The sequence below is a fragment of the Chryseobacterium sp. VAUSW3 genome (assembly GCF_002205795.1).
GTDB lineage: Bacteria > Bacteroidota > Bacteroidia > Flavobacteriales > Weeksellaceae > Kaistella > Kaistella yananensis.
The window spans coordinates 172,895-634,267 of sequence record NZ_NIUY01000001.1 but is presented as its reverse complement, the minus strand read 5'-3'; the positions used below and the strand labels follow the sequence as shown (position 1 = coordinate 634,267).

Sequence of the window (461,373 nt, the reverse complement as noted above, 5' to 3'; positions counted from 1 at the left end):
GCAAATTTTAAATTCAAATAGGTTTATAACGCAAGATTTCGCTGTGCATTATAAACCTAATGGGTAAACAGTTGAAGAGCGTAAATTAGCGCTGCATATTTTTTGCCTCAATACTTAAAGTTGCATGCGGAACGGCTCTCAAACGGTCTTTACCGATTAATTTACCCGTAACTCTGCAGATTCCGTAAGTTTTGTTTTCGATGCGGATTAATGCATTTTTCAAATCGCGCACAAATTTCTCCTGTCTTCCTGCCAAAATCGCATTTTGCTCTTTACTCAGGGTTTCTGCACCTTCTTCAAATGCTTTAAAGGTAGGCGAAGTATCATCAGTTCCATTATTTTGGTCGTTGATGAAGCTTTCTCTAATCAGCATCAAATCCTTTTCTGCTTTTTCTATTTTTTGCTGAATAAGTTCTTTAAACTCTTTCAGATCACTATCGCTGTAACGTTGTCTTTCTTCTGCCATGTTTTCTTTTTTGAAATCGTTTGTGCTTTTTGGGAGGATGAAGAATTTCGGATTCTTCATTAATTTTCCGTTAACATCAAACTTTGTTTACCAATAATTTAAATTTCACGTCGTCAATTTCAATTTCATCAAAATTTGAAAGTGAATTTACAATTTCTATTTTATCTGACAATACTTCTTCCGAAATATATGCACGATTGTTAATAAGTTCTTTTTCGAAAGGCGAGTTCGCTTCTAATTCAATTGAAATTCTGTCTGTTAGCTCAAAATCTTTATCTTTTCTGATGTTCTGAACTCTATTGATAAATTCTCTCGCGATTCCTTCCGCTTTTAGGTCATCCGTTATTGTCAAATCTAATGCCACAGTCATTTTTCCTTCGTTGGCCACGGTCCATCCCGGAATATCTTTGGTGAAGATTTCTACATCATCTATGGTAATTTCGTACCCTTGAATGGTCATTTTTCCGTCTTTTTCCAAATCAGCAATTTCTGCGGAGGTTAAGTTAGAAATTTCCGCTCCCACGGTTTTCATATCTTTTCCGAGTCGCGAACCTAAGGTTTTGAAATTCGGTTTAATCTGTTTCACAATCAAGTGCGAAGCCTCATCAGAATTGATGAGAACCAATTCTTTTACATTTACTTCTTGTTTTATGAGTTCCGAAACTGCGACAATCTGAGCTTCCGTTTTCGAATCCAAAACAGGAATCATCACTTTTTGCAAAGGTTGACGGACTTTGATATTTTCTTTCTTTCTTAAAGAGAAAACCATGGAAGTAATTTGTTGCGCCAGATGCGTTTTTTCCACCAAATCCTGATCGATCAAATTTTCATCAGCGACCGGAAAATTAGTTAAGTGCACAGATTCAGCTTCATCCTTTCCGGTAATTTTGTTCAAATCCTGGAAGAGTTGATCCATGAAAAACGGAGCAATCGGTGCCGAAATTTTAGCAATCGTTTCCAGACAAGTGTACAAGGTTTGGTATGCCGAAATTTTGTCTTCGGTATAATCTCCTTTCCAGAAACGTCTTCTACAAAGTCTTACATACCAATTACTTAAGTTGTCATTTACGAAATTGTTGATCGCTCTTGCAACTTTCGTTGGTTCGTAATCATTGTAAAATTCGGTAACTTCTTTTACCAAAAGATTGAGTTCAGAAAGAATCCATCGGTCGATTTCCGGACGGTTTTCAATATCTTTTTCGGAATAATTAAATCCGTCCACATTCGCATACAGCGCGAAGAACGAATACGTATTGTACAAGGTTCCGAAGAATTTTCTGCGGACTTCATCAATTCCTTCTACATCAAATTTCAAATTTTCCCAAGGATTTGCATTCGAAATCATATACCAACGCGTTGCATCGGGACCGTATTTTTTTAGCGTTTCGAAAGGATCTACCGCGTTTCCAAGGCGTTTAGACATTTTCTGTCCGTTTTTGTCCAACACCAAACCATTCGACATCACATTTTTGTAAGCAACTGAATCGAAAACAGAAGTTCCAATCGCGTGAAGGGTGTAGAACCAACCTCTTGTTTGGTCAACTCCTTCCGCAATAAAATCGGCAGGAAATGCTTTTTTGTTGTCGATAAGTTCTTTATTTTCAAAAGGATAATGCAGTTGTGCGTAAGGCATCGAACCGGAGTCGAACCAAACATCGATCAAGTCGGATTCGCGTTTCATCGGTTTTCCGGAATCTGAAACCAAGATAATTTCATCCACAATGTTTTTATGCAAATCGATCTTCGCATAATTTTCCTCCGACATGTTACCGGTCTCAAAACCTTCGAATGGATTCTTTTCCATGAAACCTGCGGCGATAGATTTTTGCATTTCGTTCATCAGTTCTTCCACCGATCCGATGATGATTTCTTCTTTCAAATCCTCGCTACGCCAAATTGGCAATGGGATTCCCCAATATCTTGACCGCGAAAGATTCCAGTCGTTTACATTTTCAAGCCAGTTAGCGAAACGCCCTTCACCGGTAGATTTAGGTTTCCAGTTGATGGTTTCGTTGAGTTCTACCAAACGGTTTTTCACGGCCGTCATTTTCACAAACCAGGAATCCAAAGGATAATACAAAACTGGTTTATCGGTTCTCCAGCAGTGCGGGTAGCTGTGAACATATTTTTCAACCTTAAAGGCCTTGTTCTCCGTTTTTAAAAGGATCGCAAGTTCCACATCCCAAGATTTTTCCGGGGCGGTTCCTGCGTCGTAATATTCGTTTTTAATATATTTTCCGGCAAATAATTCCGGTGTGTTTCCACCTTTAATAAATTTTCCTTGCAAATCCACCAAAGGAACTAGATTCTCGTTTTCGTCTTTGGTAAGCATGGGCGAAATTCCGTTTTCTTTTGCAACACGGGCATCGTCTGCACCAAAAGTTGGCGCGATATGTACAATTCCGGTTCCGTCTTCGGTGGTTACAAAATCTCCGATGATCACTCTAAAAGCATTTTCAGGATTTTCTGCAGGCAAAAACCATGGAATCAACTGCTCATATTCGGTTCCGGCAACATCTTCACCGGTGAATTCCGCTACGATTTGATAAGGTATAACTTTGGATTCTGCTGTGTAATTTTGGAAATCTTCATCGGTTCCTACTGCGTATTTTTTTCCAAAATTCTTCTGCAAAAGAACTTTTGCAAGAATGATGTTAATGGGCTCGAAAGTATATTGATTATAGGTTTTCACCAAAACATATTCAATATCCCGTCCAACTGCTAAAGCGGTGTTGGAAGGTAAAGTCCATGGCGTCGTAGTCCATGCTAAAATATGGATTGGCAACTGATTTTCTTTGTCAAATTCAGCCCAATGATTAACACCACCGCAGGTTTCATTATCTAAATTAATGGTTTTGCTTGCGCCGTTCAGCCTTTCGTTTAAAGCATCTGATAGTTTTTTAACTTTAAACTGCGCTACAACGGTCGTGTCGCTTACATCACGATAGGTTCCCGGTTGGTTGAGTTCGTGGGAGCTCAAACCTGTTCCTGCAGCAGGTGAGTATGGCTGTATGGTGTAACCTTTGTACAGTAATTTTTTGTCGTAAAGTTGCTTCAAAAGCCACCAAACGGTTTCCATGTATTTCGGTTCGTAGGTAATATAAGGATCTTCGAGATCTACCCAATAACCGATTTTTTCAGTCAAATCGTTCCAAACATCGGTGTAGCGCATCACCGCGTTTCTACAAGCCTGGTTATAATCTTCCACCGAAATTTTCTTACCGATGTCTTCTTTGGTGATGCCCAATTCTTTCTCAACGCCCAATTCTATTGGTAAACCGTGAGTATCCCAACCAGCTTTTCGAAAAACTTGTTTTCCGTTTTGGGTTTGGTATCGGCAGAAAATATCTTTCAGTGCTCTTGCCATCACGTGGTGAATTCCCGGCATTCCGTTTGCGGAAGGTGGTCCTTCGTAGAACACATATTCCGGTTTTCCGGCGCGGGTTTCTACTGATTTCTTAAAGGTTTCGTGCGTAGTCCAAAATTTTGAAACCTCATTAGCAATCGCCGTGAGGTCTAGATTTTTATATTCGGTAAACTTATTCATTTTCAGTCAGTTCTATAAGAATGATCTTGGTTTCATTAAGTTTGCGAATATAGCAAATTTTAGTTAATTTTAAGCGTATTTATTTCGTAAATATCGGGGCTTGGGTATGGAAATTATTATTTTGGTTCCAGTTGGGATATCGTTTTCGTACAAATCAATATATTGAAGCTTATATCCTTCGTTGTTAAAATAATTTTTAAGCATTTCTGCTGCTATTTCTGTGCCGAGCGATTTGGTTTTGTTTTTAATGACCGATTTTCTTTTTCCGGCCTCCTTTCTTCCAATTCCGTTATCGGTAATAGAGATTTCAACAGCTTGATCTTTTACCGACACATTAATCGTAATCTTTTTGTCATCCACGGTCGCCACGCCGTGTATAATAGCATTTTCGATGAAAGGTTGCAGAACCATTGGTGGCAATTTTACAATGTCCACATCGATTTCGGGCGCGATGTTGATGGAAAACTGAATGTGATTGTGAAATCGCAAGTTTTCGATATCCACATAGAGCTGTAATGTTTGAAGCTCCTGAGAAAGGGTAAACTCCTTTTCTTTAGATGCTAAAAGAATGGTTCTGATGATTTTTGAAAATTTGGTCAGGTAATCCACCGCGTTTTGCGTGTCGCTTTCTAGGATATAGTATTTTATTGAATTTAAAGCATTGAAAATAAAATGAGGATTCATCTGGCTTTGAAGTACAGACAGTTTCAAGTTTGAAATTTCCTGCAGATACTTTATTTTTTCATTTTCGATGATGAGTCTTTTTTCGTTATCTCGGTTTATTTCATCTTTTAGCATTTCATTTTTTTGTAATTGCGCAATGAAATTCTGCTGAAAAGCTACTTTGTCCTGGTAATTCATCCTTTGTTTGTGTCCCAATGCGAAAGAGAAGGCCATATTTTCGATTAAAAGTCCAAGGAAAAATATAAAATCGCCCATTTTTCTGCTAATGTCAATCCCCGGAATCTGCCTCACCGCTTTGTCTCCTATTACGGAACAAGCAAATAAAATGAGACCCCCAAAAACGATATAATATTTCAAATCGTTATCGACCTTCGAAAGGATGTAAAAAGAAATCACCGTTTGGATGGTCACTAAATAAATGAAAACCATTTTAAAATAATTGAAAAACGCATCATAACCTAGGAAATAATGTAGGAAAAGACTAAGAAACGCTATGAAAATTATCACAAAAACCGGCAGAACAATGATGCGGTACCATTTTATACTGATCTTCTTGATGTTAAGAAATTCTGTAAAAAAGAAAAAATAAAAACAATTGAAAATAATGGTAAAGAAATCTTTAGTAAATTGGTCTAGGTTCAGTACTTCCGAAATCGATTTTGCGAAACCGCTTTCTGCCATAGGCAAATACGCAACAAAGGAAAAAAAAGTATAAGCGCTGTATAAAAGGTAGGCGCGATCCCTGTTCTGAAAAAACATGACGAGATGAAATATAGAAAGCAGCAATATCCCACCTAATACCACATACAATATACTGTTGTAGGCGTCGCGCTCTACAATGGAAGTTAGGGAATCATACATGGAGCGGATGATTTTTTTCAAAAATAGGTATTTAAATAATAATGAGGACAATAAGTACAGTTTTTTATACATACAAGTACTTATTTATAGTTGCAAATTATTGTATAGTGATTATTATTAAAGAAAAGCATTTTGAATTTGCGGGCTAAAAAATGAGCGTTAAAATTTTCATTAAAAAAAAACTTCTACTTTTGCAAAAATTTTCTTGATGTCTAAAAATTTAGTTATTGTAGAGTCTCCGGCAAAAGCGAAAACCATTCAGAAGTATCTGGGCAAAGATTTCGAAGTGAAATCGAGTTTCGGTCACATCCGTGATTTACCCAAAAAGGGAATGGGGATCGATCTGGCAACTTTCACTCCCGATTACGAAGTTTCTCCCGATAAGAAGAAGCTTGTCGCTGAACTGAAAGCAGCAGTTAAGAAAGCCGATACAGTTTGGCTGGCCTCCGATGAAGACCGCGAGGGTGAGGCTATTGCCTGGCATTTGGCAGAAGAACTTAAATTAAAAGAAGACCATACAAAAAGAATCGTTTTTCACGAAATTACCAAAAACGCAATTCTGAAAGCTATTGAAAACCCGCGCAAAATAGATCAGAATCTCGTTAATGCGCAGCAAGCGCGAAGAGTTTTAGACAGAATAGTTGGTTTTGAAATGTCACCAGTGCTCTGGAAGAAAGTAAAAACCGGTCTTTCCGCAGGGCGTGTACAGTCGGTAGCTGTGCGTTTGGTTGTTGAAAGAGAGCTGGAAATTAGAAATTTCAAACCTAAATCAGCATTTAAAGTTGACGGACTTTTCCTGAACAAAAACAAGCAGGAAATTGCGGCCAAACTTAAAAAGGATTTTGCCAAGGAAACCGAAGCTGAAGAGTTTCTGAAGCAGTCACAAAATACCGAATTCAAAGTCATTAATGTAGAAACCAAGCCCGGAACCCGTTCGGCATCGGCACCATTCACAACTTCAACACTGCAGCAGGAAGCGAGCAACCGCCTTGGTTACGGCGTTACGACAACGATGCGTGTTGCGCAGAGGCTGTATGAAGAAGGTTATATTACTTATATGAGAACCGATTCCGTAAATCTTTCTCAGGAAGCCATTAACGGCGCAAAATCCCAGATTGTTTCAGAATTCGGTGAGCAATATTCAAATCCAAGAAATTTTACCACCAAATCGGCCTCCGCACAGGAAGCGCACGAAGCGATACGCCCAACCGATTTTTCTCTAAAACGAATTGGTGATGAGCAGCTTAACAAATTATACCAATTAATTTATAAAAGAACTTTGGCAAGCCAAATGGCAAATGCCAAAATAGAGAAAACAGTAATCGAAATAGGTAATCCTTCATTGCCTCAGCATTTTGAAGCACAAGGCGAAGTAGTTGTTTTCGATGGTTTCTTGAAGGTTTATGGCATTACAAAAACCGATGAAGATGACGAGGAAAACAACGAAAAGTTATTGCCAAAGGTTTCGGTAGGCGAAATTCTGGATTATAAAAAAATTGAAGCCACCGAGAAATTCACAAAACCGGCAGCAAGATTCACCGAGGCTGGTTTGGTGAAAAAGCTGGAAGAACTCGGTATCGGAAGACCATCTACTTATGCGCCAACTATTCAGACGATCCAGAATCGCGAATACGTTGATAAAAGAGAGATCCTTCCGCAGGAAAGAGAAATCATGAAGATGTCTCTTACAAAAACCGAACTCAAAAAAGAGATTCTTACCGAAAAATTCGGCGGCGATAAAAATAAATTTGTTCCTACCGATATCGGCGAGGTTGTAAACGACTTTTTAACCCAGAATTTTGCAGAAATCTTAGATTATGGTTTTACTGCAAAAGTAGAGCAGGATTTTGATGAGATCGCAAACGGATCAGAAAAGTGGAAGGAGGTTCTTCAGGGATTCTATAAAGAATTTCATCCGAAAATTGCAGATGTAGAAGAAAACGCAGAACGTGCGAATGGAGAAAGAATTTTAGGAGTAGATCCGAAAACCGGCAAAAACGTAATCACCAGAATCGGAAGGTTCGGTCCGATGGTGCAAATTGGCGAACAGGACGATGAAGAAAAACCAATTTTCGCAAGTTTAATGGCAAACCAGAATATTGCAACCATTACGCTTGAAGAAGCATTGGAACTTTTTAAAATTCCTTTTGATTTAAAGGATTTTGAAGATAAGACAGTAACTGTTGGTGTCGGAAGATTCGGTCCGTATGTGAAATGGGGCGAAACTTTCATCAGTATCCCACGCGGTGAGGATCCGCTTTCGGTTACACAGGAACGCGCAGAAGAAATTATTAAAGAAAAAAAGGTTGCAGATGCGCCCATCGCAACTTATAAAGGTGAACCGGTGACAAAAGGAACCGGCAGATTCGGGCCTTTTATTAAATACCAGTCGCTTTTCATTAATGTACCAAAACGATACGACTTCGAAAATCTTTCTCAGAGCGACATTAATGAACTTATTGATACCAAGCTTGAAAAAGAGGCCAACCGATATATCCAGCAGTGGGAAAAAGAAAAAATTTCCATCGAAAACGGAAGATGGGGCCCTTTCATCAAATTCGGAAAAAATATGTTTAAAATTCCGAAAACCAAGAAAGATGAAAAATATACCGCTGAGGAATTAGCAGCAGTATCTTTGGATGAGGTAAAAAAATGGATTACCGCCCAGGATAAAAACGCTTTCAAGGAAAAACCTAAAAAAGTTCCAGCGAAGAAAACGGCTGTAAAAAAGCCAGCAGTAAAAAAAGCCGTAGCGAAAAAGAAATAGTATTTAGATAGTACGATAAAAAAGGCCTGATAATTAAATTTATCAGGTTTTTTTAATCCATTACAGGAAAAGAGTTTTCCTGATATTGATCGTAATTTATTAAGAGATTGAATGAATGATGCGGTGTTCTTTACAGATGTTAAAAATTTTCATCGGCTTATAATCGTAACCAAACAGTCTGCAGCAGGTTTTTTACCTAAGACATAATGGTTTGTAGCTAAAAAAAATATTTAATCACATGTGGTTAAAAATGAAAAATTTTAGTTTAAATATCAGATATATTTATATATTTGCCTCCGCACAGATGAATTTAGGAAAAAAATACAAAATGATTTAAGGAAAAACACACAAACGATGTTAAAAAAATTTACAAGTAAATCTTTGTAATATTTTTTTATCAATGAAAAAACTTCATCTGTTAGTTTCTTGCTTTATAGCAACAGCAGCATATTCGCAAACAGCGAATTATGCAAAAGCTCCCAACAGTTATATTTACGATTTAGAATTAGCCCATTCTAAAAATTACGGTGGCATTGAAATTCCTGTAAAAAAAGCGTATGAAATGTGGGCGAAATACGAATATTTAAAAACCAATGGTACGGCTACACCTATTCCCGCGGGCATTCAGTCTGCATCTGTTTATTGGGAAGATGTTCCGGGGCTCGTTACTGAAGTGAATATTCTACCAGGCTCAACTCCCGCAGACTCTAAAATCAAAGTCGGAATCAATAAAGGCAAAGGCAAGGGAAATGCAGTAATAGCCTTTAAAGTTGACGGAACCATTTACTGGAGCTGGCACATTTGGGTCACCGATAATCCTGAGAACGGAGTAACCTACTCCCAGGGAACCGAGACCGATATCGATGGCAACCTGATTAATGTTGAATATATGGACAGGAATCTGGGTGCGGTTTCAAAAAGTTTTCTTGATCATGAATGGCAGAAATCTTCGGGTTTAATGTACGAGTGGGGGCGAAAGGATCCGTTTCCACCGTTGGTGTACAAAGATGCCCACTTCTACGAAATCTCCGGCGAAGTTGGGGTTTTAAGACATCGCCAGATCGATCCTGTAAATACCATTCCCGTTCAGGTACGGCCTTTTAATGAAATTGAAAAAAATATTAAATATTCTGTAAACAATCCCATTACCTATATTATAAATACAGATGGTACCGGAAACTGGTTTTCGAGTAGCAGATACAAAGTTCCAGGTGTAAGTCCTAATTATGTAACCTGGGATTTATGGTCGGATAACGCCAAAGGCGGAAACAGCAACGGAAACAGCTCCAACGCAGCGTTGAAGAAAGAAAGCCGTTCCTACGAACTGAAATCTGAGTTGGATCCTTGTCCTAACGGATGGCGGGTTCCCTCGTATTACGGCAGGGAAACCCAGAACAATAATTTGGCTTTTTTTGGAAAACGGGACTGGAATAACGATGATGCAGTAGTAGCAAACCGCCAGCTTTTTCCTGATTCTGCAAATCCGAATCTGCAGGGCATTAAAGTATACCCAGGGTTGGGAATGGATTTTACCAACGCACAGGGCGGAGCAAGAAATTTAGGCATACTGCCGGTCTCTGGGGGTTATGTCTATTACCCCAATGCTGCCGCACCGAATGCTCCTGTAGGAATTACTTTTCAGGATGAAAGCGCAAACGGCGCACTCTGGAGTGCAACTTATGCGTACGATGGTGCCAGGGTTTTTTCAATGGTTTCAGATCCTTTCAGGACTAACACGAGTGTGGGGCTTCATGCAATTTTTAATAATGAAACCAATCCTACAAAATCAGGAAATCCGGTAAAATGCATGAGAGATCCGAACATTTCAAAAATTGGTGACTTTGCAACACAATATTTTACACATACCAAAGAAATTTTTACTGAAGGTTTAAATAATCCCAACTCTTACGTTGTGGTAAATCAGGAAGAATTAAAAATTCCTGTAAGCAAAGCGTTCGCTGTGTACAATCAAGTGCTATCTGATCAGGAAATGCCGGATTATGACAATTTAACTGCTAATATCCTGTGGACAACCAATACCGCGTTAATTCAGGATATTGAACTTGAGTTGCATCCTAAGGATGCGCGCTTATCGATGATCGTCCTTAAACTTAATCCATCTGAAACCGGAAATGCGGTAGTCTCCCTTCACAATAATAATAAAGATAATCCAGCGCTTTGGAGTTGGCATATCTGGGCAACCAAAGAAGATCCCACGGTAAATGCGGTGACGTACATTACAGAATCTACCATCCCTGTAAATTATAATTTTGTGAATCCTACCGTAAGCAAACTGCCGCCATTAAAAACAGTTTTTATGGACAGAAACCTGGGTGCAGAAAGTAGCGACATCAATTCCGGTATGGCAAACGGGCTGCATTATCAGTGGGGAAGAAAAGATCCTATCCCATCTTTTTCTACGGTGAGAAATGAGACTTTATATCTTCAGGTAAAAGGTTTACAAGTCTTCTGGCCATACTTAACTCTAAAAGGCGAACCTATTGATTATACTGAACTCAATGGTAAAGAATACCAGTACGATTACACAGATTCTTACGAAGTGTACGGTTCTTCAAGCGCTAATATTGGAGATAAAGTAAGAGACAATATTAAATATTCTGTACAGAATCCTCTCAAATTTCTTTATCACAGAGGAAGTGGCGAGATATACAACGGTGGAAACCATTATGCAAATGATTTGAACAAAGTAAAAGACTGGGTTTCGAATGATCGTGGCAAAGCCGAGGACCGCTGGGGACATGCCGACAAGAAATCGCCTTTCGATCCATGTCCGGACGGATGGCGTGTTCCCGATGTTTCTTTTACTCATCTTTACACAGGTTCCAAAGGCAATTCGCCCTGGTATAACAGCTATAATGTAGATGCTTATGGCAAACCGGGCGTAATTCAGGACCAGTGGCATGATATAGCTAGTTTCTATAAAGGTACTGCAACTGGTAATAACGGCTGGAAATTCGAAAACCCCTCGTTCAATATCGGGAATTTCCCAAAAGACGGCATAAGAGGGGAATTGGGAGGAAATTCGGTGACCCTAGAAAGAACCGGTGTGTGGACAGCAGCATTGGCAGATATGAATACAGGTTTTGCTTTGGCAATGCAGTTTGAAGGTAATAAAATGCAGTCTGGAACCGGAGTTTACCCTCAGGCAGGCATGAGTGTGAGATGTGCTAAAGATGATAAAAGACTTCTGGGAGTTGCGGTGGAGCGAAACAGCCAGACCCTCAATACTCAAAATAATCAAACCATTATTTCGCAGCCTCAGAACAAAGAGCTGAAGGTTTATCCCAATCCTTTCAAAGACGAATTTTATGTTGAGAATGATGACGCTGTGAGTTTTGAGATCTATGATTTCAGCGGTAAGCTTATGCTGAAAGGAAAAATTAATGACCAGAAAGTATCTGCTCAAAAGATGCAGAATGGCATCTATGTAATTAAAATTATCATGAAAGACGGTTCTGCAATCAGTAAGAAAATGATAAAACAGTAACTGGATCATGAATAACCAAAAGCACAATCCAGAGGTTGTGCTTTTTTTGTTACTTTTGTTGAGCCTAAAACCTATATTTTCCAAATGAACATTGAAGACATCATTATTCCGCCAAGAAAAATCAATACCGAAAAATGGCAACTTGGCCATGCTGTTTCTCAGGAAATTCAGGAAAACGGAATAGTCCTCATTTTCTGTTCAGATTACCGCGGGATTAAGAATGGGGAAGCCGAAATTCTCGATTTCAAAACGGTGAGACGGGAGCTTTACCGACTTTCGAAACTCGATTTCGAAATTCCGGTTTGTGATTTAGGCGATTTAATTTCCGGGCGCACTTACCAGGACACTCATTATGTTCTACAGGAATTGCTTTCGATGTGTCATTACAAAAATGCTGTTCCGGTGATTATTGGCGGCAGCAACGATTTGGCATTTTCCCTTTTTTCTGCCCTTAATTTTCATCAGAAAAACCTTAATTATACTCAGATTTCGAATATTATCTCGCTCTCAAATGAAGGCGAAGAAATCACGGAGAAGAATTTTCTTTCCAGAATTTTGAGTTCAAAAAATTTCACCATTAAAAATTATCATCATCTCGGTTATCAGAAGCATCTTAACGAAACCGATTCGGTAAAGCTGATGAAAGAAGTTGAGTTTGATGTGGTTCGCCTCGCTGAAATGATGAATTCAACCGAAAAAACCGAACCTTTTTTCCGCCGCGCCGATTTGGTAACCGTAAACTGCGATGCGGTGGAAAGTATGAGCGATGGGTTCTCGGTAAATCCTCAGGTGAACGGATTGAACAGACGCGAGATTTGTGCTTATATGAAAGAAATCGGGTTAAGCGAAAATCTGAAATCGGTAGGAATTTTCAACTTCAACGCCCAATCCGAAACTTTTATAAATCATCAGCTTTTAGCACAGATGATCTGGCATTTGATTGAAGGGATCAATATTCAGCATTCGCACCCGAAAGAAAGGCAATACGAAACGTTTTGGGTAATGATTGATGATGATCAGTATGCTTTTCAGCGCGACAGTTTTTCCGGCTTATGGTATTTTGGTGATGATGAGAAGCCCGAAAATCTTATTCCCTGTTCGCGACTGGAATACGAGGAGGCAAAACGCGGACAATTAAACAGCCGTTTCCTGAAAAACTGATGTTTTTTGAAATTCTAAAAATGCGATTCAGGTAACAAAAATTATATGACTAGAAGAGAACACTTAAAAAAAACGGTAAAAAGCATCAAAAACCAGTTTGTGGGCGACCGCAGAAGCCGCAGACTTTTTCTGGCGGCTTTTTATAATCATTATATTTCCAAGAATCTGAATCTTCCTGTTTTCATCAAATTTCCGAAAGCTCAGTTCAAGTACCAGAATGTAACTTTAGAAACGCGCCCCGACACGATTGATTTTTGGGCCACACTCGAAAGCTATGAACCCGATCTTACCCAATTTCTTACGGAATTCCTGAATGGTGAAAAAGGAACTTTCATTGATGTAGGCGCACATATTGGCCGGTTCAGTACACTAATGGCAAAACAGGGATGGCAGGTGATTTCTTTCGAGCCTTTGAAAACCAATTTTCAGGCCCTGGAAAATAATTTGAAAGTGAATACTACAAACGGTAATGTGCACATTTTCAATGCGGGATTGGGTAATAAAGCCGAGAACCGCACAATTTATTTTAACCGTCTTGAACTTGGCGAAGCTTCAGTAAGCGAAAAAAACGGCGACCGAAAAGATGCCGTGCAGATTCTTCGGTTTGATGATCTTTATAAAGATTTTGATATCAGCGACTTCTGTATTGTAAAAGTGGATGTTGAGGGTTACGAAGAACAGGTTATAGAAGGTATGCAAGAGTTTGTAAAAACCCATAAACCACTTTTTGTCATCGAACTTTGGGCTGAAAAATCTCCTAAACTTGTGGAGTTTCTGAAATCCCAGGGATATAAGCGGCTACATATTTTTTGGTTTATCGAGGAAAAACACAACCCGTACATTACCCAAATGTATGCGCGCTACAACCGTTATCACCTTAATTACGATTATGAGTAAATCTTTACCCCGTATTTTCTCCAATCCTTTTTTGCTGGTGCTGCTCACGGTGCTCATCAAAATACCTGTATTTTTTACAAAGCACATTCAGGAGGATTCGTTTATTACCTGGCGGGTCGCAAAAAACCTGCTAAATTACGGAGTTGTAGGATTTAACGGAGAAGAAAGGCTTTCGGCGTCCACCACGCATCTTTATGTTTTGGTGTCTGCTTTTTTTCAGTTGAATTTCGGCGATTATTTTATCTATCCGCTACTCATTTTCAACTGTATTCTTTTTGGGATCGGTTCTTTTTGGCTTGGGAAAGTGCTGTTCCGTAAGGATGTTATAAACCGTGGGCTATTCGTAATTCTTCTAAATATTGTTCCGCCGGCACTCACGGCTTCGTGTCTGGGTATGGAATACGGAATCCTGTTTTTTCTCTACAGCGGACTTATTTATTTTGGAATTCGGAAAGGAAAAAACTGGGCATATCTTATTTTTCCGGTGTTGCTGCTCTGGACAAGAATTGATACGGTGATCTTTCTCGGGGTTTTCTTCGTAGCAGATGTAATCATTAGAAAAAAGCTTAACCTGGTTTTTATTTTAGGTGGTATTATTGGTGTTGTGAGTGTGGTTTCTTTCAACGTTATTTATTTCGGAGAGTTTGTTAATCACACCATTAGTGCTAAAAAAATTGCCTATAAAAATTTAACCCAACATAACAGTTTAGAATTTTTGCTTTACCAATGGGCGTATTACGGCGGACTGATTAAAAAATATTCTCTGTTTACGTTTTTAATCTTTATGGGTTTTCTGGCTGCACTTGCTTACGCTGTAAAACAGATTATTAAGGATAAAACCCAAACCCAGTTTTCCATTAAAGTTATTTTGCTTGCGATGCTTGCGTTTGCATTACTGAAAATAACGGTTTTTGCTTTTATGCGCGCGTACTTCGACTGGTATTATTGGTTGCCAAGGGTTTTTCTGTTTATCATCGTGTTATATTATGTGCTTTTATATGTTCCGGTGAGGCGAAAGTTTTTAGTACCTGCGGTTTTTATATGCTGTCTTGGTCTTTATGGCTTCCAGATCCTGCAGTCCTGGGCCATTGGCTATATGGAAGACACCCAGAGAATGCAGATTGCAAGGGATATTCAAACCGAAAACCCAAGTATCGACCAATCAATTCTTCTGGAACCTGCCGGAAAAATTCCGTTTTATACCGATCTCTATACGTACGATGAGGTAGGTTTGGTCAATAAAAAAATTACCGCTCAGATACAGAAGGACGAAAATCACTGGTGGATGAATTCAGTTAAAGAGTTTCGTCCCGATTTTATTGTGACCATCATTTATAAACCTGGCGAAGAAAAAAGTTATTATAAAATGACGGCTTCAGACCATATTTATTTTGACTCTCATTATCAGTTTGTAAAAAGTTATCCAATTGCAGAAATTCACCGGAACGCCCCGGCAATTTTGCGCTGGATTTACAGCATCAGGCCTATTGGTCAGGATTATCACCTGTATCATCTGAGAAAATAGAAGAGTTGTATGATTAAAGTTTCAGTCATTGTTCCTGTTTATAACGTTGAAAGATACCTTAGAAAATGTTTGAATTCTTTGGTTAATCAGACTTTACAGGAAATTGAAATTTTAGTAATTAATGATGGAAGTAAGGATGGTTCACAACAGATTATTGATGAGTTTAAAGAAAAATTTCCTTCAAAAATTAAATCTTTCATTAAAGAAAACGGCGGATTAAGCGATGCCCGAAATTTTGGTCTAGATCGTGCGCAAGGGGAGTTTATCGGTTTTGTTGACAGTGATGATGAGGTTTCGGCAAAGATGTTCGATGAAATGTATCATCTTGCAAAAAAACACAGCGCCGAAATGGTGATCTGTAATCTGCAGAAAGTAGATGAAGCCGGAACTGTAAAACAGAAACTTACCCAAATTCCAAATATGCCCGAAATGATGGTGCTGGAAAATCATTTTTCAGTGTTTGCAGACCTATCTTATTTTGCCTGCAATAAAATCTTTCGGAAAGAATTATTTGCTGATAAAAGATTTAAGAAGAATATACATTTCGAAGATATTCAGCTCATTCCGCAACTTTTACTCCATTGTAAGGTGATCGCGCAAACACAGAATTATCATTATCAATATCTTGAGCGCGAAGATTCTATTACCAAAACCCATACTGAAAAAGGGCTTGACATTCTTCGGGCGGTTGACGATGTGGCTGCAGCTTTTGCAAATTCGCGGTATTCTCAGCATGAAAAGGAGCTAAAGAACTTTAAAATTCTTGAAGGGATTTATACTTATCTCGCTTATCTTGCTTTTGTTAAAGATGGAGAAACTTATCGGAAAATGTCTCAGGAATTGAAGATTTTCATTCGAAAAAATAACATTTCAACCTTCGAAATCTTTTCGTATCAGCGGTTTGGAAGAAATTATCTGCTATATTTGCCTCTGAAGAAAAAAATTTATTATTTGCTGTATTTCATGGGGCAGGAGAAACTGCTGCAGAAATTGGTATAAAACACAAGTCCTTTATGCCCATACTCCATCCTGTTTTTATCCTGATTTTCCTTTTTCTTGCTTTTGCGAGTTACTGGGAAATATTCAGGTTAGAGAAAAAACAGAGCATTTTTGTGTTGGTTACTGCAATTCTTATCATTATTGCGATAGGTTTCCGGATCAATGTAGGCGCCGATTACCCGGTGTACAAAATGCTTTTTTCTGGCTTTGCAATCTACACAACCTATGGAGATGTGTTGGATAAAGCGCTTTTCCGGCCAAATTCCGAAGAAATCGAATGGATTTTTGTACTTATCAACAAACTTGTTTTCGATTTTGGTCTTCCGTTTTACATCGTCACTTTAATTATGGCGGTAATTGCAGTTTCGCTGAAATTTACGGCTATTTACAAAAATGTGGCATTTCCTACGATCGCAATGCTTTTTTATTTCATGCCGATTATGTTCTTTGAGGATTCTGGGCAGATGCGCCAGGGCTTGGGAATTGCGGTGTGCGTTGCTTCTTTTAAGTTCATTAAGGAGCGTAATTTATTTATGTTTCTGCTTTGTATTTACATTGCTCTGGGTTTTCATAAAACGGCCATTGTGTTTTTGCCCGCGTACTGGATTGTAAAAATCCCGATGAACAGTACCCGTATTTTCTGGGTTTTGGTTATTGCGCTGCTGTCTTCACCCTTTGAACTGTATCGTTTGGGAAGCGATTTCTTCGGCTCTATTGCGCCACAGGATATTTCAGGAGCTTACACCGGTTATATGGACGACCGCTATTACGGCACTGAGGTAGAAACAGGATTGAATGACCTGGTAAAGATTATTTTTATTGCAATTTTAATTAGGTACGATAAGAAAGGTTGCGAGGAGGTTTGGTGGTACGAATACATGCGGAATCTTGCAGTGTTTGGGATGGCGCTGTTTTATTTCTTCAGGTCTAATGAAATCTTTGCCGTACGGCTTCCGGGTGCGTATATGTTTTTTGTTACGATGTTTTGCCTGAGTAACTTAGTGTACGCGGTGAAAGGGAGAGAGAGGCAGATGCTTTATTTGGGATTTATGATGTATTTTGTAGCGATGTTTTTTTATTTTGGCAGCGGCAATGCGCATCGCGGCGGATTTACAACCGAAAGATATCAAAACGCACTTTGGTAATAACGCATGGATATAATTAAAGATTTACTCGCTCAGTTCGGAATACCGCAATTCTATGTAAAATTAGGATTGGGAATGCTTTGTTCATTTCTCCTTACTTTTTATACCATTCCCACGGTGGTAAAGATTTCGAGACGGAAAAATTTAATGGATGAGCCGGGTGCACGAAGTTCGCATCTGAGAAAAATCCCAAATCTTGGCGGGATCTCAATGTTTTACTCGCTTGCGGTGTGTGCATCGATTTTCGCTTTTGAGTTGTTCGAATTGTACAAATTCCTGTTTGCTTCGTTGGTTATCTTGCTCTATATCGGAGTGATGGACGATATTGTGGTGATGCGGGCTTACAAAAAACTCTTCGCGCAGATTGTTGTGACCTCGCTAATGGTGATAGGTTCTGATGTTCGGATCAGAAGCTTTTTCGGACTTTTCGGAATCTATGAACTGAATTATTTTTTCAGCGTCGCAATGAGTATTTTCACTTTTATTGTCCTGATAAATGCCTTCAATTTAATAGATGGAATAGATGGGCTGGCTGGTGGTTATTCAATTCTTTGCAGCGCAATGTTCGGTATCAGTTATTACCGGCTTGGCGAATACAATTATCCTTTGGTTGTGCTTTCGGGGGTTATTATCGGTTCTGTAATCGGGTTTTTATACTTCAATCTTTCAAATTACAGAAACAATAAGATTTTCATGGGAGATACCGGCTCAATGATTTTGGGTTTTCTCCTGGCATTTACCGCCATTTGTTTTATTGATATTTTTATTGACAAAAAGCTTCCGGAAATTCCAAGATATTATCTTCAGTCGGCCCCGGCCATCGCTATGGCGATCCTTATTCTCCCAATTATTGATACCTTAAATGTTTTTATGATAAGAATATGCAATGGGAAATCGCCATTGGTAGCAGATAAAAACCATATACACCATTCGTTGCTGAAATTGGGATTAACTCACAGAAGATCTACCGCTTATATCCTGATGTATTATCTTTTTATTGTGAGCGTGGCCTATTTCTACCGCCATATTAATGTGAATGTATTGCTGCTTATTATTGTAATCTTAGGCTTTATAGGCGCATATCTTCCGAAACTTATCTTATTATTAAGAAAACCTGTATAAATATTGTTATTTTTGTAAAAACTACATTTGAAAATGATGAAACCCCATAAAGCCGGTCTTTTTCTACTTTTTACCTTTTTGCTCTCATCCTGCATCTCGACCAAAGATGTGCGCTATATGCAGCCAAACGAAAGCCTGGTCATCAACGAAGAAGGTTTGGTTCCCTATAATATTCCGGTCTACCGCGTCACCAAAAATGATATGCTGAACCTTAACATTGTTACCACCCCAAAAGGTGATGCTGCACAGTTTTATTCAACATTAAATGCCCCTCCACCAGCGGCTACAAATGCAGTTTCAGGATCTTCACCCATTGGCATGGGAGCAGGTATAGGCCAGGGCGGAAACTCAAATTTTTACTTTAACGGTTTAAAAGTAGATTCTAAAGGAGACATCAATATTATGGGAATTGGTTTTGTAAAAGCGGAAGGCCGAACGATAGAAGACATCACCCAGGAAATACAGAACCGCGTAAACGAAAATTTTGTTGACGGCAAATCAGAAGTCCGACTAAATACCGATGGGATCACCTACTATATTTTAGGCGATGTAGAAACTATCGAAATCAGCGGTGAAAAAAAAGTACATAAAAATACCTTAACCATAACCGAAGCACTTTCAATCAATGGTGGGCTCAACAGAACTGTAGACCGCACCAATATTAAGATCCACAGAAAGCTACCCGAAGGAATCAAAATCGCAAGAATAGATCTTACCCGAGAAGATGTAATGAATTCTCCATATTACTGGGTACAAAACGGCGACGAAATCTTCCTCACCACCCGATCCAAAAATCTTAACGGTTTAGGTAAAGATCCTATTCAGACGCTAACTACCGGAGTTTCGGTGCTAACTACAGCATTGTCGATTTACTTAATCTTAACACGACTCTAATGATTCCCGGCAAAGAAAACACAGGTAAATCTACATCTTCACAAACCGAAAAAGTTGGCTCTTTCGCCTTTTTCGATGTAGAGCATTTTATCCGAAGATTAATAAGAAACTGGTATTGGTTTGCACTGATGGCAGCCTTGGGTTACGCCATTTCTTGGGTGTACAGCAAATATTACGCACAGCGCATTTATGCTTCAAATCTGTCACTCAGTATTTCAAATAATACCGCCAGTTATTTTACTCCTAATCAGTCGATTAACTTTATTTGGGGACAAAACGGAAACCAGGATGGGATTTATCTTAAAAAGATGCTTCTTTCCCGTTCCCACAACGAATATCTGGTAAAGCAACTCGATCTTTTCATTAATTATTCCACCAAAGGATTAATAAAGCAGACTTATCTTGATAAATATGATTCGCCGGTTTTTCTGGAAGTTGATAAAAACCATAACCAGCAGGTGAATTATACCATAACGCTGATACCGAAAGGTGGCGACCGATATGAGGTAATTTTACCCGAAGAAGGCGAATCCACTTCGCTTTATTCGTATGTTACGGAAAGTTTCAACACCGTATCACCATACCCAAGGCCGGCAAACAAAATAATTGCTGTAAATGAATGGTATGTTTCACCCAATCTGAAATTCAAACTTGTTAAAAATCCGCAGCCAACACCTATTAAGCTTGAAAATATTCTGCTTACACTTTCAACAGTCAACCAGACCGTTAATGATTTGGTTTCGACCATTGGAGTTGATTTCGATAAGGAGATCAATACCATTATGATTATTTCCAAAAGCGGATACAATCTGAACGGAACCGTAAATTTCCTGAATACGTCGGTGGATGAACTTCAGAGAAAAAGACTGATTGACAGAAATACGGTAGATAAAAATACCGAAAGTTACCTTTTTGATAATCTCTCGAAAATACGTAAAAAGTTAGATTCCAGTGCGCAGGTGCTGAATCATATGAAGGTAAGCGAAGGTTTATATGATATCAAAGACCGCGATGAGAAAGCACTTGAACGGATTAAAGATCTAGAAAGTAAAAAAGCCGAATTGCTCACACGAATTAATTCCTTAAATAATATTCGGAATACGCTTGCATCGCAGAATCTGGACCGTATGATCAACATGAATGCCGCCGGAATTGAAGATGGAGTTTTTAGCGCAACGGTTTCAGAATTAAAGGCTTTATATTTGAAAAGACGCGAACTTGCGCTCATTTATACACCGAATTCTGAGCCTATGCGGGAAATCAACAGATTGATTAATGAGGCAAGAGGAAATTCAACCGGTTCGATTAGAAATTATTACAATACTTATCTTAACGAGATTGCTAAAATCGACCGCCAAATAGCGGACGAAAGTGTGGACTTAGTAGCTTATCCCGAAAAAGAAAGAAAATATCTTGATGCAGAGCGCGGTTATAACATGATCGAAGCCACCTATAACACTTTGCTTGCTAAACAGAACGAAACACAGATTAGGGTTGCTACCAATAAATCGGACATCACCGTAATCGATCCTGCAAAAAATCTTGGGCAGGGTCCCATTGCTCCCGACGTGCAAAGAACAAAATATTCCATCATTGGAGGCCTGCTTCTGTTGCCTTTACTGATTATTGGCATTTCTGAAGCGCTGGATAACAGAGTAAGAAACATTAAGGAATTGCTCCAGGCAACCCGAATTCCGCTTCTGGGAGTTATCGGTAAAAATACCCACGATAATAATCTTACGGTGCTGGAGCAGCCGCGTTCATCAATATCTGAAGCTTTCCGGGGAATAAGGGCGAACCTTAGGTTTTTGCACAAGGAAGACAATAAATCAAAGGTTATTTTGCTTACTTCTTCGGTAGGTGGCGAGGGCAAAACCTATATTTCAATCAACATTGCCTCTGTTTTAGGTTTAAGCGGGAAGAAAACCATTCTATTGGGGATGGATTTAAGAAAGCCAAAGATTTTCGGTGATTTTAAAATCGATAACAAATACGGCATCTCAAACTATCTTACCGGTGAGGTAGAAATGGATAAAATCATCAACCAAACAAAAATACCCAACCTTCATGTGGCAACTTCAGGACCTATTCCGCCGAATCCGTCGGAGTTACTGATGAGTGAACGGAATGTAGAATTCATTCAGGATCTGAAAGAAATTTATGATTATATCGTCATCGATTCGCCGCCAGTTGGCTTGGTTGCAGACCCTTTTGAACTGATGAAATACGCTGACGCCAGCATTTATGTTGTGCGGCACGAGTATACCGAAAAGTATATGCTTAAGATGATCACCGAGAAATACCAGAATCAGGAAGTGCAGAATTTAGGATTGGTTTATAATGATTACCAGCACCAGCAGGGTTATGGATATGGTTACGGATATGGCTACGGTTATGGTTATGGTTACTTCGATGAAGACAAAAACTATCAGGAACCTACGCTCATTAAAGTAAGAAATCAAATGAGAAAACTGTTCGGTAGAAGTTAGCCCCTCAATCTCTGCAGTAGTGAGAATTAAGGTAAAGAAATCATAAAACCTTTTAATTGTCGTTTTACTCCTATAAATTATGCTTTTTTGAGGTTATTTAACTAAAAATTAAGAATTTCCTTAATGTAAAATTGTTTTATATTTGCAAAATTATTTATGAAAATTGATGACCGGCTATTCATGCACAACAAACTGATTTATTCCTTTTTTGCGATTATATTAATGTCGGGGTTCTATAAAGGGCAACGACACGAAATAGGGGTGCAGTTAGGTATGAGTAACTTGGTTGGAGATATTGGTAAAACCAATTATATACTGCAGAAACCTGTACTTAGCGATATTGGTGATTATGGGATTCCTTTCTATGGCGGAATATTGTACCGCATGAATTTTAACCCTTACCAAACGGTAAGATTAAACATTGGGTACAGCCATATTCAATTTATAGATGCCGTGGCAAAAGAGCAGTATCGAAGAAACAGAAATCTGTGGGGCACCAACTCCATTATGGAAGCTGATTTAATCTTTGAATATAATTTTTTCCCGGTAAACGACGAGCAGAAAAGCCTTGCGAGTCCTTACATCTTCGGCGGAATCGGGGGGATGTTAGCGAATTCTACCAGGGTTTCTCTTGTAAATGATTTCAGACGTGATGCAGGCGGAAATGCAATAGCACCTACCAGCAGTACAGATTTCGAAACTAATCCTACCTATCAATCCGGTAATAGCCTCACCATGGCAATCCCGTTCGGCGTAGGACTGAAATATAAGTTTAATTATAACTGGGCGCTTTTCGGAGAGTTCATGTTCAGGCCAACGTTCTCAGATTCAATCGATTATAGTGTGGTTGATGATAAAGACCTCAGGGTTACCTATAATAAAGATATTCTGGCGCCAGGATCTACAAAATCCCTGTTGCAAGAAAGTCCTTATCTTCAGATAGCCGAAGAAAGAGCGGCAGAATTTCTGAAGAACCGTGAAATTGGAAATATCAATTCAAAAGACTGGGTAAATACCATATCTGTAGGACTTACCTATTCGTTTGGCAGACCCCCTTGTTATTGTGGAGAGTAAAATAATGCAGTCGTTTAAAGATAAAATAAATCAGGATCAGCTTCCCCAGCATGTCGCCATTATTATGGATGGCAATGGGAGATGGGCAAAATCCCGTGGAGAAAAGAGAACTTTTGGTCATAAACATGCCATTAAAGCCGTGCGGGAAGCAGTAAACGCCTGCAACGAAATTCATATTCCTTACCTTACCCTTTATACTTTTTCATCAGAAAACTGGAACCGTCCGGAGGATGAGGTCGATACCCTGATGAGTTTGATTTCTGAAACAATTATTTTAGAAGCCGAAGAAATTTTCAGTAAAGGACTACGGATGCATATTATTGGCGATACTGAAAAACTGCCCGCAGAGGTACGCGAACACATGCAGCATTTGGTTGATATTACAAAAAACAATACAAAAGGAAATTTAATTCTGGCTTTAAGTTACGGTTCGCAGCATGAGATTTTAAGTGCTGTTAAAAAAATCAGCAGCAAGGTAAAAAGTGGTGAACTTACAGAAGAAGAAATCAACGAAAAAGTATTTGAAGATCATTTATATACCAAAGATTTCCCCCCTGTTGATTTATTAATCAGAACTAGTGGCGAGGTACGGATAAGTAATTTTTTGCTTTGGCAGATTGCCTATGCCGAACTGCAGTTTCTGGATATTCTGTGGCCGGATTTCGGGAAAGAAGATTTCTTTAAATGCATTTACAATTACCAGAACAAAGAGAGAAGATTCGGAAAAACAAGCGAACAGCTCAACGAAAATATATAAAAGAAAAGTTAGCAAGATAAAAAATGAAGTTTAAATTCTTACCCATCATCATGTTTGTGGCTTCGGCACATTTCTATGGTCAGATAACTCCCGAGCAGACGCCGCAGGACAATAACCCGGTGTATGCACAGAACGAAACAGGAACCTACATCCTAAAAGACATTGTGGTAGATGGCGTAAAAAAATATACCCCCGCACAGATTTTAAGATTTACCGGTCTTAATAAGAATGAAAGCGTGGAAATTCCTGGGCAGAAAATCAGTAATGCCATCAAAAAACTTTGGGAAACCCAATCTTTCTCAGAAGTTGAGGTCTATATTCAAAGTATTGACGGTGATCAGATTGTCCTCCGTTTCAACCTTCAGGATCTTAAGGATTTGGGAGAAGTGAAATTTACAGGAAAAGGAATCGGTAAATCGAAAAGTGAAAAACTCGCAAAAGACAATAACCTGAAACCCGGAACCAAAATCACCCAGAATTTAGTTTCGACCCTTAAAACAAATATTCCTCAGGAATATATTAAAAAAGGCTATGCAGACGCCCGAGTAACCATCGAAGACAAGGTAAACGCACAGGATCCCGAATTGGTGGACTGGACGATTAATGTTGAACGCGGTAAAAAAGTGAAAATAAGCCACATCGAATTTGAAGGAAACGAAAATGTATCCGACAATAAGCTGCGTAAAAAAGGTTTCAAAGACACCAAGCAGAAAAGATTCGGTATTCAGGGGATTTTAAAACCTTCAAAATTCATCGAAGAAAAATACGAAGCTGATAAAGAAAACCTTATTAATTATTACCGTTCCCTTGGTTTCCGCGATGCAAAAATTGTCTCAGATTCAGTATGGAGAAATCCTAAAAACGATTTCGAAATCAACGTAAAACTGAACGAAGGGAAAAAATATTACATCGGCGATATCAATTTCCTTGGGAATACCGCATTTTCAACCGATTATCTACAGAAGGTTCTGGGATATAAAACCGGCGACATCTACGACGCTGTGGGTTTCAACAAAAAAGTGGGCGAAGATGGCGGAAAAGAAGATGATTCCGACATCAAGTCGATTTATATGAACAACGGTTACCTTTTCTCTAACGTTACGCCCATCGAGAAATCGGTGGCAGGCGACTCCATTAATCTGGAAATCCGGATCAACGAAGGTGAAAAAGCAACCTGGAACCGCGTAACCTGGAGTGGCAATACCACGACTCATGACCACGTAATTCTGCGTTCACTAAGAACAAAACCGGGAAGTTTATTTGCAAAAAGCGATATTAAAAGAACTTATTTCGATTTAGCGGGGATGCAGTTTTTCGATCCTCAGCAGGTTGGGCAAAACATTGTTCCGAATCAACAGGATAATACCGTAGATATTCACTGGACGCTTGTTGAAAAAGGTTCGTCTCAGGTTCAGCTGCAGGCCGGTTACGGTGGTGGCTCGTTCATCGGGACTTTAGGACTTACGTTCAATAACTTCTCTTTGAGAAATTTCCTGAAATTTAAAGATTTCAAACCGGTTCCACAGGGTGACGGGCAAACGCTTTCGATCCAGGCACAGGCCGGGCAGTACTTCCAGAATTACGGAATTTCTTTCACAGAGCCATGGCTGTTCGGAACCAGACCTACGGCACTTTCTGTAAGTGTAAACCAGTCTTTGGTAAGATATTCTGATCAGTTTGGAGAAACCCAGAAACTCAATATTTTCTCTGCAAGTGCTGGATTAAACAGACTCCTGAGATGGCCGGATGATTATTTCTCACTTTATACCGGAATCCAATACCAGAGCTACGATTTCAGCAATTATCCGTTCCAGTTTGGTAACGAAACTGAGTATAATGGTTCTGCCAAAAACTTCAGTTTTAATGTTGGCTTAAGCAGAATGTCTGCAGGATTAGATCCGATTTTCCCAACTCAGGGCTCCAACCTGGAGGCATCGGTTAAGTTTACGCCGCCTTACTCGCTCTTCAGCGATAAGAATTATGCGACCATGAGTAATGTAGAAAAATACAAATGGCTCGAATTCTATAAAGTAAAAATGAAAGCCGATGTTTATAATACCGTAGTCGGAAAACTCGTTCTTAGAAGCACTGCAGAAATGGGCTTCCTGAATGGTTATAACAAAGAACTGGGTGCGCCGCCATTCGAAAGATTCTATGTTGGGGGAACTGGTTTGTTCGGAGGAAGGTATGATGGCCGCGAACTTGTGCCCTTACGTGGTTATGAAAATGCCTCTTCTACAGGCGGAACATTAGAAGATGTAACCCCTTACGGAGGAGCAACAGTTTACAACAGATTTGCGCTCGAACTCAGATATCCGATTTCAATGAATCAAACCGCAAAAATTTATGCGCTGAGTTTCCTTGAAGGTGGTAATGCCTGGAACTCGTTCGGAACTTATAACCCTTTCCAGCTGAAACGTTCTGCCGGAGTTGGAGTAAGAGTATATATGGGAGCATTTGGACTTATCGGATTTGATTTTGCTTATGGCTTCGATAAGACCCTAATAGGTACAGAACCAGCAGGATGGAAAACACACTTCCTGATGAACCAATCATTATAAAGACAATTAAAATGAAACACATCAAATTAATTTCGTTTCTGCTCTTCATTTTTTCAGGTGCTTTAAATGCCCAGAAAATTGGAGTTGTTGATACCGACTATATCCTCAGCAAAATGCCTCAGTACAAAGAAGCACAGGACAGGCTGAATGAGCAGATCGCAAGCTGGCAGACTGAAATACAGAACCTTCAGTCTGATTTTGATAAAAAGAAATTACTGCTGGAGAACGAACGGGTACTTTTGGTAGGTGAGCAGCTGAAACAGCGCCAAAAAGAAGTTGATGATCTTGATAAGAAGATTAAAAGCATGATCAATAACCGTTTCGGTACGCTGGGCGAAATTAACAATGCAAGATCAAATCTCACAAAACCTTTTCAGGATCAGATATGGAACGCAATCCGTACTGTATCAGAGAAAAACAGTTTGGGCATAGTTCTTGATAAAAGCAATAACATCAGTGTAATTTTCCTCGAAAAGCGGTACGATTATACAGATAAAGTATTAGATTTGTTACTGAAAAATTCAGGAAATAAAAATACTTCAACCCCAAATAGGAGAGGAATCTCTGAAGAAGATGCCAAACAGGAAAAATTAAGACTGATGCAGGATAAAACCGATTCCAATTCAAACACGCAGTCGCGAAGAAAAAAATAAATTTAAACAACAATAAATTATTCAACCCCAATTATGAAAAAATTAAGTGTATTATTTGCAGCAGTAATGATGTTGGTAACAGCAGGAGCAGTTAACGCTCAGAAAGTTGCATCTATGGATTACGAAGCTGTATTAGCAGCAATGCCAGAAACTAAGAAAATGACCACAGATTTAGATACTTTCAGCAAAACTAAAGGTGATGAACTGCAGAAACAGGCAGAAGCTTTTCAAAAAGAAGTACAACAATACCAAGCTGATGGTGCAAAATTGACCGAAGCTCAGAGAACTGCTAAAGAAGGAGAATTACAGAAAAAACAACAAAACCTTCAGCAGCTTCAACAAACTGCACAAAACGATTTAGCTCAGAGAAGAGATGCTGCGGTAAAACCAATCATCGACAAACTGAACAATGCAGTAGCTAAGGTAGCAAAAGCGAACGGTTTCGATTTCATCATCGATTCTACAGCTTTAATCTACAAAGGTGGTCCGGATGCAACTCCGTTAGTGAAAAAAGAATTAGGTCTTTAATAAAACCTTTCTAAAACCTAAACCATCCCGAGAATTCAGGATGGTTTTTTTAATTTTGTAAAATGGAAAAAGAAATTTCATCGGTAGAGAAAGTCCGCTTCAGTGACTGCGATCCGATTGGTCACCTCAATAATGTAAAATACCTCGAATACATGCTCAACGCCAGAGAAGATCATGTTGAAAGCGGTTACGGATTTACCTACGAAGGCTATACCCGGCAAACAGGCTGCACATGGATTACGGTGCAGAACGAGATTGCCTACCTTAAAGAAGTTCGTTACAACGCCAAAGTGCAGATTTCCAGTAAAACAATCGAACTGGGAGACCGCCTTTCGAAAGTTGAAATCCTGATGAAAAGCGAAGACGGGAACACCATTCACAGCGTGTTGTGGCTTACGGTAATTTATTTCAATATGAAAACCCGCCGCTCCGAATCGCAGCCGGAAGAAACAAAGGACCTCTTCCGTAAATTTTTGGTAAATTTAGAAGAGAAAGATTTCCAGAGCAGAGTGTCCTATTTTAGAAAACTCAATAAATCCGCAGCAAAATGACAAAAAGAATACTGATCGTTGGAGGAAACGGACAATTGGGAAACTGTATCCGGAAAATTGCTCCCGATTTCGAAAACCAATACGAATTTAACTTTACAGATTCTCAAACCCTCAATATTACCGACCGGGACAGTGTTTCTGATGTTTTTTACGATTTTAAACCTCATTTCTGCATTAATGCATCGGCATATACCGCAGTAGATTTGGCAGAGAATGAACCGGAAAAAGCCTTTGCTGTAAATGCTGAAGGCGTAGCAAATCTTGCAGAGGCCTGTGAAGAATGTAATTGTGTCTTGATTCATGTTTCTACGGATTATGTTTTCGATGGCGAAACCAATATCTCTTATTCTGAAGACAGTTTTACCAATCCACAGGGAGTTTACGGTGCATCAAAACTGAAAGGAGAAGAACTGGCGACGGACCTTAACCCTAAAACAATTGTAATCCGCACCTCGTGGCTGTATTCAGAATTCAACAAAAATTTTGTGAAAACGATGTTGAATCTTTTTTCTCAGAAAGACGAATTAGGAATCGTTGCCGACCAGTTTGGCCAGCCAACCAATGCTAATGATTTGGCAGAAGCCATCATGAAAATCATCGAAGCCGAACCGAAAACCTACGGGATTTTCCATTTTTCGAATTATCCTGAAACAACGTGGTTTGAATTCGCCCAGAAGATTGCAGAATTTTCAGGTTCCAACATTAAACTTAATGCCATTACAACAGAAGATTTTCCCACACCGGCGAAACGCCCGAAACGAAGCACAATGTCTTTGGATAAAATTGAAAACATCTATAACATTCAGTTGAACCATTGGGAGAATTCCCTGCAAGATTGTATTGAAACTTTACAGAAATGAGAAAAACATTCGTTTTATATATGATTTTGGTGGGTCATTTTTTCATGGCTCAAAATGTAATCCTCAACAAAGTGGAGAAGACGCATTCCAACGCGGATAAATTTCTCTATAAAGTAAACCCCGAAACGTTGAACGCCGAATATCTTGGGGAAATCGAAGTACAGGGCTTTTCTGATGATGATGTGAAAGTATTCGGGATGGTTTATAAAAAAGCCAAGGAAATTGGTGCCAACGCATTTTCTTATCTACCTTTCGAGTCTGTCGAAGGGGGAATACAGAAATTTGACTCGGCCCATTACAGGCTTAATCTTTATTATGTGTCGCCCGAACAGTTTCCAAGAGAAGACAATATCATTTATCTCATCGCGTCGCCGTATAAAAAGCAGACCATCGCCATAAATAACGATAAGCTCAGTTTTGAGCCGAGAACTTACACAAAGATTCAGCTCACTCCTGGTGAAATTTACACCGTTTCTACCAGAAAGCTTTTAGGCTCTTCGGTTAAGCTTGGCGCACAGGAAAATCAGCCGGTGCAGTTTTTTCAGTTTTCTGTTTTTTCAGTAAATTCAAATCCTTATGGAACTGCGGGCATTAATTTGAAGTCGGGTGATATTACGAGACTCGAGCAGTCTTACGCGCAGTTTCTTACAACGATTTATCAATATCAGGAGGCAGTTCTGAAATATTAAAAAAAATAATCAAAATGAAAGTAGATATTCTTGCAATAGGCGCCCATCCAGACGATGTAGAACTGGGTTGTGGCGGAACTTTGGCAAAACTGATTTCGGAAGGAAAAAAGGTAGCTATTGTTGATTTAACCCAAGGCGAACTGGGGACCCGCGGCACGAATGTAACAAGAGCACAGGAAGCCGCTTCGGCCTCGGAAATTTTGGGTATTTCTGCCCGTGAAAATCTAAAAATGAAGGATGGTTTTATCCTCAATTCAGAAGAATATCAAGTACAGATCGTGAAAATGATCCGTAAATACCAACCCGAAATCGTGCTTGCCAATGCGGTAGACGATCGGCATCCGGACCATGCAAAAGCTGCGAAACTGGTTTCTGATGCGTGTTTTCTTTCTGGTTTAGTGAAGATCGAAACTGAACTTGATGGAGAGACTCAAAAGCAATGGCGCCCGAAACAGGTATTCCATTATATTCAGTGGAAACATATTACGCCGGATTTTGTAATTGATATTTCAAATTTTATGGAAAAGAAAATCGAAGCGTGTCTGGCTTATAAAACCCAGTTTTATGATCCAAATTCTAGTGAACCGATGACGCCGATAGCTACAAAAGACTTTCTGGAAAGCCTCACCTACAGAGCACAGGACCTGGGAAGACTCTCTGGCGTTGAGTTCGCGGAAGGTTTTACGACAGAAAAGTTACTTGCTTTCAAAAATTTTGACGGAATAATTTTGTAATTTCTCGAAAAGCTTTATATTTGCAACCTCAAACGGTGATTGTAGCTCAGTTGGTTAGAGCGCCGGATTGTGGTTCCGGAGGTCGTGGGTTCGAGACCCATCATTCACCCACTTTAAAACGCATTGATTTTCAGTGCGTTTTTTTTATTTCCTATCCAAAAGGATTTGGTGATTACCAGAATTTCAGCGGTAAAACTAATGCCAAACAAAATAAATAAAAAAAGGCATCCATAATTGAATACCTGTATTTATTAAACCTCGTCGTCCGATTCTATTGTAAATGACCTACTTTTAAAATCCTTGTCATGTCTTTCCGAAATTACGTCTTCACCTTTTTGGCTGATGATAAAATCTGTAGATTCCTTAAACATGTCTTCAAAACTCTTGAAATCTTCTTTGTAAAGATAGATTTTATGTTTTTCGAAGGTAGCTTCTCCGTTTTCACCAAAATTTTTCTTGCTTTCGGTAATCGTAAGATAATAATCTCCCGCTTTAGTCTCGCGCACATCAAAGAAATATGTTCTTCTGCCAGCTTTCAACACCTTTGTGAAAATTTCATTTTCGTGGCGTTCCTTGTAATCACTCATTTGTAGCTATTTTTTGAAATCTTGTGTAACAAATATAAAAGATTTCTTTTAATTGCAAAATAATTATTTGTTTTTTGTTAACGAAAATGACTTATTGGTGACAAATCCGCATTTTATGCCGAAGCGGAGTTTTCTACTTTGGTGAGATTCAGGATTTTATCTGCGCGTTTTGCACTGCTTTCGCGGTGGGTAATAATGATCGAACTGCTTTTTTGGATTTCGTTTTCAATATTCTGAAGGATATTTTCTTCGGTTTCGGTATCCAACGCCGATAGTGAATCATCGAAAATCAGGATTTTAGGTTCTTTAATTAAAGCCCTTGCAATACAGATCCGCTGTTTTTGACCGCCAGAAAGCATCACGCCGCGCTCGCCTACCATGGTTTTGTACTGGTCTTTAAATTCTACAATATTTTTGTGAACATCAGCCTTTTTCGCATATTCTTCAACCTTTTTTAAAGTAGGATTATCGATTGCGAAACCAATATTGTGTTCGATAGTATCCGAAAACAGGAAGCTTTCCTGAGGAATATAGCCGATATATCTGCGGTAATTTTCGAGATTGTGCTCTTTCAGGTTTTTTCCGTCAATTAATATTTCACCTTCTGTAGGATCTATCAATCGGCAAAGCAAAAGGGCGACGGTAGATTTACCGCTGCCGGTTTTTCCCATAATGGCAAGTGATTTTCCGGCTTCGATGGTAAAACTTAGATTGTCTAAAGCTTTAATTCCCGTATTCGGATAAACGTAAGAAACATTTCTGAATTCAATATCGCCTTTAATGGGATAATTATCATGGTTGGTATTGATGATGTCGCTTTTCATGTCGAGAAACTCATTAATCCTCGCCATCGATGCATCTGCCCGCTGATTTACAGAAGTTACCCAGCCTACCATAGAAAAAGGCCAGATAAGAATATTGATATACATAAAAAAATCTGCGATTTTACCTACAGAAAGCTCGTTGTTCATGTACTTTTGTCCGCCAATCAAAAGAATGACTACATTCAGCAAACCGATCACGAAAAGAATAATCGTAAAGAAATAAGCTTCCGTTTTTGCCAGATCCAGAGCTTTGTCCTGATAATCTTTAACTTTTATGCCGTAATTTTTTTCAATATACTTTTCCCGCGCAAAGAATTTCACTACGCGTATTCCGGAAAAACTATCCTGAACAAAAGTTGAAATTGCAGACTGGCTTTTCTGCATTATTTTCGATTTTTTGTTGATGATGGAACTTACTTTATAAATTACGTAGGATAGAATCGGTAGCGGAATCAGCGACCAAACCGTCATGGAAACATCTGTTTTCAGCATGTAGATGCTGGTAATGATGAGGAGGATCAGGAGGTTCACGATGTACATCACTCCGGGTCCGAGATACATTCTTACCGCCACAACGTCTTCACTCAGCCTGTTCATTAGGTCGCCCGTTGTGGTTTTTTTGAAATCCGTTAAAGAAAGTTCCTGGTAATGGTTGTAAATTTTATTTTTAAGTTCATATTCAATTTTTCTTGAAGCTACAATAATGGTTTGCCTCATCATAAAAGTGAAGAATCCTGTAAGTATAGATGATACCACGATAATTCCAACATAAATCAAAACCTGGCGGTTAAATCCAAGGTTGGTAGTCTGCGCAATCTGGTCTACAGATTTCCCGACAAACTGTACTTTATAAATGCTGAAGAAATTACTGGCGATAATAAACAGGAATCCCCAAAACAGCAGGATGCGGTGTTTCCAGAAATATGGATTCAGGGTTTTCAGTGCGTTCATAGATTGGGTTTTGGCAATGAGGGTTCTGCCGGAAAATTTTCCTGATGCAAAAGTAAGAAATTGAAAACGGATTGAAGGTTTTTTATTGAAACCGAAAACACAAACAGAAACAGGAGTTTGCAAAAAAATGTTATCTTTGCACGCATAAAAAGCTCTTTGAAATGTTAGGAAGAAGACAAATTCGTGAAAAAGTCGTAGAAGCGGTATATTCTTATTACCAAAACCCTGTGAAGGCAGATGTTTTAGAGAAAAACATGTTTTCGCAGATCGAAAAAATCTATCATCTTTATATTTATCAGCTCAATTTTTTGGTAGCCTTGAAAGCACTCGCCGAAAAGCAGATTGAGATTGGTAAAAACAAGTATATAAAGACTGAAGACAACCTTAATCCCAATCAGAAATTCATCAACAATAGGGTGCTAAATATGTTGGAAGAAAACACCGAAAGGCTTTCTTTCACTTCGAAACATCAGGAACTGAAATGGGAACTGCACGATGAACTTTTGGTAAAAACCTTCCAGCGAATGACTTCCGGAAAACGTTACCAGGATTTTATGAAAGAAGAAGGATATTCTTTTGAAGAAGACCAGAAATTCATCGGCAAGTTATTTTTAAGATATATTGCAGAGAATGAAGATTTTCATGACCATGTAGAGGGATTGGAACTGAGTTGGGCTGATGATTTTCACATTTCAAATTCAATGATTCAGAAAACCATCGGGTTTTTTAAGGAAAATGAGCCGAGCCACACCTTAATCAAAATGATTAAAGATGAAGATGACCGCGAATTTGCCCGCAAACTTTTAAAGCAAACCCTTAATCATTGGGAAGAAACAGAGAATAAACTGGAAGGCCGACTCGAAAACTGGGATATCGAAAGAATCTCGCTTATCGATAAAATTATTCTGGTAACTGCAATCTGCGAACTCGATTATTTCCCGTTAACGCCGGGCAGGGTGATTATTAATGAATATATCGAGATTTCAAAAGTTTTTTCCACGGACCGTTCCAACATTTTCATTAATGGAATTTTAGATAAATACACCAAAGATTTTAATAGAAATTAATAAAATATTTATGAAGAATTTAGTAAAATTATTACCCCTGGTAGCGGCAATGACATTAGTAAGCTGCAAAAAAGACCAAACCGCCGATCAACTTATAGTTGAAGAAAATGTAGAAGCAACGGCTGCACCTGAGGCATCAGCATCAGCGCCTGAAGCAGTAGCTGTAGCAGCAGCGGCAGGACCAGCCACTACTGTAGCCTTATCAGAATCTAATTTTTCTTTCGGTAAAATTAAAAAAGGTGATAAAGTAGAGCATGTATATGAAGTAACCAACACCGGAACAAATCCACTGGTAATTTCTGAAGTTAAACCCGCTTGCGGCTGTACCGTTCCTGATTATACAAAAGAACCGATTCTTCCGGGACAAAAAGGTAAAATTACTTTGAAATTTGATTCTGCAAGTTTCGACGGACTGGTAAGCAAACAGGCAGAAGTATATGCCAATGTAGAAAAAGCGCCTATCGTACTGAGTTTTACGGCAGATATTCAGCCCTAATTATTTAATTTAAATTTATATGATAGCAATATTTTTACAGGCGGCTTCACCTGAAGGTTCGATGATGCCTACAATGATTATGATGGGCTTAATGTTCGTTGGATTTTATTTTCTGATGATTCGTCCACAAATGAAAAAGGCCAAACAGGAAAAGAATTTCCAAGAAACCCTGAAAGTTGGAAGCAGAGTAGTAACCACTTCAGGAATGCACGGCAGAATTGCACAGATTCAGGATGATGGCGTGGTAATTGAAACCCTTTCAGGAAAATTAAAATTCGAGAAAGCAGCAATTTCAAGAGAATTTACGCAGCAGCGTTTCCCGGATTCCACACCCGATGACAAGAAATAATTTTCTTAATCAATAAAAAAGAGCAACTGTTAAGTTGCTCTTTTTTATTAACTGAATATCAAAATTAAAAGACTCGCCACGAAAATCCTGAAAATCGTCACCAGCGGATAAACCTGCGCATAACTTTGAATAGGAACATCAGAATCCAAATAATTCGTGCTGAATGACAATGCGGCAGGATCGGTATAGCTTCCGCTCATAATTCCGGCAAGCTGTAGGAAATTAATTTTCATAAAAAATCTTCCCACAATTACCATTGTGATTAAAGGAATAAAGGTAATTGCTGAACCGAACAACAGCCAACTCCAGCCATTATATTTCACAAAATTATCGTAGAAACCGTCGCCGGCATGGATTCCCACCGCTGCAAAAAACAGACAGATTCCCAGATCCTTCATAAAATAAATTGCACCGTTATTGATGTAGGAATGGATGAAAGAAATCCCTCCGTATCTTGAAATTAAAAGCGCTACAATAAGCGGCCCGGCAGCAAAACCCAGTTTTATGGGAACCGGAAGACTTGGGATTACAATAGGAATTGATCCAAGGATTACTCCCAAAAGCAAACCTCCGAAGAGGGAAAGGAAATCGGGTTCCAGAAGTTTTTTTTCTGAATTTCCTATGATCTTTTCTACTTCTTCAATGGCTTCTTTAGACCCAATGACTCTCAACTTATCACCATAAAAGAGTTCCAGAGAAGGTCGTGGAAGAATTTCCCGCCCCGCGCGGAAAACACGGGTAACCTTCAGATCATACGTGTTGTAAAGATCGAGTTCTGAAAGTTTTTTATGAATGACTGAAGGTTTGGTAACGAAAATATTTTTATTATGAATTTCAGAATCAGATTCAATAAATAAATCACTGGAGGGTCTTCCCAACATTGCAACAAAATCGTCCACATCTTTTTCTAAACCTACCACCATCAGCACATCCCGTTCTCTTAAATGCACGTCTAATGTTGGCGACTGTACCACTTCACTACCGCTGTGTTTAAGCCGCGAAATTACAATATTGCGTCCAAAACTTTTAATCGTGTCATGCAGGGTTTTCCCAAAATATAGAGAATTGGTAACCCGCATTTTTTTGTGGATTAAAGGCAGCTCGCTGTTGATTTTCGACATCCGGAATTTCCGCATTTCGATTTCAGGATCAATCTTGAGCAAAAATTTGGATACAATGATGGTCCCGATAATTCCGAAAACTCCCAGCGGATAAGTAATCGCATATCCGATGGTAGGATCGTTGAAAACCCGGTCGGGGAAAGAGTTTTTTATTTCTTCAATGGTGTTTTTCGCGGCTCCAAGACCAGGCGTATTGGTTACCGAACCACTCATAATTCCTACCAAATCTTCCATCTTAAGGCCTGTAGTTTTAAAGAGAACAACCGTAATCAGCCCACCGAAAAGGACCGTGGAGACTGCGAGTATATTGAACTTCAAACCTTCATTCCTGAACGAAGAAAAAAATGAAGGCCCTACCTGCAAACCGATTCCGTAAACAAAAAGAATCAAACCGAAATCGCGGATGAAATTCAGGATTCCTTCGTCAATTCGGTAACCGAAATGGCCCAAAAGTAATCCTGTAAACATTACGGCCGAAACACCAAAAGTAATTTTGCCCATTTTTAACCTTCCGAAGAAAATTCCGGATCCCACCGCCAACATAATTACAACGATGGATTGTGTAACCGTAGGATTTTCGGCAGGAAGAAGAAGTGCTTTTAACCAATCGAACATTTTGCTGATTTTTATTCAAATTTAGCACTATTTACGGCAAAAGCATATGAATTTACAATGAATTATATCAGAGATTCACGGGTTTTTGACGCCGAGAAGCTGATATCCTATGCTGCAGTTTAAGCAATTCTTTTTTTCACAGAAATTTTTGTAATGATAAATAAAGGCCTGGCTTTCCAGCGCATTGTTCATTTTTACATTCAGTGATTTCCAATTTTCGGTGGTGGTGTTTTTTTCGGGATTCATTGTGCGGTAAAAATCCAGAATTTCATCACTGATATGCTCATCGGCATTTTTGTGATAAGTATATTTAAAAGGTAAAACAGTATTGATCAGAATAAGATTCATAAATTCTTCCGTCAGAAATTTTTCGCCTACAATAGGAGAAATTTTACCGAAATTAAAACGGTTGTCCCAATATTCACTTGCTTTTACACTGTTGAAAATGCTTTTAATATCATTAATGTTTTTTACCAGAACAAGCTTCGAAAACAGATTTTGGTTCAAATAATAAAGCGATGCAAGTTGTGAGAGCCTCACGGTGGGGAAGTTGGGCGGCCGAAGTTTGGAGAATTTCGGAGTAATTTTCAGTGTTGGGAGTTGATATTTAACGGTAAGAAAATCAAATTCTCTTTTCCAAATTTTCATCTGTTCATCTTCCGGTTTTGCGAGCCAGCCGCAGACTCCGAAAAACAAAGCTTCGAGCTGGGTTTGATTTTGGCGGATTTTATTCACCACAGAAAAGTCGAGGCTTTCGGCAAGCTGTTTAAAGTTTTCAGCATTTATTTTTAAACCGAACGCATAAGCAAGTTGGTGAAAAAGTACAGCTTCATAGTTATTTTTGTTCAGCCGTAGTGCTTCTTCAATGACGATCGATTTTTCATCGAGTTTTTTAATGAGGATTTCTTCGGTAAAATTAAAAGGTATAAAAGTGGGTGAAAATAAATTTTCGCAGGCGATAAACTGATTTTGTTTGAGTAAGGATTCGTATTTCCAGAGTACTGTTTCGTCGATATAATTTTTTAATTCCAGCGTGGGAATGTTCCTGTTCTGAAGTTCCTCAACCTCCACATCGTGATAAAAAACGGCATGTAAAATTAAATTTTCGAACTCGGGATTTCCGGAATGCTGATGAAAAATGTAATCGGAAGATTTTACATGAAGTTCAATATTTCCGGCTAAGAGTAAATCTCTGAATCTTATTTTTCCCAAAAGGAAATCGGGTCCGGAGTCAAAATTCCATTTTCCGAAATCGAGGATTTCCAAAGGATGTCCTTCCACATCTTTAAAATCAAAACTTTTGAAAATCTTGAAATTCCAAAGATATTGAAGGAGCTTTTCGTTCATCCCGGTTGGTTTTTACATGATTTAGCTATTTAATTGGCATATCACTTTTAAAATTCTTTAGTGTTTCATCGTACATCTGTTCATAAAGCGGAAGGATGTTCTTTAGATCAAATCTAATGGCCTGTTTTTTTGCATTACTTTTCATTTCCAGAAGCAGCTCATCGTTGCTCAACAGTTTGATGGCGTAGTTGCTCATGGCTTTCACATTGCCTATTTCTGCCAAATAACCTGTTTCGCCCTGAATATTTACTTCCGGAATTCCGCCTGCATTCGAGCTGATAACGGGCGTTTGCGCTGCCATTGCTTCCAGGGCAGCAAGTCCGAAACTTTCCTGTTCGGATGGCAGTAAAAATACATCGGACAGCTGCAGGATCCTGTAAAGATCGTTTACCTTTCCTAAAAGCCTTATTTTATTGATAAGATTCGGGTTTTTCTCCAGAAATTCGTTTACTTTTTCCATATCAGGGCCTTCGCCAATAATGATAAGTTTTGATTTAACGTGTTTTTCAACATCTTTAAAGATTTCTAAAACATCAATAATCCTTTTTACAGGCCGAAGGTTAGAAACGTGAATCAGGATTTTTTCATCATCTGTGGCAAACTGCTTTCTGCTGCACGCATTAAATTCATCAAATTCTGTGTTATCGATAAAATTGGTGATGACTTTAATTTCTTTCTTGATGTTAAAAATCTGCAGTGTGTCTTTTTTTAAACTTTCAGAAACCGATGTGATGGTATCTGATTGATTTATAGAGAATTCTACTGCGTGTTTGTAGCTTGGATGCTGACCCACCAACGTGATGTCTGTACCGTGAAGTGTGGTAACCAAAGGAATATCTTTGCCTTCTTCTTTAAGCATTTGTTTTGCGGTAAAGGCCGCATAAGCATACGGAATGGCGTAATGTGCATGCAAAAGATCGAGTTTATAAAGATTTACTACGCGGTAAATCATCGATGATAGCGCAATGTCGTACGGCTGGTACTGAAAGAGCGGATAAGTTTGAACGTTTACTTTATGGAAAAAAATATTGGGGTTGGTAATATCCAGCCGAGCCGGAAGGTTTGAACTTATGAAGTGTACTTCATAGCCTTTGTTTGCGAGCGACATGCCCAGTTCTGTAGCAACAATGCCGCTTCCGCCGTAGGTTGGGTAACAGAGAATTCCGATTTTCATAGGTGTTTTGTTTTTAAATTGAATTACTCAATTACTTTTATTTTGTTGCTTTTTTTGATGTTTTGTTTTCTGCAGTCATATGAAGGTCTGTTCCCATTCCGGCTTTTAAAATTTCGTTTACTGATACGGGTAAACGTCCTGTAATTTTACTTTTTCCTGAGAGCGCTTTTGCCGTGGCAGTCATAGAGTCATCATTATTTTCGTAGGATACCAAAACAGTGGATACATTTGAAATATCAATATCTTTTAAAGCATAAGCCGATCCGAAAACATTGAGAATTACCTGATGGTTTTTGCTTAATTCCCCAAGGATTTTTTTGCTTTCGTCCGAAATTTTATACGGTTTATAAGCGGTAGAATTGTCTTTGTGGAAGCCGATAATCACTTTTGAATGTTTCGGAATTGAAGCTATCTCTGAACTTTTCTTTACGATTACAGTAGTTTTTAAATTTAGCTGATCCGCAAAAGTTTGATAGGGAGCTTCTTCAAGGGGAACATAATAGTAAACTTCACTGCAATTTAAGGGAAGAAGTTTTTTATTGTCTTTTAGCAGCGTTAAAGCGTTGGTGTAAAGATTTTGAACCAGTTTTGTATGAGATTCATTGTTCAAATGGTAGTTAATGTTTTCCGGGTTTCTGGGTTCGTACTTATCGAGTCCCAGAAAATATTTTGTCAGCAGGATTTTCTTCACGCTTTCTTCAATACGGTTCTGGGTGATTTCCTTTTTGTCAATCGCAAGCTGAATGAGTCTTTTGCCTTCCTTTACCCCTTCTGAAAACAGCATAATGTCGTTTCCGGCTTTAAATGCAAGTGCATCCAATTCGCCGGGTTTATAGCGTTTTGCAACGGCACCCATATTGAGCGCATCAGTAATGATCAGTCCTTTATACCCAAATTTTTCTTTCAGAAGGCCGGTTATGATATTTTTGGAAATTGAAGCTGGAATTCCCTTTTCCTTTTCCAAAGCAGGAACATAGAGATGGGCGACCATTACCCCGCCAATTCCTTTATCCATAAGCGTTTTGAAGGGCGCCAGTTCCACCGCGTTCAGGCGGTCGATATGATGAGCTACCACGGGCAGATCCAGGTGAGAATCTGTGCTGGTATCACCGTGGCCCGGAAAATGTTTTATGGCGGCTAAAATTCTGTTATCCTGCAAACCGTTGGAGTATGCTAATGCAGAATTCACGACATTCTGAACTTCGGATCCGAAGCTTCGGTTTCCGATAATAGGATTGTCCGGATTTGTATTTACATCAACCACCGGCGCGAAATCCCAGTTAACACCCATTCTTTTGGAATCTTCTGCAATTTTGGCTGCCATTTGGGTGATCAGATTTTTATCCTGAATGGCTCCTAAAGTCATTGCCCAAGGAAATTTATGGGCTGCAGCAATCCGCTGGAAGAGTCCCCATTCTGCATCCATCCCGATCATAAGCGGAACTTTGGATTTCGACTGGAACTCATTTACTAAATTTATTTCTCTGGCTGCATCGTCCTGCATCAGGATTAATCCGCCAATCTGTTCCTGCTCCACAATGTTTCTTACGTTGCTGATATAGTTTTCGCCTTTATTGGTATACAGTGCAACAATGAATAACTGCCCGAGTTTTTGATCCTGAGAAAGTGAATTATAGGTTGTATTTACCCATTCTTCTGCCTTTTTTAAATCCGCCGTGGTGAGATTTTTTGGTTGGTACTGGGCAAATAAATGGATGGAAGTGAATAAAAAAAGAATACTAAGGAATGTATGTTTTGCAGTTTTCATTAATCAGATTTAAGATGATAAACAAAAATACAATTTTTAAAGTTTAAATTTCTAATTTATTGGCATGCATATTGAGATGTAGCTTACAAACCTTTAATTATATAAAAATGAAAAATTACTTTACAATACTGCTTATGGCGATTTTTGGCTTTCTGGCAGTGAGCTGTACGGATAGAAATGATGAAGTGCTGGTTGATGATAATGATACTTATCCAATGATGAGAGATATTACAGGAACCTTCAACAGTGGAAACAGTTATACGATTTCTCAGGGAATCAACATTGCAAGTACAGATGTAGTGTTGGTTTACAGAAACATTAATTCAGGATCTTCTGGAACTGCAGTTTGGCAGCTTTTACCTAAAACCGAATATTTATCTAACGGCAGAGAATTAGATTATAATTTCCTGTTCGATACGGCAAATATTGAAATTTATACCGAAGCAAACTTCGACCAGGCTACCTTTACAGCTGCAGAAGCTACACAGTATCTTAATAACCAGCGATTCAGAATTGTTTTGGTTCCCGCTTCACAGGGTAAAAATGCGGGCGTGAATTACAGTGATTACAACAGTGTAATTAAATTTTACAACATTCCGGACCGCGACTAATATTTAGATATCATTCAAATTTTTACCTATAAATGAAACCCGCTGCAAAAATCAGCGGGTTTTAATTGTATGATTTTTGTCTGTTTTATGGAGTTTCAGGGAAATTTTTGATGAACATAATTTTTAAATCAAACATTATTTCTTACTTTTAAACTTCATTTTAAAATTAAAATTATGAGTGTTCATATCGCTGCAAAAAAAGGAGAAATCGCAAAAACAGTTTTGCAACCCGGAGACCCACTTCGTGCAAAATATATTGCCGACAATTTTCTGAATGAGGTAAGACTGGTAAGCAAAACCCGCAATATTTATTATTTTACCGGTTTGTATAAAGGTAAAGAAATCTCGGTAGGTGCAAGCGGAATGGGCGCGCCCAGTATCGGGATTTATTCTTACGAACTTTATACGGAATATGACGTGGATACCATCATAAGAATCGGAACCTGCGGAGGATACACCTCCGAGCTGAATTTATTTGATGTGTTGAATGTTGAAAATGCAGCCAGCGAATCGACTTACGCAAAATTTGCATGGGGAATTGAAGATGAAATTATTGAAAATCAGGGGAATGTATTTGGCGTAATTAATGAGACCGCAGCAAAATTATCTCAAGCGCTAAAGTCCACAAACATCCATACCAGCGATATTTTCTACAGGGCAACGCCCGGAACTCCTGCAATTGCAGAGAAGTACAATTGTACAGCAGTAGAAATGGAAGCTTTCGCGCTTTTTGCAAATGCCAAACATTTAGGAAAAAATGCGGCTACGCTTCTCACGGTATCGGATATTATTCCGACACAGGAACAAATTTCGGCAGATCAGAGAGAACAGGCCTTAACTCCAATGATTGAGTTGGCTCTGGAGACAGCTTTACATTTATAAAAACTTAAACAGGTTAAAAAAATAAACGCTTTGATTTTTCAAAGCGTTTTATTTTTATGATTCATTTTCGTCTTCCAACAGATGTCCGAAGTAATCTTTTTTTACTTTCAGGTAACCTTCACTGTCTGATGTGGAGGTAATCTGTAAAGGAATCCTTTTGTTCAGATGTATATTGCTGTCTTCAACAATTTTAATTTTAGCGGGATTGTTGGTAAGAAGATTTATTTCTTTTACTCCTAAAATATTTAGAATTTCGATGGCCTCGTTGAAATCTCTGTCGTCTGCCGGAAGGCCCAGTTTAAGATTTGCTTCCACGGTGTCGAAACCCCGTTCCTGCAGCGAGTAAGCTTTTAGTTTATTAATGATGCCTATGTTTCTGCCTTCCTGGCGTAAATAAATTATAATTCCGCCATTCTCGTGGATGAATTTCATCGCTCCGTCGAGTTGCTGGCCGCATTCACATTTTTTGGAATGAAATACCTCCCCGGTAATACATTCGGAATGAAAACGGACATTTACTGGCTGCGAGAAATCTGTATTTTCGGCAATGATAGCCATGTGGGGCATCCAGTTGCTTTCATCCTCAGAAAAGGCAATCATCCTGAAATTCCCATAATCTGTGGGAACCTGGGCTTCTGCTTGAATTTTTAACATGCAAATTAGTTTTTAAAGGTAGATACTGAATCCTGAGGAATGGTACTGTTCAGGAAGCTCATGTTTGTTTTGATTCTTACCAGATATCTGTTCAGCACTTCGTCTTCATCACGGTTAAGAAATTTTCTGAGTTTTTGCAGCTTTTTATAAGATCTTTCGAATTTTATTTTTGAATCTTCCATACCTACCAGATTGTACGAAGTCATTGCGCCGATATAATCCTTTAAATGAGATTTCAGGATAAGAACTTCACTGTTTACAGCATCATTCCTGAATTTTGGAAACGAGCTTATCAAACTGGTAATTTCTGAGGAGTAAACAATAAGATTTTTTGTCTCACCTAATGAATACGAACCAGTTGATCCATTTAAAGAAACAGAATTTTCGCCTATGGGCGAGAGATTTATTTTCTCAGTAGAACAGGAAAAAATAAAAAAGAAAAGTAAAATGTAACTAACTTTTAGTCTGGTCATTTTTCACGTTTTGATACAGGACCGGATTAAGATTTTCATCATTATACATTTTCATCTGTTTGTAAACTTTCATCTTAATCTTACCGTTCTCTATATCAAAAAGCAATTGGTCTATTGCTTCAGACAGATCCTTTTTCTGCTCCAATAATACATTGAGTTTATTGGTACAGTTGAATCTGTGTTCTTCACTTGCAGAATCTCTGTTGGCTTCAAGTGACATATGGTAGATTTTCAGTGCAAGTATCGAGAGGCGATCCACTGCCCATGCGGGGGTCTCGGTGTTGATTTTCGCGTTGTAATCCGGCGTGATATTTTCATATTTCTGTAGAAACCAACTATCGATAAACTCTACCAAATCAGTTCTTTGCTGATTCGAAGAGTCTATTCTTCTTTTAATTTTTAAGGCTTCAGCTGGTGTTATATTTTCGTCACGAATTATATCTTCCAAATGCCATTGAACGGTATCGATCCAGTTCTTTGCATACAAAAGCCATTCCAAAGTGTTTTTTTGGAAGGAATTATTAATCGGCGTATCTACATCATCTTTTAAGTGATAATCATTAATCGACTGATTAAAGATTTCCCAGGCACTTTCGGAAAAGCTCATAGCTGAAATTAGTTCGCAGGATTAGAATTATTTTTTGAGTCTTCCGGAGTTTTCTTGTCTTCTTCTTTCACAGCATCTTTAAATTCTTTGATACCAGAACCTAAACCTCTCATCATTTCCGGGATTTTTTTGCCTCCGAAAAGAATGAGTACTATTACAGCAACGATGAGTAAGTGTTGCCACGAAAGTGCTAATATGGTAAGTGCAGTCATGTTTTAATTTTGTACAAAGTTAAAATATATTTTTCAATTTACCCAACCCATCGGATCCACTGGATTTGTGCCGTTCCAGATCTGGAAATCCAGCGTATAGGTTCCATCGAAGTCTGCACCCACAGTCCCAATCGAGGTGCCTGCTGAGACCTGTTGGTTAGCGGAAACCATGGTATTCGAGAGGTTTGCATAAATAGTAAAATATTCACCGTGTTTCACGAAAACCATTTTAGAGCCGTCGCCGGAAGCTACCACTCGGGAAACGGTTCCTGGTGCTACACATTTGGCAACAGTTCCTTTTGTAACGGCAATCTTAATTCCGTTATTTTCTTCAATAATATTTTTGAAAACCGGGTGCGGTTGGCGTCCAAATCGGTGGGTAATCGTTCCGTAAGCCGGCATTCCCATTTTGCCGCGGTTGGCTGCAAAGTTATTTCCTACAGCACTTGATACACCGTAATTGGTAAGAGCTTTATTTTCCGCAGCTTTTTTCTGATCTTCATTTTTTTTGCTGAGGGAGGCTTCGGCTTTTCTGGCGTCGGCTGCTTTTTCTGCAGCAGCTTTTGCATTTGCAGCAGCGATAGCAGCATCTTTGGCCGCGGCGGCTCTTCGGGCTTCTGCTTTTTCTGCATCCGCTGCTCTTCGGGCATCTTCAGTTTTTTTCGCATCGGCTGCAGCCGCAATTTTTGACCTTTCGGCTTCCTCGGCTGCTTTTTTATCTGCAATATCTTTAAGTCGTTTTGCCTCTTCATCAGCCTTCTTTTTTTCTAAGGCTAAAGCTTCCAAACGGGCTTTGTTTTCAGCTTCAATTCTGGCTTTTTCACGTTCTGCGGCGATTTTTGCGAGACGTATTTTCTCTGCCTCTTCCTTTTTTCTTTGTTCTTCTTTTGCTTTTGCTATTCTGATCTCTTCAGCAATGATAGAGCGGATTTGCCCTTCGAGTTTTTTAGATTCGGTTTGTTTCTGCTTCAATTCTGCCGTCAGTTGAGCTTCATTTTTCTTGAATTCCTGAAGCAGATTTTCTTTCTGTTTCTTTTCTGCAGCAATGGTGAGCAGATCTTTTTGCTGATTCGATAATAAGGTTTCTTTGTCTTTAACCGACTTCTGCTTTAATGCGATATTCTGGAGCAGTACCTGTGCGGCTTTGGAGATTTCAGCGGCTTTTTTATCCTGATAATCAGAATAATCTTTCAGATACTGAACTCTGCGCAGGGCTTCACCGAGGTTTTTAGAGGAGAGAATAAAGGTTACTTTGTTCTGTACGCCTTTGTTTTTATAAGCTTTTACGAGGACTTCAGCATAATTTTTCCTTAAGACAGCCAGTTCCCTGTTTTGTCGGTTAATCTCCAACTGGCGGAGATAGATATCATCTTCGATGAGTCTTTTTTCCTTTTGGGTGTTGGTGTAAACTTTTTCGCGGAGCTGAATTTTTTTCTGAACATCATTAAGATAAGCGACAGAAAGTTTCGATTGCTGTTGGGTTTTTGCTAAGTTCGCATTGATGGAGGCAATCTGTTTTTTAAGTTCTGCATTTTGCTTTTGAAGTTGTTCTTTCTTTTGCGAGAATAAAATTCCGAACAAAAAAAGTCCTATTAAAAAGCTTAATTTCTTAATCATCTGATCTCAGTTTTCGTATAATTATTGGGAACGGAATACGGAGTATCCATCTTCGAACTGTCAAATTTCGTATTTTCCAATAAAATTTGGCTTGTTTTTGTACCTTTTATTATTATTTTAACATTTGTTGGCAATTGTATACTTTCAAAGTTCGCCCAGTTTGCATAAGAAACTTCAAGGTTATCTGGCGAATTTACATTTTTCAGAAATACTTTTGAAAGGTTCATGTCGTTGCCATAATCTATTGCTACTGCGTATTCTGATATTTTTCCATCGTTTTCAAATGTCAAATTATTTATTGAAGTTAATTGATAACCCTGAGCGTTTTTCGTCAAAACAAAATCCTTTTCATTCACGGGAATAAAAGTTCTGCCAGTAAGAAGATTCTGTAGCGAACTGAAATCGATAAAGTTGACATTCAGTAAATTATTAAGGTAAGAAAAATCGGATTCAATATAGGTTTTGTTCCATTTTTCGTAACCTTTAATTCCGTCTGGTGTAGCAATTCCGCGGCCTACATTTAAAAAAACCGCAATCATGTTCATCCATACTTTCTGTCCGTTTTCGATATAAATGGTTGCATCTAATGTAGGAATAAAATTTCCGGTCTCAACATTTACTTTGGAGTTAATCTTAACCTGTTGAAAGTTGGGTTTTTTATTTATTTCTTTAAAAAAAGCTGCTGTTTCAGTAATTGGAGCATTGGTGCTTACCGGCACATTTGCAGCAGTTTGTGTTTTACAGGATAACACTGAAATCGAGGCAATGAGTATGATAATATATTTTTTCATAAGAATTTTTACTTTTTTGTTTGCGAAAAAAGTTTGCAATATTAACGCCAAACCACACAAATTGTTTTTGTGTGGTTTGGTAAAAGTTTATTTATAAAGTTATCAGCTTTTCGAAAGAAAATCCAGAACCGAATAATCTCCCAAAGAAATTTCGCGGGCAACCCCGAAATACTGCGCAGAATTACCGATCATAGAATTACTTAAATTTCCATGATCAATTAATGTATTTTCCTGAATAAGGGAATTATCAATGTTTGAATTGATGATTTTGGTATTGTTTCCCAGAGATACACAAGGGCCAATCTTGGAGTTGGAAATTTCTACATTTTCACCAATAAAACATGGTGGAATGATAAGGCAATTGGAAATCTTTGCAGATGCAGGATAGTTTGCTACGTTCTCCTTTTCGTAGTTCAAAACCTTGCCGTTTGTTTCTACTGTTGCGTTTTTGTTTCCGCAATCCATCCAATCATCCACTTTGCCGAGGGAGAATCTGGCTCCTTTCTGGCGAAGATTTTCCAGTGCGGTAGTCAGTTGGTATTCTCCGCCCTGTTTAATGTCGTTGCTCATGATATAATTAATCTCATCCATGAGTTTTTCTGCAGAATTGAAATAATAAATTCCGATAATGGCAAGATCAGAAACAAAGGTTTTAGGTTTTTCTACAAAATCGGTAATAAAACCGTAATCGTCGAGTTTTACGACACCAAATGCGGAAGGATCCTCCACTTTTTTTACCCAGATCACCCCATCAGAGTTTTTGTCGAGTACAAAATCTGCCTTAAAAAGGGTATCGGCAAAAGCCACTACTACATCGCCCTGCATTGATGCTTCTGCGCATTTAATCGCGTGTGCGGTTCCGAGAGGTTCGTCCTGAGTATAAACACTTCCCTTAGCTCCAAGTCTTTCTGCAATCTGAATTAAAGACTCTTCAACTTCAGGTCCGAAATCACCGATAATAAAGGCAATCTCATCAATTTTTTCTCCTGCAACTTTCGCAATATCTTCTACGAGTCTCTGTACGATTGGTTTTCCGGCAATCGGAATTAAAGGTTTGGGAACCGTTAATGTGTGTGGTCTTAACCGGGAACCTCTTCCCGCCATAGGAACGATTATTTTCATAATTTGTTTATTTTTTTAAGCTGTTTAATGTTTGCAACAGCATTTTTTATTTTTAGAATAGAAATTTATTTAGAAGTACTTCCGAAACCGCCTTCGCCACGATCTGTCTCGCTGAGTTCGTCAACTTCATCCCAAATTGCGGTTTCGTGTTTTGCAATTACCATTTGTGCAATCCTGTCGCCGTCGTTCACTGTAAATGATTCTGCGGATAAATTTACTAAAATTACCCCTATTTCTCCGCGATAATCCGCATCGATTGTACCCGGAGTATTCAGAACAGTTATTCCGTTTTTTATAGCCAGTCCGCTTCTTGGGCGTACCTGCGCTTCATAACCCTGTGGAAGTTCCATCAGCAGACCCGTTGCTATCAATTTTCGTTCCAGCGGCTTCATTGTTACAGGCTCATCCAGGTTTGCGTAGAGATCCATTCCTGCAGAAAGTGCAGTTTGGTATTTCGGTAAAGCGTGTTTTGAGCGGTTAATGATTTTAATTTTCATGAAATCTTTATCTTTTAATTTTATTCAGCAGGTTTTGCGGAATTAATTTTTGGGTTTTAATTAAAATGATGGCTAAAACTAAAAAGATTAGATTGCCCAGCCAAATATTATGTTTGAAATTTTGATAATATACCAGAGAAACAATGATGGTTACAGTAATAACAATAATATTGCTGTAAAGGTTATACGGAATTGGGTGTTTTTTCTGCCCCCATACATAAGAGACGATCATCATGACGAAATACGATGCAATTGTTGCCCAGGCAGATGCCCAGTAACCGTATTTCGGAATGAAATAAAAATTAATCGCAATGGTAACCGCAGCACCGATAAACGAGATGTAGCTGCCAATAATTGTTCTGTCGGAAAGTTTATACCAAACTGAAAGGTTGAGGTAAATTCCTAAAAACAGACTTGCAAAAAACAAAATCGGGAGAATCTGTATTCCCTCGTAATATTCTGGATTCCTGAGATAGAATTTAGAAATCCAATCCAGGTTTACGCACAAGAAAAGAATGATCATACAGTTTACTGCTATAAAAACATCCATTAGTTTTGCATACGTTTTTCCGGCATTTTCACTTTTAGAATGGCTGAAAAAAAACGGTTCGATTCCTAATACATAGGCCTGCCTGAAAAGCACCACAAAGGTTACGATCTTGGCAACCGCGCCATAAACACCCAACTGGTGACGCCCGATTTCTTCAGGGAGCAGAAATTTCAGGAACTGCCGGTCCATGGTTTCGTTAATGATTCCGGCTAAACCCGCAATCATGATGGGCCACGAATATTTAATCATCCTACGCCAGAGTTCCCACGAAAAATATTTAAGTTTTGCGATGAAAATATCTTTAAACAGAAGAAGGAAAGTAGCACCACTGGCAACAAGATTGGCAACAAAAACATAGCCTATTCCGAATTCCGGATTGTATTTCAAGCCCAGGACTCCTTGCGGAACACGTGGTAAAACCTGAAGAAAGAAGATAACGAGCAAAAAGTTGATAATACCGTTTGCGATTTTTATTGTGGCATATTTTACCGGTCTTTCATTTTTTCTGAGCATCACGAAAGGCATTGCAGAGAAAGCATCAAGCGAGAGTATAACGACTAAAATCGTCAGTAAATCGACCTGAGTCGGTGTTTTGAAAGCGACAGCAAGTTCTCTATTGAAACTCAGAGAAAATATTAAAAACAACAACGTGGCGGCTGCTACACTGAAAAATGCAGTAGAAATCAGCTTCTTATCATCCTTTTCATCAATCGCAAAACGGAAGAAAGTTGTTTCCATGCCGTGCGTCAACAGAACAGCGATAACACCGGCAACAGAATAGAAATCTGCGAACGGCGCGTAAGCTTCAGGCCCAAAAGCATTGGTAATATAAGGATTTATGATAAACGGGAACAGGCGGATGATTACCGTAGTAAGTCCATAAAGCGCAGTTTGTCCCAGCAGTTTTTTGTACAAAATTCAGATATTTCTGCAAATGTATCGTTTTAATTAAAATCAAAAAAATCTCACCGTAAAACTTATCTGTTTTGAAATCCGGATACTTTTTCGGAATGAAATCGCTAAATTTACAGTGAAATAAAACTGAAAAAAATAAATGAGAACGCTCATAAAAAACGCTGAAATAGTCAACGAGAATCAAGTATTTAAGGGCGATTTGCTCATAGAAAACGATTTCATTTCAAAAATTGGAAATAATATTTCTGCAGAAAATGTAGATCGGGTTATTGATGCCGAAGGAAAATATCTTTTACCTGGTGTTATCGATGATCAGGTACATTTCCGCGAACCGGGTTTAACTTGGAAGGGTGATATCGGAAGTGAATCCCGCGCCGCGGTTGCAGGTGGAGTTACCAGTTTCATGGAGCAACCCAATACGGTGCCCAATGCCGTAACCCAGGAACTTCTGGAAGAAAAATACAGGATTGCCGCCGAAAAATCATTTGCGAATTATTCCTTCATGATGGGCGGAACCAATGATAATCTGGAAGAAATTCTGAAAACAAATCCGCGGAATGTGGCTGGGATCAAACTGTTTCTCGGCTCTTCTACCGGAAATATGCTTGTTGATAATCCTGAAACTCTGAAAGAAATCTTCAGTAAAACGAAAATGCTCATCGCTGTTCATTGTGAAGACGAAGCAACCATCAGAACCAACACTGAGAAATATAAAACAGAATATGGAGACCATATTCCAATGAAGTTCCATCACTTGATTCGCAGTGAGGAAGCCTGTTATATCTCCTCTTCAAAAGCGGTGGAACTGGCTGAGAAAACCGGAGCGCGACTTCACATTTTTCATGTTTCTACGGCAAAAGAGACCGCTCTATTTCGAAATGACATTCCTCTGAAGGATAAAAAGATTACCAGCGAAGTATGTGTGCATCACCTCACTTTTACCGATGCTGATTACGAAACAAAAGGAACACTGATAAAATGGAATCCGGCCGTAAAGACTCAAAAAGATAAGGATGGCTTGTGGGAAGCCTTGTTGGACGACAGAATTGATGTTATTGCTACAGATCACGCGCCACATACCTGGGAAGAAAAACAGCATGTTTACACCAAAGCACCTTCAGGCGGACCGCTCGTTCAGCATTCTTTGGTTATTATGCTTGAAAATTTCAGAAACGGTAAGATTTCTCTCGAGAAAATTGTAGAAAAGATGTGTCATAATCCTGCAATACTGTTTCAGATTGAAAAGCGCGGGTTTATCCGTGAAGGTTATAAAGCGGATTTGGTTCTGGTTGATTTAAAAGAAAATTTCACAGTTTCCAAGGAAAACATTCTTTACAAATGTGGTTGGAGTCCACTGGAAGGGACAGAATTTCATTCCAAAGTCACCCATACGTTCGTAAACGGGCATCTTGTTTTCGAAAACGGAAAAGTTTCTGAAGAGAAATTTGGTGAAAGGTTACTTTTTGATCGGGATTAATAATTTTCATGCTACTAAACCGGATGATTGGTTCTCTGAAAATATATTTTATATTAAAAAAATACCGGTGATATTTTTATGCTGGTTTCGCGCAACAATCCATTATTTTCTGCATAACGAAACTTTATATCCACAGATAATTTTCCATAAATTTACAAAAAACCAAGAATATGAATCTTTATACACAACCCATGCTCAAGGAAGGAGCGCTGAAAGATAAAGTTGCCATTGTAACCGGCGGAGGAAGCGGATTGGGAAAAGCCATGACCAAGTATTTTCTCGAACTGGGCGCCAAAGTGGTCATCACTTCCAGAAATCTGGAAAAACTGCAGACAACCGCCACCGAACTTGAAGAACAAACCGGAGGAAAAGTGCTTTGTGTTGCATGTGATGTGAGAAACTGGGACGATGTGGAAGCCATGAAAGACGCTGCGATAAAAGAATTTGGGCAGATTGATATTCTTCTCAACAACGCTGCAGGAAATTTTATTTCTCCCACGGAAAGACTCACGCATTCTGCATTCGACTCCATTCTTGATATTGTTTTAAAAGGGACAAAAAACTGTACGCTTTCCATCGGAAAATACTGGATCGAAAATAAGTTTCCCGGAACTGTACTGAATATTGTAACGACCTATTCCTGGACTGGCTCTGCGTATGTTGTGCCATCTGCATGTGCAAAGGCTGGGGTTTTAGCCATGACGAGAAGCCTTGCGGTAGAATGGGCAAAATATGGCATCCGTTTCAATGCCATTGCACCGGGACCATTCCCGACAAAAGGCGCGTGGGACAGGTTGCTGCCAGGAGATTTGCAGGAAAAATTCGATATGCGTAAAAAAGTCCCACTGAGAAGAGTTGGCGAACATCAGGAACTGGCCAATCTTGCGGCGTATCTCGTTTCAGATTATTCTGCCTACATGAATGGGGAAGTGGTAACAATCGATGGTGGCGAGTGGCTTCAGGGAGCCGGCGAATTCAATATGCTCGAAGAAATTCCACAGGAAATGTGGGATATGCTTGAAGCGATGATTAAAGCGAAAAAATCAAATTAACTCAAATAAAAAACTCGGGATTTTGATTCTGAGTTTTTTTAGCTTACTGCATGAAAAAACGCCCTGAAAATCAGAGCGTTATACCGAAATTTGTAGACCCACAGGGATTCGAACCCCGACAGGCGGTACCAAAAACCGAAGTGCTACCGTTACACCATGGGTCTGTCTTTATTTTGGTGGTGCAAATCTAAAAAATATTTTCTTATCGAACAAAACTTTTTTAAAAATAATTTAAAAAAAAATTAACATTTCATTTTTTCAGTGTCTTTTATAAAATTTTATTTCCGTACTTTTGAACAAATAATTTTTACAAATGAGCAGTACTGACGATAAGAAAAAAGCACTGGCGCTGGTGCTTGACAAACTAGATAAAACCTACGGAAAAGGCACCGTAATGACTTTGGGAGATGATTCTGTAGATACTTCCATTGAAGTGATTCCTTCCGGATCTCTCGGGCTTGACCTCGCTTTAGGAGTTGGCGGATACCCTAAAGGAAGAGTGATTGAAATCTACGGTCCGGAATCTTCGGGAAAAACAACTTTAACCCTGCACGCTATTGCAGAAGCTCAAAAGATGGGCGGAATTGCAGCATTTATTGATGCTGAGCACGCATTCGACAGGCATTATGCTTCCAAATTAGGAATTAATCTTGATGACTTAATTATTTCACAGCCGGATAATGGTGAGCAGGCTTTGGAAATTGCCGATAACCTGATCCGTTCTGGTGCGATTGATATCGTGGTGATCGACTCTGTTGCGGCTTTAACTCCAAAAGCGGAGATTGAAGGCGAAATGGGAGATTCCAAAATGGGGCTTCATGCAAGACTGATGTCTCAGGCTTTAAGAAAATTAACTGCAACCATTTCTAAAACAAAATGTACCGTGATTTTCATTAACCAGTTAAGAGAAAAGATCGGCGTAATGTTCGGAAATCCTGAGACTACAACCGGTGGGAATGCACTGAAATTTTACGCTTCCGTAAGAATTGATATAAGAAAGGCAAGTGCACCAATAAAAACCGGTGACGAAGCTGTAGGAAGCCGTGTAAAAGTGAAAATCGTAAAAAATAAAGTAGCTCCTCCGTTTAAAATGGCTGAATTCGACATTATGTACGGTGAAGGCGTATCGAAAGTAGGCGAAATTCTGGATATGGCGGTAGAAACCGGAGTTGTGAAGAAAAGCGGATCATGGTTCAGCTACGAAGAAACCAAACTCGGACAAGGCCGCGATGCGGTGCGCGATATGTTGAAAGACAATCCGGAACTTGCAGAAGAACTGGAAGCAAAAATTAAAGATAATTTACGCGAAAAATAATCCGAAAGGAAAATTATTATTACAAAAGACAGCGATATGCTGTCTTTTTTTGTTGCAATCTGAAAGAAAATGACATTTTGACACTTTCCCCGCGATGGTACTTTTTTTGAAAAAATCTGTTCAAATTAAATCTCAAAATTATGACTAAAGGAAATATCAATGTCTCAGTGGAAAATATTTTCCCGCTCATTAAAAAATTTCTCTACAGCGACCACGAAATCTTCCTTCGCGAACTGATTTCTAATGCAACAGACGCCACTTTGAAATTAAAACATCTTACCAATGTGGGCGAAGCAAATGTGGCTTACGGAAATCCACAGATTGAGGTTAAAGTCGAAAAAGAAAACAAAAAACTTCACATCATCGATCAGGGACTTGGGATGACAGGCGAGGAGGTTGAGAAATACATCAACCAGGTAGCCTTTTCCGGAGCTGAAGAATTCCTCGAAAAATATAAAGACAGTGCTAAAGATGCAGGTATTATCGGCCATTTTGGGCTCGGATTTTACTCCGCATTCATGGTTGCAGAGAAAGTGGAGATTTTAACAAAATCTTACAAGGAAGGCGAATCTGCAGTACGCTGGATCTGCGACGGCAGCCCGGAGTTTACTTTGGAAGAAACTACAGATAAAACCGACAGAGGAACTGAGATTATCCTTCATATCGCTGAAGATTCTACAGAGTTTCTGGAAGAATCGAGAATCCGTGAACTGTTGTTAAAGTACAATAAATTCATGCCTGTGCCGATTAAGTTCGGAACAAGAACAGAAACTTTGCCTTTACCGGAAGACGCAGCGGAAGATGCCAAACCGGAAACGAAAGAAGTTGATAACATCATCAACAATCCAACTCCCGCGTGGACGAAAGCTCCGGCTGATTTAAAAGATGAGGATTACCTGAATTTCTACAGAGAACTTTACCCAATGCAGTTTGAAGATCCTTTGTTCCACATTCATTTGAATGTTGATTATCCGTTCAATTTAACGGGTGTGCTCTTCTTTCCGAAACTGGGTAACAACCTGAACATCGAAAAAGATAAAATTCAGTTGTACCAGAATCAGGTTTTTGTTACCGATGAGGTGAAGGGAATTGTTCCGGACTTCCTAATGTTGCTGAGAGGCGTGATCGATTCTCCGGATATTCCGCTGAACGTGTCGCGTTCATATCTTCAGGCCGACGGTGCGGTGAAGAAAATTTCTTCTTACATCACCAAAAAAGTGGCCGATAAAATGGCGGCGCTGATGAATGAAAACCGGGAAGATTACGAGAAAAAGTGGAATGACATTAAAATCGTAATTGAATACGGAATGATCTCTGAAGAGAAATTCTATGATAAATCCGACAAATTTGCGCTTTATCCGAACGTTGATGGAAAATACTTCCTTTGGAATGAACTTGAAGAGAAAATTAAAGCGAACCAGACTGACAAAGACGGTAATCTGGTGATTCTTTATGCAAGCAATGAACATGATCAGCACAGTTATATTCAGGCAGCGCAGGATAAAGGCTACGAAGTTTTATTGCTCGATTCGCCCATCGTGCCGCATTTGATTCAGAAACTTGAAGCTTCGAAAGAGAAAATTCAGTTTGCAAGGGTAGATGCAGATCACATCAACAATCTTATTAAAAAAGATGAGCCTGCGATCTCCAAATTGAATGATACCGAAAAGGAAACCTTGAAGAAAAGCGTGGAAGAAGGTATTGCTGATACCAAATTCACCGTGCAGCTCGAGGATCTGGAGAGTACCGACGCGCCGTTCATCATCACGCAGCCTGAGTTTATCCGAAGAATGAAAGACATGCAGGCAACAGGCGGTGGCGGAATGTTCGGGATGGGCAACTTCCCCGAAATGTATAATCTGGTAGTGAATACCAACAGCGACCTTGCTGGCAAAATTCTTTCCACAGAAAGTGCCGAAGAGAAGACTTCACAAATTAAGCAAGCCTTAGATTTGGCGAAACTGTCGCAGAATCTTCTGAAAGGTAAGGAGCTTACCGAATTCATTCAACGAAGCTATCAGCAACTTGGGAAATAATTCGTGAAGAGTTTAAATAATTAATAATAGCAATCCCGTTTCATTTATTTGAAGCGGGATTTTTATGAGTCATCGGTACAGAAAATGGTTGCGCAAGCGTTAGAAATGGTTCCGCAAATATCAGAAACGATTCCGCAAACGCCTGTAGGGACCAAATTTGTGCAATACCAGCTTTTTGTTAAAGTTCGTGCAATGGACTCCAGAAGACTTTTTTAAAGTCTGTAATTTTATTTCCCTGAACTTTCACGCCTTCACGTGCCAGTCTTTCGGTGAATAAATGCAGGCAGCTCGCAGTGATGTGTCCGGAAGAATTGCAGACCCTGTGAGCCGGGAAATCTTCCTCGTATTTCCGCAGTGCATTCCCCACGTGTCTAGCGTGGTTCGGGTAACCAACCGCTTTTGCAATGGCACCATAGCTGGTAACTCTGCCTTTTGGTATCAATTTAATGATTTCAAAAACCTGTTTTTTAAACTGCTGGTCCATGATCAAACTTTATTAAGAGTATTTATTTCTTGGCAAAAGCAAACTTCCGTCACCGTAGCTTAGAAAGCGGTAGTTGTTTTCTAAAGCATGGGTGTAAATTTTTTTCCAGTTATTTCCAATTAAGGCAGAAACCAACAAAAGCAGCGTAGATTGCGGCTGATGAAAATTCGTTATCAGCCCGTTTACGATTTTGAAGGAATAACCCGGCGCGATGATAATTTCGGTTTCGATTGATAAATGATTTTGCCCGGTGCTTTTAATCCAGTTTAAAAGTGCATTGATGGCCTCTTCAGCGGTTGCCAAAACTTCGGTTTCGTAGGGAAGCCATTGGGTGATTTTCAGGTCTTCGTAGGTGATTTCTGGGTTTTGAAGAATTTTGTTGCCCATCCAGTAGATACTTTCCAACGTACGGGTAGAAGTGGTGCCGACGGTGATGATGGGGCGCCCGATTTTGCTTTTTAAATCTTCAAGAAAATCTGTGGTAATGTTGAGGTATTCCGCATGCATGATGTGATCTTCCATCTTTTCAGATTTCACAGGCTTAAAAGTACCTGCACCAACATGCAAAGTAGTGAACAGCGATGAAATACCTTTCTCCGCAAAATCATTCAGCACGCGTTCCGTAAAGTGCAGACCGGCTGTGGGCGCGGCTACGGAGCCTTCGTTTTCGGAGTAAACCGTTTGGTAAGCATCTTCGTCTGTTTTTTCTGCAACTCTTTTGATATAGGGAGGCAAAGGCGTAACTCCGGCTGCATCCATAATTTTCCTGAAAGGAATTTCGCCCGGTGACCACGAAAATTTCACTAGGTAAGCATCATCTAATTTGCCGGCAATTTCAGCGGACAGCTTTACCTTATGTCCTTCCAGATCAACAGATTTCGACAGCTCTTTTTCTTTCCATTTGGAAACTTTGCCGATAAAACAAATCCATGTCACGGAATTCTGTTCCAGAAAATGCTGTTCATAGTCGATGGCTTCGCCGTAGGGTTCCAGACAGAAAATTTCTATGTTTGCTCCGTTTTCGTTCTTAAAAAAGAGTCTGGATTTTACAACCTTGGTATCGTTAAAGACCAAAACAGCGTTTTCGGGAAGATATTCACTGATATTCTGGTAGATATCTTCGGATATTCTTTCGTCCTTATAAATTAGTAATTTTGATTGATCGCGGGGATTTACTGGGTTGTAAGCAATTTTTTCTGCCGGTAAATCGTAAGTGAAATCTTCGATTTTTAAGTACTTTGGATGCATGCTGCAAATCTCTGAAAATCTATAGTTTTTCACCAGAAAAATTTATTGTTTTTAATGATAATTACTGCGAAAAAAAACTCCTGCAATTTTTTGCAGGAGTTTTATTAATCTGTTTTTGGATTTTAAGAATTCTCTAAAATATAAGTGAACATGAGTGGTGCACAAATGGTAGCATCACTTTCAACGATATATTTCGGTGTATCGATATCGAGTTTACCCCAGGTAATTTTTTCGTTCGGCACTGCTCCTGAATAAGAACCGTAAGACGTTGTAGAATCGGAAATCTGGCAGAAGTATGCCCAGAAAGGCACATCTTCCCACTCCAGATCCTGGTACATCATTGGAACAACACAGATTGGGAAATCTCCTGCGATTCCTCCACCGATCTGGAAAAAGCCAACGCCTTTTCCACCTGAATTTGCACGGTACCATTCGGTCAGATAAATCATGTATTCAATACCCGATTTTACGGTATGAACATTCAGTTTTCCTTTAATTACGTTTGAAGTAAAGATATTTCCGGTGGTGGAGTCTTCCCAGCCCGGACAAACAATCGGCAGGTTTTTTTCTGCTGCAGCTACAATCCATGAATCTTTAGGATCAATTTCATAATATTGCTCCAGAACTCCGGAATTTACTACCTGATAAAGGAATTCGTGAGGGAAATAACGTTCGCCTTTTTCTTCAGCGGCATGCCAAACGTCTTCCAAATGCTTCTGCAAACGGCGGAACGCTTCTTCTTCAGGAATACAGGTATCGGTTACCCGGTTAAAATGCTGATCAAGCAGTTCTCTTTCCTGTTCTGGCGTTAAATCTCTGTAGTTAGGAACTCTTTTGTAGTGAGAGTGCGCAACAAGATTCATTACATCCTCTTCCAGGTTAGCACCGGTACACGAAATAATATCAACTTTATCCTGACGGATCATCTCGGCCAAAATTTTCCCCAGCTCTGCGGTTGACATTGCACCAGCCAAAGTAATCATCATTTTTCCGCCGTCTTTTAAATGGGCTACATAGCCTTTGGAAGCATCAACCAGAGCGGCTGCATTAAAATGCAGATAATATTTTTCTAAAAATTCTGTAATCGGTTTATTCATTTCTTTAATTGTTTTTGCAAAGATAATATTTTAGCACTGAACTTAATTTGAAATAGCTTTTTTAAACTTATTCAACCGCCTTTGTTTGAAAAGAAAAAAGTACAGCGGGCAAAGGCTGTACTTTTATGTAAATCATGGTAAAGGTTTGGGATTGTAAATTAGCCTTCCCAGTTTTCAACTTTCAGAATTTCAATTCTTCTTTCGCCGTCTTTAAAAGGATACTCTACAATATCACCCACTTTATATCCCATTGTCGCCAGAGCCATGTCGGAAAGGATAGAGTGTTTGTTTTTTTTCGGTCTTGCCTGTGCAACTCCTACAAAGATATATTCTTCTTCTTTGTTTAAAGTATGGTCTTTTACCGTTACTTTTCGGTCTACCGTTACTACATCTTCCGGAAGTTCTCTTCTTCTTACCTGCACGGCATTTCTAAGTTCCGAGGTAAGTCTTACTTCTTCATTTGGGGTTACTTTTTTTCTTCTGAGGTGATCTTTAATCGCATCGTAAATTCCTGTTGTTAAGATAATGTTCTGTGTCATTTTTTTATTTTTTTTGAATTGGATGATGTGTTTAATACAATCCAATGCAGGCCGAAAATATCAGGAGATATTCTGCCTGTGAAAACACATCAAAAATTAATAGTAAAAATGCTGAGATGCCCTGTCTTGGATCTGACAGGGATTAATTGATGAAATCTTTGGAACTTTTCAAGAACGAATCAGTATGCAAATAAAGCAAGGACAGCAAAAGTCTGGATATTCCGGTTTCGGATAAAAAGAATGATGTGACCATGTATTTATAAATTGATTTTTACAAATTTAAGAAATAAGTATTTACTAAACAACTGTTTAGCATAAATTAACGTTTTGCCTAAAACCGGAATTTGCAGTTTTCCTTTTTTTCTGAAAGTTGTTTCTTTGTCTGAATTCTCTTTTCGACCTGTCGTTTTTAAGGCTTGGTAGGTTTACGGATTTCGGTTTTATAAGTGCTTTATTTACAAGCTCTATAACCTTTTCAGTGGCAATTTTTTTGTTTTGAAGCTGCGTTCTGCTGTCGGATACCGTGAGTTGTAAGATGCCTTCCAGATTTATTCTGTTCTTCAGCTTTTGCGAAATAAGTTCAATTTCTTCAGCAGAAAAATGCGCGGTTTCTGAGGGCTTCCACATCACCGTAACCGCGGTCTCCACTTTATTCACGTTCTGTCCGCCTGCGCCGCTGCTGCGGGAGGTTTTATAGGTGAGTTCCTTTGTGAAGTTTTTCATGAGGGAGAAATTACTGCAGCAAATGTAGCAATTCTTTGCGGTTCAGCTTACCGTTTGGAATTCTCGGAAATACCGGAATAAAATGAATGGTTTTCGGAAGATGGTTTTTAGAAAATGTTTTTTTGGCTTCTTTCAGCGCTTCAACGAGTTGCGATGTAAGATCTTTAGTTTGCTCACCTTCGATGACCAAAACCAATTTCTGTCCCAGTTTTTCATCATTTACTCCTAAAAAAGCCGCTTCTCTGGGGATATATCTGTGCAGCAGGCTTTCAAGTTCTTCCGGATGAATCTTCAGCCCGCCGGAATTGATGACATTATCAATCCGTCCCAGAAATTTAAAGTGCCTTTCGTCTTTTAGTTCGACCAGATCATTGGTCTGCAGAATTTCCGGATGAATTTCCGGTGCTGAAATCTTTAAACATCTGCGTTCGTCCAAAGCAATTTCGATTCCTTTGAAAACCGAAAAATATTCTTCAGAAACTGGGTAAATCTGTTTTAAAGCAATGTGGGAAAGCGTTTCGCTCATGCCGTAAGTTTCGTAAACCGTAGTTTCGGTATTTTTGTCTTTCAGACTTTGGGAGATTTTATTTTTTAAACTCTGAGAAACCTGTGCGCCGCCAACGATAAGGTTTTTAATGAAATGTATTTTGTGTAAAGAGTTTTCAACCTGCAAAGGTGACATTGCGCAGAAGTCGGTATTTACCTCAAGATTTTGTACAGGTTTTGCTGTTGGAGTGGCAACAATTAATCTCAGTTTTCTTTCGAGTGCGCGTACGACCATCATTTTTCCTGAAATATATTCTACCGGCAGGCAGAGTAGGGCGGTGTCTCCTTCTTTAAGGTTCAGGAAGTTACAGGTCATTCTTGCGGAATTCAGCATTTTGCTTTTTTCAATCTCAAAAACCTTGGGAATTCCTGTAGAACCGGAAGTCTGAACCGGAACTTTGGTTGAATCCGACTGCCATTCCTTTAAAAAGGAAATCACTTTTTCCTCAAATTCGGTTTGGGGAGAAAGTGATTCGGGATTTATATTTTCAGTAAAATCGATGATCATTACATTCTGTCGACTGTTCCTATTCCCAGAAGTCCCAGGCCTTTTTTAATGGTTTTTCCGGTTAAGGCTGAGAGTTCCAGGCGGAACTGTTTTGCAACGGCATCATCCTGCTTAAGAATCGGGTTGTTCTGATAAAAAGAGTTGTATGATTTTACCAGTTCATAAATATAATTGGCAACCAAAGCCGGCGAGAGTGTTTCCGCAGCTTTAGAAACTACCTCTTTGAAGTTAAAGATGTTCATCATCAAATCCTTCTCAGAATCGTTGATTTCATAATCTGAAATATTTTGCTCCTGATATTCTGCTTTAGCGAGCAACGACTGGATTCTCGCGTAGGTATACTGAATGAAAGGCCCGGTATTACCGTTGAAATCAATGCTTTCCTTTGGATTGAACAGCATTTTTTTCTTCGGATCCACTTTCAGCATGAAGTATTTCAGTGCGCCTAAACCAACGGTTTCGTAAGATTTTTCTTTCTCGTCTTCTGTAAGATTTTCGAGTTTCCCCAGTTCTTCTGCTTTTTCTTTGGCTGTATCCACCATTTCCTGCATCAGGTCATCGGCATCAACTACGGTTCCTTCGCGGGACTTCATTTTGCCTTCCGGAAGTTCTACCATTCCGTAAGAAAGGTGGTAAAGGTTTTCTGCCCAGCTATAGCCCAATTTCTTCAGGATTTTGAACAGCACATCGAAATGATAATCCTGCTCGTTTCCTACGGTATAGATAAGTTTCTGGATATTATTTTCTTTGAAACGCTGAACTGCCGTACCCAAATCCTGGGTCATATAAACCGAAGTTCCGTCGGATCGTAGCAATAGTTTATGATCTAAACCTTCGTCGGTTAAATCACACCAAATGGAGCCATCATCTTTTCGGTACAGAACACCTTTCAGCAAACCTTCCTGTATGAGGTCTTTACCTAACAGATACGTGTTGCTCTCGTATTGAACCTGGTCAAAATCGACGCCCAGTCTTTTATAGGTCTGCCCAAAACCTTCGTAAACCCAGGTATTCATTTCGCTCCAGAGATTTCTTACTTCTTCGTTGCCTTTTTCCCAGTCTAAAAGCATTTTCTGAGCTTCCAGAATAATCGGTGCCTGTTTCTTTGCTGCATCTTCATCATAACCCTGTGCTACAAGTGCTGCGATTTCTTTTTTGTAATTTTTGTCGAATTCTACATAGTAATTCCCGACAAATTTATCACCTTTTGTAGTTGTAGATTCGGGAGTTTCTCCATTGCCGAATTTTTCCCAGGCCAGCATTGACTTGCAGATATGGATTCCCCGATCATTAATGATTTGGGTTTTGATCACATCGTAACCGTCTTCTTTAAGGATTTGTGCGACAGAATATCCTAATAAATTGTTTCGGATGTGGCCTAAGTGAAGTGGTTTGTTGGTATTGGGAGAAGAATATTCCACCATGACGGTTTCGTTCTTTGGAGCTACTTGATCGAAGTTTTCTTTGGTAGATTTAAAATTCTCTAAAAAGAAACTTTTCTTAATGGTAAGATTTAGGAAACCTTTGACCACATTGTAGCTTTCCACAAGATCGGATTGCGTGGAAAGAGCATCACCCAGTTCCATTGCGATGAGATCCGGACTTTTCTTTAAAACCTTCACGAGAGGGAAGGTCACGATTGTAAAGTCGCCTTCAAACTCCGATTTGTTTTGCTGCACTTCAAGCTTGATGGAATTCGGATGATTCACATCATCAATCTGAAAAACGGACTTGATCACTTCGGCAATTTTATCTTCAATAATTTCTTTCGTATTCATCGTCAAATTTTGAGTTACAAATATACGTAAATAAAAAAACCACTCCGAAGAGTGGTTTAAGAATTATAACTAAGTTGAATTAGTTTTTATCCCAGATAAGTTTTGTATTCATTTTGTCTCCTCCAATAGCAGCTGCAGCAGCGGCATAATTTTCAGGATTCAAAGTTTGAATTACCGTTGGATAGAATAATCTTGTTGGTAAATCTGTAAGACCAGCGATTAGCGGTTCGAATACATAAGTTGTAGCTCCACTTACCGGATCTGGTACATTCAGGGCATAAGTTTCGCCCGGAAGTAAAAGAACGCTTGTGTCAGGATATCCTGTTCTTCTGTAATCAGCCCAAGCTTCATAAGGCTGCATGAATAATGCTACATATTTCTGAGTTAAAACATTTTTCATGTTTGCTGGAGGTAAAGTTGCTACAAAAGCATCTGCAGCAGCAGCGCTTACACCCCATTTAGTCATAGAAGCCTTAACTCCTTTTTCATAGTTAGACTGGCTCCAACCGTTAGCCTCACTTAATAAGAACTCTACTTCAGAATATTCCATTAAAATCTCAGTATAGTTTCTTTTGTAAACATGTTTGCTGAAGAAGTTAGACTGACCTGCTTGTGCTGTGGACATAGACTGATCTAAACCATATGGTTGACCTACATAATCTGCAGGATCGGTAGATTCAGTATAAGAACCATCAAGGATTGTAGCCTTAAGCGTACCCATAGGTGCTGCATATTTAAACAATCTTGGATCCAGACCAAAGTTACCATTAGTACCTTTTAGTAAATCAATGAAAGTCTTAGATACTGAGAAGTCAGAACGAGTTCTGAAATCGTTGTACATTGGTGATGGGTTTACGAGGTTATTCTCATAAGTTACCCCAACATTATCAGCATTAGAAGTCATTACACCCGCAGCAATAGCTTCGGCTAAATGAGCTTCAGCTCCAGGAACCACACCTTTTACACGTGTAGCAACTCTTAATCTTAGGGAGTTGGCAAACTTTTTCAGTTTACTAGCATCTCCACCGAAAAGAATATCACCTTGGATGAAAACTGGCTGGTCAACTTCAACCATTGCAGCAGCTTCTTTCAATTCTTTCATGATGTCAGCATAAACCTTCGCCTGAGATGCAAACTTAGGTTTTAAATACTGATTTGCATTTAGAGCTTGAAAGTCTGCGTCATTGTTTCCATAAGAGTAGTAAGGAATATCACCGAATGTATCTGCAAGATTTAAGAATACATAAGATAACATTACTCTTGAAGCAGCAATTTGGTTTGCATTAGAACCGTAAGCACTTGTAGGTCCTGCAGTAGCAGGGTCGGTGTTCATTCTAATAATTTCTCTGTAGTTAGATGCTGCGGTGTAAAGTTGAGTCCATATTGCATCCCCGCTCGTAAGTCTGTATGCATATCTGTCTTCATCTGTATAAGCAACCTGTGCAGAATACTGCATCCATGGTAAGGTAACTCTGGCTGATTCGAATGAGTTTCTTGTAGCATCGGTTACAATCTTGTTCGCTGCGTTCCAAACCCCATAACTTAGAGCTGCCTCAGGCGAGTTCGGGTTCTGATTAATCTCATCGAAATCCTGAGTACAACTCACAATTGCGGTGGATGTAAGTAAAACTGCGGCAAAAGCGTAAGCAATTTTTTTTATATTTTTCATTGTCTAATTAAAATTTGAAGTTAACGTTAAATCCGTATTGTCTAGTAGAAGGAAGTGATCCACCTTCTAGTCCCTGGATGTTTCCTGAACCGTAAGACGTGTTCTCAGGATCCATTCCTTTCCAATCTAAATTCCAGGCAAGTAGGTTTCTACCAAATGCTGAAATTCTAACTCCTTCTAGGAATCCTCCGATAATTGACTTCGGTAAGTCGTACCCAAGAGTTACATCTCTAAGTTTGATGTAGTCTGCATCGAAAACGTTCAAAGCATCTACAGTATTATAGTGCATTGCACCGTATTGCTGTGCTGTTAGGTTTCTGGTGTTTGGGGTTCCGTTAGCAAGTACTCCTTCCAAAGTAATACCTGCCGCTCTGTTTCCGCCGAATGCTGATTCTTCGATCATACCGGAATACATTCCCCACATGTGTGAAGTAGAGAAATATTTACCGCCTTTCTGCATATCAAATAGGAATGATAAGCTTAGGTTTTTATATTTCATGGTATTTCTAAGACCCATGTTATAATCAGGCAAGGTAGAACCTAAGTTTTTGATTCCTGTGGCAGCGTAACGGCCGTTTGCAGCAATCACTTTATTTCCGTTTGCATCGTAGACAAAATCTGTACCGTAGATTGCTCCGTAAGATTCACCTTCTACTGCCAGTAAACGTGCTCTAAAAGGTGCGTTTGTTAATTGGTAAGTAGTTACACCCTCGTAAAGTTTTACGATTTCATTTTCATTCTTGGCAAAGTTCCAGTTAAGAGTCCATGAGAAATCCTCTGTTTTAACCGGTGTTACAAATACCATTGCTTCGATACCTTTGTTGCTGATTTCACCGGCGTTGATCAGGTTTGTTCTAAATCCTGTTGCAGGGTCAATCGTTAAAGGAAGAATTGCATCGGTAATTTTAACATCGTAATACGTTACATCTAAACCAAATCGGTTTTTGAAGAAGTTAGCTTCAATACCAATCTCTTTGGTTTCTTTCATCTCTGGCTTCAACTCAGGGTTGTTATTCTGTGTGCTCAGGGTGTATCGTGGTACTCCGTTGAAGTTGATAGCCTGGTTCATAACGTTGGTAAGTTGGTATGGAGCAGTATCACTTGCTACTGTTGCCCAACCAGCTCTAATCTTACCGAATGATAACCAGTCTGTTTTCAAAACGTTAGAGAACACGAAACTACCGGTTACAGAAGGATAGAAACCATCTTCATACGTCGTACTGAACCAGTCATTTCTTCCTGTAGCTTCAATGAACAATGTTTCTTTGTATCCTAATGAAACTGATCCGAATACAGAGTTCACTCGTCTGTTGAAATCATCATTCTGAGCTAGCGGAGTCTCGATACTGTTTCTTAAGTTATAGAAATTAGGAATAATCAAACCACCTACAGTCTGTCCGAAAAGTCTGCTTAATTTAGAATTTCTTCTGTTCGCTCCAACGAAAGTATTCAATGTGAAGTCATCGGAGATTCTTGGATTCCAGTGAACACGTGCTTCGTAGTTGAATTCTGAAAAGTTTCTAGAATTAGTTTCATACCCTGAAGTTGACTGAGATCCAATTGCTACTCGGGAATCATTATCCTGGGAATAAATATCAGCGTACACTTTACCTACAACATATAAGTTGTCTAGGATGTTATAAGTTAAACCGGCATTACCAAAGAATCTGTTTCTTCTGTCATTAGAAACGTTTTCGTAGATTGTCCAGTAAGGGTTGTCAGAGTATAATGGAGTTGGATCGTCCCAAGCTGTTCTGTTCCAGCTTCTTTGCATCCCATTTGCTAATTTATAGTCTTTCAGTTTAGAGAAATCCAATTGTCTTTGTCCCCACTGGTAGAATTTCTGAGCTACGGAGTTGTCACCATATCCCTGTTCAGGTCTGTTGAAACCGTGAGTCTGAACAAAGTTCATCCCTGTTTCCAACTTAAGTTTTTCGCTCAATTCACTGTTCAGGTTAATTGCGAAATTGTGTTTCTTAATACTACTTGTTGGTACGATACCAGAAATGTCTGTATTCGTGTAAGAAACTCTTAAGTTTGATTTTTCAAATGATTTTGAAACTGCAATGTTATTCGTAAGTGTAATTCCAGTATCGAAGAATGAATCTACATCATGAGTAGGAGCAACCCAAGGGATTGTCTTTAAGTAATCACCTGCAAACTCAGGATCAAATGCATTCCAAGGAAGATACATTAAGTTAGGATCGTATTTTGGCCCCCACGATTCATCCATGCCATAGTCTGCAATATTGTACGTTTGGCCGTTAATTACAGCAGTTGGTAGTTCATCAGCTAAACCACCACCGTAGTAATTCTGTAGTTGTGGACGGATATAAATCGACTCAAAAGACACACCGGTATTCAATTCAATAGAAGTTTTACCTCTTTTTGCCTGCTTAGTGGTGTAAATAATTACGCCATTGGAAGCTCTTGAACCGTAAAGTGCAGCAGCCGGACCACCTTTCAATACTGTTACAGATTCGATATCATCCGGGTTAATATCAAAAGTCGTATCACCATAATCTCTACCTCCTGCACCTCTTTGGGTGTTGGTGTCGTTGATGTTACTGTTGTCTAATGGCACGCCATCAACAATAATAAGCGGTCTGTTTTCACCGATGATTGAACTTACCCCTCTCATTGTGATTCTGGTAGAACCACCCATAGATGAAGGAGAGGTAACTGTAACCCCCGCTACGTTACCTGATAAAGCACTCAAGGCATTGTTTTGCCCTGCGTCAGAGATGGTTTCACCTTTAACCTCCTGAGCTGCATACCCAATAGATTTTTTCTCTCTTTTAATACCTAAAGCCGTTACTACAACGCCTTCGATATCCTGCGTTCTGGCGGTATCAACCTGTGCATTTACCAAAGCAAATGAGGAGGTTAAAACTACAGCTAAAACGCTTGTTGTTAGTTTCTTCATATCAAATTAAATTTTTTCATTGAGACAAAAGTGCAAAACTTTCACAATATGACCAAACATTTTGTTAATTAATTCTTAATAATCTAATAAATATCTTGCGTTGCTGTATTTAATGTAACAATTATTACAAATGTGTGAATTTATCAAAATTGGAAGCATTTTTATGATAAATATCATGCAGATTTAAATAAAATAGTAAAATATAATTGTTTATGGCAATCTTTTTATATTAACTATGCAATGAAAATTAAGTTAAATTACGTTAATCTTATAGAATTTTTAAGTTTTTTACAGTTCAACTGGTTTGAGTTAAATGTGTTTAAAAAGCAAATTTTCGAACTGTAGAATCCCTTAATTGTCCCTCCACGGCGAAAAATTTAGTTAGTTTTTACGTAATAATTGTAATTTTACAAACGATTATTGAGTATAAATTTTGTTCGTTTTATATGGATTTGCTTAAAAAATGGTCAGAACATTATATAGAAGCAGGCTGTGATGAAGTCGGCAGAGGCTGCCTGTGCGGTCCTGTGGTGGCTGCGAGTGTTATTATTGACGAGAATTTCACACATACTTTGGTTGATGATTCGAAAAAACTAACCTTCAGGACACGGATGGAGTTGGATTCCTACATCAAAGATCAGGTGGTGGAATATTCCATCGCCGAAGTTTCCCCGGAAGTAATTGATGTTCACAATATCTTAAATGCAAGTATCATGGCAATGCATCATGCGCTTGATCAACTCAAAACCCGCCCGGAACTTATCCTGGTTGATGGAAACAGATTTCATCCCTATCAGTCTATTCCACACGAATGTATTGTAAAAGGAGATGCCAAACTGCTCTCGATTGCATGCGCATCAATTCTGGCAAAAAATTACAGAGACAAGCTGATGATCGCGCTTCACAAAGAGTTTCCGGAATATGGCTGGGCTACCAATATGGGTTATGCTACAAAGCAGCATCAGGAAGCTTTGAACAAATACGGTCCCACCATCCATCACCGAAGATCATTCCGACTGGATTACAGGGTTTGCGGTGAGCATTCTTACGCGGGCTAAGTCGAAAACATTTTGCTGATTCTGCCGGTATATTCATTTAGTCAGCCTACACTAAGCTACCACCTAAATCAATTATAAGTTCATTATAACTCCACTATGACTCCAATGTTTTATTAGAGTTATATTGGACTTATATTGGACTTACGTAAAAGAAAACCTTAAGCTTTTGAGGATGAATGATGAATGACCTTAAAATATGGCTATAAAAAAAAGCGGAAAATCAATTCCGCTTTTTTGTCTTGTATAATAAGATAATCTTATTTCTTTTTCTTGGCCTGTTGCTGTTGGGCTTTTTGCTGTTCCTGCGCCTGTTCCATCATTTCGCGCATTCTTTTCTGGAACTTACCTTCTTTTTTAGGTTCCTTCTGCTTGTTGGCCTGTATCTGTGCATGGATTTTCTTTTCATCCAGAATCCAGTATTTAATGACAAGAATAATTAAGATGTTAATGGCATTCGATACAAAATAATACCATGAAAGTCCGGATGCTGAAGTGTTCAGGAAGAAAAGGAAGGTAATCGGGAAGATGTACATCAGCACTTTCATATTCGGCATTCCTTCCTGCTGTGGCTGCTGAATGTTTCCGGAAGTCATTACCGTATAAATCAAGATTACCACCGTACACGCAATTGCGAAAATACTTAAATGCTCGCCTAAGAACGGAATATGGAAGGGCAGTTTAATTACATCATCATAAGCCGTTAAATCCTTGGCAAACCAGAAGCTTTTGCCTCTGAGGTCGATCATGTTCGGGAAGAAACGGAAGAGCGCATAGAAAATCGGGATCTGCAGCAAGGCCGGCAAACATCCCGCCATCTGATTTACCCCGGCTTTCCGGTAAACTGCCATTGTTTCCTGTTGTTTTTTTAAAGGATCTGCATCCTTAAATTTTGCATTTACTTCATCAATCTCCGGACGGATAACACGCATCATTGCGCTGAGTTTGTGCTGTTTGAACATTACCGGCGAAAGAATAATCTTCACAATAATCGTCATCAGGAAAATTACCCAACCTGCAGCCAATCCCCAGCTGGAGATAAGATTGTACATTGGGATGAAGAACCAGCGGTTCATGCTTCCGATAAATGACCAGCCCAAAGGCAGCAATTCATCGAAGTTTTTGTCGTAGGATTTTAATAAAGGCAAATCCAAAGGCATAAAGTACCATTTGAAATTTTGATTTAATTCGTTTCCGGCCAAATCAACCTGCCCGTTGAAGTTAAATTTCTTCAGAAACTCACCTTCTTCCACCATTTCCTGAGAACCTTTAGAGTTTTTGAAACCGTGTTGCGGTTCGATCACAGCAGAGAAAAACTGCTGTTTTATGGCAAGCCAGTTCAGGGTTTCATCCGGCTCGTCCATTTCGGTTCTGCCGTCATAATCAAAACTCTTGTAATTGTTAAATGAATAATTGAATTCGGTATGGGTTTGCTCCTGGGCACGGCCTTTTTCTAAACCGCGGGCATTGAAATCCCAAACGAAATCTGCCTTCTGATCCGCAACCAGTTGATGTAATCCCTGTGTTTTCACATTGAAATCCACCGTATATTTGTCGAGCAGGGTATAAATAAACTGAATCACCGCACCGTTTGCATTGGCCTGCATCGTCACCGTGTTGCCACTTTGTGTCGGTGTAAAAATAAGGTCTTTTGTGTTGAAGGTTTTGCCTGTTTTGTCTTTGAACTGAAAACCGTAAGACGAGTTGTTCCTGTCGAATATTAAAAGATCCCTGTCGTTGATGTCGCTTTGTGGGTTATAAGCTTTGTATTCATTAAGTTGTACGGTAGAAATCTGTCCGCCCAAAGTAGAAATTCCCAAGCTCAGTTCCTTGTTTTTCAACTGCACCTGCTGAATGGAGGTGGCTTTCACACTGTCGTTTAAGTTGGTAACAACAGCGGGTTTGGTACTGTTGGCAATCATGGTTTGAGTGGTTTTTGCCTTGTTTTCGGCATCTAAAAGCTGTTGCTCGGTAGCCTGTTTGTTTTGGAAGTAAAACATCGCTCCAATAAGGATCATGGAAAACAGGGCGAAACTAATCAGTTGATTTTTATCTAAACCGTTATTTTGTTGCATCTTTTTAATTGATTGTTTGGATTATCGGGTTGGAATTTAAACCGTTCTTACCCCTTTAATTTTGGCTGACAAAAATACTGATTTTTTTGGCAATGAAGAATTTTTTGTCAACTCATTTAAAAACAAAGAGATAAAAAACATTTTGTCTTTTATCTCTTCGGTTTTATTTTTTGGTTGCTGCCTTTATCAACGCTTTAAAAAGCGGATGAGGCGATGCTACAGTGCTTTTGTATTCCGGGTGATATTGTACACCGATGTAGAACGGATGGTTTTTAAGTTCCAGGGTTTCTACCAAACCGGTTTCAGGGTTCAGTCCGGTCGGGAGAAGGCCGTTCTTTTCGAATTCTTCTTTGTATTCTGAATTGAATTCGTAGCGGTGGCGATGTCTTTCAGAAATATTTTTTGAGCCATAGATTTCCAAAAGTTTGGAATTTGGTTTTAAAGTGCATTTCCACGCGCCCAATCTCATAGTTCCGCCTTTATCTACCACATTTTTCTGCTCTTCCATCAAAGAGATCACCGGATCTGCTGTGGAAGTGTCGAATTCCATAGAGTTGGCTTTTTTGTATCCCAGAACATTTCTGGCGAATTCGATGGTCATGATCTGCATTCCGAGACAGATTCCCAAGAGCGGAATATTATTTTCGCGGGCATATCTTGCGGCTGAAATTTTTCCTTCGATTCCTCTGTCGCCAAAACCTGGAGCGATCAGCATACCGTCGATTCCGGATAAAGTTTCTTTTATATTGTCTTCCGTAAGATCGCCACTGTAAACCCAACGGATTTTTACTTCGGTCTCCAAATCTGCACCGGCGTGAATAAACGCTTCAGCAATGGATTTATAGGAATCCTGAAGTGAGACATATTTGCCGACAAGCGCGATTTCCACAGATTTTTTAGGATTCTGGTATCTTTTCAGGAAGTTTTTCCAGTCTTTTAAATCAGCTTCTGAGTCTGATTTTAAGCCAAGTTCCTTAAGGACGACATCGTCAAAATCCTGTTTTTGGAGATGAAGCGGAACTTCGTAAATCGTCTCCATATCCCGGCATTCAATAACATTTGCCAAAGGCACATTACAGAACTGGGCAAGTTTGGCGCGCTGTTCCTTAGGAATTTTGTGCTCAGTCCGGCAAACTAAAACATCTGCCTGAATTCCGCTTTCCATTAACTGTCTTACAGAATGCTGAGATGGTTTTGTTTTCAGTTCCCCACTTGCTGCAAGGTAAGGCAGCAAAGTAAGGTGAATCACCATAGAATTGTTTTCGCCGAGTTCCCATTTCAGCTGGCGAACCGACTCTATGTAAGGAAGCGATTCTATATCTCCCACCGTTCCACCAATTTCGGTGATAATGATATCATAGTTCTGCTTTGCAAGAATTTTAATTCTGCGCTTAATTTCATTGGTAATATGCGGGATGACCTGCACGGTTTTTCCAAGGAAATCTCCTTTTCTTTCCTTCTCAATTACGGTTTGGTAAATTTTACCGGTGGTAACGTTATTGTTTTGGGAGGTGGCGGAATTCAGGAATCTTTCATAATGTCCGAGGTCCAGGTCGGTTTCAGCGCCGTCTTCCGTTACGTAGCATTCGCCGTGTTCGTAGGGGTTTAAGGTGCCGGGATCGATGTTGATATAAGGGTCAAGTTTCTGGATGGTGACATTGTAACCGCGGGATTTTAGCAGAAGTCCCAAAGAAGCGGAAACAATTCCTTTTCCCAAAGATGAAGTAACACCTCCTGTAACGAAGATGTATTTCGTGTTCTTTTTACTCATTAGATTAGGTTTGTGCAAAGTTAAGCGAATTTGCAACATGGGACAAATTAATCCTGTCGAAAGTCATGTAAATTAAGGTGGATAATTGAAAAATTTTCAATATGTTGGTCTTCAAATAGTTAAAGCTTAATCGGGGTGAGAAATGTCATTTTTAATTACGGAAAAATGCGCTTAACTTTACACTAGAAAATAGGTCCAAGAAACAGAAAACAATTAAATATTAACTTAAATATTAAAGAAATGAAAAACACTCTTAAATCCGTAATGCTCCTGTTCGCTGTTACTTTTTTTGGTTTTGTAAATGCACAAAACATCACAGGTAAATCTACAAAAATCGCTGTTGATGGAACTTCTCCGATGCATGACTGGACGATGACAGCCTCTTCAGCTAACTTCAGCGGTACGGTTAGCGGAAACGCTATTACCAACGTAAAATTCAGTATGCCCGCAAAAAACCTGAAAAGTACCAAAGGTAAAATGATGGATAATAAAGCTTACGATGCCCTGAAAGCCGATAAATCGCCGAACATCAGTTTTACTGCGACTTCTTTAAGCGTAGGTAAAGGGAATTTAGCCGGTAAACTTACGATAGCAGGAGTTACAAAAGATGTGAGCTTCCCAGTAAATGTTGTAAAAAACGGCGCATCTTATAATATTACAGGAACTGAAAATCTTAAATTATCGGATTTCGGAATGGAAAGACCTGGTTTCATGGGTGTAAAAACAGGTGATGCGATTAAAGTTACTGTGAATATCGTAGCCAACTAAGAAGAAAGTTAAATCCCTATATTAAGTAGCCGCTCCTTTCAGCGGTTATTTTTTTGCTAAAATCTGCGTAATTGAAAAAAAAGCATGAAATTCGCAACATGGCAAAAGTGAAAACGGCATATTTCTGTCAGAACTGCGGGACGCAATACCCGCAATGGCTTGGGCAGTGTAAAAACTGTGGCGAATGGAATACTTTGGTGGAAGAAATTGTAGAGAAAACTCCGGCTAAAAGTTTTTCGGACCGCTCCAAGCAGCATATCATCAATATCATCGAAGTTGAAACCAACGAAGAGCCGCGGATTAAAACACCCTCCGAAGAACTGAACCGTGTTCTGGGCGGCGGAATTGTTCTGGGTTCGGTTACTTTAATCGGCGGGGAACCGGGGATCGGGAAATCGACTTTGTTATTGCAGCTTGCGCTGAAGATGAAGAAGAAAATTCTTTACGTTTCCGGCGAAGAAAGCGCATCTCAAATTAAAATGCGTGCAGACCGGCTCACAGAACTTCAGAATCCGCATTGTTATCTTTTTACTGAAACTTCAGTGGAAAAGATTCTTCACGAAGCTAAAAAACTGACGCCGGATTTTGTGATCATCGATTCCATACAGACGCTGCAAAGCCAGCTCATCGAAAGTTCGCCCGGTACCGTTTCCCAAATCCGGGAATGTTCGAATGAAATCATTAAATACGCTAAAGAAAGCAACACGCCGGTGTTTTTAGTGGGACATATCACCAAAGACGGTCAAATAGCCGGCCCGAAAGTCCTGGAACACATGGTTGATGTTGTTCTGAATTTTGATGGCGACCGAAATCATTTGTTCAGACTCTTACGTGCGAACAAAAACCGTTTCGGTTCTACCTCAGAAATTGGGATTTATGAAATGGTTTCCCAGGGTTTAAAAGAGATTAAAAATCCTTCAGAAATCCTCATCACCAAAAAATTTGAAGAACTTTCCGGAAATTCTGTCGCGGTAACTTTAGAAGGAAACCGCCCGATGCTCATCGAGATTCAGGCTCTGGTAAGTACCGCGGTGTATGGAACGCCGCAGCGAAGCTGTACGGGTTTCGATTCGAAAAGGCTTAATATGCTTCTGGCGGTTTTAGAGAAGCGTGCAGGCTTCCAGCTGGGCGCGAAAGACGTTTTCCTGAATATTACCGGCGGCATCAAAACCGATGATCCGGCGCTGGATTTGGCTGTGGTAGCTTCGGTACTTTCCTCCAACGAAGATATTGCGATTTCCGAACATTTCTGTTTTGCGGGAGAAATTGGACTGAGCGGAGAAATCCGTCCGGTGTCGCAGATCGAACAGCGCATTTCGGAAGCTGAAAAACTGGGCTATGAAAAGATTTTTGTTTCGAATTTGAATAAAATTCCAAAAAAGAAGTTCGGAATTACGATTGTTGAAGTAAGTAAAATTGAGGATTTTCATGAATATTTGTTTTAAATTTACTTATGAATTTCCTCGCCCATTCTTACCTCACTTTTACCGATGAACAGATTGTCGGGCAGTTTCTGCAGGATTTCATCCGGAACAAAGACCGGTTTTCGTTTCCGGAAAAAATAGGAGAGGGCATCACTTTACACCGCGCCATCGATACGTTTACTGATGCGCATCCGGAAATTCATGAAGCGAAGAAAATATTCAGTCCGTTGGTGAGATTGTATGCCGGTGCTTTTGTGGATGTAAGTTTCGATTATTTTCTCGCCAACTCTATACCTGATAAGGCTTTAAAAGCGCATTCAGAAAAAGTGTACCGCGTATTGAGAAATCATGAAGAATTATTGCCGCCAAATTTGCTGAGAATGCTCGACAGCATGGAAAAAGACAATTGGCTTTATAATTACCGCGAAGAGTGGGGGATTGAGTTTTCGATCCGGAATGTCCTTAACAAAGCGAAGTATCTGAATAAAAATCTGGCAGTTTTTGAAGTTTTTCTGAACCACAAACCACAACTTCAGTATCATTTTGATCATTTTTTTCCTGATCTCGTGGCGGAAGTACAGAAAATTAATGCAGAATTCCGTTCTTAGAAGTTCTGGTAAAGATAACGGTCGGGATAATTTAATCTTTGGCTTTTTCGGTTTCCGTTGACAATAATATGAACGATATTCAGCTGATCATCGAAAAGATTATAGAGAAAACTTACCGCGGTCTCTACTTTTTTTGGCTGAGCCACTTTCTCTGATTCCAGATAAATATTCACCGATTCGCTGTCTTCTTCGTAGCCTAAATAATTAATTTTTAGGAATTTGTTATTTACTTTGAGTTTTAGGTATTCTTCGCAGTACTTTATCAGATAGTTGTTGATTTGAGCTTTATACTGTTCGGAATTAAAGTGTACCGCTTTGCCGTATTTTTCCTTCAAAGCATTTTCCAGGTCATCCAAAAAAAACTTTCCGCTGATCTCGAACGTTTCTGATTTGGAATTGTAATTAAATTCCATAGATCCAACGTGATAAGGATGAATTTCGCTTGCTGAGCTGAGGCCGAAAACCGAAAAAAGGAGGATGAAAAATAACTTTTGCATGGTTCAAAAATAGAAATAAATTTTGTATTATCGTGCCGCTAAAAATATGCGGTATATGAATGATTTTTTATTTTATCTGAATCTGGGTTGGGAACATATTATTTCACTGGATGCGCTGGATCATCAGCTTTTTGTATTGGTTTTGGTCGCAGTTTTTGCGGTAAAGGACTGGAAAAACATTTTCTGGATTATCACTGCATTTACCATAGGTCATTCAATTACTTTGGCTTTAAGTGTCTTCGATATCGTACGTGCGCCGGCGAAATGGGTGGAATTTTTAATCCCACTAACCATTGTCATCACCGCTCTGGATAACATTCTGATGCGCAACAAGCAGAATAATCTCATGAAAATGAATTTCTATATTGCCCTGTTTTTTGGATTGATTCACGGGATGGGATTTGCCAACACCGCAAGAATGATGATTGCCAATGAACAGCACATCTTTGTACCGCTTTTAGGTTTCAACATTGGATTGGAGCTAGGTCAGATCGCTGTGGTAGCAGGTATTTTAATCGTACAGTTTGTTTTGCTCAACCTTTTTAAAGTTAACCGAAAAGACTGGATTATGTTTATCTCTTCAGGGGTTTTTGCGCTGTCTTTAAAAATGACTTTAGAAAGAATTCCGTTTTAATCTGTAAAAGTTTACAATTATAGTCTGTTTTCTGTAACGATTTCTTAATTTTGATGACTATTGTATCATATCACAAACTAACTATGAAGTTCAAATCCGTCTTTATATCACTTTTTATTCCATTTGGAATTTTCGCCCAGAATATTCAAAACAATCCAAACAGCAATCACGGCAATAAGTTTGAGCAACTCGGCACAATTCTGCCGACACCAAATGTGTACCGCACTGCTTCCGGCGCGCCAGGTCAGGGATATTGGCAGAACAGGGCCGATTATGAAATTACAGCTTATCTTGATGAGGATAAAAGAAATTTAAAGGGCTCAGAAACCATTACTTACTATAATAATTCTCCCGACGATCTGGATTATTTGTGGCTTCAACTCGATGAAAATGAGCAGTCTTCTATAAATAATGCGGGCTATCATGATTCTTCATTTATCCCCAAGCAAACCACGACCGAGCGTTTGAAAGTCACTGATCTGCCTGAAAAAAATAACGGATACGGCGTGAATCTGGCGAAAGTAACCGATGCTTCCGGAAAACCTTTAAAATATGTGGTGAATAAAACCATGATGCGTATCGACCTGCCTAAAGTTTTGAAGAAAGGTGAAAAATTCGTCTTCAAAATCGACTGGAACTATAATATTCCGAATCGCATGACGATGGGCGGAAGAGGCGGTTACGAATATTTTCCGGAAGATGGTAATGATCTGTACACCATCACCCAGTGGTTTCCAAGAATGTGCGTATACAGCGACTTCAAAGGCTGGCAGAATAACCAGTTTACCGGAAGAGGCGAATTTGCCTTGGTGTTCGGTAATTATAAAGTGACGATGAACGTTCCTGCGGATCATATTGTAGCTTCAACAGGCGTTGGTAAAAATTTCGAGCAAGTATTAACACCGGCACAGCTGCAGCGTTGGAAGCAGGCACAGACTGCAAATGAACCGCTGGAAATTGTCACTTTAGAAGAAGCTAAAAAAGCCGAAAAGAACAAGTCAAAACAGAGAAAAACCTGGGTTTTCGAAGCGGAAAATGTACGTGATTTCGCCTGGACTTCTTCAAGAAAATTCGTTTGGGACGCCATGAAAGTGGTAATTCCCGAAAACAACAACCAGGTAATGGCGATGAGTCTCTATCCGAAAGAAGCCTATAATCTTTACCGTAAATTCTCTACAAAGGCAGTAGCGCACACGATAAAAACATATTCAGAATTCACGGTGCCTTATCCGTATCCGGTGGCGCAGTCTGTTGAGGCGGCAAACGGTATGGAATATCCGATGATCTGTTTCAATTACGGAAGAACCGAGAAAGACGGAACCTATTCCGAAGGAATCAAAAACGGAATGATCGGCGTAATTATTCATGAAGTGGGTCATAACTTTTTCCCGATGATCATTAATTCCGATGAAAGACAGTGGAGTTGGATGGACGAAGGTTTGAATACTTTCGTAGAATACTTAACAGAAGAAAAATGGGACAATAAATTCCCTTCAAGAAGGGGTCCGGCGCACACGATTGTTGATTATATGAGATTGCCGAAAGATCAGCTGGAGCCGATCATGGTAAATTCAGAGAATATTATTCATTTCGGTCCGAACGCTTATGCAAAACCGGCCACAGGTCTTAATATCTTGCGCGAAACCATCATGGGAAGAGAACTTTTTGATGAGGCTTTTAAAACCTATTCCAAAAGATGGGCTTTCAAACATCCGGAACCTGCAGATTTTTTCAGAACGATGAATGATGCCAGCGGCGAAAACCTCGACTGGTTCTGGCGTGGCTGGTTCTACGGAACCGATGCGGTAGACATTTCAATTGATAAAGTAACTGTGGCTACACCTGATTTTGATGCCGCTCCGAAATCACGGGAAATCAGTTACACTGTCGAAAAGCCTTTGCAGAATGATTTCGAGGATATTTCTAAAATCAGAAACCGAAACGATAAGAACATTGAATTTTATACCGACAAAGACAAGAGCACCCAGGATTTTTACTGGAGATATAACCGCGGAATGGAGAAAGTTGATGACACGAAGAAATATTCCATGAAAGTCGACAATATGGAGAAAGTAAGTTCAAAAGACAAAGCGCAACTTCAGAATGTTATTGCTTACCAGATCGATTTCAGCAACAAAGGCGGGTTGGTAATGCCGATAATTCTTGAATTTACTTTCGAGGACGGGACCAAACTCACCGATAAATCATCAGCCCAAATCTGGCGAAAGAACGAGCAGAAAGTTTCTAAAACCTATTATTTCGATAAAAAACTGAAATCCATTCAGCTTGATCCGATGAGAGAGACTGCGGATATCGACACCTCAAACAATTTCTGGGGCGAGATTCCAGCTCCCGCTTCCAGATTTGAAGTCTTCAAACAGAAAAATGAAGCTGCCGCAAGAGGCGCCGCACAGGGACAGGTAAATCCAATGCAGGCCGCAGGAAAGAAATAATTTTGAAAAAAAACTGGAATTGTTTTCCAGTTTTTTTTTCTAATACTTAACATATGTAAATTCTCTTGAGAATGGTATTGCTTAATTTTGCGTATTTCCTTATGAGAAAAAAATTATTCAGGTTTCATATAGTACTCTTTACCTTTATATCACTGTGGTCACAGGCACAAGTTATTCGTGTTGCCCCAACGCCAAGTGGTTCTGGTAACGGTTCTTCTTGGGCAAATGCCTCATCGTTACAGAATGCAATTGCAAATGCGAATGCCAATAATCAAATCTGGGTTAGGAGAGGAACATATTTAATTTCAGGAACCTTAAATCCTGACCAGAATAATTTACATATTTATGGAGGTTTTGCAGGGAATGAAACTGCGCTTAACCAAAGAGATTGGCAAAATAACATCACAATTTTCGATGGGCAGAACACCGTGAAAATTATGCGATTTTCATCCAATAACGGAATCATTGATGGGATCCATTTCAGAAACGGATTTGTCACCGGAACAGTAGATACAACCAATGATGGCGGTGGAGCTTTACGGTTGGCCGGTCATGATCAAATCATTAGAAATTGTACCTTTTTAAACAATAGATCTACAGCAGAAAGAGGTGCCGGAGCAATTTTCATTTGGTTTGGAGGAGGGCAATTGATCGAAAATTGCTCTTTTGAAAACAATACCCATATCATCACAACCACCAATTCAAACGGTGGAGGTGCTATCCATAATTGGGATGAAGATGTAACCATTCGTAATTGCCGATTTATCAACAACAGTTCCTCCAGAAGCGGTGGTGCAATTTATTCTTGGGGTGAAAATTTCAATATAGAAGGAAGTAGATTTGTAAATAATCATAGTGATGATAATGGCGGGGCAATTCATATAAACAGTAATGATCTTCTCCTTACCAATTCTTTTTTTAGTGGCAATACAGCCGATGATAGTGGAGGTGCAATTCACAATGATAAACTTTTGAAAGTCAGCAATTCACTTTTCATAAACAACAATGCAAGTAACTTGGGTGGAGCGATTTACAACAGGGAAGAATTAGCCGTAACCAATTCTACTTTTGTGAACAATAACAACACCGCCATCATTCACTCTCGATTTTCTCCAAGCCAATTCTTCAATTATTCAACCCATATTTACAATTCCATATTTTATGGAAATACACCCAAAGCTGTAGACTTTTTTTCGGACATCTCTCCGTCTACTGGTATAAATTCAAATGATGATAGTGAAAAAGACATCAGACGAAACATCGTTCAAGAATATAATTTAGGAACGAACAATATGATTGGAGTAAATCCTCAATTTGTCAATAACACCAATAACTTCCGACTACAAACTTTTAGCCCCGCCGTTAATGCCGGAAACAATGCATTGTACAACCTAGTTTCACCAACAAATGCCGGAAGTTCAACGGATTTAGACGGAAACCCACGGCTTTATGGTACAACAGCAATAGATTATGGTGCTTATGAATTGCAGCAAATAATTACACCTTCCGTTCCAGCTTGTACAGCAGCAACAATTCCAGCAAACGGTGCAACGAATATTGGCATCGCAACAAACTTTTCGTGGACTGCCGTTACTGGTGCAACTTCATACACTCTGCAAATTGGAACGGCTTCAGGAACGTGGAATATTTTAAATCAGAATGTTGGAAATGTAACCACCTTTGATTTACCCAATGATTTGAATTATTCTACTCAATATTTTGTCAGAATTATTCCTTCTAATTCGGCAGGATCAGCTTCTGGATGTTCTGTGACAAATTTTATAACCGAGGCGCAACCAATTACTGTTCCGGCTTGTACAGCAGCAACAATTCCAGCAAACGGTGCAACGAATATTGGCATCGCAACAAACTTTTCGTGGACTGCCGTTACTGGTGCAACTTCCTACACTCTGCAAATTGGAACGGTTTCAGGAACGTGGGATATTATCAATCAAAATGTGGGGAATGTAACCACCTTTGATTTACCCAATGATTTGAATTATTCTACTCAATATTTTGTCAGAATTATTCCTTCTAATTCGGCAGGATCAGCTTCTGGATGTTCTGTGACAAATTTTATAACCGAGGCGCAACCAATTACTGTTCCAGCTTGTACAGCAGCAACAATTCCAGCGAACGGTGCAACGAATATTGGCATCGCAACAAACTTTTCGTGGACTGCCGTTACTGGTGCAACTTCCTACACTCTGCAAATCGGAACGGCTTCAGGAACGTGGAATATTTTAAATCAGAATGTTGGAAATGTAACCACCTTTGATTTACCCAATGATTTGAATTATTCTACTCAATATTTTGTCAGAATTATACCTTCTAATTCGGCAGGATCAGCTTCTGGATGTTCTGTGACAAATTTTATAACAGTTTATGGTGATGAAGATGGCGATGGCGTGACTGACGACAAAGACCAATGCCCAAACACTCCTTTGGGAATTCCTGTTGATTCAAATGGTTGCCCAGTTTGTTCAGCGCCACTGATGACAACTATTAATATTCAGGAAAATAATGCAGAAATTAGTTTTTCCGGAGGAATAAGTCCATTCAACTATCGTGTTGATAATGGTTTGTGGCAATCAACCAGTTCTAATTCAATTGTACTAAATAATTTAGAAGGTGGGCTACATACCATTGAAATCAATTCAGCAGATACTTGCGAAACAATATTAGAGTTCAGCATTATTGAAATGCATAACGTGATTACACCTAATGGTGATGGCATAAATGATGTTTTAGATCTTTCAACTTTGCTTTTGAAGGAGGAACCAAAGCTTATTATTGTTGATCGTTACAGTAATAGAATATTTGAAGGAAATGCGAATAACCAATTCATTTGGGACGGAAAGTTAAACGGAAGACCAATAAAAACCAACTCTTATTGGTTTTACATTGAATGGAAAGAACCAAATTCTCAAACGCTTTCCAAAAAACAAGGCTGGATTTTGGTAAAAAATAGATAATTGAAAATCACTCTCGACAAGAGTGATTTTTTTCTGCCAAAATTGCACATTAGTTTAACAGTGAATGACAGATTTTCAGATTACTTTTGTTGGCACTGTTTTAGAGAAAAACAGTTCAGTATTTAATAATTTAAACCTAAAAAATATGTCAGTAAATTTCAAACCATTAGCAGACCGCGTTCTGGTAGAGCCCACTGCTGCGGAAACTACAACCGCATCAGGAATCATTATCCCCGACACCGCAAAAGAAAAACCACAGGAAGGCGTTGTGGTAGCAGTAGGTCCGGGCAAAAAAGATGAGCCAACAACTGTACAGGTAGGCGACAAAGTACTTTACGGAAAATATTCAGGTTCTGAATTAAAACTGGATGGTAAAGATTATTTAATTGTAAAAGAAGGTGATCTATTGGGAATTATCGGCTAATACATGCTTCTTGCATTTGGCTGATAGCTTCTGGCAAAATAAGTGAATAGCCCACAGTGAGGGATTTTAAAAAATTTGAAGTTTGGCAATTGAGTCATCAATTAACATTAAAAATATACACTTCAACCAAAAGTTTTCCAAAGGAAGAAATTTTTGGATTAACTTCTCAAATCAGAAGATCATTCGCCTCCATCGGATATAACATCTCAGAAGGGAGTGGAAGAAATTCCGATAAAGAGTTTGCAAATTTTATCAATATTGCATTGGGATCATCCAATGAAGCAGAAAACCAATTAATTCTTGCTAAAGATTTAGATTACCTTAATGAAAGTGATTATCAAAAATTTTTAACTGAATTAACAATTTTAAAAAAGAAGCTTGTTACCCTTTGGAACAGGTTAAATGGAAATTAAAACAAAATTAATAACAAAACAGCGGCTTGCTAAAGCCAATGGCAAATAGCCAGCCGCCAAAAGCAATAAATATTATGGCAAAAGAAATAAAATTTGATATCGAATCAAGAGACGGCCTGAAAAGAGGGGTTGATGCATTGGCTAATGCAGTAAAAGTAACTTTAGGTCCTAAAGGCCGTAACGTTGTCATCGAAAAATCTTTCGGTGCACCACATGTTACTAAAGACGGAGTTTCCGTTGCAAAAGAAATCGAACTTGAAGACCGTGTAGAAAACATGGGCGCACAAATGGTGAAAGAAGTTGCTTCTAAAACCAACGATATTGCAGGTGACGGAACTACCACTGCAACAGTTCTGGCTCAGGCAATCGTTCGCGAAGGTCTGAAAAACGTAGCTGCAGGCGCTAACCCAATGGATCTGAAAAGAGGAATCGATAAAGCGGTAACTGCTGTTGTTGAAAACCTTAAATCTCAGTCTCAGGCGGTAGGTGATTCATCAGAAAAAATCAAGCAGGTAGCTTCTATTTCTGCGAATAACGACGATACTATTGGTACTTTAATCGCTGAAGCGTTCGGAAAAGTAGGTAAAGAAGGGGTAATTACTGTGGAAGAAGCAAAAGGAACTGATACTACAGTAGATGTAGTTGAAGGAATGCAGTTCGACAGAGGTTACCAGTCTCCGTATTTCGTAACCAACCCTGAGAAAATGGTTGCTGAATTAGAAAATCCTTATATCCTATTGGTAGAGAAAAAAATCTCTTCAATGAAGGAATTGCTTCCGGTTCTTGAGCCGGTTGCACAGGCAGGAAAGTCGCTTTTAATCATCTCTGAAGAAGTTGAGGGCGAAGCTTTGGCGACTTTAGTAGTGAACAAATTAAGAGGTTCTTTAAAAATCGCTGCGGTAAAAGCACCGGGATTCGGCGACAGAAGAAAAGCAATGTTAGAAGACATCGCGATCCTAACAGGCGGACAGGTAATTTCGGAAGAAAGAGGCTTCACTATGGAGAATGCTACTTTGGATATGCTGGGAACTGCTGAGAAAGTAACCATCGATAAAGACAATACAACCATCGTAAACGGAGCTGGTGAAGAAAGCCTTATCAAAGGCCGCGTAAGCCAGATCAAAGCACAGATGGAATCTACAACTTCAGACTACGACCGCGAAAAACTGCAGGAAAGACTGGCTAAATTAGCTGGTGGCGTAGCCGTACTTTACGTAGGTGCCGCTTCCGAAGTTGAGATGAAAGAGAAAAAAGACCGTGTTGATGATGCCTTGCACGCAACCAGAGCTGCCGTTGAAGAAGGAATTGTTCCCGGAGGTGGTGTGGCATTGGTAAGAGCCATTTCTGCAATTAACGTAGAAGGCAGCAACCTGGACGAAACTACCGGTATTAAAATTGTGAAGAGAGCAATCGAAGAGCCGTTGAGACAAATCGTAGCCAACGCAGGTGGCGAAGGTTCTGTAATCGTTGCAAAAGTAGCGGAAGGAAGTGGAGATTTCGGTTTCAACGCGAAGAACGACGAGTATGTAAACATGTACGAAGCAGGAATCATCGACCCAACCAAAGTGGTGCGTGTAGCTTTAGAAAACGCAGCTTCAGTTGCAGGGATGCTTCTAACTACCGAGTGTGTCATCACCGAGGTGAAAAAAGATGAACCAGCCATGCCAATGGGCGGCGGAATGCCGGGCATGATGTAAGTAGTGCCGTAAGCCATAAGCTTTAAGCGATATGCTTTTATGCGTACAGCATACAGCATACAGCAAAAAAACATCCGTTCAGAATTTTCTGAGCGGATTTTTTTTGTAGCCGGGAACCTGCTCTTCGCTATTACTCCTCGCTCAGCCGCTCCGCTTCGCTCCGCGGCCTCACTGTGGGGTAGCCGCTATGATCAGGGCTAGGGTTTGTATTTTGTTTAACTTTTCGCTGTATAATTAATCAATGAATAAATAACCGTTTATGAAAATCTCAAAAATCAATTTTACCATCTTTGCTGCCATTAGTCTTTTACTGCTTTTAGGTTTTACAAATAATACCGAACCCATTAGAGTTCATGTGAAATTTGTAGCGCAATCTGATAATGAATTTAAAAAAGGAACACTTCGCATCGTTGAAATCGGGGAAATATTTGAAATCACTGAGGTTAAAGATTTTTCATTTCTACTTCAGAAAGGGAATTATACTTTAAGGTTCACATCAGAAACGCCTCATAGGATAGTCTACCCTGGTAAGATAACAAAGAAACAAAATGAGGTGATTATATATCTAGGCAATTCAAAATCATATATTGAAGAATATGCCAGCGAAAAAAACTGGCAACAACTTCTGAAAGAAGACCGGCTGAAATTCATACATTTCGGATTTGCTCCCGTACATGTCAAAGAATTCTACGAAAAATACAAAATTGATGTTAAGAACGAAGGTTGTGTTATCACTCCGGTAATTTCTTCAGCAGCTGAGCATAACAACAGAATTGTTGCCAATTACCTGACCTCAAAATTCGGCACTGAGTGGAAAAAAGACTTAGGATTCTTGCCTTTTGGAGTATATAAATAATTCTAATTCCAACCTCCGGTGTGGTTAATTCTTTCTATTTGCACAATAGCCGCCTGTCAATTTACCCACTTCCATAATATAAAAATTTACTCCGAGAATATAGAAGCTTACGATAGAACGCAAAGATTTACGTCCACAGCCTAAAACTGTACCTTCAGAACCTAAACGTTTACGTTCGGTACCCCATCGTTCGTGTCCGGAACCTCAAAATTGACGCACGAAAGCCCATTTTTGCCCTATAGAACCCCAAATTTGATGTAGAATCGTCATCCACCAAGTTCTACGGTGCAAGCATGAAAAAGCCCGCCAAATCGGCAGGCTTTCTATGTTAATGATCACTGATTAAATCGTCGTTAATCTCAGTGTATTAGTTTTACCACCTTCGTAAGCCGGTGTAGCGTTCAGGTTAATCACGAAATCGCCCTGTTCTACAAAACCGTTGGTGTGCGCCAGCATATTCACCTGAATAATGGTTTCGTCGGTAGATTTCTGCATGTCGTAGTAAAACGCACGCACGCCCCAAAGAAGGTTCAGCATCGTAAGTACGCGTCTGTTCGAACTGTACACAATAATATTGGCATTCGGCCTGTGCGCCGAAATCTGGAACGCCGTGTAACCCGAATAGGTTAAGGTAACAATGGCTTCTACATTGGCGGTTTTTGCAATTCTCACGGCTGCCAGGCAGATTCTGTTCGTAATAAAACGCTCATCCACACAATTGAATTCGTGTTCGATCGGCGAGTTTTTGTTTTGGTAGAAATGGGTCTTTTCGATATTCTTTACAATCTTCGACATGTTTTTCACCACATCTACCGGATATTTACCCACCGAAGTTTCTCCGGAAAGCATCACTGCGTCAGCCCCATCGAGTACCGAGTTTGCCACGTCGTTCACCTCGGCTCTGGTTGGCGTTAAGCTGGTGATCATGGTTTCCATCATTTGGGTAGCGATGATTACCGGTTTGGCGTATTTTCTGGCGATTTCTACCAGGTTTTTCTGGATGGCGGGTACTTCTTCCATAGGAACTTCCACACCCAAATCTCCACGTGCTACCATCAGTCCGTCGCATTCCTGCAGGATCTGCTCGATATTTTTTACGCCTTCAGGTTTTTCGATCTTCGCGATGATTGGCGTTTTCTGTTTGTTGGTAGGGTGGTTCTTCATAAGCTCCTTCAGGTCGATAATGTCCTGAGCGTGGCGCACGAAGGAAAGCGCAATCCAGTCCAGCTCCAGATCGAGCATGAAGTTGGCATCCTTAATATCTTTTTCGGTAAGTGCCGGAAGCGACACGTTGGTATTCGGTAGGTTTACGCCTTTCTTGGAGCTCAGTGGACCCCCTTGGATGGTTTTCGCTTTTACAGTATCCAGGTTGTTGGTTTCAATAACTTCTAAAACCAGTTTACCGTCGTCGATTAGGATTCTTTCGCCCACTTTCACATCCTGCGGAAACTTCTGATACGTCATGTAAACTTTTGTAGAATCTCCTTCGATTTTTTCGTTGGTGAAGGTAAGGATGTCTCCGGGGTTAAGGTACGAGCCTTCTTTTACAACACCTACTCGGAGTTTCGGGCCCTGCAGGTCGCCAAGGATTCCTACAGAAAAACCGTGTTCCTGGTTGAGCTCACGAATGGTTTGTACGTTTTTTTTAACTAAATCGTAATCGGCGTGAGAAAAATTTATTCTGAAAATATCGGTGCCAGCCTGGATGAGCTGAAGCATGGTTTGTTTATCGGATGAAGCCGGCCCCAGGGTGGCGATAATTTTTGTTTTTTTTAGATATTTATTCATAGTATTGAATTAATTGATAAAGCTCCTCGGCAGGGCTTAGGTTGAAATTCTGTATTTGGAATAACAGATTTTCAGGGAGCAAAATTAAGGAAAAATCATCAAATGGCTCGGATGTTTTCATGATATAATCTACATCCTGAGAATGATCAAGCAGAAACATGGTTTCGGTTTCGCCAGAAAATAATTCCTGTGGGATTTTCTTCTGAAGATAATGCGATGACCGGTTGGCGATAAAGTGAATGCACAGCTCGGAATCGCGGTGGAACGCCTGAAATCTCGGGAAAAAATAATCGTTGTAATTGCCGTGGTAGGTAAGGTCTGCAGTGCGCGAAAAGTTAAAAGTATTCTGCGAATTGAGTTGATAAAAAAGTTCGTGCGCAGGTACATCTTTTACGAGGCGTACGAGCCCTACGGTAATTTCTTCTTCTTCGTCGTCAATATCCAGCAGGATCTTTTGCGTTTTCAAGGATACTTTGTTTTTTGTTTAAAATATAAAATGCTCTTTGGGCAGCTTTTTCTTCGGCTTTCTTTTTAGAGGTTTCTGTGGCGTTCGATATTTTTTCATCTTCCAGCCACACGTAACTCCGGAACATCAGGTTTTTGTTGACCTGCATTTCTTCGTAGGTTTCGTAGCGGATCGAGACTTTCTTTTTCTGGCTCCACTCCAGCAGCAAACCTTTATAACTTACGATCTTATTTTCGAGTTTATTGATTTCGGTTGGGGTTAAAAGCCTCTCGAGGACGACTTTTTTGCAAGTTTCGTAATCAACATCAAGATAAAGCGCGCCGATTAAAGCTTCAAAAAGATTCCCGGAAATGTTTTCGCTCAAAGTGCTGGGAGAATCATTCTGGAGGAACTTTGTTAATGAAAGTTCATCACCCAGTTTGTTAAGGTTTTTGCGATTGACAATCTTCGACTTCATCTGGGTAAGGTACCCTTCGTTCGCATCGGGGTACGTTGAAAAAAGATGACAGGAAATGATTGCACCTAATACGGAATCGCCCAAAAACTCGAGTCTCTCGTAATTATTTTTTTTTGAGGATGATGTTTTTAAAGAAAAAGCTTCCCGGTAAAGACTGATGTTCTGAACGCTGCAACCTGTAATTTTACTGATCTCAGTGCTTAGATAGTAATCTTTTTCGGAGAGGTTTTTTTTTCTGTTAACTAGGAATTTAGGAAAATATTTCTTTAACTCCATAGAATTCTTTGTTTAGATTTTGGAGAAAAGTACACACGCATTGTGGCCGCCAAAGCCGAAAGTATTGCTCATCGCCACATTCACTTCTTTTTCCACGGCATGGTGGAAGGTGAAATTCAGGCGGCTGTCGATTTTTTCATCATCAGTAAAATGATTGATGGTTGGCGGAACGATGTTGTGTATAATGGTGTTTAGAACGGCGATTGCCTCAATAACTCCTGCTGCACCCAACAGGTGGCCTGTCATTGATTTTGTGGAATTAATCTGGATATCGTACGCATGATCCCCGAGTAATTTAGAGATTGCATTAGATTCCGCGATGTCGCCTAAGGGAGTAGAAGTACCGTGCATATTGATGTGATCTACTTCGTCAGCAGTTACCCCAGCGTCTTCCAGACAGTTTTTCATGACCAGGTAAGCGCCAAGGCCATCGGGGTGAGGTGCGGTCATGTGATACGCGTCTGCACTCATTCCACCGCCTTTCAGTTCGGCGTAGATGGTAGCACCACGCTTTTTCGCGTGTTCGTATTCTTCAAGAATAATGGAACCTGCTCCTTCACCGAGTACAAATCCGTCTCTGTCCTTATCAAAAGGTCGGGAAGCTGTTTTCGGATCTTCGTTTCGGGTAGAAAGTGCCATCATGGCGTTAAAACCACCAACTCCGCTTGCTGTAACTGCAGCTTCAGAACCCCCGCACACGATTACATCAGCCTTACCGAGTTGGATCAGCATTTTAGCATCGATGAGTGCATTGGCAGAAGAAGCGCAGGCAGAAACTGTGGTGTAATTGGGACCGTGGAAGCCGTATTCGATAGAAATCTGGCCACCGGTAATGTCCGCAATCATTTTAGGAATAAAGAACGGGTTGAAACGTGGGATATCGCTATTTGCCCAGCCCAGAACTTCGTTTTCGAAAGTCTCGAGACCGCCAATTCCTGAACCCCAGATTACCCCGACTCTGTTTTTATCGAGTTCGCCGTTCATAATACCGGAATGTTCCACCGCTTCTCTGGCAGCAACAATTCCCAATTGGGTATTTCTATCCATTTTCTTCGCTTCTTTTTTATCGAAGTGATCGAGTGGATTGAAATTCTTTACCTCGCAGGCGAATTTGGTTTTGAATTGAGAGGCATCAAAAAGAGTAATAGGAGCGGCACCGCTCTCGCCTTTGATAAGACTTTCCCAGTATTCTTTGGCATTATTTCCAATAGGCGTTATTGCCCCAAAACCGGTAACAACTACTCTTTTTAATTCCATAAATTTTAGATTCTTGTTGATAGAATATTATTTGTTCACCACTTCTTCAATATAAGTAATAGCGTGACCTACAGTTGTAATTTTTTCTGCTTGATCATCAGGGATTTGAATATTGAATTCTTTTTCAAATTCCATGATAAGTTCTACAGTATCCAAAGAATCTGCTCCTAAATCGTTTGTGAAACTAGCTTCTGGAGTTACTTCTGTTTCCTCAACGTCGAGTTTGTCCGCGATAATCGCTTTTACTCTTGATGCAATGTCTGACATAGTAATTTAATTTTAATTAGTTGTTAATTGGTGCAAATATATAAAATTCTTTATCAATAGCAGTTTTTTTATAAATATTTACGTTTTTATTTGGTGTTTGAGGCGTTGTTTTGCTTCCATAATTTAGCAGTGTTGTTCTATAGCAAAAGAATGCGTTAGTGCTTCCAGCTATGCCGTTAGATGGTAGTTTTCATGTTGGGAATGTTTTCCGGTTGTCTTGTTTGGTATCGTGTGTTTTTAAGGCATGAAAATGGCCCGATAAAAATTATCGGGCCACTTCATAGTTTAAAATGTTAATGTGTTATTTCTTGATCACCTTAAATGATTCATTTTTACCTCCTTCAAGGATGGTGCTGATGATATAGGTTCCTGGAGCCATCTTGCTCATATCAAGTTTACCGTTAACCAATTTCGAAGGAACTGGCATCTTTTGTCCTGCAATATTGTAAACATGTACCGTTTCGATGGTTTTCTTCGAGTTGATGGTAAGGATGTCTTTCACTGGGTTTGGATAGAAGGAAACTTCTTTGGCTCCAGCTTCGCTTACAGCAGCGGTAGCACATTCTGCGTCGATCATCATCATACCGTCGAAATGTAGTCCTGGAGTTGTGGTTGATACCGGCTGTGTCCAAGTGGCGCCACTGTCTGCTGACTGATAATTAGAAGAGGTTACCCAACCTTCTGTATATTTATAACCAATCCAGTAGGAACTGATTTGAGAGGCAGATGTACCTGTTATTGCGATCCAGTACTTAGTGTCATTTGCTGCATTCACAGGAAGTTCGAAGTTGCCTAGATCAAGGGTTATTCTATAGGTTGGGAGACTGGCAAAAGTATCTGGTAGTGTGAGTACATTAGTAGGAGTTACTCCAGTCATCGTTGTAATCACAGTAGTTCCTGGAGTATTAGATCCACTGTCTGCCAATATTTTCACATCGAAAGAAGTAATGTCAGATGCACCTGCTGCTGCCTGAGATACGATGTCAAATTTCACTGACTGCAATTTATAGGTTTCGCTTTCTTTAGGAACAAAAAAGTCATTGGCTACCATATATGTTGCAGAGGCTAAATTCTTTGTCATATTATGCGCGGTATCTGGTACGCCTGAATAAGTTTGGTCACAACCATAATCAGGTTCCACAGGAGGTGTTCCGCATTTAACTGATCTTGTGTGGCTAGAGCTGGTTCCATCACAATTGCTTGAAAGGTGAGAGTAAAAACGTACAACACCGTTTGCTGTTGGGGTATATGTCACCGATCCTGTTCCTGATGCAAGAACTGCAGTGCCTGCTTCGTTGCCAATAGTAATGAAATACGTATTTACTGAAGTAGAGAAGGTGTAAGTTGTGCCGGCAATTACATTTACCTTAGAGTACTCGTTCAACCATGCTACAGTAGTTATGTTACCCACTGCTCCGTTACAGTTAGGGGTAAAGGTCGCTGCAGGGTATTGCCCGTTGGTTGCTGTTAGACATCCTGTTGGTGCAACGGGTGCAACAACTAGGGTGTAGTCCTCAACTTCCCCGTATTGTCCATCTAGACATGGGTCAGTAACTGCTGGATTGTTAGATCCGGTCGCATTAACCATTACTCTTAATCTGTAAGATCCAGCAGCGAGGGTTGAAGGAATTGAAATGTTGCCTGTAAGGGTAGAAACCTGCATGTTAGATCCGCTTCCGATTTCTCCTAAGAATTCTTCAGTTTCAAAAGTTTCGTTATTGTTGAAGTCAATCCATGCAGAAACTCTTTCAAACCATCCATCGCCTACAGTCACAGAAATAGGATAGGATTGTCCGGCCTGTATTTGACCTTGGGTAGCAGTGTAATCTCCGTAACCATTAGGGCTACAAGTGGTAGTGTTGTTAATTCCAGCAACAGTTACATTTGTTATCAAGTCTCCATCGTTACATTCAAGATCCACTGGCATGCAATATGCGGCAGGGGCATATGAAAGTGAAGGTTTAGCATTGATTTTTACGGATTGTTTTTTCGGATGAACCGAGCTTTTAGAGTTTGCACTCTGTGCGAAGTTTGCCAAAGGCATAATTGCCAATAACAGCAAGGGTAGTTTTTTTCTCATAAGTAATAAATTTAATTAATGTTTTTAAATTCTGACCAAATTATAAATAAATATCAAATAAACAAAGTTTAATTTGATTATTCGCTAATAAAATGGATGTTTTTGTGAAATATGTGTTATTTTGTAGTGCTTTTCGTGGTAGCAAAGATTGGTTGTAACGCCCTGATAGCCTTGGTTATCACGAATTGTTGATGTATAAGAAAAAAAATTATTCTTATTTCAGCAGAAACCATTCATTGGCTAAACTTGCCGCAAGTCTTGCGGTACGTTCATTTTGATCTAAGGCGGGATTTACCTCTGCGATATCGAAGGCTAAAAGTTTCTCACTCTTAAGAATATGTTTGAAATAATGCATAAAAGCTGCATCGGCAAAGATGCCGTTATAAGCTGCGGCGGATACACCCGGCGCAATGGCAACATTAAAAACATCCATACAAACCGTGAGATACAACACATCGCACGCGCTGATGAGTTCATCAATTCTGGTGTACACTGCCGGAAGGTTTTCGAAAAATAGTTCGTCCGCCAGGATATATTTCATACCGTACTGATGAGCGGTATCGAAAAGTTTAAGAGTGTTGGAGTTTTTCTGAATTCCAATATGAAGCGAATTGATTTCGCCTTCCTGAGCGATCTGCCAGAAACCGGTACCTGAACTGGCGCCGATTCCCGCTTCGGGTTCACGGTTATCAAAATGAGCGTCGATATTGATGATTCCAATCTTCTTTCCCGGAAAGGCTTTCCTGATTCCTGAATAATGCGCATAAGTAACTTCGTGGCCACCACCGAGAACGACAGATATTCCGTTCCTTTTCAAAACTTCTGCAACTTTTTCTGCCAGTTCATTTTGGGCGCCTTCAAGATTTCCGTTTTCACAGGTGATATTTCCGAAATCTTTCAGTGAAAATTCAGGACTGACAACGGGAAAATTCGACATATTTTTCCGGATGAGATTCGGAGCGTCTTTAGCGCCACCTCTTCCTTTGTTTCTTCTCACGCCTTCGTCTACAGCAAATCCGTGTAAAACGAAATCGTTCGGTGAAATCGAATCGTAATCGTTTTCCAGAGAAACTCTTTGGAAAATCCGGTGATAAAGCGGGTCTTCGCCGTCAAAACGTCCTTGCCAGATCATTGTTGTTTTTTAAACTGCAGACTTTATACGTTCTGACTCCGCATACGCCATCGCAGCTTCCTTCACCCAAGAATGTTCACGCTGCGCTTTTCTTTTTGTTTCCAAACGTTTTTTGTTGCATGGTCCGTTTCCTTTTAATACTTCCATGAATTCATCCCACGGCAATTCTCCGAAATCGTAATGTTGGGTTTCTTCATTCCATTTAAGCTTTTCATCCGGAATTTTCAGACCTAAAAATTCTGCCTGCGGCACGGTAACGTCAATAAAACGCTGTCTCAGGGAGTCGTTGCTTTCTCTTTTTACCCGATAATTCATGGATTTCTGGGAATTGGGCGAGGCATCATCATTTGGGCCGAACATCATTAAAGCCGGCCACCAGAAACGGTTCAGTGCTTCCTGAGCTAAATCTTTCTGCTCTTTAGTTCCCCGGCAAAGCGTCATTAAAATTTCATATCCCTGTCTTTGGTGGAAAGATTCTTCTTTGCAAATTCTGACCATTGCTCTGGAGTAAGGTCCGTACGAATTTCCCATCAGCATGACTTGATTCATAATCGCTGCTCCATCAACCAGCCAGCCAATTGCTCCGATATCTGCCCAGGAAAGCGCAGGGTAATTGAAGATGCTGGAGTATTTTGCTTTTCCGGAAAGCATATCGTTGTATGTGGAGTCGCGGTCTGCAACAACTTCACCGTTGCCCAGGGTTTCTGTTGCGGCGTACAGATATAGTCCGTGCCCTGCTTCATCCTGAATTTTTGCCATCAACGCCATTTTTCTGCGCAGCGATGGTGCACGGGTAATCCAGTTGGCTTCCGGCAGCATTCCTACGATTTCTGAATGGGCATGCTGAGAAATCTGCCGCACCAATAATTTTCTGTAATCATCGGGCATTACATCTTTTGGTTCTACTTTATTCTCTGCCTGAACGTATGCTAAAAATTTTTCCTTATCCATTTTTAATTTTTTTAAAATAACGCAACTTGTGCGTGTAACGCTATAATTTCCCTTCGCTTAAATCATCTTTAAGATAAATCCCTACTTTGGAATCGATAAATTCCCCTGCTACAAAACTGATGGTTTTGTCGTTGCCTTCAATCTGGTATTCCTTGAAGAAGTAAACGTTGCCGTTATCAGGACCTTTTACTTCTACTTTTTTGTTAACGCAATGCCAGTAATGATTCCAGATGTTGAGTCCTTCGATTTTAAATTCTTCGTTCTCGTCAACGGATTTTGCAAATTTCCAGTTTGTCATTGTTGTAGATTTTTAGAGGTAAAAAAGTTTGCGAAATCTTTTTTCCCTGAATTATACATCATAATTGAGCATCACCACATTGGTAGTCGGGTGACACTGGCAGGTCAGTACAAATCCGCGCTCCACTTCGTCTTCGGTAAGCGCGAAATTCTTTTCCATAAATACTTCGCCTTCCATGACCTGGGCTTTGCAGGTGCAGCATACGCCACCTTTGCACGCGAAGGGAACGGGAAGTTTGTCGTGCAGCGCCTGATCCAGTATGCTTTTTTTCTTTGAATTGAGATGAAAAGAATATTCATCATCATCAATAATTAAAGTTACCATACTTTCGATATTTGGGATGGCTTTAAACTCATCGCTCATTTCTGCGTTTTCATCGTCATCCGGTGCTGTATAATATTCATACATAATCTGCAGTGAAGGTACTTTTTCATCATTTTTAAGATATCCGGAAATATCTTTGATCATTTCAGACGGGCCGCAGATGAAGTACGTCGATTCCTGAACGGGAATTTCGGGGAATCTTCCGAACAGCTGCGACAGTTTTTGTGCTGAGATTCTTCCTTCAAAAAGTTCATCTTCAAAATGCTTTTCCCGGGAAAGAAGATAGATAATTTTCAGTCTTCCAGCGAATTTTGCAGCTAATTCATCAATTTCTTTCTTAAAAATAATGTCGTTGATGCTTTTATTGCTGAAAAATAAATACGCATTGCTTTTCGGTTCCTGATAAAGCGCTTCTTTAAGGTTTGAAAGTACCGGCGATATTCCGCTGCCGGCTGCCAACCCGATATAGGTTTTCTCGTTTGAAGGATGGTAATGCGTGTAGAAATGTCCCATTGGTGCTGATACTTCTACCTGGTCGCCTTCTTTCAGTTCGTTATTCAGGAAAGTGGAAACTTTGCCGCCATCCAAATGTTTTACAAGGACTTCGAGTTCGGTGTTCCCTTCGCTCGGTGCATTCACGATTGAATAGGATCTCCGAAGGTCTTCGTCCCCGAAAACGAAACGTACATTAAGATATTGGCCTTGCTTAAAGGCAAATTCGTGCCTCAGGTTTTGAGGGATTTCAAAACCGATATTTACGGAATCATTCGTTTCCTTCTTTACCCGGGCTGCTTTTAACAGATGAAAATGATGCATATTTTGTAAAAAATAACTCTATAAAGGTGAGTTCAACAAATATACTTTTTTTTTGAATGGTACAAAAAATACCTCTGTGGAGGTTTACTGGTTTAAATTCAGAAACTTCAGACGTATTATTTGCTTTAATCGGTAATTTTGTCTTAAACAGCACGCTATCAATTTGTTAAAATCGGAAATTGTGTCCTGAAAACGTGCTAAATATTTAACAGAACAATTTTTGTTGAATAACGTTTAATCATAAAAAAAACTTTAAAACATACCCGAGAATTCGTAAATTTATATGGGTTTTTTATTGTTTTGAATTTAAAAAAAAATAAAATCACAATACTATGAACTTAAACCAATACACTGTAAAATCGCAGGAAGCTATACAGAAAGCACAGCAAATTGCCATGGAATTTGGCAACCAAAGCATTGAACCACAACACTTGTTGGAAGGAATTTTTCAGGTTGACGAAAATATCTCTGAATTTTTAATGAAAAAATCGGAGGCTGAACTAAGTTTGGTTCGGGACCGAAACCGTGAAAACATCGAAAAACTTCCGAAAGTGGAAGGCGGAAATATTTATCTTTCGCAATCCGCTAACCGTGTTTTGCTCGACGCTCCCAATGTTGCAAAAAAAATGGGCGACGAATTTGTAACCATTGAGCATCTTTGGCTTTCGCTTCTCGAAGTAAATTCTGATGTTTCGAAAATGCTGAAAGACATGGGCGTTACGAAAAAAGGTCTGGAAACTGCGATTAAGGAGCTCCGTAAAGGCTCGAAGGCAACTTCCGCAAGTTCGGAAGAAACTTATCAGAGTTTAAACAAATACGCTAAAAACTTCAACGAACTTGCTGCAGAGGGAAAACTGGATCCCGTTATCGGGCGTGATGAAGAAATCCGCAGGGTTCTGCAGATACTTTCGAGAAGAACGAAAAATAATCCGATTCTTATCGGTGAACCGGGTGTAGGTAAAACAGCTATTGCTGAAGGAATTGCACACCGTATCATTTCCGGCGATATTCCTGAAAATCTCATGGATAAAACATTGTACTCACTTGATATGGGTGCCTTAATAGCCGGTGCAAAGTATAAAGGCGAATTCGAAGAAAGGCTGAAATCAGTCATTAATGAAGTTACTAAATCCGATGGGCAGATTATTCTCTTCATTGATGAAATACATACCTTGGTAGGAGCTGGAGGTGGCGAAGGTGCGATGGATGCGGCGAATATACTGAAACCAGCATTAGCGAGGGGTGAACTTCGTGCGATTGGTGCCACGACTTTAAATGAGTACCAAAAGTATTTCGAGAAAGATAAAGCACTTGAAAGACGATTCCAGAAAGTGATGGTGGAAGAGCCGGATACCGAATCTGCTATTTCAATTCTTCGTGGCATCAAAGATAAATATGAAGCGCACCATAAAGTCAGAATTAAAGATGAAGCCATTATTGCTGCGGTAGAAATGTCTCAACGCTATATTTCTGACCGGTTTTTACCGGATAAAGCGATTGATTTAATTGATGAGGCGTCTGCCAAACTCCGCATGGAAATCAATTCAAAACCTGAAGAATTGGATGTTTTAGACAGAAAACTTATGCAGATGGAAATTGAACTTGCTGCCATTTCAAGAGAAGGCAATGAAATTAAAATTAATCATCTGAAAGAAGATATCGCAAGGGTTTCTGAACAACGCAACGAAATCAACGCAAAATGGCTCAAAGAAAAACAGAAATCAGAAGATTTAACTTCCATTAAGAAAGAAATTGAAGCGTTAAAACTTGAAGCTGAACGTGCGTCCAGAATAGGTGATTATGCTAAAGTTGCTGAAATTCAGTACGGAAAAATTAAAGAAAAAGAAGCTGATCTGGAGAAACTCGAACTCGAAATGCAGAACAATCTGAACGAGTTGATTAAAGAAGAAGTTACGGCTGAGAATATTTCTGAAGTCATTTCTAAATGGACCGGAATTCCGGTTACAAAATTATTGCAGTCGGAACGCGAAAAACTGCTGCATCTGGAAGATGAGCTACATAAAAGAGTTGTTGGTCAGGACGAAGCGATAGAATCTGTTGCCAACGCGATCCGCCGTAACAGAGCGGGATTGAATGATGAAAAAAAACCGATTGGTTCATTCCTGTTTTTGGGAACCACCGGTGTCGGAAAAACTGAACTCGCGAAAGCCTTAGCAGAATATCTTTTCGATGATGAAAATAATATGACCCGAATCGATATGAGTGAGTATCAGGAAAGGCACTCGGTTTCAAGACTGGTGGGTGCGCCTCCAGGATATGTGGGTTACGATGAAGGCGGACAGTTAACCGAAGCTGTTCGGCGAAGACCATACTCGGTAGTGCTTTTGGACGAGATTGAAAAAGCGCATCCCGATGTCTTTAATACTTTGCTCCAGGTTCTGGATGACGGAAGGCTTACGGATAACAAAGGTAGGGTAGTGAATTTTAAAAACTCCATCATCATCATGACTTCCAATTTAGGATCTCATCTGATTCAGGAAAATTTTGAAAATATCAGCGATGATAATGTGGAGGAAATCGTAGAAAAAACAAAAGACGAAGTTTTTGGACTGCTGAAACAGACTTTAAGACCGGAGTTTTTGAACCGAATTGATGAGGTTGTCCTCTTCCAGCCATTAAACAGAAAAGAAATCGGCAAAATTGTTCATTACCAGTTGCGCGGTTTTAATAAAATGCTGGAAAAACGCGGTATTTTTATGACGGCTACGGATGATGCGATTAATTACCTTATGAATAAAGGTTATGATCCAAGTTTTGGTGCAAGACCACTGAAAAGAGTTCTGCAACAGGAAGTTCTGAATAAACTTTCCAAAGAAATCTTAGCCGGCGCAGTAAATGACGGTGATAGAATTACATTAGATTATTTTGATGAAAGCGGATTGGTTTTCAGGCCGACGGAATAAATATCAAAATTTTTGACAGATAAAGCGATCGATGCCGGTCGCTTTTTTTTGTATCTTCATGTAATCGTTATTATTTTTAATAAAAGGATAATATTTGTCTTGTTTCATTAGTTTTAATGCATTGCATAGTTATATAGAGTATTTGATTAAAATCTAAAAATAATGACTATTTGATGAAAAATAAAATACTGTAAACCATTTATTTAAAATAAAAACGATTAAGAATTTAATTTATTTATAATAAAACTATTGCGCAGTAATTTTCAACTCTATAAATTCGTTTTTGCAAAAATTAAAAATTTAGAGAATGAAAAAACTTTTAGTAGGCGCATTTGCTTTGTCAATGCTTGCCGCTTGTAATGCGGGTGATGATCATCTGCTTAATCAGGAAGAAAATGATGCGCTGACTTCGGGTAGTGCTGTAACCCAAAGAGTGTGTCCTTCTGAAGACATCAGGAAAGAAGCTTTATCCAGTAATCCCACGTTGATGGCAAAGTTTGTAGAGAATGAAAGCAAAACGGCTAAATTTATCGATGATCTTTCAATGGGAAGGGTTCTTGCTGATGGCACAGTTGAAATTCCTGTAGTGGTAAATGTTCTATACAGAACGTCTGCTGAAAATATTTCAGATGCACAGATTGCCTCGCAAATTGCGACTTTAAACAAAGATTTTGGAGGCACAAACAGTGATGTAAGCAAAATTCCAGCTGAATTTACTTCTGTAGCAGCGGGTGATACCAAAATAAAATTCCGTTTAGACCGTGTGATCCGTAAATCTACCACCGTACGTTCGTGGAGAACAAATGATGCGATGAAAAAATCATCATCGAAAGGTCAGGATGCTTATAAGCCTGCGAATTATTTCAATATCTGGGTTGTAGGTGATATGGGCGGCGTACTTGGTTATGCAACTTTCCCGGAATCGGCTGGGCTTTGGAATGACGGCGTGGTGATTGCCGGCAAATATTTCGGAACGACTACAAACGCACCATACAACCTTGGAAGAACTGCAACTCACGAAGTTGGGCATTACCTCAATTTGCGTCATATCTGGGGCGACGGAAACTGTGCGACAGATTATGTTGACGATACCCCGACACAACAGGATAAAAACTTCGGGAAGCCAACTTATCCGCAGTACGACCTTTGTGGTGGTGTAAACCGCTCAATTCAGTTTATGAATTATATGGATTATGTTGATGATGCTGCAATGTATATGTTCTCTGCAGGGCAAAAATCCAGAATGCAGGCCGTAACCAACGCTTCAGGTGCAAGATCCGGACTTAGACTTTATTAATAATTATATTTAAAAATGAACCTGCCGGATTTCCGGCAGGTTTTTTATGGAATAAAGATTACAATCTAAACACAAATGAACTTTCATCATCATTGCTGTTTATTTGTTTGGTTTTTCCTGAAATAAATTTTCGTTTAGGGTTAATTGTATCCGCTGTTACATGCGGTGAATTCTTTATTTTATTGATTTTCAATCTAATGAATCATTTTGAGTAAATAATTCGAGATTAATTTTGTTATCTCAGAAATTATATATTTCTTTGTTGTATTCTAATGCCATAACAGCGGAAGAATAAATTTTTTTTCATCATTTGTGTTTATCCACGGGAGTCATCCTGTGGATTTTTTTTGCGTGTTTTTATCTGAATTTTAATTCAGCCAAAACCGGAAAATGATCCGATGGGTAGAGCAGGTTTTCTCTCCGGTCATTAATGGTTCTTATGGATTGGCAGCTGAGTCCTTTGGTGAAAATATAATCGATTCTGTCTTTAGGGACAGTGTTTACATCAAAACCTGTAAAAGTTCCTGTCGGGCCGTAATGAGGTTTTCTGCAGTTGTAGAAACTGTCGCTCATTGTTTTCGAAATAATTTTAATCGGCTCTGTTTTATCTGTAAGGTTAAAATCGCCTGTTAAAACCACAGGAAAATTTCTTGGATTGAGGGTGTTTATTTTTTCCAGAATTAGTTTTGAAGAATTTTCACGCGCAATATTTCCCACATGATCGAAATGCACATTGAAAGCCCAGAATTTTTTGCCGCCTTTTTTCGTTTTAAATAAAGCATAGGTGCAAACTCTGTTATAAGCCGCGTCCCAGCCTTTGGATGGTTGATCCGGAGTTTCGCTGAGCCAGAAGGTTCCAGACTGCAAAACCTGTAACTTTTCTGTATTGTAGAAAATGGCAGAATATTCACCTTTATTAGCACCGTCATCACGTCCTACGCCTACAAAATCATAATCTTTCAAACCTGTTTTCAGGTCAGTCATCTGTTGCGGAACCGCTTCCTGAATGCCAAAAACATCTGGATGATAGTAACAAAGAAGTTGCAAGGCATCATTTTTTCTGTTTTCCCAGGAGTTTTCTTTGTCGGAATCGAGAGAAAGTCTAATGTTGAAAGTCATCACATTTAAATTTTGCGCATTAAAATTAAAGCACACAAAAGCGCAAATCAGAAGGATTAAATTTTTCATTTCAGCAATTTACAGGCGATAAAGTTAAAAGTTTTAAGGCGTTTTTCCTGAAATCCACGGTATTTTCTTAAAAACGGGCAATTCAATAACTTTTTACTTACTTTTGCACCTCGAAAATACTCATTACTAATTGCTTAATATATATGTTGTCAGTTCAGGGCTTAGGTCTGCATCACTCAGGGAATTACCTTTTTCAAAATGTAAATTTCACCATCAAAAAAGATGATAAAATTGGTCTCGTTGGTAAAAATGGAGCGGGAAAATCTACTTTGCTGAAAATGCTTACCGGAGAAATCAATTTCTACGAAGGAAACATCGTTCCTGAAGGAAATATCACCATTGGATTTCTAAAACAAGATCTAGATTTCGTGAAAGGACGCACCGTTTGGGACGAGACTTTACAGGCTTTCGAGCAGATTAATGCGATGAAAAATGAGCTCGATGAAGTAAATCATCAATTGGTGACCAGAACTGATTATGAGAGTGATTCTTACGAAAAGTTAATTCACAGGATGACTGAACTGAATGATCTTTTGATGCATCATGACGCATACAATTTAGAAGGTGATGTGGAAAAAGTATTGCTTGGGCTTGGTTTTAAAGCGGATGATTTCAACAAAATTACCGACGAGTTTTCAGGAGGGTGGCGAATGAGAATTGAATTGGCTAAGCTGCTTCTTCAGAAAAACGATTTGATGCTTCTGGATGAGCCAACCAACCACCTCGATATGGAATCCATCATCTGGTTGGAAGAATTTTTGAAGGATTACCCCGGAGCAATCGTTTTGGTGAGCCACGATAAGCAATTCATGACTTCGGTTTGTAACCGAACTTTTGACATTAATAATAAAAAAGTTGACGATTATAAAGCCAATTACACCAAATATTTGGAGCTGAGTAAGGAGCGTAAAGAGAAATTAACTCAAGCTAAGAAAAACCAAGATGCCGAAATCAAACAGATGGAGGATAACATCAACCGGTTCCGGGCCAGCGCTACGAAAGCTTCCTTTGCGCAGTCTTTAATTAAAAAACTCGATAAAATTGAGCGAATCGAAATCGATAATGAAGATGTATCAAAGTTCAATATCCGTTTCGTACAGTCTATTGTTCCGGGTAAAGTAATTTTCGAGGCCAAAAATCTTGGGAAATCTTATGGAAACAAACAAGTTTTCGATAAAGTTGATTTCTTTGTGGAGCGTGGCGACCGTATTGCGTTGTTAGGACAAAACGGACAAGGAAAAACCACATTGGCAAAAATCCTTGCCGGCGAAATAAAAGATTATTCCGGCCAGTGGGAATTAGGACATAACGTGAATATTGGGTATTTTGCCCAAAACCAGGAAGAAGTTCTAACGCCGAACAAAACAGTTTTGGAAGAAGCTGAAGATGCGGCAACTGAAGAGACGCGCCCGAGAGTGAGAGATTTGCTGGGAAGTTTCCTTTTCCAGGGCGAAGATGTGCAGAAAAAAACCAAAGTACTTTCCGGTGGAGAAAGAAACCGTTTGGCGTTGTGTAAACTCTTGTTACGTCCGTTCAATACGTTGATTATGGACGAACCGACGAACCACCTTGATATTCAATCCAAAGAAATTATTAAACTGGCTTTGCAGAAATTCGAGGGAACACTGATCGTAATTTCCCACGACAGAGAATTTTTACAAGGATTAACGGATAAAATATTCGAATTCCGCGATGGAAGAATGAAGGAATTCCTAGGTGATGTAAATGAATATCTGGAATTCCGCCAGAAAGAAAGCATCCGCGAGGTTTCCGCCGAAAAATCGAAACTGCAGGAACTAAGAAACGAACCGATTGTAGAAAAAACTGTAGAAAAATCTGCCGAAAAGAAACCTGTCATCGTTTCCAAAGATCAAAAAAATATACAGAATAAAATTAAGAAAATCGAAGAGAAAATCTCGGAATTGGAAATGAAAATCGAAGAAATGGAAGCGACTTTCGCAAAAGAAAATCCTTCTGAAGAAATTTTAGAAATATATAAAACTAAAAAAGAGGAATTGGATTTGGCTTTGCAGGAATGGGAATATCTGGGAACTCAGCTGGATTAAGAATGTTTGAAAACCAAAAATAAAAAGTCGCCGAAAAAACTCGGTGACTTTTTTTGTTTCAAGAAGGTTACAAAACTTCGGGTAGTCAACTTCCTCTTCCGACTAAAATTCGCTATATTTGAAACTTAATCAAACTGCTATGACACACAAACCGGTAGAAGGTTTTTCCAAGCTATCAAAACAAGGAAAAATTGATTGGATTGTTAACGAATATTTAGAAGGAGACCAATCTTACGAACAGGTACTTAAACAATATTGGAACGAAAATCCGGAGCTACAAAAGCTTCACGAAGAGTTTTCCGAAAACACCATTTCCAATTTTTATATGCCTTACGGTATTGCACCCAATTTCCTTATCGATGGGAAATTACTGGCGCTACCAATGGCGGTTGAGGAATCCTCTGTCGTTGCCGCTGCTTCAAAAGCTGCAAAATTCTGGATCGATAAGGGCGGTTTTAAAACGACTATCATCAACACTAAAAAACTTGGTCATACCCATTTTATTTTAGAGGTGGAACCTCATAAAGTGCTTCATTTTTTTAACTTTAAATTAAAGAAAAAACTTTTTGAAGCTACCGAGGAGATCACCAAAAACATGCGCAACCGCGGCGGCGGAATTCTCAATATCCGATTGATCGACAAAACGGCCGATATGGAAAATTATTTCCAATTGAAAGCCAGTTTCGATACCGTGGACTCGATGGGTGCCAATTTCATCAATTCTTGTTTGGAGCAGTTTGGAAAGACTTTAAAAGAGGAAGTTTCGAAAGAAGAAACCTTTACACAGGAAGAAAAAGATTCTTTGCAAATTGTGATGAATATTTTGTCGAACTTCACTCCAGATTGTATCGTACGAGCTGAAGTTTCCTGTAAAATTGAAGACTTGAATGACGACAGCGGAATTACCAATGAAGAATTTGCAACCAAATTCAAACGCGCCGTAACCATTGCCGAAATTGAACCATTCCGCGCAACCACCCACAATAAAGGCATCATGAACGGGGTTGATGCTGTGGTGATTGCAACCGGAAACGATTTCCGGGCGACCGAAGCTTGTGCGCATGCGTACGCAGCAAAAGACGGAAAATACAGCAGTTTGACGCATTGCACCATCGATAACGGGATTTTTAGGTTTTGGATTGATCTGCCGATTTCAGTTGGTGTGGTAGGTGGTTTGACGAATCTTCATCCGCTCGTGAAATTTTCTTTGGCACTTTTAGGAAAACCTTCTGCGCGGGAATTGATGAGTATTTTGGCGGTTTCCGGATTGGCTCAGAATTTTGCTGCCCTGCGATCGTTGGTGACTACAGGAATCCAAAAAGGACATATGAAAATGCATCTTCTGAATATCCTGAATCAATTGGGCGCAACGGAGGAAGAGAAAAATCACTTTGTGACCTATTTTAAAGACAAAACCGTTTCGCATCACGAAGTAATCAATGAATTTAATCATTTAAGAAATAAATAATACAGAGATGTTTCAGCTATTTTTAGGGTTCTTGCTATTCATTTTTGGCATATTTCTGAAACTTACGAAAGAGCAAGGATTTGCCAAATCGACGCGGTTTTGGTGGATGTTTGTTTTAATTGGTATCTTGTCCATGGTGGCACAAATCTTTATCATGAAACAAAAAGGAGAATTATAATATGAAGACATTTACATTGGTTGTTGGCGCGGTTTACGGACTGCTTTCCGTGATTTTAGGTGCTTTCGGTGCGCATGCATTAAAGAAGATTTTATCGGTGGAAAAACTCACCAGTTTCGAAACCGGGGTTCGTTATCAGATGTATTCCGCGTTGTTTTTACTGATTGTGGGATATATTCTGAAGTTCGAAACTCCAACAGAAAAATGGATCTCTATATTAATGATTGCGGGAACATTTATTTTTTCATTCAGTATTTATCTGTTGGCGTTTAATGGAATAAACGGTTTAAACTTTAAGTTTTTAGGACCCATTACACCACTTGGCGGACTGATGATGATCGTTTCATGGGCGATGCTGATTTTTTATTTTTTGAAGAATAAAATTTAATGATGAAGTTGAAACTTGCCATTATTAGTGTGCTGTTGTTTGGAGTTTTTTCTGCACAGCAAATGAAAGAATATAAAGTAGGTAATCCAATAAAAATTGCGGTGCCTTCCACTTACGTAAAAAGCTATGACCTGAATGATTACGCACTTGCACAATTTACCAATGCGGTGAATGATAAATACGTAGTCATTATTCAGACTGAAAAGGAGCATCTGACTTCGCTTCAGGTTGCGTTTGCAGATATTGCAGAAGCAGGCGAATATTATGCAAAGTCTTTGATTGATGGATTGGCTGAAAATGCCAAGAGAACAGTTTCCGCACCAAGAAAGTTGAAAATCAACAATAAAGATGCAGTGGAGCTGTTAGTGCAAGGTACAATAATCGATGCTACAGATCAAACTGAGGCCGATCTTTTTTATCATCTCACAGTGGTGGAAACGCCCGCACATTATTATCAAATCATTTCGTGGAGTGAATTAAAGGATCGCAACAAAAATCTTAATGAATTTATGAATATTGCGAATTCTTTTATGGAATTATAATAGAAGTTTATGTTCTTTTTCATCGCAGGAAACACCAAAAAATTAGTCGGTCAGGAAACTAGAAAAATCAACAAGAACGGTTTTATGGTAAATGCTGAGATTAAAGTTTTCAGAAATTATATCACCCTGTTTTTCATCCCGCTTATTCCTTTAGGCAAAAAGTACAGTATTTATATTCCGCATACGGATGAATATTACGAAACAAATAATTTTTCGAAAATGCCAGATCATTATTTAGAAATCTGCAAGGAAATTGGCAGAAAATATTAAAAATGAGCAAAGCAAGAATCGCATTATTCGTCGGGATTTTATGCATTTCCATATTTCCCGTAATCGTTCGCATGAACCTTACTTCAGGACTTATTTCAGCATTTTACCGAATGGCAATTGCATCGGTTATTCTTTTCCCTATCGCACTTTACAAAGGGAAACTTGGTTTAAAAAACTTTAAGTTGATGTTCCTGACGGCGATATGCGGAGTACTTTTCGCCTCAGATATTGCCGTGTGGAATATCTCGATTCAGCACTCATCAGCAACCCAGGCCACGCTGCTCACGAATCTTTCACCGATTTGGGTGGGCGTTTTTTCATTTGTTTTTCTGAATTACCGACCGCGGAAAAGCTTTTGGCTGGGAACATGCATCGCTTTACTGGGAATGATGGTTTTCGTTGGTATTGACACGATTGTGGAAATGAATTTAGACGCCGCTTTTTTCCTCGGAGTGTTATCGGGATTGCTTTACGCTTTATATATTTTGGTAAGCAAAACGGTTTTGGAAAAGGTTGAAGTGATTACTTTTATTACGTACAGTATGATTTTCTCCACCGTTTTTCTCTTTTTCGTAAATCTTGCTTTCGGCGAGGATTTTGTCGGGTTTTCAAATGAAGCGTGGATTTCCCTTTTGGTGCAGGGGATTGTATGCCAGTTAATTGCGTGGCTTCTCATCAGTTATGCGACGCAAAATATGAGAGCCACCCGTGTTTCACTGAGCCTACTCAGTCAGGCAATTTTTGCTACTATTTTAGCTGCAGTTTTCATTGGTGAGAAGATTACACCGGTTCAAATGCTGGGAAGTATTATTATCCTGGCAGGAATCGCCACAACCTTTTATGAAAAAACAAAACCGGAAACGGTGTAGGAGTAAATATTTAAAACGGTTTTAAAATAAAAATTTGCTCAGGTTCAATCATTATCTTCTCAAATTTTCTTAAATTTGTAAATCTTTTAAAAAAATAAAAATCTAATTAAAATATTATGAATCTTCACGAATACCAATCTAAAGAGATTTTGGCAAAGTACGGAGTAAACATCCAGAGAGGTTTTGTCGCAAACAATGTTGAGGAAGCAGTAGATGCAGCAAATAAATTAAAAGAACTGAACGGAAACGAGGGCTGGGTAGTAAAAGCTCAGGTTCATGCTGGTGGTCGTGGAAAAGGCGGAGGCGTAAAATTCTCCCCGAACATTGAAAAACTTAAAGAAAACGCAGGAAACATCATCGGAATGCAGCTGGTAACTCCACAAACATCTGCTGAAGGTAAAAAAGTGAACTTCGTTTTGGTGGCTGAAGATGTGTACTATCCGGGAGAAACTGAAACTAAAGAATTTTATGTTTCGATCCTTTTAGACAGAGCTCAGGGGAAAAATATGATCGTGTATTCTACCGAAGGTGGGATGGATATTGAGCACGTTGCAGAAGTAACACCTCATTTAATTCATAACGAAGTAATTGATCCTGCTGTTGGGCTTCAGGGCTTCCAGGCAAGAAAAATTGCTTTCAACTTAGGTTTGAGTGGAGATGCTTTCAAAGATTTTACAAAATTCATCACCAATTTATATAACGCTTACGTAGGAATCGACGCTTCTCTTTTCGAAATCAACCCGGTTCTGAAAACTTCAGACAATAAAATTATCGCGGTAGATGCTAAAGTTTCTTTGGATGACAACGCACTGTTCCGTCACAAAGATTTGGCAGCATTAAGAGATACAAGAGAAGAAGATCCTACCGATGTAGAAGCTGGCGAAGCTGGTCTTAACTTCGTGAAACTTGATGGCGACGTTGCCTGTATGGTAAACGGAGCTGGTTTGGCGATGGCTACGATGGATATCATTAAACTTTCAGGCGGTAACCCTGCAAACTTCCTGGATGTTGGTGGAACTGCTGATGCAGAAAGAGTTCAGAAAGCTTTCGGAATCATCCTTAAAGATCCTAACGTAAAAGCAATCCTGATCAATATTTTCGGCGGTATCGTACGTTGCGACCGTGTTGCACAGGGTGTTGTAGATGCATATAAAGCAATGGGAAGCCTTCCTGTTCCTTTAATCGTGCGTCTTCAGGGAACCAACGCAATCGAAGCAAAACAGCTGATCGACAATTCAGGTTTGCCTGTGCATTCAGCAATTACATTGCAGGAAGCAGCAGATAAAGTAAAAGAAGTTTTAGGTCACTAAGATTCTCAGATAAATAAAAAATCCGTTCAGTTAATTTTGAACGGATTTTTTTGTTTTTAGGAGCCGGGAACCTGCTTTCCACTGTATCTTTTTTGTCATTGCGAACAAGGTGAAGCAACCTGTCGGAAAATTTGGACGCGCAATGTCAAAAAAGGATGCCGTTGCAATCAGGGCTAAGTGTTTCGAGATTCAACAAAATTATTCCTGAACCGAATTTCCGGTCTCAATCTGAGTCTGTGTCGCAAGCTGAATTCCGTTGTCATCCAATTTTTTCTTGATCCTTAAAAGTGCCTCACTCCGGACATGCGCTATCTTTTCGCCCGTTTTCATCTGAAATCTTGCTTCAAGATAGAAAATTCCGAGACTTTGCTTCAGGAAGATAACTTCGGCGTTGTCTTTGTTTTCCGCAAAATCAAAAGTGTGAATTTCATCCAGAATCACTTTTTTAGCTTTCTCTAAATCTTCATTGTTGGGAATTTCAAGATCAATAAAAACTTTTCTGTGCGAAGAAGCCGAATAATTGATAAACGGTGCACTGAAAATCAGCTGATTTGGGATGTAGACTTTCTTTCCTTCATCGGTGATAACTTTAGTCGTAAGAAATCCAATGGTCTCTACCGTCCCTGATATTCCTTTAATCGAAACATAATCGCCCACCGCAAAAGCTTTGTCAATACCAATCAGCATCCCCGAAAACATCGATGACACCAGATCCTTTAAAGCCACACCCGCAATCACCCCGGCAACACCCAAACTTCCCAGGAACTTCAGCACAAAACCACCAAGTCCCATAATCTCAAAGGCAATAAATGCGGCCATGAGAACGATAAGGAATTTAAAAATCCCGATTAACGTGACGATAGATTTATTTTTGCTCTTGGGAAAAAAACGGTGAAAAACCTTTACAGCCAATTTGCTCAGGTAAGAACTCATGAGCAGGATGAGGGTAAAAACGATAAGTCCTACAACGATATTGGGGGTGACCTGTGCAAATTTCAGGTACCATCTTTCGAGTACATTATAAACAATGTCTACATATTTTAACTGGGTAACTTCTTCCATTTTCAAATATATTCAAATTTAAGAGATTTCAGCAAGCAATAATCTTACCACATAAACATAATTGCAGACTTGATTTTTCATTATCTTTGTCGCCCACAAGAAGAACGGCTTGTTGATTCCGGGAAACCGGGGTAGGAAAGTCCGGACACCACAGAGCAGCAAAGCGGGTAACACCCGTCGGTCGCAAGATCAGGACCAGTGCAACAGAAAGGATGTATATTAATTTATAGTGAAATCAGGTAAACTCTTTGCGGTGCAATGTTAAGTATATCGGATTGCCCGGTTCGCCGGGATAGGAGTTGCTCGCTCCAAAAACCGAGGGGTAAACAGCTAAAGCTTTGCAGTAATGCAAAGCGCAGATAAATAACAGGCATTTTCGCTTAGACGAATCTACAGAATCCGGCTTACAGTTTTTCTTGTGGTTTTTAATGAAACAGAAAAAGCAGAAATTTAGGTTTCTGCTTTTTTGGTTTTATTAATGAATACTTTCATTGAAATAATCACGATCGCCAGTCCCGAAAGGGTGATGAGCCAATATAACAAACTGAATTTTATTTCCTGAAAATACATGGGAATTGTATTGTTATAAAAGGCAAATATTGATACGATTACATTATTAAGAAAATGAGCAACGATGGGATAAATAATATTTTTGCTTTGATAAAATATTACTGATAGAAAGATGCCCGAAACGAAGGTTGGCAAAAGATTGCTAAGATCCTGAAAATGAATTATTGAAAAGCAGAAACTGGAAACAAGTATAGCTTTTAAGAGAGAGTTTTTCTGCAGCAATTGCATGAAAATAAACTTTCGGAAAACAATTTCTTCAATAATTGGTGCAGCTATAATTGAGGAAAATAAATAAAAGTAAGCAGATCTATTGAACTCAGAAATTTTTTGAGTACTCTTTATGACCGTAAAGTTGTGATTAAAAATGTAATTGTATCCATTAATAAAAATCTTATTGAACAGTATTATTCCTACTACAATAAAGAAAATTAAGAAGACTGATGAAAAGTGTACAGTCCGAATTTTGTTGGTTTCTATCAGTGGGGATTTAATAAATAATCGGTAATAGATATAAAAAGATAGTAAATTTAGGCTTGTGGAAATAATTTCGATTGGTACTAGATGTTTTTCAGCGGTCAAGTCAAAAACCTCAATCAGTAAAATGGGGATTATTTGAAATATCTCTAAAATAACAACGAAAGAAACTGTTACAAAAATCGCTCTCCAAATCGTCATCTCTATTCGCTTTCCAATTGCTTTCTTGCTCCCTCCAGCTCTTTCTGGTCAGCTTCCGAAAGTTTCGGGAATTTCAGATCCATTCCTTCCAGTGCATCAATAATAATCTGTATCGCCGCAACTCGCGCAAACCATTTATCATCACCGGGAATTACAAACCACGGCGCATGATCTTTTGAGGTTTCGTTGATGGCGCGTTCGTAAGCCTTCATGTATTCATCCCATAGGGCGCGTTCGGGCAAATCACCCATGGAGAATTTCCAGTTTTTGTCCTGCTCATCAATACGGTCGAGAAATCTTTTTTTCTGTGCTTCTTTAGAAATATGAAGGAAAATTTTTATTACGGTAGTGCCGTTTTCGGAGAGGTGTTTTTCAAAATTTCTGATGCTTTCGTAGCGTTCTTGCCAGAATTTATCATCAAAATCGGAAACGGAATTCCAAACTTTTTCATTCAGGTTATAGTCCGGATGAACTTTGCATACCAAAACACTTTCGTAATGACTCCTGTTGAAAATTCCGATCTTTCCTTTCTCAGGAAGAGCGAGGTAATGTCTCCATAAAAAATCATGAGAATATTCCTTCGAACTTGGCGTTTTAAAACTGTGTACTTCGCAGCCCTGCGGATTTACTCCGCCGAAAACATGCTCGATCAGGGAATCTTTTCCGGCTGCATCCATCGCTTGTAGTACGACTAATAAAGATTTTCCGGAATCTGCATACAACCTTTCCTGTAGTTCGCGGAGCTTTATTTTTTCGTCCAAGAGCATTTTTTTGCCAGCTTCCTTATCTAAATCGCCTTTGTATTTGGTGGCTAATTCTTTTATTGAAATTTTCCCTTTGGCGATAAAGTTATCGCTGAAATCTAAATCCATATCTGTTATTTTCCTTAAAAATAAAAAAATCACTCCAGTAACGAAGTGATTTTATGATTTAATTTGATGAACTTGCTTATTTCGCAGCTTTCTTTACGTTTTTCTTAGCTTGTGCAGGTGCTGCTTTTGCAGATAATTCTGCGGCAGGTGCTGCTACCGCTACAGCCTCTGCGGCAGCGTTGCCGTCTACAGTTCCTTTAATGGTAATTACCGATCTGCTGTTTTCCGGGTCATTAGAATATACCTCGATAATCTTTGTGAAAGGTCCTACGATTGTTGTGTTATAACCCACTTTAATTTGTGCGGTTTTGCCCGGCATAATCGGGTCTTGGCTCCATTCCGGTGTAGTGCATCCGCAAGATGCCTGTACTCTGGAAATAATAAGTGGTTTGTCGCCCGTGTTTTTTACCGTAAACATTCTGTGTCCGTCAGCGCCGGTCTTTACAGTGCCGTAATCATATGTTGTTTTATCAAATGAAATTGATTGTGCTGAAGCCATTGCGAATGATGCGGTTAAAAACAAACCTGCAAATAATTTTTTCATATTTTTAAATGTTATATTGATTTATTGATAAATATTGAAGGACAAAGTTAAAAATTATTTCAATATCTGAATAATTTTTTTTATTTGCCTATTTTTGCACCTATTAAGATAAACAAAGATCCTATGCAGATTTCAGAGAAATATAACCCGCAGGAAACAGAAAATAAATGGTACAGTTACTGGCTCGAAAATAATTATTTCCATTCGGAACCGAATGATAAACCGCCGTACACGATTGTGATCCCGCCGCCAAACGTTACCGGAATCCTTCACATGGGTCACATGCTGAACAATACCATTCAGGATGTGTTGGTAAGACGTGCCAGAATGCAGGGTTTCAACGCATGCTGGGTTCCTGGTACCGATCACGCTTCTATCGCAACCGAAGCTAAAGTAGTTGCTAAACTGAAAGCTGAAGGAATCAATAAATCTGATATCACCAGAGAGGAATTCCTGAAACACGCCTGGGACTGGACAGACAAATATGGCGGAACCATCCTCGAGCAGCTGAAAAAACTGGGTTGTTCCTGCGACTGGGAACGTACGCGTTTTACGATGGAGCCTAAGCTTTCTCAGCAGGTGATCAAATCTTTCGTGGATCTGTATAATAAAGGTTTAATTTACCGTGGATACCGCATGGTGAACTGGGATCCGGAAGCAAAAACAAATATTTCCGACGAAGAAGTAATATTTAAGGAGCAGAACGGGAAGCTTTACTATTTAAAATATAAAATTGAAGGAACTGAAGAATTCCTGTCTGTTGCAACAACGCGCCCGGAAACAATTTTCGGCGATACCGCTGTCTGCATCAACCCAAATGATGAAAGATATGCGCACTTAAAAGGCAAGAACGTAATTGTTCCTATCGCAAACCGCGTAATTCCCGTTATCGAGGATGATTATGTGGATATCGAATTCGGAACCGGAGCTTTGAAAATTACTCCTGCCCACGATACCAACGATTACGAAATCGGAAAACGTCACAATCTGGCCATGATCGATTCTTTGGATGATGACGCAAATTTAAACGCTCACGGACTTCACTACGCGGGAAAAAACCGTTTCGAAGTAAGAAAAGCCATCGCGAAAGAACTTGAAGAAAAAGGACTTTTGCTGAAAGCTGAAGATTATGTGAACAAAGTGGGAACTTCAGAGAGAACCGGTGCGGTGATCGAACCGAAAGTTTCCGTTCAGTGGTTTCTGAAAATGTCGGAAATCGCCAAGCCTGCGTTGGATGTGGTAATGAATGATGAAATTAAATTCCACCCAGAAAAATTCAAAAATACATACAAACATTGGATGGAAAACATCCGCGACTGGAATATTTCCCGCCAGCTTTGGTGGGGACAGCAGATTCCTGCATATTTTTTTGGTGAAGGAGAAAACGATTTCGTCGTTGCCGAAACCATTGAAGAAGCGCTGGAGTTGGCGAAGCAGAAATCCCAAAATTCAGATTTAAAAATTTCAGATTTAAAGCAGGACGAAGATGCCCTCGACACGTGGTTCTCTTCCTGGCTGTGGCCAATTTCCGTTTTCGACGGAATGTTGGATACCGAAAATAAAGAAATCGATTATTATTACCCAACTTCCGATTTGGTAACCGGTCCGGATATTATTTTCTTCTGGGTTGCCCGTATGATTATGGCCGGATTGGAATACAGAAACGAAGTTCCTTTCAAAAATGTATATTTTACAGGTATTGTACGCGATAAGCAGCGCCGGAAAATGTCGAAATCACTTGGCAATTCACCGGATCCAATCGAACTCATCGAAAAATATGGCGCCGACGGAGTTCGCGTAGGAATTCTATTGAGTTCCGCAGCTGGAAACGACTTGCTTTTCGATGAAGAACTAATGCTTCAGGGCCGTAATTTTGCAACCAAAATCTGGAACGCCTATAAACTGACCCAAGGCTGGTCGAAAAACGAAAACATTAAAGCCAACGAATCCGACAGACAGGCGATCGAGTGGTTCGGGAACCAAATGGATAAAACCATTGCCGAAATTGCCGACCAGTTTGAGAAATTCAGAATTTCAGATGCTTTACATCTTGTTTATAAATTGATCTGGGACGATTTCTGTGCCTGGTATCTGGAGGCAGTGAAACCTGCTTTCGGTCAGCCGATTTCTACGGAAGTTTATGACCAGACCATCGCTTATTTCGAGGAGTTAATGAAATTGTTGCATCCTTTCATGCCGTTTTTATCTGAGGAATTATGGCAGAATATTGCAGAACGTTCACCCGAAAATGCGCTGGTGATTACACAGCAGAAAAAATCTGAAAATTACAGTGAAGAATTAATCAAGAATTTCGAAACTGCAAAAGAAATGATTTCCGGAGTACGGAATTACCGCCAGAGCAAAGGGATTTCGCCAAGAGAAGCCGTGGAAATTTTTACCAATGCCGAAGCGATCAGCAACGAAAATCTGGTTAAAAAATTAGCGAATATTTCTGAAATTAATTTAGCCCGAAAGACCGATAAGCCAAGCTTTACTTTTTTGGTTGGCGGAACGGAAATTTCAATTCCTTTAAGTGAAAACCTTGATTTGGCAGAAGAAAAAACCAAAACCGAAGAAGAGTTAAAATACCTGAAAGGCTTCCTTATTTCCGTGGAGAAAAAACTTTCAAATGAGAAATTTGTTGCCAATGCGAAACCGGAAATTGTAGATGCTGAACGCAAAAAACAGAAAGACGCACAGGATAAAATTGCCTTGCTTGAGGAAAAACTCAAAACCCTCTAAACCAACTCACAGATGACTCATCTTGTTAATATCGCTAAACTCTTCAACAAAAATTTTGTTGAAAGTCCTTTAATCGAAACTTTCGATGCGGGTAAAATTCACCTTTCTACCGGCAGCATCGTAGCCTGTGATCCGTTGATCACGAACGATATGGCCGCTTTTAAAGTGAATTTCCCTCAGGGTGAGTTTCCGGTTTTGGTCCACAAAGAAAGAGAAAGCAACTGTATTGCGTACGTGGAAATTGTTTTCAGCGCCGCCCAGATTTCTGAGTGGAAACTCGCTACAACCGACGGACAGAATATCGAAGAACTGAAAGGTGAAGAAATCTTCGGTTATCCGGTAGAAAGCGGTATGGGCTGTTTTATGGATGCAGAAACGCAGGATTGCCTCAATCATCTTGAAAAAAGGCTGTTTCACCGAAAAGGGGCGGAATTTATGGGGATTTACGAAGAATTTTTCCACGAACATTTTTTTGATGAAAACGGAGCCATCGATCAGTTTGCATTCCTGAAACCGGACGAAGATAAGGCCGGAAATATTTTCGCTTTTGAAACGGGTTATGGCGAAGGATTTTATGCAAGCTACATCGGTTTCGGCATTGATGGTGAGCCGGTAAAACTTGTATCGGAATTCATTGAAATCGGCGTTAATTAAAAGTTAAATAATTTCTTTATCTGCAATTAAAAGAATAGTTTTGTTAAGCAGTCAGCAGAATCTTAATTAGAAAATGCTGTTGAAATATTTCTGCAATATTTAAATTTCCAGAGAAACAATGAATATAACTTCTGAGCAACCGAAAATTATTGTTGTAGGCAGTTCCTCCATCGATTTGGTTCTTAATACGGATCATCATCCTCAGCCCAATGAGACGGTGATGGCACTGCGGTCTGAAAGTTTTTTTGGCGGCAAAGGTGCAAACCAGGCCGTAGGAACCGCAAGACTCGGTGCGAGTGTGTATTTCATCGGCTGTGTGGGCATGGATCCCTTTGGTCAGCAAATCCTGAGGAATTTAGTTGATGAAGGAGTTAACGTAGGTTTTGTGGCGGAAACAGAACAGGCAGCTTCCGGAACGGCGTATGTAACCGCAGCGGGAGGCGTAAATTCTATCGTAGTAGTTCCCGCTTCAAATTATTGTTTGAAACCGGAGCATGTTGCCGAAGCTGAAAAGTTTTTTCAGACGGCTGATTTGGTGCTGATTCAGCTTGAAATTCCGATGGATGTGGTGGAGTTTACCGTAGAGCTAGCCAAGAAAAACAATGTGAAAGTGGGCATCTACGCTTCACCTGCGAAGGAGCTTTCTGCTAACGTTCTGGAAAATGCAAGTTTTATCGTGGCCAAAAGCAACGAGCTATCCATTGTTTTTGGCGAAGAGAAACGTGAAGATATCCTCAAAAAGTATCCTAACAAACTTTTTGTGCGCGATGATTCTAATTCAACCACGTATTTCAATGGTTCCGAAATGAAATATTACCGCAACGATCACGATTCTGTTCTGCATAAACTAGGAATGGGCGATGCTTTTGTTTCCGGTCTTTCAATTGCACTTTGTCACGGAAATACTGTGGATGACTCGGTAAAATTCGGGAATGATGTTTCGCTGAAAGTAACCAAAAACAGAGGATCACAGCGCGGTCTTCCATACCTTAAAGACTTCTCGTGACCGTAAAATTGCTATTGACGGCATACTTTTAAACCTTTCTTTTTATCAATGTTTCAGTAAATTTAGAGCTTGATTTTCACTAAAATTCAGTGATTTTGATTTGAATGAAAGAATTAGTTCTACAGACTCCGGATCAGTTTCCGATATCGGTAAAGATTTTTGAGCCCGAAATTCCGAAACGGAAGCTTTTGGTCATAAATTCGGCCACGGGTGTCAGACAGCAGGTTTATTTTTCTTTTGCTAAATATCTGGCAACGCAGGGTTTCACCGTAATTACCTATGATTACAGAGGAATCGGTGAGTCAAAGCCCAGGAAAATGAAAGGTTTCGAAGCGTCCATGCGAATCTGGGGAACTAGAGATTTCAAAACCATAACCGGTTTCATTAAAGAAAATTATCCGGATTATACCAAATTCTGTCTCGGTCATTCCGTTGGAGCACTGATTCTGGGGATGAATGAAGATTCAGTAATTTTCAAAAAATTCATTTTCATCGCAACCCAGGATGCATATATCGGTCATCTTTCCTGGCGGGTTGCGGTTACTGCAGCGCTGGGATTTGGCATTGCTGTTCCGGTAACGGTAATTTTAAAGGGATATTTTCCGGCGCACCGGTTTGGTTTGGGAGAATCTTTACCAAAAGGAAGCGCTTATGACTGGCGCACCTTGATTCTCAATAAAAAATCCACCGGCAGGCTTTATGAAAAAATTGAAAAAGATTACTCGAAGGATTTAAATCAGGAAGCTTTTATCATTCACGCAGAAGACGATTCGTGGGTGACGATGAAGGGGATGGAGAGTCTGATGAACAATTCATATCCTAATATGAAGAAAACCTACCGGGAAATAAAAGTCTCGGAATCCCCAAAAAAACAGGTGGGGCATATCAATTTCTTCAGAAGCTATAACCGGGTTTTGTGGAAGATTATACTTGATAAAATTCAATAATTCGGAATTCTGTACAGATAATGCGATGCAATCTTTATATTTGAATGAGTAAAAAATAAAGATCATGTCCAAAACACAAAATAATGATGAAGTTTTCCGCGAGAAACTCGATCAACTGAATGATTTTGAGTTCAATGATAAAGTAGCGGGCGTTTTTGATGATATGGTCAGGTACATGAAGAAATCTAAAAAATGGACTGACTGATATTCTACAAACAAAAATCAATTTTATTAAAACTTAATTTATGAAAATCTACACCAAAACGGGTGACAAAGGCGAAACGGCTTTATATGGCGGAACCAGAGTTTCCAAAGCCTCAGCGAGAGTTGAATCCTACGGAACAATCGATGAGCTCAATTCATTTATTGGTTTTGCAAAAACTGAAATTAAAGATGAAAAAGTTTTGGCACAGCTCAGGAAAATTCAGTTCGATCTCTTTACGGTAGGTTCCGAATCGGCTACGCCTACCGATAAACTAACTTTAGCCAACGGAAAATCGCGCTTGGCATTAATGATTTCTGATACCGAAATCGAAGAACTCGAAAACTGGATGGATGCTTTTGAGGAAGAACTGCAGCCCTTGCAGTATTTTATTCTTCCCGGTGGAGGAAAAGCCGCAACTTCCCTGCATATTTGCCGCACCGTCTGCAGAAGAGCCGAACGCAGTTTGGTTTTTCTGAATGAATCCGAAGAAGTGAGGCCCGAACTCATCAAATATCTGAACCGCCTTTCGGATTACCTTTTTGTGTTGGCAAGATATATGTCGAAAATCAATAATGAATCTGAAGAATACTGGAATCCCAATGACCGATAAAGCCCTGCTTTTTATTAACGGGATACCGCCCGAAGATCTTCCCGATACCGCTGGTTATTCGCTTATTGCCTGTTCCGACGGGGCTTTTCACTATTTAAAAGACAAGAATTTTCCGCTGGAAAAGCTCGACTTTATTTCCGGTGATTTCGATTCGCATACCGGAAGTGATGAGGTGCTTTACGATGAAAAATTTATTTTCACGCCCGATCAGGATAAAACAGATTTCCAGAAATCTTTAGAAATCATCCGGGAGAAAGGCATCTCAACAGTTGATGTTTATGGTGCGAGCGGCGGCGAAATGGATCATTTTCTCGGAAACTTAACCGTAGCTTTCCTCTTTAAAAATGAATTGAAAATCACTTTTTTTGATGAGTTTTCAACCTATTTTTTCGCACCTAAAACTTTGGTTTTAGAAAATGTGAAAGGAAAAACAGTTTCGCTTTATCCGTTTCCGGTTACAGAGAATATTACGACTAAAGGTTTAAACTGGCCGCTGACAAAAGAAAATCTGGACCTTTCAAAGAGAATCGGTACCAGAAATTTAGCTGCAGAAGAAACGGTGATTATACATTACGAAGAAGGTGATCTGGTCGTATTTGTCGCACATTAATCGTAAATTCCTGCTTATTTTTGTTTTGTGATTTTCATTTTTGTATGATGAGCATCGACTCCAAAAACTCCTTAATTTTTCGCTGAAAATCAACTTTTTTTACCAACTTTGCAGTTTTAACACTTACATACGATTACTCAATAATGAAAATTAAATATTCAGAACTTATCGATCAGACTTTGTATTTTCCAACCGAAGAATTCAACGTTTCGGAAAATACGCTCCAGTTTCATGATATTCCTTTGATGGAGGTCGTCGAAAAGTTTGGTACGCCTTTGAAGTTTAATTATCTGCCAAAAATTTCCACCAATATTCAGCGTGCGAAAGCCTGGTTTAAAGAAGCTATTGAAAAGAACGATTATAAAAAAGGCTATACTTATTGCTATTGTACAAAATCGAGCCAGTTTGCTTTTGTAGTAGAAGAGGCGTTGAAAAACGATATTTCTCTGGAAACCTCCTCAGCTTATGATATGGATATCATCAGGTCGCTTTACGAAAAAGGCAAGTACGGCAAAGACGTTGAGGTGATTTGTAACGGATTTAAAACCGACGATTATCTGGCGAAAATCTCAGATTTAATTAACAGCGGTTTTCAAAACATTATCCCGATTCTTGATAATTACCGCGAACTTGATAAACTGACGGAAAGTATTGATTCCACTTTCAATATCGGCATCCGAATCGCTTCCGAGGAAGAGCCAAAATTTGAATTTTATACGTCCAGACTGGGAATTGGTTATAAAGACATTATCCCATATTACTCACAAAAAATCGCTGAACACCCGAATGCGAGACTCAAAATGCTGCATTTCTTCATCAATACCGGAATTAAAGATACCGCGTATTACTGGAACGAACTTTATAAATGTCTTCGCGTGTATGCGAGGCTGAAAAAAATCGCTCCGGAAGTGGATTCCCTGAATATAGGCGGTGGTTTTCCTATTAAAACGTCTTTGAATTTCGACTACGATTACCAATATATGGTGAACGAAATTGTTTCTCAGATTAAGAAATTCTGTGAGGAAGAAGGCGTAGAAGAACCTAATATCTATACCGAGTTCGGTAGTTTTACTGTTGGAGAAAGTGGCGGCCATTTATATAAAATTATCTCGCAGAAACGCCAGAACGACAGAGAAAAATGGAACATGATCGATTCTTCTTTCATGACGACTTTGCCTGATACATGGGCAATTTCTCGACACTTTATTATGTTGCCGCTGAACCGTTGGGAAGATACTTACGAAAGGGTATTTTTAGGAGGCTTAACCTGCGATTCTGACGATTATTATAACTCGGAGCAGCACACCAATGCGATTTATCTGCCGGTTTTCAGTGATACAAAGCCGCTATACATCGGGTTTTTCCACACAGGTGCATACCAGGAAACCATTGGTGGATATGGTGGCGTTCATCACTGTTTGATGCCGCAGCCGAGGCATATCCTCATTAACAAAGACGAGGAGGGGAATTTCACCTACGAAGTCTTCCGCGAAGAACAGAAACCGGATGAAGTTTTAAAACTTTTAGGTTACTAAAAAACTAAAGGAGCAACATGAGTTTGCTCCTTTTTTTTAAATTTTATTAGAAATATTTAGAAATTTTCTCAAATTCAATATCGGTAAAATCTGAAACCAGCAGGCTGGCTTTGTCATAAACCTGATGGGTTGAATGCGCACTCTGGTAAGCCACGCAAAAAATTTCTGCAGCCGATGCAGCTTCAATTCCGTTTGTGGAATCTTCTATCACCATGCAGTTTTCTTTGTCTTCACCGGCCATTTCCGCGGCCACGACAAAAATTTCCGGATGAGGTTTAGATTCCTGAAGATCGGCTCCGCTTATTTTTCCAATAAAATATTTTTCAAGGTCAAATTTTTCGAATACCCAATTGATGGTGTTCATGTGTGCTGAAGACGCAAGAATAAGTTTCAACCCGTTTTCATAATAATGTTCGATAAGGTTTTTAACTCCGGGAATTAAATCGAAATCAGGGTCTGTATCAAAATAATGTTTAAAATAGTTCCTTTTAATGGCGGCCAGATCTTCGTGCGTTTCATCGAGTTTAAAGGTTTCCGTCAGTGTACTGCAGACTTTTTTTGTGGAAGCGCCAGTAAAACTGGTGTAAAGTTCTTCAGAAACCTCTATTCCAAAATCTTCAAACATTTTGAAATAGGCCTTGCGGTGCAGTGGCTCTGTGTCCACAATTACACCGTCCATATCGAAAAGAACTGCTTTTAGCGGCATATCAATTATTTTCGCAAAGGTAAAAAAAGTGCAGTAAGTATTATAAACAGCTGTTTATTACTTATACTTTCCGATAATGAATATGATAAAATAGAAAAATATGAGCATTGCGACGAGTGCTGCGATCGATTTCCAGTTCGCAAAATTCACGGTCCAACCCATCCAGGGCAATCTTTTTGGAGGGAAAATTCTGTCGTCTTCTTTATTGTAATAAAAAATTCCCCAAATCCACTTTCCGTTTTTGTTTTCGATATTATTTGTTTCCATCACATGAAGTTTTGCATAAAGTTATCATTTTTTTTTAGAAATCGGACGTGTGAGAAAAGTGCCATGAGTTATCACCGTTTTATTTATCTTTGAAATCTTAAATATTCAACCTAAAAATTTAAATATCCTATGCAGACATATGCTGGAATTCCGGAAGAAAACGCTCAGTTAGAATCGTCAAAAGTAGTGCTTGTAACCGTTCCTTACGACGGAACTTCAACCTGGGGGAAAGGTGCCGACAAAGGCCCGGAACTTTTTCTTGATGCTTCAGAAAATATGGAGCTTTACGACATCGAAACCGGTACCGAACCTTATCTTGAAGGAGTTTACCTTGCAGGCGAGATCACAGAGAAATCTTCTCCTGAAGCCATGACCGAAGCAGTTTACCAAAAAACCAAAGAATTGCTGGGTCATGAAGATAAATTATTAACGCTATTCGGTGGCGAACATTCGGTTTCTATTGGTTCTATTCGCGCGGTAGGCGAAAAGTTTGAAAATCTTACGGTTCTTCAACTGGATGCACACACCGATTTACGTCCGGATTTTCACGGAAGCACTTCCAATCATGCTTGTGCGGTTTTTGAAGCGAGTCAGAAACATAATTTGGTACAAGTCGGGATTCGTTCTGGAGATATAGAGGAAATGCAATATGTACAAGAGGGAAATTGTTTTTGGGCACATGAAATCGCGACAAACCCAAATTGGATTGATGATGTTCTTGCAAAAGTTTCAGGAAATGTATATATCACCATCGATTTGGATGCGTTTGATCCATCAATTGCTCCGTCCACAGGAACTCCCGAACCGGGCGGTTTGCAGTGGTATCCAACGTTGGAATTGCTTAAAAAAGTTTTTGAAAAATGCAATGTAGTTGCCTTTGATATTGTAGAATTAATGGATTCGCCGATGCCAAAACCAACGGCTTTCCTTGCTGCAAAATTATATTATAAAATGTTGGCGTATTATCATATTTCGAAGTAGAAGAAAGAAGAAAGAAGAAAGAAGAAAGAAAAAAGAAAAAGAATCAAGAACCAAGAACCAAGAATCAAGATTCATTAAATACAGACATTAATTAGTTCGTTTTGTGGTAAAAAATAAAAATCTCTTTCAACAATTCGTTGAAAGAGATTTTTTTATGTTTTAAAACGAAATTATTTTAAAATATCGGCTTCAATGGAACTGTCGCCGAAGATTTTAATGAATGCTTTTGTATAATCTTCTTTTGTCGCAAGGTTCGGATTTGCCAAAAATTTCTGAGGATTTACAACAAACAGCGGAAACCACGTGCTTGAAATCTGAATCTGAATCCGGTGTCCTTTTTTGAAGGTATGCACCACATCCTGAAGTCGGAAATTCACTGCTGTCTTCTGGTTGGCAACCAATGCTTCAGGCTTTTCGCGCGAGTTGCGGAATCTTGCCGGCATAATTTCGCTTCTTACCATTTGGTGGTAATTCCCGTAAATAACGCCGTCCTTCTTTTCCGCCGGTTTGAAATCTTCCGGGTACACATCAACTAGCTTTACCGCAAAATCTGCATCAGTAGAAGTGGAAGCGATGTTAAGTTTTGCCATGATTTCACCACCGAAAGTAAGATGTTCCGACAACGGTTCTGTTGTGAAAGTCAAAACGTCCGGTCTTCCAACAGCGAAACGCTGGTCTTCGCTCATGTAATTTCTTGGCGTAAATCCATTGAAATCTTTCAAATTGTCCGAACTCAAAACAGGATTATTGGGATCGCTGTAGTATTCAGAAACTGTGTTCGAGGCGATGTTTTTTAGGGTTCCGTCGGCAAGATAAAAGTTTAGTTTTACCGATTCTTTTGGCGGATAGGTTTTGAATTCTTTCCATTCTTTTTTTCCGGTGTCATACATCACGGCTTCCGGCAGGCCGGCGTCGGTTTTAGAATTTCCTTTCAGGTAATGACTGAAAAATTTCGTTTCCAGATTCTTTTGATAATAGGTGGCAATGCTGTCTCCAAAATAAATCTCATTATGGAAATGTTTTCCGGTTTCCCTTGCCCAAGCTCCGTGAGAAAATGGTCCCATCACGATGGTGTTTTTGGCTTTCGGACTGGTTTTTTCAATTGTTTTGTAAATATTCAGCGGGCCAGATAAATCTTCTGCATCAAACCAGCCACCAACGGTCATTACCGCATGGTTTACATTCTTTAAGTGAGGAAGAAGACTTCTTTTTTGCCAGTATTCATCATAGTTTGGATGATTCATAATCTCCGTCATAAAGAAATTATCTTTGTAATATTTTTCGTAGCCGTCCTTTAAAGTGCCGAGTTCACGGTAGAACTTCAAGCCGTCTTCTGAAGTGGGTTTTATGAAAGAATCCATATACCAACCTTCTTTTTCGGCCTTGGTTTTTTGTACACCAAAAACCGGGAAAGTGCGAAAATATCCGAGCATAAATTTACCATTGTGAAGAAAATCGTCGTTCCAAAAATCGGAAATTGGTGCTTGAGGTGAAGACGCTACCAATGCAGGATGATCAGCCAAAATTCCGGCCGCAGTATAAAATCCAGGATAAGAAGTTCCGTATTGTCCGACTTTGCCGTTATTGTTGTCAATGTTTTTTAAAAGCCATTCAATCGTGTCATAGGTATCGGTACTTTCATCAACATCTTTTTTAGTTTTACGTTCAACCTGTGGCGTCATGTTGGTGAAAGTTCCTTCGCTCATGTATCTGCCGCGCACATCCTGATAAACAAAAATATACTTATCGTTCATCAGATATTTGTTTGGACCTAAAGCGGCACGGTATTCATTTTCACCATACGGAGCGACGCTGTAGCAAGTACGCTGCATGATAAAAGGATATTTTTTTGTTCTGGAAATGTCTTTCGGAATGTAAATTGAAGTGAATAATTTCACGCCGTCGCGCATGGGGATATACACCTCTTTTTTAATAAAGTTTTCTTTTACGAATGTGTTATCGGCTCTGTTTTGCGCAAACAACGTGATGAAGCAGAAAATGAGAAGAATCTGTAAGAGTTTTTTCATTGAGACTAATTTTGAACGAATGTATAAAAAAAATCAGAAATTTGATTTGTAAATAATTCTATGATGAGTTTATTCGGAAATCTTGCTGAACCAGATGTTAATTTACTTCCAAAAGATGGAACCGTAAATTATTATGGCAAAATATTGGATGCGGATAAAGCAGATTTTTTTTACTGGAAGCTCTTAGAAAATATTGCCTGGAAAAATGATGAAGCCGTAATATTTGGAAAAAAGATTGTTACTAAAAGAAAAGTGGCGTGGTATGGGGACGAAGGTTTTCAGTACACTTATTCCAAAACCACAAAAACAGCGTTGCTCTGGACCGAAGAACTTCTTGCTTTGAAGAAACTCGTCGAGGAAAAAACAGGAGAGAAATTCAATTCCTGCCTGCTGAATCTTTATCATAACGGAGACGAAGGAATGGCGTACCATAGCGATGCGGAAAAGGACCTTAAAAAAAACGGAGCAATTGCCTCATTGAGTTTGGGGGCCGAAAGAAAATTTTCGTTCAAACATAAAGTAACCGGCGAAAAAGTTGAATTGATTTTGGACCACGGAAGCCTTCTGGTCATGAAAGATGAAACACAGTCGTACTGGCTCCACCGTCTTCCTCCGACTAAAAAAGTGAAGGGGCCCAGAGTAAATCTTACTTTCCGGACAATTGAAGAAAACCATCAGAATTTATAATTAAAAAGATGTATATTTGAGAATAAAACAGTCGGAATATTCCTCGGGGATTTCACCAAATCAGAGTGGCATCTCAGAAATTTAAGAAAACTTTAGTATTTAATTAAGAATCAAACTTGGGTTTTATCTTTAAATTTGATAACCAATTTTAACATTAAATAAATTCACTATGAAAAAAACAATCGCAATGGCGGCTTTAGCGCTCGCAGTATCGTTCGGTTCTATCTCCTGTAAAAAGAAAGTTACAGATGCAGAACTCCAAACCCAGGCTACAACAGTAGTAACCTCTAACCCAACAGCATCCGTTGAAGTAAAAGACGGAACTGCGCACTTAAGCGGAACGTTCGCAGACCAGGCTTCAAAAGATGCAATGATCGCTTCCCTAAAAGCAATCCCGGGTATTAAGGATGTAATGGATATGGCGACTATTGAAGCTCCTGTAGTGGTAGAAACAGTGTCTGCTGTTGATCCTGCAGTTCAGCAGAAAGTAACCGACGCGGTTAAGGATTTCCCTTCGGTTAAGGTAGAGGTGATCAACGGCGAATTAACCCTCACCGGAAATGTTTCCCCGGAACAGGCGAGAAAAATTAAAATGTCGGTCGATGCGTTACAGGCTGGAAAAGTTAATTATAATTACACCGTAAAATAATCAGTTATGAGTGCATTACAGGATAAATACGCAGGAGTAATCTCTGCTGCTCAGTCAGCCGGAGTATCCAATCTTAAGGTAGTAGAACAGGACGGAATTTTATATGTGTCCGGAAGCGCTGCTTCTACCGCAGCAAAAGATGCAGTGTGGAACGCCCTTGGCGCAATAGATTCTACTTATTCCGCTTCGGATATCAATGTTGATGTTCAGGTGGCAGGTTTGGCATCAGGTTCTACCTTAACCGTTGCTACAGAAGATTCTAACCTTAATATCAGACAGGAACCTTCAACAGAAGGTGCTATCGTAGGTAAAGCTGCTAAAGGCGAATCTGTAACTTTGGTAGAGCAGACTTCAGACGACTGGTGGAAAGTAAGGACCGCCGATGGAGAAGAAGGTTATGCTTATGCAAGATATTTAAGAGCATAAATTATTTAAACAATACGGTATATTGCAGTATATTAGAACCTCTGAATTTTCAGAGGTTTTTTGTTTTGGTAATGATGCGATACGGTTTTTATGATGTCTGGCTGATATTGGGCATTGTTGATGATTTTCCATAAAAAAACATATATTTGTAATTCTTACAAAACCTCTTTCCAAAGATCGCCTCAGACGATTCTTCAAAAAAAACAAAATACATGAAAGGACAAAACAAACTGTTCATCGCCATTATCGTTGCGCTTATATTAGGAGTTGTAATGGGCGGGATCGTGCATACCCAGTACCCTGAAAGTTCCGAAGGATTTTCGAAAAACATTAAACTTTTAGGAACCGTCTTCATCCGTTTGGTACAGATGATTATCGCTCCGCTGGTATTTACAACATTAGTGGTAGGTATCGCCAAGATGAGTGATATTAAGATGATAGGCCGGGTAGGCACAAAAGCAATGCTTTGGTTTATAATAGCCTCGCTCGTGTCACTTACGATAGGACTTGTTTTAGTAAACTGGATGGAGCCGGGCAAAGTCATGCAGCTTGCTATTCCTGCTGCGGGAGATGCCGGTGAAGTAGTGGCAAACAGCCAGGGACTTTCATTGGAACAGTTCGTGAAACACATTATTCCGAAAAGTTTATTCGAGGCGTTTGCTACGAATGAAGTGCTTCAGATTGTAGTATTCTCTATTATGTTTGGGGTTGCCCTGGCCAATATGGGCGAAGAATATACAAAGCCAATTGTCCGTGCGCTTGATATTTGTGCACACGCAATTTTGAAAATGGTGGGTTATATCATGTGGTTTGCACCTCTGGGAGTTTTAGGTGCTATTGCAGCGGTGGTAGCAACCAATGGTTTTGAAATCTTTAAAGTTTATGCAATTTATCTGCGTGACTTCTTTTTTGCGCTTGGAATTCTATGGTTGGTTCTACTTATTGTAGGTTATCTGATTTTAGGAAACCGCCTTTTCGAACTTTTACGCAGGATTAAAGCTCCTTTATTAATTGCTTTTTCCACTACAAGTTCCGAAGCTGTGTTCCCAAAACTGGTTGAAGAACTCGAAAGATTTGGATGTAACAACCGGATTGTATCTTTTATTCTCCCACTCGGATATTCTTTTAATCTCGATGGAAGTATGATGTATATGACTTTTGCCGCGATTTTCATTGCACAGATTTACGGAATCGATATGACTTTGGGACAGCAAATTACTATGCTTTTGGTTTTAATGCTTACCTCAAAAGGAATCGCAGGAGTACCCAGAGCGAGTCTTGTAATTATTGTGGCAACCTGTACCATGTTCGGCATTCCGCCGGAAGGTATCGCTCTAATCTTACCTATCGACCACTTTTGCGATATGGGAAGAAGCATGACGAATGTTTTAGGAAATGCTCTTGCAACTTCTTCCGTTTCCAAATGGGAAGGCCAGCTGGATAATCATGGGGGAGATTTATAGGAATTCCTAAAAACTATAAAATTCCATCAAACAGAGAACTGCATATTGCAATGAAAAATAAATTCGGGCCGGCAATAACCTTGGGTTTTGCACTTTTTGCGATGTTTTTTGGAGCGGGAAATTTAATTCTTCCTCCTTTTATCGGACTGAAATCCGGAAGCGAATGGTTTGCTGCTGTTGCTGGATTTTTCACCACAGGAATTATTGCTCCTTTTTTAGGAGTGCTTACTGTGGTGCTTTTCGGTATATCATTTACAGATCTCGGCCGAAAGGTTAATCCTTTTATCGTAACCGTTTTGGCGTTTCTCATTATGTTATGTATTGGTCCGATTGTAGCAATTCCAAGAACTGCCGCTGCGACCTATGAAATCGGGATAAAACCGCTTCTTCCGGGCTTTAATAATGTTGTTTTCTCTGTCGTCTTTTTTGCGGTTGTGATATTTTTATCGGTTTCGCAATCGAAAATTGTAGATATCATCGGAAATTTTCTTACTCCTTTTCTTATTTTAAGTTTAGGAATTCTGGTGGTGATGGGCATTATGAATCCACCTGATGTTTCTAAAATCACCGGCATAAGTACGCAGGAATCATTTGTTTTTGCTTTTCATGAAGGGTACCAGACATTGGATGTTTTGGCCTCGGTTATTTTCGCAGGAATTATTATTTCTGCTGCGATTGATAAAGGATATACCAACAGTAACGACCGTTTTAAAATTACCATAGCGGCGGGATTAATCTCTATGGTGGCTTTGCTGTTTATCTATGGAGGTTTAATTTATCTGGGCGCGCACTCGGGTTATCCTATGTCGGAAAATATATCCCGAACCGACCTCTTGCTCCATATTTCGAATGAAGTTTTAGGTAAAAACGGCACCGTGGTGATTTCATTTGCGGTAGCTTTGGCTTGTCTTACCACTGCGATTGCACTTAGTTCTGCAATGGGCAGCTTTCTTGAGAAATTCACGTTTAGGAAAATAAATTATAAAGTGGGCGTGGTGATAACCTGTTTGGTTTCCGCTTATTTTTCGGTGAAAAGCGTGGAAGAAATCATCGATTATGCCGTGGTGATTCTGGGGTTTGTCTATCCGATTACCTTCTCATTGATTCTAACATTGTTGTTCTTCGGGAAAATTATATTTTCTAAAACACCGTTTGTCGCGGCAGTGGTTACGGCAGCATTGGTGGCGTCACTTTCTGTCTTTCAGTACTTTAATATTTTCTCTGAACCGGTTGAACAAATAAATAGCAGGCTCCCTTTATCCCAACATCAGTTAGGCTGGCTAATCCCGTCATTCCTGGTTTTCTTTATTGCTGCAGCCATTAATTCCGGGCGGAAAAAGCATTTTAAATCAATTAATAGTGATTGATGTCAGTTCAATCTAACTTTTATTCATTCTAAATTACAGAAAAATTTGCGTAAATTTGTCATTCAATTTTTAGTAAAAAATTATGTTGACGAAAGAAAAAGTTCAGTTATTTCTGAAAGAGATAGAAGTTGATGATTTAGTACACAATTTCCAGGTGATGGGAAATGATGTATATATTGATATGACGGCGCATTCACCCGCAATGCACGAAAAAAAGAAACTTGAAGCTGCCATGAAACAGGCTTTTGCTTCAGAATTTGGTGAAGATGTAGTTTTGAAACTTAAAATTGCTTCTCCCGAACCGTCCGAAGTTCAGCAGAACCAAATCAAGGGGAAACAGATTCCGGGAATACAGAATATCATTGCCGTGGCTTCCGGAAAAGGTGGCGTAGGCAAATCTACGGTCGCTGCCAATCTTGCTGTAACTTTGTCGAAAATGGGCTTCAAAGTAGGGCTTTTAGATGCCGATATTTACGGACCGTCTGTTCCTACCATGTTCGACACGGTGGGAGCAAAACCTATTTCTGTGGAAATCGACGGTCGAAATCTGATGAAACCAGTGGAGAATTATGGCGTGAAAATGCTTTCAATTGGTTATTTCTCAGGGGCAAACCAGGCAGTGGTTTGGCGCGGACCTATGGCGAGCAAAGCTTTAAACCAAATGATTCGTGATGCGGCTTGGGGAGAACTCGATTTTCTTTTAATCGACCTGCCACCGGGAACTGGTGACATTCACCTCTCAATTATCCAGGAAGTTCCGGTAACCGGAGCTGTAATTGTAAGTACGCCGCAGCATATCGCTCTTGCTGATGTAAGAAAAGGGATTGCGATGTTCCAGATGGAAAGCATCAATATTCCGGTGTTAGGTTTAATTGAAAATATGTCGTACTTTACTCCTGAAGAATTGCCGGATAATAAATATTATATTTTCGGAAACCAGGGTGCACAATATCTTGCCGAAGATTTAGGAATCCCTGTACTTGGAGAAATCCCAATCATCCAAAGCATCAGGGAAGCAGGCGACGTTGGCCGTCCCGCTGCAATGCAGGAAGGAGCTGCGATTACAGAAATTTATAAAACCGTAGCGCAGAATATGATTGAAAGTTTGGTGGAAAGAAACAAAAATCTTCCGCCAACCGAAGCCGTGAAAATTACAACCATGGCAGGTTGCTCACCAAAAAAATAAATAGGAAACTGATTGGGATTCATGTTATTATTTGAACCTTTAACCTATCAGCCAAAAAATTAAGAATGGAAACAAAACAGGAAGAAACCGTAACCAAAGTACTCGAAGCACTCGAGAGCATCCGGCCGTTTCTTAATAAAGACGGCGGCGACATCGAATTGGTAAATATTAAAGACAATGTAGTTTATGTAAAGCTTCAGGGAAACTGCAACGGCTGCCCCATGAGTTTTTCTACCATGAAATTGGGCGTTGAAAACACTATTAAGCAGTTTGCTCCCGAAATTGTAGAAGTGCTGAGTGTGGAATAATCGTTGGATTTTCAGTAATAAATCAGGCAATTCGTTATTTGAATTGCTTTTTTTATGACCAACTTTTTTTTAAGTTTTCTACACAAAAAATTGTGCGGTAAATAACAAAGTGTTTGAAATAAAATTGATATTTTAGCAGATTAAACGATACAGTATATGATTGCCATTGTCGACGGCGGCTCCACGAAATGCGACTGGGTAATTCTCGAAAATACCGGGGAACCCAATCTGAAAACCACAACACTGGGATTCAATCCAAATATCATTAATCCTGAGTTTATCCTACAGGAAATTGATAAGAATCAGGAACTGTTCTTCCTTAAAAATCATATCGACAAAGTTTTTTTTTACGGATCCGGTTGCGGAACGCCCGATAACAAAAAAAAGGTCGCCGATGAGTTTACCAAAGCTTTTCCTAATGCCGAAATTACGGTAAAAGAGGATATGACGGCCGCAGCCTATGCAGCCTACAACGGTACTCCCGCAATAATCTGTATTCTCGGTACGGGATCCAATTCCTGCTATTTCGACGGTGAAAAAATCAGAACCGATTTGCCTTCCCTGGGATTTTTGATCGGTGACGAAGGAAGCGGAAGTGCGCTCGGAAAACATCTCTTAAGACGTTTTTTCATGAAAAAACTGCCGAAAGATTTAGAAAACGATTTCATCAGCACCTATCATCTTACCATCGAAGAAGCGATTAAAAGAATGTACCATAACCCGCGTGCGAACGCATATTTGGGCGAATTCAATAAGTTTGTCGCAGAACGCAAAAAGCACCCTTATTTTCAGAATATGGTATTTGATGAGATGAAGAATTTCCTCGATTATCAGGTGCTTCCTTATCCCGAAGCAGGGAAAGTTGAAATAAATTTTATTGGCTACATCGCTTTTATTTATGAAGATATTTTAAGAGCCGCAGCCGCAGAACTTAACTTAACCGTGGGGAAAGTAGTGCAGAAACCAATCGAAAGTTTAGTGGATTACCACAAAAAGTACATTCTGGAGTTAAACTAACTGCCGGAAAAAATTATTAATGCAGAGATTTTATTCAGAAATCTTATTCAGAATCTGGGAAACCGGTTTCTGATATTGAAAAACCAAAAATTATGTCAAGCAAAACAAACAGAGACGAGAAAAACTTTAACCAGGCAGCCCTCGATTATCATAAGACCGAACCGAAAGGAAAGATCGAAGTCATTCCTTCAAAACCGCACTCTTCGCAGCGCGACCTCTCCTTAGCTTATTCCCCGGGTGTCGCCATCCCATGTCTGGAAATTGAAAAGGATCCCAAAACAGTTTACGATTATACAGGAAAAGGGAATTTAGTGGCCGTAATTTCTAACGGAACTGCCGTTTTAGGATTGGGCGACATTGGTGCCGAAGCTTCAAAACCGGTGATGGAAGGTAAAGGCCTCTTGTTTAAAATTTTCGCCGATATCAATGTTTTTGATATTGAAATCGATGAAAAAGATCCCGACAAATTCATTGAGATTGTCAAAGGAATCGCCCCTACTTTCGGTGGAATCAACCTTGAAGATATAAAAGCTCCTGAAGCATTTTACATCGAGCAGCGTCTGAAAGAAGAACTCAATATTCCGCTGATGCATGATGATCAGCACGGTACCGCTATAATTTCTGCAGCTGCTTTAATTAATGCCCTCGAAATCGCCGGAAAGAAAATCGATGATGTGAAAATGGTGGTTAATGGCGCCGGAGCTGCGGCAATTGCCTGCACAAAACTTTATGTGGAATTAGGTCTTAAAAAAGAAAATATCCTGATGTGCGATTCCAAAGGAGTCATCAATCATAAAAGAGAAAACCTAACTCCTGAAAAGATCGATTTTGTCGCACAAACTGATCTGGAAACGCTTTCGGATGCTTTGAAGGGAGCCGATGTGTTTGTTGGACTCTCAAAAGGCAATGTAATGACACCGGAAATGCTGCTTTCAATGGCAGAAAATCCTATCGTTTTTGGCTTGGCAAATCCAAATCCCGAGATCGAGTACGACCTGGCAATGGAAACCAGAAAAGATACCATCATGGCCACCGGCCGAAGCGATTATCCTAACCAGGTAAACAATGTTCTTGGTTTTCCTTACATCTTCCGTGGCGCGCTCGATGTGCAGGCGCGTGGAATTAATGAAGAGATGAAGCTTGCGGCAGTTCATGCAATTGCAAACTTAGCAAAAGAGCCAGTTCCGGAAGCGGTTATTTTGGCTTATAACTTAAAAAATTTAAGTTTCGGAAGAGAATATTTTATTCCTAAACCCTTCGATAACAGACTGATTACCAAAGTATCGATGGCAGTAGCCAAAGCTGCGATGGAAAGCGGGATCGCTGGTAAGCCGATTGAAAATTTCGAAGATTACGAAAACAGTCTTCTCGACAGAATGGGTCGCGACGAAAAACTCATCCGAATGATGCAGAACCGCGCGCGATCGAACCCGAAAAGAGTTACCCTCGGAAATGCAGAAGAATACAATGTACTGAAAGCTGCACAAATTCTTTACGAAGAAGGTATTGCACAACCGATACTTTTGGGTGAGAAAAAATACATCAAAGAGCAGATGAAAAAATTCGGAATCGAAATCGATGTTCCGATTGTGGATCCTGCAGACGATGATCAGGAAGAAAACCGTAAAAAATACAGAGAAGATCTTTGGAAGCTTCGTCAGCGCAAGGGCATGAACGAATATAAAGCAAAAAGATTTGTTCGCCAGCGTGATTATTTCGGTCCACTGATGTTGAGAAATGGTGATACGGATGCACTGATCGTTGGTTTTTCAAAAAATTATTCTTCCACCTTAAGGCCTGTGCTTGAGATCATTGAGAAAGAAAAAGGTGTGGATAAAGTTTCATCAATGATGATGATACTTACCGAGAAGAAACCGATTTTCTTTGCGGATACTTCAGTTGTTCAGAACCCGACTGCTCAGGACCTGGTAGGCATCGCAAGAATGTCTGAAATCGTCGTGAAATCTTTCGCTATCGAGCCACGAATTGCTATGCTATCGTTTGAGAATTTCGCCGGAATTTCTGAAACTTCGAAAAAAGTAGCTGAGGCGGTAGCCATACTTCATGAGAAATATCCGAAAATGATTGTAGATGGTGAAATACAGCCGGATTTCGCAATGAATGCCGATCATCTTTCAGATTATCCATTCTCTAAACTGGGTACTACACCGGCGAACGTTTTTGTCTTCCCGAATCTGGAAAGTGCGAACCTTTCTTACAAAATCATCCGCGGGATGAAGGTGGCGCAGGTTGTTGGGCCAATTTTAATGGGTCTGAAACAGCCGGTTCACGTTCTTCAAATGCGTGCAAGCGTAGATGAAATCGTAAACCTTGCGACAATCGCCGTTCTGGATGCTCAGAAAAGAGAGGAAATGAAAAAGTAATAAAGGATTACATAATTGTAGTGAAAAACTGCGGAAGATCTAGACTTTCCGCGGTTTTTTTTATTTCATTATTGTAAAACATCCATGGTTTTACTCTTCATTTAACAAGAACCGGCAAAAAAATATGTCTTTTGTTGGAAAGCTGAAATCAATAGGGTTTAAAATTTTAAAAATCTTATATTTGGCTTCTTCAAAACATAAATAATGATTTATACGCTCAAGGGTATTGTACAGGAACTTAATCCTACCTCAGTCGTTGTTGATGTAAATGGTGTTGGTTATTTTGTCGGGATCAGTCTGCAGACTTCCGAAAAACTGGTTTTAGGACAGCCTACATTTCTGCATATACAGCAGATTATCCGTGAAGATGCCCATTTGCTCTTCGGATTTAACAGTATTTTAGAAAAAGATTTGTTCAACCTGTTAATTTCTGTTAACGGAGTAGGGCCGGTTTCTGCCATCATCATGCTGTCTTCACTAAGCTTGGAAGAAATCGCTGCCGCGATTATTAATAATAACAGTTTGCTGCTTCAAAAAGTTAAGGGAATCGGTACGAAGACTGCCGAGAGAATCATTGTGGATTTGCGTGATAAAGTCCAAAAATTCAGGGTTTCTGAGGAAAATATTTCTACATTTGTAAATAATAAAGTAAAAGAAGAAGCGTTATCTGCAGTAGAGGTTTTGGGTATTTCCAAAAAAATGAGCGAGAAGATTGCCGATCGTTTCCTGAAGCAAAATCCGGATCTGTCAGTCGAGGATCTTGTAAAGCAAATCTTAAAAAACATTTAACATTTGGAGAAGAATAATTTTTTTCAGCATAAGTTTTTTCTGTTATTATTTCTGATGGTCTCTTTTGCGAACACTTTCGCACAGGTTAAACCATCGGACAGCAGTTCAGTAAGACAGGATTTTTCATTACCAAATCCTATCCGTTACGAAGCATTTTATGATGTTCCAAGCGGCATGTATTTTCTGTATCCCAAAATCGGCAATATGGTGGTTGGTAATCCCGTTTCAATGACTTCGGCGGAGTATTACCAGTATATGCTCAATAATCAGCTGAGCGAGTATTACAAAGAAAAATCGTCGGTTAACAATCTTGGGTACCGAAAAGACCAAACCGATGCAGAGAAAAAAGGACTCCTTCCGAGTCTGAATATCAAGAACAGACTTTTCGAATCCATATTCGGCGGTAATAAAATCGAAATTATTCCACAGGGTTTCGCGTCTTTCGATATTGGTGGGCTTTACCAGAAAATTGACAATCCTTTAATCTTACCTCAGAACAGAACCAATTTTGCGATTGATATTCAGCAACGGATTCAGTTGGGGTTATTAGGTAAAGTAGGTGAAAATCTGCAACTTAAGGCTAATTACGACACTCAAAGTGGGTTCGCTTTCGAAAACCGGATGAATCTGGTGTGGCAGGCAAAAGGAACCTGGAAGGATCTGCAAAGCAAAGGTTTAAATGATAAAACAACCGGCGGGGAAGATAAAATTATTAAAAGAGTAGAGTTCGGTAATGTCAATATGCCGCTTTCTACAAGTCTTATTCGTGGTTCCGAATCACTGTTTGGTTTAAAGACTGAATTTCAGTTGGGTAAAACCACCGGAACAGTTGTGTTTTCCCAGCAACAGGGAGAAGCACGTAACATTATCGCACAGGGCGGTGGTGTAATGAATACGTTCAAACTCAACGCAATCGATTATGAAGATAATCAGCATTACTATCTTGGGCATTATTTCCTTAATTCTTACGATAATGCATTGCTTAATTATCCTCAGATCAATTCCAGAATCAGTATTACAAGGATTGAAGCCTGGGTTTTGGATCAGGGTTCGGGTAATCTTCAGGATCAGAAGGGAATTTTAGGGATCCGTGATTTGGGTGAAGGGGTTTCGGGTTTTCCCGACAACTCGCAGAATAATCTTTATCAGGGAATCGTAAGTCTTGGGTCCGGTATACGGGACATCAATACTGCTTACAATGCGATTAATGGGCAGTCTTTTCCAAATGCCGGCGGTTCTCCGGAGACTTATACTGATGGGGAGCAGTTTATTTTCAACAGAAAAGCCAGAAAGCTTAACCAGAATGAATTCAGATTTCATCCGCAGTTGGGATATTTGTCACTCAACCAGAGGCTTAACGATAATCAGCTGTTAACCGTCGCTTATACCTACACGCTGAACGGCGACAATAAAGTGTATAAAGTGGGTGAGTTTTCGGAAGAAAGTCCGGTGCTCATCACGAAGCTTTTGAAATCGAATACCAAAACAACGACGACTACGCCGATGTGGGATTTGATGATGAAGAATATTTATGCATTAAATTCGAACGACATCAGCCAGGACGGATTTTTACTGAATGTTTATCTAAGAGATCCCCAGAACGGAAAAGTAAATTATCTGCCAAATACGCCGGTGCAGGATATTAATCTCCTGAAACTTTTCAATTGGGATCGTCTCAATATGAATAACGATTTACAGCAGAACGGAACAACAACCGGAGACGGAATTTTCGATTTTGTTCCGGGAATTACCGTAGATCCGGAAAACGGAAAAATTATTTTTACGAAGGCGAAACCTTTCGGTGCGTATTTACAGAGTGTCTTAGGAAGCAGTGACCCGAAATTTGTCTTCAACGAACTTTATAACCAGTTCAAAAATGTTGCATCCGAAAACCGCCTGGCTTTAGGATATACGCTCGAAGGCCGTTATAAAGGTTCGCAGGGTACCGGGATTTCTTTAGGCGCGATTAATGTGCCGCAGGGATCGGTGAAAGTTACGGCAAACGGCGTACAGCTTCAGGAAGGGATTGATTATACGGTAGATTATATGCTCGGAACGGTGAATATAATTAATGAAACCGTGAAACAGTCTGGCCAGGCGATTAATATTTCCCTGGAAAACCAACTGACTTTCAATACCCAGAGAAAAAGATTTTTAGGCCTTAATTTGGAGCGAAAGTTCAATGAACATTTAACGATCGGCGGAACCGTGGTAAATTACTCCGAAACTCCATTAACCCAAAAGGTAAACTTCGGTCAGGAAGCCGTGAACAATACCATGGCAGGCTTCAATGTTTTATATAATAATGAGCTGCCTTTCCTTACTCGGCTTACCGATAAAATACCGTTTGTAAATACCGAAGCTCCGTCAAACTTCAGTTTTTTGGCGGAAGGCGCTTACCTGATTCCGGGGCAGAACAAAGGCATTGGCGACCAGTCTTACATCGACGATTTCGAACAGACAACATCCAAGATCTCTTTAAAGGAACCTGCCATGTGGAGTTTGGCTTCTAAGCCTGAGAAAAATCCGGAGCCATATTTTTCGAATTCAACTTTAAATGATAACCTGGCACATGGCAACGGAAGAGGTTTAATGACTTGGTACAACATCGACCCAAGATTTTACGGAATTGGTGGCAAAGCACCCAACGGAATCAATGCTCAGGCGGTTTCAAATCATGCTTCAAGAAGGGTTCAGACTCAGGAATTATACAATTCGCGGGATTTCGTTGCGGGCGAGCAGCTTTATACCAACACGTTCGATATTACTTATTTCCCGACCGAGAGAGGACCTTATAACTTAAACCCGAACAGCGAAAGCACCCAAGAACGATGGGCGGGATTGATGCGTCCGATTTCGGTATCCAATTTTATCAACTCAAACATTGAATACGTTGAATTCTGGATGATGGATCCTTATGCGGACGGAAACAATCTGGGTGCAAATCCTAAACTTTTGCTTCAGTTAGGAAACGTGTCAGAAGATGTACTTAAAGACGGAAAACTGCAGTACGAAAACGGCTTGCCGACTCCGAATGTTCCGGCAAATACAACGACAACAAACTGGGGAAATCAGCCGAACCAATTCCCGATTCTGTACGCTTTTTCTACTGAAAATGAAGAAAGAACCGCTCAGGATTTAGGTTACGACGGTTTGGATGCCCAGGGTGAAGCAGCGAAATTCGGAACCACCTTCTTTAATCCTGTACTTAATACTCCGGATCCGGCTTCCGATGATTTTGTATTTTACCTTTCAGATAAATTCCAGGGAGCACAGGCTTCTTCGCTTACGGAACGTTATAAATATTTCCGTAATCCGGAAGGAAACTCCCAGAGCAACACCTTGGAAGTGGCCACACAGACTCCTGATGCAGAAGATGTAAACCGCGATTACAATTTAGATCAGAACGAAAATTATACCCAATACACCATTAACCTCGACAAATCCAGCCTTGCTGTAGGACAGAAATTTATTGTTGATGAAAAGGAGGTGGAAGTAAAATTCCAGAACGGGCAAACCGGATCCAATAAATGGTATCTTTTCCGAGTACCGGTTTCTCAGTTTGATCAGGGAGCCAATGAAGGAGGCGTAAAAGACCTTTCAATCCTCAACAATGTCCGTTTTGCAAGAATGCTTTTAACAGGATTTGACCAAACTGCAACACTCCGTTTCGGAACTTTGGATTTGGTAAGAAGCGACTGGAGAAAATACACCAAAGATATTGCAACCAATACTACAGATACTGAAGGTGTAAATCCTGTAGACAACAAAAACCTCGATGTGGGTAGTGTAAACCTGGAGGAAAACGGTTTAAACCAACCGCCTTACGTACTTCCTCCGGGAATCGAAAGACAGGTTTTAAGTGGAAATGCGGGTGCTCAAAGACAAAATGAAGCGTCGCTTTATATGAAAACCGCGCCGATTGAGCCTAAGACTGCTCGCGGGGTTTTCAAAAATGTGGCTTTAGATATGAGACGCTACAAAAATCTTGAACTTTTTGTACATGCTGAGGACGTAAGAGCAGGTGCGCAGAGCAACGGTTTGGACCCGAACGCTAAATTCTTCATCCGTTTCGGTAGTGACGCGACCGATAACTATTACGAATACGAAACCTCTCTAACTTACACTCCGAAAAATGCAACTTCGCCAATGGAAATCTGGCCAGCGGAAAACTCAGTGGATATTCTGATTCAGAATTTTGTGGATGCGAAACTTCGTCGTGACGGCAATTCTCAAATTCAGATTGATGACAGAACGGAGGATGTTGAATATTCCGCTCTTGATCCTAACAAGAAAATCTTCATTAAAGGTCGGCCAAGTTTAGGAAATGTAACCACGATTATGCTCGGTGTGCGGAACAAGGATGAGGTGAATTCTAAAGACCTTGTACTTTGGGTGAATGAGATCCGTCTTTCTGAAATCGAGAACAAAGGCGGTTATGCCGGGAATGCAAGTGTTAACTTTAACCTGGGGGATTTTGCTTTAGTAAATGCAAATGCTTCTTACTCTACAATCGGTTTTGGCGGAATTTCACAAAAACCGGCCGAAAGGGCACAGTCTACACTGTCAGCATTTAATGTAAATACGACGGTGAATGTAGATAAATTCCTGCCTGAAAAAGTGGGAATGAAGATTCCTGTAAATTATTCTTACACCCAAACCATCGAAGATCCGAAATACAATCCGCTGGATAATGATGTAACTTTCGAAGAGGCACCAAACAAAGATCAGCTGAAGAAAGTGGCAAGAACTTATACCCAGCAGAGAAGCATCGGTGTGGTAAACATGCGCAAAGAAAGAATGGATTCCAACAAAAAACCTAAGTTTTACGATGTGGAAAACCTTTCGTTAACTACGGTGTACAACGATGATTATTACCGAGATGTTTACACGAAGAAAAATTACCGCCAGTATTTAAGAGGCTATATTGATTACAATTATAACTTCAAACCGTGGGTGCTGAGACCGTTTAATAAAATAGTGAGCGACACTGCGAAATCGTATAAATATTTGCGATTTATAAAAGAAGTGAACTTCAATCCGGTTCCTACAAGATTTTCGTTCAGAACTGAAATCGACAGAAATTATAACGAACTTGAATTCCGTAATATTGAAGCGATTCTTAACGGAAATACAGGTCAGGATTTTGATGTGATCAGAAACAGAAACTTCTATTTCGGCTGGCAATACGGTTTAGGATTTAATTTCACGAAATCTTTAAAACTGGAAATCAATTCAGCAATGCGTACGCTGAATGACAATTTGAGTGTAAATGACATGAACACCAAATCGATTTTCGCAGACCCATTCCGTGCCGGAAGACCGGTACTTTACAACCACCGTGTTCAGCTGAATTACCGTTTCCCATTCGAGTATTTGCCTTATCTCGACTTTATTAACGCGGAGCTTGGTTACGGATTTACCTATAACTGGAATGCGAGAAGTACCGTGATGACAGGATTTGTGAACCCAGAAACCAATGTTACCGAAAGTTTGGGAAGTATTGGCCAGAATACCAATAATATTGTAGCAACTTCGAGCGTTGATATTCCTAAATTCTTCGGTAAGTTCAAGTATTTCCAGAACATCAATACCAAAATGCAGAAACGTAAACAGGAAATCGATTCCCTGAACAATGTATACAATTTGGCCTGGCAAAAGAAAAACGCGAAAAGAAACTTTAAGTCTTATAAATTCAAGAATAAACTGAATCCGGTTCAGAGCATTGCCTATGCTTTAACTTCGATCAAGCAGCTTGATGTTTCCTATAACGAAAACAACGGAACCGTGCTTCCGGGCTTGCTTTCAGCACCAAACTGGTACGGTTACGGGCAGACTTTGGGTGGACCGACTTATGGTTTCCTTCTTGGGTCGCAGGCAGATATCCGCAGAACAGTGATTGAAAACGGCTGGCTTTCGAATTCGCCTTACATGAATGATCCGTACACGCAGCTGAAGAACCGAAATTTCCTTGCAAATGTTCAGATTATGCCGGTGAATGATTTCAGAATTGATGTGAATTTCCTGAAGAATTATAACAGCAATTTCATCCAGGGCGGTTATAACGTTGATGCAGATTCTAACCCAGCGAACGGATTCCAGTTCTCTTTCGGTACCGATATGATTTCGTATTCCAGAACTGCGTGGACATTCAAAACTGCATTTACCGACGGGAAAAGTATTTACGATACCATGTACGAAAACGCCAGACAGATTTATTTGCAGACGGGAGGCGTATACAATCCGGTTGATTTTGCCAGCGGAAAAGGTTTAGGTGATGCCTATATTTTGATTCCTGCATTCCAGGCTGCCGTAGAAGGCAAAACGGTGAACGGAGAACTTACGGATCCAAAAAAATCTGGCTTCCCGCTGCCGAACTGGCGTGTAACGTATTCCGGACTGAAGAATATTCCTTTCGTAAACAGCCAGTTCTCGAAATTCGATATCCTTCACGGTTACAGTTCTACCTACACGGCTTCAGGAATCCAGTCGAGTGTGGATTATTATAATGTTCAGAATAATCCAACAGCACCGCAGACTGATGCTTTCGGAAACGAGTTCAACCCGTATACGTTCTCGCAAGTCGGTTATGTGGAAGCTTTCGCACCGCTGATCGGAGCCGATGTTACCATGAGAAACAACATGCAGTTCCGTGCGCAGTATAACCGCGACCGTATGTTTATGTTAGGTCTTGTGAACCATACGCTTACCGAAGATGCGGGCAACGAATATATTTTTGGATTTGGATATATCCTGAAAGACCTTAAAATGAAGATGAACTTTAAAGGAAAAGAAAGAACCCTGAAAAGCGACCTGAACATCCGCGGAGATTTCTCCCTGAGAGACAGCCAGACCAGAATCACCAATATCCTTCAGAACGATTCGCAGGTAACAGGCGGTCAACGGATGATGAGTATCAAACTTTCGGCGGATTACAACATGTCGCAGAATTTCAACATCAGATTCTTCTATGACCAGTTGTTGACCAAATACAAAATCTCTACAGCCTTCCCGCTGTCTACGGTACGGGCCGGTTTAACGGCGACATTTACCTTTGCCGGAAGCGGTGGCGGTTTCTAAAAAGATTAAAACTCAGAATTACGGTTCTGAGTTTTTTATTTAAAGAAATCTAAACTATAATTGAAAATCGGTGTGGCGCCTGGTGTTAAACTAATTACAAAAATCAAAAATTAAATCCCTAATTTTGTGGTTTCATTAAAAGTTATGAATCACGATATAGATAACGACGACGACCTGTTTACGGGCAAAGATCACACGCCGTTGCGGCCAGATGCTTTCGAAAAATCCCCACAGGAAAAAATAGAAATCATTCAGCACCATTTTCATCAGATTATGGAGACTTTAGGAATGGATATGAACGACGATTCACTGAAGGATTCCCCGAAAAGGGTGGCCAAAATGTATGTGAATGAGATTTTCGGTGGACTGCTCCCGGAAAACAAACCCGGAATTTCTACCTTTTCGAATAAGTATAAGTACCGACAGATGCTGGTGGAGAAAGACATTACGGTGTATTCATTCTGTGAACATCATTTTCTGCCAATCATCGGGAAAGCGCATGTTGCCTATATTTCGAACGGCGAAGTAATCGGTCTGTCAAAAATCAACAGGATTGTAGATTATTACTCCAAACGTCCGCAGGTTCAGGAACGACTCACAATGCAGATTGTAGATGCCCTGAAAACGGCTTTAGGAACAAAGGATGTAGCCTGTATCATCGACGCGAAACACCTTTGTGTGAATTGCCGCGGTATTAAAGACACTGCAAGTTCTACGATTACAGCAGAACTCAGCGGAATTTTCAGAACCAATCCGATTACAAGACAGGAGTTCCTGCATTACGTAGGCAGTCACGCAAAATTTGATTAACAGATTCAAATATTACCTTTTAAACCACATTCTTAAAATGGAACTTAAAATATACAACTCACTTTCCGGCGAAAAGGAAATCTTCAAACCCATCCACGATAAAAATGTCGGGATGTATGTCTGCGGGCCTACGGTTTACAGCAATGTTCACCTCGGAAATGTGCGTACCTTTATGTCTTTCGATTTTATTTACCGCTCACTTGTTCATTTGGGTTATAAAGTTCGGTATGTAAGAAATATTACCGATGCAGGACATTTAACCGACGACGGCGATGTAGATAACGACCGTTTTGTGAAACAGTCGCGTCTCGAAAAGCTGGAACCCATGGAAATCGTTCAGAAATATACCGTAGATTTTCATAAAGTTTTAGATACCTTCAATCTGCTTCCGCCAACAATTGAGCCTACAGCAACAGGACATATCCTGGAACAGATTGAGCTGACCCAGAAGTTACTGGACAAAGGTTTTGCGTACGAAAGCAACGGTTCTGTTTATTTTGATGTTTTGGAGTATAACAGCCGCGGCTTGAATTACGGCGAACTTTCACGACGAAATATTGAAGAACTTTTTGCAAATACCCGCGATCTGGATGGACAGAACGAAAAGAAAAATCCTCAGGATTTCGCACTTTGGAAAGCTGCTTCTCCGGCACATATCATGCGCTGGAACTCTCCCTGGGGCGAAGGCTTTCCTGGCTGGCATCTGGAATGTACTGCCATGTCGACGAAGTATTTAGGTGAAAAATTCGACATTCACGGAGGTGGCATGGATCTTAAATTTCCTCACCACGAATGTGAAGTGGCACAAGGCAAAGCCTGCAACGGTACTGAACCCGTAAATTATTGGTTACACGCGAATATGCTTACAATGAACGGACAGCGGATGAGTAAATCTACAGGAAATTATATCCTCCCGATGGAACTTGTTTCCGGTAAAAACGATTTTTTCGAAAAGCCTTTCCATCCGGCGATTGTACGTTTTAATTTTTTACAGGCGCATTACCGCAGCGTTCTCGATATATCCAACGAAGCCATGGTGGCAAGCGAAAAAGGTTTTCAACGATTGATGGAAGCCATGAAAATTGTTTCAGGATTTGCGTTTAAAATGTCAGATTCTTCAAGTTTCGACATATCTGCCTGGAAAGAAAAATGCTACGCAGCGTTGACGGATGATTTTAACTCCCCGATTCTTATTTCATATCTATTCGAAGCGGTGAACTTTATCTTTAAACTTAAAGATGAGAAAGAAACCATTAATGAAGCTGATTTAAAAGAACTTCAACAGCTGATGAACGGCTTTGTGTTTGATGTTTTGGGACTTCAGAATGTTGAGGAGAATAACAATGAAAAACTCGATCAAACTTTGCAGGTTTTAATTGAACTTAGAAATCAGGCCAGAAAATCCAAAAATTTCGAACTTTCGGACCAGATCCGTGACCGCTTGTTGGCCGAAGGTATTGAACTGAAAGACGGAAGAGACGGAACGACGTATTCTCTGAATTAATTCTAAAAAAATACAGTTTATAAACCTTTTTGGCTCAGCGCCGGAAAGGTTTTTTTGTCTCTTGAAACTTTAGGTTTGTATTGATTTGATTTTCAGTATATAAGCCTTTGAAAATATTTAAGATTTTGACCTTAAAAATTATTGAAATTTCATAAATTGCGTCATCAAATTATTCCATGTTATGAAACTGTATTTCAATATTAATTTCCGCACCAAAATGGGAGAAAATCTTCAGGTTTTGGTGATGGAAGAAGGAACCGAAGATAAAATTTATCCTTTAAGATACACCGATAACGGAAACTGGACCGCTGAGGTTGATTATTTTTCGAAAAGTATTACCTATAAATATACGCTTGTAGATGAAGCACAGGCTGTTCTGGACGAAGAATTTTCTTTACACCGTTTAAATTTACCTCATAACTACGACGAATTTGTAATTTATGATGTGTGGAATTTGAAGAATTTTCCGGAGAATTATCTTAACAACAAAATTCTTAAAAATACATTCAGCGGTTTCAAACCCGAAAAAAATGCAGTTTTAAAGAGACATACCCATTTGTTCCGGTTAGAAGCTCCAATTTATCATCAGAACTGGCAGCTTGTACTTCTTGGAAATTGTGACGCGCTCGGAAACTGGGATAAAAATGGATCCGTAAACATGGCTCAAACCGATTTCGGAATTTGGGAAGCAGCGGTTGAAATTGTTTCTGATCAGATGATTCAGTACAAATACGGGCTCCGCGACCGGCATTCCGGCGAGGTTTTCGATCTGGAATACGGAGATAACCGATGGGCAGTACCAAACCCGGAAAAAAATATTCTGCAGATTAAAGCCGATCATTTCTTCAGGTTTAAATCTTTCGAGATGTACCACGCAGCCGGCGTTGCCGTTCCGGTGTTTGCGCTCAGAACAGAAAACGGTTTCGGTGTAGGCGAATTTCCAGATTTAAAAAATCTTGCCGACTGGGCGAAAAAAACGAATCTTTCCCTTTTGCAGATTTTGCCGATCAACGATACCACAGCAAACTATTCGTGGACAGATTCTTATCCTTACGCAGCGATCTCTGTTTACGCGCTCCACCCGCAGTATCTTTCTGTTGAGAATTTAGAATATGCTTTGCCGAAAGAACTCGTTGAGGAATATGAGAAAGAAAAAACAGAGTTAAATTCATTAAGCCTCATCGATTATGAAAAAATGATTTCAGGGAAGTGGAAGTTTGTTAAGGCAGTTTTTAATCTTCATCAGACTGAAATCCTGAAAGACAGAAGTTTCAAAAAATTTATAAAAGATAATGAGGACTGGCTCTTGCCTTACGCTGCTTTCTGTGTACAGCGCGATAAATATAAAACGCCAAATTTCAACCTCTGGAAAACGCATAAGAAATATATCGCAGGCAAAATCGCTCCGTTTTTCAGTCCAAAAAGTAAGGATTTCGAGTCGGCGATGCTGCACGCATGGGTACAGTATCAGTTGCATCTTCAGTTGAAAGATGCCATTGATTATACTCACAGTCTCGGTATTTCTGTAAAAGGCGATTTACCGATCGGAATCTACAGATATTCTGTGGAAGCCTGGACCGAGCCGGAACTTTTCGGAATGGATTTTCAGGCCGGTGCACCACCAGATCAGTTCACCGAACTGGGCCAGAACTGGGAGTTCCCGACGTACAACTGGGAAGCTATGAAAGCAGACGGTTACCGTTGGTGGAAGAACCGTTTCAAAGCGCTGGAGCAGTATTTTGATGCGATGAGGATTGACCATATCCTTGGGTTTTTCAGAATCTGGCGAATGCCGATGAGCGCAACGCAGGGGATTTTGGGTTATTTCTATCCGGCTGTTCCGGTTAGGATGGATGAATTCAGTGCCAGACATATTCCTTTTTATTACGACCGGTATTGTAAGCCTTTCATCAATGATCAGATTCTTTGGGATGAATTTGGTGATGAAAGAGATAACATTCATAACCAGTTTATGAATAATCATTTCGACGGTACTTATTCTTTCAAGGAAGAATTTGATACCCAAAGAAAACTCACAGAATATTTTAAAACTAATCCGCATCCTTGGGCAGAAGAAAAATTGATTTCCCTATGTGCCAATGTGCTCTTCCTGCCTGAAGAGAATGCTTACGGGGAAACCGTATATCACCCGAGGTTTAATATTGATAAAACCTCGTCATTTAGTCATCTTCCAAATTGGGAAAAACAGGCGGTTTATGATCTTTATATTGATTATTTCTTCAAAAGACAGGATGGGCTGTGGTATGAAAAAGCAATGGAGAAATTACCCGTAATTCTTAATGCCACCGATATGCTGATTTGCGGTGAAGATTTAGGATTGGTGCCCGAATCTGTTCCTCAGGTGATGGACAGACTGGGAATTACAGCCCTCAAAGTACAGCGAATGCCATCGGATAATATCCCTTGGTATAATCCTAAAGATGCTTCTTATCTTAATGTAGTCACGGCGAGTTCGCACGACAGTTCTACGCTTCGCCAGTGGTGGCACGAAGACCGTAACTTAACCCAACAGTATTTTAACCAGCAGTTAGGTCAGCCGGGAACTGCACCATGGAACCTTGAGCCACAACTCGCTGAAATCATTATGAAACAGCATCTTTATAACGATGCGATGTTAGCGATTTTTCCGATTCAGGAATTTCTGGCAACTGATCATGAGTTGACTAATGCGAATATGGATGAGGAAAGAATTAATAATCCTGCTGTATTTCCGCATTACTGGCGGTACAGAATGCACTTGAGTTTAGAAAGCCTTTTGAATAAGGAAGGTTTCAACCGAAAAATCGCAGATTGGATTTCTGATGCTAATCGGGCGTAAATTTTTTCTAAAAAAAATAACAATTTTTGACAGAAAAGAAAAAAAACTTTTATCTGTTGAAAATCAGAATTTTATAATATTTATTAAAGAAGTTGGAGTTTTTGCTTTAACTTCTTTTTTTTATTTTAATCAAAAGAATATGAAAAGTCCGTAAAACCCCTGTTTAAAGGCGTTTGAAAGGATTTTGAACATAAAAGTTGGCATGCTTTTCTAATAGGTTGTAGTGAACAGCTTAAAAACAGTTTAAAAAAAATGAAAAAAATACTTTTTGGACTTTCGGTGTTTTTTGCAACATTGATTTCCGCACAGAATTATCCGGATTATTATCCAAACAACAATAATGGTTATTACGACGATTACGATGATGAATTTTATTTTCCGGAAGATTATTATTACGAATATCCATCTGATTATTACAGAAACGATCTCTACCAGAGTTATTACAGAGACTACCAGCGAAGCATTTATGATGTAAACTGGAGCAGGTTTTTCTCTCAGTATCGCCTTTCGTCCTGGCAGATCCGCCAGATCATAATGTTGAATGACCAGTTTCCGACATTCGCTTCATGGAATTCATATTACCGATATAATCCCGACCGATGGTATTATGACAGATTCTATGCACTCGAAAGAATTTTAGGACCTAAGGTATATGTAATTTACCAGAATAATTATTACAACGGATACAATCCCGTGAATTATTGGCAAAACTACAGAAGACAACATTATGTAACCCATGTTTATGTGGTTCCCCGATACAAAAACATCAATGTAAACCGTTATAGAATTAACAAAGTGAAATATCACCAGGCGAATCCGAGACAGAACATTGGTTTCCAAAATTCCCCACGAACAGGAAACGGTAACTGGAATAATGCGCAAAGGAAAGAAGGATTCAGAAATGACGGAGACTTAAACAAAAGAACAGAGAATAACGGCTTCCGAAACGGAAATGAGGCACCGGTGAGAACTGCGCCACGGATTTCCAACGGTACAACAAGAAATAATGAGATCCGGCCACAGACTGAAACACCTCGAAATAACGGTGGGTTCAGAGACAATAACTCCGGAATAAGAAATACAGATCCACAGAGAAAGATAGAAAGTAATTCCGGAAGTCTGAGAAATCGGACTCCGGGAACAGCAACCCCGGGAAATACAGCCCGAATCCCGGGTCAGAGATTTACCTCTTTATAATTTTAGTTTTTAGTGTTAGTAGTGATGGGAGAGCGGTTTCGAAAGGAGCGGCTCTCCTTTTTTTATTTTGGCACAGTAATGGAGATAGTTATGACACAACAAATTAAAATTCTTAAAATGAAAAAGATTATCACAATATTCAGCTTGGGTTTATTTACCCTGGGTTATTCACAGTCAGATTATTATAATGATTACAGAAGAAGTATTACCGATGTAAACTGGCAGACTGTCGCAGCAAATTTATTGCTAAGTCCGCAACAAAAAGCAGACTTATTTGCATTAAATAATCAGTACTCGGATTATAACTCATGGAACCGCGCGTACGGTAGTAACCCTGACCAATGGAGAGTCGACCGTTACAGATCCATCGAACGAATTATGGGACCGGCGAAATATGAAAAATTCAAGAACAAATACTATAAAGGTCAGAATCCTGTAGCGGTTTATAACAGAAATAAAAACAATTATAAAAGCACGCAGGTAAAGAAGTATAACACTATTAAATCGAGAAAACCGGTTATAAATAATGGGGTAAATACCAAATCAATGAAGGAATACGAAAGAAGAAAGAAACTTAATGACGGTTCGCACCTTTATGTTAAAGGAAATTCGCAGGGTAAAGGAAATTCGCAGGGAAAAGGAAAGTCAAAGTAAAGTCATACTGATTACATATATAATGAAGAGCGTACGCATGTGCGCTCTTTTTTGTTTTAAATATTTGTGAACTTACCATAATTCAACATCGTGGATTTAATTTACTTGTAAATTTGTTAGATGAAGATTTTATATGCGATTCAGGGCACAGGAAACGGGCATGTAACCCGTGCGCGAGAGATTATACCTTATCTTAAAAAATACGGTGAAGTAGATATACTCATCAGTGGAACCCAGGCCGAGGTTGATGTCGATGCCGAAGTAAAATACAGATTTGATGGATTTGGTTTTGTTTTCGGAAGTAAAGGTGGTGTAGACTTCCGCGAAACGTGGAAACGTTTTAATTTAAGACTGTTCATCAAAGACGTAAAAAATCTTCCGGTACGCGAATACGATTTAGTGATAAATGATTTTGAGCCGGTATGTGCCTGGAGTTGTAAACTCTACCGAAAAAAATCTTTGGGAATGAGCCATCAGTCAGCGTATTTGTCATATAAAACTCCGAAAATCAATGGTTTTCACTGGGGGAAAGTGATAATGGATCATTACGCGCCAGCCACAGACTATATTGGATTTCATTTTGAAAGGTACGATGACTATATCCACACTCCTGTCATCAGAACTGAAATACGTAATCTGAAACCACAGAATTTAGGTCATTACACCGTTTATCTTCCGGCCTATTCCGATGAATTTATTCTCGATAAAGTAAAAGAAGTCCCAGGTTCGAACTGGCAGATTTTCTCAAAACATTCAAAACAGCACTACCGGAAACACAATGCGGAAGTATTCCCAATAAATAATGCTTTGTTTCAAGAATCATTAGCCAGCTGTGCAGGACTCTTAACCGGTGGCGGTTTCGAAGGTCCGGCTGAAGCACTGCATCTCGGTAGAAAGTTACTTGTAGTGCCGATGCATCATCAATATGAACAGCAGTGCAATGCATTGGCTTTAGAGAAACTCGGCGTTCCCGTTATTTGGAAAGAAAATACCTTTCTGGAAAAATTAAAAAATTGGGTAGCCTCCATTGAACCTATTAAGATTTCTTTTCCTGACGAAACTGAATATATCATAAGAAATATAATAGAAAAGTATGGTTATGAAAGCTTTAACAAAAAATTATGATTAAAATCTTTAACCTGATCAGTTTTAATTTATCAAACCATCAAATAACAAACAAAAAATATCGAAATGAAAAAAATTGTTTTTAGTGCAGCTTTCGTAGTGATGGGAACTTTTGCAATGGCCCAGCAAACGCCGATGATGAATAAAAAAGATCCAGCAGAAATGGAGCAGAAAAGACAGGAAAAACTGAAGATGATGCAGGCTGAACTTAATCTTACCAGTGCACAGGTAGCTCAGATTAAAGCGCTGCAGGATAAAAAAATGGCAGAGAAACAGCAAAATGCTTCACAGATGCAGGAACAAAGAAAAGCAAAAATGGAGGCTATGAAAGCCCGACAGGAACAATGGAATGCTGAAATGAGGAAAATACTCACCCCTGAACAGTACACAAAATGGGAAGCAAAAAAGCAGCAGAACATGCAGAATAAAAGACAGAAAATGCAGCAGCATCAAATGAAAAAAATGTCTGCTACAAAATAGTTCATAATTTTAATTTTTAAGGGAAGCGGAAAAATTTATTTTTTTTCGCTTTTTTTATGTCCATACGCTTTTATTATCTATATTTGGTAAAAAGACATTATTATGATAAGTACAAAAATTGGTGCGTTAATAAACGACCAAATTGCTAAGGAACAGTATGCTGCTCAATATTATTTATCCATGTCGGCATGGTTTTCTGCCCGGGATCTGGATGGTATTGCGAATTATTTCCGCGTTCAGAGTAAAGAAGAACTCATGCATGCAGATAAAATGTTCGATTATATGATTGATGTAGGTGCAGAAATTGTGTTGGGCGAAATTCCAAAACCACCACATGAATTTACCGATGCAAAAGAAATTTTCGAAAAAGCACTGGAGCATGAAAAAATTGTGACCAAAAGTATTTTCAATATTCTGAAAAACGCGAATGAAGAAGGTGATTTTGCAACCGTTTCCTTTTTGCAGTGGTTTGTAAATGAGCAGGTAGAAGAAGAAGCAAATGCCTCGCAGCTTGTCACCAAAATAAAAATGGTGTACGATAATCCGTCGGCGATGTATCTTTTTGATCAGGAACTTAAGCAGCGCGTGTTTGTGCCGGATGCAGGGAATTAATCACAAAATAATTTTTAATGAAAAAATTTTACATTCTGTGGTGTGCACTGCTGTACGTTACCCTTCTTGCTCAGGATTATAATGCGTCACTAATTCCCGAAAATCTTCTAAAAAATGCTAATGCGGTTGTTCGTGAGAGTGCTGAAGATTATGTGCTGAAATCGGTTAAAGAGCTGCATATTAAACAAACCCATGCTGTTACAATTCTCAACAGTGCCGGAGATGAATTTTCCACCGTATTAATACCATACAATCCCAATACTAAAGTCGGGAGTATTAAAGTAGAGGTTTATGATGCCGCAGGGAAACTCAGCAAAACCTATTCGAAAAAAGATTTCAACGATTATACCAATAATCCAAGCGCCGCTTTGTATGTAGATGACAGGATTTTGGTTTTAAGGCCAATGTCTTCGCAATATCCTTATACCGTAAAATCGTATTATGAAACTACAACTTCCAATACGGTGTATCTGAATTATTTCAGGCCGGTAACTTCGTACGACATGTCGGTTGAAAAATCAACATTCACCGTGCATAATACTTCTGGAATCAATATACGTACAAAGGTTACCGATCGGCCTCTGGCGAAACTCACACACTCCACGGAAGGAAATGTAATGAAATATTCTTACGAGAATATCCCAGCCATTAAGCACGAAGATCTGGCACCGAGTATCAGTTATTTAGTTCCTCAGGTGGAGTTTTCGCCGGAAAAGTTTACACTTGAAGGTAAAGAGGGTAATATGACCGACTGGAACAGCTTTGGAAAATGGTACTACACCCAGCTTATTAATCCAGTATCAGAAATTACACCGGAAATCAGGGCAGAAGTGCAGGCCTTGAATCTATCGGGAACCACTTCTGATAAAGTAAAAACCATTTATCAGTATATGCAGAACAAAACCCGTTATGTTCTGATCGCTATGGGAATAGGCGGTTGGCAACCGATGCCGGCTGCAGAAGTGAGCAAAAAAGGATATGGCGACTGCAAGGCACTTACCAATTATATGCGTACGCTGCTTTCTGCGGCAGGAATTAATTCTTATTTTTCGGTGATTTATGATGATCATTCTGTAATCACTTTCGATAAAGATTTCCCGAGAATGTCGGGTAATCATGCGATTTTAATGGTTCCAACAGAGAAAGAAACCATTTGGCTCGAAAATACCTCGCAGCAACATGCATTTAATCATTTGAGTTTCACTTCTCATCACCGCAATGTTCTGGCGGTGAAGGAAGACGGAATTCAGATTGTAGATACTCCAGTTTACAAGCCAGAGCAGAGCATGGAAAAACTCAACGCAAAAATTCACCTTGGGACCGATGGAACAATTTCTTCGGATGTAAGGTTTGAATTTTCCGGCGGACAGTATGACAGCAATCTGAGGCTTTTAGGTTTAAAAAACGATGAAATCCAGGAAGCTCTTAAAAATCGTCATTACAATTTAAAAATTGATGATTTGAAGGTGAATAACCTGAAAAACGACAGAGATGAAGGCAAAATCGGTTACGACCTTTCCCTGAAAGCTAACGGATTCTCAAAAAAAATTGGCAATGATCTTTTCTTTCCGGTGATGCCGTTTTATGAGGCGGTAATGTTCAGTTCAAATGATGAAAGGAAACTTCCCTTCGAGAATTCATTTCCCTTCCAGGATGATTATGAAATTGAATACATTATTCCGGCAGGCTATATTTTTGCTGAAATCCCAAAATCATCTTCAATTACAACTGAGTTTGGCTCTTACACCATTGATTTCACAACGAAAGATGGTAAACTGCTTGTAAAAAGAGTTTTAACGATCAACAAAGGACTCTATCCAAAAGAAAAATACAAAGAATACCTGGCGTTCCGCAAACAGACAGCCAGCCGCGACAATACTAAAATCTTACTAACAAAACAATAATGAAGAAAATTCTACTTTGTTTTGCATTCTCAGTAACAGGACTGTTGGGTGCACAACATAAATTCCTAACTTATCCAAAACTTTCAGATGAAGATCTGAAAAGCGAAAAATCTACACAAGTTTCAGATGCACCCGCAGAAATCCTTTACCGGTCCGTACATTTCCGGATTGACTATGACGGAACACTGCATCAGAAGGTATTCAGCAGGATTAAAATTTATAATAAAGACAATGCCTCAGATTATCTGGATCACAAGGTAAGTATTTATGATGACCGCCGAGGTACTCGCGAAACTTTAGCCGACCTCAAAGCAAATACTTATAACCACGAAAATGGAAAAACAGTAAGCACAAAAATCGCTAAGGACGAAAAATACAAATCCACCGAAGACCGAAACTACGATATTACCAAATTTGCTTTTGCGAATGTGAAAAACGGGTCTGTTGTTGAATATTCTTACACCATTATCACTCCATTCCTGGGATCTATGCCCCGGATTATTATTGAGGAGGAAATCCCGATCCGTTATGTAGAATATGTTCTGGATGCCCCTGTCCCACTAGGTTATACGATTAATTATAAAGGAAGTCTAAACCCGACTCACAGGTTGGTAGAGAAAAAACCGCTTTATGGTAATGAATATCAAACGTATAGATTTGCTTATGAGAAGGTTGCGCCATATAAAGAAGAGAAATATGTTTTGAATAACGACAATTACAAAACTTCCATTAAGGCAGAACTTAATTCCACGCTTTTTAATAACGTATATAAGTCATATGCAAACACTTGGAAGGATATTCAGGAAAGACTGTATGCAAACGATGATTTTGGTGCAGAACTAAAGAAAACCAACTTGGTGAAAGACCTTCTTCCACAGGAAATTAAATCGATTCCGGTAACGCTTCAGCGGGCAGATGCAATCCTGAAATATGTTCATAAGAATTATACCTGGAATAAAGAAGATGCAGTGTTCTGCGACAAAGGAATCAAAAACCTAATCAATACTAAAGTTGGAAATTCTGCAGAAATTAACCTTCTTTTGACTATGCTTTTCCAAAGTGCGGGCATTAGTGCGGATCCTGTAGTACTTTCCACTGTAAATCAGGGAATTTTGCTTGCTTATAACCCATCAATAGCTCAGTTGAACTATGTTTTGGCCTCATTTAAAGATAAGGATAAAATTTACCTTGCCGATGGTACTGTAAAACAGAGCGAAATTAATATGGTAGCACCTAAAGCACTGAATTATTATGGAATTGTTATGGGTGAAAAAACTGCACAGCAAATTAATATCCTTTACCCTGAAACCAGTAAAACTTTGCTTACAGTTGATGCCAAACTTTTACCGGATGGCACTTTCGAAGGTAAATTTTCGGACCGGGACACAAAACTGTATTCAATGGTGGTCAACCAAAGATTTACGGAGGACAAAGAAAAATTTGCAAAATCCTATAAAGACGATTACCGTTTCAATTTTACGAATTTAAAACACGGCCTTCAGGAAAATAACGATTTTGAAACCAGTTTCGATTTCAGTTCAGATACTTTTGTTGATGTGTTGGGTGGGAAAATGGTATTTAATCCTTTGCTTTTTCTTTATTCCCAGACACATAACTTCGACCAAAAAGAGCCGCGAATTGCACCTCTTGAGTTTTACTCAGCTTACGACAGAATTAAAAAGGTAACGATTACCCTCCCGGATGGCTATGTTTTTGAAAATGTGCCCAAATCGAAGAAATTTCGTACAGAGGATAATGCACTCCAATACACGTATCAGGTTACGCAAAACGGAAATAAGTTGACAGTTGAGACCACGACTCAGGTTGACGATTCAGTATTCCCGAAAGAATATTATCCAGCATTTACGCAGATTTTCGATAATATCACCAAACAGGAAGCACAGGTGATAACTGCGGTAAAGAAGTAATTTTTAGATGTAAATAAAATCCTGTCTCGCTTTCTGAGACAGGATTTTTTATACATAAATCAGTTGGGTTTCCAGAACTTTTTTACCGAGTTTTTCGAGTATAGATTTGTATTCGTTTATTTGCACAAGATGTTTTTCCTGCTCAGCGCCGGTCTTAAAATCGATAATGATGTAACCGTTCCCGGTATCGATCAGCCGGTCTGGCCGGTAAATCTTCGACTCGCCGTTTTCAGAAATCATCATGTCTTTTTCGTTAATAACAACCTGATTTTCGGTGAAGTATTTCGAATAATTCTCGTTTTTAATGATGCTTAAAATCCGGTGATGAATCTCTTCTTTTTCTTCCAGGGTAATAATTCCTTCCAACACATAGGATTCGAGGGTGCGATCCACGTCTTGTTCTGAATTAATTCTGGATAAAATTTCGTGCGTAAAAATCCCCGTGCGCACTTTTTCAACCCTGTTCTGGTAATTCTTGGAGGGAGTCGCAATTTTTATAGCGTCCGGATTGCTTTTTTGTCCGCTTTTAAAAAGAATGGGTTTCGTACTGTTTTCATTACCTGTAACGTTCTGCCTACTTTGTTGGTTTTCGTCAGCGACTTTATATAAATCAAAAGAAGAAAGAGGTTCGCCGTTTTCATTCCTGGGGATTTTTGGCTCCAGAAATTCGTAAATTTCAAGGTTGTTACTTGTCTTGTTGGGCTTTTCGATATAAAAGAACAGTTCTTCAACCGCCCGCGTCGTAGCCACATATTGCAGGCAGTAGCGGTCGATTTTATTCTGATAAATATTTTCCTGATTAAACTTTGCCATGTTTTCATCATAAGCTTCAAGTTCTCTTCCGAACGGATTGATATTTACCGACGAAAGGCCGTTTTCAGTGTCAATATCAAGCCAATTGCTGAATTTTGCATCTTTATGTTCGTTTTTCATTGGAAGAAAAACCACGGGAAACTCCAAACCTTTTGCTTTGTGAATCGTCATGAGCTTTACTGCATCCAGATTTTCGGAAGCCTGAATTGTGGTGGCATTTGCTTCTTCGTCCCAATAGCGGATAAAATCTTTCAGTGTAGAAGCGGCGTTTTGCGAATAGGCGTAAAGCATTTCCAAATAATTGAAAAGAAAATCGGTCTCCTTATTCTGTACGGAAAATTCCTGCAGAAAATGTTCGACAAAATTATAAAGATTCAGCTGCAGTAAGTTTTTGCTGCTCAATTGTAAATCATATTTTTTGGCGATGAATTCCTGCATTTCGGCTTTGTTTTTCAGCGTAAGCATTTCCATCATTTCAGCACTGAAGTCTTTAACATGTATTCTTCCTAAAACTTTCAGATAATACAGCATTTTCACCGGAAACTGATAATTTTTAGGGTTCTGTTCCCATCTTAGAAATTCTGTCAGCGCCAGCAGAGTTGATGACAAATTAAGCGTTAAGCCCGATTCTGAAATCGTTTTTATGTAATCTTCTTTTCCCTGATATGTGATTTTTGCGTTTCCTAAAAGCTGCGAAAAACTGAAAATATCGAAATTTCCGCGGCAAAGAATGGTAATATCCGAAAGTTTGAAGCCCTTATCAATGCAACGTTGTATGTCTTCCCGCATTTTTTCGGCAACTTCTTCGTAGAAAACTTTCTTCGTAGTGTTTTCAATTAAGTTGATCCGCACTTTGCCTTCCAGTTTCGATTTTGCAGTCTGCTGGGATCCGCTTCCGAAGATCTCACAATGCTCGGCCTGGGTGTTGCCGGAAAGGAAAAGATACAGTTGGTTATTGAAATCAACAATGTTTTTGGCACTTCGCCAGTTGTTTTCCAGATTTTCTAATTCCGCATGAACAAGTGATTTTTCTTTTTTGTTGATGATATCGAGCATGAGCTGCGAGTCTCCGCCCCGGAAACGGTAAATGCTCTGTTTGGGGTCGCCAACCAAAGTAAAACTCATGTCCTGCGAAGAGGTCGCGTGATCGCGCAGCGGAATAAAATTTTGCCACTGCAGAAATGAGGTGTCCTGAAATTCATCAAAGAAATAATGGCTGAATTTGGTTCCTACTTTCTCATAAATGAATGATGAAGGTTCTTCCCGAAGATTTTCATGAATCAGAATGTTGAATTTTGAGAGAAGTACAACATCATTTTCTTCTTCTATTTGCGCAAGTTTATCCTGAATATCTTTGTTCACTTTCAGCGGTAAAATTGCCTGCAGTATTTTCTCTTTTTTCTTTGTGAGAATATAATTTTGAAAGAGTTTTTGCCGCTGATTGATTAAATAATCAAGAATCTCTAAAATATCGCTTTGTCTGCTTTTGCCCGAACCCGATGCGCCGGCCTGAAATTTAATCAGTGCGCGCTCCTCATTTGCAGGAATAGGGAAATCTGGTCTTTCTTTATGATAATACTTTCGGGCTTCATTGAAAAATTTTGCGATACTGTTGCTGTTTCCGCCTGCAAAATCTGCAACTTCAAGATTTTTTTCCTTTAAAAGCTGGTTGACTTCTTCAATAATATTGATAGAATCCGTTCTGAGGTTTTTAAGGTCTTCCCAGAGGTTTTTCTTAGATTTTTCGTAGGAAAGCCAATCGAAATCTTTGTTTTGATCCAGCCGGAAATAATGTTTATCCTGCACATATTCTTTAGCGGAAGTATAGAGTGTTTTATTCAGGTTCACCCTTTCATCATTGTCCAGACTGTAGTTTACGTAATCCATAAAGGCTTCAGAAATCTCATTTTCCGCACCGATGTCTTCGAGCATCTTCTCAACAGCTTCTATCAGAAAAGGTTCAGAATTGATTTCGAGGTTAAAGTTTTGTGCCAATCCAAGTTCATAAGAAAAACTTCTCACCAAGCGGGAATTAAATTTATCAATAGTGCCAATATTCAGAGTAGAGTAGTGATGGAGAACATAATCCAGAATTTTTTTGGACCGAAAATGAATATCTTCCAGTGTAAGATGATAGCCATCGTTTTGCAGTTTCTCCCGCATATTGATCAAGTCCTGATTGGTTTCATAGCCCGGCATCGAAAATTTTTTCAACCAGTCAATAATCCGGTGTTTCATTTCATTGGCAGCTTTATTGGTGAAGGTCAGCGCCAGAATATTACCTATTTTATCGGGCTGGGAAGGATGTTTCAGACAGATCGCTAGCAGATTCTGAACCAATGCATAGGTTTTGCCCGAACCCGCGGAAGCATTGATGACTCTGTAATTTTTTTGCTGCATAAGAAATAAATATCTTTAAAAGTAATAAAAAATTTGTCATTCCAAAATAAAATCTTACTTTTGCAATCCAAAATGAGATGTAAATTATGTTAATTATCCCAGTAAAAGATGGTGAAGCCATCGACAGAGCGTTAAAAAAATACAAAAGAAAATTTGATAAAACCGGAGTTGTAAGAGCTTTAAGAAGCAGACAGCAGTTCCTAAAACCGTCGGTAACTTCAAGACAGGCAAAGCTGAAAGCTGCTTATAAGCAGAAAAATGCAAGCCGCGAAGAGCAGGCATAAACAATTTTTCTTTAAGAAATACCTAAATCACTTTTCAAATAGTTATATTTGGAAAGTGATTTTTTGTTTTATACCATAATGTTAGAAAGATTTCTAGAATATATTGCTGTCGAAAAACGGTATTCTCCCAACACGCTTATAAGTTACAGAAAAGATCTGGAGGATTTTTCGTTTTTTCTTTTGGAAACTGAAGCTCATCAGGACCTGGTGAAGGTTGATAAAAAAATCATCCGGAATTTTATGGTGCATCTGGGTGAAAAAAAAATCGCCAAACGGTCAATTAATCGCAAACTTTCTACACTTCGCAGTTTCTATCTTTTTTTGCTGAAAGTCGGCGAGATCAAAAATTCTCCGCTGGAAAGCATTCAGTCGTTGAAATTTTATGCTGAAAAACAGATTCCGTTTTCTGAAGAGGAAATGGCTAATCAGCAGCTCGAAGCAAATAAACCGGCGAAAAAAAGCCTGTTGAAAGAACTTATTGTGGAAACACTTTACCAAACCGGAATCAGGCGTGCAGAACTCGTAAATCTTTTGTTGGAGAATGTTGATTTCAGCAAGAGAGAAATGAAAGTAATAGGTAAAGGAAATAAGGCAAGAGTGATTCCGATTTCGGAGAAACTTTCTTCTCTGATGGCAGAATATTTGCTTATAAGAAAGCCGCTGGAGGCGGATAAGATATACTTCTTCATCAACACGAAAGGTAAAAAACTGAACGATAAATTTGTTTATTCTACAGTTAATACTTATCTTAGTCTTGTAACTTCGAAGAAGAAAAAAAGCCCTCATATTTTAAGACACAGTTTTGCAACTCACGTTTTGGAATATGGGGCTGAAATTTCTAAAGTGAAGATGATTATGGGGCACTCATCATTAGCTTCCACACAGGTTTACACCTGTGCCAATATAGAACAGTTAAAAAAAGTGTTTAACAGTGCTCATCCTAGAGCCAAAAAAAATGTAGATTTATGAAAATTTCAGTACAGTCAATGGGATTGACTCCACACGCACCGCTCGAAGAACATATTGAAAAGAAATTAAACAAACTAGAAAACTATTATGATAAAATCGTAGAATGCAAAGTTTACCTTAAAGTTGAGAACAAATCAGACAAAGAAAATAAAACTGCAGAGATCATTCTTGCGGTTCCGGGTGACGACATCGTGGTAAAGAAGACAACTGCCAGCTTTGAAGAAAGTTTGGATCAATGTGCTGAAGTTGCTAAGAAGCTGCTAATCAAGAAAAAAGAATTGGCGTAAAAAAAATATTCAAAATTTTAGCAAAATAATTTGTAGATTTCAAAAAAACTCCCTTATATTTGCACTCGCAAAAAGAGATAAGCGTTCTTTTGAAATCTATTTGCCTCCATAGCTCAGTTGGCTAGAGCAGCTGATTTGTAATCAGCAGGTCGTGGGTTCGAGTCCCTCTGGAGGCTCATTATTTTTGTAAAATTGGGGAGATTCCAGAGTGGCCAAATGGATCAGACTGTAACTCTGCTGTCTTACGACTTCGCAGGTTCGAATCCTGCTCTCCCCACATTTTATAAAAAACGTTTTGCTGGTTTAAAAATTTGTTTTAAATTTGCAAACCGTTTACCAACAATTTTGGAAACAAAAATGCGGAAGTAGCTCAGTTGGTAGAGCGTCAGCCTTCCAAGCTGAATGTCGCGAGTTCGACCCTCGTCTTCCGCTCAAAGAAATCACAACCAACAACGGCTTGTGATTTTTTTTTAAAATTTTGCCGACTTAGCTCAGGGGTAGAGCGCTTCCTTGGTAAGGAAGAGGTCGTGAGTTCAAATCTCATAGTTGGCTCTGTTGAAATCTCCTTTCTAAAAAGGAGATTTTTTTTATTTTAAAGCTGTGCTTGTTGATTTGTGTTGATGTTGATCCAATGTTATATTTGAAAAAAGAGTGCACCGCGTTAATATTCTGTAAATTAATTATTCACTCTTTTATAAATAAATAATTTTTCCTAAATTTGCAGTCCAATATTTTAATTGGAAAATGGCGCCGTAAGCTGCGAAATTTGTAAGTTGAGGATTTTTGTTAAAAAAAGATTTTCAATATACAAAATTTCACTATATTTGCGCACCGAAAATTTAAATAATAATTAAATAAATAATTAAATCATGGCAAAGGAAACGTTTAATCGTAACAAACCACACTTGAACATTGGTACCATCGGTCACGTAGACCATGGTAAAACTACTCTTACTGCAGCAATCAGTAAAGTATTATCTGATAAGGGATTCGGTACTGCAAGAGATTTCTCTTCTATCGACTCTGCACCAGAAGAAAAAGAAAGAGGTATTACTATCAACACTGCACACATTGAGTACGAAACTGCTAACAGACACTACGCTCACGTAGACTGTCCAGGTCACGCCGACTATGTTAAGAACATGGTAACTGGTGCTGCACAGATGGACGGAGCTATCCTTGTAGTAGCTGCAACTGACGGACCAATGCCTCAAACAAGAGAGCACATCCTTCTTTGTCGTCAGGTAAACGTACCTAACGTATTGGTATTCATGAATAAAGTGGATATGGTTGATGATCCAGAATTGTTAGAATTAGTAGAATTAGAAGTAAGAGACCTTCTTTCTTCTTATGATTACGATGGTGATAACACTCCAGTAATTCAAGGTTCAGCTCTTGGAGCTCTTAACGGAGAGCCAAAATGGGTTGCTACGGTAGAAGCACTTATGGATGCTGTTGATACTTGGATCGAACTTCCGGTAAGAGACCAGGATAAGCCATTCCTTATGCCAATCGAAGACGTATTCTCTATTACAGGTAGAGGTACTGTAGCAACTGGTAGAATCGAGGCTGGTGTTATCAACACTGGTGATCCAGTTGATATCGTAGGTATGGGTGATGAGAAACTTACTTCTACTATTACAGGAGTTGAGATGTTCCGTAAAATCCTTGACAGAGGTGAAGCTGGTGATAACGTAGGTCTATTGTTGAGAGGTATTGAAAAAACCGACATCAAGAGAGGTATGGTTATCGCTAAGAAAGATTCTGTTAAACCACACAAAAAATTCAAAGCAGAGGTTTATATCCTTTCTAAAGAAGAAGGTGGTCGTCACACTCCATTCCACAACAAATACCGTCCTCAGTTCTATGTAAGAACTACAGACGTTACAGGTGAGATCTTCTTGCCAGAAGGTGTAGAAATGGTAATGCCAGGTGATAACATCTCTATTACTGTAGAATTGTTACAGCCAATCGCTCTTAACGTAGGTCTTAGATTTGCGATCAGAGAAGGTGGTAGAACAGTTGGTGCAGGTCAGGTAACTGAAATCTTAGATTAATATCTAATAAATATAAAAGTTCCGTAGGGAAACTTACGGGACTTTTTTAATCTACGGGCATCGTCCAATGGTAGGATACCGGTCTCCAAAACCGTTGATCAGGGTTCGAATCCTTGTGCCCGTGCAAAAAATAAATAATGAGCTTAGTTGATTTTTTAAAAGGTTCTTATACCGAATTCAAAGATAAAGTAGAATGGCCAAAATGGCCAGACTTACAGTCATCTACAATTGTGGTTACCATTGCAACCATTATCTTGGCTTTGTTTACCTTTGGGATAGATTCACTGTTCAGTAAATCTATTGCGAATGTAATATCAATTTTCATCAACCTGTTCAATTAAAATTATTTTCCAAAATGAGTGACTTGAAGTGGTATGTTCTGAAATCCATCAGTGGACAGGAAAATAAGGTGAAAACCTATATTGAGAACGAAATGAAGCATCTTGGTTTCGAATCTTTCGTAACACAGGTAGTCATTCCTATGGAAAAGGTAATCCAGATGAGGAACGGTAAAAAAGTTCCGAAAGAAAAACCTTATTATCCTGGTTATTTAATGGTTGAAGCGAATCTTGTAGGTGAAATTCCGCACATCATTAAGAATATTCCCGGCGTAATTTCATTTCTCAGTTTAACCAAAGGCGGCGATCCTGTACCGATGAGAAAATCTGAGGTTAACAGAATGCTTGGCAGAATGGATGAACTTTCAGAATTTGCTGTGGAAGCCAGTATTCCGTTCGTGGTTGGTGAAAATGTAAAAGTAATCGACGGACCTTTTAACGGATTCAACGGAACTGTAGAGAAGATCTTTGAAGACAAAAAGAAAATCGAAGTTTCAGTAATGATTTTCGGAAGGAAAACACCAATGGAACTCAACTATATGCAGGTAGAAAAAGTATAAAGATATTATTATAATAAATCGAAACCGCTCAGTAATGGGCGGTTTTTTAATTCTGATTCACAAATTTAAACCCTATCTATGAAGAAAATTTTTATCCTTTTGGTAACAATGTTGCTCCCACTGCCCTTGATGTCACAGATGTTTTTCGAAAATGGCTACGTGATTGATTCCAAGCGAAATAAAAGACATGTACAGATTAAGAACGAGGGCTGGGTAGAGAGTCCTACGACTATCATTATTAAAGACAAAAGTACAGGAAAAGAATCCGCTGAAGGCCTTAGTGAGATTGATGAGTTTGGTTTGGAAAACGGTATTACCTTTAGAAAATTTACCCTTCCAGTTGCACATTATGAAGATGATCTCAGTAAAATTGATTCCAATCCGGATTTTAGTCCTCAAACGCAGACTGTATTTTTAAAACAACTGACCGCAGGTGCGCTGAGTCTGTACTCCTATCACCGTGGAACCACCAAGTTTTTCATTGGTAAAGATAGAGAAACCCCAACGCAGTTATGGTACAAAAGATATTATAATAGTAACAATGATCTGCAGAAAAACAGAACGTATCAGACTCAACTTTCGCAACTGATTAACTGCCCACATATCAATTTGAACAATGTAGATTATAAAACGGATGCCCTTACTAAATTGATAGGGACCTTCAATAATGGTTGCGTTGAACCAAAGCAGAGTACAAAGACTAAAACGAAAATCAGGGTGCATATACTTGCTGAAGGTAACATGATTTCAACCACAGCCAACTCCAACGAATATTACTTGGATGATATTGAAATGAACCCAAAACAGGTTGCAAAAATAGGTGTTGAATTGGAGTATGTCCTGCCTATGCTTGGCAATTCATTTTCAGTTTTTACGGCTCCTAAATATTACCGGTACAAGAATGATCTTGTTCGTGAATATCCTGTCGATCCGCACACGCAAACGGTGGCGATCGATGCCTCAATCCTGGAGATCCCCGTGGGATTCCGGTATTATAATTACTTTAATGGTAACAATGCATTATTTTTATCGTTCGCATATGTACTAAATAATACTTTGGAATCTACAATGCAGGTGAATACGCTTGAATACGATCTTGCTGCGGGCGGTGTAGGAAGTTTTCACGTAGGCCTGGGGTACAGATACAGAAAGTTGATGGCAGAAATGCAGTATGAAAGATATGGTTTTCAGACTACCAAACGAATTCGAAACATTCGCAACACCGGTTTTGGAGTTTCGTTGAAATATAACATATTCTAATAGGTTTTCGCTTGCCGAGTCGATATACACTCAAAAATTCTTTCTAAAAATCAGTATCTTACACTTGCAGAATCAAAATAAATTCTTAATTTTGCAGTCCGAAATGTAAAGTTGTATGGTGAGACTACAGCTTTGCAGATTTATAAATGCTTCCACATTCATAAATTTCTTAATTTTTTAAAAAACAAAAATGGCTAAAAAAGTCTTTAAAATGGTTAAACTTCAGGTGAAGGGTGGCGCTGCTAACCCGTCTCCACCAGTAGGTCCAGCTTTGGGTTCTGCAGGTGTGAACATCATGGAGTTTTGTAAACAATTTAACGGAAGAACGCAAGATAAGCCGGGACAAGTTTTACCTGTAGTAATTACAGTTTACGAAGACAAATCTTTTGAATTCGTAATTAAAACTCCACCCGTCGCAATCCAGTTGATGGAAGCTTCTAAAGTGAAGAAAGGTTCAGGCGAGCCCAACAGAGCTAAAGTAGGAAGTGTATCTTGGGCTCAGGTTCAAAAAATAGCGGAAGATAAAATGGCAGACCTTAACTGTTTTACAGTTGATTCTGCACTATCTATGGTCGCGGGAACTGCAAGATCTATGGGATTGAGAGTAACAGGAACTAAACCAACTAACGCTTAATACGAATAGAAATGGCAAAATTAACTAAAAAGCAAAAAGAAGCTTTAAGCAAAATAGAAAAAAACAAAATTTACAGCCTTGACGAAGCTTCTGCTTTGGTAAAAGAAGTAAACTTTGCAAAATTTGACGCTTCTGTAGATATCGCAGTTAGATTGGGTGTAGATCCAAGAAAAGCTAACCAAATGGTAAGAGGAGTTGTATCTCTTCCTCACGGTACCGGTAAAGATGTAAAAGTTTTGGCGCTTGTAACTCCAGACAAGGAGGCAGAAGCTAAAGAAGCTGGTGCAGATTACGTAGGTCTTGATGAGTACTTACAGAAAATTAAAGATGGTTGGACAGATGTTGACGTTATCGTTACCATGCCTGCAGTAATGGGTAAATTAGGTCCATTAGGTAGAGTATTAGGTCCAAGAGGATTAATGCCAAACCCAAAATCTGGTACTGTAACCATGGAAGTTGGTAAAGCAGTAGCAGAGGTGAAAGCCGGTAAAATCGATTTCAAAGTTGATAAATACGGTATCATCCACGCTGGTATTGGTAAAGTATCTTTCGATGCTGCTAAAATTAAAGAAAACGCTCAGGAATTAGTGCAGACTTTAATTAAGCTTAAGCCAACTGCCGCTAAAGGTACGTATGTAAAAAGCATCTATATGTCTTCTACAATGAGCCCGGGTATTGCAATTGATACTAAATCTGTAAACTAAAATCTGTAAGACAATGACAAAAGAAGATAAAGTATTAGTAATACAAGAATTAAAAGATCTGTTACAGGACGCGAAAGTAGTTTATGTAGCAAGTCTTGAAGGAATGAATGCTGCTGCAACTTCAGATTTCAGAAGACAGGCATTTAAACAAAATATCAGCCTTAAAGTTGTAAAAAATACCCTTTTGCAAAAAGCAATGGAGCAGATTGAAGGAGTAGATTACTCTGAAATGTTCCAGACTTTCAAAGGAAATTCTGCACTGATGATTTCTGAAACAGCAAACGCTCCGGCTAAACTGATCCAGAACTTCAGAAAAAAAGCTGAAATCCCTGCATTAAAGTCTGCTTACCTGCAGGAAACTTTCTACGTAGGTGACGAGAACTTAGCAACGCTTGTAAACATCAAGTCAAGAGAAGAAATGATCGGAGAAATCATCGGATTGCTTCAATCACCAATCAGAAACGTACTTTCTGCTCTTCAAAACAAGCCGGAGACTGTAGAAGCAAAAGCCGAAGAAACTGCTGCTCCAGATGCTGAAGAAACCAAAGTAGAAGAAACTGCGGCTCCAGAAGCTAGCGCTGACGCTACTGACGCACCTAGTGCAGAGTAATTAGACTCAAAAAAAATCAAAATAAATCGTTCAACAAATTAAAACATTACAAAATGTCAGATTTAAAAAATTTAGCTGAAACGCTAGTAAACTTAACCGTAAAAGACGTAAATGAATTAGCTGCTATCCTTAAGGATGAGTACGGAATCGAGCCAGCTGCTGCTGCTGTAGTTATGGCTGCAGGTGGTGCTGCTGATGCTGCTGAAGAAAAAACAGAATTCGATGTAATCCTTAAATCAGCTGGTGCTTCTAAATTAGCTGTTGTTAAATTGGTAAAAGATTTAACTGGTGCTGGTCTTAAAGAAGCTAAAGATATGGTAGATGGTGCTCCTGCTCCAATCAAGCAAGGTGTATCTAAAGATGAGGCTGAAGCTCTTAAGAAGCAACTTGAAGAAGCTGGTGCTGAAGTAGAATTGAAGTAATTCGTTTACACCCAAATATTGAAACCTCACTTTTTGTGAGGTTTTTTTATTTTATCCTCCATCTTTAATTACATAAAATACGTTGTTTTAACAAAATTTTATAACAGTTCCAACTCTTTAGTCACCTCGCAAAATTTGTGTAAGTGCTTTATTTTGAGTAAATTTGCACTCCTTTTGGCGCTAACCATTGTACATAAATCACTAAAATATTGTAAATCAGCTCTTTCTGTTTCTGAAAGCAGCTTTTCTCTATTTACAGATTTCACTATTGTTTAGCGTTGAAAGATCAAAAAGTATTTTGCACTACTCCGTGAAAAGATATACCGGCGTTGCAGTTAGAATAAGCCCATTTTTGATAAGAGCCAAGTCTATTTGTTAGCGCCTATCTTCTTGTTTCTCTTACTCTCAAAAGGTTTTTTCTGATATTTTTTAAACAAAATATTTTTTAACCCCTCATTCTTTAAAATTTTTATGAGTAAATCTAAAGCAGTCGCTAAAACTCAGGGAAACGAAAGAATCAATTTCTCCGCAGCAAAAGGAAAAATTGAAACGCCTGACTTTTTGGACATTCAGATCCAATCTTTCAAAGAATTTTTCCAGTTGGACACCCTTCCGGAGCAGAGAGTAAACGAAACTCTTTACAAAACCTTTGAAGAAAATTTCCCAATTACCGATTCCAGAAACCAGTTTGTACTGGAGTTTTTGGATTATTTGGTTGATTCACCGCGCTACTCGATCGACGAGTGTGTGGAAAGAGGACTGACCTATTCAGTTCCTTTGAAAGCCCGACTTAAATTGTATTGTACTGACCCTGAACATGAAGATTTTCAGACCGTTGTACAAGATGTGTATTTAGGTCCGGTTCCTTATATGACGCCTTCTGGTTCATTTATTATTAATGGTGCAGAGCGTGTGATCGTAACTCAGTTGCACCGTTCTCCGGGGGTATTCTTTGGTCAAACTTACCATGCCAACGGAACCAAGTTGTATTATTCCAGAATTATCCCGTTTAAGGGATCTTGGATGGAATTTACAACCGACATCAATAACGTAATGTACGCTTACATCGACCGTAAGAAAAAATTACCGTTAACAACTTTATTGAGAGCAATCGGGTATGAATCCGATAAAGATATCCTTCAGATTTTTGACCTTGCGGAAGAAGTGAAAGTTTCTAAAGCAGCATTGAAAAAAGTAGAAGGTAGAACTTTGGCTGCGAGAGTTTTGAACACTTGGTTTGAAGATTTCGTGGACGAAGACACAGGTGAAGTTGTTTCTATCGAGAGAAACGAAATCATCCTTGATCGTGAAACTATTCTTGAAAAAGAACATTTAGACCTAATTTTGGATGCTGGTGTGAAATCAATCTTGATTCACAAAGAAAATTCAAACGAATTTTCTATCATCCAGAATACTTTACAAAAAGACCCTACCAACTCAGAAAAAGAAGCGGTAGAGTATATCTACCGTCAGTTGCGTAACGCAGATCCACCAGATGAGGAAACTGCAAGAGGAATTATCGAAAAATTATTCTTCTCAGAACAGCGTTATTCATTAGGAGAAGTTGGTCGTTACAGATTGAACAAGAAATTAGGATTAAATATTCCTGAAAAAACTGAGGTTTTAACCAAAGAAGATATCATTTCGATCGTTAGACATTTAATTGAGTTGGTCAACTCAAAAGCAGAAGTGGATGATATTGATCACTTATCTAACAGAAGAATTAAGACTGTCGGTGAGCAATTAGCGGGGCAGTTCGGTGTAGGTCTTTCAAGAATTGCAAGAACAATTCGTGAGAGAATGAATGTTAGAGATAATGAAATCTTTACTCCTATTGATCTTGTTAACGCGAAAACTTTAACATCGGTTATTAACTCATTCTTCGGTACCAACCAGCTTTCTCAGTTTATGGACCAAACCAACCCACTGTCAGAAATCACGCACAAGCGTCGTCTTTCTGCATTAGGACCTGGTGGTTTATCAAGAGAAAGAGCAGGTTTCGAGGTGCGTGACGTTCACCATACTCATTATGGCCGTATTTGTCCGATCGAAACTCCTGAAGGACCAAACATTGGTTTGATTTCTTCGTTGGGAATCTATGCGAAAATCAACAACTTAGGTTTCATCGAAACTCCTTATCGAAAAGTAAGCAACGGAAAAGTAGATTTGAAAACTCCTGCGGTTTTCTTAAATGCTGAAGATGAGGAAGATAAAGTAATCGCACAAGCAAACGTGGAAATGAACGACGACGGTACTATTTCTACCGACAGAGTTATTGCACGTCTTGATGGTGATTATCCGGTAGTTGAGCCACAACAAGTTGACTTGATCGATGTAGCGCCAAACCAGATTTCCGGTATTTCTGCTTCATTAATTCCGTTTCTAGAGCATGATGATGCGAACCGTGCATTGATGGGATCCAACATGATGCGTCAAGCTGTTCCTTTGTTGAAGCCACAAGCTCCAATCGTAGGTACTGGCTTGGAACAACAAGTTGCTAAAGACTCCAGAATTTTGATTAATGCTGAAGGAAACGGTACGGTAGAGTACGTAGATGCTGATAAAATTACCATTAAATACGAAAGAAGCGAAGACGATGATTTAGTATCATTCGAATCTGCGACGAAAACTTATAAACTGACCAAGTTCAGAAAAACCAACCAGAGTACAACCATCACTTTGAGACCAAACGTAAGAGTAGGTGATAAAGTGCAGAAAGGGCAAGTACTTTGCGACGGTTACGCAACTGAAAACGGAGAGTTGGCATTAGGTAGAAACCTTGTGGTAGCCTTCATGCCTTGGAAAGGGTATAACTTTGAGGATGCGATCGTAATTAACGAAAAAGTTGTTCGTGAAGACTGGTTTACTTCGATCCACGTTGATGAATATTCATTGGAAGTTCGTGATACCAAATTAGGTATGGAAGAACTGACTGCTGATATTCCTAACGTTTCTGAAGAGGCTACAAAAGATCTTGACGAAAACGGTATGATCCGTATCGGTGCTGATGTGAAGCCTGGAGACATCATGATTGGTAAAATCACTCCAAAAGGTGAATCTGACCCAACTCCTGAAGAGAAATTGCTTCGTGCGATCTTCGGTGATAAAGCTGGTGATGTAAAAGATGCTTCATTAAAAGCAGATTCTTCGTTAAGAGGTGTTGTAATCAACAAAAAACTCTTCTCAAGAAACATCAAAGACAAAAAGAAAAGAACTGAAGAGAAACTGAAACTTGAAGAAATCGAAAATACCTACAAAGCGAAATTCGATGAATTAAGAAACACGCTCCTTGAAAAACTTGGAACTCTTGTTAATGGCAAAACTTCTCAGGGGGTGAAAAACGACCTTGATGAAGAAATCATTGGAAAAGGAGTGAAGTTTACAACCAAATTACTTCAAAGTGTTGAAGATTATGTAAACGTAAGCGGAGCTGACTGGACTGTTGATTCTGATAAAAATGAATTGATCAAGCAGTTGATTCACAATTACAAAATCAAGTTCAACGATATTCAGGGTGTTAAAAACCGTGAGAAATTTGCAATCTCAATTGGTGATGAACTTCCTGCAGGAATTATCAAACTTGCGAAAGTTTATGTTGCTAAGAAACGTAAACTGAACGTAGGTGATAAAATGGCAGGTCGTCACGGTAACAAAGGTATTGTATCAAGAATCGTTCGCGAAGAAGATATGCCGTTCCTGGAAGACGGAACTCCTGTTGATATCGTGTTGAACCCACTTGGGGTACCTTCGCGTATGAACATTGGGCAGATTTACGAAACCGTTCTTGGTTGGGCTGGTCAGAAATTGGGAATGACTTTCGCAACGCCAATTTTCGATGGCGCGAATATCGACCAGATTACTGAATACACCAATCAGGCAGGCCTTCCGGAATTCGGTTCAACTTATCTTTATGATGGTGGTACAGGCGAGAGATTCTCTCAGCCGGCAACCGTTGGGGTAATTTACATGCTGAAACTGGGTCACATGGTTGATGACAAAATGCACGCACGTTCTATCGGACCTTATTCATTGATCACGCAGCAGCCACTTGGTGGTAAAGCGCAGTTCGGTGGTCAGCGTTTCGGTGAGATGGAGGTTTGGGCACTTGAAGCATTCGGTGCATCCAATATCCTTAGAGAAATCCTTACCGTGAAGTCCGATGACGTTATTGGTAGAGCAAAAACTTATGAAGCCATCGCAAAAGGTGAAGCAATGCCTGAACCAGGTATTCCGGAATCTTTCAACGTATTGCTTCACGAGTTACAGGGTCTCGGCCTTGATGTAAGACTTGAAGAATAAATTTTAAATTTTAAATTATGAATGTTGAATTGTTACCGATACCGGAGCAGTTTAATAATTAATCTAAAATCTAAAAATTTCAAATCTAAAATTTCAAAAATGTCAAATAAAAATAAAACAAGTAATTTCAGTAAAATTACGATCGGTCTTGCTTCTCCCGAATCGATCCTTCAGGATTCAAGAGGTGAAGTTTTAAAACCGGAAACCATTAACTACAGAACCCACAAGCCGGAAAGAGACGGGTTGTTCTGCGAGAAAATCTTTGGTCCTGTGAAGGATTACGAATGTGCTTGCGGTAAATACAAGAGAATCCGTTATAAAGGAATCGTTTGCGACCGTTGTGGGGTAGAAGTTACCGAGAAAAAAGTGCGTAGAGAAAGAATCGGACACATCGGTCTGGTTGTTCCTGTGGCGCATATCTGGTACTTCCGTTCTTTACCGAACAAAATCGGTTACCTTTTAGGCTTGCCATCCAAAAAACTGGATATGATTATCTACTACGAAAGATATGTCGTAATCCAGGCAGGTATTGCTAAAAAAGCCGACGGTTCAGATTTTGAGGACAAAGAATTCCTTACCGAAGAAGAGTATCTCGACATTATGGATACACTTCCTGCGGAAAACCAATATCTTGATGATTCTGATCCGAATAAATTTGTTGCCAAAATGGGAGCAGAAGCGGTAGAAGAATTATTAAAGAGAATCGATCTGGATACTTTATCCTTCGATCTTCGTCACAAAGCACACAACGAATCTTCAAAACAAAGAAGAACCGAAGCATTAAAAAGATTAAATGTTGTTGAAGCCATCCGTGGTGCCAACACCAGAATGATCAACCGTCCGGAATGGATGATTATGCGTGTGCTGCCTGTAATTCCACCAGAACTGAGACCATTGGTTCCATTGGATGGAGGTAGATTTGCGACTTCAGATTTAAATGACCTTTACCGAAGAGTAATCATCAGAAACAACCGTTTAAAGAGACTTTTAGAGATCAAAGCTCCGGAAGTAATCCTTAGAAACGAGAAGCGTATGCTTCAGGAATCTGTAGATTCACTATTCGATAATACAAGAAAATCTTCAGCAGTAAAATCTGAATCAAACAGACCATTGAAATCACTTTCAGATTCATTGAAAGGTAAGCAAGGTCGTTTCCGTCAGAACTTACTTGGTAAGCGTGTGGATTATTCAGCCCGTTCGGTAATTGTTGTAGGTCCAAACCTTCAGCTTCACGAATGTGGTATCCCGAAAGATATGGCTGCGGAACTTTATAAACCGTTCATTATCAGAAAACTGATTGAAAGAGGTATCGTAAAAACCGTAAAATCAGCAAAAAGAATCATCGACAGAAAAGAACCTGTTGTTTATGATATCCTCGAAAACGTGATGAAAGGTCACCCGGTTCTTCTGAACAGGGCACCTACCCTTCACAGATTGGGTATCCAGGCGTTCCAGCCAAAAATGATCGAAGGTAAGGCAATCCAGCTTCACCCATTGGTTACTACGGCATTCAACGCGGATTTCGATGGTGACCAGATGGCAGTTCACTTACCATTAGGTCCTGAGGCTATATTAGAAGCACAGCTTTTGATGTTAGGTTCTCAGAACATCTTGAACCCGGCAAACGGCTCACCAATCACCGTACCTTCTCAGGACATGGTTTTGGGTCTGTATTTTATGACCAAAGAAGCACATTCAACTGATGAAGTGAAGATTAAAGGCGAAGGTCTTGCATTCTATTCCCCTGAAGAAGTGGAAATTGCTTACGCAGAAGGACAGGTTTCTTTGAATGCTAAAGTAAGATGTAGATTGCCAATCAAAGAAGATGGCGTAATCACCACAAAACTTACCGAAACTACCGTTGGAAGAATTTTATTCAACCAGATTGTACCTAAAGAATCAGGATATATCAATGAACTTTTAACCAAGAAATCATTGCGAAATGTTATTGGTAGAGTATTGGCAGATACCGATTTCCCAACCACTGTAAAATTCCTTGATGATATGAAGAACTTAGGTTATTCAAACGCATTCAAAGGAGGTTTATCATTTAGTTTAGGTGATATCGTAATTCCGGCGGAGAAGAAAACCATGATCGCTCAGGCGGTAGAAAGCGTTGACGAGATCAAGGCGAACTATAACATGGGTCTTATCACCGATACAGAACGTTATAACCAGGTAATCGACGTTTGGACAAATACCAACGCAGGATTAACGGAAATGATTATGAGCAGAATGAAAACCGACCAAGGTGGGTTCAATTCAGTGTATATGATGCTTGATTCCGGTGCAAGGGGTTCCAAAGAACAGATCCGTCAGCTTTCAGGAATGAGAGGTTTGATGGCAAAACCACAAAAAGCAGGTTCTACAGGTGCTGAGATTATTGAAAACCCGATTGTAGCAAACTTTAAAGAAGGTCTTTCGATCCTTGAATACTTTATCTCCACTCACGGTGCTCGTAAAGGTCTTGCAGATACCGCTCTTAAAACTGCCGATGCTGGTTACTTAACCAGAAGACTGGTAGACGTTGCTCAGGACGTGATCATTACCGAAAACGACTGTGGAACTTTAAGAGGAACAGAAATTACTCCGCTGAAGAAAAACGACGAAATCGTAGAAAGACTTTCCGAGAGAATTTTAGGTAGAGTTTCTCTTCACAACGTTTACGATCCGGATACTGATGAAGTGATCGCCAATGCAGACGAACTGATCAACGAGGCATTAGCCAAGAAAATCGAAGCTGCAGGTATTGAAGCAGTAGAAGTACGCTCTCCGCTTACCTGTGAAACCAAAAAAGGAATCTGTGCGAAATGTTATGGTAGAAACCTGGCAACAGGTAAACCAATTCACATGGGTGAGGCAGTTGGAGTTATCGCAGCACAGTCTATTGGTGAACCTGGAACCCAGCTTACGCTGAGAACCTTCCACCAAGGGGGTACTGCAGGGAATATTTCAGAAAATCCATCGATTGTTGCACGTCGCGACGGTATCGTGGAAATGGATGAAGTAAGAACAGTAACTTCAGAAAACGACGAAGGTAAAAAAGCAGAAATCCTGGTATCACGTTCTACGGAATTCCGTTTGGTTGCAGACAATGCAGCACGTACACCGCTTATGGTGGCAAATGTACCTTATGGTTCAGAGCTATTGGTGAAGCCGGGTGATAAAGTGAAAAAAGGTGATGTTATTGCGAAATGGGATCCATATAACGCGGTAATTATTGCTGAATCTGCCGGTAAGGTAGAGTACGAGGATATCATCCAGGGTATTTCATTCCAGTTGGAAATCGATGAGCAGACTGGTTTCGAAGAGAAAGTAATCTCTGAATCAAGAAACAAAAAAGCCGTACCTACGCTGAAAGTAGTAGATTCCAAAGGAGTTGAGCAGAAAGCATACAACTTACCGGTTGGTGCCCACTTGATGGTGAACGATGGTGAGAAAATTAAGGCGGGTAAAGTCTTGATCAAGATCCCAAGAAAATCTGCTAAATCAGGGGATATCACGGGTGGTCTTCCAAGAGTTACCGAACTTTTCGAAGCGCGTAACCCTTCAAACCCAGCAGTAGTAACAGAAATCGACGGTGTAGTTTCTTACGGAAAAATCAAGCGTGGTAACCGCGAATTGATCGTAGAAGCGAAAACCGGAGAAATCTCTAAATATTTAGTAAAACTTTCGAACCAGATTCTTGTTCAGGAAAATGACTTCGTCGTAGCAGGTGCGCCGCTTTCCGACGGATCTATTACTCCGGATGATATCCTTAAAATCAAAGGCCCAACAGCCGTTCAGGAATATCTGGTAAACGAAATTCAGGAAGTTTACCGTCTTCAGGGGGTAAAAATTGATGATAAGCACTTCGAAATCATCGTAAGACAGATGATGACGAAAGTATCGATCGTTGATGGTGGCGACACCCAGTTCCTGGAAGGTGCGCTGGAACATAAATTCGATTTCCTCGAAGAAAACAATAGAGTATTCGGACTGAAAGTAGTTACTGAAGCTGGCGATTCCAAGGTATTCAAACCAGGTCAGATGATTACTGCAAGAGAATTGAGAGACGAGAATTCTAAATTGAAGCGTGAAGATTTAGCTTTGGTAGAAGTTCGCGAAGCACTTCCTGCAACCGCAACACCGGTATTACAGGGGATTACAAGAGCAGCACTTCAAACCAAGTCCTTCATGTCGGCAGCTTCGTTCCAGGAAACTACAAAAGTTCTTAACGAAGCAGCAGTTTCCGGAAAAGTTGATTATCTTACAGGTCTGAAAGAAAATGTAATTGTAGGACACAGAATTCCTGCAGGTACAGGACTTAAAGACTACCAAAATGTAATCGTAGGCTCTAAAAAAGAGTTCGAAGACATCAATTAAGTAATTATAGGTTTTAGATTATGAATTTTAAATTGAATTCATAGTCTAAAATCCTTTTAAAATCCAAAATTTATAATTTAAAATATTCAAAAAAACATGGACAACAACCAAAACCAAAACAACGATCCAAACAACATCAACATCAACCTTAACGAAATGATCGCTGCTGGTGTTTACTGTAACCTTGCGTTAGTAAACCACTCACCATCAGAATTCGTAGTAGATTTTATCCAATTGATGCCGGGTGTGCAACAAGCTAACGTTCGTTCAAGAGTAATCTTGGCACCTTTGCACGCAAAAAGAGTATTGAATGCATTACAACAAAATGTTGCGAACTATGAACAGCAATTTGGCGAAATTAAAGAGGTTGAGCCTTTCGTAGTAGGTCAAAATAACGTTCAGGCATAAGCCAAAGCGTTTTGTAAAATACAGATCCCAACTTCACAGTTGGGATTTTTTTTGCCAATTGAAATGTTGATGGATAATAATTAAATTTTCGTAAAAGGGCGCTGTTGGAAATGGTCAATAATTTGAAATAGAAACCCTTCTCAAACTTAGCACGCGCTACCATTGCGATGTAAATTCTCAGCATTAGAACTTTTCAGTTAAATACTTCCAGTAGCGTTTGGGCAACCACTGAACGTGGAGTTTTATGTTTTTTCTTTCCACAATATTGGTTTTGAAAAAATAGCGTTGCCATAATTTTTGGTATTTCTTTTCTTCGTCATGGTGGAGATTTTGCGAATTTTTCATCATTAAAATTTGATCTTCTTCCGGATAAAAAAAATCTGCGTTTACCATGTCATAGAAGATTCCGTAATTTCGTTTCAAATCAAAAATCATCCATTTCTGATCTTGATATCGGTTTTTAAAATGATTTAAAACCAAAGGCAATACATTAAAATCTGGCTCTACTTTCGAAAAATAAACATCATCCTTTAACTTCTCAAAACGGACAAAGGCTGTCATCCGGTGTTTTTCCCTGCCCACACTTTTACATATTTTAGAAATTTCTAAAATATCCGGGTTTCCATAATCCTGCAGCACATTTTCATTAGGATATTTCAGTGAGTGTTTCACCGCACTTAGAATCAGTCTTTCACGGTCTTTTCTTTCGGAAAGGTAAACCCATAGTAAATTTTTGATGCCCTCCTTGCCTAAATTTTTCTCCAATTTTTGCAGAACGCGGTCCGCTTTATCGTTTTGGGCAATCACTTCTTGCACTTCAGCGAAGAAATTTTCCTGTTGATAGTTTGATGAACTGATGATTTCTGCGTCCTTAAATTTATATTCGAAAATTTCGAAAATAGCCGTCAGCAAACCTTCAAAACTTCCATCATAAAGCAGGATGTTCATATTTTAAAATAAACTAAGCTGTTGAGAAAATGGATTTTGAAATTTGGACTTCATACCGGAAAGTAAAATTTTTCTCAAATTTTGCTCATCAATCAAGCGGTTGAAAATATTTTCGCTTTCAACCTCCACAAAATATTTGGCTCTGTTTACAGCAACCCCCATTTTTTGGAGATGTTCCAAAGTAAGTTTCTGGAATTTTCTGGCCATCAAAATTTTACCGGTCGATTTTGTTCCAATTCCGGGCACGCGCAAAATCATCTCTTTCGGCGCGGTGTTGATGTTCACAGGGAAATTCTCGCGATTTCTTAGCGCCCATGCTAGTTTTGGATCCACTTCCAGATCAAGAAACGGATTATTTTTATCTAAAATTTCATCGGCACCAAATCCATAGAAACGCATCAGCCAATCCGCTTGGTATAAGCGGTTTTCCCGGAGAATTGGAACCTGCGAATGAATAGAAGGAAGGCGGCTGTCTTCCAAAACCGGTACATAGCCTGAATAATAAACGCGTTTTAGATTAAAGTTTTGGTAAAAATGATTGGCTACCTTTATGATTTTTAAATCGGTTTCGTTGGTGGCTCCCACGATCATCTGTGTAGATTGCCCGGCAGGTGCGAATTTCGGAATTTTTTTAAATATTTTTCTTTCGTCTTTATACAAAATCAATTCATTTTTAACAAAATCCATCGGCTTTATCATTTCTGCGTGGGATTTGTCGGGAGCCAATAGTTTGAGCCCTTGTTCAGTCGGAATTTCGATGTTAATGGACAGGCGGTCTGCATATAGGCCTGCCTCCTTCATCAGCTCTTCGCTAGCTCCAGGAATTGATTTTAGATGGATATAACCATTGAAACGATGCTCGGTACGTAATTTCTTGGCAACACGAACCAGGCGCTCCATGGTGGTGTCTGCATCTTTGAAGATTCCTGAACTTAAAAAAAGACCTTCAATATAATTTCTGCGGTAAAAATTGATGGTTAAATCCACAACTTCTTCCACCGTGAAAGCGGCACGTTTAATGTCGTTTGATTTTCGGGAAACACAATATGCACAATCAAAAATACAGTGATTTGTCAACAAAATTTTAAGCAAGGAAACGCATCTCCCATCTTCGGTGTAGGAATGGCAAATACCGGAAGCATGGCTATTTCCTAAACCACCATTGTTTTTCCGGTTTCCGCCACTGGAAGAGCAGGAAACATCGTACTTTGCAGCATCTGCAAGTATTTCCAACTTTTCCTGAATGCGTGAGAAATCCATTATATTATGTTAAATTAAACAAACAAATTTAATAAAAAAATGATGAACAAGAGTAGTTTTTCGATAACTAAATTTGAATTATTTTTCAAAAAAAATCCCATCCGAAGATGGGAATAATTGGTTGTCGAAGAGGGGTCTTAAAGTGGAACCATCTCCGTAACTTCCACATCGTATCCACCGACCAATGGTTTTTGATTTACGTTTTGAGTGATCACGCGGAATTTGGTAATTCCTAAATTCTTTAAGATCTGGGTTCCAATTCCGTAATCGTGGAAATTAGAAGCTAAAGTAGGTCTTTTCTCCTGCCCATCTTGGAAATCGATAAACTGTTGCAACTTTCTCAAGGTGTTTTCAGCGTTCGATACATTGTTGATGAATATGATTGCACCTTTTCCCTCGTCATTAATCATTTTGGTGATTTTTTCCAGCAAAGGTTTTTCACCGGAAGAAAGTCTGTTTAGCACATCAAAATAAGAATTAGATGCCTGCACCCGCACCAAAACTGGTTCATTTGCAACCCAGGTGCCTTTCGTTAAAGCAAAATGAATCTGGTCGGTGCTGGTTTCTTTAAATGCATAGAAATCGTAGTCACCATAGAAGGTTTTCACTTTTCGCTCTTCGATACGTTCGATCAAATCGCCTTTTTTCAGCTGATAATGAATAAGATCCTCGATGGAAATAATTTTCAAATCATGTTTTTTTGCCAATTCTACCAATTCCGGAAGACGAGCCATTGATCCATCATCGTTCATGATTTCACAAATGACGCCTCCTTCTTTCAGGCCTGCTAATTTGGTGAGGTCAATCGCGGCTTCGGTGTGGCCTGCTCTTTTCAGTACGCCACCTTTTTTTGCTCTCAACGGGAAAATATGACCGGGCCTCATGAAATCGGTTGGTTTTGTATTTTCGTCCATCAATGCTAAAATGGTTTTGCTGCGGTCGCTTGCCGAAATACCTGTAGAAACGCCTTCTCCTAAAAGATCTACAGAGACTGTAAATGCGGTTTCTTTCGGGTCGCTGCTTCGGGTCACCATGACGTCAAGCCCTAATTCGTCGCATCTTTTTTCAGGAAGTGGAGTACAAATAAGCCCTCTTCCGTAGATCGTCATGAAGTTGATGATTTCCGGAGTGGTCAATTCTGCTGCGGATAAAAAATCGCCCTCGTTTTCACGGTTTTCGTCATCTACTACGATGATTATTTTTCCGTTTCTCAGGTCTTCTATTGCTTCGGGAATAGTATTAAGTTGAATATCTGACATTTTACTTTTTTAGATGGCGCAAAGATACTTAGAATTAAGAAATTCGGCAACGATTATTTGGACAGCGTTTTTTGCCCTTGCGCTGTTATTCTTATTCCTAAAATATCGAAAAAACAAATCTTTAAAAACCGCGGAGAATTTTATAATTCAGCAGATGAAATAAAGTAATCAATCAGCAAATCAGGTAATCATTCGAACATTCCGTCTACGACATTTTTAAATATTTCATAAGATTTAAGACGCGCTTCCTGTTCGTAAATATGGGCGGTAATCATCAATTCATCTACCTGAAAGGCTTGCTGAAAGTTTAGCAGCTGGGTTTTTATCGTTTCTTCGCTTCCAATAAAACTGTAATGCAACATTTTCAAAACGTGTGCTTTTTCCATCGGGTTCCATACCTCGTCGATGTCTTCTACTGGCGGTGAATAAGGCCTTCTGTCGTTTCTGATAATATTGAGGAAAGCTTGATAAAGTGTTGTTGCTAATTTCTTCGCTTCTTCGTCGGTTTCCGCGGCAATTCCGTTCACGCATGCAATGATATAGGGTTCCGGGAATTTCTCGCTCGGTTTGTAATTTTCTCTATAAATCTGAAATGCATGAACCATCATATCCGGTGCGAAATGCCCGGCGAATGCATAAGGTAAACCCATTTCCGCCGCCAGCCAGGCGCTGTCGGTGCTCGATCCCAAAAGATAAATCGGGATATCGCAACCTTCACCGGGGATGGCTCTTACCAAACTCGTGGCATTTTCTACCGAGAAATATTGTTGCAATTCCTGTATTTGTCGGGGAAATTGTTCATTGATGATCATTGGATTTCTCCCTAAAGCTTTGGCTGTTAAACCATCCGTTCCGGGTGCTCTCCCAACGCCGAGATCGATTCTTCCGGGGAATAAACTTTCCAGAGTTCCGAATTGTTCGGCAATAACGAGTGAACTATGATTGGGGAGCATTACACCGCCAGACCCAACACGGATTTTTTCGGTTCCGTTGGCGATAAAGCCGATTAATACAGAGGTTGCAGAACTTGCAATGCTTGCCATATTGTGGTGTTCGGCAAGCCAGAATCTTTTATAATTTAATTGCTCTGCAAATCTTGCAAGTTCCAGGCTTTCGTTAAAGGTATCGTGTATGGTTTTGTTCTGTTTCACCGGAGCTAAATCCAGTACAGACAATTCGAATTTTTTCATGTAAATCCTTTTAAATATGACTTCAAAAATACGGCCTTTAAACCTTTAAATATAATTTTGCTGATACTTAAAACAAATTGCCGGCATTTTTTTTAACGATGTATAAAATTTTGTGGAAATTTGCGTTTCAATGAAAATTAAAACGTGCGAAAATTCCTTACGCTCCTGCTGTTGACCTTTACTTTAAGTTTGTTTTCTCAGCAAAATACGATCTCTGTTACGGAGGTTTCCGGTTTTCCGAGGATAAAGTCTTCGGTCACCATGCCGGTGAAAATACCGCTTTCTGAGATTGGGAACCTGATTAACGCTTCGGTGCAGAATTTAATTTTTGAAGATAATTCCTATACCGATAACAATAACGACCAGTTTAAAGTAAAAGTCTGGAAAACCAGGCCTATACGTCTGGTTGGGGGAACAAAACAGAATCTGCTCATCGAAGTTCCGCTGAAAATATGGGCGGAAAAAGGAATCGGCACGCTCGGTATCTATTCTTACCAAAACACGACTTTCGAAACCGTGATGTACTTCAATACCCAGCTTACCTTCAATAATAACTGGACGGTGACGACAAAAACATCGCCGATGGGTTTTAAATGGGTAGTGAAACCCGTGCTCGATTACGGTAAAATTAAAGTTCCCATTACTTCCCTGGTCGAAACCAGCCTGAGACAGCAACAGGCAGATTTTTCCAAAACCATTGATGAAATGATGCGTTCTCAGCTTAATTTTCAGAAGTATGCGGTAATGGCCTGGAATCAGTTTGCCGAACCCTTCAATATTTCAGAAGAGTTCAGCACCTGGTTGAAAATAACGCCGTTAAGTATCAATATTTCCCCGCTGGTGTTTTACGGAAACCAGATTGAAGCCAATATCGGTATCGATACTTTTTCCGAAACTTTTACAGGGAACAAACCGGTGTCCGCATCTTTAATAAAAACCATAGCCAATTTTAATTCAGTTCAGGCTTTACCGCAAAAGTTTTTGCTTCAGACTACCGCCAATATTCCATTTACGGAGGCCACAAAAATTGCTGAAACTATGTTTTTAGGTAAAGAATTTGATTTACGGGAAGGCAAGTCAAAAATTAAAATTACTTCCATAAAAGTTTATGGCGAGGATGGAAGAGTGATGATTGAAGCAAAAACAGAAGGAATGGTGAATGGTATTTCGTATATCTCGGGAATTCCGGTGTATGACGAACAGAAAAGGAAGATTGTTTTAACCGATACGAAGTTTAAACTGAAAACGAAGAACGTTCTTCACAAGACCGCCACGCTGCTTTTTCAGGGGAAAATAGTGAAGATGATTGAAGAGGAATATGGCATCCCAACCGCTGATCTGGAGGATGCATCGCGGAAAAGTATCGAAGAAACTTTTAATAAAGAATATTTTAAAGGTCTGAAAATGCAGGGAAAAGTATTCGACCTCAAACCGTCGCAAATTATTCTAAATCCATCTGGCATTACCGTCATAATCGATACGGAAGCACAGCTGAAACTTCAGGTACAGGGGATGTAAATGCTTTTTTTGAATTTTGTTTCTTTACATTTTAAAAAATTTTCTATATTTGCAAACCCAAATGGTTCTTTGGCCGAGTGGTTAGGCAGTGGTCTGCAACACCATCTACAGCGGTTCGAATCCGCTAGGAACCTCCAATGAGCAAGTTTCTGTTTTACAGTGACTTGCTTTTATTTTTTAGGAAACTTTAACATTTTTAACATTCCGTTAACACAATAATGGTTTCGTTTTTGGCTTATAGAGGAAAATAATATGAACTAAAAAGAAAGATTATGAAAAATATACTCACAGCAGGATTTATGTCAGTTCTATTAATGACAGCCTGTACAAAGGATAACTCTGTAGCAGAAAAATCTCTGGAACAGCAGAAAATGGAATTCCAGGCAAGACAGCTGGAAATTGAGAAACAGAAACTCGCCATCGAGAAAGAAAAAATGGCGTATGAAACACAGAAAAAGCTGGACAGTATTGAAGAAGATAAGAAAGCTAAAGCTCAGGCCGTAGCCGCAAGACCACAAGTAATTCGTGAAACGAAAACCGTGTATGTTAACAATACGCCAAGAAGTTCATCCAGTTCTTCAGTTTCAAACTCTGAAACGTACGCAGGTACCACACAGGGTACAACCCAAAAACAGGGGATGAGTAAAGCCGCAAAAGGTACCATTATCGGTACGGTAGGTGGTGCAGCAGCAGGTGCAATTATTAACAAGAAGAACCGTGCAGCCGGTGCAGTAATCGGAGGAATTATTGGTGGTGCAACAGGATATACCATTGGTAGAGCCGGCGACAGAAAAGACGGTAGAGTACAGTAGAAGACCAAATTTCACATGCATATAAAGAAAAGATTGCTTAATTTTAAGCAATCTTTTTTATGCTTTATCTACTGTTTTCCCTTATCGTTCTGATTCCTGTTTTTACAGGTTTCGGAGAAATTTTTCAAAGTACATTTGGAAAGTTTTCCTTTGGAATTTCGGCAAAAATAGTCACAGGAATGCTGACGGTTTCCGTGATCTGGACGGTCTTCTCCTTTTTCACACCACTGAATATCGCCATCGAACTTTCTACTGTTTCAGTGGGTTTGCTGGCATTTTTCTCTTACGGAACTTACCATCAGCTCTGGAAGTTTCTCAGCAGCGTTAAAATTTCTTTTTGGCTGCCCACACTCGCGGCAATTTTCTTCGCATCCTTTGCGCCTTTTATTCTCGACCATTTCGGGTATTACGTCCCGACAATAAAATGGATTGCGGAAGTAGGCCTGGTTCGCGGGATTTCAAATCTTGATTTATTACTGGGGCAAATGTCTGTCTGGCATATTTTGCAGGCGGGCTTCTCTAATTTTTCAGACCCTTTTCTGCGCTTAAATCTGGTTGCTGCCATTGCCTTCCTGATGTACATTTGCGAGAAAAAAGTGTGGATTCATCTGGTTTTCCTGCCTTTTTTATTGCTCTTCATCCAGTCGCCAAGTCCCGAATTTCCTGCAATGGTATTTTCCTTCATCATCCTTACAGAATTATTTAGAGGAAATAGAAATCCCGGGCTTCTATTTACCATTTCGGTATTGGTTTTTGCCATAAAACCAACAATCATTTGGCTGCCTATTTTTGTTGTACTTCACATGGTATTTATTTCAAAATTAAGCCTTAAGGTTTTTCTTCCGGGAATTATCTTGCTCTGTATTTTTCTGTTCAAAACTTTCTGGACTTTTGGTTATCCTGTTTTTCCGGTACAGGTGCTGGATTTGGGATTGCCATGGAAGCCCAATGCAGAACTTATGAAAAACTCTTCTGAAATGGCAGTTCAGAAAACGTATGACATGCAGTTTACCGCTGCTGAAATTCAAAAATTCTCGTTCATTGATCACCTGAAAAACTGGCTGTTTTTAGCGGGAATTAAAGGTAAAATACATCAGCTATTTATCATCAGTCTCGTCGTATTTCTCATCTTCGCGGTTAAGAAGAAATCCAAACTCATTTGGCTGCTGTTCATTGCGGTTTTTATAAAAAGTGTATTGGTGCTGCTCTTTTCAGCCCAATACCGGTTTTTTATTGATGTGTTTTTTGTGATCCTGTTTGTCCTTTTTTATCAGAAATGTTCTCAAAAAAATTCTTTAATGATTTTCGCTGTACTGTCGGTTTTACTGGGCGTGTTTCTCTCGTTTCCCAATGTTCTTAAAACCGCTTTCCCGACTTTCCGGCCGGGAAACTTCATGACAGGTTTCAAATTTGACCAACTGTATAAACCCTCAACCTTTAAACTCGAAAAATTTAAAACCTATCAGGTAGGAAATCTCCGTTTCAACGTAGTGCAGAATTATCCGTTCAGTTTCGATACGCCTCTGCCTGCTATTTCGCCCCAGTTTATTCAGGAGGATCTGGATGCCGGAATCTTTCCGCAGTTGAAAGGAAAAACCTTAAAAGAAGGCTTTATTTGGCGTAATATTTCAGAAGAAGAAAAAATTCAGATTCAGAAGATCCTGGACGAATGGGCTGCTGAAAAACATGACTGAAATCCTCTCCGTTAAAGTTTTCTGCGTGTTTACCTCATAACTTTTGATTAACTTTGTCCTATGTTCGATTTAGGAAATTTTCTTACCCTTTCCACCTTTGGTGAAAGTCACGGCGCTGCTTACGGCGGCATTATCAATAATTTTCCTGCGGGGTTGGCAGTGGATTTAGATAAGATTCAGCAGGAGCTGGACCGCAGAAAACCCGGCCAGTCGGCCATTGTTACCCAGAGAAAAGAAAGCGATACCGTAAAATTCCTTTCCGGTATTTTTGATGGGAAAACTACGGGAACCCCCATTGGATTTACCATTGAAAACGAAAATCAGAAATCCAAAGATTACGACCATATTTCAAAAGCGTATCGCCCCAGCCATGCAGATTTTACCTACGACCAGAAATTCGGACACCGCGATTACCGTGGTGGGGGGAAATCATCAGCACGCGAAACCGTAAACTGGGTGGTTGCCGGTAGCCTGGCGAAACAGCTGCTCCCACAAAATGTAGAAATCAATGCTTATGTGTCTTCTGTGGGCGAAATTTTCTGTGAAAAACCTTATCAGGATCTTGATTTTTCTAAGACGGAGTCCAACGATGTACGCTGCCCAGACCCTGAAACAGCCGAAAAAATGATTTCGAAAATAAAGGAAATCAAAAAAGAAGGAAATACCATCGGCGGAACGATAACCTGCGTCATCAGAAACCTTCCCGTGGGAATCGGCGAACCCGTTTTCGGAAAACTACAGGCAGAACTCGCCAAAGCCATGCTCAACATCAATGCGTGCAAAGGTTTTGAATATGGCAGCGGATTTTGCGGTGCAAAAATGACAGGCAAAGATCACAACGATCTCTTCAATGAAGATTTTTCTACCAAAACTAATCTTTCCGGCGGAATCCAGGGAGGGATTTCCAACGGAATGGATGTTTACTTCCGTGTGGCGTTCAAACCGGTAGCAACCATTCTTCGTCCTCAGGAAAGTATGGATAAAGACGGAAATCCGGTTATTGTAGAAGGTAAGGGAAGGCACGATCCCTGTGTTTTGCCCCGCGCGGTTCCGGTGGTTGAAAATCTGTCTGCTTTCGTGTTGGCAGATCTGTACCTGATCAACAAATTACGCAGAGTTTAATTATACATAAATCAATTCAAGCTAAAAATATGAAAAAGTACTGGGACAAATCAATCAGTTTCGAAGCGTATATGGCAGTAGCCAAAGACCGGGTTGAAAATCCTGCAGATGGCGATGATCACAATGAGTATTATGAGCTGGGTCTCCAGAGAATGGAGCGTACGCTGAAAACTTTTAAAGTTAATGCCGAAACTCTGGAAAGTTTAAAATCAAAAAATTTCGGAGGAAAAATCCTGATTATTTCTGAGCCCTGGTGTGGCGACGCCAGTGCAACCGTACCTGCAGTATCCAGATTTTTCGAAGCTGCCGGTAATGAAGTAAGAATATTTCTGAGAGATGAAGACCATTCGCTGATCAATCAGTTTTTAACCGACGGCACACAGTCGATTCCTAAAGTGTTGATTCTGAACGAAGATTTAACCGTGAAAAATGTTTGGGGACCAAGACCGAAATACGGAATGGAACTGCTGAAGAAATTCAAGGAAAATCCAGAGACTTATCCGCGCGAAGATTTTTACAACGATTTGCAGGTGTATTATGCCAAAAACCGTGGTGCAGACGCCATTGAGGAAATTATAAACTTAATTTAGTATGACGTTTTTTAAGAAAAATGCATTGTATTTAATCGTCATTGCCCTGGTGGCGGTGGTATTTCTTTTCCCGTCTGTACAGACGAAACTTAAAGAGCTTTTCCTTCCTGTGGCTGCCATAGAAAGTGCGGTAACCCTTCAGGATGAGGATTATGATGTGCAGCTGAAAGGCATCAATGTGCCGAGCACAAATCTTAAAAACCTGAAAGGAAACAAACTCGTATTTTTAAATTTCTGGGGAACCTGGTGTGCACCGTGCAGAGAAGAGTGGCCCACGATTCAGGATCTTTATGAGGCCCGAAAAGATAAAATCGATTTTGTGCTCATCGCCATGCAGGACAAGGAAGAGGATGTGGTGAAATTTATGAAAGAGAAAGGCTACACGGCACCGGTGTACATCGCCCAAAGCCCGGTTTCCAAAAATATTTTGCCCAAATCTTTTCCCACCACTTTTCTGCTCGATAAAAACGGAAGAATTCTGCTGAAAGAGGATGCCTCGAAAGACTGGAACAGCAAATCTGTTAACGATTTCATCGATAATGTGACCCAATAACTTTAACTAATAATTAATATTTAATGGTACAGAATTTGTGAAATTTATTCCGTTTCTAAAAAATCAAAACACGAAAATGAAATTATCAAAAATTGCACTGGCTAAAGAAGCTTTCAAACACAAAGGATTGATACAGAAAATCCCCGTAATCATCCGGATGATTAAATCCATCATGGGTAAAAGCGGTTATAAACCTCAGTTTAAGAACATCATCCTTCCGGGACTGGTGCTGCTTTATCTGATTTCTCCGCTGGATATTATTCCGGATTGGCTGCCTGTAATCGGCGTCTTCGATGATTTGGCGCTGCTGGCATTCGCTATTCCGATGCTGATTGCCGAAGCTGAAAAATTTGTGGAATGGGAAGCTTCCCAGAAAGCTGATTCAAAAGTCATCGATGCAGAAATCATCAAATAATTATTAAAAAATTTATAACACAAACCGTTCAGAAATTTGAGCGGTTTTTTTTGGCAGAAATTGAAACCATAGCAAAGTCAAAGGAAGGTGTTGGCAATGTCAGTCAATTATCAGATGACTGTCAAACTTAATAAGATTCCGTATTTATCAATCCTTTCTTTTGTTGTTTTCTGCTCTAAATGTTTCTTTAAATATCCGTTTAGTACATCTCAGAAAAAATCAGGAAATTAGCGCCGTGAAAAAACTCATTTCCATTATCGGCACTACGGGCATCGGCAAAACAAAACTCGCCATCGAACTGGCGAAGCATTTCGGGACCGAAATTATTTCCTGTGACTCGCGGCAGTTTTTCAGAGAGATGAAGATCGGCACCGCAACACCTTCAGCAGAAGAACTGGCAGAGGTCCCCCATCAATTTATCGGAAATCTATCCGTGCAGGATTACTACTCAATCGGTCAGTTTGAAAAAGATGCAATCCAGAAAATGGAGAGACTCTTTACACACCATGAAGTTGTGATTTTGGTCGGCGGAAGCATGATGTACGAAAAAGCCGTCATCGAAGGACTCAACGAACTTCCCGAAGCCAACGAAGAAAACCAGCAGAAACTGGAAAAAATGTTTCGTGAAGAAGGCATTGAAGCACTGCAGAAAATCCTGGAAAATCTTGATCCTGAATATTTTAATATCGTAGACCGGGATAATCCCCGAAGACTGTTCCGCGCCATCGACATCATCTGGCAGACCGGTAAAACCTACACCGAAAATATTTCGGAGCAGGTAAAAAAGCGGGATTTCGAAGTCATCAGAATTGGAATCGAAGCACCGCGCGAAACTATTTACGAAAGGATTAATCTGCGCGTTGATAAAATGCTGGAACAAGGTCTTGCTGAAGAAGTGAAATCCCTGCTGCCTTACCGGAATCTTATTTCCCTGCGTACCGTTGGCTATACCGAACTCTTTAGATATTTCGATGGCGAATGGACGCTGGATTTTGCCGTGGAGGAAATAAAAAAGAATTCGCGCCGTTTCGCAAAAAGACAGCTGACCTGGTACCGTAAAGAAACAGATATCCACTGGGTTAATTTTGAAAATTCAGTTCAGGAATCCTTATCTTTGCTCAGCAACTTAAATATTAAACCTAAAAATCAATAAAATGGCAGATACTCCTTCAAATATGCTCGAGTTGGGAACAAAAGCTCCCTTTTTCGAACTTCCCAATCCTTCGCACAGCAACGAAATTCAGTCGCTTGAAGAGCTGAAAGGTGAAAAAGGAACGCTGGTGATCTTCATGTGCAATCATTGCCCGTTTGTGCTTCATGTGATCGATAAACTGACGGAATTGTATGAAGATTACAGCGATAAAGGCATCGAGTTCATCGCAATCAATGCTAATGATGTGGAGAAATACCCGGCAGATTCCCCGGAGAAAATGGTGGAATTTCAGGTAGAACGTAAATTTGATTTTCCGTATCTCTACGACGAAAGCCAGGCGGTTGCCAAAGCTTATGATGCTGCCTGCACCCCTGATTTCTACTTTTTCGATGAAAAACTCGACTTAATTTACCGCGGCCAGATGGATGATTCCAGACCCGGAAATCAAAAAGAAATTACCGGCGAAGATTTAATTATCGCTTTCGAAAATCTTCTTGCAGGAGCACCTCAGGAAGAATTCCAAAGACCAAGCTTAGGCTGCAATATCAAGTGGAAGTCTTAATAAGAGCAAGATAAAGCGGCATGTAAAAAGTAAAAAGAGCCAGGTGTTTGATAGACCTGGCTCTTTTTATTTTTATCTTTTTATTTTAGAAGAAGGGATTATAATCTTTTTCAAAACCAATCGTTGTCGGGTTACCATGTCCGTTATACACTTTGGTATCGCCATCCAGAATAAATAGTTTCGTTCTGATGCTTTCGAGTAACTGCTCGTGGTTTCCTTTGTAAAGATCGGTGCGTCCGATGCTTCCTTCAAACAGCACATCACCGGAAACTACAAATTTCTGCGCTTCGTTGTGGAAGGCGATATGTCCCGGAGAGTGTCCCGGTACATGCAGGATTTTAAATTCATCTTCGTCAAGTTTCAATACTTCATTTTCTTTCAAGAACTGGATTTCGCCTTCAAAAGGTTTAAAGAAAAACCCGAACCGGTTGGCATCCATGGGATTTCTGTCGAGTATTTCCTTTTCAGTCTCGTGAAGCAGTACAGGAACATTGTAAAGGTTGTAAACCGTCTGTAAACCCAACACATGGTCGATGTGGGCATGGGTGAGGAGAATATTCTGGATTTTTAAACCATTTTCTTCAATAAAATTCTGCAAAAGCCTGGTTTCTTCAGTGCTGAAGTTTCCCGGATCGATGATGAATGCATTTTTATGGTCATTATAAACCACATACGTATTCTCCGAAAAAGGATTGAAAACGAATGATCTTATCTGTAACATAGGAAGCAAATTAAGTTTCAAAAATACGTTTTTACGGAGAACTGTGCAGAATGGTTACAACAAATTGGCGTAAATTTCGTTAACTTCGTACGAATGAATTTTTTATCTCTCTTTTTTATCGCGCTCTCGTCATTTGTTTTGGGTCAGGATATCCGCAGCATTCAGCTGTTTAATCCGCAGACCAATGACGAAACTCCCGTGATCGGCTTTAACGAACAGCTGATTCTTAAATTTGATGACTTATCGAATTCCAGTACAGTTTACCGGTATACCCTCAAGCATTTCGACAGAAACTGGCAGGATGACGGGCTATTTTTTACCGAATACGCCAACGGAAGCCTGAACGGTCTCATCGATAATTTTCAGTATTCTTTCAATACTTTACAGCCTTATACCAACTATACGCTGGCATTTCCGAATGATAAAATCCAGCCGAAGATCTCCGGAAATTTCGAGATTATCGTCTATAAAGATTCCCAAAGCAAACCGCTGTTCAGTAAAAGATTTTCTGTCGTAGAAGACGGGGCTAATGTTGCCCTGAATATCAGCCGCACTACCGATGCACGGAGACCACAGGTTAACCAGCGCGTTGAGGTGCAGGCCATTGGCAATAATGCCGCACTGTCGCAGAACATCAATTCGGTAAGCCTGAATGTAATCCAAAACAACAACTGGAACACGGCGGTGTACAACCAGCGGCCAAGTTCTTCCCTTGGAAACAAAATTCTGTTTCAGCAGATGAGTCTCACTTTTCCGGGGAATAATGAGTTTTATTATTTCGACAACAAGAACATGAACCAGGCTTTCGATATGGTTGCCGGCGCAGAAACGGTAGAAGGAATCAATTACACGTATTTATATCCGGTTTGGGCGTTTCCGCTGAATTACCAGTACCAGCCCGATGTAAACGGCGCCTTTTATTTCCGAAGAAACGATTTGGGAATTGAGCGCGTGGCTGATAAAGAAGCCGATTACTCCTGGGTGTATTTTGCGCTCGATTCCGAAAAAACAGATAAAGAAATCTATGTGCTGGGTGGTTTCAATGATTTTATTCCCACCAAAGAAAACCAAATGTTTTACGATGAAACCGCCAAGAAATATATCGCAAAAATCTACCTGAAACAGGGGTTCTACAATTATATCCTGGCTACTAAAAACACAGACGGAAGTCTGAATTTCGGTGAAATCAACGGCAGTTTCTGGCAGACAGAAAATCTTTATCAGGCCTATCTTTACTACAGACCTTTCGGCCGCAACTACGATGGATTAATAGGCTACGGCGAATTCCGAAAACCGGTAAGGTAGTATTTCAGGAGCTTTTTCCCGCTATCCACTGTATCTTTTGCTCTTCGTGCCTCATCACAAAAGGATGCCGCTCCTATCGGGGCTAGCGGAAACGTTGTAAAATTTAATTCGGTCCTAAACCAGATAAAATTCCCCGAGTTTTTCTTCACATAAAGTCTTCACCACTTCAATCCATCGGTCTTCATCATTCAGACATGGGATATAGTGGAAATTTTCACCGCCTGCATGAAGAAACTCTTCACGCCCTTCAACAGAGATTTCTTCCAACGTTTCAAGACAGTCTGATACAAACGCCGGACAAACGATGGCCAGATTTTTCACGCCTTTATTTGGTAAGTTTTCTAAGGTTTCATCAGTGTAAGGTTCCATCCATTTGTCTTTTCCGAGGCGGGACTGGAAAGAAATTACCGTTTTTTCTTTTGGAATATTCAGTTTCTGAATTACAAGTTCTGTAGTCTTAAAACACTGATGGCGGTAACAGAACTGATGGCTCGGATTCTGGTCGCGGGAGCAGCAGTCGTTGAGATTACAGGTTTTTGTAGGATCGGTTTTGTAGATGTGTCTCTCCGGAACGCCATGATAAGAAAACTGCAGCGCATCGAAGTTTTCAGGCAGTTTCTCCCGGATGCTTTCCGCTAAACAGTCGATGTAAATTTCGCGGTTGTAGAATGGCTGTACATAATTGATTTTCACCTCGGGAAAGAATTTTTTGCGCACTTCCTCGGCTTTGTCAATCACCGTTTCTGTTGTGCTCATCGCATATTGCGGATAAAGAGGAAACAGCACAATTTCGGTAACGCCCTGTTCGGTAAGTTTACGGATTCCGTTTTCGATGCTGGGTTCAGCGTATCGCATCCCGATTTCTACAGGCACGTCGACCAGTTTCTGTAATTTCGTCTGAATCTGTTTCGTGATGACAATCAAAGGCGAACCTTCGGGAGTCCACACGGTTTTATAGGCCGCTGCAGATTTCGGCGGACGGGTATTCAGAATGATGCCCTGTACCAGAAGCGACCGGAAAAACCATCGGTAATCGATCACTTTTTCATCCATTAAAAACTCGTCGAGATATTCTTTAACGTCTTTTACATCTGTTGATTTCGGAGACCCGAGATTGACTAATAAAATTCCTTTCATAAAAATAAATAATGCGTGCTGCGAAATGGGTAATGTATTGCTTTCGCGTTACCCGTCGCTATATTTTTTATCCGTTTACAGCTTCTACATTCTGCACCAAATCCGGAACAAACTGTTTCAGGAGGTTTTCGATGCCGCCTTTTAAGGTCGCTGTAGAACTTGGGCAGCCCGAGCATGCGCCCTGAAGCAGCATTTTTGCAGTCTTGGTATCTTCGTCATATCCGATGAGCGAGATTTTTCCGCCATCGCCTTCAACGGCAGGAGCAACGTATTCATTTAAAATATCCGAAATTTTCTGCTCGTTTTCGGTGTAATCCCTGTTGATGATGCTTTCTACCGGACTTGAATGTTTCTGGGGTGAGATATTTGAAATTTTTCCACCGTTTTCCAGATATTCTGTAATGAACGCGCGCACCGGAACCATCACTTCATGCCATTCCACAGAAACATTTTTGGTGACGGCCACGAAATTATCAGAAATAAAAACTTCTTTGGCGAATTCAAATTCATCAAAAATCGCCTTTGCCAAAGGTATTTCTGCGGCTTCTTCTCTCGATTTTACCTCTACAAAACCCTCAAGCAGCTGTTTTCCTGAAACGAATTTCATTACCATTGGATTCGGAGTCATTTCCGCAAAAACCGGATGGGCTTCTGCTGTTTTCTGTCTGTAAACTCTTGGATTTGCAAGCAGCTGGTCTTCAATGATATTCTTTAAACTGTCGGTTACAAATTCCCATTCTACGGTATCTTGTTTTGCAACTGCAATAAAATTGGCGGTGATGAAAATTCTTTCTATAAAAGGGTAATTGAAGAGTTCTTGTGCCAACGGAATTTCCGAAATATCAGAATTTCGGTCGAGCTCCAGCGATCCGGGAATCAGGTTATAATCGGCGACAAACTTCATCACTTTTGGATTTTCGGTAGGCTCTATAAGTATTGATCTCATTTTATTTCGTTAATTTTGGATGACAAAAATACGGATTATAAACCGGCTTTGGGAATCTGAAATTAAGATATTTTCAATCCGGGAAAAATCAATTATCAATAACGCTAGCGCAAGAAAGAAAATGGCATTAATTAAAGAACTTTTAGGAAAGACCCCACAAATTGGCGAGAATACATTTCTCGCGGAAACCGCAACCGTAATTGGTGACGTAACGATGGGCAGAGACTGCAGCATTTGGTATAACGCAGTGATTCGCGGCGATGTGCACTTTATAAAAATGGGAGATCAGGTAAACGTTCAGGATAATGCCATGCTGCACTGTACTTTCGAGAAATTCCCTCTCATCATCGGCAATAATGTTTCCATCGGGCATAATGCTATTGTTCACGGCTGTACTATCAAAGACAACGTGCTGATCGGTATGGGCGCCATTGTGATGGATGACTGCCTGGTTGAAAGCAATTCCATTGTAGGCGCAGGTTCTGTTGTCACGCAGGGCACCCATATAAAATCGGGTGAAGTCTGGGGAGGAATTCCGGCGAGAAAAATCAAGGATATTTCATCGGAACTGCTGGAAGGCGAAGTAAACCGTATCGCCAACAACTACGTAAAATATTCTGGTTGGTATAAGGAATAAATGATTGGATTCTTTGCTCTTGTAATCTTAATTTTTGTTGCAATTCCATTATCCGCCATATTTGGACTGTATTACCGATTCAGATACAACAGCGCCAGAAATTATGTCATCATCATTTGTGTATTACTTCTGATATTCTACCTTTTTTGGATGCAGAAAACCTGGATGAATTTTGTGCATTTGCATTGATTCATTTATATTACGTTTCCATGTGTTCTGAAAATGGGCCTAAAATATCTGTGTGATTTTAAGATCTGACAACGCCGCTCCAGAAAAGTAGGAACGAATTTTGAAGAAAGATAAAAAATATTCATCCAAATCACCTTCGAAACGGGCTCTCATGGAGGGTGAATGTTTTTGATCTTAAAATTCGTTATGAAATACCTAAAATTCACCTGGCAGCTTCTGAAAGAAACCTTTACGGAATGGAACAGCGGCAATGCGTCACGCGATTCGGCAAGTCTTGCCTATTACGCGATTTTTTCGCTGCCGGGATTGCTCATTATTGTCATCTGGATTGCCGGAATCTTTTTCGGTAACGAAGCCGTGCAGGGACAGATTACGGCGCAGGCTAGCGGAATTGCCGGCAAAGAAATTGCCGACAGTCTGCAGACCATGATTGCCAGTGCCGTATGGGACAACCAGAATGTCTTGATGAAAATCTTCGGAATTCTGACGCTTATTTTTGGGGCAACCACGTTGTTTTTTCAGATGCAGCACAGTCTAAATACGCTGTGGGATGTGGAAGCGGCTCCTAAAAAAGCCTTTCAGAAATATGTACTCGACCGTGCCAACTCGCTGGGGATGATTCTCATTATCGCCTTTTTACTGTTAACCAGCCTTATTTTATCATCGATGCTTGGATTGGCCAATGAATGGATTACACGACATTTTGGCCTCGAAACCTTTTTAATGGTTCAGGTCCTCAACTTTGTTTTAAGTTTTGCCGTGATTGTTGTGCTTTTTGCGCTGATGTTCAAGGTGTTACCCGACGTTGAAATTTCCTGGCGGTCGGTCTGGATGGGCGCTTTCGTCACTGCGTTGCTTTTTAATATCGGAAAATTCCTTCTCGGTTTTTATTTTGAAATTTCGAAACCTACATCAATTTTTGGAGCCGCCGGAACAATTATTCTCCTTATGATGTGGGTGAATTACTCTTGCCAGCTGGTGTTCTTCGGTGCGGAATTTACCAAAGTGTATGCAAACAAAATGAACCACAACATCAGGCCTTCAAAACATGCAAAATGGAGCGCCGCAAAATTACTGAAGGACACCATGCATAAAACCGACAGCAACCAGAGCGTTGGCTGATTACTGGATTGCCGTAACTCCGGAATCTCTCACCAAAACCGCCTTTCCATTTTCGCATCTTATTTCAGAAGGAGGCATTACCATCGCACAGTCCGACATTAAATTGTATTTTTTATTGAAAGCCGACTGCATCTGGGTGAAATGTTCAATTTTTGGAAGAATCTGCGCTTCAAGTTTTGTGGGATAAGCAATATACGAACTCGGACCGCCACAGGGTTTTGCGCCGATGGCTGTAAATTTCCAATCAGCAGGATTGGTGCACGGTTGCAGCGCAATAAAGGCATCGATTTCTCTCATTAGGGAAGTTAATTGCTGTCGATCTTCCTGCTGGGCCATATTGTTTTCAGGTTTCAGCGAGATGTCTTTGGGAAGGGTATCGGTGTTTTCTGCAGATTTTTTTGTTTTGCACGAAACGAGTGAAAGTAAAGCGATTCCGATGATGAATATGTTTTTCATTTTCATAATTTATAATGCTAAAGCAAAAATATTGCCTTTTCCCGAGACTACACAGCTTTGAACTCTAAAATACAGAACTTATTTAATCTGTCTGGTTTGTTGAAAGATTAATGATTTTCTTTAAATTTGGATGATGAATGAATCTCTCTTCAATTTGGCAGAACATACCAGCCGCAGTATTTTTCTCACCGGAAAAGCGGGAACGGGAAAAACCACTTTTCTGAACGATTTTGTGCGCAAAACCCGCAAGAAACATATCGTGGTTGCGCCTACCGGAATTGCTGCAATTAATGCCGGCGGGGTTACAATTCATTCGATGTTCGGATTGCCGCTGCGTACTTTTCTTCCGACCACAGAGAGGGTCGACAGTAATCTGGCCAACAATATTGCCGATCTCATGCATCATTTCAAATACCGCAAAGACAAACTGAAACTGCTGCGCGAAATTGAAATGATTATCATTGATGAGGTTTCAATGTTAAGAGCCGATGTTCTGGATATGATGGATTTTTCGCTGAGGCATGTGCGCCGGAACCAGCAGAAATTTGGTGGTGTGCAGATGCTTTTTATCGGCGATCTTTATCAGTTACCGCCGGTGGTACGCGACGAATATGTTCTGAAACAGTATTACAGTTCACCGTTTTTCTTCGACAGCTATGCGTTGAAGGAACTTCCGCTCATCACGCTTGAACTTACCACCGTTTACCGGCAGAAAGATGAGAAATTCCTCGAAATACTGAACGAAATCCGAGACGGAGAAGTGGGCGACATCGATTTCGAGACGCTTAACAAAAGATATCTGCCGGATTTCGAACCCAAAGATGAACCTTATGTTTATCTCACTTCGCACAACAGGATGGCCGATGAAATCAATCAGAAAAAATTGGCGGCACTTCCGGGGAAAGCACGTTTTTATCATGCGGAAATCATCGGAAATTTTAATGAAAACCAATTTCCGAATGACGAAATCCTGGAGCTGAAAGTCGGTGCGCAGATTATGTTCATCCGAAACGATGCCAGCGGCGAAAAAAGATATTTCAACGGTAAACTTGCAGAAGTGGTTGAAGTTGACGAAAAGGAAATCAGCGTCATCATCGATGGTGAAGACGAAATTTATAAACTCAAGAAAGAAACCTGGGAGCAGAAACGCTATTCTTTGGGTGAAGACAAAAGCATTCAGGAAGAGGTGCTGGGAAGTTTCAAACAGTATCCGGTACGGCTTGCGTGGGCGGTTACGATCCATAAATCTCAGGGCCTTACTTTCGACCGGCTCATCATCGATGCCGGAAAATCTTTTGCTTCCGGCCAGGTATATGTCGCACTTTCCCGCTGCCGGACTTTGGAAGGAATCGTCCTGAAATCTAAAATTACTCCTGATGTTATTTTTTCCGACCGTAGGGTTTCGAAATTTCAGGATGAAACGAATGCCAATAACCGCATCGAAGAAATTTTGAATACTGAAAAATACGATTACAGCATCCATAAAATCATCAGCAGGATCGACTGTAAATGGATTCTTCCTGCGTTGCAGCTATGGCATAATTCAGCGAATCACAGCAAAATGCTGGATAAAGAGAAAGTAAAATTTCTTTATCACGGCATCAAACCCGAAATCGAAAAATTTGCGTCAGTCTGCGAGAAATTCGAAAAAATCATTCAGCAGAAAACACGCAAATTCATTAGTGGCGAAGAGGAATGGAGTGAGATTGAAGCCAAGGCAAAAGGGGCGGTGAATTTCTTTTTTACGAATGTAAATGCGAAGATTTTCAGTCCGCTGAAAGAATTTTATGCCGAAAGTAAAGGCGTGAAAGGGCTGAAACAGTATAACGAAGACTTCCGGGTTTTTCTGGATGATCTGGAAGATTATCTGAATGGTTTGAAAGACCTTCATCTGCTGGAAACGCAGCTTTTCGATCCCGAGAATGATGTGAAAGTGACGACTAAAATTGCGAAAATTCCGTCGCACATCCTCACCTTCCAGTTTTTTGAGGAGGGCAAAACCATCCCGGAAATTGCCAGAGAACGCGGGTTGGTGACCGAAACCATTTACGGCCATCTGGCCAAATTCGCAGATCAGGGTTTGCTCGATCTTACGAGGGTTTTCGATAAAGAAAAGATTAAAACCTTCGAAAAAGAATTCAAAAAAAACAGCAGCGCCGAAACCTTATCCGACTGGAAGAAAATCCTGCCAAATGATTTTGAATTCAACGAAATCCGGATTCTGATGAACCATTACAATTTCAGGAAAAATTCTTAACCTAACTTTAACCTTTCTTCCTGTTCTGGAATTTCTTAATCAGCGTGTAAAAAACGAGAAATCCCAAGACAAAAACAGAAATTCTTGACAGCAAGTCGCCGGCTCTGCTGTAAAAAGTCATGCCGTCATAAAGATTAATTTTGGCGAAGAGCGTCGTTTTGTCGCCGTACAGCGTATCAGCCAGTACATCTCCTCTGGCATTAATGTGGGCAGAAATTCCACTGTTTGCGGAACGGGCGATTTCGCGGCGGGTTTCAATCGCGCGCAGTCTCGCATACGCCATGAGCTGCTGGTGGCCCTGGGTAACGCCCCACCAGGAATCGTTGGTCATGATGGCCAGAAAGTTGGCACCTTTTTTTACATAATCCGTTACGAATTCTCCATAAATACTTTCATAACAGATGATTGGAGCCAGTTTTCCGGGATTGTAAGGGTTGGTGAATGCGATTCTCTCTTTATCAATTCCTAAAGAAGCCGTGGTGCCGCCAAGATTCAGCATGGCATCGCCTAAAAGCGGTTTCAGTACGTTGATATATGGGAAAATTTCAACGCCGGGAACCAGTTTCCCTTTGTGGTAAACTTCTACTTTCTGATTCGGAATAATCTGAACGGCAGAATTATAGCTGTCAACATACATACCCTGTGAAGTTTGGTAAGCGGTTTCAGATTTTTCATTTTCATCGGTATAAAAACGGTGAGATGAAATGCCTGTCGCAAACACCGATTTTGGATGTTGGGCAAGAAAACCTTTTACCGTATTCAAAAGCATGCTCTGCTCAAAACCGTTTTCAGAAATGGAACCAAAGCCGGGAATTGAGGTTTCCGGACCGATGTAATAATCGATCTGTCCCTTGGAATTTGTTTCCGCCAGCGTGAGTAAATCATTCAGAATGGTTAAACTGTCTTTCGAATATTTTTCGGTGTAAGGATCAAGTTCGGGCTGCAGCATGAGTACATTCACGGACTCGATTGGTTTTTCATCGAAATTATTGTACTTCACCAAAGAAATCAGCATCGGAACGGCGATGCCAATGACTAAAACCGCGGAATTGATGATTAAAGATTTTCTTTTGCGGCCGGCTTCCCAGATTCTTAGCGTATAGAAAGCATACACATTGATGAGTAAAATCCAGAAACTTCCACCCGTAGCGCCCAGTGTATCGTACCACTGAATGATTTTCGGGTAATCTGCGAACACATTGCCCAAATTCAGCCACGGCCAGGTCAGTTCCCAGCTGAGGTGAAATTTCTCGAAACACATCCAGATGGCGACAAAAAAAGTAAGCCCCCAATAGGTGCCCTGCGCATTTTTGTACCAGTGATAGAGCTGAAAGATGAAGGAGTAGAACAGCGAATTGAGGATGACAGGAACAGCGACTGCAAAAAGCGAGTGGGTTCCGTCTGGATTCTTCGACCCGTAGAGCCAGCCTGTGGTTACGATGTTCCAGATCAGAAAGCAGATATAGGAAAGTCCGAAAACAAGACTGCCTTTGTTTTTGATTCCCGAAAATTTCGAAATGTCGTGTTCCATCATCAGCAGAGGAACGAGGGCGACAAAGATGAAGAACGGGATTCCGTAGGTGGGCCACGAAATGCTGAGGAGCATGGCAGAGATTAATGAAAGTACAATATATTTCATTGAATGTTGTCTTTATTTGAGATGGTACGGGCCTGAAAAATTTTGTGGCCGCACAAATTTACTGAAAATATTTTGGGATCAAGGCTGCAGGAACTTCCGCCAATCTGATAAAGGTCGCAGATTTTTAGGATTTATGTTTTATCTAAAGCCCACGCGTTGGGACAAAAGATAAGCGGGCTGAAGCCCGCTGCTATTCATGTTTTCTTAAATCTGATTTAATTCCCCTTAGAATTTCTTTTCAAAATACACCGATACACCGTCCATTTCCCCCTGCATTGGCGGATTTGTTTTCGTCATTTTTAATGAAAGAAAGGTGATCTGCGGGAAGGTGTCTTTAATTTTCCGCATGATCCTGCCACAGACATGTTCCATCAGCTGCGACGGAATTTTCATTTCCTCATGAATCAACGCATTGATTTCTGCATAGTTGATGGTGTCGTGCAGATCATCAGTTTCCGTCGCTTTCCAAACATCAGCGTGAATTTCAACATTCAGGATGAAATAGGTTCCGATAATGGTTTCTTCGGGAAGAACGCCATGATAGGCGTAGATTTTTAAGTTATCGAAAATGATTTTTGAAGTCATATTTTACACATAGCGCTGTTAGGGCTCTGAGCCCTAACAACGCTTTTAATTTATTATTTTATCGTCTTGCTCAGTTCAAGCATGGCTTCGATGGGTTTCAGGGCTTTCAGGCGAAGTTCCTCATCAATTAAAATCTCGGGCAACTCGTATTTCATGCAGAGGTACAGTTTTTCCATCGTGTTTCTCTTCATGTAAAAACATTCCGAACAGTTGCAGCTTTCATCAAAAACCAAAGCAGGAATCAGTTCTTTATGTGGTGCACGTTTTTTCATCTCGTGCAGAATTCCTTCTTCAGTCGCCACGATGAATCTCTGGCAGTCATCTTTTTCCACGTAATTGAGTAATGCTGAGGTGGAGCCCACAAAATGCGCAAGATCGAGGACAGCAGATTCGCTTTCAGGATGCGCAATCAGTTTGGCATCGGGATGTTCTGCCAACTGTTTTGCGATTCTTTCCATGGAGAAGGCTTCGTGTACGATGCAGCTTCCGTCCCACAGAATCATTTCGCGGCCGGTTTTTTTTGCTAAATAAGCACCAAGGTTTTTATCGGGTGCGAAGATGATCGGGCGGTCTTCGGGCAGTGATTTAATAATGGTTTCCGCATTGGAGCTGGTTACAATAATATCAGATTCTGCTTTCGTCTCCGCGTTACAGTTGATGTAGGTGGCGATAAGCGCATTGGGATGTTTTGCGCGCATGGCCCGGAGACCTTCACCGCTGCAGCCGTCGGCCAGTGAGCAGCCTGCCTGGGTATCCGGAAGGACTACTTTTTTTGTAGGATTCAGGATTTTGGCAGCTTCGGCCATGAAATGTACCCCACAGAACGCGATCATGTCGGCATCGGTTTCCTTTGCCTGACGTGCCAACTGAAGGGAATCTCCCAGGAAATCTGCGATATCCTGAATGGCTGGCGGCTGGTAATAATGTGCAAGGATTACTGCATTTTTTTCCTTTTTAAGATCCAAAATGGCCTGTACCAGTTCTTCGCCCTGAGGAATTACAAGATCATCTATTTTTAAGAATCCCCTTACCGGAAGATTCGATTTTGCTTTATCTAAATTCGCTGTACTCATGATTAAAAATATTTAGGATTCGGATGTATAAATTTATAATTAAATTCTTTAATGAAAAGATTAGACGAGATGATTCGGTCGCCGTCTTCATTTATACTGGATTTGCCTGCTTCTTTATCACCGTTTAATACCTCAAGAACCGTAGGATGTTCCGGTGCAACGATATTATAAAGTTTATTGTGATGGTCTGCAGAGAGCAAAAGTTCTACCATTGCTGAAATATCTCCGTAATGGATGTAATTTACTTTTTTTTCGGGCTCAGGCGGTTGTCTGTCTGCATAAAAATTCTTCAGGGATCTTTCGTCACCCATCAAACCACCCAAACGCAGAATAATGGTTTCAGGATATTTGGTTTTAACCAATTGCTCTGAAGCCAGAAGATCTCCGCGAAGATTTTCACGATGTTCTTCGGTAAAGATTCCGTTTTGCTGAGGGTAAATTCCGGTAGAGCTGAAAAACAGGGATTTTCTGAACTGAGTTCCCAATTTTTTAAAACCTTCAAACCATGAATGGCGGGAAACAGGCATGCTGAAAATAGCAACTTCGGCAGAATTCAGGAAATCTGCGTCAAAATCTTTACTGAAATCGAGCACATGAACTTCTGCCGCAACTTCCTTCAACTCCTCAACTTTTTCAGGAGAAGTAGTCGTCACGATGACGTGATGATTCCGGCCGGTAAGATGTTTCGCCAACCTTTTGCCTAACCATCCGCAGCCGATAATGGCAATTTTCATGAATGAAGGAAGTTTTTCATGATATTTTCTGTTGTATTTTTCGCTTCGTCAAGATCGTTATTGACGATGATTGCATCGAACTGGTCTTTATACGTCATTTCTTCAGAAGCTTTAGCGACTCTGGTTTTGATGGTTTCCGGATCATCGGTGGCGCGTGAAACCAGTCTTCGCTCCAGCTCTTCAATGGACGGAGGCATAATGAAAACCGAGAGGGCTTTGTCGCCGAAATATTTTTTTAGGGCGATCCCGCCTTTTACATCCACATCGAAAATTACGGTTTTGCCGCTTTGCCAGATTCTTTCGACCTCCGATTTCAGGGTTCCATAGAATTTATCGTGGTACACTTCTTCATATTCCACGAAAGCATTTTCTGAAATCAGTTTCTTAAATGCTTCTACCGAAAGGAAAAAATAGTCTTTCCCGTGAATTTCTTCACCTCTCAAAGCTCTGGTAGTCGCTGAAACGGAAAACTGCAATTGCGGAAATTGCTGTAGACAGTGTTTTACCAAAGTGGTTTTGCCGCTTCCGGAAGGGGCTGAAAAGATGATGACTTTGTTCATATTTGGCTAATGCATAATGGTTAGTGGATTCCTGCTTTAGGCTCTTTGTCCTTTTTCCTTGGCTCTTTTTACAGAACATTCAGCGTCTGCTCCTTGATTTTCTCCAGGTCGTCTTTCATCATCACCACGAGTTTCTGGATTTCTGCGTGGTTGGCTTTTGAGCCTAACGTATTGATTTCGCGGCCGATTTCCTGGGAGATGAAGCCGAGTTTCTTTCCGTTGAACTCTTCGTTTTTCATCACCTCGTTATAATATTTCAGGTGTTGGGCAAGGCGGACCTTTTCTTCAGAAATGTCGAGTTTTTCAGTGAAATAAGCCATTTCCTGATAAAATCTTGTTTCATCAATATTGTCGAATTCATTCAGGGTGCTCCGGTATTTTTCTTTGATGGTTTCCAGGCGGATGCTTTCGTAAGGCGTCACCTGCGATAGGTAATTTTCAATATTGTGGATGTTGCGTTTCAGCTCTTCGTGGAGGTTATTGCCCTCGGTTTTGCGGAAACTGTCGAATTTTGCCAGGGCTTCTTTCATGAGGCCGCTCAGGAAGATCCATTCATTTTCATTCAGTTCGTCGGGGCGGGTAGAGATGGCATCGGGCATTCTGATGGCCATTTTCAGGTATTCGAAATCGGGTCCGTCGGCGGCAATTTTCTTCAGATCATCCATGTAGGCTTTCACCAGCTCATGGTTTACGCTCACATCACCGGAATCGTCCAGCGCTTCGAGATTGATGTAGCAGTCTACCTTACCGCGCAGGATATTGTCGTTGAGGACTTTCCGCAGTTCGAATTCTTTTTCTTTATACCGCAGGGGCATTTTTATATTCAGGTCGAATGATTTGCTGTTGAGCGACTTGATATCGACAGTAATTTTTTTTCCTTCGAACACTCCTTCGCTTCTTCCGAAGCCGGTCATGGATAAAATCATGGATTTGCTTTAGTCTGCAAAGATAAATATTTCAAAACTTTTGAACATTAAAAACCGGAGCAATAAGTTTCTCTCATTTACGAAAAAGATTATTTTATATATTTGCAACTATATTTAAAGATTTAGAAATATGCTTAAATCGCTTTTCCACTGGAAAGTCCTGGTTAATATCATTTTGGCAGCTGTGGTTTTCACAGGATTGGTTTGGTTAACATTCCGGTGGCTGGAGCTTCATACGAATCACGGCAAGGAGATCGCAGTACCCAATGTGATGAACAGATCCGTACATGATGCCATAAAAATCCTCGATGATTCCGGACTGGATTATGAGGTTGACAGTTTCAAATACGATCCCAAATACCGCCCTTTTCAGGTTTTACAGATTTATCCGTCACCGGGTTCCCGTGTGAAAGACGGCAGGACTATTATCCTTAAAGTAAACCCGAGAACCTACGCACAGGTCTCGGTTCCTGATGTTCTGGACAGGTACAAAGGTTTGGCCTTCCGGCAGCTGGAACAGGTAGGGCTGAAGGTTGGCGATACCATTTACGAGCCCAGTATTCAGCGCGACGCCGTGCTCAGGATGCTGTATAATGGAACAGTGCTGAAGCCGGAAACGCTGCTGCCACGTTTTTCAACCATTGATCTGGTCATTGGCGCAGGCCCCAAAAGAAATATTACCGTTCCCAATCTAGTGGGATTAACCGTACAGGAAGCGAAAGCCATCATCAAACAGAATCTTTTCGAAGTAGGTCTTGTGGAAAGTGAAGACGGCAAGCAGGACGAATCGGATATTGTATATTATCAGGATCCGGCACCGTTTGATGTCCGCGATCAGGGAATGCAGATTGATATCTGGTCGAGTAAAAAGACCCCTGCGGAAATGGGCGGAAAAATAAGCGAGCTCAATGCGATTTACAGAATTAAACTTCAGGATGTAGAGCCGCTTCCGGAGTTTGTGGATCCACCGGTTTACCGGGAACCTGCACCGAGAACCGTAGAGCCGCGACCGGAAACCCCGACGCGTGAAACGCAAAAAGCCGAAACCCCAAAGGCGGAGACCCCTAAATCTGAGACGCCCAAATCCGGGGCCGACAGCAAACCGAAAACTACGGCACCTGCAACCCCCGCAAAACCTGCAGAAAAGCCGAAAGCCAAAAAAGTAATAGTAGAATAATACTTATTTAATAATCACCTAAAGCTTCAGCGGAAAGTTGAAGCTTTTTTTAATCTATGTCCGACGAAACCGACGAATTTTTAGAAGAAGACTTACCCGGCCGCGAATCCGGAGAAGCTGATGATGCCGAATCGGCAGGACTCTACGAGCACCTCAACATTAAAGTTGACCGAAACCAAGAGCCGCTGCGCATCGACAAGTTTCTGTTCATCTTCCGGCAGAACTCTTCCCGGAACAAGATTTCGCAAACCTGCCGCGCAGGCAATGTGGTGGTGAACGGTAAACCCGTAAAGCAGAACTACCGCGTAAAACCCGGCGACGAAATATCCGTGCTGCTGGCCCATCCGCCGCGCGAAAATATAATCATCCCTCAGGATATCCCTATCAACATCGTGTATGAAGATGATGATTTGGTGGTGGTAGACAAGGATCCCGGCATGGTGGTACATCCGGGTCACGGCAATTATACCGGAACGCTGGTGAACGCCCTGGCCTATCATTTCGAAAAAAACGGTGAGAAATCTGATCTCGACAGGGTAGGACTCGTGCACAGGATCGACAAAGATACTTCCGGACTTTTGGTCATTGCCAAAAATGAATATGCGCTGAGTTTCCTGGCCAAACAGTTTTTCGACCGAACCACCAAAAGACTCTACTGGGCTTTCGTGTGGGGAAATATGCCCGACGATGAAGGAACGATTACGGGAAATATCGGCAGACACCTGAAAAACCGGATGCAGATGGCGGTTTTCCCGGACGGAAGTTTCGGTAAACATGCCGTTACGCACTACAAAGTCATCGAAAGGTTTAAATACATGACCTGGGTGGAATGTAAACTGGAAACCGGAAGAACGCACCAAATCCGCGCCCACTTCAAACATATCGGGCACACGCTTTTTAATGATGAAAGGTACGAAGGCAATGTGATCTTGAAAGGAATTAACCTGCCGAAATACAAACAGTTTGTAAAAAATGTTTTTGAGGTGCTGCCCCGCCACGCCCTTCATGCCCATACGCTGGGCTTCATCCATCCCGTTACCAAAAAAGAGATGTATTTCGAAAGTCCCATGCCCGCAGATATGGAGGAAGCCATGAAAAAATGGAGAAATTATCTGGAACGCGGATAACCCGAAAAGTTTTTTATATTTGTTTAAATTTCACTCCGCCATTATGAGAAAAATTTATGCCTTATTTTCTGTTTTACTGTTTTTTGTACACTACAAAGGCCAGGAAACACTTCCGTATTATCAGCAGTATCTGCTCGACGGTGATTTCCTGTTTAATCCTGCACTTTACGGTAAAACAGACGATGTGGTGTTGAATTTAAATTACCAGAAACAGTTTTCGCAGTTCGCCGAGTCGCCCAATGTACAGTCGATTGGGCTTCATGCCAATGTTTTCGACCGGGTAGGGGCGGGACTTTCGTTTTTCCGCGACCAGAACGGGCCGGTTTCTTCCAACGGAATTGGGGCCGGAGCTTCTTATTTTATTCCGATTGACGACGATGGCGAAAGGAAAAGCCAGTTTTCCTTTGGAACAAACGTGAATTTCTACAACATGAATATCGATCTCGCGAAACTGAATCCTCAGGATCCGGGAGATCCTACGCTGGCTTCGGATACCAACAGTCTGTTTCTCGTGTATGCCAATCTGGGAATGGCCGTAACCTACCGTAACTTATTTGCCGGTATTTCCGTAAATGACATTGCGCTGACCAATGATATCCCAATCGTCAACGGTATCGAGCCGGAACCGACCAAGATTATTCTGAATGCGGGGTATGATTATTACCTGGGTGATCAGTTTTATGTTTCGCCATCGGTTCTGATGAATTTCAGCACCAATTCCTCCAGAATAACAGATTTTAACCTGATGGCTACAGTATTGGGTGACGAAAGTTCTTTTTCGGCCGGAGCGAGTTTCAGAACTTCAAGAAACAGATTCGGCAACCAGAATCTTGGAATTTCGCCTATCCTGAAGGCGACCGTAAACAATTTCTTTTTTGGCGCGAGTTATAATTTCGGTCTTTCAGACATTCAGCAGTACGCAGGCAGCAGTTTTATGCTGAGCGTAGGGTATAATATCGAAAACTTTATCAATACCAGAGGGTACCGATACTGATAATGCAGCATTATTTAAAAAAGGTATATCATATTCTGCCAATGTTTCTGTTGGCAGTTTTTTTATGCGTAAGTCTATTAGGAATTTCACGCTACTTGTTAGATTTTAAATTTCAGATTTTAGATTTTAAAGAAGAAGTCTGGGATTTGTATCTGCCAATGATTCTATCGGTTATTTCACTGATTTTAATGAGGAAGCGAATTGGAGTTCTTCGGCATGCTAATCCAGACAAAGACAATTTTATTTATTTCGTGATTTTTGGGATTGCATTATGTGCGGCTTTAGTGAGTTCTCAATTTTATTACAAAATAAAATTTTCTCAAAACCAAACAATTCCAGATATTCATCAAATAAGCTCAGATAAAAATGTAAACAGAATAAAAATTAACTCCTACTTCGTCGATGATGCTTATCTCTCTTCACAATTTACAAGGGATGTTACAGGGAAGTATGGCAATGATTTAAATTTTCATTTCTATTTCGTAGCTGCGATATTAAAAGACAGTTTGGAAGAGCCAAAAAATGATCCGCCCCAAGTTTGGTTTGCCAATCACTTCTCAAAAACAATAAGCAACAGGCTTTCTGACGAAGAAAAACGAATTGAGTATAAGAACTTCAGAGAAAAATGCTATTATGATTTAGCGCATTTCAATTTTTACAACAATACATATTTTATTAAAGTTCCCAATTCAGACAAAAAGGAGATCTATGAGCGTTTGATTTTAAACGTTGTGGATAATCCCCAAAACAGGGAAGTAATATTTTTATCTCCCTCTAACGGGAAATTCAATGATGATGGAGGAAGTGTGCTTTCCTGGTTTTTTTATATACTTGGGATTGGCATTCTGGTTATTTTATTCGCATTAATTTTCCCCAATTATCGTGATCAGCCAGTAAAGGCTAAAGATGAAGAAGATGATTTTAACTTTTTTCTTCAACTGTTTGTTCCCAAAAAGGGATACTTTATAACTCCTATACTTATCGATCTGAATCTTCTGGTATTTATTATTCTGTCGCTGTTTGGAGTCAATCCTTTTTACCCGCAGACTGAGGATTTAATCAGATTCGGAGCTTTGAGTTCTCAAATTTCCAATGGCGAATACTGGCGCTTTATCAGCAGTATGTTTTTGCACGGCGGTATCATGCACTTATTGATGAACTTAATGGTCCTGGGGATTGCCGGTTTTTTCTGCGAAAATATATTTGGTATAGCCAGATTTGCCATTATTTACTTTGTAAGCGGCATTATCGCAGGCATTTCTTCATTGATCTGGCATGACGGAAATGTGATATTGGTAGGAGCTTCAGGTGCCATTTTCGGATTGATAGGATCTTTTGCGATGGCTCTTCTTCTGCGCAACAATTTTAAAGAAAATAAAATTGTTTTACTGGTGATTTTTGCTTATTTCGTGATTAATATCTTTTTTGGTTTAATTTCCAATTCAGACAATGCAGCTCATATTTCTGGATTTGTTTGTGGAATGTTAATCAGTTTACTGTATAACGTTTTTGAATCATGATCTATTTACATATTCCTTTCTGCAAGCAGAAATGCAGTTACTGCAACTTTCATTTTTCCACTTCTTTAAATTTTAAGGAAGAGATGGTGGCTGCCTTGAAAAAGGAAGTCTTTCTGCGCAAAGATGAACCCCAGGACAAAAACCTGAAATCCCTTTATTTTGGTGGCGGAACTCCTTCCATTCTGAAAGTCGATGAACTGAAATCAATCATTGATGAGGTTCTGAAATATTTCAGCTTTAATGAGGACATCGAAATTACCCTCGAAGCCAATCCCGACGATCTGGATCAGCCATTTTTAAAGGAACTTGCACAAACTGAAATCAACCGCCTGTCGATAGGTACCCAAAGTTTCTTTAATGAAGATCTCATGCTCATGAACCGTGCCCATAACGCCGGAGAAGCGGAATCTTCCATCAAGCGCGCGCAGGATTTCGGTTTCGAAAATATCAGTATTGACCTTATTTACGGGTCACCGACCTCGAATTTTGAAATCTGGAAAGAAAATCTCAACAAAACCATTGCACTTCAGGTGCCTCACGTCTCGTCTTATGCGTTAACCGTAGAACCGAAAACCGCCCTCAACCAGTGGATTAAACAGCATAAGATTCCCGCACCGAAAGAAGCGGAACAGAACCGCGAATTTTATTATATGTCGGAATTCCTGAAAGATCACGGTTTCGATCATTATGAAATCTCCAATTTCGGGAAACCAGGCTTTCATTCCAAGCACAATTCCGCCTACTGGAAATCCCATGAATACCTGGGCATTGGTCCATCTGCGCATTCCTACAACGGCAGTAATGAAAGGAGCTGGAATATCGCCAACAATAAACTTTACATCGACTCGCTGGTTCAGAACAAAGTTCCGAAGGAAACCGAGATTTTATCGGAAGCCGATCAGTTCAATGAAATGATTATGATTGGGTTAAGAACAGTTTGGGGCGTTGACCTGAAGGTTTTGAATGAAAGATTCAGTGAACAGGTTCTGGCGCATCTTCATAAAGAAATTCAGTTCAAACTGGAAGAAGGTATTTTAATCATCGAAAACAGTCACCTGAAAATTCCGGAAAAGCATTGGTTTATGGCGGATGGAATTGCGTCCGATTTGTTTATGGTGAATTAAGTGATGTTGGGCGTCAGGTAAAGAGGTATGATCTTTTTACCACAAAGCGCACTAAGATTTCACGAAGCGCACTAAGAATGATTGGAAATTAAAGGATTAATTGATGGCGGATGGTATTGCTTCGGATCTTTTTTTACCACAGAGCGCACAGAGATTTCCACAGAGGACACTTAGAATGATATCACCGCAACCGGAAATCAGCGCAATCCGTGTAATCTGTGTGAGTTTTTTGAAGATTCACGGTTACGGAAAGCATGGTAATCACCGCCATCGGGGGTAGGCAATACTGAATCCTCATTAAAAATCCTTTAAGAAACATCCGGCATTCAACACCCCGCATCCCGCATTTTTCTTATTTTTGCAAAAACTTCTTTCCCTTTGAAAAAGAAACAACAGGATTTCAGTCACCTTTCCGGCAAGCAGCCTATCGGGATTTTCGATTCCGGTGTGGGAGGTTTAACGGTGGCTAAAGAGATTAAAAGATTATTACCTCACGAGGATCTCATTTATTTTGGCGATACCAAGCATCTCCCGTACGGCGAAAAATCCAGGGAAGCCATCGTAGGTTATTCCACCAAAATCACGAGTTTCCTGCTCGAGAAAAACTGTAAAGCCATCGTCATTGCCTGTAATTCTGCCACGGCTAATGCGCTCACAGAAGTTTTGGAGCTCGTGGACGGCAAAGTTCCGGTCATCGATGTCATCAATCCTGTAGCCGAAAAAGTTGCGTATGAAATTCACAACAATGTGGGCGTCATTGCAACGAAAGCCACGGTAAATTCAGGACTTTATAAAAAATCCATCCGCAGGCACAACAAATTTATCAAGGTTGACGAACTCGCGACGCCACTTTTGGTACCCGCGATAGAAGAAGGTTTTAAAAACCATCCGATTACGCATTCCATCATCTATAATTACCTCAGCAACAGCAAGCTGAAGAATATTGAGACGCTGATACTGGGCTGTACGCATTATCCGCTGCTGATCGATGAAATCCGCCAGTATTATGGAAACCGAGTGCGTGTCATCGATTCGCCGAGTATTGTCGCAAACCAGCTGAAAATAATTCTTGAAAAACACCATCTGCTGAATGACCGAAATCCGGAACCGAAATACCAGTTTTATCTCTCGGATCTCACGAAAAATTTCGAGAAGATTTCAAAGAAATTCTTTGGGAACTCCATTAATCTGGAACTGAAGGTGCTTTGAAGTTGGAAGCTTGAAGTTTTAAGTCGGAAGTTAGGAAATTTTATAAATATTATTTCCCGCAGATTTCGGTGATGCCGCAGATTTCGTTTGGATGCTGGATGCCAGATGCGGGGTGTTAGATGTTGGATGTTTGAAGTCCTACGGAGGTTTTATGCGCCGTCATGAAGCATCCACCTTTTTTGGACTTTTGAACAGCTTAAAAGGCAGATACTTTTGTCACTTTTGCGGTAAACATCCTTAGCTGCAAGTTGGAAGTCGGAAGTACGGAGTTGGAAGTGGGAAGTGTGAAGTCGGCAGTTCTACGGAGATGATATGCGTCGTTATGATGCGCCCACCTTTTTTGGACTTTTGAACAGCTTAAAAAGCAGAAACTTTTGTCACTTTTGAGGTAAACATCCTTAGCTGGAAGTCGGAAGTCGGAAGTACGGAGTTGGAAGTGGGAAGTGTGAAGTCGGCAGTTCTACGGAGATGATATGCGTCGTTATGATGCGCCCACCTTTTTTGGACTTTTGAACAGCTTAAAAGGAAGGAACTTTTGTCACTTTTGCGGTAAACACCCTTAGCTGGATGTTGGAAGTCGGAAGTTGGAAGCTGGAAGTTTGAAGTCGGAAGTTAGGGAATTTTGGAAATATTATTTCCCGCAGACTTCGGTGATGCCGCAGATTTCGGTTGGATGTTGGATGCCAGATGCGCGGTGTTAGATGTTGGATGTTTGAAGTCCTACGGAGGTTTTATGCACCGTGATGCGCCCAGCTTTTTTGGACTTTTGAACGGCTTAAACGGCAGATACTTTTGTCACTTTTGCGGTAAACACCCTTAGCTGGAAGTTGGAAGTCGGAAGTACGGAGTTGGAAGTGGTAATTGTGAAGTCGGCAGTTCTACGGAGATGATATGCGTCGTTATGATGCGCCCACCTTTTTTGGACTTTTGAACAGCTTAAAAAGCAGAAACTTTTGTCACTTTTGAGGTTAAAATCTGAAAAGAAATTGCTTGTCTTAACCTTAATCTCTATCGTTATCCTCAACCTTATCCTCTGCCTCATTCGGTTTAAAGAAAGAGAAACTTACATTCCCATATTTTCGGGTGTCGAGTAAATTCGGGTGCTGAAGTTTCATGCGGCTTTGGTGTTCGAGGATGAAAACACCGTTTTCCTTCACATAGTTGTTGTTCAGAACCAGCGAAATCAGTTCGTCATATTTCTTTTCTTCCATGTCGAAAGGCGGGTCGGCCACAACGATTTCATACGATTTGCGGTTTCTGTTTTTCTTCAGAAATTCGAAAACGTCGCCGCGGTGAACCTTCACCTGCATTCCCATTTCCAATTCTCCAGCGGTGGTATGAATAAATCCTGAATGTTTGGCGTTCATTTCCACGGAATTTACATCATTGCATCCCCTCGAAGCGAACTCCAGGGAAATAGAGCCGATTCCGGCAAACAGATCAAGCACAGAACTTGACGCCACGTCCAGATTGTAACGGTTTTCAATAATGCTGAAGAGCGCTTCCTTCGCAAAATCGGTGGTCGGTCTTACTTCAAAATTTTTGGGAGCGGCGATTCTTTTGGATTTCCATTTTCCGGAGATAATTCTGTACATAATGATGGGGGTTGGGTGATGGGTGATGGGTGATGGATGATGGATGGATGATGGATGTTTGATGATGGGTGTTTAATCAAGTTTATTTCTAAAAGCGATGATGTGATTCAGTATTTTAAAGGATTTATTTGGGCGGGAAATTTTTCGTACATCCCGCATCCATCACCGCACATCCAGCCAATATTATCCATTCATTACAAAATTCCGCTTCGGAATATTATCAAACACAATCTTCAGGTTTTTTACAAATTTGCGGAGTTCGGTGATAAAAGTTTCGTTTTCAGTCGTTTCGCCGTACACGAAAAAGTGGGTTTCACTGATGCCGAAACCGATTTTACTTAAAGTAAACATAATGAAATAAAGAAAATCGACTTCCGAATTCACATCCAGATTATTGTACAGCACCATTTTCTTACGGTCGAAAGCGAAAAACTCGCACTGGTGATGGTAGAGATTGATGTGGATTTCTTTCTGATTTCTGAGATTCAGCGACTGGAGGAATTTTTCGCCCGAGAAGTTAAATTTCGCCGGCAGGTTCAGCTTTTTAATGGACTGATAATGGTTCCGGGGAAAAGTATAATAAAACTGAACGCCCTGTTTTTTGTTCACCGAAAGCATCAGCTCCTCGTGTTCCCGATCCACAGGCGCGTTGAACGATATTAAATCATAGCCCAGCTCATGTTCCGGAAATCCTTCGGGCATTACGGTGAAGTGGTTCAGTGCCGAAACCACAGCGATTTCGCTGAAGTTTTTTTTCGCAAGAATTTCATCCAGTTTTTGGGAGACGGTTGCTGTCGGATTTTCTTCGTCAGCAAAATAAGAATGTTCCTCTAAAACGGTTTTGTTTTTAGAAATCTGGTACTGTAAACCGTCTTTGGTGAAAAGTAGCGAAAGTTTCTGCATAATTTTTTGTCGTGAGCAAATTTAATAAAAAAATAGTAGTCCGCGCCGCAAACATTATCGCCTGCTGAAAACAGGAATGGTCAGTTTGGTATGCCGGGCTTTGTCAAAGTTTTAAATATCATAACACTACTTTGACAAAGTTCGAAGGGAAACCGACCCTGCAACCAAAAAAACTTTGTCAAAGTGCCTCCACAGTCAAAAGTTACAAGTAAGAAATTCCTATTTTTGTATTCTACAGCGATTTCATGAAAACCGGCGATAAAATATCACTCATCGATGACAATCTTAAAGGCACTATTATTTCTGTAAAAGGTGAAGTGGTGGTTTTTAAGGATGAACACGGCTTTACGCACCAGGAAAAGAAAGAAAAACTCGTGCTGCAGGATCCTGAAATTTACGGGCAGGTGCCCACCGTCCTCAAAAAGGAGATCTCCGCACCGCGCTCTAAAAAACACAACAGAAAGCATATGGTACTCGATTTACATTTCGAAAACCTGGTGAAAAACCCTTCGGATTATAACGCGTTTGAAAGAATTTTCATCCAGAAAGAAAAACTGGAGGAAACCATCGGCTTCTGCCGCAAAAACAACCTTAAGAAACTCGAAATCATCCATGGCATCGGCGACGGCGTCTTACAGCGCATGGTACACGATTACCTCACCGGACAAACCAACCTGGAGTTCGACGATCATGATTTTTTCTACCATCAGAGAGGCAGTGTGATGGTGACACTGAGATGAGAAGTGGACTAGTGGAAGAGTGATTGAGTTAATGGTTTACCGATAACTGCATTACTATACCACTACACTACTAAACCACCATACCACTCAAACACCCAGCACCCAGCAATCTCACTTTTTCTGCGCAGGCAACAGTTTAAAGGAAGTGGCAACAAATGTATCACCTTTCACCCTGCCGGTGACTTCAGCTTTACGGATGGAGTTACAGAAGCCTTCTTTAGCATGGGCATCGCCATGGTCATCGATATTTGTCCCTTCCACAAAATAAGATTTTCCGTCGATTTTTACGGCCAGATCGCAGCCTTTTTTGCCCTTCATTTTAAACTGGCACTGTCCGCAGGCTGCTTCTACGACCTGAGTATTCTGTTTGGTCGTTTGGGAACTGATGGCGATTCCTGAAAACATGAGGAATACAAAAAGAAGATTTTTCATAATCATTATTTCAGGTAAAAGTAGGTTTTTCTGCTGAATTTCAATAGGATTACCGTCACGGTGTCCTTTATCCGACGGAGGAAGACGCTTTAAACCTTATCAGGCTGCTCATGCACGAGCTACTTTGTCAAAGTTTTAAACAGCATAACACTACTTTGATAAAATTCAAAGGGCAACCGACCCTGCAAATTTTGTCAAGTACTTACGCGCATAAACAGAACTTTGACAAAGTAAGCGACCATAACAATGCTTTGACAGCGTTTGACTGGCAACGTCCAAAGCTCATTGCTATTCCTTGTCCACACTTTCATCCTTAACTCCACCCTCAATCCATCCACATCCTCATTCTTATTCTTATTCTTATTCTTATTCTTATTCTCAACCTTAGCCTCAACCTTAGCCTCACCTTCAACAAAGTCCTCAACTTTCTCTGAACTGTCCCAAATTCTTACCGAAAAATTTCCGTATTTTTGGATTCTTAATAATCGTTTATCAATAATAACTCAGAAATATGGATCCAATTTTCGACCTCATCGAACAGGAAAGACAAAGACAAACCCACGGAATTGAACTGATCGCTTCAGAAAACTTCGTTTCAGATCACGTGATGAAAGCCATGGGCAGCGTGCTCACGAATAAATATGCGGAAGGTTATCCCGGCAGAAGATACTACGGCGGCTGCGAAGTGGTGGACGAAGTGGAAAGCCTGGCCATTGAACGTGCCAAAGAGCTTTTCGGCGTGGAATATGCGAATGTTCAGCCTCACTCAGGTTCTCAGGCTAATGCCGCGATTTACTTGTCGGTCCTTAAGCCGGGCGATAAAATCCTGGGCCTCGATCTTTCCATGGGCGGACATTTGACCCACGGGTCTTTCGTAAACTTTTCAGGGATTCAGTACAATGCCAACTTCTACGGGGTAGACCGTGAAAGCGGATTGATCGATTACGAAGCAATGCGCCAGAAAGCGCTGGAAGTAAAACCTAAAATGATGATCGCGGGTTATTCTGCGTATTCCAGAGATATCGACTTTAAGAAATTCCGTGAAGTGGCAGACGAAGTGGGCGCTACGCTTTGGGCAGATATCGCGCATCCTGCAGGTTTAATCGCGAAGGGACTCCTAAGTTCGCCTTTTGAACACTGCCATGTCGTGACCACCACCACCCATAAAACGTTAAGAGGTCCGAGAGGCGGACTGATCATGATGGGGAAAGATTTTGAAAATACCTACGGCCACAAAACGCCGAAAGGCGAAACCAAACTCATGAGCGCGGTGCTCGACAGTTCTGTGTTTCCGGGAATTCAGGGCGGTCCGCTCGAGCATGTCATCGCCGCAAAAGCTGTGGCTTTCGCCGAAGCCATCGACACGAAATTCGAAATCTACGCAAAACAGGTCGTGGCCAACTCCCGCGCTTTAGCCAAAGCCATGAAGGATAACGGCTTCGATATCGTGAGTGGCGGAACCGACAATCACCTGATGCTGGTAGACCTCCGAAATAAAAACGTCAACGGCAAGGAAACCGAGAAAGCCCTTGTAAAAGCCGACATCACCTGCAACAAAAACATGGTGCCGTTTGATGATAAATCAGCATTTACTACTTCGGGAATCCGTCTCGGTACGGCGGCCATCACCACGCGAGGCCTGAAGGAGAACGACATGGCGACCATCGCCGGACTCATCAATGAGGTCGTGATGAACCTTAAAGACGACGCCGTTATCAGCGAGGTCCGCAAAAAAGTGAATGCGCTGATGGATGAGAAGCCCTTGTTTCAGTATTAATTAGGTTGAGGCTGAGGTTTAGGTTGAGTGAGATTTGTTTTAATTAAAAAGTAAGGTTGTAATATGTTCAGCTTCTTTCATTAATGCCCCAAATTCACTTCAGTCTTCACCTCATCCTCACCCTTAACCTCAATCTTAACCTTAACCTCAATCTATGTACACCGATTTTACCCAAATGCCGGTTTAGAAGCATGCGATGGATATCGCGGTTGAAGTTTTCGAGATTTCAAAATCGCTTCCGAAGAAAGAAGATTATGCACTTACTTCGCAAATCCGAAGAGCTGCCGAAAGTATTTCTTCCAATATTTCTGAAGGATTTGGAAGAGGTGGAGATAAGGAAAAGATAATGTTTTACAGGTTTTCTCGGGGCTCAGCAAACGCAACAAAAAACCACCTTATTTACGGAACCTTGGTAAAGTATTTTGAAGAGCAGCAGTCATCTGCCATTATTTCAAAAATTGAAGATTTGGTTCACGAACTTAATAAAATCATTAAAACTATAGAGAACAAGGGAAAATAACCTCAACCTCAACCTCAGCCTTGGAACACAAATCCTACACTTTCCTCGAAATCAAACAGAAAATGGCCGCTTACTGCAGCTATCAGGACCGGTGTCACCAGGAAGTGGAGCAGAAGATGCGCGACTTCCTGCTGATTCCGGAGGCGAAGGAAGAAATTCTGCTGTATCTGATGCGCGAGAATTATCTCAATGAGGAGCGTTTTGCCCGAAGCTATATCCGCGGGAAATTCTATATCAAATCCTGGGGACGAAACAAAATCCGGAACCACCTAAAGTTTAAAGGGGTACCTGAGAAACTCATCAACCGCTGTTTCGATGAAATCGATGACGCGGATTATGAAAAGACGCTCCTCAAAATCTATGAAAAGTACTACGCCCGCCAGACGGGTAAAGAATATCAGAAGAAATCGAAGACCACTAAATACCTGCTGGGGCGGGGTTTTGAGTATGAGGAGATTCTGAGGGCTGTTGAGTGGTTGAGTGAATGAGTGGGTTAGTGGATGAGTGGGTTAGTGGCTGAGGGATTGAGTATTGTAGTGGTGACGGGGTTTTCCTTCCACGTTATCAGCGTTCTTTTTAGGCTGTATTCTGGGTTATTATCAAAATATCAATAGGAATGGTCTTTAGCCCATTTTAATAATTACGGTAGTATCCGGCTTTAGCCGAAACCTAAGTCCTGTATTTTTCCAGAAACGGAACAATGGTTTCCTTGCTTTGCAGAGACGCTTACAACGTGACAAAGGTTTGGGAATAAAGTGGTTTAGTGAGTGAGTGGGTTAGTGGTTTAGTGGGTGAGTGGGTGAATGATTGAGTACTTGAGTACTTGAGTGGTGATGGGATCAATTTGCTACTTTGTCAAAGTTTTAAACAGCATAACAATACTTTGACAAAGTTCGAGGGGTTATCGATCCTGCAACCGAAAAAAACTTTGTCAAAGTGCTTATGCGCATGAACAGAACTTTGACAAAGTAGGCGAGTACTCACTTTGTCAAAGTTTTAAACAGCATAACAATACTTTGACAAAGTTTGAAGGGAAACCCACCCTGCAACCCAAACAAAGTTTGTCAAAGTGTCTATGTTGCATGAACAGAACTTTGACAAAGTTTAGCCCGTTAAAGTTTCCGGTTTCCCGGTCCGGCATTCTTCCACCAGTCCACTAACCCACTAATCCACCAACCCACTAGATCTACCGAAACACCCAGCATCGTGCACCCCATCCCTGCATACCTCTTCCCTCTTCCATCACCCATCTTCCATCTTCCATCATCCAAAATCTCCCATCTCCCATCCCTTGCAGGCAATTCTTCCCTGAAAATGGCGTTTTAACTAAAGTTAATCTGCGGAGGGATTAAAAAAAATACCCATTATTGAAATAATTTTAATTAATTTGCACAAATATTACGTTACACACAAACAGTCAATGTTGTCCGATATGAAAAAAATAAGTACAGTCCTTGCCCTATTCGTAGCCGTTATCCTTAGTGCTCAGTCATTTAAGTACGGAATAACAGGGAATATTCACAGAGGCTCTATCGTGGGTGTTCACGACCGATCTATAGGAAAATACGGAGGTGGATTAGGGATTTTCGCCGAGATTCCATTGGTGGAGAATGATGTTTTCGATTCTGCCTGGCTCTATGTAGTGCCACAGGTTGAATACAGTATGCAAGGTGAAAATGCTGAGGTAAAAAAAGATATTTATGGATTGCAGAAATTCCATCATGACTATTTAGCCATGCAGGTCTATCTGAAGTGGTTTTTTCATAAAGGTAATATGAAAAGAGATCTTTTTTTATTCGCTGGACCTCGGATTGAATATCTGGTGCGAGAAGACAGAAAGGTTGATCCCGCATACGATCTCACCCATTACAAGGTAAATCTTGACGATGAAATTGAAAAATTCGGATATGGAGTATCTTTCGGGGCAGGTCTGAAGATCACCCAGCAGTGGTCTGCCTTTCTTCGCTACGACAGAGGCTTCAGCAAGGTATATCCGAATAACGACCGTAACAATACCTATAACAGGCTGATCGCTTTAGGCGTAAATTATTACCTGAACGAAAACTGGTGGTAGAAACAGCACGGTTTTTGACCAAGATTACAGCCTGATGAAAATATCTTTACTTTTGTAATCTTAAAATTTAACAATGAAAAAATACGCAGCCGTATTTCATATCTTATTTATTGCGCTCTTCCTGATTTCCTGTAAACCAAAAAAGAATATCGTTTATATGTCCAATGATAACTTCCAACAGGAAGTTTCACAGGCTAAATACGCGGGCCTTCATCTCCAGGAAGGTGACCGGCTTCAAATCCTCGTTTCTGCTTTCGATGAGATTGCGGTAAGACCATTCAATATTGCAACCATGAACCGGACGGGAAATACCACATCAGGAACCTCGGGTGGCAATACCGGAAGCAGCCCCAGTGAATATACCGTCAACAGCGATGGGACCATTATTTTCCCGGTTCTGGGCGCGGTGTACTGCAAAGGCATGACGAAGCAGCAGCTTAAAGAAGACCTTGAAAGCAGACTTAAACGCTATCTGACAGATCCTATGGTGACCATTACCCTCACCAACTTCAACATCAGTATACTCGGAGAGGTGAAAAGTCCCGGACAGAAGACCAGTCCTACAGAAAAACTCAATATTTTTCAGGCCATTGCGCTGGCGGGAGATCTGACTTACGACGCGAACCGCACGAATGTGAAACTCATCCGGACTTCCGAAGCTACGGGAAAAGATGAAACCGTGTCTTTGGATCTTTCTGAGGCCTCGATCGTCAATTCCCCTTACTACTATTTACAGCAGAACGATATTCTGTATGTAGAGCCCGACCGCAACAAACAGGTGGCCGTCAACAATGATTCCGCGACCGACAAATGGATCCGTTACGGCGGTATCGCTTTGGGACTTGTTACGCTTATTATTTCATTAACCCGAAAATAAAACCATGGAACTTTTAGAATCTTCGGGACCCGTACAGAAGGCGAAACCCCTTAACATTAAGAAAGAAATTGTAAAATACCTGAGGAAATGGCCGTGGTTCCTCATCAGCATGGCGGTTTTTTATACCGCTGCACAAATCTATCTGCGGTATGCTGAGCCGCAGTACCATACCAAAACCTCCCTTAAACTCCTCGAATCCAAGGGTAAAAATACGACGGCCCTTAACGATCTTAAAAACCTCGGAATGGGGGTCAGCGGTTCAGATGAACTTCAGGGTGAAACCACGCTGATCGTTTCCAAGCCCATCTTACAGAAGGTGGCGCGTAATCTTAACCTCGATGTGTCCGTGTACAGTTCAGGAAAGATCAAGGAATTTGAGCTCTATAAGAATTCTCCCTACGAGATCAGAATCATCAGTTTAAACAATCCTTCCGGTTTCAGTGGTGCGACATATGAAATGACGCCTGTGGGCAATAATTCGTACCGCCTTTCCGGCTCCGGTAAAATCTACCGTTTCGGAACCCCGGTACAGGTTTCTTTTGGTGTGATTCAGGTAGATGCCAAGCCCGGCAGCAGGAATAAAGTCCCTTTGAAAGTGGTCTTCAAGAATCTTGCAAGGGTAGTTGGCGGACTGGAAGGAAGCATCAATGTAAGTCTTCCGCCCAACAAAGGAATGCTGATGGAAGTCTCGATGGTAGGTCCGGTTCCCCAAAAGTCAGAGGATATCCTCAACGAACTTACCAAACAGTACCTTATCGACGGGGTGAACGATAAAAATGAGGAAGCCCAGAATACCCAGAATTTCATCAATGAAAGACTGGAAATCATCACGGAAGACCTTTCAGGCATCGAAGGACAGAAAGAAAATTTCAAGCGTTCCAACCAGATTACCAACCTCGATGCGCAGGCGGGTATCGCTTTAGGCAGTGCCGAAGAAAATACAAAAGCCGTTGTTGAGAAAAGTATGCAGCTTGATGTCGTAAACTCGGTACTCTCCGCCAGCAGCAGTGAGCAGCTCCTTCCTTCGGGAATGGGACTTAATTCCGGTGCTGAAACGGCAATTACACAGTACAACGAACTCGTGCTCACCCGGAACCGCGTGCTGAAGCAGGCCACCGGAGAGAATCCGGCCGTGGTAGAGATGAACAAACAGATCGGTGCCCTGCGCAACCTCATCCGCAAGAATCTGATGGAAAGCCGCGAGACCCTGCAGCTTCAGATCGCCCAGGCGAATGCCCAGCTCAATGTCGCCAAAGGCAATATCAGCCGATACCCGACTCAGGAAAAGATCTTCCGAAGCATCGACCGTCAGCAGACGCTGAAAGAACAGCTTTACCTCTACCTTTTACAGAAAAGGGAAGAGAATGCCATTACCCTGGCGGTTACGGCTCCCAAAGCCAAAATCGTAAACCCTGCGTTTACCACCGGCAAAGTACAGCCTCAGAACCAGCAGATTATTCTGGGCGCACTTGCAGCAGGCTTCCTTCTGCCTCTTGTTTTCTTCTTCGCAAAAAACACACTGGATACCAAGGTGCATACGAAGGAACATATCCTGGCGCATTTTCCGGACGCTTCCATCATCAGTGAAATCCCGGTACAGGAGACTCCGGATGAGCTCGTGCATGCCAATGATTTTTCTGTGTTTTCCGAATCCTTCAGGATTCTGAGTTCCAACCTTAAATTCCTTCTCAAGGCAAAAAATCAGGAAAAGGGAGGCGTTGTGCTCGTTACTTCCTCCATTAAAGGAGAGGGTAAAACCACGGTCTCCATGAATACAGCGGTGACGTTAGCCGGAAGTAGTTCCGTACTCATCATCGGGGCCGATATCCGTAATCCTCAGCTCGACCGCTTTTTTAAGGGCAAAAATACCGGGCTCACCGATTATCTGGTCTCTGACGATCAGGAGCCGGATGCTTTTATAAGGCCTTCAGGTCTGCATGAAAATCTGGATGTGATGTTTGGCGGACAAATCGCCCCGAACCCGAATGACCTGCTCGACATGCAGAAATTCGACACCATGCTTGCCGGACTTAAAAAACGCTATGATTATATCATCCTCGATTCCGCGCCCGTGATGCTGGTGAGTGATACCCTTCACCTCATCGAACATGCCGACGCTGTACTCTATGTGGTGAAATCAGATTTTACCGAGAAAGATATGATCGACTTCGCTTACGGCTTCCGCAACGAAAACAGAATCGATAATATGGCCTTCGTCCTCAACAGTGTAAAACCTGAGAATACCCGTTACGGAACTACGATTGGCTACGGCTACTATTCCGAAGAACACCGCCAGAAAATCAAGTGGTGGAAGAGATTTGGACTGTAGGACGCTGGGTGGTTGAGTGATGGAGTGCTTGAATGGGGTAGTGGTTGAGTGGTGTAGTGGTTTCTGGTTAAGTGGTGTAGTGGTTTCTGGTTAAGTGGTGTAGTGGTTTAGTGGTTTAGTGAGGCATGTGGCTTCTGGCGTTTGGCGTTTGGCTTCTGGCATTTAGCATTTAGCATCTGGCTTCTGAAATCAAAAATCTAATATTCAGCTTCCAGCATCTATAATCTAAAATCTAAAATCTCTCCTCTCCTTCACACAATTACCACAAACCTCACCCATACTGGTCTCTATTTTGTAAATTTGCGGCCTGTTAACATTATTGGAACGGGGCATTCTGTTCACCATTATACTATGAAAAAAATACTCATTACCGGCGGTGCCGGATTCATCGGCTCAAATCTCTGCGAATATTTCATCGAAAAAGGCGATCAGGTCACCTGTCTCGATAATTTCGCAACCGGCTTTATGCATAATATCGAGCATCTGCTGGAGCATCCGCAGTTTACCCTGATCGAAGGGGACATCCGCGACGCTGATACCTGTGCCAAAGCCTGCGAAGGTCAGGATTATGTGCTGCATCAGGCTGCGCTGGGTTCGGTTCCGAGGTCCATCAATGATCCTGTTACAAGTAATGACGTGAATGTAAGCGGTTTCCTTAATATGCTCGTGGCAGCCCGCGATGCGAAAGTGAAACGTTTTATCTATGCCGCCAGTTCTTCGACCTATGGAGACTCTGCTTCCCTGCCAAAAGTGGAGGAGGTCATCGGCAGGCCGCTGTCACCGTATGCCATCACCAAATATGTGAACGAACTTTACGCTGATGTGTTTTCGAAAACTTACGGTATGGAATGTGTCGGTCTGCGCTACTTCAATGTCTTTGGGAGGAAGCAAAACCCTAATGGAGCCTATGCCGCGGTGATTCCTAAATTTGTCATTCAGCTCATGAACCACGAAAGTCCTGTCATCAACGGTACCGGGGATTATTCCCGTGATTTTACGTATATCGACAATGTCATCCAGATGAATGAAAAGGCGATGCTTTCCGAAAACCCGGCGGCGGTGAACACCGTTTATAATACAGCAGTGGGCGACCGCACAACGCTGAATACATTGGTCGCCTATCTCAAAGAATATCTCGGAGCTCATGATCCGGAAATCCTGAAGGTGGAAACCATTTACGGTCCGGAGCGCGCGGGCGATATCCCGCATTCGCTGGCCTCCGTAGAAAAGGCGAAAAGACTCTTAGGTTACGAACCTACGCACAACATACAGTCTGGACTGAAAGAGGCCGTGGAGTGGTATTGGGAGAATCTGAGGTAGTGGAGGAGTGGGTTAGTGGTTTTGTGATTTAGTGATTTAGTGATTTAGTGGGTTAGTGGGTTAGTGGTTTAGTGATTGAGTGATTGAGTGAGGGAAGAGGGAAGAGGGAAGTTTGGTGCTGGAAGCTGGGTGTTTGAGTGGTTTAGTGGTGTAGTGGGTTAGTGGTTTAGTGTGGGATACTGATTGATGGGTGTGGGACGCTGGCTGTTGCACCGTTACGGCATCGCCGTGGTGAGATTGACTCCGTCGAACCGCTTCGCTAGGTTTCCTACGGAGTGACAAAAGCAATGGTTATAGATTTGTTGCAATTCAGAAGAAATTCACCTCCCGAATTGCTTAATTTTTTAAATTATAATCAACTATTTAACCACAGAACTTTGTCGCTCTGTAAGAGTCCAAATGTACAAGAAACAGGATAATAATTTTGCATCGTCACGCCTTCGGCTCGGTGAGGCTTCTACGGAGTGACAAAAGCAATGGTTATAGATTTGTTGCAGTTCAGAAGAAATTCATCTCCCGGAATACCAGAAACCAATGACCTAGGAGTTATTTGCGTAAAGAAAAATCGAGATTTCTTCGTGTACCGCTCTTCCTAATAATAACTGCCTAAAAATCCCCACTGTTTGCCTCATTCTTTTTAATTGTTTTTAAAGGAATCGGCGAATAATCATTTGAGTGGCGGCAGTACATTTCATTAAAAGCGACAATCGTCCTACCCGCCCGAAACCTAACGGAGTGGTTCAACGACCGAAGGGAGTTAAACCGCTTGTGCTTCAACGACCGAAGGGAGTTAAACCGCTTGTGCTTCAACGATGGCAGGGAGTTAAACCGCTTGCGGTTCGACGACCATTGGGAGTCAATTTTGGGGAAACCTCACGTAGTGGTTCAACGACCGCAGGGAGTTAATTTCTTAGAAGAAATTCAACTTTTATAGCAATCCGCCATAGGCGGATCGCCGATTCCATTAAAAATATAAACAGGATGAGGCAAAAAGATCCAAGTCTTGAAAACGAAGTTTCGACGATTCAAATAAAATAAATAGAGAAGAGGAGTCATTTTTTCGTTCTTTTTTACTCATCCTTTATTTATTTTACTCTGGTATTCGTGATATGCTTCGCAATGCATCAAGAAAAAAAGAACAGGATTGCTGCTCTGCCACGGTGAGACCCATTCGGGGTGACAAAAGCAATTGGTAATGATTCGTTGAAGTTCAGAAGAAAATCACCTCCCCGCAATACTGGAAACAAATGACCTAGGAGATTTTTGCGTTAAGAAAAAGTTGCAATGGAGCGTTAAGAAAGATTTTTTGTCCGAAGCGCGGCCACACTTTAAATTGAGAAAACAATCGCCTTTCCGCGCAAGTTTAAATCTTTTAGCGGAATGTAAACTTTTTTAGCGAAAAGATCCAGTCTTGACCTTTTTGGTTCTTTTTGTGTCAAGACAAAAAGAACAGTAGTAATGCACTGTCACGCCTTCGCCTCGGTGAGATTGACTCCGTCGAACCCCTTCGCTAGGTTTCCTACGGAATGGCAAAAGCTATTTTTTACAATGTGGTTTCAGCAAACAAACGATTGACTGCCGCCGCCGGCGAGATAAGGCTCAGAAAATTTTTATTATAGAGGCCGCTAATCCACCAGACCATTCAACCACTTCATCACACCCCGCCCCAATAATTATGTTAACTTCCCTTCACATTACCCCTACATTTATAAATAAATACTTACCTTTGTCGCTTCAAAAAACAGAAAAGTACCGGAAGTATTTTATTGTAAATACTTTTAAACCAATATTTTATTGTTTAATACCGTTCTTTTAAAGTATTTATATGACACATCAAATCGCCATCATTGGCCTTGGCTATGTAGGGCTTCCTTTGGCCCGACTTTTCGCTACGAAATACCCAGTCGTAGGGTTCGATATCAACCAACAGCGGATCGCGGAACTCAATGCCGGAAATGATTTCACCCTCGAGGTCGAAGAAGACCTTTTGAAATCGGTCCTTATCACAGTGAATCCCTTTGTCATTCCGAGCCTAAACAAGGAAGAAACGAAAGTTTCTGACGAAGTTTACGAACGCAGTTCAGAGGAATCTCAGTCCATTGCACCTGTCCTGAGCGCAGTCGAAGGAAAGCGAGGACTGTACTGCACCCACGAACTTTCCGATATCGCAGACGCCAACATTTACATTATCACCGTACCTACTCCCGTAGACAAGAATAACAAGCCCGACCTTACGCCGCTGTACAAAGCCAGCGAGACCGTGGGGAAAGTCCTGAAGAAAGGGGATGTTGTGATTTATGAATCTACGGTGTATCCCGGCGCTACTGAAGAGGAGTGTATTCCTGTGCTCGAAAAAGTGTCGGGGTTAACATTCAATCAGGATTTTTTCGCAGGGTATTCTCCGGAACGGATCAATCCTGGCGATAAAGAGCATACCGTAGAAAAAATATTAAAAGTGACCTCAGGTTCTACGCCGGAGATTGGAAAAGTCGTGGATGATCTGTATAAATCGGTCATCACCGCAGGAACCCATCTCGCACCCACGATTAAAGTGGCGGAAGCTGCGAAGGTGATTGAAAACTCGCAGCGCGACATCAATATCGCGTTTGTGAACGAACTGGCGAAGATCTTCAACCTCATGGACATCAATACCCATGATGTGCTGGAAGCAGCCGGCACCAAATGGAATTTCCTTCCCTTTAAACCGGGCCTTGTGGGCGGACACTGCATAGGCGTGGATCCCTATTACCTGGCGCAGAAAGCACAAGAGTTTGGTTACCATCCCGAGATCATCTTAGCCGGACGACGCATGAATGATTCCATGGGCGCCTATGTCGCCTCTCAGGTCGTAAAAGCCATGATCAAAAAAGACATTGCGGTCAACGGTGCCGAAGTGTTGATGCTGGGAATCACGTTTAAAGAAAACTGTCCGGATGTCCGCAATACCAAAATTGTAGATGTGGTTGCCGCATTGAAAGACTACGGCATCAAGGTCACCATTTACGACCCCTGGGCAAAACCGGAGGAAGTAAAACATGAGTACGGATTGACCTGTTATAATACTTTACCCTGTCATTCCGCGCGCAGCGAGGAATCTCTTTCCGCCGCGCAGCTGGAAAGCACCTCAGCCTTAGGCTCAACCTCAGCCTTAAAGTACGATGCAGTAGTCCTAGGAGTAGCCCACAACGAATTCCTGAACCTGGACCTGAACCTCAGCCTTAAAGAAAAAGCGGTGGTGTATGATGTTAAGGGCGTTTTGGAAGGAGCAGAAAACACATTATAAGAACGTATGAAAATCACAGTTGTCGGTACCGGCTACGTAGGGCTTTCCAATGCCCTTTTACTCGCGCAGCATCATGAGGTGGTGGCGTTTGATATTGTTCCCGAAAAAGTGGCGATGCTCAATGCACAGGTTTCGCCGATTGAGGATCACGAAATCAGTGATTTTCTGCAAAATAAAAACTTACAGTTTAAAGCCACTACCGATCAGCAGGAAGCATACCAGAACGCCGATTATGTGATCGTGGCGACTCCGACGGATTACGATCCGAAAACCAATTACTTCAACACCAGCAGCGTGGAAACGGTGATTGCTGACGTTAAAAAATACCGGCCGCAAGCGGTGGTCATCATTAAATCCACGGTACCGGTGGGTTTTACTGAAGATTTAAAAAAGAAACTGGATTTTAAGAACATCATCTTTTCCCCGGAATTCTTGCGGGAAGGTAAGGCGTTGTATGATAATTTATATCCCTCAAGAATCATCATTGGCGAACAGAGCCAAAGAGCAGAGGTTTTTGCGGAACTCCTCAAGGAGGGGGCGATCAAAAAAGACATTCCGGTGTTATTCACCCATTCCACAGAAGCCGAAGCGATTAAACTTTTCTCCAATACCTATCTTGCATTAAGGGTGGCGTATTTCAACGAACTCGACAGTTATGCGCAGACGCATCAGCTCGACAGCCGGCAGATTATCGAAGGCGTAGGTTTGGATCCCCGCATTGGTTCGCATTACAACAACCCGTCTTTTGGCTATGGCGGTTACTGTCTGCCAAAAGACACCAAACAGTTGCTGGCTAACTATGATGCGGTACCCAATAACATTATCAGTGCGATTGTGGATGCTAACCGAACCAGAAAAGATTTTATCGCCGATTCTGTTTTAGCAAAAAACCCTAAGAAAGTGGGCGTTTACCGGTTAATTATGAAATCCGGTTCCGACAATTTCCGGGCTTCCGCGATCCAGGGCGTGATGAAGCGCATCAAAGCAAAAGGCGTGGAAGTGGTGGTGTACGAACCCGTAATGAAAGAAGAAACCTTCTTCGGTTCTCGCGTCACCAAAGATTTGGAAAGCTTTAAAAAGGAATGCGATGTCATCATCTCCAACCGCAAAGCACCCGAACTCGCCGATGTGGAAGAGAAAGTTTATACGAGGGATTTGTTTGGGAATGATTGATGCACGATTTTAATGGCTTAAAAAAAATATATATGATTCCTCAAATTATACAACTTCCGAAAATAGTTGATCCCCGCGGAAATCTTTCTTTCTTTGAAAGCCCGAAGCAACTTCCTTTTGAGATTGCAAGGACCTACTGGATTTATGATGTACCCGGCGGCGAAACGCGTGGAAGTCATGCTTTCAAAGAGCAACAGGAATTTATTGTAGCATTGTCCGGAAGTTTTGATGTTGTGCTTCATGATGGAACCCAAGAAATAAAATTCCCGTTAAACCGTTCCTATTACGGTTTATATGTTCCCAAAATGTACTGGAGAAAACTAGAGAACTTTTCTACCAATGCTTTAGCGCTTATCGTTTCTGACAGGCATTTTGATGATCAAGACTATATCAGGGATTTTGAAGAATTTAAGAAATTGAAAAATGAATAATAAATTTTCAGTGAATGACTGCTGTGTCGTTGAACTTCCTATCGTTCATAATGAATCCGGAAATATTTCAGTACTGGAAAACCACCAGAATATTCCTTTTGACATAAAAAGAATTTATTATCTGTACGATGTTCCTATGGGAGCAGAAAGAGGTGGGCACGGTCATTACGGGTTGCAGCAGTATGTGGTTGCAGCGAGCGGGTCTTTTACTTTTGTTTTGGATGATGGCAAAAATAAAAAAGAAGTATTTCTTAACCATCCCAATAAAGCACTGCACATCAAACCCGGTATCTGGCGCGAAATGAAAGATTTTTCAAGCGGAAGTGTGTGCCTTGTACTGGCTTCCATGGAATACACTGAAAGCGATTATATGAGAGATTACCAGGAATTTTTAAATTTCAGAAATGGCTAAAATCCATCCCCTTGCCGATGTTCAGACGCTTAATATCGGTGAAAATACTTCCGTATGGCAGTTCTGCGTTATTTTAAAAGATGCAGTGATTGGTGACTATTGCAATATCAACTGTCAGGTATTCATTGAGAGCGATGTGAAAATCGGCGACAATGTCACCATCAAACCCGGTGTTCAGATTTGGGACGGGGTGACTTTGGAAGATAACGTCTTTATTGGTCCCAATGTGACGTTCACGAATGATTTGGTTCCGAGATCGAAACAGTATCCTGAAGCCTTTGCAAAAACTTTGGTTAAGAAAGGCGCTTCCATCGGAGCCAATGCTACCATTGTCGCCGGAAATATCATCGGTGAATTTGCATTGATTGGTGCAGGCAGTGTGGTAACCAAGGAGGTGCCTGCCAACACGGTTTGGTTTGGCAACCCGGCAAAACAGAGAGGAACCATAGATGAAAAAGGAAATATAACTTACCAATGATTAAATTCTTAGACTTACAGAAAATCAATCTTGCCCATCAGCAGGAAATTGAAGCGAAACTCTTACAGACCTTCCGTTCAGGTTGGTATCTTTTGGGCAACGAAGTAAAAACTTTCGAAGAACATCTTGCTTCCTATATCAGCGCTAAACACGCCATTGGTGTGGCTAATGGTCTTGATGCGCTCCGTCTTATTTTAAGAGCTTATATTGAAATGGGGGTGATGCGGGAAGGCGATGAAATCATTGTTCCGGCAAACACTTATATCGCTTCTGTACTGGCTATTTCGGATAACGGACTGGTTCCTGTTCTGGTAGAACCTGATATCAGCACTTACAATATTGATCTTGCAAAGATTGAAGAAAAAATCACTTCCCGTACGAAAGGAGTGATGATTGTGCATCTGTACGGAAGAGTTGTCTTTTCAGAAGACCTGAATGCACTGGCTCAAAAACATCAGCTGAAAATTATAGAAGACAACGCGCAGGCCATTGGTGCGGAATGGAATGGCGTAAAAACAGGAAATTTGGGCGATGCTGCCGGTTTCAGTTTTTATCCCGGAAAGAACCTTGGTGCGCTGGGTGATGCCGGTGCGGTAACAACGAATGACGGGGAATTGGCAAAAACCATCAGAGCATTGGCCAACTACGGTTCCAATCAAAAATATGTTAATATTTACAAGGGACTGAATTCCCGTCTGGATGAGATTCAGGCAGCAGTCCTCGATGTAAAACTGAATTATATTGACGAAGAAAACAACAAAAGGAAAGCCATCGCTGAAAAATATCTGGCGGAGATTAAAAACCCAGCCCTGATCCTTCCGGAAATTCCGGCTGATCCCGCAGAGCATGTATGGCATCTGTTCGTCATCAGAACTCCTGAGCGTGAAAAACTTCAAAATTTTCTGACTGAAAAAGGGGTACAGACCCTCATACATTATCCTATTCCTCCTCATAAACAGGAGGCTTACAAAGAAATGGATGAAATGAATTTTCCCTTTACAGAAAAAATTCATCAAGAGGTTTTAAGTTTGCCAATAAGCCCTGTGATGAGTGAAGATGATATCGATACGGTAATTCAATCAGTAAATTTTTTTTTGCAATCTAAATGAAGAAGCAATTAAAAAAAGTAATTAAAATGATGCTTCCAAATTTTATGGTGGAGTATCATGAGCGCCGTAAATCCAAGAAAATAAATTATTATGATTCAGAGGATTTCATAGGCTATGTTTATCGAAAAAAGCATGGACTGATGCGTCATGCTGACACCATCGAGACGCTCGCTATTAGAGGATCCAATACGGACTATGGTTTCTATTCTCCCCTGATCAAGAATTCTTATAATCTAGGATTGATAAGCTCAGATCTGTATTTTAACTATCATCTGTATCATCAAATAAAAAAAGGGCTGCCAAAATTAAAGAATGTTGTCTATTTCTATAATGTCCCGGCAAATGGAATGTCGCTTATCAGACTGAAGGAGCGATATAGATTAGTTATTTATAAATATTTTTTTAATATTGATTATCAGGAACGTGGCTTCATTGACCAAAAACAAGAAAGGCGTATTTTTAAGAAATGCTCCAAATACAGTCAGAACATCGAAAAAAGTTATTATGGTTACGAAAGAAAAACAAAATATATTGTAACTCCGCCAGATTTACGTGCTCAACAATTATTAAGAGAAAATACTAGAGAGCCAGATCAGATCGAATGGTTAAGAAAATTAATTATAGAAATTGCCAGTGACAATATTAACTTAGTTGTTGTACTTCCTCCTCATTTAACTGCATTTCAACGGAATTTACCGTCAGCAGAAATTTTATTTAAAAAATTATACGATTTGCTGGATGAATATCCATCAGTTCTATTGATTGATTTATACAACTCGAAGCTGTTTACTGATGATGACATGGGGGATGCAGATCATCTGAACGAACGGGGGGCGATAAAGATCACCAGTGAAGTACAAAAGGTCATGAGTGAAAAAGGGTATCTGTAAATTTTATTTTAATCTAAGTTCATCCTTTTATGTCAGAAAGTCAGTCATCTTATAAACAAATCATGAAAGCCACTTCATTATTTGGTGGAGTACAGATTTTCCAGATTATCATCAATATATTACGGTCAAAACTTCTTGCAGTTCTATTGGGACCTGCGGGAATGGGTTATAACAGTATTCTTAACAGCACAATCAGTTTAATTGCGTCCATGACTAATTTTGGACTGAGTACCAGTGCTGTAAAAAATGTTGCTGCGGCTTATGCTTCTTCAGATCATAAAAGGGTATCAACAGTTGTGAGCGTGCTCCGTAAACTGGTATGGGTTACAGGTTTGCTCGGTGCACTGTTAATAATTCTGTTTTCTCCCTGGTTAAGTGAAATTACGTTCGGTCACCGGAAGTCGACGGCAGCATTTTGCTGGATTGCAATCACTCTTTTCCTCAATCAGATCAGCAATGGGCAAAATGTTCTTCTAAGAGGAACCCGCAGGCTGAAACAGATGGCCGCAGCAAGTTTGACTGGATCAGTACTGGGCTTGCTTATTTCGGTTCCAATGTATTATAAGTGGGGTATTGATGGTGTAGTACCTGCAATAATAGGTACTTCGATTATTAGTTTGCTTGTAAGCTGGCATTATTCGCGCACCATCAAAATCGAAAAGGTTGTATTGTCACGTGAAGAGACGATATCAGAGGCAAAAAGTATGCTTGCGATGGGATTTATGTTGAGTATGAGTGGTCTACTAAGCGTAGGCTCTGATTTTTTCATGAGATCCTATATTACAAAAGCGGGGGGGGTTGAGCATCTAGGTTTGTATTCTGCCGGTTTTGCGATTATCAATTCTTATGTCGGAATGATTTTTACTGCTATGAGTGCAGATTACTATCCACGCTTGAGTGGTGTAGCTCATGATAATATGAAAGCCAAAATACTCATTAATCAACAGGCAGAGATCGCAGTTTTATTAATTGTACCTATACTGCTTGTCTTAATGATTTTTATCCCTTTTTTCGTACAGTTACTCTACTCCTCAAAATTTTTACCTATTGTTGAAATGATGCGATGGGCTATGCTCGGATTAATTTTAAAGGCCTCAAGCTGGTCTGTAGGTTTCATATATCTTGCAAAGGGTGATTCCCGTATATTTTTTGTCAAAGAGATCTTCTCTGTTTCGTATTTGATTGGATGTAGTATATTGTTTTATAATTATTTTGGACTGACCGGTCTTGGGATCGGCTTTCTTGCAGCTTACGTTTTGAATCAAATTCAAACCCTGTTTTTAAGCTATTATTTGTATAAATTTAAGTTTACCAAGGATTTTGTAATTATACTTTTGGTTAATATTACATTAGCTACATCGGTTTTCTTACTGATGAACCAATCATCTAATCAAATTGCGTTCTACGCAGCCATATTGCTGTTAATAGTGACTATTTTATATTCTTACAGAGAGTTGAATAAAAGGCTTGATATTAAATCGGTCATTCAGTCGTTAATCAGGAAATTCAGAAAATGAGTTTAGAATTTTTATAAAAATGGGTGATGCATTACTTTACAAATTAAAAAAATATGTTGGAAAATAGAAATCCATTAGTTTCTGTGGTAGTCATCACATACAATTCATCGAAATATGTGATGGAAACACTGGAGAGCGTGAAGGCACAGACGTATGAGAATATTGAACTTATAATTTCAGATGATGGATCCACTGATCATACGATTGAAATGTGTCGGGTTTGGTTAGCTCAAAACAATAATAGGTTTCCAAAAACTAAATTACTTACTGTAGAAGAAAACACGGGTATTCCGGCAAATTGTAACCGGGGTGTTCGAGCATCTACAGGAGAATGGGTAAAACTGATCGCGGGCGATGATGTTTTTTTTGAAGACTGCTGTAGAAATTTTGTTAACTATATTCAAGATAAAAAGATCTTTATTTTACAGACCTCTTTAAATTTGTATAAAGATAATTTCGAAGGTCATAATAGCATTGGAGTTTGGGAACCCTCAAAAAAAATTAATTTTTTTGCTCTAAGTGCAAACAAGCAATATGAATTGCTTATGTATGGTGTATATGTTAATGCACCAGGCGTGTTTTTTAAAAGAGAAATCTTTCAGTTTATCACGTTTGATGAAGAATTCAGAAAGATCGAGGATTATCCCTTTTGGGTTTTAGCTACCAAGAGTGGCTTTAAAATATTTTATACAGATTTACAGTCTGTTAAGTACCGGATACATTCCGGCTCTGTTCAACAAAAAAGTACTGCACATATGAACAGTGAACAGCTAAAGGTTAAAGAGGCGATTAAGTTAAAATATTATGATTCTTATCGCTCTAGTTTTCCATACTATCGAAACATGCTGTACAATTTCTTAGATAGGAAAGGATTTAATAAAGATAGCCCATTGAGTAAATTAATATATAGCCTTACTTTTAAAATAAGTCTCCTAATAATCTGGTACAAAGCTAATGTCACCCGTTAGATGTAAGAAAGAGGAAGAGCATAACAAGGTTGTAAAGTAATAGAAGATGTACGACTTTAGATGGTGAGGGGAAATATAATGTTAATATTGAATTATGGAAAAAAAAATTAATCTTTTTTGGTATAGACACCATAAGGGAAAAGGGAACTTTGGCGATGAACTAAATCCTTATATCGTCGAGAATATATCACAGCAGAAGGTTAATCATATCAATCTTATATATTTGCGGGACAACTTGTGGTTATCTTTTAAGATACTTGTCATGGCACTATTGTACAGAAAGATTAATTTCATCACTTTTGGTAAGTATGTGTCGTTTAATTTATTAATGAGGCCGAAAGTTCTCCTGGCTGTGGGAAGTGTACTGCAAAATATTCAGTACTCTAACTGTCAAGTTTGGGGTGCGGGAATCATTGAAGAAAAATGTAATTTTAAAAATGCTGATTTTGTTTCAGTGCGGGGAAAGTATTCTCAAATAAGATTAAAAGAATTAGGATACAAAGTACCTTCTGTACTTGGTGATCCGGCTATTTTATTACCGCTGATTTATAAACCAGAAAAAATAAAAAAATATAAAGTAGGAATAATCCCTCATTATATTCATTATGATGAACTTAAAAAAGCAGTACCATCGGATATACTTGTAATTAATTTATTAGATGATATTGAAAAAATCATCAATGAGATCTGTAGTTGTGAATTTACATTGTCGACTTCCCTACACGGAATTATTGTTTCCCATGTATACGGAATTGCTAGTTTATGGTGTAATTTTTCAAATATAAAGAAACCACTTCGTGGGGATAATGTTAAGTTTAAAGACTATTTCAGTTCTGTTGGTATTAGAGAATATGATGAATTCCTTATTCACATTGCTGAAATAGAACACATTCCAAATCTATTGCATGAAGTAATTCATCAATATCAGTTTTTACCAGACCAAGATCTAATAAAACATTTACAAAAGGATTTGTTAAGGGTAGCTCCTTTCGCATTGAAAGATGAATATATTAAGTTGTTAAAGTAAATCACCACTTATACCACATTTGCTTTTGCCATTACAGGTATAACAAAACAATATTACATTATAAAGAAAATATTGATATAAACCGAATACCTCTCTTTTCCTTTTCAAATCGTCATTAATCAATCACCTATGATATCTGTAATCATTCCACTGTACAATAAATCAAAGTACATTAAGAGAGCTGTAGATTCTATTTTGAAACAGAGTTTTCAAAAATTTGAAATTATCATTGTCGACGATGGTTCAACAGATGATAGTTTAGATATTGCTACCCATATTAGCGAAAGTGACCCTAGAATATCTGTTTACAGTCAAAACAACGGCGGAGTTTCAAAAGCTAGAAACTACGGAATGGAAAAAAGCAAATTCGATTATGTCGCATTTTTGGACGGTGACGATTATTATCACAACCGTTTTTTAGAGTCTGTAAATTACATAATTAAGAAACACCGCACAATAGAAATTATTAGTGCTGCCGTGTCACATAGTATACTTAATTATGAGATAAGCCATTTCGATTACATAGAGATTGATAAACGAGATTATTTTAAAGTCCTGCTTCGCTACCATCCCTTATTTTCTTCCTCAAGCACAGTCATCCGAAAAGATCTGATTACAAATAATAAATTGCAATTTGATGAAAATTTAAGGTTTGGTGAAGATACCGATTTTTGGAATAGATGTGTTAAAGCATGTAAGAGTGCAAATGTAATTTTAGTCCTTACAAAATTGGCCTGTTATGATATCAATGATACAAACACAAGTATGTCCAATAAAAATTTAAAACCCGTTAGGAATACTTACTTCTACAAACTCCTCGATACGAAAGTACTTACATTTTTAGATGGTGAAAAAACATTCACATCATTTTATATTTACAGGTATTATATAAGTTATTACGCTTCCATTGCAGCATCTGGATTGCGAAGAGATATTATTAATAAAATAGGCATGTTAGATTATAATAATTTATTTATCACTTTTCTTCTTAAACGCGTTTTACAGCCCTGGAATAAAGCTTACCTATTGAAATTTATAACTTATTTCCGATTGATTTATAGTAAATCATTAAAATCATTCCCTGTTCACAAAGCATACTATTAATTATTTTCCTGTATTTTTATCCATAATTCTTTGATGCGGACACGTGCCAAAGATGGAGAATTTTTAATCAGGTGATTCCACTAAAATTTAGATTATTAATAAATTATGAAAATCCTACGATTAACCACTTTACTAGATTTTGGCGGACAGGAAAAGAAATATCTAAGCTTCACTGAAAACCCTGAATTGCTTCGGCACCAATATGTTTTTTCCGCCATTGGCTATGGTGGAAACGCTGAAAGGAAACTAAAGGAAAGGGGTTTTGAAGTGCATGTCCTTAACCGGAATTTCTCTATCCGTAATCTCTCCAATATTTGGGCGGTATATCGATTAATCAAGAAAATAAGACCAGATGTGGTTCATGCCGCAGCAGCGGAAGCTAATTTTCATGGGATTATCGCCGCAAAATTAGCCGGAGTTAAGACAATTCTCGGTGAGGAAATCGGGATCCCAAATCATTCTTCTATTGCCCAAAAAGTCTTTCGATGGGTGTACCGCTTCGCGGATCAGGTGATTGGTGTTTCACAATCTGTAAAAAATCATTTGGTGAATACCGGTGAAATACCGGAAAGCAAAGGAAAGGTCATTTATAATCCGGTAAGCATTCCAACACCATTTCCTAGAAAAAACAGCCCAAATTTCGAAATCGTGTATGTCGGAAGATTAGAAATCGTGAAAAATGTGGAAACCTTAATTACTGCTTTCGCCCACTCCAATAATGCACATACTCATTTGACCATTGTAGGAGACGGCCGGGAACGCCATCATCTGGAAGGATTGACTTCAACATTACATATGGATTCCAAGATTACCTTTACTGGTTTCAACTCGGAACCTTCGAAATACCTTTCTAATGCTGATTTGTTTGTATTGCCTTCTTTTTCTGAAGGTTTTGGGATTGCAGCAGCAGAAGCGATGTTTTTGAAAATCCCTGTGTTGTGTTCCATGGTTGGCGGCATTCCCGAGTTTGTGAAAGACGGCGAAAGTGGTTGGCTTTTCGATCCTAAAAACACAGCGGAACTGACTGAAAAACTCAACCAAATTATTGAAATGGATGCCGAATCGTTACATCTGATTGGCAGGAATGGTTATGATAAAGTGATTAATCAATTTACCGTTGAAAGATATATTGAGAATTTAGAAAGTTTTTATCACCAATTGAACCATGATTAGAGTATTACACATTATGTCCACTGTTACAGGAGGCGGCGTAGAACGCCGACGTCTTTCTTTGGCAAAAGCTTTCAAAGGAAGCAACATTCAGATGAAACTCGTGGGCACGTTTAAAAATGGTGCTATTGCAGAGCAGATTGAAGATAACGGTGTCGAAATTATCGAGGTTGGAGATTTTAATGGACCCTTCCATTGGGACAAACATCGAAAAATTCAGAAAATCATCGATGAGTTCCAACCGCATATCATCCATGGTGCGGTGTTCGAGGGTGTTACCATGGCCGCCATCAACGGTTTTATTAAAAAAGTTCCTGTGGTGATTTTGGAAGAAACCTCAGATCCTCAAAACAGAAGTTCAAAAGCGGATTTTCTGTTGCGCATTTTTTCCTGGGCTGCCGATCGTTTTATTGCCATAGCACCCAATGTCGCAGAATATCTTCGGGATAAAGCTAAAGTGTCCCCCAAAAAAGTTATTACCATCAATAACGGAGTCGAAATACCCAGAGCAGTTTCAGACCAGGAAATTCAAGATTTAAAAGCGGAATATGCAATCCGGGAAAGTGATTTTGTAGTGGGAACCGTGGGGCGGCTGTTCAACGATCACAAGAAGATTACCGATATTTTAGAAGCGGTAAAACAGTTGGATTTGCCTCATTTAAAACTGTTGATTGTTGGAGGGGGCAGAGATGAACAATTATTGAAAGAGAAAGCCCGCGAATTGGGCATTGAAGCGCAAGTGATTTTTACAGGTTATCAATATGATACCGCACCTTTCTATGAATTAATGAACGTCTTTTGTATTGCTTCCCAACGGGAAGGCTTTGGGTTGGTCGCAGCTGAAGCGATGTTGCATCACCTTCCGGTATTGGCAACCCAAGTTGGAGGGTTGCAAAATGTAGTAGTCAATGAAGAAACCGGTTTTTTGGTACCTTCAAATACACCGTCAAAACTGGCAGAAAAAATACATTATTTCTACCATCATCCGGAAGCAGTCAACACCATGGGCGAAGCCGGCTACCAAAGAGCCATGCAAAATTACACGGAAGAAAGATATGTGAAAGAGGTGCAAGCCCTGTATAATGAATTGCTTTTAAAAAAAGGGATTATATAAAAAAAGAACTTGATATGCTTTTCAAATACTTAACTACTACTACTCAACATTTACCAGGGTTTTAAGATAAACAATCTAAAAAGGCATATACGTGATCGTTAAAATTTAGTATATTTAATATGAAATACAATTATTTAGAAGTTTTCAGAGGTTTTATGGCATTATGGGTAGTATTATTCCATGGATTCGCTTTTTTGCCAATACTCCCTAAAAATATTGTTTTCAAATTCCTTAATAACGGTTTTCTTCCTGTTGCCGCCTTTGTTTTTTTAAGCGGATTCGTTACTTACATTTTACTTGAAAAAAAAGAATCTTACTTGTTTTATATTAAAAGGCGCGCATATCGTTTGTTTCCTATATATATCGTGGCGCTAATTATTAGTGTCCTAATGTTGGGTCTTAGTTTTGATGTTTTAAATAATCTACCTTTCAATAATCCAAAAATTCAGATGCGACTAAGACTAATTAGTGAAGCTGAGAATAATTTTTTCTTAAATATTGTAAGTCATTTAGGTTTGGTTCACGGTCTTTTCCCAAATGAAAGATTTCCCTTTACATATACATTGATGGGTCAATCATGGTCATTAACATTAGAATGGCAGTTTTATATTTTTATCCCAGTTATATATAAGGCAATCACTTCTAGAAAGGTAATCTATGTAGCTCTTTCTTTATTAATGATACCTGCAATGATCTGGTCTTTCTTTTATATGTCTCAAAAATCATTTTTGCCAAATATGATACACTATTTTTTAATTGGATTTTTCTCCTATCCATTGTTTAAAATTTATCTCAACGAAGGAAAGTATTATCTCTTTTATTTTTTAATAATTTCCGCGCTCTTGTTTAGTTTTTACAATATTGGTGTTGCTGTAATGATTTTACTGTTTGCTTCTATTTTAGCACTGCAGAAGATTAGACCTAGATTTGCAGAATTATTTTTCAATAATAAACACCTTTTGAACTTAGGAAAGATTTCATATTCTATTTACTGTATTCATATGATTGTATACTATTTAGTCGGATGGGTGCTGCTGAAAATTAAAATTATTGATGTTTTTTTGTTTTCGTTGTTATTTATTGCTTTAGGTTCAGTGATTACTATTTTACTATCTAATTTTACTTATACTTATATAGAAAACAAATTTATTAAGCTAGGCAAAAAAACCAGTTAAGAAAGTTTTTTAAGCATTTAAAGTAATACAAAATTTAATTATTGATAAGATTCTTAAGTATGGCAAAGAAAATTTTGTTCATCACCTGGGACGGCCCGCAGACTTCGTATATGGAAGGACTGTTTATGCCTATTTTTCATGAAATTGCTAAGCGGGGAGATTATCAATTCCACGTGATACAGTTCACCTGGGCGGATGCTCAAAAAATCGCGCATACCCAAGCAGCGGCAAATCAAATGGGGATTACCTATACGGCCTGGCCTGTTCTTAGGAAACCTAATGTTTCCATAGGAAGTCTTTTGACGGTGCTTACCTCTTCAGCCAAAATCAAAAAATACATTAGGCAAAATAACATTCACATGGTAATGCCGAGGAGTACTTTCCCCGCGATGATTGTGAATCAGATCAAAAATAAAACCTTTAAACTCATTTTCGATGCAGACGGTTTACCCATCGAAGAACGGATTGATTTTGCAGGACTAAAAAAAGAATCTTTTCAATATAAACTGATGAAGTCGGCAGAGACGAAAATGCTGAAGTCTGCGGATGCCGTCATCACCAGATCTCAGAAATCAATAGACATCCATCTCGCCAATATTGGCGAATCCTACCGATCCAAGTTTTCTGTGGTTTTTAATGGAAGAGACAAAAATATATTTGCTTATCGGCCACATTTAAGAGAAGAAGTAAGGCAGGAATTGGGCTTGAAAGATGAATTGCTGTTTGTGTATGCCGGATCTTTGGGACCGCAATACTGCCTGACTGAAATGTTGCAAATATTTCAGGCATACGCGGAAAAGCGTGAGGCAAAGTTCATCATCCTGACCGGAAATACAGCATTTGCAGAACAAAATATTCCCACGGAGCTAAAAGCTTACGTTAGCTTAAAATCGGTGCCATCGGAAAAGGTGTCGTTTTATCTCAACGGCGGTGATGTAGCATTCGGACTCAGAAAACCCACCTTCAGTATGCAGGGGGTGGCACCCATAAAATTAGGTGAGTATCTGCTCTGCGGACTGCCCGTGATTGCCAGCAAAGGCATTGGCGACACAGAGAAGATTTTGGAGAATTTTGAAGAATGTTACCTTTACGATCATTCCATCGGTTTGCTACCACAGATAGAGCAGATCAAAAATTTTGCAGAAAAAGCTATATTTGCCAATAGAAACAATATCGCTCAGAAAGCACAGGATTATTTTTCTTTGGAAGCTGCAGCAGAATCCTACATCAAAGCCATCACAAACTAACCGCCAACCATCTCCCATCAATGAAAATCCTTTACCTTACCAAATACACGAGAATGGCGGGCAGCAGCAGAATGCGCAGCTATCAGTATTTTCCTTATTTGGAAAAGGCGGGGATGCAGGTGACCGTAAAACCCTTCTTTGACGATGCGTACCTGAAAGATTTTTATGCAGGAACAAAAAATATCAGCGCTGTTGTAAAGTCCTATATTAAAAGGTTAGGGGTGCTTTTTTCAGTTTTCCGTTATGACAGAGTAGTCATCGAAAAAGAGATTTTTCCTTTTCTGCCCGCATTGGCGGAATGGATGTTAAAACTGTTGGGAATCCAATACATTGTAGATTATGATGATGCCATTTTTCATAACTATGACCAAAGTGCAAATCCCATTATTAAAAATTTTCTCGGAAATAAAATTGCCTATGTAATGCGTTTCAGCGGAACGGTGGTGGCAGGAAATCAATATCTGGCAGACTATGCAGCCCGGTCGGGAGCAAAAAACATAGAAATTATTCCAACCGTCATCGATCTGGACAGGTATCCGATTAAACAAACTACAGATACTGATCCATGCATTGTGGGATGGATTGGGACGAAAACAACCTTTGAAAAACATCTTTTACCCTGCAAAGACTGGATCAAAGCTTTGCAGCATCAAGAACCTAATATCCGTTTCCATATTGTGGGGATTACAGAGGATATGGATCTCGGAAAAAATGTAAAATATATCCGGTGGACGGAAGAAACAGAAGTGGCTGAGATTCTGAAAATGGATATTGGCCTGATGCCACTGCAGGATTCCAAATGGGAAAAGGGCAAATGCGCCTATAAACTCATTCAGTATTCCGCCTGTGGAATCCCGGGCGTAGCATCGGATGTAGGAATGAACAGGGAAGTCACGGTTCCGGGGGAAACCGGGATCTTAGCTTCGGCGGATGAAGAGTGGATTCAAGCCATTAAAACCCTAAAATCCAATACCGAATTAAGACAACAACTGGGACGCAACGCCCGAAAGAAAGTCGAGGAGCGCTATTGCATTCAGCAGACTTCCACGAAATGGAAAGAAATCCTTAACCATTAGGCATAAAAAACTATTTTTGCAGTTATGATATTGGATTTAATCTACATTCCTCTAATTATTGTATTGGGTCTCGGCTTCATCAATCTGTTCAGCAGCCAGCTGACCGTAAGGGATAACGATATGCTGAAGAAGCTCTTTTACTTTCATCTGCTGTTGGGAGTATATTACTGTTTCTTTATCAAAGGCGACGCGATTGGTTATTGGCGCGTCCCAAAGGCTTACACACTGGATACCTTTAAAGAAGGGCTGTTCAACGGGGAGGGGACGATGTTTATGTATGCCTTTAATTTCATGTTCTCCAATGTGCTGAACATGTCTTATCTCTCCAATACCCTGCTGTATTCGCTGTTTGGGTTTATGGGGCTGACCTTTTTTTATATGGTCGTGGTGAAAACCATTCCCTATAATAAAATGATTAATGGATATGTGCTCTTTCCGCTCATCTTCTTTCTGCCGAACCTGCATTTCTGGAGTGCTGGGGTAGGTAAGGACACGACGCTTTTTCTCTGCATCGGCATGTTTGCCTATGGCATCCTTAAACCCATCACCCGCATCCCGCTTCTGGTACTCAGCGTTCTCCTGGCCATGGCCATCCGGCCGCATATCGTACTCTTTCTGATGGCTGGTTTTGGCCTGGCCTATATCTTTGGCGGTAAAGTCTCGGTGTTTCAACGGGTACTCTTTTCCGGCGTCCTTATAGGAATCGGTTTGGCAATCCTGCCTTCCGTGATGGAGTTTGCCAAGATTGAAGAAGCTTCTGCGGAGGGATTTGATAAGTTTGCGGAAAGTAAGGCTGCCGTACTGAGCCGAGCCTCCTCGAGTTCAGCCATTGATGTCAGTGGAATGCCTTTTCCGCTGAAAGTGCTTACCTTCTGGTTCAGGCCTTTTTTCTTTGATGTCCGTAACCTGAATGGGTTAATCGCCTCCATTGAGAATCTTATTTTCGTCATTGTCTTTATAAAAGCCATGCGCACCAAGCCCATCACCGCTTTCAGAAAGGCTCCCTTTGTCATTAAAGGGCTGGTGTTCTTTTTGATCTTCGGTTCTTTCGCCTTTTCCCAGTCCCTGGGAAATGTTGGCATTATGATCCGCATGCGGAATATGTTCCTGCCCGGAATGCTGATCTACCTGATGTGGGTGTTTTCGTACCAGCAGCAGGTGGCGAAGGAACAGATGCTGGCGTACCGGGAAAAGCTGAGGCAAAGGCCGAAGCCTAAGGAGCAACTACTAAAGGAATAAGCACTGGGGAGACCACCCCCGTCATCCGCTGGCGCGGCTGACACCCCTGGTTGCTTCCCCGCCTTTGACGTGTCGCAGTGACAGGGAATACGCGGTTTTTCTTTTGTGAATGAGGTACTGGAAAAGGGAGATTCAGGAATACTTGAGGGGGTGGAGAATGTGCGGTATTTCTTATTTAAGCGGTTTCTAATGATCCGAGTCCGATTGTTCTTCCGCGTTTTAATTTTATTTCTTCCGGTGTTGACAAGATAGATTTCGGCATAGCGCACAGTACAATCTTATCCTATCCTTTATTAAACACTGGGATATTCCCCTCCCCTGGAGGGGTGTCCGTGTGCCTTGCACACGGACGGGGTGGTTCATTCTGCTCCTGCCAATTCATCAGGTTCTCTTACTCCATAATGCTCCAAGATGAAGTTCTCCAAATCTCTCAGCACAATCTCCATATTCTTCTTAATATTATGATTTGAAATCCGGAATACTTTTACACCGTAACTTTCAAGATCACGCTGTCGCCTTATATCATATTCCTGTTTAAAATCATGACTCCAGCCATCAATTTCAATAGCCAGGCCTAAGCTTTTAACATAAAAATCTACAATATAGTTTCCAATGATTTTCTGCCGGTCAAAATCAATTTGGTGGAATCTTCTGCGGTGAACCTGTTTCCAGAACAGTACTTCACAGAGGAGTCCGGCTTTCCTTTTATCCGGAAGCAGGGTTTTAAGTTTCTTATTGTAAGGCAGATTTTCAATTCTGTTTTTTCGGATGGGATTACCCCGGATATGGGTGAGGATTTTCACGGTGTTTTTAAAATAAAGATAGGAAATTGTGGAGTGGTGGTAAAATTACCCGACTTGTTTTTACTGCATCTATGACCACCCCGTCATCCGCTGGCGCGGCTGACACCCCTGGTTGCTTCCCCGCCTGCGATGTGTCGCAATGACAGGGAATGCGCGGTTTTTCTTTTGTGAATGAGGTACTGGAAAAGGGAGATTCAGGAATACTTAAGGGGGAGGAGAATGTGCGGTTTTTCTTATTTAAGTGTTTCTAATGATCCGTGTCCGGGTGTTCTTCCGCTTTGTAATTTTATTTCTTCCGGTGTTGACCATATAGATTTCGGCATAGCTGCACAGTACAATCTTATCCTATCCCTTATTAAACACTGGGATATTCCCCTCCCCTGGAGGGGTGTCCGTGTGCTTTGCACACGGACGGGGTGGTTATTTCCTGCACACGGACGGGGTGGTCTGTTTTTCTGTTTGAGAATGGATTGCTAACCACTTCAGTTAATTTTTCCTGTGGATTGCCGTCCTCCAAACAAAAATCTTCCTATTTTTACGGAAGCATGAAAATCCTCCACCGTATTTTTCCGTTTCTGCTGTTGGTATATCACCTGGTGTTCGCCTGGATAGGCTTTCGGTATATCCTGACCAACGGTGGGGATGCGCAGCGCTACTGGTTTCTCAAACAGGACCTTTCAAATTCTGCATGGACTGATTTTCTGAAACCCGGCACGGATGTGATAAAGTTCCTTACTTTTCCGCTCGTGAAGTTTTTTCACCTGCCGTTCTGGAGCGGCTTCCTCATCTTCAGTCTCATCAGTTTTGCCGGCGTGCTGATTCTTTACAGGACTTTAATGCGGATCGCCGGAAGTAACGTAAAATTACAGGTTCTGGCGATGGTGCTGATGCTGCTTCCCAATCTCCACTTCTGGACTTCCCTCATCGGAAAGGAAGCCCTGATCCTGATTCCGCTTACGGTTTTCTGCGCTGAACTCAGCGGGAAGAGGTATTTCAGTATACTGCTCCTTATGTCAGTGCTGGCGGTAGCCGTCATCCGTCCGCATGTGGCGTTCGTTCTGGCCCTGACTTATGTCCTCGGGCTTCTTCTGACCTATCCACTGTCTTTAAAAAGGAAAGCAATGGTATTGGGGGGACTCGCTGTACTGACCGGTTTATTTACCTGGCTCCTCAACAGTCTTCAGGATTTCAGCGGTGGGTTTCAGCGGGTGCTTCAAAAATATGAAGCCCATATCCGGCATTTCAAAACAACCGACGGCTATGTACCGCTGGACGCCTATCCGCTGCCGGCGAAACTGTTTACTTTTTACTTCAGACCCCAGCCTTTGGAACGAAGCGGTCTCTTTTATCATGTGGTCAGCACCGAAAATCTCCTGTTGCTGCTTATTGCCGGATTCACTCTGTGGTATGGCCTCCGATATTTCGCGGAACTCCGCAGTCGCCTTCTCTTTGTTTTCCCTCTGCTCTTCATGACGGCTCTAGGGCTGATGTATGTTTATGCCTATGCGAATTACGGCATTATCATGAGGACCAGGGTGATGGCAATGCCGTTTTTTGCGGCCCTGCTGGTGGAGGTTTTTGGAGTTGCTGTAAATGAGGCAGGTGCTTCGAAAAGAGGTCCCCGGCAGTAGCGGATTGCAGTCAGGTTTATTACGTAAGGTGTTGATTGCTAAATCTATTTCTGTTCTTTTGCCTTGATGCAAAAGAACGAAAAAATGACTCCTCTTCTCTATTTATTTTATTTGAATCGTCGAAACTTCGTTTTCAAGACTGGATCTTTTTGCCTCATTGTGTTTATATTTTTAATGGAATCGGCGATGCGCCCATGGCGGATTGCTAAAAAAGTTTACATTCCGCTAAAAGATTTAAACTTGCGCGGAAAGACTCTTGTTTTCTCAAATGAAATTATTGCCACGCTTCGGACAAAAAATCTTTGCCTCATCCTCTCTATTGACTTATTGGAATCGGCGAACCACAGGTTTGTTAACGCTTCATTCCAACTTTTTCTTAACGCAAAAATCTCCTAAGTCATTAACCTCCTAAGTCATCTGGGAGTCTCGAATCTCACAGGGGCGACGCCGGGACGGTGCAATAATGAAGAAGGGGTGTCTGTACATGCGTCTCTTACAGAGTGACAAAGGGCTGTGGTTAGAGGGTAGGAGTAGCAAGGAAGTGAGGGGTCTCTTTCGAAGAGTGTTGGATGAGTAATGAGTGATGGGTATTGGATGGAAGATGGAAGATGGAAGATGGGTGCTGGAAGATGGATGCTGGAAGATGGAAGATTGATGCTGGAAGATGGAAGATGGAGGTTGGATGTAAGAGGCAAGAAGCCAGAAGCTAAAGACACGATGCTTGATGCTGGGTTAATTTGAGGTTCTGCAAAATATTCCGCCTGGGTTTCCGTTATCAGGGTGATGAACAAATGGAATTTATTTTATAGTTTCCAGTGTTAAAATGACTCAATTTTATCCAGTTCTTGGCATAATTTATGTAATTTTGCAGGGAAAAAATCTTAAAATCTTAGGGGGATAGTAAGATTTATATGAACCGAAAATGCTGTAAACAGCTTTGATGTTGTGAAAAAATTAGTGAGAATAACAACGGTGCCCGTGTCGCTGGACAAGCTGCTCGGGAACCAGCTCCACTTCATGAATGAACATTATGAAGTCACCGCCGTATCGTCAGACCGCGACAGTCTGAGTAAGATTGCGGAGAAGTATGGAATCGGGCACCATCATATTGAGATGACCCGTAAAATCACCCCCTTCAAAGACTTAAAATCCTTCTGGCAGGTCTATAAATTCCTCAGAGCCCACCGCCCTGAAATCGTGCACACGCATACCCCGAAAGCCGGACTTATCGGCATGGCTGCGGCCTTCTTCGCCGGAGTGCCGGTGCGCATGCATACCGTAGCCGGACTTCCGCTCCTGCAGGCCAAAGGACTGAAAAAACAGGTGCTCAAGATTGCCGAACGGACGACCTACTCCTTTGCCAACGGCGTTTACCCCAATTCCTTCAACATGGAGAAAATCATCGGGGATTACGGGTTCTGCAGTGCAGGAAAGCTGAAAGTCATCGGCAACGGAAGTTCCAACGGCATCGACCTCCATCATTTTGATCCGGAACACTATCCGGAAGCAGAAGTGAAAAAGATAAAAGCTTCCCTCGGTATCAGCGCAAATGATTTTACGTTTGTATTTGTTGGAAGACTCGTGAAAGACAAAGGCATCAACGAACTGGTGTCCGCATTTTCTGCTCTTTCCAAAAAACAAAAAGGACCCTTTAAGCTGCTCCTGGTAGGGAACTATGAGGAAAAACTGGATCCCCTCCTGCCGGAAACCCTTGAGGAAATTGCTGAGAATCCAAATATCATTACCACGGGCTTCCAGGAAGATGTAAGACCTTATTTTGCGGTAAGTGATGCCCTCGCATTCCCGAGCTACCGCGAAGGCTTCCCCAATGTGGTGCTTCAGGCCGCCGCGATGAACCTGCCGTGCATCGTGACCAACATCAATGGCTGCAACGAGATCATCGCTGACGCCGTGAACGGTCTGCTCATTCCGGTAAAGGATGAGTCCGCGCTCGAAAAGGCCATGGAGCGTATGTATCTTGATAAGTCGCTTTACACCAAACTGCAGTCCAACGCCCGAAACAGTATTGAAGGCCGCTTTACCCAAACCCTGCTCTGGTCCCAAATCCGTGAGGAGTACGATCGCCGGTGGCTGCTTTCAGGCGGTTCCGAAAGCCGTACCAAAAAGCTTTCGCGAAGTATTCTCGATAAGGCCTCTTCGTTTCTTTCTTAACAGAAACAGAAGGGGTGATTATTTGTGCTGCATAAGTGACCACCCCGTCATCCGCTCCCGCGGCTGACACCCCTCCGAGGGAGGGAAATACGCAGTTTTTTTTTAACGTGGGTTTTAATAAGTGAGCTCGTGGTTCTTTCCGTAATGTAATTTTGTGACTTTTCGTGTTGGGAAGAGAGATTGCGGTACGTTTCTACACTACAACCTTATCCTATCATTTATTATATAAAGGGCATTCCCCTCCCCTGGAGGCGTGTCCGTGTGCTTTGCACACGGATGGGGTGGTTTTTTCCGGGAATACGCAGTTTTTCTTTTTTGAAGCAGTTTTAATAATTTAGTCCGGTAATCTTTCCGTGGGTTATGTATTTCATTCCGGTTCCGGGTTCTAAATTTTAGAAATTTGTTCATGTTGGTCTAACCACCCCGTCATCCGCTGCCGCGGCTGACACCCCTCGAAGGGAGGGGAATACGCGGTTTTGCTTATGTAAGGTAGATTTTAAAGTCAGTACCTGGCATTTTACCACACTGTAATTTTATTCCCTTCTGGTGTTGATAGGGGGGATTCCGGTAAGAGCCGACAGTTACAAATTATTTATCAGCCTCATTATACACCGGTATATTCCCCTCCCCTGGAGGGGTGTCCGTGTGCCTGCACACGAACGGGGTGGTTAATTTTCCGCCAAAACTGACGTAAAAACTGGCAGGAAATTTCAGTTTTTGCCTCCGGAAAAATGTGATTTTGGGCAAAGAAGTTACGTATTCGCACCTAAAAAAAATCTTTTTACATCATAAAATTGGCCTTTTTTACGGTTAAAAACATCCGTAAGAACAAAAAACTTTGCGCGTACTGAGGAAAAAATATTTTGTAAGTACGGTAAAAAACTTTCGTAGGTACGAAAAAAAATTTCGTAAGTACAGAATTCAGGTAAAAATCGGTAACTTTACGGCACAAAAAAGCCCCGGCTGCAAAACCGGGACTTATTGAAAACCATCTGTTCAGGTCGTGGGGCTACACGTCCTGAACTTTTTTTACCGGGGCGGTGGCCACCGTACGTTTCAACAGGGGAGAAGGCGTGAAGAGGATGCGCTTCTTGGTCACGCTCGAGGCGGTGAGTTCATCAGCGGTATCGGCTCCTGTTCCGCTCACTGAAGGGCGGAAGGTTCCCAGATCTCCGAATTTCACGATATATCCGTCCTGCAGATACTTCAGAAGGGATTTTTCCAGACCGAAAAGCACTGCACGGATGTCGACACTGTTCAGCGTAGAGGCATCCGAAAGTTCTTCGGAAATGGTTCTTACATCGATGGTTCCGGTGCTCTTCACCAGTGGATAAAACTTCTTCGGATCATCCGGCAGCTGTGGATTGCGTCTTTCGACGGCTTTAAATGTAATCATAACGATCAGTTTTAAAATTAAAATTAAAAGATTGGATGCCCGGGCTTTACCATTCGGCCGTGGCGCGTTGTGCTGTAGGGTGAACCTGGAATGGTGGTCGGTTCGGCTCTTTTAGGTCATATTTTTAATAATTAATGTTAAATAATTTGTACAGAAAAGATAAATATGTATCTTTACATCGATACAAATATAATAAAATGTTTTAAATAAAAAACATTTGTTTTAAAAAAAATACAATTTACAATGGAGGCTCAGGATATCATTAAGAAAATTAGAAGTGAGAAAAATTTAACTCAGGTAGAATTTGCCGAAAAACTCGGCATCAGCCGCAGTGCTCTGACTCAGCTGGAAGCCGGAAATACCAAGCCTTCTTTCGACGTGCTGAAAATCCTTGCTGAAGAATTTGACGTGGATGTAAGTGTTTTTTTTGCTCCGTCTGATGGTGGTGGCAGGACGAAAAAGCATCTCGTGAGTCAGAAGACCCAGCACGATGTGAGTGTCATTCTGAATTTTTATAAGACTCATTACGGAATTCATTATAATGAGATCATGGAAGACCGGATGATCGAACAGTTTATCAAAGTGCAGCAGCGTATCGAAAAAGGGGAGAAGCTTGATGAGGTGTACCGCATTTACCGCAGTCTGCAAAGGATCACTGAAAAATTGGAGCGGGACATCATCGATCCGTTTAAAAGACACTGGAACACCCTTAATGAAATGAAGAAATTCGATGGCGCGACGGCTTCAGAGGATGAGAAAAAGGAGATGGAGGAAAAAATGAAAGATCTGGACCGCAATCTTCAGATTATTTTCAGGGATTCATCGTTCTTTCTGGATTATTATGGATCTTATTTTTCAGATCTGCCGGAGTTTCTCACTCAAAAGCAGATCGATATAGGCAGGAAAGAGAGTGAACATCAGAAAATCATGAAATACAGCCAGGAAAAATACCTCAATGCCTTTTATTATCTGCTTCATCATGTCGGCGAACTCAAGCTTGTTGAAGAATACTTCGACGTCGAAAGCATGTGGCGGGAGTAGTAGGTCAGCTCAACCTCCGCCTCCGCATCAACATTCACCTTCACATTAACTTCATCCCCATCCCTATCCTCAACCTCAAAAACCTTTAATAATGGCAAAATTTAAAGTAACCCGAAAGCAGGTGCCCCACATTGGAGGGTTGAAAACCAGCTATACTGCTACCCTTGTCAAAAACCGTGAAGTCTCTGCGGAGGAATTTTCAGAAGTTCTGACCAAAAGGACCAGAATCAACCCTATAGCGGCTGAAATCAAATTCATTTCCCCGGCCCTAAAGGGTCTGAATTTGATTTCCTCTATTCCGTTTGTAAAATTTCCGTCAGTCTCCCTTTAGGGGCAGGGGTAATAGACTGCTGGAAATTTTTCTGTTATTTCTTTGTCTGACTTTAGGAGAAGGGTTAACGCTGTCAGAAATCAAATTCATTTCCCCGACCCTAAAGGGTGTGAATTTGATTTCCTCAATTCCGTCTGTAAAATTTCCATCAGTTTCACTTTAGGGGCAGGGGTAAAAGACTGATGGAAATTTTTGCAATTATCAGGCGGATTTAGGTGACAACAATTTAGCTGCCGGAAATCAAATTCATTCCACAGGTCTTACTTCGACAGGCCCAGCATAAAAAAGGGTGTGAATTGATTTCCTCTATTCCATTTGTAAAATTTCCAGCAGACTCCCGTTAGGGGTAAGGGGTTAAAAGGCTGCTGGAAAATTTTGCAATTATAAGTAGGATTTAGGTGACAACAATTTAGCTGCCGGAAATCAAATTCATTCCACAGGTCTTACTTCGACAGGCCCAGCATAAAAAAGGGTGTGAATTTAATTTCCTCTATTCCGTTTGTAAAATTTCCAGCAGACTCCCTTTAGGGGTAGGGGTAAAAGACTGCTGGAAATTTTCAGTAAGCACTATTTAAAAACGGTAAGCACTTCGTCAACCGTTACTTTTCCAAAGTAGTCAGTTAGATCAATGTTTTCGAGCACGCTACGCAGTTCCTCTTCTTCATGTTTAAGCGCCACCAACCGGGCTTCGAGTTCCTCGATGGGTTTCGGGGCGAAGAAGTCGCCGAAGATCTTGGCTTTTTCGATGGTGCCTTTCACGACATCGAGGTGCACTTCAATGAAGCCGGCCGGCACCTTGATCGCTTTCTGGAAACTGTAGTTCGGGGAGAAGCCGAAATTCCAATCCCATGTTTCATACTTTTCCTTCATGAGCTGTTCAATGCCCGCCTTATCTTCTGCTGTGAGTTCATAGCGTTCCGCACCCGGATTGTTGCTGATAATTTCGTCCGTCAGCAGATTTTTGAGTTGCTCCGTGGTCGTGCCTTCCGGAAGATAATGGATGAGGTTGGTCACCCGTGACCGGTTGGATTTCGTTGCTTTGTCGATAAATTTAAGGGGATTGGCTTTCAGGGCATCTCCCAAAACCTCCATTTCTGAGTTCAGCAAGATGGTGCCGTGCTGAATCATTTTCCCGTTTTTCGCAAGCTTCGCATTGCCACTGAACTTTTTTCCATCAACCAGCAGGTCGTTGCGGCCCTGCAGTGCGGCAGGCACGCCGAGGCGGTTCAGCAACCGGAGGACGGGTTGGGTAAACTGCGAGAAATCACCAAAATCGTGATCTGCTAACAGGGTATGAAAGGAAAAGTTAAGGTTCCCCAGGTCGTGGTACACCGCGCCGCCTCCCGACATTCTTCTGACCACCTTAATTTCCTTTTCCCGTACATAATCCAGATTGATTTCAGCCAGGGTATTCTGAAATTTCCCTACAATGATCGAGGGCGCATTCACATACAGCAGGAAAATATCCTCTGTCGGAAAACGACCGAGCAGATACTCTTCGGAAGCGATATTAAAATACGCGTTGTTAGAAGGCGAGTCGATAATGAGCATAGGGAATGTTTTTGCAAAAATAGGGAAAAATGTTGGGTGATGGTTGGGAAACTAAGGCATCTTCATGTTCATGCTTCCTCTACAAGACACAGCGTTGCAGCTCCTCTCCAAGCGGTCATAATCCTGATGTTTATCCTGAACCTACCTTATAAGAATAAACAATCTGCAAGATCCCTCCGGGCGTTGGGATGACAGAAGTTTTAATGGCGACAGAAAAGTGCACAGTATAAAAAAAACAATTTAGCTATTGATGTAACTGATTATTTCGGAAAAATTACGTCGGAAAATTTGATGGAAGGATTTAATTATTGATGATATTCTCGGTTTCAGACAGGATGTTATGAATTCTTGTACTAAGTAGATAAGATAGATATTTTAGCCAAAAAAACTTTGTTTTTAACATGTTTTATGAGAAATAAGATATTAATTTTTAACTTTGCGAATTAAAGTTTTGCTTTCTTTTAAAAACATCAATACCACATAAATTTACACTTATGGAAAAAAAATTTACCCGATTGATTTATCACGGATTTATCACCTGTTTGTTTTTCCTGGCGGCAACTCTAGAGGCGCAGGTGACTCAAGTCTTTACATATACGGGAAATACCCAAAACTTTACGGTGCCTGCGGGCGTCACCTCGGTGGAAATCAAAGCATGGGGTGCCGGAGGTGGAGGTTCCGCCGGTTCAGGAGGATCTGGTGGTTTTGTAAAAGCAACACTTAACGTCACCGGCGGAAGTAATCTGAATATCGTCGTAGGAGGAGCTGGTACTTATAGTACAGGACTGCATAACGGAGGATATGCGGGAGGCGGTAATGCAGGCCAACTGGCTGGTTCCGGAGGCGGATACAGTGCTGTTTTTGTATCTACAACTCTTGCTGCTAACAATGTAAGAGTATTGGCTGGCGGCGGCGGCGGCGGCGGATATTACAGCACCGCAGCTTATGGAGGGCCGGGAGTTCCGGGAGTAACCACCGATCCCAACGCAGGTGATATTACCGCTACCCGTACAGGAGGTAAGAAAGGGACTGCAGCTGCCGGAGGAGCTGCCGGCTCCAATAATGGCAATTCCAATAATGCAACAGCTGGAACGCAGCTGCAGGGCGGTGCCGGCTCCCGCGAAACAGGAGGCTGGTTCAGTTCGGAATACGATGCGGGCGGCGGCGGCGGCGGTGGCGGTTATTTCGGCGGCGGTGGCGGTTATGGTAGTAATGACCCGTGGATTTTTGGCACTTACTGGAAATCTTCCGGTGGCGGTGGCGGTTCTAACATTGTCCGCGGTGCCGGGTCAGTAATGGTAGCTAACATCGCAGGAAATTTTACCATAAATGGTACTGCCCCTCAGGCGCCAAACATGACCGAGGATGGCTATATAGCCGGCGTAGGCTGGGGTGGAGCATCTAACAGTGCAGGCGGAAATGGTTTGGTGATTATCACCTATACCCTCCCCCAATGTTCGGGAAATCCCACCGCAGGAACTGCGGTATTGAATCCAGATTCCGGTGCGGCAGGAAGTTCTTTTTCCGCTACGGTAACAGGCGCTTCCGCAGGTCTTGGAATCACTTATCAGTGGCAGATGAATACCGTGGCCACTGCCAACAGCACGGGATGGACAGATATTCCGGGACAGACGGGTGAAACGGCCAGTCTTAATGCAGAGAATCTTCCACCTGGATCAGTTATGTATTACCGGAGGGCAATAATTTGTTCTAATAGTGGGGCTATCCGTTATACGGCGGCTGTCCCATTTACCATTTCTTCTCTTACTTACTGTACTCCAACTTCGGCGACGGCAAACAGTTATTATATCACCAATGTAAAGTTTCAGGGAACCTTAAGGGATACTGATAATACCAGTACCTTCACAAATGGCAATCCACGGGGCTATCAGGATTTTACCGGTTTGACCGACCGTGCCATTCAGGAACAGGGTGCCGGAATAAATGTGAGTGTAAAAAATACCCGGGAAAGTGCAATGGTCGCCTGGGTAGACTGGAATAATGACGGGCAGTTTCAGAACAGTGAACAGGTTTATACAAGCGGAACTACCAGAGTTGGCTTTACGGTTTTCGGATTTACCGTTCCTCAAGCTCAAACCCCCGGTTATTACAGATTAAGAATCAGGATTTCTGATAATTCAGGTTTTAATTCGTGTCAGAATATTGCATCCGGTGAAACAGAGGATTATTTATTCCAGGTTATACCTTCCTGCGGAGCTGCTATTACAGGTGTTACTGCCAATCAGATCTGCGGATCCGGGAGAGTTACCTTTAACTTTACTGCTGCTAATGCAACCAGGATAAATATCTATGATTCCGAAACGGAAACAGTACCGTTAGCGGTGGTTAATTATGCATCAACCCAATCATGGCAGACGCCGGTAATTAATGAAACCCATACGTATTATGCGAGTGCACAGACTGCTGTAAATGGGTGTGAATCCAAAAAACGAATTAAAATAACGGCCAGAGTCAATGCCTTGCCGGAAATCACTTTTAACAATACCCTTGCAGAGTTCTGCGGTGATAATACCGGTGGACAGTCCTTAGGTATCTCTGCAGGAGGTGATAAGGAAACTGTTGAAGTGATCAATGAAAACTTTGAGTCGGGATTAGGGGTGTTCACTAATGTGGCTGCGGGAGAAACCATTAGCAGAGCGTATTGGCAAAGAAGGTCAAGTGTGTATGTTCCAGGAGCGGACTATACCGTCATAAAACCTGCATTAGCATCAGGTCTGAACGGTGACGGCTTTGCCTTAGCGATTACCGATGTAGGTGGTGGTTCCAACAGGCTGAACAGGCTCACGCAGACGGGATCTTTCGATACGAGGAATTTTTTAAACCTGCGGTTAGAATTTAATATGTACACTTTCTTTGAAGGAATCCGCCCTGATCTTGAGTACTTCAGTGTGGAGGTGTCTCAAAATAACGGAGTCTCCTGGACCGAAATTAAAAAATATACAACTAATGTGGGGATTCCCAATAAATGGGTAGAAGAATCGCTCGACTTATCAGCCTATAAAAACGCTGCCAACTTCAAACTGAGATTTGTCATTTCTTCTTTCGGAGCAAGTAACCAGTGGTCAGGGGATATCGCCGGGGTTGATGCGGTGAGGCTTTATGGTGAAAGGCCTCTTAGTACTTCGTTTGACTGGAGCGTAACCAATGGGGATGCGATTATTTATAACAGCGACTGTGTAACCCCTTATAACGGCGCAACAGACCAAATCTGTGTGAGACCGAATGCCGATCAATTGCGAAATCGGAGCGAATGGACGGTGAAAGCTACCGCTACTCTCGGTAACGGATGTACTGCCGACGGTACAGTAACTGTAAAAAACAATAATAAGACATGGGATTTCCCCGGACGGACGCAGTGGACAACTGCCAACAGTTGGAAGCCATATGGAGTGCCTTCTGAAGATAAATGTGTGGTGATCAGGACTCCTGTGATCTTAGGAGCTTCTACTGCCGGACTCGCCAAAAACATCAGAATTGAAACCACTGCAGGGGCTACCGGAAAACTTACGGTCAACGGTTCTTTAACGGTAACCGACGCAATTGTCAATACCGGGGCAGCGACCGATTTCATTGTAAAATCAGACGCCAACCTGAAACAGATTAACGAGAATCCGAATCTTAACACGGGACCTATTTCGGTACGACGTCTGTTTACATGGTCCGGATCGACGGATGCCACCCGCAGAGAATACAACTTCCTTTCATCTCCGGTGTACAACCAGAACATGAAGGAAATCTATGGCGGCGTAGCATCGCACGTTCCGTACGTAACGAAACTCAATGAAAGCACCAACCTTTTTGTAAACGCTACGGCAGCTGATTACACCAAACAAGGAAAAGGTTTTGCGGTGAGAGAACCCAAAACAAGTTTTACCGGTGTGCCGACCCAGGGAATTGCCGCCAATGAGGCAGAATACAAAGGGGTACCGAACAATGGAACCATCAGTATTAATCTCGACTGGACCAGCGCCGGAAGAGGATATAATGTGGTCGGAAATCCTTACCCTTCCAATATCGATATTGTGAAGCTGTATGCAAACTCAGTGACCAACTTCTTCACTCCTGAAATCGATGCCAACTTCAGGTTCTGGGACAACACCGTGAATGCGACGTACGTACAGATGGGCGGTGCCTATCAGGGGTATAGTTATGCCATTTTCAATGCCATCAGTGAGACGTCAACGGCGGCTCCGGGACTGGATCCGAATCCGGGAGGTGGAAATACTACGCTGAAGGCACCCGGAAAGATCATAAAGGTGAACCAGGCGTTCATGATCCGGGCCCTTCAGGGAGGAGCAAGCATAAAATTCAACAATACCATGCGTGAAACCACCCAAACCGGATCGGTGTTCTACGGCAAAGAGTCGCAGCATGACCGCTACCGCCTTCAGCTGAGTACTGCGGCGCATTTCGTGGTGCAGAATGCGGTGACGTATTTCCCTCAGGGCAGTAATGCCTTCGGCCCTGAAGATGCCCGAATCCCGAACTCCGCTGCTTCAGATGCGCTCTTTACCTATGCGGGCGACGCCAAAGTGGTCATCAACGGCAGAAGCATGTTCGACAGCAGTGATGTGATTCCGCTGGGTACCCGTCATTTTACAGCGGGAACCTACAGGATTCAGGCAGTGGACCTCGAAGGAGTCTTCGCTAACGGACAAAGCATTTATCTGAAAGATAAAGCCCTGAATATCTTCACCGACCTTACTCAGGGTGACTATACCTTCACGAGTGAGTCCGGCGAGTTTACGAACCGTTTTGAAATCGTGTACAGACCGGGTGTCGTGCTGGCCACTGACACCAAAGACCTTGCGAAGGTTGAGGTTTACCGCGATGCCGCTGATTTCGTCATCCGTTCTTCGGATAAAGCAATCAGCTATTTGGAACTTTACGATGCTTCGGGCCGTTTGATCTTCACGCTGAAAGGCAGCGGTAAAGAACTCCGTTTTGCCGCCGACCGTCTCGCAGATGGAATGTATGTATTGAAAACCACCCTGAAAGACGGTGAAGTGATGACAGCAAAAATCAGGAAATAGCAGTCCTGTCCATATTCATACAGAAGCCCCGGTTCAGCCGGGGTTTTTTAGTGGGATAGTGTGATAGTGGGATAGTGGGTGAGTGGTCAAGTGGGTTAGTGGTTGAGTGCTGGAAGCTGGGAGAGGGAAGCTGGAAGCTTGGTTTTGGAAGCTATCTCCAAACCGACCGGAGCACCCTTAATCACTTATCACTTATGGCTCATCACTTATCAATAATGCTCTGCTGGTGGCTGAGGCTCCTGAAGGCGGCTGGAGTGGGTTAATGGGTTAGTGGTTGAGTAATTGGGTAAATGCCTGCATCGTTTCGGCTTCACCGCGGTGAGACCCCTTCGGTGTGACAAAAGTGTCTTGATCATTCGGGTTTTGCAAAGAAGGCCTTTGTCACGCTGTAAGCGTCTGTCCAAAGCATGGGAAGGGAACTCTCTTTATCATATGGTTATTCACTTCCTAAGCACTAAACTACCTTATCACTAAACGACTAAACCACCAAACCACTCCATTACTCAATCACGAATCAGTCAGACACCCATTATCGTGCACCCAACATCCCGCGTTTTCTCACGCTGTAAGCGTCGGTGGCTGAGGCTCCCGAAGCCACCCTGCAGAAATCCGGAATGTAGCGGCAGATGCAGAAAAAGAAACACCCGAAACCCTGATGAAGTATAGAGAATATAATGATACGATATTTGAGGATGCTTCAACCGTAGCAAACGATTATTTGAAATGATGTTAACCAAATGATAATTCTTTGCAAATTTTTTAAAATTTCAGCAAAGCGATTTGAATATTTTGTAATTTTGCTCTCCCAAATAATGGCAACCGTCTCTTAATAAATTTGTTAGACCATGAAAACAGCTTTATATTCTTTCTGTAAATCGCTTTTGGCAGCTCTATTCTTTTTTGTTTCTACCGCGGCGTGGGGGCAAATCCTCACTTTTGAATTTTCCGCATTAGCAGGAGACGAAACAACAGCAAATTCAAATGTTAACGATGCCAACTTATCTTCATCCACCATATCGCGAGGAGTGGGCTTAACAGCTGCAGCAAACGGAGGAAGATTTAATGCAACAAACTGGGCTGTTACAAGTATTGCAAACGCAGTATCTGGTAATAAGTATATGGAATTCACTATTACTCCTAATTCAGGTTACCAGTTTAGTGTGTCATCTATTGTTGTACAGTGGCAAAGATCAGGAACGGGTAATACGCAAATTGCAATAAGAAGTTCGGTGGATGGTTACGCATCCGATCTCGATACAGTAAAAAATGTTACTGATAATACCTCTACACAAAAATTTACTTTTGCATTTTCACAGGGAAACACAACATCTGCTGTCACATACAGATTATATTCTTATGCTGAATCCACTGGAGGAAGTGGTGGTCCTGGTGATGCAACAGGCAACGACATTGAGGTGAATGGTATAGTATCTTCTACTTGTACTACCCCCACTCAAAGTTTCGCAACAGCGTTAGTTACTAAAACTCTGGGCGATGCACCCTTTACCAATATTTTCACCACCAACAGCACCGGTGCTGTTACGTACAGCAGTTCGAATACGGGTGTGGCGACAGTTAATGTGACAACAGGTGAAGTAACGCTTGTAGGACCCGGAACAGCTAATATTATCGCATCCACTGCGGCTAGCAGCACCTACTGTGCTGCGACTTTGAGCTATCCTTTGACCGTAAACCCAAGTTCTTACACCTTAATCTATGACGGTAACGGAAATAGCGGTGGAACTCCGCCTGCTGGTGGGTCTTATTCTGCAGGTGGTACAGTTACCGTTTCAGGAAATACCGGCAGTCTTATTAAAACCTGCGCTACTTTTAATGGATGGAATACCGGTGCTAATGGAAGCGGAACGTCTTATGCGCCCGGAGCCCCTTTAACCCTCAATTCAGATACGACTTTGTATGCCCGGTGGCTTTCCACTTTAAAAACGGTCAGCTTTAACGCAAACGGTGGTTCAGGTTCTATGGCACTACAGACGGCATGTACCCCAACCCCTCTTACCTCCAATTCCAGTATAATTACCCGTGCCGGCTATACTTTTGCCGGATGGAACACGGTCGCGAATGGTTCCGGTACTGCGTACAGCGACGGGGCTCTATATGATTTTACGGCAGATGAGACGTTGTATGCGCAATGGACAGCCAATAACAATACCATCACCTTTAACGGTAACGGAGCAACCGCGGGCTCGACTCCTGTTCAGACCCTTGCTACTGATGCAACCGCGTCTCTGAACCTGAACGGATATAACAGAACCGGTTATACTTTTGCAGGTTGGGCAACCACCGCCGGAGGTATTGTGGCATATGGTGACGGTGCTGCGTACACTATGGGAACGGCAAATGTCACCCTCTACGCTAAATGGACCGCTAATACCTATTACATTATTTTCAATAAAAACCATGCTGACGCTACGGGTACCATGAGCAATCAGCCAATTGCCTATCACGCCACCGCCAACTTAACAGCAAATGCATTTGCCAGAACCGGTTACGCCTTTAAAGAATGGAATACTGCCGCGGACGGTTCCGGAACGGCGTATGCCAACAGTGCAGCCTATACCATGAGCACCTTAGGAGATAAAACGCTTTATGCGCAGTGGGAGGTGTACACAGGGCCGTGCGGTTTCGAATCCTTTACCAATTCAACGGCGACTGCATCCTATGGAGATGGTTCATTTGTTGGGGATATGACCACCTGGAGCTATATTGCATCAAGGGACGAATCGACTTACGGTATTAATGGTAAAGGGATTATGTTGAGACAACAATCCTCCGGCAGTAAGCTCACTTCCGCAACTGTATCCGGTGGAATCGGAAGTTTTACCTGTAGTCTAAGAAAAGCATTCACAGGAAATGGTGATAGGCAGGTTGAATTGTTTGTTAACGGAGTGTCAAGGGGGAAATCAATTAAGTTTGGAAGTGCTTCCGGTACTGACACAACAGTGTATACCTTTACGATAGATAACATTAATATTACAGGAAATGTTATTGTAGAAATAAGAAATATCACCGGTAATCAAGTAGTAGTTGACGATATTTCCTGGACCTGTTACACACCCTGCACTTCCCCAACCGCGCAGGCCACCAGCTTTTCAGCCACCAATATATTAGCGACAACGGCAACGGTAAACTGGACCCGCGGTAATGGCGAGGCAGTGCTGGTTCTTGCAAAAGCCAATGCTCCTGTAGATGCTGAACCTGTACCTGGAACAGCTTACACGGCCAATACTGCTTTCGGCAGCGGAACAGAAATCGGGACAAGTAATTTTGTCGTGTACAGCGGCCCCGGAACCGCGGTAAATCTTACCGGTTTAACCAGTGGCTCAACCTATCATTTTGCGGTGTACGAATACAATGCTGCTACACACTGCTACAATCTGGTCTCTCCGGCGACCGGACAACTGACTACGCTTAAGGCTCCGGAAACACCAACGGCCTTTACAAAAATCTGCACTACCGCAACCACCCAACAGTTGAGCTGGAATGCTCCTGAGGGCGGTGCAGACGGATACCTTCTGGTGATGAGACAGGGAGCCACTCCACATTCGGTCAGCGGTATCAATGCCCAGAGTCAGGCCTTTGATTTAAATTATGGTGCAGCTCCTACGTTTGGAAGCACCACCCCTAACTCACGCGTTGTTTACCGGGGCACCGGGACGAATGTAACCGTCACCGGGTTAAGCAATAATACCTCTTATACTTTTGCACTCTATGCCTACAATGCAAACGGCAGTACTGCCGTGCTCTACTCGGGCGTTACCACGACCACTCAGGTGACTGGCGTGCCGGATGTGAATTTCCCTGCGGCTACGCCGGGAGACGGTAGCGCCCAAATCAGCTGGCTCAATCCTTCTTCTGCCTGCTTTGATGAGGTGATGGCGGTGGTGACTACTGCTGCAGGCATCACATTTCTTCCTGCAGGTGACGGTTCTGCCTACACCGCAAATGCTGTTTATTCCGCACCCAATCAGGTCGTTTATAAGGGCGGCGGAAATGCAGTACTGATTTCCGGACTTGCCAACGGCACAACGTATTACGTAGAACTGTTTGTAAGGAACGGCAGCTCCTGGAGTAAAGGCGAAGAAATAGCTGTGATCCCTAATAATAATTTTACCGTATTTAAACCGGGAGAACTCTTTTTTGTTGGCTACGACGGTCAGTATGAGGGCAGTGGTGTCAATGATGAGTATCTGATTGCTACGCTGACCGATATTAAACCGGGGACCGAGTTCTCTTTTGTGAATTCCCGCTACGAAGCAGGTGCTGCCGCTAATGTACGTACCGATAAATGGGGTGGCTCCGGTGATTTTGCAGAAGAAAATCCGGGCGTTGCCAAAATTAAGTACAATGGCAGCACGGCAATTGCTTCCGGATCGGTGCTTAGGATCAGAACCAGCGGTACACCCGCGTTTTTCAGTTCTGTAGCCGTGATCGGGACAGATAATGTACTGACAGACAGGACAGCGGATTTCAGTGCATCGCTCCCTTTCGGTACAGATACGGTACCCAATATTTCCACTTCAGGTTTTGACCAGATTTATCTGGTACAGGGTGATTTTGTATCCGATGGGGATCTTCAGCCGGGTGAAGCCAACTATATTCTCCACGGAACGCTGCTTCACGGTTTAACCAACAGAACAGGCTGGGTGCCACTTTCTTCCGCGAACAGCGGCGGCAGCAAATCCACTGACCGTACCTCCAGGCTTCCGGCATTCCTGGAGTGCTTTAATCTTGAGGGCTCGGGAAGCACTACCAATTCAGGGTATTATCAGAATGATAAACTGCATTCCGGCAGTTTCAGGGAAATCATGTCAGCGGTGAACAGTTCACCGAACTGGACTTACAGTACAGGGCGTTATAACCTCGAACCGGCTAACTTCAGTTCCGGCAGGGCAGGAAGATCTTTCGTAAGAACGGCAGGAAAGCCCGACGGAACGTGGGTATCCACTTCAGATACCAACTGGTTTTACTGCAGTAACTGGGAAAGCCTGAGGGTTCCGGACCGTTTTACGGATGTCATTACCGGAAGTACGGGCACCGTTAAAGCAGTCATCAATACGACTGCCGCATTTTCAGATCTTTACAGTGATACCGCGGAAGTGAGAAATCTCAGCATCATTGGGAATTCTGTAGAAATGGGGGGCAGCAGTCCGGGCGCCCTCATTATTTACGGTGATCTTTCGGTGACGGGATCAGGTTCTCTTGACCTGTCGAATGTTTATGCAAATGTTGATATTTACGGCGACTGGAACAGTGCTGCGGGGGTGGATTCCTTCAAAGAGGGCTTCAGCAGGGTACGTTTTCTGGGTGATTCGCCCCAAATCATTAATGGAAATGACCATGCTAACCCTGAGATCTTTTACGAGGTCGAACTGCATAATGATTTCGATACCGAAGTCTCCAATAACCTCGTTGCGAAAGGTAATCTTACGGTAAACGCAGGCAAAAATGTCAGAATCGCCCCGGGAGATTACATCCAGGCCGGTAAAAAACTGGTTCATCTGGGTACTGAAACCAACTTCACCATCGAGAACGACGGGCAGCTGCTGCAGGTGGATGATGTGCAGAATACCGGAAAAATTACGGTGAAAAGAAACATGACCTTTACCGATGACAGAAAGGAATACAATTACCTGGCCTCACCGGTGGAAGGTCAGCACATGAAAATGCTCTTCGGGGCGGCCTCCAATACCCGTTATGTTTTGGTACTGAAGGAATCCACGAATCTTTTCGTCAATGCCGCCACTGCAGACTATAATATCATAGGAAAGGGATTCGCCGTGAAAGAGGCGATAGATACCTATACCGATTCGGTGGCGCATTTCAAAGGCAAGCCGGTCAACGGCAGCCACCCTGTTACGGTAACAAAAACTAGCGCAGGACGGGGCTGGAACCTGATCGGTAATCCTTATGCGTCGAACCTCGACCTTAAACTTTATTATGAACAGAATGACGCCAATATGCTGCCGGAATTCAGGTTCTGGGACAACAGGGTGAACAATACCTACGTGCAGTACGGCGGTGCCTACAACGGATACAGCTATGCAATTTACAATGCGCTGAGCGACGAAGGCAACCCGGCACCGGGAGGTGACGCAGGGAACAATACGGGAACACTTGGAACGCCGACAGAAGTGGCCGGTCTTTACCGCTATGCCAAGGTGGGTCAGGGCTTCCTGATCCGTGCAGTAAATCTGGGGGATAAAGACCTTAATTTCAGCAATACCCAGCGTACCGTTAACCAGCCTGACCGTGGATTCTTCGGAAAAAGCGAGGTTCTGAAAGACCGCTACCGCCTGCAGCTCATCACCCCGTCGGATCTGCATCTGACCAATACTGTGGTCTATTTTGAAGGAGGCAGCAACAGTTTCGGGCTTGAAGATTCGCGCCACCCGAGCAGCGGAGCGTCGGACGCCTTCTACAGCCTTGCCGGTACCGATAAAACGGTGATCAACGGCCGGGCGGCATTTGAAGATACGGATGTAATTGCATTAGGTAACAAACATTATGTTTCGGGGAACTATACCATACGGGCCATTGACCGTATCGGGGTATTCGCCAACGGGCAAAGCATTTATCTGAAAGACAAAGTCCTGAATATCGTGACCGACCTTACCGCGGGTGATTATGCCTTCACCACGGAAGCGGGAGACTTTACGAACCGTTTTGAGATTGTGTACAAACCTGCGGTGGTCCTGGCTGCAGATGATTCTGGCCGTAACGCAACGGAAGTGTACCGGGATAGCAGTGATTTTGTCGTTCGGGCAGACCGTACCGTGGAAAAGGTGGAGGTATTTGATGCTTCCGGAAGACTGCTGATCACGATAAATGGCTCTGCCAGGGAACTCCGCTTCAGTGCTTCAGCGATGACCGATGGAGTCTATGTCGTTAAAGTGCGGCTGAAAGGAGGCGACACGTTTACGAAAAAAATCAGGAAGTAAACCATCTGAGACCATACTGATAAAGCCCGGAATTCCCGGGCTTTTTTGTTGAAAGCGGAGTAGGCAGGTCTTACCGATCTGTCTGTTTTTATGCCCTATGTTTTGTCACGCGTTAAGCGTCTCCACAGATGTATCGTTACAACAAGGCTTCGAAGTGGATATACTTCGCAGAGCGGTGAGCGGAATCAATTATTCCACTACTCAACACTCAAATACTCAATCACTCATCCACTCAACTACTCTCCTGCAATATCCCGCGTATCTCGGAATTGCGGACACTTTGGAGAGCGGGCTGAGGCCACTAACCACTATGCACTCAAATACTCAATCACTCATCCACTCAAAAATCCACTGGTTGTCAGGTTTTGTCACAGCGCTGAACTAACTTTGCTGAAAAGTAAGAAAAACCGCTTTTCAGACTTTATTTACAGTGTTCTTATTAAAAATTTTCATAAAAAGGGTGATTACACGGTAAGAATGAATTTGGTTTTTGTTACCTTTACAAGAGCGTGTCCCAAAGCGCTTCATACACAAATAATATACACAATGAAAGAAAAATTACCTTCGCTTAAAGCAGGATTATTCCTTCTGCTTTTGTTCGCATCAATAATAACAGGCGCACAGATCCAGTCTGCCCAGGACGGAAACTGGAATTCAGGAACCACCTGGATAGGAGGGATGGTTCCTGCAGACAATGAACAGGTAATTATCAACGCCGGTCATACTGTTTCTGTAAATTCACCCATAACGAGAACTGCTGCGACTATGGTCATTGGCAGTTTTCAGATCAACACCGGGGGATTTGCGGGCGGAACTTCTTTTACCTACGATGCAGCCGCAACTTTAGTTTTTGATAATGGTGCGTCGATTTACGACGTTTTTAATACTGCGGCGTTTTGGCCAATTCCCCAAGCTTCCAGGCCTCGTAATGTTGTAGTGAAACCTGGCGGAGGGATTAAGTTACATACGAGCAGGACCATTTCTGTAAATCTTCAAACCGAAGCAGGAATTTATTTGAATACGGGTAATACCTTAACGTTAAATGGTATTGTACAGATTAAAAACGGGGGGTATTTTGCCGATACTCCAATATATGGTAGCAATTCAACTTTGATATATGATACCACTACAACTTATCCTGCGGGAAATGAATGGACGGGAGGGGGCACGAATACGGTAACTGCAGGCTTGGGTGTTCCGGACAATGTCATTGTACAAAATTCCACTACTCTTACGTTGAGCGGTCCAAGGGGAGTTTCGGGAAATTTTACGGTTCAGAATAACGCAAAAGTCAATCTAGGCGGCACTTATGGGGACGATCTCTATCTGAAGGGAAACTTTTCTGTCTTGGATGCGGCTGTTTTTAACCCCAATAACAGGGCGGTGGTTTTTGCCAGGGACGCTTCGCAGCAGCAGATTAATTCAACTAACCCGTTGTTGCTCCATTATGTCAAATTGGCAGCAGACGGATCAGGTGGGTCACAGATTGTAATAAATAATAATCTAACCATTACTGCGCCTTTAGGTGGTGATGTTGTTCAGTTTACATCCGACCTGGACCGTTTTTATATCAACAATAAGCTCCTTACTTTAGGAACACCTGGAATTGCAAATACCGTTTCGGGGGATGGCAGGTTTTGGGGAGTAACTGAGCTTACCGCAGCAAATACATCTGATTTGACAATATTAGGGAACGGTAGCATCGGAACGTTACGTTTCGCAACCGACCGTTACATCAGGAATCTTAATATCAACCGTGAATCCGGAAAGATCGGCGCAGTCCTCGGCACCAATCTTACTGTTCTCAATCAGCTTAATTTACAGAAAGGTATTTTGGATCTGTATAAAAGTACTTTGACCATTGGATCTGCTGGTGGCGGATCCATTGTACAGGCTGCACCTCAAGCAAGTAATTATATCATCGCTGACGGGGATAATGGGGGTGTGTTAAGGAAATCGGTTAACAGCAGTTTTTCTTCTTTCATTTTTCCGGTTGGGGATTCTGAAAACAGTACCAATGGTATGCAGTATTCGCCTATTGAATTAAAAACTAAGATCACGGGAAATGGGTATTTTCATGTAAAAGTTTTTAATAAGAAAAAAATTGAATCGGATACCAATTATCTTGACCGGTATTGGGAGCTGGGTCAGACAGGCATTGCCCTAAGTGCAAATCCCAAGTACGAGGTAAACGCGACGTATAACGCAAGTGATATAGTAGGAACTGAAAGTTCATTTTTTAATTACTATTTCGATAGCGAATCGCAAACTTGGTCAGGCTCAAACGGAAAACCCAAGAACAGCGTTATCAATATTAAAGCCACCCTCTTTGCGGATGGTCAGTCCCATTCTATAACGGCAGGAGAAAAAGCGAAAAAGCGCGAGATTATTGTGAGTGGAAATGGAATCGAAATCAATCCGGGAGATGCTACTCCCGAACAGTTTGATAATACCTATTTCGGAATAGCGACCAATGGTAACTATATTGACAAAACATTCGTGATTAAAAACGTGGGATCAGCGACACTGCAGGTGACGGGGATGTCCCTCGTAAATGACACCGCCACAGGTGTTTTTGAGATCCTGAATCCAATAACTTCTCAGGAAAATCTGGGTGCGGGCGCTTCGAGATCATTTACTGTTCGTTTCAACGCATCAAATCCAATAGGAGATAAATGGGCTACCATCACGATCACCAGCAATGATCCGATCAAACCCAATTACACTTTTAGAATTAAGGGTACGGTAAATGATTTCACGACCTGTGATGGCTTCAGTATCGTTAGAATCCAGAATTTTGAGGCAACCCCCGCTTCGCCCACCTATACGTATAGCGTGACAGAGGATCCTTTAAAGCCCGATACTTTTTCCGTTATTACAGGAGGTAAGGCGTACGCTAAGGAAGTCCTTGCTAATAAATTTGTCGACGGCCAGTCTTTACAGGTATTTAACGCCTTTACAACCGTGAATTTTGACGCAGTAAATTTATCTGCAACTGAAGATCCTTATCTCATAGTCGATTTGGCAGCTTTTGGGTATACCAGCACAGAAGGTCCTGCGACCGGAGACTATATTTTATTTGAAGTAAGCCCTGATAATGGCGCAACTTGGTATCCTCAAATAAGAATTAACGCAAGTAATAAGATAAGTTGGCCTTTCGGTGTGAATAATCCGGAATATATAAAAAATTATGATGAATCGTTCTCGCCTACCATCATTGCAGCCAATGGCAACAACGGATCCTTTAAACCCAGTTCGCGTTATTTTATTAAAGGTCTTCCAAAAACTGCAATGCTGTTGACAAGAATCGTCATGAAATCCACGAACGATGCCAGAATTTGGGCTCTGGATAATGTGATGATTGTAGATAACACTTCTACGAAAATCTGGAACGGTGCAGCATGGTCCGGTGACGGAACTCCGCCAACGATAAGTAAGAAAGCCATTATCAATGGAAATTATGATACCAGTATCTCCGGAAGTTTTAACACCTGTGAATGTGTCGTAAATACTGGAGCTAAATTAACTGTTTCCACTGGTACTTACGTACAGGTTGAAAATGCAATTACCAATTACGGGGATCTGATTGTAAAGTCAGACGGAAACCTTAAGCAAAACTTTAAAGACGCAGAAAACACCGGCGATATCAAAGTTAGAAGAGAATTTACCTGGTCGCCGAATTCGACTCCATCTCGACGGGAATATAATTTCCTTTCCTCACCGGTGGCGCTGGTATCTCCTTTCACCATGAAGCATATTTTTGGCAATGATGCCGCTAATGTGCCGGCAGTAACCGTATTGCGCGAGCCTACCAACAGTTTTGTTAATGCAGTACCGGCAGACTATGGCATTCCGGCCAAAGGTTTTGCGGTAAGGGAAGCAAGGATGGCCTATGAAGGAGTTCCTGCAGAGGGTATCGCCAGCAACGAAGCCCAATTTAAAGGCAAACCGAACAACGGCGATATCCTCCTGTCGCTTTCCTATACTCCGGGAAGAGGATATAACCTTGCGGGAAATCCTTATCCTTCCAATATGGATATCGTGGAACTATATAATGACCCCAATACTAAAAACATTCATCCGGAGTTCAGGTTCTGGGACAATGTGGTGAATGATATCTATGTACAGATGGGTGGTGCCTATCAGGGGTACAGTTACGCCATCTTCAATGCCGCTACAGACGCAACCGCAGGATATGGAATTGTCGCGCCAGGAAACGGAACCGGCGGTCCTGAGGGATTGAAAAAACCGGGCAGAGTGATCAAAGTAAGCCAGGGGTTCATGGTAAGGGCAAATGCGGCAGGAGCGCAGCTGAGCTTCAGGAACTCCATGCGCCGCACGACCAATGCAGGTACTGAATTTTTCGGAAAAGAGTCTCCGAGAAACCGCTACCGACTGCAGCTTGTAAAAGCCGATGGCTTCACCATACAGAACGCCATTGCGTATTTCGATGCAGGAAATAACGAGTTCGGAATCGAGGATACCAGAATCCCGAATTCTTCCGCCTCCGACGCTTTATTCACCTATGCGGGAGATGCTAAAGTGGTCATCAACGGTAGAAGCAGTTTTACTGCTGAAGATGTGCTGACGCTCGGCACAAGGCATTATACTGCCGGAAGCTACACCATTCAGGCCGTAGATGAAGAAGGGGAATTTGCCAGAGGACAGGCGATTTATCTGAAAGACAAAACCATGGGCATCATCACCGACCTTACGAAGGGGGATTATGTATTCGAAAGTGAAGCCGGTGAATATACCGACCGTTTCGAAATTGTATATACACCGGCGCTGGTGCTGGCTGCCGATACGGCCGTGAAGGGGCAGATTGAGATCTACCGCGATGCCGCAGATTTTGTAGTGCGTTCTTCCGACCGCATCATCAGCAGGGTGGAGGTGTATGATGCCTCAGGAAGGCTGGTAATCTCTGGACAGGGCAGAGAAAGGGTGCTGAGATTCAGCGCAGACCGGTTACAGGAAGGAATCTATGTCGTGAAAGCTCATCTGAAAGACGGGGAGCACATCACGAAGAAAATCAGGAAATAATCATATAAAACTGTATCATAATGAGCGTCCGTTTTGGGCGCTCATTATTTTTATCCCGACCTCAGCCTCACTCTTAACCTCAGCCTGCACTTTTATTTAACATAAAGATAAGGATGTTAAAACTTTGTTAACAAATTTGCATATATTTGCACCCGTAAAACCGGGCAATAAATTGCTAAATGGCAATGAATTGGTTCGGTTATTGCAGGCCTTAAAAAAACACAAATCCCCTGAAAAAAGAATCTTAAGTATCTCTGGAACTGTTCCGGAGCGTTTTTGTGTTAAACAATTTGAAACTCATTTATATGAAAAAAATTTCCTTATTCCTTACATTTCTGCTGGCGATGATGTATTACGGTCAAACCTCAGATTTGGTAAAGTACCAGTTTGAAGGAAACCTTAACTCTGATCCGGGTGCTGTTGGAAGCCCTTCCATTACCCTCGTGAATGCTACTGATTTTACTTTTGTGGCCGGTGGCAATCCAGGTCAGTCTCTCACCACTTCTGTCAATAAGAATAAGACGACTTATATCCGGTTACAGGTTTCAACCGCAGGTTTCACCAACCTGTTCCTTTCCTTTGACGGATATGGAGACAAAACCAAATGGGAAGTATACGCCAACACCAGCGGTACGGTACCTGCGTTTAACACGGCTTCTGCGGATTATTTGGGGGAATATGGAAATACGCTTACATGGACTGCTTTCACTCTGTCGATGTCGAAATTTAATAATTCTCCGACGGTCACCGTATTCCTGGTACCTACAGTCATTATTGGTAATAATGAGTTGGCCAGAATGGATAATTTAAGAATTTTTGAATGTAAAACACCTCCAGCTCCTGCCGCGACGTCCGTTCAGAATTTCTGTACCGGTGCTGCAGTGTCTGCTCTTCAGGCAACAGTGAGCAATCCGTCCCATATGATTCAATGGTTCAACACGGCCAGTTCGGCGACGCCTCTTGCGGCCAACACTACGTTGGTCACCGGTACCTATTATGCGGCTCAGATTTCAAACTGCGGCAGCATCTCCCCAAAAACCCCGGTATCGGTGACGGTCAATCCTATTTTACAGGCCGGTGTAACGATCGCTGCCAGTCCGGGAACCAGTGTGTGTTCAGGAACCCCCGTAACTTTTACGGCAAGCGCCGTAAACGGAGGTACTGCCCCAACTTACCAGTGGCAGATTAACGGAACGTCAGTGACCGGGGCTACCGGAGCATCTTTTACAACAGCCACATTAAATAGCGGAGATCAGGTAAGGGTGATTATGACTTCCAACGCTGTTCCGTGTCTTACGGGTTCACCCGCGACTTCCAATATCATTACCATGACCGTATATCCTCCGGTTTCTGCCGGCACTGTTTCCTATACTTCGAATTCGATCTGTATCGGCGGAACAGCGACGTATTCCAGCAACGGAACCGCAGGGGGAACCTGGAGCAGCAGCAATACCAGTGTTGCGACGGTGGATAGTGCGGGTGTAGTTACCGGTGTCGCTCCCGGGACAGCCACGATTACCTATACCCTCAACTCCGGTTGCGGGACACCGGCTTCCGCCACGGCAGACATTACCGTAAATCCTGATGTGAATGCAGGAACCGTTTCGTACAGCAATAATGTGGTTTGCGTGGGATCAGCCGTTATATATACGACCAACGGAACCCAAGGCGGTACCTGGAGCAGCAGCAATCCTGCCGTTGCCATTGTGAACAGCACGGGTATTGTTTATGGTGTTGCTGAGGGAACGGCCATTATTACCTACACTTTAAATTCAGGATGCGGAACTGCGATGTCGGCTTCCCAATCGGTTACTGTGACCGCGCTGCCGGTTGCTACAGTATCTGTGGTGGGCAGCGGACAAATCTGCAGCAACACCTCAGCGATCTTTACCATCAGCGGAACACCGGGTCATATTGTGGTGTACACCATCAATAACGGCCCTGTGGAAATGATGAGCGTTCCGGCGAGCGGATCTTCACAGATCGCTATTCTTAACGCCACCACAGACCAGACGCTCAGAATCATCAACGTGACCAATGGGTCGTGTACGAATTCCACTCCATCGTCTGCAACCATTACGATTGGCGGAACCTCGACTTATTCATCTGCTGGATGGAGCAACGGCCTGCCAAGCAATAATGGCCTGAGCGCGGTGATCGCCGCAGATTATGATACCGCCAACGGAAGCATTGCGGCCTGCAGCTGTACGGTAAACCCTGGCGCTACACTGACTGTTTCGCCGGATACCTTTGTAGAAGTCCTTACCGATGTAATTAACAACGGTAACCTGATTGTAATGTCGGACGGTAACCTGAAGCAGATTAATAATGTAAACAATACCACTCCGGTGACCGTAAGACGCCATCATACCCTAACCGAAGCCCGCAAAGAATACAATTTTGTCTCTTCGCCGGTCGCAGGACAGAATATGAAAATGATTTACGGTAACAATGCGGCCAATGTTCCGTTCGTTACGGTACTCAGAGAAAGTACCAACTCTTTTGTGAATGCTACGTCTACTGATTATGGGGTGGTCGCAAAAGGATTTTCGGTAAGAGAACCACGATTGGCTTACGTAGATCTTTCAGGAGATGACCTCCCGGTGGATGTCGCTCAGTATAAAGGAGTTCCCAACAACGGCGATATCTCCCTGGTATTCCCTACCTACACCACGGGACGCGGTTATAATCTTGCCGGAAACCCTTATCCATCTAACCTGGATCTTATAGAGCTCTATGCCAATTCAACTACGGCGCTGATTGATCCGACCTTCAGATTCTGGGACAACAGTGTAAATGATATTTACACCCAAATGGGAGGGGCTTACCAGGGCTACAGTTACGCCCTCTTCAATGCAGCCACAGATACCGACGGTTTTGGGATTGCCGCACCGGGTAACGGTACAGGACCAAAAGGGACCAAGATTCCGAACCGAGTTATCAAAGTAAGTCAGGCATTTATGGTACGGGCTACAGGTGCGGGAGCCCAGCTGAACTACAACAACAGCATGCGCAGAACTTCCAACACCGATACCGTATTTTTCGGAAAATCATCAGACAGGAACCGTTACCGTCTTCAGCTCGTAAAGCCTGACGGGTTTACCATTCAGAACGGCATTGCCTATTTTGAGGCGGGCAAAACAGATTTCGGAAAAGAGGATTCCAGAATTCCGAATTCCTCAGCTTCGGATGCGCTCTTCTCTTTTGCCGGTGATGCGAAAGTGGTGATTAACGGCAGAAGTGCATTTACCACAGGAGATGTTGTGCAGTTAGGACTCCGTCATTTCACTGCGGGCACGTATAAGATTCAGGCGGTTGACAGAGAAGGGGTTTTCGCCGTGGGACAGTCGGTTTATCTTAAAGACAAACAGTTGGGAGTGATCGCCGACCTTACGGAGGGTGATTATGTTTTCAGCAGTGAAGCGGGCGAGTTTACCAACCGTTTCGAAATTGTGTATCTAAAAGAGCAGAAACTGGCTACAGCGCTGTCTGTGAAAAACGGCATCGAGGTGTACCGGGATCACAGTGATTTTGTGGTTCGTTCTCAGGCCGGGAATCTTGAATATCTGGAACTTTATGATGCATCGGGCCGACTGCTGCATACGGTAAAGGGTAAATCAAATGAAATCCGTTTCAACGCCGAGTCGCTGCTAAACGGAATGTATCTGCTCAAAGCCAAAGCTAAAGACGGTGATTATTTCACGAAGAAAATCAGAAAATAACTGAAATTTAAATGACAGAAGAAGCGCTTGAAAAAGCGCTTCTTTTTTTATGATGATCTGGGAGGATTTTTTTTAAAGGCAGCGGCAATATTTAGTGTATGACAAATTTCAGAGTTCTGATTCCCAAGACAGATAAACTTAATAAATGTTCGGTTGTTTACGGGTTTTTTCCTAATGCCGGGTTTACATCTGAACGATTTTATAATGACCTTTTCTGAGAAAAATAGGTAAACCCGATTGGTTATATCGTCTTTGTTGATATATGAACGATTTTAAACAATCGTTTAGATGAATTAATAATAAGTTGAGAATTGTTGATATAAATTTAATTTTTTCCTTGGTGGAATGAAAAAAAGTGTAATTTTGCTCCCCCAAAATAGTTGGGAACACAACTGTAATTAAAAAATATACCAATAGATGAATATACCTTTACGGGCTTACGGCGGAGTACGCACTGATTTTAAATCGCCAAAGACTGGAAAAACTTTAGGTTTTAAGCAGTCTCTTATTTTGTTGCTTCTGCTTTCTTTTTTTGGAAATGCATGGGGGCAAACGATCATTTTTTCTGAGAATATTGGAACTCCTACAACAACAACAGCAATTTCTTCATACGCAGGATGGCAGAATAATGGTGTTTTAACATTTACTGGTACAGGAGATGTGAGAAGTAGTTTACCTTCTACAGGATATGCCGGGGCGTCTGGAACTGGGACTGTTTTTATAACTGGAACGAACGGATTGTATTTTGAAATTGCCGGTATTAATACTTCAGCTTATTCTAACTTAGCTTTAACTTTTGGTGAGTGGAAATCCGGTGGAGCTGGTGCAGCGAATTTGTTAGTTGTAGAAGTAAGTTCAGATGGAATTAATTATACATCATTGAGTTATACTAGAAGTGATGGTTCTACTTGGGCGTTAATATCTCCTACAGGAACAATACCCAGTACTTCCAATTTAAGAATCCGGTTTAGAAATCCAGGAACTACACAACAGTTTAGAGTAGATGACATTAAATTAACAGGTATAGTTTCAGTTCCATGTTCTGGTACACCTTCTCCAGGAAATACCATAGCCTCAGTCAACCCTGTAACTGGTGGAGGGACAACAGTTTTGTCTTTACAGAGTATCACTTCAGGATCAGGGGTAACGTACCAGTGGCAAAGTTCTACAGACGGTATAACCTATGCAAATATTAGTGGAGCTACTTCTTCTACCTATACAGCTACTGTAAATGCTAAAACCTGGTATAAGTGTGTGGTAACATGCAGTGGTACAAGCAGTGGTATTTCATCACCAGTCTTGGTAACGATGACGTATTGTGTTCCTACTTATTCTACCGGACCGGGTACAGGGGATAATATCGCTAATGTTACTTTAGGTTCATTAAATAATTCTTCAGGATCTTCATCAGCCCCATATTATACGTTTTATAACGCAGTGACTGTGCCTAATATCAATCAAGGTTCAACAGCAAGTGTAACCGTAACATTCGGGTCGGATTCTAATCAATTTGGAGGAGTTTGGATAGATTTCAACCAGAATGGGATTTTTGAAGCAAGCGAAGGTTTTGTTTCCACAAATGCAGGTGCGGGGGGTAACCGAATTTTCAACTTCACTGTACCTTCAGGAGCGGTCTTGGGACAAACACGTATGCGTGTGCGTGGTGGTGATGACTCCGCCCTTACTACTGCACAGGCATGTGGCGCAAGTAACAGTGCATACGGAGAGACAGAAGATTATATTGTAAATATTACTGCCGCAGCACCAGATACGTCAGTTTCTACAGCAACTTTATCAGGCTTTGCCGCTACCACCGCCTCCGATTCGGCACCCAAGTCATTTAAAGTGTCAGGTGCTTTGTTGGGAACTTCCCCGATTGTAGTGAAGCCGTCTGCAGGTTATGAAATTTCATTGACATCAGCTTCAGGATATTCTTCTGCAGATATTCCATTAACTCCCACTTCGGGAACGGTTCCGCCAACGGATATTTATGTTATTCTGAAAATGAATGCAGTTACAGGTTCTGTCAACGGGAGTATCAACGTCCACAGCGACGCAGTGAGTACGGATAAAACAGTAACCCTTGCAGGAAGCATCAACAAAGCTACTTTTAACTCCGCAGGCAACGGAAACTGGGAGACCCCGGGAACATGGGATCTCAATGCAGTGCCGGGAGCCGATGACAATGTAGTCATCAATGCTGCCCATACAGTAACTGCCACTACAGCAAAAACAAGAAATGCGGGAAGTACGACAACGGTAACAGGTACTTTGGCAACGACTGCTACCTACACCAATAATGGTTCAACTACTGTTAACGGTACTTTCCAAATCAATAACGGGGGATATGCCGAAGGCAATGCGTTCTCCTATCATGACACCACGGGAGTTCTTACCTTCAATACGGATGCAAATTATGGCGTTAATAACGGGGATGCGTATTGGCCTACAACGAGCGGACCGATGATCATTAATGTTCTGAAAGGAGGATTTATATTAAACAGTGCGAACCGTACTGTTAATACGATTAGTACGTCAGGTGGGGTATCGCTAAATAATTCGGCGCTTACGGTCAATACGACTGCGCAGATTAATGCAGGTGGATATTTCAGCAATATACCGATTTATGGAACACTTTCTACCTTAATATATAACGGCGTTTCAGGATATGATGTAGGAAATGAATGGACCGCCAATTCAGGTTCTGCGGGTGCTGGTGCGCCTCAGCATGTTACACTCACCAACAGTTCTGTGAATTCTCCCGGTGCAGCGCGTGGCTTGGCCGGCAATCTAAGTGTAAGTGCAGGCAGTATATTCAGATTGAACGGAGACCTGTATCTTGGCGGTAACTGGGCAAATGGTGGTTCTTTTGAACCTAACACGAAAGCAGTATTTTTTAATGGAGCAGCAGGTACGCAAACGATTACCAACACGAATGCTGCCAATGCAAATACGGAAAGCTTCGCGTATTTAATCAATCATAAAGCCGCCGGATCATTAACTCTTGCCTCCAACGTTAATGTAACCGGAAATGCAGGTGATGTCCTTCAGATCGTCAATGGAGGTGCAACCAATTTAGCAGGTAAAACGCTGAGTTTAACCGGTAACGGAGGAAATGTCCTGGTGAGCGGCGCTGCGCGAACTATTACAGGTTCTTCGGGAGCTGTTTTTGAGATTAAAGGCAACAAAACAGTAGTTTCGGGTTCAGGAGGTTCTCTGGTCATCGGTGCCAATATCACTACGAAATTATCCGCAGGTGTCGATTTTGGTTCCGGCAACCTTACCACGATTAACAATATTCTGGAAATCAATAACGGTGGTTATGTCATTGCCAATGCGCCAATCTATGGATCTTCTTCGGCACTGAATTACAACACTGGAACCTCATCAACCTATAATGTGAACAATGAATGGAATGCAGATGGGACCGCTGTTGGAGCAGGTATACCGCCTACCGTTAACCTTAACACCAGTGCTGTCAATATCCCGGCAGGAAACAGAGCGGTCATCAACGCGTTAAATATTAATAACGGTTCTACATTGACGATGGCCTCCGGTGCTGTTGTTAATGACATGGGAACAGTAACCAATGCATCGGGAGGAACATTTGGGATGAACAACGGAGCAACATTTAATATTGTAAAATCATGGACAAATAACGGAACCTTCAATGCTAATAATGGTTTGGTGGCTTTTGTAGGTGCGGTTCCAGCTGCCCCATTTTATGCTGCCATTAACGGTGCAACCAATTTTGATCATCTGAAAGTTGACAAATCGGGAGACTATGTACAGCTTGCCGCACACATTACTGTTAATAGAGATTTAACCCTCACCAATAGGAGTATATCCTTGTCAGGCTTTAATTTAACTCTACCTAATAAATCTTCGGTTATAAGCTCTAATACCAATTCTTATATTAATGCAACAGGTACGGGCAAATTAATCCGACGAAATCTGGACGGAACTGCAGATTGGGTTTTCCCAATGGGTGTTGCTTTAACGGGAAGATATGCTCCAATAACGTTTAAAAACTTATCGGGAACTACAGATTTGTCATTGAATGTTTCTGCAACGCTAACACCATCGGTGTCAGACGCTACCAAAGTCCTCAAAACGGAGTGGATGGTAACAACAACTAACAATGTTACTGCCGATATTTTTACGGAATGGCAGGGAGCTGCGGAGCAGGGCGCCGGTATGACGGTTCCCGCACCAGGAGATCTGGGTGTAGCCGTAGGAACCGCTCCTTATGAGCTTTATCCTGTTAACTTAGTGGTAAGCAGTACGTTTGCGAATGCTGTAAGTCTGTCAAATACTGCCGCGAACGGGATTGTGATAGGAAACAGCGGGGGTGTAAAACTTCAGAATGACGACTGTTCCGGTGCTATCAATGTCGTTGTTGATGCAGCAGCAATATCAGGGGCTTTAAAGGGCGCTACAAAAAGTCTTGATCCTGATTGCGGAGGAATTGTTGCTGCCAATGATGTTTGGTATAAATTTACGACAACAGATGCCGGGAACTACACTATTATTGTAGACGGTGCCTTTAATTCTGTTCTGAATCTGAGATCGGGAGGTTGTAACGGAACATCAGTACAATGTGTCGATAATACCACAACTGGTCCAGAATCAATAACCGCATCTTTAGATGCCAATACAACCTATTACTATAGAATTTATTCATATAGCTATAATTCGACTTCACCCTATCCTATCACCACTCAGGTAACGACAGTTCCAACGCTGAGTCTGAACCCGACTTCTTTGGCATTTGGTGATGTTCCTGAAAATTCGGTTTCTGCCAATAAGTTATTTACAGTGAAAGGAAGTTTCTTAAATCCTGCTGTCGGAAACATCAATTTATCAGCAGTATCAGGATATCAATATTCTTTGGACGGGGTTACAGACTGGCAAACAACATTAAGTCTACCTTATACAGGCAAAAAACTAAACGAAACCACAGTGTATGCAAGACTACACTCAACAGCCGCTTGCACAGATTATAATGGTACTGTTATTGTGTCAGGAGGAGGAGCCGCATCTGTAAATTTTGCAGTTACAGGAAAGGGAATCGTTCAGGCTCCCGTTGCTCATATTGTAGCGGATAATGATATTACTGCAACTACATTTCTCGCATCATGGGATGCGGTTCCGGGTGCTACCAATTATATTCTTGAGGTGAGTACTAGTCCAACTTTTGGTACGTACAGTACCGGATCGGCTTCCGAAAGCTTTAATAATTCTAACTTCAATACAGGATACTACACCACGGCAACAAATGTATCCCTGGATTCTGGAATGTGGAATATGTATCAGGTTTTAAAAACAACATCGAATTATATTTCGGCGCCGGCAGGAGTACAAATGAGAGCAGGTCAAGGTATTCTAATTACCCCAGCTTTCGATGGTATAAAAACGATTTCTTTTAATGCGAAAAGAACTGGCAGTACCGCAAATAAAATTATCATTTCAAAAATTGTTGGGGATGTTGAAACCGAAATTGACAGACGTGATGATAATACTACAATTACCGCATATTCTGTACCTGTAAATGAAACCAGTTCGGGGGTCAAAATTAAAATAGTTTCAAATTCGAATACGATATACCTTGATGATGTTAAGATTGATTATGAAGTAAATGACCCAGATTTTGTTGCACCATACCAGAAATTGAATGTTGGTGATGTCACTTCGTACCTTGTTGATTTAAACCTTTTGCCAAATACCCAATACTACTACAGGGTAAGGGCCTTGAATTCCAATTTATGTGAATCTCCAAACTCGAACGTTATTCCCGTCCTCACAAAAAATGATGCGGTGGTTTGGTACAGTGCCAAATGGAGCAATATAACCGGTCCGACAGAAAACCTGAACAGTATTATCCGGGATGCTTATCATGCAGGAGATCCAGACAGACCCTCTTTTGAAACCAAAAATTTGAAAGTGGAATCCAACGGTTTGCTTACGATCGGTAAAGACCAGCATGTAACGGTTCATGGTCTCATCAATACCGTCGACGATAAAATTATAGTGGAGGACGATGGTATGCTTCACCAGATCGGTCAGGGTGACAATACGGGAAAAATTACTGTAAAGCGGAACGTTACTTTCACAACAGCCCGTCAGCAGTATAATTATATGATTTCACCGGTAAAGGATCAGAAGATGAAGTATATCTTCGGTGCTGACGGATCAGGAGTTCCATATATACAGTATGTGATGCGTTTGAATGAACCCACCAATATTTTTGTAAATGACGGTGACGGGATCTATGCTCAGGGTAAAGGTTACGCCGTGAAAGAAGCGAAAAACGATTATGTTTCCAATGACGGCGTTGCGATCTTTAAAGGAGTTCCAGCCAACAGCGATTTTGAATATGCTTTAAGTAATACGCCTAACAGAGGCTACAATCTTTCCGGAAATCCTTATCCTTCAAATCTTGATCTGACAAAACTGTATGAGGACTCCAAAAACAGTGAGGGTGGCCATTATATCAGTTCCACGATCAGATTCTGGGACAATAAATCCAATGACGTTATTGGTCAGCAGGGGGGGGCCTACCAAGGTTATGCTTATGCGGTCTTCAATGCTTCGTCCGGTGTGGGAACCAAAGCTCCTGGAAGTGCTACGATCACCTCATCCGGTAAGAAACCCAATCAGTATGTAAAAGTAGGTCAGGGCTTCCTGGTTAAGGCGGTAAGTAATAGTCCAAAACTTATTTTCAGAAATTCACAAAGGGATACAGCTGCCGCCGAATCAGGCTTCTTTGGTAAGGAGGCTGCCAAAGACCGGTATTGGTTGGAACTTAAGACTCCTTCAGATTTCACCATATCCAACGCAATCGTTTATTTTGATGCCGGAACCAACTCGTTTGCGGAAGATGATACACGGATCCCGAACTCGGCGGCTTCAGATGCCCTGTTCAGCTATGCGGGAGATGCGAAAGTGGTGATTAACGGAAGAAATACTTTCGCCAATCAGGATGTGATCAGTTTAGGTTTGCGGCATTTTGTTGCAGGAAGCTATACGATAAGCGTGCACGATGCAGGGGGCAGATTCGCCACCGGACAGTCCATTTACCTGAAAGACAAACTGCTTGGAATCCTTACCGATTTAACAGCAGGTGATTACACCTTCACCAGCGAAGCCGGTGAGTTTACCAACCGTTTTGAAATCGTGTACAAACCTGCGACAACCCTTGGTACGGCTCATGCAGCGGGTTCAGGAATCGAAATCTACCGGGAAGGCAGCAGCTTTGTCATCCGCAGCTCAGGCGAAAAAATTACCAATGCCGAACTGTATGACGCGGCGGGCAGACTGCTGCTGCGTATGGGAGCTAGTACCCGGGAAGTTCGTTTTGAGGCGGACCGCCTGGCTGATGGGATGTATGTAGTAAAAACCCTGATGAGCAACGGTGAAAGTCTCAGTAAAAAAATCAGAAAATAATGGAGATGATCGGTGGAACATTCTGTGAGTCTTTACGGTGTTCTACCTGCGGTTGTGAAATGAACTGTTATAAAATTTCCTTAAACATTATGTTAATAAATTAATAATAATATATTTGTACAGAAAGAAAATTATTAAAATTGAGTTTTAATGTTTTTTAAATAATTATTATACCTTTGTCAAAATTTTTAATACTTACGAATCTCATGCGGAAAATCATTGCTGCGGTCTTTATATTCTTATCAGTTATCACTTATTCACAATGGTCCAATACATCATTCTCCGAGGCGGAAACTGTGGAACAGGCATCTCCGTCCTCCAGTGCTCCGGAGCCGAGACAGGAACAGTATATCGAAACTGAAGCAGCTCCTGCTGCAGCTGCTGGGGGGGCTTGTACGGTGGATGAAGGAGGAGTTACTCTCGACGACTGTGACTGCGATGGTACTCCTGATACCAGGGATGAGGATGAATGTTCTCCAAACCCTGGAGATCCTATCCCTATCGATGATTACATTCCCCTGCTGCTGATAATTGCTGCCGGGCTGATTATTTACAAAACTTACCACAGGAAATCCCTGTCCAGATGATACCGCAAACCCGAAATCAGTTTCGGGTTTATTTTTGAGGAAGAGGCAGTGTACGGTGAACGCGATGTTAAAAAACCTTTGATTTCGGCAGATTAATGCGTGTAATTTCGTAATATTGTGCAGCGGTATGCTCTTACTCATACGGGCATTTTAATAAACATATTTTAAAGCTATGGGCTTTGGCAAGAATCTGAAAACTAAACTGTACAGCGGCGATAACCTGATGAACCTGTCGGATGTAAGGTACCTGCCGCGCTGGGTCATCCTTTTCATCGATATTTTCTTTATTTCGCTCGCGATCTTTTTTTCGTGCTACCTCATTGAAAAGCTGAGTTACAGTACCATTCAGGTGTTTTCGCACCGCGGGCTCATGTATCTGCTGATCCTGGGGGTAAGTTTGGTTTTCATGTTTATGTTCCGCACCTTTTCGGGCATCATCCGGCATTCCACTTTTATCGATTTATTCAAGCTTTTTCTGGCGACCCTCAGCACGACGGTGGTGGTGGGATTCGTAAGTTTCGGGTATTATTTTGTGACCGGGCAGCGCGTCATCCACATGTCGGTTCCGTTCCTGGCCATATTCTTTGCGACTTCATTTATCCTGCTTTTTCTTTTCCGGCTTTTTGTAAAGGAATTTTTTCACATCATCAGGGAGTTCCGCCGAAGTACGCTGAGGAAAAGGATTCTGGTGCTGGGCATCGATGAACAGTCGGTGGCGGTGGCGCGTGCCATTCTCGACAATCCCAATGTGCCTTACCATATCGTGGGGTTTCTTACCCAGAGACATGATTACCGCCGGGCCAATTTATTAGGCAAACCCATTTACGGCAAAGAGCGGATTGAGAAAAACAGCAAGGATGACCTGATGCTGGACGGTGTGGTTCTGGTAAAAGAGATGATGACGAAAGAGGAAATGAATTCCTGGGTGAACCTTTTCCTGGAGAAAGACCTGCAGGTCTTTAAAGCCCCGTCGGTACAGAAGCTCCGCGATAACGACATTGAAGGTTCCATCAAATCCCTTCAGATTGAGGATTTGCTAAACCGTAAGCCGATCCGCATTGAAAATGAGGACCTGAAAAAGCGGCATTACGGAAAATCGATCCTTATCACCGGCGGTGCAGGTTCCATTGGCAGTGAGATTGTAAGACAGGTAGCTATTCTGGAACCAGACCTTATTGTGGTACTTGATCAGGCCGAAACGCCGCTCTACGACATTGAAATGGAAATGACTGCTAAATTTCCGAGGATCCGGTTTAAGTTTATTCTGGCCGACATTTCGAACCGTCACCGAATCGAGCCGCTGTTTCAGAAGTTTCAGTTTTCGATGGTGTATCACGCGGCGGCCTATAAGCATGTTCCGCTGATTGAGGAAAATCCGCATGAAGGCATTCTTGTGAATATCCTGGGCAGCAAGAACCTTTCAACCCTTGCGAGCAAATATAAGGTGAACCGTTTCGTAATGATCTCTACGGATAAAGCAGTAAAACCTACCAATGTAATGGGTGCCTCGAAAAGGGCAGCAGAACTCTTTGTGCAGGCCCTTCAGAATACCGAAAACAACACCACGAAATTTATTACGACACGGTTTGGAAATGTTCTGGGCTCGAACGGCTCGGTGATTCCACACTTCAAGAAACAGATTGAAAAGGGTGGTCCGGTCACGATTACGCATCCTGATATTGTGAGGTATTTCATGACGATTCCCGAAGCCTGTGATCTGGTGCTTCAGGCCGGAACCATGGGAAAAGGAGGTGAAATCTTTGTTTTCGACATGGGCGAGCCGGTGAAGATTCTGGATCTTGCGACGCGGATGATCAAGCTTTCCGGTTTTGAACCGCATACCGACATCAAGATCATTTACACCGGATTGAGGCCGGGAGAAAAACTCTACGAAGAGCTTTTGAGCGACGATGCCAAGACCCTGCCGACGCACAACGAGAAAATCCTGATTTCGAAAGACCCGAATATGGAGTTTAAAGCCATTGAGCAGTTTACCAATCAGATCATCAAAGCAGCTTTAAGAAGGGAAAAGACCGAAGTGGTAAAGATTCTTAAAGATATTGTGCCTGAGTTCAAAAGCAACAATTCCGTTTACGAAGTTTTGGATAAGTAAGATAGAATTGTATATTTGCAGGCGTTGATATTTAAATGGTACTCATGAATATAAATAAAATCCTACTTTTATTCGTTTTTTTTCTTGCCCTTATGGGATGTAAAACGAAAGACAGCACCAGTGAACTGAATTATATGCAGAATGTAGAAAAGATTGCTACTGAGGCTGCACTGAGAAATTCGGTTACCACCATACAAAAAGGAGATCAGCTTGCCATTTCTATTACCGCCAAAGATATGACGGTTGTAAAACCTTTCAACCAAAATTATTCTTCAGCGGAGGCTTCACAATATTCTACGCCAAGTACCAATGCCCCCTCCGCACAAATTCTGGATAAGAGTACAACGCCAATTTATCAGGTAGACAGTAATGGAGAAATTGATTTTCCGATATTGGGCAAACTGGGCGCAGCTGGCAAAACTTTAGTGGATTTTAAGGATGAAATCCGTGACAGGGTTGCAATATATGTGAAAAATCCGTCAGTAAACCTAAAAATCACGAACTATAAAATTACTGTTTTGGGTGAAGTACATAAACCCGGACAGTACACGGTGCCTGATGGACAGGCCAATATGCTGAATGCTTTAGGTTTGGCAGGAGATCTTACCATGTATGGAAAGCGGAATGATATTCTTCTGGTAAGAAATGAGAACGGACAGATTCTGAAAGAACGGATCAACCTTATGGATGCCAATTTTATCAATTCCCCTTTTTATGAACTGAAACAAAATGATGTAATCTATGTTTCGGCAAATGAAACCAAAGAAAAAACTGCACGCTTGGATCCTAATACCAGTACTTATATTGCGATTGCAGGTACTGTTATCGGTTTAGCCGGTATATTTATTACTATTTTCAAGAAATAATTTTACTTTAAATTAATTAGATGAGCCAAAGTTCAGGTCAGGAAGTTCAAGTTTCAAATGAGATTAATATAAAAGAAATTATTAAACCCTATATCGCTAAATGGTGGTGGTTTATTATTTCTGTTTTCGTAATGCTGGCTCTGGGAATTTTTTATATCAGAACAGCAACCCCGGTTTACAGTGTACAGTCATCTATTCTTGTGAAAGATGCCCGAAAAGCACCTTCGTCGGAAATGGGCATGATTTCTCAGCTCTCAGGATTCGGGGGGATGCAGACCAACAGTATTGAAAATGAGATGGAGATCCTTAAATCCAAGAAGCTTGTGCAGGACGTGGTCAACGAACTGGATCTGCAGACTTCTCTTGTGTCTGAGAAAGGATTTAAGAAAGAAGAACTTTACGGAAAAACTGCTCCTGTAAACATCAAGGTAATCGCGGAAAAGGAAAGTCAGAAAGACTTTAAAAAACCTTTGAATCTGAAAATTTCCGGCGACCGACTTGAAATTACTTCTGAAGAGCTTCCCGGCGCAATTGTAACAACCTATAACAAAACCATCAGCTTGCCCTTTGCAAATTTGATGATCCTGAAAAATCCTGAGTATAATCCTGAACAAAAGGTGGATGCGGGGGATTTAAAAATCGAATATGCTACCACTGAAGGTGCCGTAAATAACTACCAGAAAATCATCAAGGTGGATTTGGTGGACAAGGACGCTACGGTGGTAAGATTATCCATCAACCATTCCAATATTGATAAGGCCAAGAGCATTATCAATAAACTTGTGGAGGCCTATAATAATGATGCCATCAGTGATAAGAACACAGAATCAAAAAAAACCAAGGATTTTATTGATGATCGGGTGAACATTATTGCGGGAGAGCTTGGTGAAGTTGAAAGTGAAAAGGAAAGATTTAAAACTGCAAATAATATTACAGATATTCCGACGGAAGCCCAGTTGAATTTAGGCAGTTCGCAGGCTGCCAAAGCCAGAATTATGGAAACGGAAGGCCAGCTGGACATAACCAATGGGCTTATCGGATATATGCAGCGGTTGGGTGGAAGCCAGACCTTGCCTGCAACTGTTGGTCTTGGAAATCCCCTGGCGGCAGCAAATATCAATGCTTACAATCAGCTCGTACTGGAGAAAAACAGATTATTGGAGAATGCAACGCCACAAAACCCTCTGGTAGTGGAACTGAATAAACAGATTTCCGTAATGAAAACCTCGGTAATGGATGCGTTGGTAAAATACCAGAATTCGCTTGTAATTACAAGAAATCAGCTGGTTGGGGAACAGAATTTACTCACGGGAAAAATTTCTAAAATCCCGGCACAGGAGAAGATGTTCAGAAGCATTGAAAGACAGCAGCAGATCAAAGAGAATCTTTATCTTTTACTACTCCAGAAGCGTGAAGAGGCGGCCATATCGCTTGCAATTACTTCTCCCAAAGCCAGAATTATTGATTATGCGTTTGCGTCGGACAAACCTGTTGCCCCCAAGAAGCTTATTACTCTGGGCGTTGCCTTATTATGGGGATTACTCCTCCCTTATGCTTTCATCTACGTTCGGGAACTTTTCAATGATAAAGTCCGGTCGAAACATGATCTTGAAAAGCTTTCGGGTACGCCGATCATCGGTGAGTTGCCGAGTATAGAAAAAGGAAAGGGTGAGCTTGTGGAACAGAATGATATTTCACCGATGGCGGAAGCGTTCCGGATTCTTGTGACCAATATGAATTTTATGCTCCCAAAAAAGGAGAAAGGAAAAGTGGTTTTTGTAACCTCGACCATAAAGGGTGAAGGAAAAACCTTTGTTTCGGTGAATCTTGCAATCACCTTGGCAGGGCCAAGAAATAAAGTTGTTGTAATAGGAGCAGACATCAGAAATCCGCAGCTGCAACGTTATAATCCTGCTTCAAAAGGACTGAAAGGACTTACAGAATTTCTTTATGATGAAAATGAAAAACTGGAAGATATCATTAATTTATCCAGTTTCAATCCGCATCTCGATGTGATTTATTCGGGGAGTATTCCCCCTAACCCGACAGAACTTTTGTCTAACGGACGATATCAGGAACTGATTGAACAGCTTCAGTTACGATATGACTATATTATTGTGGATACTGCTCCTCTGATGCTGGTCACTGATACCTTCCTTACGTCGGAACTCGCAGATGCTACGATTTACATCACCAGATCCGGCTATACAGAAAAATCCTTAATAGCTTTTGCCGATAAACAGGTTACGACCAACAAAATAAGAAATGTAGGATTTGTAATTAATGATGTGGGTAAAGAGCACTTCGGGTATGGTAATAAATATGGCTATGGCTATCAGGCTGAAGAAAAAAGTTTTTTTTCCAGATTAAGAGATAAATTTTAGGCGGATTAAACAGATATGGAACATGATGTGCGCCCGTGGGGTGAATATTGGGTACTGGAAGATACGGAAACCCACAAAGTAAAAAAAATACTTGTTAACCCCGGACACCGACTCTCTTTACAGTACCACGAGCATCGAGCGGAGGTATGGACGATGATTTCCGGTACGGGAACTGTAACCATCAACGAGCAGATAGAAGATTACGGCCCAGGTAATGTAGCTCAGATTCCTTTGGGAGCGAAGCACCGAATTGAAAACAAAACAGAAAAGCCTCTTGTCTTTATAGAGGTTCAGCATGGTAATTATTTTGGTGAGGACGATATCATCCGGATCGAAGATGATTACAGCAGATTATAAAATATTAAACACTATGAATAAAGTTGCGCTTATCAGTGGGATAACGGGACAGGATGGCTCTTTTTTAGCAGAATTTTTACTGGAAAAAGGATATGAAGTCCACGGAATCATCCGCAGGTCATCTTCCTTTAATACTGACAGGATTGAACATCTTTACTTTGATGAATGGGTGAGGGATATGCATCAGAAAAGACTCATCAATCTGCACTACGGTGATATGACAGATTCCAGTTCACTAATGAGGATTATACAGCTGACTCAGCCGGATGAGATTTATAATCTGGCAGCGCAAAGCCATGTTAAGGTAAGTTTTGATGTTCCTGAATATACCGCAGAAACAGATGCAGTAGGTACGCTAAGATTACTTGAGGCGGTTAGAATCCTTAAGATGGAGGATAGAACCAGAATTTATCAGGCGTCAACATCAGAACTTTATGGTCTGGTACAGGAAGTTCCTCAAAAAGAAACCACTCCTTTTTATCCGCGCTCACCCTATGGGGTAGCGAAGCTCTATGGGTTCTGGATTACGAAAAATTACCGCGAATCCTACGGGATGTATTGTGTAAACGGTATTCTTTTCAATCACGAAAGTGAAAGGCGAGGTGAAACTTTCGTAACAAGAAAAATAAGTTTGGCAGCGGCCAGAATCGCGCAGGGCTATCAGGACAAACTGTATATGGGAAACCTGGATGCGATGCGCGACTGGGGCTATGCAAAAGATTATGTGGAATGTATGTGGATGATGCTTCAGCACGCCACCCCCGAAGATTTCGTTATTGCAACCGGTGAAATGCACAGCGTACGCGAGTTCTGCACCAAAGCTTTTAAAGCGGCTGGTATTGACCTGATATGGGAAGGAGAGGGAGTTAATGAGAAAGGTATTTGCAGCAGGACGGGGAAATTATTAATTGAAGTTGACCCAAAATACTTCCGTCCGGCAGAAGTGGAATTGCTGCTCGGAGATCCGACCAAAGCAAAAACACTTCTGGGGTGGAATCCCACAAGGACCTCATTCGATGAACTCGTGGATATTATGGTGAAACATGATATGGAATTTGTGAAAAAGAATCACGCATAAAAAAAATCATGGAAAAGACCAGTAAAATATATGTTGCAGGTCACCGCGGTCTTGTAGGCTCGGCTATTTTTAAAAAACTTGCTGAGCTTGGCTATACTAATGTGATTGGCAGAACCTCTGTTGAGCTTGATCTTCTGGATGCGGCTGCAACAAAAAAATTTTTTGCAGAGCAGAAACCGGACTATGTATTTCTGGCTGCTGCATATGTCGGAGGAATTATGGCAAACAATACCTACAGGGCAGATTTCATATATAGGAATTTACAGATTCAGCAGAATGTGATTGTTAATGCATTTGAAACACAGGTGAAAAAACTGCTGTTCCTTGGCAGTACCTGCATTTATCCTAAAGAAGCCCACCAGCCTATTTCTGAAACCGAACTCCTTACCAATACATTGGAATACACCAATGAACCCTATGCAATTGCGAAAATTGCCGGGCTCAAAATGTGTGAGAGTTTCAATATACAGTACGGGACAAATTTTATCTCCGTAATGCCCACCAATCTGTATGGACCTAATGATAATTTTGATCTTGAAAGGAGCCACGTTCTTCCAGCCATGATCCGTAAAATCCATCTCTCTAAACATCTGATGAACAAGAACTGGCAAGAACTGCGTAAGGATTTATCGGCAAGACCGGTGGAAGGTTTAAATGGTTCTGAGTCTGAAAAGCAGATAGTTGAAATGCTGGCGCGGTACGGTATTTTCGAAGACCGGGTAGAATTATGGGGATCAGGAACACCAATGCGCGAGTTCCTCTGGAGTGAAGAAATGGCCGATGCCTGTATATTTGTGATGAATAATGTTGAGTTTAAAGATTTGTATACAGGGAAAGAAATCAGGAATACTCATATTAATATCGGCACAGGCAAAGATATTACCATCGGAGGACTCTCCAAACTTATTGCGGACAAAATTCTTTACACCGGTAAAATTCTTTTTGATTCTTCCAAACCCGACGGCACCTTTAGAAAACTGGTTGATGTAAGCAAACTGAATGCGCTTGGCTGGAAACACCAAATCGAAATTGAAGAAGGGGTAAACCGTATGTACGACTGGTATTTACAGAATCTATAAAGCTAAAGAAATTGAACATCAGAGGCAGCATTAAGAATTTTTTATTCCTCATTTTCTCGCAATTGGTGGGGCTGCTTTTTTATATCGTCATTAGTTTGGTTTTTCCCAAAATGATGACCGTGGAAAATTTCGGATACTGGCAGTTATTTTTGTTTTACTCCTCTTTTGTCGGATTTTTTCATTTGGGTCTCAACGACGGAATTTATCTTAGATACGGAGGAAAAAATTATGTTAAGATTAATAAATCACTGCTGAAGGGGCAGTTTGTTATCCTTGCGATTGCTCAGTTTTTAATCGCAACGGCTTTTTTTTTACTGTTTAAAATCACTGCTGATGAGGAGCCGCAGCGACTTTTCGTAATTTTTTATACGATGATTTTTTTAGTGATTTCCAACATAACGTCTTATATTACCTTATCTCTACAGTCGATGAACAGACTACAGGATTTTTCCCGGGTCACCCTTTTCACCAATGCGCTTCTGGTCCTCTCCTTCATCATATTGGCGGTATATGGACAGCGGACTTACGAACCTTATATCCTGGTGTATCTGGCGGTTCACGGTATGGCGCTAGTATTTTGTATCTACCTCATTAAAGAGGTGATAAATGAACCATTTTTTATCAGGAGGATTCCCGCCTACTTTCATGAAATAAAAAAGAATGTTTTGGTAGGAAGTCAACTGATGTTTTCTACGATAGCAAGTATGCTGATGCTGGGTATAGGCAGATTTTTTATAGAGAAGAAATGGGGGATCATAGAATTTGGTAAAATATCATTTGTACTCACGATTACAACCTTTTTTATTTTCTTTATCCGACAGATCGGGATTGTAATCTTCCCTTTGTTGCGAAACAAAAAGAGCGAGGCGCAAAAATCAATTTACTGCCATACGCTCGGTTTTCTGAATTGTTTGCTATTTGGGGTCCTGTTGTTTTTTCCTCTTTTGGAGTGGTGCATTAATTTCTGGATCCCGAAATACAGTTCCCATATTTCCTCCGTTATTATTATTCTGCCTGTGTTGGTATTTGAGGGAAAAATGCAGGTGCTGCTCAGTACCTATATGAAGGTGTTGAGAAAAGAGAAAAAACTTCTCGCTTTCAATCTGGTAGGATTACTCTGCTCGCTTGTTTTTGCTGCTGTGGGACTTTTATTGGATTCTCTTATACTACTCGTGCTGGGAATGACTGTAAGTATTGCCCTTAGAGGTTATCTTGTAGAGAATTTCCTTAGCCGGCATTTTAACGTCTACCTCCTGAAGCAGGAACTCTCTGGATTACTGCTTCCGGCTGTTTTTATCCTGGCGTTTTTAAAACTGGGAAATTTATATGCGTTAGGACTTTACATGATGCTCTATCTGATGTTTTTGCTGTTACAGCGAAACGACCTTCAAATTTTCTGGCATCTATTAACGGTTAAAGAACGAAAGCTATGATCATCATATTTAACATATTAATGCTTTTATTGGCTGGCTGGTTTCTTCGCCGAAGACTGAAGGTGTATGATTATGTATTGAATCATCTTGCCTTATTCAGTTTTGTGTGGTTGTTTATCATTATAGGGGCGCAATTGGCTTATCCCGGTAAAATTGATGACGAGTCTGTCATTTTGTATTATACCTGTTTTTTTTCCTATCTCCTAGGATCATCGATATTGAAAATGCCCCGTTATGAGACTGTTAAACAAAGATATTACAATTTTAGCACCCTAAACATCATAATATTTCTGCTCTTTGTACTGGGGCTTATAGCGAATTATGATTTGCTTAACAAGGTGGTCTTTAATTTCAGCTCGCTGGATGCGTGGGTCTCCATGCGTACAAAACAGGAGTTTGAAGAAGTAGATGAAAGCAACATATTTAAAGCGCTCTTCCAGAGATCTTATCTTATTTATATTCCGCTCGCTCTATTTTGCGTGAAAAATAAAAAAATGAGTAAATTAATCTTTGTGGGATTAATTATTGTGGGCATTATGATTTCGCTGCTTCGTTTTACGAGAGCACCTTTCCTACAGCTGCTTATTATGCTTCTCATTTCTTATGTTTATATTTACCGTGTTATGATTCCGGTAAAAACCATCTTAATTTCGGTTTTTGTTACCATTGGGGTTTTTGCCGCATCACAGCTTTTGCTTTTGGGAGATAAAGCCTCCATAAATGATATAACAAAGGAGATTAATTTATATCTCTTTGGAGGACTATATGTTTTTCAGGATATCACAGACGGTAAATATCTTGACAGCAATTCTTACGATATTGGCTATTATACCTTTGATGCATTTAATTATATTTTAGAAAAATTGGGTATGATCGATTCTTATCCTTCCTACGTTCGCGAATGGTCTGGCAGGCTGATGACAAACACTTATACCTTTTTAGATGCCTTTACTTTGGATTTCGGCATTATCGGTGCGTTATTGGGATCGTTGATAATCGGTCTGTTTTCTGACTACTGTTACAGATTAGTTAAACAGAATCATAATAATCTGTTCAATATCATCTTTTACGGATATATCTGTTATTTCAATGTATTTGTATTCGCCAATAATGAATTTATCAGGTTTCCGGTATTGCTGACGATGGTCATTTTATTAATCATTAATTTTTTTACAAAAAAAATTACGTATGAATAATAATAATCCAGCCGTGAGGGTTGTCATATTAAATTATAACGAAAGCAGTTATACCGTAGATCTGGTAAAGCAACTGGAAAAACAGTCTTACCCATCTCTCGAAATCGTAGTGGTGGATAATGCAAGCAAACAGGAAGAAAAGCAACTGTTAAAACTTCTTCCCGACCACGTAATTACCCTTTTTTCTGAAGAAAATCTTGGATACGCGCGGGGGAATAATAAAGGGATTATTGCAAAAACAGGTAAAACCCCAGACTACCATTTGATTCTGAACAACGATCTGATTATGGAGGATGTGGATTTTGTAAAAAAGCTTGTAAAGGGAATGCTTTTGCATCCCCGGGTGGCAGCATCATCACCTTTAGTAGATACTGTTGCGGTTGATCAACCTTTAGAAGACCAGATTCAGGTCCGAAGGATATTATCTGCTGATCAGATGTTTAAACTTGCAGTACCTTTATTCACTCCCTTTATAAAGAATCTTACTCATTATTTTCTGTACCGGGATCAAATGCCTTTTGTTAATAAATATACGGTCTGTGATTCTATAAACGGAGCGGCATTTATGATAGATGCTGCTTTTGTGCAGGTATATGGCGGTTTAGATGAAGGAACATTTCTGTATTATGAAGAGATCATCCTGGGCAGAAAAATTCTGGAGGCAAAAAAAACCTGCATGTTAAACGGTTATACATCGGTAAAACATCTTCAGGGTATATCTACCGGATCCAATTCTAAAACAGTTAACCGCAAAATGGAAGTGTACAAGTACCAGAGTGCATTGTATTACTTAAAAAAATATGAAAACCTGGGGGGTTTTAGAAGTGCAGTTTTTGTAACTTTAAATGAAATATCTATTCTGCTGAAAAAAATAATAAAATAATAATGAAATCCCTGGTTATATTTTTAGTCTTTTTAGATCTTTTTGTTGGCACCGCTGTTTATGGGCAGACCATCTCAATTGTTGATCCTGTATCTAAAAAAGTCCTCACTTACGAAGAAATAGATGTACTTCCAAACGGTGAAAAGATTACAAGTAAAAATGTTGATGGTGGTTTTATTATCGAGCGGAATCAGAAATTTTATAAAGCTGTAAATTACAGCAACATTACTCCCAAAAACTATGGTGCAAAAGGTAATGGAATTTATCAAAATTCTGGTGATATGAATGCCTTAAAATCAGGCAACGACGATACCCAGGCACTCGCAGTCTTTTTTAAAAACCGGCAAAAAACACCTGCTTTTGGCTCTCACATGGGCGGCAGCTCACTTTATGTACCTTCATCGGTATACCTAACCAGCGGGAGTTATAACATTGATGACCACTTTACTAAAATATTTGGGGACGGGCCCGGGGCTACCATCATTCATGCCATTGCCGCTAAAAATGAAAATGTTCCTGTTTTCTTCTTTGGCAGAAAACCAGTCGGCAATGCCTGGGACAGCCTTCTAACAGGAGGGGGTGTCAATAATATGCAAATCAACAGCGAGAATGCGAAAATAAGAAACTTCGGTATTATCCTTGACTTTGCTGAATACATGAATTTCGAAAATCTCGCTTTTAGAAATCTCGGTAAAAGCGCTGTTAAGGGTAACTTTTGGGAATCGTATTTTAGTAATGTTAAGATAGAAAGTTCGGGTCAGAATCAAACTGGTAGTGAAAACGGTATTCCCGATACAGGAATTATCGATTTCTCCTACGCCACCGAAAACCCGCACCTGGATGCGAGTAACAACAGTTATTTTAATAAAATTACTTTTAGCAGCTGTACCGGAACACTGATCAAACTCGCTGCAGCAGCAAATACCACCGTTAATATTAATTTTAATGGACTTTATGCGGAAACCTATCCAGGTAATACCGGCAAACCTGAAGAATTACCCCTTATTTACAGCATTAATTCACAAAATAACAGTATTAGCCATGGTTTTATCACCGTAAACAGTTCGGGCACCGAGAGAAATGGTCTGGCTCTATTGCTCGACGGAAACAGTTCATTGTCAGTTTCAAATTTCAGTTTTAATATGAATCCTCTAGAGGGTTTTCTGAAGCGTTCCGTCAGACGCCTCAATTCATTTGGACGGATCTCTTACGGCAGCACCTTATCGCTTAACAGTGTGAACTTTGAAGATCCAACTGATTCTGTCGGTTTTGGGACGTCCTCAACCGAACCGCTTCTTTACGGAAAGGGTAAGTTATTGATGAACCTGGTGCAGTTTCATGTGCTGGATCTCAACAGTGGTGGAACAAGAAGGATAACCAATCTGATCGACAGAAACCTGAAGGCAACCGGAAGTGTACTTGTTATACCCTATGACAAAAACGGCAAAGTTCAGTCTTTACAGAAATCACTGCAGTTTAATGACGGGAAAATTACTTTTTTTTATAGTTCCGTTCCCGCTACTGTTGATACATGGGAAAAAGGGGATCGAATTCAATATTCGGAACCCGTTAACAGGGCACTTGGTTTGGTATGTACGGAACCAGGCACAACGGGAACCTCCAAAAAAATTATGGTATCTGGCAGGAAAGGGGAAAAAAGTGTACGGGCACTGTCCACAGAAAATTTATTGGTTGGTGACTGGATTGTGTTTGCCGGCATGGAAGGATACAATAGAATATCTGCCATACGCAATAAAGAGATTTTACTGGAACAGCCACTTCCGAAAAATCTGAGTAACGCACCTTTAAGTTTCAAACCTCCCGTTTGGGAAACATTTCAAACCATAATAAAATGACCAACCATATAAAACTCTGGGGAGGCTTGGGGAATCAGCTTTTCCAGTATAGTTTCAGTAAATATCTGGAGAAAAAAGAAGGCAAGCCGACCAAGTTTTTTACGTCCAAACTAACACCGATAAAGGAATTAGATCTCAGTTATTTTATAAAGGATATTGAGTTTTCCTCAGCAGCTGAACTGAAAAGTTCAGGTTACTTCTTTTCTGTGCCGCTGAAGGAGAGGGTTTACCGTAAACTATTGGCAAAACTGCCTTTTCTTAACACCAAGGTTTACATCGAAAAATCGCCTGGTTTTGTTAGCAAATTTCCTGCTTCTACAAATGTATATGACGGATACTGGCAAGCATACCAATATCTTGATCCCATTGAGAATGTGCTGAGATCTGAATTGAGTTTTGACGAATTGTCTTTCAGTAACTTACATTTTTTTGATGACATAAAAAAGAATAACAGTATCAGCATGCATATTCGAAGAGGAGATTATCTTTTAAAGGCGAATCAGCAGCTTTTTGCAGAATGCTCTTTAAATTATTACATCACCGCTGTTCGCGAAATACTGGCAAAAGTCGTGAATCCTGTATTTTATGTATTCTCTAATGATGTGAATTGGGTAAGGGAACACCTATTGAAAGTTTTTGAGAAAGAGGCTGAATTTGTATTCGTTGATAATTCCGAAATTACCAAAAGTCCGGTCGCAGACCTCTTCCTAATGTCTCTGTGCAAACATCAGATCATCGCCAACAGTACATTCAGTTGGTGGGGCGCGTGGTTAAACAAAAACCCTAAAAAAATCGTAATTGCACCCAAAAATTGGTATAATGGCGATTTGAACAAAACCACTGAAGATTTAATACCTGCAGAATGGATAAGATTATAGAAAAGCAAACACCTTTGGTCACCATAGGAATCCCTGTGTATAATGCAGAAAAGTTCCTGGAAACCGCAATAAAGTCGGTGCTTCGCCAGACCTACACCAATTTCGAATTAATTATTACTGATGACGGAAGTACGGATAATTCTGTCAACTGCGTAAAAAAATTCAATGATCCAAGAATTATATTGAAATCAGATGGAAAAAATCATGGAATTTCGTACCGGTTAAACCAACAGATTAGTCTTGCGAAAGGAAAATATTTTATCCGGATGGATGCCGACGACATCATGTTTACAGAGCGTGTCGAAAAGCAGGTAGCATTTCTTGAAAATAATCCAAATGTAGATGTAACAGGCAGCCATGCTGTAATTATAGACGATGAAAATAAAATCATTGGATTAAGAGCATCTTCGCCCCCACTTACCTATAAAGATGGTCTCAACGCGAGTGCCTTCATACACCCCACAGTTGCAGGGAAAACCACTTGGTTCTCCAAGTTTGGTTATAAAGAAGAGCTAATCGGTGCTGAAGATTTTGATCTTTGGCTGCGAAGTTTTGGAACTTCAGTTTTTAAAACTTTAGACGAGCCATTGCTTTTTTACCGGGACCCTTTAAAATTCAAACTGACAACCTATCTTTTTCGCCTCAAGCAACAGCGTAGAGTCTTCAGAACTGACCAGTACCTGAGTAATAACCCAATGCTTAAGATGAAGACGCTCATTGGTTCATATGTCAAAAGTTTATTAGCCATGTTAATCTGCTTTTTAGGACTGGATCATCAGTATATCGCAATGCGAAACCGACAATCGGGCAGAAATAACATAGATTTTACCAAATTTCAAAAAGATTTAGATACTTTTGCCTAGGAGGAAGAATTAATTATGAAAACAAAAACCGGTAAAGTTTTTTCCTTAAAAACTTGGTATGTTTTTTATGTAAGATGCAAACACTCTTATTTAGTGGGACCAGATTTTTATTTTTTAACATCTTCTTAAATAATGGTTTGTACAAACAATATTTCGATATGACAGATTTTCACCTTTGTTTTTTGCTTAGGCCACAATAATTATTGTTCTTAATGGCAGTTCTAAATAAAATTATTCGTGTGGCCACTGTGCCTTTATCTTTAAATATTCTTCTTAGAAATCAATTTAAATTTCTAAGAAAATATTATCATGTTGTGGCGATATCAAGTCCGGGAGAAGACCTTTTTGAAGTAGGGACCAGAGAAAATGTAGATATTAAGGGAATTGAAATAAAAAGAAAAATCTCCATTATTAATGATATTACCGCTTTGTATAAACTCTATGTATACTTTAGAAAAGAGAAACCTCTCATTGTACATTCTATAACACCGAAGGCTGGTTTATTATCTATGATGGCGGCTAAGCTGGCTGGAATCCCCATAAGAATGCATACGTTTACGGGATTGATTTTCCCCACCTCCACAGGTGCAATGAAGCATCTGCTTATATGGATGGACAGGTTACTGTGCTACTGCGCAACCAATATTTATCCGGAAGGTCAGGGGGTACGGAATGACCTTGTGAAATATAATATTACAAAAAAACCAGTTAAGATCTTGGCAAACGGTAATGTTAACGGCATTGATCTCACCTTTTTTGATCCGTCGATTTTTTCTGAGGAGGACAAGCTGTCCTTAAAAGAGAAGCTTGCCATTTTACCTGATGACTTTGTCTTTATTTTTATTGGGCGTTTGGTTAAAGATAAAGGCATTAATGAACTTATTCATGCATTTAAAAAGCTGAGTAGTAGCAAAGCCAAATTGCTGCTCGTAGGATCTCTGGAGCCAGATCATGGACTTGAAGATGACACCCTGCATGAAATAAAAAATAATCCGGATATCATATCTGTAGGTTTTCAGAAAGATGTTAGACTTTTTCTGGCCATTTCAGATGCTTTGGTTTTTCCAAGCTACCGGGAAGGTTTTCCCAACGTGGTAATGCAGGCAGGTGCAATGGGGCTTCCTTCAATAGTTACAGATATTAACGGATCCAATGAAATTATTATTCACAATGAGAATGGAATTATTATCCCTCCGAAAAATGATTTATTTTTGTATGAATCGATGGTGATGGTCAGTAAAGACCTTGCATTACGCGAAAAGCTGAAGAGAAATGCCCGGCAGATGATTGCAGACCGTTATCAGCAGAGTGTGGTACTGAATGCCCTGTTGGAAGAATATAAAAATCTTGAGAAAAATGTACAGAAATTTTCTTAAAAGACTTTTCGATCTCACTGCTTCAGTTATCGGCCTCATTATTCTGAGTCCGGTATTTTTGGTGGTTACAGGTGCCCTCTTTATCGCCAATCAGGGGAAACCTTTTTTCTTTCAGAAAAGACCGGGAATCAACGGTAGAATCTTCAGCATTATAAAGTTCAAGACGATGAACGACCGAAGTGACCGCCAGGGTAACCTGCTGTCCGATGCCGAACGCTTAACACCTGCGGGTGCTTTTGTCCGCAAAACATCGCTCGACGAAATTCCCCAGCTCATCAATGTCATAAAAGGTGAGATGTCCTTAATTGGACCACGGCCTTTGCTTCCTGAATACCTTAATTTATACAACGATTTTCAGCGCCGCCGCAATGAGGTTAGGCCCGGCATCACCGGATGGGCGCAGGTGAACGGCCGTAATGCCATCAGCTGGGAAAAGAAATTTGAATACGATGTGTGGTATGTGGACCACATCAGTTTTGCATTGGATTTAAAAATCCTGTTGCTTACCGTGAAGAAAGTTTTTGTTTCTGAGGGTATTACCCAGGAAGGACACGTAACCTCAGAAGAATTTAAAGGGAATATCTCATGATTGTTTTCGGGGCGAGCGGACACAGCAAAGTAGTTCTGGATGTGCTTCTGTCGAATGGCATTGAAGTGGAGATGGTGATCGATGATGCACCCAAAACGTTCGAAATATTTGGAATAAGAGTTGAAAAGGCTAAAGATGTATCCCAGGATCAAGACGCAGTTATTGCCGTAGGCAGCAACATCAGCAGAAAAAAAATTTCAGAACGCTGGCTCTTTAAGTATAAATCCATTCATCATCCCAGTGCTTCGGTTTCTTCTTTTTCGGAAATTGGTGCCGGTACCGTAGTGATGGCCAATGCCGCTATCAATCCAGATACGGTAGTAGGCAGGCACTGCATAATCAATACCGGAGCTGTCGTGGAACATGACTGTATCGTGGGTGACTTTGCCCATATCGCTCCCAATGCCTCTCTGGCAGGTGGGGTTGTAGTTGGTGAAGGTTCCCATGTTGGAATTGGTGCGTCTGTGATACAAGGTGTTACTATTGGCAAGTGGGCAACTATTGGCGCAGGTTCCGTCATCATAAAAGATGTCCCTGATTTTGCGACCGTGGTAGGAAATCCGGGCAGAATAATTAAAATAAATAAAAATATTCAGAATAATGAACGCTAAAATATGGCTCTCCTCGCCTCATATGGGAGGTACTGAACTCGATTATATTCATGAAGCTTTCGAACAGAATTGGGTTGCCCCACTTGGACCAAATGTAAATAGTTTTGAAGATGATTTGAAAACATATCTGAATGAAAATGTCGAAGTTGCTGCCTTAAGTGCAGGTACAGCAGCTTTGCATCTTGCTCTGATTATACTTGGAGTTAAGTATGACGACGAGGTTATTTGTCAGAGCTTTACCTTTTCCGCCTCGGCAAATCCCATAACTTATGTAGGTGCAAAACCAGTCTTTGTTGACAGCGAACCAGAAACCTGGAACATGTGTCCAAAAGCTTTAGAAACTGCCATTAATGATAGAATTACTAAAGGTAAAAAGCCAAAAGCAATTATCGTGGTACATCTTTATGGGATGCCTGCGAAACTTAATGAAATAACAGAAATCGCAAATCGTTACGAAATTCCTTTGATTGAAGATGCGGCTGAAGCTCTAGGTTCTACGTTTAAAGGTCAAAAATGTGGTACTTTTGGTGAAATGTCTATCTTAAGTTTTAACGGTAACAAAATTATCACCACTTCAGGGGGTGGAGCATTGGCTTGTAAAACTAAAGAACAAAAGGATAAAGCCGTATTTCTTTCCACACAGGCAAGAGATAATGCACCGCACTACCAACATTCGGAAATTGGCTACAATTACAGAATGAGCAACATTTCAGCGGGTATCGGAAGAGGTCAGATGAAAGTTTTGAACGACCGAATTGAAGCAAGAAGAAAAAATCACCAGTTTTATCTGAACCTGTTTGAAAATTTTGAAGGAGTTACCGTTTTTAACGAACCCAACTCAGATTACTTTTCTAATCATTGGCTGTCTGCCATAGTGATTGATGAAGAAAAAGCAGGGTTCAACCGCGAACAACTGCGTTTAGCGCTAGATCAGGAAAATATTGAATCCAGACCTTTGTGGAAACCGATGCACCTTCAGCCGATTTTTGAAAGTGCACCTTATTTCGGCGGTAATGTTGCGGAAGAATTGTTTAAGAACGGACTGTGTTTACCATCTGGATCAAACCTCAATGAGGAAGATTTAGAAAGAATAAAGAATGTAATTTTAAGCTTTAAAAATTCATAATGAAAATTAAGGAAACACCTCTAAAAGATTGCTATATTATTGAGCCCACCGTCTTCGAAGATGATCGCGGTTACTTCTACGAAAAATTCAATGAAAAGAAATTTGAAGAACTAACGGGAATGAACGGTCATTTTGTACAGGATAATATTTCAAAATCTTCTTACGGTGTTCTGCGCGGTTTGCATCTGCAGAAAGGCGAACATGCGCAGGCAAAACTGGTGTCCTGTCTGGAAGGTAAAGTTTTTGATGTGGCAGTAGATCTGCGAGAAGACTCCCCAACATTCGGAAAGTGGTATGGTGTAGAACTTACCGCTGAAAATAAAATCCAGTTCTATGTTCCAAGGGGTTTTGGACATGGATTTTCAGTGCTCTCTGAAACAGCTGTGTTTGCCTACAAATGCGATAATTTTTATAATAAAGAAGCAGAAGGCGGCGTTTTGTGGAACGACCAAGATTTAAATATTGACTGGCAACTTCGGGCAGAAGACGTGATTCTTTCTGAAAAAGACAAAGTTCAACCTACCTTTGCAGAGAAAAATTTTTAAAAAACATTTATGAAAAATATCATCATCACCGGTGGTGCCGGATTTATCGGTTCTCACGTAGTTCGGGAATTCGTAAAAAATAATCCAGAAAGCAAAATCATCAATTTAGATGCTTTAACTTATGCCGGAAATCTTGAAAATTTGAAGGATATCGAAAACGAACCCAATTACGTTTTCGAAAAAGCAGATATCACCAAAGTTGACGAGCTACGAGAAGTTTTTGAAAAATACAATCCAGATGCGATCGTACATTTAGCTGCAGAATCTCATGTGGACAGAAGTATCACCGATCCAAACGCATTTATCAACACAAACGTTATTGGAACTGCAAATCTTTTAAATTTAGCAAGAGAATTTTGGACTTTAAACCCAGATCATCAACACGGAAATTTTCCTGATGAGCCGAGAACCAACTTGTTCTACCACGTTTCTACCGACGAAGTTTATGGTGCTTTAGGTGAAACAGGATTCTTCACTGAAGAAACTTCTTACGACCCAAAATCTCCTTATTCCGCTTCAAAAGCTGCTTCTGATCACTTGGTGAGAGCATACGGAAATACTTATGGAATGCCTTTCATCATTTCAAACTGTTCCAACAATTATGGACCGAACCATTTTCCTGAAAAATTAATTCCGCTTTGTATTCATAATATTCTGAATGAAAAACCGCTTCCAATTTATGGTGACGGGAAATATACAAGAGACTGGCTCTATGTCATCGACCACGCAAAAGCCATCTACCAAATTTTTAACGAATCCAAAACCGGAGAAACCTACAACATCGGTGGTTGGAACGAATGGCAGAATATTAACCTGGTGAAAGAATTAATCAGGCAAGTTGACGAGAAAATCGGTAAACCTGAAGGTTATTCAGAAAAACTAATCACTTTTGTGAAAGACAGACCTGGACACGACAAACGTTATGCAATTGATGCTACAAAACTTGCCAATGATTTAGGCTGGAAACCAAGCGTAACTTTCGAAGAAGGCTTATCAAAAACTATTGATTGGTTCCTTGAAAACAAAGAATGGTTGGATCACGTGACTTCAGGTGATTACCAAAAATATTACAACAAGCAATATAATTAATATGAAAGGGATTATTCTTGCAGGAGGTTCTGGAACCAGACTTTATCCTTTGACGATTGCAGTTAGCAAACAACTCATGCCGGTTTATGATAAGCCGATGATTTATTATCCGCTCTCAACCTTGCTTTTGGCGGGAATTAAGGACATTTTAATTATTACAACCCCACACGATCAGGAAGGTTTTGTTAAACTTTTGGGCGATGGTTCTTCTATTGGCTGTAATATTCAGTATAAAGTGCAACCCAGTCCGGATGGTTTGGCGCAAGCTTTTATTTTGGGAGAAGAATTTGTGGGTGATGATTCGGTTGCGCTCGTTTTAGGGGATAACATTTTTTACGGAGCAGGATTGCCGCAACTTTTATCTTCAAAAACCAATGTCAAAGGAGGCTGCGTTTTCGCTTACCAAGTTTCTGATCCTGAAAGATATGGTGTGGTAGAATTTGATGAAAATTTTAAAGCCATTTCGATTGAAGAAAAACCTGCGGAACCTAAATCCAACTTTGCCGTTCCTGGTTTGTATTTTTACGATAATTCGGTGGTTGAAATTGCCAAAAACCTGAAGCCTTCACCACGTGGTGAGCTCGAAATTACGGATGTTAACAAAATTTATCTTGAAAAAGGTCAGTTAGAAGTTGGAGTAATGTCCCGTGGCACCGCGTGGCTCGACACCGGAACGTTCGATTCTTTGCATGAAGCTTCTGAGTTTGTAAAAGTTCTGGAGAAAAGACAGGGCTTCAAGATTTCTTGTATAGAGGAAATTGCGTACAAAAAAGGATTCATCAATAAGGAACAATTGTTGGAATCGGCCAAAAAATACGGAAAAAGCGGTTACGGTGATTACCTGAAAGGAATCATTTAAACTGTTTTAAATGAAATATTTAAAAAGACTTTAAGCAGAAACTTAAAGTCTTTTTTTATTCCTAAATTTGCACCCTGTAAAAATAAATGTCTTCAATTTCAAATTCAATATAAAAATGCGCACGAAATCCGTCGGAAAAAAGAAAATCAATATCGTTACTTTAGGCTGCTCCAAAAATGTGTACGACTCCGAAGTCTTAATGGGTCAGCTTCAAGCTAACGGAAAAGAGGTGGTTCACGAGGACCGCGGCGACATCGTGGTGATTAATACCTGCGGATTTATTGATAATGCGAAAGAAGAAAGCATCAATACCATCCTCGATTTCGTGGAAGCGAAAAACCGGGGTGAGGTAGAAAAAGTTTTTGTGACCGGCTGTCTTTCCGAAAGGTACAAACCAGATTTGGTGCGAGAAATTCCGGATGTAGACCAATATTTCGGAACAAGAGATTTGCCGATTTTGCTCAAACATTTGGGTGCAGATTATAAACATGAATTGGTGGGTGAAAGAATGACGACCACCCCGAAACATTACGCTTATCTGAAGATCGCTGAAGGCTGCGACCGACCGTGTTCCTTCTGCGCTATTCCTTTGATGAGAGGAAAAAATGTTTCAACACCGATTGAAAACTTAGTGATTGAAGCTGAAAAGCTCGCAAAAAAAGGCGTTAAAGAATTAATCTTAATTGCGCAGGACCTTACCTATTACGGGTTAGATATCTATAAAAAACGTGCACTCGGAGATTTGCTTCTGAGATTGGTAAAAGTGGAAGGGATTGAATGGATTCGTCTGCATTACGCCTTCCCGACCGGATTTCCTGAAGATGTATTGGAAATCATTAAAAACGAACCAAAAGTCTGTAACTATATTGATATCCCGTTGCAGCACATTAATTCAGATATTCTGAAAGCGATGAAGCGTGGAACGACGCATGAAAAAACCAACGCGCTTCTGGATAAATTCAGAGAGAAAGTGCCGGATATGGCCATCCGAACAACTTTAATTGTGGGGTTTCCGGGCGAAACCGAAGAGAAATTCCAAGAAATGAAAGAATGGGTGCGAACACAACGTTTCGATCGATTGGGATGCTTCACTTATTCGCACGAAGAAAATACGACCGCTTATGTTTTGGAAGATAATGTTCCGCAGGAAGTGAAAGAGGCCAGGGTAGAGGAGATTATGGAATTGCAGTCCCAAATTTCCTGGGAGAAAAACCAGGAAAAAATTGGCAAAACCTTCCGCTGCATCTTCGACAGAAAAGAAGGAAACTATTTCGTGGGAAGAACAGAATTCGATTCGCCGGACGTAGATAATACCGTTTTGGTGTCTGCAGAAAACACCTATTTGTCCATTGGCGAGTTCGCTGATATTAAAATTACTTCTGCGGAAGAATTCGATTTGTACGGAGAACTTGTTTAAATTGATCTTACAAGCAACAAAAAAGCCAATGATTTTCATTGGTTTTTCTATTTTCAGTGAATTTTACCAGCTCAATTTAGTTAAAATTTTAATTAAGTAGAAAAGTTCAGTCTTTCATGGTAAAAATCGCTTTACCCTGAAACGTGCATTTATAAAGGTGTTGAGGCATTTTTTTAGTTTAAGATTAGTTCAAATTGCATCTTTTTATTTCTTAATAAAATTATTTATTTTTTAATCATTTTCTAACCTTTCAACGAAATTTTCAATTTTATTAACCGGCTGATTATAAGTGTTTTGTGTTTTTAATAAATGGGAAACTATGCAGTAATTAGTTAATTTTGTTAACGTTTTGAACTTGTTTTTAACACTTTTTAACAAACTTTCTTATTTCCCATGAATAGGGAATTGGCAAAGTGTCTTAACATATAATTAAGAGTTTGTTAACACAATTTAACAACTGAGTTGTTGCAAGAAATGTTTTCGAAATAAATTTGCGGAGTCAAAACCAATAAAATAATTCAAAATGATGAAAAGAGTTATTCTCGTAATCATAATGATGATTTCAACACTTGGTATTTATTCTTTCAACAAGTTTAATGCCAATGATGCCAAAACAAGTTTTGCATCGTTCTACCACGATAAGTTTAATGGTAGGAAAACCGCAAGCGGAGAAATTTTCAGTAACAGAAAGCTTACCGCTGCACACAGAACGCTTCCGTTCGGAACGATAGTACAGGTAACGAACCTGAGAACCGGAAAAAGTGTAGAAGTGAGAATTAACGACCGAGGTCCGTTTCACTCTTCCAGAGCATTGGATTTATCCAAAGCCGCGTTCGATTCAATTGGCAACACCGCCCGCGGTATCATGCCTGTTGAATATGAAATTGTCGATTAAACTTTACGTTTTTTTAAAAGCAAAGCCGATTCATAGGAGTCGGCTTTTTTTTATTTTCATCTTTTATTGTCTTAATGAAGTTCTACCATCACCGGACAGTGGTCGCTGTGTACGGCTTCCTTAAGAATTACTGCGCGCGACAGTTTTTCCTGTAACGTATACGACACTAAATTATAATCCAAGCGCCAGCCTTTGTTCCTTGCTCGGGAATTCTGGCGGTAACTCCACCACGAATAATGATCGGGCTGGTCATTGAAGAACCGGAAAGTGTCTATTAGCTCACATTCTTCGATGAACCTGGTCATCCATTCTCTTTCCATCGGCAGGAAGCCGGAAGTGTTTTTAAGGCCTTCAGGATTATGGATGTCGATCGCATGATGACAGATATTAAAATCGCCCGAAATGATGAGGTTAGGAATCGTTTTGCTGAGGTTTTTAATATAGTCTAGGAAATCGTAACAGAACTGCATCTTAAATCCCAGTCTCTCGATGTTTGAAGCGGACGGAACATACACCGAAATTACCGAAAACTCATCGAAATCTGCGCGGATGATCCGCCCTTCGGAATCATAATGTTCAATACCGCAGCCGTATTCGATGTGGTTAGGTTTAATTTTAGAGGCAATTCCGACACCCGAATATCCTTTGCGCTGTGCAGAATGCCAGAAACTGTGATACCCGATTTTTTCAAGGCTTTCGATGTCGATCTGGTCGTTGCCCGCTTTGCTTTCCTGAATACAGATGATGTCGGGATCCGAAATTTTCAGCCAGCCCACAAAATCTTTGGTAAAGGCAGCACGGATTCCGTTGACATTATAGGAGATAATTCTCATTCAATTTAATTTTCTTCAAATTTACAAAAGGAAATGACCTGTTTCTGAAGATTTACTGCCTACCCATAAAAAAGGCGGAAAAAATCTCTGATTCTTTCCGCCCCATTAAGCCCAAATTTAAATAAACTATGAAAAAAAACTATTTGGGCTCTAAAATGCTGATGGGGATAATTACCTCTTCTAAGGAAATTCCGCCGTGCTGGTATGTTTCTTTATAGTAATTCACGAAATGATTGTAGTTTTTCGGATACGCTAAAAAAGTGTTGTTTTTCGCGAAAATATATTTGGAACTCAGGTTTCCTTTCGGTAAAAATAATTTTTCAGGATTAGAGATCGCCCATACATCGCTGTTTTCATAGGTTAAACTTCTGCCGGTTTTGTAGCGGATATTGGTTGAGGTTTCTCGGTCTCCCACCACTTTGCTGGGTTTTTTAACATATACCGTTCCGTGATCGGTGGTAATCACCAGCTTAAATCCGTTTTCAGCAGCCTGCTTGATGATTTTCATGAGTGATGAATTCTCGAACCAGTTGTACGTAAGCGATCGGAAAGTTTTATCGTCCCGGATGAGCTGATTTACAATCACGTTATCGGTTTTCGCATGCGACAGGATGTCGATGAAATTATAGACAATCACGAGCAGATCGTTGTTTTTGTGCTGGTTGAAATCATCCAGAATCTTTCTCTCAAAATCTGCGTTAAGGATTTTCAGGTATTTCATCGATTTGCCGGAAAGTCCGAGCCGTTTCATCTGATCTTCCAGAAAGTCGCGCTCATGTTCGTTTTTGTTTCCGTCCTCATTGTCATTAAACCATTTATCGGGAAAACGTTTTTCGATTTCCGAAGGCAGCAAACCGGCAAAAAACGAATTTCTTGCATATTGTGTTGCGGTGGGTAAAATACTGAAATAGTAATCTTCGGAGGTTTTGTTGTAAAACTTGGTAAAAAGCGGTTCGATTACCTTCCACTGGTCGTAACGTAAATTATCGATCATCAGGAGAAGCACCTTTTCTTTTTCGAGTTCCGGTTTCACCTTGTCTTTAAACAAAGTGTGGCTCATCATGGGTTTTTCGTTGGTGTGGAGCCAGTCTTCGTAGTTGTTTTCAATGAATTTAGAGAACTGAATGTTGGCTTCTTCTTTCTGCGACTGCAGTAAATCGGCAAATTCATTATCAAATACCTTATCGAATTTTATTTCCCAGTTCAGGATTTTCTTATAATATTCTGCCCAGTCCTGGTACGTTCTCATATAAGAAAGTTCCATGGAAAGGTTGCGGAACTGCTGCTGATATTCGAGAATTGTTTTTTCCTCCACGAGGGTTTCTTCCTGAAGGTTTTTCTTTAAAGAAAGCAGTACCTGATTCGGATTTACGGGTTTCAGAATATAATCAGCGATTTGTGAACCGATGGCCTGTTCCATGATTCTTTCTTCCTCGTTTTTGGTTACCATCACGATCTTTATGGCAGAATCGATGTTTTTAATCATCGGAATCGCTTCCAGGCCGCTGATGCCGGGCATATTTTCGTCGAGCAAAGCCAGCTGAAAATTTTCTTTTTCGATCATTTCCAGTGCTTCGTTTACGTTGTTTACCGGAGTCACCGTATATCCTTTGTTCTCTAAAAATACAATATGAGGTTTCAGTAAATCCACTTCATCATCAATCCATATTAATTTTGCCATTTATTTCAATTGTTCTGATTAATTGCCTGAGCTTTTCAGGCCTACTGTAAGGCGTCAAAAGTACAACCAAAGATTGCCAAATTTCTTTTAAAAACACGTTAAAGTTGCGTTAAATAATTGAATGACTGCGGTACGATATTTTTAAAAAAAGCGGTATCACCGTATAAAAACTTAAATTTGCAGTGCGAAACTGATTCCTATCTAAGAGACAGCCATTAAACAATGACGAATAAATTCAAAATCATCAACGATCCGGTTCACGGCTTTATAAAAATACCTCACGAAATTTTATTTGATGTCATTGAGCATCCTTATTTCCAGCGTCTGCGGCGGATTTCCCAAACCGGCCTGCTGAATTTAATATTTCCCGGCGCTACCCATACCCGTTTTCATCACGCCTTGGGCGCCATGCATCTGATGTTTACCGCTCTGGAAACATTGAGACTGAAAGGCACTGAAATTTCCAAAGAGGAAGAAAAATCTGCCATGCTGGCGATTCTGCTTCACGACATTGGTCATGGTCCTTTTTCGCACGCTTTGGAAAATATGTTGATGGAAGATTGGCATCATGAGAAGCTTTCATTGTTGTTAATGAATGACTTGAACAGAGAATTGGACGGCGAACTGACGATGGCAATAGAAATGTTTCAAGGGAAATATCACCGGAAATTTTTCAATCAGTTGATTTCTTCTCAACTTGATGTAGACCGTTTGGATTATTTGAAACGCGACAGTTTCTACACAGGCGTTTCCGAAGGAAATGTGAATACACAAAGGATTATTTCGATGATGAATGTTGCGGATGACAAACTTGTGATTGATGCAAAAGGAATATATTCCATTGAAAATTTTTTAACGGCGAGAATGTTCATGTATTGGCAGGTGTATTATCACAAAACTTCGGCTTTGGCGGAACATCTTTTGGTGAAGATTTTGGACCGCGCAAAGACGTTGGTTTCAGAAGGAAAAGAACTCAAAGCTTCCGATAATTTAAAATATTTCCTCGAAAAAAATAAGTTCGTTCGTGCCACAAAAGAAGACATCCAAAGATTTACAGAGTTGGATGATAATGATGTGATACAGGCGATGAAATTTTGGACAAAAAGTGATGATTTCATCCTTTCTTATCTGTGTAAATGTGTTATTCAAAGGAATTTTCCGAAGACCATGATTTCTTCAAAACCTTTCGAAAAAGATTTTGTTGAAGATAAAATTGCCAAAACAAACGCTTTCTTCAATATTGAAAATGGAGCGGAACTCGTGGATGAAATTTCAAGAACGCTGCTTCCGTACAATACAGAAAAACAGCCAATTCATCTTCTTCCAAAAAATGGTGAGAAATTCAGGCTCGAAGATTCAGAAAATCAGATTCTTTCCGCATTTATAAATCAATCGAATACTAAATATATTCTGTCTTTTCCAAGAGAGATTTAATTAGATCCCAATCGGTTCAGTTTTTGCCCTTACTTTCAAAATTGGAAGTGATGAGAAAAATTCTGTTGGTTCTGAGTGGTCTTTTTGCCATTTCCTGCATAAAGAAAAATTCTATACAAAATACCATTCAACAATCAGTAAAAAAGGATTCCGTAGTTGTTAAAACACATAAAGTTTCTGATAGTTCGACTATAGAGAATACAGCAGAAATAAAAATCGTTGAGGAGGAAAAGGGAAATCGGGAAGTAAACGTAGAAGAAAATCAAGACAAAAATACAGGCGAAGCCGATGCAGCTTTTCAGTGGGAAGCCAATCAAAAATTGGAAAAATTGCTCAAACACTTTGGCAAAAATATTCCCGGGTATTATGGCGGAGCTTTTATCAACGATTCCGGTGACCTGGAAATAAATTTATTTGGAGATACGGCTAAAGGAAAAAGGGAAATTATTAAGATTATTGGCAGAGAAAATGTGCATTTTAAGATGCAAAAATATTCTTATAATGAGCTCAATAAATTAATGACTTATCTGAACGATTTTGCTCAGAATCCCGTAAACAAAAAGTATGCGAAAAACATGTCTTTTTGGTGGGTGATGGAAAAAGAAGGATACATTCAAATGGGTTTGTTGGACAACAGTCCGGAAAAAATAAAGGAATTCAAAGCACACATTCATAATTCCCCCGCTATTAAATTTGTGAAATCAAGCGGAATTATATTGCAGTAAAAACACACGTTTTTAGGCGTCTAAAATTCTGAAAATTATTTTGTGTAAACCATATTTTCTTATCTTTGCAGGATATGGAATTTACAGCATCGCAGATCGCAGGTTTTATCAACGGAAGAATTATAGGCGACGAAAATGCCACTATTAGCGGTGTTTCCCCTATTGAGAGTGGTGAAGAAGGCCATCTTTCCTTCATCGCGCAGGATAGATTTGCAGACTATATCGATACAACGAAATGTTCAGTACTTATCGTTTCCGAAAAACTTTTAACCAAAGACACTTATCCTACCACCATTATCGCAGTAGAAGATGCTTATCTTTCTTTTCAGGTTCTTATGAATCTTTATAAGGAAATGCAGGGCAGAAAGACCGGTATCGAGCAGGGTGCAGTATTTCATGAAACTTCCAAAGTTGGTGAAAATGTGTATGTTGGCGCGTTTACCTGTGTTTCCGAAAAAGTAAAAATTGGTGACGAAAGCCAGATTTACCCTCACGTTTATATCGGCAAAAATGTAAAAATCGGCAAAAACTGTATTATTTACAGTGGGGTAAGAATATATGATTACTGCGTGATTGGCGATAACTGCGTCATCCATTCCAATACCGTAATAGGATCAGACGGATTCGGTTTTCAGGTGACCAAAGACGGTTATCAGAAAATTCCGCAACTGGGTAATGTTGTTTTGGGAGACCATGTTGAAATTGGCTCCAACTGCAGTATCGACCGAGGTACGATTGGTTCAACCGTGATCGGAAACGGAACTAAAATCGATAATTTAATTCAGATCGCCCACAATGTAAAGATTGGTGAGAATAATGTAATCGCGGCTCAGGCGGGCATTGCAGGATCCACCGTTATTGGTGACTGGAACCAGATTGGCGGTCAGGTGGGGATTGTTGGGCATATTACCATCGGCAATCAGGTGAAAGTTCAGGCCCAGAGCGGCGTGAATTCCAACACGAAAGACGGGGAAATTCTTTACGGATCACCTGCCATTAATGCCGGAGAATACAGAAGAAATTATGTGCATTTCAGAAATTTCACCGAAATCGTGAAACGCATCAATACTATTGAAAACAGCACTAAAGATAAAACCAGTGAGTGATAAACAAAAAACTTTAAAGGAAGAAGTTTCCCTTTGTGGGATTGGGCTTCATACCGGAAGAGAAGTAACATTAACAATAAAACCGGCCAAGGAGAATACCGGTTTTGTATTTGTACGTACCGATTTGGAGGGGCATCCTCATATTGAGGCCGACGTAAACTACGTCACTGCAACCGAACGGGGAACGACCCTTGAAAAATTAGGAGTAAGAATTCATACCTGCGAACACCTTCTGGCAGCTTTGGTAGGCTGCGACATCGACAATGCTATTCTGGAAATGAACAGTGCAGAGCCGCCAATTTTAGACGGTTCTTCAAGGTTTTTCGTTGATGCCATTGAAAAAGCAGGGATTCTGGAACAGAACGTAGACCGCGAATATCTGGTTGTGAAGGAAGTCCTGAATTATGTTGATCCTACTACCGGATCCGAGCTTACCATCATCCCTTCTGATACTTATGAAGTGACGACGATGGTAGATTTCGGTACGAAAGTTCTCGGAACCCAGAATGCCACCTTAAGAGATATTTCAGAATTTAAAGACGAAATTTCATGTGCACGTACTTTTAGTTTCCTTCATGAACTCGAAATGCTTTTGGATGCCGGTCTTATTAAAGGTGGCGATATTTCCAACGCTATTGTTTATGTGGATAAAGAACTTACTGCAGAAACTTCAGAAAAACTGAAAAAAGCCTTCGGTAAAGATGATGTTTCCATCCGCCCGAACGGAATTTTAGATAACCTTACCCTTAATTATCCCAACGAAGCCGCGCGACATAAACTGCTAGACGTGATTGGTGACTTAGCCTTGGTAGGCGTAAAAATTAAAGGAAAAGTGATCGCCAACAAACCAGGACATTTCGTAAACACCCAGTTTGCAAAAAAACTGAACAGACAGTGGAAACTGCAGAGAAAGAAAAATGTTCCCGATATCGACATCTACAAAGAACCCGTTTTCGATATCAACGGAATCATGAAACTTATGCCACACCGGCCGCCGTTCCTCCTTATCGATAAAATTCTTGAGCTTTCAGACTCTCACGTAGTGGGGCTGAAGAACGTCACCATGAATGAACCGTTTTTTGTGGGGCATTTCCCTAAAGAACCGGTGATGCCGGGCGTTTTACAGGTGGAGGCTCTGGCACAGACCGGTGGAATCCTCGTTCTGGCAAGCGTTCCTGATCCCGAAAACTATTCCACTTATTTTATTAAAATGGATAAAGTAAAGTTTAAGAAAAAAGTGGTTCCGGGTGATACCCTGGTTTTTAAAATAGAACTTATTTCCCCAATCCGAAGAGGGATTGTTCACATGCAGGGCTATGGCTATGTAGGCGACAGCGTTGTAGTAGAAGCTGAATTGATGGCGCAGGTCGCAAAAAATAAACCGGATTAAATGGTACACCAGTTAGCTGCCGTTGACAAACGCGCAAAAATAAAGAAAAATGTAATCGTAGAACCGTTTACTACCATTGCCGGTGATGTAGAAATTGGCGAAGGAACGTGGATCGGTCCTAACGTAACGATTATGGATGGTGCCAGAATCGGAAAAAACTGCCGTATTTTCCCGGGTACAGTGATTGCCGCAGTTCCGCAGGATCTGAAATTCGAAGGTGAAGATACCCAGGTGATTATCGGCGACAATACCACCATCAGAGAATGTGTTACCGTAAACCGCGGAACCAAAGCTTTGGGTTATACCAAAATAGGTAACGACTGTCTCATTATGGCGACCTCGCATATTGCGCACGACTGTGTTCTCGGGAACGGCGTTATCATCGTGAACGGTTGCGGTATTGCAGGGCATGTTGAAATCGGGGATTACACCGTAATGGGCGGACTTTCAGCGGTTCACCAGTTTGGGAAAATCGGTAAACATGTGATGATTTCCGGAGGAACTTTAGTAAGAAAAGATATTCCGCCTTATGTGAAAGTAGCACGGGAGCCCATGACTTATGCAGGAATTAATTCGGTAGGTCTGCGCAGAAGAGGTTTTACCAACGACAAGATCTTCGAAATCCAGAAAATTTACAGAGCCATCTTCCAGATGAAGATGAATGTTTCGCAGGCATCAAGCTATATTGAAAAAGAAATGCTGCCGACTGCCGAAAGAGACGAAATTTTAGAATTCATCAAGAATTCGCCCAGAGGTATCGTAAAAGGCTACGGCACCGGAAAAGAATAGACACAATACAACTTTAATTAACACTGATAAGTCCGGAGATGCATCTTCAGACGATAACTAAAAATTCAAACTTTAAATGGCAACCAGCAACGATATTAAAAAAGGAATGTGTATCGAATACAGTAACGATATCTTCAAAATTATCGATTTCTTACACGTAAAACCAGGAAAAGGTCCAGCGTTCGTAAGAACCAAAATGAAATCGGTAACCAACGGTAAAGTGCTTGAAAATACTTTTTCCGCAGGTCACAAAATTGATGAAGTAAAAGTAATCACCAGAAAATTCCAGTATCTTTACGAAGACGACAATGGTTTTCACTTCATGAACAATGATGATTTCTCACAAATCTACCTGAACAAAGAGATGATCGAGAACTCACAGTTCATGAAAGCAGGTGAAGAAGTTACCATTATTCTGAAAGAAGCAGATGAATCTCCACTATCAGCAGAAATCCCACCAACGGTTTATCTGGATGTAATTGAAGCAGATCCTGGAGTGAAAGGAAATACTGCAACCAACGCCCTGAAAAACGCCATCGTAGAAACCGGCGCAAGAGTAATGGTTCCTCTTTTCATTGAAGCAGGTGACAAAATTAAAGTAAACACCGAAGACGGAAATTATCTGGAACGCGTAAAATAAAAATTGATGGAAGGTGAAAATCTTCCATCTGCTTATTAAAATATGACCTTCAACCAACCGCAGACCCTAAGGAACATTGCAGATCTCATCGGCGCCCAAATGATTGGCGACGAAAATTTTCCTGTTCTTGGGACTAACGAAATTCACCGCGTAAAAGCCGGGGAAATTGTTTTTGTGAATCATCCCAAATATTACGACAAAGCGCTTAACTCCGCGGCGACCATTATTCTTATCGATAAAGTGGTAGATTGTCCGGAAGGGAAGGCTTTGTTGGTCTCCGATGATCCGTTCAGGGATTTCAATAAAATCAATACCCATTTCACCAAGATTTACAATTTCACCGAAGAACTTCACGATCTTGAAGTCGGCGAAGGAACACGCATTCATCCTTCCGCAGTGATCGGAAACGAAGTGAAAATCGGCAAAAACAGTATCATTTTCCCTAATGTTGTGATAGGCGACAGAACCATCATCGGCGACAACGTGATTATCCAGAGCGGAACTGTTTTGGGCGGCGACGCATTTTATTACAGAAAACTGAACGGAAATTTCGATCGCTTGATTTCTGTGGGAAATGTAATTATTGAAGACAACGTTGAAATAGGAAACAACTGCACCATCGACCGCGGCGTTACGGATTCTACCATCATTGGCGAAGGTTCTATTTTAGATAATTTAATACAAATCGGTCACGATACCATCATCGGTAAAAAAGTGCTTATTGCTTCCCACGCTGCGATTGCAGGTTGTTGCGTCATCGAAGACGAGGTAACGGTTTGGGGACAAGTAGGTATGGCCTCCGGTAACCGAGTGGGAAAAGGAGCCGTTCTTTTAGGCAAAACCGGCGTTAACAAAGACCTGGAAGGCGGAAAAACCTATTTCGGACAGTTGGCGGAAGAGTTTAGGGATTATTTAAGGAAAGAAGTGAAGCTGAAAAATCTTTAGGATGAAGCGAATTTTATCTTTATTAAGTATTTTTCTGTTTATATTAAGCTTTTCTCAAAAAGCTGAAATCAATGCTAAGATACTTTTTGCCGACGGTACCGTTTCCCATGCTAAAATTTTATTCAGAAAAAGCATCTTTTACGAAAACGAAATATATGAGAACAGTATCACCCAAAAGAATATTTTTCTTATCAACGATGCTGGCAAAAAAGAAAAACACCTCTTTAATAAGTTCAGACGCATTGAATTTGTTGATCTGAAGGGGCAAAACAGGGTCTTTGAAAGACCATTGGAAAAATTCGGAATGTTTGAATTGATTCAGGACGGGCCAAAGATGAAATGGTACAGGGATTATACAGAAAGTTCATACGACCATTCGCAAGGGTCTATTGATATTTTGATCAAAAATGACGGTAAGTATGAAATGTTTAGTATTTTAACTAACTACAAGAAGAAACTTAAGGAACTTACTTCGGACATGCCGGTTTTAGCGGAGTTCATTGAAAATTGCAATTTCTTTAACAATACAAATTCCTGTCTTCAGGAAGTATTTAAGAAATATAACGAATAAAATAAATGATAATTTTTTTTAACTCGGCAGATTCAGTAAATTTGTAAGAGTTAATATTCTATAATAAATTTAAAAAACATAAGAATGTCAGTATTAGTAAACAAAGATTCTAAAGTAATCGTACAGGGCTTTACAGGAAACGAAGGAACCTTCCACGCAGGTCAGATGATTGAATACGGAACCAACGTAGTAGGCGGTGTAACTCCAGGAAAAGGAGGAACTGAACATTTGGGTAAACCTGTTTTCAATACCGTTGCTGAATCGGTAGAAAAAGCGGGCGCGAATGTTTCCATTATTTTCGTTCCGCCAGCATTTGCTGCAGACGCCATTATGGAAGCTGCGGAAGCCGGAATTAAAGTAATTGTATGTATTACAGAAGGAATTCCTGTGGAAGACATGGTGAAAGTGAAAGCTTATATTGCTGACAGAGATTGCCGATTGATCGGGCCAAACTGCCCTGGAATCATCACTTCCGACGAAGCGAAAATCGGAATTATGCCAGGTTTTGTTTTCAAAAAAGGGAGAGTGGGTATCGTTTCAAAATCAGGAACCCTTACTTACGAAGCTGCTGACCAGGTAGTGAAAGCAGGTTACGGAGTTTCTACCGCTATCGGAATCGGTGGTGACCCCATCATCGGTACTACAACCAAAGAAGCTTTGGAACTGTTCATCAACGATCCTGAAACAGATGCTGTAGTCATGATCGGAGAAATCGGAGGTTCATTAGAAGCTGAAGCTGCAAGATGGTATAAAGAAAGCGGTTCTAAAAAACCAGTTGTTGGTTTTATCGCAGGTCAAACTGCACCAAAAGGTAGAACAATGGGTCATGCCGGTGCAATCGTAGGTGGTGCCGAAGATACTGCACAGGCGAAAATGGCGATTATGAGAGAAAACGGAATCAATGTGGTGGATTCACCTGCTGAAATTGGTTCTACTGTAGCTCAGGTTTTAGGATAATTTTCCTCATCAAAATATAAAAAGGTTCTGTAAGTTTTTACAGAATCTTTTTTTGATCAATATTTTTTATCTTTGTCGATAAACACTATTATGAAAAATAAACTATTTGTTGTTTCCGCACTATGCGCAGCGACGTTTTTTTCAGCACAGATTGATCTGCGTAATACCAGATTTGGGATTACCGGCGGTGGAACTTATTCACGAGTGAGCAATGCCCATAATCCTTCAGGACCCATTTATTCGGGGTTTGGCGGAGTTTTGGCTTTAATTCCGGTAGATAATAACGACCAGTTTTATATCCAACCAGGAATCGAATATCTAGGTGCCGGGGAAACCGGAAAAGATAAAGATATGAAAGGGGCAGTGGGTTACGACGCTGTATATGCCAACAATTATATCAGCGTACCGCTTTATTTTAAAGGCTATTTTTCTGAGGCAGAATCTGAGTTTTTTGGCCTTGCTGGCCCGAAATTCAATTTTCTCATCAATCAGAATATTAAAAACGCTCCATTGAGATATACCGAAGAGGGGGATCCGGCAACGGGTATCAACGGTAAGGCCGCGAGCTTCAATTTTGGAGTAGGTTTGGGCATTGGTTTTTCTTACAAAAGAATGTTTGAGGTTACCGGCCGCTACGATATCGGTTTAAGCAACACATATAAAGGACTGATGAAGGAACAGACGAATGATCCCAACGTGAGCAAGAAAAAATCTGAACAGGTACTCAGCGTAGGTTTGAGTTATATTTTCCAGTAAAAATTTTTAAACTTATAAATTAAATCCCGTCAAAATTATTTTGACGGGATTTATTTTTACTTAAGCGTGAGCTTAACCTTAAACTGAACGGGCTTAACTCCTGATCCATTTCCAGATTTCTTTAGCGCTGGCTTTATTTCCGTACATTAAAATTCCTACCCGGTAGACTTTTGCCGCGATATAAATCATCAGTAACGCTGAAATCACCAGCAGGAAGATTGAAAGTGCGATCTGCCAGCCCGGAACCCCAAACGGAATTCTTGCAATCATGGCCACCGGCGAGGTGAACGGAATAATCGAGAGCCAAAAACCAAGCGGTCCTTCAGGATTATTCATAATCGTAAAACTTCCGTACATACCGATCATCAGCGGAATGATGGCGAAAAGGGTAAACTGCTGCGTTTCGGTTTCATTATCCACAGCAGAACCGATGGCTGCGTACATTGAGCTGTAAAAAATATACCCTAACAGAAAGAATATGATGAAAACGAAGATGATCAGCGGATAATTCATGTCCAGCAGAATATGCGAAACTTCTGAGGCGGTCTGTTGAATATCAAATTTTTCTATCATTTCTGCCGACTGTTCGCCGCCGGGGATCTGCTTCTGCATCGCCGAAAAACCGGTATTCAGGAATATCGCGCCCAAAACCGACATGGTAATCCAGATACTGAACTGCGTTAATGCAACCAGTGTTACACCCAGAATTTTCCCCATCATGAGTTCAAACGGTTTTACGGAAGAGATGATGATTTCTACCACGCGGTTGTTTTTTTCCTCCAGCACACTGCGCATCACCCGCACACCATAAATAATGATAAACATGAAAACCGCGTACATCAAAACCATGCTGAGGCCAGATTTTATCCCGAAATCAAGATCTGAATCTGCTTTATTATTATCTACAACATTCTGGGTATTGAGGTCGAAATTTTTATCCAGACTGATGATCTGATCTTCAGAAATTCCGAGTCTTTTAATTTTTTCCTGCTTTATGATTCTCGACAGATCAGCTACTACACTCATTTTAGTCTCGAAACCAATCTTTTTGTTGATCAGTAATTTCGAGTTTTTCTCAAGCTCATCAAAGTTGTTATCTTTAAGTTCGGGAATGATCAGAAGTCCTTCGATTCCGTCCATGTCCTTTAAAGTCGAGGTAAGTGCTTTCTCGTTTTCCCGAGGTACGAAAACATATTTTATCGACTGGTCGCTTTTCAGGTTGCCTACAAACAGTCCGCTTTTATCAATGACGTTAAACGTGCTCGAACTTTCGTTCGCCTTGAAGAGAAATGTGATAAACGCCGCAAAAGCGATCATCAGCACCGGCGCGAGAAGGGTAAGGATGACAAAAGATTTTTTCTTTACCTGTGTGAGATATTCTCTTCTGGTAATTAAAAATATATTTTTCATGAATTGACTTTCAGGTTAATTTTTAAACATTAAAAGAGAAATTTACCGCTTACCAGCCGAAACTGCGTTGATGAAAACTTCGTTCATGCTCGGGATTTTCTCATCAAAAGACCGTATTTTGCCGACTTTCATCAGTTCATTCAACACAATATTTTGGTCATTATCGTTTTTCAAATCGAAGGAAACCAACTGATTCTCTGTTGCATATTCCTGAATCTGATAACGGTTCCTGAACTGTTCAAATGCGTCATTATTGATATCTGCCAAAGTCACCCCGAATATATTTTTCTTGAACTGCTCGCGCACATCGAACACTTTTCCGTCAAGCACTTTCTTCGCATGATCTATTAATGCTACATAATCGCACATTTCTTCCACACTTTCCATGCGGTGCGTAGAGAGGATGATGGTGGTACCGTTGTTTTTTAAATTGAGGATCTGGTCTTTTATGAGATTGGCGTTTACCGGATCGAAACCCGAAAACGGTTCATCAAGAATCAACAGTTTCGGGCGGTGAAGAACCGTCACCACAAACTGAATTTTCTGGGCCATCCCTTTGGAGAGTTCACTGAGTTTTTTCTTCCACCACTGATCGATCTGCAACTGCTCGAACCAGTATTTTGCCTGGTTCAGTGCATCATTTTTGCTCATTCCCTTCAGTTCACCAAAATAAAGAATCTGATCACCAACCGACATGTTTTTATAGAGTCCGCGTTCTTCGGGCATATAACCGATCTGGCGGATATGGTTGGGGTTCAGTTTTTCGTTATTGATGAAAATTTCTCCCGAGTCTGCCTGTGTAATCTGATTGATAATTCTGATAAAAGTAGTTTTTCCCGCGCCGTTCGGTCCAAGAAGGCCGTAAATACTCGCTTCGGGAACGTTGATGGAGAAGTCTTCGAGCGCAAGTTTTTTGCCTGCGTTGTAAGTTTTGGTTACATGTTCTGCTTTAAGCATCCAAATAATTTTAAGTATTAGTCTTCAAAAGACGTTGAAAGTTACGTAAATTATCATGAATTTTCAGGAGCCGGGAACCTGCTGTCCGCTGTATCTTTTTTGTGCTGCCGCTTCCTGTGCCGAATCCGCACAAAAAAGGATGCCGCTACCATCAGGGCTAGGGAATTGGTTTTAATTACAGACGGTTGTCAGGAAATCCAGATCATTTTTTCTTCTACGATTTTCCACTCGCCATTTACTTTTTTGAGATAGAGCAAAAGACCTAACCCACACTTTGACCCACAATAATGTTGATATCTGATTATAACTTTCTCTTTTGATATAAATACAGGTTCTGATAAATCATAAGAACCAAGGTACGTTGGTTTCTTTTCATTTTCATCAATTTCTGTGGGGTCTTCTAATCGTCGTGCAATTTCCAAATTTTTTATTTTGGAAAAATCGATTTTATTTTTAGAATAAGTTGGTCTATATTCAACTAAAATAGGACGCTTTACGAAAAATTCATCAGCTGGATTCAAGGTGTCCAGAATTGATAATTTATGATCTAAAAAATAGGTTAGCGACTTTGATTTGGTAAGACTGTCTATGATCTTTTCTGCGATTTTCTTACGTTCATTTTCGGAATAATGCCTGTCGTAAGGTAGATAATTGGCCATTATTCCATAAGTAGAAACTTTATTTTTGAGCACCGTATTGAAAATCTCATACCTCTCAATTTCTTCCGAATTCTTACAACCCAAAATGAATAAAAGTGATAGAATTGAAAGCCACAATTTCATTTATACAAATGAGTTTTGTGTGTAGAAATCTGCTGCTTCTGCAATGACTTCATCCATTTCCTCCAGCGTAAACACCTCCAGGAACTTTCTGCGGAAATCTTTAAAATGGGGAATTCCACGGAAGTAGTTGCTGTAATGCTGGCGCATTTCAATTAAACCAAGGCGTTCACCTTTCCACTCCATGCTCCATTCCGCGTGTTGGCGAACCGCCTGAAGCCTTTCGGTGATGGTAGGTTCCGGTAATTTTTCACCTGTTTCAAAGAAATGTTTAATCTCATTGAAAATCCAGGGATAGCCGATGGCACCTCGGCCAATCATAATGCCGTCGCAATCGTATTTCTCTCTGTATTCTAAAGCCTTTTCGGGAGAATCTACATCGCCGTTCCCGAAAATAGGGATTTCAATATTCGGATTGTTTTTCACTTTCGAAATATAATCCCAATCGGCTTCGCCTTTATACATCTGCGAACGTGTTCTGGCGTGTATGGTTAATGCTTTGATGCCGACATCCTGCAGGCGTTCTGCAACCTCCATAATATTGATGGTCTCGGTGTCCCAGCCCAAACGGGTTTTTACGGTAACAGGCAGATGGGTGGAATTTACCACCGCTTTTGTAAGCCGGATCATCAGGTCGATATCTTTTAAAACACCGGCACCGGCTCCTTTACAGACCACTTTTTTTACGGGGCAGCCGAAATTGATGTCTACCAGATCCGGATTTACGGCTTCTACAATCTTTGCGGAAAGCGCCATCGCTTCTTCGTCGCCACCAAAAATCTGGATTCCCACCGGTCTTTCGTAGTCGAAAATATCCAGTTTCTTTTTGCTTTTCATGGCGTCACGAATAAGGCCTTCAGAAGAAATAAATTCCGAATACATCATGTCTGCACCGTGCATTTTGCAAAGCCTGCGAAAGGGCGGATCCGAAACATCTTCCATCGGAGCGAGCAGAAGAGGGAAGTCCGGAAGTTCAATATTCCCGATTTTTATCATGGTGCAAAGATAATTTTTTTGAATGGAAGAAGGAAACATGATTGCTTAGAACAAAAAAAAACAGATCTTCCTGATCTGTCTGCATGCTGAAATTTTTAATCAAAATCGTGATGGGTGTCGTCCTTGGAGTTTTTATGAACAAACCACATCCCAATGGTGAGCCCTACCACGCCAGCCACAGCGGTCATCAGTGCGCGTTCGAGTCTGTCGGGCATGTCGTTTCCGATATAATTCATCAAAAAGAGAATCAGAAAGGTGATTACGGCAACCACCATGAATTTTTTACTTTTTATATCCATTATTTGAGTTGATAAGAGATCATTATTCCACCGCGATAGGGAATCCATTCGCCGCTTTGGTTGTAAATGCGGTCGGGGTTTGTATCATAGCGGACTCCCAATTTTTTATGAAATCCTTTATAATAGCTTTGTGCTGTTCCGCCACCGAGATAGAGATCCATATTCCAGTTTTCATTCAGTTTAAACTGGTATCCTACAACTGCGCCGAAAAAAAAAGAAAAGCCATCCTGATAGAGATCAGACAGATTGTAAATCGGTGATTCCGGTGAATACTGTGAGGGAAGATCCTTCCAGTAATTCCATTTCTGCATTTTATACCGCGCAAACGAAAAGTTGCCTCCCACGTACCAGTGCTTAAAAGCTTCTTTAAAATAATACCGTCCATCCAGGCCGGCCATATAAACCTGAGCATATTTACCCGCGAAAGATTTCCAGGGTGAGACAAATATGTCGCCCTGAACGGTCATCTTGTTATTTAACTGGTATTCGAGTCCTGCGTTTAATACACCCACCGGCAAAAAGAGGGCATTAGCTTTAACGTAAAGTTTTTTTTGGAGCGTATCCGCCTGCTGTGCATTGCTGAAAGAAAAAGCTGCAAAGGCAAAAAGAAGTAAAAGTTTTTTCAAAGCAACGCTTATTTTAAATTTTGTAATAATTTATCAGCTAGTGTGGCGTCTTTTCCCTGGCTTTCAGCTAACTTTTTTGAAATCTCGGCGTAGGATTTCGCATTGTCTTTCTTGCCTGTTTTGGAATAAAGTTTTGCCAAAATGTAGGTATTCTCAGGGTTTTCAGACCGCATTACCGATTTTTCCGCCCATTCTTCAGCTTTTTTCAGGGAAGTGGGATTCGACACGTGTTCGCTGAAGATCCAGGCTGCTTTCAGCAATTCTTCAGGATCAAAATTATCGGCATTACTGTAGTATTTCAAAGCAGCTTTTTCATATTCTGTAAAGTTTCCCAAGTTGGGATAAAGAATCACTTTCATCCGGTTCAATGCGGTTTCTGCTTCGTCTTTTCCAACCAGTGGGATTGCGTTTTTGTAGAAATAATCGTCATTGATGATTCCCGTTTTCTGGTCCAGCGAATTTTCCAATACTTTAGAAATTTTAATATTTGTATCGAACTGGTTATAGATCTCTTCAGACATCAGTGCTGCAATTTCATTCTTTTTTGCTGTGAAAATCTGATAATTTGGATCAGTTGTCGATTTGGTGAAATAGAGAAGAAGCCCAACTTCGTCTTTAGTAAAAGATTCATTTTTCTTTACATTGAAGTATCTTTCGGAAACTTTTTTTGCCAGTTCATAATCGCTGTCTGCATAAAGCCTCATCATATTGAGTAAAAATTCCGGATCGGATTCGCCTTTTTCGAAAAGTTCTTTATTGGATGCGGTGCGGAATTTTGGATTATTGGCCTCCTTGGCCATCGCAAGAAAGGCTTGTTCACCCATGTAACCGTAACTGTTCATCACCACTTCACCATCACCATTCATAAAAAGGAATGAAGGGTAGGACCGGACTCCGTATTTTGCTGCAATTTCGCGTCCTTCACCTTTTTCCATATCGAACCGGGCATTGATAAAGTTAGCGTTATAATATTCCTTTACCGCCTGTAAGGGAAAAATATTCTTTTCCATTAACTTACACGGACCGCACCAAACCGCAAAAGCGTCCATAAATACAAGCTTTTTTTCTTTTTTTGCTTTTGCCAGAATTTCTTTGAATGTGCCTTTTTCGAAATTTATGCTTTCCTGAGAAAATACGGACAGAGAAATAAATACTATAAGTAGAGAAAATAATTTTTTCATGAAATTAAAAATGTGATGCGAATATAAATATAATATATAACGGGAAAAAACTTTTACTGATATTCTGAAATATAAAAACCCCTCCGGTGAAGAAGGGGTTTTTATCAATTATTCCGGTTTATAGCCGTCTTTCAGGGTTACAGTTCGGTTAAAAACCAGTTTTTCCGGTGTGGAATCTCTGTCTTTTGTAAAATATCCGATTCTCTGGAACTGATAAGGCTGGCCGATTTCAGCATTCTGCAGACTAGGTTCTGCAAATCCGTGAACGGTTTTCAAGCTTTCAGGATTGATGAAATCCATGAAATCTGTTTCTTTTTCAGCATCTGGCTGCGGGGTAGTGAAAAGTCTGTCGTAAATTCTCACTTCCACCGGCAAAGCATGTTTTGCTGAAACCCAGTGTAACGTTCCTTTCACCTTCCTTAGACTTTCCTCGGTTCCGCTTCCGGACTTACTTTTCGGATCGTAAGTCGCATAAATGGTGGTTATTTCTCCGTTTTCATCTTTTTCAACACGTTCAGCTTTGATGATATAAGCAGATTTCAGTCGTACTTCGCCGCCCAGTTTCAGACGGAAAAATTTATTTCCCGCTTCTTCCTTGAAATCTTCTCTTTCAATATAGAGTTCTCTGGAAAAAGGTATTTCTCTGGTACCAGCGTTCTCGTCTTCAGGATTGTTTTCTGTTTCCAGCCATTCTTCAGCATCTTGCGGATAATTCTCAATCACCAGTTTTACCGGATCTACTACGGCCATTACGCGTGTTGAAATTTTATTTAAATCTTCTCTCACGAAAAATTCCAGCAGCTGAATGTCGATTAAATTCTCTCTTTTGGCAACACCTACTCTTTCAATAAAGTTTTTGATGGCTTTGGGCGTATAACCTAATCTGCGCATCCCTGAAATGGTCGGCATTCTTGGATCGTCCCAGCCGGTAACCACTTTTTCTGCAACCAAGCGCTGTAATTTTCTTTTGGAGGTAATCATGTAAGAAACATTCATTCTTGCGAATTCGCGCTGTTTGTTTCTTACCCGATTTTTGTCATAAACCTGATCCAGATACCAGTCGTAAAGCGGACGATGGTTTTCGAATTCGAGCGAACATAAAGAGTGAGAAATCTGTTCGATATAATCGGATTCGCCGTGAGCCCAGTCGTACATTGGATAGATTTTCCACTTTTCGCCGGTTCTATGGTGCGGTCTTTTCAAAATTCTGTACATCACCGGATCACGCATGTTCATGTTCGGTGATTTCATGTCGATTTTTGCACGCAGTGACATAGATCCTTCTTCGAACTCGCCGTTTTTCATTTTCTCGAAAAGTTCAAGACTTTCCTCTACAGGTCGGTTTCTGAAAGGAGAATCGATTCCGTCTTCAAATGGATTTTTTCTTTGGGCGGTAATTTCCTCTGACGACTGCTCATCAACATAGGCTTTCCCATCTTTAATCATTTGAACTGCCCATTCATAAAGCGTTTCAAAATAATCTGAAGCGTAAAGCTCCTTGTCATATTTGAAGCCCAACCAGTCGATATCTGCTTTAATGGAATCAACGAATTCCTGCTCTTCTTTTTCCGGATTGGTATCATCAAAACGAAGATTTACAGGTGCACCGTATTTTTCGCCCAAACCGAAATTAATGCAGATGGCTTTTGTGTGGCCAATATGCAGGTAGCCGTTGGGTTCCGGCGGGAAACGGAAGCGAAGTTTGTCCTTCGGGAACCCGTTCGCTAAATCGTCTTCTATAATTTGCTCAATAAAATTGAGTGATTTTTTTTCTTCTTCCATTGTCTATTCTTTGTAGAACGCAAATTTACGGATAATTGCTAAAAAAAGGAACTACTTTTATTAACCCCGTCTTTTGGCCTGCGAATACAGGTCTTAATTCGATATGCTATGCTGTATTTTGTACCCGATGCGGAATTTCCTGCTTCTCTCATCGTTTGTATTATAAAAACAATAAATTGGAAAATGTTTTTCCGAAAGTTGCTTTAGATGAATCAATTACAATAAAGGTTAAAAAAATATCGGTGAAATCTAAAAAAAAAATTTTTTCGAAGGTGTTTTTTGGTACAATAATGGCTGTACGAAAAACATCATTCATTAACACTTAATTTTTTACTTCTATGAAAACGATTAAAAAGAAATTTGCACTTATGGTGCATAATCTGAAAAAAAACATTTTTATAGAAAACGTAATTTAATCTGTGGGGGATTAAATTTCAAAAGTCTGAAAGCAATTTCAGACTTTTTTTATGGAAAGGCGATCGCCGGAAAGCTCCAGTCTGGTTTCAAAATTGTTGGTGAACAGTCCTCCTGTTCCCAATCCCTGTGGGATTTTAGGGTTTTTGGTAAAGGTATATTGTGCGATGGCATTCAGGCCGATATTGCTTTCCAGTGCAGAAGTAATCCACCAGCCGATTCCAAGGCTTTCAGCAAGCGAAATCCAATCGTTGCTTCCTGAAAAACCTCCGATTAAAGAAGGTTTCAGGATGATGTATTGTGGACGTATTTCTTCCAGAAGTTTCTTTTTTTCTGAATAATCTACAATGCCAATTAATTCTTCGTCGAGGGCTATCGGAGTTTTTGTGCCTGTACAGAGTTGGTACATTTCTTCGCGGTTTCCTGCTTTAATGGGCTGCTCAATCGAATGAATCTGCAGTTCGTAAAGTTCCTCCAGAACAGTTTTGGCTTCATTAAAGCTGAATCCGCCGTTCGCGTCAACTCTCAGTTCAAGTTGATTCGCCGGGAATTTTTTTCTCAGTTCCTGAAGGATTCTTTTCTCCGCATTCCAGTCCGTACCGATTTTCAGTTTGAGGCAGTCGAAACCTTCTTTCAGTTTTTCCTCAATCTGCTCTTCCATGAAAGCCGCATCGCCCATCCAGATTAATCCGTTGATTTTTATCGATGATTTACCAGCGGTGAAATCGCTCGGGAAATAGAGGTCGTTCCCATGTTCGAGGTTTAAAACCGCCTGTTCAAATCCGAACCAGATCGACGGAAAATGTTTCAGTTCCTCTTTCAGAAAATCATGATCAGTATTGATGTTTTCGCAGAGCCACTGGAGTTTTTCTTCATATTCAGGAACATCATCATAACTCAACCCACGGAAAAGCCCACATTCGCCAGTTCCGGTTTTCCCGTTTTGAGTAATATTCAACAAAAAAGTTTCCTTTGTATTCAGAACGCCACGCGAAGTGCCGCCCGGACGTTTGAAGTGAAGCGTGTATGGGGTGTAAGTTGCCGTCAAAGTTCTATTTTTAGAATAAATTTATTCCGCAGCCATTTTCATGAATTCTTCCGCTTTTTCCACCATTTTCAGACTTCCGCAGAAGAACGGAACCCGCTGGTGAAGTTCGGTAGGTTCAATTTCAAGGATTCTCTGGAATCCGTCGGTGCATTTTCCGCCTGCCTGTTCTGCCAGAAATGCCATAGGATTACATTCGTAGAGTAATCTCAGTTTTCCGTTCGGCGACTGTGAGGTAGAAGGGTAAATGTAAATTCCGCCTTTAATCATATTCCGGTGAAAATCTGAAACCAAACTTCCGATATAACGCGAGGTATAAGGTCGGTCGCCTTCTTCGAGCTGGCAGTATTTGATATAATTTTTAACGCCTTGTGGGAATTTAATATAGTTTCCTTCGTTGATGGAGTAAATTTTTCCTGTTTCAGGGAATTTCATGCAAGGGTGGGAAAGGTAATACGTACCTAAACTGGGGTCGAGTGTAAAACCGTTTACGCCGTTTCCGGTCGTATACACGATCATGGTTGAGGAGCCGTAAACTACATAACCTGCAGCTGCCTGATTTACGCCTTTCTGTAAGAAATCTTCTAAAGTAACCGGTGTTCCAGGCTCTGTAACTCTTCTGTAAATCGAAAAAATAGTTCCTACAGAGACATTTACATCAATGTTTGAAGATCCGTCCAAAGGATCGATAAGCACTACATATTTACTTAAATGGGCGTTGGCACTGGCTTTTATTTCAATAAAATCGTCGCTTTCTTCCGAGGCGATTCCGCACACTACTTCCCGTTGGGAAAGTGCTTCAATGAAAATCTCGTTGGCCAGTACATCCAGTTTCTGCTGCTCTTCACCCTGAACGTTTTCGTTTCCTGCTTTTCCGATGATGTTGGCAATTCCTGCTTTGTTCACCTCGCGGTTTACCACTTTTGAAGCCAGACGAATTGCACTCAGGAGACGCGAAAACTCACCGGTTGAATACTGAAAATCTTCCTGTTTATCAATGATGAATTCACCCAGGGTTTGAAAGTTTTTTTCCGACATTTTTTACTTTTTGGATTTTTACAAATTTCGGAAAAATCTTTGACTTCTGCCTGCTTTTTCGGGTGATAAATGACAGAATTTATGCACCCACAATTTAATTCTCCCATGTATTAACAAATGCATTTCTGCGTTTTTTTATGTCGCTGTAAATTAATAATTTTACCCGCCGTTATTTTGTGAAAAAAATCAGTGGTTTTTGTAATATAATTTATTAATATCTAAATAATTAAATGAAAATTTTCAAATTCGGTGGTGCATCGGTAAAAGATGCGGAAAGTGTGAAGAATGTTGCAGTTGTTCTGGAATCTCAGGGCTTCGAAAAATGCCTGCTGGTAGTTTCGGCGATGGGAAAGACGACCAATGCACTTGAAAAGGTGGTAGAATATTATTTCGCCAAGGAAGATTACCACGCAGAAATTGAAAAGGTAAAACAGAATCATTTAGATATTTCTAATGGTCTTTTTCAGGAAAATCACCCGGTTTTTGCTGAAATTTCTTTGTTTTTTGATGATATAGAGTCTTTTCTGCGAAGAAACAAGTCGCCTAACTATAATTTTGTTTATGATCAGGTGGTGAGCTGCGGTGAAATGATTTCATCGAAAATTTTAAGTGAATATCTGAATGATATTCAGTTTACAAATGCCTGGCTCGATGCGAGGGATTATATTAAAACCGACAGCAATTACCGTGAAGGAGCGATCGACTGGGAAGAAACGCAGAAAAATATTTTGGCGCTTGATCCGGAAAAATCATACGTTACCCAAGGATTCATCGGTTCCGAAAGCAACAATTTTACGGTGACCCTGGGCAGAGAAGGTTCCGATTATTCCGCGGCGGTTTTTGCGTACTGTCTGGATGCTGAAGCCATGACGATCTGGAAAGACGTTCCCGGCGTAATGACAGGCGACCCACGAAAATTTAAAAATGTTTCGCTCCTGTCTAATATTTCTTACGAAGAAGCGATTGAAATGGCCTATTACGGAGCTTCGGTTATTCACCCAAAAACCCTCCAGCCACTACAGCAGAAAAATATTCCGTTTTATGTAAAATCTTTTCTGGATCCTTCAAAACCCGGAACCAAAGTTGGAAATACAGATAAAAACCGCTTCGAAGAATCTTATATCCTGAAGGAAAACCAACATTTAATGCGTATTGCGACGCGCGATTTTTCCTTCATTGCGGAAGAGCATTTAAGCCAGATTTTTGCCTTGCTTGCTAAATACAAAATTAAAATTTCGCTCATGCAGAATTCTGCAATTTCCCTTGCGCTTTGCCTTGAAGATAAATATAACCATATTGATGAGCTGAATAAGGAGCTGCAAATGGCCTTTGATAGCGAAATGGTAAAAAATGTTTCGCTTTTTACCGTAAGAAATGCTAATTTAGAGGATATTAATAAATTTTACGAGAATAAAAATATTCTGCTGGAACAGATTTCCAAGAAAACAATACAAGTTGTAATAAACTGATAACCAATGAGTCTTATTTCAAGGAGTGATTTAATTACAGTGTCGGGTTTAAGCCGGATCGGATTTTTGAAAAATCCCGTCGCTTCTGCCATCATGAGCCTTACAAAGATTGATGAGGTCAATAAACTGTACGATGTTCTGAAGGACAAAAAGGGAAAGGATTTTTTCGATTCTTTTGTGCGTGAAAGACATCTGAAATACATTGTCTTCGAAGAAGATTTAGCTAAAATCCCGAAAACCGGTCCATTTATTTTAGTATCCAATCACCCGCTTGGCGCGATCGACGGAATTCTGATGACCAAAATCCTTACAGAAATCCGGCCGGATTTTAAAATCATGGGAAATTTCCTTTTGGAGAAAATCGAACCCATGGAACCTTTTGTAATTCCTGTAAACCCTTTCGGTACCAGAAAAGAGGTGAGAAACAGTTCCACCGGAATGCGCGAAACCTTAAAGCATCTGGAAAATGGGGGCTGTGTCGGGATTTTCCCGGCGGGCGAAGTTTCAAATAAAAACAATGAGTTCGGCGAAATTCTCGATAAACCCTGGGAAAAACCAGCGCTGAAACTTATAAAGATGGCGAAGGTTCCGGTTGTTCCTATGTATTTTCATGCGAAAAACAGCCGTCTTTTTTACCAGCTCGCCAAAGTGCATCCTGATCTTCAGACATTGCTTCTGCCGGCCGAAATGATGCATAAGAGAGAAAAGCCCATCCGCATCAGAATCGGAAAGCCTGTTTCAGTAAAGGTTTTGGAAGATCATGATTCGGTTGAAGAAATGGGTGAGTTTCTGCAGAAGAAGATTTATATGCTGAAGTCGTATTACGAGAAAAGAAAATCCATCGCAGAACAACTCAAACTCCCCAACCTGAAGCTTAATTTTCCGCTCACCAAAGAAGAAAATGTAGTGCAGAATATCATCGACGAAACTCCTCAGGAGGATATAGAGCAGGAAATTAACGGGCTTTACAAGAAAGATAAAATGTTGTTCCGAAATGGAAATTACGAAGTGTTTTTCTGTACCTACTCCGAGATTCCATCGATTATGCGCGAAATCGGCAGACAGCGGGAACTTACGTTCAGAAAAATTGGTGAAGGCAGCAATCTTCCTTTCGATTTGGATCATTACGATGAGCATTACCATCACCTTTTTCTTTGGGATAACGCTGCGAAAAAACTGGTGGGTGCTTACCGCATGGCCCTGGGAAGTGAAGTGATGAAAAAGCACGGTATTGAAGGCTTTTACACCAGTTCGTTATTTGAATTCGATCCTGAATTAAGGCCATTCTTCCGAAAAGTGATTGAAATGGGAAGGGCTTATATCTCGGCAGAGTACCAGCAGAAGCCTTTGCCTCTTTTCCTTTTGTGGAGGGGGATTGTGCATGTGTGTCTGAGAAATCCGGAGCATAAATTCCTTATGGGAGGCGTGAGTATTTCTGATAAGTTTTCAGAATTCTCAAAATCCCTGATGATTGAATTTATGCGTTCGCATTATTACGATTCTGCCGTAGCGCAGTATATTCATCCGAAAAAAGAGTTCAAAGTAAAGCTGAAAGACCGCGATAAGCACCTGTTTTTCGATGAAGTAGAATCTGATCTTAACAAACTCGATAAAATTATTGATGATCTGGAACCCGAAATGCGTTTGCCGGTTCTCATTAAAAAATACATCAAGCAGAACGCAAAAGTGATCTCGTTCAACGTGGATCCAAGTTTCAATGATGCCATTGACGGGTTGATGTACATCCGGATCAGCGAGCTTCCGGAGAGTACAATAAAACCGGTACTTGAAGAAATGAGTGAACAGATCCAGAGAGAAGAAAATAATTCGTCTGAGAATCAGTAAATTTGGGCTTTGATGCAATATTTTTCATAAAATCACTTGCATCGTAAGGGAAAAGGTTATACTTTTGCACCACTCAATAACGGAACGGTTTCTTAGCTCAGTTGGTAGAGCAATGGATTGAAAATCCATGTGTCCCTGGTTCGATTCCTGGAGAAACCACAATAAATAATCACTTACAGAGATGTAAGTGATTTTTTTATGCGAAATGTTTGGGTATTTATGGTGCTGAATTAGCGCATTATTTCACTGCTACGCCATCCAGCAGGATATTCTCTGTATTTTTTAATATGAAAGGTTTACCCTGAACATTAAGTTTTGTGTTCCTGAAGGTAATATCTTTTACATTCTCTGCCTCAAAACCGTTTTTGGCTGTAATGTTTACATTTTCAAAATAAAGTTCGTGAATCGGAACATCTTCCACACCCACCAGTTTCATGGCGGTTTCCGCACCGTCGCAACTGATGTTCTTGAAATAAAATTTGGAGTATTCGGGGATTTTTCCTTCGCCGGGTGCATATTTTACAGGAGTTTTCCCCACCTGTCGGTTTTCGTAGAATGAACTCATATTGATGGACTCGTCAATAATATTATCCATCTTAATGTTTTGGATGTAAATGTTGGAAACCGGACCGCCAATTCCCTCATTGCTTTTCACGCGGATGCCGATATCTGTCCCGCTGAAATGACAGTCGGTTACAAAAATATTATTCATTCCGCCATCCGTATTAGAGCCTATCGTAAACCCGCCGTGGGCATGGTGTACAGTCGATTTCGCAATGATGATATTTTCAAGTCTTGGACCTGGCTCGCCTTTGCTACTGCTGCTTTTCATGCAGATCCCGTCATCGCCCACGTCTACGTGGCAATTGTACACGAGAACATTTTTGGATGCGCTGATGTCTATGCCGTCAGTATTCTGACCGTATTTCGGGTTCAGGACCGTTAAGTCGGTAAGCAAAACGCCATCGGACTGCGAGACGTAAACTGTAAGCTTCGGTGAGTTTCGAATCGTGATTCCCTGAATCTGCAGATTTTTAATTTTAATTAGGTTCATCATGTAAGGACGGAGGAAGTCGCGCGTCGGCAGGAAGTCGGCCGCTGTAAGATTGCTTTTCTTTTTAAGGTCCTGAAGTATTTTCTCTCCGTTCAAGGCGTCTTCTGTGGGCCACCACACCTTTTTATCTTCACTCAGAACGCCGGTTTTAGTCAGTTCTGACCAAAATTCCGGTGTCACTTTGGCTTTTTTTACGGGGCGCCAACTGTCGCCGCCACCGTCAATTGTGCCTTTACCCGTAATCACTACATTTTCCACATCACGGGCATAGATCGGCGACATCACAAAATACTCTTTCCCCGACGAATTCTTAGGGAGGAGCGGATACTGCGTACGGTCCCGCGTAAATTGCATCAGTGCGCCTTCACTTAGATGCAGCGTGATATTGCTTTTAAGCTCTATTGCACCAAGAAGCCAGGTGCCGGCGGGAACCATCACCGTCGTATTGCCATGCTTACTTGCCTGATCAATTGCGTTTTGGAATGCTGTAGTATTTAAAGTTTTGCCGTCTGCTACCGCTCCATAATCTACAATAGAAATGACTTTTTGCGCTATGTCCTTTTGAGTGACTTTCGGAAGATTTATTTTGAACGGTGCTTGATCAACATACTTTTGCCACTCTGGTGTTTGTGAGTTAATCGATTGCAGGCTTAATGCTGCAGTAACGGCAATCAGGCTTTTTCTGACTAAATTGTGGTACATATAAGGGTCGGAAATTTGGTTAACTAAATGGTTTAAAGACTTGCTTACGCTAAACAAAACTACAATTTATTTCACAAAGAAATGTTTTTGAGGGAAATTTCAATGATTTTAAACACGAATAGGGAGTTTTATAACTAAATGAGTTTAAAAGACGCTTTAAATTTTTCGTGAAATTTATTCAATCCGCAAAGTTATATTTGGAATTGAAAAAAAAACAGTTTTACGTATCAAAAAATTATATATCTTTGTGTAATCGATTACAGATATTTTATTATGAAGACAAATTTTAGTTTCAGGTATGCTGCAAATCCTGCCGACGTAAAATCTTACGATACTAAAAAGCTCCGTAATGAGTTTTTAATCCAGAAACTGTTTACAGAAAACAGTGTCAACCTGGTATACTCAATGTATGACAGGCTGATCGTGGGTGGCGCGATGCCTGTAAACGAAAAACTTACACTGGAGACCATTCCCTACTTAAAGTCCGAAAACTTTCTTGATCGCCGCGAAATCGGCATTATCAACGTAAGTGGACCCGGTGAGATACATGTGGACGGTGAAGTATTTGAACTTGATAAGAAGGAAGCGCTTTACATAGGAAAAGGTGTGAAAGACGTAATCTTTGTAAGTAAAGATAATTCAGATCCAGCACTCTTTTACATCAACTCCGCACCTGCACACGAAAAATTCCCAACCAAAAAAGTGGGTAAAGAAAACGCCGAGGTAATTCAGCTTGGTGACGAAAACTCTGCAAACCGCCGGGTTCTGAATAAGCTCATCGTAAACAGTATCGTTCAGACAAACCAGCTTCAGATGGGACTTACGGAGCTTCTCCCAGGAAATATATGGAATACGATGCCAGCTCACACGCATTCAAGAAGAATGGAAGCGTATTTCTATTTCGACCTTCAGGAAGGCCATACGATCTCGCATTTTATGGGCGAACCACAGGAAACCCGCCATATTTTTATGCAGAATCATGACGCGGTACTTTCTCCGGAATGGTCAATTCACAGCGGCGCCGGAACCTCCAATTATTCATTTATCTGGGGAATGGCCGGTGAAAATTTAGACTATGGTGATATGGATGTTTGCGCACCCAATGAATTAAGATAAAATGGAACTATTCAGTTTAAAAAATAAAAATGCCCTGATCACGGGCGGAACTCACGGTCTTGGGATGGCGATGGCGGAAGCATTGGCAATCGCCGGTGCAAAACTGCTCATCACCGGAACTACACCTCATAAAATGGAGGATGCCCTGGCCTACTATCATTCTAAAGGTTACGATGCGCGCGGTTATCTATTCGATGTTACTGACGAAACCGAAGCCGCCAAACAGGTTGAGAAAATTACCGCCGAGGCAGGTGGAATTCATATTTTGGTGAACAATGCCGGAATTATTAAAAGAGAATCCGCGCTTACGATGCCTGTTTCGGATTTCAGAAAAGTAGTGGATGTAGATTTGGTGGGTCCATTTATCATATCTCAATTGGTTGTAAAGCAAATGATTGAGCGTAATGAAGGTAAAATCATCAACGTCTGTTCTATGATGAGCGAGCTCGGAAGAAACAGCGTTTCAGCTTACGCCGCCGCAAAAGGTGGCTTAAAAATGCTGACCCGAAATCTTGCAACAGAATGGGCTAAATATAATATTCAGGTGAACGGAATTGGTCCCGGATACTTTGCAACTTCGCAAACCGAGCCAATCCGCGTGGACGGCAACCCATTCAATGAGTTCATCATCAGCCGCACGCCGGCTGGAAGATGGGGAAATCCTGAAGATTTAGCGGGCGCGGCGGTTTTTTTAGCTTCTAAAGCCAGTGATTTTGTAAACGGGCAAATTATCTATGTTGACGGGGGCATCCTCGCCACCATCGGAAAACCTTCGAACGAAGAATAATAACTACTGAAAATGAGTGCAAATTTTATTCATGACAACTTTCTATTAGAAAATAAGTACGCCGAAGAGTTATACCATAACTTTTCGAAGAATCAGCCGATCATTGATTATCACAACCACCTTTCGCCTGCCCTTATCGCAGACAACCATGTTTTCTCCAATATCACCGAAGCCTGGATCAACGGTGACCACTACAAATGGCGGGCGATGCGGACTTTAGGCGTGAATGAAAAGTTCATCACGGGCGATGCTTCCGCACAGGAAAAGTTTTTACAGTGGGGCAAAACGGTGCCGTATACAGTTCGGAATCCTCTGTTTCACTGGACTCACCTTGAACTTGCGAGGTATTTCGATATTTACGAATTGCTGAATGAAGGTTCGGCATCCAAAATCTACAACGAAGTCTCTGCAAAAATTTCAACACCCGAATACAGTACGCAAAATCTTTTAGCAAAACTGAATGTTGAAATGGTTTGCACCACAGAAGATCCTACGGACAACCTGGAACATCACCAGAAATTGGCGTCGGGAAACGGCAAGCTGAAGATGAGTACCGCTTTCCGGCCTGATAAAGCAATACTTATTGGAAATGAAGGTTTTAATGATTACCTGAATACATTGGCTGAGGTAGCTGGTGTAGAAATCGCGACTTACGCAGATCTTATTACCGCTTTAACGAAAAGATTATCCTATTTCCACGAAAACGGATGCCGACTTTCAGATCATGGTTTGGATCAGATTTATTCAGTTTCATTCACAGAAAGCGAAGTTTCAAATATATTTAAAAAACGGAGAGAAGGTGCTCAGGTTACGGATGAAGAGGCGCTGAAATTCCAAAGTGCAATCCTTATTTTTCTGGCAGAATCTTATCATGAAATGGGCTGGGTACAGCAATTTCATTTGGGTGCGTTGAGAAATAACAATGCGCGGATGCACCGCATCTTAGGTCCTGATACGGGATGGGATTCTATCGGTGATCTTCCGCAGGCGCAGCAGCTCTCGAACTTTTTAAACCGGCTTGATTCCAGTGATAAGCTCGCTAGAACAATAATTTATAACCTTAACCCGGCTGACAATGAAGTTTTCGCCACCATGATCGGAAACTTTAATGACGGCAGCGTGAAAGGGAAAGTTCAGCTTGGCTCTGGCTGGTGGTTCCTGGACCAAAAAGACGGGATGACGAAGCAAATGAATGCACTTTCAAATATGGGTCTTCTGAGCTGTTTCGTCGGGATGCTGACGGATTCCAGAAGCTTCCTTTCGTTCCCGCGTCACGAATATTTCCGTCGCGTACTCTGTAATTTGCTTGGAGACGAGATGAAGCGCGGCGAACTTCCTGATGATATGGAGTGGATCGGAAAGATCGTGTCGGACATTTCGTACAACAATGCTAAAGAATATTTTAATTTCTAAAATATAGAATCTATGTTCTTAGAACAGAGCAATTACTCGTGGGAGAAAATAGACGAAAATCTTGACCGGGCACTTGTCGGGTTTGATGATTCCCTGATGCTCACCACAGTGCGTTTTAAAAAAGGCGGGGTGGGTAAAGTGCATCAGCACATTCATTCGCAGGCCGCCTATATCGCTGCCGGATCATTTCAAGTGCAGATCGGGGAAACTAAAAAAGTACTGAAAGCTGGTGATTCGTTTTTCCTTCCCAGCAATATCATGCACGGTGTGGTTTGCCTGGAAGAAGGCGTTCTGATTGAATCTTTCAGTCCGGCGCGCGAAGATTTCTTAAAACAATAATTAATTATACAAAAAATAAACAGATGAGTAGAGTTGTAACTTTCGGTGAAATAATGCTTAGACTAGCACCTCAGGGTTTTTTGAGGTTTTCACAGGCAGATAATTTTGATGTGGTTTATGGTGGTGGCGAATCAAACGTTGCGGTTTCTTTGGCCAATTACGGTATTTCTGTAGATTTCGTAACCCGTTTACCGAAGAATGATATCGGCCAGTGTGCGATGATGGAAATGCGTAAAAGAGGCGTTGGAGTAGACAAAATTGTTTGGGGCGGTGACCGTTTGGGAATTTATTTCCTTGAAACCGGCGCTGTGTCCCGCGGATCAAAAGTAGTATATGACCGGGCCCATTCTGCAATGTCCGAGATTCAGCCCGGAATGATCAATTGGGAAGAAGTTTTCGAAGGTGCAGAGTGGTTCCACTGGACAGGAATTACACCCGCCATCTCCCAAAGTTCGGCAGATGTGTGCCTCGAAGCAGTGAAAACGGCCAGCAAAATGGGTATTAAGATCTCAACAGACCTTAACTACAGAGCGAAACTTTGGAAATACGGCGGCGACAGAGAAAAGATCATGACCGAACTTACATCCTACTGCGATATCATTCTGGGGAATGAAGAAGATGCCGAAATGCATTTCGGTATCAAACCAGACGGACTTGCAGTGCAGACCCATGGCCACGACGTAAAAGCAGAATCTTTCCTGTCGGTTTGTCAACAGATGATGGAAAAATTCCCGAGAGCTAAAAAAGTAATCACCACGTTGCGAGGTTCAATCTCAGCTTCTCATAACACCTGGGCCGGTGTTCTGTACGATGGTAAAGAAATGCTGCAGACGCGTCAGTACCAAATCACCGATATCGTTGACCGTGTTGGTGGTGGAGATTCTTTCATGGGCGGATTGATCTACGGACTGCTTACGTACCCGAATGACGACCAGAACGCACTTGACTTTGCGGTTGCGGCTTCATGCCTGAAACATACCATCAAAGGTGATGCAAACCTGGTGACTGTAGACGAAGTGATGAAACTGATGGGCGGCGACGCTTCCGGACGTGTAGCAAGATAACTGAGCCATGATAATAGATTCACTGCACAACGCCGCAACATATCATGCGCTTCATCCTTTATTTTCAAAAGCTTTTCAGTTTTTGGAGGAAAATGATTTGATGAATTTGCCGGATGGCAGCATTCAGATTGAGGAAGGCTTAAAGGTAATCGTTAGCCAAAAAAGTGGAAAAATCGCAGAGGAAAGCTTGAAAAAATTCGAATGTCACAATTCAAATATTGACATTCAGGTTTGTGTAAAAGGGACTGAAACAATCGGTTGGAAGCCGCGAGAAACCTGCAAAAACCCAAACGGAGAATACGATTCCGTAAAGGATGTTCAGTTCTTCAGCGACCCGCCGGATATGTTTTTTAATCTGACAGACAGTCAGTTTGTCATTTTTTATCCCGGAGATGTACATGCACCGATGATTGGCGAAGGAGAAATACGGAAACTGGTTTTTAAAGTAAAAATTTAATAAAATTCATATGAACGATATTCAGAAAGTTTCAAACGCTATTGTAAATCAGGGGATTTTACCACTGTATTTCAATGCGGATGAAACCATTACCATAGAAACGCTTCGCGCAATCTATCGCGCTGGAATTCGTGCTGTAGAATACACGAACCGCGGCGAAGCAGCTTTGCAAAACTTCCGGAAAATGGTGGAAACGAGAAATTCGGAAATGGCAGATCTGCTATTGGGAATTGGTACGATTAAGAATCTTCAGCAGGCACAGGATTTTGTGGAAGCAGGCGCAGATTTCTTTATCAGCCCCGGATTTGTACCGGAAGTGGCGGATTTCCTTATTTCACAGGATAAATTTTACAGTCCGGGATGCATGACACCAACCGAGATAATCGCCGCTGAGAATGCGGGTGTGAAGTTCATTAAACTCTTTCCCGGAAATATGCTCGGCCCCGACTTCTTAAGCGGAATAAAAGATATTTTCCCGAACCTGCTCTTTATGCCAACTGGTGGGGTAGATACCACGCGCGAAAATATCGAAGGTTGGTTTAATGCCGGCGTTGCTGCCGTGGGAATGGGCAGCAAACTCATCAGCAAAAAACTGATGGCGGATAAAAACTACGCCGATATGGAAGACGAAACCAGAAAAGTTTTGGAAATAGTCTCCGCTGTAAAAAATTCTTAAACGAAAACAACATACCTATGGCACAAAACACCGAAACTAAAGCAACAAATTTCAGATGGTCAATCTGTGTTTTGCTGTTTTTCGCTACCACGATTAATTATCTGGACCGGCAGGTCTTGTCCTTAACCTGGAAAGATTATCTGCAGCCCGAATTCCATTGGGATAATAACGATTATGGTAACATCACAGCGCTGTTTTCTATTTTTTATGCCGGTAGTATGCTTTTGGCGGGAAAGTTCATCGACTGGATGGACACAAAAAAAGGTTTCCTTTGGGCAATCTTCATTTGGTCTATCGGTGCTGTGCTTCACGCGTTTTGCGGTATCGCTACGTCGGGGCTTTTGACAGGGAGATGGTTTGTGGGTTTCGCGGAGGCAAAAGAAGCGATTGCCACCGTGAATAATGTTTCGCTCGTTATCAGTACCAGCGTTACACTCTTCATTTTTGCAAGATTGGTGCTCGCAATTGGTGAAGCAGGGAATTTCCCCGCAGCGATAAAAACAACCGCCGAATATTTTCCTAAAAAAGACCGTGCATTTGCAACCAGTATATTCAATGCAGGCGCTACCGTTGGAGCTTTGGCTGCGCCGGTGAGTATTCCGTTCATCGCGAAAGCATTGGGTTGGGAAATGGCATTCATCATTATCGGTGCATTAGGTTTTGTTTGGATGGGTTTCTGGATTTTTTACTATAAAAAACCACACGTACACAAAAAAGTAAACGCTTCCGAACTTGCTTATATTCAGCAGGATAAAGATGACGAGGCAGACAGTTTAAACCTTGAAGGCGGTGATAACGGTAAAAAGTTCACCCTTAAAGAATGTTTTAAATACCGCCAAACCTGGGCTTTTGCCTTCGGAAAATTCATGACAGACGGCGTTTGGTGGTTCTATCTTTTCTGGACACCAGCTTATCTGAGCTCCGTCTACGGAATGGACAGTACACAAAGTGCATTGCCATTGTTCGTGCTCTATATCATCACACTGTTGGCAATTATCGGTGGATGGCTACCCAGATATTTTGTGGATAAACTCGGCTTAGATCCCTATGCCGGAAGAATGCGTGCGATGCTGATATTCGCGTTTTTCCCGCTTTTGGCTTTGCTTGCACAACCAGGTGGAAATTACAGTTACTGGATTCCTGTGATCATTATCGGTGTAGCAGGGGCGGCGCATCAGGCCTGGTCAGCAAATATTTTCTCCACCGTAGGTGACATGTTCCCGAAGAAAGCCATCGCAACTGTAACCGGAATTGGCGGAATGGCTGGTGGAATCGGTTCTTTCCTCATTAATAAAAGTTCGGGCGCGCTTTTCGATTTTTCACACAAAAATTGGACGACAATTGATGGCGTTCCGTTATTGGAAAAGTACCCCAAGTTCAACACCGAAAGAATTCCTGAAGATTTCGTCAATCAGCTAAAAGCATCTGGCGCTATCGTTTCAGACGGCATCAGCACCGGCTATATGATTATATTTTCGGTCTGTGCGGTGGCTTACCTTGTCGCATGGGGTGTAATGAAAGCCTTAGTACCAACTTATAAAGTAATTAAAGATTAATAAATGACAACAGATATCAATACAAAACCACGCTTAAACCGGAAAAACAACGGATCCGGAGAAAAACTTCCGGTGAAGATTCTGCAGTTCGGCGAAGGTAACTTTCTCAGAGCTTTTGTAGATTATGCCTTTAAAACGCTGAATGATAAGGTGGGTTTCAACGCAGGTGTAGCCGTAGTTCAGCCGCTTCCCGGAGGCATGGTCGGGATGCTGGAAGAGCAGGACGGGATGTACACCGTCTTCCTGAACGGAATAAAAAATGGCAAGAATATTCAGGAAATTCACCTGATCGATAATATCGTGCAGTGCATCGATCCTTATAAAAACTTTAAGGCGCTGATGGATGTTGCGAAAGAAGACTCGCTGGAATTCATTATCTCCAACACTACCGAGGCCGGAATTGAGTATGTGGACAGCGATATTCTGTCTGACGAAAGTCCGAAATCTTTTCCCGCAAAGGTGGCAGCAGTACTTTATGAAAGATACAGGCATTTCAACGGTGACCGTTCGAAAGGTTTGACCATCATTCCGTGCGAACTGATCAACTATAATGCGGATACGCTGAAGACTGTTTTGTTGCAGCTTCATAAACTTTGGAAGCTTGAAGATGATTTTGCAGCGTGGATAGATGAGGCGTGCACTTTCCATAACACTTTGGTTGACAGAATAGTGCCTGGATATCCGACGGATAAAGAAGCAGAATTCCAGAATAAACTCGATTATCACGACAAATTCATGGTTGCAGCTGAACCGTTTTTCCTTTGGGTGATTGAAGGGGACGAAAAATTAAAGCAAAAAATACCTTTCCACAAAACCAATCTCGATGTGAAGATTGTTGCTGATATGCAACCTTACCGCAACCGGAAAGTGCGTATTCTGAATGGGATTCACACCACGATGGTGCCATTGTCACTGATGCACGGAAATGAAACTGTGGAGGAAACATTAACCGATTCTTTTACCGCGAAGTATGTTTCTGAAATTGCTTTCAACGAAATTCTGCCTACTTTGGATATGGATAAAGACGAACTGAAAAAGTTCACGGAAGAAGTTCTCGACCGTTTCCGCAATCCGTTTATCCGGCACCAGTTATCAGATATTGCCTTGAATTCTGTTTCGAAATTTAAGGTGCGCGTGTTGCCGACCATTACGGCATACGTTGAAAAGTATGGAAAGCTTCCGCTAAACCTAGTTTTTGGTTTTGCCTGCCTGATTCGCTTCTACAAAGGTGACTGGAACGGAAAAACCTTACCCGTGAATGATTCAGCGGACATCACGGAGGCCTTTGAAGCCGCCTGGAAAAATTCTACGCTGGACGGAACGGTTTCCGAAATACTTTCGAATACTGCTTTTTGGGGTGAGAACTTAAATGAAATTTCCGGTCTTAGTGCTGCTATAATACATGCATTAGAAATTATTGAGGAGCATGGAATTGAAAAGGGATACCAAAAATTCATCAGTCATTTTTCTTAATTCGTAAATCATGGAAAATAAACTCATAAAAGTAAATCCGGACGATAATGTGTTGGTTGCTTTAAGTGACGTTTTCGCTGGGGAAACAGTAATGTTTAATGGTGTTGAGTTTACTGCAAAAACCAATGTGAAGGCAAAGCATAAGATGGCTGAAACCGATTTTATGCCTGGGGACAGTATCATCATGTACGGTGTTTTGGTAGGAAAGGCTTTTTTGCCGATTCTGCGCGGCGAAGTGATCACCACTGAAAACGTAAAGCACCAAAGCGAGGAAGTGCATGGCAAAACCGGCACGCTTCCGTGGTCGCCACCAAATGTCGATCGCTGGAAAGACCGCACTTTCATGGGTTATCACCGCGCTGACGGACAGGTGGGAACCAAAAATGTGTGGTTGTTTTTTCCTCTTGTTTTCTGTGAAAACAAAAACATCGAAAAACTCAAAGAAATCTTTGAAAACGAATTGCTTCCAAAAAAGGAAGTATCGTATAAACTTTTCCTGCGTTCGCTGATCGAAGAGAAAAGCGTGGAAGAGGTAGCCGCGAAAGAGCCGGACCCTAATCTTCTCGATAATATCGAAGTAAAATTCATCAATCATCAAGGTGGCTGCGGCGGCATCAGACAGGATTCCGAGTTGTTGGCGAAACTGCTTGCGGGTTATGTGAACAATCCGAACGTGGCGGGCGCGACCGTCTTAAGTTTAGGCTGCCAGAATTTGCAGATTGATATTTTCAAGAACGCTTTGAAAGAAATGAGCACGAACAGGCAGAAGCAAGTGCTGATCTATGAGCAGCAGCAGATCGGTACCACAGATAAAATGTTCCAGATGGTCATCAAAGATTCTTTTGAAGCCATCAAAAGAGCCAATAAAATCCCTCGTCAGCCCGCGCCGCTTTCCAAACTCAGTATCGGGCTTGAATGTGGCGGATCTGACGGCTTTTCCGGAATTTCTGCAAACCCGGCATTGGGCGTAGTTTCTGATATTTTTGCGGCACTTGGCGGAAAAACAATCCTCGCCGAGTTTCCGGAACTTTGCGGAGTAGAGCAGGAACTGATGAACAGATGTGTGGATTCCGAGAAGGCCGATAAATTTTTGGGTCTGATGAAAGCCTTTGAAAAGTCTGTAGTAGATGCAGGTTCCGGCTTTGATATGAATCCTTCTCCTGGTAACATCAAGGACGGATTGATTACTGATGCGATGAAATCCGCAGGTGCAGCTAAAAAAGGCGGCACCGCGCCAATTGTGGATGTACTCGATTACGGAGAATATATTTCTAAGCCCGGACTTAACCTTCTAAACACGCCCGGTAACGACGCCGAATGTACGACAGGCCTTGTAGGCGCGGGCGCGACCGTGGTTTTATTCACCACCGGACTTGGAAATCCTATGGGGAACCCGATTGCACCTGTTGTGAAGATTGCCTCGAATACGGCAGTGGTTCAAAAAATGTCTGATATTATCGATATCAACGCCGGAACAGTAATTACCGGTGAAAAAACTATTCAGGAAGTGGGTGAGGAAATCGTTGAATATATCATCGATTTGGCCAGCGGCAATGTTGAAACTAAAGCAGATCAGCTTAAACAGGATGTCTTTATCCCTTGGAAACGCGGCGTTTCATTATAATCCGGAAATATTTGTTAAAAAAAAGGATCAGTGGTTAGCTGATCCTTTTTAGTTCTTACTTCGGGTAGATTTCCTTAGTATCAGTTTGGGTTCAAGAACCACTTTTTTCTGCACCTTACCTTCGCCCTTGTTTTCATCTTCCTGCGAAAGATATACTTTAGCGGCACTTCTTCCCATTTCAATCGGGAACTGATCTACTGTAGAGATGGACAGTTCAAGAAAATCCGTAAAAGGTTCATTCGCAAATCCGATAACAGAAACTTCGTCCGGAACTTTAATATTACGTGCCTGAAGTTCCTGTATGGCGCCAAGCGCAACGAAATCACTGGCAGAAAATATGGCATCCGGCTTTTCATCTAGGTTGAAGAGAATTTCCACTGCCTTTTTTCCGTCTTCGATGCTACTGTTAGTACACAAGCAGTACTCTTTTCTGTAATCGATATTATAGTCTGCAAGTGCCTGCTGATAACCTCGGTGTCTTTCGCGGAAGATTTCAATCTCCAACGGACCGGAAGCAATATGCGCAATTCGTCGGCAACCCGTATCAATAAGGTGTTTCGTAGCCATGTAACCGCCTGCGAAATCGTCGATGGTCACGGAACTTACGTTATCCATCATCTTTTTACGGTCAAAGAAAATCAATGGAATATTTCCTTTCAGGATTTTTTCAAGGGACGTCGTGTTTTTACTGGAAGATGAAATGAAAATAGCGTCTACATGGGAATCTATGAGTGTTTCAATATTTTTTGATTCCTGTTCTTCGTTGTTATGGCTCTGGCAGATGATAATATTATAGCCTTTTGCATTGAGCTCTTCCTCCAAACCTCTAATAACGGAGCCGAAAAAATTGGTGTTGATACGCGGTACGATAACGCCGATATAGTTACTCTTTCCACTCTTCAGCGCCAGCGCCAGTTTGTTCTGCTTATAGTTCATGGAACTCGCCATACTGAGCACTTTTTTCCTTGTTTTTTCGCTAATGTTCGGATTTCCGTTCAGCGCCCTTGATACCGTAGCTGCAGTGATATTGAGTTCTTTAGCGATGTCGTAGATCGTGACTTTGTTGTTCATTAGGTTTATGTTTAAGACCGTCTTTAAGCCAGTGCGGGATGATGGGTCAACGCAATTATCTTACGGATGCCGGTTGTGGAGACATGTGCAAATGTAGCTAAAAAATCATATTTTATTTGTAAATGTTTTAATATTTTTATTTATATTTGTAATCGATTGCATTAATTATTATGAACAAACGCTTCACCCATCTCATCATCAACAGATCCGTACGTCCGGTTTTCCTGATGTCGTTTTCCCTGCTGCTTTTCCTCTTTGCATGCGCGACGAAGAAGACTGACATCTCCGCAATTCCTCAAATGGAGAGTTTTCCGATGAAACGTATGCTTGAACTCGAAAAATCGATCAAAGAACCCAAATTCAGGGGTGCCAACTATAATATAATAACCTACGGAGCAGTGGCAGATGGAAAGACGATGGCTACCGAAAGCATCAGAAAAGCAATACTCGCTTGCTCCAAAGATGGTGGCGGTAAAGTAATTGTTCCGGCCGGTAAATTCCTGAGTGGTCCAATACATCTTGAAAATAATGTAAATCTTCATTTAATGGAAGGTGCGGAAATCCTGTTCAGTACAAATCCGGATGATTTTTATCCGTTGGTACACACATCATTTGAAGGTATGGAACTGATGAATTATTCGCCGCTTATTTATGCCAAAAACAAAAAAAATATTGCGGTTACTGGCAAAGGTATTCTGAACGGACAGGCGAGCAACGATAACTGGTGGACTTGGAAAGGAAGTGCAGAATATGGTTTTAAACCCGGAATGCCAAGCCAGCTTGACCCAAACAATCTGCCGAAACTGATGGAAATGGCGGATACAAATGTTCCGGTTTCGCAGAGGACTTTTGGTAACGGACGTTACCTAAGACCCAATTTCATTGAACCTTTTGAATGTGAGAATGTGCTCATCCAGGGAATCACGATTATCAACGCACCATTCTGGATCCTGCATCCTATCAAAAGCAAAAATATAATCGTTGATGGTGTTAATATCCGCAGCCACGGACCGAACAATGATGGCTGCGACCCTGAATATTCGCAAAATGTGCTTATTAAAAATTCAATTTTCAACACGGGAGACGACTGTATCGCAATCAAGGCCGGGCGTGACGAAGAAGGACGAAGAGTAGGCATTATGACTGAAAATGTGATTGTAAGAGACTGTAAAATGATCGACGGACACGGCGGTGTGGTCATCGGAAGCGAAATGTCAGCAGGTGTACGCAATGTATTCGTTTACAATAACCACATGGATTCGCCCGAGCTCGACAGAGCGATCCGGCTTAAAACAAATAATGTTCGAGGAGGCGTGGTAGACGGCGTTTTCGTTAAAAACCTTACAGTCGGGCAGGTGAAAGAGGCGGTCTTGCATATCACCATGAATTATAAAGATTATAAAAACAGAACCGGAAACTTCACGCCACAAATAAGAAATATCTTGCTTGAAGATGTAAAGGTGAAGAACGGTGGTAAGTACGCCATCTTCGCGGACGGTCTTGAAAACTCTAAAATTCATAACATCACTTTTAAAAATGTGACGATTGATAAGGTGAAAGCCAACTTCAATGTGAAATCTGTAGAAAACCTGAAACTTATCAATACAAAAATAAACGGAGCGCAAACCGAATATACTCCGAACTAAAACTAACTATATGAAGAGAAATACATTAACCATAAGTTGCATCGCAGCCGTGTTTTTTCTTGGAATCAGCATGCAGGCGCAAAGCGTACAGGATACCGTTACACGGGAGAAGAAAATCGATGAGGTAGTAATGATCGGATATGGTACCGCGCGCAAAAGCGATCTTACAGGTGCGGTATCTACGGTAAGTGGAGATGCCTTAAAGCAAATTCCTGTATCGAACGTCGCTGAGGCACTTACAGGCAAAATCGCAGGTGTGCAGATTACCACCACTGAAGGTTCGCCTGATGCAGAAATCAGTCTGAAAGTTCGGGGTGGTGGTTCTATCACGCAGGACAGCTCGCCCTTGATCATCGTTGATGGTTTTCCGGTAAGCGGAATGAGTGAGGTGACACCTTCTGATATTGAAACAATAACAGTCCTTAAAGATGCATCTTCAACCGCAATTTACGGTTCGCGTGGTGCGTACGGTGTCGTTTTAATTACGACTAAAGGTGCTAAAGGCGGTAAAGTGACCGGTACATTCAATTCGTTTACGGGCTATAAATGGATCGCGAAGAAAATAGATGTCTTAAAGCCTTACGACTATGCCAAATGGCAGTTCGAAAATGCACTTCTTTTAAATGATGTTGCATCATACAACGAATTTTTCCTTCCTTTTAATCAGATCGATCAGTACAAATCTTATGAAGCTTTAGATTGGCAGGATCGAATTTACGGTAACATAGGCGTCGTTCACAGCAACGATTTTGGTGTGCGTGGCGGAAATGATAAGACTAGCTTCAACATTAACCTTGCTAATTATAAGGACGACGGTATCATGCTCGGCTCGGGCTTTAACAGGGACAACGTGACCGTAAACTTAAAGAATAAACCAACAAACAACGTTGATTTATCAGTTACGTTCAGATATTCAAATACCGATATACGGGGTGGCGGTGCCAATGAGCAGAAAGAGTTTTCAAATACTGACGCCAGGCTACGCCACAGTGTGGGATATTCGCCAATTGATATTCCGGCACTTACAACCGATGATACAGATGAAGCTGAAGCAGGCTACCTTGTAAATCCATACGTTGCTGTACGGGATAATGACCGCAAACAGAACAAAAAAAATTATACGGTACAGGGAGGATTGGGCTGGACGATCATCAAAAATCTGAAATTCCAGTCGAATGTAGGTATGGAATTCTCGAGAAATAACGATTACCGCTACTACGGAAGATCTACATATTACGCAAGAAACAATGCGCCCGCGGATTTACAGGGACAACCGGGGATGACTTACACGAATATTGAACGTGAAAGTTTCAGGATTGCCAACACCCTTAATTATGATTTTAAAAATATTTTAAATGATAACCATTCTTTAAAACTCATGATTGGGCAGGAATACAATAATTTAAAATCAAACACTTTTTCCACAATCAATTTTGGGTTCCCAAAACTATTTTCTTTTGATGATACTATTAACCTGACCTCCGAAGCGGACTTCTTCAGCATAAATAATGTGTACGCGCCGGATGACCGAATGCTTTCATTCTTCGGTAGGTTAAATTATGATCTGCATAATAAATATCTGCTTACTGCAACATTAAGAGCTGACGGCTCAAGCAAATTTTTGGGTGACAACATCTGGGGATACTTTCCGTCCGTAGCTCTGGCCTGGAAGATCAATGAAGAAAATTTCCTTAATGATGTTTCCTGGATCAGATTACTCAAGCTGCGAGGCAGCTATGGCGAGGCCGGAAACAACGCCATCCCGACAGGCGTGAACGTTCAGAATTTTCTGTCATTTAACAATAACTGGATCAATGGGGTTTCGAGCTATTGGGCAGCAGACAAAATTCTCGCAAATCCGGATTTGAAATGGGAAACGACCATTTCGCAGAATTTAGGCTTAGACTATGAGTTGTTTAACGGAAGAATATCCGGTAATGTTGAGGTTTATAAAAATATTACCAAAGATCTTCTCATCCCGTTCCCCACACCAGGCACCGGATATGATGCACAGTGGAGAAATATGGGTGAAACGCAAAATCAGGGTGTAGAAACTTCGTTAAATATTGATGTGATCAACAAAGAAAATTATTCACTGAATCTTGGTTTTAATGTTTCATTCAATAAAAACAGAATCAATGCGCTTGGCAGCGGTATGGAGGAGTTGTTGCAGTCATCGAACTTCGCCTCGGCGGTAGGTTATGATTATCTGGTCAGAGTAGGTCTGCCTCTTGGTGCGATGTACGGATATCAAAACGATGGCAGATATGAAGTCTCAGATTTCGATTATGCCACCGGATCACCTGTACTGAAAACCGGTATTGCCAATGCATCTTCGATTGTGGGTGCCGTGAAACCGGGTGCCATGAAACTGAAGGATCTTAATGGTGACGGCATCGTGAACGCCGATGACCGCACAGTTATAGGAAATGCGGCACCTAAACATACCGGTGGATTTACCCTGAACGCGACTGCAAAGAATTTTGATTTCTCGGCAGGTTTCAACTGGAGTGTGGGCAACGACATTTACAACGCCAATAAAATTGAATTCACCACTAGCACGGTATCATCACCTGACGGACAGTTCCGCAACTTAAGCACAGCAATGGCCGACGGTATCCGTTGGACTAATATTGACGCGGCAGGTAACCTTGTTACTGACCCGGATCAGCTGGCCGCTCTTAATGCAGGAACTACATTGTGGTCACCCTTCATGCCGAGATATGTGTTCAGCGACTGGGCGGTTGAAGACGGCTCCTTCCTGAGGCTGAACACGTTAACACTTGGATATTCACTGCCAGAAAGTTTTGTAAGAAGTATCAGGCTTACCAAGTTCAGAGTATACGCTTCCGCATACAACGTATTTGTAATCACGAATTATACAGGAATGGATCCTGAAGTTTCTACAAGAAGACAGACACCGATGACGCCGGGCGTTGACTATTCAGGCTTTCCGCGCAGCAGACAGGTTGTATTTGGTGCAAACGTCAGTTTTTAAATAAAAACATATACATCATTCTATAAATTATAAAAAATGAAAATCTCAATAAAACTTTCGGTCGTACTGATGTCTCTCGCAGTATTTTCCTGCAAGCAGCTTGGCGATGATTTGCTTACTGTGGATTCGCCTTCAGCCTCCTCTGAAGCAGTGATATTCTCAAACCCTGACCTTGCTAAAGGCGCAGTAGACGGAATCAAGATACCTATGGCGGAGACCAACTCTTACAGAGGAAGATGGATCCCATTCTATGGTATGAATACAGATTCAGAATGGCTGAACTCATCAGAATCAACTTCTAATGACAATGCGGATCTGGTAGTTTACGATCCGAAACCCAACAACAGCCAAATGAATACGGCAAATAATGTTTGGGCACAGATGTACAACGGTATTGAAAGAGCGAATCTTTGTATCCGGGGATTACGTACCTACGGAAATCCCACGCCGGGCTCTGAGCTTGGTTATCTTCTGGGTGAAGCACTTACCCTGAGAGCAGTTTATTATTCAGATCTTGTAAAAGGTTGGGGCGATGTTCCGGCCAGATTTGAACCGATCAACACTGAAACCGTGTACTTACCGAAATCGAGCAGGGATGTAATATACAAACAGATCCTGGCAGATCTTGAAGAAGCGGAAACTTTAGTTCCATGGCCAAATGGTAATGCTGCAACATCCTCAGTAGAAAGAATAAACAAAGCTTTCGTAAAAGGCTTGAGAGCAAGGGTTGCGCTGGCTGCCTCTGGTTATTCGCAGTATCCAGATGGTATCAGAAGAAGTAATGATCCTGAACTTGCACCGTCGAAGCTGTATCCTCTTGCTCTGCAACTTTGCCGCGATGTCATCAACAGCGGTACAGCGCGTCTAGAAACATCATTTGAAGGTCTTTGGAGAAAATACAATCAGGAAGTTCTGGCTGCTGGCAACGAGTCACTGTGGGAAATCCCTTTCGCACCCGGTAGAGGCCGCGTACTTTTCACTTTCGCGATCAATCATACCAATAACAACCAATACCAGCAGATGGGTAACAACAGAGGCGGACAGGGTGGCCCGTTGCCTAATGTTTTTTATGATTTCGACCAAGCTGATCAAAGACGAAATATCACCTGTATTCCTTACAAATGGGGATCTGCTGTTGCCGGTAAAGCAAAACAGGAAGTGGGTGCCTTCAACAGATGGTATTTCGGTAAATACCGTTTCGAGTGGATGAGCCGTATCGTAACTTCTACCAATGATGACGGCGTAAACAAAATCTACATGAGATACGCTGAAATTCTTCTGATGGCTGCGGAAGCAGCGAATGAAGTAGAAGGACCTGCGGCTGCGGCACCTTACCTGAAACAAATCAGAAATAGAGCATTCGCGGCTGCTGACAGACCAGAAAAAGTAGAAAATTACGTGAATGCACTTACTTCTAAAACTGCGATGTTTAACGCGATTGTAGAAGAACAGAAATTTGAATTCACCGGGGAGATGGAGCGTAAATTGGCACTCATCAGATGGAATTTACTCGGAGCGAAAATGGCAGACGCAAAAGAAAGAATGACCGAGCTTAAAAACCGCACCGGAAGATATGCCAACGTGCCTTCCACTCTGTATTACAAATATGCTGCTGATAATGAAACCTTAATAATTTATGGCCTGAACAGAGGCGAATTTGATAATCCGGGTGCCGGGTGGACTTCGGTAGACTGGACTTCACTTTCAGATTCTAAAATTGCCGCACTCTACAGAAACAATCCTGATACTAAACAGTTTTGGCCGATCTGGCAGGTGTTTTTAGATTCAAGTAACGGAACTTTATCAAATGATTATGGCTACTAGTTCTTACCTATAACTTTCCTTAAAAATTGCTGATTAATCTTTTTCAAAAGGATTGAACAGCATTTTTTTTAAATAGAAATCTATAACAATACGTAAAATTATGAAAAAAAATTTCCTTCTAATGTATCTCCTTATTCCGGTAATGTCGCTTTTTGGGCAGCTTACCGATGTATGGGATTTTGGCGCGCAGCAGCTTGATCCTTCGCAGTATAACAACAAACTCACTGTTTCAGTGATTAATTCCTGGTATAGCCCCACCATTACGCCGGGTTCTGTAAGCACATCCAATGTATTTCCTTCTACCTTCACGGCAGGAGAACTTTCCTGGACAGGCGGTAACAATGACAGACTGCGTACTACCAATCAGGCCTTGACGCGCTACGATGAAAATATAGCTTCTGTAGCCGGCTACACAGGTAGGGTTTATTGCAATGCGATTCCTACGGTTACCGCCGGTCAGCCGAACGCAAGATATTTCCGTATGACACTTAATGCTGATGATGAGGTGAAAGTAATTTCCAGAGGTGATACCGCAGGAAATCTTACCTTCAGTTTTGCGGCTGACGCGGCTGTTCAGAATGATAAATTCCCGACTACAGCTAATTCAGGAGCTGTGACTGAAGCTACTTTCGTGGCTAAACAAACAGGGACTTATTTCATTTATGACGCGCTGGCCAAAGGTAGTTTTTACCGTATTTACAGAAAGGCTGCGACCTACACCGCAGTTTCAGGGACCGTTGATGTGTCTCAGGCCTCGGGAATTCCGGCCGGATATTCTCTTATTTTCACCAATGCTGCCGGTAAAACCTGGAGTGTGCCGGTAAATTCAAACAGCTATACGGTAAATCTACCGGTGGGATTTGATTATGCCGTAAGTTTAGCTGATGCCAGCGGATTTATCGTAACCTCTGGTGAAAATTTCAGTACGGTTGGTGCCTCGAATACTTTAACCCACAATATCTCCGTTGCTTCCGTAAGTCTCTACACGGTGACTGGAAATATTACCGGGCTTGGAGATCAGATTTCCAACTTAGCACTCACCTTTACGCCGGATCCCTTGAGTGAAAGCATCTATGTGCCCAACCCAGTGGTGAATACTGCTAATTCAACTTATTCGGTTCAGTTGGCTCCGAATATTCAATATACTATTTCAGCTACAGGAGTTAATGATTTTGAAATCACTAATAATACTTTAACGATTACCGGAAACACAACGTATAACATCACTTTTGCGGCTAAGCCAAAACACGCAGTTAATTTAAATATAGAAGGTCTCGATGCTGCCCAGTTGGCGGCACTTAATGTAACATTTACAAACCTGAACGAGCCGGGATATGTTTACAGTTTTTCTGATCTGCAAAACATTTCTTTGCGAAACGGCATTTACAAAATTTCAGTCACCGGGCTCAATAACTATCCCGTAGAACTGGCACTTACATCCAATCTCACCGTAAACGGCGCTGCTGCTTCTAAGACGCTTACATTTAAACCTGTCAATGTCTGGTCATTTGATGATCAGCAGATCAATACCAGCACCACAGCCTATTACAAAGGCATGCAGCTGAACGGCCAGGTGACTACCGTTCCCGCGTCAGGCCACCTTACAGCAAAACCGAGCGCTACCTTGGTGGTTCCTGTAAAATCAGGCGAAAAAGTAAAGGTGTCGTATTACTATACGGCCAATTTCTCGGTAGAAGGCGGAACTACGTATTCCACAGCAACAAATTCGACTTCAATCACCGAGACTATGGAATACATTTACCCGGGATCTTCGGCCGGAAATGTTACCATTACAGTAGGAGGTGCTGCTGGCTCGACCTCGTATTTCACGGAGATCCGTACCACACCTAATGTGCCTTACAGTGCGCAACTTACTGTAGGAACGGGCAAACAGTACGCTTCAGTGAACGCGGCACTCGATGCGGTATCGTACATGACCAGAACTGAAGGTCAGCGCGTAACAATCATGATAGATCCGGGTAATTACGAAGAAATGCTTGTAATCAACCAACCGGAGGTTACTTTAAAGAATTCCGCTGCATCTCCGGGCACCGATATCTTCAACAAAGGAATTGACATTTCCCCGAACGCTGTCCGCATTACATCTTATTACGGTCACGGGTACAATTACTATTCGATGGGCAACAACCAGAAGTGGAATGAGGATGTTTTAAATGTAAATAAAGAAAACGGAGCGTATTCTTACACGAACGCTGGTTCAGGCACAACGAACGGATCGTACTGGAACGCTACTGTGGTTGTAAACGCAAAAGGTTTCGAAGCTGAAAATATTATCTTCGAGAACTCATTCAACCAATATATTTCAACCAAAGAAATGCAGGATGTAGTAGTTCCGTGGACTTCCGGCAGTCCAGGTCCGCGGCCAACAGACCTGAATAATACTTCAGTTCAAAACAAAACGCTTGTCGAGAGAGCTGCGGCACTGGCCGTCACTGCAAGTGGCGACCGTACTTTCCTGAAAAATTGCCGGATCATTGGCCGTCAGGACACATTCTATGGTGCGCAGGGCGCACGCGTTGCTCTTTACAAAGGTGACGTGATGGGTGCTGTAGATTTCGTTTTCGGAGGGATGGCTGCCGTTTTTTATGAAACTAAGTTGGTAATGAACACCAGCGAGCAGAGCAGTGATCTTTCTTACATCGTGGCACCTCAGCAAACCAGCGGCCGTGGATATTTAATGTATAAAACTACCGTTACTTCGGCAGAACCCCATACACAAACTGCATCTGTTTACCGTTCAAAACCGGGCTATTTTGGCCGCCCATGGTCTGCGAATACCAGTGAAGCTGTCTTTTATAACACCACTATCGAAACGAGCGACTTCCCGGGATTTGCAGGTCAGTCTCTTGTATTGCCGATTGGATGGCAGAATTCTTTGGGTGGAACATCACCGGGAATGTACGAATATGGAAGTGTGGAACTTTCGGGCGTAAACAATTCCGCAAACCGTGCCTCGTGGGCAACTATGCTTACTCAGCCAGTACTTACGGACGGTACCCCAATCACGACATTGAACTTCACCAAGGGTAACGATGGCTGGGATCCGTTCAACGACATCACATTGTCAACAGGCGTAGTGAAAACAGATAGCGGAACGGCGGTGTATGCTGTGAAGAACGAAGTTTTTGTAAAATCGGTAAAAGGTGAGACTGTACTGAAGGTTTATACGATGGGCGGAATGCTGTATAAAACATTAAGAACAAGTTCAGACACAAGTTTTACAATGCCGGCAGGTATCTGGCTGGTAACGCTTCAAAATCCGAACGGTATGAAAAGTGTTAAAATAATAACCCATTAATCATTAAATGAAGGTTTTCCACGGATAAATATTAAAATTTCCGTGGAAATCCTTCCTAAATAATTTATATGAAGAAAGTATTTTTTATTGCTGCATGTTTCTGCACACTGTGGTCTGCTCAGGCGCAGGTCCCGTATCAGGCGGTGCCGGAAGGTTTCGGTGCAGCAACAACGGGCGGTGGAAGCACCGCACCGGTAATTGTTTCCGATTTTGCCTCACTGCGTACAAATTTAACGGCGGCCGGATCGCGTGTTATCCTGGTTTCAGGAGTAATAAACATTCCTGCGAACCAACAGATCAGTGCGGTGATTTCGAACAAATCGCTGATCGGTTTACCCGGTGCGAAACTTGTAAACGAAAATCTGTCAGGTTCCGGTATCCTCAATTTAAGAAGTGGGTCCAATAATGTCATTATCCGAAACCTTATTTTTGTAGGTCCGGGAGCGTATGACAATAATGGGCAGGATAATCTCACCAATGCCGGAACCAATATATGGATTGATCATTGCGAATTTCAGGACGGACAGGACGGAAATCTGGATAATGTAGGACAAGCTGATAATGTCACCATTTCTTGGTCTAAATTTACTTATCTAAAAGCACCAATACCTGGCGGTTCCGGCGGCAGCGATGACCATAGGTTTTCGAACCTTGTCGGATCAAATGCTTCCGACAGACCTACAGACGGGCGTTTCAGTATTACTTACCAAAGTAATTACTGGGCGGAGGGAACGCGCGAAAGGATGCCGCGTGCGCGCAATGCTGAACTTCATATCCTGAATTCCTACTACTACACCAGCGTTCCCGGATCAGTGGCGATTGGCCTTGGCGGTGGCGCAAGCGGTTCTTCAGTTTACGTGGAAAATACGCATTTCGCGAGGGTTTCCAGCTATTTTAAAAATTACGTTTCCACCGATGGGGGTTCTATCGCAATCAAATTTGCAAACAGTTTGACAGGTAGTACGGCGATTCCAACCTCGATGGACGTAGGTACAGTAAGCGCGCCGGCTTATTCATACTCAGTAATTCCGATGACTGATGTAGCTAAATATGTATCCGATGCCAGTTGCGGTGCCGGTGCGACGCTTCAGGTGAGTACGCAGGGCGTCATCACACCTTCGCCATGTTCTTTCATGGGAACAGCGAATGTGGCTGCGAAAACCGTAAAACTTTATCCCGTTCCGGTGAAGGAGGTTTTACATATTGAGGTTCCTGGTTTAAAAATCGGTGAATCCTCAATTGAGATTTATTCGGCGGACGGCCGAAAGGTATATTTGGCGTCGTCACCTTCTGTTTCGGCTAACCGGTTGACGGTAAATGTGGGGCATCTTGCGAAAGGATCCTACTTCGGAAGGCTGCAGCAGGGCGGCCAGACATACCCTTTAAATTTTACAAAATATTAAATTAATTTTAAATTAGATCAACAGCGTATCCAATAGCGGGTACGCTTTTTTGCTTTTAAAGTCAGCTACTAGATAAATTTACACTTATTGCAATCGATTATTTAATTAATATGACGAATTTCTATGTTTGCGAGGCTTTTTTTTTGGCAAAATCCCCCTAAATTCTTTGGGATTTCGACATTATTGTAGGTTCTGCATTTATTAATACAAGCGGAGGTAATATCTAAGTTAATAGGCGAACTGTTGAAATTACTTTCGACACTGTCATTTTTTAAGCTAAACCTATCCGTTTTATGTTGTTGATCAAATATTTATGTAAAATATTTGCAGTAAATTAAGACGGTATTAAAATTGTTGTTATATTTGTGTAATCGATTGTATTAAATTAAAACAAACAAAACAACGCATTAAAATTTCGCATCATGAAAAAAAAATTACTAATTGCTTTCACGGCCGTTTTGGCAATGTTCTCAGCGAAAGCACAGACTACGACATGGGATTTCAGTAATGATTCGGCTAACTGGCCGCTAAACTCAGGAATTGGTACAAGTCCTATCGTTAAACAGGGATTGGGGATGTATCCGATCGCCACAAATTCCAATTTCGGCGCGGTTACCAATTCTTCGCAAGTGACATTCTCTGACGGGTACGTAGCTACCGGAAACCGTCTTCAAACCAACGGTGGAGGTAGTGCTGCCGCCGGAACATATAAGCCGACACAACGCTACTTCTTTGTTCAGGTGAGCGGGGCTGCTACGGTAAAATTATGGTACAAAAGTGGAAGCGGCGGCGCGGTGCGTTCAGCTTTCGTTAGTGACGGTAATACTGTTCTTTATGGTTCAGCAGCTACCAGCCCATCGGCATCCCCGGCGGATACAGCGATTCTTACAGCAAACGTCCCTGCAGGTACTTTCTACATCTATACAGATGCAGCCATCAATTTCTATAAAATAGAGGTCACAGGAGCAACTGTAACGACTACTTTAAATTCTAACACGCTTTCAACGACGGATAATGCCGCTGCAAAAGTATCAGCAAATGTATTTTCAGATCGCGGAAACGTGTATGTTTCGAATGTTTCAGGTGATACTAAAGTAAACGTATATACCGCAAACGGACAGCTTGTAAAATCTTTAAACACTAAATCTGATGTAAATTTCGCTTTGAAGACAGGCGTTTATATGGTAAATTTACAAACAGATAAAGGCGTAAAATCACAGAAAGTTCTGGTAAAATAACATTCATTTTTTGACTTAACAAAGGCAGCATTTTTTTAATGCTGCTTTTTTTTGCTTAAACTATTTGAAATATCAACGGTTATGACTGTAGTCAACATCCATTATACCGATCATTTCCTGTCCTGCAACAATCATTATAATAGTCATTTTCGGCAGTTTCTTTCCTGTAAAGGAAAAACACACTTGCTACAATCTTTCCGGTTTACCGGAAGAGTCTATGAACTGGTGTAACAGCCTTACCGGTCTCCGGAAAACCCTTAGCACACGTGTAGGGACTTTTCCGGTAGTCCGGATAAACAAAAGCACGGGTGCAGGAAGCTTTCCGGAATTGGAGCAGCGCCGCCGCAGTTTTCCTGAAATAAGTGGCATCAGGATGCAACACTTACTTATAAAACCAAAAAAAACCTTCCCCTAAAAGAGGAAGGCTAAAAAATAAATTAATCCTTAAAAACTTACTTTTTGATGATCTTTTTGGTTACAGTTCCGCTCTGTGTGGTAATCTTCACAATATATATACCGGTACCCAATCCGCGTACATCGATTGATTTCACGTTTCCGTTTGCTGTTTTTACCAGATTTCCGGTTGTGCTGAAAATGCTTACGTTCCTCACGTTTTCATCTGTCCTGATAAACACGTTTTCGGTCACAGGATTTGGATATACCAGAAGTTGCGTATTCACGTCTTGGCCCTCAGTACCCAGTACCACATCGTCGTAAACAGTCTTCATGTAATAGAGGTTCGTGGTGTCACCTTTAAGGATTTGGTTGGTGCCAGCCGGTACATTAAGAATCGTGATTACTCCGTTGGCGCCCGCAGGAACGGTATAATTGGTTCCGTTCAGTTTTATTTTGCCTGTGAACGTTGGATCGAATACAAGGGTAAGTGTCGATTTCTTCGCTGCAGAGAAACTGATGGTTGTCGCGGTTTCAATCTTGAGTCGTTTCGTCAGCGTGTTGCCATCATACGTGTTTGATCCGTCCGTGGAATTCATGTTCCCGGAAATGGAATAGAATGAACTGATCTTACCGTCCGTTGTGAAATTATGGATGAACGTGCTTTCCGTGGAAGCTTCACCAAGCGTAACAATTCCTGTACCTGAAACCGGTGTTCCAGTACTTCCGGATGTAGTAACGGTGAAGGTTACGTCAGCTGTCGGAGTGCCGGTAACCGTTACGGTTTTTGTGGTAATGTTTTTAGCGAAAGTAAGGCCAGAAGCTGGTAAACCTTCCACTACAACGTCATTCGCTGTTCCGCCCCACGTGAATACCATATTTTGGATTGGTGTTCCTGCAGGTACGGTCTGGTCGTTGTTTTCCGGTATAATCAATGTCTGGGTGCTTACTACAACCGGCGTTTCGCCCTGCACATAAACCAGGCTGCTGGTGTAGTTGTTCAGCATATCTCTGAGGCCGGTGTTCACATCGTATGAAGTGTCGTCGGCGGGAGTAAATGTCCATTTCATATCGCCGCCATCCACTCTGCCGGCATGCAGCATTACCTTTGCTTTGGCAGTTTCGGGGTCATCAATGATGAGATCTTTTATGTAATGTGCCGCATCGGTATCGAAGTTATTGTAAGCTGTGCCACCTTTTTTAGCCTTAATTGATGCGCTCACCACTTCGCCTCTTGTTGCGGCAACATACGCATCGAACTCTACGGGATAATTCACCGCGTCGTAAGCCACAAATCGGTTTTGGCCGCTCATGCTGTTGTTAAAGGCTTTTATTACACCACCGTTTTCGCTCGAAAATGTACCGGGACCAGAAAATATGTCGGAACCCTGCATCGAAATCAACATTGGATACTTTGTATTTCTGAAAAAGTTTCCTTCAAGAAACAGTGAGGAGCCCATCGTAGCGCCTGCACCGTATTTTGAATTCCCGTCGAAATAGTTGTTGTAGACATGTGCCGAGTAATAGCGGACTCTGGGATGGCGAGAATCTGAATGGTCGTACCAGTTATGATGATAAGTTGCAAAAAGTCCGGCTGCCGTGCCTTCGCTTAAGCCTAAAAGATTTGCTTTTCCGCTGTCCCAAAAATGGTTGTAAGATAAGGTTACGTAAGTCGATTTTTTCACGTCCATCGCTCCGTCTCCTTTGGCCTGGTCTGCGTCACCACCAGCTTTGCCATAGAAAAGGTCGTTGTTGTGAACCCAGATATGATCATTGCCCTGCTGCAAACCAATGTTATCGCCTTCAGATGCGTCAGTAAGCATGAAACCCAGATTTCTGACCTCCACATTAGAAGCGTTTTTAATTCTGATTCCCCAGCCGTTCGCGTACGCATCGTCACCCACACCTTCGAATGTGATCGAACTGGAGACAAGATTATTGTTTTCGATGACAATATCTCCACCGAGCAGGTAGCTCGGGTCAGTGATATTCCCGATCAGTCGTACCGCTAATGGCCGGTTGTCTTTTCCTTTTTTAAAGCCGTCGAGAATAGTTTGAAGGCCCACGCAAGGATTCGTGGTAGCACCCGTAACGTTGAGTGTTACTGTATTTTTGGTGTTTTGCGTGATGTAGATTACCACTGCATTATCTTTCAGCGTACCATCCAAATTATAAGCTCCGGGCACTCTTCCTCCCTGGTGAGCAAAACCGTTTCGGTCGTGAGGCAGAACTTCGATGGGACCGGAAACTGCCGGATCGCCTTCTGTGCCTGAAGTTACCGGTACAACCTTAACGGTATAAGTTCCCGCAGCAAGACCTAAAACATCTGCCCTGAAATACGTTCCGTAGCTTCTGATGAGCTGAGTATCAATCTTTTTGTCTGTAATTCCTGCACCCGAATAGTAGACATTATAGCTCTCGGCGCCCACTACGGGTTCCCATTTTACGAAGGCACTTTCCAGAGAGCCTTTTTGCAGGGTAATGTTGGCAGTCTGCGCATTCAGAAGTGCGATGCTAAACATCCAACTCAAAATAAATAAAAACTTGTTCATACTTCGATCAATTTGTTGAGATTTGTATTTTATGTAATGGATTACACAAAGTTATTTGAATTAATTACATACGCAACATTTTTCTTCATTATTCGCTGTCTTTTTTTCGAAAGGTCCTATTAACAATAGCTGAGGCTTGTTCTTAGTATCGATTTATTAAAAACACAAAGGTTTTTAATAAAAATTTAATTCCTAAATTCATCAATATAGACGCTTTACGACTGCGTTAATCTAATAAATTATCATATATTTGTGTAATCGATTGCTTATTTTATTAATGTTATTTCGAGTAAGAAATAAGCAGATATTTGCGGTTTATGAAGCGTTTTTGCATAACTTTTTTGATGATATATTTTTCTCTGGTTTGTGCGCAGTTGCCCAGGGACAGCTCATTTACCAATTATTCCGAGCTTCAGAAAGTACGGAAGAAATACCCCGAAGCTCAGTTAACTGTGCCGGCTGTCAAATCTTCAGTCTCACTAGCCGAAAATGTCATCTACACCAGTTTTCCAGGGCGCAAACTTCACCTTGATGCATACCTTCATGAATCAATTGGTAAAAAACCGGCCGTGATCCTCATACATGGAGGCGGCTGGAAATCTGGAAATAAAGAAATGATGAAACCATTTGCAATGGCAATTGCAAATAAGGGTTTCAACTGTTTTGCAGTGGAGTATCGCTTATCATCCGAAGCAAGATATCCGGCAGCAGTTGATGATGTGTTAAATGCAATTCGTTACCTGAAAGAGAATGCTGATAGATTTAATAGTGATCCGAAAAAGATCGTGGTTTTAGGAACGTCTTCGGGTGGACAGATGGCGTCGTTAATCGGGACAAAATACGCTGGACAAATTGCAGCGGTCATTAATATTGATGGAATTCTGGCATTCAATCATCCCGATTCCGAAGAAGGCAGTGCCGCAGCAGCCTGGCTGGGCGGAACTTTGGCAGACGAACCTGAAATTTGGACAGAGGCTTCACCTCTAAGTCATGGAAGTGAAAAATCTGCACCGACCCTGTTCATCGCCAGTCAACACAAACGCTTTCAGGCTGGCAGGCAGGATATGATAAAGATGCTCGATAAGTATTCAATATATTCACAGACGCAAATAATCGATAATTCGCCGCATACTTTCTGGATGTTTGACCCATGGTTTGATCCAGTAGTCGGCTATATAACGCGTTTTCTTAATCAGCAATTTAATGCTCAAAAAATTCAGTCTAAATGAAAATTACTATGAAATTAATACCGAAGATTTTCGCGGTTACCACGCTGGCGCTTCTTGTAAACTGTACTACAACGGAGTACGCCGCTGCTGGACAGAGTGTACAGACTTACGCTGAACTTTCAGTGAAGGAAGGCGGGCAGTGGAACGAAAAGAAATACGAAGGCGGTACATTCAGGAATGTAAATGAACTTACGCTGCCCTCCACGCATACAGACCATTCTTACTACATCCGCTACGAAGGTCCCGGCTGGGAAAGCAATAAAGTGGGCTACAGGCTGTACCTTGACTGGCGAAACGCTATTGATATTTTTGGGAAACTGACCGAGGATATGGTTCTGCAGGGCGTGGGACAGGACGGTTTTGATTCTTATCACAACATGAGTGATTGGGGTGCGGATATCCTAAAAGTCGGCAAAGGACTTGGTATCGGTTCCATTGGACGGATTGTAAATAATGAATTGCTTCACTTTAATAAAGTAGAAAAAACGTCGGCGCGGGTTCAAAATTCAACTTCCAACTCAAAAGTTTTTGTTGATTATAAAGGGTGGGAAACGAACGGTGAAACCACTGACCTAAGCTCAGAACTTACTATTTTCCCGAATCAGCGCTACACCCGGCATACTATTCAAAGCAGCGAGGCAATGACCGGCATTGTGACCGGCATTGTAAATCTTTATAAGCTCCCGGCCGTTAAAAAAACAAGCACGAACGGTAAATGGGGATATGTAGCGACATTCGGTAAGCAAACTTTGTTCAATGATAATCTTGGGATGGCTGTTTTCTACAGGACAGACGATGTAAATAAGGTTTTTGAGGGGGCGACAGATCATTTGGTTGAGTTTAAACCTACCACAAAGAAAATTACGTTCTACTTCCTCAGCGCTTGGGAAAAAGAGATTAACGGAATTAAGACTGAGGCGGATTTCATGAAATATTTGGATGAAAATCTGCATAAATTAAACCAAAGCAACGAATTAAATTAAGCTGATGATTTCTAACAGAATAAAAATGCTCGCTGCGGCAATCTTCGGAACTCTTGTGCTCACAGGCTGCAAAACTGTTTCAACGGCAGGGATGGAGGTGCCTTCGGACAAAAAATGGTCGGAAAGGATGGCGCTGACATTAATGAAAAAGTATCCGGAAGCCTATATGCTCGACGATAAAACTGCACCGAAATGGGATTATGTACATGGCCTGGTGATGATTGGCTTTGAAGAACTTTACAGAAAAACCAACAATTCGCAATATGCGGATTACGTTAAAGGCTACGCTGATGCAACCATCGATGCCAACGGTAGTATCCCAAGCTACAAATTCGAGAACTACAATATCGACATGATAGTGGCTGGTCATCCTCTGTTCGATTTATACGACAAAACAAAGGACGAGCGGTATCGTACGGCCATGAAAACCCTGCGTTCGCAACTCGAAACACAGCCCAGGACTTCTGAAGGCGGTTTCTGGCACAAGAAAATTTACCCGAACCAAATGTGGCTGGACGGCCTTTTCATGGGCTCGCCCTACTATGCACGTTACAATACGATATTCGAGAATGGCGACAAATTAAATGATGTTGCGCTTCAGTTCGAACTGGTTCAGAAAAATATGGTCGATCCCAAAACAGGTTTGCTATATCATGGATGGGACGAAAGCCGGGAAATGCCGTGGGCGGATAAAACCACCGGGAATTCACCAAACTTTTGGTCCAGATCGCTTGGCTGGTACGCGATGGCTTTGGTAGATGTTCTCGATTATTTTCCGAAAGATCATCCAAAAAGACCACAGCTCATTTCTTATTTGAACAGGCTTGCCAAAGCGGTGACTAAGTATCAGGATGCGTCCGGGCTGTGGTTTCAGGTGACCGACCAGGGGAACAGGGATGGCAATTACCTCGAAGCTTCCGGTTCGTCTATGTTTGCCTATGCTTTCGCGAAAGGTGCCAACAAAGGCTATTTACCGAATGAATACAAAGCAGTTGCAAATAAAGCGTTCGATGGATTGGTTAAAAACCTCATCACTGTTTCACCCGAAGGTTTTGTCACGCTTACACACGTGTGCGCGGTTGCCGGATTAGGCGGAAAACCTTACCGTGATGGTTCTTTTGAGTATTATGTAAATGAGAAAAAAAAGGATAACGACCCTAAAGGTACAGGCCCTTTTATTCTTGCGGCAATTCAGCTAAACAGATAATAAAATGAAAAGGCGGCTGGTATTTTTAGTTTTACTTATTTGCAGCGTAAATATTTCGCTGGCACAAACGCCTGAAAAGCAGTGGAGCAAAATGGCGTTTTCGAAAGATGAAGCTTTTTTGCGGTCAGCTGATGCCCTTAGGATTGCAGAAAACATCCTGCTGTACCAAAAGAACAATGGTGGCTGGGGAAAGAATATCGCCGTGCAAAATGTGCTTTCTGAAGCAGAAAAGAAAAGAATTACAGCGTCGAAAGATGAGCTGAAAGTCACAACAATTGATAATAATGCAACCGTTCAGGAACTTACGTTTCTGTCGAACGTATACCGTTTTCACAGAAAGCCGGAATTTCGTGAAGCATTTCTGCGCGGTATCGGGTTTTTGCTTGAAGCTCAATACGAAAACGGCGGCTGGCCACAGTTTTATCCCATTCAGAATAATTATAGTTCCCACATCACGTATAACGACGATGCGATGGCGCGCGTCCTTTTCCTGTTCAAAACTATTTTAGATGAAGGTGAAAGATTTCCGGTCGCAATTCCGGCGGAAACTTTACAAAAAATCAAATCATCTTTTTGGAAAGGCATCGATGTCATTCTTAAAACCCAATACCGGCAAAACGGAAAGTTGACCGTTTGGGGCGCTCAGCACGACGAATATAACCTGCTTCCTACAAAAGCGCGAGCTTATGAGCTTCCGTCACTCAGCGGAAAAGAATCCGCCACACTTGTCTTGTTGCTGATGTCGCTCGATAAACCTTCAAAACAGGTAATATCTGCCGTGGAGGATGCGGTAGAATGGTTTGAGCAAAACCAGATTAAAGGATTTAAAGAAATAGAAGTTTCAGGTGATAAGAAACTAGTCGCTGATCCTGCTGCGCCGCCAATGTGGGGCAGATTCTATACACTGGACACCAACGAGATATTTATGACCGGGCGCAATGGCGAGATGAAACATTCGTATGCAGAAATTGAAGCTGAACGCCGCAACGGATACGCCTGGTACACTTATGAACCCGCAAAAGTTTTAAAAAAATATGACGCGTGGAAGAAAAAGTATGTTAAAATCATTCCGGACAAATGCCAATACACAATCTCTAAGGACGGTTCAGGTGATTTCGAAACTATTCAGGATGCAATCGATCATTTAAAATCTTTTCCTGAACAACAGATCACCCTATATGTAAAGAACGGAAAATATGAGGAAAAAGTCCGGATCCACCACTGGAACAGCAATATAAAGATCGTAGGCGAAGATCGCGACAAAACCATCGTTAGTTTTAATGATCATTTTACTCAAATAAACAAAGGCCGAAACAGTACGTTTTTCACGCCCACATTAAGCATTGAAGCCAACGATATCATCCTTGAAAATCTTACAGTCGAGAATACAGCCGGCGAAGTAGGGCAGGCTGTGGCGCTGAGTATTACCTCAAACCGGGTCGCGCTGGTCAACTGTAAACTGCTCGGCAACCAAGATACGCTTTATCTGGGTGGTGAAGGCAAAATCTACATTAAAGATTCATATATAGAAGGAACTACAGACTATATTTTCGGCGGCGCCACTGCCTATTTCGAAAACTGCACACTTCACAGCAAAAAAGATTCGTATATCGTCGCACCTTCTACACCACAAGGCAGTGCGTACGGATTCGTATTTCATAATTGCACGCTTACGGCCGCTGAGAATGTCACCAAAGTTTATCTCGGAAGACCATGGCGAACTTTTGCAAAAGCCATATTTTTAAATAGTGAATTGACTACGGCTGTCGCGCCCGAAGGTTGGCACAACTGGAACAATGTGGCCGCGGAAAGGCATGCTGTGTTTTCGGAATACAGAAATTCCGGAGCCGGTTTCAACCCTGTAGCGCGGGTGAATTGGTCGAAACAGCTTTCAAAAAGGCAGGCAGCAAATTACACCAAGCAGATGGTTTTAAAAACAGAAATTAACAGCAACTGGTATGAAAATCTATAAATTATTACTGTTATCAGCCGTATTGTTGGTCGCGTGTAAAGCGAACATAGGGCGCGGGAAAGTGACCATTCATACAATTGGCGATTCTACGATGGCCAATAAACCCAATCCCGACAAAAACCCGGAAAGAGGCTGGGTGCAGGTTTTAGCACCGTATTTTAATGAAAATGTGCAGATTAAAAACTATGCAGTAAACGGCCGCAGCACCAAAAGTTTTCGAGAGCGCGGACACTGGCAGCCGGTTCTGGATGCTCTGCAGCCCGGAGATTATGTGTTCATCCAATTCGGGCATAATGATGGCAAAGACACCGATCCGGAACGCTATACCAATCCGCAGACTTCCTACCGCTACAACCTGATTCGGTATATCGAAGAAGCGCGGTCAAAAGGCGCAGTTCCAATTCTTTTCTCATCTATTGCGAGGAGGAAATTCAATAAAGAAGGCGTGCTGCTTGATGCTCATGGGAATTATACGCTGGTCGCGCGGCTGGTCGCCTCCGAAATGAAAGTGCCGTTTTTTGATATGCAGTATCTCACAGAAAACCTCGAAATGTCTTACGGTGTGGAAGGATCTAAAAAACTCCATCTGCATTTTGCGAAGGGTGAAAACGAGTTTTTCCCGGATGGAATTGATGATAACACGCACCTTTCGGTTCTCGGTGCCAATGAAATTGCTAAAATATTCGTCTCTGAGCTGAAGCGCCAGAAACATCCGCTTCAAAAATATCTTAATGAGTAACTATCTACCTTAAATCCGCTCCAGCTCGTCCGCAGAAATCTGCGTTTTAAACATACCGTAGTTCACCGTCACTTTCTGGTTTTTGTCGATTTTTTCGATGGTTCCTACACTCGTGCTGCCCAAAATCCGGACGCGCTGGCCCACTTTAAGCCAAACTGCGCGCTCTTTTGCTCTTTTGTCTTCCAACTTTTCGTTGGTTTTCGCAATTTTTTCCTGAACATTTTCTTTTTTCAGCTGTTGGGTAATCTTGCGTTTTACGACCTGTAGTTTCTTCGTCTCATCTTTATCAGAACCAAGTTTCCTGAATTTTTCCTGTTCCAGAATTTTCACAAAATCTTTCACTACATCTTTTCTCGATTTCCCTTTCACATAAGAATCAATAAATCCTTCGATCTTGTTCCCGAACTGCAGTTTGCGGTGTTCCTCTTCGTATAGTTTCTGGAAATTGAAGAGTTTCTGCTGCAGCTGTTCGTTCAGTTTTTCAAGGTTTTCCTTCTTGTTTTGAGTCGATTCTTTCTGTTCGGTAAGGTTGGATTTAAGTTTTTCAACTTCAAATTTTTCCTGCTGAAGCTTCACGATCGTCTTATCCAAATTTACGATGTCGTGTTCCACCTTTTTCTTGGCGGAATTGATGATAAAATTCGGAATCTTATTTTTTTGAGCCACTTCAAAAGTGAAGGAACTTCCGGCTTGCCCCACTTCAAGTTTGTAGAGTGGTTCCAGCGTTTTTTCGTCGAATAACATCGCGGCGTTCTGAGCATTGGGGAGTTGTTCCACCACCAGTTTGATGTTCGTATAATGTGTAGTGATGATGGCGAAGCTTTTCTTTTTATAGAAAAATTCAAGAAAACTTTCTGCCAGTGCGCCACCCAGTTCAGGATCCGAACCGGTTCCGAATTCATCAATCAGCAAAAGCGTGTTTTCATCGGCTTCACGAATAATTCCGGACATTTTTTTCAGACGCGAGGAATAAGTAGAAAGATGATTCTCAATGGATTGGTTGTCGCCAATGTCGGTCATAATTCTGTCAAAGAAAAACATTTCAGATTTCGGGTGAACGGGCACCAATATTCCGCTCTGGATCATTAACTGCAGCAATCCGACCGTTTTTAGCGTGATTGATTTTCCGCCTGCATTTGGCCCGGAAATACACAGGATGCGGTTGTGTTCGGTTAAGGTGAAGGTCTGCGGAAAAATCTGTTTTTTTTCTTCACGGTTCCGCAACAGCAAAAGCGGATGATAGGCATTTACGAGTCTGAGTGTTTTGTGCCGGTTGATTTTGGGTAAAATTCCGCCAATGTTTTCGGCGAATTTAGCTTTCGCTCTCGTTAAATCCAGATCGAAAATGTAAGTCTGGTAGTCTGAAAGCTGGGGCTGGAATTCTGCAATTTCAGCGGTGAGTTTTCTTAAAATCTTATCAACTTCTTTTTTTTCCTCTTCAATGTCTTCGCGGAGCTTGAACTGATGTTTAACGACCGATTCGGGCTGGATGTAGGTAATCGATCCGGTTTTTGAAACGCCTAAAACCCTTCCCGGAACTCTTTTTTTATAGCCCGATTTTACGGCTAAAACCCTTTGGTCATCAATGATGCTTTCTCGGATGTCGTCAAGAAAATCTGTGGAGGAAAGCGCCGTTAAAGTACGGTTGAAGTTTTCCTGAATGGCTTTTCGGGCTTGGGAAATTGCTGTTCTCAAGGTTTTAAGAACAGGTGATGCTTCACTTTTTACTTCAGCAAAACGGTTAAAAACCTTGTCGATTTTGTCGATGATTTCTTTTCTGTATTCCAAACCGCTGATATCGTTGTTCAGATTTTGAAAGAGATCGCCGTACACCGGAAAAAACTTCTGAAGCCTGCCGATTTGCTCGGTCAAACTTTTTATTCTGATAAATGCCGCGTTTTCTAACCTGAAATTTTCAATAACCATCAGCTTGAGTTCTTCCTCGATATCTTCATATTCGCTGAAAGGAATGGCATTATCGCTCTCGAAACTCGAAAGGAATTCGGCCACTTTTCTTAATGACAGTTCGGCCTCATCAATGGAAAAAGGCCTGAGTTGGGTGATTTTATATGCGGTTTTTGCGGAGTACGCAAAAGGGGCAATTTCCGCGAGTAATTCGGGAAATTCCAGTTCTTCTAATTGATCTTTAGTAATATGCACGGAGCAAATTTAATGAGATTTTCGGGAACTTGGGAATGCAATATTTATTTATATTTGATGTCTTTAATAGTAAAAATCTGTTATCCATTAGAACATGACCTGGAACGAAATTCTTGCCCCAATTAAAAATACCGAATACTTCGAACATCTTTGGCAGAAGGTGAAAGAAGAATACGCTGCAGGTAAATGTTTTCCGCCGAAAAACCAAATCTTCCGCGCGCTGGAACTTACGCCTTTCGACGAGGTGAAAGTTGTAATTATCGGTCAGGATCCGTATCATAATGATTTTCAGGCAAATGGTTTGTGTTTTTCGGTTTCTGAAACTGTTGCTGCACCGCCTTCACTTAAAAATATTTTCACTGAACTCAAGGATGATTTAGGAATTGAGAGAACAAAAAAGGAACTCGACGACTGGGCACAACAAGGTGTTTTGTTATTGAATGCCACGCTTTCGGTGAGGGCGCATTCGCCAAACTCTCATAAAGATTTGGGTTGGGAAAAATTCACCAATTTTATTATCAAAACGATCTCTGACCGAAAAGAAAATGTAGTGTTTGTGCTTTGGGGCGCTTTTGCACAAAAAAAAGAGGAATTTATTGATTCCTCTAAACATTTTATCATTAAATCTGCGCATCCATCGCCATTTTCGGTGTACCGCGGCTTCTATGGAAGCAAACCTTTTTCTAAAATAAACGACTATCTGAAATCGAAAAATTCAGAAATTATTTCGTGGTAGTTCCGCTACCTGTACTTCCTTTGGAGAACTGAAGTCCGATACGGTAAGACCCCTGAAGTGCCTTAAAGCCTTTAGCTGAAGTAGTTTCAGGAGTTACTTCCACTAAAGATATGGTGTAGCCATTAAATTCCTGAGATTTGGTGTATCCTTTTTTTGCATCGTTCATTGTGCTCAGTTTCAGGGTTACAGGTCTTGTGTAAAGACCCATGACTTCTACTTCTGCGGTCGCAACTCCGGCCCAGATGCAGTTGACGTCTTTCGGACAGCGGCTGTCTTCAGTCATTTTTTTGAAGGTAACATTCATTTCGTATTCTTTGAAGAATTTATTTTCACCTTCTTTCAGATAAACGATTCCGGCTGTGTTTTTCACGGTTGAATTTTGCTGTTCTTTTTTAGCGGTTTCCACAGCTTCTTTATCCGGTGGTAAGCCTACCGACATTTCGGGTTCGCCGTTCGACTTGGATTTTGTTGTGCCTGATGTTTGGTTTGTCGTCACATCTGAAACTTTTGGTTCTGCTGAATTCGCTGAAGTTTCTGTCTTTACAGTTTCCTGTTTAGCAGGAGTTTCTGAAATTTTCGGGTTTTGGCAGGTCGCTAAAGTTAAAATGCCAAAGGAAGTGAGGATAAGTCTGTGTATCATGATGTTAAATTTAAAGGATGTCGAATAACACGACCAAAAACATTGCCAGACCCACCATAAAGTTGAAACCTGTACCGTAAAGAAATCCGATAAAGGCTCCTTTGGTTGAATTCCAGGCTTTCTTTTTATCTGAAGCATCATGCAGCAATTCGCCTACGAAAACGCCCAGAAACATTCCGATTAAAAAACCGAAGGGAACCGGAATAAAAAACATTCCAACCAAGGTTCCGATTACTGAGCCCACGCTTCCCCAGCGCGTGCCGCCATATTTGCGGTTTGTTCTTGCGGGAATTACGTAATTTAAAATTACTGAAACTGCGGTAAGAAACACGAAAATCCAGATATAAACCATGTCGAGCGGTGCATCGGTCCCGAATTTGTAAATTAAAAGTCCGCAAAGGCTAAGAAGCAAACCGGGTAAAACCGGAATGAAAGTTCCCAGAATTCCCAAAATGAGTAATACAATACTGATGAGCTGAATTAAAGTGGTATCCATGAATGATAAATTTTGTTAAAAATACGCATTAATCCTATAAACACCATCGGATTTCTTATTTTTGCTGTAATGAATGACGAACTGAAAGATACCAAAGATTTTCTGCAGAACATCAGCGATCATATTCACTATGCTGTTCGGGACACTTTGCCGGATAACTGGGTTTTGCTCGGGCAAATTGTTCTGAAGTTTCTGTTTCTTCTGGCGCTTATTTATATAACAGATTTTATCCTGAAATTTATCCTGAACCAAATCTTCAGAACTTTTTTTAATAAAGATCAATATCCGATACAGAAATCGATTTACCAATCCAGGATCACCAATTCCGTAGCTCATTTAATCGCGCTGCTTTTCGGAAGTTTTGCGCTTTTTTCTATATTTTATAGACATCCGAAAAGCTTTATATTTCTGGAAAGAATGGTGGGTTTAGCGATAGTTTTGGTAGTTGCCGGAATGCTTTACCGCAGTTTGAGCGCATTTCGAAATTACTTTGTCATTCAACAGGATTACTACAAAATTATTGCACTGAATGCGGTTTCGCAGAGTGTAAAGATTTTTGGAATTTTTGTGTCTTCAATTGTCGCCATCAGTGTGATATTCGGGATCAGCGGTTCAGCGATTCTGGGAAGTTTGGGAGCGATTACTGCAGTTTTGGTCCTGGTGTTCCGCGATACAATTTTAGGATTTGTGACGGGAATTCATGTGGCAACTTCTAAAAATCTGAAAGTAGGTGACTGGATCGGAATTCCTAAATATAATCTGGAAGGTAATATTCAGGATATTAACCTGCTGACGACTAAAATTCAGAATTTCGACAAAACCATTTCTACGATTCCTACTTACGATTTTCTTACAACGGAAATAAAGAATATCCAGGTAATGTCCGAAAGCAATACCCGAAGAATCAAACGCTCGATTATTTTCAATATCAATTCCTTTAAATTTCTCGATGATTATACGCTCAACCGATTATCAAAAGTAAATTTGATTAAGCATTATCTGGAGGTTAAAAAAGCGGAAATGGTCGAGGAAAGAAAAGTGATGGAAAATCCCGAACTGCTGATCAACGGAAGGCAACTCACCAATATCGGCGTCTTTCGGGAATATATTTTCAATTATCTTAAAAATAACCAACATATCGATCAGGAAGGAACCATCCTCGTAAGACAGTTGGAGAATACCCCGCAGGGAATGCCACTTGAGATTTACTGTTTCACCAACGACTCACAGTGGGCCAATTATGAGGATATTCAGGCCGATATTTTCGATCATCTTCTTGTCGCATCCAAGGAATTCGACCTGGAAGTCATACAGTTTGCAAAAATTCAATAACGATGACAAAACTTAGTGTAAATATCAATAAAATTGCCACGCTCCGAAATGCCCGCGGTGGCGAACTGCCCAGTGTAGCAGAAGCTGCGGTAAAACTTCAGGAATTTGGTGCGCAGGGAATTACGATTCATCCACGGCCGGACGAAAGACATATTACCCGAAAAGATGTGTATGATCTGAAACCTTTGGTCAGTACAGAGTTTAATATTGAAGGAAATCCGCACCGGCCGTTCATCGATATGGTACTCGAAATTAAGCCGGAGCAGGTGACGCTGGTTCCGGATGCTGATGACGCCATTACCTCCAACGCAGGCTGGGATTGCGAAATGCATCTCGGTTTTTTGAAAAATGTAATTTCAGAGTTTAAAAAAGCAGGAATCCGAACCTCAATTTTCCTTGATCCAAATCCGGAAATGGTAAAATTCGCCGCAGAAACCGGCACCGACAGAATTGAGCTGTACACAGAAGCGTACGCTAAAAACTACAGTCGAAACAAAGAAGAAGCTATAAAACCGTACGTAGAAACAGCAAAAGAAGCGGAAAAATATGGTCTTGGCGTTAACGCAGGACACGATTTGAGTTTGGATAATCTGAAATATTTTGCAGACCATATTCCTAATTTGCTTGAAGTTTCCATTGGTCATGCCCTAATTTCAGAGGCTTTGTATCTTGGTCTGGAAAATACGGTTCAATCTTATTTGAAGAGATTAGCAAAATGGTAAAAAAATGAATAGAAAACGGGCTTTAGCCCGTTTGTTTTTTTAACGGATTTATAGGTGGCTTTAGCCAAAATTTAATATTTTTGAGAAATTAATTTTTAGATGCAGATTTTACATTCAAAAATTTACGGAGAAGAGAAATCCGGAACGCCGCTTTTGGTGTTTCATGGCCTCTTCGGAATGCTCGATAACTGGGCGAGTTTTGGGAAAGAATTCGGCGAATATTTTCCGACGCACCTTATCGATTTGAGAAATCACGGCAAAAGTTTTCATTCCGAGGAAATGACGCACGACGATTTGGCGCACGATATTTCACATTATATGGAACATCACGGCATCGAAAAAGCCAATCTTCTCGGACATTCTTTGGGTGGAAAAGCGGTAATGCAATTCGCTGTTAAATATCCTCCAAAAGTGGAAAAACTGATTGTTGTTGATATTGCTCCAAAAGCGTACCCACCGCACCACCAGGGGATTCTGAAAGCGCTGGAAAGTGTAGATTTTGAAAAAATAACCACAAGGCAGGAAGCGGAAGAAATCCTGCAGCAGTATATTCCGGAAAAATCCGTCATTCAGTTTCTTGCGAAAAACCTTTATTGGAAAGATGATAAAAAACTCGGTTGGCGTTTTAATTTGAAAACTTTATCCGAGAAATATTCTCAATTTGTTTCTAATGCAATTAAATTTGGGGTTTTCACCGGCAAAACCTTATTTATTTCTGGTGCTAAATCTCAATATATTTTGCCTCAAGATGAGTTTCTAATCAAGCAACAATTTCCTAATTCTTCGGTGGTAACAGTGGAAAATGCGGGGCATTGGGTTCAGGCAGAAAATCCTAAAGATTTCAACGAGGCAGTAAAAGATTTTATTTTCGAAACACCACTGGTCTAGTGCAAAAATTAAAAATTTCGGTAACAATTTGTTAATAAACTGTTAAATTACCCGAAAACTCCTTTCAACAAGTCCTTGGCTATTTTTGCCAAACTAAATTTTAAGTAATGAAAAGAGTTTTATGTTCGGTGCTGTTTTGTGCTTCAGCTTATATTTTTGCGCAGACAGGAACCGTATCGGGAAAGATTAATGATGAAAACAAAATTGCTTTACCCGGAGCAAAAATAAAATTAACTCCCGGAAACATCTTCACCACTTCAGACGCAAACGGTAACTTCGTTTTTCTGAGTGTTCCTGAAGGAAACTATACCATGACGGTGGATTATTTGGGTTACGGTACAGCGAGTTATCCAGTAACGGTAAATGAATCGGGTATCGTGCAGAACATCGTTCTGGATCCGAAAGCGACAACCATAGAAGCTGTAAATGTCGTGGGTTTCGGTCGTCAGAGCCAGGCAAGAGCGTTAAATACCCAGAAAAACAATCCTAATATCACCAACGTTATTTCTACGGAGCAAATCGGTAAGTTCCCGGATTCCAATATCGGTGATGCCTTAAAGCGTGTACCTGGAATCACGATGCAGAACGACCAGGGCGAAGCGCGCGACATCATCATCCGCGGTCTTGCACCGGAGCTGAACTCTGTAACACTGAACGGAAACAGAATTCCTTCGGCGGAAGGCGATAACCGAAAAGTTCAGATGGACCTTATCCCTTCAGATATGATCCAATTGATAGAGGTGAACAAAACTCTGACGTCAGATATGGATGCTGATGCCATCGGTGGTTCGGTGAACTTGAATACCAAAACACCGACCAATAAGGAAAGACTTTCATTAACGACTGCTTCAGGCTTCAACCCAATCCGTAACAAATTTGCCTTCAACAACGGGTTTTTCTACGGAAACAGATTCTTTGGCGGTGCTGTAGGGCTTGCGTTGAACGGTTCATATAACCTACAGGATTACGGTTCTGATAATGTAGAAGCCGTTTGGAAAGAAGGTAAAGCTTCAGAAGCTTATATCGCTGAAATGGACATCAGAAAATACGATGTAAAACGTGAAAGGAAATCTGTAGGTGCAAACCTTGATTTCAAGATCAACAGTAAGAATGCCCTTACTTTAGGCGCACTTTACAACTGGAGAGACGATCTGGAAAACCGTTACAGGCTGCGTTTTAACAGCGTAAAAGAAAATTTCGACAAAAATACCGGTGAATTCCTGGGTTATACAGCGGATTTAAGAGCGCAAACCAAAGGCGGAATCGGGAATGATCTGAACAAAGGTTCAAGGCTTGAGCGCCAGATCATGCAGAATTATTTCATTACAGGTGATCACATCATCGGCTCAAAAATCGATATGGATTGGGGTGCATCCTACTCCAGAGCCGAAGAACAAAGGCCAAACGAAAGATATACAGATTATCAGGTGAAAGGCGTTGCGCTTGATAAAAATTTCGACAGCGAGGAGCAGCCTTTACTTAAACCGCTGACTCAGCCCGTTTTAAAAGATTATAAATTCAGAACACTTACAGAGCAAAATGGGATGACGTTTGAAGACGAAATTACGGGTAAACTGAATTTCAGATTCCCTTTCTCCATCATCAGCGAGCAGAAAGGCCGTTTGAGAATCGGTGGTAAAGCGAGAATCAAAACTAAAGAAAGAGATAATAATTTCTTCGATTACAAACCTGTAGCTTCCAATACTTTATATTCTACTTTGGATAAGGTGAACAGCGTTTTTTGGAACGGGAAAAATTATAATCCAAGCGAAAAATACGTTCCGGGATGGTTTGCAAGCAAAGAGCACTTGGGCGGTTTAAATCTGAAAAACTCAGCCATGTTCACGGAGAGTGACGAACCCGCAGAATATCTAGGTGTTAATTACAAAGCAAAAGAAAATATTTACGCCGGATATCTGCGTTGGGATCAGAATTTTAGCGATGTATTCTCGATGATTGCCGGTTTAAGGCTTGAAAATACTCAGATCGATTATACGGGTAACGTAATTCAGGATGAAGAAGATCTCACAGGAACGCGCCAGATCGAAAACGATTATACCAACTATTTACCAAGCTTAGCGTTCAAATATACGCCAGTTGAAAATCTGGTTCTTCGTGCAGCGTATTCCACCGCTTTGGCGAGGCCGAGCTATTACAAACTTTCGCCTTTCGTAAGCATTATTCCGGGAGACAACGATATTTCTGCAGGTAACCCGAACCTGAAAGCATCTTATGCACACAATTTTGATGTGATGGCTGAAAAATATTTCAAGTCTGTAGGTTTGATTTCATTGGGTGGTTTCTACAAAAAGATCAATGATTTCATCTACGATTACAGGGACAATAAATTCAGTTACGATAAATTCTCTGCAGAATTTCCGGATGTTGCCAATGTTTTGGTGCAGGGAGAGGATTATACATTTCTTCAGTCGAAAAATGGAGAAAGTGTAAACGTTTACGGTTTCGAGGTGGCTTTACAAAAGCAGCTCGATTTCCTTCCTGGATTTGCGAAATTCTTTAATCTTTACGCTAACTATACCTATACCAAATCTGAAGCAAAAGGAATTTACGCTGCGGACGGAACTTTAAGAGAAGGCCTTATGTTGCCTGGTACGGCACCACATATGTTCAATGCTTCGTTGGCTTGGGAAAACAAGAAATTCTCCGCAAGGATTTCATTGAACCATGCTGCAGCTTATCTTGATGAACTTGGTGCAGATGCTTTCGAGGACCGCTACTATGATAAGCAGACTTTTGTGGATTTCAACGCATCTTACGCAATCAAGGAATGGATGAGGTTCTTCGTGGAGGCTAACAACCTTACCAACCAGCCTTTGAGATACTATCAGGGTGTGAAGAACAGAACGGCACAGATGGAATACTATATGCCGAGATATACTTTCGGTTTCAAGTTTGACTTTTAATTACTATTTTCTATATTTCAACAGGAGAGCGTAGCAATCCGCTTTTTTTAATATTTCGTAAAATGAAAAAAACAATTTTTTATATCGCATTTTGCACTGCATTGGTACAGTGTACATCTTTAAATTTGGATAAAAAGGTTCAACCAGCAGTAATCACGGAACAGGTAAATTTTGATACCGATGATCCCGCGATCTGGATCAATCCACAGGATGCTTCCCAATCTTTAATCATCGGAACCGACAAAGAAACGGAAGGCGGCCTTTTTGTATTTGATTTAAATGGAAAAATCGTGAACAAAGTGCCGGGTTTAAAGCGTCCTAACAACGTAGATGTCGAATACGGATTTAATTTTCAGGGTAAAAAAATTGATATAGCAGTTACCACGGAAAGACAGCAGAACAAGATCAGGATTTACGAAGTTCCCTCGATGGAAGAAATTGGGGCAATCAGTGTTTTTGAAGGCGAAACTGATCGCGACCCGATGGGAATTTCAATCTATAAAAATCCGCATACTGAAGAAATTTTTGCAATTGTAGGCAGAAAATTCGGCCCGAGCGGAACTTACCTTTGGCAGTACAAACTTTCAGAAAACAACGGGAAAGTTGCCGGCGAAGTGGTAAGGAAGTTCGGAAATTTCAGCGGTAAAAAAGAAATTGAAAGCATTGCCGTAGATGATGAACTGGGCTTTATTTATTATTCTGATGAAGGATTTGGTGTCCGCAAATATTATGCAGATCCGGCAAAAGGCAATCAGGAACTCGCACTTTTTGGGCAGAAAGATTTCAAAGAAGATGTGGAGGGAATTTCGATTTATGATACCGGCAACGGAAAAGGATACATTTTGATTTCAAATCAGCAAGCCGATACCTTCAACGTTTACAGGCGCGAAGGCAACAATGGCAATGCGAACCAACATTACAGAATTGCAGAAATTCCAGTTTCTACAAAGGAAAGTGATGGTTCAGAAGTGGTTAATGTCAATCTCGGACCCAAATTTCCTAACGGCGTTTTTGTAGCGATGACCAACGGAAAAGTATTTCATTACTACGATTGGCGCGAATTTCAGAAAATTATTGATGAGCAGTCGCAGTCCAAGTAATTAAAAGATTGAATTTTTAATAATAATACAAACCTTGCAAAAAAAACTTTTGCGGGGTTTTTTATTATATTTTTAAGTTTGAGCTTGAATTTATTATGAGTATTTTTGTAAAATATCCAAATTTATGGTTCTGGTCACCGGCGCAACAGGAATTCTCGGAAGAGTTATCGTTTTAGAACTGCTGAAACGCGGGAAAATCGTGCGTGCGGCAAAGCGGAGATCCAGTAATTTGGAGGAGGTTCGCCATTCTTTTCAGTTTTATACCGAAAATCCTGACAATTACTTTAATAAAATTGAATGGATGAATGTTGATTTTGAAGACATTCATTCGCTGCAAACTGCCATGATTGGGATTGATGAAGTGTATCACTGCGCCGCGACGGTAAGTTTTCATCCCGCCGATCAGCGCAGGATGTATCATACCAATATCGAAGGAACCAGAAATTTACTTTATGCGTGCGAAGGAAGTCAGGTGAAGAAATTCTGTTTTGTAAGTTCTATTGCGGTGCTTGATGGTGTAAATGAAAAAGATGAAACCGATGAAAATTCAGATTACAACCAGAAATTAGATCATTCTGCCTATGCCGTTTCCAAACATTTTTCTGAAATGGAAGTTTGGCGCGCGGCCGCGGAAGGTTTGAACACCGTAATTGTAAATCCGGGAATCATCATCGGCAGCGGAAACTGGACGCAAAGCAGCGGACTGCTTTTTCAGAATTTAGCGAGACCTTATACTTTTTCCGGAGGAGCTTCTTATGTAGATGTGCGCGATGTGGCAAAGGCATCCATCGAACTCATGGATAACAATGTATTTAACGAACGCTTTATCCTGATTTCAGAAAATAAACGGTACGCGGAGGTAGCGTCGTATGTAAGACAAAAAATGGGACTTTCTTCCCCGAAAATTATTCCTTCAGCGTTGCTTACGGTCGGCAGAGTTTTGAACTTTGTTTTTGGATGGCTTTTTTCGCCTTTAAGAATGGTAGATAAAGTTAACACAGAGTCAGTTACCAGTATGAGCAATGTAAGTAATGATAAAATTGTAAAGACGCTGGGATTTAAGTTCATTCCGGTGAATGAAAGCATCGATTTCCACCTGGAAAATTACAGAACTGATAAAAAAAGTAAAAAAGAGTAAGATGAATTTCGCAGAATTTTTGAATACAAATGCAGAGAAGTTCTCCATAAAACCTGCGATAGGTTTTAAAAAGAAGGACGTATGGAAAGAAATACACTGGCTCGATTTCCGCAGGATGGTTTTCAAAACCGCAAACGCATTAAAAGAAGCCGGAATTTCTGCAAACGACCGGGTAGCAATTTACTCCGATAACTCTGCTGAATGGATTACTTTCGATCTTGCGATTCTCTCTCTTGGCGCAGTTACCGTGCCGATTTATTCTACAAACAACGGTTCGCAGGCAGAATACATCATCAATGATTCTGAAGTTAAAATTATATTGGTCGGCAACCAGGAACAGTATGATGCCGCTTTCGAAATTCTTAATAAAGAGAACACGCTGCAGCAGATTGTTGTTTCAAAAAAAGCCATCTGGATTAAAAAAGACCGAAGCATTTATTTTGAAGATTTCATCAAGAAAGCGGAAGAACATTTTGATATTGTTAAAAAAGAAGACGATGATCTGGCGACCATTATTTACACTTCCGGAACTACCGGCGTACCGAAAGGGGTAATGCTCACGCACGGGAATTTTCACAATGCGATCAGGGCGCACTTCGGTTTTTTCAAATTTAAAAACTTCGAGAACGAGACCTCACTTGCATTTCTCCCACTGACCCACGTTTTTGAGCGAAGCTGGACACTGCTGGCACTGTACGGCGGTGCAAAAGTATACTTCCTGGAAAATACCAAGCTCATTGCCCACGCATTAACCGAAGTAAAACCTACCATGATGTGTGCGGTGCCAAGATTTTATCAGAAAATTTATGCCGGCGTCAACGAAATGGTTCAGAATGGTTCAGATTCAAAAAAGAAAATCTTCAACTGGGCAATAAATGTAGGAACTCAGGTTTCAGAATTAAAGCGGCTGGAAAAACCCGTTCCTTTTAGTCTTGGATTTAAAAATAATATCGCTGATCTGCTGGTTTTTAACAAAATAAAGAAAAAAATGGGCGGGAAACTTTGGTTTATGCCTTGCGGCGGAGCTTCAGTGTCTCGGGAAGTAACCAAGTTCTTTGATGCGATGGGTATTCATATGACAGTGGGTTATGGACTTACGGAAACTACTGCTACATTAACTGCTTTTCCATTTACTAAATATGAACACGGAAGCGCCGGGATTCCGCTTGGCGATACCCAAATTAAAATTGGCGAAAACGACGAAATCCTTGCAAAAGGAAGCGGTATGATGAAAGGATACTATAAATTACCAAAAGAAACTGCCGAGGTTTTCACAGAAGACGGCTGGTTTAAAACCGGTGATGCAGGTAAATTTGATGAAAATGGGAATCTCTACATTACCGACAGAATCAAAGATTTAATGAAAACGGCCAACGGAAAATATATCACGCCTCAACCCATAGAAAATTTACTTTCAAACAATAATTTTATCACTCAGGCGATGATCGTGGCGGAGGATAAGCCTTTTGTAACTGCGTTGATTATTCCGAATTTTGAAGCGCTGAAAGAGCAGCTTCCAAAAATGAACATTCCCTTTACCACCTGGCAGGAAATCGTGGATTCGGAAAAAGTAAAAGAATTTTACCGCGAAAAACTCGAGGAAATACAGAAAAGCCTGTCCGCTTTCGAAAAGGTGAAGAAATTTGTATTGATGCCGGCAGAATTCGAAATCAATACAGGAGAAATTACACCCACGCTAAAGGTGAAAAGAAATGTAGTAATGCAGAAATATGCAGCGTTGATCGAAAAATTGTATACTGCGTAATGCAACTTAATTAATTGAAAAATGAACAAATTTACAGGAAATAAAAACTACAGCATCTCCACCCAAACAGTGGTTTCAAGCTGCCCGTCGAATATTGCGCTTATCAAATATTGGGGAAAATATGAGCGCCAGATTCCCGCAAACCCAAGCATCAGTTATACCTTAAATAACTGCAAAACAAATACTTCTATGGAATTTGTAGCAGATGAGAAATTTTCTGTACAAACCTTTCTTTCCGGCAATGAGGAGAAGAAATTTGCCGAAAAAATCGAAAAGTATTTCCGCAATATAGAGGAATTTCTTCCTTGGATTTTAAAAGGGAAATACGTCATAAAAACTGAAAATACTTTTCCCCACAGTTCCGGAATTGCAAGTTCGGCGTCGGGATTTGGTGCGATTGCCAAGTGCTTAATGGAACTCGATCATCAGTTCTCTGGTGCTCAGGACGGTGATTTTAAAGAGCGGAAGGCAAGTTTTCTTGCGCGGTTGGGCAGCGGAAGTGCATGTAGAAGCCTCTACGATGGTTTGGTGGTTTGGGGAAGAACAAAAGAAGTTGAGGACAGCTCTGATCTTTATGCCATACAATACCCGAATGATGAAATCCACGAAGTTTTCAGGCATTTCAATGATTGGGTTCTGTTGATTCATGAAGGCGAAAAATCCGTAAGCTCCACGGTAGGTCACGGTTTAATGAACACCAATCCCTACGCTGAAAGAAGATTTCAGGAAGCGCACGAAAATTTTGCGGCTTTAAAAATGATCTTGAAAAACGGTGATATGACGAATTTCATTAAGCTGGTAGAACACGAAGCACTAACGCTTCACGCCATGATGATGATGAGTGATCCTGCGTTTATCCTTATGAAAACGGGCACGCTGGCAGTTATCAATAAAATTTGGGACTTCCGTAAAGACACCGGATTGCCGCTGTTTTTCACCTTGGATGCGGGTGCAAACGTTCATTTGTTATTTCCGGCCGATAAGGACGAAGACCAAATCAAGGAATTTATTGTAAAAGAGCTTTTACAGTTTACTCAAAATAACGGTGTCGTGAAGGATGTGATGAGGTTTTAAATCCCGGAAAATTACTTTTTCGCCGCAAACCTGCTTAAGGTGTGCATTACAAAAACTACCAGAATTCCCACAATTGCTGCGGAAATTGATAAAATGAATTTAGCGTTTTCTTCGTGCCAGAAGCCAAGTTGCCATTCCATTGCGTACAGGTTGAAGCCAATGAAAATTACGAATAACACTAAGAATATTTTATAAAAAAGATGCATTTATGAGTCTTTAAAATTTAACGTAAGTGGTGATCAACTGTGCAAAGTTGGTTGTAAACAGCTTAATCGAAATCGCAAGAAGAATAATTCCGAAAACTTTCTGCAAAACCTGAAGGGTTCCGTCGCCCAGTTTCCGCTCGATCCAGTTCGCTGATTTCAGAACCAAATATACGAAAATTGTATTGAGGATTATTCCCAAAATAATATTTATATCATGATATTCCGCACGTAAAGAAAGGGTAGTGGTAAGTGTTCCGGCACCTGCAATTAGCGGGAATGCAATGGGAACGATGGAGGCAGATTTGGCTTCGTGATGCTTTTGGATTTCGATGCCCAGAATCATTTCCACTGCGATGATGAAGATTACAAAAGCACCGGCAATTGCAAACGAATTCACATCAACGCCAATAAATTTAAGAATTTTATTTCCGATAAAAAGAAAAGAAATCATCAGGATACCCGATACAATCGCGGCTTTTTCTGATTCAATATGCCCAAATTTCTGCTTTAAAGTGACAATAATTGGAATTGAGCCTACAATGTCAATTACAGCAAAAAGAACCATAGTAGTGGTAAGCGTTTCTTTTAAAGAGAAAGAGTCAAGCATTTCTTAAAATTATTAATTTCGCAAAAATAGAAAAATTAATTGATTATTGTCTAATCTGAGAATATATTCTGACGATAGATTTTAAAAGCTCATCGATATGTTCATCGGAATGATATGGCGCGTATTTTTCGACCAAAATTTGTTCTGAAAGTGCTCTGTACTCATCCGCAAACTTCTGACCTTTATGTGTTTCCAGATATTTTTTAAAATCTGATTCGGTAAGAAGGCCGAAGTTTTCTTTGGTGTCGGCATTTATTTCTTCGTACACCGAAATAAATTTCGAGAAATCTTTATTTTCAGCCAGTTTTTTTAAATATTTAATATTGTCATCAAACTGAACGCTCAATTTATTGCGAATCAGTTCCTCTGTTTCGGCGATAGTAGTGATTGGCTTTGTGGTGATCACCGGTTTTAAATTGCGGTGTGTCATTTTCTTCTTTATCACAAGGAAGAGAGAAAGTAGTCCAGCCATTAAAGCCAAGTTTCCGAAAACAATTTTCCAGTTAATCCTGCTTTTATCTTTTATTTTTAAATTATGAGTCTGCAGAACCGGGGTGTTTACGGTTTCCAGAACGTTATTGGTATAATCGTTAACTTTTTCAAGCGTCGTTTTAGAGTCTGCAATCTGTTGAGGTGTTTTTACGTTTAAGGCGATAGATTGAGATCCCAAATCAACATATTTTTTAGTCTCAGGATCGAAGTAAGAAAAGTTCTCAAAACTGATGCTGATCGGTCCCGGCCGCTTGGGGATTACAACATAATCTGCTTTCAAAATGCCATTTAGTCTGTTGTCTTTTGCATTGGTTTTTACTGAAACTTTAGGTTCAAAAAACACATAATCTGCAGAATTTACCATTTTTGGTAAATGAAGCGTACCAAAATTACCGGATCCTGAAATCTGTATCGAGATATTTACAGGTTTGTCGATTTCCGCAACTTCAACTGTGCTGTTGTTTGCCACAGAAACCGCAAAATTTCCGACGGCATTTTTAAAATGAATGGGCATTCCCGATGGAAGTTTCTTTACATTGAGCCTTACTTTATTGGAGGTTATTTTTTCTTCCTTTGAAGAACCCGAAATTGATGCAGAAACTGGAGGTACATCAACTGAACCGGTCTCTGATGGAAAAATCATAAACACGGCAATAACCTGCGACGCAATATCTGAATGGGATTCGATTTCGGATTTCGCAAAACTCACTGGTTTAATCCGGATATTTCTATCTCGTGGATAATGGATGTTACCAACTTTTCTGAAATTATTGTAATCCCGGCTATAGGCGCGCAGAACTGCGATGGTAGGTTCGTTTTTATAAACCTCTTTGTCCTTTACCTCCATGTTGAGATACACTTCATCCGAATGAGAAGTTGCAGCAACTGAAGATTTTTTATCGTTTTCCCTTACATTAATTTCGAAAGGCTCGGTCTTGTAAATTTTACCGTTTACGGTGACCAATACCGATCCGAATGTAACTTTTCCCGCACGCTTCGGACTCAGAACCATCTGGTAAACCATCTGGTTCAAGACATTACCTTTTTTTGCATCAAGAACAATTGTGTTTTGCTCAGATGCGGTGCCGATGATATCGAATTTTGAAGTGTCGGGCATTCTGAGCGGGGTTTCCTGCTGCATGTTTTCGCCGGCAATTTCGAGTAAAACCGTTAGGTTAAACGGCTGGTTCACTTTCTGGTCCTTCACTTCGGATACAGCTAAAGTTACCTGACCATAACTTAATATCGTCGAGAAAAGAAATAATATGTATGGAAGTCTGTTTTTCATCACCAATCCTTTTCGTTGCTTTGTGGCATCGAATAGGAGTTCTTATTGAGAATCCTTTTTGCGGTCTCTCTTTCTTTATTTTCTACACGGTTAAGGATTGAATTTTCAAGGTCTTTAGGCAATTTGCCGGAGTTATCATTTTTATTTTTGTTGGGATCGTCGCCTTCGCCTTCGCCTTTGTTTTGCTGCCCTTGTCCTGACTGGCTTTGTGGCGTGTCGCCTTTTTCATCGCCCTGGTTTTTGTCTTGGTTTTTATCGTTTCCGCCACCGCCGCCGGAATTATTTTTCTGCTTATTCTCTTCCTGCTTTTCTTTTTCCTTCAGCATCGCGATTTCGTAATTCTTGCGGATGGTTTCGTTGTAAGGATCCTGTTTCAAAGCCTGTTTGTAAAATTCAGCTGCTTTTTTCGAATTATTTGTCTGCATGTAAGCATTACCCAAATTATAAAGTGCGGCAGCTTTATCCGGAATTGTGGCAGCTAATTTTTCAGCTTTTTCGTATTCCGCAGTGGCTTCTGCAAACATTTTTCTTTTATAAAGTGAATTGCCGAGGTTATAGTGTGCGCTGAAATCTTTTTCATTAATCTTAATGGCTTCCATATATTTTGATGAAGAAGCTTCGTAGTTCTTCTTATCGAAATCCTTATTGCCTTCAAAAACAAGGGTGTTGTAACTCTTCTGTGCCGAGAAAAAGACAGTGCAAAAAATTAATAATATGGAGGTGAAAAGTAAATTGCGACTCATTACTGCAAAATTATCTCTTTTAATGTTAAGTCGAGTAGGTGTTTCTGTTAAAATTCGGTTAAATATAGACCGAAATACCTGAATATTAGTTAAATATTAAACTCTCTCTTTGGATTTAAGAGAAAAATTAAAAGAAAAAGAAATATAGAAATGCCTAAAAAATACTGATAATAATGAATGGCGTTTTGGGATTTTACCAAGGTTTCAGATGACGAAGATGTTTTTGCCAGCCCATCAATAATCTGCGAGGTGGCATCGTCCAGGTTATTGCCATCAATATAGGTTCCACCGGTTTCTTCCGCGATATTCTTCAGCGCATTCGTCTGTCGTTTAGAAATCACCGTTTGACCGGTCAGATCAGTTTTATACCCCATCAACTGCCCGAATACATATTCCGGAATCGGCGCTCCTTCCTCAGTTCCTATTCCCACAGAAACTACATGAATTCCTTCTTTATTTGCAAGTCTTATGGCTGCTTTCTCGTTTCCTTCATTATCTTCACCGTCGCTAACTAAAACAACTTTACGCGAACCTTTTGCGACATTTTTAAATTTATCTGCAGTGGTTTTCATTCCGTTTAAAAAATCAGTTCCCTGAATTTTTACTACACTGGTTTCCACTCCTCCGATATAAGTTTCTGCAGCAGTAAAATCCGTGGTCAAAGGCATTATTGAAGCAGATTCACCGGCAAAAACCACAATTCCAACTTTATCATTCTTCATCTTAAACATCGTGTTGATGATGATGTTTTTGGCTTGAGTTAAGCGGTTTTGTTCCACGTCCTGTGCATTCATCGAATTGGAGACATCAAGAAGAAAAATTACATTGTTCATCTTCTGCCTGGTTTTAACTTCCTCGGTACCGCTGAGTAAATCTACAATCGAAAGAATAAGAAAAAGGGTAGCGATCAAATATAAAGCCGGAAGAAACCGGGAAAATCTACTTTTCTTTTCAAAGAGTTCTTCCTGGAATCTGGCTTCCGCAAATACGGTTTTCTTGCGGTTTTTCCACTTTATGTATCCAGCAATAATAATCCCAAGCAGCGGCAGGAGCAGCAGCAAGAGTAAATACCAGTTATTTCCTAAATACCAATTCATATTAGTGTTCAAATTCTCTTCTCATCAACTTAAAAACTTATAAAATACCCACCGAAGCAGCGCATCGAGTAATAAAACTGCCAAAGCAATCCAAAGAAAAATCCTGAAATATTCCTGATAGTTATAAAGTTTTGTGGACTTAAGTTCTGATTTTTCAAGCTGATTAATTTCTTCATATACCTGCTCCAGACTTTGGTTGGATGTGGCTCGGAAATATTTTCCACCAGTCGTTTGTGCAATTTCACGGAGCACAGGCTCATCAATTTTCACTTCGGCTTCATTGAAAACCAAGTCGCCAAAAATGTCGGTTGCTGTTGGCATCAGCGCATACCCGTTGGTTCCGATACCGATGGAATATACTTTTATATCGTTGCTTTTCGCCAGTTGAGCGCCAACCTGAGCCGGCATTGCATTTTCAATCGTATTCACGCCATCGGTCATTAAAATAATGATTTTCGATTTGGATTTGCTGTGGCGTAAATGACTCACCGCCACCGAAAGTCCTTCACCAATTGCGGTTCCGGGCTGCAGTTCCAGTGGGTTTAAGTTTTCAAGTTCCTCGAGCAAAACAGCATGATCCGAAGTTACAGGAACTTTGGTAAACGCCTCGCCGGAATAGGTGACGAGGCCAATACGGTCGCCGGGTCTTTTTTCGATAAAATTTTTGGCAATTCCTTTCAGTGCAGTTAAGCGGTCGGGCTCTAAATCTTTAGCAAGCATACTGAGTGAAACGTCCACAGATAGCATAATGTCAATCCCCTTACTGTCGTCGTTATCCTGAGAAATTGTGAAGGTTCGCGGGCGTGCCATTGCAATAATCAAGGCCGAAAGTATGATGTACTTTGAAATTTTCAGAAGAAAAAGAACAAATAGAATTCCCTTGTTTTCCTGCATGTTTCGGATGGTGGGTACACGAATTCCTGTTCGTTTTTTCTTCCTTAAATCCAAAACGATTAAAGGAATGAAAGCGGCGAACAGCAGTAAAAACCACGGACTGTAAAATTCTAAATTAAGCAAATCAAATGTCATTATACGCCTGTTCTTAATTGTTCGTCTTCCAAATCTTTGGAAGAACGTTTTACAAAGGTTTTTATATCATTGAAGTCGGACTGCATGGTAGGCTGGTCCGGAAACGTCTTCGCGAATTTCACCAAATCACCTCGCAAAAATATATTTTCAACAATCTTTTCGTTTTCCGGCGAAATGGTGTTGTTCGTTTTCATTACATCAATCAAATCATCCGTCAACAGAACATCTGCAGGAATTTTGTACTGTTTGGTGATAAAATTTCTGGAAATATCAATTAATTCTACATAGAAAGACCGGTAATCTCCGTTTTCAATAAATTTTTTCTTCTTAAGAGTTTCGAGCTCTTTCAGCGTTTGATTGGTCATTACCGCCGGCGAATTTTTTCTGCGTTTCGCATAATGAACCAAATAATAAATAATGAAGATTAAAGCCAGTAAAATCAGCAAACCTAAAATATACCATTTGTAAAGTTCCCAGTAATCTTTAACATCAAGTTTTACCTCTTTGTTTTTCATGATGTCGTTGATTTCATCACCTTTCTGAGCGGTATTGATGACTTCAACTTCGTAAGGAATGGTGTGGTAGAGCTGGCCGCCAATATTGAAATCGAGTGCAGGAATCGTATATTTTCCTTCTTCGAAAATGGCAAATTCAATTACTCTTTCGTAGAAATCGGGTCTTTTGCTGATGCTGTCTTTAATTTCTTCAAAATGAAAAGGCAACAGTTCATTTTTAGGAGCCGAAATCACATCTTTTCCCTGTAGATCTGAAATATTAACCCGGAATAGACCAACTTCGCCCAGCGCCAAAGTCTTTTTTTCGAGGCGTGAACCCAGCGTTTGCGAAAATACGGAAACACATAAAAGGGCGAATAAGATAAAATATATTTTTTTCAAAATCTGATTTCTGTTTTTATAAACTTTCTGAATGGTCATCACCGTTTCCTGAAATATTGATAAAGGAATTTCGAATAATCTTCGCCGGTATTGATATTCATAAAACTGGCGGCAGAATTTTCGAAATCTTCGGTTACGCTGCGAACTTTCTGTTTTTGTTTCTCGGCAAATTCGTAACGCCATCTTGCGCTGGAAGTGTTTGCCCAAACCTGTTTCCCTGTTTCGGAATCCTGAAAGAGCGCATAACCGATATCCGGTATTTCGCTGTCTTTTTCATCATAAATACGCATTCCAAGAAGCTGGTGTTTTCGTGCAGCCACGCGAAGAACCTTTAAATCGTAATCATCCTCAAAATCCGAAAACATAAAAACCAGCGATTTTTTCTTGAAGATATTCATCATATACTGCAGCGCACCATCAATTTTCGAGTCCGCAGGAACATAATCTGCAGTTAAAATATTACTGATAATGGCCAGAATATGCTTTCTTCCTTTCTGCGGCGGGATAACTTTATAAACTTTATCGGCGAATAAAATAAGGCCGACTTTATCATTGTTTCCAGCTGCTGAAAAACCCAAACTTGCGGCAATTTCTGCGACAAATTCACGTTTCAGCTGGGTTTTGGTGCCGTAATCCATCGATGCAGAAATATCCACCAAAAGCATCAGCGTAAGTTCGCGCTCTTCTTCCATTACCTTCACGAAAGGTTCACGGAAGCGGGCGGTTTTATTCCAGTCGATTCTTCGGATTTCGTCGCCGAACTGGTAAGGCCTTACTTCAGAAAAAGTCATTCCCTGACCTTTAAATGCACTGTGATACTGACCCATCAACGTTGCTTCCGACTTTTTTTTAGTCCGAATCTCAATCTGTTTTACTTTTTTGATGATGTCTTTAATCTGCATGATTTCTTTTTTCAGGAGCCCGAAGATTTTGTTTTTCTTTGATCTGCGGTCCCGCTTTCCGCTGTATCTTTTGCTTCACTTCGTTTCGCAAAAGGATGCCGCTTCAATCGGGGCTATAAATTTATTTTAGGATTTATTTCGATAATTAGGGAGCCTGTACTTTCCCCAAAATTCTGTTTACAATTTCATCGGCAGTAATTTCTTCAGCTTCCGCTTCAAAACTTAGTCCGATCCGGTGTCTCAGAACGTCTTTTGCGATTTCCTTCACATCTTCCGGAAGTACAAAAGCACGGTTTTTCAGGAAAGCCATCGCCCGCGAAGCGATTGCCAGGTTGATGGATGCTCTTGGCGACGCACCGAAACTGATGTAATTTTTAAGTTCTGCCAGGCCATAATTTTCCGGTGTCCGGGTTGCGAAAACCATATCCAGGATGTATTTCTCAATTTTTTCGTCAAGATAAATCTGGTTGATAAGATTTTTGGCTTCCATAATATTGTGGAGCGATATCACCGGTTTAATCTCCGGTTGGTGCGATGTGGCTACCATTTTCATAATCTTTCTTTCATCCTCGAAATCCGGATAACTGATGGTGCATTTCAGCATAAAACGGTCGCTTTGCGCTTCCGGCAAAAGGTAAGTTCCTTCCTGATCAATTGGGTTCTGTGTCGCTAAAACCAGGAAAGGTTTTGGTAAAGGGATGGTTTCGTCACCAATGGTTACCTGTTTTTCCTGCATGGCTTCCAGAAGTGCCGACTGTACTTTCGAAGGTGCACGGTTAATTTCGTCAGCGAGTACAAAATTGGCGAAAATAGGTCCGCGTTTTATGGTAAAATCGTTGTCTTTTATATTGTACATCATGGTTCCCACAACGTCTGCCGGCAAAAGATCCGGTGTAAACTGAATCCGTGAAAAATCGCCCTGCACAGCATCTGAAAGTGTTTTAATAGCCAGTGTCTTTGCCAAACCAGGAACACCTTCCAAAAGAACATGGCCGTTGCCCAGAAGACCGATCAGTAAACGGTCTACCATATATTCCTGTCCGATAATTGCTTTGTTGATTTCCTGTTTCAGTAGGGTGAAAAAGTAATTCTGTTCTCTTACTTTTTCGGTGAGCTGTCTTATATCTTCGGCCTGATGTAATTCTGACATAGTGATTTTAAAATTTAATGTGTAAATTTCTGATAAATACCCTCATCAGTCAACATAATTGGTGCCAAGAATGAGTTAAAGTTTTGTTAAACCCTGTATACAAAAGATTGCTGAAGGGATTCGAATTGTTAATACGTGATTACAAATTGAAGCATTTTTTAAATAAATATTTTTAGAATCTTTTAAAATGCTTTTTCCCCGGAAAATGCATTTTTGTCTCTTTCAGTTAATTACCCTATTTTTGAGGATTAAAATATGTAAAATGAACTATCATTTTCAGGCCCACAGGCAGGTCCGCAGAAATCTTCTGGAAATTCTTCAGAATACATCGCACAGTGATTTGATGCTGATTCCCGACGGTTTTAACAATAATATTTACTGGAATATCGCGCACACAGTAGCGACACAACAGCTACTGTGTTATTATCTTAGCGGAAATCCCTTCAGAATCGATAAATACTGGATTGAAACTTATAAAAAAGGTACGCTGCCGAATCTGAATGTGCAGCAGTCTGAAGTTGATGATTTGGCTTTTCTGCTTACAGAAACCTCAAAAATTTTAATGAAAGATTACGACGCCGATTTTTTTGCAGATTACACGCCCTATACTACGAGTTTTGGGTTGGATCTGAAAAACATTCAGGATGCAATTATTTTCAACAACATGCACGAGACCTTACATTATGGTTACGTTATGGCCCAGAAAAGAGCTATTATTGGCGAAAAATTTTAAAACCTATATCAACCCGGATAGTTAATTTTTAATTATTCCATACATTCAATTTAATGAAAGACGACTTTATTTTTGGTTTGCGACCTGTGATGGAAGCAATAGAAGCCGGAAAAACCATAGACAAAATATTTCTGCAGAATGCGTTGCAGGGCGAGATTTACCAGGAACTCAAAACGCTCTTGTCGAAACACAACATCCGCCCGAATTATGTGCCGGTAGAAAAACTCAACCGTTTTACAAGGAAAAATCACCAGGGCGTGGTCGCTTTTATTTCAGATGTTCCTTTTGAGAAGATTGAAGATGTGCTTCCGCAACTTTTTGAAGAAGGAAAAACTCCCTTTATTTTGATTTTGGACCGGTTAACCGATGTAAGAAATTTCGGTGCGATTTGCAGGACAGCAGAATGTGTGGGGATTCACGCCGTTATTTTGCCTGAAAAAGGCGCAGCGCCAATAAATTCTGATGCGATAAAAACCTCTGCAGGCGCAATTTATAACCTGAAAATCTGCAAAGAAAAAAATCTTGCGCATACCGTAGATTTTCTTCAGCAGTCGGGTGTACAGGTTTTCGCGGCTACCGAAAAGGCGCAGAAACTTATTTATGATGTAGATTTCACGCAGCCCTGTGCAATCGTAATGGGAAATGAGGAAACCGGAATTTCTAAAGAAGTTCTACATCATTCCGATGAGAAAATTAAGCTTCCGATCGAAGGAAAAACACAGTCGCTTAACGTTTCCGTAGCTTGCGGCGCTATTTTATATGAAGCGGTTCGCCAGAAAATCGCAATGCCGATATAACGTATTTAACTCCAGTATCTCTCAGTTTTTATCGGTTAGCATCAAATTTGAATTCAAAAGAATTTTTAACTTTATTAAAAATTAGGAGTTTATGCGGAGCAGTACGGTTTCAAAAAGCGAGGTGCGCAATTATGTAAAAGAAATAATTCGGGGGAAGATAGAAAAACTCGAAAAGTTTCTTGATTTTACTCTGGAAGCCAGCCGTGAAATCAAGAAAACTCCAAAGTATGATTCCATCCGCGAGGAAATGCAGGAAGAGATTTACCAGATGCAGAAACAGTTGGCTTCACTTAAGGATCTGCAAAGAAACATGACTAAAGTCCTGAATAATTCTACGCAGCGTGTCGCGATAGGATCTCTGGTTTTTACGAATAAAGCGCGATTTTATATTTCGGTGTCTTTGGGCGAATTTTTCTATGAAGGCGACCGTTTCTATGCCATTTCTGAGGAAAGTCCCATGGCAAAAATTTTATTCGGAAAAAAAGCGGGCGACTCATTTGTACTGAACAATATTGCCCAGACCATCGAAAATGTAATGTAAAATTAATATGAAAAATCAGAGATAATAATTTAATGGGAAAAGCAGAAATATTAAAGGAAATCATTGAAAGCAGAAGAAGTATTTTCCCAAAGGATTATACTGGCGAAGAGATAGAACAGGAAATTCTGGATGAGATCCTTCGCTCCGCAACGTTCGCTCCAAATCACAAACGTACCAAACCGTGGCGTTTTAAAATCTTTAAAGGTGAAGAAAAAACCAGGTTGGGAGAAAAACTGGCCGAGATTTATAAAAATACAGTTGCACCACAGCATTTTCTCGAAAAAAAATATTTAAGTATCTCTGAAAAAGCAGCGAAAGCAAATGTAATTGTTACAATTTCTGTGAATTTCAGTGGGTTACTCCCGGAATGGGAAGAGATTGCTGCTACAGCGATGGCGGTTCAGAATATGTATCTTACCTGCACCGCACACGGAATTGGCAGCTACTGGAGCAGCCCAGGAATGATTAAACATCTTGATGAATTTTTAAATTTAGAAGAGAATCAAAAGTGTTACGGATTGTTTTATATAGGAAAAATATAAATTTAAGCTGTAACTTTTTATTTGGCAGGCCGACTGATTTCCAAACAATTAATCATAAAAAACTTTAATCAATGGAAACTTACGGCTACAACGACCCCGAATCCCAAAACCAAAATTTCAGTAACCGAAATTACCGCTCAGAAAAGAAACTCGCAGCAGGATTGTTGGGAATTTTACTCGGGACTTTTGGTGCCAATAAATTTTATATGGGTTACATCAACGAGGGAATCATCCAGATTGTTCTGAATATTGTAACGTGCGGAATCGCCACTGTAATTCCATTTATCGAGGGAATTATTTATCTTACCATGAGCGATGAGCAGTTCGACCGGACATATATTCAGGGCAGAAAAACATGGTTTTAAAAATTTAGTCATCAAAAAAATCTTTCAAATAATTTGAAAGATCTTTTTTGATTTTTCAGCAAACCGGACGCTAAAAAACTTAAATTTTTACTGATTAAGTAATATCGCCGCTTCTTTTGCTGCGTAAGTGAAAATCATGTCTGCTCCTGCTCTTTTGATGCAGGATAAACTTTCGATAATTGCTTTATCATTATCGAGCCAGCCGTTTTGGGCAGCAGCTTTCAGCATCGCATATTCGCCACTCACATTGTAAACCGCAATTGGTAAGTCGATTGCCTCACGAACTTTAGCCACAATATCCAGATAAGGCATTCCTGGTTTTATCATGATGATGTCGGCGCCTTCAGCAACATCTTTCAGCACTTCATCCATGGCTTCACGGGAGTTGTGAAAATCCATTTGGTAAGTTTTTTTGTCTTTTGGAATATCGGCATTTTCCTTTGGTGCAGAATCCAATGCGCTTCTGAATGGTCCGTAAAAAGAACTCGCATATTTAGCGGCATAACTTAAGATTCCAACATCGGTGAAACCACCTTCTTCAAGGCCGGTTCTTATAGCGGCAACTCTGCCGTCCATCATATCGCTGGGTGCCAAAATGTCTGCTCCGGCTTCAGCGTGTGAAAGCGACATTTTTACCAGTGCATCATTTGTTGCGTCATTATCAACTTTTCCGTTGGTAATAATTCCGTCGTGTCCGTAGATCGAGTAGGGATCCAGTGCAACATCCGGCATTACAATCATTCCCGGAACAGTGTCCTTAATGGCTTTGATGGTCGTCTGCATCAGACCATTATTGTTCCAGGATTCGGTGCCTTTGTTATCTTTTAAATTTTCAGAAACTTTCATGTAAAGGTTTACTGCTTTTACACCCATGCTGTATAATTCCTGGCATTCTTTCACGGTAAGATCAAGGGTTCTGCGGTAGATTCCCGGCATTGACGGAATAGATTCCTGCGTGTTTGAACCTTCCATAACAAAAATCGGCATTACCAAATCGTTGGTAGTGAGTACTGTTTCCTGCACGAGGGATCTAATAGAGGCGTTGGTTCGTAATCTGCGGTTTCTAGAATATATAATCATGTTTTGGAATGGTATTTGGATTTAAACATGCAAATTTAATTATAGTTTTACAAAAAAAGCTATTAAAATAAAATTCAATTTCTTACATTTGTAAGGATATTTATAAATATAAAGTTCTATAAGGTGAAAAAATTATTATTTTCTATCATATTAATCGGCAGTTTAACAGTTTTTTCGGAAAAAATTTCCGCACAGTCTGTTAGTAAAGAACCGATAGCAACTTCTCTGAAACCAGAGGAAGCAGTGATGGTAGCATATCCCAATCCTGCCCGCGATTTTATTGTTGTAAAATCTAAAGATGCTTCTTTAAAAATAAAATCCGTTACCTTCTATTCTATACTCGGGATGGAAGTTGCAGAATATACCCTTAATAAAAATTCGGCAGAGATAAGACTCGACAGGTTAAGACCTGGAAAGTATCTGATGCGCTATACCATGAGCGACAACACACAGAAAGTTACACAAATCGTAAAACAATAAAAATTCGAATCCTGAAAATTAACTTTCAGGATTTTTTGTGTCTTCTTATACGTCTGGGAAATCTTAACTGTAAAAAAATCCCTAATTTTGCTGAAATGGAAACACGCGAAAAAATAGTTATTATTGGCGGGGGATTTGCAGGTTTGCAGCTCGCAAAATCACTGAACAATAAGAGAAAAAAGGTGATTGTGATCGATAAAGTAAACCATCACATGTTTCAGCCTCTTTTTTATCAGGTGGCGTGCGGTCGTATTGAGCCCAGTAATATTTCTTTTCCTTTCCGAAAAATTTTTCAGCGGTCCCGAAATATTCAATACCGAATGACGGATGTACAAAAAATTCTTCCGGAACAGAATAAGATCGTTACCCAAGATGCAGAGTTTACTTATGATAAGTTAGTGATTGCCACAGGATGTAAAACCAATTTTTTCGGAAACGGAAAGATGGAGCATCTTACCTTCGGGATGAAAAATACTCAGGAAGCTATCGCAATCAGAAATCATGTTCTCCTCGCTTTCGAAAAACTGATTATTGAACGCAAACGAAGCGACGATGGAAACTGGAATATCGTAATTGTAGGAAGCGGCCCCACTGGTGTAGAACTTGCCGGCGCCTTCGCTGAAATGAAAAAAGATATCCTGCCACGCGATTATCCTCACATGAACTTCGATAACCTCAATATAATTCTTGTTAGTTCTACCACCACACCGTTAAGTGTGATGAGTGAAGAATCTCAGCAGATGTCGGAGAAATATTTGAAAGAATTGGGCGTGCAGTTTATGAGCGACGAATTTGTAACCGATTACGACGGGGATAAAGTATATATGAAAAGCGGTAAAACAATTGCTTCCAACAACGTCATCTGGGCAGCTGGTGTAATAGGAAATATCATTGAGGGACTGAACCCCGATGTAATGATAAGAAACCGTTATAAAACAGACCGGTTTAATCGTGTGTTAGGTTACCAAAACATTTACGCTATCGGCGATATAGCATATATGGAAACGCCAAAATATCCACAGGCACATCCCCAGGTGGCAAATGTTGCCATTAACCAGGGGAAAAACCTTGGCAGAAATTTTCTGAGAAAATCAGAGAATGACTGGAAAGAATATGAATATACTGACCGGGGCAGCATGGCTACCATCGGTAAACACCGCGCTGTAGTCGATTTGCCGGGTTTTAAATTTCAGGGTTTTTTGGCGTGGTATTTTTGGATGTTTCTGCATTTAATGCTCATTCTTTCCGTAAGAAACAAAATCGCCATTTTCTTTAACTGGATGTGGAGTTATCTGAATAAGGACTCTTCACTGCGCCTCATTATTATCCCAAATAAAAAGAACAATACCGAGCAATGAGAATCGATATTATAAGTGTTTTGCCGGAACTCATGGAGAGTCCGTTCAGAACTTCTATCCTGAAAAGAGCAGTTGATAAAGGTTTGGCAGAAGTTTATTTTCATCACCTCCGCGATTTCGGTTTGGGGAAACACCGCCAGGTAGATGATGCTCCGTATGGCGGAAGTGCCGGCATGGTAATGATGGTTGAACCCTTAGACCGTTGCATCTCCGAACTGAAAGAACAGCGAACCTACGATGAGGTGATTTATCTTACTCCCGATGGGGAAACTTTAACCCAAAAAATTGCGAACAGTCTTTCAACTAAAACCAATCTTATTTTTATCTGTGGGCATTACAAGGGGATTGATCAAAGGGTTCGCGAACTTCATATTACCAAAGAAATATCAATTGGAGACTATGTTTTAACCGGAGGAGAGTTGGCTGCATGTGTTTTGGCAGATTCCGTCATCAGGCTACTTCCGGGAGTTCTGAATGATGAACAAAGTGCCTTGACCGACAGTTTTCAGGATAACCTTCTTTCACCACCTATTTACACAAGACCTGCTGAATATAAAGGCCTTAAGGTACCCGAAATTTTACTCAGCGGTAATCTTCAGAAAATTCAAGACTGGCTGCATGAGGAATCGGTAAAAATAACTCAGGAAAAAAGACCCGATCTTTTAGAATAATTCATTCATAATCGATATTTTTTATAAATTTACAATTCTAATAAAACAGGGAGATAAATTTGCTGATGGTAGATCGTGTAGTGCAGGAACTGGTTGCTTTTTATAATGTAGAGAATCTATTTTCTCCGGATCCGCCGGCGGTACATCCATTAGATCCCACACCTTCGGGTCTAAGAAACTGGGACGAAAGAAGATACCGGAATAAAATACAGAAAGTTGCCCAGGTTTTTGAACTCATGCGGGAAGCAGAAAATGCATTGCCAATGATTATTGGTTTTTCTGAAATCCAGGGGCAGGCGCCTTTGGATGAACTCGCTGCAATGGCACCTTTTAATTTAGATTATGCTGTTGTGCATTATGATTCTATGGATGAAAGGGGAGTAGATGTAGCGCTACTTTATGACAAAAAAAAACTCGAGCTCATATCATCAGAACCCATCACTTATTTTTTTGAAATTAAAGATAATAATCCCGCGAATTACGATACAACGCGCGATATTTTAAGATGTAAATTCAGATATTCCGGTGCAATAATCAATGTCTTTGTGCTTCATCTTCCGTCAAAAAGAGAAAAAAATATCAACAAGCCAAAGCGTGAGTTTATCTTAAATGATATTCGGGAAAAAGTAGTCGAAATAAAATCCGACTTAAACGAGGCGATTATTATCTGTGGCGATTTTAATGAAAATCCGGATGATGATAATGTAAGAAATCTTGTTTATGACGATCAATCTGATAAATTGCTTGAAAACCCGTTTCTGGATTTGTATCTCAACAATAATTATTCAACTTATCACCATAAGCACGGCTTGCTTTTTGATCAAATTCTTTTATCAAAGCAGTTTTTCGAGACTTCTTTTCCGCTGAATTTTAGTTCGGCAAAAATTTTCAACCACTATAAATTAAGCAACTGGGATAAGAAATTTGCCGGCAGACCGTTCAGAACATACGCAGGAAGCAGATATCTGGGAGGTTACAGTGATCATTTCCCGGTGATTACAGCATTTACAACAACTCAATAAAGAACAGATAAAATATATATGAAAAGCGCAATAAACTCAAGTTATCACCTTGATTCTGTAGATAAAGAAATAATTTACATGCTGATGGATAATGCCAAAACCTCATTGGCCCACATCTCAAAAAACGTGGGGATCTCTACAACCGCGGTTCACCAGAGAATTAAAAAACTGGAGCAGGCAGGGGTGATTGAAAACTCCATTTCTTTTCTTAATCCCAGAAAAATCGGCTACAAAGTGGTTTCTTATATCGGCGTGTTTCTGGATCAGCCAAGCTATTATCATGATGCAGTGAAGGCTTTGAAAGAAGTGAATGAAGTGGTGGAAGCGCACTATACCACAGGTAATTACACCATTTTCTTGAAGGTTTTGTGCAGAGATAACGATCATTTGATGGAAATTCTTAACAAACTTCAGAAACTCAAAGGCGTAACGCGAACCGAGACTTTCATATCTTTGGAGCAGAGTATTAACCGACAATTGAAAGTATAATAACAATGGAAATCAATAAATATTTAGATTCTACTTATCTTAAAACTCCCCAGCAGGCTGGTTTATCAGAAGAAGAAACATTGAAAAAAGTGTATCAGCTTAGCGATGAAGCTCTTGAGAATAATTTTTTTGAAGTAATGATCCGTCCGGATTATGTGAAGGAAATTAAAGATTATCTGAAATCAAAAAATTCAGAGATAAAAGTAGGTACAGTCATTGGTTTTCATGAAGGAACCGCCAGTACTGCAGATAAACTTACTGAAGCTGAAAAAGCGATTGCCGACGGTGTTGATGAGCTGGATTATGTAGTTAATTATGAAGCTTTCAAAGCTGGAAATACCGATTTGGTGAAAAACGAATTCGTAGAAGGCACCAAACTGGCGCTGAAAAACGGAAAGATCGTAAAATGGATCATCGAAATCGCTGCTTTAACCGATGAGCAGATTGTTGATATTACTAAAAATATGAGAATTTGGGCAGAAGAAAATTTTGATGAAAGTGATCTCCAGAATATTTTTGTAAAATCTTCCACAGGATTTTATCCTACCGAAAACGGTAAACCAAACGGAGCTACTTTCGAAGGAATCAAGCTTATGCTTGAAAACTCCGGAAAGCTTTCCGTAAAGGCTGCCGGCGGCGTAAAAACTCCGGCTGATGCTGAAAAAATGATTACAATGGGTGTAAGACGAATCGGAACTTCTTCAGCAAAGGCTTTGGTTTCAAACGAAAAAGCGAAGGACGGATATTAAAATATATAAATCCAACAATAAGGAAATCGCGCATAAGGTGCGATTTTTTTATGTTTAAATCCTATTTTTGCAGTTCTATGCCCAAAAAACCTGTCAGGAAGAAAGTTTCCAAAAAAATCCACAAAAAACGCAGAAGAAATTTCCTTTTGAGAAGAGAGATTCTTCTGTTGATTCTGGCGTTGGCATTACTGGGTACGGGGTTTTATCTAAAAGAAAAAATCGCTTTTTACTATGCCATGTATTTTAATAAATTCGAGCATAAAAAGCTTTCGAACACCGAATTTGAAGAACAGCGTATTAATCGAATTATTGGAGATTATGCCGATAAAACTTTCGGGATCGACATGTCCCATTATCAAAGAAAAGAAGATATCAACTGGGACAGTTTAAGCATCGGAAACCGCGCCATTCCGATAGAATTTGTGGTTTTGCGGGCTACGATGGGTAACCGCAGTGCCGACAGGCATTTCGATGAATTCTGGGAGCTGGCCAAAAAGCATAATCTCATTCGCGGTGCTTATCATTTTTACCGTGCTGATGAGGATCCGGTGCGTCAGGCTAATAATTTTCTAGATAATGTAAAACTGGAGGAGGGCGACTTGCCTCCAGTCCTCGATATTGAAAAAATTCCGAGAAGAAAATCCAACGAAAAACTAATAGAAGATTTAAAGATCTGGTGCCGCATTGTAGAAGAAAAATATGGCAAAAAACCAATCATATATACTTATTACCATTATTACAAAGACTTCCTGAAAGGCGAATTTGATGATTATCCGCTCTGGATCGCCAATTACAATGATGTTGGGCAGCCAATGCCCGACGGAAAGTGGGATTTCTGGCAGTTCACCGAAAAAGGAATCGTCTACGGAATCAACACCAAGGTGGATATTGATGTGTACAACGGTAGTCTTTGGTCATTAAAAAGACTGACGCTCGATTAAGTGCAATTATCGTATTTTCGCAGTCTCAAAACAGCATTTAACAGCAACAACAACTCATAATGAATTACGTTTCCGCAGAAAACCTTACCAAATCCTATGGTTTAAAAGTTTTATTCAAAGATATTTCCTTCAACATCAACGAAGGCGACAAAATTGCCATCGTTGCCAAAAACGGCTCCGGGAAATCGACTTTGCTTAAAATTTTAATGGGTAAAGAAATCGCAGATTCCGGAAGTGTAATTATTAATAAAGACATTCAGGTTGTATTGTTCGATCAGGAAATCGATTTTGAAGGCGAACTGAATGTGGAAGAATTTATGATGACGCTGGATTCTCCGCCCATTATGGCTTTAAAAAACTATCATCACGCGCTTTTAACCGAAAATGCCGATGATATGGATAAAGCGTTGAATGAAATGGAAATTCATGAAGCCTGGGATTTGGAAAATGAAATGAGCCAAATTCTCACGCAATTGAAAATCACTGATTTACAGGCGAAAATGAAAAACCTTTCCGGCGGCCAGATCAAAAGAGTTGCGCTGGCGAAACTTTTGGTTGAAACCCGCGCCCAACATCGTCACACCTTGTTGATTATGGATGAACCGACCAATCACCTCGACGTTGATATGGTTGAGTGGCTCGAGAATTATCTTTCAAAAGCAATGGTAACACTGCTTTTGGTGACTCACGACCGGTATTTTCTTGATGCGGTTTGCGATATAATCTGGGAAATGGAAGACCAGAATCTGTATTTTCATAACGGAAGTTATGCGACCTATCTTGAGAATAAAATCATCCGCGAAGAAAACTTAAATTCGACCATCGATAAGGCCCAAAACCTGTACCGTAAAGAGTTGGAATGGATGCGCAGACAACCAAAAGCCAGAACCACAAAATCGAAGTCAAGAATTGATGATTTTTACGAAACCGAAAAGGTAGCGAAAACCAACACAAAAAAAGAGAAACTGGAGCTCGATTTCGAAATGAAACGTCTTGGGAATAAAATTTTGGAGCTCAAAAATATCAATAAAAGTTTTGGTGATAAAGTTTTGCTTAAGAATTTTAGTTATCAGTTTCAGCGCGGCGAAAAAGTCGGAATTGTGGGTAAAAACGGTGCGGGTAAATCCACGCTTTTAAATATCATTCAGGGTTTTGAACCTTACGACAGCGGCTCCATTGAAACTGGAGAAACCATTAAATTTGGTTATTTCTCCCAAAAAGGTCTGCAATATAAAGAAGAGGAAAGGGTAATTGATTTCATCAGGGAAATTGGTGAAAATTTTCCTTTGGCCAACGGGAGAACCATTTCTGCATCACAGTTTTTGAGGCTTTTTCTCTTTGATGACCAAACGCAGTATTCGCCGATTTCTAAACTTTCGGGTGGCGAGAAAAGAAGGCTGCATTTGATGTATGTCCTTTACCAGAACCCAAATTTCCTGATTTTCGATGAGCCGACGAACGATCTCGATTTGCCCACATTAACGGTTTTGGAAAATTTCCTTCTGCAGTTTCAGGGGAGTTTAATTATCGTTTCGCACGACAGATATTTCATGGACAGAATTGTAGATCACGTTTTGGCTTTTGAAGGCCATGGTGTGATTAAAGATTTTGTCGGGAATTTTTCGGAATATCGCGAGGCTAAAAGTCAGGATCAGAATAAAAAAACTCAGGTTGAGGTTCGGGAAGTTCCTAAAAAAACGGAAACCGTTCCAACACCTTCTGTTGCTGCTACACCTTCTACAAAAAAGAAACTGTCTTTCAAAGAACAGCGCGAGCTGGAAATGATTGATAAGGAAATTCCGGAGTTTGAAAAAAAGCGTGCTGAAATTCTCGAAAAACTTAATAATGAAACTGATTACGAGAAAATTTCGGTTTTTTCTGCAGAATTAGAGAAGATTTCCGACAGAATGGATGAACTGGAAATGCGCTGGCTTGAACTTCAAGAATAAAATATATCATCACTTATAAAATCTACATTCAACCTATGGAAAAGGAGCAGAAACTCGAGGCTAAATACGGCCTGTTCACAGCAATTTCAATGGTTATTGGCCAGGTCATCGGTTCCGGTATTTTCTTTAAAGTTGATGATGTACTGCTTTCTACTCAAGGAAATATTCTTGCTGGACTTGTAGGATTTATTATTGTTGGAGTAAGCGTAGTTTTCGGGGCAATTTCTATGGCAAATTACGCGGAGTTGCTCCCCAAAGACGGCGGAATCCTGAATTATGTGAATTACAGATTCGGTGAAAAAGCTGCATATTTCGTAGGATGGATGTATCTGAGTCTTTTTTATCCTCTGCTGACTGCGGTTTTATTTACAGTTTCCGGCATTTATATTGCGCATCTGTGTGCAGAATTCTTAAATTTTGAACCTACAACGCTCCACTTTGCGCTCATTGGTTTTGTAAATCTGCTGATCTTTTTTACCTTCAATATTTTCAGACCGAAAAGCAGCGGCATCTTTCAGCAGTTTACGACAGTCTTGAAAGTGCTTCCGTTGATATTTATTGCCTCTCTGGGAATTTTAAGTTTGGTGAAAGGTGATGTCGAAGAAGCGAATCACTTCACTTACGCTGCTGAAAATGTTAGGGAAAATCAGTCTTTATTATTTTTGATCGCTGCGAGTTTTATCCCTATTTCTTTTGCCTTCGACGGTTGGTATATCGCGACACAGATTTCCGGTGAAATTAAAAATTCAAGTAAAAACCTTCCGAAAGCATTAATTTTAGGAACCATCGCTGTGATGGTAATTTATATTTCGTATTACATGGGAATTGTTTTCAGGATGAGCGGTGAGGAGATAGTTCAGTTGAAAGATACCTATATCACCGAATTTTCGCGGAAAATCGCGTCAGATTCCGGAGCTTTGTTGATGCAGTTTTTTATTATCGTATCGGTTTTGGGAACTTCAAATGGTTTGCTTTTAGCGACAATCCGTGTACCTTACCAGTTTGCGAATCTTAAAAAATCCAGAATTTTCCTGAACCTGGATGTTATTGAACCCAAAACAAAAATGCCTGTAAACAGCGCTTTTTTAGGACTGGGAATTATTATTTTTTATATCATTATTTATTATATTACCAATACGCATCCATATTTTACGGCCCGGAATTTTGATCTTTCTGCAATTCCTATTGTATTTATCTACCTTGTTAATGGTGCGCTTTTCATTGGGTTGTTCAGGCTCTTCAAAAAAAATGTGTTTTCCGGCAACCGTTTTTTTAAACTTACCATGTCTGTAATTGCGATATTGGGAATTGTGGTGGTGCTTTTCGGTACTGCTTCTGCACCGAACGGAATGATCTATTTTATCGTAAATCTCCTTTTCATAGGAGCGGGAATCTTATTTATGAGCGATAATGATAAAAATCAGTAATAAATAAATTTATTCATTTTCAAACAGTTAAACAGTGACACTGAATTTTATTTAGAATAATTCAAAATAGATTTTGTATTTCCCGAAGGCTTTTTTACATTTGCACCGTTATTTTAATTCATTCTAAATAAAAACTTGTAAATGAAAAAGCAGATATTGTCGTTGGGAGTCTTGTTGATTAGCATGTCAGCAAATGCGCAAATGAAATTCGATCCGATTAATGATACCATTAGGATTCAGGAAATTGAAGATATAAACCTTCATAAAACCGGTAATCCTAACAAAGCAAAGGCACTAACTGCTAAATCGAATCTTACGGTGATGGAGAATCCGCAGCCTATTGCAATTGTTACTCACGAGGTAATCGAGCAGCAACAGGCGAAACAGTTGGGTGAAGTTCTTCAGAATGTAAATGGTTTGTACATCACCTCTTCCCGGGGAAATTCGCAGGACAGTTTTGGCGGAAGAGGCTTTAATTTCGGGAACGATAACATCTTTAAAAATGGTGCACGGGTAAACAGTGGTGTTTTTCCTGAAGTTTCAGGTCTGGAAAGGGTAGAAGTCTTGAAAGGAGGAAACGCCATGCTTTACGGGAATGTTTCCGCCGGTGGTGTGGTAAATTTAATTACCAAAAAACCACGTTTTAATTTTGGTGGAAGTGTTGGACTGAACGCCGGCAGCTGGAATTCTTATAAACCAACTGTTGATTTTTACGGACCGATTTCTGAAAAAATTGCGTTCCGTGTAAATGGAGCATACGAGACAGCTGAAAGTTTCCGCGATGTTGTGGAATCACAGAAATATTACTTTAATCCTTCTTTCCTCTTCAATATTGGTGAAAAATCACAATTGATTGTGGAAGCAGATTATTTAAAGAATGAATTTACTCCGGATTTTGGGATTGGCGCCATTGAAAACAATGATAAATCTTACCGTTTAAATACACTTTTGCCAAGAAACGCTTTCCTGGGAGCAGATTGGCAATATCAAAATACAGAGCAGGCAACGGCGGGAATAACCTTTAATCATCAGTTCAGTGAGTTCTGGACTTTGAATACTGTAGCTTCTTTCCAGAATTATACAAAAGATTATTTTTCTACAGAAAGAATCACCTGGACTTACGACAATGCAGGGCGCCTGAAATGGAACCGACCCGTCAACAGAACATACAATGAGCAGAATTATACGGCCTTACAGCTTAATTTGAATGGAGAAATCAATACCGGAAAAATTAACCATAAAATTTTAATCGGTACAGATGGCGATTACGGAACTGCAGATGCGTACGCTTATAATCTTTCACAAACAGCTTACGGAACTAATGGCAGCACGAATGGAACCATTTATCTTGATGATCCATCCACGTGGACAAGCGGCGCAATACCCACAGCTACAAAAAGAGACAGAACCCGAATCCCAACGCAGCGATTTGGAATTTATGCCCAGGATTTCATTAGTATCACCGAACAGTTTAAAGTTTTGGCGGGATTACGATGGTCTTATATCGAAAACCTCGAAACCGAAAAGAAATCGTTTGTAACAAATGGTGTAAACAATACTGCAGGTACCGTAGACAGAGCTTTTTCGCCAAAAGCCGGACTTATTTATATGCCAAACGACAATCTATCGCTTTTTGCAACTTACACCAATTCGTTCTCAGCAAATACTGGACGTGACATTTACGATAACTCGTTGACGCCATCGATAATTGATCAGTTCGAGGTTGGTATGAAAAAGAATTTCTGGAAAAATGCGGTAGCGTTGAACTTGTCCCTTTATCAGATTGAAAACAGAAACTTCTATCAGATGGCAGAATTTAATGCCCAGGGACAGGTGAACAATGATTCTACCATAAAAGAATTTGCAGGTAAGATGCGCAGCCGTGGTGTGGAACTCGACATTACCGGAAATCCAACTCCCAATTTAATGATTATTGCTGGTGCTTCCTACAATCACGCGGTTTATTTGGATACGCCTGAAGGGTTTGGGTATGTTGAGAACCAACGGTTGGTCCGTACACCTGCAACTACCGCAAATGCATCGGTATTTTACACCCTGCCAAATTATATAAAAGGACTTAAGCTGGGGGCCAGCGTGTACTTTGTAGGCGACCGTATCGCAGGATGGAATGATACCAAGGAAACATTAGACACTAGAAATGGGGTTTCCCGATTATTGCCGGTTGATGATTATGCCACTGTTGCTTTATCAGTTGGATATGAATGGCAGAAATTTTCTGTAATGGGTAAAGTAGGAAATCTCTTTGATACCGTGAATTATAACTATCATGAAAACTATTCCGTAAATCCAATTACTCCAAGAAATTATTACTTCACTTTAACGTACAAACTTTAATCGTTTAGGTGAAAATATTACCAAAGAGTGGAAACCCGTTTCCACTTTTATCGTAAACCTCAAAAAACAAATTAATCAAATAAACGATGGCAAAAATTAAGGATACAAAAACATTCATGCGGATTACACACCGCTATTTGGGCTATTTTGCAGCAGGAATAATGGCGGTATACGCAATTAGCGGCGTTCTGCTGATTTACCGTGACACCAATTTTCTGAAAAAGGAAAACAAGTACGAAATCGTTCTTAAGCCAAATCTTACAGAAAAGGAGCTAGCGAAAGAAATTAAAATGCGTAATGTAGAATTTAAAGGTAGCGAAGGTGATGTTCAGAAATTTGAACAGGGGACTTATAATATGAAAACCGGCGAAACAAAATATTCGAAAATGCAGCTGCCATTTGTTCTGGAAAAATTCAACGAACTGCACAAATCGACCTCGAAACACCGTTATGCAACATTAAATGCTGTTTTTGGACTGGTTTTGTTTTTCTTTGTGATTTCGTCGTTCTGGATGTTCAATTATAAATCCAAGGCCTTCAGAAGAGGAATGATTTACGCCGGACTGGGTTTTATTCTGGCACTCATTATGGTGTTCTTTCAATAGATTTTCTTCTAATTCGGAGTCTGAAAATGTGGTAGAAATTTATATGGATTTTTATTCTCAGTTCAGATAAATTAATTATCTTTGCAACCTCATAATTAATCGGGACGAGTTCCCACAAAATCAAACATTTATGTCAGTAAAAATCAGATTACAAAGACACGGTAAAAAAGGAAAGCCTTTTTTCCACATTGTTGTTGCAGATGCAAGAGCAAGAAGAGATGGTAAATTTATCGAGAAAATCGGTACTTACAATCCAATTACAAATCCTGCGATTATCGAATTAAACGTGGATTCTGCAGTAAAATGGCTTAACAACGGTGCGCAGCCTACCGATACTGCAAGAGCAATTCTTTCTTACAAAGGAGTTCTTTACAAAAAACACCTTCTTGGTGGTGTTGCTAAAGGCGCATTTGATGAGGCTGAAGCTGAGAAGAGATTCAACTCTTGGTTAGAAGAAAAAGAAAAACAGGTTCTTGGCAAAAAAGACGGTTTAAGCAAAGCTAAAGAAGATGCTAAAAAAGCAGCTTTAGAAGCAGAGGCAAAAGTAAACCAAGCAAGATTAGATGCAGCTGCTAAATTAGAAGCTGATGCAAAAGCGGAAGCTGAAGCTAAATTGGCAGAAGAAAAAGCTGCTGAAGAAGCTGCAAACGCTCCTGTTGCTGAAGAAACTGCAGAAGAACCAGCTGCTGAAGCAGAAGGTACTGAAGAAGCGCAGGCTTAATTTTTCTGTAATAACTTACAAAAAATATCCTACAGAGACGCCAATATTGGCGTCTCTGTTATTTTAAAACCCATTATATTTGCAGTGCTAACGCAGTTTACTGTGTTTCATCAATCAGAAAAATTACGCATGAAAAAAGAAGATTGTTATTTCTTAGGGAAAATTACGCGCAGACACGGACTTCACGGCAACGTGTTTCTAAAACTCGATACCGATCAGCCCGAAATGTATAATAAATTAGATTCCATTTTTGTGGATATCAACGGATTGCTGGTGCCGTTTTTTGTGGCAAAACAGTCCTGGAGCAAAGGTGACACGCTCATTATTTCCTTTAAAAATTCCACCGAGGCTTTGGTAGACCAGTCGCTGGGAAAAGAGGTTTATCTTCCGCTTTCCACACTGCCAAAACTTACCGGAAACAAGTTTTATTACCACGAAGTCATCGGTTTCGAAATCCGCGAAGAAGACGGCAAAAGCTGTGGGATAATCGAATCTGTAAACGACCAGACAGGGCAGCATTATTTCCTTTTGAATCTGGCAGACAAACAGATCGTAATCCCAATCATCAAAGACTGGATTATTGAACTTAACCGCGAAGAAAAATACATAAAAATGGCGCTGCCGGAAGGTTTGATGGATGTTTTTCTGATTCCTTCAAAGAAAGACGAATGATTACCTGAGGTTTTTTTGGGCGGCTGTTTCCGTCCTCCGTTCCCGCTTTTTTGTTTCGCTTCGCTACACAAAAAGAGCTTCACTCAGGCCGGGCCGCGGGAAGTTTAAATTGAGAAAAAACGCGTAAAAAATTTGTAAATTTTTTGTTGATTTTTTATATCTTACAGCAAAAATTACGCCAAATTTTATTACATTTGTAACTATTGATAAGATATCTGTAAAGAAAAGCCTTTACACAATCATTAAAAACTTGAATATCAGCAATGAGAACCACGATTAACGAATTACTTTCAGATTATAAAAAACTTTTACATCACGATATTACTGTTCAGGGTTGGGTTCGGGCGTTTCGCTCCAACCGTTTCATCGCTTTGAACGATGGTTCAACGATCAACAACTTACAGGTTGTTGTAGATTTCGAGAATTTTGATGATAATACCATCAAAAATATCAGCACTGCATCGTCGCTGAAGATTGTAGGTGAAGTGGTTGAAAGCCAAGGAGCCGGACAAAGCATCGAGATTATTGCAAAGAAAATTCAGATTCTTGGAGATAATTTTACCGAAGAAAGAGACCGAACCATTCTTCAGCCTAAAAAACACTCCCTCGAATTGCTGCGTGAGCAGGCGCATCTGCGTTTCCGCACGAATCTTTTCGGGTCTGTTTTCAGAGTAAGAAGTGCGGTAAGTTTTGCGATTCACCAGTTCTTTCACCAGAACCAGTTCTTTTACATGAATACGCCGATTATTACCGGTGCCGATGCAGAAGGAGCAGGCGAAATGTTCAGCGTTACGAATTTCGATATCAATAACATCCCGAGAGATGAAAATGGTGATGTCGATTATGAACAGGATTTCTTTGGTAAAAAAACCAACCTTACCGTTTCCGGACAGCTGAATGTTGAAACTGCTATGATGGGATTGGGACGCGTTTATACTTTCGGACCTACCTTCCGTGCAGAAAACTCGAATACCACACGTCACCTCGCAGAATTCTGGATGGTGGAGCCTGAAGTTGCCTTTAATAATCTGGAAGACAATATTGATCTGGCAGAAGATTTCTTAAAATACGTCATCGGTTATGTCTTAGAAAACTGCAAAGATGATCTGGAGTTTTTAGACAAAAGATTTGCCGAAGAACAAAAGCAGAAACCTGAAAAAGACAGAGCTGCGGAAGGTTTAATTGAAAAACTTGAAAACGTTATAAAGAAAAGATTCAAGAGGGTTTCTTATACCGAAGCGATTGATATCCTGAAGAATTCAAAAGAAAACAAAAAAGGCAAATTCCAGTTCCCGATCGAAGAATGGGGCGCTGATTTGCAGAGTGAGCACGAAAGATATCTGGTTGAAAAACATTTCGACAGTCCGGTTGTTCTATTTGATTATCCGAAAGAAATTAAGGCTTTCTACATGAAACTTAATGAAGACGGCAAAACAGTAGCTGCAATGGATGTACTTTTCCCGGGAATCGGCGAAATTATCGGCGGTTCGCAGAGAGAAGATAAATTCGATGTGCTTACGGCCAAAATGAAAGCCATGAATGTTGATGAACACGAGCTCTGGTGGTATCTGGATACCAGAAAATTCGGTTCGGTTCCGCATGCAGGATTCGGGCTTGGTTTAGAAAGACTCGTTCTTTTCGTGACGGGAATGACGAACATTAGAGACGTAATTCCGTTCCCAAGAACACCACACAATGCTGAGTTTTAACCCACTCGCAGAAAAAAATATACACACAGAAATTAAATTTTTGTAAGACCAAATCAAGAATGTTAAAACAAAACCTACAACTTAGACTCGGGCAAAAACTTGCTCCACAACAAATCCAGCTGATGAAGTTGATCCAGCTTCACACCTTGGAATTTGAAGAAGAACTCGAGCGTGAGCTTGAGGAAAACCCTGCACTCGAAAAAGTTCAGGAAGAATCCAAAGAAGAAGATTATGCCTCTCTGGACGAAGGTTTTGAAGAGGAAGGAACCGATAGCATCAGTACCGATTTTGATGTAAATGAATATATCTTTGATGATGAACCTGCTTATAAAACAGCATCAAACAATTATTCGGCAGACGACGAAGATTTTGATAATGAATCGCTTTTAACGGAAGGTCAGTCACTTTACGACTATCTACTGGAGCAGATTCGCCTGATTTCAATTGAAGGCGACGATCTTAAAATCGCCGAATACATCATCGGAAACCTGGATAACGACGGTTATTTGCGAAGAGAAAGCAAACAATTGGTTGATGATCTGGCTTTTTCGCAGGGAGTTTACACGACCAAAGAAAAAGTAGAGGATATTTTAGAGAATTATGTTCAGAAACTCGATCCGCCGGGAGTTGGCGCAAGAAACCTTCAGGAATGTTTACTTTTGCAGATCGAAAAGAAAGTAAGTGCCGACAAAGCCGTAAGCCTCGCCGGAAATATCCTTAGAAACCAGTTCGATGCACTTACCAATAAGCATTACAACAAAATTATTCAGAAATACGATATCGAAGAAGAGGATCTGAAGGACGCACTGGAAGTAATTTCTAAACTTTCTCCGAAAGTAGGCGGAAATTTCGATACGCAAACCATCACCATCAATCAGGAAATTATTCCGGATTTTGTGATTCAGATCAAAGAAGGGAAAAACGGCCAATCGGAAGTTATCCCTTTACTCAACAGCAAAAATGCGCCTACACTCCGCGTTTCCGATGAGTACAAAGACATTCTTACGACTTATTCTCACGATAAAAACTCGCCGGATCACAAGCAGGCAGCGCTTTTCATTAAGCAGAAACTCGATGCTGCAAAATGGTATATCGATGCGATTAACCAAAGGCAGAATACGTTGTTGCAAACGATTACGGCAATTGTAAAACTGCAGAAAAACTACTTCATTACCGGTGACGAAAAATCCCTGAAACCGATGATCCTGAAGGATGTGGCAGATATTACAGGTTTCGATATTTCAACCATTTCACGGGTGGTAAAAAGCAAATATGCCGACACACCAAACGGAATTGTTTACCTGAAAAGCCTGTTCTCCGATTCGCTTACCAATGATGACGGCGAAGAAGTTTCCACCAAGGAGATTAAAAATCATCTTCAGGAAGTCATCAATAACGAAAATAAGCGCAAACCGTTAACCGACGATGCTCTTGTAGGATTATTGAAAGAAAAAGGGTACAACATCGCAAGAAGAACCATTGCAAAATACCGCGAACAGCTGAATATTCCGGTTGCAAGGCTAAGAAAAGAATTGTAATTTAAATGATAAGCAAAAAGGTCAGTTACTGAAAACTGACCTTTTTTTTATTCCTGTTGTGAATCTATTTTCTGTAGTTCACCTAAATTTTTCCCTAATCTTTTAAGGATAATTCCGTAAACGACGCGGTAGTAAATCCAGATCAGTACGATGCTTAATATCGTCATTACAATAATTCCCACCACAAATCCTATTAAAGTTGGATGCGTGAGATGAATGTTCTGCTGTGATAAAACCATAAAGGTGAAAACCGTTAAAACCCCCGTGAAGACAATTAAAAGCAAAATATTGGCTAAGATGAACAGGTTTACTGTTTTCTTGAATCTGATGATCTGCAGAATCAGTTTTTTAAGATTAGATTCTATATTGATTTTACGATAATTTCGGTAAAACCGCACCACAAAAAAAGCGGTAATAATTAAACTAATAGTTTTCAGCACTAAATAAAGATTCCCAAAACTGGTCTGTAAATCGGTAGAATTCTGCACGCCAAGTTTCCCCAGGATTTTGATGAAACTGTTAGAGTCATCGCCAAGGAAGGAGTAATAAATGTTCACGCCCAGAATGATAAGGAATTCTGCAATGCTTATCCACAGGATATATTTCACGTAATTCCGCGACGATTTATTGAGCATCGCCTCGATTTCGGTGCTGTTATATTTTGGCTTTACCTTCTGCTCCTGCCAGGTTTTTTTGAAGCTGTCTAAATCAAATTCAGGCATGTTTTTCCATTAACTCTTTTAACGTTTTTTTCAGTCGGTTCATTTTCACGCGTGCGTTTACCTCCGTTATCCCAAGGTTTTCAGAAATATCGCGGTAAGGCAAATCATCCAGATACATCATTACAATTGCCCGTTCCACCTGCGGAAGCATCTTTACCACTTTATAAAGAAGCGAAACCTGCTGTTGCTTTTCGTCATCATCTTCCATATATCCACTGTGGTGAAAATCCATCAGTTCATCGGTTTGTGGTGACTTGGTTTTTTTTCTGAAAAGCGTAATGGCTGTATTCAGCGCAACACGGTACATCCAGGTAGAAATCTTAGATTGCCCTTTGAATGAGTCGTAAGAACGCCAGAGTTGTAACACAATTTCCTGGAAAAGATCCTGCTCGTCCTCCAGCGAATTGGTATACAGCCGGGAAACCTTAATAATCAAGCCTTGATTATCTTTAATCAGTTTCGAAAATTCCTGTTCCTTGGCGCTCAATTTTGTTCAGTTTGAAGTAGCGAATATAACATTTTTTCGCCTGAAATTTATATTCCTTACCCATTCAACATCATCAACCGTATTCTGTAACTCTCATTCAAAAATTATATATTTGTTCCATGATTCTACGCGGAGAAAATTTAATTAAAGAGTACGGCCCCAAAAAAGTCGTAAAAGGTGTTTCAGTGGAAGTTTCACAGGGCGAAATCGTCGGGCTTCTCGGTCCCAATGGTGCCGGAAAAACCACCTCTTTTTATATGATTGTAGGTTTGGTGAAGCCCACCTCCGGGAAAATTTTTCTCGATGATAAAGAAATTACCAATGACGCCATGTACCGCCGCGCGCAAAAGGGAATTGGCTATCTGGCTCAGGAAGCGTCGGTTTTCCGTAAACTTTCTGTTGAAGATAATATTTTGGGTGTTCTTCAGCTTACCAAACTTTCGAAACGCGAACAGCAGATTAAATGTGACGAGCTGATCGAGGAATTTTCTCTGCAGCATGTCCGCAAAAACCGCGGAGATTTGCTTTCCGGTGGTGAAAGACGACGTACCGAAATCGCAAGATGTCTTGCGACAAGCCCCGATTTTATTCTTTTGGATGAACCTTTTGCCGGAGTTGACCCGATTGCGGTTGAAGATATTCAGAAAATTGTGCGCAGTCTTGTTGATAAAAATATCGGGATTTTAATTACCGATCACAATGTTCAGCAGACTTTAGCGATTACTCACAAAACCTACATTATGTTTGAAGGCCGTATTCTCAAAGAAGGTCTTCCGCAAGATTTGGCTAATGATCCTATGGTTCGGGAAGCGTATCTTGGCGAAAATTTCGTGTATCAGGATATTCTCAACAAACCGAAGAAAAAATCTTTCGTCTATAATATTTGGGCCGGAAATTTCGATTCCAAGCAGCAGTTCCAGGATTTTGTGGATGAAAACTATCAGGGTGTCGACAATCTGCGTTTGATGTACGGTTTTGAAGACATCAGCTTTGCTTCACTTTCAAATTCGGAAATTGAATATATCTTTAATGAAGTTGTAGATAAAAACGCGAATAATGCATTTCTTTTTCAGAAAAAGCATATCGGCGAAACTTACCGAAAAGACCAGGCAGAAACCGACGCCAAAGCGCTCAGCAAACCCGAATTGCATTATTTAACGACCTACGCTTACGAAGGGTAGCAGTTTTCGCACGTTTTTTGTATTTTGAGGCGTTCGTAGGTTAATCATCATGGCACAACCATTCAAGCGAAGCATCACGCTTTATCACATTTACAAACAGCTTATTCCGTTCATAAAACCTTACAGGTTGATGATTTACGGGACGCTTTTTCTTACCTTTTTGGGTGCGTTGATGGCGCAGGTAAATCCGCTCGTTTTAAAATATACGGTTGATGAGGTAACCGAACTCACCAAACTTCCGTATCCAATGGAAGAAGGGATTCATATTTTGGTTATTATTTCCGCAATTTTATTGGGTAAAGAGCTTCTGAATATCTTCATTCAGTTTGGGCAGAAATTTTACGGCGAAAAAATACGCATCAGCACAAGTTCTGTGTTAGCGCAATCGGTGATTGATAAAATTCTTCTTTATAAAGTCGCCTATTTTAATGACGAAAACCACGAGTCGGGCAAGCTTCAGATCCGTATCGACCGCGGAATCGAGAGTTTAACCAAACTTGTTCAGAATTTTTTCATCGATATTTTACCGCTTTTTTCTAATGCTATTATTGCCCTCATCATCATGTACATGCAGAATGTGTATGTCGGTATGGTTTCCACCATTGTTGTTCCTATTTATTTTTATGTAAGCTCGTTACAGGCAAAAAAATTATCGGGTGTAAGAAGAACTTTAAGAAACCAGAGAGAACAGAAAACTTCGGGACTTTTAAATCTAATCAGTTCGATTATGGTGATTAAAAGTTTCGTGCGAGAAAAATTTGAAGGCAAAAAACAGTACGATCTTCAGATGCAACTCATGGAAAGTCAGCTGTTTACGCGTAGAACAAATTTTATTTACGACGGGTTAAAGACTTTTATCGAACAGTTCGGTGTGGTGTTAATCATTCTGTTGACCGTTTTTCTGGTGCTCGATCAGCAGATGACGATTGGTGCGATTATGCTTCATATCCTTCTTTTTAACAATGTATCAGCGCCAATCCGCCAGCTTCACAGGATTTATGATGACATGAATGACGCGATGATTTACGCTGAAGGATTTTTTGATATCCTGAATGCAGATGAAGAAACCGAACCGAGCGGAAATTTCATTAAAGAAAATATAAAAGGTTCTTTCGAACTCAGAAATGTTGATTTCTCTTATCCGAACGGTACCAAAGCACTGAAAAATGTTTCTATGTTGATTGAAAACGGAAAAACTACCGCACTGGTTGGTTTAAGTGGCGCCGGAAAATCTACGGTGATTAATCTTCTTTGTAAATTTTACCTTCCTGATTCCGGAGAAATTTTACTCGATAACGTGAATCTTAATCAGTTTGAAAATACAGCATTGAGAGATGATATCGGTTTGGTATTGCAGAAAAATCATATTTTCCAGGGAAGTATCGAAGATAACATACGCTACGGAAATATGAATGCCAGTTTTGAGGAAATTCAAAATGCTGCAAAGAAAGCGTATCTTCACGACCAGATTATGGATCTTCCGGAAAAGTATCTTCACGATGCAACGCAACTTTCCGGCGGACAGCAGCAAAGAATTGCCATCGCGAGACTTTTTCTGAAAGATCCGCCCATCATTTTTCTGGATGAACCTACCGCAAGCCTGGATGCAATTGCTACCGAACAAATCAAAAACTCCTTGGATGCCATAAAAGAGGGTAGAACGGTGATTATTATTTCGCATTCGCTTTCTCAGATTTTGGATTCAGATAAAATTTATGTCATGAAAAAAGGTGAAGTGGTAGAAAGCGGCACCCACGACGAACTGATCAGTATGCATGGGATTTACCGAGAAATTTTTGATGCTTCTGCAAGAAGTCTTAATCTCGACAAACTGGTGAGTTCATACAGAGAAAATTAAAAAAATAAGACGAACTTTAGCCCGTAAAAAAATAAAAAGACTTTAGCTAAATTTAAAATATGAAAAAAATATCCATCATCCTGCTTGCAGCATTTACCATAACTTCCTGTAATAAAATCGAGGAAACCGTGACACAAACCGTAACTTCTGCGAAGGAAAAAGCACAGCAAAAAACAAATGAGCTGGTTCAGGAAACCGTTAACGAGCAACTTACGAAACTCGTTAACGCTGAGGCTGTAACTTTCAGTTCTGTTTTTCTGCACGAGAATAATTTGGTTCTTGAAAATGAAGTGGGGAAAAAAGTCGCGTTTCCGAACGGAACACCGTTTTATGTCTTTAAATATAAAACCAACGATAAAGATGTATTGCTGAATACCCTCGTGTCCCAATCCACAACCAATGAAGCGCAATCAAATAAAGAATTTCAGAAAGTTGACGGCGCTTTGATTGTAGAAAAAGTTACTTTTTTTGAGAAATTTCTACCCGCAAATACTTTTGATCTAAGTTTTCTGGATGACATTAAAAATGATAAAAGCATTGAATACTACAAAGTAAAACGCTTCCCCAATGCCAGTACAGTGATTTATAATCCGAAAACACAGATGGTTTACCAGTTTGTGGAAGTGAAAAAATAAAAGGCAGTAATGAACAATGTTTTAATTGAACGCACTGTTGATTTTGTAAAACAAGAACTTTACGGTGCCGAAGCCGGCCACGATTGGTTTCACATTGAACGGGTTTGGAAACTCTCAAAAAAAATTGCAGAGACTGAAACCTGTAACCTCGAAATTGTAGAACTTTCTGCCTTGCTTCATGATATTGCAGATCCCAAATTCCACGGTGGCGACGAAACATTAGCCCTGAAAATTTCACGTGAATTTCTTGAAAAGGAAAACGTTCCCGAAGAAAGTATCGACCAGGTTTTATTCATCATCAAAAATATTTCCTTTAAAAACAGAGACGAAGTTTCCGAAAATTTACCTTTGGAACTGAAAATCGTGCAGGATGCCGACCGTCTCGACGCCATCGGTGCGATTGGGATTGCGCGGACTTTCAATTTCGGGGGTTTCAAAAATAATTTAATGTATCATCCTGAAATTCCTCCAAAATTGGACATGTCGAAAGAGGAATACAAGAGAAATGAAGGTACTACGATCAATCATTTCTACGAAAAACTGCTCTTGCTGAAAGATTTAATGAATACCAAAAAAGGGAAAGAAATCGCTGAAGAACGACATAATTTCATGCTGCAATTCCTGGATCAATTTTACAAAGAGTGGAATGTGTAAAGTTTTTCATGGAATTATAAATTAGGATCTGAAATAATTTAAACAAAAACCTGTTCTTCCGCAGCGAATCAACTGCGCCAATTTTTCTTTATCTTTACCAAATGTTTTACGTGTTTTTTCTTTTGTTTATTGCACTTTGTGCCGGTTTAATGCTGTCGGTTTTTAGAACCGGAAGTTTTAAAACCTGGACCAAGGCATTCCGGATTTTTGTTGTGGTAGCGGGCATCGGTATTTTTACGTATTATTTTATCAAAAAAAGCCTCTCTACATTCCGTGCAGATGCTTTAACCGTGCAGATGATTAACAAACTGCCATTTCCGCTGGATTTTTATCTGATAAAAATCAACAGTGAAAAAGATGCTCCTAAGGTTTATGAAACCGGGCATGTGGGCAATATCCGAAGCAATTACTACAGAATCGAATATCTGGACATGACCAATTCTGATGAATTTTGGATCGCCGGATTTATGGGTAAAAAAAACATGGTATATTTCTCCCAGCATGCGGTTCCGAACAAAAATGAAGACCAGATTATTGAAATCCAGAATTACATTAACCAAAGCCAGAAACTCTCGGAAATCGCAGGAAAACAGATCGAAATTCTGAAACTAGAAAATATGAAAACAGCAATCTGGATAACTCTTGATTTGCTTCTTCTTTTTCTGAATATTGCCGTTCTTCTGAAAAAATCCAACAAAAAAATCCCGAAAAATTCCGGGATTTAATACTGTTTTCAGATTTTATTTTTCTTTTTGCGCTTTCAGTGCTTCTTTATCTTTGTCGGAAGGATTCCATACTTTCACTTCAGAATCTTTGGTAAGCCCGGATAAAATCTGAACATTAATTCCGTCGCTTGCACCGAGTTTAACTTTAACTTTCTTGAATTTCCCATCGGGCTGTTTTACTTCCACAAAAGGACTGTCGTTACCGTTCACTTTTTCGTACTGAATTAAAGCTTCATCCAGGAGCAGCGCATTTTTCTGCGAACTGAGGATAATTTCGCCGTTGGCAGAAAAACCGGCTCTGATGTATTCGTTGGTTTTATTGAAAACATCGCCTTCGATTGGGAACTTAATCGTTCCGTTTTCATCTTTACCTTTTGGCGCAATCATGGTAACGCGTCCGGGAAATGTTTTGTTCTGCAGGGCACCGATGACCACATTCATTTCCATGCCTTCCTTTAGTTTTCCGGCCTGTGCCTCGTCGATGGTTCCCTGAAAAATCAGTGAATTTAGATCCGCAATGGATGCAATCGTTGTTCCCGCATTGAAAGAGTTTGCTTCAATAACCTGGCTTCCGACTTTTACAGGAACTTCGAGTACAGTTCCATTAGCTTTCGAGCGGATTTGTGTGGTAGCCAAACCTGCAAGTTCGGGAGTCGCACCGGTTCTGGCGATTTGCAAGTTTTTCTGAGCAGTCTGCAGTTGCTGCTGGGCATTTCTCAGCTGCTGCTGCATTGACTGAAGTTGCTGCTGAGCAGAAATATATTCCTGTTTAGATATTACACCTTGCGCATAAAGTCTCTGCTGCATGGCAAACTGCTGTTGCTGGTTGTTTACATTAGCTCGTGCATTGCTAATCTGGAGGTTGGCGTTATTGATCTCCTGCTGGGCGGCATTCACGTTCTGAACGCTGGGTACAATTCTTAATGTGGCAATAAGTTGTCCGGCAGTGACCTGATCACCTTCATCAACCAGGATTTTATCGATAATTCCCGACATATTCGGTTTAATTTCGATCTCTTCGCGCGGAACAATATCTCCAGTTGCCATCACTTTATCGTCCATATTCTGAACTACCGGTTTTTTGGTGAGGAATGTTTCGCTCTCTTTGCTGTTTGATTTGATTAGGTAAGAGATTCCGGAGATTAAAGCAACCGCTAAAATCAGTCCCAAAAAAATGTAAATTCCTTTTTTTAAAGTGAACTTCTTTTTCATATTGTAGTTTATTTTTTTAATATTTTTCTTTTTTATTAATGAATTATTCAGAACGTAAGGCTTCAATCGGCCGGATTCTCACCGCTCTTTGTGCCGGGATCATTCCGATAATTAAACCTAGAATCACCATCACCGACATGGCGGCGAAAACTTCCAGATAATTTACCGTTGGATTATAGAAAGGGAATTTGTCCTGATCCTTAGTTAAAATATTAAGAACCATCAGCAAAAAAATCCCTATGATAAATCCTAATAAGCCAGAAACCAACGTTATTACAACACTTTCCAGCAGAATCTGATTTCGTACTTCCGCGGGTTTTGCACCTAAAGCCCTGCGGATCCCGATTTCTTTGGTCCTTTCTTTTACTGTAATTAATAATATATTAGAAATGGCGATAACCCCTGCCAGGATGGTCAAAGTTCCCACGATTATTGTTAAAAGCTGCATTCCGGTCAAAAATCCGGTGAGTTTCTTGAATTCTTTCCCAAGGTTGAAACTTCCGAAAGCATTGGTGTCTTCGGGCGATACATGATATTTTTGTTTGAGTTCGGATTTCACTTTTTCTTCAACAATACTCAAATCCGCATCGGGCTTGCTTACAATGGCAAAGAATCCTACTTTGTCGCCGTCGTTATACATTTTTGTAAATGTGGAAAGCGGGATGTATGCCGACTGGTCATTTTCGGGACCGCCACCCTGTTTTGCACGGAAAACTCCAATTACGTGGAAGAAAATCCCTTTCACATTCACCAGTTTTCCCAGTGGATTTTCGTTCTTTTTGGCATCGAAAAAGTTCTTGTAAATCTCTTCACCAATAACGATTACATTTTTGCTTCCTGTAACATCTGCGTCATTAATATATCTTCCGTAAATGAGTTTTTTCTGAGAAATTTTGTTTCCGATCGGGTAATCTCCGGTTAAGGTATAAGTAGCTTTTTTTCCGTTTCGTGAAAAGCTTTCGCCCGGACTTCCGAAATTTCCGCGCGAATTCTGAGGCGAGATATAATCAATCTCCTGAATTTTTCTCGGCAGCATTTCCAGATCGCTTAAATGGAGATTCATTTTTCTGCCTTTCGCAAATCCATCATACGGAATCGTGGTGTTCTGTGCCCAAAGAAAAATGGAGTTGGTAGCGAACCCTGAAAATATTTTGTCGAAACCATTTTCCATTCCTTTTGCGGCGCCAAGAAGGGCGACAAACAGAAACATGCCCCAACCCACTCCAATCATGGTAAGAAAGGTTCGTAACTTATTATTCCGGAGGGAATGATAAATTTCTTGCCAAGTGTCTATTTTGAAAATGATGTTCATTTTGCTTTTCTTGTTAATTTTTATTCTGCTCTCAAGGCTTCAATAGGTTTAATTTTGCTCGCTCGGTACGCGGGTACAAATCCGGCAATAAGCCCGGAAATCACTAAGCTTATAAAGGCCATAATGATTATTCCCCAGCCCACGGATGGGTCTTTGATGAAATATTTCTCTAAACTGTCGCCAATAAGTGCGAGCGACATTACGCCTAAAGCAACACCTATAATCCCTGAAATTACTGTAATCACAACACTTTCCTGCATAATTAGTCCTACAATACTGCTTGGTTTTGCGCCGATGGCTTTTCTAACACCGATTTCCTGCGTTCTTTCCTTTACGATATACACCATAATGTTGCTGATTCCGATAATACCGGCGAGCAAAGTTCCCATTCCAATGAAACCTACAATCAGCGTGATAATGAACAAAAATTGAATGGTATCACCCATGTTTTTAGCATTATTCCGTACGATAATTGCGTTTTCATCATCCGGCGAAACTTTATTTTTCGCTTTGAGTTCTTTTTGAAGCTGATCTCCGTATTTTATCGCCTGATCTGGCGAAAGTTTGCTGTCGTATGTAATGTAAATGTTGCTTACGGTATCCGAACCTTTCTTCATTTGCTGCAAAGTAGTGATGGGCACTGTGATAACGCGTTCTTCGAAATCGCCGCCATCATCAGAAAAGACGCCGATTACTTTGAAGAAGGTTCCGTTGATGTCGAGATCTTTTCCGATCGCGCCGCCATCTTTTATCAAATCGCGCTGAACCATTCTTCCGATCACCGCCACATTTTGTTTGAGGCTTAAATCTCTGCTGTTGAGGTACCGGCCTTCCGTAAGTTTGCGGTCTTCAATAATGATTTCTTCGGGGTTGGCACCGTTGATCTGGTAGCTGCCGCTTTCTTTGCCGTATTTCACGGTCATGCTGGTTGTGTATCGGGGAGTTGAATTTTCAACTTTGGTGGAATCTGAACTTACTGCCAACTCGTAATCATCATTTTTGAGGATGATCTGTCGGTCCGACTGAAGTCCGCCGTAAGCAATTGTAGTTTTGCCGCTAAAGATTGAGATTAAATTGGCTGCATCACGGGTGAACCCTTCGGTAAAAGCGTTTTTAAGTCCGGATCCGATTCCGAAAAGTACAATGAAGATGTAGAGTCCCAACGCCACCGTAAATCCCGACAGCACCGTTCGCAATAAATTACTGCGAATTGATTCAAAAATTTCTCTCCAGCGGTCTATATCAAACATATGATTTAACGTTCAGGATTTTGGTTTAAGCGAGAACACGTTGGGTGATAAACTCATCGCTCTCTATAATTCCGTCTTTTAGAATTACATTTCTTTTGGTTTCTGCGGCTACATCGGGTTCGTGAGTCACCACAATGATGGTTTTGCCGCTTCGGTTGATCTCCTGAAGCAGTTTCATAATATCGTAAGTGGTTTTAGAATCCAGCGCTCCGGTAGGTTCGTCGGCAAGAATAATTTTTGGGTCTGTAATTAAAGCCCGTGCAATGGCGACTCTTTGTTTCTGTCCGCCTGAAAGTTCATTCGGAAGGTGACTGGCCCATTCGGCAAGACCTACTTTTTCAAGATATTCCATGGCTTTCTGGTTGCGTTCTTTTCTGGAGACATTTTGGTAATAGAGTGGGAGCGCAACATTCTCCAGCGCGGTTTTGTAACCGATAAGGTTGAACGACTGGAAGATAAATCCCAGAAATTTGCTCCGATATTCTGCGGCTTTTACTTCGGATAAATGTTCAATAGGGATTCCGTCGAGATTGTAAACACCCGAATCTTTTTCATCCAGAATACCAATAATATTAAGAAGGGTAGATTTTCCGGAACCCGAACTTCCCATAATCGAAACAAACTCACCTTCTTCAATGGTGAGGTTTATTCCTTTCAGAACATGAAGCTTGCTCTTTCCCGTATCGTAAGATTTATGTAAGTCCTTTATTACTACCATGGAGCGCAGAAGTTTATTTAAAAGATAAGTAGATAGAAACTGCGGTTTGTTACAACTGTGGTTTTGTTTTTTATAAACCATATGTTTAATAAATATGTATTTGTTATAAGATGTTTTCAGGCATGTGTTTAATGAAAAAAGACTGTTGATGTCGTGTTTGTCTTGTTGTTCCCGGCAAAATAGGTAGCAGTGCGAGGTCTGTGTGATTGTGGAAAACTTTTACTGCTTAAAGTCAGAGATTTAATTTTTATCGCTTTTAATATCACATTCAATTCTCTACTTTTGTGGTTCACGCTTACCGGAAACAATATCTAAGTTTTAAAGCCCAATAAATAAATCAATTAGCTGTAAAGCAGTAAGTTGATTGGGATTGAAATGTTTCCTGAGCCTTAAATTGATCAATTTTTAAAATACAATACGTTATGGGGATTTTTGATAAAAGAGTAAGTTACAAACCATTTGAATATCCGGAGGTTTTGCAGTTCGTAGAAGCGATTAACAAATCATTTTGGGTGCATTCTGAGGTAGATTTTACGGCAGATGTACAGGATTTTCACTCGCAGCTTGAGCCCCATGAAAAAAACGCTATTAAAAACGCTCTTTTAGCGATTGCCCAGATCGAAGTTTCTGTAAAAACTTTCTGGGGAAATCTTTATAACCACATGCCGAAACCAGAACTCAACGGTTTGGGTTCTACTTTTGCAGAATGTGAATTCCGCCACTCTGAAGCGTATTCAAGATTGCTGGAAGTGTTGGGATATAACGACGAATTTTCAAAAGTTGTCGAGATTCCTGCGATTAAAAAGAGAATCGATTTTCTTTCGAACGTTTTAAGGCATGCCAATTCCACCACGCCGAAAGAATATGTTTCGTCGCTTCTGCTTTTCAGTATCCTGATCGAAAACGTATCTCTTTTCTCACAGTTTGCGATTATTTTGTCGTTCACAAGATTCAAAGGTTACATGAAAAATGTAAGCAACATTATCGCGTGGACTTCCGTTGACGAACAGATTCACGCCAATGCAGGAATTTATCTGATCAACAAAATCCGTGAAGAACAGCCGGAATTACTAACAGATTCTGATATTGAAGATATCTACACGCTGGTTGATCATTCGATTACCGTGGAAGAAGAAATTCTGGACTGGATTTTCGAACTCGGCGAAATCGATAATTTCACGAAAGAAGATCTGCTGAACTTTATGAAATACCGCGTAGACGACAGTCTGAAGAAAATCGGCATGAAAACCCGCTACAACATTTCTCCGGAACAGTACCGACCAATGATTTGGTTTGAAGAGGAAGTTTTCGCCAATTCAATGGATGATTTTTTTGCGAAAAGACCGGTAGATTACACCAAGCATGACAAGAGTATTACGGAGAACGACTTGTTCTAAGTTGAGTGGCGCGAGCGAAGCGAGCGTCAGTACAGCTAATTATTATCAATACAACGGGCTTTAGCCCGTTTATGTCGAAGAAAGCATAATCGGCTTTAGCCAAAACCTATTTTATGCTGAAAACCTTCGAAATAAAAACGACAGAACTTTTAGCCCCGATTGCAGCGGCATCCTTTTTTGGTGATTGAGCGGAGCCGAAATCAACAAAAAAGATACAGCGAAAAGCGGGACAGGTTTTGAAAAAAGCGGAAATCGGGTTGCTCCTGAAAATAGAAAATTAATAACGCAGAAAGCAAAAGCCAACTGCCAAAAAGCATACAAATGGAAGAAAATACAAATATCTGGTGGCTCAACGAAGAGTCCGAACAAATGCTGAACCGCGGTTACCTTTTGAAAGGCGAAACCGTAAAAGGTGCCATCGAAAGAATTACCACTGCCGCAGCCAAAAGATTATACAAACCTGAACTTCAGCCGGCTTTCGAAGAAATGATAACCAAAGGCTGGATCAGTTTTTCCTCGCCGGTTTGGGCGAATATGGGAACCCAGCGCGGTTTGCCGATTTCATGTTTCAACGTTCATGTTCCGGATAATATCGAAGGAATTACCCACAAACTGGGAGAAGTCATCATGCAGACGAAAATTGGAGGCGGAACTTCCGGTTATTTCGGGGAACTGAGAAACCGTGGAACTGCCGTAACCGACAACGGAAAATCCTCCGGTGCTGTTTCTTTCATGAAACTTTATGATACCGCGATGGACGTGGTTTCGCAGGGCGGTGTCCGACGTGGAGCTTTTGCCGCTTATCTGGATATAGATCACGGTGATATTGAAGAATTTCTTTCTATTAAAGATATCGGAAGCCCGATTCAGAACCTTTTTACGGGAATCTGTGTGCCTGATTACTGGATGCAGGATATGATTGATGGCGATATCGAAAAACGAAAAATCTGGGCGCGCGTTCTGGAAAGCCGTCAGCAGAAAGGTTTGCCGTATATTCTTTTTTCCGATAATGTGAATAGAAACAAGCCTCAGGTTTACAAAGATTTGGGAATGACCATCAATGCGAGTAACCTTTGCTCGGAAATTATGCTGCCGTCTTCCAAGGAAGAATCTTTTATCTGCTGTCTGTCTTCGATGAACCTCGAATTATACGACGAATGGAAAGATACCGACGCCGTAAAACTGGCCATTTATTTCCTTGATGCGGTTTTATCTGAATTTATTGAAAAAACTGAAGGGAATTATTACCTCACAGGAGCCAGAAACTTCGCTTTACGCCACAGAGCGCTTGGGTTGGGCGTTTTGGGTTATCATTCTTATCTGCAGAAAAACATGATTCCGTTTGAAAGTTTTGAAGCGACACAGTTTAACGCAAGGGCTTTCAGACAGATTAAAGAACAGTCGATTGCGGCATCACAGGAACTGGCCAATATTTATGGCGAACCGGAATTGCTGAAAGGTTACGGAATGCGGAATACCACCACCATGGCGATTGCTCCTACCACTTCAAGCTCTGCGATTTTGGGTCAGACTTCCCCTGGAATTGAGCCTTTTGCTTCGAATTATTACAAGGCAGGATTGGCAAAAGGAAATTTCATGCGTAAAAACAAATATTTGGCAAAACTCCTTCAGGAAAAAGGTCTCGATAACGAGGAAACGTGGAGAACAATCATGCTGAATCACGGTTCTGTACAGCATTTAAATGAGCTTACTGAAGAAGAAAAAGCAGTTTTCAAAACGTTCAGAGAAATTTCTCCGATGGAAATTATTTCTCAGGCAGCGCAAAGACAGCAGTATATCGATCAGGCACAATCTCTGAATTTGCAGATTCCATCAACCATGCCGGTAAAAGACGTCAACTACCTTTACATCGAAGCCTGGAAAAAAGGCGTAAAAACTTTGTATTACCAAAGAAGTTCGTCTGTTTCCAAGGAAATGATGGTGAATTTTGTAACCTGCTCGAGTTGTGAAGCTTAAACAAAAATAGTTTAGATAAAAAGCCTCAGAATTTTCTGAGGCTTTTTTGTTTTTTAAAATTTATTTTTCACCTCTGCCATTTCCGGGATATGAATTGAGGTCCCAAATTCTTTATTTAAATTTTCAATAAAATACGCGGAAAGCAGCGGCGAAGCTTTTTCAATGTTCTGGTGAACAAAGAAATAGAGTTTTTCCAGACCTTTTTCCTTCCATATTTTGATTCTCTCGATCCAATCGTCGAGTCTTGTATAGTCACTTTCAGCATTGGCTCCTACATAACGGATAAATGCCACCGGAGTGGTAAGCCTCATGTGTAGCATATCTCGCCGTCCTGCGGTATCTACAATGATATTTGTGATGTGGTGCTTTTCAAAAAGTTCGCAGGTTTTATTGAAAATTTCTTCATCAGTAAACCATTCGTTATTACGGAGTTCTATTGCCAGCGGAACCTCTTTCGGCCAATCCTGAATAAATTTTTCGAGTCTTTCGTAATCTTTTGGTTTGAAATTATCATGAAGCTGCAGGAAAACCATCCCCAATTTTTCATCAAAATTTAAAACCGCTGTTGCAAACTGCGTTACAACATCAGTAATATTCAGCAATCTTCGGAAATGTGAAACCGTATTGGTTATTTTTGGAAAAAATTTAAAATCTGCCGGTGTTTTTTCTTTCCAGGTCTTTACCTGTTCTGGGCTTGGCATTCCGTAAAATGTTGCATTAAGTTCAATGGAATTAAATTGCGTTCCATAATAGGTAAGTTCGTCTTTGGTGCCTTTTGGATAGAATCCTTTGAGGTCGGTTTTATTCCATTTTGCGCAGCCTACGGAAATATCCAACTTTTTAGATTTAGATTTTTTTAGGATTTCTGCCGTTTTCTGATGATCTTTAGGAAGACTAAAATCGATATTTGAAGGATCTTCAACTTGTCCGAATTTCATAAATATTGCTTTAAAAAATATTTTTAAAGTTACTGAAATTTTATAATAGAATGAGTAGATTGGTGTGATGATAAAAATTTACAGTCTTCTGTTGGTGGTTCTTTTTTATTCGTTTGCTTTCGGGCAGAACGATTATAGAAGATTGAAAACCAGTATAGAACAGAAGGTTTCTCATACGCAAATCAAGGAAACATTAACGCTTATTAATGAAAATTATCACCATTTAAATCCCATACTAAAAACAGAAGTCGAAGTCATTAAAATGGAAATCGTCAATGAACTGGCGCTTGTTGATGAAGCTTTCGCCAGGTCTTAAAAGATACTTTTAAGCCCAATCTACCTGTCGATCTGAAGTTGCGGACCCATCTTCAGCGTGCCCTGATTTTTGAAACCGGAATGAACCGGGAAAGCTGCAGTGATGAATTAAATACAGCCGAATTCAGCTTTCGAAATTACCCGCAGCTCAAACCTGAAAATTATCACCGTATTAAAAATAATTTGGCTGTCACTTTAAGTCTCGTAGGATTTCAGCTTAATGAAACGCTGAATGTCTTGTATAAACATAAATTTGAGAAGCTTTATTTTAGATGCCATGGTGCAGCAGCTCGACGGAACCGTAAAAAGGGAAGAATCGTGCTATAAGATTATATTTTCTGTCAATGCAGAAGCATCACCCGAAGCTGAAAAAATAATTGCACTTACACGCTGATACTACGCCAGAAATTCAATCTCTTTATCTTTGAAATTGCCTTTCTCCACAAGTTTATTCATGGTTTTAAGCATTTTCTTTCTCAGTTTGGCAATCCTGCGGATGTTTTTGTCTTCGCTGTAATCGAAAATATTGTCTTCAAAAGAAAAAGTATCTCCTTTTTTGAATGAAATATTGCGTTCTTTCATTTCCTTCAGAAGCATCAGATTCGTCATTGTTTCAAGCATCGAATATTCGGCGTGTGCCATGTCTTTCAAAGAATTAAGAATCTGTTTTTTATATTTTTTCTTGGCTTTCATATCGTATATTTTTGGGTGATGCAAAGTAAGGATTTTAAAATTAATCACCTAAAATTCACCACTGATTTTCAACCATATATTCGGGGCAATAATTTCATTATCTTTGTTTCCCAATGAACAAAACCGAACTTCTATCCCTGATTTCGCTTGCGAAGAAGAAAAACCAGAAATCGCAGACTAAGCTCATTAATTCTTATTGGGTGGATGTTTTCAGTTTTGTGATGAAGAAAGTTCAGGACGAAAATGTTGCCGATGAACTTACGGTTTCAGTTTTTTCCAAAGTTCTTGCAAAACTCGATCTGTACGATCCTAATTTTCAGTTCAAAACATGGATTCTTACCATTGCGCAGAATACAGTGATCGATTACTGGCGCAAAAAAAACCGTGAAAACGAAGATTCTGTGGAGAGTTTTGATGGTTTTAAGAATCAGTTTGCGCTCTCACCCGAGGAACTTTTAATTTCCGAAGAAGATCAGAAGCAAATTATTACCATCATCGAAAGCCTGGATTCCAATTATCAGGAGATTATCCGCTTGAGATTTTTCGAGGAAAAAAGCATTAAAGAAATTGCTGAAGAACTCAGTTTAACCGTTGCCAATACCAAAGTAAGGATTATGAGGGCCAAGAAAGTTCTGGCAGCATTATTAAAAAACAAAGAATTCGAGGATTGATAAAACCAATTTCTTAATTCGTAAATTTGCACTTTATTATAAAAAATGAACCAAGCCACTATCGATACCACAGTACAGAAACCAAAATGGATCCGTGTAAAACTTCCGACCGGAAAAAATTATCGTGAACTCCGTACTTTGGTTGATAAGTATAAACTGAATACAATTTGCCAGAGCGGCAGCTGTCCGAATATGGGCGAATGCTGGGGCGAAGGAACCGCCACTTTCATGATTCTGGGGAACATCTGTACGAGAAGCTGCGGATTCTGCGGCGTAAAAACGGGTAAACCTTTGGATGTGAACTGGGATGAACCCGAAAAAGTGGCGCGCTCGATCAAATTGATGAAAATAAAACACGCAGTCCTTACTTCTGTAGACCGTGATGATTTGAAAGATATGGGCTCTATTCTTTGGGCAGAAACCGTGAATGCGGTACGAAGAATTTCCCCCGGAACCACAATGGAAACTTTGATTCCGGATTTTCAGGGAATTACTAAACATATTGACCGGCTTATCGAAGTAGCTCCGGAAGTAATTTCCCATAATATGGAAACTGTCAAAAGGCTCACGCGTGAAGTCCGCATTCAGGCGAAATACGAAAGAAGCCTTGAAGTATTGCGTTACATGAAAGAAGCGGGGCAAAACCGTACGAAAACCGGCTTAATGCTAGGTTTGGGAGAAGAAAGAGATGAAGTTTTTCAGACCATTGAAGACATCAGAAACGCCAATGTTGACGTGATTACCATCGGTCAATATCTGCAGCCTACCAAGAAACATTTGCCGGTGAAGAAATTTATCACTCCTGAAGAATTCAATGAATTTGGTGATTTTGCCAGAAGTTTAGGCTTCCGACATGTAGAAAGTTCGCCGCTGGTAAGAAGTTCTTATCATGCGGAAAAACATATTCATTAATTTCAAAAGAAATTATTACAAAATAATATTTAAGCACACCATTTTAGGTGTGCTTTTTTTTATTCGCATTAAAGCATTCAAAATATTTCATTATTTTTAAACAAAAATAAATTATGAAACTCCCAATTCTCACTCTTGCGCTCTCGCTTTCGCTGTTCGCAATTGCCTGTAAAGAAAAAACTGCCACCAAAAAAGAAAATACTGTAAACACAGAAAAAGTAAGCGGAAATATTAAGACTGAAGAACTGAAAACTGAAATCAACGGGGTTACGCACCGCTCTTTTGCGGCTTATAATCCGGATATTGAAGGGAAATTGCCTGTAGTTTTTGTACTTCCGGAATGGTGGGGACTTAATGATTACGTAAAAAACAGAGTGAAACAACTTGCTGAATTGGGTTATTACGCAGTGGGTGTTGATTATTACGGCGATCAGAAAGTGGTGGAAACTCCTGAAGAAGCGCAGCAGCTTTCTTCGCATTTTTATAATATTCCTGTTGACGCCAGAAGAATGTTCGATGCAGCAAAACATCAGGTGATTTTAGCCGAAAAATCAGATTACAGCAGAATGGCCATTATCGGGTATTGCTTTGGCGGTGCGCAGGCACTGAATATGGGCAGGCTTTCCAGTGATTTCAAAGGAGTAGTGAGTTTCCACGGAAATCTGCAAACCGGAATCCGTGCTAAAAACAATAATGTGAAGTATCTTGTGTTGAACGGTGCGGCAGATACCTTTGTTCCAAAAGAAGAAATTGAAGGCTTCAAAAAAGAAATGGACAGTGCGAAGATTGATTATAAATTTATAGATTATCCCAACGCGCTGCATGCCTTTACCAATCCGGATGCAACTGCAACAGGAAAGAAATTTAATCTTCCGATTGCCTACAATAAAGAAGCGGATGAGAAATCATGGCAGGAGATGAAAACTTTTCTTGCTGAGGTTTTGAAGTGAATATTCTTTCAATAAAAAGCTCCGGTACAGCAAAGTTCTGCCGGAGCTTTTTTTAAATATCAGAAACGTTTTAAGATCCTTTAAAATATTTTCGCAGTTTCCAGGCCATTTTTTCGTGGGTCTGCATCAAACCGGTTAAGAAATCCGATGTTCCTTTGTCACCATATTTTTCTTCGGTGTCGTCCACAAACTTTCTTAAGGATTTTACAATCGTTTCGTGGTCATTTACCAGTTCCTTAATCATTTCCTGATTGGTCGGGATTTTGCCCGGATTTTCAATGAGTAAAGAAAGCTCCGCAAACTCTGAGGTGGTGCCGATTGCAACTCCGCCTAAAGTGCTAATTCTCTCTGCAACTTCATCTATAGCTTCAGCAACAGCATCATATTGTTCTTCAAAAAGTTTGTGAAGTTCCATAAAATTGTCTCCGGAAAGATTCCAGTGAAATTTTCTCAGTTTTATATAGAGTACATTTCCATCTGCCAATACATGATTTAATAAATCATTAATTTCTGTTAAGTCTTTCTCCTTTATCCCTAAGTCTGGTTTCATAATAATATATTTTGTTTAGTGTTATACATGCAAGTTTCCTTCTACACCGTCGCTGTTATCGGTTTTTATACCTGTAAGAGCTGCTGCGGCAAAAGTCACAAACGAAACTAATTTTCCCGCTTTCGTATCCCAGTAATACGTTTCATCTGGTGCAACCCGTATTACCGAAACTTTTAGGTCGTCTTTACCTTCTTCAAACCAAGCATTTGCGATGCGGCTCCATTTTTCTTCAATGGTAGCGCGGTCTTTATAAACGTATGCTTTCCCGAAAACCGAAAGATATTCGTAATCGCTGTTATTCATAAAAAGCAGCTGAACACGGTTGTCTTCGGCGATTTCGAAATTCTTATTACTGTCAGAACTGCTCAGGAACCAAAGATTTCCCTCTTCGTCAGTCTCGCGCAGACTCATGGGTCTTGCAGCGATGGGAAGCGTCGTTAAATCTGTGCAGAACATGCATGTTCCTGCTTTTTCGGAAAGCTCTTTCAGTTTTTTTATCGCTTCTGTTTGGGTTAAATTTTCTGTTGACATAATCGTATTTTTTAATGTTATTTGGTGTATTTTTTAGGAGCAACAAATACCGTATTCTTACCGGACCCGACCCGCTGTACGTTACAATCTTTTATTGTATGGCAGTATGTTAATGAACAAGTGGGTTTTGCAATAAAAGGATTTCCACTTCCATCGGGGCTACAACGAACTGTCCGTTTGTTTCCGAGAATGTTTGTCGCCGGTTTTTAAACAAGAATTGAACCATCACCGTGTAAATATTTATTAAGCCATTGTTAAACTTTCTTAAATAAAGACTTCCATCATCCGACATGATGGCTCCAGAAGAAGGCGCAGTTTTTGATTCGGTTGGCAAAATAATAAACGGTATGGATCTTAAATCTAATGAACCTTTCTGGCTCGTAAAAAACGGAATTTTACAATCTTATCCATCTCTGAAATCCGATGAAAGCTGTGATGTGCTTATTGTTGGCGGCGGCATTACAGGCAGTTTAATCGCCCACCAGATGGTAAAAGACGGTTACAAAACTATTTTAATTGATAAACGCGAAATTGCCAACGGAAGCACTTCTGCCACGACATCAATGCTGCAATATGAGATCGATGTTCCGCTTTATGAACTCTCGGAAATGATCGGTGAAAAAGGGGCTGTTGAAAGTTATAAAGCCTGTGCAAAATCAATTGACGATCTTGAGAAAATTGCTGTAGAAATAAAATCTACCGCAGGTTTTCAAAGGAAAAAATCATTGTATTTTGCCTCCAAAAAAAAGGATGTTTCATGGCTTACAAAAGAATTCGACGCGCGGAAGTTTGCAGGATTTAATGTAAAATGGCTGGAAGCGGAAGAAATTCAGGAAAAATTCGGCTTCCAGAAAACTTATGGAGGCATATTGTCGGACCAGGGAGCAAGCATTGATGCTTTTATTTTCGCGCATGAACTGCTGCAATTCAATGAAAAAAGAGGATTGAAAATTTTTGACAAAACAGAAATGAAAACGGTGAAATATCATTCCGGTTACAATGAAGTTTTCACGGCAGAGAATATTAAAATCACTACCAAAAAAATAATTTACTGCATCGGTTACGAAAGCAAAAACTTAATTAAAGAAGATTTTGTTCAGCTTAAAAGTACGTTTGCAATCGTTTCGGAAAGAGAAGATTCACTTCCTGCAAGCCTAAATAAAATGCTCTTCTGGAATACCGATGAACCTTATCTTTATATGCGGACGACTGACGACGGCAGGCTTTTAATTGGCGGTGGGGACGAAGATTTTCAGAACCCGGAGAAACGCGACGCACTTTTAGACAAAAAAGAAAAGGAAATTCTCCGCAATTTGAAAAAAGTTCTACCTGAATATCAGTTTTATACCGATTTTACCTGGGCCGGAACTTTCGGCGAAACCAAAGACGGTTTGCCTTACATCGGTGAGCACGAAAAGTTCAAGAATTCTTATTTCGTACTGGGTTTTGGCGGTAATGGCATTACATTTTCTGTGACCGGAATGGAAATGGCTTCCGCTTTTATGAAAAAAGAAAACCATCAATTAAAAGAATATTTCAAATTTGGAAGATAATTTAATAACATTGTTTTGAAGATCATCGAATTCACCAATAAAGGGATTTACTGTATCCCCGGAAAATTTTATCTCGACCCGTGGCGGCCGGTAGATTTGGCTGTGATTTCTCACGGGCATGGTGATCACGCAAAATGGGGAATGAAAAAATACCTTTGCCATCATTTTACAAAACCGATTCTTCAACACCGCATTGGTCCTGATATCGAGGTTCAGTCTTTGGGTTATAATGAAGAAATGGTAATCAATGGTGTTAAAGTATCTTTTTTTCCGGCAGGGCATATCGTAGGTTCCTCCCAAATCCGTATGGAATATAAAGGTTATGTTGCCGTTTTTTCCGGTGATTATAAAGTTCAGGATGATGGGCTTTCTACCCCTTTCGAAGTGGTACAATGCAACGAATTTATTACCGAAAGTACATTTGGATTACCCATTTACAACTGGCTTTCTCCGGAACAGTATGCAGAACAGATGAGAACATGGCATGAAAAGAACCGCGAACAGGGAAAAACATCTGTCTTTATCGGGTATTCTTTGGGAAAAGCGCAGCGGATTATGAAAGCAATAGAAGGCAGCGGAAAAATATTCGTCCACAGTTCAATTTCGAAAATCAATGAAGCCATTGAGTCTGTAGGAATCGGTTTGCCAGAGTACGAAACAGTTTATTTTAATGATGATTTAAAAAAAATTAACGGCGAAATCGTCATTGTTCCACCTGCGTTACTCGATTCCAATATGATCCGGAAAATTCCGAACCGTGCGACAGGGTTGTGTTCCGGCTGGATGCAGGTGCGCGGTTCCAGAAGATGGCGTTCTGCCGATGCCGGCTTTGCAATTTCCGACCATGCCGACTGGTCCGGGCTTTTAGCGACGGTAAAAGCTACGGGCGCAGAAAAAGTGCATGTCACCCACGGACAAACTGCAGTTTTTTCAAAATATTTGAATGAACTTGGTATTGAAGCGTACGAAGTGAAAACCAATTTTGGCGACGATGAAGCGGACGAAACGATAAATTCCGAAGAACAGGATACAAAATGAAACATTTCGCAGAACTCATATCAACCCTGGAAAGCACCAACAAAACCAACGCGAAGATTGATGCGATGGTTCATTATCTGAATACCGCGCCTGAAAATGATAAACTCTGGTTTCTTGCCCTTTTCACGGGAAAACGGCCGAAAAGACCCGTCAATACAAATCTTCTGAAGCAGTGGGCGTTGGAAATCATTCAGCTACCGGAATGGCTTTTTTTAGAAAGTTATTCGTCAGTCGGCGACTTGGGAGAAACACTTTCCCTGATTTTACCGCCGCCGGAAAACGATATTCAAAAATCACTTTCGCAATGGATGACAGAACTTATTCATCTGAAAGACCAAACCGACGAAGAAAAGAAAAGATATGTAACGGAATCCTGGAATGGGTTGGATTATACCGAACGTTTCATTTTCAATAAACTAATTGGCGGAAGTTTCAGGATCGGCGTCTCAAAAAAGCTTCTGATTACTGCGCTGTCAAAATATTCAGACATTGATTCAAGCCAGTTGATGCACAGTATTATGGGAAAATGGAATGTGGATGAGATGAATTTCGATGATTTAATTACGGGCACCAATATCAACCCAGATAATTCAAAGCCTTATCCTTTTTGCCTGGCATATCCGTTGGAAAAAGAAACGCAGGAACTGGGCAAGCCTGAAGAATGGCAGGCTGAATACAAATGGGACGGAATCCGCGGACAGCTCATTAAAAGAAATACCGAAATTTTTATCTGGTCACGGGGCGAAGAACTGGTCACGCCGCAGTTTCCGGAATTGGTTACCGCGCTGGAGCATATTCCCGGGAATTTTGTCCTTGACGGCGAAATTTTGGCGGTAAATGATGATGAGGTTTTAAATTTTAATGAACTTCAGAAACGTCTCAACCGGAAAACCATCACCCCGAAAATGCTCCGCGAAATACCTGTAAAAGTTTTCGTCTACGATATTTTGGAATTTAATGATGAAGACCTTCGGGAAAAACCGCTTTCCGAAAGAAGAAAAATTCTTGAAAATTTATTAGAAACATATCCTGTAGAACATATTAAAATTTCCGGAAGCGTTCCTTTTAAAAACTGGGACGATTTAATCGCAATCCGTGAAAATTCCCGCGAAAATAACAGCGAAGGTTTAATGTTGAAACAGAAAAACAGCCATTATCATTCCGGCCGTAAAAAAGGCGACTGGTGGAAATGGAAAGTGGATGCCTTAACCATCGACGCCGTTTTAATTTACGCCCAAAAAGGCAGCGGAAGAAGAAGCGGATACTACACCGATTACACTTTTGCGGTAAAAAAAGATGACCAGCTGGTTACCATCGCCAAAGCATATTCTGGATTAACGGACAAGGAAATCATGGAAGTCAGCAGGTTTGTAACCAAAAATTCTCTGGAAAAATTCGGTCCTGTAAGAACCGTGAAACCGGAACTGGTTTTCGAAATCGCTTTTGAAGGAATCGGATTCAGCAACCGGCACAAAAGTGGAGTAGCCCTCCGTTTTCCGAGAATTGTAAGATGGCGCCGAGATAAAAAAGCTGATGAAATTGATGACATTGAAGAAGTGAAAAAACTGATAAAATAATGGCAGAGAATTTTCTGAAATCTCAAGGATACCAAATAGTGCAGAATTGGCTCGCCGGAAAAGGATTCGAGCCTTTCGGTTTTCAGCTGGAAACCTGGCAGAAATTTGGCAGAAATTACAGCGGAATGGTGATTGCTCCAACAGGTTTTGGTAAAACATATTCGGTTTTTTTAGCGGTAATCATTGATTTTTTAAACCATCCGGAACGGTACAGAGAAGGTCTTCAGCTGTTGTGGATTACGCCGCTGCGCGCGCTTGCAAAAGACATCGCAAAAGCAATGACCGAAGCGATTGATGAAATCGGCCTCGACTGGAAAGTTTCTGTAAGAAACGGCGATACGCCACAAAAAGAAAGGGCTTCCCAGACCAAAAAAATGCCCGAAATTCTCATCGTTACACCAGAAAGTTTGCAGTTGCTTTTAGCACAGAAGAATAACCAACGTTTTTTTAAAAATCTGAAATGTGTTGCAATCGACGAATGGCACGAACTTTTGGGTTCCAAACGGGGCGTCATGGTGGAACTTGCGCTTTCACAGATTTTAAGTTATCAGAAGAAAATTAAAATCTGGGGAATCACAGCAACCATCGGCAATCTTGATGAAGCCATGGAAGTTTTAATTCCTTATTCCATTAAAAAAACTAAAGTCGTTGCGAAAGAAAAAAAGAAAATCGATATTCTCCCTATTTTCCCTGACGAGGTTGAAATTCTTCCTTGGGCAGGGCATTTGGGCGCAAAACTCGTGGATAAAGTGGTGCCGATAATTCTTCAGAGCAACACCACTTTGGTTTTTACCAACACCAGAAGTCAGGCAGAAATGTGGTATCAGTTATTGCTCAAAGAATATCCGGATTTTGCCGGCCAAATCGCGATTCACCACAGTTCCATCGACCGGGATTTAAGAATATGGATAGAAGAAAATTTAAGTTCAGGATATTTAAAAGCTGTAATTTCAACATCATCGTTGGATTTGGGAGTCGATTTTAAGCCTGTGGATACGGTAATTCAGATCGGTTCCAGTAAAGGAGTTGCGCGGTTTTTGCAGCGTGCCGGCCGAAGCGGACATTCACCGTTTGAAACTTCTAAAATCTATTTCGTTCCCACACATTCGCTGGAATTAATCGAAGTTTCAGCGTTGAAAGAAGCCGTAAAACAGAAAATCATCGAACCCAGAACACCGGTAGTAATGCCTTTTGATGTTCTCGTTCAGTTTTTAATGACCCTGGCGGTGGGAGATGGGTTTGAGGAGAAAGAGTTGTTTCAGCGAATTAAAGAGACATTTGCTTTCAGTGAAATTACTCCTGAGGAATGGCAGAGTGTACTGCAGTTTATCACCGTGGGAGGAGGCGCGCTGAAAAATTATCAGGAATATCACAAAGTCATCATCGAAAACGGCATCTATAAAGTTACCCAGCGCCGGATTGCAATGCTTCATCGGATGAATATCGGCGTTATTGTGAGCGATGCGATGCTGAAAGTTAAATTTGTGAGCGGCGGTTATATCGGGATGATTGAAGAATATTTTATTACAAGACTGAAACCTGAAGATAAATTTATCTTGGCGGGCCGCGTTCTTGAGATTTCTCACATTAAAGAAATGACCGTTTACGTACGAAACTCAAAAGGAAAAGCCATTATTCCAAGTTATCTTGGCGGAAGATTGCCGCTGACGTCGCATTTAAGCCATTTTTTAAGACTGAAATTATCCGATTCGCTGCAGGCCAAATCTTCGGAGAAGGAACTCAAATTTCTGCATCCTTTGCTGGTAAGTCAGGAGCAGAATTCTCATATCCCGAAAGACGATGAGTTTCTGGTAGAAATGATCGAAACCCGCGACGGTCATCATCTTTTCATGTATCCGTTTGAAGGCCGGCTGATTCATGAAGTAATGGCCGCTTTAATTGCTTTCAGGATTTCGAAAATTACGCCGATTTCCTTTTCAATGGCAATGAATGATTATGGTTTCGAACTGTTGAGTTCGCAGCCAATTCCTGTCGATGAAGCGGTTTTACAGAAAATCCTCTCCAAAGAAAATTTAATTCAGGATGTTATGAGCAGTGTGAATGCTACCGAAATGGCAAGACGTAAATTCCGTGATATCGCTGTAATTTCGGGAATGGTGGTGCAGAATTATCCCGGAATTCAGAAAAACAATAAAAGTTTACAGGCGAGTTCAGGTTTAATTTTTAATGTTCTGGAAGATTACAGTCCCGAAAATTTACTGCTGAAACAGGCTTATGCAGAGGTTTTCAATCAACAAATCGACGAAAACCGACTGGTGATTGCCTTTAAAAGAATTGAAAATTCTAAAATTATCCTCAAATTTGCCAACGCATTTACGCCACTCAGTTTTCCGATTAAAGTCGACAGTTTGCGCCAGAGTTTAACAAGTGAAGATTTGGATTCACGGATTCTGCGGCTTCAGAAAGAATCGATGAAGAAAAACTTCAGCAGCTGAAAAACGGAATTCAAAAAGCCAGGTGTTACAAAAAAATGATTAAAACCTTAGAAAAAAACATCCAAAACGAAAAACTCATTTTCACCAACCAAAAAGCGGTGTTTTGGGAAAGCCGGAAAATCATGATAATCAGCGATCTGCATGTCGGTAAATCCGCGCATTTCAGAAAAAGCGGTATCGCCATTTCTTCGCAGATTTTACTTGATGATTTAGCGGTTCTCGAGAGTTTGATTTCTTTTTTTGAGGTTCAGCATCTTCTCATCGTCGGCGATCTTTTTCATGCCGGACACAACAGCGATCTTGAAATTTTCTGCGAATGGCGAAACCGTTTCCCAGATCTTAAAATTACTTTAATCAAAGGCAATCACGACAGGATTTCAAAACAAATCTACGACGATTACTGTATAGATACTGTAGAAAATTCCTTGGAAATTCAGCCATTCCGTTTCGTACACGAACCTGAAAATATCGGGACAACATTTACAGTTTCAGGCCACATTCATCCCGGCGTAATTTTTCAGGGTAAAGCCCGGCAAGCTATTAAACTTCCGTGTTATGCTGTTTCGGAAAGCCAACTGATATTGCCAGCTTTCAGCAAATTTACAGGTTTAGATACACAGACTTTAAAAGGAAACTTTAAGCATATCGTTTTTTCCAAAGGCATTATATTTGATTATGAAGGAAAAAAATAAAGTAGTATGAAAAAGCTGACTAAAATTGTAATCCCAGTATCTTTAGGGATTTTAGGTTTAATGATTCTTAATTCATGTTCAGTAAAAATTCCTGATGGAGCTGTTGCCGTCAATAATTTTGAAAAGGAAAAATATCTTGGTAAATGGTACGAAATCGCAAGACTTGATTTCAAATGGGAAAAAAATATGGAGCAGGTTACCGCAGAATATTCTATGAAAGAAAACGGCCACATCAAAGTGGATAACAAAGGTTACAATTATGTAAAAAAAGAATGGAAAGAAAGTATAGGCGAAGCCCGTTTTGTAGAAGATGAAAAAACTGCGCGTCTGAAAGTATCGTTTTTCAAACCTATCTGGGCAGGTTATAATGTGATCGATCTTGATGAAAATTACCGTTACGCGTTGGTCGCGGGAAATAATCTGGATTATCTCTGGATTCTGTCGCGCGAAAAAACCATTCCTGAAGATATAAAACAGCGTTTTCTGTCAAAAGCTAAAAGTTTAGGTTATAAAACTGAAGATTTAGTTTGGACCAAACAGGATTAAAAGAATAATTCATAAGTAAATATAACGGGTTTCGGCCCGTTTTTTTTGTACCTGATAAAGAGCAGTTCCGATTTTTTATAATGATTATCCGTAGATAAATCAGTAATTTTATGCTTTCAAAATTATTTATGAAAGCAGTTCTCATCACCATCGGCGACGAAATTTTATCAGGAAACACCATCGATACCAATTCCAATTTTATTGCGAATCAACTCAAAAGCATCGGTATTCCTGTGGTACAGATTTTTACGATTCCTGATGAGGTTAAAACGATCGTCAATACATTGAAATCCGGTTTCGAACTGGCTGATCTTATCATTACCACCGGCGGTTTGGGTCCGACAAAAGATGACCGAACCAAAACGGCGTTCGCAGAATTTTTTAATGATGAACTGAGACTGGATGAAGAAACTTTTGAGCATCTGAAAAAACTCATGATCAAAAGAAAACGTGAACATCTTCTGGAAATCAATAAAAATCAGGCGGTTGTTTTGTCGAAAGCGCATATTTTTCAGAATGAAAACGGAACTGCGCCCTGCCAGATGATTGAAGAAAAGGGGAAAATTGCCATTTGTCTTCCAGGCGTTCCCTACGAAGTAAAACCTTTGATAAATCATAAAATAATTCCATACATAAAAGATAAATTCTCTTTAAATCACATCGCTACACGCATTATTTCGGTGGTTGATTTTCCTGAAAGTCTGCTCTCTTTAACGATTGAAGAGTGGGAACTTTCCTTGCCTGCCAACATCGCGCTTTCTTATCTGCCCGTTGGTAACCGTATTAAGCTGAGATTAACAGCTGTAGGAAGCGACTTACAGGAAATTGAAAACCAGTTAAACGATGAGGTTGAGAAACTGAAACCATTAATCGGTGAAAAAGTAATATCCTGGGACGGAAATGATATTCAGGAAATATTGAAAGAGATTCTTTTGCAAACGAAACTCACGCTAAGTGTTGCAGAAAGTTGTACGGGTGGCGAACTTTCCCGATTGATTACTTCAGTTTCCGGAAGTTCAGAATATTTTCTGGGCGGTATAATTCCTTATGATTACCACAAAAAAATAGAAATTCTCGGCGTTTCAGAACAAACAATTCTAAAGAAAACCGTGGTTTCTGAAGAAGTGGCGCAGGAAATGAGTTTGGGCTGCCAGAAATTGTTTAAAACCAATATTGCACTATCTACCACCGGGGTTGCCGGTCCGAACAGCGATGATTTTAATAACGAAATAGGAACGGTCTTTTATTCCATCAGGGTAAATGATTTTGAGAAATCAAACCGCCTTTATCTCCCTCATTTTGAGCGGAATGATTTTGCGAATTTCGTTTCGCAGCGTGTTCTGCAGGATTTGGTAGAAATTCTTGTAAAACAGAAAGTATAAAAATTTATACAGGGATCAGAATAAATATCTTCTGAAAACGTTTGTCAGAAGTAAATCTATATCATTATGAAGAAAATATTAGGAAGCTTAATGCTTGTAGCATGTCAGTTGGCATTTGCACAATCAACAAGAAATGTGGGTGATTTTTCGTCACTGAAGGTGTATAACAAAATAAATGTTACACTTATTTCATCCAATCAAAGCAAGGTGGAAACTGAAAATAACGATCCGGATATTGAGACCGTTAACAAAAATGGGGAGCTGAAAATTAAACTTTCTCCGGCTAAAATTCTGTCAGGTGATCAGATTTCGGTAAAGGTTTTTTATGAAAAACTGAATGATATTCAGGCAAGCCAGGGTTCCACGATTTCCTCAACCGATGAATTGGATGCCAATATGCTTTCTTTAACTTCAAATGAGGGTTCAAAAATAAATCTCAATATTGATGCATCAAAACTCAACATTAAAACCAATTCCGGCGGAGAAATAAAAATTTCAGGAACTGCCGATAATCAGGATGTTGTGGTAAACTCTGGTGGAAAATATTATGGTAAAAACACCGAGTCGAAAAATACAAAAGTTACCGCAAATGCAGGTGGACTTGCCGAAGTAAATGTCTCAGGGTCAGTAAATGCAACCACAAGAGCCGGTGGAATTATTGAAATTTATGGTGATCCGGAAGACCGGAAAGTAAAAAACATAATTGGTGGAAAAATTAATTTTCACTAAACAAATCTGCTGAGATTTCAGCGCTTTTGTAACAATTTGTTAATGGTTACGACTTAACAAAGAAATATATTTATCTATGAAGAGAATAACGATAAGCGCACTGGCATTTTCGGGAATTGTTTTCCTTAATTCGTGCGGAACCACAAAATCAGCTGATTCGACTACCGAGCAACCAAAAGAGCAGGCAGTTGTGAAAGCAGAACCTGTAAAAGAAGAAGGTCTTAATCTTTCTTATATGGACACTTCAGTTCGTGCTCAGGATGATTTCTTCAGCTATGTGAACGGAAACTGGGTGAAAACTGCAGAAATACCATCCGATAAAGCAAGTTGGGGAAGTTTCAATGCCCTTCGAGAAGATGTAGATGTGGCGTCTTTAGAAATTTTAAATAAAATATTGACTGAGAAATTTGCTCAGGGCTCTGAAGGCCAGAAAATTCAGGCACTTTACGGCACTTTCATGAACTGGGACAAGAGAAATGCCGATGGAATCTCCCCAATTAAAGCTGATCTTGCCAAAATCGATCAACTGAAAACGATTGCAGATTTACAGAAATATCTAATCGAAGCAACAAAAACCGGCGACAATCCTTTATACGCATGGCGTGTAGGTGCAGATTTGAAAAATTCTAAAATGAATGCCGTTTATTTTGGCGGTCCAAGTCTCGGTTTAGGTAGAGATTATTATCAGAAAGAAAACGAAGCCAACACCAAAACGCTCAACGAGTACAAAAATTATGTAGCGCAGCTTTTCACGGTTTTAGGATATAAAAATGCGGACCAAACTGCACAAAGAGTTGTTGCTTTCGAAAAACAGCTTGCCGGAAACCTGTTGACCAACGAGCAAAACCGCGATGCAAACCTTCGTTATAATCCTAAAACAGTTGCAGAACTTCCGTCTTTGGTAAAAAATATCAACCTTGCTGATTATCTTAAAAAAGCCGGCGTAAATACCGATAAGGTAATCGTAAGCGAGCTGAAATACCTTCAGACTATGGATTCCTGGATGAATGAGCGAACGCTTCCTTTGATTAAGGAGTACATGAAAGCAAGACTGGTTGCCGGAAACGCGAGCAATCTGGATCAGAAGCTTGATGACATCAACTTTAACTTCTATTCAAAATATTTACAGGGTCAGAAAGAGCAAAGATCCATGGATAAAAGAGGTTTGGGCGTAATCAACGGAACTTTGGGCGAAGCTTTCGGCAAACTGTATGTTGAAAAATATTTCCCTGCTGAAGCAAAAGCACAGATGGAAACTTATATCAGCTACCTAAAAAAAGGTTTCGAACATCATATAGCCAACCTCGACTGGATGTCGGCTGAGACCAAAGTAAAAGCCCAGGAAAAACTCTCGAAATTCAGTGTGAAAATCGCTTACCCGGATACCTGGAAAGATTATTCAAAGCTTCAGCTAACCGCGCCTGCCGACGGCGGAACGTATTACGCAAACCTCCAGAAAGTTTCAGAATGGCAGTACGCGAAAAATTTAGACAAAGTAGGTAAGCCTGTTGATAAAACCGAATGGGGAATGTCGCCACAAACCGTAAACGCTTATTACAGCGGTTCCAACAACGAAATTGTATTCCCTGCAGCAATTCTTCAGCCGCCTTTCTTCAATTTCAAAGCAGATCCTGCGGTAAATTTTGGTGGAATTGGCGCGGTAATCGGTCACGAAATCTCTCACGGTTTTGATGATTCCGGATCAAGATTTGATGGCGACGGAAACCTTAACAACTGGTGGACCGATGCTGACCGTAAGAACTTTGATGCGAAAGTGGGGCAGCTTGCTGCGCAATACGATAAATACGAACCGGTAAAAGGAAGTTTTATCAACGGGAAATTTACCAGCGGAGAGAATATCGGTGATTTGGGTGGCGTTGCCGTAGCGTACACCGCATTGCAGATGTATCTGAAAGATCACGGAAACCCGGGATTAATCAGTGGTTTCACCCAGGATCAAAGATTTTTCATGAGCTGGGCTACCGTTTGGAGAACCAAATCTACCGAGCAGTATATGGTAAATCAGGTGAAAACCGATCCGCACTCGCCGGGTTATTTCAGGGCCTTTGGACCTTTGGTTAATCAGGACTCTTTTTACAAAGCGTTCGATGTGAAGCCAGGAGACAAACTCTATAAAGCGCCGGAAGAAAGAATTAAAATCTGGTAATATATTTAAAATCACTCATTAATTTGGGTGATTTTTTTTGGGCGTGTCCCTCGCCTGCGCGTTTGCAGCTGCGCGGGTCGCTACGTCCGCTACAATCTTTTATTGGGCGGCGGCTTCGCCGCCGCCCAATAAAAGGATTTCCACTACCATCGCTCACGCGAAACCAGACCCAATCTGGAAACACTCACTCAAAATAACTAAATTTGAAAATCTCAACCTCAACCTTAACCTCAATCTCATGAAAATAAATATTCAGAAAAATATTCGCATTAAGAATCCGGAAACACGCGATTTTCTTGCAGATGCTTTTTATCCTGAAGGGAAAGAAAAACTTCCGTTGGTAATTTTTGTTCATGGTTACAAAGGTTATAAAGACTGGGGCGCCTGGGATTTGATGGCGAATAAATTTGCCGAAGCCGGATTTTTCTTTGTTAAATTCAATTTTTCGCACAACGGAACCACTGTGGAAAACCCTACAGAATTTGATGATCTGGAAGCTTTTGGATATAATAATTTCTCCAAAGAAATGTCGGATCTTGATGCGCTTTTGGCGTACTTTTCAGAACATCCGTCGGTTGATTTCAGTAAAATTACCATTATAGGACATAGCCGCGGTGGGGGAATTTCACTCATCAAAGCTTACGAAGACGATAGAATCAGGGTTTTGATAACGTTGGCGGGAGTAAGTAATTTCAACTACAGGTTTCCTTCAGGCGAGCGTCTGGAGAGTTGGAAAAATTCCGGCGTCATGTATTCAGAAAATACAAGAACCAAGCAGCAAATGCCTCACTATTACCAGTTTTACGAAGATTTTAAGCAAAACGAGGAACGGTTTACCATTCAGTATTGCGCGCAGCATTTGCAAAAATCTGTACTCATTATTCAGGGTACTGAAGATGAAGCGGTGAAAGATAAGGAGGCGTTTTTGCTCAATGATTGGTGCAAAGATTCTGAACTTTATATCATTGATGGTGCAAACCATACATTTGGTGCAAAAGAGCCATGGCAATCTGATAATTTACCGCCAGATCTCGATAATGCGGTGTTGCGTTCCATTACATTTATCTGCGAAAATTTTAAATAAAGTTTTTAGAAAAAAGATGTATTTTTAACCACCAAAAATTAAACAATGGAATTTTTATCAGTTATCGATTTGCCGAATTTTGCCGATCCACAAGTTTGGGTCAGTCTTCTTACCCTTACTTTTCTTGAAATTGTACTGGGCGTCGACAATATTATCTTTATTTCAATTATTTCCGACAAACTGCCGAAAGAAAAACAGCGTTTTGCCAGAAACCTGGGACTTGCATTTGCAATGATTTTCCGTGTAGTACTGCTGCTTATGATCAACTGGATTATCGGACTGAAAGAGCCGGTGCTCACGCTGGAATGGTTTAACGAGCCTGGAAGCGAGCTGCCATTGGCACTGAGCTGGAAAGATATTATTCTGTTGGGCGGAGGTATTTTCCTTATCGCAAAAAGTACGTTCGAAATCCACGGAAAAATGTCCGGACACGACGAAGTACCAAAACCAAAATCAGGCGCATCAAGTCTAATGACGATGGTGATTCTTCAGATTATCCTAATCGATATGGTGTTCTCTTTAGATTCTATTTTAACGGCTATCGGTTTGGTTGATAACGTTTTACTGATGATTATCGCGGTGGTGATTTCTATTGGAATTATGATGGCATTTGCCGGACCAATTTCTGCCATCATTAATAAATATCCGAGTCTGCAGATGCTCGCCCTGGCGTTCCTTGTGGTAATTGGAGTAATGTTGGTAGCAGAAGGAATCCACCAGCATGTGAGTAAAAACATCATTTATTCATGTTTAGCCTTCAGTTTGGCGGTAGAAATGCTCAATATCCGATTCAGGAATAAACAGAACCAGAAATATCTGAAACTGAATCCTGATCTCAATAAAGATTTAAGTATTAAAGACGAAGAATAAAATAAAAAAGAGTGAATGCAATTCACTCTTTTTTTATTTAAAATTAAACCGTTAAAACTTTCCAGGCCTCTTCGATCTTGTTTTCCGAAAGAAATTTTCGGGCTTCGGAATGGGTGTTCTCATCCGCAGAAAAACTACCTTCCGGCAACTGTTCTACATTTGCGAGCATTCCTAAATCATTTCCGGTAAAAATTTTTGAATATTTTATCGCTTCCGGCAATTGATCGAAACCAATTCCCTTGGTTACCAGAGGTTTCGGAACTTCGAAAAGATTGTTCTCGTTGTTCCGGGAATACCAGTTTGCGCCTAATCTTGCTACAAGATCGAGTTTTTTCTGATCAAGATTTCCTTCTTCATTCAGATATTCTTCGCGGAGGTGAATTTTAATGATTTCGCAAATAATCAGGTTTCCTGCGCCGCCTTCCGTTCCCAAACTTTTAATTTCCAGAACTTTGCATTCCATATTTACGGGACATTCTTCGATAAGTTTCGGTTTAACCAAATCTGCCTCTTTCATCGTGAGACCTGCTTTTACAAATTCATTAACTCCTTTTTCATATTCGGTAGAAGCCAGTGAAATTTGCTGTACGATGCTGTAATTTACGATACCGATTACGACTTCGGCAACTTGTTTAACATTTTCCAGCGTATGTTTTGTTGTGTTGTCGCGCACTCTTCGTGACGGTGAAAAAATAACCACCGGCGGATTTGTACTGAACATATTGAAAAAACTGAACGGACTTAAATTTACATTTCCGTCTTTGTCAATAGTTGAAGCCAACGCAATCGGACGTGGAGCAATGGCCGTCTGCAAAAGCGTTTGTAATTGTAAATTATTTAAATCTTTAGGAGAAATTGTTTTCATTGCTTAAATTCTGTAAAAAATTATAAGGTTGCCGGTAAAATCTTCCCTGAAACTTCTCCAAAACCAACCCTGATTCCGTCTTTTTCCCCATATCCGCGCATGATTATCGTATCGTTATCATTGATGAATTTTCTTTCTTCGCCATTGTTCAGTTTCAAAGGATTTTGGCCTCTCCACGTTAACTCGAGCATCGAACCGAAAGCGTTTGGATTTTCGCCGGAAATTGTTCCCGATGCATACACGTCACCAACTTCTACATTGCAGCCGTTTACGGTGTGGTGTGCGAGCTGCTGCGCCATATTCCAGTACATAAATTTGTAATTGCTCTGTGAAATAAGGTTTTCTGTGCCATTTTCCGGTTTCAGATAAACTTCAAGATTAATGTCGAAATTTTTATCGCCTTCAAATTTTAAATAATCTAAAACTGCCGGTTCCTGAACTGGCGATTGCGTTCTGAAGGGTTCAAGTGCTTCCAGCGTAACAACCCAGGGAGAAATAGAACTTCCGAAATTTTTGCCTAAAAACGGCCCAAGCGGAACATATTCCCAACTTTGGATGTCGCGGGCTGACCAGTCGTTGAAAATTACCATTCCGAAAATCGCGTCTTCAGCTTCTGCCGTGGTTATGCTTTCGCCCATTTCGGTATGTTTGTTTACGATAAATGCCATTTCAAGCTCAAAATCCAGCTGTTTCGACGGGCCGAAAACAGGCGAATCAGCATCTGCAGGTTTAGTCTGGCCTTTCGGACGGATGATGTCGGTTCCTGAAACTACAATGGAGGAAGCCCGCCCGTGATAACCTACCGGAAGATGCTTCCAGTTTGGTAAAAGTGCGTTGGCGGGATCGCGGAACATTTTCCCAACATTGGTTGCATGCTCGATGCTGCTGTAGAAATCGGTATAATTCGGGATGTGAACTGGCATCATCATCTTCACTTTATCGAGGTCGTAAAAACATTCTTCTTTTGTTTTTTCGTCGTTGGCAAGTTTGGAATTTTCATCAAGCAGTTCCTGAATTTTCAATCGTACGGCATTGGTTACCGGTTTCCCCAGTTCGATGAATTCATTCAGCGTGTAGGCTTCAAAAACATTTTCATTCAATCCTTCGATCTCGTCGAAAAAGCCATAGTCGTACATGGTAGCCAAATCGATTACCAGATCACCGATTCTTGTGCAGCAGGCGATATATTCCTGCTCGAAAACCGCCACTCCAAACGGAATATTGTAGATTGAAAAATCTGAGTTCTGATCGTAGTTTACAAAAGATTTCATAATATATTTTGTTTAAAAGAAAGGTTCAAAGTAATAATTTTATTACACCTTGAACCCTGCGTTATTATTTAAGATTTGTTATTTGTTAAAAGCACTTTCTGCAATCCAACGTTCTTTTGTGTTGACGTCGATGAGGTAAAGAACCTTTTTCTGCATCGTCATGAGAAAGGTTTTGGTAATCGCCAACGCGATTTGTTTACCTTCGAGTTTATCAGCGCGGAGCGAAATAATATTATGCTTCGAACGGACAACATCTCCGGAAAAAACGTTAGAAGAAGTTTCGCCGGTCTGTTTATCATCAAACATTTCCACATAAGTTGCCTTGTTACCTTTGATGATGACAAAACTTCTTTCGGTGTGATCTTCAAAATCTTTAATCAGAACAAACTTTGCATCGTCAATATTTATATCTTTAAGGTTTTTATTGACGCCGCGTTTCTCTTCCAACCGGTCGAGAATCGCGTTAATACTACCGTATTGAGCTCTGATACTGACCGCGGATGCAAAGAAGAGTGCAATTAAAATTATTTTTTTCATCATCATGGTATTGAAGGATTTTGGGAGTCTTTATTTTAAAGATTTCCTCTTCTTTCCTGTTCTTTTTCCAGTGCTTCAAACAACGCTTTGAAATTTCCTGCGCCGAAACTTTGTGCGCCGTGTCTTTCAATGATTTCGAAGAAAAGGGTAGGGCGGTCTTCCACAGGTTTTGTAAAGATTTGCAGAAGATAGCCTTCTTCGTCACAGTCGATCAGAATGCCTAGTTCTTCCAGTTTTTTAAGGTCTTCATCAATTTGGCCTACTCTTTCCGGAACCATTTCGTAATAAGCATTTGGTGGAGCCGGTAAAAACTCAATACCACGAGCTTTCAGCTCGGTTACTGTTCTGATGATGTCTTTGGTAGCTACTGCGATATGCTGTACGCCTTCGCCTTCGTAGAAATCAAGATATTCTTCCACCTGCGACTTTCTCTTTCCTTCAGCAGGTTCATTGATCGGGAATTTTGCAAAACCGTTTCCGTTGCTCATTACTTTACTCATCAGTGCAGAATATTCGGTGTTGATTTGCTTATCGTCGAAACTTAGAATATTGACAAATCCCATCACTTTTTCATACCATTCAACTGTTGGAATCATTCGGTCCCAACCTACATTCCCAACACAATGGTCAACGTACAGAAGCCCTACATCGGTTGGATTATAGTCGCTTTCCCATTTCTGGTAGCCCGGCATAAAATCGCCTTTGTAATTTTTGCGTTCTACAAACATGTGAACTGTTTCACCATAAGTATAAATCCCGGACATGCGGACTTCGCCGTGTTCATCGGTTAAGGTTTGAGGTTCCAAATATGGTTTTGCGCCACGTTTTGTGGTTTCTTCAAATGCGGAGTAGGCATCATCCACCCAAAGTGCCAGAATTTTCACACCGTCGCCGTGTTTTTTCTGATGCTCACAAATGGGTGAATCAGATTTGAGTCCGGAAGTTAATACCAAACGAATTTTTCCCTGCTGAACGACATAAGAAGCTCTGTCGCGAACGCCTGTTTCCGGTCCGGCATAGGCTACAGACTGAAAACCGAAGGCGGTTTTGTAAAAATGTGCAGCCTGTTTTGCGTTTCCTACATAAAATTCGATATAATCGGTCCCGTTGATGGGTAAAAAATTTTCTGCCTGTGCAATTTTTTCGGCAAATGTAAGTGTAGACATGAGTTTGTTTTTTTAGATAGGGCAAATTACAAAAATTTTTCAGGACAGATAAAATGTAATAGATGCGACAGTTAAAGCGGAAATCAGTTCAAAGAATTCCAAAAAAAATCCCGAAAATTTCGGGATTGGATTATTTTTAAAGACATTTAAATCTTTCGAAGGTTGCTTTTTCAAGCATTTCTCTGTCGTCTGGGTGCGAAATATCAATCAGTGCTTTCGCTCTCTGTCTTAAACTTTTTCCGTAAAGGTAAGCGGTTCCAAACTCAGTTACGACGTAGTGAATATGCCCCCTTGTAGTCACCACGCCGGCTCCCGGTTTCAGGAAAGGAACAATTCTCGGAACGCCTTTCTTGGTGCGGGAAGAAATCGCAATAATCGGTTTTCCACCATCTGAAAGTGCTGCTCCCCGCATGAAATCCATTTGTCCTCCAATTCCGCTGAACTGGAAAGTGCCGATGGAATCTGCGCAAACCTGGCCTGTAAGGTCGATTTCAATGGCTGAATTAATGGCCACCATGTTTTTGTTTTTCATGATGTTGATGGGATAATTTACGTGTTCCACATCCATAAAAGCAAAGGAAGGATTGTCGTCGATATAATCGTATAATTTTCTTGTTCCGAAAGCAAAGCTGGTAATGGTTCTGTTGGAGTGCGTGCCTTTGTATTTATTGGTAATTACATCGTTTGCCACCAATTCTACAATTCCGTCACTGATCATTTCGGTATGAATTCCGAGATCTTTATGATTATGCAGGCATTTCAGTACCGCATCGGGAATGGTTCCGATTCCCATTTGCAGTGTGGCTCTGTCATCGATGATTTCAGCTACATTTTTTCCAATAAGCAACTCTTCTTCACCTACTTTTGCGCCGTAATCAACCGTAAGCAGCTCTTCTTCATGCCAAACCATTTTATGGATTTTGGTATAGTGAATCATCCCGTCGCCATGGGTTCTCGGCATTCTCGGATTTACCTGAGCGATGATGATCTTTGCGGTATCTACAGCACTTCTTGCCACATCCACAGAGGTTCCCAAGGTACAGTAACCATGTTGATCCGGAGGAGAAACAGTAACCATAGCCACATCGATAGGCAGCAAGCCTTTTTTAAAAAGCGTAGGTATTTCGCTTAGAAAAACAGGAACAAAATCTCCGCGATCCGAATTTACGGCGTCGCGAACAGGTGTTGAAACGAATAAAGAGTTGATATAAAAACTGTCTTTGTACTGAGGTTTGGCTACTTCCACATTTCCCTGTTGGGTGATGGAGACGAATTCTACCCCTCTAAGTCTGGACGACTGTCTTGCAAGTTCATCAATGAAAAGGTTGGGAGTACAGGCACTGCCGTGAGAAAATATCCGGTTACCACTCTGAATCATCGAAACTGCTTCTTCGGCACTTACGTATTGAACCATAATATTGAAATTAGATTACTGTTGTTAATTTCATCAAATTTAGCCATTTCAATTAAGATTCGAAATGAGGAAACTCAGTTTTTGAAAATATTTAAAATTTTTTTCCTGGATTAATATGATTGCGATTTAGGAACTACGCTGGAATGTTCTATACTCCTTCTGTCGCAGATAATTTACTTGATTTTAAATGAAAAAAGCTAACGTTATTTTAGCTTTTAATTTATTCCTGAGAACGGTCTTCCAGGTGATTCTCAATATTTTCGAGCCAGGAAGTCTTATAAGTAGGATCTTCTACTTTCAGGGCTTCTTCCGTGAGTTGTAAAGGTCGGAATGGATCAACCATCACCGCGTATTCTTCTGTAAATTTTTTCCCGATGCTTCGTTCCATCGCTCCCGGATGCGGGCCATGAACAATGCCGCCCGGATGAAGCGTGAAATCCATCAGATCAATATGATTCCGGCTCATGAAATCACCTTCCGTGTAGAAAAGCACTTCGTCTGAATCAATATTAGAGTGATTATACGGTGCGGGAATCGCAAGCGGATGATAATCGTACATTCTCGCTACAAATGAGCAGACCACAAAATTATGAGCCTCGAAAGTCTGGTGAATCGGTGGCGGAAGATGAATCCTACCCGTAATAGGTTCGAAATTTTTGATATTGAATTTGAAAGGATAGAAAAATCCGTCCCAACCTACGACATCGAAAGGATGCGTTGCGTAGATGAAATCCCAGATTTGGTTTTCCTTTTTTACTTTGATGAGAAAATCTCCTTTTTCATCTTTCGGTTCTACAAAAGTTGGCGTTACGATATCTCTTTCACAAAACGGTGAATGCTCCAGCAGCTGCCCAAATTCGTTCCTGTAACGTTTTGGCGTATAAATCGGTGAGTGGCTTTCTACAATCAGAAAAACATTGTTTTCTGTGTGCAGCTCAAGCTGATAAATTGTACCGCGCGGAATGATAAGATAGTCACCCACACCAAACTCCAGATTTCCAACAAAAGTTTTCAGGACTCCGGTGCCTTCATGAACGAAAAGCAATTCGTCGCATTCGGCATTTTTATAAAAATATTCGGTGGATTTTCTGGGTTTTGAGAGACCCATTTTCAGGTCGTTATTCAGCATAAGAATCTTGCGACTGTCGAGAAAGTCGTCTTCAGCGGTAACATTCATTCCCTTAAACATCCTTGGCGTCACATTTTTTCCGACCGCGATTTTAGGCGATACGTCTTTTGGTTCGCTGATGGATTTTATCTGCGTTGGGCGGTGAATATGATAGAGTAGCGAAGAAATTCCGTGAAAACCTTCAGTTCCGAAAAGCTGTTCGTAATAAAAATTGTCGTTTTCGGATTTAAAAACGGTATGTCTTTTCTGAGGAATTTTACCGGATTGGTGATAGCGCATTGTTTTACTTTTTGTTTCAAGGTAAATTTAAATAAATTTTCAGACTTTGAATGAAAGTAAAAGTTGAATGCGTAAAATGCTGGTCAGCAATTATTCGAAACTCATCATCGCTTCGTAGAAATCTTCTTCCATAATACCAAATTGCTGGCAAAGCAGTTTAATTCCGTTGATATTCTTTACCAAGTTTGCGTCACTGGAACCAAGCGGAATTTCACCCATTTCAGTACTGATGAGTATTTTTTCACCTTCAGTTTTAAATTCAGCGTCGGAAAAAGATAATTTCCGGAAATAGTTTTCTGCTTCGTTTATTGTTTCTTCTGCTTTTTCAGGATAAACCAAAACGCCGCCTGCTGTAATGTTTTTAAGAATTAATGACAGGTTTTCGCTGTTCATTTCATCTGAAATCAGCGCAATATTAGCTTTAAAATCTGCAGCTTTCTGATGATCCGAAGTTTCTAAAATTACAAAATCGCAATCCGTAGTTTTACTCGTGCCGTTTGCCAGAATATAATCGGTTTTTTTTCCGAAAAAATCGAGAACATGCAAAACAAGTTCGGCGGTTTTAGGATAAGAACTGTAAATTAATACGCGCGTTTTATGTTGTGAATACGCAGTAATTTCTGAAAAATCGGTCATTATTAGCTATCGTTATTTTGCTTCGGCAGTTTTGGAATCAATAAGCTGGCGAAAGGTATTTACCACATTTTCCCAACGGCGTTTATCGCCTTCCATGATATGAGAGGCATCTGATTTGCTGGCCGACTGGCTTCCTTTTTTCACAACGATAGAAGTCGAAATATAATCGTAAAGTTTTTTATAGTCTTCCTGAATCATTCGGAAATTGTTCTGCTCCAGAACATTCTGTATGTTATTGAGCTCTTCTTTTGAAAGTGTAAAATCTTTTTTAATGTTTTTACCCTGTCCTTCGAAGGAATAATGGGCGTTGTTACCTTTGATCCAAAGGTTTTCGTAAATTGGTGACAAACCGCCGCTGCGGGAATAACTGTAATCGAAATCGGTATATTTTTTCTGTGTCGTACAAGAGGCGAGTGCCAGTAAAACGAAAAATGCAATAAATCTTTTCATTCAGAATTTTTTATGATTTTAAGGTAGATTTCTCTTCAGTTTTTTGAGCTTTTAATTCCTGGTCGTATTCATGTAGAACGTTGAAATCTTCGGTTTGTTCTATCGCGACCATTATTTTTGTTAAAATTGTTTGGGCATCATCATTGTCGTAATCAATATCCAAAGGCTTTTTGAACTCCATGGTTGGCTTCACACCGGTAACTTTTACCCGAAGTCCTTTCTTATCGAATGCACGTCGGAATCCATTGATTTTTATAGGAATTACGATGGGTCGTTGGTTTTTCACGAGTTTGGCTGTCCCTTTTCTGCCCTGTGCAAATGCGGAGGTTGTTCCCTGCGGGAAAGTAATTACCCAGCCGTTATCCAGCGCTTTCATGATGTTTTCTACCTCGGTTAAATCCACCATTCTGTTTACGATTGCACCTTCCGACCGCCAGGTTCTTTTTACGGTTACGGCTCCGGCAAGTTTAAAGATTTTAGTCATTAAACCTTTATTCATGGTTTCTTCCGCGGCCACGTAATAAAAATCAACTTTAGGATTTAGTAGATAAACAGGATTTTTTATCGTGTTCAGATAACCGTTGTTCACCGAACAGAATGCGTGATACATGGCGGCTACATCAGCAAAATACGTCTGGTGATTAGAGACAAAAAGTACGTTGGAGTCGGGCAAATCAACCAGATTTTCGGTGCCGGAAATTTTCAGTTTGTTGAAGCCATTGAATCTTCTGTAAGAAACAATTCCTAAAATGAAAATGATTAATCTTTTCAGGAAATAAAGATTGCCAAATGCATCTGTGAAAATATTTTTCTTCGCCATTATCAATTTACATAGACCGCGAATTTACAAATTTTTCATCAAAGTGCTGAATTCACTTAAAATCATTGAAGTCGCACCCCAGATAATATATCCGTTGAAATTAATCACCGGAACTTCCACGCCTCTGCTGCTTGGTAAGGCCATCATTTCAGGCTGTTCGGTAAGTTCCAGTATCGAAGAAACAGGGAATTCTATTAATTCCACAGCTTCAGCTTCCTGAAGAATGAACTGTGGATTTTTTTTGGTGTACGACACAAATGGTCTTACATAAAAGTTACTTGGCGGGATATAAATGGGCGACATTTCGCGGATGATCCGGATGTAATGTTCTTCGATTCCCATTTCTTCTGCAGTTTCACGTTTTGCGGTTTCTTCGAAACTACGGTCGGTTTCTTCTCTTTTTCCGCCAGGAAGAGAGATTTGTCCGCTGTGACGGTCGCGTTCGTTGGTACTCCTTACCATCAGAGGGAAATACCATTCGTTATTTTTAAGATAAAGTACAATGTTTACTGCCGCAAATTTTGGATTTCTGGCTATAATTTCATCGTAAGAAAATAGCGGACGGTAGGGTGGCGAATAAATCATGTGCGCGTTTTCGCCCAACAGTTCTGCACTCTGAATTTTTTTGATAAGATCTCTCCCGAAAACTTCCATGTAACAAATTTAGGAAATTGAATACTGAAAGTGTTTTAAAAGAAAGTTAAAATTGATTTGAACACTTTTCCTATTGCAGTTTTTGAGCTGATGTTTCTTGGTTTTTAAAATAAGTTACACTTGTTTTTTGTTTTTCAATCTCAGCCTTAGTTTTACCAGTTCGTACCAAAGGACAGAGATTAAACCGATCAGGATGCAAAGTCCAAGGTCATTAGCTGAAAGTCTTTCGAATAAAAAGAATTCAGTGAATGTTGGTACGTAAAGTAAAAGCACCATTATTCCTGTAGTAATCGAAATAATCAGCAGGATGAGGTTGTTTCTGTAACCTAAAGTCGTGAAGATGGAGTAGTAAAATGACCTGTTCTGCAAGGTTAAAAATATATTTGCAGCAACTAAAACAGTGAAAACCATCGTGCGTGTATGTGCTTCGTTAAAACCATTCTGTACTGCATATTGATAGATAAACAATGTTCCTGCGGAGATCGCGAGACCCTGAATAATGCTTGTAAGCAATTCCCGGCTGTTGAAGAAAGTTGTTTTGAAGGAGCGGGGCTTCTGCTGCATCGCGTTTTTCTCCATCGGTTCATTTTCAAAAACGATAGAGCAGGTGGGACCCATGATTAATTCTAAAAATATAACATGTGCCGGTGAGAAAATATTTGGATAAATCCAACCCAGAACCAGCGGAATGAAAACCGTAAGAATAATCGGTATATGGATCGAAATAATGTACTGAATCGCCTTTTTTAAGTTAGTGTAAATTTTCCGGCCCATGGCGACGGCATCTACCATTTTCGAGAGATCGTCTTCAATCAGGATCAAAGATGCGGCCTGTTTGGCAATTTCCGTACCTCGTTTTCCCATTGCGATGCCGATGTGAGCGGCTTTCAGGGCCGGTCCGTCATTCACACCGTCACCGGTCATTGCTACAATTTGGTTTTTGGCCTTTAGAGCGTTAATGATACGAAGTTTGGCTTCCGGAAACATTCGTGTAAAAATATTGGTTTCCATTACGGTTTTATGGAGATCAGCATCTGACATCTGCATGAGTTCATCACCACTCAAGCTTTTCTCTGAACCTTTAAAATTAATTTGCTTGGCAATTGCCTGTGTTGTGGCAGCATTGTCGCCGGTAATTATTTTTACAGAAATTCCTGCCTGATAGAAATTTTCTAAGACTTTAGTGATATTTGCTTTCGGTGGATCATAAAAACCGACGATTCCTAAAAATGTGAAAGGTAATTCCTGCTGATGTTGTGGGTAACTGTCACCTGCGAAATCGCTTTTTGCAACGCCTAAAACGCGGTAGCCTTCTTTAGTTATGGTCTCGATTGCATCTAATATTTTCTGTTGTTCTTCGTCAGACAGGTTGCAGACATTAATTATTGCTTCAGGAGCTCCTTTGGCTGCTATCTTTTTTTCTCCTGCACTGTTGCTGAAAATATGTGTCATCATAGGCGGTTTTCCACCCAAAGGATATTCGTGAACCATTTTGAAGTGCGGCCGTTCATCTTCGGCTCCTAAATTCCGGTAAGCTTCATGCAGCGCAGTTTCCATAGGATCAAAAGGAATCGGTTCGCTTGCCCACATCGCGAAGGTAATGAGTTCTTTTTCTTCGGTTGTTAAAGTTTTTCCAGGTTCTGAAATCTTTTGGGTTTCGGGCGTAAAAATTTTAGCCAAACTCATTCTGTTTTCGGTAATTGTGCCGGTTTTGTCGGTGCAAATTACTGTGGCGCTGCCTAAAGTTTCAACGGTTTTCATCTGTTTTACCACAATTTGCATCTTCATAAGCCGCCAGGCGCCAATCGCCATAAATGCGGTGAATGCCATCGGGATTTCTTCAGGCAGAATACTCATTGCTAAGGTTAAGGCTTTCAGCAAACTGTCGAGAATATCATGAGAATTAAAATAGTTGATTCCCCAAACCAAAAGAAATGCGGCAACTCCAGCGATAACCATTTTTTTTACGAAATCATTGATCTGTATTTCAAGCGGAGTTTTTTCTTCCTTAATGTTTTCGAGACTTTTGCCGATTTTACCGAGTTTCGTTTCGTTTCCGATGCTGGTTACCGTTATAATTGCAAGGCCACTTTCTACCGTTGTACCTTTGTAAACAAAGTTGTCTTCTTTGCTTTTATCTTTAAAGACCGCAAACGATTCCCCGGTGAGAATTGATTCATTAACAGAAAAATCATTCGAATGAACGATGGTTCCGTCGGCTACAACCAAAGTTCCTTCTTCAATAATCAGGCTGTCGCCAACAACCAGCTCTTCGCTGTTGATCTCCACTATTTCTCCGTCGCGAATGACTTTGCAGTTAGGTTGTGTGAAATGCTTAAGCTTTTCGAGCGCATTTCGGCTGCGGGAATCCTGGTAGAGCGAAATCAGCGAAATCACCACAATGGCCGAAACCATAAATATCGCGTCGCTCACCATGCCGTTCACAAAATAGATTAGGGCTGCCACCAGAAGCAGAATAATCATGGGTTCTTTAGCAAGGCTTATCAAAGCATCTAAAAAAGTGTTTTCTTTTTTATATTTTAAGGTGTTGTCGCCAAATTTTTTGCGGGCGAGACGTACTTCTTCAGCTGATAAACCTTGAATGTTAAAATGATTTGCCGGCATAGTTCCAGATTTTAAACTGTGGGTGGATAAAACGAACTGTAATTTACGAAATTATTGGGATAAAATTTTAACACAATCCTTTTCGTAATAAAAAACTCCCTACAGGAGGGAGTTGTAATTTGTAAATGCAAATTCTACGTAAAATCTGCTTTGTATTTTCGGTTTTAATTAGAATAGCTCATAAGCTCTTCTTTCTGGGAGTTGATAATTTTATATTCCAGATATTTAAAAGAATCGCGCGGAATAATAGTGACCCACTTTTTGTATTTCAGATACCATTTTGTCTGTATGCTGACCAAACCTTTGGTAAGATAGGCTTCAACAAAAGGATGTACATGAAGAAAAATCTTTCCTTTTTCTTTCTGAATGAGACCTCTTATTACTTCTTCCATTCGTTCAACCACTACGATCGGAGCAAGGATTTCGCCGTCGGCATTAGGGTTTTCTTCTTTGGTTTCGATGATGTTTTCCGGTCGCGTACGTTGTCGCGTAAGCTGTATTAATCCGAATTTACTTGGAGGTAAAATTTTGTGACGGGCTTTGTCGCGGCTCATTTCCTTTTTCAGGTGTTCGTATAAATCCCGGCGGTGATCTGCGTTAATCATGTCGATGAAATCGATCACAATAATTCCTCCCATATCGCGTAGCCGTAACTGACGCGCAATTTCGGTTGCGGCCATTTTGTTTACGGTCAGCGCATGTTCTTTGTTTCCGGCACCTCCTGAAGAGATATTGTTTCCTGAATTTACATCTACCACGTGAAGCGCTTCCGTGTGTTCGATGACAAGGTAAGCACCTTTTGAACTTGGGATGTTTACATGTTTACCAAAGCTCTGTTTCAGCTGTTTTTCAACATTGTAATATTCCATCAGCGGAATGGGCTTATCGTAGAACTGAACGATGTTTTTGCGTTCCGGAGCGATGACTTCAATATAGGCTTTCATGTCGTCAACCATCTGCTCGTCATCGCAGATAATAGAAACGAAATCTGCATTGAAATTATCGCGCAGAATTGCTGAAGCTTTGTCTTCTTCACTTAAAACCCGACTTGGAACTTTGTTTTTCTGAAGGTTTTTGAAGGTGGTTTCCCATTTTTGAACCAGTTGGTTCATATCATTATGCAGTTCAGCTACTTTTTTACCTTCGGCAACTGTGCGGATGATTACGCCAAAACCTTCGGGTTTAATGCTTTCAATTAAAGTCCTAAGTCGCTCTCTTTCTTCACCATTTGCAATTTTTTTTGAGATCGAAACGCTTTTATCGAAAGGGATTAAAACGAGAAATCGTCCTGTTAAGGAGATTTGGGTGGATATTCTGGGACCTTTGGTAGAAATGGGTTCTTTGGTAATCTGCAGAATTACGCTGTCGTCTTTTGCAAGTACTTTGTCAATCAGGCCGTTTTTATTGATCTCGGGCTGAACTTCGAAGTTCTTTAGAGAAGAGTTCTGCTGTTTTTTTGAAACAGTGTCTTTCAGAAATTTTTTATAAGTGAGGAATTGCGGACCTAAATCCTGATAGTGCAGAAATGCATCTTTTTCATAACCTATGCTCACGAAAGCTGCATTAAGGTTGGGCGCGAGTTTTTTTACTTTCCCTATAAACAGATCGCCAACTACAAAGTCGCTTTTGTCTTCCTGTTCATGCAGCTCAAAAAGCCTTCCGTCTTCCAGAAGGGCGATTTTAGACCTTTCATCTTCATGTGATATAATAAGTTCTTTCTTCATTCTTGTATTGGGGAATTAAAAAGATTTAGACAAGGGAATTTACAGAAATTCCTGCGGATATTATCTAAAATTTTTAACTGTTTTGGTACTTAAATAATGTTTACCGACTAAGAATGTGTATTTGTGGGGCGTATACCATGCTGAAGCCGGTATAACTAAATCCTTCAATCTGTAGGTTAAATTTTGGGACAAAACAAAAATATAGTCGGTGAAATTTTATAAATATAAAAACACCAACTATATTGTTATATTGTAAATCGCGAATAGATTATTTTTTCTTGTGTCTGTTCGCTCTTCTTCTTTTCTTTCTTTTGTGAGTTGCAACCTTGTGTCTCTTTCTTTTCTTTCCGCTTGGCATAATTTAAAAATTTTTAATTTGTAACTTATATATTCTCTCAGTTAATTATTTAATTGCTACTTTGGTTTTTACCTTCTCAACAAAAGTTTTTGATGGTTTAAAAGCCGGGATATTGTGAGCCGGGATTTCGATTGCTGTATTTTTAGAAATGTTTCTTCCTGTTTTTGCTGCTCTTGTTTTAATAACAAATGAACCGAAACCTCTTAAATAAACATTGTCGCCATTATACATTGAAGTTCTGATCTCCTGCATGAACGCTTCTACAACTTTCTGAGTTTCATTCTTTTCAGTTCCCAATTTATTCGAGATGGTGCTCACCAATTCTGCCTTTGTCATTTCCTTTATTTATTTATATTTTTGGTGTGCAAATATAAGAACATTTTTTGAAAAGTAAAAAACAAAATGCTGATTTTCTTCACGTTGGTGAATTGCTCTTGGCATGGTACAAAATACACGGCAGGGACTTACCTTTCCGAAATACAAATGATCCCTACAAAATCTGGATCTGCGAAATAATTTTTCAGCAAACCAGAATCGAACAGGGTTTGAATCATTATAACAGGTTTATCCATAGATTTCCGGATGTGCAGACTTTGGCTCAGGCCGAAAATGATGAGGTTTTATTATATTGGAAAGGACTCGGTTATTATTCCCGCGCCCTTAATCTTCACAAAGCAGCACTTCAGATCGTACAGGAATTCCAGGGTAAATTCCCGGAAAACTATAACGATATTTTGAGCTTGAAAGGAGTAGGCAAATACACTGCGGCAGCCATTTCAAGTATATGTTTCGGAACAAAGCTCCCAGCGGTAGACGGCAATTTCTACCGCGTGTTATCCCGGGTTTTTGCTTATGATTTCGATATTTCAAACTCGAAAGCGTTTTCATACTTTTCTGAACTGGCATTGAGGATGATGCCTGAAAACGAAGCGGGGCATTTTAACGAAGCCATGATGGACCTTGGCTCGGAAATATGCAGACCAAAAAATCCCAAATGTGGGATATGTCCATTAAATAAGGAATGTCTGGCATTTAATCTAGGAAAAATTCATGAATTTCCGATGAAATCTAAGAAAGCAAAAGCCACAGATTTGGAACTTAATTATTATTATGTTGAATGCGACTCTAAATTTCTTATCAAAAGAAGAGGCGATGATTTTATCTGGAAAAGACTTTACGAATTTCCTACAGAGGTTCCTGCCGAATTTAAAACAGAAATCGTTCATCATAAAACGATTTTGCACAAGCTCACGCATAAAAATCTTACCGTAAACATATACAAAGTGATTTTGCATAAAGAAGAGATATTTAAAAATTTCGCTCTGGAAAATGGTTTTATGACTACCGATTTGGAAGAATCTCACCAGAAATCTTTCCCAAAACCACTGGAAAATTATCTGAAATGGATCGAAGATGCAATTTGAATTTAACATTTCACGTATTATGAACTCTAATTACAAAGCAGTAACCACTGTAACTGTTTAAATGGATTTAGGAGTCTTTTAGAATTAAATGATTGATATGCAAAATAAAAGAAGATTCCTAAATCCTTTTTCCTTAATAAATACTTATTTTTCCTTTAAAGAATTTCATTTTTTGGCATCGAAATCTCCCTATAAAATTTCAAATCAAATTTGTACTTTTGCGCAATGTTTAAAAAACTCATTTTCACATTTTTAGGATTTTTTTTGTTTTCATGTGCTGAAGAAGCCCAGCCAAAACCTTCGGGCGAGCTCCGGTTAGAATATCCAAAGGCCAAGTACCAGAAATACGTTTCGCCGTGCGGTTTCAGTTTCGAATACTCGGATTTTGCTAAAATTGTAAATGCAAAAAACGACTGCTGGTACTACATTGAATATCCGGAAATGAAAGCCAAAGTCTTCGTCACTTATTTCCCTGTGAAAAATGATTTTGCACTTCATGTAAAAGAGTCGGAGAAGATGGTTTATGAACATACCATCAAAGCAAGCAGTATCGATACGAAATCTTTTACCTATCCGGAACGCAATGTTTTCGGGAATTTTTACGAACTCAGCGGTCCTACAGCATCCAATCTGCAGTTTTTTGTTACAGATTCCACAAGACATTATGTAACGGCAAACCTCTATTTCAATTCCAGACCAAAACCCGATTCTCTGGCACCAGCTGTTGCTTATATAAAAAATGATTTACAGCATTTAATCGATACATTTGAATGGAAATAAGTTTCCCCGAAATAAATTAAAAACTTTAAACAAAATATAAATGAAACTATTAGTTGTTGGTTCTGTCGCTTTTGACGCTATTGAAACCCCTTTCGGGAAAACAGATAAAATTTTGGGAGGCGCGGCAACCTATATTGGCATTGCATCTTCTATCCTTAATGTTGAATCCGGTATCGTTTCCGTAATTGGTGGCGATTTTCCGCAGGCAGATTTAGACATGCTTACCGCAAGAGGCGTAAATATTGAAGGAATTGAAATCGTAAAAGAAGGAAAAACATTTTTCTGGAGCGGTAAATATCACAACGACTTAAACTCCAGAGATACTTTGGTAACTGAAGTGAATGTTTTGGAAAATTTCGACCCAAAAATTCCTGAATCTATGCAGGATGCAGAGATTTTGTTGTTGGGTAACCTTCACCCCGGCGTTCAGCTTTCAGTCCTTGAAAGGATGAAAAACCGCCCGAAGCTGGTTATTTTGGATACCATGAATTTCTGGATGGATTCTGCCTGGGACACATTAATGCAGATGATTGCAAAAACCGATGTTATCACGATTAACGATGAAGAAGCAAGACAGCTTTCCGGTGAATATTCTTTGGTGAAAGCTGCGAAGAAAATCCATGAGATGGGACCTGAGTTCGTTATCATTAAAAAAGGTGAACATGGCGCATTGCTGTTCCACGACGGTAAAATATTTGCAATTCCTGCGCTTCCGCTGGAAGAAGTTTTCGATCCAACCGGAGCCGGAGATACTTTCGCTGGAGGATTTGCGGCCTATCTTGCGAAAAAAGAAGATTTCAGTTTCGAAACCATGAAATCTGCCCTCATCGTAGGTTCTGCCATGGCTTCTTTCACTGTTGAAAAATTCGGTACCGAAAAACTACAGGAAGTAACCGAAAGTGAAATGATTGCCAGAATCAAGAATTTTAAAGATTTAACAACTTTTGAAGTTGAGGTTTAACATTTAACCCTCGTAATGATCATAATCATTCAGTTTCCTAATTAAAAATAACATTTAAATATGAAGAAAATATTTGCTTTCGTAATATTGGCAGGATTCAGCAGCGTAATGTCTGCTCAATACATGATTATCGGGAAAGACAGCATTTCACTGGCCGATTATAAAAAAGAATATCAGTATGGTTTACAGAACAGCGGGATCGAAAAAACCCTGCGTTCTACCGAAGATTTTATCCTGCTTCAGCAGTTTGCAGCAGATAAAAAAGCTGATACTACAGCGTCTTTCCGCGAAAGAATGATGGAAAAAGAAGCCGATTTACGGGAGCAGTATTTCTATCCCAAACAAGTTATAGATCCTGTTATGAATGATTTTATGAAAGACAGCCAGACCGAAAAGCAGGTTCAGATTTTTATGGTTGCAAAATCTGCCGGCGACAACAACAATTACCAGCAGATTTACAGCGATGTTAAGGCTGGAAAAATTAAAATGGAAGATGCGATCTCAAAATATACCAAAGCTTCTCCCAAACCTATTTTTATAAAACCCGGAAGTGTAGATCATATTCTTTATAACCAACTAAAGACTTTACCAAACAACTCATTCACGGCACTTCAGGATTTGCCGGGATATATTGCGTTTGCAAAAGTTCTCAGTTCCAGACCAAGTCTCGGATATGTGGTTTTCGGTACCATCTCTTTCCCGAAAGATGCAAATGCTGAATCGATCAAAACAAAGATCTACAACGATCTGAAAACAGGCAAAAGCTTCCAGGAAGTCGCGAAGCTTTACGGTGCAAACGATCACGAAAAAAATAATGGTGGAGTAGTGATGGGTTCTCCAACGCTTCCCGACGAAGTTTACGAACTTTTCAAAGGAAAAAAGGCAGGTTATTACACGCCGGAACCTTTGCTTTTCGGAGAGAATTATTTCGTGTTCAATATTTATAATGTGGAACCTTACATTCTTACCGATAAGAACAGAGATTTTTTCCTGAGAGATATGAATGGTTCTCTTTACAACGAAAATCTTCAGGATAGAATGTTGGCTTATCTGAAATCTGACCCGACTTATAAAGAGTTTCCGGCATTTCAGAATGTAAAAAAATCCTACCAGGCTTTTAGTACTGCAAAAGACGATACGGTTCTTTACCAGTATAAAAAAGATAAAACAACGGTTGGGGATCTTAAAAAGCTGATTGGCGACAAAAAAGCTGATGCCGAAAAACTTACACCTGCTTTATGGTCAGAAGCACTTTCCGGAGTCAATGCTCAGGATTTGATGAGATTTTATTCCGCAGATTTCACCAACCAGAAACATATCAAAAAAGAACTCGATGAATTCCGCAAAGGACTTTATTCAGATTATATTTTTTCTAAATATCTGAACGAGGAAATGACAAAACATCCCGAATGGCTTACCGATTACTACAACAAAAACAAATCGAAATACATGTGGGGTAACCGTGCTGACGGGCGTGTAGCAATCATTGCTGATGACAAACTCACCAAAGAAATCGAAAAAGACATTAAAAATCCAAAAAACTGGGAAAGCCTGAAAGCAAAATTTTACGGAAAACTGAACGATAAAAAACAGATTCTTGTCAATTTTGAAAAAGGAGAGATGTCTGAAGATGCCGATGTTTTTACGAAATACAAAGTTCCTTTCAAAACCGGAGTGCACCAGACAAAAATGGAAGAAAGAACTTTAGTTATCGCAATCGACCAGATTTTGCCGCCCACTCAAATGACCCAGGATGAAGCGGCAGAACTGTTAAAAGATGCAGTAAATGAAGAAAGACTGAAGGCTATTATTGCAGAGCAGAAAGCAAAAACCAATATTGTCATTCAGCCCGAATTCAGAAAGGATTTGGAAAAGAACTTTAAGAAATAATTATAATAAAAAATGCAGGTTATTTCGTTTAGAATGATAATTTTGCAAATCGTTAAAAAATGAATATGAACAAGAATATAAAATTTGCACTTCTATTGAGCTTTATTTTCGCCTTTTTCGGTGCTAAAATGAATGCGCAGCTCAAAACCGGCGATTTGGTCGACGGCATTGCAGTGGTGGTAGGAGATGAAATTATTTTGGAATCAGATATTGAAGAGCAGGCAAACTATGCTAAGCAGCAGGGCGCAACCGTTGCCGATAAATGCGAGTTTGTTGAAAGCATCATCAATAACAAACTTCTGATTTACGAAGCCAAAAGAGATACCCTCATCGAAAACCGTTCTGCAGCAATTAAAGAAAATGCTGCCCAGAAATACAATCAGATTCTTGGCCAATTCCCCGACGAGAAAACAATGCTTTCGGCCTATAAATTCCGTACGTCGTATGAAATGAAAAACGCCATCGAGAAAATTGATGCCGATAATTATTACGGACAGATGAAATTCGGGAGAATTACCGAAAAAGCCGATGTAACTCCAAACGAAGTAACCGATTTTTTCAATACCTACAGATACCAGCTTCCACAAGTGAATGATGAGGTGAGCTTATCCCAAATCGTCATGTATCCCAAACTTACCGACGCACATAAAAACGAAATTATCGCACGTCTGAATAAAATTAAACAGGATATTTTAGCCGGCGAATCTTTCGAAAGTCAGGCAAGGATTTATTCCGATGACCCGGGATCTGCTGCCAATGGCGGACTTTATACCAACATTGCAAAAGGCAAAATGGTGAAGCCTTTCGAGGCTGCGGCACTTAACCTTCAGGAGGGTGAACTCTCCGAACCTGTAGAATCTGAATTCGGCTATCACCTGATTCAGCTCGTCAAAAAGAGCGGAAAAATGTACGATGCACGCCATATCCTTCTCAAAGCCGAACCCAATGCCGATGAAATTGCAACTGCGAAAAAAGAACTCGACAGTATAAGAACTCTGATTCTCGATGGGAAACTTACCTTCAAAGAAGCGGCTTTCCGTTTTTCAGATGATAAAAGAACAAAGTTCAATGCCGGAATCATCACTTCCGAAGACGGCTCCGATAAAATGGAGAAACTCAACCTGCCGCCAACCATCTCTTACCAGATTGCTGGACAGAACAAAGGTGATATTACCGAGGTCTTTCAGGATACCCAGGCACAGGACAGAAAAGTGGTGACCATCATTAAAATCGACGATGTAATTGCCGCACACCAGCTCGATATCGCTACAGATTACGACAGAATCAAGCAGATGGCACTCAACAAAAAGAAAAACGAGATGGTAGAAAAATGGGTGAAAGAAAAACTGCCCAACGTATTTATCTCCATCAACAACCGTTACAAAGACTGCACTTTCAAAACCGACTGGCGCAAAAATACCGACGGAAAATAAATTTAAGCTCTGCATTTTTGCAGAGTTTTTTGTTTCGGGAGCAATAGGTTTTTCGCTTCCTCCGAAAACTTTACCCGCTGTCCGCTGTATCTTTTCTTCCGCTTCGCTTCAGAAAAGGATGCCGCTTCCATCGGGGCTAGGATTTAGGGACGGATTTTCTTCCCACAGATTTCCGCCTTTCTCATTATTTTTTTAAATTTACGCATGAGCAATTTTATCCATTTCGGGATCGCCGAAAAAATGTACCGCGAAGAGCAAAACAGAATCACAGAATTATTTCAAATAAAATATCCCATCATCCAGGGTGGCATGATCTGGCATTCCGGTTGGCGTCTGGCTTCTGCGGTGTCTAATTCCGGCGGTTTGGGACTCATCGGTTCCGCAAGTATGTATCCCGATATTCTGCGCGAAAATATCCGCAAATGCAAAGCCGCGACCGATAAACCTTTCGGAGTGAATATTGCCCTGCTTTATCCGAATCTCGAGGAAATCATTAAAATTGTTCTGGAAGAAGGAGTGAAGATTATTTTCACTTCCGCCGGAAATCCCAAAACCTACACCGAAACCCTCCAGAAAGAAGGAATTAAAGTCGCGCATGTAGTTTCCTCGACCAAATTCGCCATGAA

General features: G+C 40.7%; 377 protein-coding genes, 9 tRNA genes, 1 other RNA gene and 2 pseudogenes (1 of these 389 running past the window's edge). 268 read left to right on the top strand and 121 right to left on the bottom strand.

What is annotated here, in order from left to right; genetic code table 11:
* Positions 1-85 precede the first annotated feature (85 nt).
* The 3 genes from CDW55_RS02770 to CDW55_RS02760 form a co-directional block, all read right to left on the bottom strand.
* Positions 86-466: a TraR/DksA family transcriptional regulator gene (locus CDW55_RS02770; RefSeq protein WP_088468685.1), complete on the bottom strand. Its 381-nt coding sequence runs from the start codon at positions 464-466 to the stop codon at positions 86-88.
* Positions 467-542: 76 nt separating this feature from the next.
* Complete coding sequence (ileS, locus tag CDW55_RS02765) at positions 543-4,013, bottom strand: isoleucine--tRNA ligase (RefSeq protein ID WP_088468189.1); 3,471 nt, start codon at positions 4,011-4,013, stop codon at positions 543-545.
* 69 nt (positions 4,014-4,082) lie between these two features.
* On the bottom strand, positions 4,083-5,579 hold the full coding sequence (locus tag CDW55_RS02760) for a sensor histidine kinase (RefSeq protein ID WP_179285899.1): 1,497 nt from the start codon (positions 5,577-5,579) through the stop codon (positions 4,083-4,085).
* Between the two features lie 187 nt (positions 5,580-5,766).
* On the opposite strand from CDW55_RS02760, the gene topA reads away from it, so the two are divergent.
* The 20 genes from topA (at position 5,767) to CDW55_RS02660 (ending at position 30,582) form a co-directional block, all read left to right on the top strand.
* Positions 5,767-8,325, top strand: a complete 2,559-nt coding sequence (topA, locus tag CDW55_RS02755) for a type I DNA topoisomerase (RefSeq protein WP_088468187.1) — start codon at positions 5,767-5,769, stop codon at positions 8,323-8,325.
* A gap of 400 nt (positions 8,326-8,725) precedes the next feature.
* A complete protein-coding gene (locus CDW55_RS02750; protein ID WP_088468186.1) occupies positions 8,726-11,833 on the top strand; it encodes a T9SS type A sorting domain-containing protein in 3,108 nt (1,035 codons plus the stop codon).
* An 84-nt stretch (positions 11,834-11,917) separates the two neighbouring features.
* Complete coding sequence (locus CDW55_RS02745) at positions 11,918-12,994, top strand: formimidoylglutamase (protein ID WP_088468185.1); 1,077 nt, start codon at positions 11,918-11,920, stop codon at positions 12,992-12,994.
* Between the two features lie 45 nt (positions 12,995-13,039).
* On the top strand, positions 13,040-13,891 hold the full coding sequence (locus CDW55_RS02740; RefSeq protein WP_088468184.1) for an FkbM family methyltransferase: 852 nt from the start codon (positions 13,040-13,042) through the stop codon (positions 13,889-13,891).
* On the top strand, positions 13,884-15,416 hold the full coding sequence (locus CDW55_RS02735) for a hypothetical protein (RefSeq protein WP_088468183.1): 1,533 nt from the start codon (positions 13,884-13,886) through the stop codon (positions 15,414-15,416). Before CDW55_RS02740 ends, CDW55_RS02735 begins: the two co-directional genes overlap by 8 nt.
* A 9-nt stretch (positions 15,417-15,425) precedes the next feature.
* The gene (locus CDW55_RS02730) at positions 15,426-16,415 is read left to right on the top strand and encodes a glycosyltransferase family 2 protein (RefSeq protein WP_088468182.1); all 990 of its coding nucleotides are present in this window, start codon (positions 15,426-15,428) and stop codon (positions 16,413-16,415) included.
* A 14-nt stretch (positions 16,416-16,429) separates the two neighbouring features.
* Complete coding sequence (locus CDW55_RS02725; RefSeq protein ID WP_088468181.1) at positions 16,430-17,560, top strand: EpsG family protein; 1,131 nt, start codon at positions 16,430-16,432, stop codon at positions 17,558-17,560.
* A 6-nt stretch (positions 17,561-17,566) separates the two neighbouring features.
* The gene (locus CDW55_RS02720) at positions 17,567-18,682 is read left to right on the top strand and encodes a glycosyltransferase family 4 protein (RefSeq protein ID WP_088468180.1); all 1,116 of its coding nucleotides are present in this window, start codon (positions 17,567-17,569) and stop codon (positions 18,680-18,682) included.
* A 33-nt stretch (positions 18,683-18,715) separates the two neighbouring features.
* Complete coding sequence (locus CDW55_RS02715; protein ID WP_088468179.1) at positions 18,716-19,576, top strand: polysaccharide biosynthesis/export family protein; 861 nt, start codon at positions 18,716-18,718, stop codon at positions 19,574-19,576.
* Positions 19,576-22,065, top strand: a complete 2,490-nt coding sequence (locus CDW55_RS02710; RefSeq protein WP_088468178.1) for an exopolysaccharide transport family protein — start codon at positions 19,576-19,578, stop codon at positions 22,063-22,065. Before CDW55_RS02715 ends, CDW55_RS02710 begins: the two co-directional genes overlap by 1 nt.
* Positions 22,066-22,221: 156 nt before the next feature.
* The gene (locus tag CDW55_RS02705) at positions 22,222-23,139 is read left to right on the top strand and encodes a DUF6089 family protein (RefSeq protein WP_228399594.1); all 918 of its coding nucleotides are present in this window, start codon (positions 22,222-22,224) and stop codon (positions 23,137-23,139) included.
* Between the two features lie 4 nt (positions 23,140-23,143).
* Positions 23,144-23,896 carry an isoprenyl transferase gene (locus tag CDW55_RS02700; RefSeq protein ID WP_088468177.1) on the top strand — a complete coding sequence of 251 codons (753 nt, stop codon included), beginning with the start codon at positions 23,144-23,146 and terminating at the stop codon, positions 23,894-23,896.
* Between the two features lie 23 nt (positions 23,897-23,919).
* Positions 23,920-26,457, top strand: a complete 2,538-nt coding sequence (gene bamA, locus CDW55_RS02695) for an outer membrane protein assembly factor BamA (RefSeq protein WP_088468176.1) — start codon at positions 23,920-23,922, stop codon at positions 26,455-26,457.
* 11 nt (positions 26,458-26,468) lie between these two features.
* Positions 26,469-27,110, top strand: coding sequence for an OmpH family outer membrane protein (locus CDW55_RS02690; protein WP_088468684.1), 642 nt, complete (start codon positions 26,469-26,471; stop codon positions 27,108-27,110).
* Positions 27,111-27,143: 33 nt separating this feature from the next.
* On the top strand, positions 27,144-27,638 hold the full coding sequence (locus tag CDW55_RS02685) for an OmpH family outer membrane protein (RefSeq protein ID WP_088468175.1): 495 nt from the start codon (positions 27,144-27,146) through the stop codon (positions 27,636-27,638).
* A 62-nt stretch (positions 27,639-27,700) separates the two neighbouring features.
* Entirely contained in the window at positions 27,701-28,189 is a 489-nt protein-coding gene (locus CDW55_RS02680; protein ID WP_088468174.1) for an acyl-CoA thioesterase, read from the top strand.
* The gene (gene rfbD, locus CDW55_RS02675) at positions 28,186-29,049 is read left to right on the top strand and encodes a dTDP-4-dehydrorhamnose reductase (protein ID WP_088468173.1); all 864 of its coding nucleotides are present in this window, start codon (positions 28,186-28,188) and stop codon (positions 29,047-29,049) included. Before CDW55_RS02680 ends, rfbD begins: the two co-directional genes overlap by 4 nt.
* Positions 29,046-29,738, top strand: a complete 693-nt coding sequence (locus CDW55_RS02670) for a hypothetical protein (protein WP_088468172.1) — start codon at positions 29,046-29,048, stop codon at positions 29,736-29,738. The genes rfbD and CDW55_RS02670 overlap by 4 nt, the downstream gene beginning before the upstream one ends.
* A gap of 14 nt (positions 29,739-29,752) precedes the next feature.
* Entirely contained in the window at positions 29,753-30,472 is a 720-nt protein-coding gene (gene bshB1, locus CDW55_RS02665; protein ID WP_088468171.1) for a bacillithiol biosynthesis deacetylase BshB1, read from the top strand.
* Positions 30,473-30,506: 34 nt separating this feature from the next.
* A tRNA-His gene (locus CDW55_RS02660) sits at positions 30,507-30,582 on the top strand.
* A gap of 141 nt (positions 30,583-30,723) precedes the next feature.
* Here CDW55_RS02660 and CDW55_RS02655 read toward each other — a convergent pair.
* Both CDW55_RS02655 and CDW55_RS02650 read right to left on the bottom strand, forming a co-directional pair.
* Entirely contained in the window at positions 30,724-31,059 is a 336-nt protein-coding gene (locus tag CDW55_RS02655; RefSeq protein ID WP_088468170.1) for a DUF3276 family protein, read from the bottom strand.
* 113 nt (positions 31,060-31,172) lie between these two features.
* Entirely contained in the window at positions 31,173-32,834 is a 1,662-nt protein-coding gene (locus CDW55_RS02650) for an ABC transporter ATP-binding protein (RefSeq protein WP_088468682.1), read from the bottom strand.
* A gap of 161 nt (positions 32,835-32,995) precedes the next feature.
* Here CDW55_RS02650 and nusB point away from each other — a divergent pair, with 161 nt between their 5' ends.
* From nusB to yajC, 3 genes are read left to right on the top strand one after another with little or no spacing between them, the layout of a single operon-like run.
* Complete coding sequence (nusB, locus tag CDW55_RS02645; RefSeq protein WP_088468169.1) at positions 32,996-33,901, top strand: transcription antitermination factor NusB; 906 nt, start codon at positions 32,996-32,998, stop codon at positions 33,899-33,901.
* Between the two features lie 10 nt (positions 33,902-33,911).
* Positions 33,912-34,397 carry a DUF1573 domain-containing protein gene (locus CDW55_RS02640; RefSeq protein WP_088468168.1) on the top strand — a complete coding sequence of 162 codons (486 nt, stop codon included), beginning with the start codon at positions 33,912-33,914 and terminating at the stop codon, positions 34,395-34,397.
* Positions 34,398-34,416: 19 nt separating this feature from the next.
* Positions 34,417-34,746, top strand: a complete 330-nt coding sequence (gene yajC / locus CDW55_RS02635; protein ID WP_088468167.1) for a preprotein translocase subunit YajC — start codon at positions 34,417-34,419, stop codon at positions 34,744-34,746.
* A 47-nt stretch (positions 34,747-34,793) separates the two neighbouring features.
* Here yajC and CDW55_RS02630 read toward each other — a convergent pair whose 3' ends face one another.
* From CDW55_RS02630 to CDW55_RS02615, 4 genes are all read right to left on the bottom strand, one after another.
* Positions 34,794-36,482 carry a putative transporter gene (locus tag CDW55_RS02630; protein WP_088468166.1) on the bottom strand — a complete coding sequence of 563 codons (1,689 nt, stop codon included), beginning with the start codon at positions 36,480-36,482 and terminating at the stop codon, positions 34,794-34,796.
* Between the two features lie 75 nt (positions 36,483-36,557).
* Positions 36,558-37,829 (bottom strand): DUF2851 family protein, encoded by a 1,272-nt coding sequence (locus CDW55_RS02625; RefSeq protein ID WP_088468165.1) that lies wholly within the window; start codon positions 37,827-37,829, stop codon positions 36,558-36,560.
* 25 nt (positions 37,830-37,854) lie between these two features.
* Entirely contained in the window at positions 37,855-39,003 is a 1,149-nt protein-coding gene (bshA, locus tag CDW55_RS02620) for an N-acetyl-alpha-D-glucosaminyl L-malate synthase BshA (RefSeq protein WP_088468164.1), read from the bottom strand.
* A gap of 37 nt (positions 39,004-39,040) precedes the next feature.
* On the bottom strand, positions 39,041-40,771 hold the full coding sequence (locus CDW55_RS02615; RefSeq protein WP_088468163.1) for a glycoside hydrolase family 3 protein: 1,731 nt from the start codon (positions 40,769-40,771) through the stop codon (positions 39,041-39,043).
* A gap of 107 nt (positions 40,772-40,878) precedes the next feature.
* Here CDW55_RS02615 and CDW55_RS02610 point away from each other — a divergent pair, with 107 nt between their 5' ends.
* Both CDW55_RS02610 and deoD read left to right on the top strand, forming a co-directional pair.
* On the top strand, positions 40,879-41,382 hold the full coding sequence (locus CDW55_RS02610) for a hypothetical protein (RefSeq protein ID WP_143332912.1): 504 nt from the start codon (positions 40,879-40,881) through the stop codon (positions 41,380-41,382).
* A 174-nt stretch (positions 41,383-41,556) separates the two neighbouring features.
* Complete coding sequence (gene deoD, locus CDW55_RS02605; RefSeq protein WP_088468161.1) at positions 41,557-42,264, top strand: purine-nucleoside phosphorylase; 708 nt, start codon at positions 41,557-41,559, stop codon at positions 42,262-42,264.
* Positions 42,265-42,318: 54 nt separating this feature from the next.
* Here deoD and ribA read toward each other — a convergent pair whose 3' ends face one another.
* The 9 genes from ribA to CDW55_RS02560 all read right to left on the bottom strand — a co-directional run bounded on the left by ribA (position 42,319) and on the right by CDW55_RS02560 (position 49,702).
* Positions 42,319-42,918 (bottom strand): GTP cyclohydrolase II, encoded by a 600-nt coding sequence (gene ribA / locus CDW55_RS02600; RefSeq protein WP_088468160.1) that lies wholly within the window; start codon positions 42,916-42,918, stop codon positions 42,319-42,321.
* A gap of 5 nt (positions 42,919-42,923) precedes the next feature.
* Positions 42,924-43,391, bottom strand: a complete 468-nt coding sequence (locus CDW55_RS02595; protein WP_088468159.1) for a hypothetical protein — start codon at positions 43,389-43,391, stop codon at positions 42,924-42,926.
* Positions 43,372-43,998, bottom strand: a complete 627-nt coding sequence (locus CDW55_RS02590; RefSeq protein WP_088468158.1) for a DUF4254 domain-containing protein — start codon at positions 43,996-43,998, stop codon at positions 43,372-43,374. The genes CDW55_RS02595 and CDW55_RS02590 overlap by 20 nt, the downstream gene beginning before the upstream one ends.
* Before the next feature lie 8 nt (positions 43,999-44,006).
* Positions 44,007-44,210 (bottom strand): twin-arginine translocase TatA/TatE family subunit, encoded by a 204-nt coding sequence (locus tag CDW55_RS02585; RefSeq protein WP_088468157.1) that lies wholly within the window; start codon positions 44,208-44,210, stop codon positions 44,007-44,009.
* A 33-nt stretch (positions 44,211-44,243) separates the two neighbouring features.
* On the bottom strand, positions 44,244-45,827 hold the full coding sequence (locus CDW55_RS02580; protein ID WP_088468156.1) for a M23 family metallopeptidase: 1,584 nt from the start codon (positions 45,825-45,827) through the stop codon (positions 44,244-44,246).
* On the bottom strand, positions 45,824-46,618 hold the full coding sequence (locus CDW55_RS02575; protein ID WP_088468681.1) for a DUF4292 domain-containing protein: 795 nt from the start codon (positions 46,616-46,618) through the stop codon (positions 45,824-45,826). The genes CDW55_RS02580 and CDW55_RS02575 overlap by 4 nt, the downstream gene beginning before the upstream one ends.
* Before the next feature lie 102 nt (positions 46,619-46,720).
* The gene (locus CDW55_RS02570) at positions 46,721-47,740 is read right to left on the bottom strand and encodes a sugar phosphate nucleotidyltransferase (protein ID WP_088468155.1); all 1,020 of its coding nucleotides are present in this window, start codon (positions 47,738-47,740) and stop codon (positions 46,721-46,723) included.
* 65 nt (positions 47,741-47,805) lie between these two features.
* Positions 47,806-48,237, bottom strand: a complete 432-nt coding sequence (gene dut / locus CDW55_RS02565) for a dUTP diphosphatase (protein ID WP_088468154.1) — start codon at positions 48,235-48,237, stop codon at positions 47,806-47,808.
* Between the two features lie 7 nt (positions 48,238-48,244).
* On the bottom strand, positions 48,245-49,702 hold the full coding sequence (locus tag CDW55_RS02560; RefSeq protein ID WP_088468153.1) for a lipopolysaccharide biosynthesis protein: 1,458 nt from the start codon (positions 49,700-49,702) through the stop codon (positions 48,245-48,247).
* 139 nt (positions 49,703-49,841) lie between these two features.
* Between CDW55_RS02560 and CDW55_RS02555 the strand changes: the two genes are divergently transcribed.
* Together CDW55_RS02555 and CDW55_RS02550 are read left to right on the top strand one after the other, a co-directional pair.
* Complete coding sequence (locus CDW55_RS02555) at positions 49,842-51,179, top strand: dihydroorotase (protein WP_088468152.1); 1,338 nt, start codon at positions 49,842-49,844, stop codon at positions 51,177-51,179.
* Positions 51,180-51,349: 170 nt separating this feature from the next.
* Complete coding sequence (locus CDW55_RS02550) at positions 51,350-52,231, top strand: SDR family oxidoreductase (RefSeq protein ID WP_088468151.1); 882 nt, start codon at positions 51,350-51,352, stop codon at positions 52,229-52,231.
* Between the two features lie 93 nt (positions 52,232-52,324).
* Here CDW55_RS02550 and CDW55_RS02545 read toward each other — a convergent pair.
* Positions 52,325-52,395 (bottom strand) — tRNA-Gln (locus CDW55_RS02545).
* 149 nt (positions 52,396-52,544) lie between these two features.
* On the opposite strand from CDW55_RS02545, the gene recA reads away from it, so the two are divergent.
* On the top strand, positions 52,545-53,546 hold the full coding sequence (gene recA, locus CDW55_RS02540) for a recombinase RecA (protein WP_088468150.1): 1,002 nt from the start codon (positions 52,545-52,547) through the stop codon (positions 53,544-53,546).
* A 140-nt stretch (positions 53,547-53,686) separates the two neighbouring features.
* Positions 53,687-55,582 carry a molecular chaperone HtpG gene (htpG, locus tag CDW55_RS02535; RefSeq protein ID WP_088468149.1) on the top strand — a complete coding sequence of 632 codons (1,896 nt, stop codon included), beginning with the start codon at positions 53,687-53,689 and terminating at the stop codon, positions 55,580-55,582.
* 178 nt (positions 55,583-55,760) lie between these two features.
* Here htpG and CDW55_RS02530 read toward each other — a convergent pair whose 3' ends face one another.
* The 9 genes from CDW55_RS02530 to CDW55_RS02490 all read right to left on the bottom strand — a co-directional run bounded on the left by CDW55_RS02530 (position 55,761) and on the right by CDW55_RS02490 (position 67,100).
* On the bottom strand, positions 55,761-56,066 hold the full coding sequence (locus tag CDW55_RS02530; RefSeq protein WP_088468148.1) for an MGMT family protein: 306 nt from the start codon (positions 56,064-56,066) through the stop codon (positions 55,761-55,763).
* A gap of 12 nt (positions 56,067-56,078) precedes the next feature.
* Positions 56,079-57,314 (bottom strand): S-adenosylmethionine:tRNA ribosyltransferase-isomerase, encoded by a 1,236-nt coding sequence (locus CDW55_RS02525; RefSeq protein WP_088468147.1) that lies wholly within the window; start codon positions 57,312-57,314, stop codon positions 56,079-56,081.
* A 122-nt stretch (positions 57,315-57,436) separates the two neighbouring features.
* On the bottom strand, positions 57,437-58,411 hold the full coding sequence (locus CDW55_RS02520; protein ID WP_088468146.1) for a deoxyhypusine synthase family protein: 975 nt from the start codon (positions 58,409-58,411) through the stop codon (positions 57,437-57,439).
* 158 nt (positions 58,412-58,569) lie between these two features.
* Positions 58,570-58,950, bottom strand: a complete 381-nt coding sequence (locus CDW55_RS02515; protein ID WP_088468680.1) for a GreA/GreB family elongation factor — start codon at positions 58,948-58,950, stop codon at positions 58,570-58,572.
* A gap of 309 nt (positions 58,951-59,259) precedes the next feature.
* The gene (locus CDW55_RS02510; protein WP_088468145.1) at positions 59,260-59,673 is read right to left on the bottom strand and encodes a peptide chain release factor-like protein; all 414 of its coding nucleotides are present in this window, start codon (positions 59,671-59,673) and stop codon (positions 59,260-59,262) included.
* Between the two features lie 10 nt (positions 59,674-59,683).
* Positions 59,684-60,727, bottom strand: a complete 1,044-nt coding sequence (locus CDW55_RS02505) for an AMP-binding protein (RefSeq protein ID WP_088468144.1) — start codon at positions 60,725-60,727, stop codon at positions 59,684-59,686.
* Positions 60,727-62,505 carry an arginine--tRNA ligase gene (gene argS / locus CDW55_RS02500; protein WP_088468143.1) on the bottom strand — a complete coding sequence of 593 codons (1,779 nt, stop codon included), beginning with the start codon at positions 62,503-62,505 and terminating at the stop codon, positions 60,727-60,729. The genes CDW55_RS02505 and argS overlap by 1 nt, the downstream gene beginning before the upstream one ends.
* A gap of 79 nt (positions 62,506-62,584) precedes the next feature.
* A complete protein-coding gene (locus tag CDW55_RS02495) occupies positions 62,585-64,174 on the bottom strand; it encodes a SusD/RagB family nutrient-binding outer membrane lipoprotein (RefSeq protein WP_088468142.1) in 1,590 nt (529 codons plus the stop codon).
* A gap of 7 nt (positions 64,175-64,181) precedes the next feature.
* Positions 64,182-67,100, bottom strand: coding sequence for a SusC/RagA family TonB-linked outer membrane protein (locus CDW55_RS02490; protein ID WP_088468141.1), 2,919 nt, complete (start codon positions 67,098-67,100; stop codon positions 64,182-64,184).
* A 446-nt stretch (positions 67,101-67,546) separates the two neighbouring features.
* Here CDW55_RS02490 and CDW55_RS02485 point away from each other — a divergent pair, with 446 nt between their 5' ends.
* A complete protein-coding gene (locus CDW55_RS02485; protein WP_088468140.1) occupies positions 67,547-68,158 on the top strand; it encodes a ribonuclease HII in 612 nt (203 codons plus the stop codon).
* A 257-nt stretch (positions 68,159-68,415) separates the two neighbouring features.
* Here CDW55_RS02485 and yidC read toward each other — a convergent pair whose 3' ends face one another.
* Both yidC and CDW55_RS02475 read right to left on the bottom strand, forming a co-directional pair.
* On the bottom strand, positions 68,416-70,230 hold the full coding sequence (gene yidC / locus CDW55_RS02480; RefSeq protein WP_088468139.1) for a membrane protein insertase YidC: 1,815 nt from the start codon (positions 70,228-70,230) through the stop codon (positions 68,416-68,418).
* 163 nt (positions 70,231-70,393) lie between these two features.
* A complete protein-coding gene (locus CDW55_RS02475; RefSeq protein WP_088468138.1) occupies positions 70,394-72,001 on the bottom strand; it encodes a CTP synthase in 1,608 nt (535 codons plus the stop codon).
* 240 nt (positions 72,002-72,241) lie between these two features.
* On the opposite strand from CDW55_RS02475, the gene CDW55_RS02470 reads away from it, so the two are divergent.
* The 3 genes from CDW55_RS02470 (at position 72,242) to CDW55_RS02460 (ending at position 74,801) form a co-directional block, all read left to right on the top strand.
* The gene (locus CDW55_RS02470) at positions 72,242-72,769 is read left to right on the top strand and encodes a YceI family protein (protein WP_088468137.1); all 528 of its coding nucleotides are present in this window, start codon (positions 72,242-72,244) and stop codon (positions 72,767-72,769) included.
* Between the two features lie 98 nt (positions 72,770-72,867).
* Positions 72,868-74,214 (top strand): DNA repair protein RadA, encoded by a 1,347-nt coding sequence (gene radA / locus CDW55_RS02465; protein WP_088468679.1) that lies wholly within the window; start codon positions 72,868-72,870, stop codon positions 74,212-74,214.
* 8 nt (positions 74,215-74,222) lie between these two features.
* Positions 74,223-74,801, top strand: coding sequence for an ACP phosphodiesterase (locus tag CDW55_RS02460; RefSeq protein ID WP_088468136.1), 579 nt, complete (start codon positions 74,223-74,225; stop codon positions 74,799-74,801).
* On the opposite strand, the gene CDW55_RS02455 is transcribed toward CDW55_RS02460, so the two are convergent.
* A complete protein-coding gene (locus CDW55_RS02455) occupies positions 74,798-75,298 on the bottom strand; it encodes a DUF6702 family protein (protein ID WP_088468135.1) in 501 nt (166 codons plus the stop codon). The genes CDW55_RS02460 and CDW55_RS02455 overlap by 4 nt on opposite strands.
* A gap of 55 nt (positions 75,299-75,353) precedes the next feature.
* Between CDW55_RS02455 and CDW55_RS02450 the strand changes: the two genes are divergently transcribed.
* The 7 genes from CDW55_RS02450 to CDW55_RS02420 all read left to right on the top strand — a co-directional run bounded on the left by CDW55_RS02450 (position 75,354) and on the right by CDW55_RS02420 (position 84,750).
* On the top strand, positions 75,354-75,932 hold the full coding sequence (locus CDW55_RS02450) for a HupE/UreJ family protein (RefSeq protein WP_088468134.1): 579 nt from the start codon (positions 75,354-75,356) through the stop codon (positions 75,930-75,932).
* 83 nt (positions 75,933-76,015) lie between these two features.
* On the top strand, positions 76,016-78,385 hold the full coding sequence (locus CDW55_RS02445; protein ID WP_088468133.1) for a M1 family metallopeptidase: 2,370 nt from the start codon (positions 76,016-76,018) through the stop codon (positions 78,383-78,385).
* Positions 78,386-78,486: 101 nt separating this feature from the next.
* Entirely contained in the window at positions 78,487-81,360 is a 2,874-nt protein-coding gene (locus CDW55_RS02440; RefSeq protein ID WP_179285897.1) for a T9SS type B sorting domain-containing protein, read from the top strand.
* A 145-nt stretch (positions 81,361-81,505) separates the two neighbouring features.
* Positions 81,506-81,784, top strand: coding sequence for a co-chaperone GroES (gene groES, locus CDW55_RS02435; protein ID WP_088468678.1), 279 nt, complete (start codon positions 81,506-81,508; stop codon positions 81,782-81,784).
* A 56-nt stretch (positions 81,785-81,840) separates the two neighbouring features.
* On the top strand, positions 81,841-82,197 hold the full coding sequence (locus CDW55_RS02430) for a four helix bundle protein (protein WP_088468131.1): 357 nt from the start codon (positions 81,841-81,843) through the stop codon (positions 82,195-82,197).
* Positions 82,198-82,271: 74 nt separating this feature from the next.
* Positions 82,272-83,894 (top strand): chaperonin GroEL, encoded by a 1,623-nt coding sequence (groL, locus tag CDW55_RS02425; protein ID WP_088468677.1) that lies wholly within the window; start codon positions 82,272-82,274, stop codon positions 83,892-83,894.
* Between the two features lie 259 nt (positions 83,895-84,153).
* Entirely contained in the window at positions 84,154-84,750 is a 597-nt protein-coding gene (locus tag CDW55_RS02420; RefSeq protein WP_088468130.1) for a hypothetical protein, read from the top strand.
* A gap of 342 nt (positions 84,751-85,092) precedes the next feature.
* Here CDW55_RS02420 and pyk read toward each other — a convergent pair whose 3' ends face one another.
* From pyk to CDW55_RS02370, 10 genes are all read right to left on the bottom strand, one after another.
* Positions 85,093-86,538: a pyruvate kinase gene (pyk, locus tag CDW55_RS02415; RefSeq protein ID WP_088468129.1), complete on the bottom strand. Its 1,446-nt coding sequence runs from the start codon at positions 86,536-86,538 to the stop codon at positions 85,093-85,095.
* A complete protein-coding gene (locus CDW55_RS02410) occupies positions 86,531-87,004 on the bottom strand; it encodes an IPExxxVDY family protein (protein WP_088468128.1) in 474 nt (157 codons plus the stop codon). Before CDW55_RS02410 ends, pyk begins: the two co-directional genes overlap by 8 nt.
* Positions 86,973-87,737 carry a ribonuclease III gene (gene rnc / locus CDW55_RS02405; RefSeq protein ID WP_088468127.1) on the bottom strand — a complete coding sequence of 255 codons (765 nt, stop codon included), beginning with the start codon at positions 87,735-87,737 and terminating at the stop codon, positions 86,973-86,975. The genes CDW55_RS02410 and rnc overlap by 32 nt, the downstream gene beginning before the upstream one ends.
* 12 nt (positions 87,738-87,749) lie before the next feature.
* A complete protein-coding gene (fabF, locus tag CDW55_RS02400) occupies positions 87,750-88,994 on the bottom strand; it encodes a beta-ketoacyl-ACP synthase II (RefSeq protein WP_088468126.1) in 1,245 nt (414 codons plus the stop codon).
* Between the two features lie 27 nt (positions 88,995-89,021).
* A complete protein-coding gene (locus CDW55_RS02395; protein WP_015807007.1) occupies positions 89,022-89,261 on the bottom strand; it encodes an acyl carrier protein in 240 nt (79 codons plus the stop codon).
* Positions 89,262-89,562: 301 nt separating this feature from the next.
* Complete coding sequence (locus CDW55_RS02390; RefSeq protein WP_179285896.1) at positions 89,563-91,188, bottom strand: GEVED domain-containing protein; 1,626 nt, start codon at positions 91,186-91,188, stop codon at positions 89,563-89,565.
* Positions 91,189-91,555: 367 nt separating this feature from the next.
* Positions 91,556-92,473 (bottom strand): formimidoylglutamase, encoded by a 918-nt coding sequence (gene hutG / locus CDW55_RS02385; RefSeq protein ID WP_088468124.1) that lies wholly within the window; start codon positions 92,471-92,473, stop codon positions 91,556-91,558.
* A 9-nt stretch (positions 92,474-92,482) separates the two neighbouring features.
* Positions 92,483-93,424 (bottom strand): 1,2-phenylacetyl-CoA epoxidase subunit PaaA, encoded by a 942-nt coding sequence (gene paaA / locus CDW55_RS02380; protein WP_088468123.1) that lies wholly within the window; start codon positions 93,422-93,424, stop codon positions 92,483-92,485.
* A 40-nt stretch (positions 93,425-93,464) separates the two neighbouring features.
* Positions 93,465-93,722 (bottom strand): hypothetical protein, encoded by a 258-nt coding sequence (locus CDW55_RS02375; RefSeq protein ID WP_088468122.1) that lies wholly within the window; start codon positions 93,720-93,722, stop codon positions 93,465-93,467.
* Between the two features lie 51 nt (positions 93,723-93,773).
* Positions 93,774-94,862 (bottom strand): FAD-binding oxidoreductase, encoded by a 1,089-nt coding sequence (locus CDW55_RS02370; RefSeq protein ID WP_088468121.1) that lies wholly within the window; start codon positions 94,860-94,862, stop codon positions 93,774-93,776.
* 332 nt (positions 94,863-95,194) lie between these two features.
* Between CDW55_RS02370 and clpB the strand changes: the two genes are divergently transcribed.
* Both clpB and CDW55_RS02360 read left to right on the top strand, forming a co-directional pair.
* A complete protein-coding gene (gene clpB, locus CDW55_RS02365) occupies positions 95,195-97,786 on the top strand; it encodes an ATP-dependent chaperone ClpB (protein ID WP_088468120.1) in 2,592 nt (863 codons plus the stop codon).
* A 307-nt stretch (positions 97,787-98,093) separates the two neighbouring features.
* Positions 98,094-99,083: a zinc metalloprotease gene (locus CDW55_RS02360; RefSeq protein WP_088468119.1), complete on the top strand. Its 990-nt coding sequence runs from the start codon at positions 98,094-98,096 to the stop codon at positions 99,081-99,083.
* Positions 99,084-99,440: 357 nt separating this feature from the next.
* Here CDW55_RS02360 and CDW55_RS02355 read toward each other — a convergent pair whose 3' ends face one another.
* A complete protein-coding gene (locus CDW55_RS02355; RefSeq protein ID WP_088468118.1) occupies positions 99,441-100,271 on the bottom strand; it encodes an endonuclease/exonuclease/phosphatase family protein in 831 nt (276 codons plus the stop codon).
* Between the two features lie 143 nt (positions 100,272-100,414).
* Here CDW55_RS02355 and abc-f point away from each other — a divergent pair, with 143 nt between their 5' ends.
* From abc-f to sucC, 7 genes are all read left to right on the top strand, one after another.
* The gene (abc-f, locus tag CDW55_RS02350) at positions 100,415-102,337 is read left to right on the top strand and encodes a ribosomal protection-like ABC-F family protein (protein WP_088468117.1); all 1,923 of its coding nucleotides are present in this window, start codon (positions 100,415-100,417) and stop codon (positions 102,335-102,337) included.
* A 139-nt stretch (positions 102,338-102,476) separates the two neighbouring features.
* Entirely contained in the window at positions 102,477-103,805 is a 1,329-nt protein-coding gene (locus tag CDW55_RS02345; protein WP_088468116.1) for a hydroxymethylglutaryl-CoA reductase, degradative, read from the top strand.
* A gap of 179 nt (positions 103,806-103,984) precedes the next feature.
* Positions 103,985-104,371: a DUF423 domain-containing protein gene (locus CDW55_RS02340; RefSeq protein ID WP_088468115.1), complete on the top strand. Its 387-nt coding sequence runs from the start codon at positions 103,985-103,987 to the stop codon at positions 104,369-104,371.
* Complete coding sequence (locus tag CDW55_RS02335; RefSeq protein ID WP_088468114.1) at positions 104,371-104,913, top strand: hypothetical protein; 543 nt, start codon at positions 104,371-104,373, stop codon at positions 104,911-104,913. The genes CDW55_RS02340 and CDW55_RS02335 overlap by 1 nt, the downstream gene beginning before the upstream one ends.
* A gap of 9 nt (positions 104,914-104,922) precedes the next feature.
* Positions 104,923-105,183: a hypothetical protein gene (locus CDW55_RS02330; RefSeq protein WP_088468113.1), complete on the top strand. Its 261-nt coding sequence runs from the start codon at positions 104,923-104,925 to the stop codon at positions 105,181-105,183.
* Between the two features lie 2 nt (positions 105,184-105,185).
* Positions 105,186-106,052, top strand: coding sequence for a DMT family transporter (locus CDW55_RS02325; RefSeq protein ID WP_088468112.1), 867 nt, complete (start codon positions 105,186-105,188; stop codon positions 106,050-106,052).
* Between the two features lie 116 nt (positions 106,053-106,168).
* A complete protein-coding gene (gene sucC, locus CDW55_RS02320) occupies positions 106,169-107,362 on the top strand; it encodes an ADP-forming succinate--CoA ligase subunit beta (RefSeq protein WP_088468111.1) in 1,194 nt (397 codons plus the stop codon).
* Between the two features lie 198 nt (positions 107,363-107,560).
* Here sucC and CDW55_RS02315 read toward each other — a convergent pair whose 3' ends face one another.
* On the bottom strand, positions 107,561-108,424 hold the full coding sequence (locus CDW55_RS02315; RefSeq protein ID WP_088468110.1) for a mechanosensitive ion channel family protein: 864 nt from the start codon (positions 108,422-108,424) through the stop codon (positions 107,561-107,563).
* 96 nt (positions 108,425-108,520) lie between these two features.
* Between CDW55_RS02315 and rnpB the strand changes: the two genes are divergently transcribed.
* An RNA gene (gene rnpB / locus CDW55_RS02310) (RNase P RNA component class A) lies at positions 108,521-108,847 on the top strand.
* 195 nt (positions 108,848-109,042) lie between these two features.
* Here the strand turns inward: rnpB and CDW55_RS12650 are convergent.
* From CDW55_RS12650 to CDW55_RS02295, 3 genes and pseudogenes are all read right to left on the bottom strand, one after another.
* Positions 109,043-109,669: pseudogene (locus CDW55_RS12650) on the bottom strand (CPBP family intramembrane glutamic endopeptidase); the annotation flags it as partial.
* 2 nt (positions 109,670-109,671) lie between these two features.
* A complete protein-coding gene (locus tag CDW55_RS02300; RefSeq protein ID WP_088468108.1) occupies positions 109,672-110,541 on the bottom strand; it encodes a polyphosphate kinase 2 family protein in 870 nt (289 codons plus the stop codon).
* A gap of 76 nt (positions 110,542-110,617) precedes the next feature.
* The gene (locus tag CDW55_RS02295) at positions 110,618-111,085 is read right to left on the bottom strand and encodes a DUF1573 domain-containing protein (RefSeq protein ID WP_088468107.1); all 468 of its coding nucleotides are present in this window, start codon (positions 111,083-111,085) and stop codon (positions 110,618-110,620) included.
* A gap of 123 nt (positions 111,086-111,208) precedes the next feature.
* On the opposite strand from CDW55_RS02295, the gene CDW55_RS02290 reads away from it, so the two are divergent.
* The 8 genes from CDW55_RS02290 (at position 111,209) to CDW55_RS02260 (ending at position 119,394) form a co-directional block, all read left to right on the top strand.
* Positions 111,209-113,827 carry a valine--tRNA ligase gene (locus CDW55_RS02290; RefSeq protein WP_088468106.1) on the top strand — a complete coding sequence of 873 codons (2,619 nt, stop codon included), beginning with the start codon at positions 111,209-111,211 and terminating at the stop codon, positions 113,825-113,827.
* 12 nt (positions 113,828-113,839) lie between these two features.
* Entirely contained in the window at positions 113,840-114,481 is a 642-nt protein-coding gene (locus CDW55_RS02285; protein ID WP_088468105.1) for a DUF4241 domain-containing protein, read from the top strand.
* Between the two features lie 118 nt (positions 114,482-114,599).
* On the top strand, positions 114,600-115,487 hold the full coding sequence (locus tag CDW55_RS02280; RefSeq protein ID WP_088468104.1) for a ribokinase: 888 nt from the start codon (positions 114,600-114,602) through the stop codon (positions 115,485-115,487).
* Between the two features lie 104 nt (positions 115,488-115,591).
* Positions 115,592-116,434 (top strand): alpha/beta fold hydrolase, encoded by an 843-nt coding sequence (locus CDW55_RS02275; RefSeq protein WP_088468103.1) that lies wholly within the window; start codon positions 115,592-115,594, stop codon positions 116,432-116,434.
* A 64-nt stretch (positions 116,435-116,498) separates the two neighbouring features.
* Positions 116,499-116,639 carry a hypothetical protein gene (locus CDW55_RS12390; RefSeq protein ID WP_179285895.1) on the top strand — a complete coding sequence of 47 codons (141 nt, stop codon included), beginning with the start codon at positions 116,499-116,501 and terminating at the stop codon, positions 116,637-116,639.
* Positions 116,640-116,679: 40 nt separating this feature from the next.
* Complete coding sequence (locus tag CDW55_RS02270; protein WP_088468102.1) at positions 116,680-117,249, top strand: cob(I)yrinic acid a,c-diamide adenosyltransferase; 570 nt, start codon at positions 116,680-116,682, stop codon at positions 117,247-117,249.
* Positions 117,212-117,859 (top strand): thiamine diphosphokinase, encoded by a 648-nt coding sequence (locus CDW55_RS02265; protein ID WP_228399593.1) that lies wholly within the window; start codon positions 117,212-117,214, stop codon positions 117,857-117,859. The genes CDW55_RS02270 and CDW55_RS02265 overlap by 38 nt, the downstream gene beginning before the upstream one ends.
* 143 nt (positions 117,860-118,002) lie before the next feature.
* Positions 118,003-119,394 (top strand): arginine decarboxylase, encoded by a 1,392-nt coding sequence (locus CDW55_RS02260; RefSeq protein WP_088468101.1) that lies wholly within the window; start codon positions 118,003-118,005, stop codon positions 119,392-119,394.
* Positions 119,395-119,440: 46 nt separating this feature from the next.
* On the opposite strand, the gene CDW55_RS02255 is transcribed toward CDW55_RS02260, so the two are convergent.
* Positions 119,441-120,100, bottom strand: a complete 660-nt coding sequence (locus tag CDW55_RS02255; RefSeq protein WP_088468100.1) for an HAD family hydrolase — start codon at positions 120,098-120,100, stop codon at positions 119,441-119,443.
* A 57-nt stretch (positions 120,101-120,157) separates the two neighbouring features.
* On the bottom strand, positions 120,158-120,367 hold the full coding sequence (locus CDW55_RS02250; protein ID WP_088468099.1) for a DUF5808 domain-containing protein: 210 nt from the start codon (positions 120,365-120,367) through the stop codon (positions 120,158-120,160).
* 129 nt (positions 120,368-120,496) lie between these two features.
* Here CDW55_RS02250 and speB point away from each other — a divergent pair, with 129 nt between their 5' ends.
* Positions 120,497-121,348: an agmatinase gene (gene speB / locus CDW55_RS02245; RefSeq protein WP_088468098.1), complete on the top strand. Its 852-nt coding sequence runs from the start codon at positions 120,497-120,499 to the stop codon at positions 121,346-121,348.
* Between the two features lie 170 nt (positions 121,349-121,518).
* Here the strand turns inward: speB and CDW55_RS02240 are convergent, their stop codons facing one another.
* Positions 121,519-123,375, bottom strand: a complete 1,857-nt coding sequence (locus CDW55_RS02240; protein ID WP_088468097.1) for a CocE/NonD family hydrolase — start codon at positions 123,373-123,375, stop codon at positions 121,519-121,521.
* Positions 123,376-123,438: 63 nt separating this feature from the next.
* Here CDW55_RS02240 and CDW55_RS02235 point away from each other — a divergent pair, with 63 nt between their 5' ends.
* From CDW55_RS02235 to CDW55_RS02135, 21 genes are all read left to right on the top strand, one after another.
* A complete protein-coding gene (locus CDW55_RS02235) occupies positions 123,439-124,062 on the top strand; it encodes an alpha-ketoglutarate-dependent dioxygenase AlkB family protein (RefSeq protein ID WP_088468096.1) in 624 nt (207 codons plus the stop codon).
* Between the two features lie 169 nt (positions 124,063-124,231).
* Positions 124,232-124,711, top strand: a complete 480-nt coding sequence (locus tag CDW55_RS02230) for a BON domain-containing protein (RefSeq protein ID WP_088468095.1) — start codon at positions 124,232-124,234, stop codon at positions 124,709-124,711.
* Positions 124,712-124,717: 6 nt separating this feature from the next.
* On the top strand, positions 124,718-125,137 hold the full coding sequence (locus tag CDW55_RS02225; RefSeq protein WP_088468094.1) for an SH3 domain-containing protein: 420 nt from the start codon (positions 124,718-124,720) through the stop codon (positions 125,135-125,137).
* 212 nt (positions 125,138-125,349) lie between these two features.
* Positions 125,350-126,600 carry a dicarboxylate/amino acid:cation symporter gene (locus tag CDW55_RS02220; RefSeq protein WP_088468093.1) on the top strand — a complete coding sequence of 417 codons (1,251 nt, stop codon included), beginning with the start codon at positions 125,350-125,352 and terminating at the stop codon, positions 126,598-126,600.
* 50 nt (positions 126,601-126,650) lie between these two features.
* Positions 126,651-127,967 (top strand): branched-chain amino acid transport system II carrier protein, encoded by a 1,317-nt coding sequence (gene brnQ, locus CDW55_RS02215; protein ID WP_088468092.1) that lies wholly within the window; start codon positions 126,651-126,653, stop codon positions 127,965-127,967.
* A gap of 82 nt (positions 127,968-128,049) precedes the next feature.
* On the top strand, positions 128,050-129,153 hold the full coding sequence (locus CDW55_RS02210) for an Mrp/NBP35 family ATP-binding protein (RefSeq protein ID WP_088468091.1): 1,104 nt from the start codon (positions 128,050-128,052) through the stop codon (positions 129,151-129,153).
* A gap of 65 nt (positions 129,154-129,218) precedes the next feature.
* Positions 129,219-129,461 carry a NifU family protein gene (locus CDW55_RS02205; protein ID WP_088468090.1) on the top strand — a complete coding sequence of 81 codons (243 nt, stop codon included), beginning with the start codon at positions 129,219-129,221 and terminating at the stop codon, positions 129,459-129,461.
* Positions 129,462-129,617: 156 nt separating this feature from the next.
* Entirely contained in the window at positions 129,618-130,478 is an 861-nt protein-coding gene (locus CDW55_RS02200; protein WP_088468089.1) for a BadF/BadG/BcrA/BcrD ATPase family protein, read from the top strand.
* A 92-nt stretch (positions 130,479-130,570) separates the two neighbouring features.
* Complete coding sequence (locus CDW55_RS02195; RefSeq protein WP_088468088.1) at positions 130,571-132,862, top strand: NADP-dependent malic enzyme; 2,292 nt, start codon at positions 130,571-130,573, stop codon at positions 132,860-132,862.
* 204 nt (positions 132,863-133,066) lie between these two features.
* Positions 133,067-133,651, top strand: coding sequence for a Holliday junction branch migration protein RuvA (gene ruvA, locus CDW55_RS02190; protein ID WP_088468087.1), 585 nt, complete (start codon positions 133,067-133,069; stop codon positions 133,649-133,651).
* A gap of 54 nt (positions 133,652-133,705) precedes the next feature.
* Positions 133,706-140,731: a cell surface protein SprA gene (sprA, locus tag CDW55_RS02185; RefSeq protein WP_088468086.1), complete on the top strand. Its 7,026-nt coding sequence runs from the start codon at positions 133,706-133,708 to the stop codon at positions 140,729-140,731.
* 144 nt (positions 140,732-140,875) lie between these two features.
* A complete protein-coding gene (folE, locus tag CDW55_RS02180; protein ID WP_088468085.1) occupies positions 140,876-141,541 on the top strand; it encodes a GTP cyclohydrolase I FolE in 666 nt (221 codons plus the stop codon).
* Positions 141,542-141,578: 37 nt separating this feature from the next.
* Complete coding sequence (cysS, locus tag CDW55_RS02175) at positions 141,579-143,045, top strand: cysteine--tRNA ligase (RefSeq protein ID WP_088468675.1); 1,467 nt, start codon at positions 141,579-141,581, stop codon at positions 143,043-143,045.
* A gap of 181 nt (positions 143,046-143,226) precedes the next feature.
* Positions 143,227-145,884 (top strand): 4-alpha-glucanotransferase, encoded by a 2,658-nt coding sequence (locus CDW55_RS02170; protein WP_088468084.1) that lies wholly within the window; start codon positions 143,227-143,229, stop codon positions 145,882-145,884.
* Between the two features lie 252 nt (positions 145,885-146,136).
* Positions 146,137-147,081, top strand: a complete 945-nt coding sequence (locus CDW55_RS02165; RefSeq protein ID WP_179285894.1) for a hypothetical protein — start codon at positions 146,137-146,139, stop codon at positions 147,079-147,081.
* A gap of 117 nt (positions 147,082-147,198) precedes the next feature.
* On the top strand, positions 147,199-147,735 hold the full coding sequence (locus tag CDW55_RS02160) for a hypothetical protein (protein ID WP_143332911.1): 537 nt from the start codon (positions 147,199-147,201) through the stop codon (positions 147,733-147,735).
* Between the two features lie 120 nt (positions 147,736-147,855).
* Positions 147,856-148,860, top strand: a complete 1,005-nt coding sequence (locus CDW55_RS02155) for a glycosyltransferase family protein (RefSeq protein WP_088468082.1) — start codon at positions 147,856-147,858, stop codon at positions 148,858-148,860.
* A 66-nt stretch (positions 148,861-148,926) separates the two neighbouring features.
* On the top strand, positions 148,927-149,340 hold the full coding sequence (locus CDW55_RS02150; protein WP_088468081.1) for a hypothetical protein: 414 nt from the start codon (positions 148,927-148,929) through the stop codon (positions 149,338-149,340).
* A 102-nt stretch (positions 149,341-149,442) separates the two neighbouring features.
* Positions 149,443-149,952 carry a ferritin gene (locus CDW55_RS02145; protein ID WP_088468080.1) on the top strand — a complete coding sequence of 170 codons (510 nt, stop codon included), beginning with the start codon at positions 149,443-149,445 and terminating at the stop codon, positions 149,950-149,952.
* Between the two features lie 17 nt (positions 149,953-149,969).
* Positions 149,970-151,856, top strand: a complete 1,887-nt coding sequence (locus CDW55_RS02140; protein ID WP_088468079.1) for a DUF3857 domain-containing protein — start codon at positions 149,970-149,972, stop codon at positions 151,854-151,856.
* Positions 151,856-153,784, top strand: coding sequence for a DUF3857 domain-containing protein (locus CDW55_RS02135; protein ID WP_088468078.1), 1,929 nt, complete (start codon positions 151,856-151,858; stop codon positions 153,782-153,784). Before CDW55_RS02140 ends, CDW55_RS02135 begins: the two co-directional genes overlap by 1 nt.
* A 48-nt stretch (positions 153,785-153,832) precedes the next feature.
* Here the strand turns inward: CDW55_RS02135 and CDW55_RS02130 are convergent, their stop codons facing one another.
* Entirely contained in the window at positions 153,833-156,997 is a 3,165-nt protein-coding gene (locus tag CDW55_RS02130) for a UvrD-helicase domain-containing protein (protein ID WP_088468077.1), read from the bottom strand.
* 86 nt (positions 156,998-157,083) lie between these two features.
* Between CDW55_RS02130 and rpsU the strand changes: the two genes are divergently transcribed.
* The 19 genes from rpsU to CDW55_RS02035 all read left to right on the top strand — a co-directional run bounded on the left by rpsU (position 157,084) and on the right by CDW55_RS02035 (position 174,194).
* On the top strand, positions 157,084-157,281 hold the full coding sequence (rpsU, locus tag CDW55_RS02125; protein WP_088468076.1) for a 30S ribosomal protein S21: 198 nt from the start codon (positions 157,084-157,086) through the stop codon (positions 157,279-157,281).
* A 78-nt stretch (positions 157,282-157,359) separates the two neighbouring features.
* On the top strand, positions 157,360-158,250 hold the full coding sequence (locus CDW55_RS02120; protein WP_088468075.1) for a tyrosine-type recombinase/integrase: 891 nt from the start codon (positions 157,360-157,362) through the stop codon (positions 158,248-158,250).
* Positions 158,247-158,537 (top strand): HPF/RaiA family ribosome-associated protein, encoded by a 291-nt coding sequence (locus tag CDW55_RS02115; RefSeq protein WP_088468074.1) that lies wholly within the window; start codon positions 158,247-158,249, stop codon positions 158,535-158,537. Before CDW55_RS02120 ends, CDW55_RS02115 begins: the two co-directional genes overlap by 4 nt.
* Before the next feature lie 102 nt (positions 158,538-158,639).
* Positions 158,640-158,713: transfer RNA gene (locus tag CDW55_RS02110), tRNA-Thr, on the top strand.
* An 18-nt stretch (positions 158,714-158,731) separates the two neighbouring features.
* Positions 158,732-158,814, top strand: a tRNA-Tyr gene (locus CDW55_RS02105).
* A gap of 82 nt (positions 158,815-158,896) precedes the next feature.
* A tRNA-Gly gene (locus tag CDW55_RS02100) sits at positions 158,897-158,969 on the top strand.
* 48 nt (positions 158,970-159,017) lie between these two features.
* Positions 159,018-159,089 (top strand) — tRNA-Thr (locus tag CDW55_RS02095).
* A gap of 317 nt (positions 159,090-159,406) precedes the next feature.
* Complete coding sequence (tuf, locus tag CDW55_RS02090; RefSeq protein WP_088468073.1) at positions 159,407-160,594, top strand: elongation factor Tu; 1,188 nt, start codon at positions 159,407-159,409, stop codon at positions 160,592-160,594.
* A gap of 53 nt (positions 160,595-160,647) precedes the next feature.
* Positions 160,648-160,718 (top strand) — tRNA-Trp (locus CDW55_RS02085).
* 13 nt (positions 160,719-160,731) lie between these two features.
* Positions 160,732-160,935, top strand: coding sequence for a preprotein translocase subunit SecE (gene secE, locus CDW55_RS02080; protein WP_088468072.1), 204 nt, complete (start codon positions 160,732-160,734; stop codon positions 160,933-160,935).
* Between the two features lie 14 nt (positions 160,936-160,949).
* A complete protein-coding gene (gene nusG, locus CDW55_RS02075) occupies positions 160,950-161,492 on the top strand; it encodes a transcription termination/antitermination protein NusG (RefSeq protein ID WP_088468071.1) in 543 nt (180 codons plus the stop codon).
* A gap of 78 nt (positions 161,493-161,570) precedes the next feature.
* Positions 161,571-162,752 (top strand): hypothetical protein, encoded by a 1,182-nt coding sequence (locus tag CDW55_RS02070; protein WP_088468070.1) that lies wholly within the window; start codon positions 161,571-161,573, stop codon positions 162,750-162,752.
* Between the two features lie 190 nt (positions 162,753-162,942).
* Positions 162,943-163,386 carry a 50S ribosomal protein L11 gene (gene rplK / locus CDW55_RS02065; RefSeq protein WP_088468069.1) on the top strand — a complete coding sequence of 148 codons (444 nt, stop codon included), beginning with the start codon at positions 162,943-162,945 and terminating at the stop codon, positions 163,384-163,386.
* Between the two features lie 11 nt (positions 163,387-163,397).
* The gene (rplA, locus tag CDW55_RS02060; RefSeq protein ID WP_088468068.1) at positions 163,398-164,090 is read left to right on the top strand and encodes a 50S ribosomal protein L1; all 693 of its coding nucleotides are present in this window, start codon (positions 163,398-163,400) and stop codon (positions 164,088-164,090) included.
* Positions 164,091-164,103: 13 nt separating this feature from the next.
* Complete coding sequence (gene rplJ / locus CDW55_RS02055; RefSeq protein WP_088468067.1) at positions 164,104-164,700, top strand: 50S ribosomal protein L10; 597 nt, start codon at positions 164,104-164,106, stop codon at positions 164,698-164,700.
* Positions 164,701-164,753: 53 nt separating this feature from the next.
* On the top strand, positions 164,754-165,122 hold the full coding sequence (rplL, locus tag CDW55_RS02050; RefSeq protein WP_088468066.1) for a 50S ribosomal protein L7/L12: 369 nt from the start codon (positions 164,754-164,756) through the stop codon (positions 165,120-165,122).
* A 471-nt stretch (positions 165,123-165,593) separates the two neighbouring features.
* Positions 165,594-169,421: a DNA-directed RNA polymerase subunit beta gene (rpoB, locus tag CDW55_RS02045; protein ID WP_088468065.1), complete on the top strand. Its 3,828-nt coding sequence runs from the start codon at positions 165,594-165,596 to the stop codon at positions 169,419-169,421.
* Between the two features lie 99 nt (positions 169,422-169,520).
* Complete coding sequence (rpoC, locus tag CDW55_RS02040; RefSeq protein WP_088468674.1) at positions 169,521-173,786, top strand: DNA-directed RNA polymerase subunit beta'; 4,266 nt, start codon at positions 169,521-169,523, stop codon at positions 173,784-173,786.
* 96 nt (positions 173,787-173,882) lie between these two features.
* Positions 173,883-174,194 (top strand): DUF3467 domain-containing protein, encoded by a 312-nt coding sequence (locus CDW55_RS02035; protein WP_088468064.1) that lies wholly within the window; start codon positions 173,883-173,885, stop codon positions 174,192-174,194.
* 183 nt (positions 174,195-174,377) lie between these two features.
* Here the strand turns inward: CDW55_RS02035 and CDW55_RS02030 are convergent, their stop codons facing one another.
* From CDW55_RS02030 to CDW55_RS02015, 4 genes are all read right to left on the bottom strand, one after another.
* Positions 174,378-175,142, bottom strand: coding sequence for a TIGR03915 family putative DNA repair protein (locus tag CDW55_RS02030; RefSeq protein ID WP_088468063.1), 765 nt, complete (start codon positions 175,140-175,142; stop codon positions 174,378-174,380).
* A 3-nt stretch (positions 175,143-175,145) separates the two neighbouring features.
* Positions 175,146-176,402: a putative DNA modification/repair radical SAM protein gene (locus CDW55_RS02025; protein WP_088468062.1), complete on the bottom strand. Its 1,257-nt coding sequence runs from the start codon at positions 176,400-176,402 to the stop codon at positions 175,146-175,148.
* A 137-nt stretch (positions 176,403-176,539) separates the two neighbouring features.
* Positions 176,540-177,661, bottom strand: coding sequence for a 3,4-dihydroxy-2-butanone-4-phosphate synthase (gene ribB, locus CDW55_RS02020; RefSeq protein ID WP_088468061.1), 1,122 nt, complete (start codon positions 177,659-177,661; stop codon positions 176,540-176,542).
* 188 nt (positions 177,662-177,849) lie between these two features.
* Positions 177,850-178,851 (bottom strand): LLM class flavin-dependent oxidoreductase, encoded by a 1,002-nt coding sequence (locus tag CDW55_RS02015; RefSeq protein WP_088468060.1) that lies wholly within the window; start codon positions 178,849-178,851, stop codon positions 177,850-177,852.
* A gap of 144 nt (positions 178,852-178,995) precedes the next feature.
* On the opposite strand from CDW55_RS02015, the gene CDW55_RS02010 reads away from it, so the two are divergent.
* From CDW55_RS02010 to CDW55_RS01965, 10 genes are all read left to right on the top strand, one after another.
* Positions 178,996-180,369, top strand: coding sequence for a DUF4403 family protein (locus CDW55_RS02010; RefSeq protein WP_088468059.1), 1,374 nt, complete (start codon positions 178,996-178,998; stop codon positions 180,367-180,369).
* 63 nt (positions 180,370-180,432) lie between these two features.
* Positions 180,433-180,506 (top strand) — tRNA-Cys (locus tag CDW55_RS02005).
* 135 nt (positions 180,507-180,641) lie between these two features.
* Positions 180,642-181,181, top strand: coding sequence for a YMGG-like glycine zipper-containing protein (locus CDW55_RS02000; protein WP_088468058.1), 540 nt, complete (start codon positions 180,642-180,644; stop codon positions 181,179-181,181).
* 59 nt (positions 181,182-181,240) lie between these two features.
* Positions 181,241-182,875 carry an LIC_10190 family membrane protein gene (locus CDW55_RS01995; RefSeq protein WP_088468057.1) on the top strand — a complete coding sequence of 545 codons (1,635 nt, stop codon included), beginning with the start codon at positions 181,241-181,243 and terminating at the stop codon, positions 182,873-182,875.
* A 60-nt stretch (positions 182,876-182,935) separates the two neighbouring features.
* Positions 182,936-183,997, top strand: a complete 1,062-nt coding sequence (aroC, locus tag CDW55_RS01990; protein WP_088468056.1) for a chorismate synthase — start codon at positions 182,936-182,938, stop codon at positions 183,995-183,997.
* A gap of 29 nt (positions 183,998-184,026) precedes the next feature.
* A complete protein-coding gene (locus CDW55_RS01985; RefSeq protein ID WP_088468055.1) occupies positions 184,027-184,587 on the top strand; it encodes a thioredoxin family protein in 561 nt (186 codons plus the stop codon).
* A 1-nt stretch (position 184,588) separates the two neighbouring features.
* Entirely contained in the window at positions 184,589-185,140 is a 552-nt protein-coding gene (locus CDW55_RS01980) for a TlpA family protein disulfide reductase (protein ID WP_088468054.1), read from the top strand.
* A gap of 76 nt (positions 185,141-185,216) precedes the next feature.
* On the top strand, positions 185,217-185,555 hold the full coding sequence (locus tag CDW55_RS01975) for a YkvA family protein (protein ID WP_088468053.1): 339 nt from the start codon (positions 185,217-185,219) through the stop codon (positions 185,553-185,555).
* Between the two features lie 235 nt (positions 185,556-185,790).
* Positions 185,791-186,708 carry a tRNA (adenosine(37)-N6)-dimethylallyltransferase MiaA gene (gene miaA / locus CDW55_RS01970; protein WP_088468673.1) on the top strand — a complete coding sequence of 306 codons (918 nt, stop codon included), beginning with the start codon at positions 185,791-185,793 and terminating at the stop codon, positions 186,706-186,708.
* A gap of 1 nt (position 186,709) precedes the next feature.
* The gene (locus CDW55_RS01965; protein WP_088468052.1) at positions 186,710-187,270 is read left to right on the top strand and encodes a thioredoxin family protein; all 561 of its coding nucleotides are present in this window, start codon (positions 186,710-186,712) and stop codon (positions 187,268-187,270) included.
* A gap of 85 nt (positions 187,271-187,355) precedes the next feature.
* Here CDW55_RS01965 and CDW55_RS01960 read toward each other — a convergent pair whose 3' ends face one another.
* Positions 187,356-187,991: an MBL fold metallo-hydrolase gene (locus CDW55_RS01960; RefSeq protein ID WP_088468051.1), complete on the bottom strand. Its 636-nt coding sequence runs from the start codon at positions 187,989-187,991 to the stop codon at positions 187,356-187,358.
* A 93-nt stretch (positions 187,992-188,084) separates the two neighbouring features.
* Between CDW55_RS01960 and CDW55_RS01955 the strand changes: the two genes are divergently transcribed.
* Positions 188,085-189,296 (top strand): DUF5103 domain-containing protein, encoded by a 1,212-nt coding sequence (locus tag CDW55_RS01955; RefSeq protein ID WP_088468050.1) that lies wholly within the window; start codon positions 188,085-188,087, stop codon positions 189,294-189,296.
* A 114-nt stretch (positions 189,297-189,410) separates the two neighbouring features.
* Here the strand turns inward: CDW55_RS01955 and hemH are convergent, their stop codons facing one another.
* Together hemH and CDW55_RS01945 are read right to left on the bottom strand one after the other, a co-directional pair.
* A complete protein-coding gene (gene hemH, locus CDW55_RS01950) occupies positions 189,411-190,433 on the bottom strand; it encodes a ferrochelatase (RefSeq protein WP_410492764.1) in 1,023 nt (340 codons plus the stop codon).
* 67 nt (positions 190,434-190,500) lie between these two features.
* Entirely contained in the window at positions 190,501-191,379 is an 879-nt protein-coding gene (locus CDW55_RS01945; RefSeq protein WP_088468048.1) for a NifU family protein, read from the bottom strand.
* 121 nt (positions 191,380-191,500) lie between these two features.
* On the opposite strand from CDW55_RS01945, the gene CDW55_RS01940 reads away from it, so the two are divergent.
* Both CDW55_RS01940 and CDW55_RS01930 read left to right on the top strand, forming a co-directional pair.
* Entirely contained in the window at positions 191,501-192,016 is a 516-nt protein-coding gene (locus CDW55_RS01940) for a gamma carbonic anhydrase family protein (protein ID WP_088468672.1), read from the top strand.
* Positions 192,017-192,391: 375 nt separating this feature from the next.
* The gene (locus CDW55_RS01930; protein ID WP_088468046.1) at positions 192,392-193,327 is read left to right on the top strand and encodes a YihY/virulence factor BrkB family protein; all 936 of its coding nucleotides are present in this window, start codon (positions 192,392-192,394) and stop codon (positions 193,325-193,327) included.
* Here the strand turns inward: CDW55_RS01930 and CDW55_RS01925 are convergent, their stop codons facing one another.
* Positions 193,328-193,783, bottom strand: coding sequence for a hypothetical protein (locus CDW55_RS01925; protein ID WP_228399592.1), 456 nt, complete (start codon positions 193,781-193,783; stop codon positions 193,328-193,330).
* A 133-nt stretch (positions 193,784-193,916) separates the two neighbouring features.
* On the opposite strand from CDW55_RS01925, the gene CDW55_RS01920 reads away from it, so the two are divergent.
* The gene (locus CDW55_RS01920) at positions 193,917-196,040 is read left to right on the top strand and encodes a helix-turn-helix domain-containing protein (protein ID WP_088468671.1); all 2,124 of its coding nucleotides are present in this window, start codon (positions 193,917-193,919) and stop codon (positions 196,038-196,040) included.
* Positions 196,041-196,047: 7 nt separating this feature from the next.
* Here CDW55_RS01920 and lnt read toward each other — a convergent pair whose 3' ends face one another.
* The 6 genes from lnt to CDW55_RS01890 form a co-directional block, all read right to left on the bottom strand.
* Positions 196,048-197,679, bottom strand: coding sequence for an apolipoprotein N-acyltransferase (lnt, locus tag CDW55_RS01915; RefSeq protein WP_088468044.1), 1,632 nt, complete (start codon positions 197,677-197,679; stop codon positions 196,048-196,050).
* A 225-nt stretch (positions 197,680-197,904) separates the two neighbouring features.
* Entirely contained in the window at positions 197,905-198,264 is a 360-nt protein-coding gene (folB, locus tag CDW55_RS01910) for a dihydroneopterin aldolase (RefSeq protein WP_088468043.1), read from the bottom strand.
* Between the two features lie 53 nt (positions 198,265-198,317).
* Positions 198,318-199,337, bottom strand: coding sequence for a quinolinate synthase NadA (gene nadA, locus CDW55_RS01905; protein ID WP_088468042.1), 1,020 nt, complete (start codon positions 199,335-199,337; stop codon positions 198,318-198,320).
* 2 nt (positions 199,338-199,339) lie between these two features.
* The gene (locus CDW55_RS01900) at positions 199,340-200,071 is read right to left on the bottom strand and encodes an NAD(P)-binding domain-containing protein (protein WP_088468041.1); all 732 of its coding nucleotides are present in this window, start codon (positions 200,069-200,071) and stop codon (positions 199,340-199,342) included.
* A complete protein-coding gene (gene gmk, locus CDW55_RS01895) occupies positions 200,068-200,631 on the bottom strand; it encodes a guanylate kinase (protein ID WP_088468040.1) in 564 nt (187 codons plus the stop codon). Before gmk ends, CDW55_RS01900 begins: the two co-directional genes overlap by 4 nt.
* A 68-nt stretch (positions 200,632-200,699) precedes the next feature.
* A complete protein-coding gene (locus CDW55_RS01890; protein ID WP_088468039.1) occupies positions 200,700-201,557 on the bottom strand; it encodes a YicC family protein in 858 nt (285 codons plus the stop codon).
* A 130-nt stretch (positions 201,558-201,687) separates the two neighbouring features.
* Here CDW55_RS01890 and CDW55_RS01885 point away from each other — a divergent pair, with 130 nt between their 5' ends.
* From CDW55_RS01885 to murI, 6 genes are all read left to right on the top strand, one after another.
* The gene (locus CDW55_RS01885) at positions 201,688-202,734 is read left to right on the top strand and encodes a PASTA domain-containing protein (RefSeq protein ID WP_088468038.1); all 1,047 of its coding nucleotides are present in this window, start codon (positions 201,688-201,690) and stop codon (positions 202,732-202,734) included.
* Positions 202,735-202,790: 56 nt separating this feature from the next.
* Positions 202,791-203,861 carry an RluA family pseudouridine synthase gene (locus CDW55_RS01880; protein WP_088468037.1) on the top strand — a complete coding sequence of 357 codons (1,071 nt, stop codon included), beginning with the start codon at positions 202,791-202,793 and terminating at the stop codon, positions 203,859-203,861.
* Positions 203,862-203,904: 43 nt separating this feature from the next.
* A complete protein-coding gene (locus tag CDW55_RS01875; RefSeq protein ID WP_088468036.1) occupies positions 203,905-204,855 on the top strand; it encodes a PorP/SprF family type IX secretion system membrane protein in 951 nt (316 codons plus the stop codon).
* A gap of 95 nt (positions 204,856-204,950) precedes the next feature.
* The gene (locus CDW55_RS01870; RefSeq protein WP_179285893.1) at positions 204,951-206,375 is read left to right on the top strand and encodes a rhomboid family intramembrane serine protease; all 1,425 of its coding nucleotides are present in this window, start codon (positions 204,951-204,953) and stop codon (positions 206,373-206,375) included.
* Positions 206,372-207,499 carry a radical SAM family heme chaperone HemW gene (gene hemW, locus CDW55_RS01865; RefSeq protein WP_088468034.1) on the top strand — a complete coding sequence of 376 codons (1,128 nt, stop codon included), beginning with the start codon at positions 206,372-206,374 and terminating at the stop codon, positions 207,497-207,499. The genes CDW55_RS01870 and hemW overlap by 4 nt, the downstream gene beginning before the upstream one ends.
* 378 nt (positions 207,500-207,877) lie before the next feature.
* Complete coding sequence (gene murI, locus CDW55_RS01860) at positions 207,878-208,708, top strand: glutamate racemase (protein WP_088468033.1); 831 nt, start codon at positions 207,878-207,880, stop codon at positions 208,706-208,708.
* Between the two features lie 1,001 nt (positions 208,709-209,709).
* Here murI and CDW55_RS01855 read toward each other — a convergent pair.
* Entirely contained in the window at positions 209,710-210,303 is a 594-nt protein-coding gene (locus CDW55_RS01855; protein WP_088468032.1) for an RsmD family RNA methyltransferase, read from the bottom strand.
* Between the two features lie 183 nt (positions 210,304-210,486).
* Positions 210,487-211,206 carry a DUF3822 family protein gene (locus tag CDW55_RS01850; protein WP_088468031.1) on the bottom strand — a complete coding sequence of 240 codons (720 nt, stop codon included), beginning with the start codon at positions 211,204-211,206 and terminating at the stop codon, positions 210,487-210,489.
* Between the two features lie 245 nt (positions 211,207-211,451).
* On the opposite strand from CDW55_RS01850, the gene CDW55_RS01845 reads away from it, so the two are divergent.
* On the top strand, positions 211,452-211,946 hold the full coding sequence (locus CDW55_RS01845; protein ID WP_088468030.1) for a Smr/MutS family protein: 495 nt from the start codon (positions 211,452-211,454) through the stop codon (positions 211,944-211,946).
* A 111-nt stretch (positions 211,947-212,057) separates the two neighbouring features.
* Here the strand turns inward: CDW55_RS01845 and CDW55_RS01840 are convergent, their stop codons facing one another.
* Positions 212,058-212,378, bottom strand: a complete 321-nt coding sequence (locus CDW55_RS01840; protein ID WP_179285892.1) for a DUF6370 family protein — start codon at positions 212,376-212,378, stop codon at positions 212,058-212,060.
* Positions 212,379-212,889: 511 nt separating this feature from the next.
* Here CDW55_RS01840 and glyA point away from each other — a divergent pair.
* The 24 genes from glyA to CDW55_RS01715 all read left to right on the top strand — a co-directional run bounded on the left by glyA (position 212,890) and on the right by CDW55_RS01715 (position 240,688).
* Positions 212,890-214,155 (top strand): serine hydroxymethyltransferase, encoded by a 1,266-nt coding sequence (gene glyA / locus CDW55_RS01835; protein ID WP_088468029.1) that lies wholly within the window; start codon positions 212,890-212,892, stop codon positions 214,153-214,155.
* Between the two features lie 196 nt (positions 214,156-214,351).
* Entirely contained in the window at positions 214,352-214,675 is a 324-nt protein-coding gene (locus CDW55_RS01830; protein WP_228399591.1) for a four helix bundle protein, read from the top strand.
* Between the two features lie 62 nt (positions 214,676-214,737).
* Positions 214,738-215,163, top strand: a complete 426-nt coding sequence (locus tag CDW55_RS01825) for a regulatory protein RecX (RefSeq protein ID WP_088468028.1) — start codon at positions 214,738-214,740, stop codon at positions 215,161-215,163.
* Positions 215,164-216,107: 944 nt separating this feature from the next.
* Entirely contained in the window at positions 216,108-216,749 is a 642-nt protein-coding gene (locus tag CDW55_RS01815; protein ID WP_179285891.1) for an outer membrane beta-barrel protein, read from the top strand.
* 73 nt (positions 216,750-216,822) lie between these two features.
* Positions 216,823-217,626 carry a polysaccharide biosynthesis/export family protein gene (locus CDW55_RS01810; protein WP_088468025.1) on the top strand — a complete coding sequence of 268 codons (804 nt, stop codon included), beginning with the start codon at positions 216,823-216,825 and terminating at the stop codon, positions 217,624-217,626.
* Positions 217,627-217,630: 4 nt separating this feature from the next.
* Complete coding sequence (locus CDW55_RS01805; protein WP_088468024.1) at positions 217,631-219,955, top strand: GumC family protein; 2,325 nt, start codon at positions 217,631-217,633, stop codon at positions 219,953-219,955.
* A 351-nt stretch (positions 219,956-220,306) separates the two neighbouring features.
* Positions 220,307-221,275: an SDR family oxidoreductase gene (locus CDW55_RS01800; protein ID WP_088468669.1), complete on the top strand. Its 969-nt coding sequence runs from the start codon at positions 220,307-220,309 to the stop codon at positions 221,273-221,275.
* A gap of 1,825 nt (positions 221,276-223,100) precedes the next feature.
* The gene (locus CDW55_RS01795) at positions 223,101-224,558 is read left to right on the top strand and encodes a nucleotide sugar dehydrogenase (protein WP_088468023.1); all 1,458 of its coding nucleotides are present in this window, start codon (positions 223,101-223,103) and stop codon (positions 224,556-224,558) included.
* Between the two features lie 6 nt (positions 224,559-224,564).
* The gene (locus CDW55_RS01790) at positions 224,565-225,731 is read left to right on the top strand and encodes a nucleotide sugar dehydrogenase (RefSeq protein WP_088468022.1); all 1,167 of its coding nucleotides are present in this window, start codon (positions 224,565-224,567) and stop codon (positions 225,729-225,731) included.
* 32 nt (positions 225,732-225,763) lie between these two features.
* Entirely contained in the window at positions 225,764-226,162 is a 399-nt protein-coding gene (locus tag CDW55_RS01785) for a sugar 3,4-ketoisomerase (RefSeq protein ID WP_088468668.1), read from the top strand.
* The gene (locus CDW55_RS01780) at positions 226,155-226,574 is read left to right on the top strand and encodes a sugar 3,4-ketoisomerase (RefSeq protein WP_088468021.1); all 420 of its coding nucleotides are present in this window, start codon (positions 226,155-226,157) and stop codon (positions 226,572-226,574) included. The genes CDW55_RS01785 and CDW55_RS01780 overlap by 8 nt, the downstream gene beginning before the upstream one ends.
* The gene (locus tag CDW55_RS01775; RefSeq protein ID WP_088468020.1) at positions 226,567-227,052 is read left to right on the top strand and encodes an acyltransferase; all 486 of its coding nucleotides are present in this window, start codon (positions 226,567-226,569) and stop codon (positions 227,050-227,052) included. The genes CDW55_RS01780 and CDW55_RS01775 overlap by 8 nt, the downstream gene beginning before the upstream one ends.
* Positions 227,049-228,161, top strand: coding sequence for a DegT/DnrJ/EryC1/StrS family aminotransferase (locus CDW55_RS01770; protein WP_088468019.1), 1,113 nt, complete (start codon positions 227,049-227,051; stop codon positions 228,159-228,161). The genes CDW55_RS01775 and CDW55_RS01770 overlap by 4 nt, the downstream gene beginning before the upstream one ends.
* Entirely contained in the window at positions 228,158-229,051 is an 894-nt protein-coding gene (locus CDW55_RS01765; protein WP_088468018.1) for a hypothetical protein, read from the top strand. The genes CDW55_RS01770 and CDW55_RS01765 overlap by 4 nt, the downstream gene beginning before the upstream one ends.
* Before the next feature lie 62 nt (positions 229,052-229,113).
* Positions 229,114-230,568, top strand: coding sequence for an oligosaccharide flippase family protein (locus tag CDW55_RS01760; RefSeq protein ID WP_179285890.1), 1,455 nt, complete (start codon positions 229,114-229,116; stop codon positions 230,566-230,568).
* 53 nt (positions 230,569-230,621) lie between these two features.
* Positions 230,622-231,536: a glycosyltransferase family 2 protein gene (locus CDW55_RS01755; protein ID WP_088468016.1), complete on the top strand. Its 915-nt coding sequence runs from the start codon at positions 230,622-230,624 to the stop codon at positions 231,534-231,536.
* A 94-nt stretch (positions 231,537-231,630) separates the two neighbouring features.
* The gene (locus tag CDW55_RS01750) at positions 231,631-232,563 is read left to right on the top strand and encodes a polysaccharide pyruvyl transferase family protein (RefSeq protein ID WP_088468015.1); all 933 of its coding nucleotides are present in this window, start codon (positions 231,631-231,633) and stop codon (positions 232,561-232,563) included.
* A 129-nt stretch (positions 232,564-232,692) separates the two neighbouring features.
* A complete protein-coding gene (locus CDW55_RS01745; protein ID WP_088468014.1) occupies positions 232,693-233,667 on the top strand; it encodes a glycosyltransferase family 2 protein in 975 nt (324 codons plus the stop codon).
* Between the two features lie 105 nt (positions 233,668-233,772).
* The gene (locus CDW55_RS01740; protein WP_088468013.1) at positions 233,773-234,840 is read left to right on the top strand and encodes a glycosyltransferase; all 1,068 of its coding nucleotides are present in this window, start codon (positions 233,773-233,775) and stop codon (positions 234,838-234,840) included.
* The gene (locus tag CDW55_RS01735) at positions 234,833-235,951 is read left to right on the top strand and encodes a glycosyltransferase family 4 protein (protein ID WP_088468012.1); all 1,119 of its coding nucleotides are present in this window, start codon (positions 234,833-234,835) and stop codon (positions 235,949-235,951) included. The genes CDW55_RS01740 and CDW55_RS01735 overlap by 8 nt, the downstream gene beginning before the upstream one ends.
* Positions 235,952-236,070: 119 nt before the next feature.
* Positions 236,071-237,126 (top strand): acyltransferase family protein, encoded by a 1,056-nt coding sequence (locus CDW55_RS01730; RefSeq protein ID WP_088468011.1) that lies wholly within the window; start codon positions 236,071-236,073, stop codon positions 237,124-237,126.
* A 59-nt stretch (positions 237,127-237,185) separates the two neighbouring features.
* Positions 237,186-238,373 carry a glycosyltransferase gene (locus CDW55_RS01725; protein ID WP_088468010.1) on the top strand — a complete coding sequence of 396 codons (1,188 nt, stop codon included), beginning with the start codon at positions 237,186-237,188 and terminating at the stop codon, positions 238,371-238,373.
* Positions 238,374-238,393: 20 nt separating this feature from the next.
* Complete coding sequence (locus tag CDW55_RS01720; RefSeq protein ID WP_088468009.1) at positions 238,394-239,449, top strand: glycosyltransferase family 4 protein; 1,056 nt, start codon at positions 238,394-238,396, stop codon at positions 239,447-239,449.
* Between the two features lie 24 nt (positions 239,450-239,473).
* The gene (locus CDW55_RS01715) at positions 239,474-240,688 is read left to right on the top strand and encodes a hypothetical protein (RefSeq protein ID WP_088468008.1); all 1,215 of its coding nucleotides are present in this window, start codon (positions 239,474-239,476) and stop codon (positions 240,686-240,688) included.
* Positions 240,689-241,047: 359 nt separating this feature from the next.
* Here CDW55_RS01715 and CDW55_RS01710 read toward each other — a convergent pair whose 3' ends face one another.
* Positions 241,048-241,491 carry an endonuclease domain-containing protein gene (locus tag CDW55_RS01710; protein WP_228399590.1) on the bottom strand — a complete coding sequence of 148 codons (444 nt, stop codon included), beginning with the start codon at positions 241,489-241,491 and terminating at the stop codon, positions 241,048-241,050.
* A 503-nt stretch (positions 241,492-241,994) separates the two neighbouring features.
* Here CDW55_RS01710 and CDW55_RS01705 point away from each other — a divergent pair.
* The 3 genes from CDW55_RS01705 (at position 241,995) to CDW55_RS01695 (ending at position 245,294) form a co-directional block, all read left to right on the top strand.
* A complete protein-coding gene (locus CDW55_RS01705; protein WP_143332910.1) occupies positions 241,995-243,122 on the top strand; it encodes a hypothetical protein in 1,128 nt (375 codons plus the stop codon).
* 576 nt (positions 243,123-243,698) lie between these two features.
* Complete coding sequence (locus CDW55_RS12465; protein ID WP_179285889.1) at positions 243,699-243,863, top strand: phosphotransferase; 165 nt, start codon at positions 243,699-243,701, stop codon at positions 243,861-243,863.
* Positions 243,864-244,139: 276 nt separating this feature from the next.
* A complete protein-coding gene (locus tag CDW55_RS01695) occupies positions 244,140-245,294 on the top strand; it encodes a glycosyltransferase family 4 protein (RefSeq protein ID WP_088468666.1) in 1,155 nt (384 codons plus the stop codon).
* Between the two features lie 1,009 nt (positions 245,295-246,303).
* Here the strand turns inward: CDW55_RS01695 and CDW55_RS01690 are convergent.
* Positions 246,304-246,690 (bottom strand): HU family DNA-binding protein, encoded by a 387-nt coding sequence (locus CDW55_RS01690; protein WP_088468005.1) that lies wholly within the window; start codon positions 246,688-246,690, stop codon positions 246,304-246,306.
* Between the two features lie 243 nt (positions 246,691-246,933).
* On the opposite strand from CDW55_RS01690, the gene CDW55_RS01685 reads away from it, so the two are divergent.
* Together CDW55_RS01685 and CDW55_RS01680 are read left to right on the top strand one after the other, a co-directional pair.
* The gene (locus tag CDW55_RS01685; protein WP_088468004.1) at positions 246,934-247,731 is read left to right on the top strand and encodes a helix-turn-helix domain-containing protein; all 798 of its coding nucleotides are present in this window, start codon (positions 246,934-246,936) and stop codon (positions 247,729-247,731) included.
* Between the two features lie 91 nt (positions 247,732-247,822).
* Complete coding sequence (locus tag CDW55_RS01680) at positions 247,823-248,062, top strand: hypothetical protein (RefSeq protein WP_088468003.1); 240 nt, start codon at positions 247,823-247,825, stop codon at positions 248,060-248,062.
* 567 nt (positions 248,063-248,629) lie between these two features.
* Here CDW55_RS01680 and CDW55_RS01675 read toward each other — a convergent pair.
* The gene (locus tag CDW55_RS01675) at positions 248,630-249,613 is read right to left on the bottom strand and encodes a lipoate--protein ligase (protein ID WP_088468002.1); all 984 of its coding nucleotides are present in this window, start codon (positions 249,611-249,613) and stop codon (positions 248,630-248,632) included.
* Between the two features lie 494 nt (positions 249,614-250,107).
* On the opposite strand from CDW55_RS01675, the gene CDW55_RS01670 reads away from it, so the two are divergent.
* The 27 genes from CDW55_RS01670 (at position 250,108) to CDW55_RS01540 (ending at position 301,917) form a co-directional block, all read left to right on the top strand.
* Entirely contained in the window at positions 250,108-254,667 is a 4,560-nt protein-coding gene (locus CDW55_RS01670) for a GEVED domain-containing protein (RefSeq protein WP_088468001.1), read from the top strand.
* A gap of 845 nt (positions 254,668-255,512) precedes the next feature.
* The gene (locus CDW55_RS01665) at positions 255,513-261,626 is read left to right on the top strand and encodes an InlB B-repeat-containing protein (RefSeq protein ID WP_088468000.1); all 6,114 of its coding nucleotides are present in this window, start codon (positions 255,513-255,515) and stop codon (positions 261,624-261,626) included.
* A gap of 546 nt (positions 261,627-262,172) precedes the next feature.
* Entirely contained in the window at positions 262,173-266,669 is a 4,497-nt protein-coding gene (locus tag CDW55_RS01660) for a choice-of-anchor D domain-containing protein (protein WP_179285888.1), read from the top strand.
* 305 nt (positions 266,670-266,974) lie between these two features.
* A complete protein-coding gene (locus CDW55_RS01655; protein WP_088467998.1) occupies positions 266,975-270,391 on the top strand; it encodes an Ig-like domain-containing protein in 3,417 nt (1,138 codons plus the stop codon).
* A gap of 417 nt (positions 270,392-270,808) precedes the next feature.
* A complete protein-coding gene (locus CDW55_RS01650) occupies positions 270,809-277,837 on the top strand; it encodes a beta strand repeat-containing protein (protein ID WP_088467997.1) in 7,029 nt (2,342 codons plus the stop codon).
* A 176-nt stretch (positions 277,838-278,013) separates the two neighbouring features.
* Positions 278,014-278,424, top strand: coding sequence for a hypothetical protein (locus tag CDW55_RS01645; RefSeq protein ID WP_143332909.1), 411 nt, complete (start codon positions 278,014-278,016; stop codon positions 278,422-278,424).
* A gap of 172 nt (positions 278,425-278,596) precedes the next feature.
* Positions 278,597-280,537 carry a nucleoside-diphosphate sugar epimerase/dehydratase gene (locus CDW55_RS01640; protein ID WP_088467995.1) on the top strand — a complete coding sequence of 647 codons (1,941 nt, stop codon included), beginning with the start codon at positions 278,597-278,599 and terminating at the stop codon, positions 280,535-280,537.
* 44 nt (positions 280,538-280,581) lie between these two features.
* Positions 280,582-281,403: a polysaccharide biosynthesis/export family protein gene (locus CDW55_RS01635; protein ID WP_088468665.1), complete on the top strand. Its 822-nt coding sequence runs from the start codon at positions 280,582-280,584 to the stop codon at positions 281,401-281,403.
* Between the two features lie 20 nt (positions 281,404-281,423).
* The gene (locus CDW55_RS01630; protein WP_088467994.1) at positions 281,424-283,787 is read left to right on the top strand and encodes a GumC family protein; all 2,364 of its coding nucleotides are present in this window, start codon (positions 281,424-281,426) and stop codon (positions 283,785-283,787) included.
* Between the two features lie 15 nt (positions 283,788-283,802).
* Positions 283,803-284,144 (top strand): phosphomannose isomerase type II C-terminal cupin domain, encoded by a 342-nt coding sequence (locus tag CDW55_RS01625; protein WP_088467993.1) that lies wholly within the window; start codon positions 283,803-283,805, stop codon positions 284,142-284,144.
* A 13-nt stretch (positions 284,145-284,157) separates the two neighbouring features.
* A complete protein-coding gene (gene gmd, locus CDW55_RS01620) occupies positions 284,158-285,222 on the top strand; it encodes a GDP-mannose 4,6-dehydratase (protein WP_088468664.1) in 1,065 nt (354 codons plus the stop codon).
* An 8-nt stretch (positions 285,223-285,230) separates the two neighbouring features.
* A complete protein-coding gene (locus CDW55_RS01615; RefSeq protein WP_088467992.1) occupies positions 285,231-286,301 on the top strand; it encodes a GDP-L-fucose synthase family protein in 1,071 nt (356 codons plus the stop codon).
* 11 nt (positions 286,302-286,312) lie between these two features.
* Entirely contained in the window at positions 286,313-287,734 is a 1,422-nt protein-coding gene (locus CDW55_RS01610; protein ID WP_088467991.1) for a hypothetical protein, read from the top strand.
* Complete coding sequence (locus CDW55_RS01605; RefSeq protein ID WP_088467990.1) at positions 287,731-288,930, top strand: O-antigen polymerase; 1,200 nt, start codon at positions 287,731-287,733, stop codon at positions 288,928-288,930. Before CDW55_RS01610 ends, CDW55_RS01605 begins: the two co-directional genes overlap by 4 nt.
* On the top strand, positions 288,923-289,813 hold the full coding sequence (locus CDW55_RS01600; RefSeq protein WP_088467989.1) for a glycosyltransferase: 891 nt from the start codon (positions 288,923-288,925) through the stop codon (positions 289,811-289,813). The genes CDW55_RS01605 and CDW55_RS01600 overlap by 8 nt, the downstream gene beginning before the upstream one ends.
* Before the next feature lie 2 nt (positions 289,814-289,815).
* Positions 289,816-291,669, top strand: coding sequence for a hypothetical protein (locus tag CDW55_RS01595; protein ID WP_088467988.1), 1,854 nt, complete (start codon positions 289,816-289,818; stop codon positions 291,667-291,669).
* Positions 291,666-292,547, top strand: coding sequence for an alpha-1,2-fucosyltransferase (locus CDW55_RS01590; protein ID WP_088467987.1), 882 nt, complete (start codon positions 291,666-291,668; stop codon positions 292,545-292,547). Before CDW55_RS01595 ends, CDW55_RS01590 begins: the two co-directional genes overlap by 4 nt.
* Entirely contained in the window at positions 292,532-293,410 is an 879-nt protein-coding gene (locus CDW55_RS01585) for a glycosyltransferase (protein ID WP_088467986.1), read from the top strand. The genes CDW55_RS01590 and CDW55_RS01585 overlap by 16 nt, the downstream gene beginning before the upstream one ends.
* A gap of 212 nt (positions 293,411-293,622) precedes the next feature.
* Entirely contained in the window at positions 293,623-294,786 is a 1,164-nt protein-coding gene (locus CDW55_RS01580; protein WP_088467985.1) for a glycosyltransferase family 4 protein, read from the top strand.
* Positions 294,767-295,375, top strand: coding sequence for a sugar transferase (locus CDW55_RS01575; protein ID WP_088467984.1), 609 nt, complete (start codon positions 294,767-294,769; stop codon positions 295,373-295,375). The genes CDW55_RS01580 and CDW55_RS01575 overlap by 20 nt, the downstream gene beginning before the upstream one ends.
* On the top strand, positions 295,372-295,986 hold the full coding sequence (locus CDW55_RS01570) for an acetyltransferase (protein ID WP_088467983.1): 615 nt from the start codon (positions 295,372-295,374) through the stop codon (positions 295,984-295,986). Before CDW55_RS01575 ends, CDW55_RS01570 begins: the two co-directional genes overlap by 4 nt.
* Positions 295,976-297,112, top strand: a complete 1,137-nt coding sequence (locus CDW55_RS01565; RefSeq protein ID WP_088467982.1) for a DegT/DnrJ/EryC1/StrS family aminotransferase — start codon at positions 295,976-295,978, stop codon at positions 297,110-297,112. The genes CDW55_RS01570 and CDW55_RS01565 overlap by 11 nt, the downstream gene beginning before the upstream one ends.
* Positions 297,112-297,657 carry a dTDP-4-dehydrorhamnose 3,5-epimerase gene (gene rfbC / locus CDW55_RS01560; RefSeq protein WP_088467981.1) on the top strand — a complete coding sequence of 182 codons (546 nt, stop codon included), beginning with the start codon at positions 297,112-297,114 and terminating at the stop codon, positions 297,655-297,657. Before CDW55_RS01565 ends, rfbC begins: the two co-directional genes overlap by 1 nt.
* Before the next feature lie 9 nt (positions 297,658-297,666).
* Entirely contained in the window at positions 297,667-298,746 is a 1,080-nt protein-coding gene (gene rfbB / locus CDW55_RS01555; protein WP_088467980.1) for a dTDP-glucose 4,6-dehydratase, read from the top strand.
* Position 298,747: 1 nt separating this feature from the next.
* A complete protein-coding gene (rfbA, locus tag CDW55_RS01550; protein WP_088467979.1) occupies positions 298,748-299,605 on the top strand; it encodes a glucose-1-phosphate thymidylyltransferase RfbA in 858 nt (285 codons plus the stop codon).
* Between the two features lie 115 nt (positions 299,606-299,720).
* A complete protein-coding gene (gene rimO, locus CDW55_RS01545; protein ID WP_088467978.1) occupies positions 299,721-301,022 on the top strand; it encodes a 30S ribosomal protein S12 methylthiotransferase RimO in 1,302 nt (433 codons plus the stop codon).
* Positions 301,023-301,545: 523 nt separating this feature from the next.
* Positions 301,546-301,917 (top strand): septal ring lytic transglycosylase RlpA family protein, encoded by a 372-nt coding sequence (locus CDW55_RS01540; protein WP_088467977.1) that lies wholly within the window; start codon positions 301,546-301,548, stop codon positions 301,915-301,917.
* A 71-nt stretch (positions 301,918-301,988) separates the two neighbouring features.
* Here CDW55_RS01540 and CDW55_RS01535 read toward each other — a convergent pair whose 3' ends face one another.
* Positions 301,989-302,750, bottom strand: a complete 762-nt coding sequence (locus CDW55_RS01535) for an exodeoxyribonuclease III (protein WP_088467976.1) — start codon at positions 302,748-302,750, stop codon at positions 301,989-301,991.
* Positions 302,751-302,889: 139 nt separating this feature from the next.
* The gene (locus CDW55_RS01530; RefSeq protein ID WP_088467975.1) at positions 302,890-304,431 is read right to left on the bottom strand and encodes a PglZ domain-containing protein; all 1,542 of its coding nucleotides are present in this window, start codon (positions 304,429-304,431) and stop codon (positions 302,890-302,892) included.
* Between the two features lie 222 nt (positions 304,432-304,653).
* On the opposite strand from CDW55_RS01530, the gene CDW55_RS01525 reads away from it, so the two are divergent.
* The 10 genes from CDW55_RS01525 (at position 304,654) to CDW55_RS01480 (ending at position 313,744) form a co-directional block, all read left to right on the top strand.
* Positions 304,654-305,865 (top strand): HD domain-containing protein, encoded by a 1,212-nt coding sequence (locus CDW55_RS01525; protein ID WP_088467974.1) that lies wholly within the window; start codon positions 304,654-304,656, stop codon positions 305,863-305,865.
* 50 nt (positions 305,866-305,915) lie between these two features.
* Positions 305,916-306,590, top strand: coding sequence for a hypothetical protein (locus CDW55_RS01520; RefSeq protein ID WP_088467973.1), 675 nt, complete (start codon positions 305,916-305,918; stop codon positions 306,588-306,590).
* Positions 306,591-306,664: 74 nt separating this feature from the next.
* A complete protein-coding gene (lpxD, locus tag CDW55_RS01515; RefSeq protein ID WP_088467972.1) occupies positions 306,665-307,696 on the top strand; it encodes a UDP-3-O-(3-hydroxymyristoyl)glucosamine N-acyltransferase in 1,032 nt (343 codons plus the stop codon).
* A complete protein-coding gene (locus CDW55_RS01510) occupies positions 307,689-309,086 on the top strand; it encodes a bifunctional UDP-3-O-[3-hydroxymyristoyl] N-acetylglucosamine deacetylase/3-hydroxyacyl-ACP dehydratase (RefSeq protein WP_088467971.1) in 1,398 nt (465 codons plus the stop codon). Before lpxD ends, CDW55_RS01510 begins: the two co-directional genes overlap by 8 nt.
* Complete coding sequence (gene lpxA, locus CDW55_RS01505) at positions 309,087-309,875, top strand: acyl-ACP--UDP-N-acetylglucosamine O-acyltransferase (RefSeq protein WP_088467970.1); 789 nt, start codon at positions 309,087-309,089, stop codon at positions 309,873-309,875. It begins immediately after the preceding gene.
* A gap of 76 nt (positions 309,876-309,951) precedes the next feature.
* Positions 309,952-310,515 carry an elongation factor P gene (gene efp / locus CDW55_RS01500; protein ID WP_088467969.1) on the top strand — a complete coding sequence of 188 codons (564 nt, stop codon included), beginning with the start codon at positions 309,952-309,954 and terminating at the stop codon, positions 310,513-310,515.
* 42 nt (positions 310,516-310,557) lie between these two features.
* The gene (locus tag CDW55_RS01495; protein WP_088467968.1) at positions 310,558-311,460 is read left to right on the top strand and encodes an LpxD N-terminal domain-containing protein; all 903 of its coding nucleotides are present in this window, start codon (positions 310,558-310,560) and stop codon (positions 311,458-311,460) included.
* A gap of 1 nt (position 311,461) precedes the next feature.
* Positions 311,462-312,031, top strand: a complete 570-nt coding sequence (locus tag CDW55_RS01490) for a hypothetical protein (protein ID WP_088467967.1) — start codon at positions 311,462-311,464, stop codon at positions 312,029-312,031.
* Positions 312,032-312,115: 84 nt separating this feature from the next.
* Positions 312,116-312,988: a succinate--CoA ligase subunit alpha gene (gene sucD, locus CDW55_RS01485; protein ID WP_088467966.1), complete on the top strand. Its 873-nt coding sequence runs from the start codon at positions 312,116-312,118 to the stop codon at positions 312,986-312,988.
* A 90-nt stretch (positions 312,989-313,078) separates the two neighbouring features.
* A complete protein-coding gene (locus CDW55_RS01480) occupies positions 313,079-313,744 on the top strand; it encodes a porin family protein (protein ID WP_088467965.1) in 666 nt (221 codons plus the stop codon).
* 93 nt (positions 313,745-313,837) lie between these two features.
* Here the strand turns inward: CDW55_RS01480 and CDW55_RS01475 are convergent, their stop codons facing one another.
* From CDW55_RS01475 to fbp, 10 genes are all read right to left on the bottom strand, one after another.
* Entirely contained in the window at positions 313,838-315,154 is a 1,317-nt protein-coding gene (locus CDW55_RS01475) for an ABC transporter permease (protein ID WP_088467964.1), read from the bottom strand.
* 42 nt (positions 315,155-315,196) lie between these two features.
* A complete protein-coding gene (locus CDW55_RS01470; RefSeq protein WP_088467963.1) occupies positions 315,197-316,111 on the bottom strand; it encodes an ABC transporter ATP-binding protein in 915 nt (304 codons plus the stop codon).
* Positions 316,112-316,299: 188 nt separating this feature from the next.
* The gene (locus CDW55_RS01465) at positions 316,300-316,893 is read right to left on the bottom strand and encodes a hypothetical protein (protein WP_088467962.1); all 594 of its coding nucleotides are present in this window, start codon (positions 316,891-316,893) and stop codon (positions 316,300-316,302) included.
* Entirely contained in the window at positions 316,894-317,886 is a 993-nt protein-coding gene (gene dusB / locus CDW55_RS01460; protein ID WP_088468663.1) for a tRNA dihydrouridine synthase DusB, read from the bottom strand. It lies immediately after the preceding gene.
* A 95-nt stretch (positions 317,887-317,981) separates the two neighbouring features.
* Complete coding sequence (locus CDW55_RS01455) at positions 317,982-318,185, bottom strand: hypothetical protein (protein WP_088467961.1); 204 nt, start codon at positions 318,183-318,185, stop codon at positions 317,982-317,984.
* A complete protein-coding gene (locus CDW55_RS01450) occupies positions 318,185-318,811 on the bottom strand; it encodes a DUF3575 domain-containing protein (RefSeq protein WP_088467960.1) in 627 nt (208 codons plus the stop codon). Before CDW55_RS01450 ends, CDW55_RS01455 begins: the two co-directional genes overlap by 1 nt.
* 8 nt (positions 318,812-318,819) lie before the next feature.
* Positions 318,820-319,992 carry a thioredoxin family protein gene (locus CDW55_RS01445; protein ID WP_088467959.1) on the bottom strand — a complete coding sequence of 391 codons (1,173 nt, stop codon included), beginning with the start codon at positions 319,990-319,992 and terminating at the stop codon, positions 318,820-318,822.
* 108 nt (positions 319,993-320,100) lie between these two features.
* The gene (locus CDW55_RS01440; protein ID WP_088467958.1) at positions 320,101-321,774 is read right to left on the bottom strand and encodes a glutamine--tRNA ligase/YqeY domain fusion protein; all 1,674 of its coding nucleotides are present in this window, start codon (positions 321,772-321,774) and stop codon (positions 320,101-320,103) included.
* A 454-nt stretch (positions 321,775-322,228) separates the two neighbouring features.
* Entirely contained in the window at positions 322,229-323,236 is a 1,008-nt protein-coding gene (gene menC / locus CDW55_RS01435) for an o-succinylbenzoate synthase (RefSeq protein WP_088467957.1), read from the bottom strand.
* A gap of 21 nt (positions 323,237-323,257) precedes the next feature.
* Positions 323,258-324,271, bottom strand: coding sequence for a class 1 fructose-bisphosphatase (gene fbp / locus CDW55_RS01430; RefSeq protein ID WP_088467956.1), 1,014 nt, complete (start codon positions 324,269-324,271; stop codon positions 323,258-323,260).
* Positions 324,272-324,501: 230 nt separating this feature from the next.
* Between fbp and CDW55_RS01425 the strand changes: the two genes are divergently transcribed.
* The 3 genes from CDW55_RS01425 (at position 324,502) to CDW55_RS01415 (ending at position 327,744) form a co-directional block, all read left to right on the top strand.
* The gene (locus tag CDW55_RS01425) at positions 324,502-325,740 is read left to right on the top strand and encodes an aspartate kinase (protein ID WP_088467955.1); all 1,239 of its coding nucleotides are present in this window, start codon (positions 324,502-324,504) and stop codon (positions 325,738-325,740) included.
* A gap of 6 nt (positions 325,741-325,746) precedes the next feature.
* On the top strand, positions 325,747-327,585 hold the full coding sequence (locus tag CDW55_RS01420) for a lysophospholipid acyltransferase family protein (protein WP_088467954.1): 1,839 nt from the start codon (positions 325,747-325,749) through the stop codon (positions 327,583-327,585).
* Positions 327,586-327,671: 86 nt separating this feature from the next.
* Positions 327,672-327,744 (top strand) — tRNA-Phe (locus CDW55_RS01415).
* A gap of 79 nt (positions 327,745-327,823) precedes the next feature.
* Here CDW55_RS01415 and CDW55_RS01410 read toward each other — a convergent pair.
* Complete coding sequence (locus CDW55_RS01410; protein ID WP_088467953.1) at positions 327,824-329,341, bottom strand: glycoside hydrolase family 28 protein; 1,518 nt, start codon at positions 329,339-329,341, stop codon at positions 327,824-327,826.
* Between the two features lie 273 nt (positions 329,342-329,614).
* Between CDW55_RS01410 and kduI the strand changes: the two genes are divergently transcribed.
* Genes kduI through CDW55_RS01360 form a run of 10 tightly spaced genes read left to right on the top strand, consistent with a single transcriptional unit; the run spans position 329,615 to position 339,846 of the window.
* Positions 329,615-330,457, top strand: coding sequence for a 5-dehydro-4-deoxy-D-glucuronate isomerase (gene kduI / locus CDW55_RS01405; RefSeq protein ID WP_088467952.1), 843 nt, complete (start codon positions 329,615-329,617; stop codon positions 330,455-330,457).
* A gap of 1 nt (position 330,458) precedes the next feature.
* Entirely contained in the window at positions 330,459-331,244 is a 786-nt protein-coding gene (locus CDW55_RS01400) for a gluconate 5-dehydrogenase (RefSeq protein WP_088467951.1), read from the top strand.
* 12 nt (positions 331,245-331,256) lie between these two features.
* Positions 331,257-332,657, top strand: coding sequence for a glucuronate isomerase (gene uxaC / locus CDW55_RS01395; protein ID WP_088467950.1), 1,401 nt, complete (start codon positions 331,257-331,259; stop codon positions 332,655-332,657).
* Between the two features lie 12 nt (positions 332,658-332,669).
* Entirely contained in the window at positions 332,670-332,996 is a 327-nt protein-coding gene (locus tag CDW55_RS01390; RefSeq protein ID WP_088467949.1) for a cupin domain-containing protein, read from the top strand.
* Between the two features lie 23 nt (positions 332,997-333,019).
* A complete protein-coding gene (locus CDW55_RS01385) occupies positions 333,020-334,060 on the top strand; it encodes a sugar kinase (protein ID WP_088467948.1) in 1,041 nt (346 codons plus the stop codon).
* Positions 334,061-334,067: 7 nt separating this feature from the next.
* Complete coding sequence (locus CDW55_RS01380; protein WP_088467947.1) at positions 334,068-334,517, top strand: YhcH/YjgK/YiaL family protein; 450 nt, start codon at positions 334,068-334,070, stop codon at positions 334,515-334,517.
* A gap of 10 nt (positions 334,518-334,527) precedes the next feature.
* A complete protein-coding gene (locus CDW55_RS01375; RefSeq protein WP_088467946.1) occupies positions 334,528-335,193 on the top strand; it encodes a bifunctional 4-hydroxy-2-oxoglutarate aldolase/2-dehydro-3-deoxy-phosphogluconate aldolase in 666 nt (221 codons plus the stop codon).
* A 17-nt stretch (positions 335,194-335,210) separates the two neighbouring features.
* A complete protein-coding gene (locus CDW55_RS01370) occupies positions 335,211-336,749 on the top strand; it encodes an MFS transporter (protein WP_088467945.1) in 1,539 nt (512 codons plus the stop codon).
* Between the two features lie 3 nt (positions 336,750-336,752).
* Positions 336,753-338,222 (top strand): tagaturonate reductase, encoded by a 1,470-nt coding sequence (locus tag CDW55_RS01365; RefSeq protein WP_088467944.1) that lies wholly within the window; start codon positions 336,753-336,755, stop codon positions 338,220-338,222.
* Between the two features lie 10 nt (positions 338,223-338,232).
* Positions 338,233-339,846: a UxaA family hydrolase gene (locus CDW55_RS01360; protein WP_088467943.1), complete on the top strand. Its 1,614-nt coding sequence runs from the start codon at positions 338,233-338,235 to the stop codon at positions 339,844-339,846.
* Between the two features lie 48 nt (positions 339,847-339,894).
* On the opposite strand, the gene CDW55_RS01355 is transcribed toward CDW55_RS01360, so the two are convergent.
* Positions 339,895-340,917 carry a LacI family DNA-binding transcriptional regulator gene (locus tag CDW55_RS01355; RefSeq protein WP_088467942.1) on the bottom strand — a complete coding sequence of 341 codons (1,023 nt, stop codon included), beginning with the start codon at positions 340,915-340,917 and terminating at the stop codon, positions 339,895-339,897.
* Positions 340,918-341,087: 170 nt separating this feature from the next.
* On the opposite strand from CDW55_RS01355, the gene CDW55_RS01350 reads away from it, so the two are divergent.
* The 6 genes from CDW55_RS01350 to CDW55_RS01325 all read left to right on the top strand — a co-directional run bounded on the left by CDW55_RS01350 (position 341,088) and on the right by CDW55_RS01325 (position 353,345).
* Complete coding sequence (locus CDW55_RS01350; protein ID WP_088467941.1) at positions 341,088-342,563, top strand: glycoside hydrolase family 28 protein; 1,476 nt, start codon at positions 341,088-341,090, stop codon at positions 342,561-342,563.
* 10 nt (positions 342,564-342,573) lie between these two features.
* Entirely contained in the window at positions 342,574-345,561 is a 2,988-nt protein-coding gene (locus tag CDW55_RS01345) for a SusC/RagA family TonB-linked outer membrane protein (protein WP_228399589.1), read from the top strand.
* Positions 345,562-345,597: 36 nt separating this feature from the next.
* Positions 345,598-347,385, top strand: a complete 1,788-nt coding sequence (locus tag CDW55_RS01340) for a RagB/SusD family nutrient uptake outer membrane protein (protein ID WP_088467939.1) — start codon at positions 345,598-345,600, stop codon at positions 347,383-347,385.
* A gap of 100 nt (positions 347,386-347,485) precedes the next feature.
* Positions 347,486-350,704, top strand: coding sequence for a pectinesterase family protein (locus CDW55_RS01335; RefSeq protein ID WP_088467938.1), 3,219 nt, complete (start codon positions 347,486-347,488; stop codon positions 350,702-350,704).
* Between the two features lie 68 nt (positions 350,705-350,772).
* Complete coding sequence (locus CDW55_RS01330) at positions 350,773-352,107, top strand: T9SS type A sorting domain-containing protein (protein ID WP_088467937.1); 1,335 nt, start codon at positions 350,773-350,775, stop codon at positions 352,105-352,107.
* 422 nt (positions 352,108-352,529) lie between these two features.
* Complete coding sequence (locus CDW55_RS01325; protein WP_088467936.1) at positions 352,530-353,345, top strand: T9SS type A sorting domain-containing protein; 816 nt, start codon at positions 352,530-352,532, stop codon at positions 353,343-353,345.
* Between the two features lie 452 nt (positions 353,346-353,797).
* Here the strand turns inward: CDW55_RS01325 and CDW55_RS01320 are convergent, their stop codons facing one another.
* Entirely contained in the window at positions 353,798-356,290 is a 2,493-nt protein-coding gene (locus CDW55_RS01320) for a T9SS type A sorting domain-containing protein (protein ID WP_088467935.1), read from the bottom strand.
* A 344-nt stretch (positions 356,291-356,634) separates the two neighbouring features.
* Here CDW55_RS01320 and CDW55_RS01315 point away from each other — a divergent pair, with 344 nt between their 5' ends.
* From CDW55_RS01315 to CDW55_RS01295, 5 genes are read left to right on the top strand one after another with little or no spacing between them, the layout of a single operon-like run.
* Positions 356,635-357,519 carry an alpha/beta hydrolase gene (locus tag CDW55_RS01315; protein WP_228399588.1) on the top strand — a complete coding sequence of 295 codons (885 nt, stop codon included), beginning with the start codon at positions 356,635-356,637 and terminating at the stop codon, positions 357,517-357,519.
* A gap of 8 nt (positions 357,520-357,527) precedes the next feature.
* Positions 357,528-358,502: a DUF4861 family protein gene (locus CDW55_RS01310; protein WP_088468662.1), complete on the top strand. Its 975-nt coding sequence runs from the start codon at positions 357,528-357,530 to the stop codon at positions 358,500-358,502.
* A gap of 4 nt (positions 358,503-358,506) precedes the next feature.
* The gene (locus CDW55_RS01305; protein ID WP_088467933.1) at positions 358,507-359,709 is read left to right on the top strand and encodes a glycoside hydrolase family 105 protein; all 1,203 of its coding nucleotides are present in this window, start codon (positions 358,507-358,509) and stop codon (positions 359,707-359,709) included.
* A gap of 4 nt (positions 359,710-359,713) precedes the next feature.
* Positions 359,714-361,681: a pectate lyase gene (pelA, locus tag CDW55_RS01300; protein ID WP_088467932.1), complete on the top strand. Its 1,968-nt coding sequence runs from the start codon at positions 359,714-359,716 to the stop codon at positions 361,679-361,681.
* Positions 361,668-362,420 (top strand): rhamnogalacturonan acetylesterase, encoded by a 753-nt coding sequence (locus CDW55_RS01295; protein WP_088467931.1) that lies wholly within the window; start codon positions 361,668-361,670, stop codon positions 362,418-362,420. Before pelA ends, CDW55_RS01295 begins: the two co-directional genes overlap by 14 nt.
* Before the next feature lie 9 nt (positions 362,421-362,429).
* Here the strand turns inward: CDW55_RS01295 and CDW55_RS01290 are convergent, their stop codons facing one another.
* Complete coding sequence (locus tag CDW55_RS01290) at positions 362,430-364,580, bottom strand: endonuclease MutS2 (RefSeq protein ID WP_088467930.1); 2,151 nt, start codon at positions 364,578-364,580, stop codon at positions 362,430-362,432.
* A 94-nt stretch (positions 364,581-364,674) separates the two neighbouring features.
* Here CDW55_RS01290 and CDW55_RS01285 point away from each other — a divergent pair, with 94 nt between their 5' ends.
* Positions 364,675-365,316, top strand: a complete 642-nt coding sequence (locus CDW55_RS01285) for a uracil-DNA glycosylase (protein ID WP_088467929.1) — start codon at positions 364,675-364,677, stop codon at positions 365,314-365,316.
* On the opposite strand, the gene CDW55_RS01280 is transcribed toward CDW55_RS01285, so the two are convergent.
* Together CDW55_RS01280 and CDW55_RS01275 are read right to left on the bottom strand one after the other, a co-directional pair.
* The gene (locus CDW55_RS01280; protein ID WP_088467928.1) at positions 365,303-365,956 is read right to left on the bottom strand and encodes a hypothetical protein; all 654 of its coding nucleotides are present in this window, start codon (positions 365,954-365,956) and stop codon (positions 365,303-365,305) included. The genes CDW55_RS01285 and CDW55_RS01280 overlap by 14 nt on opposite strands.
* Positions 365,957-365,966: 10 nt before the next feature.
* Positions 365,967-366,452: a DUF456 domain-containing protein gene (locus CDW55_RS01275; protein ID WP_088467927.1), complete on the bottom strand. Its 486-nt coding sequence runs from the start codon at positions 366,450-366,452 to the stop codon at positions 365,967-365,969.
* Between the two features lie 69 nt (positions 366,453-366,521).
* Here CDW55_RS01275 and CDW55_RS01270 point away from each other — a divergent pair, with 69 nt between their 5' ends.
* The 8 genes from CDW55_RS01270 to mvaD all read left to right on the top strand — a co-directional run bounded on the left by CDW55_RS01270 (position 366,522) and on the right by mvaD (position 377,395).
* Positions 366,522-367,784, top strand: coding sequence for a mechanosensitive ion channel family protein (locus CDW55_RS01270; protein ID WP_088467926.1), 1,263 nt, complete (start codon positions 366,522-366,524; stop codon positions 367,782-367,784).
* Between the two features lie 2 nt (positions 367,785-367,786).
* Complete coding sequence (locus CDW55_RS01265) at positions 367,787-368,506, top strand: pyridoxine 5'-phosphate synthase (protein WP_088467925.1); 720 nt, start codon at positions 367,787-367,789, stop codon at positions 368,504-368,506.
* 99 nt (positions 368,507-368,605) lie between these two features.
* Entirely contained in the window at positions 368,606-369,394 is a 789-nt protein-coding gene (locus CDW55_RS01260) for an alpha/beta fold hydrolase (protein WP_088467924.1), read from the top strand.
* Between the two features lie 107 nt (positions 369,395-369,501).
* Positions 369,502-372,318, top strand: coding sequence for a TonB-dependent receptor (locus CDW55_RS01255; protein ID WP_088467923.1), 2,817 nt, complete (start codon positions 369,502-369,504; stop codon positions 372,316-372,318).
* A 62-nt stretch (positions 372,319-372,380) separates the two neighbouring features.
* Positions 372,381-373,418 (top strand): phytase, encoded by a 1,038-nt coding sequence (locus CDW55_RS01250; protein WP_088467922.1) that lies wholly within the window; start codon positions 372,381-372,383, stop codon positions 373,416-373,418.
* Positions 373,419-373,542: 124 nt separating this feature from the next.
* Positions 373,543-374,556, top strand: a complete 1,014-nt coding sequence (locus CDW55_RS01245) for an NAD-dependent epimerase/dehydratase family protein (protein WP_088467921.1) — start codon at positions 373,543-373,545, stop codon at positions 374,554-374,556.
* Position 374,557: 1 nt separating this feature from the next.
* Positions 374,558-376,321, top strand: coding sequence for an AMP-dependent synthetase/ligase (locus CDW55_RS01240; RefSeq protein ID WP_088468661.1), 1,764 nt, complete (start codon positions 374,558-374,560; stop codon positions 376,319-376,321).
* Positions 376,322-376,342: 21 nt separating this feature from the next.
* Entirely contained in the window at positions 376,343-377,395 is a 1,053-nt protein-coding gene (mvaD, locus tag CDW55_RS01235; RefSeq protein ID WP_088467920.1) for a diphosphomevalonate decarboxylase, read from the top strand.
* Positions 377,396-377,406: 11 nt separating this feature from the next.
* On the opposite strand, the gene CDW55_RS01230 is transcribed toward mvaD, so the two are convergent.
* The 9 genes from CDW55_RS01230 to CDW55_RS01190 form a co-directional block, all read right to left on the bottom strand.
* Entirely contained in the window at positions 377,407-377,601 is a 195-nt protein-coding gene (locus tag CDW55_RS01230) for a hypothetical protein (RefSeq protein WP_088467919.1), read from the bottom strand.
* A gap of 10 nt (positions 377,602-377,611) precedes the next feature.
* Positions 377,612-378,208, bottom strand: a complete 597-nt coding sequence (locus tag CDW55_RS01225) for a MarC family protein (protein ID WP_088467918.1) — start codon at positions 378,206-378,208, stop codon at positions 377,612-377,614.
* 43 nt (positions 378,209-378,251) lie between these two features.
* Positions 378,252-379,988, bottom strand: coding sequence for a BatD family protein (locus tag CDW55_RS01220; protein WP_088467917.1), 1,737 nt, complete (start codon positions 379,986-379,988; stop codon positions 378,252-378,254).
* The gene (locus CDW55_RS01215) at positions 379,988-380,731 is read right to left on the bottom strand and encodes a tetratricopeptide repeat protein (protein ID WP_088467916.1); all 744 of its coding nucleotides are present in this window, start codon (positions 380,729-380,731) and stop codon (positions 379,988-379,990) included. The genes CDW55_RS01220 and CDW55_RS01215 overlap by 1 nt, the downstream gene beginning before the upstream one ends.
* 89 nt (positions 380,732-380,820) lie before the next feature.
* Positions 380,821-381,828: a vWA domain-containing protein gene (locus tag CDW55_RS01210; protein WP_088467915.1), complete on the bottom strand. Its 1,008-nt coding sequence runs from the start codon at positions 381,826-381,828 to the stop codon at positions 380,821-380,823.
* A gap of 24 nt (positions 381,829-381,852) precedes the next feature.
* On the bottom strand, positions 381,853-382,857 hold the full coding sequence (locus tag CDW55_RS01205) for a vWA domain-containing protein (RefSeq protein ID WP_228399587.1): 1,005 nt from the start codon (positions 382,855-382,857) through the stop codon (positions 381,853-381,855).
* The gene (locus CDW55_RS01200; RefSeq protein ID WP_088468659.1) at positions 382,857-383,753 is read right to left on the bottom strand and encodes a hypothetical protein; all 897 of its coding nucleotides are present in this window, start codon (positions 383,751-383,753) and stop codon (positions 382,857-382,859) included. The genes CDW55_RS01205 and CDW55_RS01200 overlap by 1 nt, the downstream gene beginning before the upstream one ends.
* A 38-nt stretch (positions 383,754-383,791) precedes the next feature.
* Positions 383,792-384,655 carry a DUF58 domain-containing protein gene (locus CDW55_RS01195; RefSeq protein ID WP_088467914.1) on the bottom strand — a complete coding sequence of 288 codons (864 nt, stop codon included), beginning with the start codon at positions 384,653-384,655 and terminating at the stop codon, positions 383,792-383,794.
* Between the two features lie 145 nt (positions 384,656-384,800).
* Complete coding sequence (locus CDW55_RS01190) at positions 384,801-385,805, bottom strand: AAA family ATPase (protein ID WP_088467913.1); 1,005 nt, start codon at positions 385,803-385,805, stop codon at positions 384,801-384,803.
* A 262-nt stretch (positions 385,806-386,067) separates the two neighbouring features.
* On the opposite strand from CDW55_RS01190, the gene CDW55_RS01185 reads away from it, so the two are divergent.
* From CDW55_RS01185 to CDW55_RS01165, 5 genes are all read left to right on the top strand, one after another.
* Positions 386,068-386,538, top strand: coding sequence for a DinB family protein (locus tag CDW55_RS01185; RefSeq protein ID WP_088467912.1), 471 nt, complete (start codon positions 386,068-386,070; stop codon positions 386,536-386,538).
* Between the two features lie 53 nt (positions 386,539-386,591).
* Positions 386,592-387,335: a 23S rRNA (guanosine(2251)-2'-O)-methyltransferase RlmB gene (gene rlmB, locus CDW55_RS01180; protein ID WP_088467911.1), complete on the top strand. Its 744-nt coding sequence runs from the start codon at positions 386,592-386,594 to the stop codon at positions 387,333-387,335.
* Between the two features lie 91 nt (positions 387,336-387,426).
* On the top strand, positions 387,427-387,876 hold the full coding sequence (locus CDW55_RS01175) for a hypothetical protein (protein WP_088467910.1): 450 nt from the start codon (positions 387,427-387,429) through the stop codon (positions 387,874-387,876).
* 32 nt (positions 387,877-387,908) lie between these two features.
* Positions 387,909-388,418, top strand: a complete 510-nt coding sequence (locus CDW55_RS01170) for a nitroreductase (protein WP_088467909.1) — start codon at positions 387,909-387,911, stop codon at positions 388,416-388,418.
* Between the two features lie 71 nt (positions 388,419-388,489).
* Complete coding sequence (locus CDW55_RS01165; protein WP_088467908.1) at positions 388,490-388,783, top strand: TM2 domain-containing protein; 294 nt, start codon at positions 388,490-388,492, stop codon at positions 388,781-388,783.
* Positions 388,784-388,870: 87 nt separating this feature from the next.
* Here CDW55_RS01165 and hemB read toward each other — a convergent pair whose 3' ends face one another.
* Positions 388,871-389,863: a porphobilinogen synthase gene (gene hemB / locus CDW55_RS01160; RefSeq protein WP_088467907.1), complete on the bottom strand. Its 993-nt coding sequence runs from the start codon at positions 389,861-389,863 to the stop codon at positions 388,871-388,873.
* A gap of 123 nt (positions 389,864-389,986) precedes the next feature.
* Here hemB and CDW55_RS01155 point away from each other — a divergent pair, with 123 nt between their 5' ends.
* From CDW55_RS01155 to rpoN, 15 genes are all read left to right on the top strand, one after another.
* Entirely contained in the window at positions 389,987-390,343 is a 357-nt protein-coding gene (locus CDW55_RS01155; RefSeq protein ID WP_179285886.1) for a T9SS type A sorting domain-containing protein, read from the top strand.
* Positions 390,344-390,438: 95 nt separating this feature from the next.
* Positions 390,439-391,701 (top strand): NAD(P)/FAD-dependent oxidoreductase, encoded by a 1,263-nt coding sequence (locus CDW55_RS01150; RefSeq protein WP_088467906.1) that lies wholly within the window; start codon positions 390,439-390,441, stop codon positions 391,699-391,701.
* Positions 391,698-392,372 carry a tRNA (guanosine(37)-N1)-methyltransferase TrmD gene (trmD, locus tag CDW55_RS01145; protein WP_088467905.1) on the top strand — a complete coding sequence of 225 codons (675 nt, stop codon included), beginning with the start codon at positions 391,698-391,700 and terminating at the stop codon, positions 392,370-392,372. Before CDW55_RS01150 ends, trmD begins: the two co-directional genes overlap by 4 nt.
* A gap of 65 nt (positions 392,373-392,437) precedes the next feature.
* A complete protein-coding gene (locus CDW55_RS01140; protein ID WP_088467904.1) occupies positions 392,438-393,394 on the top strand; it encodes an endonuclease/exonuclease/phosphatase family protein in 957 nt (318 codons plus the stop codon).
* An 18-nt stretch (positions 393,395-393,412) separates the two neighbouring features.
* Positions 393,413-393,883 (top strand): Lrp/AsnC ligand binding domain-containing protein, encoded by a 471-nt coding sequence (locus tag CDW55_RS01135; RefSeq protein ID WP_088467903.1) that lies wholly within the window; start codon positions 393,413-393,415, stop codon positions 393,881-393,883.
* A gap of 5 nt (positions 393,884-393,888) precedes the next feature.
* Positions 393,889-394,632, top strand: coding sequence for a deoxyribose-phosphate aldolase (gene deoC / locus CDW55_RS01130; RefSeq protein ID WP_088467902.1), 744 nt, complete (start codon positions 393,889-393,891; stop codon positions 394,630-394,632).
* 77 nt (positions 394,633-394,709) lie between these two features.
* Positions 394,710-395,573 carry a glycoside hydrolase family 25 protein gene (locus CDW55_RS01125; RefSeq protein WP_088467901.1) on the top strand — a complete coding sequence of 288 codons (864 nt, stop codon included), beginning with the start codon at positions 394,710-394,712 and terminating at the stop codon, positions 395,571-395,573.
* 59 nt (positions 395,574-395,632) lie between these two features.
* Positions 395,633-397,522: an ABC-F family ATP-binding cassette domain-containing protein gene (locus CDW55_RS01120; protein ID WP_088467900.1), complete on the top strand. Its 1,890-nt coding sequence runs from the start codon at positions 395,633-395,635 to the stop codon at positions 397,520-397,522.
* Between the two features lie 35 nt (positions 397,523-397,557).
* Positions 397,558-398,949, top strand: coding sequence for an APC family permease (locus CDW55_RS01115; RefSeq protein WP_088467899.1), 1,392 nt, complete (start codon positions 397,558-397,560; stop codon positions 398,947-398,949).
* Positions 398,950-399,090: 141 nt separating this feature from the next.
* Entirely contained in the window at positions 399,091-401,304 is a 2,214-nt protein-coding gene (locus CDW55_RS01110) for a TonB-dependent siderophore receptor (RefSeq protein ID WP_088467898.1), read from the top strand.
* Between the two features lie 86 nt (positions 401,305-401,390).
* A complete protein-coding gene (locus CDW55_RS01105) occupies positions 401,391-401,909 on the top strand; it encodes a hypothetical protein (RefSeq protein WP_088467897.1) in 519 nt (172 codons plus the stop codon).
* A gap of 130 nt (positions 401,910-402,039) precedes the next feature.
* Positions 402,040-402,630: a 30S ribosomal protein S16 gene (locus tag CDW55_RS01100; protein WP_088467896.1), complete on the top strand. Its 591-nt coding sequence runs from the start codon at positions 402,040-402,042 to the stop codon at positions 402,628-402,630.
* A 129-nt stretch (positions 402,631-402,759) separates the two neighbouring features.
* A complete protein-coding gene (rimM, locus tag CDW55_RS01095) occupies positions 402,760-403,302 on the top strand; it encodes a ribosome maturation factor RimM (protein ID WP_088467895.1) in 543 nt (180 codons plus the stop codon).
* Between the two features lie 263 nt (positions 403,303-403,565).
* Positions 403,566-405,011, top strand: coding sequence for an asparagine--tRNA ligase (gene asnS / locus CDW55_RS01090; protein WP_088467894.1), 1,446 nt, complete (start codon positions 403,566-403,568; stop codon positions 405,009-405,011).
* Between the two features lie 59 nt (positions 405,012-405,070).
* On the top strand, positions 405,071-406,549 hold the full coding sequence (rpoN, locus tag CDW55_RS01085) for an RNA polymerase factor sigma-54 (RefSeq protein WP_088467893.1): 1,479 nt from the start codon (positions 405,071-405,073) through the stop codon (positions 406,547-406,549).
* Positions 406,550-406,596: 47 nt separating this feature from the next.
* Here rpoN and CDW55_RS01080 read toward each other — a convergent pair whose 3' ends face one another.
* Positions 406,597-407,271, bottom strand: a complete 675-nt coding sequence (locus CDW55_RS01080) for a beta-carotene 15,15'-monooxygenase (RefSeq protein ID WP_088467892.1) — start codon at positions 407,269-407,271, stop codon at positions 406,597-406,599.
* Complete coding sequence (locus CDW55_RS01075) at positions 407,264-407,758, bottom strand: RNA polymerase sigma factor (RefSeq protein ID WP_088467891.1); 495 nt, start codon at positions 407,756-407,758, stop codon at positions 407,264-407,266. Before CDW55_RS01075 ends, CDW55_RS01080 begins: the two co-directional genes overlap by 8 nt.
* 119 nt (positions 407,759-407,877) lie before the next feature.
* Between CDW55_RS01075 and lptB the strand changes: the two are divergent.
* From lptB to CDW55_RS01050, 5 genes and pseudogenes are all read left to right on the top strand, one after another.
* Positions 407,878-408,603: pseudogene (lptB, locus tag CDW55_RS01070) on the top strand (LPS export ABC transporter ATP-binding protein); the annotation flags it as partial.
* Between the two features lie 466 nt (positions 408,604-409,069).
* A complete protein-coding gene (locus tag CDW55_RS01065) occupies positions 409,070-410,797 on the top strand; it encodes an ABC transporter ATP-binding protein (protein WP_088468657.1) in 1,728 nt (575 codons plus the stop codon).
* 59 nt (positions 410,798-410,856) lie between these two features.
* Entirely contained in the window at positions 410,857-411,432 is a 576-nt protein-coding gene (locus tag CDW55_RS01060; protein ID WP_088467889.1) for a hypothetical protein, read from the top strand.
* Between the two features lie 9 nt (positions 411,433-411,441).
* A complete protein-coding gene (locus tag CDW55_RS01055; RefSeq protein ID WP_088467888.1) occupies positions 411,442-412,086 on the top strand; it encodes an HD domain-containing protein in 645 nt (214 codons plus the stop codon).
* A 101-nt stretch (positions 412,087-412,187) separates the two neighbouring features.
* A complete protein-coding gene (locus CDW55_RS01050) occupies positions 412,188-412,811 on the top strand; it encodes a hypothetical protein (protein ID WP_088467887.1) in 624 nt (207 codons plus the stop codon).
* 15 nt (positions 412,812-412,826) lie between these two features.
* Here the strand turns inward: CDW55_RS01050 and CDW55_RS01045 are convergent, their stop codons facing one another.
* Genes CDW55_RS01045 through CDW55_RS01030 form a run of 4 tightly spaced genes read right to left on the bottom strand, consistent with a single transcriptional unit; the run spans position 412,827 to position 417,303 of the window.
* Entirely contained in the window at positions 412,827-414,023 is a 1,197-nt protein-coding gene (locus CDW55_RS01045) for an efflux RND transporter periplasmic adaptor subunit (RefSeq protein ID WP_088467886.1), read from the bottom strand.
* A gap of 43 nt (positions 414,024-414,066) precedes the next feature.
* Positions 414,067-415,335: an ABC transporter permease gene (locus tag CDW55_RS01040; protein WP_088467885.1), complete on the bottom strand. Its 1,269-nt coding sequence runs from the start codon at positions 415,333-415,335 to the stop codon at positions 414,067-414,069.
* A 20-nt stretch (positions 415,336-415,355) separates the two neighbouring features.
* Complete coding sequence (locus tag CDW55_RS01035; protein WP_088467884.1) at positions 415,356-416,585, bottom strand: ABC transporter permease; 1,230 nt, start codon at positions 416,583-416,585, stop codon at positions 415,356-415,358.
* A 25-nt stretch (positions 416,586-416,610) separates the two neighbouring features.
* Positions 416,611-417,303, bottom strand: coding sequence for an ABC transporter ATP-binding protein (locus CDW55_RS01030; protein ID WP_088467883.1), 693 nt, complete (start codon positions 417,301-417,303; stop codon positions 416,611-416,613).
* 422 nt (positions 417,304-417,725) lie between these two features.
* Between CDW55_RS01030 and CDW55_RS01025 the strand changes: the two genes are divergently transcribed.
* Both CDW55_RS01025 and CDW55_RS01020 read left to right on the top strand, forming a co-directional pair.
* Positions 417,726-418,700 carry a ribonucleotide-diphosphate reductase subunit beta gene (locus CDW55_RS01025; RefSeq protein WP_088467882.1) on the top strand — a complete coding sequence of 325 codons (975 nt, stop codon included), beginning with the start codon at positions 417,726-417,728 and terminating at the stop codon, positions 418,698-418,700.
* A gap of 303 nt (positions 418,701-419,003) precedes the next feature.
* Positions 419,004-420,677 (top strand): ribonucleoside-diphosphate reductase subunit alpha, encoded by a 1,674-nt coding sequence (locus CDW55_RS01020; RefSeq protein WP_228399613.1) that lies wholly within the window; start codon positions 419,004-419,006, stop codon positions 420,675-420,677.
* A 53-nt stretch (positions 420,678-420,730) separates the two neighbouring features.
* On the opposite strand, the gene CDW55_RS01015 is transcribed toward CDW55_RS01020, so the two are convergent.
* Entirely contained in the window at positions 420,731-421,615 is an 885-nt protein-coding gene (locus tag CDW55_RS01015; RefSeq protein WP_088467880.1) for a DUF72 domain-containing protein, read from the bottom strand.
* A gap of 67 nt (positions 421,616-421,682) precedes the next feature.
* On the opposite strand from CDW55_RS01015, the gene CDW55_RS01010 reads away from it, so the two are divergent.
* Together CDW55_RS01010 and CDW55_RS12460 are read left to right on the top strand one after the other, a co-directional pair.
* The gene (locus CDW55_RS01010; protein ID WP_088467879.1) at positions 421,683-421,931 is read left to right on the top strand and encodes a hypothetical protein; all 249 of its coding nucleotides are present in this window, start codon (positions 421,683-421,685) and stop codon (positions 421,929-421,931) included.
* Positions 421,932-422,162: 231 nt separating this feature from the next.
* Positions 422,163-422,324 (top strand): hypothetical protein, encoded by a 162-nt coding sequence (locus CDW55_RS12460; RefSeq protein WP_179285885.1) that lies wholly within the window; start codon positions 422,163-422,165, stop codon positions 422,322-422,324.
* A 2-nt stretch (positions 422,325-422,326) separates the two neighbouring features.
* On the opposite strand, the gene CDW55_RS01005 is transcribed toward CDW55_RS12460, so the two are convergent.
* Complete coding sequence (locus CDW55_RS01005; protein WP_088467878.1) at positions 422,327-422,623, bottom strand: hypothetical protein; 297 nt, start codon at positions 422,621-422,623, stop codon at positions 422,327-422,329.
* Between the two features lie 113 nt (positions 422,624-422,736).
* Here CDW55_RS01005 and CDW55_RS01000 point away from each other — a divergent pair, with 113 nt between their 5' ends.
* The 3 genes from CDW55_RS01000 (at position 422,737) to CDW55_RS00990 (ending at position 425,156) form a co-directional block, all read left to right on the top strand.
* A complete protein-coding gene (locus tag CDW55_RS01000) occupies positions 422,737-423,294 on the top strand; it encodes an RNA polymerase sigma factor (RefSeq protein ID WP_088467877.1) in 558 nt (185 codons plus the stop codon).
* 45 nt (positions 423,295-423,339) lie between these two features.
* A complete protein-coding gene (gene lipA / locus CDW55_RS00995) occupies positions 423,340-424,206 on the top strand; it encodes a lipoyl synthase (RefSeq protein WP_088467876.1) in 867 nt (288 codons plus the stop codon).
* 113 nt (positions 424,207-424,319) lie between these two features.
* A complete protein-coding gene (locus tag CDW55_RS00990; RefSeq protein WP_088467875.1) occupies positions 424,320-425,156 on the top strand; it encodes a dienelactone hydrolase family protein in 837 nt (278 codons plus the stop codon).
* Between the two features lie 70 nt (positions 425,157-425,226).
* Here the strand turns inward: CDW55_RS00990 and CDW55_RS00985 are convergent, their stop codons facing one another.
* Together CDW55_RS00985 and CDW55_RS00980 are read right to left on the bottom strand one after the other, a co-directional pair.
* A complete protein-coding gene (locus CDW55_RS00985) occupies positions 425,227-425,706 on the bottom strand; it encodes a Dps family protein (RefSeq protein WP_088467874.1) in 480 nt (159 codons plus the stop codon).
* 21 nt (positions 425,707-425,727) lie between these two features.
* On the bottom strand, positions 425,728-426,237 hold the full coding sequence (locus CDW55_RS00980; RefSeq protein ID WP_088467873.1) for a pyridoxamine 5'-phosphate oxidase family protein: 510 nt from the start codon (positions 426,235-426,237) through the stop codon (positions 425,728-425,730).
* Positions 426,238-426,527: 290 nt separating this feature from the next.
* Between CDW55_RS00980 and CDW55_RS00970 the strand changes: the two genes are divergently transcribed.
* The 11 genes from CDW55_RS00970 to CDW55_RS00920 all read left to right on the top strand — a co-directional run bounded on the left by CDW55_RS00970 (position 426,528) and on the right by CDW55_RS00920 (position 440,331).
* Positions 426,528-427,790, top strand: a complete 1,263-nt coding sequence (locus tag CDW55_RS00970; RefSeq protein ID WP_228399586.1) for an NAD(P)/FAD-dependent oxidoreductase — start codon at positions 426,528-426,530, stop codon at positions 427,788-427,790.
* A 15-nt stretch (positions 427,791-427,805) separates the two neighbouring features.
* Entirely contained in the window at positions 427,806-428,828 is a 1,023-nt protein-coding gene (locus CDW55_RS00965; RefSeq protein ID WP_088467871.1) for a ligase-associated DNA damage response exonuclease, read from the top strand.
* Positions 428,825-430,405, top strand: a complete 1,581-nt coding sequence (locus tag CDW55_RS00960; protein ID WP_088467870.1) for an ATP-dependent DNA ligase — start codon at positions 428,825-428,827, stop codon at positions 430,403-430,405. Before CDW55_RS00965 ends, CDW55_RS00960 begins: the two co-directional genes overlap by 4 nt.
* The gene (locus CDW55_RS00955) at positions 430,405-432,861 is read left to right on the top strand and encodes a ligase-associated DNA damage response DEXH box helicase (RefSeq protein ID WP_088467869.1); all 2,457 of its coding nucleotides are present in this window, start codon (positions 430,405-430,407) and stop codon (positions 432,859-432,861) included. Before CDW55_RS00960 ends, CDW55_RS00955 begins: the two co-directional genes overlap by 1 nt.
* A gap of 35 nt (positions 432,862-432,896) precedes the next feature.
* Complete coding sequence (gene pdeM / locus CDW55_RS00950) at positions 432,897-433,553, top strand: ligase-associated DNA damage response endonuclease PdeM (protein ID WP_088467868.1); 657 nt, start codon at positions 432,897-432,899, stop codon at positions 433,551-433,553.
* 6 nt (positions 433,554-433,559) lie between these two features.
* The gene (locus CDW55_RS00945; RefSeq protein WP_088467867.1) at positions 433,560-434,099 is read left to right on the top strand and encodes a lipocalin family protein; all 540 of its coding nucleotides are present in this window, start codon (positions 433,560-433,562) and stop codon (positions 434,097-434,099) included.
* Between the two features lie 128 nt (positions 434,100-434,227).
* Positions 434,228-435,481 (top strand): CinA family nicotinamide mononucleotide deamidase-related protein, encoded by a 1,254-nt coding sequence (locus tag CDW55_RS00940; protein ID WP_088468655.1) that lies wholly within the window; start codon positions 434,228-434,230, stop codon positions 435,479-435,481.
* 66 nt (positions 435,482-435,547) lie between these two features.
* Positions 435,548-436,210, top strand: coding sequence for a head GIN domain-containing protein (locus CDW55_RS00935; protein WP_088467866.1), 663 nt, complete (start codon positions 435,548-435,550; stop codon positions 436,208-436,210).
* A gap of 76 nt (positions 436,211-436,286) precedes the next feature.
* Positions 436,287-438,377: a M13 family metallopeptidase gene (locus tag CDW55_RS00930; RefSeq protein WP_088467865.1), complete on the top strand. Its 2,091-nt coding sequence runs from the start codon at positions 436,287-436,289 to the stop codon at positions 438,375-438,377.
* Between the two features lie 37 nt (positions 438,378-438,414).
* Positions 438,415-439,461 (top strand): alpha/beta fold hydrolase, encoded by a 1,047-nt coding sequence (locus CDW55_RS00925; RefSeq protein ID WP_228399585.1) that lies wholly within the window; start codon positions 438,415-438,417, stop codon positions 439,459-439,461.
* Between the two features lie 45 nt (positions 439,462-439,506).
* Positions 439,507-440,331 (top strand): TerC family protein, encoded by an 825-nt coding sequence (locus CDW55_RS00920; RefSeq protein ID WP_088467864.1) that lies wholly within the window; start codon positions 439,507-439,509, stop codon positions 440,329-440,331.
* Between the two features lie 43 nt (positions 440,332-440,374).
* On the opposite strand, the gene CDW55_RS00915 is transcribed toward CDW55_RS00920, so the two are convergent.
* The 13 genes from CDW55_RS00915 to CDW55_RS00855 all read right to left on the bottom strand — a co-directional run bounded on the left by CDW55_RS00915 (position 440,375) and on the right by CDW55_RS00855 (position 454,595).
* A complete protein-coding gene (locus CDW55_RS00915) occupies positions 440,375-441,196 on the bottom strand; it encodes a flavin reductase family protein (RefSeq protein ID WP_088467863.1) in 822 nt (273 codons plus the stop codon).
* A 20-nt stretch (positions 441,197-441,216) separates the two neighbouring features.
* Complete coding sequence (gene fahA / locus CDW55_RS00910) at positions 441,217-442,467, bottom strand: fumarylacetoacetase (protein WP_088467862.1); 1,251 nt, start codon at positions 442,465-442,467, stop codon at positions 441,217-441,219.
* Positions 442,468-442,545: 78 nt separating this feature from the next.
* Positions 442,546-443,004: a hypothetical protein gene (locus CDW55_RS00905; RefSeq protein WP_088468653.1), complete on the bottom strand. Its 459-nt coding sequence runs from the start codon at positions 443,002-443,004 to the stop codon at positions 442,546-442,548.
* Between the two features lie 35 nt (positions 443,005-443,039).
* Positions 443,040-444,170 carry a 4-hydroxyphenylpyruvate dioxygenase gene (gene hppD, locus CDW55_RS00900; protein WP_088467861.1) on the bottom strand — a complete coding sequence of 377 codons (1,131 nt, stop codon included), beginning with the start codon at positions 444,168-444,170 and terminating at the stop codon, positions 443,040-443,042.
* A gap of 136 nt (positions 444,171-444,306) precedes the next feature.
* Positions 444,307-445,584: an acetyl-CoA hydrolase/transferase family protein gene (locus CDW55_RS00895; protein WP_088467860.1), complete on the bottom strand. Its 1,278-nt coding sequence runs from the start codon at positions 445,582-445,584 to the stop codon at positions 444,307-444,309.
* A 220-nt stretch (positions 445,585-445,804) separates the two neighbouring features.
* Positions 445,805-446,992, bottom strand: coding sequence for a homogentisate 1,2-dioxygenase (locus CDW55_RS00890; RefSeq protein ID WP_088467859.1), 1,188 nt, complete (start codon positions 446,990-446,992; stop codon positions 445,805-445,807).
* 90 nt (positions 446,993-447,082) lie between these two features.
* Positions 447,083-447,628, bottom strand: coding sequence for a hypothetical protein (locus tag CDW55_RS00885; RefSeq protein WP_088467858.1), 546 nt, complete (start codon positions 447,626-447,628; stop codon positions 447,083-447,085).
* Between the two features lie 12 nt (positions 447,629-447,640).
* On the bottom strand, positions 447,641-448,078 hold the full coding sequence (locus CDW55_RS00880; protein WP_088467857.1) for a hypothetical protein: 438 nt from the start codon (positions 448,076-448,078) through the stop codon (positions 447,641-447,643).
* A gap of 10 nt (positions 448,079-448,088) precedes the next feature.
* Positions 448,089-448,898, bottom strand: coding sequence for a lysophospholipid acyltransferase family protein (locus tag CDW55_RS00875; RefSeq protein ID WP_088467856.1), 810 nt, complete (start codon positions 448,896-448,898; stop codon positions 448,089-448,091).
* Positions 448,899-448,922: 24 nt separating this feature from the next.
* Positions 448,923-449,552, bottom strand: a complete 630-nt coding sequence (locus tag CDW55_RS00870; RefSeq protein ID WP_088467855.1) for an NUDIX hydrolase — start codon at positions 449,550-449,552, stop codon at positions 448,923-448,925.
* Between the two features lie 114 nt (positions 449,553-449,666).
* Positions 449,667-452,177, bottom strand: coding sequence for a cation-translocating P-type ATPase (locus CDW55_RS00865; protein WP_088467854.1), 2,511 nt, complete (start codon positions 452,175-452,177; stop codon positions 449,667-449,669).
* Between the two features lie 164 nt (positions 452,178-452,341).
* Complete coding sequence (locus CDW55_RS00860) at positions 452,342-453,901, bottom strand: ribonuclease E/G (RefSeq protein ID WP_088467853.1); 1,560 nt, start codon at positions 453,899-453,901, stop codon at positions 452,342-452,344.
* 403 nt (positions 453,902-454,304) lie between these two features.
* The gene (locus CDW55_RS00855) at positions 454,305-454,595 is read right to left on the bottom strand and encodes an HU family DNA-binding protein (protein WP_088467852.1); all 291 of its coding nucleotides are present in this window, start codon (positions 454,593-454,595) and stop codon (positions 454,305-454,307) included.
* A 47-nt stretch (positions 454,596-454,642) separates the two neighbouring features.
* Here CDW55_RS00855 and mutY point away from each other — a divergent pair, with 47 nt between their 5' ends.
* The 6 genes from mutY to CDW55_RS00825 form a co-directional block, all read left to right on the top strand.
* On the top strand, positions 454,643-455,683 hold the full coding sequence (gene mutY / locus CDW55_RS00850; RefSeq protein ID WP_088467851.1) for an A/G-specific adenine glycosylase: 1,041 nt from the start codon (positions 454,643-454,645) through the stop codon (positions 455,681-455,683).
* 225 nt (positions 455,684-455,908) lie between these two features.
* A complete protein-coding gene (gldD, locus tag CDW55_RS00845) occupies positions 455,909-456,463 on the top strand; it encodes a gliding motility lipoprotein GldD (protein ID WP_088467850.1) in 555 nt (184 codons plus the stop codon).
* A gap of 40 nt (positions 456,464-456,503) precedes the next feature.
* Entirely contained in the window at positions 456,504-457,424 is a 921-nt protein-coding gene (locus CDW55_RS00840) for a PfkB family carbohydrate kinase (protein WP_088467849.1), read from the top strand.
* 60 nt (positions 457,425-457,484) lie between these two features.
* The gene (locus CDW55_RS00835; RefSeq protein ID WP_143332907.1) at positions 457,485-459,314 is read left to right on the top strand and encodes a peptidylprolyl isomerase; all 1,830 of its coding nucleotides are present in this window, start codon (positions 457,485-457,487) and stop codon (positions 459,312-459,314) included.
* Between the two features lie 65 nt (positions 459,315-459,379).
* Entirely contained in the window at positions 459,380-460,747 is a 1,368-nt protein-coding gene (locus CDW55_RS00830) for a peptidylprolyl isomerase (protein ID WP_088468652.1), read from the top strand.
* 204 nt (positions 460,748-460,951) lie between these two features.
* Positions 460,952-461,373 carry the start of an NAD(P)H-dependent flavin oxidoreductase gene (locus CDW55_RS00825; RefSeq protein ID WP_179285884.1) on the top strand. It continues 562 nt past the right edge of the window, so only the first 422 of its 984 coding nucleotides appear in the window; the start codon lies at positions 460,952-460,954; its stop codon lies off the right edge, out of view.

Coding starts and splice junctions, on each gene's coding strand:
- CDW55_RS02770 (WP_088468685.1), bottom strand. CDS start 466: ATGGCAGAAGAAAGACAACGTTACAGCGATAGTGATCTGAAAGAGTTT.
- ileS (WP_088468189.1), bottom strand. CDS start 4,013: ATGAATAAGTTTACCGAATATAAAAATCTAGACCTCACGGCGATTGCT.
- topA (WP_088468187.1), top strand. CDS start 5,767: ATGTCTAAAAATTTAGTTATTGTAGAGTCTCCGGCAAAAGCGAAAACC.
- CDW55_RS02750 (WP_088468186.1), top strand. CDS start 8,726: ATGAAAAAACTTCATCTGTTAGTTTCTTGCTTTATAGCAACAGCAGCA.
- CDW55_RS02745 (WP_088468185.1), top strand. CDS start 11,918: ATGAACATTGAAGACATCATTATTCCGCCAAGAAAAATCAATACCGAA.
- CDW55_RS02740 (WP_088468184.1), top strand. CDS start 13,040: ATGACTAGAAGAGAACACTTAAAAAAAACGGTAAAAAGCATCAAAAAC.
- CDW55_RS02735 (WP_088468183.1), top strand. CDS start 13,884: ATGAGTAAATCTTTACCCCGTATTTTCTCCAATCCTTTTTTGCTGGTG.
- CDW55_RS02730 (WP_088468182.1), top strand. CDS start 15,426: ATGATTAAAGTTTCAGTCATTGTTCCTGTTTATAACGTTGAAAGATAC.
- CDW55_RS02725 (WP_088468181.1), top strand. CDS start 16,430: ATGCCCATACTCCATCCTGTTTTTATCCTGATTTTCCTTTTTCTTGCT.
- CDW55_RS02720 (WP_088468180.1), top strand. CDS start 17,567: ATGGATATAATTAAAGATTTACTCGCTCAGTTCGGAATACCGCAATTC.
- CDW55_RS02715 (WP_088468179.1), top strand. CDS start 18,716: ATGATGAAACCCCATAAAGCCGGTCTTTTTCTACTTTTTACCTTTTTG.
- CDW55_RS02710 (WP_088468178.1), top strand. CDS start 19,576: ATGATTCCCGGCAAAGAAAACACAGGTAAATCTACATCTTCACAAACC.
- CDW55_RS02705 (WP_228399594.1), top strand. CDS start 22,222: ATGAAAATTGATGACCGGCTATTCATGCACAACAAACTGATTTATTCC.
- CDW55_RS02700 (WP_088468177.1), top strand. CDS start 23,144: ATGCAGTCGTTTAAAGATAAAATAAATCAGGATCAGCTTCCCCAGCAT.
- bamA (WP_088468176.1), top strand. CDS start 23,920: ATGAAGTTTAAATTCTTACCCATCATCATGTTTGTGGCTTCGGCACAT.
- CDW55_RS02690 (WP_088468684.1), top strand. CDS start 26,469: ATGAAACACATCAAATTAATTTCGTTTCTGCTCTTCATTTTTTCAGGT.
- CDW55_RS02685 (WP_088468175.1), top strand. CDS start 27,144: ATGAAAAAATTAAGTGTATTATTTGCAGCAGTAATGATGTTGGTAACA.
- CDW55_RS02680 (WP_088468174.1), top strand. CDS start 27,701: ATGGAAAAAGAAATTTCATCGGTAGAGAAAGTCCGCTTCAGTGACTGC.
- rfbD (WP_088468173.1), top strand. CDS start 28,186: ATGACAAAAAGAATACTGATCGTTGGAGGAAACGGACAATTGGGAAAC.
- CDW55_RS02670 (WP_088468172.1), top strand. CDS start 29,046: ATGAGAAAAACATTCGTTTTATATATGATTTTGGTGGGTCATTTTTTC.
- bshB1 (WP_088468171.1), top strand. CDS start 29,753: ATGAAAGTAGATATTCTTGCAATAGGCGCCCATCCAGACGATGTAGAA.
- CDW55_RS02655 (WP_088468170.1), bottom strand. CDS start 31,059: ATGAGTGATTACAAGGAACGCCACGAAAATGAAATTTTCACAAAGGTG.
- CDW55_RS02650 (WP_088468682.1), bottom strand. CDS start 32,834: ATGAACGCACTGAAAACCCTGAATCCATATTTCTGGAAACACCGCATC.
- nusB (WP_088468169.1), top strand. CDS start 32,996: ATGTTAGGAAGAAGACAAATTCGTGAAAAAGTCGTAGAAGCGGTATAT.
- CDW55_RS02640 (WP_088468168.1), top strand. CDS start 33,912: ATGAAGAATTTAGTAAAATTATTACCCCTGGTAGCGGCAATGACATTA.
- yajC (WP_088468167.1), top strand. CDS start 34,417: ATGATAGCAATATTTTTACAGGCGGCTTCACCTGAAGGTTCGATGATG.
- CDW55_RS02630 (WP_088468166.1), bottom strand. CDS start 36,482: ATGTTCGATTGGTTAAAAGCACTTCTTCTTCCTGCCGAAAATCCTACG.
- CDW55_RS02625 (WP_088468165.1), bottom strand. CDS start 37,829: ATGAACGAAAAGCTCCTTCAATATCTTTGGAATTTCAAGATTTTCAAA.
- bshA (WP_088468164.1), bottom strand. CDS start 39,003: ATGAAAATCGGAATTCTCTGTTACCCAACCTACGGCGGAAGCGGCATT.
- CDW55_RS02615 (WP_088468163.1), bottom strand. CDS start 40,771: ATGAAAACTGCAAAACATACATTCCTTAGTATTCTTTTTTTATTCACT.
- CDW55_RS02610 (WP_143332912.1), top strand. CDS start 40,879: ATGAAAAATTACTTTACAATACTGCTTATGGCGATTTTTGGCTTTCTG.
- deoD (WP_088468161.1), top strand. CDS start 41,557: ATGAGTGTTCATATCGCTGCAAAAAAAGGAGAAATCGCAAAAACAGTT.
- ribA (WP_088468160.1), bottom strand. CDS start 42,918: ATGTTAAAAATTCAAGCAGAAGCCCAGGTTCCCACAGATTATGGGAAT.
- CDW55_RS02595 (WP_088468159.1), bottom strand. CDS start 43,391: ATGACCAGACTAAAAGTTAGTTACATTTTACTTTTCTTTTTTATTTTT.
- CDW55_RS02590 (WP_088468158.1), bottom strand. CDS start 43,998: ATGAGCTTTTCCGAAAGTGCCTGGGAAATCTTTAATCAGTCGATTAAT.
- CDW55_RS02585 (WP_088468157.1), bottom strand. CDS start 44,210: ATGACTGCACTTACCATATTAGCACTTTCGTGGCAACACTTACTCATC.
- CDW55_RS02580 (WP_088468156.1), bottom strand. CDS start 45,827: ATGATTAAGAAATTAAGCTTTTTAATAGGACTTTTTTTGTTCGGAATT.
- CDW55_RS02575 (WP_088468681.1), bottom strand. CDS start 46,618: ATGAAAAAATATATTATCATACTCATTGCCTCGATTTCAGTGTTATCC.
- CDW55_RS02570 (WP_088468155.1), bottom strand. CDS start 47,740: ATGAAAATAATCGTTCCTATGGCGGGAAGAGGTTCCCGGTTAAGACCA.
- dut (WP_088468154.1), bottom strand. CDS start 48,237: ATGAAAATTAAAATCATTAACCGCTCAAAACACGCTTTACCGAAATAC.
- CDW55_RS02555 (WP_088468152.1), top strand. CDS start 49,842: ATGAGAACGCTCATAAAAAACGCTGAAATAGTCAACGAGAATCAAGTA.
- CDW55_RS02550 (WP_088468151.1), top strand. CDS start 51,350: ATGAATCTTTATACACAACCCATGCTCAAGGAAGGAGCGCTGAAAGAT.
- recA (WP_088468150.1), top strand. CDS start 52,545: ATGAGCAGTACTGACGATAAGAAAAAAGCACTGGCGCTGGTGCTTGAC.
- htpG (WP_088468149.1), top strand. CDS start 53,687: ATGACTAAAGGAAATATCAATGTCTCAGTGGAAAATATTTTCCCGCTC.
- CDW55_RS02530 (WP_088468148.1), bottom strand. CDS start 56,066: ATGGACCAGCAGTTTAAAAAACAGGTTTTTGAAATCATTAAATTGATA.
- CDW55_RS02525 (WP_088468147.1), bottom strand. CDS start 57,314: ATGCATCCAAAGTACTTAAAAATCGAAGATTTCACTTACGATTTACCG.
- CDW55_RS02520 (WP_088468146.1), bottom strand. CDS start 58,411: ATGAATAAACCGATTACAGAATTTTTAGAAAAATATTATCTGCATTTT.
- CDW55_RS02515 (WP_088468680.1), bottom strand. CDS start 58,950: ATGACACAGAACATTATCTTAACAACAGGAATTTACGATGCGATTAAA.
- CDW55_RS02510 (WP_088468145.1), bottom strand. CDS start 59,673: ATGAAAAACTTCACAAAGGAACTCACCTATAAAACCTCCCGCAGCAGC.
- CDW55_RS02505 (WP_088468144.1), bottom strand. CDS start 60,727: ATGATCATCGATTTTACTGAAAATATAAATCCCGAATCACTTTCTCCC.
- argS (WP_088468143.1), bottom strand. CDS start 62,505: ATGAATACGAAAGAAATTATTGAAGATAAAATTGCCGAAGTGATCAAG.
- CDW55_RS02495 (WP_088468142.1), bottom strand. CDS start 64,174: ATGAAAAATATAAAAAAAATTGCTTACGCTTTTGCCGCAGTTTTACTT.
- CDW55_RS02490 (WP_088468141.1), bottom strand. CDS start 67,100: ATGAAGAAACTAACAACAAGCGTTTTAGCTGTAGTTTTAACCTCCTCA.
- CDW55_RS02485 (WP_088468140.1), top strand. CDS start 67,547: ATGGATTTGCTTAAAAAATGGTCAGAACATTATATAGAAGCAGGCTGT.
- yidC (WP_088468139.1), bottom strand. CDS start 70,230: ATGCAACAAAATAACGGTTTAGATAAAAATCAACTGATTAGTTTCGCC.
- CDW55_RS02475 (WP_088468138.1), bottom strand. CDS start 72,001: ATGAGTAAAAAGAACACGAAATACATCTTCGTTACAGGAGGTGTTACT.
- CDW55_RS02470 (WP_088468137.1), top strand. CDS start 72,242: ATGAAAAACACTCTTAAATCCGTAATGCTCCTGTTCGCTGTTACTTTT.
- radA (WP_088468679.1), top strand. CDS start 72,868: ATGGCAAAAGTGAAAACGGCATATTTCTGTCAGAACTGCGGGACGCAA.
- CDW55_RS02460 (WP_088468136.1), top strand. CDS start 74,223: ATGAATTTCCTCGCCCATTCTTACCTCACTTTTACCGATGAACAGATT.
- CDW55_RS02455 (WP_088468135.1), bottom strand. CDS start 75,298: ATGCAAAAGTTATTTTTCATCCTCCTTTTTTCGGTTTTCGGCCTCAGC.
- CDW55_RS02450 (WP_088468134.1), top strand. CDS start 75,354: ATGAATGATTTTTTATTTTATCTGAATCTGGGTTGGGAACATATTATT.
- CDW55_RS02445 (WP_088468133.1), top strand. CDS start 76,016: ATGAAGTTCAAATCCGTCTTTATATCACTTTTTATTCCATTTGGAATT.
- CDW55_RS02440 (WP_179285897.1), top strand. CDS start 78,487: ATGAGAAAAAAATTATTCAGGTTTCATATAGTACTCTTTACCTTTATA.
- groES (WP_088468678.1), top strand. CDS start 81,506: ATGTCAGTAAATTTCAAACCATTAGCAGACCGCGTTCTGGTAGAGCCC.
- groL (WP_088468677.1), top strand. CDS start 82,272: ATGGCAAAAGAAATAAAATTTGATATCGAATCAAGAGACGGCCTGAAA.
- CDW55_RS02420 (WP_088468130.1), top strand. CDS start 84,154: ATGAAAATCTCAAAAATCAATTTTACCATCTTTGCTGCCATTAGTCTT.
- pyk (WP_088468129.1), bottom strand. CDS start 86,538: ATGAATAAATATCTAAAAAAAACAAAAATTATCGCCACCCTGGGGCCG.
- rnc (WP_088468127.1), bottom strand. CDS start 87,737: ATGGAGTTAAAGAAATATTTTCCTAAATTCCTAGTTAACAGAAAAAAA.
- fabF (WP_088468126.1), bottom strand. CDS start 88,994: ATGGAATTAAAAAGAGTAGTTGTTACCGGTTTTGGGGCAATAACGCCT.
- CDW55_RS02395 (WP_015807007.1), bottom strand. CDS start 89,261: ATGTCAGACATTGCATCAAGAGTAAAAGCGATTATCGCGGACAAACTC.
- CDW55_RS02390 (WP_179285896.1), bottom strand. CDS start 91,188: ATGCCAGTGGATCTTGAATGTAACGATGGAGACTTGATAACAAATGTA.
- hutG (WP_088468124.1), bottom strand. CDS start 92,473: ATGATCTGGCAAGGACGTTTTGACGGCGAAGACCCGCTTTATCACCGG.
- paaA (WP_088468123.1), bottom strand. CDS start 93,424: ATGGATAAGGAAAAATTTTTAGCATACGTTCAGGCAGAGAATAAAGTA.
- CDW55_RS02375 (WP_088468122.1), bottom strand. CDS start 93,722: ATGACAAACTGGAAATTTGCAAAATCCGTTGACGAGAACGAAGAATTT.
- CDW55_RS02370 (WP_088468121.1), bottom strand. CDS start 94,862: ATGCATCATTTTCATCTGTTAAAAGCAGCCCGGGTAAAGAAGGAAACG.
- clpB (WP_088468120.1), top strand. CDS start 95,195: ATGAACTTAAACCAATACACTGTAAAATCGCAGGAAGCTATACAGAAA.
- CDW55_RS02360 (WP_088468119.1), top strand. CDS start 98,094: ATGAAAAAACTTTTAGTAGGCGCATTTGCTTTGTCAATGCTTGCCGCT.
- CDW55_RS02355 (WP_088468118.1), bottom strand. CDS start 100,271: ATGAAAAATTTAATCCTTCTGATTTGCGCTTTTGTGTGCTTTAATTTT.
- abc-f (WP_088468117.1), top strand. CDS start 100,415: ATGTTGTCAGTTCAGGGCTTAGGTCTGCATCACTCAGGGAATTACCTT.
- CDW55_RS02345 (WP_088468116.1), top strand. CDS start 102,477: ATGACACACAAACCGGTAGAAGGTTTTTCCAAGCTATCAAAACAAGGA.
- CDW55_RS02340 (WP_088468115.1), top strand. CDS start 103,985: ATGAAGACATTTACATTGGTTGTTGGCGCGGTTTACGGACTGCTTTCC.
- CDW55_RS02335 (WP_088468114.1), top strand. CDS start 104,371: ATGATGAAGTTGAAACTTGCCATTATTAGTGTGCTGTTGTTTGGAGTT.
- CDW55_RS02330 (WP_088468113.1), top strand. CDS start 104,923: ATGTTCTTTTTCATCGCAGGAAACACCAAAAAATTAGTCGGTCAGGAA.
- CDW55_RS02325 (WP_088468112.1), top strand. CDS start 105,186: ATGAGCAAAGCAAGAATCGCATTATTCGTCGGGATTTTATGCATTTCC.
- sucC (WP_088468111.1), top strand. CDS start 106,169: ATGAATCTTCACGAATACCAATCTAAAGAGATTTTGGCAAAGTACGGA.
- CDW55_RS02315 (WP_088468110.1), bottom strand. CDS start 108,424: ATGGAAGAAGTTACCCAGTTAAAATATGTAGACATTGTTTATAATGTA.
- CDW55_RS02300 (WP_088468108.1), bottom strand. CDS start 110,541: ATGGATTTAGATTTCAGCGATAACTTTATCGCCAAAGGGAAAATTTCA.
- CDW55_RS02295 (WP_088468107.1), bottom strand. CDS start 111,085: ATGAAAAAATTATTTGCAGGTTTGTTTTTAACCGCATCATTCGCAATG.
- CDW55_RS02290 (WP_088468106.1), top strand. CDS start 111,209: ATGCAGATTTCAGAGAAATATAACCCGCAGGAAACAGAAAATAAATGG.
- CDW55_RS02285 (WP_088468105.1), top strand. CDS start 113,840: ATGACTCATCTTGTTAATATCGCTAAACTCTTCAACAAAAATTTTGTT.
- CDW55_RS02280 (WP_088468104.1), top strand. CDS start 114,600: ATGAATATAACTTCTGAGCAACCGAAAATTATTGTTGTAGGCAGTTCC.
- CDW55_RS02275 (WP_088468103.1), top strand. CDS start 115,592: ATGAAAGAATTAGTTCTACAGACTCCGGATCAGTTTCCGATATCGGTA.
- CDW55_RS12390 (WP_179285895.1), top strand. CDS start 116,499: ATGTCCAAAACACAAAATAATGATGAAGTTTTCCGCGAGAAACTCGAT.
- CDW55_RS02270 (WP_088468102.1), top strand. CDS start 116,680: ATGAAAATCTACACCAAAACGGGTGACAAAGGCGAAACGGCTTTATAT.
- CDW55_RS02265 (WP_228399593.1), top strand. CDS start 117,212: ATGAATCTGAAGAATACTGGAATCCCAATGACCGATAAAGCCCTGCTT.
- CDW55_RS02260 (WP_088468101.1), top strand. CDS start 118,003: ATGAAAATTAAATATTCAGAACTTATCGATCAGACTTTGTATTTTCCA.
- CDW55_RS02255 (WP_088468100.1), bottom strand. CDS start 120,100: ATGCCGCTAAAAGCAGTTCTTTTCGATATGGACGGTGTAATTGTGGAC.
- CDW55_RS02250 (WP_088468099.1), bottom strand. CDS start 120,367: ATGGAAACAAATAATATCGAAAACAAAAACGGAAAGTGGATTTGGGGA.
- speB (WP_088468098.1), top strand. CDS start 120,497: ATGCAGACATATGCTGGAATTCCGGAAGAAAACGCTCAGTTAGAATCG.
- CDW55_RS02240 (WP_088468097.1), bottom strand. CDS start 123,375: ATGAAAAAACTCTTACAGATTCTTCTCATTTTCTGCTTCATCACGTTG.
- CDW55_RS02235 (WP_088468096.1), top strand. CDS start 123,439: ATGAGTTTATTCGGAAATCTTGCTGAACCAGATGTTAATTTACTTCCA.
- CDW55_RS02230 (WP_088468095.1), top strand. CDS start 124,232: ATGAAAAAAACAATCGCAATGGCGGCTTTAGCGCTCGCAGTATCGTTC.
- CDW55_RS02225 (WP_088468094.1), top strand. CDS start 124,718: ATGAGTGCATTACAGGATAAATACGCAGGAGTAATCTCTGCTGCTCAG.
- CDW55_RS02220 (WP_088468093.1), top strand. CDS start 125,350: ATGAAAGGACAAAACAAACTGTTCATCGCCATTATCGTTGCGCTTATA.
- brnQ (WP_088468092.1), top strand. CDS start 126,651: ATGAAAAATAAATTCGGGCCGGCAATAACCTTGGGTTTTGCACTTTTT.
- CDW55_RS02210 (WP_088468091.1), top strand. CDS start 128,050: ATGTTGACGAAAGAAAAAGTTCAGTTATTTCTGAAAGAGATAGAAGTT.
- CDW55_RS02205 (WP_088468090.1), top strand. CDS start 129,219: ATGGAAACAAAACAGGAAGAAACCGTAACCAAAGTACTCGAAGCACTC.
- CDW55_RS02200 (WP_088468089.1), top strand. CDS start 129,618: ATGATTGCCATTGTCGACGGCGGCTCCACGAAATGCGACTGGGTAATT.
- CDW55_RS02195 (WP_088468088.1), top strand. CDS start 130,571: ATGTCAAGCAAAACAAACAGAGACGAGAAAAACTTTAACCAGGCAGCC.
- ruvA (WP_088468087.1), top strand. CDS start 133,067: ATGATTTATACGCTCAAGGGTATTGTACAGGAACTTAATCCTACCTCA.
- sprA (WP_088468086.1), top strand. CDS start 133,706: ATGGTCTCTTTTGCGAACACTTTCGCACAGGTTAAACCATCGGACAGC.
- folE (WP_088468085.1), top strand. CDS start 140,876: ATGAATCACGATATAGATAACGACGACGACCTGTTTACGGGCAAAGAT.
- cysS (WP_088468675.1), top strand. CDS start 141,579: ATGGAACTTAAAATATACAACTCACTTTCCGGCGAAAAGGAAATCTTC.
- CDW55_RS02170 (WP_088468084.1), top strand. CDS start 143,227: ATGAAACTGTATTTCAATATTAATTTCCGCACCAAAATGGGAGAAAAT.
- CDW55_RS02165 (WP_179285894.1), top strand. CDS start 146,137: ATGAAAAAAATACTTTTTGGACTTTCGGTGTTTTTTGCAACATTGATT.
- CDW55_RS02160 (WP_143332911.1), top strand. CDS start 147,199: ATGAAAAAGATTATCACAATATTCAGCTTGGGTTTATTTACCCTGGGT.
- CDW55_RS02155 (WP_088468082.1), top strand. CDS start 147,856: ATGAAGATTTTATATGCGATTCAGGGCACAGGAAACGGGCATGTAACC.
- CDW55_RS02150 (WP_088468081.1), top strand. CDS start 148,927: ATGAAAAAAATTGTTTTTAGTGCAGCTTTCGTAGTGATGGGAACTTTT.
- CDW55_RS02145 (WP_088468080.1), top strand. CDS start 149,443: ATGATAAGTACAAAAATTGGTGCGTTAATAAACGACCAAATTGCTAAG.
- CDW55_RS02140 (WP_088468079.1), top strand. CDS start 149,970: ATGAAAAAATTTTACATTCTGTGGTGTGCACTGCTGTACGTTACCCTT.
- CDW55_RS02135 (WP_088468078.1), top strand. CDS start 151,856: ATGAAGAAAATTCTACTTTGTTTTGCATTCTCAGTAACAGGACTGTTG.
- CDW55_RS02130 (WP_088468077.1), bottom strand. CDS start 156,997: ATGCAGCAAAAAAATTACAGAGTCATCAATGCTTCCGCGGGTTCGGGC.
- rpsU (WP_088468076.1), top strand. CDS start 157,084: ATGTTAATTATCCCAGTAAAAGATGGTGAAGCCATCGACAGAGCGTTA.
- CDW55_RS02120 (WP_088468075.1), top strand. CDS start 157,360: ATGTTAGAAAGATTTCTAGAATATATTGCTGTCGAAAAACGGTATTCT.
- CDW55_RS02115 (WP_088468074.1), top strand. CDS start 158,247: ATGAAAATTTCAGTACAGTCAATGGGATTGACTCCACACGCACCGCTC.
- tuf (WP_088468073.1), top strand. CDS start 159,407: ATGGCAAAGGAAACGTTTAATCGTAACAAACCACACTTGAACATTGGT.
- secE (WP_088468072.1), top strand. CDS start 160,732: ATGAGCTTAGTTGATTTTTTAAAAGGTTCTTATACCGAATTCAAAGAT.
- nusG (WP_088468071.1), top strand. CDS start 160,950: ATGAGTGACTTGAAGTGGTATGTTCTGAAATCCATCAGTGGACAGGAA.
- CDW55_RS02070 (WP_088468070.1), top strand. CDS start 161,571: ATGAAGAAAATTTTTATCCTTTTGGTAACAATGTTGCTCCCACTGCCC.
- rplK (WP_088468069.1), top strand. CDS start 162,943: ATGGCTAAAAAAGTCTTTAAAATGGTTAAACTTCAGGTGAAGGGTGGC.
- rplA (WP_088468068.1), top strand. CDS start 163,398: ATGGCAAAATTAACTAAAAAGCAAAAAGAAGCTTTAAGCAAAATAGAA.
- rplJ (WP_088468067.1), top strand. CDS start 164,104: ATGACAAAAGAAGATAAAGTATTAGTAATACAAGAATTAAAAGATCTG.
- rplL (WP_088468066.1), top strand. CDS start 164,754: ATGTCAGATTTAAAAAATTTAGCTGAAACGCTAGTAAACTTAACCGTA.
- rpoB (WP_088468065.1), top strand. CDS start 165,594: ATGAGTAAATCTAAAGCAGTCGCTAAAACTCAGGGAAACGAAAGAATC.
- rpoC (WP_088468674.1), top strand. CDS start 169,521: ATGTCAAATAAAAATAAAACAAGTAATTTCAGTAAAATTACGATCGGT.
- CDW55_RS02035 (WP_088468064.1), top strand. CDS start 173,883: ATGGACAACAACCAAAACCAAAACAACGATCCAAACAACATCAACATC.
- CDW55_RS02030 (WP_088468063.1), bottom strand. CDS start 175,142: ATGAACATCCTGCTTTATGATGGAAGTTTTGAAGGTTTGCTGACGGCT.
- CDW55_RS02025 (WP_088468062.1), bottom strand. CDS start 176,402: ATGGATTTCTCACGCATTCAGGAAAAGTTGGAAATACTTGCAGATGCT.
- ribB (WP_088468061.1), bottom strand. CDS start 177,661: ATGTCAGATATTCAACTTAATACTATTCCCGAAGCAATAGAAGACCTG.
- CDW55_RS02015 (WP_088468060.1), bottom strand. CDS start 178,851: ATGAAAAAATTCGAATTGTCTGTACTGGATTTAGCTCCGGTGAAACAG.
- CDW55_RS02000 (WP_088468058.1), top strand. CDS start 180,642: ATGAAAAATATACTCACAGCAGGATTTATGTCAGTTCTATTAATGACA.
- CDW55_RS01995 (WP_088468057.1), top strand. CDS start 181,241: ATGCTTTATCTACTGTTTTCCCTTATCGTTCTGATTCCTGTTTTTACA.
- aroC (WP_088468056.1), top strand. CDS start 182,936: ATGTTCGATTTAGGAAATTTTCTTACCCTTTCCACCTTTGGTGAAAGT.
- CDW55_RS01985 (WP_088468055.1), top strand. CDS start 184,027: ATGAAAAAGTACTGGGACAAATCAATCAGTTTCGAAGCGTATATGGCA.
- CDW55_RS01980 (WP_088468054.1), top strand. CDS start 184,589: ATGACGTTTTTTAAGAAAAATGCATTGTATTTAATCGTCATTGCCCTG.
- CDW55_RS01975 (WP_088468053.1), top strand. CDS start 185,217: ATGAAATTATCAAAAATTGCACTGGCTAAAGAAGCTTTCAAACACAAA.
- CDW55_RS01965 (WP_088468052.1), top strand. CDS start 186,710: ATGGCAGATACTCCTTCAAATATGCTCGAGTTGGGAACAAAAGCTCCC.
- CDW55_RS01960 (WP_088468051.1), bottom strand. CDS start 187,991: ATGTTACAGATAAGATCATTCGTTTTCAATCCTTTTTCGGAGAATACG.
- CDW55_RS01955 (WP_088468050.1), top strand. CDS start 188,085: ATGAATTTTTTATCTCTCTTTTTTATCGCGCTCTCGTCATTTGTTTTG.
- hemH (WP_410492764.1), bottom strand. CDS start 190,433: ATGAAAGGAATTTTATTAGTCAATCTCGGGTCTCCGAAATCAACAGAT.
- CDW55_RS01945 (WP_088468048.1), bottom strand. CDS start 191,379: ATGAGATCAATACTTATAGAGCCTACCGAAAATCCAAAAGTGATGAAG.
- CDW55_RS01940 (WP_088468672.1), top strand. CDS start 191,501: ATGGCATTAATTAAAGAACTTTTAGGAAAGACCCCACAAATTGGCGAG.
- CDW55_RS01930 (WP_088468046.1), top strand. CDS start 192,392: ATGAAATACCTAAAATTCACCTGGCAGCTTCTGAAAGAAACCTTTACG.
- CDW55_RS01925 (WP_228399592.1), bottom strand. CDS start 193,783: ATGAAAAACATATTCATCATCGGAATCGCTTTACTTTCACTCGTTTCG.
- CDW55_RS01920 (WP_088468671.1), top strand. CDS start 193,917: ATGAATGAATCTCTCTTCAATTTGGCAGAACATACCAGCCGCAGTATT.
- lnt (WP_088468044.1), bottom strand. CDS start 197,679: ATGAAATATATTGTACTTTCATTAATCTCTGCCATGCTCCTCAGCATT.
- folB (WP_088468043.1), bottom strand. CDS start 198,264: ATGACTTCAAAAATCATTTTCGATAACTTAAAAATCTACGCCTATCAT.
- nadA (WP_088468042.1), bottom strand. CDS start 199,337: ATGAGTACAGCGAATTTAGATAAAGCAAAATCGAATCTTCCGGTAAGG.
- CDW55_RS01900 (WP_088468041.1), bottom strand. CDS start 200,071: ATGAAAATTGCCATTATCGGCTGCGGATGGTTAGGCAAAAGGTTGGCG.
- gmk (WP_088468040.1), bottom strand. CDS start 200,631: ATGAACAAAGTCATCATCTTTTCAGCCCCTTCCGGAAGCGGCAAAACC.
- CDW55_RS01890 (WP_088468039.1), bottom strand. CDS start 201,557: ATGATTTTATCCATGACCGGCTTCGGAAGAAGCGAAGGAGTGTTCGAA.
- CDW55_RS01885 (WP_088468038.1), top strand. CDS start 201,688: ATGCTTAAATCGCTTTTCCACTGGAAAGTCCTGGTTAATATCATTTTG.
- CDW55_RS01880 (WP_088468037.1), top strand. CDS start 202,791: ATGTCCGACGAAACCGACGAATTTTTAGAAGAAGACTTACCCGGCCGC.
- CDW55_RS01875 (WP_088468036.1), top strand. CDS start 203,905: ATGAGAAAAATTTATGCCTTATTTTCTGTTTTACTGTTTTTTGTACAC.
- hemW (WP_088468034.1), top strand. CDS start 206,372: ATGATCTATTTACATATTCCTTTCTGCAAGCAGAAATGCAGTTACTGC.
- CDW55_RS01855 (WP_088468032.1), bottom strand. CDS start 210,303: ATGTACAGAATTATCTCCGGAAAATGGAAATCCAAAAGAATCGCCGCT.
- CDW55_RS01850 (WP_088468031.1), bottom strand. CDS start 211,206: ATGCAGAAACTTTCGCTACTTTTCACCAAAGACGGTTTACAGTACCAG.
- CDW55_RS01845 (WP_088468030.1), top strand. CDS start 211,452: ATGAAAACCGGCGATAAAATATCACTCATCGATGACAATCTTAAAGGC.
- CDW55_RS01840 (WP_179285892.1), bottom strand. CDS start 212,378: ATGAAAAATCTTCTTTTTGTATTCCTCATGTTTTCAGGAATCGCCATC.
- glyA (WP_088468029.1), top strand. CDS start 212,890: ATGGATCCAATTTTCGACCTCATCGAACAGGAAAGACAAAGACAAACC.
- CDW55_RS01830 (WP_228399591.1), top strand. CDS start 214,352: ATGGATATCGCGGTTGAAGTTTTCGAGATTTCAAAATCGCTTCCGAAG.
- CDW55_RS01825 (WP_088468028.1), top strand. CDS start 214,738: ATGGCCGCTTACTGCAGCTATCAGGACCGGTGTCACCAGGAAGTGGAG.
- CDW55_RS01815 (WP_179285891.1), top strand. CDS start 216,108: ATGAAAAAAATAAGTACAGTCCTTGCCCTATTCGTAGCCGTTATCCTT.
- CDW55_RS01810 (WP_088468025.1), top strand. CDS start 216,823: ATGAAAAAATACGCAGCCGTATTTCATATCTTATTTATTGCGCTCTTC.
- CDW55_RS01805 (WP_088468024.1), top strand. CDS start 217,631: ATGGAACTTTTAGAATCTTCGGGACCCGTACAGAAGGCGAAACCCCTT.
- CDW55_RS01800 (WP_088468669.1), top strand. CDS start 220,307: ATGAAAAAAATACTCATTACCGGCGGTGCCGGATTCATCGGCTCAAAT.
- CDW55_RS01795 (WP_088468023.1), top strand. CDS start 223,101: ATGACACATCAAATCGCCATCATTGGCCTTGGCTATGTAGGGCTTCCT.
- CDW55_RS01790 (WP_088468022.1), top strand. CDS start 224,565: ATGAAAATCACAGTTGTCGGTACCGGCTACGTAGGGCTTTCCAATGCC.
- CDW55_RS01785 (WP_088468668.1), top strand. CDS start 225,764: ATGATTCCTCAAATTATACAACTTCCGAAAATAGTTGATCCCCGCGGA.
- CDW55_RS01780 (WP_088468021.1), top strand. CDS start 226,155: ATGAATAATAAATTTTCAGTGAATGACTGCTGTGTCGTTGAACTTCCT.
- CDW55_RS01775 (WP_088468020.1), top strand. CDS start 226,567: ATGGCTAAAATCCATCCCCTTGCCGATGTTCAGACGCTTAATATCGGT.
- CDW55_RS01770 (WP_088468019.1), top strand. CDS start 227,049: ATGATTAAATTCTTAGACTTACAGAAAATCAATCTTGCCCATCAGCAG.
- CDW55_RS01765 (WP_088468018.1), top strand. CDS start 228,158: ATGAAGAAGCAATTAAAAAAAGTAATTAAAATGATGCTTCCAAATTTT.
- CDW55_RS01760 (WP_179285890.1), top strand. CDS start 229,114: ATGAAAGCCACTTCATTATTTGGTGGAGTACAGATTTTCCAGATTATC.
- CDW55_RS01755 (WP_088468016.1), top strand. CDS start 230,622: ATGTTGGAAAATAGAAATCCATTAGTTTCTGTGGTAGTCATCACATAC.
- CDW55_RS01750 (WP_088468015.1), top strand. CDS start 231,631: ATGGAAAAAAAAATTAATCTTTTTTGGTATAGACACCATAAGGGAAAA.
- CDW55_RS01745 (WP_088468014.1), top strand. CDS start 232,693: ATGATATCTGTAATCATTCCACTGTACAATAAATCAAAGTACATTAAG.
- CDW55_RS01740 (WP_088468013.1), top strand. CDS start 233,773: ATGAAAATCCTACGATTAACCACTTTACTAGATTTTGGCGGACAGGAA.
- CDW55_RS01735 (WP_088468012.1), top strand. CDS start 234,833: ATGATTAGAGTATTACACATTATGTCCACTGTTACAGGAGGCGGCGTA.
- CDW55_RS01730 (WP_088468011.1), top strand. CDS start 236,071: ATGAAATACAATTATTTAGAAGTTTTCAGAGGTTTTATGGCATTATGG.
- CDW55_RS01725 (WP_088468010.1), top strand. CDS start 237,186: ATGGCAAAGAAAATTTTGTTCATCACCTGGGACGGCCCGCAGACTTCG.
- CDW55_RS01720 (WP_088468009.1), top strand. CDS start 238,394: ATGAAAATCCTTTACCTTACCAAATACACGAGAATGGCGGGCAGCAGC.
- CDW55_RS01715 (WP_088468008.1), top strand. CDS start 239,474: ATGATATTGGATTTAATCTACATTCCTCTAATTATTGTATTGGGTCTC.
- CDW55_RS12465 (WP_179285889.1), top strand. CDS start 243,699: ATGAGTGATGGGTATTGGATGGAAGATGGAAGATGGAAGATGGGTGCT.
- CDW55_RS01695 (WP_088468666.1), top strand. CDS start 244,140: ATGAATGAACATTATGAAGTCACCGCCGTATCGTCAGACCGCGACAGT.
- CDW55_RS01690 (WP_088468005.1), bottom strand. CDS start 246,690: ATGATTACATTTAAAGCCGTCGAAAGACGCAATCCACAGCTGCCGGAT.
- CDW55_RS01685 (WP_088468004.1), top strand. CDS start 246,934: ATGGAGGCTCAGGATATCATTAAGAAAATTAGAAGTGAGAAAAATTTA.
- CDW55_RS01680 (WP_088468003.1), top strand. CDS start 247,823: ATGGCAAAATTTAAAGTAACCCGAAAGCAGGTGCCCCACATTGGAGGG.
- CDW55_RS01675 (WP_088468002.1), bottom strand. CDS start 249,613: ATGCTCATTATCGACTCGCCTTCTAACAACGCGTATTTTAATATCGCT.
- CDW55_RS01670 (WP_088468001.1), top strand. CDS start 250,108: ATGGAAAAAAAATTTACCCGATTGATTTATCACGGATTTATCACCTGT.
- CDW55_RS01665 (WP_088468000.1), top strand. CDS start 255,513: ATGAAAACAGCTTTATATTCTTTCTGTAAATCGCTTTTGGCAGCTCTA.
- CDW55_RS01660 (WP_179285888.1), top strand. CDS start 262,173: ATGAAAGAAAAATTACCTTCGCTTAAAGCAGGATTATTCCTTCTGCTT.
- CDW55_RS01655 (WP_088467998.1), top strand. CDS start 266,975: ATGAAAAAAATTTCCTTATTCCTTACATTTCTGCTGGCGATGATGTAT.
- CDW55_RS01650 (WP_088467997.1), top strand. CDS start 270,809: ATGAATATACCTTTACGGGCTTACGGCGGAGTACGCACTGATTTTAAA.
- CDW55_RS01640 (WP_088467995.1), top strand. CDS start 278,597: ATGGGCTTTGGCAAGAATCTGAAAACTAAACTGTACAGCGGCGATAAC.
- CDW55_RS01635 (WP_088468665.1), top strand. CDS start 280,582: ATGAATATAAATAAAATCCTACTTTTATTCGTTTTTTTTCTTGCCCTT.
- CDW55_RS01630 (WP_088467994.1), top strand. CDS start 281,424: ATGAGCCAAAGTTCAGGTCAGGAAGTTCAAGTTTCAAATGAGATTAAT.
- CDW55_RS01625 (WP_088467993.1), top strand. CDS start 283,803: ATGGAACATGATGTGCGCCCGTGGGGTGAATATTGGGTACTGGAAGAT.
- gmd (WP_088468664.1), top strand. CDS start 284,158: ATGAATAAAGTTGCGCTTATCAGTGGGATAACGGGACAGGATGGCTCT.
- CDW55_RS01615 (WP_088467992.1), top strand. CDS start 285,231: ATGGAAAAGACCAGTAAAATATATGTTGCAGGTCACCGCGGTCTTGTA.
- CDW55_RS01605 (WP_088467990.1), top strand. CDS start 287,731: ATGATCATCATATTTAACATATTAATGCTTTTATTGGCTGGCTGGTTT.
- CDW55_RS01600 (WP_088467989.1), top strand. CDS start 288,923: ATGAATAATAATAATCCAGCCGTGAGGGTTGTCATATTAAATTATAAC.
- CDW55_RS01595 (WP_088467988.1), top strand. CDS start 289,816: ATGAAATCCCTGGTTATATTTTTAGTCTTTTTAGATCTTTTTGTTGGC.
- CDW55_RS01590 (WP_088467987.1), top strand. CDS start 291,666: ATGACCAACCATATAAAACTCTGGGGAGGCTTGGGGAATCAGCTTTTC.
- CDW55_RS01585 (WP_088467986.1), top strand. CDS start 292,532: ATGGATAAGATTATAGAAAAGCAAACACCTTTGGTCACCATAGGAATC.
- CDW55_RS01580 (WP_088467985.1), top strand. CDS start 293,623: ATGGCAGTTCTAAATAAAATTATTCGTGTGGCCACTGTGCCTTTATCT.
- CDW55_RS01575 (WP_088467984.1), top strand. CDS start 294,767: ATGTACAGAAATTTTCTTAAAAGACTTTTCGATCTCACTGCTTCAGTT.
- CDW55_RS01570 (WP_088467983.1), top strand. CDS start 295,372: ATGATTGTTTTCGGGGCGAGCGGACACAGCAAAGTAGTTCTGGATGTG.
- CDW55_RS01565 (WP_088467982.1), top strand. CDS start 295,976: ATGAACGCTAAAATATGGCTCTCCTCGCCTCATATGGGAGGTACTGAA.
- rfbC (WP_088467981.1), top strand. CDS start 297,112: ATGAAAATTAAGGAAACACCTCTAAAAGATTGCTATATTATTGAGCCC.
- rfbB (WP_088467980.1), top strand. CDS start 297,667: ATGAAAAATATCATCATCACCGGTGGTGCCGGATTTATCGGTTCTCAC.
- rfbA (WP_088467979.1), top strand. CDS start 298,748: ATGAAAGGGATTATTCTTGCAGGAGGTTCTGGAACCAGACTTTATCCT.
- rimO (WP_088467978.1), top strand. CDS start 299,721: ATGCGCACGAAATCCGTCGGAAAAAAGAAAATCAATATCGTTACTTTA.
- CDW55_RS01540 (WP_088467977.1), top strand. CDS start 301,546: ATGATGAAAAGAGTTATTCTCGTAATCATAATGATGATTTCAACACTT.
- CDW55_RS01535 (WP_088467976.1), bottom strand. CDS start 302,750: ATGAGAATTATCTCCTATAATGTCAACGGAATCCGTGCTGCCTTTACC.
- CDW55_RS01530 (WP_088467975.1), bottom strand. CDS start 304,431: ATGGCAAAATTAATATGGATTGATGATGAAGTGGATTTACTGAAACCT.
- CDW55_RS01525 (WP_088467974.1), top strand. CDS start 304,654: ATGACGAATAAATTCAAAATCATCAACGATCCGGTTCACGGCTTTATA.
- CDW55_RS01520 (WP_088467973.1), top strand. CDS start 305,916: ATGAGAAAAATTCTGTTGGTTCTGAGTGGTCTTTTTGCCATTTCCTGC.
- lpxD (WP_088467972.1), top strand. CDS start 306,665: ATGGAATTTACAGCATCGCAGATCGCAGGTTTTATCAACGGAAGAATT.
- lpxA (WP_088467970.1), top strand. CDS start 309,087: ATGGTACACCAGTTAGCTGCCGTTGACAAACGCGCAAAAATAAAGAAA.
- efp (WP_088467969.1), top strand. CDS start 309,952: ATGGCAACCAGCAACGATATTAAAAAAGGAATGTGTATCGAATACAGT.
- CDW55_RS01495 (WP_088467968.1), top strand. CDS start 310,558: ATGACCTTCAACCAACCGCAGACCCTAAGGAACATTGCAGATCTCATC.
- CDW55_RS01490 (WP_088467967.1), top strand. CDS start 311,462: ATGAAGCGAATTTTATCTTTATTAAGTATTTTTCTGTTTATATTAAGC.
- sucD (WP_088467966.1), top strand. CDS start 312,116: ATGTCAGTATTAGTAAACAAAGATTCTAAAGTAATCGTACAGGGCTTT.
- CDW55_RS01480 (WP_088467965.1), top strand. CDS start 313,079: ATGAAAAATAAACTATTTGTTGTTTCCGCACTATGCGCAGCGACGTTT.
- CDW55_RS01475 (WP_088467964.1), bottom strand. CDS start 315,154: ATGAAAAATATATTTTTAATTACCAGAAGAGAATATCTCACACAGGTA.
- CDW55_RS01470 (WP_088467963.1), bottom strand. CDS start 316,111: ATGCTTAAAGCAGAACATGTAACCAAAACTTACAACGCAGGCAAAAAA.
- CDW55_RS01465 (WP_088467962.1), bottom strand. CDS start 316,893: ATGAAATTGTGGCTTTCAATTCTATCACTTTTATTCATTTTGGGTTGT.
- dusB (WP_088468663.1), bottom strand. CDS start 317,886: ATGATAAAAATCGGGAATATTGAACTTCCGGACTTCCCTCTTCTGCTC.
- CDW55_RS01455 (WP_088467961.1), bottom strand. CDS start 318,185: ATGGATATAAAAAGTAAAAAATTCATGGTGGTTGCCGTAATCACCTTT.
- CDW55_RS01445 (WP_088467959.1), bottom strand. CDS start 319,992: ATGAAAAAATTATTTTCTCTACTTATAGTATTTATTTCTCTGTCCGTA.
- CDW55_RS01440 (WP_088467958.1), bottom strand. CDS start 321,774: ATGGAAGAAGAAAAAAAATCACTCAATTTTATTGAGCAAATTATAGAA.
- fbp (WP_088467956.1), bottom strand. CDS start 324,271: ATGTCGGAAAAAAACTTTCAAACCCTGGGTGAATTCATCATTGATAAA.
- CDW55_RS01425 (WP_088467955.1), top strand. CDS start 324,502: ATGAAAATTTTCAAATTCGGTGGTGCATCGGTAAAAGATGCGGAAAGT.
- CDW55_RS01420 (WP_088467954.1), top strand. CDS start 325,747: ATGAGTCTTATTTCAAGGAGTGATTTAATTACAGTGTCGGGTTTAAGC.
- CDW55_RS01410 (WP_088467953.1), bottom strand. CDS start 329,341: ATGTACCACAATTTAGTCAGAAAAAGCCTGATTGCCGTTACTGCAGCA.
- kduI (WP_088467952.1), top strand. CDS start 329,615: ATGAAGACAAATTTTAGTTTCAGGTATGCTGCAAATCCTGCCGACGTA.
- CDW55_RS01400 (WP_088467951.1), top strand. CDS start 330,459: ATGGAACTATTCAGTTTAAAAAATAAAAATGCCCTGATCACGGGCGGA.
- uxaC (WP_088467950.1), top strand. CDS start 331,257: ATGAGTGCAAATTTTATTCATGACAACTTTCTATTAGAAAATAAGTAC.
- CDW55_RS01390 (WP_088467949.1), top strand. CDS start 332,670: ATGTTCTTAGAACAGAGCAATTACTCGTGGGAGAAAATAGACGAAAAT.
- CDW55_RS01385 (WP_088467948.1), top strand. CDS start 333,020: ATGAGTAGAGTTGTAACTTTCGGTGAAATAATGCTTAGACTAGCACCT.
- CDW55_RS01380 (WP_088467947.1), top strand. CDS start 334,068: ATGATAATAGATTCACTGCACAACGCCGCAACATATCATGCGCTTCAT.
- CDW55_RS01375 (WP_088467946.1), top strand. CDS start 334,528: ATGAACGATATTCAGAAAGTTTCAAACGCTATTGTAAATCAGGGGATT.
- CDW55_RS01370 (WP_088467945.1), top strand. CDS start 335,211: ATGGCACAAAACACCGAAACTAAAGCAACAAATTTCAGATGGTCAATC.
- CDW55_RS01365 (WP_088467944.1), top strand. CDS start 336,753: ATGACAACAGATATCAATACAAAACCACGCTTAAACCGGAAAAACAAC.
- CDW55_RS01360 (WP_088467943.1), top strand. CDS start 338,233: ATGGAAAATAAACTCATAAAAGTAAATCCGGACGATAATGTGTTGGTT.
- CDW55_RS01355 (WP_088467942.1), bottom strand. CDS start 340,917: ATGAACAACAAAGTCACGATCTACGACATCGCTAAAGAACTCAATATC.
- CDW55_RS01350 (WP_088467941.1), top strand. CDS start 341,088: ATGAACAAACGCTTCACCCATCTCATCATCAACAGATCCGTACGTCCG.
- CDW55_RS01345 (WP_228399589.1), top strand. CDS start 342,574: ATGAAGAGAAATACATTAACCATAAGTTGCATCGCAGCCGTGTTTTTT.
- CDW55_RS01340 (WP_088467939.1), top strand. CDS start 345,598: ATGAAAATCTCAATAAAACTTTCGGTCGTACTGATGTCTCTCGCAGTA.
- CDW55_RS01335 (WP_088467938.1), top strand. CDS start 347,486: ATGAAAAAAAATTTCCTTCTAATGTATCTCCTTATTCCGGTAATGTCG.
- CDW55_RS01330 (WP_088467937.1), top strand. CDS start 350,773: ATGAAGAAAGTATTTTTTATTGCTGCATGTTTCTGCACACTGTGGTCT.
- CDW55_RS01325 (WP_088467936.1), top strand. CDS start 352,530: ATGAAAAAAAAATTACTAATTGCTTTCACGGCCGTTTTGGCAATGTTC.
- CDW55_RS01320 (WP_088467935.1), bottom strand. CDS start 356,290: ATGAACAAGTTTTTATTTATTTTGAGTTGGATGTTTAGCATCGCACTT.
- CDW55_RS01315 (WP_228399588.1), top strand. CDS start 356,635: ATGATATATTTTTCTCTGGTTTGTGCGCAGTTGCCCAGGGACAGCTCA.
- CDW55_RS01310 (WP_088468662.1), top strand. CDS start 357,528: ATGAAATTAATACCGAAGATTTTCGCGGTTACCACGCTGGCGCTTCTT.
- CDW55_RS01305 (WP_088467933.1), top strand. CDS start 358,507: ATGATTTCTAACAGAATAAAAATGCTCGCTGCGGCAATCTTCGGAACT.
- pelA (WP_088467932.1), top strand. CDS start 359,714: ATGAAAAGGCGGCTGGTATTTTTAGTTTTACTTATTTGCAGCGTAAAT.
- CDW55_RS01295 (WP_088467931.1), top strand. CDS start 361,668: ATGAAAATCTATAAATTATTACTGTTATCAGCCGTATTGTTGGTCGCG.
- CDW55_RS01285 (WP_088467929.1), top strand. CDS start 364,675: ATGACCTGGAACGAAATTCTTGCCCCAATTAAAAATACCGAATACTTC.
- CDW55_RS01280 (WP_088467928.1), bottom strand. CDS start 365,956: ATGATACACAGACTTATCCTCACTTCCTTTGGCATTTTAACTTTAGCG.
- CDW55_RS01275 (WP_088467927.1), bottom strand. CDS start 366,452: ATGGATACCACTTTAATTCAGCTCATCAGTATTGTATTACTCATTTTG.
- CDW55_RS01270 (WP_088467926.1), top strand. CDS start 366,522: ATGAATGACGAACTGAAAGATACCAAAGATTTTCTGCAGAACATCAGC.
- CDW55_RS01265 (WP_088467925.1), top strand. CDS start 367,787: ATGACAAAACTTAGTGTAAATATCAATAAAATTGCCACGCTCCGAAAT.
- CDW55_RS01260 (WP_088467924.1), top strand. CDS start 368,606: ATGCAGATTTTACATTCAAAAATTTACGGAGAAGAGAAATCCGGAACG.
- CDW55_RS01255 (WP_088467923.1), top strand. CDS start 369,502: ATGAAAAGAGTTTTATGTTCGGTGCTGTTTTGTGCTTCAGCTTATATT.
- CDW55_RS01250 (WP_088467922.1), top strand. CDS start 372,381: ATGAAAAAAACAATTTTTTATATCGCATTTTGCACTGCATTGGTACAG.
- CDW55_RS01245 (WP_088467921.1), top strand. CDS start 373,543: ATGGTTCTGGTCACCGGCGCAACAGGAATTCTCGGAAGAGTTATCGTT.
- CDW55_RS01240 (WP_088468661.1), top strand. CDS start 374,558: ATGAATTTCGCAGAATTTTTGAATACAAATGCAGAGAAGTTCTCCATA.
- mvaD (WP_088467920.1), top strand. CDS start 376,343: ATGAACAAATTTACAGGAAATAAAAACTACAGCATCTCCACCCAAACA.
- CDW55_RS01230 (WP_088467919.1), bottom strand. CDS start 377,601: ATGCATCTTTTTTATAAAATATTCTTAGTGTTATTCGTAATTTTCATT.
- CDW55_RS01225 (WP_088467918.1), bottom strand. CDS start 378,208: ATGCTTGACTCTTTCTCTTTAAAAGAAACGCTTACCACTACTATGGTT.
- CDW55_RS01220 (WP_088467917.1), bottom strand. CDS start 379,988: ATGAAAAACAGACTTCCATACATATTATTTCTTTTCTCGACGATATTA.
- CDW55_RS01215 (WP_088467916.1), bottom strand. CDS start 380,731: ATGAGTCGCAATTTACTTTTCACCTCCATATTATTAATTTTTTGCACT.
- CDW55_RS01210 (WP_088467915.1), bottom strand. CDS start 381,828: ATGAATTGGTATTTAGGAAATAACTGGTATTTACTCTTGCTGCTGCTC.
- CDW55_RS01205 (WP_228399587.1), bottom strand. CDS start 382,857: ATGACATTTGATTTGCTTAATTTAGAATTTTACAGTCCGTGGTTTTTA.
- CDW55_RS01195 (WP_088467914.1), bottom strand. CDS start 384,655: ATGCAGATTAAAGACATCATCAAAAAAGTAAAACAGATTGAGATTCGG.
- CDW55_RS01190 (WP_088467913.1), bottom strand. CDS start 385,805: ATGTCAGAATTACATCAGGCCGAAGATATAAGACAGCTCACCGAAAAA.
- CDW55_RS01185 (WP_088467912.1), top strand. CDS start 386,068: ATGAACTATCATTTTCAGGCCCACAGGCAGGTCCGCAGAAATCTTCTG.
- rlmB (WP_088467911.1), top strand. CDS start 386,592: ATGAAAGACGACTTTATTTTTGGTTTGCGACCTGTGATGGAAGCAATA.
- CDW55_RS01175 (WP_088467910.1), top strand. CDS start 387,427: ATGCGGAGCAGTACGGTTTCAAAAAGCGAGGTGCGCAATTATGTAAAA.
- CDW55_RS01170 (WP_088467909.1), top strand. CDS start 387,909: ATGGGAAAAGCAGAAATATTAAAGGAAATCATTGAAAGCAGAAGAAGT.
- CDW55_RS01165 (WP_088467908.1), top strand. CDS start 388,490: ATGGAAACTTACGGCTACAACGACCCCGAATCCCAAAACCAAAATTTC.
- hemB (WP_088467907.1), bottom strand. CDS start 389,863: ATGATTATATATTCTAGAAACCGCAGATTACGAACCAACGCCTCTATT.
- CDW55_RS01150 (WP_088467906.1), top strand. CDS start 390,439: ATGGAAACACGCGAAAAAATAGTTATTATTGGCGGGGGATTTGCAGGT.
- trmD (WP_088467905.1), top strand. CDS start 391,698: ATGAGAATCGATATTATAAGTGTTTTGCCGGAACTCATGGAGAGTCCG.
- CDW55_RS01140 (WP_088467904.1), top strand. CDS start 392,438: ATGGTAGATCGTGTAGTGCAGGAACTGGTTGCTTTTTATAATGTAGAG.
- CDW55_RS01135 (WP_088467903.1), top strand. CDS start 393,413: ATGAAAAGCGCAATAAACTCAAGTTATCACCTTGATTCTGTAGATAAA.
- deoC (WP_088467902.1), top strand. CDS start 393,889: ATGGAAATCAATAAATATTTAGATTCTACTTATCTTAAAACTCCCCAG.
- CDW55_RS01125 (WP_088467901.1), top strand. CDS start 394,710: ATGCCCAAAAAACCTGTCAGGAAGAAAGTTTCCAAAAAAATCCACAAA.
- CDW55_RS01120 (WP_088467900.1), top strand. CDS start 395,633: ATGAATTACGTTTCCGCAGAAAACCTTACCAAATCCTATGGTTTAAAA.
- CDW55_RS01115 (WP_088467899.1), top strand. CDS start 397,558: ATGGAAAAGGAGCAGAAACTCGAGGCTAAATACGGCCTGTTCACAGCA.
- CDW55_RS01110 (WP_088467898.1), top strand. CDS start 399,091: ATGAAAAAGCAGATATTGTCGTTGGGAGTCTTGTTGATTAGCATGTCA.
- CDW55_RS01105 (WP_088467897.1), top strand. CDS start 401,391: ATGGCAAAAATTAAGGATACAAAAACATTCATGCGGATTACACACCGC.
- CDW55_RS01100 (WP_088467896.1), top strand. CDS start 402,040: ATGTCAGTAAAAATCAGATTACAAAGACACGGTAAAAAAGGAAAGCCT.
- rimM (WP_088467895.1), top strand. CDS start 402,760: ATGAAAAAAGAAGATTGTTATTTCTTAGGGAAAATTACGCGCAGACAC.
- asnS (WP_088467894.1), top strand. CDS start 403,566: ATGAGAACCACGATTAACGAATTACTTTCAGATTATAAAAAACTTTTA.
- rpoN (WP_088467893.1), top strand. CDS start 405,071: ATGTTAAAACAAAACCTACAACTTAGACTCGGGCAAAAACTTGCTCCA.
- CDW55_RS01080 (WP_088467892.1), bottom strand. CDS start 407,271: ATGCCTGAATTTGATTTAGACAGCTTCAAAAAAACCTGGCAGGAGCAG.
- CDW55_RS01065 (WP_088468657.1), top strand. CDS start 409,070: ATGATTTACGGGACGCTTTTTCTTACCTTTTTGGGTGCGTTGATGGCG.
- CDW55_RS01060 (WP_088467889.1), top strand. CDS start 410,857: ATGAAAAAAATATCCATCATCCTGCTTGCAGCATTTACCATAACTTCC.
- CDW55_RS01055 (WP_088467888.1), top strand. CDS start 411,442: ATGAACAATGTTTTAATTGAACGCACTGTTGATTTTGTAAAACAAGAA.
- CDW55_RS01050 (WP_088467887.1), top strand. CDS start 412,188: ATGTTTTACGTGTTTTTTCTTTTGTTTATTGCACTTTGTGCCGGTTTA.
- CDW55_RS01045 (WP_088467886.1), bottom strand. CDS start 414,023: ATGAAAAAGAAGTTCACTTTAAAAAAAGGAATTTACATTTTTTTGGGA.
- CDW55_RS01040 (WP_088467885.1), bottom strand. CDS start 415,335: ATGAACATCATTTTCAAAATAGACACTTGGCAAGAAATTTATCATTCC.
- CDW55_RS01035 (WP_088467884.1), bottom strand. CDS start 416,585: ATGTTTGATATAGACCGCTGGAGAGAAATTTTTGAATCAATTCGCAGT.
- CDW55_RS01030 (WP_088467883.1), bottom strand. CDS start 417,303: ATGGTAGTAATAAAGGACTTACATAAATCTTACGATACGGGAAAGAGC.
- CDW55_RS01025 (WP_088467882.1), top strand. CDS start 417,726: ATGGGGATTTTTGATAAAAGAGTAAGTTACAAACCATTTGAATATCCG.
- CDW55_RS01015 (WP_088467880.1), bottom strand. CDS start 421,615: ATGAAATTCGGACAAGTTGAAGATCCTTCAAATATCGATTTTAGTCTT.
- CDW55_RS01010 (WP_088467879.1), top strand. CDS start 421,683: ATGATAAAAATTTACAGTCTTCTGTTGGTGGTTCTTTTTTATTCGTTT.
- CDW55_RS12460 (WP_179285885.1), top strand. CDS start 422,163: ATGTCTTGTATAAACATAAATTTGAGAAGCTTTATTTTAGATGCCATG.
- CDW55_RS01005 (WP_088467878.1), bottom strand. CDS start 422,623: ATGAAAGCCAAGAAAAAATATAAAAAACAGATTCTTAATTCTTTGAAA.
- CDW55_RS01000 (WP_088467877.1), top strand. CDS start 422,737: ATGAACAAAACCGAACTTCTATCCCTGATTTCGCTTGCGAAGAAGAAA.
- lipA (WP_088467876.1), top strand. CDS start 423,340: ATGAACCAAGCCACTATCGATACCACAGTACAGAAACCAAAATGGATC.
- CDW55_RS00990 (WP_088467875.1), top strand. CDS start 424,320: ATGAAACTCCCAATTCTCACTCTTGCGCTCTCGCTTTCGCTGTTCGCA.
- CDW55_RS00985 (WP_088467874.1), bottom strand. CDS start 425,706: ATGAAACCAGACTTAGGGATAAAGGAGAAAGACTTAACAGAAATTAAT.
- CDW55_RS00980 (WP_088467873.1), bottom strand. CDS start 426,237: ATGTCAACAGAAAATTTAACCCAAACAGAAGCGATAAAAAAACTGAAA.
- CDW55_RS00970 (WP_228399586.1), top strand. CDS start 426,528: ATGATGGCTCCAGAAGAAGGCGCAGTTTTTGATTCGGTTGGCAAAATA.
- CDW55_RS00960 (WP_088467870.1), top strand. CDS start 428,825: ATGAAACATTTCGCAGAACTCATATCAACCCTGGAAAGCACCAACAAA.
- CDW55_RS00955 (WP_088467869.1), top strand. CDS start 430,405: ATGGCAGAGAATTTTCTGAAATCTCAAGGATACCAAATAGTGCAGAAT.
- pdeM (WP_088467868.1), top strand. CDS start 432,897: ATGATTAAAACCTTAGAAAAAAACATCCAAAACGAAAAACTCATTTTC.
- CDW55_RS00945 (WP_088467867.1), top strand. CDS start 433,560: ATGAAAAAGCTGACTAAAATTGTAATCCCAGTATCTTTAGGGATTTTA.
- CDW55_RS00940 (WP_088468655.1), top strand. CDS start 434,228: ATGAAAGCAGTTCTCATCACCATCGGCGACGAAATTTTATCAGGAAAC.
- CDW55_RS00935 (WP_088467866.1), top strand. CDS start 435,548: ATGAAGAAAATATTAGGAAGCTTAATGCTTGTAGCATGTCAGTTGGCA.
- CDW55_RS00930 (WP_088467865.1), top strand. CDS start 436,287: ATGAAGAGAATAACGATAAGCGCACTGGCATTTTCGGGAATTGTTTTC.
- CDW55_RS00920 (WP_088467864.1), top strand. CDS start 439,507: ATGGAATTTTTATCAGTTATCGATTTGCCGAATTTTGCCGATCCACAA.
- CDW55_RS00915 (WP_088467863.1), bottom strand. CDS start 441,196: ATGAAAACAATTTCTCCTAAAGATTTAAATAATTTACAATTACAAACG.
- fahA (WP_088467862.1), bottom strand. CDS start 442,467: ATGAAATCTTTTGTAAACTACGATCAGAACTCAGATTTTTCAATCTAC.
- CDW55_RS00905 (WP_088468653.1), bottom strand. CDS start 443,004: ATGAAAAAAATAATTTTAATTGCACTCTTCTTTGCATCCGCGGTCAGT.
- hppD (WP_088467861.1), bottom strand. CDS start 444,170: ATGTCTACACTTACATTTGCCGAAAAAATTGCACAGGCAGAAAATTTT.
- CDW55_RS00895 (WP_088467860.1), bottom strand. CDS start 445,584: ATGGTTCAATACGTAAGTGCCGAAGAAGCAGTTTCGATGATTCAGAGT.
- CDW55_RS00890 (WP_088467859.1), bottom strand. CDS start 446,992: ATGCGCTATCACCAATCCGGTAAAATTCCTCAGAAAAGACATACCGTT.
- CDW55_RS00885 (WP_088467858.1), bottom strand. CDS start 447,628: ATGACCGATTTTTCAGAAATTACTGCGTATTCACAACATAAAACGCGC.
- CDW55_RS00880 (WP_088467857.1), bottom strand. CDS start 448,078: ATGAAAAGATTTATTGCATTTTTCGTTTTACTGGCACTCGCCTCTTGT.
- CDW55_RS00875 (WP_088467856.1), bottom strand. CDS start 448,898: ATGGCGAAGAAAAATATTTTCACAGATGCATTTGGCAATCTTTATTTC.
- CDW55_RS00870 (WP_088467855.1), bottom strand. CDS start 449,552: ATGGAAGTTTTCGGGAGAGATCTTATCAAAAAAATTCAGAGTGCAGAA.
- CDW55_RS00865 (WP_088467854.1), bottom strand. CDS start 452,177: ATGCCGGCAAATCATTTTAACATTCAAGGTTTATCAGCTGAAGAAGTA.
- CDW55_RS00860 (WP_088467853.1), bottom strand. CDS start 453,901: ATGAAGAAAGAACTTATTATATCACATGAAGATGAAAGGTCTAAAATC.
- CDW55_RS00855 (WP_088467852.1), bottom strand. CDS start 454,595: ATGACAAAGGCAGAATTGGTGAGCACCATCTCGAATAAATTGGGAACT.
- gldD (WP_088467850.1), top strand. CDS start 455,909: ATGTTTAAAAAACTCATTTTCACATTTTTAGGATTTTTTTTGTTTTCA.
- CDW55_RS00840 (WP_088467849.1), top strand. CDS start 456,504: ATGAAACTATTAGTTGTTGGTTCTGTCGCTTTTGACGCTATTGAAACC.
- CDW55_RS00835 (WP_143332907.1), top strand. CDS start 457,485: ATGAAGAAAATATTTGCTTTCGTAATATTGGCAGGATTCAGCAGCGTA.
- CDW55_RS00830 (WP_088468652.1), top strand. CDS start 459,380: ATGAACAAGAATATAAAATTTGCACTTCTATTGAGCTTTATTTTCGCC.